The 461,373-nt window shown below is 44.1% G+C and carries 367 protein-coding genes, 22 tRNA genes, 9 rRNA genes, 1 other RNA gene, 4 pseudogenes, 2 riboswitches and 1 other annotated feature; of the genes and pseudogenes, 128 read left to right on the top strand and 275 right to left on the bottom strand.

The genetic code is table 11. The annotated features are described in order from the left end of the window. Positions 1 to 77: 77 nt before the first annotated feature. Complete coding sequence (brnQ, locus tag Q5H80_RS02290) at positions 78 to 1,391, bottom strand: branched-chain amino acid transport system II carrier protein (RefSeq protein ID WP_304568351.1); 1,314 nt, start codon at positions 1,389 to 1,391, stop codon at positions 78 to 80. 314 nt (positions 1,392 to 1,705) lie between these two features. On the opposite strand from brnQ, the gene Q5H80_RS02285 reads away from it, so the two are divergent. Then, complete coding sequence (locus Q5H80_RS02285; protein ID WP_304568349.1) at positions 1,706 to 2,434, top strand: tRNA1(Val) (adenine(37)-N6)-methyltransferase; 729 nt, start codon at positions 1,706 to 1,708, stop codon at positions 2,432 to 2,434. A 107-nt stretch (positions 2,435 to 2,541) separates the two neighbouring features. Beyond that, entirely contained in the window at positions 2,542 to 3,807 is a 1,266-nt protein-coding gene (gene srmB, locus Q5H80_RS02280) for an ATP-dependent RNA helicase SrmB (protein ID WP_009848422.1), read from the top strand. Positions 3,808 to 3,968: 161 nt separating this feature from the next. On the opposite strand, the gene yaaA is transcribed toward srmB, so the two are convergent. Beyond that, a complete protein-coding gene (gene yaaA / locus Q5H80_RS02275; protein WP_304568345.1) occupies positions 3,969 to 4,745 on the bottom strand; it encodes a peroxide stress protein YaaA in 777 nt (258 codons plus the stop codon). A gap of 278 nt (positions 4,746 to 5,023) precedes the next feature. After that, positions 5,024 to 6,451 (bottom strand): sodium:alanine symporter family protein, encoded by a 1,428-nt coding sequence (locus tag Q5H80_RS02270; RefSeq protein ID WP_304569364.1) that lies wholly within the window; start codon positions 6,449 to 6,451, stop codon positions 5,024 to 5,026. 711 nt (positions 6,452 to 7,162) lie between these two features. On the opposite strand from Q5H80_RS02270, the gene Q5H80_RS02265 reads away from it, so the two are divergent. Next, positions 7,163 to 7,351, top strand: coding sequence for a DUF3545 family protein (locus Q5H80_RS02265; protein WP_009848419.1), 189 nt, complete (start codon positions 7,163 to 7,165; stop codon positions 7,349 to 7,351). Between the two features lie 150 nt (positions 7,352 to 7,501). Here Q5H80_RS02265 and Q5H80_RS02260 read toward each other — a convergent pair whose 3' ends face one another. The 3 genes from Q5H80_RS02260 to nfo form a co-directional block, all read right to left on the bottom strand. Then, the gene (locus Q5H80_RS02260) at positions 7,502 to 8,053 is read right to left on the bottom strand and encodes a hemerythrin domain-containing protein (RefSeq protein WP_304568343.1); all 552 of its coding nucleotides are present in this window, start codon (positions 8,051 to 8,053) and stop codon (positions 7,502 to 7,504) included. Between the two features lie 53 nt (positions 8,054 to 8,106). Next, positions 8,107 to 8,820 (bottom strand): uracil-DNA glycosylase, encoded by a 714-nt coding sequence (gene ung / locus Q5H80_RS02255; protein ID WP_304568341.1) that lies wholly within the window; start codon positions 8,818 to 8,820, stop codon positions 8,107 to 8,109. A 663-nt stretch (positions 8,821 to 9,483) separates the two neighbouring features. Then, positions 9,484 to 10,392, bottom strand: coding sequence for a deoxyribonuclease IV (gene nfo / locus Q5H80_RS02250; protein WP_304568339.1), 909 nt, complete (start codon positions 10,390 to 10,392; stop codon positions 9,484 to 9,486). Positions 10,393 to 10,718: 326 nt separating this feature from the next. Here nfo and grcA point away from each other — a divergent pair, with 326 nt between their 5' ends. Next, complete coding sequence (gene grcA, locus Q5H80_RS02245) at positions 10,719 to 11,096, top strand: autonomous glycyl radical cofactor GrcA (protein ID WP_009848415.1); 378 nt, start codon at positions 10,719 to 10,721, stop codon at positions 11,094 to 11,096. A 78-nt stretch (positions 11,097 to 11,174) separates the two neighbouring features. Here grcA and thrC read toward each other — a convergent pair whose 3' ends face one another. Genes thrC through thrA form a run of 3 tightly spaced genes read right to left on the bottom strand, consistent with a single transcriptional unit; the run spans position 11,175 to position 15,888 of the window. Beyond that, positions 11,175 to 12,458, bottom strand: a complete 1,284-nt coding sequence (gene thrC / locus Q5H80_RS02240; RefSeq protein ID WP_304568333.1) for a threonine synthase — start codon at positions 12,456 to 12,458, stop codon at positions 11,175 to 11,177. Next, on the bottom strand, positions 12,455 to 13,411 hold the full coding sequence (thrB, locus tag Q5H80_RS02235) for a homoserine kinase (protein ID WP_009848413.1): 957 nt from the start codon (positions 13,409 to 13,411) through the stop codon (positions 12,455 to 12,457). Before thrB ends, thrC begins: the two co-directional genes overlap by 4 nt. Positions 13,412 to 13,428: 17 nt before the next feature. After that, positions 13,429 to 15,888: a bifunctional aspartate kinase/homoserine dehydrogenase I gene (gene thrA / locus Q5H80_RS02230; RefSeq protein ID WP_304568331.1), complete on the bottom strand. Its 2,460-nt coding sequence runs from the start codon at positions 15,886 to 15,888 to the stop codon at positions 13,429 to 13,431. A gap of 29 nt (positions 15,889 to 15,917) precedes the next feature. Continuing rightward, positions 15,918 to 16,036 (bottom strand) — a sequence feature (Thr leader region). 317 nt (positions 16,037 to 16,353) lie between these two features. Between thrA and Q5H80_RS02225 the strand changes: the two genes are divergently transcribed. Next, a complete protein-coding gene (locus Q5H80_RS02225; protein ID WP_304568329.1) occupies positions 16,354 to 16,830 on the top strand; it encodes a ribonuclease regulator in 477 nt (158 codons plus the stop codon). Positions 16,831 to 16,859: 29 nt separating this feature from the next. Here Q5H80_RS02225 and Q5H80_RS02220 read toward each other — a convergent pair whose 3' ends face one another. Next, positions 16,860 to 17,345 (bottom strand): putative 4-hydroxy-4-methyl-2-oxoglutarate aldolase, encoded by a 486-nt coding sequence (locus Q5H80_RS02220; RefSeq protein WP_017084784.1) that lies wholly within the window; start codon positions 17,343 to 17,345, stop codon positions 16,860 to 16,862. Positions 17,346 to 17,921: 576 nt separating this feature from the next. Between Q5H80_RS02220 and arcA the strand changes: the two genes are divergently transcribed. After that, positions 17,922 to 18,638: a two-component system response regulator ArcA gene (gene arcA, locus Q5H80_RS02215; RefSeq protein WP_004741534.1), complete on the top strand. Its 717-nt coding sequence runs from the start codon at positions 17,922 to 17,924 to the stop codon at positions 18,636 to 18,638. Positions 18,639 to 18,831: 193 nt separating this feature from the next. Here arcA and Q5H80_RS02210 read toward each other — a convergent pair whose 3' ends face one another. The 4 genes from Q5H80_RS02210 to Q5H80_RS02195 all read right to left on the bottom strand — a co-directional run bounded on the left by Q5H80_RS02210 (position 18,832) and on the right by Q5H80_RS02195 (position 24,707). Continuing rightward, on the bottom strand, positions 18,832 to 19,275 hold the full coding sequence (locus tag Q5H80_RS02210; protein ID WP_304568297.1) for a hypothetical protein: 444 nt from the start codon (positions 19,273 to 19,275) through the stop codon (positions 18,832 to 18,834). A 7-nt stretch (positions 19,276 to 19,282) separates the two neighbouring features. After that, positions 19,283 to 21,679, bottom strand: coding sequence for an aerobic respiration two-component sensor histidine kinase ArcB (gene arcB / locus Q5H80_RS02205; protein ID WP_304568295.1), 2,397 nt, complete (start codon positions 21,677 to 21,679; stop codon positions 19,283 to 19,285). A gap of 230 nt (positions 21,680 to 21,909) precedes the next feature. Beyond that, entirely contained in the window at positions 21,910 to 23,661 is a 1,752-nt protein-coding gene (locus Q5H80_RS02200; protein ID WP_304568294.1) for a diguanylate cyclase domain-containing protein, read from the bottom strand. 92 nt (positions 23,662 to 23,753) lie between these two features. Next, the gene (locus Q5H80_RS02195; protein WP_304568292.1) at positions 23,754 to 24,707 is read right to left on the bottom strand and encodes a TIGR01212 family radical SAM protein; all 954 of its coding nucleotides are present in this window, start codon (positions 24,705 to 24,707) and stop codon (positions 23,754 to 23,756) included. Positions 24,708 to 25,238: 531 nt separating this feature from the next. Between Q5H80_RS02195 and gltB the strand changes: the two genes are divergently transcribed. The 10 genes from gltB to Q5H80_RS02145 all read left to right on the top strand — a co-directional run bounded on the left by gltB (position 25,239) and on the right by Q5H80_RS02145 (position 43,979). Continuing rightward, positions 25,239 to 29,786: a glutamate synthase large subunit gene (gene gltB, locus Q5H80_RS02190; RefSeq protein WP_304568290.1), complete on the top strand. Its 4,548-nt coding sequence runs from the start codon at positions 25,239 to 25,241 to the stop codon at positions 29,784 to 29,786. Beyond that, the gene (locus Q5H80_RS02185) at positions 29,786 to 31,255 is read left to right on the top strand and encodes a glutamate synthase subunit beta (RefSeq protein ID WP_304568288.1); all 1,470 of its coding nucleotides are present in this window, start codon (positions 29,786 to 29,788) and stop codon (positions 31,253 to 31,255) included. The genes gltB and Q5H80_RS02185 overlap by 1 nt, the downstream gene beginning before the upstream one ends. A gap of 502 nt (positions 31,256 to 31,757) precedes the next feature. After that, a complete protein-coding gene (locus tag Q5H80_RS02180; RefSeq protein WP_304568287.1) occupies positions 31,758 to 37,190 on the top strand; it encodes a glutamate synthase-related protein in 5,433 nt (1,810 codons plus the stop codon). A gap of 30 nt (positions 37,191 to 37,220) precedes the next feature. Beyond that, complete coding sequence (locus Q5H80_RS02175) at positions 37,221 to 38,978, top strand: sulfite reductase flavoprotein subunit alpha (RefSeq protein ID WP_304568285.1); 1,758 nt, start codon at positions 37,221 to 37,223, stop codon at positions 38,976 to 38,978. Between the two features lie 167 nt (positions 38,979 to 39,145). After that, on the top strand, positions 39,146 to 39,574 hold the full coding sequence (locus tag Q5H80_RS02170; protein ID WP_304568283.1) for a DUF1499 domain-containing protein: 429 nt from the start codon (positions 39,146 to 39,148) through the stop codon (positions 39,572 to 39,574). 127 nt (positions 39,575 to 39,701) lie between these two features. Continuing rightward, positions 39,702 to 40,397 (top strand): 5'-methylthioadenosine/S-adenosylhomocysteine nucleosidase, encoded by a 696-nt coding sequence (gene mtnN, locus Q5H80_RS02165; protein ID WP_304568281.1) that lies wholly within the window; start codon positions 39,702 to 39,704, stop codon positions 40,395 to 40,397. Between the two features lie 10 nt (positions 40,398 to 40,407). Then, on the top strand, positions 40,408 to 41,361 hold the full coding sequence (locus Q5H80_RS02160) for a cobalamin biosynthesis family protein (protein WP_304568279.1): 954 nt from the start codon (positions 40,408 to 40,410) through the stop codon (positions 41,359 to 41,361). Between the two features lies 1 nt (position 41,362). Next, a complete protein-coding gene (gene btuF, locus Q5H80_RS02155; protein ID WP_304568278.1) occupies positions 41,363 to 42,232 on the top strand; it encodes a vitamin B12 ABC transporter substrate-binding protein BtuF in 870 nt (289 codons plus the stop codon). Between the two features lie 74 nt (positions 42,233 to 42,306). Continuing rightward, complete coding sequence (locus tag Q5H80_RS02150) at positions 42,307 to 42,924, top strand: TRIC cation channel family protein (protein WP_304568276.1); 618 nt, start codon at positions 42,307 to 42,309, stop codon at positions 42,922 to 42,924. 209 nt (positions 42,925 to 43,133) lie between these two features. After that, positions 43,134 to 43,979, top strand: a complete 846-nt coding sequence (locus Q5H80_RS02145; protein ID WP_304568275.1) for a LysR family transcriptional regulator — start codon at positions 43,134 to 43,136, stop codon at positions 43,977 to 43,979. On the opposite strand, the gene Q5H80_RS02140 is transcribed toward Q5H80_RS02145, so the two are convergent. The 22 genes from Q5H80_RS02140 to rsmI all read right to left on the bottom strand — a co-directional run bounded on the left by Q5H80_RS02140 (position 43,930) and on the right by rsmI (position 72,942). Then, positions 43,930 to 44,709 (bottom strand): TSUP family transporter, encoded by a 780-nt coding sequence (locus tag Q5H80_RS02140; protein ID WP_304568272.1) that lies wholly within the window; start codon positions 44,707 to 44,709, stop codon positions 43,930 to 43,932. The two genes, Q5H80_RS02145 and Q5H80_RS02140, sit on opposite strands and share 50 nt — an antisense overlap. A gap of 220 nt (positions 44,710 to 44,929) precedes the next feature. Further along, a complete protein-coding gene (gene carB / locus Q5H80_RS02135) occupies positions 44,930 to 48,160 on the bottom strand; it encodes a carbamoyl-phosphate synthase large subunit (RefSeq protein WP_304568270.1) in 3,231 nt (1,076 codons plus the stop codon). A 16-nt stretch (positions 48,161 to 48,176) separates the two neighbouring features. Beyond that, positions 48,177 to 49,334 (bottom strand): glutamine-hydrolyzing carbamoyl-phosphate synthase small subunit, encoded by a 1,158-nt coding sequence (carA, locus tag Q5H80_RS02130; RefSeq protein WP_304568267.1) that lies wholly within the window; start codon positions 49,332 to 49,334, stop codon positions 48,177 to 48,179. Between the two features lie 503 nt (positions 49,335 to 49,837). Then, positions 49,838 to 50,662 carry a 4-hydroxy-tetrahydrodipicolinate reductase gene (gene dapB / locus Q5H80_RS02125; RefSeq protein ID WP_304568265.1) on the bottom strand — a complete coding sequence of 275 codons (825 nt, stop codon included), beginning with the start codon at positions 50,660 to 50,662 and terminating at the stop codon, positions 49,838 to 49,840. A 92-nt stretch (positions 50,663 to 50,754) separates the two neighbouring features. After that, positions 50,755 to 51,153: an 8-oxo-dGTP diphosphatase MutT gene (gene mutT / locus Q5H80_RS02120; RefSeq protein ID WP_304568263.1), complete on the bottom strand. Its 399-nt coding sequence runs from the start codon at positions 51,151 to 51,153 to the stop codon at positions 50,755 to 50,757. Between the two features lie 333 nt (positions 51,154 to 51,486). Continuing rightward, positions 51,487 to 54,213 (bottom strand): preprotein translocase subunit SecA, encoded by a 2,727-nt coding sequence (gene secA / locus Q5H80_RS02115; RefSeq protein WP_304568261.1) that lies wholly within the window; start codon positions 54,211 to 54,213, stop codon positions 51,487 to 51,489. Between the two features lie 388 nt (positions 54,214 to 54,601). Beyond that, positions 54,602 to 55,519: a UDP-3-O-acyl-N-acetylglucosamine deacetylase gene (gene lpxC / locus Q5H80_RS02110; RefSeq protein WP_304568259.1), complete on the bottom strand. Its 918-nt coding sequence runs from the start codon at positions 55,517 to 55,519 to the stop codon at positions 54,602 to 54,604. A 96-nt stretch (positions 55,520 to 55,615) separates the two neighbouring features. After that, entirely contained in the window at positions 55,616 to 56,845 is a 1,230-nt protein-coding gene (gene ftsZ, locus Q5H80_RS02105; protein WP_304568257.1) for a cell division protein FtsZ, read from the bottom strand. A 31-nt stretch (positions 56,846 to 56,876) separates the two neighbouring features. After that, positions 56,877 to 58,145 (bottom strand): cell division protein FtsA, encoded by a 1,269-nt coding sequence (gene ftsA, locus Q5H80_RS02100; protein ID WP_304568255.1) that lies wholly within the window; start codon positions 58,143 to 58,145, stop codon positions 56,877 to 56,879. Beyond that, positions 58,138 to 58,917: a cell division protein FtsQ/DivIB gene (locus Q5H80_RS02095; protein WP_065680328.1), complete on the bottom strand. Its 780-nt coding sequence runs from the start codon at positions 58,915 to 58,917 to the stop codon at positions 58,138 to 58,140. The genes ftsA and Q5H80_RS02095 overlap by 8 nt, the downstream gene beginning before the upstream one ends. Positions 58,918 to 59,108: 191 nt before the next feature. Further along, positions 59,109 to 60,569: a UDP-N-acetylmuramate--L-alanine ligase gene (gene murC / locus Q5H80_RS02090; protein WP_012603213.1), complete on the bottom strand. Its 1,461-nt coding sequence runs from the start codon at positions 60,567 to 60,569 to the stop codon at positions 59,109 to 59,111. 13 nt (positions 60,570 to 60,582) lie between these two features. Then, the gene (gene murG, locus Q5H80_RS02085; RefSeq protein WP_304568249.1) at positions 60,583 to 61,644 is read right to left on the bottom strand and encodes an undecaprenyldiphospho-muramoylpentapeptide beta-N-acetylglucosaminyltransferase; all 1,062 of its coding nucleotides are present in this window, start codon (positions 61,642 to 61,644) and stop codon (positions 60,583 to 60,585) included. A 12-nt stretch (positions 61,645 to 61,656) separates the two neighbouring features. Then, positions 61,657 to 62,853, bottom strand: coding sequence for a cell division protein FtsW (gene ftsW, locus Q5H80_RS02080; protein ID WP_304568247.1), 1,197 nt, complete (start codon positions 62,851 to 62,853; stop codon positions 61,657 to 61,659). Between the two features lie 22 nt (positions 62,854 to 62,875). Next, positions 62,876 to 64,192 carry a UDP-N-acetylmuramoyl-L-alanine--D-glutamate ligase gene (gene murD, locus Q5H80_RS02075; RefSeq protein WP_304568245.1) on the bottom strand — a complete coding sequence of 439 codons (1,317 nt, stop codon included), beginning with the start codon at positions 64,190 to 64,192 and terminating at the stop codon, positions 62,876 to 62,878. 58 nt (positions 64,193 to 64,250) lie between these two features. After that, positions 64,251 to 65,333, bottom strand: coding sequence for a phospho-N-acetylmuramoyl-pentapeptide-transferase (gene mraY / locus Q5H80_RS02070; protein WP_102250319.1), 1,083 nt, complete (start codon positions 65,331 to 65,333; stop codon positions 64,251 to 64,253). Next, positions 65,330 to 66,703 (bottom strand): UDP-N-acetylmuramoyl-tripeptide--D-alanyl-D-alanine ligase, encoded by a 1,374-nt coding sequence (gene murF, locus Q5H80_RS02065; RefSeq protein ID WP_304568242.1) that lies wholly within the window; start codon positions 66,701 to 66,703, stop codon positions 65,330 to 65,332. The genes mraY and murF overlap by 4 nt, the downstream gene beginning before the upstream one ends. Next, complete coding sequence (gene murE / locus Q5H80_RS02060; protein WP_304568241.1) at positions 66,703 to 68,187, bottom strand: UDP-N-acetylmuramoyl-L-alanyl-D-glutamate--2,6-diaminopimelate ligase; 1,485 nt, start codon at positions 68,185 to 68,187, stop codon at positions 66,703 to 66,705. Before murE ends, murF begins: the two co-directional genes overlap by 1 nt. Positions 68,188 to 68,205: 18 nt before the next feature. Next, on the bottom strand, positions 68,206 to 69,963 hold the full coding sequence (locus Q5H80_RS02055) for a penicillin-binding transpeptidase domain-containing protein (protein ID WP_135382840.1): 1,758 nt from the start codon (positions 69,961 to 69,963) through the stop codon (positions 68,206 to 68,208). Further along, a complete protein-coding gene (gene ftsL / locus Q5H80_RS02050; protein ID WP_009848950.1) occupies positions 69,960 to 70,277 on the bottom strand; it encodes a cell division protein FtsL in 318 nt (105 codons plus the stop codon). The genes Q5H80_RS02055 and ftsL overlap by 4 nt, the downstream gene beginning before the upstream one ends. A 3-nt stretch (positions 70,278 to 70,280) precedes the next feature. Continuing rightward, on the bottom strand, positions 70,281 to 71,231 hold the full coding sequence (gene rsmH / locus Q5H80_RS02045) for a 16S rRNA (cytosine(1402)-N(4))-methyltransferase RsmH (RefSeq protein ID WP_009848949.1): 951 nt from the start codon (positions 71,229 to 71,231) through the stop codon (positions 70,281 to 70,283). 228 nt (positions 71,232 to 71,459) lie between these two features. After that, positions 71,460 to 71,899, bottom strand: an RNA gene (gene rnpB / locus Q5H80_RS02040) — RNase P RNA component class A. Between the two features lie 176 nt (positions 71,900 to 72,075). Further along, positions 72,076 to 72,942, bottom strand: a complete 867-nt coding sequence (gene rsmI, locus Q5H80_RS02035) for a 16S rRNA (cytidine(1402)-2'-O)-methyltransferase (protein ID WP_009848948.1) — start codon at positions 72,940 to 72,942, stop codon at positions 72,076 to 72,078. Positions 72,943 to 73,003: 61 nt separating this feature from the next. On the opposite strand from rsmI, the gene Q5H80_RS02030 reads away from it, so the two are divergent. From Q5H80_RS02030 to Q5H80_RS02015, 4 genes are read left to right on the top strand one after another with little or no spacing between them, the layout of a single operon-like run. Beyond that, positions 73,004 to 74,821: a penicillin-binding protein activator gene (locus Q5H80_RS02030; protein ID WP_304568234.1), complete on the top strand. Its 1,818-nt coding sequence runs from the start codon at positions 73,004 to 73,006 to the stop codon at positions 74,819 to 74,821. Beyond that, positions 74,808 to 75,206, top strand: coding sequence for a YraN family protein (locus tag Q5H80_RS02025; protein ID WP_304569363.1), 399 nt, complete (start codon positions 74,808 to 74,810; stop codon positions 75,204 to 75,206). The genes Q5H80_RS02030 and Q5H80_RS02025 overlap by 14 nt, the downstream gene beginning before the upstream one ends. A 2-nt stretch (positions 75,207 to 75,208) precedes the next feature. After that, positions 75,209 to 75,799, top strand: a complete 591-nt coding sequence (locus tag Q5H80_RS02020; protein WP_004729817.1) for a phosphoheptose isomerase — start codon at positions 75,209 to 75,211, stop codon at positions 75,797 to 75,799. Positions 75,800 to 75,815: 16 nt separating this feature from the next. Beyond that, the gene (locus Q5H80_RS02015; RefSeq protein ID WP_304568227.1) at positions 75,816 to 76,421 is read left to right on the top strand and encodes a BON domain-containing protein; all 606 of its coding nucleotides are present in this window, start codon (positions 75,816 to 75,818) and stop codon (positions 76,419 to 76,421) included. Between the two features lie 188 nt (positions 76,422 to 76,609). Here the strand turns inward: Q5H80_RS02015 and sspB are convergent, their stop codons facing one another. The 8 genes from sspB to zapE all read right to left on the bottom strand — a co-directional run bounded on the left by sspB (position 76,610) and on the right by zapE (position 82,949). Continuing rightward, positions 76,610 to 77,089 carry a ClpXP protease specificity-enhancing factor gene (sspB, locus tag Q5H80_RS02010; protein WP_009848944.1) on the bottom strand — a complete coding sequence of 160 codons (480 nt, stop codon included), beginning with the start codon at positions 77,087 to 77,089 and terminating at the stop codon, positions 76,610 to 76,612. 21 nt (positions 77,090 to 77,110) lie between these two features. Continuing rightward, a complete protein-coding gene (sspA, locus tag Q5H80_RS02005; RefSeq protein WP_009848943.1) occupies positions 77,111 to 77,746 on the bottom strand; it encodes a stringent starvation protein SspA in 636 nt (211 codons plus the stop codon). Between the two features lie 97 nt (positions 77,747 to 77,843). Continuing rightward, positions 77,844 to 78,581 carry a cytochrome c1 gene (locus tag Q5H80_RS02000; RefSeq protein ID WP_304568224.1) on the bottom strand — a complete coding sequence of 246 codons (738 nt, stop codon included), beginning with the start codon at positions 78,579 to 78,581 and terminating at the stop codon, positions 77,844 to 77,846. Further along, the gene (locus Q5H80_RS01995) at positions 78,578 to 79,843 is read right to left on the bottom strand and encodes a cytochrome bc complex cytochrome b subunit (RefSeq protein ID WP_009848941.1); all 1,266 of its coding nucleotides are present in this window, start codon (positions 79,841 to 79,843) and stop codon (positions 78,578 to 78,580) included. Before Q5H80_RS01995 ends, Q5H80_RS02000 begins: the two co-directional genes overlap by 4 nt. Beyond that, positions 79,843 to 80,433: a ubiquinol-cytochrome c reductase iron-sulfur subunit gene (gene petA, locus Q5H80_RS01990; protein ID WP_010434692.1), complete on the bottom strand. Its 591-nt coding sequence runs from the start codon at positions 80,431 to 80,433 to the stop codon at positions 79,843 to 79,845. The genes Q5H80_RS01995 and petA overlap by 1 nt, the downstream gene beginning before the upstream one ends. 330 nt (positions 80,434 to 80,763) lie before the next feature. Beyond that, positions 80,764 to 81,156, bottom strand: a complete 393-nt coding sequence (rpsI, locus tag Q5H80_RS01985) for a 30S ribosomal protein S9 (RefSeq protein ID WP_004740758.1) — start codon at positions 81,154 to 81,156, stop codon at positions 80,764 to 80,766. A 13-nt stretch (positions 81,157 to 81,169) separates the two neighbouring features. Further along, entirely contained in the window at positions 81,170 to 81,598 is a 429-nt protein-coding gene (gene rplM, locus Q5H80_RS01980) for a 50S ribosomal protein L13 (RefSeq protein ID WP_010434689.1), read from the bottom strand. A 247-nt stretch (positions 81,599 to 81,845) separates the two neighbouring features. Beyond that, positions 81,846 to 82,949 carry a cell division protein ZapE gene (gene zapE, locus Q5H80_RS01975; RefSeq protein WP_304568202.1) on the bottom strand — a complete coding sequence of 368 codons (1,104 nt, stop codon included), beginning with the start codon at positions 82,947 to 82,949 and terminating at the stop codon, positions 81,846 to 81,848. A gap of 219 nt (positions 82,950 to 83,168) precedes the next feature. On the opposite strand from zapE, the gene zapG reads away from it, so the two are divergent. The 3 genes from zapG to degS all read left to right on the top strand — a co-directional run bounded on the left by zapG (position 83,169) and on the right by degS (position 86,329). Further along, positions 83,169 to 83,624: a Z-ring associated protein ZapG gene (gene zapG / locus Q5H80_RS01970; RefSeq protein WP_009848969.1), complete on the top strand. Its 456-nt coding sequence runs from the start codon at positions 83,169 to 83,171 to the stop codon at positions 83,622 to 83,624. A 126-nt stretch (positions 83,625 to 83,750) separates the two neighbouring features. Continuing rightward, a complete protein-coding gene (locus tag Q5H80_RS01965) occupies positions 83,751 to 85,106 on the top strand; it encodes a DegQ family serine endoprotease (protein ID WP_009848968.1) in 1,356 nt (451 codons plus the stop codon). Positions 85,107 to 85,264: 158 nt separating this feature from the next. Further along, on the top strand, positions 85,265 to 86,329 hold the full coding sequence (degS, locus tag Q5H80_RS01960) for an outer membrane-stress sensor serine endopeptidase DegS (RefSeq protein WP_029225535.1): 1,065 nt from the start codon (positions 85,265 to 85,267) through the stop codon (positions 86,327 to 86,329). A 137-nt stretch (positions 86,330 to 86,466) separates the two neighbouring features. On the opposite strand, the gene parC is transcribed toward degS, so the two are convergent. From parC to nudF, 6 genes are all read right to left on the bottom strand, one after another. Further along, on the bottom strand, positions 86,467 to 88,725 hold the full coding sequence (parC, locus tag Q5H80_RS01955; protein ID WP_122046570.1) for a DNA topoisomerase IV subunit A: 2,259 nt from the start codon (positions 88,723 to 88,725) through the stop codon (positions 86,467 to 86,469). 3 nt (positions 88,726 to 88,728) lie between these two features. Next, positions 88,729 to 90,609, bottom strand: coding sequence for a DNA topoisomerase IV subunit B (gene parE, locus Q5H80_RS01950; RefSeq protein ID WP_009848965.1), 1,881 nt, complete (start codon positions 90,607 to 90,609; stop codon positions 88,729 to 88,731). A 239-nt stretch (positions 90,610 to 90,848) separates the two neighbouring features. Further along, positions 90,849 to 91,454 carry an esterase YqiA gene (yqiA, locus tag Q5H80_RS01945; RefSeq protein ID WP_304568193.1) on the bottom strand — a complete coding sequence of 202 codons (606 nt, stop codon included), beginning with the start codon at positions 91,452 to 91,454 and terminating at the stop codon, positions 90,849 to 90,851. 15 nt (positions 91,455 to 91,469) lie between these two features. Beyond that, positions 91,470 to 92,294 (bottom strand): 3',5'-cyclic-AMP phosphodiesterase, encoded by an 825-nt coding sequence (gene cpdA, locus Q5H80_RS01940; RefSeq protein WP_304568191.1) that lies wholly within the window; start codon positions 92,292 to 92,294, stop codon positions 91,470 to 91,472. A 59-nt stretch (positions 92,295 to 92,353) separates the two neighbouring features. Next, the gene (locus Q5H80_RS01935; protein ID WP_009848962.1) at positions 92,354 to 92,794 is read right to left on the bottom strand and encodes a DUF1249 family protein; all 441 of its coding nucleotides are present in this window, start codon (positions 92,792 to 92,794) and stop codon (positions 92,354 to 92,356) included. 4 nt (positions 92,795 to 92,798) lie between these two features. Then, positions 92,799 to 93,428, bottom strand: coding sequence for an ADP-ribose diphosphatase (gene nudF / locus Q5H80_RS01930; RefSeq protein ID WP_304568188.1), 630 nt, complete (start codon positions 93,426 to 93,428; stop codon positions 92,799 to 92,801). 226 nt (positions 93,429 to 93,654) lie between these two features. Between nudF and tolC the strand changes: the two genes are divergently transcribed. Further along, a complete protein-coding gene (gene tolC / locus Q5H80_RS01925) occupies positions 93,655 to 94,980 on the top strand; it encodes an outer membrane channel protein TolC (protein WP_304568187.1) in 1,326 nt (441 codons plus the stop codon). A gap of 82 nt (positions 94,981 to 95,062) precedes the next feature. Here tolC and hldE read toward each other — a convergent pair whose 3' ends face one another. The 3 genes from hldE to Q5H80_RS01910 all read right to left on the bottom strand — a co-directional run bounded on the left by hldE (position 95,063) and on the right by Q5H80_RS01910 (position 101,030). Beyond that, positions 95,063 to 96,493: a bifunctional D-glycero-beta-D-manno-heptose-7-phosphate kinase/D-glycero-beta-D-manno-heptose 1-phosphate adenylyltransferase HldE gene (gene hldE, locus Q5H80_RS01920; protein WP_304568185.1), complete on the bottom strand. Its 1,431-nt coding sequence runs from the start codon at positions 96,491 to 96,493 to the stop codon at positions 95,063 to 95,065. A gap of 176 nt (positions 96,494 to 96,669) precedes the next feature. Next, a complete protein-coding gene (gene glnE / locus Q5H80_RS01915; RefSeq protein WP_304568182.1) occupies positions 96,670 to 99,519 on the bottom strand; it encodes a bifunctional [glutamate--ammonia ligase]-adenylyl-L-tyrosine phosphorylase/[glutamate--ammonia-ligase] adenylyltransferase in 2,850 nt (949 codons plus the stop codon). A gap of 254 nt (positions 99,520 to 99,773) precedes the next feature. Next, complete coding sequence (locus tag Q5H80_RS01910) at positions 99,774 to 101,030, bottom strand: methyl-accepting chemotaxis protein (RefSeq protein ID WP_304568180.1); 1,257 nt, start codon at positions 101,028 to 101,030, stop codon at positions 99,774 to 99,776. A 97-nt stretch (positions 101,031 to 101,127) separates the two neighbouring features. On the opposite strand from Q5H80_RS01910, the gene Q5H80_RS01905 reads away from it, so the two are divergent. After that, positions 101,128 to 101,877 (top strand): potassium channel family protein, encoded by a 750-nt coding sequence (locus Q5H80_RS01905; RefSeq protein WP_304568178.1) that lies wholly within the window; start codon positions 101,128 to 101,130, stop codon positions 101,875 to 101,877. A gap of 39 nt (positions 101,878 to 101,916) precedes the next feature. On the opposite strand, the gene Q5H80_RS01900 is transcribed toward Q5H80_RS01905, so the two are convergent. Further along, positions 101,917 to 103,434: an inorganic triphosphatase gene (locus tag Q5H80_RS01900; RefSeq protein ID WP_304568176.1), complete on the bottom strand. Its 1,518-nt coding sequence runs from the start codon at positions 103,432 to 103,434 to the stop codon at positions 101,917 to 101,919. A 207-nt stretch (positions 103,435 to 103,641) separates the two neighbouring features. Here Q5H80_RS01900 and Q5H80_RS01895 point away from each other — a divergent pair, with 207 nt between their 5' ends. From Q5H80_RS01895 to Q5H80_RS01885, 3 genes are all read left to right on the top strand, one after another. After that, complete coding sequence (locus Q5H80_RS01895) at positions 103,642 to 104,322, top strand: TIGR00153 family protein (protein ID WP_029223984.1); 681 nt, start codon at positions 103,642 to 103,644, stop codon at positions 104,320 to 104,322. Between the two features lie 128 nt (positions 104,323 to 104,450). After that, positions 104,451 to 105,713 carry an inorganic phosphate transporter gene (locus Q5H80_RS01890; protein WP_135444471.1) on the top strand — a complete coding sequence of 421 codons (1,263 nt, stop codon included), beginning with the start codon at positions 104,451 to 104,453 and terminating at the stop codon, positions 105,711 to 105,713. A 205-nt stretch (positions 105,714 to 105,918) separates the two neighbouring features. After that, positions 105,919 to 106,530 (top strand): TIGR04211 family SH3 domain-containing protein, encoded by a 612-nt coding sequence (locus Q5H80_RS01885; RefSeq protein ID WP_017098289.1) that lies wholly within the window; start codon positions 105,919 to 105,921, stop codon positions 106,528 to 106,530. Between the two features lie 132 nt (positions 106,531 to 106,662). Here the strand turns inward: Q5H80_RS01885 and Q5H80_RS01880 are convergent, their stop codons facing one another. Together Q5H80_RS01880 and Q5H80_RS01875 are read right to left on the bottom strand one after the other, a co-directional pair. Next, a complete protein-coding gene (locus Q5H80_RS01880; protein WP_304568168.1) occupies positions 106,663 to 107,580 on the bottom strand; it encodes a general secretion pathway protein GspB in 918 nt (305 codons plus the stop codon). Beyond that, positions 107,580 to 109,268 (bottom strand): ExeA family protein, encoded by a 1,689-nt coding sequence (locus tag Q5H80_RS01875; RefSeq protein WP_304568167.1) that lies wholly within the window; start codon positions 109,266 to 109,268, stop codon positions 107,580 to 107,582. Before Q5H80_RS01875 ends, Q5H80_RS01880 begins: the two co-directional genes overlap by 1 nt. 36 nt (positions 109,269 to 109,304) lie before the next feature. Here Q5H80_RS01875 and Q5H80_RS01870 point away from each other — a divergent pair, with 36 nt between their 5' ends. Beyond that, positions 109,305 to 110,621, top strand: coding sequence for a multifunctional CCA addition/repair protein (locus Q5H80_RS01870; protein ID WP_304568165.1), 1,317 nt, complete (start codon positions 109,305 to 109,307; stop codon positions 110,619 to 110,621). A 93-nt stretch (positions 110,622 to 110,714) separates the two neighbouring features. Here the strand turns inward: Q5H80_RS01870 and Q5H80_RS01865 are convergent, their stop codons facing one another. From Q5H80_RS01865 to folB, 3 genes are read right to left on the bottom strand one after another with little or no spacing between them, the layout of a single operon-like run. Next, positions 110,715 to 111,518: an undecaprenyl-diphosphate phosphatase gene (locus tag Q5H80_RS01865; RefSeq protein ID WP_304568163.1), complete on the bottom strand. Its 804-nt coding sequence runs from the start codon at positions 111,516 to 111,518 to the stop codon at positions 110,715 to 110,717. Positions 111,519 to 111,534: 16 nt separating this feature from the next. After that, positions 111,535 to 112,017, bottom strand: a complete 483-nt coding sequence (gene folK / locus Q5H80_RS01860; protein WP_304568161.1) for a 2-amino-4-hydroxy-6-hydroxymethyldihydropteridine diphosphokinase — start codon at positions 112,015 to 112,017, stop codon at positions 111,535 to 111,537. Continuing rightward, the gene (gene folB / locus Q5H80_RS01855) at positions 112,014 to 112,373 is read right to left on the bottom strand and encodes a dihydroneopterin aldolase (protein ID WP_017080233.1); all 360 of its coding nucleotides are present in this window, start codon (positions 112,371 to 112,373) and stop codon (positions 112,014 to 112,016) included. Before folB ends, folK begins: the two co-directional genes overlap by 4 nt. 138 nt (positions 112,374 to 112,511) lie before the next feature. Here folB and plsY point away from each other — a divergent pair, with 138 nt between their 5' ends. Continuing rightward, the gene (gene plsY, locus Q5H80_RS01850) at positions 112,512 to 113,108 is read left to right on the top strand and encodes a glycerol-3-phosphate 1-O-acyltransferase PlsY (RefSeq protein ID WP_009847793.1); all 597 of its coding nucleotides are present in this window, start codon (positions 112,512 to 112,514) and stop codon (positions 113,106 to 113,108) included. 91 nt (positions 113,109 to 113,199) lie between these two features. Here plsY and Q5H80_RS01845 read toward each other — a convergent pair whose 3' ends face one another. Together Q5H80_RS01845 and tsaD are read right to left on the bottom strand one after the other, a co-directional pair. Continuing rightward, on the bottom strand, positions 113,200 to 114,015 hold the full coding sequence (locus tag Q5H80_RS01845) for an alpha/beta fold hydrolase (RefSeq protein WP_304568156.1): 816 nt from the start codon (positions 114,013 to 114,015) through the stop codon (positions 113,200 to 113,202). Positions 114,016 to 114,175: 160 nt separating this feature from the next. Beyond that, the gene (tsaD, locus tag Q5H80_RS01840; protein WP_010434613.1) at positions 114,176 to 115,192 is read right to left on the bottom strand and encodes a tRNA (adenosine(37)-N6)-threonylcarbamoyltransferase complex transferase subunit TsaD; all 1,017 of its coding nucleotides are present in this window, start codon (positions 115,190 to 115,192) and stop codon (positions 114,176 to 114,178) included. Between the two features lie 258 nt (positions 115,193 to 115,450). On the opposite strand from tsaD, the gene rpsU reads away from it, so the two are divergent. From rpsU to Q5H80_RS01810, 6 genes are all read left to right on the top strand, one after another. Beyond that, positions 115,451 to 115,666 (top strand): 30S ribosomal protein S21, encoded by a 216-nt coding sequence (gene rpsU, locus Q5H80_RS01835; protein WP_004396009.1) that lies wholly within the window; start codon positions 115,451 to 115,453, stop codon positions 115,664 to 115,666. A 25-nt stretch (positions 115,667 to 115,691) separates the two neighbouring features. Continuing rightward, the gene (locus Q5H80_RS01830; RefSeq protein WP_017106852.1) at positions 115,692 to 116,135 is read left to right on the top strand and encodes a GatB/YqeY domain-containing protein; all 444 of its coding nucleotides are present in this window, start codon (positions 115,692 to 115,694) and stop codon (positions 116,133 to 116,135) included. A 119-nt stretch (positions 116,136 to 116,254) separates the two neighbouring features. Then, entirely contained in the window at positions 116,255 to 118,006 is a 1,752-nt protein-coding gene (gene dnaG / locus Q5H80_RS01825; protein ID WP_304568040.1) for a DNA primase, read from the top strand. Positions 118,007 to 118,105: 99 nt separating this feature from the next. Then, positions 118,106 to 119,950, top strand: a complete 1,845-nt coding sequence (gene rpoD, locus Q5H80_RS01820) for an RNA polymerase sigma factor RpoD (protein ID WP_009847799.1) — start codon at positions 118,106 to 118,108, stop codon at positions 119,948 to 119,950. A gap of 163 nt (positions 119,951 to 120,113) precedes the next feature. Next, positions 120,114 to 120,189 (top strand) — tRNA-Ile (locus tag Q5H80_RS01815). 202 nt (positions 120,190 to 120,391) lie between these two features. Next, the gene (locus Q5H80_RS01810; RefSeq protein ID WP_304568031.1) at positions 120,392 to 121,660 is read left to right on the top strand and encodes an O-acetylhomoserine aminocarboxypropyltransferase/cysteine synthase family protein; all 1,269 of its coding nucleotides are present in this window, start codon (positions 120,392 to 120,394) and stop codon (positions 121,658 to 121,660) included. 104 nt (positions 121,661 to 121,764) lie between these two features. Here Q5H80_RS01810 and glmS read toward each other — a convergent pair whose 3' ends face one another. Together glmS and Q5H80_RS01800 are read right to left on the bottom strand one after the other, a co-directional pair. Beyond that, positions 121,765 to 123,597, bottom strand: a complete 1,833-nt coding sequence (glmS, locus tag Q5H80_RS01805) for a glutamine--fructose-6-phosphate transaminase (isomerizing) (RefSeq protein ID WP_304568029.1) — start codon at positions 123,595 to 123,597, stop codon at positions 121,765 to 121,767. 107 nt (positions 123,598 to 123,704) lie between these two features. Next, positions 123,705 to 124,475 (bottom strand): DeoR/GlpR family DNA-binding transcription regulator, encoded by a 771-nt coding sequence (locus tag Q5H80_RS01800; RefSeq protein WP_304568027.1) that lies wholly within the window; start codon positions 124,473 to 124,475, stop codon positions 123,705 to 123,707. 429 nt (positions 124,476 to 124,904) lie between these two features. On the opposite strand from Q5H80_RS01800, the gene pykF reads away from it, so the two are divergent. Next, positions 124,905 to 126,317 (top strand): pyruvate kinase PykF, encoded by a 1,413-nt coding sequence (pykF, locus tag Q5H80_RS01795; RefSeq protein ID WP_012603178.1) that lies wholly within the window; start codon positions 124,905 to 124,907, stop codon positions 126,315 to 126,317. A gap of 224 nt (positions 126,318 to 126,541) precedes the next feature. Then, positions 126,542 to 127,165 carry a GntR family transcriptional regulator gene (locus Q5H80_RS01790; RefSeq protein ID WP_304569362.1) on the top strand — a complete coding sequence of 208 codons (624 nt, stop codon included), beginning with the start codon at positions 126,542 to 126,544 and terminating at the stop codon, positions 127,163 to 127,165. 741 nt (positions 127,166 to 127,906) lie between these two features. Here Q5H80_RS01790 and ilvN read toward each other — a convergent pair. The 9 genes from ilvN to Q5H80_RS01745 all read right to left on the bottom strand — a co-directional run bounded on the left by ilvN (position 127,907) and on the right by Q5H80_RS01745 (position 140,947). Then, positions 127,907 to 128,401 carry an acetolactate synthase small subunit gene (gene ilvN, locus Q5H80_RS01785; protein ID WP_004735875.1) on the bottom strand — a complete coding sequence of 165 codons (495 nt, stop codon included), beginning with the start codon at positions 128,399 to 128,401 and terminating at the stop codon, positions 127,907 to 127,909. A 1-nt stretch (position 128,402) separates the two neighbouring features. Next, a complete protein-coding gene (locus Q5H80_RS01780) occupies positions 128,403 to 130,160 on the bottom strand; it encodes an acetolactate synthase 3 large subunit (RefSeq protein ID WP_304568017.1) in 1,758 nt (585 codons plus the stop codon). Between the two features lie 460 nt (positions 130,161 to 130,620). Next, the gene (locus Q5H80_RS01775) at positions 130,621 to 132,429 is read right to left on the bottom strand and encodes a long-chain fatty acid--CoA ligase (RefSeq protein WP_135384557.1); all 1,809 of its coding nucleotides are present in this window, start codon (positions 132,427 to 132,429) and stop codon (positions 130,621 to 130,623) included. Between the two features lie 201 nt (positions 132,430 to 132,630). Beyond that, positions 132,631 to 133,590 carry a transcriptional regulator LeuO gene (leuO, locus tag Q5H80_RS01770; RefSeq protein ID WP_009847810.1) on the bottom strand — a complete coding sequence of 320 codons (960 nt, stop codon included), beginning with the start codon at positions 133,588 to 133,590 and terminating at the stop codon, positions 132,631 to 132,633. A 347-nt stretch (positions 133,591 to 133,937) separates the two neighbouring features. Next, positions 133,938 to 134,993 (bottom strand): MJ1255/VC2487 family glycosyltransferase, encoded by a 1,056-nt coding sequence (locus Q5H80_RS01765; protein ID WP_304568010.1) that lies wholly within the window; start codon positions 134,991 to 134,993, stop codon positions 133,938 to 133,940. A 57-nt stretch (positions 134,994 to 135,050) separates the two neighbouring features. After that, positions 135,051 to 135,575 (bottom strand): phosphatase PAP2 family protein, encoded by a 525-nt coding sequence (locus tag Q5H80_RS01760; protein WP_304568008.1) that lies wholly within the window; start codon positions 135,573 to 135,575, stop codon positions 135,051 to 135,053. A gap of 271 nt (positions 135,576 to 135,846) precedes the next feature. Beyond that, positions 135,847 to 138,954 (bottom strand): efflux RND transporter permease subunit, encoded by a 3,108-nt coding sequence (locus Q5H80_RS01755; protein WP_304568006.1) that lies wholly within the window; start codon positions 138,952 to 138,954, stop codon positions 135,847 to 135,849. Continuing rightward, positions 138,951 to 140,288 (bottom strand): efflux RND transporter periplasmic adaptor subunit, encoded by a 1,338-nt coding sequence (locus tag Q5H80_RS01750; RefSeq protein WP_304568005.1) that lies wholly within the window; start codon positions 140,286 to 140,288, stop codon positions 138,951 to 138,953. Before Q5H80_RS01750 ends, Q5H80_RS01755 begins: the two co-directional genes overlap by 4 nt. Then, positions 140,288 to 140,947, bottom strand: coding sequence for a TetR/AcrR family transcriptional regulator (locus tag Q5H80_RS01745; RefSeq protein ID WP_304568004.1), 660 nt, complete (start codon positions 140,945 to 140,947; stop codon positions 140,288 to 140,290). Before Q5H80_RS01745 ends, Q5H80_RS01750 begins: the two co-directional genes overlap by 1 nt. A gap of 568 nt (positions 140,948 to 141,515) precedes the next feature. Here Q5H80_RS01745 and leuA point away from each other — a divergent pair. The 5 genes from leuA (at position 141,516) to Q5H80_RS01720 (ending at position 147,357) form a co-directional block, all read left to right on the top strand. Beyond that, positions 141,516 to 143,063: a 2-isopropylmalate synthase gene (gene leuA, locus Q5H80_RS01740; protein ID WP_009847816.1), complete on the top strand. Its 1,548-nt coding sequence runs from the start codon at positions 141,516 to 141,518 to the stop codon at positions 143,061 to 143,063. Positions 143,064 to 143,159: 96 nt separating this feature from the next. After that, complete coding sequence (leuB, locus tag Q5H80_RS01735; RefSeq protein WP_048657987.1) at positions 143,160 to 144,251, top strand: 3-isopropylmalate dehydrogenase; 1,092 nt, start codon at positions 143,160 to 143,162, stop codon at positions 144,249 to 144,251. A 116-nt stretch (positions 144,252 to 144,367) separates the two neighbouring features. After that, positions 144,368 to 145,780: a 3-isopropylmalate dehydratase large subunit gene (leuC, locus tag Q5H80_RS01730; protein ID WP_304568001.1), complete on the top strand. Its 1,413-nt coding sequence runs from the start codon at positions 144,368 to 144,370 to the stop codon at positions 145,778 to 145,780. A 14-nt stretch (positions 145,781 to 145,794) separates the two neighbouring features. Further along, entirely contained in the window at positions 145,795 to 146,397 is a 603-nt protein-coding gene (leuD, locus tag Q5H80_RS01725) for a 3-isopropylmalate dehydratase small subunit (RefSeq protein ID WP_304567999.1), read from the top strand. A 174-nt stretch (positions 146,398 to 146,571) separates the two neighbouring features. Continuing rightward, positions 146,572 to 147,357 carry a DUF547 domain-containing protein gene (locus Q5H80_RS01720; protein ID WP_304567998.1) on the top strand — a complete coding sequence of 262 codons (786 nt, stop codon included), beginning with the start codon at positions 146,572 to 146,574 and terminating at the stop codon, positions 147,355 to 147,357. 89 nt (positions 147,358 to 147,446) lie between these two features. On the opposite strand, the gene Q5H80_RS01715 is transcribed toward Q5H80_RS01720, so the two are convergent. Together Q5H80_RS01715 and djlA are read right to left on the bottom strand one after the other, a co-directional pair. Then, the gene (locus tag Q5H80_RS01715) at positions 147,447 to 147,992 is read right to left on the bottom strand and encodes a DUF924 family protein (protein WP_304567997.1); all 546 of its coding nucleotides are present in this window, start codon (positions 147,990 to 147,992) and stop codon (positions 147,447 to 147,449) included. Positions 147,993 to 148,050: 58 nt separating this feature from the next. Next, a complete protein-coding gene (gene djlA, locus Q5H80_RS01710; RefSeq protein ID WP_009847822.1) occupies positions 148,051 to 148,905 on the bottom strand; it encodes a co-chaperone DjlA in 855 nt (284 codons plus the stop codon). A 149-nt stretch (positions 148,906 to 149,054) separates the two neighbouring features. On the opposite strand from djlA, the gene lptD reads away from it, so the two are divergent. The 6 genes from lptD (at position 149,055) to Q5H80_RS01680 (ending at position 155,830) form a co-directional block, all read left to right on the top strand. Beyond that, positions 149,055 to 151,403, top strand: coding sequence for an LPS assembly protein LptD (gene lptD, locus Q5H80_RS01705; RefSeq protein WP_304567992.1), 2,349 nt, complete (start codon positions 149,055 to 149,057; stop codon positions 151,401 to 151,403). Between the two features lie 43 nt (positions 151,404 to 151,446). Then, positions 151,447 to 152,742, top strand: coding sequence for a peptidylprolyl isomerase SurA (surA, locus tag Q5H80_RS01700; RefSeq protein WP_009847824.1), 1,296 nt, complete (start codon positions 151,447 to 151,449; stop codon positions 152,740 to 152,742). Beyond that, positions 152,732 to 153,721 carry a 4-hydroxythreonine-4-phosphate dehydrogenase PdxA gene (pdxA, locus tag Q5H80_RS01695; RefSeq protein ID WP_304567990.1) on the top strand — a complete coding sequence of 330 codons (990 nt, stop codon included), beginning with the start codon at positions 152,732 to 152,734 and terminating at the stop codon, positions 153,719 to 153,721. The genes surA and pdxA overlap by 11 nt, the downstream gene beginning before the upstream one ends. Beyond that, positions 153,718 to 154,533, top strand: coding sequence for a 16S rRNA (adenine(1518)-N(6)/adenine(1519)-N(6))-dimethyltransferase RsmA (rsmA, locus tag Q5H80_RS01690; protein ID WP_009847826.1), 816 nt, complete (start codon positions 153,718 to 153,720; stop codon positions 154,531 to 154,533). Before pdxA ends, rsmA begins: the two co-directional genes overlap by 4 nt. A gap of 81 nt (positions 154,534 to 154,614) precedes the next feature. Beyond that, entirely contained in the window at positions 154,615 to 154,995 is a 381-nt protein-coding gene (apaG, locus tag Q5H80_RS01685) for a Co2+/Mg2+ efflux protein ApaG (RefSeq protein WP_086050129.1), read from the top strand. A 31-nt stretch (positions 154,996 to 155,026) separates the two neighbouring features. Further along, the gene (locus Q5H80_RS01680) at positions 155,027 to 155,830 is read left to right on the top strand and encodes a symmetrical bis(5'-nucleosyl)-tetraphosphatase (protein WP_304567988.1); all 804 of its coding nucleotides are present in this window, start codon (positions 155,027 to 155,029) and stop codon (positions 155,828 to 155,830) included. 185 nt (positions 155,831 to 156,015) lie between these two features. Here Q5H80_RS01680 and folA read toward each other — a convergent pair whose 3' ends face one another. From folA to rplU, 6 genes are all read right to left on the bottom strand, one after another. Beyond that, complete coding sequence (gene folA / locus Q5H80_RS01675; RefSeq protein WP_304567986.1) at positions 156,016 to 156,495, bottom strand: type 3 dihydrofolate reductase; 480 nt, start codon at positions 156,493 to 156,495, stop codon at positions 156,016 to 156,018. A gap of 40 nt (positions 156,496 to 156,535) precedes the next feature. Next, positions 156,536 to 157,009: a threonine/serine exporter family protein gene (locus tag Q5H80_RS01670; protein WP_170960623.1), complete on the bottom strand. Its 474-nt coding sequence runs from the start codon at positions 157,007 to 157,009 to the stop codon at positions 156,536 to 156,538. Continuing rightward, positions 157,009 to 157,776 (bottom strand): threonine/serine exporter ThrE family protein, encoded by a 768-nt coding sequence (locus Q5H80_RS01665; protein WP_304567983.1) that lies wholly within the window; start codon positions 157,774 to 157,776, stop codon positions 157,009 to 157,011. The genes Q5H80_RS01670 and Q5H80_RS01665 overlap by 1 nt, the downstream gene beginning before the upstream one ends. Before the next feature lie 167 nt (positions 157,777 to 157,943). Beyond that, on the bottom strand, positions 157,944 to 159,116 hold the full coding sequence (gene cgtA / locus Q5H80_RS01660) for an Obg family GTPase CgtA (protein ID WP_009847831.1): 1,173 nt from the start codon (positions 159,114 to 159,116) through the stop codon (positions 157,944 to 157,946). A gap of 322 nt (positions 159,117 to 159,438) precedes the next feature. Next, positions 159,439 to 159,696 (bottom strand): 50S ribosomal protein L27, encoded by a 258-nt coding sequence (gene rpmA, locus Q5H80_RS01655; protein ID WP_004735905.1) that lies wholly within the window; start codon positions 159,694 to 159,696, stop codon positions 159,439 to 159,441. A 19-nt stretch (positions 159,697 to 159,715) separates the two neighbouring features. Further along, positions 159,716 to 160,027, bottom strand: coding sequence for a 50S ribosomal protein L21 (rplU, locus tag Q5H80_RS01650; protein WP_004740823.1), 312 nt, complete (start codon positions 160,025 to 160,027; stop codon positions 159,716 to 159,718). 268 nt (positions 160,028 to 160,295) lie between these two features. Between rplU and ispB the strand changes: the two genes are divergently transcribed. Then, the gene (gene ispB, locus Q5H80_RS01645) at positions 160,296 to 161,267 is read left to right on the top strand and encodes an octaprenyl diphosphate synthase (protein WP_304567910.1); all 972 of its coding nucleotides are present in this window, start codon (positions 160,296 to 160,298) and stop codon (positions 161,265 to 161,267) included. 88 nt (positions 161,268 to 161,355) lie between these two features. Here the strand turns inward: ispB and Q5H80_RS01640 are convergent, their stop codons facing one another. Both Q5H80_RS01640 and mdh read right to left on the bottom strand, forming a co-directional pair. Continuing rightward, the gene (locus tag Q5H80_RS01640; RefSeq protein ID WP_304567908.1) at positions 161,356 to 161,547 is read right to left on the bottom strand and encodes a hypothetical protein; all 192 of its coding nucleotides are present in this window, start codon (positions 161,545 to 161,547) and stop codon (positions 161,356 to 161,358) included. 127 nt (positions 161,548 to 161,674) lie between these two features. Next, a complete protein-coding gene (mdh, locus tag Q5H80_RS01635; protein ID WP_009847834.1) occupies positions 161,675 to 162,610 on the bottom strand; it encodes a malate dehydrogenase in 936 nt (311 codons plus the stop codon). A gap of 351 nt (positions 162,611 to 162,961) precedes the next feature. Here mdh and argR point away from each other — a divergent pair, with 351 nt between their 5' ends. The 4 genes from argR (at position 162,962) to Q5H80_RS01615 (ending at position 168,124) form a co-directional block, all read left to right on the top strand. Then, positions 162,962 to 163,432 (top strand): transcriptional regulator ArgR, encoded by a 471-nt coding sequence (gene argR, locus Q5H80_RS01630; RefSeq protein WP_004735909.1) that lies wholly within the window; start codon positions 162,962 to 162,964, stop codon positions 163,430 to 163,432. A 343-nt stretch (positions 163,433 to 163,775) separates the two neighbouring features. Then, on the top strand, positions 163,776 to 164,744 hold the full coding sequence (locus tag Q5H80_RS01625; RefSeq protein WP_009847835.1) for a TAXI family TRAP transporter solute-binding subunit: 969 nt from the start codon (positions 163,776 to 163,778) through the stop codon (positions 164,742 to 164,744). A gap of 255 nt (positions 164,745 to 164,999) precedes the next feature. Next, complete coding sequence (locus tag Q5H80_RS01620) at positions 165,000 to 167,579, top strand: TRAP transporter permease (RefSeq protein ID WP_304567843.1); 2,580 nt, start codon at positions 165,000 to 165,002, stop codon at positions 167,577 to 167,579. 107 nt (positions 167,580 to 167,686) lie between these two features. Next, positions 167,687 to 168,124 (top strand): universal stress protein, encoded by a 438-nt coding sequence (locus tag Q5H80_RS01615; protein ID WP_029222921.1) that lies wholly within the window; start codon positions 167,687 to 167,689, stop codon positions 168,122 to 168,124. Between the two features lie 85 nt (positions 168,125 to 168,209). On the opposite strand, the gene Q5H80_RS01610 is transcribed toward Q5H80_RS01615, so the two are convergent. From Q5H80_RS01610 to rapA, 3 genes are all read right to left on the bottom strand, one after another. Then, complete coding sequence (locus Q5H80_RS01610) at positions 168,210 to 169,172, bottom strand: D-2-hydroxyacid dehydrogenase (RefSeq protein WP_304567840.1); 963 nt, start codon at positions 169,170 to 169,172, stop codon at positions 168,210 to 168,212. A 34-nt stretch (positions 169,173 to 169,206) separates the two neighbouring features. Continuing rightward, on the bottom strand, positions 169,207 to 169,941 hold the full coding sequence (rluA, locus tag Q5H80_RS01605; RefSeq protein ID WP_304567838.1) for a bifunctional tRNA pseudouridine(32) synthase/23S rRNA pseudouridine(746) synthase RluA: 735 nt from the start codon (positions 169,939 to 169,941) through the stop codon (positions 169,207 to 169,209). A gap of 180 nt (positions 169,942 to 170,121) precedes the next feature. Beyond that, a complete protein-coding gene (gene rapA / locus Q5H80_RS01600) occupies positions 170,122 to 173,031 on the bottom strand; it encodes an RNA polymerase-associated protein RapA (RefSeq protein ID WP_304567836.1) in 2,910 nt (969 codons plus the stop codon). Positions 173,032 to 173,450: 419 nt separating this feature from the next. Between rapA and Q5H80_RS01595 the strand changes: the two genes are divergently transcribed. Next, on the top strand, positions 173,451 to 174,830 hold the full coding sequence (locus Q5H80_RS01595; protein ID WP_304567835.1) for a PhoH family protein: 1,380 nt from the start codon (positions 173,451 to 173,453) through the stop codon (positions 174,828 to 174,830). 104 nt (positions 174,831 to 174,934) lie between these two features. Here Q5H80_RS01595 and tldD read toward each other — a convergent pair whose 3' ends face one another. From tldD to Q5H80_RS01465, 26 genes are all read right to left on the bottom strand, one after another. After that, positions 174,935 to 176,380 (bottom strand): metalloprotease TldD, encoded by a 1,446-nt coding sequence (gene tldD / locus Q5H80_RS01590; protein WP_009847843.1) that lies wholly within the window; start codon positions 176,378 to 176,380, stop codon positions 174,935 to 174,937. Positions 176,381 to 176,399: 19 nt separating this feature from the next. Then, on the bottom strand, positions 176,400 to 177,212 hold the full coding sequence (locus tag Q5H80_RS01585; RefSeq protein ID WP_304567832.1) for a carbon-nitrogen hydrolase family protein: 813 nt from the start codon (positions 177,210 to 177,212) through the stop codon (positions 176,400 to 176,402). 93 nt (positions 177,213 to 177,305) lie between these two features. Then, positions 177,306 to 181,178 (bottom strand): YhdP family protein, encoded by a 3,873-nt coding sequence (locus Q5H80_RS01580; RefSeq protein WP_304567831.1) that lies wholly within the window; start codon positions 181,176 to 181,178, stop codon positions 177,306 to 177,308. A 10-nt stretch (positions 181,179 to 181,188) separates the two neighbouring features. Beyond that, positions 181,189 to 182,658 (bottom strand): ribonuclease G, encoded by a 1,470-nt coding sequence (gene rng, locus Q5H80_RS01575; protein ID WP_304567829.1) that lies wholly within the window; start codon positions 182,656 to 182,658, stop codon positions 181,189 to 181,191. 20 nt (positions 182,659 to 182,678) lie between these two features. After that, positions 182,679 to 183,344 (bottom strand): nucleoside triphosphate pyrophosphatase, encoded by a 666-nt coding sequence (locus Q5H80_RS01570; protein WP_304567827.1) that lies wholly within the window; start codon positions 183,342 to 183,344, stop codon positions 182,679 to 182,681. 7 nt (positions 183,345 to 183,351) lie between these two features. Further along, positions 183,352 to 183,840, bottom strand: a complete 489-nt coding sequence (mreD, locus tag Q5H80_RS01565) for a rod shape-determining protein MreD (protein WP_009847848.1) — start codon at positions 183,838 to 183,840, stop codon at positions 183,352 to 183,354. Continuing rightward, positions 183,830 to 184,717, bottom strand: coding sequence for a rod shape-determining protein MreC (mreC, locus tag Q5H80_RS01560; protein ID WP_012603147.1), 888 nt, complete (start codon positions 184,715 to 184,717; stop codon positions 183,830 to 183,832). Before mreC ends, mreD begins: the two co-directional genes overlap by 11 nt. Positions 184,718 to 184,811: 94 nt before the next feature. Continuing rightward, positions 184,812 to 185,855 carry a rod shape-determining protein gene (locus tag Q5H80_RS01555; RefSeq protein ID WP_009847850.1) on the bottom strand — a complete coding sequence of 348 codons (1,044 nt, stop codon included), beginning with the start codon at positions 185,853 to 185,855 and terminating at the stop codon, positions 184,812 to 184,814. Positions 185,856 to 186,003: 148 nt separating this feature from the next. Next, entirely contained in the window at positions 186,004 to 190,353 is a 4,350-nt protein-coding gene (locus Q5H80_RS01550; protein ID WP_304567819.1) for a DUF6701 domain-containing protein, read from the bottom strand. After that, positions 190,354 to 190,791, bottom strand: a complete 438-nt coding sequence (locus tag Q5H80_RS01545; protein ID WP_304567817.1) for an MSHA biogenesis protein MshP — start codon at positions 190,789 to 190,791, stop codon at positions 190,354 to 190,356. Further along, positions 190,781 to 191,503: a PilW family protein gene (locus tag Q5H80_RS01540; protein ID WP_304567816.1), complete on the bottom strand. Its 723-nt coding sequence runs from the start codon at positions 191,501 to 191,503 to the stop codon at positions 190,781 to 190,783. Before Q5H80_RS01540 ends, Q5H80_RS01545 begins: the two co-directional genes overlap by 11 nt. Continuing rightward, complete coding sequence (locus tag Q5H80_RS01535) at positions 191,503 to 192,057, bottom strand: prepilin-type N-terminal cleavage/methylation domain-containing protein (RefSeq protein WP_304567815.1); 555 nt, start codon at positions 192,055 to 192,057, stop codon at positions 191,503 to 191,505. The genes Q5H80_RS01540 and Q5H80_RS01535 overlap by 1 nt, the downstream gene beginning before the upstream one ends. After that, positions 192,048 to 192,599: a prepilin-type N-terminal cleavage/methylation domain-containing protein gene (locus tag Q5H80_RS01530; RefSeq protein WP_304567814.1), complete on the bottom strand. Its 552-nt coding sequence runs from the start codon at positions 192,597 to 192,599 to the stop codon at positions 192,048 to 192,050. Before Q5H80_RS01530 ends, Q5H80_RS01535 begins: the two co-directional genes overlap by 10 nt. Positions 192,600 to 192,734: 135 nt before the next feature. Beyond that, complete coding sequence (locus Q5H80_RS01525) at positions 192,735 to 193,286, bottom strand: type II secretion system protein (RefSeq protein WP_135382246.1); 552 nt, start codon at positions 193,284 to 193,286, stop codon at positions 192,735 to 192,737. A gap of 33 nt (positions 193,287 to 193,319) precedes the next feature. Further along, positions 193,320 to 193,895 carry a prepilin-type N-terminal cleavage/methylation domain-containing protein gene (locus tag Q5H80_RS01520; RefSeq protein ID WP_012603140.1) on the bottom strand — a complete coding sequence of 192 codons (576 nt, stop codon included), beginning with the start codon at positions 193,893 to 193,895 and terminating at the stop codon, positions 193,320 to 193,322. 79 nt (positions 193,896 to 193,974) lie between these two features. After that, the gene (locus Q5H80_RS01515) at positions 193,975 to 194,430 is read right to left on the bottom strand and encodes an MSHA biogenesis protein MshF (RefSeq protein WP_304567810.1); all 456 of its coding nucleotides are present in this window, start codon (positions 194,428 to 194,430) and stop codon (positions 193,975 to 193,977) included. Between the two features lie 3 nt (positions 194,431 to 194,433). Next, the gene (locus tag Q5H80_RS01510; protein ID WP_304567808.1) at positions 194,434 to 195,657 is read right to left on the bottom strand and encodes a type II secretion system F family protein; all 1,224 of its coding nucleotides are present in this window, start codon (positions 195,655 to 195,657) and stop codon (positions 194,434 to 194,436) included. Between the two features lie 12 nt (positions 195,658 to 195,669). Then, positions 195,670 to 197,394, bottom strand: coding sequence for a GspE/PulE family protein (locus Q5H80_RS01505; RefSeq protein ID WP_304567806.1), 1,725 nt, complete (start codon positions 197,392 to 197,394; stop codon positions 195,670 to 195,672). Beyond that, positions 197,384 to 198,526, bottom strand: coding sequence for a lipopolysaccharide assembly protein LapB (locus Q5H80_RS01500; protein ID WP_304567804.1), 1,143 nt, complete (start codon positions 198,524 to 198,526; stop codon positions 197,384 to 197,386). Before Q5H80_RS01500 ends, Q5H80_RS01505 begins: the two co-directional genes overlap by 11 nt. Positions 198,527 to 198,528: 2 nt before the next feature. Next, positions 198,529 to 199,368, bottom strand: coding sequence for an ExeA family protein (locus Q5H80_RS01495; protein WP_304567802.1), 840 nt, complete (start codon positions 199,366 to 199,368; stop codon positions 198,529 to 198,531). Between the two features lie 53 nt (positions 199,369 to 199,421). Further along, positions 199,422 to 201,086: a pilus (MSHA type) biogenesis protein MshL gene (mshL, locus tag Q5H80_RS01490; RefSeq protein WP_304567800.1), complete on the bottom strand. Its 1,665-nt coding sequence runs from the start codon at positions 201,084 to 201,086 to the stop codon at positions 199,422 to 199,424. Positions 201,087 to 201,101: 15 nt separating this feature from the next. Beyond that, positions 201,102 to 201,434 (bottom strand): hypothetical protein, encoded by a 333-nt coding sequence (locus Q5H80_RS01485; RefSeq protein WP_009847864.1) that lies wholly within the window; start codon positions 201,432 to 201,434, stop codon positions 201,102 to 201,104. After that, positions 201,427 to 202,074, bottom strand: coding sequence for a type 4a pilus biogenesis protein PilO (gene pilO / locus Q5H80_RS01480; protein WP_304567797.1), 648 nt, complete (start codon positions 202,072 to 202,074; stop codon positions 201,427 to 201,429). The genes Q5H80_RS01485 and pilO overlap by 8 nt, the downstream gene beginning before the upstream one ends. Beyond that, complete coding sequence (locus Q5H80_RS01475) at positions 202,074 to 203,516, bottom strand: MSHA biogenesis protein MshI (protein ID WP_304567795.1); 1,443 nt, start codon at positions 203,514 to 203,516, stop codon at positions 202,074 to 202,076. Before Q5H80_RS01475 ends, pilO begins: the two co-directional genes overlap by 1 nt. A 2-nt stretch (positions 203,517 to 203,518) precedes the next feature. Continuing rightward, positions 203,519 to 205,534 (bottom strand): RNase E specificity factor CsrD, encoded by a 2,016-nt coding sequence (gene csrD / locus Q5H80_RS01470; RefSeq protein WP_304567793.1) that lies wholly within the window; start codon positions 205,532 to 205,534, stop codon positions 203,519 to 203,521. A 161-nt stretch (positions 205,535 to 205,695) separates the two neighbouring features. Next, a complete protein-coding gene (locus tag Q5H80_RS01465) occupies positions 205,696 to 206,250 on the bottom strand; it encodes a single-stranded DNA-binding protein (protein WP_304567791.1) in 555 nt (184 codons plus the stop codon). Positions 206,251 to 206,528: 278 nt separating this feature from the next. On the opposite strand from Q5H80_RS01465, the gene Q5H80_RS01460 reads away from it, so the two are divergent. The 4 genes from Q5H80_RS01460 (at position 206,529) to Q5H80_RS01445 (ending at position 213,044) form a co-directional block, all read left to right on the top strand. Then, positions 206,529 to 207,176, top strand: a complete 648-nt coding sequence (locus Q5H80_RS01460; RefSeq protein ID WP_304567790.1) for a LuxR C-terminal-related transcriptional regulator — start codon at positions 206,529 to 206,531, stop codon at positions 207,174 to 207,176. 154 nt (positions 207,177 to 207,330) lie between these two features. Continuing rightward, on the top strand, positions 207,331 to 208,203 hold the full coding sequence (galU, locus tag Q5H80_RS01455) for a UTP--glucose-1-phosphate uridylyltransferase GalU (RefSeq protein ID WP_304567788.1): 873 nt from the start codon (positions 207,331 to 207,333) through the stop codon (positions 208,201 to 208,203). 149 nt (positions 208,204 to 208,352) lie between these two features. Further along, complete coding sequence (gene uvrA / locus Q5H80_RS01450) at positions 208,353 to 211,184, top strand: excinuclease ABC subunit UvrA (RefSeq protein WP_304567786.1); 2,832 nt, start codon at positions 208,353 to 208,355, stop codon at positions 211,182 to 211,184. 96 nt (positions 211,185 to 211,280) lie between these two features. Continuing rightward, the gene (locus Q5H80_RS01445) at positions 211,281 to 213,044 is read left to right on the top strand and encodes a PglL family O-oligosaccharyltransferase (RefSeq protein WP_304567784.1); all 1,764 of its coding nucleotides are present in this window, start codon (positions 211,281 to 211,283) and stop codon (positions 213,042 to 213,044) included. 104 nt (positions 213,045 to 213,148) lie between these two features. On the opposite strand, the gene Q5H80_RS01440 is transcribed toward Q5H80_RS01445, so the two are convergent. Beyond that, positions 213,149 to 214,288: an alanine--glyoxylate aminotransferase family protein gene (locus Q5H80_RS01440; RefSeq protein WP_304567783.1), complete on the bottom strand. Its 1,140-nt coding sequence runs from the start codon at positions 214,286 to 214,288 to the stop codon at positions 213,149 to 213,151. Between the two features lie 176 nt (positions 214,289 to 214,464). Continuing rightward, positions 214,465 to 214,642: riboswitch (Lysine riboswitch) on the top strand. Between the two features lie 108 nt (positions 214,643 to 214,750). On the opposite strand from Q5H80_RS01440, the gene lysC reads away from it, so the two are divergent. Beyond that, positions 214,751 to 216,118 (top strand): lysine-sensitive aspartokinase 3, encoded by a 1,368-nt coding sequence (gene lysC / locus Q5H80_RS01435; RefSeq protein ID WP_304567782.1) that lies wholly within the window; start codon positions 214,751 to 214,753, stop codon positions 216,116 to 216,118. A 108-nt stretch (positions 216,119 to 216,226) separates the two neighbouring features. Here the strand turns inward: lysC and metH are convergent, their stop codons facing one another. Then, entirely contained in the window at positions 216,227 to 219,904 is a 3,678-nt protein-coding gene (gene metH / locus Q5H80_RS01430) for a methionine synthase (protein WP_304567781.1), read from the bottom strand. Between the two features lie 169 nt (positions 219,905 to 220,073). Here metH and Q5H80_RS01425 point away from each other — a divergent pair, with 169 nt between their 5' ends. Continuing rightward, entirely contained in the window at positions 220,074 to 221,354 is a 1,281-nt protein-coding gene (locus Q5H80_RS01425) for a sodium:proton antiporter (RefSeq protein WP_304567780.1), read from the top strand. A 219-nt stretch (positions 221,355 to 221,573) separates the two neighbouring features. Then, positions 221,574 to 222,608: pseudogene (locus tag Q5H80_RS01420) on the top strand (IS630 family transposase). Positions 222,609 to 222,711: 103 nt separating this feature from the next. On the opposite strand, the gene Q5H80_RS01415 reads toward Q5H80_RS01420, so the two are convergent. The 22 genes from Q5H80_RS01415 to dusA form a co-directional block, all read right to left on the bottom strand. Next, positions 222,712 to 222,788 (bottom strand) — tRNA-Trp (locus Q5H80_RS01415). Between the two features lie 34 nt (positions 222,789 to 222,822). Then, positions 222,823 to 222,899: transfer RNA gene (locus Q5H80_RS01410), tRNA-Asp, on the bottom strand. Positions 222,900 to 222,966: 67 nt separating this feature from the next. Further along, positions 222,967 to 223,082, bottom strand: a 5S ribosomal RNA gene (gene rrf, locus Q5H80_RS01405). Positions 223,083 to 223,211: 129 nt separating this feature from the next. Then, positions 223,212 to 226,104, bottom strand: a 23S ribosomal RNA gene (locus tag Q5H80_RS01400). Between the two features lie 315 nt (positions 226,105 to 226,419). Beyond that, positions 226,420 to 226,495 (bottom strand) — tRNA-Ala (locus Q5H80_RS01395). Positions 226,496 to 226,516: 21 nt separating this feature from the next. Then, positions 226,517 to 226,593 (bottom strand) — tRNA-Ile (locus Q5H80_RS01390). Between the two features lie 67 nt (positions 226,594 to 226,660). Continuing rightward, a 16S ribosomal RNA gene (locus Q5H80_RS01385) occupies positions 226,661 to 228,215 on the bottom strand. A gap of 426 nt (positions 228,216 to 228,641) precedes the next feature. Continuing rightward, a 5S ribosomal RNA gene (gene rrf, locus Q5H80_RS01380) occupies positions 228,642 to 228,757 on the bottom strand. Between the two features lie 129 nt (positions 228,758 to 228,886). Next, positions 228,887 to 231,779, bottom strand: a 23S ribosomal RNA gene (locus tag Q5H80_RS01375). A gap of 300 nt (positions 231,780 to 232,079) precedes the next feature. Next, a tRNA-Ala gene (locus Q5H80_RS01370) sits at positions 232,080 to 232,155 on the bottom strand. Positions 232,156 to 232,176: 21 nt separating this feature from the next. Beyond that, positions 232,177 to 232,253 (bottom strand) — tRNA-Ile (locus tag Q5H80_RS01365). Positions 232,254 to 232,320: 67 nt separating this feature from the next. Then, a 16S ribosomal RNA gene (locus Q5H80_RS01360) occupies positions 232,321 to 233,875 on the bottom strand. A gap of 426 nt (positions 233,876 to 234,301) precedes the next feature. Then, positions 234,302 to 234,417 (bottom strand): 5S ribosomal RNA (gene rrf, locus Q5H80_RS01355). A 129-nt stretch (positions 234,418 to 234,546) separates the two neighbouring features. Beyond that, a 23S ribosomal RNA gene (locus tag Q5H80_RS01350) occupies positions 234,547 to 237,439 on the bottom strand. Between the two features lie 403 nt (positions 237,440 to 237,842). After that, positions 237,843 to 239,397: ribosomal RNA gene (locus Q5H80_RS01345) — 16S ribosomal RNA — on the bottom strand. The 16S, 23S and 5S rRNA genes sit together here with 6 tRNA genes alongside, the layout of an rRNA operon. A 677-nt stretch (positions 239,398 to 240,074) precedes the next feature. Then, positions 240,075 to 240,851: a phosphoadenylyl-sulfate reductase gene (locus Q5H80_RS01340; RefSeq protein ID WP_102327285.1), complete on the bottom strand. Its 777-nt coding sequence runs from the start codon at positions 240,849 to 240,851 to the stop codon at positions 240,075 to 240,077. After that, positions 240,844 to 242,571, bottom strand: coding sequence for an assimilatory sulfite reductase (NADPH) hemoprotein subunit (cysI, locus tag Q5H80_RS01335; protein ID WP_304567775.1), 1,728 nt, complete (start codon positions 242,569 to 242,571; stop codon positions 240,844 to 240,846). The genes Q5H80_RS01340 and cysI overlap by 8 nt, the downstream gene beginning before the upstream one ends. Beyond that, a complete protein-coding gene (locus Q5H80_RS01330) occupies positions 242,571 to 244,436 on the bottom strand; it encodes an assimilatory sulfite reductase (NADPH) flavoprotein subunit (RefSeq protein ID WP_304567773.1) in 1,866 nt (621 codons plus the stop codon). Before Q5H80_RS01330 ends, cysI begins: the two co-directional genes overlap by 1 nt. Before the next feature lie 123 nt (positions 244,437 to 244,559). After that, entirely contained in the window at positions 244,560 to 244,790 is a 231-nt protein-coding gene (locus tag Q5H80_RS01325) for a hypothetical protein (RefSeq protein WP_004735813.1), read from the bottom strand. Positions 244,791 to 244,981: 191 nt separating this feature from the next. Then, entirely contained in the window at positions 244,982 to 245,704 is a 723-nt protein-coding gene (locus Q5H80_RS01320; RefSeq protein ID WP_304567750.1) for a TIGR04219 family outer membrane beta-barrel protein, read from the bottom strand. A gap of 135 nt (positions 245,705 to 245,839) precedes the next feature. Beyond that, positions 245,840 to 246,061: an envelope stress response protein PspG gene (gene pspG / locus Q5H80_RS01315; protein ID WP_009847904.1), complete on the bottom strand. Its 222-nt coding sequence runs from the start codon at positions 246,059 to 246,061 to the stop codon at positions 245,840 to 245,842. A 253-nt stretch (positions 246,062 to 246,314) separates the two neighbouring features. Continuing rightward, positions 246,315 to 247,316 (bottom strand): tRNA dihydrouridine(20/20a) synthase DusA, encoded by a 1,002-nt coding sequence (gene dusA, locus Q5H80_RS01310; protein WP_009847903.1) that lies wholly within the window; start codon positions 247,314 to 247,316, stop codon positions 246,315 to 246,317. 162 nt (positions 247,317 to 247,478) lie between these two features. Between dusA and Q5H80_RS01305 the strand changes: the two genes are divergently transcribed. After that, positions 247,479 to 247,796 (top strand): tyrosine-type recombinase/integrase, encoded by a 318-nt coding sequence (locus Q5H80_RS01305; RefSeq protein ID WP_304567746.1) that lies wholly within the window; start codon positions 247,479 to 247,481, stop codon positions 247,794 to 247,796. A gap of 116 nt (positions 247,797 to 247,912) precedes the next feature. Beyond that, the gene (locus Q5H80_RS01300; RefSeq protein ID WP_304567744.1) at positions 247,913 to 249,901 is read left to right on the top strand and encodes an ATP-binding protein; all 1,989 of its coding nucleotides are present in this window, start codon (positions 247,913 to 247,915) and stop codon (positions 249,899 to 249,901) included. Between the two features lie 37 nt (positions 249,902 to 249,938). Here Q5H80_RS01300 and Q5H80_RS01295 read toward each other — a convergent pair. Continuing rightward, a protein-coding gene (locus Q5H80_RS01295; protein ID WP_304566376.1) for an IS3-like element ISVisp4 family transposase occupies positions 249,939 to 251,143 on the bottom strand; the annotation gives its coding sequence in 2 pieces (ribosomal slippage) (positions 249,939 to 250,756 and positions 250,756 to 251,143; 1,206 coding nt in all). Between the two features lie 231 nt (positions 251,144 to 251,374). Further along, the gene (locus Q5H80_RS01290) at positions 251,375 to 251,590 is read right to left on the bottom strand and encodes a hypothetical protein (protein WP_304567742.1); all 216 of its coding nucleotides are present in this window, start codon (positions 251,588 to 251,590) and stop codon (positions 251,375 to 251,377) included. Positions 251,591 to 251,805: 215 nt separating this feature from the next. On the opposite strand from Q5H80_RS01290, the gene zur reads away from it, so the two are divergent. Together zur and Q5H80_RS01280 are read left to right on the top strand one after the other, a co-directional pair. Then, positions 251,806 to 252,261 carry a zinc uptake transcriptional repressor Zur gene (zur, locus tag Q5H80_RS01285; RefSeq protein WP_012603115.1) on the top strand — a complete coding sequence of 152 codons (456 nt, stop codon included), beginning with the start codon at positions 251,806 to 251,808 and terminating at the stop codon, positions 252,259 to 252,261. Between the two features lie 17 nt (positions 252,262 to 252,278). After that, positions 252,279 to 252,740, top strand: coding sequence for a chemotaxis protein CheX (locus Q5H80_RS01280; protein WP_009847897.1), 462 nt, complete (start codon positions 252,279 to 252,281; stop codon positions 252,738 to 252,740). A gap of 138 nt (positions 252,741 to 252,878) precedes the next feature. On the opposite strand, the gene pgi is transcribed toward Q5H80_RS01280, so the two are convergent. Next, positions 252,879 to 254,531: a glucose-6-phosphate isomerase gene (pgi, locus tag Q5H80_RS01275; RefSeq protein ID WP_304567736.1), complete on the bottom strand. Its 1,653-nt coding sequence runs from the start codon at positions 254,529 to 254,531 to the stop codon at positions 252,879 to 252,881. 326 nt (positions 254,532 to 254,857) lie between these two features. On the opposite strand from pgi, the gene Q5H80_RS01270 reads away from it, so the two are divergent. Continuing rightward, on the top strand, positions 254,858 to 255,277 hold the full coding sequence (locus Q5H80_RS01270; RefSeq protein ID WP_009847895.1) for a secondary thiamine-phosphate synthase enzyme YjbQ: 420 nt from the start codon (positions 254,858 to 254,860) through the stop codon (positions 255,275 to 255,277). 119 nt (positions 255,278 to 255,396) lie between these two features. Here the strand turns inward: Q5H80_RS01270 and Q5H80_RS01265 are convergent, their stop codons facing one another. The 3 genes from Q5H80_RS01265 to Q5H80_RS01255 are packed head-to-tail and all read right to left on the bottom strand — an operon-like array spanning position 255,397 to position 259,122. Then, positions 255,397 to 256,602 carry a BamA/TamA family outer membrane protein gene (locus Q5H80_RS01265; RefSeq protein WP_304569361.1) on the bottom strand — a complete coding sequence of 402 codons (1,206 nt, stop codon included), beginning with the start codon at positions 256,600 to 256,602 and terminating at the stop codon, positions 255,397 to 255,399. Positions 256,603 to 256,638: 36 nt separating this feature from the next. Next, complete coding sequence (gene alr, locus Q5H80_RS01260) at positions 256,639 to 257,724, bottom strand: alanine racemase (RefSeq protein WP_304567733.1); 1,086 nt, start codon at positions 257,722 to 257,724, stop codon at positions 256,639 to 256,641. A 6-nt stretch (positions 257,725 to 257,730) separates the two neighbouring features. Further along, a complete protein-coding gene (locus tag Q5H80_RS01255) occupies positions 257,731 to 259,122 on the bottom strand; it encodes a replicative DNA helicase (RefSeq protein WP_009847892.1) in 1,392 nt (463 codons plus the stop codon). A gap of 175 nt (positions 259,123 to 259,297) precedes the next feature. Here Q5H80_RS01255 and Q5H80_RS01250 point away from each other — a divergent pair, with 175 nt between their 5' ends. Then, positions 259,298 to 260,194, top strand: a complete 897-nt coding sequence (locus Q5H80_RS01250; RefSeq protein ID WP_304567731.1) for a DUF481 domain-containing protein — start codon at positions 259,298 to 259,300, stop codon at positions 260,192 to 260,194. A 202-nt stretch (positions 260,195 to 260,396) separates the two neighbouring features. On the opposite strand, the gene rplI is transcribed toward Q5H80_RS01250, so the two are convergent. From rplI to rnr, 5 genes are all read right to left on the bottom strand, one after another. Then, the gene (gene rplI / locus Q5H80_RS01245; RefSeq protein ID WP_009847890.1) at positions 260,397 to 260,849 is read right to left on the bottom strand and encodes a 50S ribosomal protein L9; all 453 of its coding nucleotides are present in this window, start codon (positions 260,847 to 260,849) and stop codon (positions 260,397 to 260,399) included. Between the two features lie 38 nt (positions 260,850 to 260,887). Then, complete coding sequence (rpsR, locus tag Q5H80_RS01240) at positions 260,888 to 261,115, bottom strand: 30S ribosomal protein S18 (protein ID WP_000090472.1); 228 nt, start codon at positions 261,113 to 261,115, stop codon at positions 260,888 to 260,890. A gap of 132 nt (positions 261,116 to 261,247) precedes the next feature. After that, complete coding sequence (rpsF, locus tag Q5H80_RS01235) at positions 261,248 to 261,661, bottom strand: 30S ribosomal protein S6 (RefSeq protein WP_004735855.1); 414 nt, start codon at positions 261,659 to 261,661, stop codon at positions 261,248 to 261,250. 292 nt (positions 261,662 to 261,953) lie between these two features. After that, the gene (gene rlmB, locus Q5H80_RS01230) at positions 261,954 to 262,694 is read right to left on the bottom strand and encodes a 23S rRNA (guanosine(2251)-2'-O)-methyltransferase RlmB (RefSeq protein WP_004735856.1); all 741 of its coding nucleotides are present in this window, start codon (positions 262,692 to 262,694) and stop codon (positions 261,954 to 261,956) included. A gap of 159 nt (positions 262,695 to 262,853) precedes the next feature. Next, entirely contained in the window at positions 262,854 to 265,355 is a 2,502-nt protein-coding gene (rnr, locus tag Q5H80_RS01225) for a ribonuclease R (protein ID WP_304566636.1), read from the bottom strand. 249 nt (positions 265,356 to 265,604) lie between these two features. On the opposite strand from rnr, the gene Q5H80_RS01220 reads away from it, so the two are divergent. After that, positions 265,605 to 267,014, top strand: coding sequence for an amidohydrolase (locus tag Q5H80_RS01220; protein WP_304566634.1), 1,410 nt, complete (start codon positions 265,605 to 265,607; stop codon positions 267,012 to 267,014). A 170-nt stretch (positions 267,015 to 267,184) separates the two neighbouring features. Here the strand turns inward: Q5H80_RS01220 and Q5H80_RS01215 are convergent, their stop codons facing one another. Together Q5H80_RS01215 and Q5H80_RS01210 are read right to left on the bottom strand one after the other, a co-directional pair. After that, complete coding sequence (locus Q5H80_RS01215; protein WP_304566633.1) at positions 267,185 to 267,820, bottom strand: tetratricopeptide repeat protein; 636 nt, start codon at positions 267,818 to 267,820, stop codon at positions 267,185 to 267,187. 317 nt (positions 267,821 to 268,137) lie between these two features. After that, positions 268,138 to 269,454: an adenylosuccinate synthase gene (locus tag Q5H80_RS01210; RefSeq protein WP_304566632.1), complete on the bottom strand. Its 1,317-nt coding sequence runs from the start codon at positions 269,452 to 269,454 to the stop codon at positions 268,138 to 268,140. A gap of 171 nt (positions 269,455 to 269,625) precedes the next feature. On the opposite strand from Q5H80_RS01210, the gene Q5H80_RS01205 reads away from it, so the two are divergent. Beyond that, positions 269,626 to 269,814, top strand: coding sequence for a DUF2065 domain-containing protein (locus tag Q5H80_RS01205; RefSeq protein WP_304566631.1), 189 nt, complete (start codon positions 269,626 to 269,628; stop codon positions 269,812 to 269,814). Positions 269,815 to 269,995: 181 nt separating this feature from the next. On the opposite strand, the gene hflC is transcribed toward Q5H80_RS01205, so the two are convergent. The 8 genes from hflC to tsaE form a co-directional block, all read right to left on the bottom strand. Then, positions 269,996 to 270,973: a protease modulator HflC gene (gene hflC, locus Q5H80_RS01200; RefSeq protein ID WP_009847883.1), complete on the bottom strand. Its 978-nt coding sequence runs from the start codon at positions 270,971 to 270,973 to the stop codon at positions 269,996 to 269,998. 2 nt (positions 270,974 to 270,975) lie between these two features. After that, positions 270,976 to 272,178, bottom strand: coding sequence for an FtsH protease activity modulator HflK (hflK, locus tag Q5H80_RS01195; protein WP_304566629.1), 1,203 nt, complete (start codon positions 272,176 to 272,178; stop codon positions 270,976 to 270,978). A 27-nt stretch (positions 272,179 to 272,205) separates the two neighbouring features. After that, entirely contained in the window at positions 272,206 to 273,513 is a 1,308-nt protein-coding gene (gene hflX, locus Q5H80_RS01190) for a ribosome rescue GTPase HflX (RefSeq protein ID WP_304566628.1), read from the bottom strand. A gap of 44 nt (positions 273,514 to 273,557) precedes the next feature. After that, positions 273,558 to 273,824 (bottom strand): RNA chaperone Hfq, encoded by a 267-nt coding sequence (gene hfq / locus Q5H80_RS01185; RefSeq protein ID WP_004735866.1) that lies wholly within the window; start codon positions 273,822 to 273,824, stop codon positions 273,558 to 273,560. A gap of 192 nt (positions 273,825 to 274,016) precedes the next feature. Further along, positions 274,017 to 274,949 (bottom strand): tRNA (adenosine(37)-N6)-dimethylallyltransferase MiaA, encoded by a 933-nt coding sequence (miaA, locus tag Q5H80_RS01180; protein ID WP_304566625.1) that lies wholly within the window; start codon positions 274,947 to 274,949, stop codon positions 274,017 to 274,019. A gap of 167 nt (positions 274,950 to 275,116) precedes the next feature. Next, positions 275,117 to 277,306, bottom strand: a complete 2,190-nt coding sequence (gene mutL, locus Q5H80_RS01175; RefSeq protein WP_304566623.1) for a DNA mismatch repair endonuclease MutL — start codon at positions 277,304 to 277,306, stop codon at positions 275,117 to 275,119. Between the two features lie 89 nt (positions 277,307 to 277,395). Then, on the bottom strand, positions 277,396 to 279,111 hold the full coding sequence (locus Q5H80_RS01170; RefSeq protein WP_304566621.1) for an N-acetylmuramoyl-L-alanine amidase: 1,716 nt from the start codon (positions 279,109 to 279,111) through the stop codon (positions 277,396 to 277,398). Continuing rightward, on the bottom strand, positions 279,105 to 279,569 hold the full coding sequence (gene tsaE, locus Q5H80_RS01165; RefSeq protein WP_004735870.1) for a tRNA (adenosine(37)-N6)-threonylcarbamoyltransferase complex ATPase subunit type 1 TsaE: 465 nt from the start codon (positions 279,567 to 279,569) through the stop codon (positions 279,105 to 279,107). The genes Q5H80_RS01170 and tsaE overlap by 7 nt, the downstream gene beginning before the upstream one ends. A gap of 240 nt (positions 279,570 to 279,809) precedes the next feature. Here tsaE and queG point away from each other — a divergent pair, with 240 nt between their 5' ends. Further along, on the top strand, positions 279,810 to 280,988 hold the full coding sequence (queG, locus tag Q5H80_RS01160; RefSeq protein WP_135385821.1) for a tRNA epoxyqueuosine(34) reductase QueG: 1,179 nt from the start codon (positions 279,810 to 279,812) through the stop codon (positions 280,986 to 280,988). A 612-nt stretch (positions 280,989 to 281,600) separates the two neighbouring features. Here queG and Q5H80_RS01155 read toward each other — a convergent pair. From Q5H80_RS01155 to orn, 16 genes are all read right to left on the bottom strand, one after another. After that, a tRNA-Gly gene (locus Q5H80_RS01155) sits at positions 281,601 to 281,676 on the bottom strand. 59 nt (positions 281,677 to 281,735) lie between these two features. Further along, positions 281,736 to 281,812 (bottom strand) — tRNA-Met (locus Q5H80_RS01150). A 36-nt stretch (positions 281,813 to 281,848) separates the two neighbouring features. Then, positions 281,849 to 281,924: transfer RNA gene (locus tag Q5H80_RS01145), tRNA-Gly, on the bottom strand. A 59-nt stretch (positions 281,925 to 281,983) separates the two neighbouring features. Continuing rightward, a tRNA-Met gene (locus Q5H80_RS01140) sits at positions 281,984 to 282,060 on the bottom strand. A gap of 36 nt (positions 282,061 to 282,096) precedes the next feature. Beyond that, positions 282,097 to 282,172, bottom strand: a tRNA-Gly gene (locus Q5H80_RS01135). Positions 282,173 to 282,231: 59 nt separating this feature from the next. After that, positions 282,232 to 282,308: transfer RNA gene (locus Q5H80_RS01130), tRNA-Met, on the bottom strand. Between the two features lie 50 nt (positions 282,309 to 282,358). Beyond that, positions 282,359 to 282,434: transfer RNA gene (locus tag Q5H80_RS01125), tRNA-Gly, on the bottom strand. A 59-nt stretch (positions 282,435 to 282,493) separates the two neighbouring features. Then, positions 282,494 to 282,570: transfer RNA gene (locus Q5H80_RS01120), tRNA-Met, on the bottom strand. Between the two features lie 50 nt (positions 282,571 to 282,620). Beyond that, positions 282,621 to 282,696, bottom strand: a tRNA-Gly gene (locus Q5H80_RS01115). Positions 282,697 to 282,755: 59 nt separating this feature from the next. Further along, a tRNA-Met gene (locus tag Q5H80_RS01110) sits at positions 282,756 to 282,832 on the bottom strand. A gap of 50 nt (positions 282,833 to 282,882) precedes the next feature. Next, a tRNA-Gly gene (locus Q5H80_RS01105) sits at positions 282,883 to 282,958 on the bottom strand. 59 nt (positions 282,959 to 283,017) lie between these two features. Beyond that, a tRNA-Met gene (locus Q5H80_RS01100) sits at positions 283,018 to 283,094 on the bottom strand. Positions 283,095 to 283,144: 50 nt separating this feature from the next. Beyond that, positions 283,145 to 283,220, bottom strand: a tRNA-Gly gene (locus tag Q5H80_RS01095). Positions 283,221 to 283,279: 59 nt separating this feature from the next. Next, positions 283,280 to 283,356 (bottom strand) — tRNA-Met (locus Q5H80_RS01090). Between the two features lie 52 nt (positions 283,357 to 283,408). Then, a tRNA-Gly gene (locus tag Q5H80_RS01085) sits at positions 283,409 to 283,484 on the bottom strand. A 180-nt stretch (positions 283,485 to 283,664) separates the two neighbouring features. Next, positions 283,665 to 284,210 carry an oligoribonuclease gene (orn, locus tag Q5H80_RS01080; protein ID WP_012603103.1) on the bottom strand — a complete coding sequence of 182 codons (546 nt, stop codon included), beginning with the start codon at positions 284,208 to 284,210 and terminating at the stop codon, positions 283,665 to 283,667. A gap of 150 nt (positions 284,211 to 284,360) precedes the next feature. Here orn and rsgA point away from each other — a divergent pair, with 150 nt between their 5' ends. Beyond that, a complete protein-coding gene (rsgA, locus tag Q5H80_RS01075; RefSeq protein ID WP_012603102.1) occupies positions 284,361 to 285,416 on the top strand; it encodes a small ribosomal subunit biogenesis GTPase RsgA in 1,056 nt (351 codons plus the stop codon). Positions 285,417 to 285,602: 186 nt separating this feature from the next. After that, positions 285,603 to 286,514: an archaetidylserine decarboxylase gene (gene asd, locus Q5H80_RS01070; RefSeq protein ID WP_304566596.1), complete on the top strand. Its 912-nt coding sequence runs from the start codon at positions 285,603 to 285,605 to the stop codon at positions 286,512 to 286,514. Positions 286,515 to 286,617: 103 nt separating this feature from the next. Here the strand turns inward: asd and Q5H80_RS01065 are convergent, their stop codons facing one another. Further along, a complete protein-coding gene (locus Q5H80_RS01065) occupies positions 286,618 to 286,920 on the bottom strand; it encodes a hypothetical protein (protein WP_304569426.1) in 303 nt (100 codons plus the stop codon). Here Q5H80_RS01065 and Q5H80_RS01060 point away from each other — a divergent pair. From Q5H80_RS01060 to Q5H80_RS01050, 3 genes are all read left to right on the top strand, one after another. Next, a complete protein-coding gene (locus Q5H80_RS01060) occupies positions 286,847 to 288,262 on the top strand; it encodes an SLC13 family permease (RefSeq protein ID WP_304566594.1) in 1,416 nt (471 codons plus the stop codon). The genes Q5H80_RS01065 and Q5H80_RS01060 overlap by 74 nt on opposite strands. Positions 288,263 to 288,520: 258 nt before the next feature. Beyond that, entirely contained in the window at positions 288,521 to 290,401 is a 1,881-nt protein-coding gene (locus tag Q5H80_RS01055) for a methyl-accepting chemotaxis protein (protein WP_304566593.1), read from the top strand. A gap of 160 nt (positions 290,402 to 290,561) precedes the next feature. After that, positions 290,562 to 291,449 (top strand): DMT family transporter, encoded by an 888-nt coding sequence (locus tag Q5H80_RS01050; RefSeq protein ID WP_009847914.1) that lies wholly within the window; start codon positions 290,562 to 290,564, stop codon positions 291,447 to 291,449. A 33-nt stretch (positions 291,450 to 291,482) separates the two neighbouring features. Here Q5H80_RS01050 and epmA read toward each other — a convergent pair whose 3' ends face one another. Further along, a complete protein-coding gene (epmA, locus tag Q5H80_RS01045) occupies positions 291,483 to 292,454 on the bottom strand; it encodes an elongation factor P--(R)-beta-lysine ligase (RefSeq protein ID WP_304566592.1) in 972 nt (323 codons plus the stop codon). A gap of 501 nt (positions 292,455 to 292,955) precedes the next feature. Between epmA and frdA the strand changes: the two genes are divergently transcribed. Genes frdA through frdD form a run of 4 tightly spaced genes read left to right on the top strand, consistent with a single transcriptional unit; the run spans position 292,956 to position 296,317 of the window. Beyond that, positions 292,956 to 294,779, top strand: a complete 1,824-nt coding sequence (frdA, locus tag Q5H80_RS01040) for a fumarate reductase (quinol) flavoprotein subunit (RefSeq protein WP_304566591.1) — start codon at positions 292,956 to 292,958, stop codon at positions 294,777 to 294,779. Then, positions 294,779 to 295,543, top strand: a complete 765-nt coding sequence (locus Q5H80_RS01035) for a succinate dehydrogenase/fumarate reductase iron-sulfur subunit (RefSeq protein ID WP_009847917.1) — start codon at positions 294,779 to 294,781, stop codon at positions 295,541 to 295,543. Before frdA ends, Q5H80_RS01035 begins: the two co-directional genes overlap by 1 nt. Before the next feature lies 1 nt (position 295,544). After that, a complete protein-coding gene (frdC, locus tag Q5H80_RS01030) occupies positions 295,545 to 295,928 on the top strand; it encodes a fumarate reductase subunit FrdC (RefSeq protein ID WP_304566580.1) in 384 nt (127 codons plus the stop codon). Between the two features lie 11 nt (positions 295,929 to 295,939). Further along, positions 295,940 to 296,317, top strand: coding sequence for a fumarate reductase subunit FrdD (frdD, locus tag Q5H80_RS01025; RefSeq protein ID WP_304566578.1), 378 nt, complete (start codon positions 295,940 to 295,942; stop codon positions 296,315 to 296,317). 230 nt (positions 296,318 to 296,547) lie between these two features. Here the strand turns inward: frdD and efp are convergent, their stop codons facing one another. Continuing rightward, positions 296,548 to 297,114 carry an elongation factor P gene (efp, locus tag Q5H80_RS01020; RefSeq protein ID WP_009847919.1) on the bottom strand — a complete coding sequence of 189 codons (567 nt, stop codon included), beginning with the start codon at positions 297,112 to 297,114 and terminating at the stop codon, positions 296,548 to 296,550. Positions 297,115 to 297,147: 33 nt separating this feature from the next. Here efp and epmB point away from each other — a divergent pair, with 33 nt between their 5' ends. Next, a complete protein-coding gene (epmB, locus tag Q5H80_RS01015; protein WP_304566571.1) occupies positions 297,148 to 298,170 on the top strand; it encodes an EF-P beta-lysylation protein EpmB in 1,023 nt (340 codons plus the stop codon). 143 nt (positions 298,171 to 298,313) lie between these two features. Then, positions 298,314 to 298,802 carry an MgtC/SapB family protein gene (locus Q5H80_RS01010; RefSeq protein ID WP_304566569.1) on the top strand — a complete coding sequence of 163 codons (489 nt, stop codon included), beginning with the start codon at positions 298,314 to 298,316 and terminating at the stop codon, positions 298,800 to 298,802. 127 nt (positions 298,803 to 298,929) lie between these two features. Here Q5H80_RS01010 and Q5H80_RS01005 read toward each other — a convergent pair whose 3' ends face one another. From Q5H80_RS01005 to Q5H80_RS00965, 9 genes are all read right to left on the bottom strand, one after another. Further along, positions 298,930 to 300,363, bottom strand: coding sequence for a sensor domain-containing diguanylate cyclase (locus Q5H80_RS01005; protein WP_304569359.1), 1,434 nt, complete (start codon positions 300,361 to 300,363; stop codon positions 298,930 to 298,932). 244 nt (positions 300,364 to 300,607) lie between these two features. After that, complete coding sequence (gene cysN, locus Q5H80_RS01000) at positions 300,608 to 302,017, bottom strand: sulfate adenylyltransferase subunit CysN (RefSeq protein WP_304566568.1); 1,410 nt, start codon at positions 302,015 to 302,017, stop codon at positions 300,608 to 300,610. 55 nt (positions 302,018 to 302,072) lie between these two features. Beyond that, positions 302,073 to 303,035 (bottom strand): DHH family phosphoesterase, encoded by a 963-nt coding sequence (locus Q5H80_RS00995; protein ID WP_304566566.1) that lies wholly within the window; start codon positions 303,033 to 303,035, stop codon positions 302,073 to 302,075. Positions 303,036 to 303,037: 2 nt separating this feature from the next. Next, complete coding sequence (gene cysC, locus Q5H80_RS00990; protein ID WP_304566564.1) at positions 303,038 to 303,667, bottom strand: adenylyl-sulfate kinase; 630 nt, start codon at positions 303,665 to 303,667, stop codon at positions 303,038 to 303,040. A gap of 19 nt (positions 303,668 to 303,686) precedes the next feature. Next, positions 303,687 to 305,402, bottom strand: coding sequence for an SLC13 family permease (locus tag Q5H80_RS00985; RefSeq protein ID WP_304566562.1), 1,716 nt, complete (start codon positions 305,400 to 305,402; stop codon positions 303,687 to 303,689). Between the two features lie 54 nt (positions 305,403 to 305,456). After that, complete coding sequence (gene cysD / locus Q5H80_RS00980) at positions 305,457 to 306,377, bottom strand: sulfate adenylyltransferase subunit CysD (RefSeq protein WP_102248966.1); 921 nt, start codon at positions 306,375 to 306,377, stop codon at positions 305,457 to 305,459. 384 nt (positions 306,378 to 306,761) lie between these two features. Next, entirely contained in the window at positions 306,762 to 307,319 is a 558-nt protein-coding gene (locus Q5H80_RS00975) for a VC2662 family protein (protein ID WP_102248967.1), read from the bottom strand. Positions 307,320 to 307,658: 339 nt separating this feature from the next. Next, positions 307,659 to 309,305, bottom strand: coding sequence for a chaperonin GroEL (gene groL / locus Q5H80_RS00970; protein ID WP_304566559.1), 1,647 nt, complete (start codon positions 309,303 to 309,305; stop codon positions 307,659 to 307,661). Positions 309,306 to 309,357: 52 nt separating this feature from the next. Then, positions 309,358 to 309,648, bottom strand: a complete 291-nt coding sequence (locus Q5H80_RS00965; protein ID WP_004733324.1) for a co-chaperone GroES — start codon at positions 309,646 to 309,648, stop codon at positions 309,358 to 309,360. Between the two features lie 215 nt (positions 309,649 to 309,863). Here Q5H80_RS00965 and Q5H80_RS00960 point away from each other — a divergent pair, with 215 nt between their 5' ends. Together Q5H80_RS00960 and Q5H80_RS00955 are read left to right on the top strand one after the other, a co-directional pair. Continuing rightward, complete coding sequence (locus tag Q5H80_RS00960) at positions 309,864 to 311,207, top strand: MATE family efflux transporter (protein WP_304566549.1); 1,344 nt, start codon at positions 309,864 to 309,866, stop codon at positions 311,205 to 311,207. A gap of 81 nt (positions 311,208 to 311,288) precedes the next feature. After that, a pseudogene (locus Q5H80_RS00955) lies at positions 311,289 to 311,777 on the top strand (methylated-DNA--[protein]-cysteine S-methyltransferase). A 176-nt stretch (positions 311,778 to 311,953) separates the two neighbouring features. On the opposite strand, the gene gpmM reads toward Q5H80_RS00955, so the two are convergent. Further along, a complete protein-coding gene (gene gpmM, locus Q5H80_RS00950) occupies positions 311,954 to 313,486 on the bottom strand; it encodes a 2,3-bisphosphoglycerate-independent phosphoglycerate mutase (RefSeq protein WP_304566548.1) in 1,533 nt (510 codons plus the stop codon). A 298-nt stretch (positions 313,487 to 313,784) separates the two neighbouring features. Between gpmM and wecA the strand changes: the two genes are divergently transcribed. Further along, a complete protein-coding gene (gene wecA, locus Q5H80_RS00945) occupies positions 313,785 to 314,825 on the top strand; it encodes a UDP-N-acetylglucosamine--undecaprenyl-phosphate N-acetylglucosaminephosphotransferase (RefSeq protein WP_304566546.1) in 1,041 nt (346 codons plus the stop codon). A gap of 164 nt (positions 314,826 to 314,989) precedes the next feature. Continuing rightward, positions 314,990 to 316,111: a glycosyltransferase gene (locus tag Q5H80_RS00940; protein ID WP_304566545.1), complete on the top strand. Its 1,122-nt coding sequence runs from the start codon at positions 314,990 to 314,992 to the stop codon at positions 316,109 to 316,111. 1 nt (position 316,112) lies between these two features. Here Q5H80_RS00940 and Q5H80_RS00935 read toward each other — a convergent pair whose 3' ends face one another. The 20 genes and pseudogenes from Q5H80_RS00935 to manA form a co-directional block, all read right to left on the bottom strand. Further along, the gene (locus Q5H80_RS00935) at positions 316,113 to 317,303 is read right to left on the bottom strand and encodes a glycosyltransferase family 1 protein (protein WP_304566544.1); all 1,191 of its coding nucleotides are present in this window, start codon (positions 317,301 to 317,303) and stop codon (positions 316,113 to 316,115) included. After that, positions 317,293 to 318,177, bottom strand: a complete 885-nt coding sequence (locus Q5H80_RS00930; RefSeq protein WP_304566543.1) for a GDP-mannose 4,6-dehydratase — start codon at positions 318,175 to 318,177, stop codon at positions 317,293 to 317,295. The genes Q5H80_RS00935 and Q5H80_RS00930 overlap by 11 nt, the downstream gene beginning before the upstream one ends. A gap of 62 nt (positions 318,178 to 318,239) precedes the next feature. Next, positions 318,240 to 319,274 (bottom strand): GDP-mannose 4,6-dehydratase, encoded by a 1,035-nt coding sequence (gmd, locus tag Q5H80_RS00925; protein ID WP_102540610.1) that lies wholly within the window; start codon positions 319,272 to 319,274, stop codon positions 318,240 to 318,242. Between the two features lie 495 nt (positions 319,275 to 319,769). Beyond that, a complete protein-coding gene (locus tag Q5H80_RS21110; RefSeq protein WP_369809703.1) occupies positions 319,770 to 320,162 on the bottom strand; it encodes a GtrA family protein in 393 nt (130 codons plus the stop codon). A gap of 1 nt (position 320,163) precedes the next feature. Further along, the gene (locus Q5H80_RS00920) at positions 320,164 to 321,099 is read right to left on the bottom strand and encodes a glycosyltransferase family 2 protein (RefSeq protein WP_304566540.1); all 936 of its coding nucleotides are present in this window, start codon (positions 321,097 to 321,099) and stop codon (positions 320,164 to 320,166) included. Between the two features lie 79 nt (positions 321,100 to 321,178). Continuing rightward, positions 321,179 to 322,846 carry a DUF6311 domain-containing protein gene (locus Q5H80_RS00915; protein ID WP_304566539.1) on the bottom strand — a complete coding sequence of 556 codons (1,668 nt, stop codon included), beginning with the start codon at positions 322,844 to 322,846 and terminating at the stop codon, positions 321,179 to 321,181. 149 nt (positions 322,847 to 322,995) lie between these two features. Continuing rightward, complete coding sequence (rffA, locus tag Q5H80_RS00910; RefSeq protein ID WP_304566537.1) at positions 322,996 to 324,129, bottom strand: dTDP-4-amino-4,6-dideoxygalactose transaminase; 1,134 nt, start codon at positions 324,127 to 324,129, stop codon at positions 322,996 to 322,998. A gap of 616 nt (positions 324,130 to 324,745) precedes the next feature. Then, positions 324,746 to 324,928: pseudogene (locus Q5H80_RS21105) on the bottom strand (DapH/DapD/GlmU-related protein); the annotation flags it as partial. Positions 324,929 to 325,294: 366 nt separating this feature from the next. Then, positions 325,295 to 325,606 (bottom strand): EamA family transporter, encoded by a 312-nt coding sequence (locus Q5H80_RS00900; protein ID WP_017097586.1) that lies wholly within the window; start codon positions 325,604 to 325,606, stop codon positions 325,295 to 325,297. Continuing rightward, complete coding sequence (locus Q5H80_RS00895; protein WP_017097585.1) at positions 325,600 to 325,938, bottom strand: hypothetical protein; 339 nt, start codon at positions 325,936 to 325,938, stop codon at positions 325,600 to 325,602. Before Q5H80_RS00895 ends, Q5H80_RS00900 begins: the two co-directional genes overlap by 7 nt. A 9-nt stretch (positions 325,939 to 325,947) precedes the next feature. Next, positions 325,948 to 326,670, bottom strand: a complete 723-nt coding sequence (locus Q5H80_RS00890; RefSeq protein ID WP_017097584.1) for a sulfotransferase — start codon at positions 326,668 to 326,670, stop codon at positions 325,948 to 325,950. Beyond that, on the bottom strand, positions 326,667 to 327,584 hold the full coding sequence (locus Q5H80_RS00885; RefSeq protein WP_304566531.1) for a glycosyltransferase family 2 protein: 918 nt from the start codon (positions 327,582 to 327,584) through the stop codon (positions 326,667 to 326,669). The genes Q5H80_RS00890 and Q5H80_RS00885 overlap by 4 nt, the downstream gene beginning before the upstream one ends. Positions 327,585 to 327,916: 332 nt before the next feature. Then, a complete protein-coding gene (locus Q5H80_RS00880) occupies positions 327,917 to 330,511 on the bottom strand; it encodes a hypothetical protein (RefSeq protein WP_304566530.1) in 2,595 nt (864 codons plus the stop codon). A gap of 61 nt (positions 330,512 to 330,572) precedes the next feature. Continuing rightward, positions 330,573 to 334,313 carry a glycosyltransferase family 1 protein gene (locus Q5H80_RS00875; protein ID WP_304566528.1) on the bottom strand — a complete coding sequence of 1,247 codons (3,741 nt, stop codon included), beginning with the start codon at positions 334,311 to 334,313 and terminating at the stop codon, positions 330,573 to 330,575. Beyond that, on the bottom strand, positions 334,310 to 336,070 hold the full coding sequence (locus tag Q5H80_RS00870) for an alanine-zipper protein (protein WP_304569358.1): 1,761 nt from the start codon (positions 336,068 to 336,070) through the stop codon (positions 334,310 to 334,312). Before Q5H80_RS00870 ends, Q5H80_RS00875 begins: the two co-directional genes overlap by 4 nt. 5 nt (positions 336,071 to 336,075) lie before the next feature. After that, positions 336,076 to 337,359, bottom strand: coding sequence for an ABC transporter ATP-binding protein (locus Q5H80_RS00865; RefSeq protein ID WP_304566527.1), 1,284 nt, complete (start codon positions 337,357 to 337,359; stop codon positions 336,076 to 336,078). Beyond that, the gene (locus tag Q5H80_RS00860) at positions 337,359 to 338,153 is read right to left on the bottom strand and encodes an ABC transporter permease (protein WP_304566525.1); all 795 of its coding nucleotides are present in this window, start codon (positions 338,151 to 338,153) and stop codon (positions 337,359 to 337,361) included. Before Q5H80_RS00860 ends, Q5H80_RS00865 begins: the two co-directional genes overlap by 1 nt. After that, entirely contained in the window at positions 338,153 to 339,538 is a 1,386-nt protein-coding gene (gene cpsG / locus Q5H80_RS00855; RefSeq protein WP_304566524.1) for a phosphomannomutase CpsG, read from the bottom strand. The genes Q5H80_RS00860 and cpsG overlap by 1 nt, the downstream gene beginning before the upstream one ends. Then, positions 339,538 to 340,938: a mannose-1-phosphate guanylyltransferase/mannose-6-phosphate isomerase gene (locus Q5H80_RS00850; protein ID WP_304566523.1), complete on the bottom strand. Its 1,401-nt coding sequence runs from the start codon at positions 340,936 to 340,938 to the stop codon at positions 339,538 to 339,540. The genes cpsG and Q5H80_RS00850 overlap by 1 nt, the downstream gene beginning before the upstream one ends. A 123-nt stretch (positions 340,939 to 341,061) precedes the next feature. After that, positions 341,062 to 342,264, bottom strand: coding sequence for a mannose-6-phosphate isomerase, class I (manA, locus tag Q5H80_RS00845; RefSeq protein ID WP_304566521.1), 1,203 nt, complete (start codon positions 342,262 to 342,264; stop codon positions 341,062 to 341,064). A 306-nt stretch (positions 342,265 to 342,570) separates the two neighbouring features. On the opposite strand from manA, the gene Q5H80_RS00840 reads away from it, so the two are divergent. The 5 genes from Q5H80_RS00840 to Q5H80_RS00820 all read left to right on the top strand — a co-directional run bounded on the left by Q5H80_RS00840 (position 342,571) and on the right by Q5H80_RS00820 (position 347,113). Further along, the gene (locus Q5H80_RS00840; RefSeq protein WP_016786319.1) at positions 342,571 to 343,005 is read left to right on the top strand and encodes a rhodanese-like domain-containing protein; all 435 of its coding nucleotides are present in this window, start codon (positions 342,571 to 342,573) and stop codon (positions 343,003 to 343,005) included. 99 nt (positions 343,006 to 343,104) lie between these two features. Beyond that, the gene (gene secB, locus Q5H80_RS00835) at positions 343,105 to 343,572 is read left to right on the top strand and encodes a protein-export chaperone SecB (RefSeq protein ID WP_009847959.1); all 468 of its coding nucleotides are present in this window, start codon (positions 343,105 to 343,107) and stop codon (positions 343,570 to 343,572) included. A 178-nt stretch (positions 343,573 to 343,750) separates the two neighbouring features. Continuing rightward, positions 343,751 to 344,797, top strand: a complete 1,047-nt coding sequence (gene gpsA, locus Q5H80_RS00830; protein ID WP_304566513.1) for an NAD(P)H-dependent glycerol-3-phosphate dehydrogenase — start codon at positions 343,751 to 343,753, stop codon at positions 344,795 to 344,797. A gap of 269 nt (positions 344,798 to 345,066) precedes the next feature. Further along, entirely contained in the window at positions 345,067 to 345,888 is an 822-nt protein-coding gene (gene cysE / locus Q5H80_RS00825) for a serine O-acetyltransferase (RefSeq protein WP_009847961.1), read from the top strand. A 73-nt stretch (positions 345,889 to 345,961) separates the two neighbouring features. Further along, positions 345,962 to 347,113 (top strand): murein hydrolase activator EnvC, encoded by a 1,152-nt coding sequence (locus tag Q5H80_RS00820; RefSeq protein ID WP_304566500.1) that lies wholly within the window; start codon positions 345,962 to 345,964, stop codon positions 347,111 to 347,113. A 268-nt stretch (positions 347,114 to 347,381) separates the two neighbouring features. Here the strand turns inward: Q5H80_RS00820 and Q5H80_RS00815 are convergent, their stop codons facing one another. From Q5H80_RS00815 to rfbB, 5 genes are all read right to left on the bottom strand, one after another. Next, positions 347,382 to 348,020, bottom strand: coding sequence for a TetR/AcrR family transcriptional regulator (locus Q5H80_RS00815; RefSeq protein WP_086050227.1), 639 nt, complete (start codon positions 348,018 to 348,020; stop codon positions 347,382 to 347,384). A 312-nt stretch (positions 348,021 to 348,332) separates the two neighbouring features. Then, positions 348,333 to 348,890 (bottom strand): dTDP-4-dehydrorhamnose 3,5-epimerase, encoded by a 558-nt coding sequence (rfbC, locus tag Q5H80_RS00810; RefSeq protein ID WP_304566498.1) that lies wholly within the window; start codon positions 348,888 to 348,890, stop codon positions 348,333 to 348,335. A 4-nt stretch (positions 348,891 to 348,894) separates the two neighbouring features. Next, a complete protein-coding gene (gene rfbD, locus Q5H80_RS00805; RefSeq protein ID WP_304566496.1) occupies positions 348,895 to 349,776 on the bottom strand; it encodes a dTDP-4-dehydrorhamnose reductase in 882 nt (293 codons plus the stop codon). Continuing rightward, a complete protein-coding gene (rfbA, locus tag Q5H80_RS00800) occupies positions 349,776 to 350,663 on the bottom strand; it encodes a glucose-1-phosphate thymidylyltransferase RfbA (protein ID WP_304566494.1) in 888 nt (295 codons plus the stop codon). Before rfbA ends, rfbD begins: the two co-directional genes overlap by 1 nt. After that, on the bottom strand, positions 350,663 to 351,757 hold the full coding sequence (gene rfbB, locus Q5H80_RS00795; protein ID WP_304566492.1) for a dTDP-glucose 4,6-dehydratase: 1,095 nt from the start codon (positions 351,755 to 351,757) through the stop codon (positions 350,663 to 350,665). The genes rfbA and rfbB overlap by 1 nt, the downstream gene beginning before the upstream one ends. 343 nt (positions 351,758 to 352,100) lie before the next feature. Here rfbB and rfaD point away from each other — a divergent pair, with 343 nt between their 5' ends. Continuing rightward, positions 352,101 to 353,042, top strand: a complete 942-nt coding sequence (gene rfaD / locus Q5H80_RS00790) for an ADP-glyceromanno-heptose 6-epimerase (RefSeq protein ID WP_304566491.1) — start codon at positions 352,101 to 352,103, stop codon at positions 353,040 to 353,042. A 75-nt stretch (positions 353,043 to 353,117) separates the two neighbouring features. Beyond that, complete coding sequence (lpxM, locus tag Q5H80_RS00785) at positions 353,118 to 354,071, top strand: lauroyl-Kdo(2)-lipid IV(A) myristoyltransferase (protein ID WP_304566490.1); 954 nt, start codon at positions 353,118 to 353,120, stop codon at positions 354,069 to 354,071. Between the two features lie 61 nt (positions 354,072 to 354,132). Here lpxM and Q5H80_RS00780 read toward each other — a convergent pair whose 3' ends face one another. The 6 genes from Q5H80_RS00780 to Q5H80_RS00755 are packed head-to-tail and all read right to left on the bottom strand — an operon-like array spanning position 354,133 to position 359,328. Further along, positions 354,133 to 354,807 carry a CatB-related O-acetyltransferase gene (locus tag Q5H80_RS00780; protein ID WP_304566489.1) on the bottom strand — a complete coding sequence of 225 codons (675 nt, stop codon included), beginning with the start codon at positions 354,805 to 354,807 and terminating at the stop codon, positions 354,133 to 354,135. A 7-nt stretch (positions 354,808 to 354,814) separates the two neighbouring features. Further along, complete coding sequence (locus Q5H80_RS00775) at positions 354,815 to 355,702, bottom strand: lipopolysaccharide biosynthesis protein (protein WP_304566487.1); 888 nt, start codon at positions 355,700 to 355,702, stop codon at positions 354,815 to 354,817. Next, complete coding sequence (locus tag Q5H80_RS00770) at positions 355,692 to 356,648, bottom strand: glycosyltransferase (protein ID WP_304566485.1); 957 nt, start codon at positions 356,646 to 356,648, stop codon at positions 355,692 to 355,694. Before Q5H80_RS00770 ends, Q5H80_RS00775 begins: the two co-directional genes overlap by 11 nt. An 18-nt stretch (positions 356,649 to 356,666) precedes the next feature. Beyond that, the gene (gene coaD, locus Q5H80_RS00765) at positions 356,667 to 357,155 is read right to left on the bottom strand and encodes a pantetheine-phosphate adenylyltransferase (RefSeq protein ID WP_304566483.1); all 489 of its coding nucleotides are present in this window, start codon (positions 357,153 to 357,155) and stop codon (positions 356,667 to 356,669) included. Positions 357,156 to 357,164: 9 nt separating this feature from the next. After that, positions 357,165 to 358,235 carry a glycosyltransferase family 9 protein gene (locus Q5H80_RS00760; RefSeq protein WP_304566481.1) on the bottom strand — a complete coding sequence of 357 codons (1,071 nt, stop codon included), beginning with the start codon at positions 358,233 to 358,235 and terminating at the stop codon, positions 357,165 to 357,167. Further along, positions 358,228 to 359,328, bottom strand: a complete 1,101-nt coding sequence (locus Q5H80_RS00755; protein ID WP_304566480.1) for a glycosyltransferase family 9 protein — start codon at positions 359,326 to 359,328, stop codon at positions 358,228 to 358,230. The genes Q5H80_RS00760 and Q5H80_RS00755 overlap by 8 nt, the downstream gene beginning before the upstream one ends. 71 nt (positions 359,329 to 359,399) lie before the next feature. Here Q5H80_RS00755 and Q5H80_RS00750 point away from each other — a divergent pair, with 71 nt between their 5' ends. Next, on the top strand, positions 359,400 to 360,122 hold the full coding sequence (locus tag Q5H80_RS00750; RefSeq protein ID WP_304566479.1) for a 3-deoxy-D-manno-octulosonic acid kinase: 723 nt from the start codon (positions 359,400 to 359,402) through the stop codon (positions 360,120 to 360,122). 1 nt (position 360,123) lies between these two features. On the opposite strand, the gene Q5H80_RS00745 is transcribed toward Q5H80_RS00750, so the two are convergent. The 10 genes from Q5H80_RS00745 to radC all read right to left on the bottom strand — a co-directional run bounded on the left by Q5H80_RS00745 (position 360,124) and on the right by radC (position 368,392). Then, a complete protein-coding gene (locus tag Q5H80_RS00745) occupies positions 360,124 to 361,017 on the bottom strand; it encodes a hypothetical protein (RefSeq protein WP_304566477.1) in 894 nt (297 codons plus the stop codon). Between the two features lie 3 nt (positions 361,018 to 361,020). Further along, complete coding sequence (locus Q5H80_RS00740; RefSeq protein ID WP_304566475.1) at positions 361,021 to 361,761, bottom strand: glycosyltransferase family 25 protein; 741 nt, start codon at positions 361,759 to 361,761, stop codon at positions 361,021 to 361,023. Further along, the gene (gene waaA, locus Q5H80_RS00735; protein ID WP_304566473.1) at positions 361,758 to 363,077 is read right to left on the bottom strand and encodes a lipid IV(A) 3-deoxy-D-manno-octulosonic acid transferase; all 1,320 of its coding nucleotides are present in this window, start codon (positions 363,075 to 363,077) and stop codon (positions 361,758 to 361,760) included. Before waaA ends, Q5H80_RS00740 begins: the two co-directional genes overlap by 4 nt. A 13-nt stretch (positions 363,078 to 363,090) precedes the next feature. Next, complete coding sequence (gene waaF, locus Q5H80_RS00730) at positions 363,091 to 364,146, bottom strand: lipopolysaccharide heptosyltransferase II (protein ID WP_304566471.1); 1,056 nt, start codon at positions 364,144 to 364,146, stop codon at positions 363,091 to 363,093. Then, positions 364,143 to 365,093: a glycosyl transferase family 90 gene (locus Q5H80_RS00725; protein WP_304566470.1), complete on the bottom strand. Its 951-nt coding sequence runs from the start codon at positions 365,091 to 365,093 to the stop codon at positions 364,143 to 364,145. The genes waaF and Q5H80_RS00725 overlap by 4 nt, the downstream gene beginning before the upstream one ends. A gap of 208 nt (positions 365,094 to 365,301) precedes the next feature. Then, entirely contained in the window at positions 365,302 to 366,111 is an 810-nt protein-coding gene (mutM, locus tag Q5H80_RS00720) for a bifunctional DNA-formamidopyrimidine glycosylase/DNA-(apurinic or apyrimidinic site) lyase (protein WP_304566469.1), read from the bottom strand. Positions 366,112 to 366,113: 2 nt separating this feature from the next. Further along, positions 366,114 to 366,662 carry a hypothetical protein gene (locus Q5H80_RS00715; protein WP_304566468.1) on the bottom strand — a complete coding sequence of 183 codons (549 nt, stop codon included), beginning with the start codon at positions 366,660 to 366,662 and terminating at the stop codon, positions 366,114 to 366,116. A 345-nt stretch (positions 366,663 to 367,007) separates the two neighbouring features. Next, on the bottom strand, positions 367,008 to 367,175 hold the full coding sequence (rpmG, locus tag Q5H80_RS00710) for a 50S ribosomal protein L33 (RefSeq protein ID WP_002535344.1): 168 nt from the start codon (positions 367,173 to 367,175) through the stop codon (positions 367,008 to 367,010). 13 nt (positions 367,176 to 367,188) lie between these two features. Beyond that, positions 367,189 to 367,425 carry a 50S ribosomal protein L28 gene (rpmB, locus tag Q5H80_RS00705; RefSeq protein WP_004728407.1) on the bottom strand — a complete coding sequence of 79 codons (237 nt, stop codon included), beginning with the start codon at positions 367,423 to 367,425 and terminating at the stop codon, positions 367,189 to 367,191. A 292-nt stretch (positions 367,426 to 367,717) separates the two neighbouring features. Next, positions 367,718 to 368,392 carry a DNA repair protein RadC gene (gene radC, locus Q5H80_RS00700; RefSeq protein WP_304566384.1) on the bottom strand — a complete coding sequence of 225 codons (675 nt, stop codon included), beginning with the start codon at positions 368,390 to 368,392 and terminating at the stop codon, positions 367,718 to 367,720. 223 nt (positions 368,393 to 368,615) lie between these two features. Here radC and coaBC point away from each other — a divergent pair, with 223 nt between their 5' ends. From coaBC to lpxL, 3 genes are all read left to right on the top strand, one after another. Further along, positions 368,616 to 369,857: a bifunctional phosphopantothenoylcysteine decarboxylase/phosphopantothenate--cysteine ligase CoaBC gene (gene coaBC / locus Q5H80_RS00695; protein WP_012603037.1), complete on the top strand. Its 1,242-nt coding sequence runs from the start codon at positions 368,616 to 368,618 to the stop codon at positions 369,855 to 369,857. Positions 369,858 to 369,995: 138 nt separating this feature from the next. After that, on the top strand, positions 369,996 to 370,586 hold the full coding sequence (gene slmA / locus Q5H80_RS00690) for a nucleoid occlusion factor SlmA (RefSeq protein WP_017100198.1): 591 nt from the start codon (positions 369,996 to 369,998) through the stop codon (positions 370,584 to 370,586). Positions 370,587 to 370,608: 22 nt separating this feature from the next. Next, positions 370,609 to 371,559 carry an LpxL/LpxP family Kdo(2)-lipid IV(A) lauroyl/palmitoleoyl acyltransferase gene (gene lpxL, locus Q5H80_RS00685; protein ID WP_304566381.1) on the top strand — a complete coding sequence of 317 codons (951 nt, stop codon included), beginning with the start codon at positions 370,609 to 370,611 and terminating at the stop codon, positions 371,557 to 371,559. A 133-nt stretch (positions 371,560 to 371,692) separates the two neighbouring features. On the opposite strand, the gene pyrE is transcribed toward lpxL, so the two are convergent. After that, complete coding sequence (pyrE, locus tag Q5H80_RS00680) at positions 371,693 to 372,334, bottom strand: orotate phosphoribosyltransferase (protein WP_004735727.1); 642 nt, start codon at positions 372,332 to 372,334, stop codon at positions 371,693 to 371,695. A 105-nt stretch (positions 372,335 to 372,439) separates the two neighbouring features. Further along, positions 372,440 to 373,156, bottom strand: a complete 717-nt coding sequence (rph, locus tag Q5H80_RS00675) for a ribonuclease PH (RefSeq protein WP_004735726.1) — start codon at positions 373,154 to 373,156, stop codon at positions 372,440 to 372,442. Between the two features lie 231 nt (positions 373,157 to 373,387). Here rph and Q5H80_RS00670 point away from each other — a divergent pair, with 231 nt between their 5' ends. Then, positions 373,388 to 374,254, top strand: coding sequence for a YicC/YloC family endoribonuclease (locus Q5H80_RS00670; RefSeq protein WP_304566377.1), 867 nt, complete (start codon positions 373,388 to 373,390; stop codon positions 374,252 to 374,254). Positions 374,255 to 374,367: 113 nt separating this feature from the next. Next, positions 374,368 to 375,572 (top strand): IS3-like element ISVisp4 family transposase gene (locus Q5H80_RS00665; protein WP_304566376.1). Its coding sequence is split into 2 segments (ribosomal slippage): positions 374,368 to 374,755 and positions 374,755 to 375,572, totalling 1,206 coding nucleotides; the frame shifts between segments, so codons are not numbered across the junction. A gap of 47 nt (positions 375,573 to 375,619) precedes the next feature. Here Q5H80_RS00665 and Q5H80_RS00660 read toward each other — a convergent pair. From Q5H80_RS00660 to Q5H80_RS00640, 5 genes are all read right to left on the bottom strand, one after another. Continuing rightward, the gene (locus Q5H80_RS00660) at positions 375,620 to 376,531 is read right to left on the bottom strand and encodes a DMT family transporter (RefSeq protein ID WP_304566375.1); all 912 of its coding nucleotides are present in this window, start codon (positions 376,529 to 376,531) and stop codon (positions 375,620 to 375,622) included. Between the two features lie 206 nt (positions 376,532 to 376,737). Beyond that, entirely contained in the window at positions 376,738 to 377,127 is a 390-nt protein-coding gene (locus Q5H80_RS00655; protein WP_192889753.1) for a hypothetical protein, read from the bottom strand. 383 nt (positions 377,128 to 377,510) lie between these two features. Beyond that, positions 377,511 to 377,723, bottom strand: a complete 213-nt coding sequence (locus tag Q5H80_RS00650; RefSeq protein ID WP_004735656.1) for a cold-shock protein — start codon at positions 377,721 to 377,723, stop codon at positions 377,511 to 377,513. A gap of 311 nt (positions 377,724 to 378,034) precedes the next feature. Beyond that, a complete protein-coding gene (locus Q5H80_RS00645) occupies positions 378,035 to 378,460 on the bottom strand; it encodes a phosphate-starvation-inducible protein PsiE (protein WP_304566368.1) in 426 nt (141 codons plus the stop codon). 190 nt (positions 378,461 to 378,650) lie between these two features. Then, positions 378,651 to 380,021 carry an NCS2 family permease gene (locus Q5H80_RS00640; protein WP_304566366.1) on the bottom strand — a complete coding sequence of 457 codons (1,371 nt, stop codon included), beginning with the start codon at positions 380,019 to 380,021 and terminating at the stop codon, positions 378,651 to 378,653. Between the two features lie 58 nt (positions 380,022 to 380,079). Then, positions 380,080 to 380,179: riboswitch (purine riboswitch) on the bottom strand. A gap of 324 nt (positions 380,180 to 380,503) precedes the next feature. On the opposite strand from Q5H80_RS00640, the gene gmk reads away from it, so the two are divergent. From gmk to recG, 4 genes are all read left to right on the top strand, one after another. After that, positions 380,504 to 381,127: a guanylate kinase gene (gene gmk, locus Q5H80_RS00635; RefSeq protein WP_048661314.1), complete on the top strand. Its 624-nt coding sequence runs from the start codon at positions 380,504 to 380,506 to the stop codon at positions 381,125 to 381,127. A 116-nt stretch (positions 381,128 to 381,243) separates the two neighbouring features. Beyond that, a complete protein-coding gene (gene rpoZ / locus Q5H80_RS00630) occupies positions 381,244 to 381,516 on the top strand; it encodes a DNA-directed RNA polymerase subunit omega (RefSeq protein WP_009848003.1) in 273 nt (90 codons plus the stop codon). A 59-nt stretch (positions 381,517 to 381,575) separates the two neighbouring features. Beyond that, complete coding sequence (spoT, locus tag Q5H80_RS00625) at positions 381,576 to 383,702, top strand: bifunctional GTP diphosphokinase/guanosine-3',5'-bis pyrophosphate 3'-pyrophosphohydrolase (RefSeq protein WP_304566319.1); 2,127 nt, start codon at positions 381,576 to 381,578, stop codon at positions 383,700 to 383,702. A gap of 178 nt (positions 383,703 to 383,880) precedes the next feature. Continuing rightward, positions 383,881 to 385,959 carry an ATP-dependent DNA helicase RecG gene (gene recG / locus Q5H80_RS00620; RefSeq protein WP_304566317.1) on the top strand — a complete coding sequence of 693 codons (2,079 nt, stop codon included), beginning with the start codon at positions 383,881 to 383,883 and terminating at the stop codon, positions 385,957 to 385,959. Positions 385,960 to 386,080: 121 nt separating this feature from the next. On the opposite strand, the gene envZ is transcribed toward recG, so the two are convergent. Together envZ and ompR are read right to left on the bottom strand one after the other, a co-directional pair. Beyond that, entirely contained in the window at positions 386,081 to 387,376 is a 1,296-nt protein-coding gene (gene envZ, locus Q5H80_RS00615; RefSeq protein ID WP_065679086.1) for a two-component system sensor histidine kinase EnvZ, read from the bottom strand. Positions 387,377 to 387,684: 308 nt separating this feature from the next. Further along, positions 387,685 to 388,404, bottom strand: a complete 720-nt coding sequence (ompR, locus tag Q5H80_RS00610; protein WP_009848007.1) for a two-component system response regulator OmpR — start codon at positions 388,402 to 388,404, stop codon at positions 387,685 to 387,687. A gap of 178 nt (positions 388,405 to 388,582) precedes the next feature. Between ompR and greB the strand changes: the two genes are divergently transcribed. After that, entirely contained in the window at positions 388,583 to 389,065 is a 483-nt protein-coding gene (greB, locus tag Q5H80_RS00605; RefSeq protein ID WP_012603019.1) for a transcription elongation factor GreB, read from the top strand. Positions 389,066 to 389,729: 664 nt separating this feature from the next. After that, entirely contained in the window at positions 389,730 to 392,060 is a 2,331-nt protein-coding gene (locus Q5H80_RS00600) for a Tex family protein (protein ID WP_304566308.1), read from the top strand. A gap of 251 nt (positions 392,061 to 392,311) precedes the next feature. Here Q5H80_RS00600 and Q5H80_RS00595 read toward each other — a convergent pair whose 3' ends face one another. Further along, positions 392,312 to 392,785: an ATP-dependent Lon protease gene (locus tag Q5H80_RS00595; protein WP_304566306.1), complete on the bottom strand. Its 474-nt coding sequence runs from the start codon at positions 392,783 to 392,785 to the stop codon at positions 392,312 to 392,314. A 339-nt stretch (positions 392,786 to 393,124) separates the two neighbouring features. Next, complete coding sequence (gene bioH, locus Q5H80_RS00590) at positions 393,125 to 393,901, bottom strand: pimeloyl-ACP methyl ester esterase BioH (RefSeq protein ID WP_304566304.1); 777 nt, start codon at positions 393,899 to 393,901, stop codon at positions 393,125 to 393,127. A gap of 93 nt (positions 393,902 to 393,994) precedes the next feature. On the opposite strand from bioH, the gene Q5H80_RS21100 reads away from it, so the two are divergent. The 4 genes from Q5H80_RS21100 (at position 393,995) to cysQ (ending at position 397,146) form a co-directional block, all read left to right on the top strand. Then, the gene (locus tag Q5H80_RS21100; RefSeq protein WP_369809702.1) at positions 393,995 to 394,708 is read left to right on the top strand and encodes a ComF family protein; all 714 of its coding nucleotides are present in this window, start codon (positions 393,995 to 393,997) and stop codon (positions 394,706 to 394,708) included. Positions 394,709 to 394,817: 109 nt separating this feature from the next. After that, positions 394,818 to 395,402 carry a Fe-S biogenesis protein NfuA gene (gene nfuA, locus Q5H80_RS00580; RefSeq protein WP_304566300.1) on the top strand — a complete coding sequence of 195 codons (585 nt, stop codon included), beginning with the start codon at positions 394,818 to 394,820 and terminating at the stop codon, positions 395,400 to 395,402. 328 nt (positions 395,403 to 395,730) lie between these two features. Further along, complete coding sequence (gene nudE / locus Q5H80_RS00575; protein ID WP_304566298.1) at positions 395,731 to 396,282, top strand: ADP compounds hydrolase NudE; 552 nt, start codon at positions 395,731 to 395,733, stop codon at positions 396,280 to 396,282. A 36-nt stretch (positions 396,283 to 396,318) separates the two neighbouring features. Continuing rightward, on the top strand, positions 396,319 to 397,146 hold the full coding sequence (gene cysQ / locus Q5H80_RS00570) for a 3'(2'),5'-bisphosphate nucleotidase CysQ (protein ID WP_009848015.1): 828 nt from the start codon (positions 396,319 to 396,321) through the stop codon (positions 397,144 to 397,146). A 153-nt stretch (positions 397,147 to 397,299) separates the two neighbouring features. Here the strand turns inward: cysQ and Q5H80_RS00565 are convergent, their stop codons facing one another. From Q5H80_RS00565 to gspC, 12 genes are all read right to left on the bottom strand, one after another. Next, positions 397,300 to 398,079 (bottom strand): type II secretion system protein N, encoded by a 780-nt coding sequence (locus Q5H80_RS00565; RefSeq protein WP_304566294.1) that lies wholly within the window; start codon positions 398,077 to 398,079, stop codon positions 397,300 to 397,302. Positions 398,080 to 398,086: 7 nt separating this feature from the next. Further along, positions 398,087 to 398,569, bottom strand: a complete 483-nt coding sequence (locus Q5H80_RS00560) for a type II secretion system protein M (protein ID WP_304566293.1) — start codon at positions 398,567 to 398,569, stop codon at positions 398,087 to 398,089. Between the two features lie 19 nt (positions 398,570 to 398,588). Beyond that, positions 398,589 to 399,818, bottom strand: a complete 1,230-nt coding sequence (gspL, locus tag Q5H80_RS00555; RefSeq protein ID WP_304566291.1) for a type II secretion system protein GspL — start codon at positions 399,816 to 399,818, stop codon at positions 398,589 to 398,591. After that, on the bottom strand, positions 399,787 to 400,836 hold the full coding sequence (gene gspK / locus Q5H80_RS00550; RefSeq protein ID WP_304566290.1) for a type II secretion system minor pseudopilin GspK: 1,050 nt from the start codon (positions 400,834 to 400,836) through the stop codon (positions 399,787 to 399,789). Before gspK ends, gspL begins: the two co-directional genes overlap by 32 nt. Beyond that, positions 400,820 to 401,623 carry a type II secretion system minor pseudopilin GspJ gene (gspJ, locus tag Q5H80_RS00545; protein WP_304566289.1) on the bottom strand — a complete coding sequence of 268 codons (804 nt, stop codon included), beginning with the start codon at positions 401,621 to 401,623 and terminating at the stop codon, positions 400,820 to 400,822. Before gspJ ends, gspK begins: the two co-directional genes overlap by 17 nt. Continuing rightward, positions 401,610 to 401,984: a type II secretion system minor pseudopilin GspI gene (gene gspI / locus Q5H80_RS00540; RefSeq protein ID WP_304566288.1), complete on the bottom strand. Its 375-nt coding sequence runs from the start codon at positions 401,982 to 401,984 to the stop codon at positions 401,610 to 401,612. The genes gspJ and gspI overlap by 14 nt, the downstream gene beginning before the upstream one ends. After that, positions 401,971 to 402,564 carry a type II secretion system minor pseudopilin GspH gene (gene gspH / locus Q5H80_RS00535; protein WP_304566286.1) on the bottom strand — a complete coding sequence of 198 codons (594 nt, stop codon included), beginning with the start codon at positions 402,562 to 402,564 and terminating at the stop codon, positions 401,971 to 401,973. Before gspH ends, gspI begins: the two co-directional genes overlap by 14 nt. A 100-nt stretch (positions 402,565 to 402,664) precedes the next feature. Next, positions 402,665 to 403,108, bottom strand: coding sequence for a type II secretion system major pseudopilin GspG (gene gspG / locus Q5H80_RS00530; RefSeq protein WP_304566284.1), 444 nt, complete (start codon positions 403,106 to 403,108; stop codon positions 402,665 to 402,667). Between the two features lie 88 nt (positions 403,109 to 403,196). Then, positions 403,197 to 404,417, bottom strand: a complete 1,221-nt coding sequence (gspF, locus tag Q5H80_RS00525; RefSeq protein WP_304566283.1) for a type II secretion system inner membrane protein GspF — start codon at positions 404,415 to 404,417, stop codon at positions 403,197 to 403,199. 1 nt (position 404,418) lies between these two features. Continuing rightward, positions 404,419 to 405,921 carry a type II secretion system ATPase GspE gene (gene gspE, locus Q5H80_RS00520; protein ID WP_304566282.1) on the bottom strand — a complete coding sequence of 501 codons (1,503 nt, stop codon included), beginning with the start codon at positions 405,919 to 405,921 and terminating at the stop codon, positions 404,419 to 404,421. Beyond that, a complete protein-coding gene (gene gspD, locus Q5H80_RS00515; RefSeq protein ID WP_304566281.1) occupies positions 405,921 to 407,945 on the bottom strand; it encodes a type II secretion system secretin GspD in 2,025 nt (674 codons plus the stop codon). Before gspD ends, gspE begins: the two co-directional genes overlap by 1 nt. 40 nt (positions 407,946 to 407,985) lie before the next feature. Continuing rightward, positions 407,986 to 408,909, bottom strand: a complete 924-nt coding sequence (gene gspC / locus Q5H80_RS00510; protein WP_304566280.1) for a type II secretion system protein GspC — start codon at positions 408,907 to 408,909, stop codon at positions 407,986 to 407,988. A 279-nt stretch (positions 408,910 to 409,188) separates the two neighbouring features. On the opposite strand from gspC, the gene hslR reads away from it, so the two are divergent. From hslR to Q5H80_RS00490, 4 genes are all read left to right on the top strand, one after another. After that, positions 409,189 to 409,575: a ribosome-associated heat shock protein Hsp15 gene (gene hslR, locus Q5H80_RS00505; RefSeq protein ID WP_012603005.1), complete on the top strand. Its 387-nt coding sequence runs from the start codon at positions 409,189 to 409,191 to the stop codon at positions 409,573 to 409,575. An 18-nt stretch (positions 409,576 to 409,593) separates the two neighbouring features. Then, the gene (hslO, locus tag Q5H80_RS00500) at positions 409,594 to 410,487 is read left to right on the top strand and encodes an Hsp33 family molecular chaperone HslO (protein ID WP_009848029.1); all 894 of its coding nucleotides are present in this window, start codon (positions 409,594 to 409,596) and stop codon (positions 410,485 to 410,487) included. 337 nt (positions 410,488 to 410,824) lie between these two features. Next, the gene (pckA, locus tag Q5H80_RS00495) at positions 410,825 to 412,450 is read left to right on the top strand and encodes a phosphoenolpyruvate carboxykinase (ATP) (RefSeq protein WP_304566279.1); all 1,626 of its coding nucleotides are present in this window, start codon (positions 410,825 to 410,827) and stop codon (positions 412,448 to 412,450) included. A 154-nt stretch (positions 412,451 to 412,604) separates the two neighbouring features. Beyond that, positions 412,605 to 414,575 carry an AsmA family protein gene (locus tag Q5H80_RS00490; protein WP_304566277.1) on the top strand — a complete coding sequence of 657 codons (1,971 nt, stop codon included), beginning with the start codon at positions 412,605 to 412,607 and terminating at the stop codon, positions 414,573 to 414,575. 39 nt (positions 414,576 to 414,614) lie between these two features. Here the strand turns inward: Q5H80_RS00490 and Q5H80_RS00485 are convergent, their stop codons facing one another. The 3 genes from Q5H80_RS00485 to Q5H80_RS00475 are packed head-to-tail and all read right to left on the bottom strand — an operon-like array spanning position 414,615 to position 416,914. Further along, entirely contained in the window at positions 414,615 to 415,550 is a 936-nt protein-coding gene (locus tag Q5H80_RS00485; RefSeq protein WP_009848032.1) for a bifunctional GNAT family N-acetyltransferase/hotdog fold thioesterase, read from the bottom strand. A gap of 16 nt (positions 415,551 to 415,566) precedes the next feature. Continuing rightward, positions 415,567 to 416,001, bottom strand: a complete 435-nt coding sequence (gene dtd / locus Q5H80_RS00480; protein WP_304566275.1) for a D-aminoacyl-tRNA deacylase — start codon at positions 415,999 to 416,001, stop codon at positions 415,567 to 415,569. Then, complete coding sequence (locus Q5H80_RS00475; RefSeq protein ID WP_304566274.1) at positions 415,973 to 416,914, bottom strand: virulence factor BrkB family protein; 942 nt, start codon at positions 416,912 to 416,914, stop codon at positions 415,973 to 415,975. The genes dtd and Q5H80_RS00475 overlap by 29 nt, the downstream gene beginning before the upstream one ends. A 205-nt stretch (positions 416,915 to 417,119) precedes the next feature. On the opposite strand from Q5H80_RS00475, the gene Q5H80_RS00470 reads away from it, so the two are divergent. Beyond that, the gene (locus tag Q5H80_RS00470) at positions 417,120 to 417,761 is read left to right on the top strand and encodes a DUF2959 domain-containing protein (RefSeq protein WP_304566273.1); all 642 of its coding nucleotides are present in this window, start codon (positions 417,120 to 417,122) and stop codon (positions 417,759 to 417,761) included. Positions 417,762 to 417,781: 20 nt separating this feature from the next. Beyond that, positions 417,782 to 418,312, top strand: coding sequence for an AAA family ATPase (locus Q5H80_RS00465; protein ID WP_304566272.1), 531 nt, complete (start codon positions 417,782 to 417,784; stop codon positions 418,310 to 418,312). Between the two features lie 192 nt (positions 418,313 to 418,504). On the opposite strand, the gene typA is transcribed toward Q5H80_RS00465, so the two are convergent. Then, complete coding sequence (gene typA, locus Q5H80_RS00460) at positions 418,505 to 420,337, bottom strand: translational GTPase TypA (protein ID WP_086050279.1); 1,833 nt, start codon at positions 420,335 to 420,337, stop codon at positions 418,505 to 418,507. A gap of 563 nt (positions 420,338 to 420,900) precedes the next feature. On the opposite strand from typA, the gene glnA reads away from it, so the two are divergent. From glnA to Q5H80_RS00435, 5 genes are all read left to right on the top strand, one after another. Further along, a complete protein-coding gene (gene glnA, locus Q5H80_RS00455) occupies positions 420,901 to 422,310 on the top strand; it encodes a glutamate--ammonia ligase (RefSeq protein ID WP_009848037.1) in 1,410 nt (469 codons plus the stop codon). A gap of 246 nt (positions 422,311 to 422,556) precedes the next feature. After that, positions 422,557 to 423,126 (top strand): DUF4124 domain-containing protein, encoded by a 570-nt coding sequence (locus tag Q5H80_RS00450; RefSeq protein WP_304566270.1) that lies wholly within the window; start codon positions 422,557 to 422,559, stop codon positions 423,124 to 423,126. A gap of 168 nt (positions 423,127 to 423,294) precedes the next feature. Further along, the gene (gene glnL / locus Q5H80_RS00445; protein WP_012602997.1) at positions 423,295 to 424,371 is read left to right on the top strand and encodes a nitrogen regulation protein NR(II); all 1,077 of its coding nucleotides are present in this window, start codon (positions 423,295 to 423,297) and stop codon (positions 424,369 to 424,371) included. 110 nt (positions 424,372 to 424,481) lie between these two features. Then, positions 424,482 to 425,885, top strand: coding sequence for a nitrogen regulation protein NR(I) (gene glnG / locus Q5H80_RS00440; protein ID WP_017099572.1), 1,404 nt, complete (start codon positions 424,482 to 424,484; stop codon positions 425,883 to 425,885). Positions 425,886 to 425,993: 108 nt separating this feature from the next. After that, positions 425,994 to 428,597 carry an EAL domain-containing protein gene (locus Q5H80_RS00435; RefSeq protein ID WP_304566267.1) on the top strand — a complete coding sequence of 868 codons (2,604 nt, stop codon included), beginning with the start codon at positions 425,994 to 425,996 and terminating at the stop codon, positions 428,595 to 428,597. Between the two features lie 83 nt (positions 428,598 to 428,680). Here the strand turns inward: Q5H80_RS00435 and hemN are convergent, their stop codons facing one another. The 5 genes from hemN to Q5H80_RS00410 all read right to left on the bottom strand — a co-directional run bounded on the left by hemN (position 428,681) and on the right by Q5H80_RS00410 (position 433,285). Then, positions 428,681 to 430,072 (bottom strand): oxygen-independent coproporphyrinogen III oxidase, encoded by a 1,392-nt coding sequence (hemN, locus tag Q5H80_RS00430; protein WP_009848042.1) that lies wholly within the window; start codon positions 430,070 to 430,072, stop codon positions 428,681 to 428,683. 347 nt (positions 430,073 to 430,419) lie between these two features. Next, positions 430,420 to 430,908, bottom strand: a complete 489-nt coding sequence (locus tag Q5H80_RS00425; protein ID WP_048661282.1) for a DUF2489 domain-containing protein — start codon at positions 430,906 to 430,908, stop codon at positions 430,420 to 430,422. Positions 430,909 to 430,914: 6 nt separating this feature from the next. Next, complete coding sequence (gene yihI, locus Q5H80_RS00420) at positions 430,915 to 431,472, bottom strand: Der GTPase-activating protein YihI (RefSeq protein WP_304566262.1); 558 nt, start codon at positions 431,470 to 431,472, stop codon at positions 430,915 to 430,917. Beyond that, entirely contained in the window at positions 431,472 to 432,110 is a 639-nt protein-coding gene (locus Q5H80_RS00415) for a class I SAM-dependent methyltransferase (RefSeq protein ID WP_012602994.1), read from the bottom strand. Before Q5H80_RS00415 ends, yihI begins: the two co-directional genes overlap by 1 nt. A 557-nt stretch (positions 432,111 to 432,667) precedes the next feature. Beyond that, a complete protein-coding gene (locus Q5H80_RS00410) occupies positions 432,668 to 433,285 on the bottom strand; it encodes a cytochrome c (protein WP_009848044.1) in 618 nt (205 codons plus the stop codon). Positions 433,286 to 433,433: 148 nt separating this feature from the next. On the opposite strand from Q5H80_RS00410, the gene yihA reads away from it, so the two are divergent. Next, the gene (gene yihA, locus Q5H80_RS00405; protein WP_102541737.1) at positions 433,434 to 434,093 is read left to right on the top strand and encodes a ribosome biogenesis GTP-binding protein YihA/YsxC; all 660 of its coding nucleotides are present in this window, start codon (positions 433,434 to 433,436) and stop codon (positions 434,091 to 434,093) included. A 118-nt stretch (positions 434,094 to 434,211) separates the two neighbouring features. Beyond that, positions 434,212 to 434,349 (top strand): annotated as a pseudogene (locus Q5H80_RS00400) (GTP-binding protein); the annotation flags it as partial. Positions 434,350 to 434,854: 505 nt separating this feature from the next. Here the strand turns inward: Q5H80_RS00400 and polA are convergent. The 3 genes from polA to hemB form a co-directional block, all read right to left on the bottom strand. Next, entirely contained in the window at positions 434,855 to 437,653 is a 2,799-nt protein-coding gene (gene polA / locus Q5H80_RS00395; RefSeq protein ID WP_304566251.1) for a DNA polymerase I, read from the bottom strand. 693 nt (positions 437,654 to 438,346) lie between these two features. Then, complete coding sequence (locus Q5H80_RS00390; protein ID WP_304566249.1) at positions 438,347 to 438,787, bottom strand: GNAT family N-acetyltransferase; 441 nt, start codon at positions 438,785 to 438,787, stop codon at positions 438,347 to 438,349. A gap of 80 nt (positions 438,788 to 438,867) precedes the next feature. Continuing rightward, entirely contained in the window at positions 438,868 to 439,911 is a 1,044-nt protein-coding gene (hemB, locus tag Q5H80_RS00385; protein WP_304566247.1) for a porphobilinogen synthase, read from the bottom strand. Between the two features lie 208 nt (positions 439,912 to 440,119). On the opposite strand from hemB, the gene Q5H80_RS00380 reads away from it, so the two are divergent. Next, complete coding sequence (locus tag Q5H80_RS00380; RefSeq protein WP_304566246.1) at positions 440,120 to 440,881, top strand: TatD family hydrolase; 762 nt, start codon at positions 440,120 to 440,122, stop codon at positions 440,879 to 440,881. Between the two features lie 197 nt (positions 440,882 to 441,078). Here Q5H80_RS00380 and tatC read toward each other — a convergent pair whose 3' ends face one another. The 7 genes from tatC to rmuC all read right to left on the bottom strand — a co-directional run bounded on the left by tatC (position 441,079) and on the right by rmuC (position 447,409). After that, positions 441,079 to 441,828, bottom strand: a complete 750-nt coding sequence (gene tatC / locus Q5H80_RS00375) for a twin-arginine translocase subunit TatC (RefSeq protein ID WP_304566244.1) — start codon at positions 441,826 to 441,828, stop codon at positions 441,079 to 441,081. Between the two features lie 148 nt (positions 441,829 to 441,976). Further along, positions 441,977 to 442,384, bottom strand: a complete 408-nt coding sequence (tatB, locus tag Q5H80_RS00370; protein ID WP_304566242.1) for a Sec-independent protein translocase protein TatB — start codon at positions 442,382 to 442,384, stop codon at positions 441,977 to 441,979. A gap of 3 nt (positions 442,385 to 442,387) precedes the next feature. Then, a complete protein-coding gene (gene tatA / locus Q5H80_RS00365) occupies positions 442,388 to 442,642 on the bottom strand; it encodes a Sec-independent protein translocase subunit TatA (protein WP_004735565.1) in 255 nt (84 codons plus the stop codon). A 54-nt stretch (positions 442,643 to 442,696) separates the two neighbouring features. Beyond that, entirely contained in the window at positions 442,697 to 444,331 is a 1,635-nt protein-coding gene (gene ubiB / locus Q5H80_RS00360) for a ubiquinone biosynthesis regulatory protein kinase UbiB (protein WP_065679637.1), read from the bottom strand. Next, entirely contained in the window at positions 444,328 to 444,933 is a 606-nt protein-coding gene (locus tag Q5H80_RS00355; protein WP_304566233.1) for an SCP2 domain-containing protein, read from the bottom strand. Before Q5H80_RS00355 ends, ubiB begins: the two co-directional genes overlap by 4 nt. 98 nt (positions 444,934 to 445,031) lie before the next feature. Beyond that, positions 445,032 to 445,811, bottom strand: a complete 780-nt coding sequence (ubiE, locus tag Q5H80_RS00350) for a bifunctional demethylmenaquinone methyltransferase/2-methoxy-6-polyprenyl-1,4-benzoquinol methylase UbiE (RefSeq protein WP_029222994.1) — start codon at positions 445,809 to 445,811, stop codon at positions 445,032 to 445,034. A 65-nt stretch (positions 445,812 to 445,876) separates the two neighbouring features. After that, a complete protein-coding gene (gene rmuC / locus Q5H80_RS00345) occupies positions 445,877 to 447,409 on the bottom strand; it encodes a DNA recombination protein RmuC (RefSeq protein ID WP_304566232.1) in 1,533 nt (510 codons plus the stop codon). 138 nt (positions 447,410 to 447,547) lie between these two features. Between rmuC and Q5H80_RS00340 the strand changes: the two genes are divergently transcribed. Beyond that, positions 447,548 to 448,441, top strand: coding sequence for a DMT family transporter (locus tag Q5H80_RS00340; protein ID WP_048661274.1), 894 nt, complete (start codon positions 447,548 to 447,550; stop codon positions 448,439 to 448,441). Between the two features lie 137 nt (positions 448,442 to 448,578). Here Q5H80_RS00340 and Q5H80_RS00335 read toward each other — a convergent pair whose 3' ends face one another. From Q5H80_RS00335 to ftnA, 3 genes are all read right to left on the bottom strand, one after another. Continuing rightward, positions 448,579 to 449,772, bottom strand: a complete 1,194-nt coding sequence (locus tag Q5H80_RS00335; protein WP_304566207.1) for an NAD(P)/FAD-dependent oxidoreductase — start codon at positions 449,770 to 449,772, stop codon at positions 448,579 to 448,581. Positions 449,773 to 450,022: 250 nt separating this feature from the next. Continuing rightward, on the bottom strand, positions 450,023 to 450,346 hold the full coding sequence (uspB, locus tag Q5H80_RS00330; protein WP_004735557.1) for a universal stress protein UspB: 324 nt from the start codon (positions 450,344 to 450,346) through the stop codon (positions 450,023 to 450,025). 68 nt (positions 450,347 to 450,414) lie between these two features. Then, entirely contained in the window at positions 450,415 to 450,942 is a 528-nt protein-coding gene (ftnA, locus tag Q5H80_RS00325) for a non-heme ferritin (RefSeq protein ID WP_004735556.1), read from the bottom strand. A 189-nt stretch (positions 450,943 to 451,131) separates the two neighbouring features. On the opposite strand from ftnA, the gene uspA reads away from it, so the two are divergent. Both uspA and Q5H80_RS00315 read left to right on the top strand, forming a co-directional pair. Next, positions 451,132 to 451,566, top strand: a complete 435-nt coding sequence (uspA, locus tag Q5H80_RS00320; protein ID WP_009848061.1) for a universal stress protein UspA — start codon at positions 451,132 to 451,134, stop codon at positions 451,564 to 451,566. Between the two features lie 52 nt (positions 451,567 to 451,618). Then, entirely contained in the window at positions 451,619 to 452,497 is an 879-nt protein-coding gene (locus Q5H80_RS00315) for a carboxylate/amino acid/amine transporter (RefSeq protein ID WP_086050313.1), read from the top strand. A gap of 145 nt (positions 452,498 to 452,642) precedes the next feature. On the opposite strand, the gene Q5H80_RS00310 is transcribed toward Q5H80_RS00315, so the two are convergent. From Q5H80_RS00310 to Q5H80_RS00300, 3 genes are all read right to left on the bottom strand, one after another. Further along, a complete protein-coding gene (locus Q5H80_RS00310; protein ID WP_304566165.1) occupies positions 452,643 to 453,233 on the bottom strand; it encodes a hypothetical protein in 591 nt (196 codons plus the stop codon). Positions 453,234 to 453,394: 161 nt separating this feature from the next. Beyond that, complete coding sequence (locus Q5H80_RS00305; protein ID WP_304566163.1) at positions 453,395 to 454,174, bottom strand: class I SAM-dependent methyltransferase; 780 nt, start codon at positions 454,172 to 454,174, stop codon at positions 453,395 to 453,397. Positions 454,175 to 454,333: 159 nt separating this feature from the next. Then, a complete protein-coding gene (locus Q5H80_RS00300; protein WP_369809712.1) occupies positions 454,334 to 457,450 on the bottom strand; it encodes an EAL domain-containing protein in 3,117 nt (1,038 codons plus the stop codon). Between the two features lie 126 nt (positions 457,451 to 457,576). Here Q5H80_RS00300 and asnC point away from each other — a divergent pair, with 126 nt between their 5' ends. Further along, the gene (gene asnC / locus Q5H80_RS00295; RefSeq protein WP_009848066.1) at positions 457,577 to 458,041 is read left to right on the top strand and encodes a transcriptional regulator AsnC; all 465 of its coding nucleotides are present in this window, start codon (positions 457,577 to 457,579) and stop codon (positions 458,039 to 458,041) included. Positions 458,042 to 458,109: 68 nt separating this feature from the next. On the opposite strand, the gene prlC is transcribed toward asnC, so the two are convergent. Beyond that, positions 458,110 to 460,152 (bottom strand): oligopeptidase A, encoded by a 2,043-nt coding sequence (gene prlC / locus Q5H80_RS00290; RefSeq protein WP_304566145.1) that lies wholly within the window; start codon positions 460,150 to 460,152, stop codon positions 458,110 to 458,112. 279 nt (positions 460,153 to 460,431) lie between these two features. Here prlC and Q5H80_RS00285 point away from each other — a divergent pair, with 279 nt between their 5' ends. Beyond that, a complete protein-coding gene (locus tag Q5H80_RS00285; RefSeq protein WP_304566144.1) occupies positions 460,432 to 461,271 on the top strand; it encodes a 23S rRNA (adenine(2030)-N(6))-methyltransferase RlmJ in 840 nt (279 codons plus the stop codon). The last annotated feature ends 102 nt before the right edge of the window (positions 461,272 to 461,373 follow it).

The following is a 461,373-nucleotide window of genomic DNA, read 5'->3' as shown; positions in this document are numbered from 1 at the left end:
CAAAAAGGCCTCATTGCTGCGAAGTAATGAGGCCTTTTCTATTTCATTTCGAAGGACAATGTCATCTCAAAGGAAGATTAAACAGTCTCTTCTGTCATCTCTTGCTCTGTTGATTTACCAACGAAGAACATACAGATGATTGCGGCAGTCGTTGGAAGCAACCAACCCATACCGATTTCGAACAATGGCAGCATGTTCATTGCAGATACATCCATACCAGCAACTTTAGCACCATCGATAAGAGCAAACAGTAGAGACACTAATACCACCACGCGGTAAGCCGCTTTTGGATTAGGGAAACGGCTACGCAAGAATGTTAGTGCGACTAATGCGATTGCTACTGGATAAAGTGCAAACAGAACTGGAACAGACAGAGAAATTAACTGAGAAAGGCCAACGTTCGCTACGGTTGCACAAGCTACACCGTTGATGATTACCCAGGTCTTGTAAGACAGAGGTGTTAGCGAGCTGAAGTAATCAGAACATGCTGATACAAGGCCAATCGCCGTCGTTAGACAAGCCAATAGTACGATCACAGAAAGCACGAGTTGACCAGAAGGGCCAAACAAAGATTGGACGTATAGGCTTAAGATAGCGCCGCCATTATCTGCACCCGCTGCAACTGTTGCGCTTGTTGCGCCCAGGAAGAACAAAGAGATGTAAACAAACGCTAGACCCGCTGCGGCAATACAACCCGCACTAATTAGGTACTTAGTTGTTGCTGCGCGGTCAGTCACGCCTTTACTGCGAATTGCGTCAACAATCAGCATGCCAAACATCAAAGCAGCAAAAGTATCCATGGTGTTGTAGCCTTCAAGGAAACCTTTGGTCAGTGGCTGAGTGATGTACTCACCGTGAGCCGCAAGGACATCACCTTGTGGATTAATGAACACAGCAACTGCCAGTACAACCAAACCAACGAATAGTGCAGGCGTAAGTACCTTGCCAATCACGTCGATAAGCTTACCTTGCGACCATGAGAAGAACATTGCTACCACAAAAAATGCAATCGAAAAGAGAGTTAGGTGAGCTTGAGAGGCATCGATGAAGAACGGTTTCACCGCCATCTCATAAGCAACAAGGCCGGTACGTGGTGCAGCAAATGCAGGACCGATGATGATAAAGATCAGCACTGCCATGATGGTTGCAGCTTGCTTTGGAAGATCTTTAGTTAGATGACCCCATGAACCACCAGCCACTGCGACCGCGACGATAGTGATTAACGGCAGACCAACGGCGGTCAGCAGGAAACCAGACATCGCTGGAAGAAAGTGATCACCAGCTAATTGGCCAGCTAGAGGTGGGAAGATGATGTTACCCGCACCTAAGAAAAACGCAAAAAGCATAAAGCCCAATGCCATTATATCTGTTAGTTTTAGACTCTGTTTCACAGATAATCCTTAATTATATTTATGAGTTTATGTTGTGCTTACATGAATGTTACAGCGAGAAGCTGCCAATCAATCTTTAAAATAGTCGCGCATAATGACGAAACACTCGGCTAGCTGCAAGTCACCATAAAAAAACACCATATAAATTTGCACATATAAACAAAAAGTAGTGAATTAAACTAAATATACGCAGATGAACACAATTATCAACTAACAATCACCAGCAACAATAGATAAACAATTAGAACATTAATTCACACAAACGGTTAACATTAGAGCTAATCACTTAAAATATCTCGATAATCAGAATATTCATGAAAGACAAAACGATAAATACTAAAAGCTTCAATTTTAAGAGGTTCTCTATTTACGGAGGACAGAGCGGCATGCCTGTTAGCACCGATGGAGTACTACTCGGATCATGGATTAGCCTTGCCCCTAAATCATTAGTACTCGATATAGGGACAGGAACAGGTCTGTTGGCTTTGATGGCTGCGCAGCGTTTTGAGGATGCTTCAATCTCTGCGATCGATATTGATCAGCACGCCATTGATGCTGCCACAGTCAATATTGAGCAGTCGCCTTGGCAAGATCGTATCTCCCTTCATCACGACAGCGTGTTAACCACGGATTTCTCGCAACAATTTGATGCCATAATTTGTAATCCGCCCTACTTCAACTCTGGTGAACAGGCACAGCAAAGCCAAAGAGCCACCGCGAGACACACCGACAGCTTGGATCACCTTCAACTTGCCCAGCGTTGTTTCGAGATAACGACTGATGCCGCCACCGCCAGTTTTATACTCCCAACGCCAGAAGGAGAAGGTTTCATCAAACTTGCCGAGCAATGTGGTTGGTACCTAGCAAAACGCCTTGATGTGAAAACAACCGACAAAAAATCACCAAGCAGAATCCTGTTTGAACTATCTAAATATCCTGTTAGCGAGCAAGATTTGCAGCGTGAATCGCTTACGATCCATCACGATGGCGGTTATAGCGAGGCATTTATTGCCCTTACTAAAGATTTTTATCTCAAGATGTAGCAAATACCATGTGATCCTAATCACTAATGCTTCTATAATGTCCGACTACTCTTTTTTATCGTCTGCTTTTTGAGGCAGAAACATTTATTGCTTGTGGAGAAACAACAGTGATCAGAACCTTTGCAGAACTCGATCTAAACCAAGAGCTGCTTAAAGCAATTGACGAAATGGGCTACGAACGCCCAACACAGATACAAGCTGAAGCAATCCCACAAGCGTTAGATGGAAGAGACGTTTTGGCTTCTGCGCCAACAGGTACTGGTAAAACAGCATCATTTGTATTGCCAGCACTGCAATACCTACTGGATTTCCCACGTAAGAAATCTGGCCCTGCACGTATGCTTATCCTGACGCCAACGCGTGAGCTAGCAATGCAGATCACCGAACAAGCACGTGAGCTTGCTAAATACACCAGCCTGAATATCTTTACGATCACGGGCGGTGTGATGTACCAAGAGCACGCAGATATCTTAAGCACGACTCAAGATATCGTAGTCGCAACACCTGGTCGTTTAATGGAATACATTGAAGGCGAGCGTTTTGACTGCCGTGCGATTGAATGGTTAGTTCTCGATGAAGCCGACCGTATGCTAGACATGGGCTTTGGTCCTGTTGTTGACCGTCTGTCTGCGGAGTGTCGCTGGCGTAAACAAACTTTACTTTTCTCAGCAACGCTAGAAGGCAAAGGTATTGAAGGTTTCACTGAAGATCTTCTGAAAAACCCAGCAGAGATCGATGCGAAATCATCACTGCGTGAACGTAAGAAGATCACTCAATGGTATCACCGCGCCGATTCAGCTAAGCACAAGCTTGATATCCTAAAACATATCATCACAGAGCAAGCTGAACGCAGCATCATCTTCTTGAAGACTCGTGACCGCCTAGGTGACCTACGAGCTCAATTAGAAAGTGCACAGATCCCGTGTGTATGGATCCAAGGTGAAATGCCTCAAGATCGTCGTAACAACGCGATTTCTCGTTTCCGCGATGGTTCTATCAACGTACTGCTGGCAACTGACGTCGCAGCTCGTGGTATCGACCTTCCAGATGTAAGTCACGTTATTAACTACGATATGCCACGTACAGCAGATGTCTACCTACACCGTATCGGCCGTACGGCTCGTGCAGGTAAGAAAGGTAACGCGGTCTCTATCATTGAAGCGCACGATCAGCTAATGATTGAACGTGTTGCTCGTTACACTGAAGATGCGATCAAAGAGCGCTTCATCGAAGGCATGCGCCCAACGCATAAGAAAGCCGCGGTAACGAAGAAGAAGAAACCGAAGAAAGAAGATAAGAAAGCGGTAGCGAAGCAAAAAATTGCTAAGAAAAAGAAAATCGCTAAGAAAAAGAAAGCCGTTAAGAACAAGTAATCTAACCGCCTTTCAATGATTCAATAAAAAGCCCCATGCAGTTATGAACTGCATGGGGCTTTTCTTTGTCTGGTTTATTATTGTCTGGCTTGTTATCAGGCTAAATAATTAGGCATCTAATTTCAAACTCAAACCAAGAGTAACTAATTAGCCAAGGGCTGCTAGTTTTGCTCTTCACGCTTGAAGACTAACTCTTTCGCGTTCGACTCTTCTTCAACGAAGTAGTAACCCGCGGTATCAAATTTGGTCAGCGCTTCAACGGAATCAATTTTGTTCTCAATGATATAGCGAGCCATCATGCCACGCGCTTTCTTGGCGTAAAAACTGATCACCTTGTATTGACCATTCTTACTGTCTTTAAAAACTGGCGTGATGATTTGACCATCAAGGCTCTTCGGCTTCACCGCTTTAAAGTATTCGTTCGATGCTAGGTTGATCAACACATTATCGCCTTGAGCATTCAACGCTTCATTCAGTTTGTCTGTGATGATATTGCCCCAGAACTGATACAAGTTAGTGCCACGCTCATTAGCTAAGCGTGTGCCCATCTCTAGGCGGTAAGGCTGCATCAAATCCAATGGCTTCAATAACCCATATAGGCCAGAAAGCATGCGCAGGTGATTCTGTGCGTAATCAAAATCATCGTCCGACAATGTTTCAGCATCTAAGCCTGTGTAGACGTCACCTTTGAACGCCAAAATAGCTTGGCGAGCATTCTCTTGGGTAAAGGTCTCGCTCCATTGCTCAAAGCGCGCTACGTTCAGCCCAGCAATCTTATCGCTTACCTTCATCAGTGCTGATACATCAGCAGGTGTCAGCTTACGACACACTTCAATAAGCTCTGCAGAGTGTTCAACAAACTCTGGTTGGCTGAAGCGCTCAGTCGCTAATGGTGATTCGTAATCTAATGTCTTGGCTGGAGAAACGACAACTAACATAACTTTACCCTAATCGGTTATCTAACTGGATGCAGCTAGAGTATAGAAAAAACATCAACTTGTCTTTATGACTCTTCCTATTACTTTGATAGACAGATCTAGCTATAAGTCGCTTACAAAGAAAAGGTCGCAGACAAAGCAAAAATCACTCACCAAGAAAAATCGCAGACAGATAGAAATTGTAAACAGATAGAAATCGCAGGCAAAGAAAAAGGCTAAGGTAAAAACCTTAGCCTTTCTAATGATTTTAGGATGAGTGATGAATCACTCCTACAAGATTACTTCTTCTTGTTAACCCAAATACCATCTTCCAATTGAGCTTTGAGCTCTGGGAAATCATCCGCATCGAACGTTGGTACTTTACCCGCGTCTAATTGACGGTTGTAGTCTTTCGCTAGCTTAATCACGATACCCGACAGCAAGATGATCGCTACCAAGTTAACAATCGCCATTAGGCCCATCGATACGTCAGCTAATGCCCATACCGTTGGCAGTGTCGCGAGAGAACCGAACATAACCATACCCAGTACAACGATACGGAACAGCACTAGGCCCTTCTTGTTGTTGTGCTCTAAGAAGATAAGGTTTGTTTCTGCGTACGAGTAGTTTGCAATGATTGAAGTGAAAGCGAAGAAGAAAATCGCTACCGCTACAAAGATGCCACCCCATTCACCGACTTGTGCTGTTAGTGCACGTTGCGTTAGTTCGATACCCGTTACTTCACCGTGTGGTACATACTCACCAGACATCAGGATGATTGCTACTGTTGCTGAACAGATAACAATTGTGTCCATGAATACGCCTAGCATTTGCACGTAACCTTGTGATGCTGGGTGCGGTGGGTAAGGCGTAGCAGAAGCTGCTGCGTTTGGCGCAGAACCCATACCCGCTTCGTTCGAGAACAAACCACGTTTGATACCGTTAATCATCGCTTGTGCGATTGCGTAACCTAAGCCACCCGCTGCTGCTTCTTGCAGACCGAATGCACTCTTGAAGATAAGAGCCAGAACTTCAGGCACTTTTTCGATGTTCGCGAACATAACGTACATAGCGATAGCTAGGTAAGCCAATGCCATGATTGGAACAATGATTTCTGCAGTACGCGCAATCTTACGGATACCACCGAAGATAACGAATGCAGAAATAACAACAATACCAATACCAACGTAGCTACGCTCAAAGTCGAATGCCGTATTCATTGCGGTTGCAATCGCGTTCGCTTGAACAGCGTTGAATACAAGACCGAATGCAATGATCAGGAAGATAGAGAATAGAACCCCCATCCAACGCATGCCTAGGCCTTTCTCCATGTAGTATGCAGGGCCGCCGCGGTAATTGCCGTCGTTATCACGCGTTTTGTATAGCTGTGCTAGTGTGCTTTCTGCAAACGATGTTGCCATACCTAGCATGGCAATTAGCCACATCCAGAAGATAGCGCCAGGGCCACCAGCGGTTAGTGCTACAGCAACACCAGCCATGTTACCCGTACCGACACGAGCAGCGAGACTAGTACAAAGTGCTTGGAAAGAAGAGATACCTGCACTGTCTGCTTTACGGCTGTTTCTAAGAACAGAGAACATGTGGCCGAAATGGCGGAATTGAATGAAACCTAGTCGTACAGTGAAGTAGATACCCACACCGACGAGTAAGTAAACTAAGATAGATCCCCAAAGGAGATCGTTCATCAAATTGATTAAGTCTGTCACGTGAACCTCGTAATTGAGTTTAAGCACCGATCATGCTTCCTAGCCTTCCTCTAGATCACCTATGCCAGTGTCAATAGTTGTGTCGGCATTAGATTTATATTTATTTGCTGCGATCTAGATTGTAAATGTCGCTTCATGCATCCATTTTACGTATCAGTGTATTTTTTGACGGGCGGATAATGCAGCGAGACGGCCTAAAAATCAATATGCAAATGATTTTATATTAAAATGACATTTCACTAATAACACACCTTTTGTTAACACAACTCTCAACAATAGAGACCAATAAAAGTCACATTGTCGGGACATAATATCAACAAAAACCAAGGCACCATAAAAATAAAAACAGCATCCCATAAAAGTGACATCAGCCTAGGTTTTACAAGGTATAGTGAAGATTTGTGTTTTTTCCTAGGGTAATGAGATCCCTATACTGCACGGCACAATGCGCACTTAAATGCACTGTAGTCAAAATGCTATTCCATTTGCACAATGAATTAACATTCAATCCCCCCTAATTTAATCGGTTACTTAAGTTTGTTTGCTTGTTTTTTGTACACAAAAATCCACGCAATGTGTGAGCATGCATAATAAAACAGAACAAAACCTTCATATATTTGAAACAAATGAGAAACAAATCAAGGTTATTGTGAACCTAAATATGATATTTAATGGTTCGTAAGAACGAGTCCCACGGAAGGAGAGATGCTTATGGATAGCTTTCAATTCGATGAATTATCAGAACTAGAAATGCCTCGTACCACTCAAAAAACACGCTCTAAACCACTCAAACGTAAATGGCGTGAAATAGAGGCTATCAACGATCGTAGACAGCTTGAGAAAGAACTAAGAGAGATGAACCTAGGTCTCGATTTTAGCCTCGACGATATAAAGCTTTAATCAGCACGATAAGAAATCAGATAGCAAAAAGCACCTATATAGGTGCCTTTTTATTTTATGAGGTATTTAATCCGCTCAAAGCGTCATTTGGGAACTAACCCTCTAATATAGAGAGTATCTAAAATAGTCACGCTTCAACATGACAACTGGCTAAACGCACTCTTGTTCATTCTGTCGAACACGAGCCGCTAGTTGTTGGTACTCATCAGCAATTGTCTCTCCAAAGACAGGATCGTCTTCAGGTTGAAGCCATTGAGACTCCACCTCTTGCCAATCTTTAACTGTGAACGACTCAACAATCATTGGTAACACATGCTTCTCTTCATATTCCATGTGTTTTCGTTGAGCTTTAACAAAAGCTTCAAGCTGATCAATAAATACTTGTTGAGGAACGACCGCATCTTGAAGGATCATATCGACCACACCTAAAAAGTCCGCCGTTTTCTCAGAAAGCAATTGATGCTCCTGTTCCAAGTCTTCAATCACTTGATCACTGCCATATTGCTTAAGGTAGTAACGATAAATAACATCTTCTTTCGGGTGATGCACCTTGTCTGAATGGTCCATGAGATAATGAACCACCTCTGCGATCAGGCTATAGTTTATTTCTCGCTCTTGCTTTAGAAGCTCTAACTTATTGTTGAGTATCGCGAGCAAACGAGCCATATAGCCATGCTCTCGTCTTATCCTTTCAATCATCATAGTATTGCACTCCATTACACCTACTATTTATAAGTGTATACGAATATGCTGATTTATGATTTGACTCTGCTCGGAAAACCACCAACCGATACTTCTGTTGGTAAACGCCAGTCGATAGATTGTTGATCCATAGAAGAAAGTAGCTTGTTGGTTGTTGAGAAATGCTGACAACCGAAGAAACCACGGCGTGCTGATAATGGTGATGGATGAGGTGCAACCAACACATGGTGCTTGTCTGCATCAATCGCTTGGCCTTTCTTCTGGGCGTGTGCGCCCCACAACAAGAAGATGACCGGTTCAGAGCGCTTATTGAGCTCTGCAATAATGGCATCAGTAAAGGTTTCCCAACCACACTTAGCATGTGAATGGGCTTTTGCCTCTTCTACTGTCAGTACCGTATTCAACATCAACACCCCTTGAGATGCCCAAGAATCGAGGTAGCCATGACTCGGGATCTCAAAGCCCTCTATATCTTGCGCAAGCTCTTTATACATATTACGAAGAGAGGGCGGGATTTTCACGCCAGGAAGCACAGAAAATGCTAAGCCATGAGCTTGGTTAGCGCCGTGATAAGGATCTTGCCCCAGGATAACCACTCGTACGGACTCGAAAGGCGTCATATCGAAGGCACTGAACACCAACTCTTGTGGCGGGTAGATAGTTTTCCCACAATTACGTTGCTGTTTAACAAACGCGAGGACACCCTGAAAGTACTCTTTGTCACGTTCATCATTAATAATGGATTCCCAAGTCTTTGGTACGCTCATCGTTTTACTTCCCAATCATCAAGGTTTCTAGGGGCTTTCGCCAGACACAAAAATAGCTGTATCGGCTAACTGTCCTAAATAAGGCTTTAGGGCGTGTTGACCTTTCGTGGTTAAATTTTGTTCGAGATAAAAGCGTTTTAATCGCGGCGAGGGAGAAGTAGCCTAGTCATTCTAAGCAAACCTCCCTCAACAAAGAGTAAAACGCTTTTAGCCGAACCCTCCGGGCAGCGTTTGCTAGTCATTTCTACTGCGTTAGCGGCTTCTCATGTAGGCTAGCTACACGTCAAAGCCTCTGCCTTGTATAAATACCCAGCAACTCGCTGCAAAAATCAGCTCGAAAGATCAACACGCCCTATTTATACCTCATACAGCTATCAATAAACATGATGGGTAGGGTTCACTTGTTGATGAATCATAATAATCAGTTCAAGTTGTGTTTATCTCGATTAACCACTTTTCTGCTGTGTACGGTGGTGGCCATGGTTATGCACATGACGGTTTGGGGTCGGTAAACGGCGAGCAGCAGATACGGTTGAAGTTTGGGCTTGTGAATACATAAAGGCACCTCCTCTAAGGCATCGTGAACTACATATTCACTTTAGTACTATGGAAGAAAGGTGCCAATTTTTAGAAATAGACGGAAATAAATTTCTCCCTCTATTATTACGCTTCTTCGCTCACTGCCGTTGCTGAGCGATGGAACATTCTAAGCTGTTGAATTTCCTCTTTCCAGATCGTCGAATCAATGGTTTCCAAGATCAGAGGAATACCATTAAAGCGAGAATCCGAGGCAATAAATTCAAAACAATCCCAGCCAATTTCACCTTTTCCTAAAGAATGATGTCGATCGACTCGGCTCGCGAACTCAGCTTTTGAATCATTGATGTGCATTGCTCTTAGATAGTGCATGCCCACAATGCGGTCGAACTCTGCAAAAGTATGCTCACACGCTTCTTTTGTTCGTAGGTCGTAACCGGCAGTAAAGGTATGGCAGGTATCTAAACACACGCCGACGCGTGACTTATCTTCTACTTGGTCGATGATCTCTGCTAGGTGCTCAAATCTCCAACCCAGATTAGTCCCCTGCCCTGAGGTATTCTCAATCACTGCAATTACATCAGGCACCGCTTGGTGAGCCAAGTTGATAGACTCAGCGATCTTGGCCAAACATTCGCTTTCTGAGATTTTCTTCAAATGACTCCCAGGATGAAAATTCAAAAGCGTGAGTCCGAGTTGATTACAACGCTCCATTTCATCAATAAAAGCCGCACGTGATTTCTCTAGCTTCTCTTCTTCTGGTGCTCCTAGGTTAATAAGGTAAGAGTCATGAGGAAGGATATTCTCAGCACTAAAGCCCAACATCTTACAGTTGGCTTTAAATGCACTAATGGTTTTCGCTTCCAGCGGCTTTGCTGCCCACTGTCTTTGGTTTTTGGTAAACAGCGCAAAAGCATTGGCACCGATCTCTCTTGCGCGCATTGGCGCCTGATCAACACCACCAGCAGCAGACACATGAGCACCAATAAACTTAATATTGGTTTGAGGTTTTGAGGATGAATTATTGTTTGTCATTAAATCACTTTACACTTTCAGAATGCTTAATAAATAAAGAGTCGTATTGCTTGCAGGTCAATAAAAACACAACGAATGTAGTAAACTTACAACAAATACAACTGTTAAATATTTTTTATACTTTAAAATATTTTGTAATTACTTTGTTTTCAAAGGTTTTATTGATTTAACTCAAAGTAATCACCTTGAAAAAAATGAGGTTTTTGGTTGTTTTTTGACTTAAATCAATATTAAACTACCACAAACTAGGTATATATTACTCAGCTCAATAAAATTCGAAAGTTAACACCATAATCAAACCACATAAAGTGGACTAGGAGATAGTTATGATCCAAGGTATTCAAATTACTAAAGCAGCAAACGACGACCTACTAAACTCAATCTGGCTACTAGACAGCGAGAAGAACGAAGCTCGTTGTGTTGTTGCTACATCTGGTTTTGAAGCAGACCAAGTTATCTCAGCAGCAGACCTAGGCGAATACGAAAGCCGTGAAGTTGCTATCGAAGCAGCACCACGCATCGAAGGTGGTCAACACCTAAACGTTAACGTTCTTAAGCGTGAAACGCTAGAAGATGCCGTTGCTCACCCAGAGAACTACCCACAGCTAACTATCCGTGTATCGGGTTACGCTGTACGTTTCAACTCTCTAACTACTGAACAGCAACGTGACGTTATCGCACGTACGTTCACTGAGTCTCTATAATTTTTAGAGCTTGAATTAGAATACAAAAACGGCGCTCATTGAGCGCCGTTTTTATTTGTTCAACAATACAGATGTAGGTTACGGTTGAACTCGACGAAGCACTGTTTTAAGCGCTTCAAAATCGTTATCTAGATCTTCAGACAACAACTCCATCGCCGCGTGTTTTGCTAGCGGGCCAGGAAGTTCAATATCAGTACCTAAAATGTCATCAACCACTTCTTTGAATTTAGCCGGGTGTGCCGTACACAAGAACAGGCCAGTCTCATTCTCTTGCAGTTGCTCTTCCAATAGACGGTAAGCAATCGCACCATGAGGCTCACAAAGGTAACCTTGAGCTTTTAGATCACGTACTGATTCAGCACTCTGCTCATCAGATACTTTACCTTTACCCAAAGTATCCAGTCCCCAACCTTTCAGTTGGCAAAGCTCTTCGATACGTGGCCAGTTGTTTGGTTGGCTTACGTCCATCGCGTTCGATGTTGTCGCAACCGTTGGTTTTGGATCCCATTGACCTGTTTCTAGGTAACGAGGAACCGTGTCGTTTTCGTTGGTTGCTGCAATGAAGCGTTTAACCGGTAAGCCTAGCGCTTTCGCTAATAGACCCGCAGTTAGGTTACCAAAGTTACCACTTGGTACAGATATAACCAAGTTTTCACGTTGCTCTTTAGTTAGCTGAGCAGCCGCCTCAAAGTAGTAACAGATCTGAGCCATCAAACGGCTGATGTTGATTGAGTTTGCTGAGTTCAAGCCAATCTCTTTGCGCAGTTCAGCATCGTCGAATGCGTCTTTTACTAGTGCCTGACACGCATCAAAGTCTCCATCGATCGCTACAGTGTGGATGTTCTTACCTAGCGTACAGAATAGCTTTTCTTGCAGTGGGCTGATCTTGCCTTTCGGGTATAGGATAACAACGTTGATGTTTTCCATACCGTAGAATGCGTGTGCAACCGCCGCGCCAGTATCACCCGATGTAGCCGTTAAGATAGTGATTTGACCGCCATCAGAAACCGCAGCTAAAGATTGAGCCATAAAACGGCCACCGAAATCTTTAAATGCTAACGTTGGACCGTGAAACAGTTCAAGAGCGTAAACACCGTCTTTCACTTGCTTGATCGGAGCTGGGAATTGGAATGCCGCATCCACTAGTTGATCAATCTGTTCTTTTGGCAATTCATCACCAATTAGAGCAGAAAGAATCTTTGAACTACGAGGGACAAAGTCCTCTGCAAGTAGTACATCGATGTCATCGAACTTAGGCAGCTCTGATGGGAAAAATAGACCTTGGTTACGGCCTAGACCTTGACGAACGGCTTGGCCAAAAGAGACTTGCTCATCGTTTTCTTTGATGTTGTACAGCTTCATAACTCACTTCCTGTAACGATCGAACCTTGTTTATCTAAGCGACAAACGTGGACGAATCCTTCTTCATTTTGTACGTAATTTTGTTCTAACCAGCGTGCAACACGCTCGGCGACATCTTGTTCTTTGCAAATGCTAAATAGCGTAGGGCCACTACCAGAAATTCCAGTAGCTAATGCTCCTGCTGACGTTGCATATTTGCGAGCATCAGCAAACCCTGGAAGCAGTTTCTCACGATATGGTTCAGCAATCACGTCTTTGATCATCTTAGCCGCGAGCTCGGGCTGACCAGAGTGACAAGCATGAATAAAGCCCGCTAAATGACGACCATGAGCAATCACATCTTGACGGCGATACTGAGAAGGCAAGATCTCTCGCGCTTCGGCCGTTGAAACCTTGATGCCAGGGTAAGCCATTACCCAATACCAATCGTCAAAACATGGAACCTCTTGGCTAATAATGCCAAGCTCTTCCAACATTAATTGCACACCACCAAGGTAACATGGCGCAACGTTATCATAGTGGATACCACCTGAAATCTTACCTTCCATTTCACCCATAAGAGCAAGCAGTTCAGTTTCATTCAACGGTTGACCATGAAAACGGTTCAAGGCATCAAGCGCCGCGACAATTGAACATGCACTCGACCCTAAACCGGAACCGATAGGCATGTTCTTCTCTAGCGTCATCTCTAGAGACTTAACTGAGATACCTTTCTTGTCTAACTCGCGAGAGAACACAACCCAGCAGTCGTAGACAATATTTTCTTTGGTTTCAGTTGGCAGCTTAGAAACAAAGCTGCCTGCTGTTTTTAGCGAGAACGGTTCATCACCAGCTTTAACCATTACTCGGTCACCAAGCAATGTACCATCCACTGGAGACACTGCGGCCCCCAGCACATCAAACCCTACACTGACATTACCGATTGATGCAGGAGCATAAACGACAACATCCATATCACTTGAACTCATTCCTAAACTCCTAATTTCCAACCAAGAGTACGCATCACATCAGAGAATACGCCTGCTGCTGTAACTTCAGTACCTGCACCGTAGCCACGCAGAACGAGTGGGATTGGCTGGTAGTAACGGCTGTAGAATGCCAGAGCGTTCTCGCCATCTTTAATCTTAAACATTGGGTCATCGCCATCAACAGCTGCGATACGAACCTTACATTTACCTTCAGCGATCTCACCCACATAACGAAGTACTTTGCCTTCTTCTGCTGCGATAGCTGACTGCTCTTTGAAGTATGCGTCCGCTTCTGGCAAGCGAGCCATGAACTCGTCAACCGTACCTGAATCATCAAAACCCGGTGGCAATGCTTGGTCAACTTCAACATCTTCAAGCTCAAGAGCCATACCCGCTTCACGAGCAAGAATAAGTAGCTTACGCGCCACATCCATACCAGACAGATCATCACGAGGATCCGGTTCAGTGAAGCCGTTATCTTTAGCAATGTTGGTTGCTTGGCTGAGTGTCATTCCTTCATCAAGCTTGCCGAAGATGTAAGACAGTGAACCAGAAAGAATACCGTTGAACTTCTCAAGCTCATCACCTGCAGAGATTAGGTTCTGTAGGTTTTCGATTACCGGTAGACCTGCGCCTACTGTTGTCTCGTACATCAGCTTACGACGAGAGTTACGTGCCACTTCACGAAGTTGATGGTAGTAAGCCATGCTTGCCGTGTTGGCTTTTTTGTTTGGTGTTACAACGTGGAAACCAGCCGCTAGGAAATCTGCGTATTGTCCTGCAATACCTTCGCTAGACGTACAATCAACCAACACTGGGTTGATGATGTGGTTACGTTGAACAAGTGCAGCTAAACGCGCTAGGCTAAACTCTTCTGTCGCACTCGACATACGATCACGCCACTGTTCTAGCGGTAGACCGTCACTGTCTAGCAACAAACCTTTGCTGTTTGCTAGGCCGCATACGCGAATCACGATGCCTTTTTCAGCCAGTTTACCTTGTTGACGTTGAATCTGGTCAACAAGCTCACCACCGACACCGCCAACACCGACGACGAAGACGTCAAGAAAGTGCTTAGAGTTGAATAGGTTTTCGTGACACGCTTTGATTGCTTCTGAGATTTTATCTTCAGGGATAACCGCAGAGATAGCGCGCTCTGAAGAGCCTTGAGCAATAGCAACGATGTTGACGTTCACTTCAGCCAGTGAAGAGAAAAACTGAGAAGCCACGCCACGTGATGTACGCATACCGTCACCCACCAGCGTCACAATCGCAACATCATCCATGAACTCAACGGGCTCTAATAGGCCATCTTTAAGCTCAAGTTCAAACGCATCTGACAACACTTGCTTCGCTTTCACTTTGTCAGCTGATTCAATACAGAAGCTGATGCTGTACTCAGAAGAAGATTGAGTAATAAGGACAATAGAAACGCCTGCAGAAGACATCGCGCCGAATACACGACTCGCCATGCCTACCATGCCCTTCATACCAGGGCCTGATACGTTAACCATGGTTAGGTCACTTAGCGTAGTGATACCTTTGATCGCTAGGTTATCTTCGCCAGTGTCTTGGCCAATCAAAGTGCCTGCACCCTGTGGGTTGAAGCTGTTTTTGATCAGACATGGAATATGGAATTGTGCGATAGGTGCGATTGTTTTCGGGTGTAGTACTGAAGCACCGAAGTAAGAAAGCTCCATCGCTTCTTGGTAGCTAAGTGATTTAAGAAGACGGGCATCATCTACTAAGCGTGGGTCACAGTTGTAAACACCATCGACGTCAGTCCAGATCTCACAACAGTCTGCACGTAGACACGCTGCCAATACAGCCGCAGAATAGTCTGAGCCATTACGGCCAAGCGTTACTAGCTCGCCTTTTTCATTACCCGCCGTAAAGCCAGGCATGATGTTAACGTGACCTTGTGGAAGTGGAGATTGACGGAAGTTCTGTGTAGAAATGTCCACATCCACCATAGCTTCAAGATGATCACCTTGAGCATAGAGGTATTCCACTGGGTCAATCAGGCTTGCTGATTGGCCTTTCGCTTCAAGTACCGCTTTCATTAACTGGATTGAAACTCGCTCACCTTTACTAATGATACGAGCATTTACGTGATTCGGGCACATGCCCAGTAGGTTAATACCATTCACGAACTGCTTAAGTTGAGCAAGAGAGGTATCGACTTGCTCTTGAAACGCAGAACCATCTACTGACGGCAATACCGCTTGAATCTCTGCAAACAATGCAGAAAATGATGATTCGATCTCTGAAATCTGTGTGTTAGCTTCACCGTTTTTCAATGCAGCTTCAATAACAGCGACCAACTTATTGGTTGTTTTTCCTGGAGCCGATAGTACAACGGCTAGCTCTTCTTGCTGGGCATTATTAGCGATGATATCCGCCGCTCGTAAAAAACGATCTGCATCAGCTAATGATGAACCTCCAAACTTTAAAACGCGCATCCCTTTCTCCATAAGTCATAAAAATGGTACAAAAAAAGGCCTGTATCTTGTTGGATACAGGCCTTTTTTTTAAAATCCGTTACTTAGCAGCCTGCCCCAACAATGTGAATGTCGGTAATAATAATGGTGGTGGTCATTACTAGGTGGCTTACATGCTGCATATCAAATTCTCTGCTTGTGCTTTACTCTACGTGTATCAATTTTTACTACTATGCGTCAATGAAAAGTTGCTTTTTTTTTACATTCACACCGTTTTTCAGAGCAAACCTTCATTTAAGAGATAAAACACCCTGCATCAACCTGCCATTCAGAAACTGGATTAACTCATCAAACAAACAGAAGCAATCAATTGCATATATGGTCATAACAAAATGCTATATCGATAGTACAGCGAATATACAAGTCCTGTGCTTTAATTGAACAATAACGTTCGAAAAACAATAATAATGACATCAGGAGTGGGAAATGAAGAGATTACTTATTCTTTTAGTCTTTGCTATGCCTGTTGTTTGTTCAGCGAACAATTTACCGCTACTGAACAGTTTGCCTTTGCTCCCCAGTCAAATCGATCGCTCTGCCCATAAGTTTTTTATCTCCACGCAAAGTGCATCGAGTGAAAGCTTTGATACTTGGACAGTAGACAGTGGTTATTCTTATAGCTTGTTTTCTGATGTGGACCTTTATGTCGGTACACGAATCAACACTGCGGCACTGAAATATGAGAGTGGATTCTTGAGTGGTGTTAGTTATCAGTTTTCCGAAAGAGTCTCTTTCAACAGCTCTCTACACACCTATAACAATGAAACCGAAGACAATGAGAAATCGGTAGCCGCAGAGCTTTCCAGCCGCGTGCAGCTAACCGACAATCTAGATATGCATGCCACCCTTGACTATGAAGAGTGGCAACAAGGTGTTGAAGTAGGATTAGGGTTCCGCTTCTAATCTATCCCACTTCTTTATTGATGAGGCCATTACGATTCAATTAACAATTCAGTTGAAATTAACACACCATTCCAATCGGCATAAATGTAATCACCTGGTTGAATCAGTTGATTATGTACCGTGAGCGTGACATTAACTTGCCCAACACCATGCTTCTCGGTTTTAAATGGAGAGGCTCCTAGAGCTTGAATACCAAGATCCATCTGCGCCATCATCGCCACATCTCGAACCGCACCATTCACAATGACACCTTCCCAGCCATTTTCTATGGCTAAAATAGCCAATTGGTCGCCAAGTAACGCTTTTTGACACGACCCATTACCGTCTACAACGAGTACTTTGCCGCAGCCATCGGTCTCTAAAACCTCACGAACCTTGGAATTATCGTGATAACAACGAACTGTTACAATTTTTCCCCAGAACGCACCACGCTGGCCGAAGTTCTGTAATGGCATATTCAGTAGCGTGACTTTGCTTTCAAACTCATCACATAAGTCAGGTGTTATATCGTGCATATATCCTCCGTGAGTAAGGCAAACCTATTAAGTCAGGTGAGCCTCTATGCTTTTATATGTTATTAAGATTAATCCTTTGTTTTCATTGTTCTATGCCCAATTGAATACGAAATAAAAGTTGATTGAGCATATTTATCTACTAGACTCTAAGGACAGCTTTCAGCTTCCTTGGTTCATAGTCCGGTCTTTAGCAAGCAAGATGTGCGAAACATCTCGAATAATCATTCTTATTTTGGTGCTAAATAGTCACCATAACATTGGTTAAGTTGTAGCCATACTATTAAAGTTTGTTGCGATACGGCAATTGATGTAAATCAACAAACTGAATGGAATTAACATTCTCGCGTTGTTAGCATGCTGTTAACATTATAGAATCCTCTTAAATCACTAAAAGAATGATTGAAAGGCGTACTGGATCTACGTTATTGGGCAATACTTCAAGGAAGGCAGATAGCTGGAAGTAAGTGTTTTTTTGAAAACTTTAAGTTATCATCAAAAATACATTACCTGTATGTTATGTTTTGCCTAGAATTTATTCTATTAGCACAGTTTCGTCACAAATTTAGGTACCGCCAAATGCAAACCCCGCAGATTCTTATCGTTGAAGATGAGCAAGTAACTCGTAACACTCTAAAGAGTATTTTTGAAGCAGAGGGATATGCTGTTTTTGAGGCTAGCGACGGTGAAGAGATGCACCAAGTGCTATCTGACAACCAAGTTAACCTTGTAATTATGGACATCAACCTTCCAGGTAAGAATGGCCTACTACTTGCCCGTGAACTGCGTGAGCAAGCAAACGTAGCGCTTATGTTCTTAACAGGTCGTGATAATGAAGTTGATAAGATCCTTGGCCTAGAGATCGGCGCAGATGACTACATCACAAAGCCTTTCAACCCTCGTGAGCTGACTATCCGTGCACGCAACCTTCTGAACCGTTCAATGAGCACAAGCTCTGTTCAAGAAGAAAAGCGTAGCGTTGAGAAGTACGAGTTCAATGGTTGGGTACTAGATATCAACAGTCGTTCTCTGGTTAGCCCAGATGGCGAAGGCTACAAGCTACCTCGTTCAGAGTTCCGTGCTCTACTTCACTTCTGTGAGAACCCAGGTAAGATCCAAACACGTGCAGACCTTCTTAAGAAGATGACTGGCCGTGAGCTTAAGCCACACGATCGTACTGTAGACGTAACAATCCGTCGTATTCGTAAGCACTTTGAATCTGTTTCTGGCACACCAGAAATCATCGCGACGATTCACGGTGAAGGCTACCGCTTTTGTGGTGACCTAGAAGACTAATTCGATTCGCGCTTCTGGTCGTTTAGTTCTTGTCGTCGGTTAGCACTTCTAAACCGATAGCACTTCTAACAAGTTAGTACTTATAAGCCGTTAGTACTTCTAGTAATCGAAGCGTGATCAATCGTTATTAAAAAGGGAGAATGCCAACGCATTCTCCCTTTTTTATTGTTCATTGTTCGCTAAGGCTAAGGTTTTAGTAAACCGTATCTACCTTAACGTCTTTCTCGACTAGCCACTTCACGGTTTCGCCATCTTTGAGTTCAATCGCAACATCAACAGGCTTATCACTGTCGATCTCTAACTGCCATACAAAAGCAACTTCCCACTGCGTTTCACTGTGTGTTCTTAAATCTAGATCGTCAGCTGTTACCAACAAGGTATCTGCACCCTGTTTAACCGTCACACTCTCAACCGCAAGTGTTGCTGGTAATTGTGAGTCAGACTCTAGGTAGATAGCACCATGTAGAGTCTTATCTTGAGCCTCCCCAATCGTAGGCATTTTGTTGTGCCACAGGTTGCTTTTCATTGTGACTGTCGCTGCAGATACTTCTACTTGATTATCTTGCTGCCATTCTACTTGTGGCGTAGAACAACCCGCTAATGCTACTACACATGCGGCAAATGCTAATTTTTTCATTATTCTTCTACCTTTGATTTAACCAACTCTTTAAGACTTCAATATCATTTTGGTATTCGTTATTTATTTCATCAACCCAATCTGAAATGTTCTCCCACCACGCAGGCATATCTGGAGATTGAGCTTTCTGAGCAACTTGCTGTATGCGTTTCAGGCCAATGGAACCTGCTGCACCTTTAATCTTGTGTGCCTCAGAGACGATACTGTCTTGATCTTTCGCAACCATATTGGAATTCAATATTTCCATATATTCCGGCATCATATCTTCAAACATCACGATGCTATCCAAAACAGGTTTCGACCCGACAATGTCAACATAAGACTCTAGCATATCAATATCAAGCAAAGTGGTATCAATCGTTGAAAGAGCTGGCTTACTCGCTGTTACTTTCTCAGCACCTATGACTTTCTCAACACCTGCTACTTTCTCAACGTCCTTTACTGTATCAATACCCTCAATAACCTCTGGGGCATCCTCAATCAACTCGCTGATGACATCCTGGATTGCACGAACCGACAGTGGTTTACTGATCGCTTCATCCATACCTTTCTGGAAATACTCTTGCTTATTGTTTAATACATTCGCGGTTAATGCCACCAAAGGCGGCAATTGGCTATATTTCTCGCGGTAGTATTGGGCTATGTCGAAACCTGTCATATCTGGTAACTGGATATCCAGTAATACCAAGTCATAATCTTTCGGGTTGAAAACGATTTGTGCCTCTTTACCCGTCATTACGACTGTCACTTCATGCCCTAGGCTTTCAAGTAAAGAACGAGCTACTGTGATATTGAGCTCAATGTCTTCGACCATGAAAATTTTAAGGTTGGACTGCTTTCTTGGCGTTTTGATCAGAGCCTGAGTATCGTGATTAACTGGAACTCGAATCGAAACCGTAAAGGTACTACCAAAACCCTCTTCACTGGTGACTTCAATGTTACCATCCATCATATTGATAAGCTGTTGAGATACAGCAAGACCAATTCCGGTACCGACAGCGTGTAAATTGTCTGTTCCCGATTTCACCTGATAGTACATCGCGAAGATCTTCTCGATTTCACTTTCAGGGATACCAATCCCGGTATCTTCTACTTCCATCGTGATGTTGGCAAAGTCGCCATCAATATCAGCGCTGACCGTCATCACGACACCACCATCTTTGGTGAACTTCATCGCGTTACTAACAAGGTTCCACAATACCTGTCTAAGACGAGTACCATCCACCTCAACTGCAGAAGGAAGATCGGACAGCCTTTCTAGATCAAACCTCAACCCTTTCTGCTCTGCCATTAACGCAGAAATGCTTTCGATCTCAACAACGAAATCTTCAAAGTTGATCGGTGTTGGGAAAAGTTCAAGTTTACGGCGGTCGAACTTATCCATGTCGATAATATCGTTAAAGATATTACCCAATGTTACCGCACTCACCTTGATGGTTTGCATCTGCTTACGCTGCTCGGTCGTCAGCTGGCTATCCAATAACATGCGGCTCAAGCCGATGATGCCATTGAGCGGTGTTCTTAGCTCGTGGCTAATGGTTGAGATAAAGGTGGTCTTATCGCGACTGGCTTTTTCTAGTGACTCTTGATGCTCTTTACGCTCGGTAATATCACGACCAAAACCAACCAAGCCAAGGTGGCGACCATCTTTACTGTAGAAAGGCACCTTACGCAGTTCGAAGTAACTCTTACGTCCGTCAGGGTATTCTAGCCATTGGTCATAGGTCAAAGCTTGGTTATCAGCAAAGACTTTCTTATCAGTTTCAACAACTTGCTGGGCTACCTCTTTGCTGTAGACATCCCAAGGAGTCAAACCGACTAGCTCTTTTTCTGTTTTGCCCGTGAGTTCTTCAACCGCTCGGTTGCAACCAGAAAACACCCCATCTTCATTGCGATAATAAATGAGGTCAGGCGAGGCATCGATAAACGAGCGCAACAGCGCCGTACGTTCTGCTAATTCAAGCTGAGTTCGCTCACGCTGAAACACTTCGTTCTCAAGATCATGCATCGCTTCTGCACGCGCTTCTTCTGCTTTTTCACGATCTTCAATTTCTTGGTTGAGCTTTTCGATATTAAGTTGCAGTTTATTGTTGAGTTCTTGATCTCGCTCTCGCATATCACCCAACTTAGAGACCAATTTAGCCAACCTTTGACGAGACTCTTCCAGTTGATCTACCACGACTGAGAGAAAATAGACCGCCCAAGGTGTGATCACTAAACCGAAGAAAACCGAACGGACAATGTCGATATCATCAACATTACCTTTGAGTGCGAGGGTGATACCGACTTGTACAACAACAGCAAGGGCAACAAGCGCTAGGGCGAGTAAGATAGAAAAGCGGACAATCCCCAATTTTACGAGCAGATCCACGTAATACTGGGCAAGATTTTTCATGGGTTTCATTTAGCGCTCCACGCGATAAGACTAGCAACATTCTACCTTGTTTGAAGATAGTAGGTAAGCTAGCTACATCACACGCAGCAAGAGATTAGCGGTAATATCGAAGGTTAATCAACCAATATTAATACTAACCGAGCAATATCAATACTAGCCAAGCCACATAAATATTAGCCAAGTAATATAAATGCTAAACAAGAAAAAGACGGAGTCACTAAGTTACCCATTCTATAAAGTTAGTGAATAGAGTATGGATGCACTATAGAACGATTTCGACCATCAGATTTCGCTTGATACAACGCACTATCAGCCAAGGCAACAGCAGACTCCATTTCGTCATCAGGTGTTGGTATATAAGAGACGATACCAATACTCACCGTGATGGAGTCAGACACTGTAGACTTCTCATGAGCGAGTCCTAGTTTGTGCACTTCATCATGAATTCGACGAGCTACCATAAGCGCACCTTCTGTGGTTGTGTTTGGGAGAATAAAGCCAAACTCTTCACCACCATATCGAGCCACGCAATCCGAAGAGCGATTCAACACCTGCTTAAAGGCTTGTGAAACCTGAATCAAAGCATCATCACCTTGTTGGTGTCCATAGAAATCGTTATAGCCTTTAAAGAAGTCGATGTCACACAGCATGATCGTCAACGGCAACTTCTCACGCACGTGATGATGCCACAATGTAGACAGCTGCTCATCGAAGCGACGTCGATTGGACACCTGAGTTAAACTATCCATAAAACTGAGGCGCTCAAGCTCTAAATTGGCTTCTTCAAGTTTCTGCTCGGCGAGGTAACGTTCTGTGATATCACGTGCCATGATCAGTACACCATTGGTACTCGATGCTGGGTCTCTAAAAGGCGACTTCACTACATCATACCAAGTAAACTCTCCATCACTTGAAACCAGTTTGTCGATGTAACGCAACGAGTTACCTTGATGAAGCACTTGGTGATCAGTTTCTGAGACGCGCATATAAATGCTATTTGGTACTACGTCTTGTAGACGTTTACCCACTAAGTCACTGATTTCAGAAATACCCAACGCTGCCACAAATGGCTTATTACACGCTTGGTAAACCATATTTTCGTTGAAGATACCAATCGAGTCAGGGCTCGCTTCCAAGATGTTTTGTAAAATGGTGTCACGTTGTGCAAGTGCAACTTCAGTATCTTTACGCTTTTCCATTTCCCCACGCAGTTGCTGCTGCATGTCATGCCAATCCGTCACATCGTGACTTATCGAGAGCGTACCTATGGTTTCTCCACTTTGCGAGAGCAAAACACTTTGATAAGTTTCAAGAAGACATCCCTTACCATCTTGGTCTGTAGTCCATGAGCGCTCACTGACGCGACCTTTCAAGGCACCACTAGACACACTTAAAGTGCCCTCTTCAGGGCGACCATGCCAAAACTTTTTAAACGCACGATTACTCGCGACCAATTCACCCTTTTGATCGATGACATAGACCAACTCAGATAAAGAATCCAAAGCGGTACGAGCAACATTGAGATCTCGAACCTCTTGGGAAAGCTCTTCGTTGGTACTTTTATAAGGGGAAGCATGTATCATCCAAGCCTTCCTACTTCTAAAGTGGATCTTACGACCCACCAAGTTGATCTTAAAAGATTCAAATTCAGAAAGAACCCAGGACGAGAGATACTCAAACGTTCGAGAGTTGATGTGATCAGTGAGGTAATGACGAAAACTATTCTCAGCTTCCACTGTAGGAAAACGAAAGTGAGTACCGATTTGGCGGATACCAAGCAACTGCATGGCTTGGCGATTGGCGTACAAGATCTCGCCACTTCGGATATCAACAAAATAAAGAGGTGAAGGCGTAGCGAGAAGAAGCTGTTCAATATATGACTGGTAACGTAAATAAAGGTGCCAGCAGATGAGACCTATCAGCAATAGAACAACGATATATATACCGTAGCCATACGCCCTATCCCATAACCAAGTCATTACCAGCTCCATCTGCTCTCAATCTATACTTATAAATTCTATGAGGGAAATGTTACCACTATTTGTTGATTTTATCTGCTGTTACCTACAAGCACCCATTCCTATCAATTGGTCGCGTTTAAAACAGGTTGCGTGTACTCGAATGCAAAGCCTGTTTTAATGCCTTGTGCGCCGGTTTTATCAAGCGAACGACCAATCTCAGTCATCGCCAACCAGCGGTTCTCACACCATAACGGGGAGAGTAGTGTCGGGCGTCTCGCCGCAGAAGATACACGATGATAAACCACGTCCGCTGGTGTGCGTTGAATGATCTCACTCGCGATATCAATGTACTCCTCAAGGCTTGGTGCTTCTAGCTTTCCTGCCTTCCAGGCTTTAGCCATGGTACTGCCTTCAACAATATGAAGCCCGTGAAGCTTGATACCATCAGTGCCAGTCGCTAATACCTTATCTAGAGTTTCAAGGTTATCCGCTTTGGTTTCTTTAGGCAGGCCGACAATAAGGTGAGTACATACCTTGATACCTAAAGCACGTGCGCGCTGGGTGATCGTTTCATACACCGTGAAATCGTGTCCGCGGTTAATTCGCTTGAGGGTTTTGTCATTGGCTGTTTGCAGGCCGAGCTCTAGCCAAATTTCGTAACCTTGCTTAACGTACTCTGCGAGCAGATCGAGTACCGCATCAGGCACGCAGTCTGGTCTCGTGCCAACACAAAGGCCAACAATCTCTGCTCCGGGTGCTTTTAGAGCCTCTTCATACATATTCTTGAGTACCTGCACCTCAGCGTAAGTACTGGTGTAGGCCTGAAAATAAGCAAGATACTTCTTGGCACGAGCAATCTCACCCGCGCGATCTGTTAATTGATCAGCAATACTTTGAACTTGAGTTTGTTCATCGGCAAAAGAAGCTACGTTGCAGAAGGTACAACCGCCACGGCCAATTGTCCCATCTCGATTTGGGCAGCTAAAACCACCGTGCAGTGTCAACTTGTGAACCTTTTCGCCATAACGACGCTGGAGATCTTGGCCAATAGTATTGACCAACTCGTGTAATTGCATAATAGATACACCAAGAATCTAAATGAGAATGAATATTAATTTCATTTGTGAAATTAAATTACGGACTTTCAGAAATAATCCAAATAGATTACCAAAGCACACTTGCGATCCATCTAACGAATATCAATAAAAATGCAAATAAAACACTCATAATCGCCTAACGTTGCATAAATGTTATGCGTAAATTCAATTCAAAATAAAAAAATGGTCTACAAAGTTCAACTTTCATTGCAATTATCCTTAACAAAATTGTAGGATACTTACACATATTGGCTGTTTTTGTGCATTTACTTACAACAAAAACTTGTTAATAAGTTGGTGATATCCATATCCCACCTATATAAACCACTAGTTTGTGGCTAAAAATAAACGGATATCACTAAGGATTGTTTTTCTCGCAATACTTTTCCTGCGAGATACGGAAAGGATTCAAACCGCCAGCATAGGCAGGTTTAGACCCATAAATATAAAAGGACAAGGCTAACTTTATACAAATAAGTTGCGCCTAGATTTAACTGGAAGGATGTATCTATGGTAGATCAAGAGCAGAACTCACAGGGTCTGTATACTCCTGAATTGGAGCATGACGCTTGTGGTATCGGTTTTGTTGCACATCTAAAGAATCGCAAATCTCATGATGTAGTAACTCAAGCACTCGATATGCTTGCACGTATGGAACACCGTGGCGGCCAAGGCTGCGATCCGTGTTCTGGTGATGGTGCAGGTATCCTGCTACAGAAGCCGCACGAATTCTTACTAGAAGAAGCCGTAAAGCTTGGAATTAAGCTGCCATCTTTTGAAAAATATGGTGTTGGTGTTGTACTTTTCCCTAAAGATGAATACAAACGTGCACAGTGTCGTGACATTCTAGAACGCAATGCACAGCGCCTTGAGTTAGAGGTTATCGGATACCGTGAACTTCCAACTGACAATTCAATGATTGGTGCTGACCCATTAAGTACTGAACCTCAATTTGAACACGTATTTATTTCTGGTGGTCCAGGTATCACACCTGAAGAGCTTGAGCGTAAACTGTATGTTCTACGTAACTACACCGTTCGTGTATGCCTAGAAAGCGTTTCAAATATCGGTGACGACTTCTACATCAACTCTATGTCTTACAAGACATTGGTGTACAAAGGTCAGCTAACAACTGAACAAGTACCTCAGTACTTCCTAGACCTGCAAAACCCAACTATGGTGACAGCTCTAGCACTTGTACACTCTCGCTTCTCTACCAATACATTCCCTCGTTGGCGTCTGGCTCAGCCTTTCCGTTACATCGCGCATAATGGCGAAATCAATACGGTTCGCGGCAATCTAAACTGGATGAAAGCACGTGAAGCAATCCTAGAGTCGGATCTGTTTACACAAGCTGAAATCGACATGCTGCTTCCTATCTGTCAGGAAGGTAGCTCGGATTCATCAAACTTCGATATGGCGCTTGAGCTACTTGTTCTTTCAGGTCGTACTCTGCCACACGCATTAATGATGATGATCCCTGAAGCATGGCAAGAAAACAAAAACATGGATCCAACTCGTCGTGCGTTCTACCAGTACCACGCGAACGTAATGGAACCATGGGATGGTCCAGCTTCTGTCTGCTTCACTGATGGTGTTCAAGTTGGTGCAACACTTGACCGTAACGGTCTGCGTCCTTCTCGCTACACAGTAACGAAAGACGACTTCCTAGTGATGGCGTCTGAGTCTGGTGTTGTTGAGATCGCACCTGAAAACGTTGAATACCGTGGTCGTTTACAGCCAGGTCGTATCTTCGTTGCTGACCTTGAGCAAGGCCGCATCATTTCTGACGAAGAAGTGAAAGACGGTATTGCTAAAGCACAACCCTACGAAAAGTGGGTTGAAGAGAACCTTCTGAGCTTGAAAAAGCTACCGGATGCGAACAACGAATTTAACCAACCTTCTCCAGAAAAGTTGCTTCACAAACAACAATCGTTTGGTGTGAGCTCTGAAGAAGTAAACGAAATCATTCTACCTCTTGCGAAAACAGGCTACGAGCCACTTTCAGCAATGGGGGCTGACTGGCCGCTAGCGATTCTTTCCCATCAATCGCAGCACCTTTCAAACTACTTCAAGCAATTATTTGCACAAGTAACTAACCCGCCAATCGATCCGATTCGTGAGCGTATGGTTATGTCTCTGAACACTTACCTAGGTAAGGATCAGAACCTACTTGCTGAAACACCTGAACACTGTCAAAAAGTAGAACTTGAATCTCCTGTGCTATCTAACTCAGAATTAGAGAAGCTACGTGCAATCGATAACGAGCACCTTCAAGCGAAGACGCTGGATATCGTATTCCAAGCAAACGGAGACAACGGCAAGTTAGAGCGCGCACTTAAGCGTATCTGCCAATACGCAGAAGACGCCGTGATTGATGGTTACTCTATCATCCTACTGACAGACCGTGCGGTTAACTCTACCCACGCCGCTATTCCAGCAATGCTGGCAGTTGGCGCGGTTCACCACCATCTTATCCGGAAAGGTCTAAGAGCTAAGTGTGACATTGTTGTTGAAACGGGCGATGCTCGCGAGACACACCACTTTGCAACGCTTATCGGCTACGGTGCGAACGCAGTTAACCCATACCTAGTTATTGAAACGATTGTTGAACTGCAACGTACGAAGAAGCTAGATCCAAACGTACACCCGCGTGAGTTATTCGATAACTACCGTAAAGGTGTCAACGGCGGTCTACTGAAGATCTTCTCTAAGATGGGGATCTCTACGCTACAGTCTTACCACGGTGCACAAATCTTTGAAGCACTTGGTGTAAGCAAGTCAGTGGTTGAAAAATACTTCACTGGTACTGTTTCTCGTATCCAAGGTCTAACGATCGATGATATCGCACGAGAAGTGCTAGTTCGTCACCGTGTTGGTTACCCAGCTCGTGAAATTCCAGCTCAGATCCTTGATGTTGGCGGTGTTTACCAGTGGAAACAACGTGGCGAGAAGCACCTATTCAACCCTGAAACGATTTCTCTACTTCAAGAGTCGACGCGTAATAAAGATTACGGTCAGTTCAAGAAGTACGCAAAAGCAGTTGATGACCAAGGCGACAACGCAGCAACGCTACGTAGCCAACTGGATTTCATCAAGAACCCTGCAGGCTCTATTCCTCTCGCGGAAGTAGAACCAATCGAGAACATCCTTAAGCGTTTCGCAACCGGCGCAATGAGCTTTGGTTCAATCTCACATGAGGCTCACTCAACACTGGCTGTTGCAATGAACCGCATTGGCGCGAAGTCAAACTCAGGTGAAGGTGGTGAAGATCCAGCACGTTTCGAGCGTAAAGAAAACGGCGACTGGGAACGTTCAGCAATCAAACAGGTGGCTTCTGGCCGCTTTGGTGTAACGTCTTACTACCTATCTAACGCTGATGAGCTGCAAATCAAGATGGCTCAAGGTGCGAAACCTGGCGAAGGTGGTCAACTACCTGGTGATAAGGTTGATGATTGGATTGGTGCAACACGTCACTCGACTCCGGGCGTAGGTCTTATCTCTCCACCCCCACACCACGATATCTACTCAATCGAAGATTTGGCTCAGCTGATCTACGATCTGAAAAATGCAAACCGTAACGGCCGTGTAAACGTGAAGCTAGTATCAGAAGCAGGCGTAGGTACGATAGCATCAGGTGTAGCAAAAGCGAAAGCTGACGTCGTACTTATCGCAGGGTTTGATGGTGGTACAGGTGCATCTCCGATGTCTTCTATCCGTCACACCGGTCTGCCTTGGGAACTGGGTCTAGCGGAAACTCACCAAACTCTGCTGAAAAACGGCCTACGTAACCGTATTGTTGTTCAGTCTGATGGTCAGATGAAAACACCTCGTGACCTTGCAGTTGCAACACTACTTGGCGCTGAAGAATGGGGCGTAGCAACAGCTGCACTTGTTGTTGAAGGCTGTATCATGATGCGTAAGTGTCACAAGAATACATGTCCTGTTGGTATCGCAACACAAAACAAGACCCTGCGTGAGCGTTTCGACGGCCGCGTAGAAGACGTAGTAACGTTCTTCCAATACATGGCAGAAGGTCTGCGTGAAGTAATGGCTGAACTTGGCTTCCGTTCTATCGACGAAATGGTTGGTCAATCGCACAAACTTAAAGTTCGTGATGACATCGGTCACTGGAAGTACAAGAACCTCGACCTAACACCTGTACTGCACATTGAGCAGGCACGTGAAGACGACGGTATCTACAACCAGAGACAACAAAACCACAACCTAGAAGATGTTCTTGACCGTAAACTGATTCAAGCTGCCATTCCAGCGCTTGAGAAAGGCGAAGCCGTGAATGCGACCTTCCCTATCATCAACACGGACCGCTCTGCGGGTACGATGCTATCGAATGAAATTTCGAAAGTTTACAAAGACCAAGGTTTACCACAACCAATGAACGTTAAGTTCTACGGTAGTGCTGGCCAATCTTTCGGTGCGTTCCTTGCGAAAGGCGTAAAATTCGAAGTAGAAGGCGACGCGAACGATTACTGGGGTAAAGGTCTATCTGGCGGTACGTTGGTACTGTACCCAGATGCGAAATCTTCTATCGTTGCGGAAGATAATATCGTGGTTGGTAACGTATGTTTCTACGGTGCAACCTCAGGTGAATCTTTCATTCGCGGTATGGCTGGCGAACGTTTCTGTGTTCGTAACTCAGGTGCGAAGGTTGTAGTTGAAGGTGTTGGTGACCACGGTTGTGAATACATGACAGGTGGCGCGGCAATTATCCTTGGCTCAACTGGCCGTAACTTTGCAGCTGGTATGAGTGGCGGTGTTGCTTATGTTTGGGATAAAGAAGGCGACTTCGAAACCAAGCTTAACGCTGAACTTGTAGACCTAGATCCAATTGAACAAGAAGATAAAGATCTTCTACTAGATATGCTAACCAAGCATGTTGAATTCACAGGAAGTGAAGTTGCTCAGTCTTTCCTAGACAACTTTGAAGCAAGTGTTGCATCACTGATTAAAGTCATGCCACGCGACTACAAAGCGGTTCTTGAAAAGCGTAAAGCTGAAGCACAACAAGCACAAACGGAAGAAGTGGAGGCAGTATAATGGGTAAGCCTACTGGATTTTTAGAACACGGTCGTGAGCTTCCAAAGAAGCTCGCCCCATCGGTTCGTATCGAAGACAACAAAGAGTTCGTACTTAACGAAGAGTTTGGTGAAAAAATCAATACTCAAGCATCTCGTTGTATGGACTGTGGCGTACCTTTCTGTCACAGCGGTTGTCCGATTGGTAACATCATCCCAGAATTCAATGACGCGGTGTACCGTGACAGCTGGGAAGAGGCTTGGAACATCCTAAGCTCTACCAACAACTTCCCTGAGTTTACAGGTCGTGTGTGTCCTTCTCCTTGTGAAAGTGCTTGTGTACTGGGTATCAACCAAGACCCAATCACCATCTGTAATATCGAGAAGACGATAGTAGAAACGGCGTACCGTGAAGGGTACGCAAAGCCTAAAACACCACGCTCTCGCACTGGTAAAACAGTGGCAGTGATCGGCTCAGGCCCAGCAGGCCTAGCCGCTGCTGAGCAACTAAACAGTGCTGGTCACTCAGTGACAGTATTTGAACGTGATGAGAAAGTCGGTGGTCTACTGCGCTTCGGTATCCCAGATTTCAAACTGGGCATGGACGTGATTGACCGCAAGATCAACCTGATGGCTGAAGCTGGCGTTGAGTTTAAAGTCAATCAACACATCGGTGTTGATGTTAACGCTCAACAGCTACGACAAGAATTTGATGTGGTATTGCTGACGGGTGGTTCTACGGTTCCACGCGACTTACCAATCCCAGGTCGTGAACTGAAAGGCGTTCATTTTGCCATGGAATTCCTTGGTCAAAACAACCGCCGAGCCAACGACTTAGACCTTAAAACAGAAGAGCTTCACGCTAAAGATAAGCACATAGTGGTTATCGGTGGTGGTGATACGGGTTCTGACTGTGTGGGCACATCAAACCGTCATAAAGCAGCAAGCATTACTCAGGTTGAGATCATGCCGATCCCACCAGAGAAACGCCCTGTAAATATGCCTTGGCCTCAATACCCAATGATCATGAAAACGACGACTTCTCACGAAGAAGGTTGTGAACGTCATTGGAACATCCTGACTAAAGAGTTCATCTCTGACGATAACGGTAATGTAACCGGGCTTCGTATCGCTGACATCGTTTGGCAAGACGCGAAACCAGGCGAACGTCCAGGTTTTGATGAAGTAGCGAACTCTGAACGTGTTATTCCGTGTGACATGGCATTCCTTGCGATGGGCTTCTTACATCCAGAACCTACAGGCGTGCTAGCTCAACTAGACATTAAACTGGACGAACGTGGTAACGTCGCTTCTGAAGGTTTTGCGACTAACCAAAAAGGCGTTTTCGCAGCTGGTGATATGCGTACAGGCCAGTCTCTAGTAGTACGTTGTATTAACGAAGGCCGTGAATGCGCCATTGCTATTGATGACTTCTTAATGGGTAACTCAAACTTAGAAGCGAAAGCCGACTCTTTGATGCTTTCTGCATAAAACTTTAATAGCAACTCCTTCCAAACTTTGGCCAACACTCTGTGTTGGCCTTTTTTATTTCTTAGATACCCATACCCGTTTACTTATTTATCCACTTTTTATGAATTAAGACAAAAAATTAGCCCAATAAAAATAACTAATAATCATTATCGTTTAACTTGATAACTCTAAAATACGACAAAATAAAGAAAAAGTGACCAGATAAACTCGATATAAAACAAATATAAAGACTAATTAACTATTCGAAATCCATGTGAAAAGAAAACAACCACTTGCTATCAAATTTTCTACATGATAATTATTGAGATCGCTTTAAAGGAACAAAACACGTTTCATTAAGAAACCAATTTACTTCAGCAGGAGCAGAAAAGTTGGTTTCCCCAATTAGAAGTTGTCAAAATTTCGCAACTCAATAGGGATATAAGCTGAGGCTTCGGCACTGTAGTGATACATGCCAAAGGAACCCGCAGTCTCAACTGCAAGCAATCAAGGAAATGATCGAATGAATCAGGAATCTCGCTCGCTTTATGACCGCGAGCATGAACACTCCAGTTGTGGGGTGGGTTTCATCACCGATAAAACTGGTGAACAAACTCATCAATTACTCTCACTAGCCCATCAAGCTCTGTGCACAATTCCACACCGTGGAGGCATGAACGCAGAAGGCATTGGTGATGGTGCAGGGGTCAACATCGACCTATCGATAAACTTTTATCGTCATCTTCTCAAGACCTCAGACCTTGAGCGCGGAGACTTTGGTGTTGCGAACTTCTTCTTTCCTTTTAATAGTGAATACCACGCTCAAACAAAACAGATCATAGAAACGCTTCTAGCTAAGTACCAATTGGATATTGCGTTATGGCGCGAAGTGCCTATAAATCCTACAGCAATAAACGATGCATCTAATAAAGTGCAGCAGCCAATTCAACAAGTGATCTTTTTAAATGGTGATTTTTCCCGTAGCGCTGAACATTTTGAACATCAGATCAACCTAGCATTAGGTGAAATTGAATCGGTTGGTTTTACTGATGATGAGTTATCAGGCTTCTACCCTCTCTCTATGAGCTCGAAAACTCAGGTCTATAAAGGGCGTTTAAACTCATGGGAAGTGGTTCCCTACTTCTGTGACTTATCCCACTCAGAGCACCATATTACAACGCTATTTTTCCATACGCGTTTTTCGACAAATACGGCACCAGCAACCATGATGGCTCAACCATTTCGCCGCATGGCACACAATGGTGAATTAAATACTGATAAGAAAAACCGCCTCAGTGAAGATGCTATTGCTCGCCAACAACAAAAAAGAGTTATTTTCCCGAAGGGTCAATCAGACTCGGCTAGACTAGATCAAACCTTAGCCCGTCGCGTTGTTGAAGATCGACTCGACATTGTTACGGCTGTGCTCGCAATGATGCCACCAGCTTGGGAGAATGACGACAGAATATCTCCAGAAGTCAAAGCGATGCTTGAATACTTCAGCCTTTCAGAAGAAAAAAATGATGGCCCTGCTGCGCTTATTTTCTCGGATGGTCAAAAAGTCGGAGCTAGATTGGACCGCCTAGGTTTACGCCCGTTGCGTAGTGTTGAAACAGACCGTTACCTTGCTGTCATGAGTGAAGCTGGTCAAATTGATTTCCCAGCAGAGGACATTGTACGCTTTGGGCGAATCCAAGCAGGTGGCATGATCTATTTTGATCACGCAACTGGTCGTAGCTATGAAACCAATGAGATCCTAGAGACACTCGCTAAAGAGCGTAACTACAGTGCACTACTAGAATCAGCCAGTATTACCCTTAGCGATCTTGAAGAGCCCAAACTCAATAGCATTACCGTCAACACCAATTTTAGTACGTATAGCCGACATGTCGCTTACTCACTGAACCAGGAAAGCTTTAAGTTTTTCCTTGATCCGATGATCGAACATGGCGCAGAAAAGATCACAGCAATGGGCTTTGGGTTAGCACCTAATGTGCTAACCGATGAAGAAGGCGGAATGTCCAAGTACTTCAGCCAACGTTTTGCACAAGTTACCAACCCACCTCTCGACTCATTAAGAGAAGGCGACGGCATGACATTACGTGTCGCCCTTGGAGCAAAACCAAACTTTAGCCCAAGAGCAACCGTTCAACTTGTTCTCAATTCTCCGATTCTACAACCCCAACAACTTCAGCAGATTTTCGCGCAAAATCAAATCAAAATTGAGACTTTTGATGCCCTTTTCAACCCGACACTTAACAGCCGTGAAGATAACGCCCTGCGCGTATCTGAAGCTCTAACCTCACTTTGTGACACAATCCAAAGTTCAGTTGAGAATGGAACCAATATTGTCGTACTGAGTGACAAGCAGATTGGTAATGGCAAAGCAGCTCTACCTGCAATTCTTGTCGCAACCGCCGTCAACCAACGTCTGATCAAGCGCGGTTTGCGTTTCGATGCGAGCGTTATTTATCAAACAGGTCAAGCGGCCAGTAGCCATGACATTGCATGCCTACTTGGCTTTGGTATTTCTGCAGTTTGCCCTATTTCTGTCTACCATCGAGCTAAAACACTGTGTAATAACCAGTCTGTCGAGCAAGGGCTCAAGAATTTCCAAAAAGCCTGTGAAAAGTCCTTGATGAAAACCATGGGTAAGTTTGGCCTGTGTACGGTTGAGAGTTATATAGGTGGTGAGTTCTTCGAGTCCAACTTCCTTGATACCGACTCTGAACTGTTGAATCGTTTCTTCCCAAACATTAGCTCTCCTGTTGGTGGGGCGCAGTTCGATGACCTCGCGTGGAGCTCTGCAAAATGGCATTTCAAAGCCCTAGCAATTAACGAAGAGAACCAGATACCTCTACTTGGGTTATTCAAAGAGCGTCAAGATGGAGCGGGACACAGCTTCGGTAATACTGCGGTCCGTGAATACATCAACATGACCCAAGAAGAAGTCCGCTATGTTGACCTTGTCGCAGAGCAAGCTCTCGAATCAACCATCGCAACCAGTGAAGATGTTGCCTATAAGCAGACCGGTTACGAAAAGCTAACCCCAGAAGAGATCGATAAATTCAAAGTGACACCTGCATATCGTTCCTTTGCTGATAACCTATATCGTGAACGTGAAACGCGTCCAGCGACATTGCGTGATATCCTGCTTTTACCGCTTAATTTCAATCAAGCAAAAAGTGTAGATGAATTTTCACACCTTCTGGATCGTTTCCACTTCGAAGGCAACGTTAACTACCTTTGGTCAGGCCTAGAAGTTGAAGTCTCACCTGATGCCGTAAATCAATTTGTTCTAACACTTAACAATCGTGAACAAATGAACTCACTCAAAATGGCCATTGAGGCTACTTGGTCTGAGAAAACAGAGCATCTTGTCATTGTTGATGACGCCATTCACCTAACTGTCAATCCTGAACTGCAAGCTTTCTTATCACGCGTTAAATTGGCTAAACAACCGATTGAGCTCCACCAAGTTCAGGCTGCTCACCTTATTACCCCGGCTTTTGCTTCAGGAGCAATGAGTCATGGCGCTCTTAACGCTAATGCGCATCAAGCTGTGGCTCAAGGTACTAATATCGCAGGGGCCATGAGCAACTCAGGAGAAGGTGGTGAGCACTCGTCTCGTTTCAACTCAATTAAATCAAGTAAAATCAAACAGTTCGCTTCTGGGCGATTTGGCGTATGGGTTGGCTACCTTGCAGACCCACAACTTGAAGAAATTGAAATAAAAATTGCACAAGGAGCGAAACCAGGTGAAGGTGGACAACTCCCCTCACCAAAAGTAACGGTAGAAATTGCTGCCGCTCGTGGCGGTACTCCCGGGGTTGAATTAGTTAGCCCACCACCACACCACGACACTTACTCTATAGAAGATCTAGGGCAGCTAATTCATGATGCGAAAGCAGCTCGCGTACGCGTTATCGTTAAACTGGTATCTTCAGAGGGGATTGGCACTATTGCTGTCGGTGTGGCTAAAGCTGGTGCCGATGTTATCAACGTCGCGGGTAATACTGGCGGTACAGGTGCAGCAGCGGTAACCAGCTTAAAAAATACTGGTCGCGTTGCTGAAATTGGGATAGCCGAAGTGCATCAAGCGCTTAGTGAAAATGGCCTACGCGATAAAGTCACCCTACGTTGCTCTAATGCTCACCAAACAGGTATCGATGTCATAAAATCGGCCATTATGGGAGGTGACTCCTTCGAATTTGGTACCACAGCTTTAATGATGCTTAAGTGTGTAATGGCTAAGAACTGTAACGTAAAGTGCCCTGCAGGGCTCACGACTAACCCTGAGCTTTACCAAGGAGATCCAAGAGCACTTGCTCAGTATTTCTTAAATGTTGCCCATGAAGTTCGTGAAATTCTTGCTCATCTTGGTTATCAAAGCTTGCAAGAGATTCGAGGAAAAAGCGAACTGCTTCACCTTGCCAACCACCACAGTATCGTCGGTAAACTCAATGTTACTGGTCTATTGCGCGAAGTAGATATTGTTAAAGTTGCAAAACCTGTTTATCTAGAAGCTGACTTTACTCCCGACGATGCTCTAATTGAGCAACTCCTGGCCAACTATTTTGATCAAGAAGCGCGCCATATCGAGCTTGATGCAGGCAAACTGAACAACTGCAATAAGTCGATGGGCGGGCAGCTTTCAATAGACATCGAACGTGCGCTCAACTACCAAGATAAAGCTCAACAACACCCGGCTGCGTTAAGCGCAGCGAATGGACGTCGCTTCTTTGATGCTGAATCGATCGTGGTTAAGAGCCATGGTAGTGCCGGACAAAGCTATGCGGCATTCAATAACAGTGGCCTACTGATGGAGCATACTGGTACTTGTAACGATGGTGTCGGTAAAGGTTCAAGTGGCGGCCACATTGTTGTGCGCTCACCAAGTCAGCGCAAGTTCAAGACGGGTAATAACGTACTCATTGGCAACTTTGCACTGTTTGGTGCAACAGGAGGCCAAGCCTTTATTCAAGGAGAGGCAGGAGATCGCTTTGCTGTTCGAAATTCAGGTGCTGTCGCCGTAGTTGAAGGCGTTGGTGATTTCTGTTGCGAGTATATGACTAATGGCTCAGTCATCAACTTAGGGAACTTTGGTAAAGGCTTCGGCAATGGTATGTCTGGAGGAATAGCTTACCAATATGATGTCGACGGAAAGTTCGTTGATAGTTGCAGTGCCGACTCCATCTTGACGATACCACTGATAGAACAAAACCCTGGCTATGAAGAGGCGCTAAAATGGCATCTTGAACAACACGTTCGCTTTACAGGTTCAAGAAAAACGCAACGTATCCTCAACGATTGGCCAACGAGTCGTACTATGTTCACTTTGGTCATACCGCTAGCACTACTGCACAGCCAGCACCCTGAAAGTATTCTTGAACATCACAGTCGAAAACAGATACTTGAAGAGCTCATTCAGGGACAAGCGAGCAGCCTGATTGAAGCGGTGCACTTTGCCTTCCGAGATCAAAAATCCTTAGCGAATGGCTTAAGCCCACAATATGGAGATATGGACACCCCACTTATTTGCGAACTATTAACGCATAGTGGCGTGCTTCATCGCGCCCACCAGCTCGTGAAAAACACGGCTATAGATACTCACGTTATTCAGCGAATGTTTGAGCTAAAAGACAAAAAGCTTTACGACCAACTGCTCAAAGACGTGAAAGAAGCAGTCTCAAACTATAGTGATGACGAACTCTCCGTATTACTTGCCAACAAACGAATTCAAGACTACAAAGCCTCACTTGAAAGGCGTGATGTTTGGGATACCCACAGCCGAGGCACGACAGTATGGATCATCGCTAGAGAACGAGATATTAGCAAAGAGATGGAGGTTATTGAGCCTATCAATCAACGCTTGGCCACTCTCTACTGCTACACTTTCGCCGATGTGATACGCGAGCAAATAGAGCAAACCAAACAAGAAGCCCAAAACGCCTAAGGACAGGCAAAGTATTAAATAGGAATAATCATGAAAGTACCTCATTTGCCACAAGATTTACCATTTAATGAAGACCAAAAGACTTGGTTGGCGGGCTTCTTTTCAGGCCTTCATTCACGCCTTTTGGTAAAGGAAGAATCCGTTGTACATGCGGAATCTAAACCTCAAGTGAAGGGATTAACCATCCTTTATGGATCGCAAACAGGTAACGCAGAAAGCGTGGCCTATGACACCGCAGAAAAAGCCAAGGAGTACGGCCTTACTGCTACGGTGCAAGATATGGATGATGTTGACGCTCAAGTCTTTGTGAAGTCCTCACGCATCCTAATCATCACCAGCACCTACGGTGAAGGTGAACATCCGGATAATGCCGAAACCCTTTGGGAAACCATGAGCGGGGACAATGCGCCGAAACTCGCTAGTACCTACTTCTCTGTATTAGCACTAGGCGATACCAGCTATGATGATTTCTGCCTTGCCGGAAAAGAGTGGGACGAGCGGTTAACACACCTAGGTGCTACACGTATCACTGAGCGAGTCGATTGTGACATTGATTTTGAACAACCGGCTGAAGAGTGGATGATCGCCACCCTTCCCGCTATCGCAGCGAAAGGAGATGACAACGAAAGTGCATCCACAGCATCACCAACAACCAAGCAAAAATCTAAGTATGGCCGTAAGAACCCTTTACAAGCGACACTCAAGCATAAGCGAGTACTCACTAAAGAAGGTTCAAGCAAAGAAATTGTTCATTACGAACTGTCTCTTGAAGGTTCAGGGGAGTTCTATAAACCAGGTGATGCCCTAAATGTCATCCCACAGAACCAACCAGAGTTGATCAACGCACTACTCGATCACTTTCAGTTTACAGGTGATGAGAGGCCATCATGGAATGGTGAGAACCATAGCTTACGCGAACTATTTACTGGCTACCTAGATATTCGAACACCATCGAAAGAGTTAGTTAAAACTCTCGCTGAATCCGCCAGTGATCATAATGTTATTCAGATGCTAGGCAATGACGATACCAGTCCCTTGAATGACTTCCTGTGGGGTAAAGACGTACTGGATCTTGTAAAAACATACCCTACTGTTTCGTTATCACTGGCAGAAATTTTATCGCTCCTAAGGCCTATTGCGCCACGCGCTTACTCAATTTCTTCTAGCCTTAACAAACACAACGATGAAGTTCATCTCACTATCGGTAGTGTGCGTTATAAACATGACGAACGTAGCTACAACGGCACGTGTTCAACGTGGCTTGCCGATTTAGTTGAAGAGGGTAAGACAGTACCTTGCTACTTTGCTCCAAATAAGAGCTTTGCTGTACCTGAAGATGACAAAGCACCAATGATCATGGTAGGACCGGGAACTGGCATTGCACCTTTCCGAGCCTTCCTTGAAGAACGTGAAGTGCAAGCTTCCCCTGGTGATAACTGGTTAATTTTCGGTGATCGTAATAGCGCTACCGACTACATTTATCAAGAAGAGCTCGAAGCCTTGCAACAAAAGGAGGTTTTGACTCGACTAGACTTAGCATTTTCCCGAGACCAAGAGCAGAAAGTTTACGTACAAGACAAGATGCGCACCAACGGCTCTGAGCTATTTGCATGGTTAGAACGTGGCGGCTACTTCTTTGTTTGTGGTGATGCCTATTACATGGCAAAAGACGTAGATAAAGCGCTACACGACATCATTTCAGAGCACGGTGGACTAGATGACGATGGTGCGAAAGCTTACATCAATAAACTCAAGAAGCAAAAACGTTACGTTCGTGACGTCTACTAACCTCATTCCATACGAAGACGATCCTCAATGAGGTGCGTAGAAGAATGAATATATAAGGGTCCAAATATGGATCCTTTTCTTTATTAAGTCATATAATTAACTTTCAATATCATGACGATCATAAATGGGTAAATCGTTCATTCCCATTAAAAATAAAGGAAATAATAATGAAAAAAATCGTCTTGCTCTCTACCCTTCTCATCAGTCTTTCAGGCTGTAGCCAAGGAAATCAAACAATGGAAGACAGAACTCATGCCCCGTGTGGCAACAAGCCGAACTGTGTCTCGACTCAAGATACACGCGAACAACACAATATTGCCCCGTTTACCTTAGTGGACGGTGTAAGATTATCTCAAGTTCAGGCAGTAATATTGCAACTACCTAGAACTAAAGCGGCGGTTTCAAAAGACAACTATCTGCGTATTGAATTTACTAGTAAGATCATGCGCTTTGTCGACGATCTTGAACTGAAAATTGAGGGTGAAAACCTGTTGGTCCGCTCAGAGTCTCGTACTGGCCACTCTGATTTTGGCGTAAACCGAAAACGCGCTGAACAACTTCGCGCTAACTTAAAAAGTGAAGGCCTGATCAAATAGATAAAAGAATACGCAGATAAATCGCTGCTATTCGGATGAGAAGTGCTTCTGGGCGGTCGCTTGACACTTCTTATCCATGCTACAATTTCGCTCTACTGTTTAAATATTATTTATTAAGAGACTACACATGAAAATCGGCATCATTGGCGCAATGGAGCAAGAAGTTGCGATCCTAAAAGCAGCAATTTCAGACATTACTGAAGTGAATAAAGGCGGTTGTACTTTCTTTTCTGGTCAGCTAAATGGTGTTGACGTTATTTTGCTTCAATCTGGCATTGGTAAAGTAGCAGCGGCAGTGGGTACTTCAATCCTACTAAGCGAATACCAACCAGATGTAGTACTGAACACGGGCTCTGCTGGCGGTTTTGATTCAACACTAAACCTTGGTGATGTTGTTATCTCGACTGAAGTTCGTCACCACGATGCTGACGTTACGGCTTTCGGTTACGAAATCGGTCAAATGGCAGGTCAACCTGCAGCGTTCAAAGCTGACGACAAATTGATGGCTGTTGCCGAACAAGCTCTCGCACAAATGGAAGATAAGCATGCTGTTCGCGGTCTTATCTGTACTGGCGACGCATTTGTTTGCACAGCAGAACGCCAAGAGTTCATCCGTAAGCACTTCCCATCAGTCGTTGCTGTAGAGATGGAAGCATCTGCTATCGCTCAAGCTTGTCACCAATTCCAAGTACCATTCGTGGTTGTTCGTGCAATTTCTGACGTTGCAGACAAAGAATCACCAATGAGCTTCGAAGAGTTCCTGCCTCTAGCTGCGCAAAGCTCTTCTGAAATGGTTATCAAGATGGTTGCCCTACTAAAGTAAACGACTAGACATGCAAACACTGTTTGAACAGGTATTTGCAAATGGCGTGCTCCTTGTAATGTGGGGAGCACTGCTTTTTCATTTAATTTTACCTATCCCTCATGCCGCACACCCCACGACCTTATGGCATAAGTTTGCTGAGCTTTTAGCAAGCAAGGTTAATAACAACCAAAACTATTCCCAAAGCTTAATCTCGGGCACCTTAGCTTGGGGGTTAATGGTCTTGCCGGCTCTGGTTATTCTATTGGCACTGCAGCCACTGGTTTGGCAATCACAACTGTTTGAATTAGCGCTGTTGTTACTCGCGATTGATTGGCGTAATAATGAAAAGCTAGCGAATCAACTGATCAAAGCACTTGGCCGAGAAGATAAAACTACCGCTCGTCAATTACTGGCTCCGATTGTCAATCGTCAGACCGAATCACTGTCATCACTAGGGCTTGGCAAAGCTGCCGCTGAAACTATCATTATGGGTTACGCGCGTAACGTGATTTGTGTGTTGTTCTGGTACGCCGTTGGTGGTGGAATCGCAGCGTTAATGTATCGCCTTGTGGTCGAATTAGCTCGAGCTTGGTCACCAAGCCGTAAGCAGTTTTCCCCATTTGGCTCAACCGCTATCAAAATTGTCGCAATCTTAGAGTTCGTACCGATGCGTTTATTCGCTTTGATGATCGTAAGTGGTGAAAAAGCGACACACACGTTTAAGATGATGCTAGTCCAAAGCCGCTCTTGGCCACTGCCTGGCCCTGCATGGTTGATTACTGCTGTCGGCAATAAGCTTGAGCTGTCACTGGGCGGTCCTGCGATTTACGACAGCACCAAAGCTATTCGAGCAAAATTAGGCGGCAGAATCGCCCCTTCAGCGCTGCACTTGTCTCAAGTTCAAAAACTGCTGTTTGGTCGCATCGCTATCTGGATATTTTTACAAAGCCTAATTTTACTATTTGTTCACCAAGGGATTTAGAGTGAAACCATCAGCACTTGTTACAAGCCTTACTATTTTGTTTTCCAGCTTATGGCTGCCTTTGTCATTTGCAGAAGCAACACCACTGACTTCAGAAAAAGTTCAACCGGCTCAACGCGTGGTTAGCCTTGCTCCTCATGCCACTGAGCTCGCATACAGCGCTGGTTTAGGTGATAAGCTTGTTGCGGTAAGTGAGCGAAGTGATTACCCACCACAAGCTGACCAGCTAGAGAAAGTAGCAAACTATCAAGGCATCAAGGTTGAGAAGATCATCGCCCTACAGCCTAACTTGATTCTTGCGTGGCCAGCCGGAAACCCGCCTAGAGAACTCGCGAAGCTAGAGCAGTTTGGTTTCAATATTTACTATTCCAAAACCAAAAGCCTAGACAACATCGCGACCAATATTGAACAACTTAGCCAATTCGCAAGCAACCCGAATATCGGTAGAAATAATGCCAAGCAATACAGAGAAAAGCTCAATGCGTTGAGACTAAAATATAAAGATGCCGAGCCAGTAAACTACTTTTACCAACTAAGTGAGAAGCCGATCATCACGGTTGCTCAAGGGCACTGGCCAAGTGAGGTGTTTGAGTTTTGTGGCGGCCACAATATTTTCGAAGACAGCGCCTCCCCTTACCCACAAGTTGGCATTGAGCAAGTTGTGTTAAGGAAGCCGCAAGTGATCTTCACTTCTCAGCACGCGATTGAGAATGGAACCATGTGGCAAACTTGGGAAGGTGAGATCCCGGCAGTCGCTCAAAATCAGATTTGGTCACTCAACTCTGATTGGATTAATCGCCCAACGACGAGAACTTTGAAAGCGATCCAACAAGTATGCGATTTCTTCGATAGAGCTAGGCAAAATCACTAACTATTTGCTGCGTTTTTTCGTACAATTCGCCACCGACCTGTCCCTACAATTTCAACCATAAGAGCACCAGTATCATGGACTCCATGCTGCTTTATATTATCGATTTATTTGGCACCGCTATCTTTGCTATCTCTGGCGTATTTGTCGCAGGCCGTCTTAAAATGGACCCCTTTGGCGTCGCCGTTTTAGGCAGCGTAACCGCGATTGGCGGCGGTACTATTCGTGACATGGCATTGGGCGCGACACCTGTGTTTTGGATCACTGATACCACCTACCTTTGGGTTATCATCACCACCTGTTTGCTGACCATGATTATAGTAAGACGCCCCAAGCGTCTGGCGTGGTGGATCCTACCAGTATGCGATGCAATCGGCCTAGCGGTATTCGTGGGCATTGGTGTAGAAAAAGCGCTGATTTATCAAGATTCTGCATTGGTTGCTATTATCATGGGTGTGATCACAGGCTGCGGTGGCGGCATTATCCGTGACGTACTTGCTCGTGAAGTCCCAATGATTCTAAGAAGTGAAGTCTATGCGACCGCTTGTATCATTGGCGGCGCTTTCCATACCATGGCGCTCAGCATGGGGCACGACTCAGAAACCGCATTTCTGGCCGGCGTGTTCACGACACTATTGATTAGGCTTGGCGCTATTCGCTGGCACATGTCATTGCCTACCTTCGCAATCAAATAGGCTAGCGTTACAAAATAGAAATGGCTCCGCAAAGGAGCCTTTTTTAATCCGGCTCACTCTCCAATCCATTCTTATGATCTTTCGTGATACTTTACGTTCCCAATTTAAAATACCTAACTGAGTTCAAACCTTTCGCTTCAAATCTAGAGAATGAATGGCGTTTGAGGTAACTTGGTTTAATCATTCCCAACTTTCATGAATATCACTAAATGTTACTCGAAGGAATCGAAACTCTATTGGTGCTTAGCAAAGCAAAGACCATGAGCCGCACTGGCAGTTTGCTTTATATCAGCCAATCGGCGGTAAGCAAACGGATTGCTAATTTAGAGAAGAAGTTAGGTAAGAAACTCATAGAACCGAGTGGCCGACAGATCAAACTGACGCCGGATGCGATCGCATTAATCGAAAGTATTGGCCCTGCATTCAATGAACTTAGAGGGCTTATCTACGAGCAACAAGAGTTGGAAGACACCACCCTTATTACCTTAGATAGCTCTAAATCTTTGATCGCAGGTTATCTAGGTGAAATGATGGGCCAATTTATCCAACAAGATAAATACATCACCATTACCACTAACCATACTCCAAGAATCATAGAGCGAGTGCAATCTGGTAAGGCGACCTTAGGGTTGTGCGCTGGTTTGCTGCCACCGCATCATGGGTTGATGACTTTCCACCTGTTTGATGAGCCGTTTTACATAGTGAGTAAATCGCCGTTAACGGATCTTCCTCCAATGGTCATCACTAACGACATGACCAACCCTGCTAACTCGTATCAGTTATCGGTACTGGAAAAGTTCGGCATCAAACCCTTGATGGAGATGGATGCCTACACCGCAGCTGCCCAGTTAGCGTTGGGGGGGACAGGACCCGCTTTGATCCCGCTCTCTATCGTAAAAACACTCAATATTAAGTCTCAATACCTGTTTAGCTTCCAAGAACTAGAAGGCCTTATTCGACCGATTCATATCTGTGTGAGAGCGAATAGCTATCAATCCCCACGAGTTAAAATACTGATAGAATCCATTGTTGATGCTGTTCCCAAAGCAGTTTAGATGCCATTAACATCGACATCACTATCACAAGGGGGCGAATCCACTTCTGCCCTTTTGTCACCACCACTTTAGCGCCAAGCTGAGCGCCCATAAAGCCACCAACAGCCATCACTAAGCCCAACTCCCAAATGGGTAAACCAGCAATAATAAAGAAGATCAATGCGGCTATATTCGAGGTGAAGTTAAGAACCTTAGTACGTGCTGTTGCATCCACTAACGAGAAATGACCAATCGCAACAAAACAGACGGTGAAGATAGAACCTGTTCCTGGGCCAAAGAAGCCATCATAGAAACCTACGCCACCACCTACACACAGAGCAAACATCGCCTCAGAGATCTTCTGTTCACCCTCAGACGCTCTGGTTTGTGGTGCTAATAAGAAATAGAGAGAGATGGCAATAAGCAGTAATGGGATCATGCTGGTCAGCAAGCTCGCATCAATATGCTGCACTAACTCAGCGCCAATCGCAGAACCAATAAAGGTACAGAGAATAGCAAGACGCATCTCTTTAATACTGACGATACCGTTGCGAACAAAATACCAACTCGCAGAAAAGCTACCAAAAGAACTTTGAAGTTTGTTGGTTGCCAATGCCTGCGTTGGTGGTACTCCTGCCGCTAGCAATGCAGGTAAAGTCAATAACCCACCACCACCGGCCATCGCATCAATAAAGCCTGCCGCTGTTGCAACAACAAACAAGATAGCCAATATTTCTAGAGTGATTTCCATATACCCAGCACCTTAAATTCTCGTGTAGCGACAAATTACCATCGTGAGCAAACAATCAACAACGAAACACAAGATTGTAACCTATTCCAAATTTTCATCATTTAGCCATCACCAGATTTTCACCATTTAACCGACACCAGATAACAGACATAAAAAAGCCCACTCCGAAGAGTGGGCTTTGAGCATTTATATCCGCTTAACAGCGATACACGTGAGTCAATTAAGCTTGAGAAGCTTTAACTTGTGCGTGTAGCTCTTGAACTGAAGTTACTGACGTTTTCGCGTCTGCAGTGTGCGCCATACAAGTCGCGAATGCAGCGTTTAGCGTAGTCGTGTAGTTAACTTTCTCAGCCAATGCGCCACGACGAAGAACTTTAGAATCTTCAATCGCTTGACGGCCAGCCGCAGTATTCACGATGTACGTGTACTCATTGTTCTTGATACGGTCAAGAATGTGAGGACGACCTTCGTGTACCTTGTTTACTAGACGTGGGTTGATGCCCGCTTCGCCAAGGATAACTGCAGTACCGTGTGTTGCGTCTAGCTGGTAACCAAGCTTAGATAACTTAGATGCTAGGTCAACAACGCGCTCTTTGTCGCCTTCACGAACAGAAAGAAGTGCACGACCGCCTTCTGGGTAGATGTTGCCACAACCCAATTCAGCTTTAGAGTATGCTTCAGCAAACGTTGCACCAACACCCATAACTTCACCAGTAGAGCGCATTTCTGGGCCTAATAGTGGGTCAACACCAGGGAATTTGTTGAATGGAAGAACAACTTCTTTCACTGAGTAGTATGGTGGGATGATTTCTTTCGTAAAGCCTTGAGACTCTAGCGATTGACCCGCCATAACACGAGCTGCAATCTTAGCGACCGCTGCGCCTGTTGCTTTCGATACGAACGGTACTGTACGTGCTGCACGAGGGTTAACCTCGATTAGGTACACTTCGTTGTTCTTAACAGCAAACTGCGTATTCATTAGACCACGAACACCCAACTCAAACGCTAGCTTTTCAACTTGCTCACGCATTACGTCTTGGATTTCTTGGCTTAGCGTGTATGCAGGAAGAGAACATGCTGAGTCACCCGAGTGAACACCCGCTTGCTCGATGTGCTCCATGATACCCGCAATAACAACGCGCTCACCGTCACAAATCGCATCAACGTCTACTTCAATTGCATCATCTAGGAAGCTATCAAGTAGTACTGGAGATTCATTTGAAACGCTGACAGCTTCGTTGAAGTAGCGACGTAAGTCTTGCTCGTCGTATACGATTTCCATCGCACGACCACCAAGAACATAAGAAGGACGAACAACCAATGGGAAGCCGATTTCGCGAGATTTATCTACCGCTTGCTCCATTGTTGTTACTGTCGCGTTTTCTGGTTGTAGAAGACCAAGACGGTCAACAGCAACTTGGAAACGCTCACGGTCTTCTGCACGGTCGATTGCGTCAGGGCTAGTACCAATGATTGGTACGCCAGCAGCTTCAAGCTCACGAGCCAGTTTCAGTGGTGTTTGACCACCGTACTGAACGATAACGCCTTTTGGCTTCTCAACACGAACGATTGCTAGTACGTCTTCCAGAGTTACTGGTTCAAAGTACAGACGGTCAGACGTATCGTAGTCTGTCGAAACAGTCTCAGGGTTACAGTTAACCATGATTGTTTCGTAGCCATCTTCACGTAGTGCTAGAGATGCATGTACACAACAGTAATCGAATTCAATACCTTGGCCGATACGGTTTGGACCGCCGCCTAGGATCATGATTTTCTCTTTGTCTGTTGGGTTCGATTCACATTCGTCATCGTAAGATGAGTACATGTAAGCCGTATCAGAAGAGAACTCAGCCGCACACGTATCTACACGCTTGTAGACAGGGTGAATATCGTATTGGTCACGTAGACGACGAATTTCACTTTCAGCCACACCTAGAATCTTAGACAGGCGAGCATCAGCAAAGCCTTTACGCTTAAGCTTCATTAGCTCGTCTTTATTCAGACCAGCAAAGCCTTTCGCTTTAAGTTCTTGCTCTAGTTTTACGATATCTTCGATTTGAACTAGGAACCAACGGTCAATTTGCGTTAGGTTGAATACACCATCGACTGACATACCAGCACGGAAAGCGTCTGCGATGTACCAAATACGGTCAGAACCAGCTTCTTTAAGCTCATGGCGAATCGTCGTTAGAGCGTCAGGTGCATCTAGGTCGACCATTTCGTCAAAACCAGTTGCGCCAACTTCTAGACCGCGAAGTGCTTTCTGTAGAGATTCTTGTTGGTTACGGCCGATAGCCATAACTTCACCAACAGACTTCATTTGCGTCGTTAGACGGTCGTTAGCACCTGCAAATTTCTCGAAGTTAAAACGAGGAATCTTAGTTACAACGTAGTCGATTGTTGGTTCGAATGATGCTGGCGTTGCGCCACCAGTGATGTCATTCATTAGCTCGTCTAGCGTAAAGCCAACAGCTAGTTTCGCTGCAATCTTAGCGATTGGGAAACCTGTTGCTTTAGAAGCAAGTGCAGAAGAACGAGATACACGTGGGTTCATCTCGATGATAACCATACGGCCATCTTTCGGGTTAATACCAAACTGTACGTTTGAGCCACCCGTTTCAACACCAATCTCACGCAGTACCGCTAGAGATGCGTTACGCATTAGTTGGTATTCTTTGTCTGTTAGCGTTTGAGCAGGAGCCACGGTGATCGAGTCACCAGTGTGAATACCCATTGGATCAAAGTTTTCAATCGCACATACGATGATACAGTTGTCGTTCTTGTCACGAACCACTTCCATCTCGTACTCTTTCCAACCGATAAGTGACTCATCGATTAGAAGTTCGTTGGTTGGAGATAGATCCAAACCACGACGACAGATTTCTTCAAATTCTTCTTTGTTATAAGCGATACCACCGCCTGTACCACCCATCGTAAACGATGGACGAATGATACAAGGGAAACCAACCATTTCTTGAACTTTGTAAGCTTCTTCCATCGTTTTCGCTGTATCAGCCGTTGGACACTCAAGACCAATAGCTTTCATTGCTTTATCAAAGCGTGAACGGTCTTCTGCTTTATCGATAGCGTCAGCAGTTGCACCAATCATCTCTACGCCGAACTCTTCAAGTACGCCGTATTTTTCTAAATCTAACGCACAGTTAAGTGCAGTTTGGCCGCCCATTGTCGGTAGAACTGCATCTGGCTTCTCTTTAGCGATGATGTTACGAACCACTTCCCATTGGATAGGTTCGATGTAAGTCGCATCAGCCATATCTGGGTCAGTCATGATTGTCGCTGGGTTCGAGTTTACAAGAATAACTCGGTAACCTTCTTCGCGAAGTGCTTTACAAGCTTGAGCACCAGAGTAATCAAACTCACATGCTTGACCGATAACAATCGGACCAGCACCTAGAATTAGAACACTTTTAATGTCAGTACGTTTTGGCATTATCTACTACTCCGGATTACGCTTTGTCTTGTTTGTTTGCAACAGACTGGTTAATTAATTCAATGAAGTGGTCGAATAGCGGTGCCGCATCTTCTGGACCTGGACTTGCTTCTGGGTGACCTTGGAAGCTAAATGCTGGTTTATCTGTACGGTGGATACCTTGTAGAGAACCATCAAATAGAGACTTATGAGTCGCTCGTAATGTCTCTGGAAGCGTATCTTCGTCAGCAGCAAAGCCGTGGTTTTGTGAAGTAATCATCACAACATCACGATCTAAATCTTTAACCGGGTGGTTTGCACCGTGGTGACCAAACTTCATCTTCACTGTCTTAGCGCCTGACGCAAGAGCAAGAATCTGGTGACCTAGACAGATACCAAAGATTGGTAAGCCTTTTTCTAGGAACACTTTTGTCGCTTCAATTGCGTAAGTACATGGTTCTGGGTCACCAGGGCCATTTGAAAGGAAAACACCGTCTGGGTTCAGTGCGAGTACTTCTTCAGCAGAAGTCTCAGCAGGAACAACCGTTAGGCGGCAGCCGCGGTCAACAAGCATTCGCAGGATGTTTCGTTTTGCTCCGAAGTCATAAGCAACAACGTGGTATGGCAATTCTGAGTCTGCTTTCGCTTCAGGAAGTCCACCCGTAAGCGTCCACGAACCTTGTTTCCATTGATACGCTTCTTTTGTTGTAACTTCTTTCGCAAGGTCCATACCTTTCAGGCCAGGGAATTCTTTTGCTTTCGCTAACGCTAGAGCCTCGTCAATATTGTTGCCCGCTACGATACAACCGTTTTGAGCACCTTTCTCACGCAGAATACGCGTCAACTTACGCGTATCGATATCAGCGATACCAACAACGTTTTGCGACTTAAGGTAATCAGAAAGAGATTGTTCATTACGGAAGTTAGAAGCGATTAGAGGGAGATCGCGAATCACAAGGCCTTGAGCGTGGATTGAAGAAGATTCTTCATCTTCGGAATTGGTTCCGGTATTGCCAATGTGAGGGTAAGTAAGAGTAACGATTTGCTGAGAATAGGAAGGATCAGTGAGGATTTCTTGGTACCCCGTCATCGAGGTATTAAAAACGACTTCACCAACTGCAGAACCTACAGCGCCAATGGCTTCACCGTGAAATACTGTCCCATCTTCTAGGACGAGTAGTGCTGACTTCTTCAAGACAACCTCCAGAAATAAAAATGCATTAAAATTGATTTAATTTGCAAATCTACCTTCCTGCAACACCAAAAACTGCGTGTTTATGGAAATTAGACAAATTGGCGGTATTTTAGTGATCTGCGTGATACGTGTCAACATTTAACGCAAAAGAAATTAAACATTTGTAAGGACTAATTCAATTTACACACCGAAAGCTTCAAAAGTTCAACTCTTATGCTCATTTAGGCCGAATATTACAATTTTCTAATTTTCAACCCTCACTTTAGTCAACCATAGAGTGGCAAAAATATCAGCAACAAATAGCAATCGATAAATACAAAGAGAAAACATAGAAATTTAAAACTTTAAAGCAAAAAGCACACTAAAACCCACATAAACAACACACAGAGAGAAAGAAAATGGCGATAAGAAGAAAGTATAAGGAAGATCGTAGAAGAGAGATTACTAAGGAAAATGCACCAAACAAAGAAAGCGCCGGCAATTGCCAGCGCATAAATATCTATTTACAGGTCATTCAAACCAAGCACATCAGTCATGGTATAAAAGCCTGCTGGTTTATCATTTAACCAAACCGCGGCCTTGATTGCACCATTGGCAAAGGTCATTCGATCAGTGGCTTTATGGGTAATTTCCACTCGCTCACCGATATCAGCAAACATAGCGGTATGCTCACCAATGATGTCACCGGCACGAATTGTCGCAAAACCGATCTCATCTTTGGTACGCTCGCCCGTAATACCTTCACGTGACCATACTGCGACATCGTTTAGCTCATTGCCCATCGCACCGGCGATCGCTTCGCCCATACCAATTGCAGTACCAGAAGGCGCATCAACTTTATGACGATGGTGAGCTTCAACGATCTCAACATCACAGTAATCGCCCATGACTTTAGCGGCCTTCTCTAACAGCTTAAAAACCAAGTTCACACCAACGCTATAGTTCGGTGCCATTACGATAGCCATCTCTTTTGAAGCCGCATCGATAACCAGCTTTTCTTCTTCAGAGAAACCAGTAGTGCCGATGATCAGTTTTTTACCGTGACGTTTACAAAGTTCAATATTCGCTAATGTGCTTACAGGTGCGGTAAAGTCGACGATCACGTCAAACTCTTCAACCGCTTTCGAAAGGTCATCAACTAGAGCCACATCAAAACGACCTTCACCGCATAACTCGCCAGCGTCAACACCGACCAAAGATGATTCTGGACGTTCTGAACCAGCACCAACGCTTGCTTCTGAATTATGGTGAGCGGCTTTCACCAAGTTACGACCCATACGGCCAGCTGCTCCTGCAATTGCAATTCTTACCACTGCGAATATCTCCATTGTTTTGGTTACCGTTGCCACTTATCTCTTGCAGCAACGTTCAATCGATTAATCTCTTTAAACTAACAACAATCTCAAACTCAGGCTAGCAATTACGAAAACTCTTTTATTACTCGCTCTAAAATTGGCACGTTTGCTTCGGGGAAGGCGTATTGATTCAATGATTCAAGAGCGACCCATTCACCTTGTTGACCTTCTTTACCATAAGGCTGCTCTTCAAAATCGGTAATAAGGATAAAATCAAACTTAAGTGACTTATCCGTATAGTCAAATTCAAGGTGCTCAAACAGAGACTGCTCAGTCACCTTGATACCAATTTCTTCATCAAGCTCACGAGTCATTGCTTGTTCAATGGTTTCACCCACTTCAACCTTGCCACCAGGGAATTCCCAGAAACCGCCTTTATGCTTATCGTCTGGGCGCTTAGTGATAAATACCTGTGACTTATCTTGATTGAAGATAATACCCGCTACAATATGGATTCTTTTCATGTGTTGGTGTTCCTTAATAAAACGCTGAACTCACATAGCCCCTGAATACGTCATCCTCAAGAAGGAGGAACGACTGAATTGGGGATCTAAAACAATATGAGCCTAACTAAACGAGATTCCCTATTACGCTCGTTCTCGCTATAGGGAATGACGACTTCCTTGCGTAACAAAGTAAGCCATGAAATTTACATACAAAAAGAGCCGCCTAAGCGACTCTTTTTATCAAAATTATATTAAGGCAAAGCTGTATTGGTTGAGAACGAGGAGGTGACGCGGAGTTTACAAGTGTAAATGAGCATCGCCGACGAAGTTATCAGCCACTACAGCAAAGCATTAGTCAATTTTACCGTGACACTGTTTGTATTTTTTACCACTTCCACATGGGCATGGTTCGTTACGACCCACTTTACGCTCATCACGTACTACCGTTTGTGGAGATGCCGCATCAGTTTCATCGCCGCCTAGCTGGTTTTCAGCCGTTGCATGTTGTGCTTGTGCACGACGCGCCGCTTGTTCAGCTTGAGCTTGACGTTGAGCTTCCATCTTTTCAACTTCTTCTTGTTGCTGAACACGAACTTTAGAAAGAATGGTAACAACGTCTGTTTTCAGCACATCTAACAGGCCTTCAAACAGTTCAAACGACTCGCGCTTGTACTCTTGTTTCGGGTTCTTCTGAGCATAACCACGTAAGTGGATACCTTGACGAAGGTGATCCATCGCAGCCAAGTGCTCTTTCCAAAGGCCGTCTAGCGTTTGTAGCATCACAGACTTCTCGAAGTTACGCAGTACTTGAGCACCAACCACTTCTTCTTTCTGTTTGTACGAATCAACCGCCATACCAAGAATACGCTCACGCAATGCTTCTTCATAAAGCTTGTCGTCTTCGTCCAACCAGCCTTGAATATCAAAGTCTAGATCGAAGTCATTCTTCAGACGATCTTGCAGACCCGCAATATCCCACATGTCTTCAAGAGACTGAGGAGCAATGTATTCATCAATGACTGACGCAAGTACATCTTCACGGTTGTGTTCGATCATCTCACTGATGTCATCTGAGCTCATCAGTTCATCACGTAGCTCATAAACAACCTTACGTTGGTCATTGGCTACATCATCGTACTCAAGAAGCTGCTTACGAATGTCGAAGTTACGACCTTCTACTTTACGCTGTGCTTTTTCAATTGAACGAGACAGCATCTTAGATTCAATCGCTTCGCCTTCGTCCATACCACTTTGAATAAGACCAGCCATACGATCAGACGTAAAGATACGTAGCAGAGAATCTTCCATTGATAGGTAAAAACGAGAAGAACCCGCATCACCTTGACGACCAGAACGACCACGCAGCTGGTTATCGATACGGCGAGATTCATGACGTTCAGTACCAATGATGTGCAGACCACCTGACTCAAGCACTGTATCGTGGATAATTCTCCAATCAGCTTTGATCTTATCGATCTGCTCTTTGGTTGGATTATCTAGCTTCTCAATTTGAGCCTGCCAGCTACCACCCAACACGATATCGGTACCACGACCGGCCATGTTAGTTGCGATAGTTACCGCACCAGGCATACCAGCTTGTGCAACGATCTCAGCTTCCATTTCGTGAAACTTAGCATTTAGAACGTTGTGCTTAATTTTTGATTTTTTCAATGCGTTAGACAGCAGCTCAGATTTCTCGATAGAAACCGTACCAACCAGTGATGGCTGGCCAGCCGCTACACGGTCTTTGATGTCTTCAATGATCGCATTGAACTTGTCTTCTTCAGTACGATAAACCACATCTGGCATATCGTTACGAACCATAGGCTTGTTGGTTGGGATAACCACCGTTTCTAGGCCGTAGATAGACTGGAATTCGAAAGCTTCAGTATCAGCAGTACCTGTCATACCTGACAGTTTTTCGTACAGTCGGAAGAAGTTCTGGAATGTAATCGATGCTAGCGTTTGGTTTTCATTTTGAATCTTCACACCTTCTTTAGCTTCAACAGCTTGGTGTAAACCTTCAGACCAACGACGACCTGGCATAGTACGACCAGTATGTTCATCAACGATAACCACTTCGCCTTCTTCAGTAACGATGTAGTCGACGTTTTTCTCAAACAATACGTGCGCACGAAGCGCAGCATTCACATGGTGCAATAGGCTGATATTGGTTGGAGAGTAAAGTGTGTCACCCTCTTCCATCAAGCCATTCTTAACCATTAGCTCTTCAACAAATTCTTGACCGTTTTCAGTCAGGTGAACCTGTTTTGATTTTTCGTCCATGGTGTAGTGACCTTCACCACGGTACTCTTCTGAATCTTCTTTATCTTGACGCTCTAGAGAAGGAATTAGAGTGTTAATGCGCGTATAAAGGTCAGAACTATCTTCAGCTGGGCCAGAGATAATTAACGGAGTACGAGCTTCATCAATTAAGATTGAGTCAACCTCATCGACTACAGCAAAGAAGCGCTCACGTTGAACTCGGTCTTCAGCACGGAAAGCCATGTTGTCACGAAGGTAATCAAAACCAAACTCGTTGTTTGTTCCGTATAGGATGTCAGCTTGGTACGCTTCTTTTTTCTCTGGCGGAGCCATGTTTGCCACATTCACGCCAACAGTCATGCCAAGGAATTCAAATAATGGACGGTTTGTTTCCGCATCACGCTTCGCTAGGTAATCGTTCACCGTTATTACGTGAACACCTTTACTTGGGAGCGCGTTTAGATAAGCAGGTAGGGTTGCGGTAAGTGTTTTACCTTCACCAGTACGCATCTCTGCAATTTGGCCAGCATTAAGAACCATGCCACCAATCAATTGCACGTCAAAGTGACGCATGCCGTAAACACGCTTCGACGCTTCACGTACCGTAGCGAATGCTTCAGGTAGAAGTTGATCTAACGATTCACCTTTATCTAAGCGCTCACGAAACTCAACCGTTTTTGCTTTTAACTCATCGTCTGAAAGAGCCTCAAACGTTGGTTCGAAGTTATTAATTTCTTTTACAATTTTTCTAAGGCGGCGCAGTGTTCTGTCATTGCGACTGCCAATTACCTTTGTCAGCAGCTTAGTAATCATGTGCTTGGAATCTCTTCGTTCTCAGATCGTCCGCGATCTATTTTAAATGCCGTCAGTCTCTACTAGCTATAAACTAGTCTTTAGTTACTAACCAAGGATACTGAGATAAATCTAGTATCTTTGATATTGTACTTGAGAGTAGAGTTTTCAAGGCTTCAGTTAAAATTAATGCCCTCTAGTGTAAGTAATTTTCACACCAACGACCATTTATAACCCCATTTGTTTGATGTGCTTGGTACTTTTCTTTCTAATTGTTGATGGATTAGCCAGACTGTAGCCAAATACTAGGCAACTTTTAAATGCTGACGACACTGTATCTGGAAAATAGATACAAAAAAACCAGGTCAATGACCTGGTTTTCAAAATCTTATATTGTCGTAAACAACAATTACGCTAGAACCATTCCTGGCTCAGCAAACGCAACAGGAGAACCAACTTCTTCTTCGAATGTTGCCCATTCCCAAGCTTCTGCATCAGCAAGTACTGCGCGTAGTAGTTGATTATTTAGGCCGTGACCTGATTTGTATGCACGGAACTCACCGATAATAGCGTGCCCACACATGTAAAGGTCACCAATCGCATCTAGCACTTTATGCGTTACGAACTCGTTTTCGAAACGTAGACCTTCTTCATTAAGAATTCGGTATTCGTCTAATACGATTGCGCAATCAAAGCTACCACCCAAACACAAGTTTTGTGATTGTAGGTATTCAATATCACGCATGAAGCCGAAGGTACGAGCGCGAGAAATTTCTTTCACAAAGCCTTGTGAAGAAAAATCAAACAACAGGTGTTGCTCATCAGATTCAATTGCTGGATGGTTGAACTCGATTTCAAAGTCCATACGGAAGCCGTTAAATGGAACGAATTCTGCCCACTTATCGCCATCTTCAAAACGAACAGGTTTCTTGATTCGAATAAAACGCTTCGCTGCATTCAGTGTTTCTACACCCGCTTGCTGTAGCAAGTATACGAATGGGCTTGCGCTACCATCCATAATTGGGATCTCTGGTGCATCGACTTCAACAATAATGTTGTCGATACCCATACCCGCTAGAGCTGCGTTAAGGTGTTCTACTGTAGAGATACGTACGCCTTCGTCATTAACAAGAGCAGTACATAACATAGTGTCACGAACTGACGCTGGATCAGCTGGGAAATCTACAGGTGGATTTACATCTGTACGACGATAAACAATACCTGTATTTGCAGCTGCCGGGCGAAGAGTAAGTGTGACTTTACGACCAGAGTGGAGACCCACACCAGTTGTTTTCACAATTTCTTTCAGAGTACGTTGTCTGATCATCTGCTTGCCTCGTTATCAGTGCTACAAATCACGGTCAGTATTTACCGACCGCGAATTTTACCATTAATTCGACGATAGTCAAACTTTGGGTATTTGTTAATCAGCCTGACGTCGTAAGAATGCCGGAATATCTAAGTATCCACTCTCTTTCTCAGCTTTAGGTGCTGCACTTTGGCTAGCGCCTGTACCTGAAGAAACAGGTGACGTTGTTGGCTGCGGCTTAACTTGAGGTTTTACCTCAGTTTTTTCTTGCAATGGTTGTGCCACTTTATCTTCCACTTTTGGTGCAGTTTGAGCCGCGATCTGTGGTTGAGGAGTTGGTGCAACCTTAGCTTTACCACCAGCAACTAATGTAATGTCTGGTTTTTTCTCTGTGCCGATACCTGTTGCTACAACAGTTACACGGATTTCATCCGTCATATCAGGGTCTAGAGAAGTACCAATCACAACTGTTGCGTTATCAGATGCGAATGCCTTAACTGTATTACCTACTGTTTCGAATTCATCTAAGCGCATATCTAGGCCCGCTGTGATGTTCACAAGAACGCCACGAGCGCCAGCTAGGTCGATGTCTTCTAGTAGTGGGCTAGAAATTGCCGTTTCGGCAGCTTCTTCAGCACGGTCTTCGCCTTTTGCGATACCGCTACCCATCATTGCATGACCCATCTCTGACATTACGGTGCGAACATCCGCGAAATCGACGTTAATCATACCAGGGCGAGTAATTAGCTCAGCGATACCTTGTACAGCATTTTTAAGTACATCATTTGCACTTGCGAAAGCTTCTAGCAGAGTGACGCCACGGCCAAGTACCTTAAGTAGCTTTTCATTTGGAATCGTAATTAAAGAATCCACATGCTTAGAAAGCTCTTCGATACCTTGCTCAGCAAACGCTAAACGCTTTTTGCCTTCGAAGCTAAATGGCTTAGTTACAACAGCAACCGTTAGCACACCCAGCTCTTTCGCAACTTCAGCAATAACTGGAGCAGCACCTGTACCCGTACCACCGCCCATACCAGCTGCGATAAATACCATATCGGCGCCAGTTAGAACTTCTTTAATTCTTTCTCGATCTTCGAGAGCTGCATCACGGCCTACTTGTGGGTTTGCACCAGCGCCCAAACCTTTAGTGATATCACCACCAATTTGGATCACGCTGCTAACGCTTGTTTTACGAAGTGCTTGTGCATCAGTGTTAACACTGATGAATTCTACGCCTTCGATTGATTCACGTACCATGTGCTCAACAGCGTTACCGCCACCGCCACCAACTCCAACGACTTTAATTACTGCATCGTCAGACATTTCCATCATCGGTTCAAACATGTGTTATCTCCGTTTTTTCCTGCAACTCAGGTTAAAACTCTTTTTGTATCCAATTACGCAATTTACCAAATAAACCAGACATAGAAGGTGCTGAACGCTTAGGTTCGCTGTAATCACCTTCATCGCTGATCTGACAATCTCTTGCGTAATGAAGTAAACCAACCGCCGTAGAATGATACGGCTCTTTAACATAGTCGGTTAAACCACTAACTTCTAACGGCTTACCAACTCGAACTTGATTGCGGAAAACACGTTCCGCACACTCTACCAATCCGTCAATTTGTGCCGCTCCACCAGTGAGAACGACGCCAGCTGCAAGGTGGTGTTTAATACCTTCATCTCGTAGCTGTAATTGAACCGTATCAATAGTTTGGTTAACGAGCCCCATAAGTTCAGTGTAACGTGGTTCAATCACTTCCGACAAAGTTTGTCTTTGCAAACTTCTCGATGGACGACCACCTACACTAGGGACGTTAACAGAATCATCCTTGCTTACGAGTTCACTCAGAGCGCAACCATGGTTTACTTTTATCTCTTCAGCATCGCTCACTGGCGTGCCGAAAGCGAAGGCAATATCACTGGTTACTGCATTTCCTGCGTAGGAAAAGACTTCTGTGTGTCGCAGTGCGCCGCCAGTCCAAATGGAAATATCCATCGTACCAGCACCAATATCAACAACACAGACTCCAAGCTCTCTCTCGTCGTCAGTAATTACCGCATTACTTGAGGCAAGTCCTGAAAACACGATTTGTTCTACAGTGAGATCACATCGTTCAACAGCTTTAATAATGTTTCTCGCCATGTCGCTATGGCAAGAAATTAGGTGAACACTGACTTCCATTCGAACACCAGATAAACCAAGTGGGTTCTTAATCCCTTCTTGATAGTCAATGGTAAATTCTTGTGGAATCACGTGCAGAATTCTCTGTTCATCACCTATTTTAATTGATTTCGCGGTATGGATCGCTCGATCCATATCGTCTTGAGACACTTCTTCATCAGAGATAGTGCCCATGCCTTTTTCAATTCGGCTTGCGATATGTTTACCCGATAGCGAGATAAATACATTGCTGATTTGGCATTCCGCCATCAACTCTGCTTGATCAATAGCTCGCTGAACCGACTTAACTACCGACTCTAGGTCGTTTACACCACCTTTATCCATACCTCTGGATGGGCTTTGCCCAGAACCAATGATATTGATTTGACCATCAGGCAATATTTCACCAACTAGAGCTGATATGGTCGCAGTGCCTATATCAAGACCAACGATTATGTTGTCATCTGCGGTCTTAGTCATCTGTACTCTCTTCTAACTCTTGCTCTGGAAACCAGCCTACAGCGGCTCCCGTATCGTACCTGAGGTCGATGTAGCTCACTTGATTCGCCTTACTACCTAATTCGTTGTAAAGCGAAATAAAGCGCTCAACACGCTCATCTAAAAAATCTTTACCTAATTCTAAACGAATACCGTTGTCTAGAATGATTTGCCAGGCGCGACGCTCATTGAGAACGAGCGAGGTAACGGTTAACCCTAGGCTGTTAATTAAAGGCGTTATCTGTCGCCACTTTTCAATCACTTGTTGGCTAGTGCCATCTGGACCGTAAAGTTTAACTCTATCACCCTTCAAAAGGCCAATATCACCATTAAACACCTGACCATCTTCATTCAACAGCATATTGCCATTCCAGATAGCTGCCGCATGATACTCAGTCAAAAATACTTTTATTGTGTCTGGCCACTGCTTACGAATCGAGACAACAGAAACCCAAGGCAACGCTTCTAAACTGTGTTGCAACACGCCAATATCTTGAGACATGAATGTTCCAATATGCTCTAGCTCGCTAAAGGCATGTTGAACATCACCAGCTGTTACATAAGTTAGGTCGCCTTGCAGTACTATTTTGGAGAGAGGCAATCGCTGATCGTCCCACATCCAAGTCAGTGTGGTATAGAAAAGAAACCCAATGAATAGCAATACCATGACAAAAAAAGACCCGCCTAAGGCGTGTTTCTTGAGCGACGGTAAACTGAATAGGTGGCGGTTTTCGCTAAAAGTACTTTCTACCAAAGCCCGCATTCCCTGTCGTTGGTTCGCAATTCTATTCCCTATCTTCGTAATAGAGGTAAAAGTACTTACTTTAACCTATGAATTATACTGAGCAAAACTAAACTATCAAACGTTGATAATAAGATTTTTGGTCAATTTTAGGTCAATCGCAAGAAGTGAGCGATTGACCACAGTCTGTAGACAGTATTCTGTTACGCGTTCTGCATCTTATTAATGTCTAACTGTAACGATTCCAACTGCTTCGCTACACGGCCAACATCGCCTGCACCCTGCGTTAAAACAAGGTCACCGCCTTGAATTACGTTGGCTAAAGCCGATGGCAGTGCGTTGATATCGGCAACAAAGATTGGATCTATCTTACCACGTCCGCGAATAGTTCGACTTAATGAACGTCCGTCAGCCCCTGCAATAGGTTTCTCACCTGCAGAATAAACATCTAACAGAATTAGGACATCAACTTGTTCAAGAACGTTCGCAAAATCATCATACAGATCGCGAGTACGGCTATAACGGTGCGGTTGGAAGATCATAACAAGACGTTTATCAGTCCAGCCACTTCGTGCAGCTTGAATGGTTACGTCCACTTCGGTTGGGTGATGACCGTAATCATCCACCAACATTGCAACACCTTTACCTGTTTCGTACTCACCTAGATGATCGAAACGGCGACCAGTACCTTCCGTTCCCGCCATTGCTTTGAGAATTGCTTCATCGCTAATGTCATCTTCGGTTGCAACTGCAATCGCTGCAGAGGCATTCAATGCATTGTGACGACCCGGAATATTTAACGTGATATCAAGATTGGCTTTACCTTCACGAACAACCGTGAACTTGCCTTGCTGACCTTCTTGTACGTAGTTTTCAATACGAATATCAGCATCTTCTGAGAAGCCGTAAGTAATCACTTGGCGGCTAACCTGAGGAATAAGCTCACGAACCACAGGATCATCAACACACATCACAGCCTGACCGTAGAATGGCAGGTTGTGTAAGAAATCAATAAACGTCTGCTTCAGCGTTTCAAAATCGCCGCCGTAAGTATCCATATGATCCGCTTCGATGTTAGTGACGATACTAACCATTGGTTGCAGATGTAAGAATGACGCATCACTCTCATCGGCTTCAGCGATAAGAATACGGCTCGAACCTAAACGTGCGTTAGTACCTGCACTTTTCACCAAACCACCGTTTACGAAGGTTGGATCTAGGCCTGCTTCAGAGTAAATCTGTGTCACTAGCGCAGTCGTGGTTGTTTTACCATGTGTACCTGCCACAGCAATGCCGTGACGAAAACGCATCAGCTCAGCCAGCATTTCAGCACGACGAACGATCGGTGTACGCGCTTCACGAGCAGCAATAATTTCTGGGTTTTCTTCGTTGATAGCGGTTGAAACCACCACAACACTTGCATCGGCAACGTTACTTGCTTGGTGACCAACGTAAACAGTAGCCCCCTTGCTAACTAAGCGTTCTGTCACTGGATTTTGAGCAATATCAGAACCTGTGATCTGGTAGCCTTCATTAAGCAAGACTTCAGCAATCCCGCTCATTCCGGCACCACCAATACCAATGAAGTGGATAGATTTAACACGGCGCATCTCTGGCACCATTGCACGGATTTGCGCTAAGTCTTGGGTATGTTCAATCGTCATCAATTCAATCTCATTATTTTGCTAAAGCTTTGATCGCTTCAGCGACGGTCACATCAGCATCAAGCTTTGCGGCTTGACGAGCTTTTGTTGCCATCATTTTTAATTCATTTCTATCAAGCTGCGCGATAGTGTTCGCGAGCTTATCAGCCGTTAGTTGAGGCTGTTCAATCATTAACGCTGCGCCACATTCAACTAAATGGTCGGCATTCAACGCTTGTTGTCTGTCTTTGTGCATAAACGGAACGAAGATAGATCCGATTCCTGCCGCAGACACTTCGGATACGGTTAATGCACCTGAGCGACACACTAATAGATCTGCCCACTCATAAGCTTGCGCCACATCATCAATAAATTCAGTCACTTGAACATTATCAACAGAATGTGATTTGTATTGCTCAATAACTTGCTGTTGATTGTTCTTACCCGCTTGGTGCATCACAGTGAAGCCTTCACCAAGCTGCGCCATGGTAACTGGCAAGGTATCATTCAGGATTTTTGCGCCCTGACTGCCGCCCATAACCAAGATGCGGATATCACCATCACGCTCAGCCATGCGTTGCTCGGGTTCAGCTAAGGCAACCACATCTTCACGTACTGGGTTACCCACCACTTCTGCGGTAGGAAACGCACCAGGGAAAGCTTGGAAAACCTTTTTAGCTATCTTAGACAGCCATTGATTGGTTAAACCTGCCACTGCATTTTGTTCATGCAGAACCACTGGAATACCAGATAACCAAGCCGCGATACCACCCGGGCCACTGACGTAACCACCCATGCCAAGCACCACATCAGGCTGCCATGCTTTAATATGTCGTCTGGCTTGAAGTATGGCATTAATAATCTGGAACGGCGCTTTAATTAATTTACTAACGCCTTGACCACGCAAGCCTTTCACTTTGATGAAGTCGATCTCAATGCCATGCTTTGGCACTAAATCTGCTTCCATTCTGTCTGCGGTTCCTAACCAGCGAATTTCCCAACCTTGTTGCTGAAGCTTTTTCGCCACCGCTAACCCAGGGAAAACGTGTCCGCCAGTACCACCAGCCATCACTAAAAGTTTTTTGTTTTGTTTCATAACGTTAGATTCTTATTCTACTAATTCGTTTTGATTTTCGGCTTGTTCTTTTTTTTGCACTCGGCATTCATGATCGATACGCAGCAGCATAGAAACCGCTACTGACATCACGATAAGACTTGAACCACCGTAACTGATCAGCGGTAAGGTTAGACCTTTGGTCGGAACAATACCTGAAGCGGCACCTACATTAACAAGCGTCTGAAAAGCAAACCAAATACCAATGCCAAACGCCAGATAACCGCTGAACACTTGGTCGTTTTCGAAGGCTTTTTTGCCAATAAAAATAGCTTTAAAAACCAAACTAAAGATCAACATCAACACCAAGGTTACGCCAACAAAACCCAACTCTTCTGCCAGTACAGCAAAAACAAAATCGGTGTGAGCTTCAGGTAGGTACTCGAGTTTTTGAATTGAATTACCAAGCCCTTGTCCCATCCAATCACCACGACCGAACGCCATCAATGATTGAGTTAGCTGATAACCACTACCAAACGGGTCACTCCAAGGTTCCCAGAATGACGTAACACGTCGAACACGATAAGGCTCAATAACAATCAATCCCACAACGGCAGCAATACCTGCCACCATTAAGGCTATAAACTGTGACAGCTTAGCACCTGCGATAAATAACATGCCAAACAAGGTAACCAACATTACGACAACGGTACCTAAATCAGGCTGGCCAAGTAGCAACACCGCAAAGGCACCGAACACCATGATCGGTTTACCAAAACCACCGAAGAAGGTTTTTCTCACTTCATCCTGTTTACGAACCAAGTAGCCCGCCATAAAGATAAACAGAGATAACTTAGCGACTTCAGCAGGCTGTAAGTTAAACAGCCCGAGAGGAATCCAACGTGAGGCACCGTTAACCGACTTACCGACAGCTAACACCACCACTAGCAAAAAGAAGGATAAGCCCAATAGGTACATACTGTATTGAAACCAACGTTTCATCGGGATTTGTAATATTACGCTGGATACGCCCAATGCTAACACCAGGAAAATGGCGTGGCGGAACATGAAGTGAAACGGCTGATCGGTCAAACGAGCACTGATTGGGAACGAAGCCGACGTTACCATCACTAAACCCGTCAGCATCAGTCCAAGAGCAATCCAAACCAATTGACGATCGTAAAGCGCCTCTGGTGTGGCACGGTTTAGCCATTGCCAAATGGATTGGTTAATCTCTTTCACTCTTTGCACTGAATGTTAGTCCTTCAACACGTTAGGCGTATTCATGAGCAAGTTCAGTGAACGCATCACCTCTCGCCATGAAGTTATTAAATTGATCGAAACTGGCACATGCAGGAGACAGCATCACCATGTCACCCGACACCAATTGTGCAGAGATACTCTCGATGATGTCACGCATGGTATCAAACGTCTTAGCCGATGGATGTAATGGCATAAATTGCGCAGCATCTTCACCGAAGCAACACAGTTGAACGCGGTCTAGTTGAGACAGCACAGGTTTAAGCTCACTAAAATCAGCTCCCTTACCTACACCACCCACCAGAAGATACAAAGTACCTTGGTATTCTAATCCCGACAGAGCCGCCAATGTACTGGCTACGTTGGTTGCTTTCGAGTCGTTAACCCATTTGATTTTGCTCTTATCAGCCACCACTTGGCAACGATGAGTCAAACCATTGTAGGCTTTCAAAGCTTCAAGGCTTTTGCTGTAATCAATACCGACTTGCTTAAGCAGTGCTAAAGAGACTAAAGCATTTGCCACATTATGACGTCCAACCAATGTTAAGTCTTGGCTAGGAAGTACAGGCTTGCCGTTGTCCATTAGCCATTCGGTGCCATCAATCGTCGCTACACCAAACTCTTGGTCATCAAGTCCAAATGTCACCAATGACATCGTTTGAGCAGGATAAGTTTCTTTGTCTCCGCGGTTTACGATCGCACACTGAGCGTTATTAAAAATTCTCAATTTAGCGTCACGGTAATCGGCCATGCCTTGATAGCGATCCATATGATCTTCTGACAGGTTTAAAAAGGCCGCTGCTGCAAGGTTTAGACTGGATGTTGTCTCCAGCTGAAAACTTGAAAGCTCAAGGACATATAAATCGGCATCAAGCTCAAGAAGATCCAAGGCCGGAATACCGATATTGCCACCAACGCCAACGTTAAGACCAGCAGCCTTAGCAAGCACACCCGTTAGATCGGTCACCGTACTCTTGCCATTGGAGCCTGTTATTGCCACGACGGGTTTGTCTACCGCCCAACCAAAAAGTTCAATATCGCCAACAACCGGAATACCCGCTTGAATAACATCTTGTATTTCAGGGGTCGCCAAGGCGATACCTGGGTTAGCAACCACTAAATCAGCTTCCGCTAACCATTGGCTATTCCAACTTCCAGAATGCAGCTCTACCGACTCAGGCAAAGATTCTTTTCCTGGTGGTAGCTCTCGTGTATCAATCACCTTCACATGAGTGTGAGGTTGATATTTTACGAGATGTTTAACGACAGAGAGCCCGGTAATACCGAGCCCCACAACCACTACATTTTGAATATTTTGCCAACGTTCCATTTAAACAAGATGCTCTTAATAGTTTTAAAGAGCCTCTCATTAAGAGGCTCAGATAGGATTAACGAACTTTCAGCGTTGCTAGACCAACCAGTACTAATACCATTGAGATGATCCAAAAACGCACGATGACACGCGGTTCTGGCCAACCTTTCAGTTCATAGTGGTGGTGAATTGGTGCCATGCGGAAAATACGCTGACCGCGCAACTTGTAAGAGCCCACTTGCAGTATCACTGACAAGGTCTCCATTACAAACACACCGCCCATGATAACCAATACCAACTCTTGGCGAACTAACACAGCAATCACACCCAATGCACCACCAAGCGCTAGCGAACCAACATCGCCCATGAATACTTGTGCTGGGTAGGTGTTGAACCATAGGAAACCAAGACCCGCACCTACGATAGCAGTACATACCACAACCAGTTCAGAGGTGTATGGAATGTATGGAATGTGTAGATATGCTGCGAAGTTAACGTTACCAGTCGCCCAAGCAATCACAGCAAAACCCGCCGCAACCATCACCGTTGGCATAATCGCTAAGCCATCTAGGCCGTCGGTTAGGTTCACCGCGTTACTGGTACCCACAATAACAAAGTATGTTAGTACGATGTACAATAAACCTAATTGTGGCATCACATCTTTAAAGAAAGGCACTACGAGCTGTGTTGCCGCTGTATCGTGTCCATGAGCATACAGAGCAAATGCGACAACTAAAGCAATCGCCGATTGCCAGAAGTACTTCCAGCGAGCTATCAAGCCATCTGTATTTTTACGAACCACTTTACGGTAGTCATCAACAAAGCCAACTGCGCCATAACCAGCAAGTACAACTAATACAGCCCAAACATAAGGATTCGAGAGATCAGCCCACATCAATACCGTAATAATGATCGCAGCAAGGATCATCACACCGCCCATGGTTGGCGTACCACGTTTGCTGAAATGAGATTCAGGGCCGTCATTACGAACAACTTGGCCAATTTGTAGCATTTGCAGACGCTCAATTAAACGAGGTCCCATCCACAGTGACAGACATAACGCAGTCAAAATACTCGCGATTGCACGAAACGATAGGTATTCGAACAAACGGAAAAAAGAAAAGTGTGGCTGTAGTAGCTCTGCAAGCCAAATTATCATGAAAAGTTCTCCTTTAAAGCAGCGGCTATTTTACTCATTCCTGCACTATTCGCGCCCTTTACCAATAAGGTATGTGACACGCTTTCTGGCAAGCTTAGTTGCTGCTCTATGTGCGCGATCATCGCTTGATGCGTTGTAAAGTGGGTACCATTACAGACCTCACTAATCACCTTGGTATCATCACCGTAAGTAAGTACATGCTCAAAAGCGAATGGGGCAGCATATTCACCGACTTGACGGTGAAGTGCAAGGCTTTCATCGCCTAATTCAGCCATATTACCTAAAATTAACCAACGTTGACCTTTGAAGCTCGAGAGTAGCTTCGCTGCCGCCTTCATTGCTGGCACGCTGGCGTTGTAACTGTCATCTATCAGCTTGATATTCTGATTTAATTGTTGAACCTCAACTCGCCCTTTGACAGAGATCAGATTCGCTAAACCATTTTTCACCTCATCAAGCGAGGCTCCAAATTGAATGCTCAACGCTGCAGCTGCTAATGCATTCGCTACGTTATGTTGACCGATGATACCAAGCTCAACAAATATGGCCCCTTGAGGTGTCTGCATATCAAAGCACGCTTCACCTTGCTCATTGATGCGAATATTCTTGGCAAAATAATCCGCTTTGCTGTCGCTTTCTGAAAATGTCAGCACGCTTTTATCTGCTAGCACGTCATTCCAAAAGTCACCACCGTTGCTCTCTAGATTAACAATAGCAGTATCACCAACAGCAAGCCCTTGGAAGATTTCACCTTTCGCTTGTTTCACACCATTGATAGACCCAAAGCCTTCTAGGTGCGCTGCAGCTACGTTATTAACTAATGCCACCTGTGGTTTCACAAGCTGCGTGGTATAGGCAATTTCACCAATATGATTCGCCCCTAGTTCTATCACGGCATAGTCGTCATTTGCTTCACTGCGCAGCAAGGTTAGTGGCACTCCAATATCATTATTGAAGTTACCTGCTGTAAACAACACCTTGCCACGGTGCTGCAGAATGCTTGCCACCATCTCTTTGACGGTCGTTTTGCCGCAGCTGCCTGTAATCGCCATGGTTGGGACGTTACATTGCTCGTGAATCCAAGCACTTAGCTGACCTAAAGCAAGTTTAGTGTCTTCAACAACCACTTGAGTAATATTTAGGTCAAGTTTTCGTTCGACTAACAACGCGCTCGCATTAGCTTCTACCGCTTGATGACAAAAGTCATGCGCATCAAAACGTTCACCAACGAGAGCCACGAACAGTGCACCTTCTTCAACGGTTCGAGTGTCAGTAGAAACCGCATTAATAACACTATTGCTCGACTTGCCAGCCTCAATCAGCTGACCGCTCACCGCTGAACAAATCTGCTCGAGTGATACATCAATCATTATGAAATACCTAAAAGTTGTAGCGCAGACTCTCGATCTGAGTAATGGATCGTTTCGTCTTTCAATACTTGGTAATCCTCATGGCCTTTACCAGCCAAAAGAATAATGTCATTACTGCCAGCCTGTTCTAGGGCAAACTTAACCGCTTGATAGCGATCGTGCTCGACGAATGCGGATTCAGGTTCGCTTAAGCCAGCTAGCATGTCTTTAACAATCAAAGCAGGATCTTCGCTGCGAGGGTTGTCATCTGAAATAATAATTTTGTCGGCGAACTGCTCTGCCGTTACCGCCATCATTGGGCGCTTACCTGTGTCACGATCGCCACCACAACCGAAGATAGCCCACAGCTTTCCAGAGCAGTGTACACGCAGTGCTGCCAATGCTTTTTCTAGAGCATCTGGCGTGTGCGCGTAATCAACAACGACTTTTGCTTTGCTCGGAACTTGAAACAGTTCCATACGACCAATAACAGGTTGAAGCTGAGACGCGGTGTCGACCAAGGTTTGCTTGTCGATGCCCAATGAAAGCAAAGTCGCGAAAGCAACCAGTACGTTTGATGCGTTGAACTGACCAATCAATGGAACCGAAAGATCACCTTGCCCCCAGCTACCATCGAAAGAGAGCTTAATCCCAGTTTCTGCATAGGCGACATCAGATGCCCACACCGACTGTTGGTAACCAGACAACGGAAGCAATGAAACAGCTATTGCATTGGACAAATCTGACATCCACGCTTTGCCGACTTCATCATCCACATTGATCACTGCATGTTTGCATTTGTGTTGAGTAAACAAACTCTTCTTAGCCAGTGCGTACTCTTCCATCGTGCCGTGGTAATCAAGGTGATCACGGCTTAGGTTAGTGAACACACCCACTTCAAAATCCAAGGCCTTTACTCGGCCTTGCACCAAACCATGAGAAGAGATTTCCATCGCGGTATAAACTGCACTTTCCTCAGCCAACTCGCTCAGTGTGCGTTGTATTTCAATCGCGCTGCCTGTGGTATTAGCCGCTGTTTTTAGGTTATCTAAGAAGCCATTACCCGTGGTGCCCATTACCGCCGAACGCTGGCCGACCAAATCAAGCCACTGAGCAATCAATTGGGTGATGGTGGTTTTGCCATTGGTGCCGGTAACACCAATCAACTTAGTCGCTTGAGAAGAATAAACACGGCCAGCTAATTCAGAGAGTGTGGAGTTTAAGTCTGAAACATAAACCACAGGAACCGAGTTTAGCCACTCAACCAAGCCATGAGCTTTGTCATCGCCAGCTTGTGCAATGACGGCTTTCGCGCCTTGAGCGACGGCTTTGTCGATAAATCGACGACCATCAATGGCATGTCCAACAATGGCAACAAAAATATCGCCTTCCTTGATGGTACGGCTATCCAACTCCAATTGCTCAACAGCAATCGCATCTAGCTCAGGTGAACTAAAGCCCCCCCAAGGAGAAAGTAAAGATGACAGCGTGAGGCTATTACTCATATTGAATCCTGATTGGCTCTATTCTTGAAACTTGTTTTCATCAGCAGGGACATTAAGTATTTGCAGTGCACCCTTCATGATTTCAGAAAAAACGGGGGCAGCAACTGAACCGCCATAGTAAAGGTCACCTTGCGGCTCATTGACTACGACAACCAGAGCTACTCTTGGATCGCTGACTGGAGCAAAACCCGACGTTATGGCAATATACTCATCACTATAGCCACCCGCAGCGGCTTTACGAGATGTACCCGTTTTTGCCGCAACTCGATAACCCGGAACAGCGGCTCTGGTTGCCGTTCCGCCCTTTTGAGTCACGCCTTCTAACATTTGTAATACCATCTCTGCATTTTCACGTTTGATGATCTGCTTTGAGAAGTCTTGGTCGTTGCTTTTAATGATATGAATCGGTTCATACATACCTTTGTTGGCTAACGTTGCATAAGCATGAGCCAACTGAAGCGGGGTCACAGATAAGCCATATCCAAACGATAGCGTCGCGATTTCGAACTTGGACCAACGGCGACGATTCGGGAAAATACCACTCGTTTCACCCACGAGATTTAGCCCAGACATTTCGCCTAAACCAACCGAACTGTACATACCAAGTAACGCTTCAAGTGGCATATCAAGCGCCAATTTCGCCACGCCGATGTTACTTGACTTTTTAAGGATCAAGGCTAAATCAGCCTTGCCCACTTTAGAGGTATCACGTACTCGGCTACCTCCAATTTGCATGATGCCATTACCCGTATCAATAATAGATTTCGCATCAGCTGTACCATTTTCTAATGCGGCGAGCACCACAAAAGGTTTCACTGTTGAGCCGGGCTCCATAGCATCGGTCAGCACGCGGTTTCGCATTTTAAAGCTTTGTAAATCAGAGCGGTTGTTCGGGTTGTAAGACGGTGCATTGACCATGGCTAACACAGCGCCCGTTTTCACATCGAGTAATACTGCAGAGCCTGAGGTCGCTTTATGATCGGCCACCGCTTGCTTAATCGCTCGGTAGGCGATCGCCTGCAGTCGTTGATCGATGGTGAGTTCTAGTGGTTTGCCTTCTTCGCGTTCTTCTAACGCAATGTTTTCGACAACGCGTCCGTAGCGGTCTTTACGAATCGTTCGCTTGCCTGCTTCACCTGTAAGCCATTTATCGTAACTGCGTTCAACCCCTTCTAGGCCGTGCCCATCAATTCCGGTAACACCGATAAGGTGTGCACTGACTTCACCTGCAGGGTAGTAACGTCGAGATTCCGCTTTCAGGCCCACACCCACCAGCTTAAGTTCACGGATATACTTAGCCATCGCAGGGCTAACTTGTCTTTGTAGATAAATAAATCGACGGGATTTGTTGCTAGAGATCTTATCGATCATCGATTGTCGCTGTAGGCCAAGTACATCGGCTAACGCATACCAACGATCAATCTGGGCCATACCATTTTTATCGAAAATCGTTTTTGGGTCGGCCCATACTGCTTCAACGGGAACACTCACAGCAAGCGGCTCACCATTGCGGTCAGAGATAATACCGCGAGCAGAAGGAATAGCCTTAACACGTACTGAGCGAAGATCCCCCTGACGAATTAAGTTATCAGGTTCAATGATTTGGATGTAAGCCACACGGCCAACGAGTGCAGCAAAGGCTAGAAACACGAAAGCAATAACAACGTTGAAACGCCATTTAATAAGAATTGGATCCGAATCCTTTTCGCTCTTCACTCGCTCTTTCGTTGATTCATTAACGGGTTTTGCGGGTGTTTTTTCCTTTTTACCGGTCATTTCAGTGTGATCACAACTTCTTTGTCGGAGTCTGGACGTTTCATGTCGAGCTCTCTTTTTGCCGATGCTTGAACGCGGCTGTGTTCTGCTAGCGCCGTCTCTTCAAGCATTAAATTTCGCCACTCATCATCAAGTTGTTCCCGCTCCACCAATGCCATGTCTTTTTGCGTAATCGCCTGACGTGATACATGTGTCGTAAGAACGACCCCCATCGCACTCGCAAAGATGCAGATAAGAAGCCCCAATGGGACTTTACCCACGGAGATCAAATCAAAAAATATTATCTTGGCTAAGTTGGGTTTGGAGGTCTTCATTGACTATAGCTTTTCTGCGATTCGTAGTACCGAACTACGTGAACGAGTATTCTCATCCACTTCATCTTTAGAAGGCTTAATTGCTTTACCAATTGGTTTCAGATCGGCACTGCCTAGCGCTTTGATCTGCTCTTCAGTTAGTGGCAGGCCATGTGGTACTTGTGGACCTTGGCTCTCTTTACGGATAAAGCGCTTCACCATACGGTCTTCAAGCGAGTGGAAACTGATAACAGAGATACGACCTTGAGGAGCTAGAATGCTTGCCGCGCCTTTCAGTGCTGTATCGATCTCTTCCAGTTCACTGTTAATGTAGATACGGAATGCTTGGAAAGCACGTGTTGCTGGGTGTTTTTTCTCTTTGAAGCTTTTTGGAGCGACATCAGAAATAAGCTTAGCCAACTGGCCAGTGCGCGTTAACGGTTCGTTCTCTTCATTCTCTTGATAAGCAATGATGCCTTTCGCGATACGACGAGCGTGTTTGTCTTCACCGAACTCACGAATAACCCATGTGATGTCATCAAGATCAGCTTCAACCAACCACTGGGAAACAGGAATGCCGGTTGTTGGATCCATACGCATATCAAGCGGGCCATCTTTCATAAAGCTAAAGCCACGTTCAGCATCATCTAGCTGTGGTGAAGAGACACCTAAATCCAGCAATACGCCATCCACTTGACCGACTAAGTCATAACGCTCTGCATATTCAGCCATACCTGAGAACGGGCCATGAATAATCGTAAAACGAGGATCATCAATCTTTTGTGCTTCGGCAATCGCTTGTGGATCGCGGTCGATACTAAAGAGTCTTCCATTCTCGCCCAGTTTAGACAGGATTGTACGGCTGTGACCACCACGGCCAAAAGTACCATCGATATAGGTACCGTCAGGTTTGATCGCAAGTCCGTCAATAGATTCGTTAAGCAATACTGAAATATGTTTGAATGCTTCTGTCATAGTCTTCTCAGTGAATGGATTGAGCCATTAGTTCGGCAATAATATGTTCTATTAACGTTTTAGTTTACTGATTTCACGCCGTATCTCCACCATATTGTGTATAGGCTTTGGGAATTTTTGACCCAAGCTCATATCAAGATTATGGATTCTAAGGAAATCTAAATAATTAACGTCAATATAAAGCAAAAAACCCATCACTACCGTTAAGTAATGATGGGTTCTTTATATAGGTGGAGTTGACACATACGCCGGGTTCTGTTCCGCTTGCGCGGCGGTAACCATTCGTCTAGGCCTGCAATCGCTCACAGGCTCAAGCAATCTACCCGCCCCCATACGCGAGCAGCGCAATGCGAGGGCCTATTTGATCTTGCTCCGGGTGGAGTTTACCTTGCTACGAACTGTTGCCAGTCGCACGGTGCGCTCTTACCGCACCCTTTCAGCCTTACCTGTGCCTCTTCCGAAGAAATGAGGCCATCGGCGGTCTTCTCTCTGCTGCACTTGTCGTGGGCTCGCGCCCCCCAGACGTTATCTGGCACCCTGCTCTATGGAGCCCGGACGTTCCTCCCCTCTACCAGTCTCCCGAAGGACTTCAACGTCAGTTTCCCGAAGGACCTCAACGTCAGTCTCCCGAAGGACATCAGCAAAGCAGCGATTACCCGTTCAACTCCGAGGGCGGATTGTATAGAGATTAATGTGCAGTGTCTAGCGAGATCACAAATATGCTGTAAACCATTAAGCAAGTGCACGAATTTCACACAATCCAAGCACAAAAAAAGGAGCGACGGTATTTCCATCACTCCTCACAAGCTTTTCAATACAGGTTAGCTACTCTATTAAGAGGTATCTAGTTGTCTAGATGCTCTAGGCCCCATTTGTATAAAGCGTTCTTTTTCAGATTGTAGATTTCTGCCGTCATCGCCGCTGCTTTTTTAAGTGGCAGTTCTTTGGTTAGAATACCCAGCGTGCGAGTCGCTTCGTCTGGCAACTCTGTGCTCGCTTCTTCACGGTGACCGTGAATTAGCAATACCATCTCACCGCGTTTACGGTTTGCGTCTTCTTCAATCCACTCAATAAGTTCACCAAGTGGCAGACCTTGGATGGTTTCGAAGGTTTTGGTTAGCTCACGCGCCAACACAACCTCACGGTCAGGGCCTAAGATCTCTAGCATGTCTTGTAGAGAATCAGTAATACGGTGCGGAGATTCGTAGAAGATACACGTGCGTTCTGCTTTTGCGATCTCTAAGAACTTGTCTTTACGACCTTTGCTCTTTGGCGGTAAGAAACCTTCAAAGCTGAAACGATCAGACGGCAAACCAGACGCACTTAGTGCGGTAATCACAGCACAAGCACCAGGAAGTGGCACAACTCTCACACCCGCTTGACGACATTGTGAGACAAGATGGTAACCTGGATCACTGATTAAAGGAGTACCCGCATCAGAGACTAATGCGATAGACTGACCTTCTAATAACCTTTCGACTAGAACTTGTGCTTTAGTTTGTTCATTATGATCATGTAAAGCGAACGTTCTGGTTGATATATTGAAGTGAGCAAGCAGCTTACCCGTGTGGCGTGTGTCTTCGGCTGCAATAACATCGACACTTGATAAAATTTCAATTGCTCTTTGAGTGATATCTCCCAAATTTCCGATTGGGGTTGGCACAATATAGAGAGTTGGGCTCTCTGTGAGCAAGGTTTTGTTATCTGTCATTTGTTTACCATCACTTCAACGATTAATATAGATACAAATTTATACGGAATTTAAAGAACTCATGGCAACGATGAACCATAAGAGACTCAGTGTACCACGCTTACTCACTCCAATTGCATTAGCAATTACATTGGCGGCTTGTTCTTCAGGTCCTCAAGCACCAACGCGTGTTGATATTACACTAGATCCAGCGCAATCAACTGAAAGTTACATGATGCAGGCGGATAGTAGCAAAGGAAGTCTACAAAACGACTGGTTAATCATGGCGCTTAAGGCTTCTGTGCAAGCTAGAAAAACCGATCAAGCGACTCTGCTGATCAAACGCTTAGCCAAACAAGAGCTGAGTGAAATTCAACAAGCAGAATGGCAATTAGCTCGCGCTCAACTGCTGGTGAATAACTCGCAGCCACAGCAAGCGTACAGCCAACTGAACTTTCAGCCTTGGTGGAAGCTTCCGAACGAGCAATGGAAAGATTATCACGAGCTACGCGCTAACATTTCTGAAATACAGAATGAGTATTTCGAAGCGAGCCGTGAGTTAGTCCTTTATTCTGAATATCTGGACGCTAACGACGAAAGCCAACAGCAAACTGCCGACCGTATTTGGCAGAACCTGAACAGCTATTCTCAATATGAGATTCTAGAACTTAAAACATCTCCTACAGAAGACGTTCTAGCCGGTTGGTTACAGCTCGCTATTTATATGAAAACACTTAACTCTAATCTTCCGGACTTACAGAAAACCCTGTCTGATTGGTTAGCCGAAAATCCTCGTCACCCTGCGGCGACATACACACCTCAGGCTATCACTGACATATTGGCGCTAGAGATTAGTAAACCAACCAGTACCGCGCTATTACTCCCCTTAACAGGTAAGTACAGCAAGCAAGCACAACTTGTGCGTGATGGTTTCATCTTTGCGATGATGAATGATAAAGAGCGCGAAGAAGATGCAACGCTGACGGTAATGGATACCAACGTGCAAAGTGCGGCTGAGATTAAAGCGACACTGGAAGAGAACAACGTTGATTTCATCGTTGGCCCGCTCATTAAGAGCAACATCACTAAGCTTCAACAAGCGCAGAAAAACCACGAGAACTCGATTCCAGCATTAGCTCTTAATATTCCAACTCAGCTAGAACCAGATACTAATATTTGTTATCTCGCTTTATCGCCAGAACAAGAAGTCGCTCAGGCTGCGAAACACCTTTTTGCACAAGGCTATAAGTACCCACTTATTCTTGCACCCAAAGGACGCTTAGGTGACCGCGTTAAGCAAGCGTTTAACGAAGAGTGGCAGAAATACAGCAACAACGACGTTGCAATCAGCTTCTTCTCTGACAAACGCCAACTGCAGCGTAATGTGAATCAGATTTTCGGTTTACAAGAGAGCCAACAACGTATCGCTCAAATGGATGGGCTACTTAACCTAGACCTAGAAACAGAACCACGCAGTCGTCGTGATATCGATTCTGTCTACATTGTCGCTAAGAACTCAGAGCTAACACTCATCAAACCCTTCATTGAAGTCGCAATTAACCCTGATGCTAGCCAACCTGCACTGTTTTCTAACTCACGCAGCAACAGCGGTGACAAGCAATATGAAGACCTAACGGGTGTCTTCTACAGCGATATCCCGCTATTGGTCGAGAACAAAAACGAGCTTAATAAAGCGCTTAATGACCTATGGCCTTCACACTCGAACAGCCAAAAACGCCTACAAGCGTTGGGAATGGATGCATACTACCTAATGGATGCACTACCACAGATGAAAGCCGTACAAGATTACAGCATTACTGGCGAAACCGGCGTATTAACCATCGACAACAACTGTGTTGTTCAACGTGAAATCAGCTGGGCAGAGCATGGGGCTTTTTAGCCGTAAGTTCCTATCCAAGCCATCAATCACCCACAAACAAGTGGGTGATAAATACGAGGCTGTGGCAAAATCCTACCTGATTAACCACGGTTTATCGTTAATAGAAGAAAACTTCATAGCAAAATGTGGCGAGATTGATCTTATAATGCGCCATAACAAAACAGTTGTGTTTGCTGAGGTAAAATACCGTAAGCAAACCCGCTACGGACATGCCGCTGAAATGGTGACAGCCAAAAAGTCACAAAAGCTACTCAAAACAGCCAATGTTTGGCTTATGCAGCAAGGCTTGTCGGTACACTCTACAGATTACAGGTTTGATATCATTGCCATTGAAGGGCCGAATGACACTATCGACTGGATTCAAAACGCGATTACCCAAGGATAAACATGCTAGACAGCATCAAAGAAAGTTTTACAGAAAGTATTCAAATCCAAATTGCGGCGGCAGAAGCTCTGCCAGACGCAATCACGCATGCCGCTCAAGCAATGGTTGCAACCCTGCTTAACGGAAACAAGATTCTTTGTTGTGGTAACGGTGGTTCGGCATCGAATGCTCAGCAATTTGTTTCTTGCCTACTTAATCGCTTTGAAACCGAGCGCCCTAGTCTTCCAGCAATGGCTCTCACTGCTGACAACACTACGCTAACGGCTGTGGCTAACGACTACCACTATGAAGAGATCTTCTCTAAGCAGGTACGTGCGTTTGGTCAAACTGGTGATATTTTACTGGCTATATCTACTAGTGGTAACAGTAAAAATATCATCAAAGCAATGGAAGCTGCGGTAACACGTGATATGACAATCATCGCCTTTACTGGTAAAGATGGTGGTGAAATGGCTGGCCTGCTTGGTGAGCACGATGTAGAAATTCGTATTCCCTCACACCGTACAGCACGTATCCACGAAGTACACATGGTGACACTACACTGCTTATGTGACCTAATCGATCAAGTACTCTTCCCAGCTCACGAAGAGTGATATACGGAGCATCACGATGAAATCATTAACTTCTATGAAGCTGCTTAAGCTGATTAGTGTTTCGCTACTTACACTGTCGTTATCTGGTTGTGCTGGTCTTTTCATTGCTGGTGCAGCAACTACTGCAAATCTAGTCACAGATACACGAACCACCAAAGAGATTTGGAGCGACAACAATATCGAATTTGAAGTTGCGGCTATGACCAATAAACCGCCATTTCGCGGCAACGTCAGTGTCACAGCAAGCTCTTACCGCGGTTCAGTAGTACTGATGGGGCAAGCAACAACAGATGCTGAACGTCGTGCTTTTGAAAGCCAAGCTAAAGCAGTAACGGGAGTTGAAAGTATACACAACCAGATCCGAGTGAAAGAGCCATTGTCTGTTACTGCTATCAGTAAAGACAGCTGGATTACCACTAAAGTGAAGTCTGCCCTACTTGCTGAATCTGAGCTTAACGGCATAAAAGTCAAAGTAATTACTGAAGATTCAGAAGTATTTCTGCTTGGATTGGTTTCTCGAGAACACGCTGATATCGCGACAGAAGTTGCGCGTAATATATCTGGCGTAAAGCAGGTGATTCGAGCGTTTGAATATAGTGAAGATGACAATTCGGTAAACTAACACCCTCTGAATTTACTTAGCTAACTTAGCTGCTGGCTGGCTGGCTGGCTGGCTGGCTGGCTGGCTGGCTGGCTGGCTGGTAAAGCCTAACGAAATGAATCAGATTAATAAAAGTCAGTAAGCACAAAAAGAAAAAGCAGCGATAAATCGCTGCTTTTTTTGTATTTGGAGTTATTTAAAAAATAACGCTATTTGATAACACGAAGACTTGGGCGACCTTTCGCTGGACGAGATGGCTCAGGTTCTGAGTCAGACTCTTCAGCATCTACGTCAGCTGTTGCAACACTCAAAGATGGGCCTTTTTCTGGTTCTTCAAAAGGACTTTCTTCAATTCCTTCTTCAAACGCTTCCATGTAAGCCTCTTCAGGTTCAAACATGGTACCAGCACCATTCTCACGAGCATAAATCGCCTGTACTGCGTATAGCGGAACGATCACAGAGTGTGGACGACCACTAAAGCGAGCACTAAACGTCACCGCTTCGTTACCCAGTTCAAGTTGTCCAACCGCACGAGGCGCGATGTTCAGAATGATCTGACCATCTTGAACAAACTCGTCTGGAACTCTTACACCCGGCAATGTTGCTTCAACAACCAAGTGTGGAGTCAGTTCGTTATCAACCAGCCATTCATAAAATGCACGAAGCATGTATGGTCGGCGTGGAGTCATATTTGAAATATCCATAAACGCTTAGCGAACGAGTCGCATCTCACGCTCAGCTTCCGTTAGAGAAGCTAGGAATGAATCACGTTCGAATACGCGGTTCATGTAAATCTTAAGTTCTTTAGAACCAGGACCAATCAGTTCGATACCAAGCTCAGGTAAACGCCATAGTAGCGGAGCTAGGTAACAATCAATTAGGCTAAACTCTTCGCTCATGAAGTATTCATACTCAGCGAAGATAGGAGCAAGAGTTAGTAGGTCGTTGCGCAGTTTAACGCGAGCTGCTTCAGATTCTTCAGCGTTGCCTTTAACGATCTTCTCTGCAACTGAATACCAGTTACGCTCAATTCGGTACATCATTAGACGACTGTTACCACGAGCAACCGGGTATACAGGCATCAATGGTGGATGAGGGAAACGCTCATCTAGGTATTCCATGATGATCTTAGAGTCATATAGAGCAAGCTCACGATCAACAAGAGTAGGTACTGATTTGTACGGGTTCAGTTCAACAAGCTCTGCTGGTAGATTTTTTTCATCAACCAACTCAACTTCAACACTTACGCCTTTTTCAGCAAGAACAATGCGCACCTGATGGCTATACATATCAGAGGCACTTGAGAAAAGAGTCATTACAGAACGTTTATTGGCAGCTACAGCCATGGAGCCCTCCAGTACACTTTAAATAAAAACAATGGAGGCCTAAAGCCTCCATTGAACATTAACATAATTTGGGAATTAGCACGGTATTATAGCACAATTAGTGCACATCACGCCAATACTCTTTCTTCAGCAAAATCACGATGATAGTGAAGATTACTAAGAAGGCCATTACCCACCAACCCATAGCATGACGCTCAAGTTGAACAGGGTCGCCCGAGTAAACCAAAAAGTTAACAAGGTCACGAACTGCTTCGTCATATTCACCAGCACTTAATTCGCCAGAACCATCCGTTTCAGTACCAACAACAACCTTTACTTCCTCACCATCGACCATGTGAGTATCGTAGATTGGCGTTGGGATACCTTGTAGCTCTTCAAGAACATGCGGCATACCAACACTTGGGAAAACCATGTTGTTCACACCAAATGGACGAGACGGATCTTCATAGAAAGTACGAAGGTACGTGTATAGCCAATCTGCGCCACGAACACGAGCAACCAATGTTAGATCTGGTGGTGGAGCACCAAACCAACTAGCAGCTTGCTCAGAGGGCATAGCGTTAACCATCAAGCTACCAATTTTCACTTCAGGATCGAAGATCAGGTTTTCCTTCATTAGGTCTAAAGGAATCTCCAAATCATTCGCAACACGTTCATAACGTTGGTACTGCGTTGAGTGACAAGCGAAACAGTAGTTCATGAACATCTTAGCGCCATTTTGCAATGAAGCTTTGTCTGTTAAATCATTGTTTGCTTTATCTAATGGTACGCCTGCACCCGCTGCCATCGCTAGTGACGGCAACATAGCAAATAAAATTACAATCCACTTTTTCATTTGAATGTCACCCTTTCTGGTAATGGTTTCGTCGCTTCATTTTTACTGTAGAACCACAGCAGAACGAAGAACATGAAGTAACCTAAGCTAAAGATTTGAGCTAGTAGCGTGTATGTTGGCGTGGCTGGAAGCGCACCAAGGACACCAAGCGCAATAAAGCTTATTGTGAATTGGATGATGTTAATCAAATGCAGTTTGCTACGGTAACGGTAAGAACGCACTTTACAACGGTCGAACCATGGCAGTAGGAATAGCACAACAATTGAAGCGCCCATTGCAACTACACCTAACAGCTTATCTGGAACAGCACGAAGTACAGCGTAGAACGGCGTGAAGTACCAAACTGGAGCAATATGCTCAGGTGTTTTCAGCGGGTTTGCAGCTTCAAAGTTAGGCGGCTCAAGGAAGTACCCACCCATCTCTGGGTTAAAGAACAGCACGTAACAGAACAAGAATAGGAAACCAGCAACACCTACCATATCTTTCACTGTCCCGTATGGGTGGAAAGGAATAGAGTCTATGATGTCGTATTTCTTAGTGTAATCCTTATGGAATGGGAACTGAGTTTTGTAGTCGTCGCCCATAGTACCTTTAGGAAGCTTAGTTTCGATACCGTCCGGGTTGTTCGAACCCACTTCATGCAGCGCCAATACGTGAAGTACGATAAGCAGCAGAAGTACAATTGGCAGAGCAATAACGTGCAGTGCGAAGAAACGGTTCAGCGTTGCACCAGAGATGATGTAGTCACCACGAATCCAAAGCGTTAGGTCATCACCTATAACAGGGATCGCACCAAACAGAGAAATGATTACCTGAGCACCCCAGTAAGACATTTGACCCCATGGTAGTAGATAGCCCATGAAAGCCTCAGCCATAAGCACTAAGAAGATCAACATACCGAAGATCCAAAGTAACTCACGAGGCTTTTGGTAAGAACCGTAGATTAGACCACGGAACATATGCAGGTAGATCACAACGAAGAATGCCGATGCACCTGTTGAGTGCATGTAACGCAGTAGCCAACCGTATTCCACATCACGCATGATGTATTCAACAGAAGCAAATGCGCCCTCACCAGACGGTACATAGTTCATTGTCAGCCAAATACCCGTAAGGATTTGGTTAACCAGTACTAACATTGCTAAAGAACCAAAAAGGTACCAAAAGTTAAAGTTCTTAGGCATTGGGTATTCAGATAAATGCTTTTTGTAAGCATTCATCGCGGGTAGACGTTTCTCTACCCAATCAAGCAATCCTTGCATTACGCGTCTCCCTCGTCCACACCGATCATGATCTTAGTGTCACTCAAATACATATGCTTTGGTACAACAAGGTTCAATGGCGCTGGTACACCTTGGAATACTCGACCTGCCATATCAAACTTTGAACCATGACAAGGACAGAAGAAACCAGACTTAACACCCTGAACTTGTTCTGCAAAAGAATCTGGCAGGTAAGTTGGAGAACAACCTAAGTGCGTACAGAAACCAACAGCAACGAAGAATTCCGGCTTAATTGAACGAAACTCGTTCTGCGCGTATTCTGGTTGTTGTTCAGCTTCAGATTGAGGGTCACGAAGTTGACCACCGATCGCTTTTAGGTTCTCAAGTACCGATTCAGCACGGCGTACAACCCATACAGGCTTACCTTGCCACTCGACACGAACCATTTGTCCCGGCTCTAACTTACTGACTTCCACTTCCACCGGTGCGCCTGCAGCTTTCGCCTTGGCACTCGGATTCCATGATTTAATAAAAGGCACGGCTACAGCAGCTGCTCCTAAACCACCAACAACGGCTGTTGTTGCGGTTAAGAAACGCCTGCGACCGTTATTTAAAGGCGCGTTGCTCATCCAAACATTCTCCCATTTGCTCCTTATGGATTGAAATAATTCCGAATAAAGAGCATGGCTAACAAAATATGTATTTAGTTCTATTTATTGACGGCAAATGATAAATAAAACCCTACTTTTTGACAAGATAAAGCTACCTTTTTGTAACAATCATGAGGCAAAGCGCACATTGGGTTACAAAAGCTTTCAAAATATAAGAATTTGGAAATAAAACGAGGGAGGGAAAGCGTTTAGAGGGGACATAAAAACAAAAAGCCCGGCATATAGCCGAGCTTTGAACCACAATTCCAGTCGTAAAACTGGGAGCGTGTACTTTTTCGTAAAGAAAAATTAACGCTTAGAGAATTGAGGTTTACGACGTGCTTTACGTAGACCAACTTTCTTACGTTCAACGCAACGAGCGTCACGAGTAACGTAACCAGCTGCACGTAGAGCAGGACGTAGAGTTTCATCGTACTCCATAAGAGCGCGAGTGATACCGTGGCGGATTGCGCCAGCTTGACCAGAAATACCACCACCAGAAACAGTGATGTAAAGGTCAAGTTTCTCAGTTAGTTCAACTAGCTCAAGAGGTTGTTTAACAACCATACGAGAAGTTGGACGACCGAAGTAAACATCAAGGCTGCGCTTGTTGATTACGATCTCACCAGAGCCTGGTTTGATGAAAACACGAGCTGCTGAGCTTTTGCGACGACCAGTGCCGTAGTATTGATTCTCTGCCATTGTCTTAATCCCCTTAGATGTCTAGTACTTGTGGCTGTTGAGCAACATGGTTGTGCTCAGTACCAGCGTACACTTTAAGCTTACGGTACATCGCGCGGCCTAGTGGACCACGTGGAAGCATACCTTTAACTGCTAGTTCAAGAACCATTTCTGGTTTCTTAGCAATTAGCTTTTCAAAAGTGATAGTTTTAAGACCACCTGGGAACTCAGAGTGACGGTAGTAAACCTTACCCTTAGCTTTGTTACCAGTTACAGCAACTTTCTCAGCGTTAACAACGATGATGTAATCACCAGTGTCTACGTGAGGAGTGTATTCTGCTTTATGCTTGCCGCGTAGGCGAGAAGCGATTTCACTTGCTAGACGGCCAAGAGTTTTGCCTTCAGCGTCTACAACATACCAGTCGCGTTTTACAGTTTCTGGTTTAGCAACGAAAGTTTTCATGCTAATAATTACCTATTTAAAAAATTTACACTTAAGGAATACTCGCGTATTCCCACTGTCTAAGAGTTACCATTCATCACCCCTTCGAGTGTTGGAAAACTCTTGGCATAACGTGATTTTACTCATCGCTAGAGGCCCGCAGTAACGGTAGGTCGCAGGATTATAGAGAAGAGCGAAGAAAAAATCACCTCTTTTTGAACAAAATCACGATTTTTTTAATTCTCTTTCTTATTCGAGATAATCAAAGCTAACTTAAGTGTTCTTTTGCCAAATACTCATGGCTCTGCATTTCAATTAAACGCGATTGACAACGTTTAAACTCAAACTCTAGTTGACCATTGGTGTATAGCTTTTCTAGCTCCACTTCCGCTGAAATAATCAGTTTCACATTGCGCTCATAGAACTCATCAACTAACGCAATAAAGCGCCTAGCGGCGTCATCGGAAGTCGCGCTCATTTGCAACACATCAGCCAACAGAACCGTGTGATAAACCCGAGACAGTTCAATATAGTCATTCTGGCTGCGAGCCGACTGGCAAAGCTGAGCAAAGGTGCCATGCAATACGCCATCGCTGGCTTCTACCACATCCAGTTGACGGTGATTGACCTCAATCTGTTTGAGTTTCTCTTTATCTTCACCAACTAATTGTGCGTAATATTTTTCGAGGTTGATATTCGCTTGGCTATCCAGCGGGTAATGGTAGATCTCAGCTTGCTCTAGGGTACGTAGACGATAATCGATTCCGCTATCGACATTAAGAATATGACAATTGTCTTGAATGAGCTTAATAGCCGGTAAGAAGCGTGCTCGCTGCAAGCCGTTGCGATACAGATCCGCAGGCGGAATGTTTGAGGTGGCGACCAAGATAACGTTTCGAGCAAATAACTCTTGGAACAAGGTGCCTAAAATCATCGCATCCGTGATGTCGGAGACAAAGAATTCGTCGAAACAAATAATGTCCGCTTCTTCTTTTAATTTGTCTGCGACCAAAGGCAATGGATCGCTCACATTACCTAGCGCCTTTAGCTCATCATGGACTCGATACATAAAGCGGTGAAAGTGAACGCGCATTTTTTTTGTGGTCGGTAAGGCATCGTAGAACGTATCCATTAAATACGTCTTACCGCGCCCAACGCCGCCCCAAAAATAGAGTCCTTTCGGTGGCTCTGGCAGTTCTGGCTTTTTACCCAGTAATTTCTGAAATCGAGTCAGTTGAGGAATAGGCGTATTCATGTAATCTTGGAATTGATGAAAGAGTTCATCTAAAGACTTAACGGCTTGCTCTTGTGCTGGATCTCTTTGAAATCCATGTTCTTTTATATCTTGTTCGTATTTTTTAATGGGATTCATGACGACATTTCCACAATGAAAGCGATATCAGACAGCAAATAAAAATGAGCCCAAACAGTATGAGACATGTCGCTATGCGGTGAATAATGCAGCATCAAACTGCTAACTAGCGCACACGCATTTCTCTTTATACTGCGGCTTTCTCATAGTACCATGGAGCCGTATCACGTGTAACTAAGCAGTAACAAACATGTTAAAAAACAATAATAAGGAGCTGTTATGCCTTGGATGTATGCCGTTGCCGGTTTACTAGTCGGAGTTATTTTAGGGGTCGCTATTTCTCGTCTCATGACACCTGAATACAAAAAACAAAAGAACGTACAGAAAGAATTAGATAGCGCAAAGTTTGCCCTGGAACAGCAGCGACAAGAGCTAGCTGACCACTTTGCGAAATCAGCAGAAATGTTGGACACCTTAGGTAAGGACTATACAAAGCTTTACCAACACATGGAAAAAACGAGCTCAGAGCTACTCCCTAACCTGCCAGAGCAAGACAACCCATTTGTGAAAACAGCCGCTGCTCATTCGGATAAGCCACAAGATAAGTCTTCAGTTAAAGAGTCGACTCTTGAAGAACAACCGAAAGATTACGCGAATGGCGCAACGGGCTTATTTACCGAGCAGAAGAAAGAAATCATGGATGCTCCCGATGTCGTTACAGCAAAAGCATCGTAAACATTTAACACTTCTGTGAACTTTACAAAGGTTTTTGAGTCATAACTTTCACTCAGGTCATTTGAAACTTCTCATACTTATTAAACGTATAAGAGGGTTAAGACCTTAACTAGAGAGGAGTTTATGATGAAAAAACCTTTGCTTGCTTTATCAGTACTGACTTTAAGCTTAAGTTCAATCATCACCCCCATTCAAGCAACAGCCGCACTTCCATTAAGTGTGGGTAATGAACAATTACCAAGCCTTGCTCCTATGCTTGAACAAGTAACCCCCGCAGTGGTTAGTATTGCCGTAGAAGGCAAACAGGTACAACGTCAGCAAATCCCTGAACAATTTCAATTCTTTTTTGGTCCAGAACAAACACGAGAGCGTCCATTCCGCGGGCTAGGCTCTGGTGTGATCATTGACGCCAAGAAAGGTCATATCGTGACCAATTACCATGTCATCAATGGCGCAGACGATATCAAAGTAAAACTGCATGATGGTCGAGAGTACGATGCAGAGCTCATCGGCGGCGACCAGATGTCTGATATCGCGCTATTAAAACTCGAGACAGCCAAAAACCTTACCCAGATAAAAGTCGCAGATTCCGACAAATTGAGAGTCGGCGATTTCAGTGTCGCTATCGGCAACCCATTTGGGCTTGGTCAAACCGTGACATCCGGTATCGTTTCAGCGTTAGGACGTAGCGGTCTCAATCTAGAGAACTTCGAAAATTTCATTCAAACCGATGCCGCGATTAACAGTGGAAACTCTGGAGGTGCGTTAGTGAATCTTAACGGTGAACTGATCGGTATCAACACGGCCATCCTAGGACCTAACGGAGGCAATGTCGGTATCGGCTTTGCCATTCCATCCAATATGATGACAAACCTGACTGAACAGATTCTCGATTTCGGTGAAGTAAAACGTGGCATGCTTGGTGTCCAAGGTGGAGAGGTCACCTCGGAATTGGCTGAAGCGCTTGGTTATGAGTCCAGCAAAGGTGCTTTTGTTAGCCAAATTGTACCCGACAGTGCTGCAGACAAAGCCGGATTGAAAGCGGGCGATGTCATTATCTCCATTAACGGTAAGCGTATTGATACTTTTAGTGAGTTAAGAGCCAAAGTAGCCACCTTAGGTGCAGGTAAACAGATCGAGTTAGGCGTGGTTCGTGACGGTAAGAATAAGACCTTTGACGTCACGCTTGGTGAATCCACAAATAGTAAGACACAAGCTGAAAAGCTCCATGAAGGACTTGCCGGTGCAGAGCTCACCAACACAACCGACAGCGATTCAGCGACAGGCGTCAAGGTATCAAGTGTCGCTCAAGGTTCGCCAGCAGAAGCTTATCAGCTTCTTAAAGATGACATCATCATCGGGGTAAACCGCCAACCAGTTAAGAACCTTGCTGAATTTAGAAAGATTCTTGAAAAACAACCTGGCGTATTGGCACTTAATATCCAGCGAGACGATAGGACTATCTATCTAGTTATTCGATAGCCATACGTCAGCGTAATTACAGGGAGGCTCAGTAAGTTTGCTTTAAACTTACTCAGTCTCCCTTTTCTTTAGATCAATCAAAATGCTATGCTTCACTGATAATCAAGTCAGTCATCCATTGACGGATGCTTCATACCTTACTTGTTGAAGAGGGAAACATGCTGTCCTTTCTATTTCGTTCTATTTCCCTTGGACTCGTTTCAGCGGCGCTTATTCTTCTCGCATTCCCGAGTTTAAGGCCGGCGATTGTTGCAGACGTCACGAACCCTCAAGTCGATAATATTGGCTCTCTTCAGATCTCATTTAACCAAGCGGTGCGACGAGCTGCACCCGCTGTGGTCAATATTTATAGTCGTAAATACGCAGAAAGCGATCGCAACAAGCTACTAACTCAAGGATTAGGTTCAGGGGTGATTGTTAGTGAAAAAGGCTACATCATTACCAACTTCCATGTTGTTGCTCAAGCTGACCAAATAGTCGTGGCACTTCAAGACGGACGAGTAGCTGCCGCACAACTTGTCGGCTCAGACAAACGCACCGATATTGCGATACTCCGAGTCAGCGGTGACAACTTACCTGTTATTCCACTGAACCCGAATTACAAAGCAAATGTCGGCGACGTGGTGCTGGCTATCGGTAACCCATACAACCTAGGGCAAACGACAACCTTTGGCATTATCTCTGCAACAGGTCGTTCTTCGATCAGTGCAGATGGTCACCAAGCCTTTATCCAGACCGATGCTGCAATCAATGAAGGTAACTCTGGTGGTGCACTGGTTAACTCACAAGGTGAGCTCGTCGGTATCAACACGGCTTCTTTCCAACAAGCTACCGACATGGAAACCTACGGGATCTCATTTGCAATCCCCTACTCACTTGCTAATAAAATCATGGAGAAGATCATCGCCGATGGTCGTGTCATTCGTGGTTATATTGGTATCGACGGACAAGACATCAATTCGGTGACATCACGCTTGCTCGGTACTAAGAACATCGGTGGTATTGTTGTCTTAGGCATTGACCCGAATGGTCCTGCAGCCGATGCCGGCTTTGAAGCACAAGATATCATTATCAGCATCAACAACACCCAAATTAGCGGACGACAGAGCGTAATGGACATTGTTACTGACCTTCGCCCGGGTACTATCATTGATGTTGGTGTATTGCGCAAAGGTGAAAACAAGACACTCAAAGTCACCATTACCGAAGACACACGCCTGTAGTCTTTATTTAGTTTGATTGCTAATAGCTAGTAACTCAAACCGCCAATTACAGAGACAAAAAGTATAGATACAAAAAACCCAGCTCTTAAGCTGGGTTTTCTTTTATCAATCAAAGCTAATGATAAACTCAATCAAAACTAAGCGTCACTAGGTTCATCGATATCGATGCGAGTCACACGCTGCAAACCTCTTGGGAGCAGACCACCACGACGACCACGCTCACCACGGAAGTTTTCAAGGTCCGCAGGTTTCAAGCCAAGTTTACGTTTGCCCGCGTAAATAGTCAGCGTTGCATTCTCTGGAATAGCCATCAGATGCGATACAAACTCTTCACGCTCTTTTGCTTTCGCAGAAGGGATGTTGATGATCTTGTTGCCTTTACCTTTGCTCAGCTGAGGTAGGTCTTTAATAGGGAACAACAACATACGGCCTTGGTTAGTAATCGCCAAAATCTGGTTACTGTCCAAGTCTGCAATAGGGCTTGGCAACATCACTTCAGAAGCTTGTGGCAAGTTAACTAACGCTTTACCGCTCTTGTTCTTAGACAGCAGTTCGCTCCCCTTACAAACAAAGCCATAACCAGCATCAGAACCGACTAACCATAATTGTTCGTTCTCTCCCATCACCACTTGGCGAATAGAAGTACCCGGGCTGACGTTCAAGCGGCCTGTAATTGGCTCACCTTGGCTACGTGCCGACGGTAATGAATGAGATTCAAGGGAGTAGCTTCGGCCATCACTGCCAAGGAACACCGCTTGTTGGTTACTCTTACCCTTAGCACTCGCTAAGAATTTATCACCAGATTTGTAGTTCAAGCCTTCAGCGTCGACTTCATGCCCTTTAGCATGACGAATCCAACCTTTCTCAGACAACACAACCGTGATTGGTTCGCTTGGTACTAAGTCGCGTTCTGTTAGCGCTTTCGCTTCAGCACGCTCAATCAGAGGTGAACGACGATCATCGCCGTATTTATCTGCATCTGCTTGGATTTCTTTCTTGATCAACGTATTCAAGCGACGCTCTGAACCGAGTAGCTTTTCAAGCTTTTCACGTTCAGCTTCAAGTTCCTCTTGCTCAGCTCGAATCTTAAATTCTTCTAACTTAGCTAAGTTACGAAGTTTAATATCAAGAATCGCATTGGCTTGAATTTCAGAAATGTTGAAACGGCTCATCAATACAGGACATGGTTCGTCTTCTGTACGAATGATTTCAATCACTTCATCGATATTAAGATAAGCAGCAAGCAAACCTTCTAAAATGTGCAAACGTGCCAGTACTTTATCTAAACGGTACTGTAAACGACGACGAACAGTTGTACGACGGAACTCAATCCACTCTTTCAGAATTTGAACTAGACCTTTAACTTGAGGACGATTGTCTAAACCAATCATGTTCAAATTAACGCGGAAGTTTTTCTCTAGATCCGTAGAAGCGAATAGGTGACTCATCAATTGGTCACAGTCGATACGGTTTGAACGAGGAACGACAACGATGCGAGTTGGGTTCTCGTGATCCGATTCATCACGCAAGTCGTCAACCATTGGCAGCTTCTTAGCGCGCATCTGGTTAGCAATTTGCTCAAGTAACTTCGCACCTGACACTTGATGAGGTAAAGCCGTGATAACAATATCAGAGCCTTCCTTGTGCCAAACCGCGCGCATCTTGATGCTGCCACGTCCAGTACGGTAGATCTTTTCGATGTCCGACTTCGGCGAAATAATCTCAGCCTCTGTCGGGTAATCAGGGCCTTGAATGAAACCCATCACATCTGGAAGTTCAGCTTTCGGCGTATCAATCAAGTGAATCGCTGCGTTCGCCACTTCACGGACATTGTGAGGCGGGATGTCAGTCGCCATACCTACCGCGATACCAGTAATACCGTTAAGTAAGATATGAGGCAGACGTGCTGGCAACATCTGAGGCTCTTTCATGGTGCCATCAAAGTTTGGTTGCCAATCAACTGTGCCTTGACCTAGTTCACCTAGAAGAACCTCAGCAAACTTAGATAATTTCGCTTCGGTATAACGCATCGCAGCGAACGATTTCGGGTCGTCCGGAGCACCCCAGTTACCTTGACCATCTACCAATGGGTAGCGGTAAGAGAAAGGCTGCGCCATCAATACCATCGCTTCGTAACAAGCAGAGTCACCGTGTGGGTGATACTTACCTAATACGTCACCAACGGTACGTGCTGATTTTTTGTATTTCGATGCAGCCGATAAGCCCAGCTCAGACATCGCGTAAATAATACGACGCTGTACTGGCTTCAAGCCATCACCGATATACGGCAATGCACGATCCATGATCACGTACATTGAGTAATTTAAGTAGGCATCTTCGGTGAACTTGCGCATTGGCAACTGTTCAACGCCATCATATGTAATTTCGTTAGACATCCATTATACCTCGGCCATATCACCGTTAGTCTGTAGCCATGTACGGCGATCATCTGCACGTTTTTTACCAAGCAGCATGTCCATCATCTCGTTGGTCGCTTCGTTGTCATCAATCGTTAATTGAACAAGACGACGAGTGTTCGGATCCATGGTGGTTTCACGTAACTGAAGTGGGTTCATTTCACCCAGACCTTTGAATCGTTGCACGTTGATCTTAGCTTTCTTCTGCGATAGTCGCTCAAGCACACCATCTTTCTCTGCGTCATCAAGTGCGTAGAACACTTCTTTACCGCAATCGATACGATACAGAGGGGGCATTGCCACATAGATATGACCCGCTTCAACCAATGCATGGAAATGGCGAGTAAAGAGTGCACATAGCAGTGTCGCGATATGAAGACCATCCGAGTCCGCATCGGCAAGAATACAGATCTTACCGTAACGCAGGCCTGACAAGTCATCGTTATCAGGGTCGATACCCAGAGCAACCGAAATATCATGTACTTCTTGTGAAGCCAATACTTGGTCCGCTGACACTTCCCATGTATTTAGGATCTTACCGCGAAGTGGCATAACCGCTTGGAACTCACGATCACGTGCTTGTTTAGCAGAACCGCCCGCCGAGTCCCCTTCTACGAAGAAGATTTCGGTACGACTTAAATCTTGAACCGAACAATCGGTTAGCTTACCCGGCAATGCAGGGCCTGAAGCAATCTTCTTACGCACAACCTTTTTGCTTGCGCGCATGCGGCGGTGAGCATTCGCTATACAAGCTTCAGCTAACTGTTCTGCCAGTTGTGGTTTTTCGTTCAACCACAAGCTAAAGGCATCTTTTACCACACCAGACACAAACGCTGCGGTTTGACGAGAAGAAAGACGTTCTTTTGTTTGACCAGCAAATTGCGGATCTTGCATCTTCACCGATAATACGTACGAACAACGATCGAAAATATCGTCACCCGTTAACTTAACGCCACGCGGTAGAAGGTTACGAAATTCACAGAACTCACGCATAGCATCAAGCAGACCTTGTCGAAGACCGTTTACGTGTGTACCACCTTGCTTAGTTGGTACTAAGTTCACGTAACTCTCTGTGATCATATCACCGCCTTCTGGCTGCCAAATAATCGCCCAGTTCGCCATTTCTGTTTCAGCAACGAATTCGCCAACATAAGGTTCCTCAGGCAGTAAGGTGTAACCTTTCACACCTTCTGCAAGGTAGTCTTTTAGACCATCTTCATAGAACCATTTATGTTCTTCACCGCCAACCTTGTCGACAAAGGTGATTTCTAAACCAGGGCAAAGTACAGCTTTAGCGCGCAAGTTATTGATAAGACGTAAAACAGAGAACTTAGAGCTATCGAAGTATTTTGGATCTGGCCAAAAATGTACCGTCGTACCGGTATTGCGGTGACCACAAGTACCTGTAACAGTAAGATCCGTTACAGCATGACCGCCTTCAAGGGCAATTTCATGTACCTGACCGTCACGGCGAACCGTCACTTCAACACGTTTTGACAACGCGTTTACCACCGAGATACCTACCCCGTGCAAACCACCTGAAAACTTGTAGTTATTGTTCGAGAACTTACCGCCAGAGTGGAGCTTAGTTAAAATCAGCTCAACACCTGAGATCCCTTTTTCAGGGTGGATATCAACCGGCATACCACGGCCATCATCCGTCACTTCTAACGATTGGTCAGCATGCAACACGACTTTAATCTTCTTAGCGTGTCCCGCTAGTGCTTCATCAACCGAGTTATCAATGACTTCTTGGGCAAGGTGGTTTGGTCTTTCTGTCTCGGTATACATTCCCGGGCGGTGTCGCACGGGGTCGAGACCTTCAAGTACCTCGAGGTCTTTTGCATTATATTGTTCAGTCATAATACGGAGTTTACTCAAAAAGTTTGCGTCAGTTCGCTGGCTCTAGTTTAACTAAAGCGAAATCATTACTATGAACCGTCATAGTAGAGCGAACGAGCGAAGTATTGGGGAATATAGTCTGGAAGCTGAGTAATGATGTCAAGCTAGTTCAAAAACTAAGGCATCAAACTATGATATTTCACCACTGATAGATGAAATAACAGTCAAACAAGAGAAAATTACTTGATTGGTGAAACAGATTAAAGATTCAGAAAGGTGATGATTTGTTGAGGGTAGCGTTCAAAATTAACAAAGCTATGATCCCCTCCCTCTTCTACTGTCTGTACTGCACCTTGGTACTTCTCTACCGCTTGTCGGTAATCCAGAACTTCGTCTTCCGTTTGCTGAAGTAACCAGAAGTCACTCGGCTGAGCTATAGCCGGAACCTCTAACGCCTTCAGTTCATTGATATGTTTTGTTTCCAGAACATATCGCTCTTCTGTGTATGGATTTACTTGTTCACCTAAATAGTCAGCAAGAAGCTCATACGGCTTAACGGCTGGGTTCACAACCACGGCTTTAAAGCCATAGTGAGTATTCAGCCATGTTGAAAGATAGCCCCCCAACGAGCTACCTACCAACGCTATCTGATATTGCTCTTTATATTGCTCCACCAATTGCTGCAAATAAATGGCCGCTTGCTGAGGAAAACTCGGCAGTTGAGGTGTCATCACTTTGATATCAGGACGATGCTCCGCGCAATAGTCAGCCATCACCGTTGCTTTGTGAGAACGTGATGAACTGTTAAAACCGTGAATATAGAGAAGCAGTGGTGGCTTAGCGGTTTGCTGTTCAGAATCAAACATCAATAGCAACCTTCATTAATAACCTGCCGCTTCAAAATCAGGTAAGAATTGTCCATGAGGTAAACGGCGAACTTGCGTGCTTACTGATCCATCTTGATGCAATTCAATCTCTCTCCAACCAGGCGACAAAGTATCAACCGCAAAGTCATCTGAGTTAGGTTTGAATTGCACACAAGTCGACGGTGTTGCCATGACTTGTACACCATGATGATCTCGATTCATGTCTTGATGAACGTGACCACACAGTACCGCTTTCACATTGGTGTGCTGTTGAACCACGTCCCAAAATTGATCAGCATCTTTCAGATTATGTTGGTCCAGCCATGCACTGCCAACCAATAGTGGATGATGGTGCAGCAGAACCAAGGTATTACGTTCGGGGAATTCGGTTAGCTTTTGTTCTAGTAGATCAAGCTGTTGATCACTGAGACGTCCGTGAGGCACACCAACCACTTGCGAGTCCAGCATCACCATCTGCCAATTATTGCCTAGCAAGACATGCTCAACGCACTGTATTTGTGGTGATGGTAAAACACTGCCCATATTCGGTTTGAAGTCATGATTCCCTGGCAACCAGTAACACGGCTTATCCAAAGGTTGAATTCCTGACTCAAATTTTTGGTACGACTCAGCACTGTGATCTTGAGAAATATCACCGGTTGCCAAAATCGCTTGATAGTCAAAGCCCTGACTAACAATGGCATCGACTACAGCACGAAAGCTATCTTGAGTGTTGATGCTTAATAAGCTGCCATTGCTCGGCGCAAATAAATGCGTGTCCGTTAGCTGTACAAGCTTAATACTGCTCTCATCAAATTTTGAAGTGTGTGATAATTCCAAAATAACAAATCCAGATACGTTACTGTTTAGACTTTAAAAGTGTTTTTAAATAGGCTCAATTAAAAAGAAACTGGAGTTCGGCTGATACCTGTTTTTAAACAAAACGTTAACCATTCCCCAAGAAATTTGTTCAATTGAAATTTCTCATCCTTTTGCAGAAGTTTTGTGTTGGGATAGTCATATTTTGCTTTGACTCGCGAAAAATCCCCGCTAGCGCACACTTCTGCAACTCGAGCGTCGTGATATAGCCTGACAGACATTTTTGGCAAAGGAAACACTGGCATCGCGTCACTCTGACATATATCTATTAATGTGGTGTATTTTGTGACCTCATTCACTGTCAATTGATACACCATATTAACGGCTTGGTAACAGCGAACGTCACCCACCTCATGCTCAACCGGTAACAAAGCATTAAGTTTGGCATAGTTAGTCTCGTAAACTCGCATTAATTCAGCCAGATCGACATGATACGGTTTTTTGACTGCTATATTTGGCATGACGTTAATCTATCCACTCTGACTGTAATTCTTGGTAGTTCAATTGTAGCCACTGCAGCGCGATGATCGTGGCGCCATTTTCAAACACACCGTCTTTTACTAACTGATAAGCGGCTTCGCGACTCATCACTTGTACACGAATATCTTCACCTTCGTAATCCAATCCGTGAACCCCTTTTGCTGTCGTGGCGTCAACACAACCAACAAAGACGTCGAGCTTTTCTGAGCAACCGCCGGATGAAGGATAATACGAAGTAATAGGCAATACAGATCCGACTTCGACCCCCGCTTCTTCCATCGCCTCACGACGAGCAACATCTTGTGATGATTCATCGGTATCAATAATCCCCGCAACAATTTCGTATTGCCACGGGTACTCATGCTCTAGAGCACCGACACGGATCTGTTCAACGATCACGACTTCGTCACGTACAGGATCATAAGGTAGCAAAGCGGCAGCATGTCCACGCTCAAACATCTCACGCTCGATTGGTTGGCTCCAGCCGCCCTCAAACAGTCTATGTTTAAATGTGTATTTAACCATTTTGAAAAAACCACGAAACAGCGTCTCTTTTGAGACTATTTCCACATCTTGCGGAGTAAACTCATGTCGTTGATTGTCATACTGTTGCATTTGGTACCTCACTAAGTGATCTTATAGTTTACTCATTGTCCGAGTTAACTACCAAGGATAAGGTTCAACTTTTAGTATAAAACTTATAATTAAAGTTAAGTTTTAAAAAATAAATATTGCACAAGTGGACAGTTAACTGTAAAAAAGTGCAAAGTTTCGAGTAAATTACCACCAAACTGGGTTAAACTCTTTTAAAGAAAATTCCATTAAAGGCAGGAATAGGAAAATGAAAAAACTGCTTCCACTATTTATCAGTGCAGCAATTGGCAGCCTGAGTTCGTCAGCTTTCGCTGATACGCTAGCTGAGGTTTACGACCAAGCAAAACAGAACGATCCTCAACTTCTTCGTTCAGCAGCGAAGCGCGATGCCGCTTTTGAAGCAGTAACGTCAAGCCGTAGCTCTTTGCTACCACAAATCAACCTGAACGCGAACTATGATATCAATCGCGGTGAGCGTGACTACGACGCTACTGGTACAACTGATCTTGACAACAATCAATGGGGCGTAGGTGTCGGCTTCACGCAAGAGCTTTACAAACGCTCTTCTTGGATCACGCTAGATACAGCAGAGAAAAAAGCTCGCCAAGCCGATTCTTCATACGCAGCAGAGCAACAAGCTCTGATCCTTCGTGTTGCTACCGCTTACTTCGAAGTACTTCGTGCTCAAGATAGCTTAGAGTTTGTTCGTGCAGAAAAAGCCGCGGTTGCTCGTCAATTGGAACAAACTAAGCAACGCTTTGAAGTTGGCCTTTCAGCAATCACCGATGTACATGATGCACAAGCTCAGTACGATGGTGTGTTGGCTGACGAAGTTTTAGCAGAGAACACTCTGATTAATAACTACGAAGGTCTACGTGAAATCACTGGTCAAGAGCACTCTAATCTAAACATCTTAGATACAGACCGTTTCTCAGCAAGCAAGTCTTCTGAATCTGCTGTTGCACTGGTTGAGCAAGCACAAGAGAAAAACCTGAAGCTATTGGCATCACGTATTGATCAAGACATCGCTAAAGATAACATCACACTAGCAAGTTCTGGCCACCTACCTAGCCTAACCTTAGACGGTAATTACTCTATTGCAGATCAGTCAAAAAGCTCTCAAGACTACGATCAAGATAACCTAAACGTCGGCTTAAATTTAGTTGTACCTCTATATACTGGTGGTAGTACAACTTCTTTGACTAAACAGGCTGAATACAACTACGTTGCAGCAAGTGAAGATCTTGAAGCGACTTACCGTAGCGTTGTAAAAGACGTTCGTGCATTCAACAACAACATCAGTGCTTCAATTGGTGCGCTACGCGCTTACGAACAGTCTGTTGTTTCTGCTCAGTCGGCTCTAGAAGCTACAGAAGCAGGTTTTGATGTAGGTACTCGTACTATCGTTGACGTACTAGATTCAACTCGTCGTCTATACGATGCCAACAAGAACCTTTCAGATGCTCGCTACAACTACATCCTAAGTGTACTTCAGCTTCGTCAAGCCGTTGGCACGCTAAGCGAACAAGACATTGTTGATGTAAACGCAGGTCTAAAAGTCGCAAGTAAGTAAATCTTAATTACTCAAGTTACAGTTACAAAAATGCCGCTCATTCATTGAGCGGCATTTTTATTATCAATAATTAGTTGAGCGCTTAACCGCGACCACCTTTAATCGCTTTAATGATTTCAGTCGTAGAGCAACCATCTTCAAAGTTAAGTACTTTAACTTCACCGCCAGCCGCAATCACTTCCGCACCACCAGCAATCTCTTCAGGTTTATAATCACCACCTTTCACAAGAATGCTTGGAAGAACTTCAGAGATCAAACGTTGCGGTGTATCTTCAGAAAACGGAACAACCCAATCAACCGCACCTAAACCAGCCAGTACCGCCATACGACGATCGGTTGGGTTCACAGGACGACCTGGGCCTTTTAAGCGTTTCACTGATTCATCCGTATTCACAGCAACGATCAAACGATCACCTAACTCAGCAGCATGGTTCATGTAAGAGACATGTCCCGCATGCAGGATATCAAAGCAGCCATTAGTCATAACGACTTTCTCGCCTTTCGCACGAGCACGTTTCACCGCTTCAACTAGAGCAGCTTCAGAGATAACACCGTAGTCAGTATCTTGGCTACCATGAATCGCTTCCGCTAACTCAATCGTAGACAACGTCGATGTACCTAGCTTGCCGACTACCACGCCAGCTGCAGCGTTGGCTAATGCACACGCTTCATCAAGTGGCTTACCTGCTGCAACTGAAGCTGCTAATACTGAAATAACCGTATCACCAGCACCAGTAACGTCATACACTTCTTTCGCTTGGGTCGGTAAGTGGAATGGTTCTACGCCTTTGCGGAGCAATGTCATGCCATGCTCACTACGAGTCACTAACAAGGCTTCAAAATCAAACTCTTCGATTAACGCAAGCCCTTTTTCGATCATTTCATCTTCAGACTTAACCTTACCGGCAACCAGCTCAAACTCAGCCATGTTTGGCGTAAGTAATGTCGCACCACGGTAGCGTTCAAAATCTGCACCTTTAGGATCGATAAACACAGGAATGTTCGCTGCGCGCGCTTTTTGAATAAAGCTCTGCACATGCTCCAAAGCACCTTTCGCATAATCAGATAAGATTACCGAACGTACATTAGGAAGTGCTTGCTCCATGCGAGATAAAACAAGTTCAGGATCCGTGTTCTCAAATTTGTCTTCAAAATCAAGACGGATCAACTGCTGTCCACGGCTCATGACACGCAATTTTGTGATGGTCGGGTAATCGTCCAACTCAACAAAATCACATTTAACCTTTAATGCACCCAAGGTATTTTTCAACACCTCAGCTGGCTCATCTTTTCCAGTCAAACCAACGATATGAGCATGACCACCAAGAGAGGCAATATTCATTGCTACGTTGGCAGCACCACCAGGACGCTCTTCGTTATTTTCTACTTTAACAACGGGCACAGGTGCTTCTGGTGAAATACGGCCAGTAGGGCCATACCAGTAACGGTCAAGCATTACATCACCGACAACAAGAACGCCTGATTGGCTGTAGTCAGGTAGAATTGGTTTCATTGTGGATCTCCAAAAATCGAATCTGGCTAGAGTCTAGCACACTGATTACAGTGGCTAAACCATAGAAAAATGAGTGAAAGCCTAACTCAATAGATACTCTAGTAGCTAATAAGCAGCTAAGAAGTCGATAAGCGATCACTAAATGATAATGACGTAACCGTTAAGAAATAGTTCCGTTACGCTTCCATCCATTGCTTCCATGCCTGAACGACATGTTCCCTTTCCATTTTAAATTTATCAATCGCCACGTCCGCATCAAGGTTGAGTAGATTGCGGTGATGGATTTCATCTCTTAATGTTGTATAGGCATTAGTTAATGCCATGCCTTGCTGTTCGTCCATGATCCCTTGTGACAAAAGACTTTCAAAGATTCGTACATTGTCACACCAACGAGTCAACTTAGGTTTTTCATTACTGTATCGAAGTACTAAATATTGCGCCAAAAATTCAATATCGGTGATACCACCCGCATCTTGTTTCAGCATGAATCGATCGGCTTTTTTTCCACCGAGGTGCCCGCGCATTTTTTCACGCATATCGACAACGGATTTTTTAAGTACAGCTTCATCTCGTGACAAGCATAGAACTTCATGCCGTGTTTTATTAAACGCAGATGCTAATAAGTCATCACCATAAATCATACGAGCACGAGTCAAAGCTTGGTGTTCCCAAGTCCACGCGTCATTGTGCTGATACTCATCAAAGGCATCGGTTGGACTCACTAATAGACCAGAGACACCTGAAGGGCGCAAGCGAGTGTCGACCTCGTACAAAATACCGGAAGCAGTTCTGGTCGAGAAAATATGAATAATGCGCTGCGCCAATCTCAGATAAAATTGGCGTCCGTCGATCTCTCTTTTACCATCAGTATAGATATGTACCGGGCAATCGTGCATGAATACGATATCGAGATCGGAGTTATAGCCAAGCTCCCAACCGCCGACTTTGCCGTAACCAACCACGGCGAAGCCACGACCTTCACGATCTTTAACGTGGGTAGGCTCCCCAAACTTGGCTGTCACTTGTAACCAAGCTTGGTTGATACCAGCCTCAACAATCGCTTCTGCTAAATAGGTTAGGTGGTCGCTTACCTTCATGACCGGTAGAACGCCCGCAATATCAGCGGCAGCAATTCTCAAGATACAAGTCTGCTTAAACTGACGCAGGCCTTCCATCTGTTGCTCCATGTCATCTTCAGGAATACGGGCTAGGTAATCACGCAACTCGGTCTTGTAAGACTCTAAAGGCACGGGATTATAGAGTTGCTGAGGATCAATAAGTTCATCTAACAGAATTGGGTAACGCCCAAGCTGCTCCGAAATCATCGGACTCGCAGTACACAGGCGAACGAGTTGAGTGAGGGCTGCAGGGTGCTCATCCAATAACTCAAGATACGTGGTACGCGTCACTATTTTTTGCAGCAGATGCAGCACTCGCGACAAACCAAACTCGGCATCTTTGGCGGTGTACAGCGCTTGAAACACTTTAGGCATTAATCGATTCAGAACTTCTCGCCCACGTGGACCAAGGGTTTTCTTAGCCAAATCAGCTTTGAATTGGATAATGGTTTTCACCGCTTGCTGCGGGTTAGCAATCGCGATGTCATGCTCTAGAACCTGCTCAATCACATCTTGCTTATGAGCCATATCCCACAACTCACTAAAGTGACTCGCGATTGGGTTAGCATCATCTTCATCAACACCAATCAGGTCTTCGAATACGGTGTGAACATTCGCCATATGAGTACGGGTTGCCGCAATCAAACTCTCCCAATCCGCGAACTGCATAGCGACAGCAAGTTGCAACTGTTCTAAATTACCATCAGGTAAGGTTTGAGTTTGCTTGTCAGCCATCGCTTGTAATAGGTTCTCAAGGCGGCGTAAAAACAGGTAGGCCTCACGTAAGTGACCGACCTCTTCGGCTTCTAATAAATGAAGAGATTCAATCGCACTTAACGTATCCAACAAACCTCGACCACGAAGACTCGGTTCACGTCCACCACGAATCAGTTGAAAGACTTGAGCAATAAACTCGACTTCACGAATACCACCAGAGCCAAGCTTAATGTTGTTTGATAAGCCACGACGTCGCACTTCGCTACTGATCATCGACTTCATTCGACGCAAAGATTGGATGGCACTGAAATCAATATAACGACGAAAAACAAACGGACGCAACATCTGGCGGAGCTCTTGGTATTCAGGGTACATTTCGCTGCCCATCACTCGCGCCTTAACCATTGCGTAGCGTTCCCAGTCACGGCCTTGTTCTTGGTAGTAATCTTCAAGAGCAGCATAGCTCATGACCAAAGGGCCGCTCTCCCCGAATGGACGCAAGCGCATGTCGACTCGATAACAGAATCCGTCAAAGGTTTGCTGATCAAGCGCCTTGATAATACGTTGCCCCAAACGCGTGAAGAACTGCGCGTTAGCGATACTTCTTCTTGCTCCTTGGGTTTCGCCATTCTCAGGGTAGGTAAAAATCAGATCGATATCGGAAGAGAAATTCAACTCACCGCCACCTAACTTGCCCATACCTATGATCAACATAGGCTGCGCTTCACCTTGCTCGTTACAAGGTGTGCCCCACTCTTTACAACAAATATCATACTGCCATTGATAGGTCTCGAAGATCATCGCCTCTGCTAGCATCGACAAATGACTTAAACTCTGTTCTAAATTCCATGAGCCCATAAAGTCACGCCAAGCAATGTAGGTCATCTCTCGATTACGGAATTGACGCAGTACACGTTGACCGCTCATGTCATCAGCACAACCAGAAAGTAACTCGGCCAAACATTTACGATATCCTTCCGCGCGCTCTTGGCATCTCAACATCTCAGGCAAGGAGCTGGATAAAATCGAGTCACGCTGTAAACAATCACCAACAAAACAGCTCAAGCCTAATACACGCTTGAGCTCGGCAATCAGTGACTCAGGCCAAGTGTTAATGGCGTCACTTTGATGCTCTAATAATTGATCAAAAGCAGACTGGGAATGAGTGACGAGTAGAGAAGGCAATGGCATGTTTCTTCCTTGTGTAAACTGCGCACCGAACAATTGGCTTGTCGGTTCAGTTCTTCAATAACGAGTTCTAAAAACTAATGATTAGTTATACCAAAGTTCTGCCAATAAAAAACGCCCACATTAGCAATGTGGGCGTTTTATCAGTGAACTTATCAAGTAAAGCCTTTATCTCTAATAACAAGTCTCCGTGGCCAAACCTCTAGGAATAAACCTTTAGACCTTACGAACTAGAGCTCAGACCGAGAACTGGGAGATTAAACCTTAAACTGCTTAATCTTACCGTCTAACTCTTGCGCGTTGCTTTCCATGATCTCAGAAGTCTCGAGAAGCTCACCCACCACCACTACAGAGGCTTCAACAAGCTCACGAACATTGGTCAGGTTGACACTCATCTCTTCCGCGACACTCGTTTGTTGGCCAGCAGCAGTCGCGATCTGGAAGTTCATATCATTAATCTGGTTTACCTGACTTACGATGCCATCAAGCTCAGAACCAGCGTTAGTCACTAGTTCTACGCCTTCAGCGGCTTCAACAACACTCTTTTCCATCAACTCTACTGCCGAGTTAGCACTGCTTTGTAGGTGGCTAATCATATCTTGAATTTCTACTGTCGCTTGCTGAGTACGTTGCGCAAGGTTACGAACCTCATCGGCAACAACCGCAAAACCACGTCCCGCTTCACCGGCACGTGCCGCTTCAATCGCTGCGTTCAGAGCCAATAGGTTCGTTTGCTCTGAAATGCCTTGGATAGTACCAACCACACTGCCAATCGAGTCTACGCGCTCTTCTACTTGGTTTACCGCTGCTGCAGAGGCTGCGATGTCCGAAGAAAGCTCACTCATCTTAGAAACAGAACCTTGAACGAACTTCTGACCTGTCAGTGCTTGACCTGATGCTTGCTCAGTAAGAGAAGAAGCACTTTGCGCGTGTTCAGCCACGGTTTGCACAGTAGAGGTCATCTCGCTCATTGCTGTCGCTAATTGGTCGATTTCGTTAAATTCTTCCTGAGCGGAGTCTTTGGTTTCTGACATGCTGATGGTCATCACTTCCGTCAGGGCAAACAATTCATCAGAAGAGGCCACCTGAGTTTTGATCATGTCATTCAACTGGACTCGAGTTTTTTCTAGTTCTCGTGCCACATCACCGTATTCATCTTTACAATCCATATGAATAGGCACTGATAGGTTCTTATCGGCCATCGTTTTAATGGCGTCATTGAGGTATTGAGTTTGGCGAAGCATAACGCGCGCTGCCGCCAATAGAAGAACCACAAACACAATGATCATCAAGGCTGTTTGCCAAGCCACTTGAACTAGGTAAGTCTCGTAATGCTGCTGTGCAACTTGTGCATTATTGGTGACTGCAAGTAATGAATCGTAAAACGCACTTGCGTCCCATAGCTGCTTCGAAATAATCAAGATAGTGCTGAAAACCATCAGCATGATCATTTTTGGAACGAGACGGATGTCTGAGATAATCCTTTCCCACGGCTTGAATGACAGTTTAGTCATTGTCAGTTCTCCATTAACTCTTATATATTGATGGCTTCTATATCCGCGAGATGGCTATGTCAGTCAAAGTTCGCGATTTATTTTGAGCCTCGTATGAATGTTAAATAGTATCAAAGACGCCACTAAGCCGATGAGCTTATTATCACTGATTCTCTCTTTCTTAGCGTTATTTGTGATCTCAGGCTTATTGTTTGCACCGATTGATAAAGAATCGAAACAAGTTCTTATCGGCCTAGACTTTATAATCTGTAGTGTTTTTCTTTTTCAGCTCACTATTGATCTATTCAGATCACAAAATAAGAAAGAATATCTAAAAGTACACTGGATCGATTTCTTGGCAAGCATCCCTATGGTCGAGCCCCTGCGATTCGCTCGCATTTTTCAGATTTTGCGTGTCATTCTCGTTCTTCGGTCAGGAAAACGAGTTTTCAGAGAGCTGTTTCGCAATCGAAAAGAAACGACACTCGCTTCAATTATTTTGCTATTGGTTATTCTCCTGACCATAGGTGCAGGAACAATACTGCTGCTAGAGCACAAGGATCCCAATGCCAACATTACCACTGGCCAAGATGCTTTATGGTGGGCTTTCGTAACGATTAGTACCGTGGGATACGGCGATCATTATCCAGTAACGAGCTCAGGCAAGTTAGTTGCTTCTCTGGTGATCATTTGTGGTGTGGGTGTTTTTGGTATGATTTCAGGGCTGATTACTTCTTTGATCACCTCCCCAACTAACCATGACAATCAACGAGCTGAAAACAAAGAGAAGCACCTTGAGAAGATCATTGAGCAACAACAGAAAATTCTCGAACGACTAGAAAAGCTAGAACAACAAACAAAAAAATAGGGCCGAAGCCCTATTTTCAATTTCATATTGTTATGAAACTCAATCTTGCCAATACGGCTCAACTTCTACGCTTATTTGGCGTGTCTGTTCCATCGCATGCAGAATAGACACCTCTTGGCGAGCTAACCAACGCTCTAGCTGAACCTTCTCATCACCTTCCAACTTCTCAGTCAAAGGCTCTAATGTTTTAAGTGCCAGCAAATCGTCAATACCTTGCACCATATCGGCCCATGGCAAGCGGAAACTGTTTCGTTCATCGTCATTATACAAACTCGCGAAACCCACACCAGAATATAGGTTTCTCATCAAACGGTATTGCTGATCAATATACGCTTGGCTGGTCATTACTCGCTCTGGCGGGAAGGCTTCCATCAAGTCGGCCCATGTACGATCGAGCTGCTTAACCGAAAACCATTCGATACCACGTGCCATTTGTTCACGTGCTTTTTCATCTAAGAAAGGTTGCCAGCCACGAGACAAAATCCAGCGGCTCAGATCCAACAATAACCCGGTATAGCGAGCAGAGCTCAACAAGGTAAGCAGCTCTTCGCGATCGGGAAGTTGCTCTTGCATCTCTTTAAGTTCAGCGACCAAGAACTTACGCGCATCAAGCTTACGTAGCACGTGGCCTTTATCTTCGAGCAAGTCTTCGAAGTGGTCATAGCTTTTTAGCCAGTCGAGCTCTTGCTCAAGCCACTTAAGCTCTTGGCGTAAAATAGCACTCGCGCGTCTTGGGACAATGCCACCATAGATAGTGAAGGTTTGACGAATAAAACTCAGCGAGTGACTGATCTCATGTAACGCTTCAATGGATTGGCGCTCGGTGAAGATCTGCTCGTGATAATGCCAATGAGCGAGAGCATGCTCTAAAGATTGAATGAAACACGATTCAACAGTATCACTTTTATCAGTATCAACTAAGGTCAAAGGAGTGACTTCATCTCCTTGATAACCTTGAGCAAGGCGGTAACCCTTAGCAGCTTTGCTTAGGTTACCCAAACGCATGCCACCTTGTTCGCAGAACTGGCGAGACAAGGTAAATAGAGCATCCGTTTGACCAGACTTAAGCTCCAATTCGACTTCGCAAATCGGTTCTTGCAGTTCGCCTGATTCAACAAAACCTTGATCGAATGCGACCTCGACTTGACTGCCATCAGGCATACCAATCAACCACTGCTCACGCGTGAAGTTGGTAGAAAATAGAGGAGTAAGTTCAGTTTGCAGCGTTTCTATGTCTTTACCCGCTGGCCAGATGTCCTCTGGATGCAGGGCTAGCTTAGGTTCATTGCTGTCATGTTCTGCATTGTATTCAGGCCTTTGATGCAGGCCTGCAACCACACGACCAGCCGTCTTTACGGTTTGTACAAATACGTCATCAAAGCGTCGAATGCGCAAGCCAGTATCATGCTTACGTAGCCAGTTATCGGGGGTGTCAAAGTAGATGTTACCTAGCTCACGACAACTGTGCTGAAGTACTTTAGTTTCAGCAATTTTATTGCGTAAAGTCTCTGAAAAATCAGGAGAAACAAAAAACTTCAGTTCTATCTCGGTTTCCATAGTTATACCTTTCTGTGAAGATAGGGACAGGATATTGCCAATTTGAAAACTCAGCAAGTCAGAAATATCGCCCTTATGATGATCTAAAACAGTTTTAATGAGACATTGATTAGGTTAACATGCGCGACTTTGTAGCCATCGCTTAACATTTCACCATGAATATGGTGTATGTTGTTTTAAGGTTATTATTTATTAGGTTGGATGACCATGCCAGTAAATACAATTATGGGGTTATTTGCAAAGTCCCCAATTAAACCTTTGCAGCGTCACGTAGTATGCGTGAACGAATGTTGTTCTCACCTAGTTAATTTCTTTGAAGTTTCTTCAAAAGGTGACTGGGAGAAAGCATCAGAAATTCGAGCTCAAATTTCTCACCTTGAGAAAGAAGCTGACGTACTAAAACGTGAAATTCGCCTTAAACTTCCTCGCGGTTTGTTTATGCCAGTTGATCGCACCGATATGTTGGAGCTATTAACTCAACAAGACAAACTAGCAAATCTAGCGAAAGACATTGCTGGCCGTGTATATGGTCGTCAACTTGTCATTCCTGCTCCTATGCAAGAAAACTTCATCGCTTACGTTAAACGTTGTCTAGATGCAGCGAACCAAGCACAAAACGTAATCAATGAACTAGACGAATTACTTGAAACGGGCTTTAAAGGCCGTGAAGTAACACTCGTTGCTGAAATGATTCATCAATTAGATGTAATTGAAGATGACACGGACGCGATGCAGATCGAACTACGCCAACAACTAATGGCGATTGAAGATGGTCTGAATCCAGTTGATATCATGTTCTTATACAAAATTCTTGAATGGGTTGGTGGTATTGCAGATCAAGCACAGCGTGTAGGCGCTCGTCTTGAAGTAATGCTTTCTCGATCTTAAATCATACGTTAACCATATAACGAAGAGCATTTTTTGAACAAACCACTTATGCGCTGAGTATTTCTCTCGCTGAGCGGTTTTTTGCGTCTAAATTTGTTCCGCTTGTTATCAAACAACTAGGTATTACGATGGATATCCTTGCTAACTACGGCACTGTCCTGATTATTGTTGCAGCAGCTTTCGGTTTCTTGATGGCTATTGGTATTGGTGCAAATGACGTTGCGAACGCAATGGGCACTTCAGTAGGCTCTAAAGCTCTAACCGTTAAACAAGCGATCATTATTGCAATGATCTTTGAATTCGCAGGTGCTTACCTTGCGGGCGGCGAAGTAACAGACACGATCCGTAAAGGTGTTATCGAAACATCTCTGTTTGCAGATCAACCTGACGTACTTGTGTACGGTATGATGTCTGCACTACTAGCGGCTGGTACATGGCTACTTCTAGCTTCATACATGGGCTGGCCAGTATCAACGACTCACTCAATCATCGGTGCAATCATCGGTTTTGCTTGTGTGTCTGTGGGTACTGAAGCTGTAGATTGGAACAGTGTTCAAGGCATTGTGGGAAGTTGGATTGTCACACCATTGATTTCCGGTATCTTCGCCTATCTCATATTTGTCAGTGCCCAGCGACTGATATTCGATACAGAAAACCCGCTATTCAATGCGAAGCGTTTTGTACCGGTATATATGTTTATTACAACAATGGTCATTGCACTTGTAACTATCAAGAAAGGCCTTAAGCACGTTGGCCTTCATCTAAGCGGTACTGAAGCATGGTTATGGGCTGCAGGTGTTTCTGCTGTCGTCATGGTTGGCGGTTACTTATACATTCAGAAGAAGTTTGCTAACCGCGAAGAAGACCACGGCTTTACTGGCGTAGAAGGTATCTTCAGCGTACTAATGGTTATCACGGCTTGTGCAATGGCATTCGCACACGGTTCAAACGATGTTGCCAACGCGATTGGTCCACTATCAGCGGTTGTTTCAACGGTTGAGCACATGGGTGAAATCTCAGGCAAGAGCACTATCGCATGGTGGATTCTTCCACTAGGTGGTATTGGTATCGTTGTTGGTCTTGCAACAATGGGTCATAAAGTAATGGCTACCGTTGGTACTGGTATTACAGAACTAACTCCTAGCCGTGGCTTTGCTGCACAGCTTGCAACGGCATGTACGGTTGTACTAGCTTCAGGTACTGGCCTTCCGATTTCAACCACGCAAACATTGGTTGGTGCGGTTCTAGGTGTAGGTTTTGCTCGTGGTATCGCAGCTCTAAACCTGGGCGTTGTGCGTAACATCGTAGCTTCTTGGATTGTGACGTTACCTGCAGGTGCTCTACTTGCTGTTGTATTCTTCTACGCAATTCAGGCTATGTTTACTATGTAATAGCCCTGACGCTAGTCAATATTAGCGTCAGAAAACGGTGAGCTTCAGTAAAGATATGTAAATACCATGTCATTATTGACTCAAACGCACAGAAAGGGAGGCTTTGCCTCCCTTCTTTGTTGCACCATATAAAAAAACTAAATATTATTTGCTCATTGAGGCTGACTCATACGCCTACCCAATTTGAATCGTTAAAGGATTTACTGTGAAAAAACTGATTAGCTTAGTTTTGTTCGCAATGCTTGCGGCTCCAGCTGCCTTTGCTCAAGACCGTTATATTGCTGACAAACTATTTACTTATATGCACTCTGGCCCAAACAATACTTTCCGTATCATAGGTAGTATTGATGCCGGTGAGAAAATCACCTACCTGCAAACTAACAAGAGCACGGGTTACACTCAAGTTCAAGATAGCCGAGGACGCAAAGGTTGGGTTGAGAGTAAGTTCGTAAGCACAAAAGAAAGTATGGCGCTGCGCATGCCTAAGCTAGAGAAAGAGCTCTCTGAAGTAAAAGGCAAACTGGCAAATGCTCGCCAAAGTGCTGATAGTGAAAAAGCAGGTCTCGCAAGCTCTCTAGACTCTCGTAACAAGCAGATTGCTGAACTAGAGCAGAACTATAGTGAGATTAGCCAACAGCTAACGAGCTCTCAAACAGAGAACCGTCAACTACGCGCTAAACTAGATACTCAAAAAGATGACTTACTATTGAAGTACTTCATGTACGGTGGTGGTGTTGCGGGTATTGGTCTACTTCTTGGCCTTGTTCTGCCACACATCATGCCTCGTCGTAGAAAGTCACCAAACGGCTGGGCGTAAGCCTCGCATTTGGTACAGTAGATTCAGTATCGAATATCAAAAAGGAGCACCGAGGTGCTCCTTTTTATTTGTCTGGATTTATCACTCAAGTCTCAGCGCTAACATCGGTCACAGTAAATAATATCTATAGTACTAACCTTTCCACTCATACAAAGCTGGGATTTCTATCTTCTGCTGATTGAATTCAATGATTACCGATTGTGGTTTAATCTCAAGCAACTGAATACCCCGCTCGATCCACTCCCCTTGAGCGACTTCGTGGCCATTCACTTTGACCCAACGCTTAGTTTCACTACTCGAGTACATATGAGTTTGTAGGTCTAACTTAGGTAATACACCAGACAGTCTATTACCATGTGTTTCTAAACCTATGACCTGAGAATCCATACTCCCCACAGGTCTAGAATCCATCGGTTCCGGTGAGACCGGTTGCTCTCCCATCATTGATTCTAGTTTCAATGCTAAATCGGGTGGCAACTCGGTGAGGTCTAACCCTTTCAGTAAATCACTGTCGGATTGCAAAGCACTGCTCTCTTTCCTTACTTCTGGTTTAATTGGTCGTTGAATAGGCGATGGCTCAGAATGCCTTTCCATCTTTATAGAATGGCCAGCACTCGAGGACATCATATTTAAATCGTCAACCATGCTATCCTGACCCGTCTCGACCTGCGCATACATATCTTTACGTGGTAATACTTTTAACGGATGACCTGCTGGTGCGGTGCGAATAGAAAACAACGTGACCGCCTCCGAAACTTTACTCACAGCCAGTTTACTCGCTTCCCCCATTTGAGCATCAAAACCTGATTGGTTTTCTGAACCCTGCGCCCTAGAATTAAGCACTTGGCTTACTAGGTGTAAATTTTGTTGCTGATATGATTGGTATGACAGCACCGCTCCCACCATCAAAGAAGGCACTAAAATAAAGAGTAGTGCTTTCGCTAACGATGAACCTCGCTTATGACTCTTTCTTGTTGTAGGGCTAATAACCTGATGGTTTTGGTAACCTTTAAACTTTGTCTGTTTAAGATCATACAGTGTGCGCGACATTAGTTTGATCCTCCATCGAATGATACCAACTTAGGAGAGTCAAGTTGAGCTAATCTCTGTAAGCTTGATAGAGTTCGCTCTCCCGCAATACCATCAACAAACATACCTTGCCAAACTTGAAAGGCTTCGACTTTCCTCTTTAACTCATCATCAAACACATCACTTCCAGACACCCATTCACCTAGCACTTCGGAAAGTAGTAGATCAAGTAAAGCAATCTCTTCACTTTGCTCTCCCTCTTTGAGCGTATTTCTTAACGGCTGCTTCCAAATAGAAATATAATCACCTTGCCATATTTGCTCTAAAGAGCGCTTGGGCATTACGAGCAACTTTTCGTCAACCAATAACTCTACTGAATCCTCAGACATCCCATAAAGCACGGCAAACACGGGCTCTTGACCTAGTTCCAAATTAAGAACCACTGGTACTCCAAGTTCAATCAAAGCTTCTAAATCAGCTTGACGTTGCTCACAGACAAATACACTTTGTTGTTCACTCAAACATAGCCAATCACGAAGCGAGGATTCATATCCCCAAAGTGTGTATAGGTCCCTAATTGCAAGCGTTTGATTATTCCCTTGCTTTAAGTGATTCTGAACATCTTGTGGTAGTGCAAACTTCGAAGCCTTGAGATCTTGAACCGATATAGATTTATCATCCAATATCGGTGTTTCAGCCACAAATGAGCGTTGAGTATTCGCCGCTACTTCCGTTTTCACTTCACTGGAAGTATCCGCAGGCATCCATGAACTAATATAGGTTGGGGCGAAGTTAAAGGTCACGATTGCAAGGCCGACACTTAATGTGGCAATCCCCGCGTATTGGAGTAATTTTGGGGCTACATGAGTGGCACGAGTTTTCTCGACGTGATACACATCGGCCTGAAAGGACATGACCTGCTGACAAGCTCGGTTAACCGTTTCATTACTCGGTGATTTATCACCATCATGGAAAGCCAATTGCAGCGCTTTATCACACACCAAGTTAATGAGCCTTGGAATACCATGAGTATATTGGGCGATAAGCTTGATTGAACGATTCGAAAACAACATCTGCTCACCACCAGCCGTTTCCAAACGAAACGCGATGTACTTACCCGTTTCTTCGATATTAAGAGGTAATAAGTGATAGCGACCTGTAATCCGCTGCGCGAGTTGACGTAGCTGTGTGGTTTGTAAGTGTTGCTGTAATTCAGGTTGGCCAACCAACAGCACCTTTAATAGCTTACGGCTATCGGTTTCTAAATTGGTCAGAAGGCGTAGCTGCTCCAACACATCAGCTGCAAGGTGTTGGGCCTCATCGATCACCAATAAGGTTTGAATGCCTTCAGCATGGCTATCAAGCAAGAAGTGATAAATTGCCTGACTCAGCTGTTTTAACGACGCTTGTTCAGGGTATTCGACCTCAAACTCATCGCAGATAGCTTCAAGTAAATCTGAATTGGAAAACGTAGGGTTGAGTATAAGGCCGGCTTGAGTCTGATGATCGAGTGATGACAACATCGCTTTGGCGACCGTTGTTTTTCCTGTACCTACTTCACCAGTAAGCATCGCAAAGCCCCCACCTTCGCCTAAACCGGCTTGTAGGTTCTGCATCGCTTCTTGGTGACGCTGACTCAAAAACAAATAGCGAGAATTTGGTACAATCGAAAATGGCATCTCAACGAAGCCAAAATATTCCTTATACATGTGCTGCCCTATAATTACGATTAATGGAAAGTACCATTGCTCGCAGTAAAGTCCAGCAGTGATAAAACATTTCGAGGTGATAAGTTGCAAATATACGATAGCCTACCAAAAGACAATGGGCTACAGCGCTATCTAGTCGGTGGAGCGGTACGCGATAAGCTGCTCAATATTGATAGTTATGATAGAGATTGGGTCGTGGTAGGAAGTACCCCTCAAGAGATGGAAAACCTTGGCTTTACTGCTGTCGGGAAAGATTTCCCTGTATTCTTACACCCAAAAACCAAAGAAGAGCACGCACTGGCTCGTACTGAGAGGAAATCAGGTTCGGGTTACACAGGTTTTGAGTGTTACTTTGCTCCGGACGTGAGTTTAGAAGAAGACCTGATGCGTCGAGATCTAACGATCAACGCCATCGCTCAAGATGACAAAGGCCAGCTTTACGATCCTTATCATGGTCAGCAAGATCTTGATGACCGCATTCTAAGACACGTCTCGGACGCTTTTGTTGAAGATCCTCTTCGTGTGCTGCGTGTGGCTCGCTTCGCCGCCAAGCTTCACCATCTTAGCTTCACGGTTGCACCTGAAACCATGCTGATGATGAGTGAGATCGTCCAATCTGGTGAGCTGGCACACCTCACTGCCGAACGAGTTTGGCAGGAGTGGCACAAGTCTCTTAGCACGCCACACCCTGAGGTGTTCCTTTCCGTTTTAAGAGAATGTGGCGCATTAGCGGTTGTTTTGCCGGAGCTTGACGCTCTATTTGGCGTACCTCAACCTGAAAAATGGCACCCTGAGATCGACACGGGCATTCACACGCTAATGGTGGCTCAACAAGCAGCACTACTAAGCCCATCGTTACCAGTACGCTTTGCCGCTCAAGTGCATGATTTAGGTAAAGGCGTAACACCAGAAAGCGAGTGGCCAAGCCACAAAATGCATTGCCATACAGGCTTAAAAATCATTAAGAAGCTGTGTGAAAGAGTCAGAGTGCCCAATGAATTCAGAGACCTCGCGTTGTTAGTGTGCGAGCAGCATTCCAATATCCATCGTGCAGGCGAGCTAAAGCCAACCACCTTCCTCAAGGTTCTCAACAAGTTCGATGTTTGGCGTAAGCCAGATAGACTCGACGATATACTGCTTTGCTGCCAAGCCGATCATGCTGGTCGTAAAGGATTAGAAGATCAGCCTTACCCTCAGAAAGCGCGTTTTGAAGTGGCTTACCAAGCAGCACTTCAAGTCGAAGTTAAAACGATTATTGCCGATGGTTTTCAAGGTAAAGACATTCGAGAAGAACAAGAGAGGCGCAGAGCTGCCGCGATTGAGAGCGCCCTATTAGAACTCGCTGATAGTTAATCGCCATAACGCTGATTACCATGTATTAAAAAAACCGCGACTAAGCGGGTTTTTCCGTTTCAATCTGTAGGACGAGACAGTTGTCGACGTTAATTACTGCAGCATCAAGAAAGCAAACAGACCAAAACCTAGAATCAAGCGGTAGATAACAAACGGTGTCATACCCATACGTGAGATGAGCTTCAAGAAGAAGTAAATACAGATATAAGCACTGATAAAAGACACCACGATACCCGTCAACAAGGTGCCAACATGGATAGGGTCACCATTGGTTACTAACTTCATACCTAAGTAACCACCAGCCAGAGTGATGATAGGGATAGACATCAAGAAAGAGAATCGAGCCGCGGCTTCACGCGTGAAACCAAGGTAAAGCGCTGCAGTAATCGTCGCGCCAGAACGAGACGTACCAGGGATAATTGCCATTGCCTGAGCTAGGCCAATGAATAAAGCTTTTTTCCAACCGGCTTGATATTCGTCATCACGCAGTCTTGAGTTCTTATCCACCCACCATAGCAATAGACCAAAGATAATGGTGGTTGTCGCGATCACCCACGCACTACGCAAGTAAAGCTCAACAATATCTTTCATTAACAAGCCAAAAATACATGCAGGAATCGTTGCGAGAATGATTATCCACGCCAACTTTGCTTCTTTACTGCGATCGCCTTTAAATACCGAACTAAAGAATGCGCTCAAAAGAGAGACCACTTCTTTGCGGAAATAGATAACAACGGCAGCCAAAGTACCGACATGGACAGCCACATCAAAGGCCAAACCTTGATCTTCCCAACCTAACACGGCAGAAGGAAGGATTAAGTGCGCAGAACTGGAAATAGGTAAAAATTCAGTAAAGCCTTGCACCAAGGCCAGCATAAACGCTTCAAAATAACTCATGACTTACCTTAAAAAATTATAGTGCTATATCAACGACAGAGAGCGAGTCTAATTGCTGCATATTCTGCCATATTTCACTGACGGTTCGTCCGTCTGTCGGGATCACTCTCGCAGGACAAAGATCATAAAGTGGCTGTGTTACAAAAGGATATTTATAGATATCACTGCGTGGTAATTCTGGCTCGCTCTCAGAAACCACCTCTCCAAACAGCACAATATCAAGATCGAGCTTTCGATCTTGAAGCTTATGGGCATCTTGAGGGCGACCCCATTTAAACTCGATTTCACGGAGGTGCTGTGAAAATTCAGTCAATGAGAGTGATGTGTCGAGCTCTACCACAAAATTGTAAAACGGATTACTGTTAAACCCCACAGGCTCACAGTGATAGATCTTCGAGCATTTTAGGTTAACCCCTAATGATTGAAGCTCAGTCCATGCCACCTTTGCATGCTTGTCGCGGTCTATGTTCGTGCCAACACCAACATAGGCTATTGTCATGCTTGACCTCTTTCGATGATCACACCCACTGCTTTTGCTTGTGGTACTGCGCCAGGCTTCGCTAGACGGATTTTAATCCAAGGCACTGAGAACTGAGTCATAATTAATTCAGCGACTTCTTCTGCCACACGTTCAACCAGTAGGAATCGACCATTAGCAATGTGCTCAAGTACCGCAGTACTCACTGTCGAGTAATCCAAAGCATCAACAACATCATCACTCTTACCTGCTGGGCGATTGTCATGAGCCATTTCAATATCAAGCACAAGTTTTTGTTTAATCTCTTGCTCCCAATCGTAAACACCGATCGTTGTAATTACTTCTAGCTGTTCAATGAAAACTTTATCCAATGCCATGACTTGTCCTTTTAGAGGTCGGATACCCATACCGGGGAAAAAAACGTATTATTTGTGTAATTCCAGATATGATATCAATTACTCTTAGATTGAGCATTATTTTCCCATCGTTAGGCTTATAACCGTTTAAGGAAAAACATGACCCCATTGGCACTCATCATGATTATTGCTGCCTATTTACTAGGTTCAATCTCTAGTGCGGTCTTGATATGCCGAGTCTTAAGACTTCCAGATCCAAGAACAGTGGGGTCCAATAACCCCGGTGCAACCAATGTGCTTCGCGTGGGCGGCAAAGGCGCCGCTGCAGCCGTTCTGCTTTGTGACATGCTTAAAGGCACCATTCCTGTTTGGCTTGGCTACTACCTCAAGATAGATCCCATCATTCTAGGAGTTGTGGCGATCGCAGCCTGTCTTGGCCATATGTATCCAATATTCTTCCACTTCAAAGGTGGTAAAGGCGTCGCAACGGCACTCGGAGCTATCGCTCCAATTGGATTCGATCTAACAGGCATGATCATGGCGACTTGGTTGGTTGTGGCATTTTTGTTTCGTTATTCTTCTTTAGCTGCACTGGTTACTGTGTTGCTCGCACCTTTCTACGCTTGGTTAGTCAAACCTCAATACACACTGCCAGTGGCCATGTTGTGTTGTTTGATCGTCTTACGTCACCATCAGAATATCCGCCGCCTTCTCGATGGCAGCGAACCAAAACTTGGACAAAAAAAATCGGCTTAAACTGTCATGTCTAAGCCGAACCATTTTTAAACTGAGATACGTTTAAACCAACGTAAATCTCTGTCGAACAATACTATTCAATATTTAAAGCTTACAGCAGATGTTTATCTAAAAACGTCTTCAGCATTGTGTTCACAAACTCTGGTTGCTCTAGCGAACTAATGTGACCAGCACCAGGAATCACCACCAACTCACTGCCCGTAATGCAATCGTGCATTAGGTATGACTCAAGTACCGGACGCGGTTTATCTTCTTGCCCTACAGCGATCAAAACCGGCAGTGCAAAGCTCTCTACTGCTTCAATCATATCGCGACGTCCAAAGACCATTCGACCGATTCGAGCCACTTCTTCAGCGTTCTCACCCTTAAGAGCTGATAATTTCTGAGTAAAGCCTTCCACTAAAGCTGGTGAGTTTGTTTGAGCGTCATTGGCAAAGAACAGTGGAACCACGGCTTCAACAATCGGTTGAGGAACCATTTTGGTTTGAGTGATGGTATCTAACATGCTGAAGTATTTAACATGGGCAACTTCTGGCTCTAAACCAACAAAGGTATCCATAAGTACCAAAGACTTGATTCGTGCAGGTGCTAACTCCGCTAGCTCAGTTCCCCACATACCGCCCACAGATAGGCCGACAACGGAAAACTCTTCGATTTTTAAATGATCAAGTAGATCCAAAACATGCTGAGCGTAATCTTTCAAGTTACGCATCGAAGTTGGTGCAGCTTGAGACTCACCATGAGACCAAAGCTCTGGAACAATACAGCGATACTGAGTTTTTAATGCGTCGATCTGCGGCTTCCACATTGCACTATCCCAAAGGTAGCTGTGGCCTAGTACAACAACAGGGCCTTGACCTTCATCTAGGTACGCCATCGACTGGTTATCTACAGTGAACTTATTCATTTTCTTCCCTAATCTCTATCAACAATTATTTATCGACATATAGTCGGTAAGCTAGGATATAAAAACGGCCGCACTCAGCGACCGTTTATCGAAATACTATGGTTTATTCTGCGCTTAGCTTTTGTTGATCGACTGTTTCTCGCTGAACGATTGCTACTAGTTAAGCAATTGGCTCTAGTTGGTCAATAGGCCAACGCGGCGTGGCATGAACAGACAAATCAGCCGTTTCACCATTTTTAAGGCGTTGCATACCAGCGTAAGCAATCATGGCACCGTTATCAGTACAGAACTCAGTTCGCGGGTAGTAAACCTCACCACCGATTTTCTTCGCCAGCGCTTCAAGCTCAATACGTAGCTGTTTGTTGGCACTTACGCCACCAGCAATCACTATACGTTTCATGCCTGTTTCCGCCAAGGCACGCTTACATTTAATTACCAAGGTCGCACAAACGGCTTCTTGGAAAGCGTAAGCGATATCAGCGCGTGTCTGATCGTCGTTGTCATTCGCACGAATGGTGTTCGCAGCAAATGTTTTTAGACCAGAAAAACTCATATCGAGTCCTGGACGATCGGTCATTGGACGCGGGAACTTAAAACGACCTGGTGTGCCTTTTTCTGCTAAACGAGACAGCAACGGGCCACCTGGGTAATCTAAGCCCATCAACTTCGCGGTTTTATCAAACGCTTCACCGGCAGCATCATCAATCGATTCACCAAGGATTCGATACTCACCGATGCCTTTCACTTCTACCATCATGGTATGTCCGCCAGAAACCAGCAGAGCAACAAATGGGAATGGTGGCGGGTTATCTTCTAGCATAGGAGCAAGAAGGTGACCTTCCATGTGGTGAACAGGTACAGCTGGTACACCCCAAGCATAAGCGATACTGCGACCGATCGTTGCGCCAACCAGAAGAGCGCCAACTAAACCGGGTCCTGCAGTGTAAGCCACGCCATCAATGTCTTTTGACGTTAGATTAGCCTCAGCCAATGCCGCTTTAATCAGTGGGATGGTCTTTTTTACGTGGTCACGCGATGCCAACTCAGGAACCACACCACCATAATCGGCGTGCAGCTTCACTTGGCTGTATAATTGATGAGAAAGCAGGCCTTGCTCATCATCATAAATCGCAATTCCTGTCTCATCACAAGAGGTTTCAATACCAATAATGCGCATAATTTTCTCGGCACGCTTTCGTCTAAAATGGGAAATTAGCGCAATATTACCCTGCCTAAGCTCTTCAAACAAATATTGTACAGACTATAATCGACAAAGTGCTTTACAAAGCCACTGTGATCGGATTAAAATTCCGCACCATTTTTGATCAAGCTGGTTAATGGCCAAACGCGAATAGAGAGTTAGCTCGATGGGTAACTTCTCTGATTTGGTACTGAGTGACCAGCGATAATGAATAACCCCTGAGGTGAAAGGCATATGCCAATAGTTAAAGTACGTGAAAACGAACCGTTCGACGTTGCACTACGTCGTTTCAAGCGCTCTTGTGAAAAAGCAGGTATCCTTTCTGAAGTGCGTCGTCGTGAGCATTACGAAAAGCCAACTACAGTTCGCAAACGCGCTAAAGCAGCAGCTCAAAAGCGTCACGCTAAGAAGCTAGCTCGCGAAAACGCACGTCGCGTTCGCCTGTACTAATAACTTAATCCATAAGGACTGAGTTATGGCTCTTATTGAACAACTCAAAGAAGAGCAAAAATTAGCGATGAAAGCCAAGGACAAACCGCGCCTTGGCACTATCCGCTTAGCTCTTTCAGCAATTAAGCAACGTGAAGTTGACGAACGGATCACTCTGAACGACGACGACATAATTGCTATATTAGTTAAAATGGTTAAGCAACGTCGCGATTCTGTTGCTCAATATGAATCAGCAAATCGTCAAGATCTTGCTGACGTGGAAAAAGCAGAAATTACTGTACTTGAAGGCTTTATGCCTCAACCGTTAACTGAAGAAGAAGTTGTTGCACTACTTGATAGCGCAATCGCGGAAGCTCAACCTGCGGGCATGCAAGACATGGGTAAAGTAATGGCTATCTTGAAACCACAAATTCAAGGGCGTGCAGATATGGGAAAAGTTAGTGGTTTAGTTCGTTCTAAACTCGCTTAATCCCAAATCAAATTGCAACAAGCCGTGCAATCCTTCGGAACGCACGGCTTGTTTGTATCTGTAACCTATTCAAACTATTATTATCCACACTCTCAGTTAGTGCATTTTTCTAAGGTTTTATGGCAGGACACATCCCGCGTAGTTTCATCGATGATCTCCTAGCGCGTCTCGACATTGTCGATATTGTGGACGCACGCGTGAAACTTAAGAAAAAAGGCAAAAACTATGGTGCTTGTTGTCCATTTCACAACGAGAAGACCCCTTCTTTTAGCGTAAGCCAAGAAAAACAGTTTTATCACTGCTTTGGTTGTGGCGTGCATGGCAATGCCATCGACTTCATTATGGAGTTCGAACGTCTCGACTTTGTTGAAGCGATTGAAGAACTTGCCTCATTTTTAGGCCTTGATGTTCCTAGAGAACAGCGCAGTGGTGAAATATCCACGGCACCAAGAGCCAACAGCGAACAAAAACGTAACCTCTACGATTTGATGGGCGGCATCAGTAATTTTTACCGCTCTCAACTGAAAATATCAGCCAACAAACCTGCGATTGATTACCTAAAGAATCGTGGACTGTCTGGTGAAATCGTACAGAAGTTTGGCATTGGCTACGTCGCTGATGAATGGGACTTGGTTCGTAAGAACTTTGGGCAACAAAAAGAAGCCCAAGACATGCTCGTTACTGGCGGCATGTTGATAGAAAACGATAAAGGCAACCGATACGACCGATTCCGTGGGCGTGTCATGTTCCCGATTCGCGATCGTCGCGGTCGAGTGATTGGTTTTGGTGGGCGTGTCTTAGAAGACGGAACACCGAAATACCTAAATTCACCAGAAACGCCTATCTTCCATAAAGGCAAAGAGCTTTACGGCCTTTATGAAGTGCTGCAAGCCTACCGTGAACCGCCTCAAATACTTGTGGTTGAAGGTTACATGGATGTCGTGGCATTAGCGCAATATGGTGTTGATTACTCAGTGGCATCACTCGGCACCTCGACAACCGGTGACCACGTTCAAATGTTGTTCCGCCAAACCAGCACAGTGGTTTGTTGTTACGACGGTGACCGAGCAGGTAAAGAAGCGGCGTGGCGCGCACTCGAAAATGCGCTTGAATACCTGAAAACAGGTAACACGCTCAAGTTTCTATTTTTACCCGACGGCGAAGACCCAGATAGCTATATAAGAGAAAATGGCCAAGAGGCCTTCGAACAACTGGTACAGAATGCGACACCGCTTTCTACTTACTTGTTCGATAATCTTATTGAGATACACAAGTTGAACTTAGGAACAACGGAAGGGAAGTCGGCATTGCGAGCACACGCAAGTGCCTTGATTAACAGAATCCCTGACAGTTATTTCCAAGAACTGCTCGAAAAATTATTGGATGAGCGTACTGGTTTTGATAACCAACTAAGACGAGCTCGTGTTCATACTAAGAACCCGACATCTCAACCGCATAAAGAACTGAAACGCACTCCAATGCGAGAAGTTATCGCTTTGCTTATCCAAAATCCGAGCTATGCTGATATGGTACCGGATTTATCAAGTGTCAAAGGCTTACAATTGCCTGGACTAAGTTTATTCGTCGAAGTACTTGATAAATGCCACGCGCATCCCCATATCAACACAGGCCAATTATTAGAGCATTGGCGACACAATAAACATGAGGCTCTTCTGTCTCGTCTCGCGAGCTGGGAAATCCCCCTCGACGAAGACAATCAAGAAGACATATTTTTAGACTCACTGGACAATATACTTGCCCAGTGCGTTGAAAAACAAATTGAAAACCTGCAGGCCAAAGCAAGAAGTGTCGGTTTATCAGCCGAAGAAAAAAGGGAGCTACTAGCTTTAATGCTAGATCTAAAAGCGTAACCCTGTTTGATTAGTCAGCATTTAATAAATTTGTTAACATAATTGGTTTGCATTTGAGAATGCAACGTCCTTCACCAGACCTGAAGTTGGATATCATCTATGGATCAAAATCCGCAGTCACAGCTTAAATTACTTGTTATTAAAGGCAAGGAACAAGGCTATCTGACCTACGCCGAAGTAAACGACCACCTACCTGCAGAAATCGTGGATTCTGAACAGGTAGAAGACATCATTCAAATGATCAACGACATGGGTATCAAGGTAGTAGAAACTGCACCTGACGCTGATGATCTAGCTCTTAATGATGATGATGCCAATATAGATGAAGATGCAGCTGAAGCTGCTGCTGCTGCGCTTTCAAGCGTAGAAAGCGAGATTGGCCGTACAACTGACCCAGTTCGTATGTACATGCGTGAAATGGGGACAGTTGAGCTACTGACTCGTGAAGGCGAAATCGACATTGCGAAGCGTATTGAAGATGGTATCAATACTGTTCAATTATCTGTAGCTGAGTACCCAGGCACGATTCCATACATCTTGGAACAGTTTGACCGCGTACTCGCTGAAGAGATTCGCTTAACAGATCTAATCAATGGCTTTGTTGACCCAGACGACGATGGCACAGCAGCGCCAACGGCGACTCACATCGGTTCAGAACTTGCTAAAACTGATCTAGAAGACGAAGACAAAGAAGAAGCAGAAGACGACGAGGAAGAAGAAGAGGAAGATACAGGTATTGATCCTGAGCTTGCTCTTGAGAAGTTCACAGCACTTCGCACTAGCTACCAAAACCGTCAACTAGCAATCAATGAATACGGCCATGAAAGCCCGAAAGCAACACTTGCAACGACAATGATGCAAGACGTATTCAAAGAGTTCCGTCTAACGCCAAAACAGTTCGATTACCTAGTAAACGAACTGCGTACTTCAATGGATCGCGTACGTACTCAAGAACGCCTAATCATGCGTCAAACGGTTGAGTACGGCAAAATGCCGAAGAAATCTTTCATTGCTCTATTTACTGGCAATGAGTCTAGCGAAGCATGGTTGGACGAAGTTCTTGCTTCAGACAAACCATACGCTGAAAAGATCAAACGTAACGAACACGACATCCGTCGTTCTATCCAAAAGCTGGATATAATCGAACGTGAAACGTCTCTTACTGTTCAAAGCATTAAAGATATCAGCCGTCGTATGTCTATTGGTGAAGCGAAAGCTCGTCGTGCTAAGAAAGAGATGGTTGAAGCGAACTTACGTCTAGTAATCTCGATTGCTAAGAAGTACACAAACCGTGGTCTACAATTCCTGGATCTAATCCAAGAAGGTAACATCGGTCTGATGAAAGCAGTAGATAAGTTTGAATACCGTCGTGGTTACAAGTTCTCTACTTACGCTACGTGGTGGATCCGTCAAGCAATCACTCGTTCGATTGCCGACCAAGCTCGTACTATCCGTATTCCGGTTCACATGATCGAAACGATCAACAAACTAAACCGTATCTCTCGTCAAATGCTACAAGAGATGGGTCGTGAACCGCTTCCGGAAGAGTTGGCTGAGCGCATGCAAATGCCTGAAGACAAGATCCGTAAAGTACTGAAAATAGCTAAAGAGCCTATCTCAATGGAGACACCAATCGGTGACGACGAAGATTCGCATCTAGGTGATTTCATCGAGGATACAACGCTAGAACTGCCTTTAGATTCTGCAACGGCAACAAGCCTACGCGGCGCAACTAAAGACGTTCTTGCTGGCTTAACTCCTCGTGAAGCGAAAGTACTTCGTATGCGTTTCGGTATCGACATGAACACTGACCACACTCTTGAAGAAGTTGGTAAGCAGTTCGACGTTACTCGTGAACGTATCCGTCAGATCGAAGCAAAAGCACTGCGTAAGCTTCGTCACCCAAGCCGCTCAGAAACTCTGCGTAGCTTCCTAGACGAGTAATTACACGCTTTAGTGTGGTTAGCTTTTAAGCATAAAATAAAAAAGGTGAGCGTTGGCTCACCTTTTTTGTGCCTGTATGATTTAAGTGGCTAAGATGTAAGCGGAATTGCCCCTCATAGTGTCTAGACACAAATGAATGCTTCCCCTATAATCTATGCCCTACGGCCCCTTAGCTCAGTGGTTAGAGCGCACGACTCATAATCGTTCGGTCCCCAGTTCAAATCTGGGAGGGGCCACCAAATTAGAAAAGCCAGAACAGTTCACACTGCTCTGGCTTTTTGCTTTTCTGAAGCTGTACAACTCACAGCTATGTTTCCTACAAATAACGAATCGTCCCACACACAATTCCAATTCCCTCTATGTGACTAAATATACTTTTCTTTCATAAAAAAATCGGCAATATGATAGTACATAGATAATTCAATCGTTCAGGGAAGAAACATGAAAGACGAAACGCTCTCGATTCACTTCGGCTACGAAACTGATCCAACAACCAAATCGGTTGCGACCCCTATTTACCAAACCGTTGCTTACGAATTCGATGACGCACAACACGGTGCCGACCTCTTCAACCTTGCGGTACCCGGTAATATCTACACTCGCATAATGAACCCAACCAACGATGTGTTGGAAAAACGCATGGCGGCCTTAGAGGGTGGTATTGCAGGCTTAGTGGTGAGTGCGGGCAGCGCGGCAATCAACTACGCCATTCAAACGTTGGCACAAATCGGTGACAACATCGTTTCAACGCCTCAGCTTTACGGCGGTACTTACACTCTATTTGCTCACATGCTGCCAAACCAAGGGATAGAAGTTCGCTTTGCCAAAGACGACAAACCTGAAAGCTTAGCGGCACTGATCGATGACAAAACCAAAGCAGTTTACTGCGAAAGTATCGGTAACCCAGCTGGTAATATTATCGACTTAGAACGTGTGGCAGAGCTTGCTCACGCACAAGGTGTGCCTGTGATTGTCGATAACACCGTAGCAACTCCGGTGCTGTGTAAGCCTATCGATTTTGGTGCCGATATAGTGGTGCACTCGCTAACAAAATACGTTGGTGGGCACGGAACAACACTCGGTGGCGTAATTGTCGATTCAGGAAAATTTCCATGGGCAGAGCATAAGGATCGCTTCCCAGTATTTAATCAGCCAGAGCCTTCTTACCACGGTGTGGTGTATACCGAAGCCTTTGGCGAAGCCGCGTTTATTGGCCGCGCTCGAACGGTTCCACTACGTAATACGGGGGCAGCACTGTCGCCAATGAATGCCTTCATGCTAATGCAAGGTCTAGAAACTTTGTCGCTACGCATGGAGCGACACACAGAGAACGCACTAAAAGTAGCAGAGTACCTTCAGCAACATGAGAAAGTGAGTTGGGTGAGCTACGCTGGTTTACCAACATCTGAGTTCTATCCGCTGGCTGAGAAATACATGCAAGGTAAGCCGTCTGCCATTTTATCTTTTGGCTTGAAAGATGGTTATGAAGCTGGTGTTCGTTTCTATGATGCGCTACAAATCTTCAAGCGCTTGGTGAACATTGGCGATGCAAAATCTCTCGCTTGTCACCCTGCTTCTACAACACACCGTCAATTAAGCGAACCGGAACAAAAGCAAGCAGGAGTGTCACCAGAGATGATTCGTCTATCAGTAGGTATCGAGCACATTGACGATATCTTGGCTGATCTAGAGCAAGCGCTTAATACTTAATAACGGTAAAGCTATCTCTAACACTGATCGTTAACTAACAGATACCAAAAAGCCCATCACAGGATGGGCTTCTTATTATCTAATTTTCTGTGATAGGCTGGCGATTACTCAACCGTTACCGATTTCGCTAGGTTACGAGGTTGGTCAACGTCGGTACCTTTAATTAGTGCTACGTGGTAAGACAATAGCTGCATCGGTACTGTGTAGTAAATTGGTGCAGTTACTTCACTTACGTGAGGCATCTTGATGATCTTCATGTTCTCATCGCTCTCAAAGCCTGCATCTTCGTCAGCGAATACGTACAGTAGACCGCCACGAGCACGTACTTCTTCAACGTTTGATTTCAGCTTCTCTAGCAAGTCGTTGCTTGGTGCAATAACGACGACTGGCATATCAGCATCAATAAGAGCCAAAGGGCCGTGCTTAAGCTCACCAGCCGCGTATGCTTCTGCATGGATGTAAGAGATCTCTTTCAACTTAAGAGACGCTTCCATTGCGATTGGGTAAAACTCCCCACGACCTAAGAACAGTGTATGGTGCTTATCAGCAAAATCAGGTGCCAGTGCTTCAATTTCTTTATCAAACGCGAGTGCTTTTTCAATATCAGCAGGCAGTTGATGCAGTGCTTGAACGATCTCAGCTTCTTTCTCCTCATTGAGGCGACCTTGTAGATGACCAATTGACGTTACCATCATCAGCATTGCGGCTAGTTGAGTCGTGAAAGCTTTAGTCGAAGCCACACCGATCTCTGTTCCTGCGCGAGTCATAAAGGCAAAATCAGATTCACGAACCAATGAAGAACCCGCAACGTTACAGATAGTCATTGCGGACATGTATCCCTTCTCTTTTGCCAAGCGAAGCGCCGCAAGCGTATCGGCCGTTTCACCTGACTGGGAGATAGTTACCAATAGGCTATTCGGGCGAACAACAAAGTCACGGTAACGGAATTCAGAGGCGATCTCTACGTCACAACTTACGCCAGCTAGAGACTCAAACCAATAACGTGCAACCATGCCAGAGTTGTAAGACGTACCACATGCAATGATCTGTACATGCTCTACCTTGCTTAGAATCTCTTCAGTTTTAACACCAATTGCGTTGGTGATAACAGACGTTTCAGAGATACGACCTTCCATTGTATTGATTAGCGCTGTTGGCTGCTCAAAGACCTCTTTCTGCATGAAGTGACGGTATTGACCTTTATCACCCGCATCATGCTCTGCGTTTGATTCAACGATGTCACGCTCAACACGCTCGCCCGCCACATCAAATACCGTTACATCACGACGAGTAACCTCAGCAACATCACCCTCTTCTAGGTACATGAAGCGACGAGTTACGCTTAATAGTGCAAGTTGGTCAGATGCTAGGAAGTTTTCACCAACACCAAAACCAATAACGATCGGGCTACCTGAACGAGCGACTACAATACGACTAGGATCTTTACGATCAACGGCCACCGTGCCGTATGCACCGTCTAATTGTTTCGCTGTCTTTTGAAGCGCTTCAACCAATGAATCAGAAGTACGAAGTTCCCATTCCACTAAGTGAGCGATAACTTCAGTATCCGTTTGTGAAGTAAACACGTAACCACGCTCTTGAAGAAGAGCACGCAGTGCTTCGTGGTTTTCGATAATACCATTGTGTACAACAGCAATATCACCAGACATATGTGGGTGTGCATTCGCTTCAGACGGCTCACCGTGCGTTGCCCAACGTGTATGAGCGATACCAGTACCGCCAATTACATGTTGCTGATCGACTGCGTCTGCTAGCTCTTGTACTTTACCAAGGCGGCGTACACGAGTTAGGTTAGATTCAGTATCGACTACAGCGACACCCGCAGAATCGTAGCCTCGGTATTCTAAGCGGCGAAGACCTTCTACTAAGATTTCGGCTACATCACGTTGTGCTACTGCACCAACAATTCCACACATAGTTTTACTCCATCAATTTCGTTTATTCCTACTGGCAGCAAGCAAAGGCCATATCTTTCATTAAGATCAATTATAGGAAATTAAATGCACAATAGTTTAAATTAGGTTTAAGTCGGATCAGTTAGGATCACTCGAACGTCATGTGATTCAATACTTGCTTGGAATTCTTTGTTCAAGTCTGTATCGGTAATCAAAATATCGATGTGTTCCCACGCTAATTCCAGATTAGGGATCTTTCGTCCCACTTTTTCAGACTCAACCATCACGATCACTTCTCGTGACACTTCAGCCATAACTTTGCTCAGGCCAATCAATTCATTGAACGTGGTCGTTCCTCTATCAAGGTCGATACCATCAGCCCCAATAAATAGTTGATCAAAATCGTAAGCACGAAGTACTGACTCTGCGACTTTGCCTTGGAAAGAGTCCGAATGGGTATCCCAAGTACCACCCGTCATTAATAACGTTGGTTCGCTTTCAAGCTCATTAAGCGCATTAGCTACGTGCAATGAGTTGGTCATAACAACCAAACCACGCTTAGTATTAAGCTGCTGAATCAAGGCACCAGTAGTACTGCCACTATCGATGACAATGCGATTATGGTCGCGAATTAAATCTGCAGCGGCTTTCGCTAATGAAATCTTTCGAGTCGAAACTTGTGGACATAGCTCTTCGTTGACAACCTCTTTAGGTAACGAAATCGCACCACCATAACGGCGTAAAAGCTGACCGTTTTTCTCTAAAGACGCCAAGTCCTTTCTAATCGTGACCTCTGAGGTTTCGAACTTAGCGGATAATTCATCAACACTAACCTCTCCTTTTTCATTCACTAGGTTAGAAATTGCATGTCTTCTGAGCTGAGTATTTCGTTTCGACATTAAAAAAAGGCCATTAAGTTTCGATATGAAACATATTATAGTTACAACGAAACTATTTAGTCCATTTATTTTGATCCAAAAAATTAATAAATAGCGATAAAACCTTGTCCTAAGACAATTGTTAAGCAGTGATATTGAACTCATTCGGTGGTAGAATCCGCACCCGAAAAGAAAAAAAATTACAAAACTGACTGTTATTTTTTTGCAACTTACCGCCTATATAGTGGGGTAAGTCACAGAAAGCCGATATTGAATCAAAATCTTTTGGTCATAAAATGACTAAAATTGATGAAAGACTTACAACTCTGAAGGACATATTGGAAGTTCTGCGCTTTTACACAACAGGCACAAAATGTTGATGTAGCGGACCAATCTTCAGAACTTAAATAAATTTCAAATTGTAACAATACTTACCGGAGAGTACCTTCCATGAAAAAGACCAAAATCGTATGTACGATTGGCCCTAAAACTGAATCTGTAGAGAAGCTAACTGAACTAGTAGATGCTGGCATGAACGTTATGCGTCTTAACTTCTCTCACGGTGATTTCGCAGAGCACGGCACTCGTATCGCGAACTTCCGTAAAGTAATGGAAAACAATGGTGAGCAACTTGCGATCCTTCTAGATACTAAAGGTCCAGAAATCCGTACTATCAAACTTGAAGATGGTAACGACGTAGATCTAGTAGCTGGTCAAGAGTTCACTTTCACAACTGACGCAACAGTTGTTGGTAACAAAGACGTAGTAGCAGTAACTTACCTAGGTTTCGCTAAAGACCTAACAGCAGGTAACACTATCCTTGTTGATGATGGCCTAATCGAAATGGAAGTTATCGCAACAACAGAAACTGAAGTTAAGTGTAAAGTTCTTAACAACGGTGCTCTAGGCGAAAACAAAGGTGTTAACCTTCCTGGCGTTTCTGTTCAACTTCCAGCTCTTTCTGAGAAAGACAAAGCTGACCTTAAGTTTGGTTGCGAGCAAGGCGTAGATTTCGTTGCTGCTTCTTTCATTCGTAAAGAAGAAGACGTTAAAGAAATCCGTGAGCTTCTAAACGCTAACGGCGGCGAGAACATCCACATCATTTCTAAGATTGAAAACCAAGAAGGTGTAGATAACTTCGATTCAATCCTTGAAGCTTCTGACGGCATCATGGTTGCTCGTGGTGACCTAGGTGTTGAAATCCCAGCTGAAGAAGTAATCTTCGCTCAGAAGATGATGATCGAGAAGTGTAACCGCGCACGTAAGATGGTTATCACTGCAACTCAAATGCTTGACTCTATGATCAGCAACCCACGTCCAACTCGTGCAGAAGCGGGTGACGTTGCGAATGCAATCATGGATGGTACTGATGCAGTAATGCTTTCTGGTGAAACTGCTAAAGGTAAGTACCCAGTTGAAGCTGTTACTATCATGGCTCAAATCGCAAACCGTACTGATTCAGCTCTTAAAGCTGAGCTAGGCTCTCGTCTAGATAGCCCACGTCTACGCATCACTGAAGCAGTATGTAAAGGCGCTGTAGACACAGCAGAGAAGCTAGCTGCTCCTCTAATCGTTGTTGCAACTGAAGGCGGTAAGTCTGCACGTTCAGTACGTAAGTACTTCCCAACTGCAAACATCCTTGCTCTAACAACTAACGAAAAGACAGCTGCACAACTAGTTCTGACTAAAGGTGTTAAGCCAGTTCTTGTTGACTCTATCGAGAACACAGACGCGTTCTACATCAACGGTAAAGAAATCGCTCTACAATCTGGCCTAGGTAACAAAGGCGACATCGTAGTTATGGTTTCTGGTGCTCTAGTCGCTTCTGGTACTACAAACACAGCATCTGTTCACGTTCTATAAGAATGAACCGATTCGCATAAAATATAAAAGAGGGCTTCGGCCCTCTTTTTTTATGAAACAAAATCTTGCCTAACTTTTCAGTACGCTGTATTATCAATCACATTAGAACTACGTACTGTTAAACTCCAATAAACTCTTCCTAAGAAACGGATTAGCAGACTAGAAATCAAATATACATGAGGTTTGTAATGTCTAGTCCTACGCTTACTGACAAAGTATCAAAGATGATTCGCCAAGATATTCTCAATGGTGAATTAACCCCAGGTAAAAAACTCGTTGTAGCTGATCTCAAAGCACGATACAACGTCGGCGCATCTCCAATTCGCGAAGCCTTAGTGCAGCTATCTTGGAGTAAATACGTAAAGCTAGAGCCACAAAAAGGCTGCTGGGTATCACCGGTATCAAAGAAAGAACTCAATGACCTATATGAAAGCCTTCGTGTTGTCTCTTCTGTTCTGCTTAAAAAGGCAATTTCAGCAGGTGATGAAAGCTGGGAATTGGAAGTATTAACCTCTTACCACAAGTTATCACGCATACAATATGTATCAGAAGAATTTGATTGTGTTGAGTGGGAAGAGCGTCACCAACAGTTCCATATTGCGTTACTTGAAGGCGCAGATTCAGAGAACATGTTTAAGTTCTTTGATGATCTTATCAATCAAGTAAAACGCTACCGCTTCCTAGCTATGTCAGCGAAAAGCGCGTCTGATGATCTGTTCAATATTGATGAGCATGAAATGATCATGAAGCTAGTGCTTGCGAAAAATGTCGATCAAGCGACAGAACTATTGGATCAACACCTGTTAAGTTCGATGAAACGAATTGAAGAAGTTATCGAAGCTGCATAATGCTAAGGCAGACCCTAGCCATATAAAAACGGAGCCTAATAGCTCCGTTTTTTATTTCCAGTATTACGACTGAACTACCACCCAAAAAACTCTTTGTGATGAGTATTGAGTAGCACAACCATAGGTAAAAAATACAATGCACTCAGTTGAAAGCCAAGAACGGCTAATGTACCTATGGTTAACCTCACTAAAAAATCGACAAACATACCACGCCTCTTTCAATCAGACTGTATGATCCCTAAACCCTTGCTTCAGCGAACCTAATTCAACTAATGCCTTTCAAGCCTTTGATAGGGTTAGCTAACCAGTTGAATTAAGTTAACAGTGCCATCCTTTTACATCTAGCAAACACTCTATTAATTGCATCTTTTATCATGAGATGACATGAAGCAAGACTGTTTGATTATTGTTCAGTTTAGCTCAAATCACCGCGAGTATTAGACTTTAGTCTAATCATATAAACTTTGTGATTTAAGTCTCTCAAAAATGAGATTTCCAATAAATATGGATACACGGCACTGGGGGGCTCAAGCACAGTAAATAACAGGGCACTCTATAAAAGCCCTAATGAAGAGCTATAAAGAAATGAATGGCAATAAGAAAGTGTGGACAAACGATGCATACTTCCAGAAAGCAAAACGGCCCAAATTAAGGGCCGTTCGTATCTGTAAAATCGCTATTTTTTTCAAACGATTAAATGATCAGTTTTAGCTTAAAAGCAGCTTTTTAAATCTTTCTTCGTTAGGCTTTCAACGCTCGTTCACCACGTGCGATGCCAACAACCCCACTTCGAGCCACTTCAAGTACTTCCGTTACTTCAGACAGCGCCTGAATGAAGGCATCCAGTTTCTCGCTAGTACCCGCCATTTGAACCGTATATTGAGAAGCCGTGACATCAACGATCTGACCACGGAAGATATCTGCTGTGCGCTTCACTTCTGCACGAGCAAAGCCGCTCGCACGTACTTTAACCATCAACAGCTCACGTTCAATGTGCTCAAGCTCAGACACTTCTTGTACTTTAAGTACATCGATTAGCTTATGTAGCTGTTTTTGGATCTGCTCAAGCTGCATTTCGCTCGAGTTAGTCGTTACGTTCAAACGAGAAAGCGTTGGATCATCCGTAGGGGATACATTCAAAGACTCGATGTTGTAGCCACGCTGAGAAAACAAGCCAACCACTCGAGAAAGTGCACCTGGTTGGTTTTCCATTAATAGTGAAAGGATGTGTCTCATATTATGTTCTCTCCGTTTTGCTTAGCCACATGTTATCCATACCCTCGCCTTTAATCTGCATTGGGTATACGTGCTCGGTGTCATCCACACTGATATCGACAAATACCAAACGGTCTTTCATCGCTAGTGCTTTTTCCAAACCTGATTCCAGTTCATCTGGAGATGAAATACGCATGCCAACGTGGCCATAAGCCTCAGCGATAGCAGCAAAATCAGGAACAGAGTCCATATATGAATTAGAGTAACGACCTTGATAAACAATGTCTTGCCACTGTTTTACCATGCCTAAGAAACGGTTGTTAAGATTAATAATCTTAACGGGAATATTGTATTGCAGCGCAGTCGACAACTCTTGGATATTCATTTGAATACTGCCGTCACCAGTAACAATCACAACTTCTTCATCAGGTTTCGCAAACTTAACGCCCATACCAGCTGGTAAGCCAAAGCCCATCGTGCCTAGACCACCAGAGTTAATCCAACGGCGTGGCTTGTCAAACGGGTAGTACAAAGCAGCAAACATTTGGTGTTGACCTACATCAGAAGCAACATAGGCATCGCCATTGGTTACTTTATGAAGTGTTTCAATAACTTGTTGTGGCTTAATTCGACCCGACGTTTTGTCATACGCTAAGCAGTCACGTTCTTGCCACTGTTTAATTTCACTCCACCAGCTTTCCATCGCTTCTACATCGTTAGTTCCACCTTGCTCAATAAGCAGGTTAACCATGCTTTCTAGTACTTTTTCCGCTGAACCTACAATCGGCAGATCCACTTTAACGTTCTTAGAGATAGAAGATGGATCGATATCAATGTGCATGATCTTCGCATCAGGACAGTATTTATCTAGATTATTGGTCGTTCGATCATCGAAACGTACGCCAATACCAAAGATCAAGTCCGCATTGTGCATCGCCATATTGGCTTCATACAAACCATGCATCCCCAACATACCCAAAGAGTTCTTATGAGTACCAGGGAAAGCGCCAAGCCCCATTAGGGTACTTACCACGGGTAAATTCAGTGCCTCTGCTAATTTTAACAGCGGCTTATCTGCCTCAGAAATAACCGCACCACCACCGACATAAAGTACCGGCTTCTTCGCTTCAAGAAGGGCTTTTAGCGCCTTTTTTATCTGACCTTTATGACCCGTAACCGTTGGGTTATATGAACGCATTTTGATCGTTTCTGGGTATTCATAAGGAAGCTTAATTTGTGGGTTTAAAATGTCTTTTGGTAGATCAATAACCACAGGGCCTGGACGTCCTGTCGTTGAAATATAGAATGCTTTTTTAACGACTTCAGGGATATCTTCCGCTTTCTTAACTAAGAAGCTGTGTTTAACGATCGGGCGTGATACACCAACGATGTCACACTCTTGGAAGGCGTCGTTACCAATAAGGTTATTTGGTACGTTACCAGAAATAACAATCATTGGGATTGAGTCCATGTAGGCTGTTGCAATACCAGTAACGGTATTGGTCGCACCTGGACCAGAACACACAAGTACTACTCCCGGTTTACCGGTAGAACGAGTATAGCCATCTGCCATGTGGGTAGCGGCTTGTTCGTGTCGTACTAATACGTGTTTAATTTCAGCAGTTTTAGCATGCAGCGCATCGTAGATATCAAGTACAGAACCACCTGGGTAACCAAAGATTTGTTCTACACCCTCTTCAATTAGAGACTGCACCACCATCTCAGCGCCGGATAACATTTCAGCGCCGGATGACATGGCTGTTTCAGGTTTTGTTGTCATATTGCTCTCCTCACCAGTTTCCAATCACATTTGGTGAACATGTTGGGCTGGTTTTTCATAGTCTAGGGCTTATTCGTAGCCTAATTCGAAATACTTCCACTTTTTCGGCTATGGCTGTCTGTAGTGATAACAACAAACAGTAATACGAAACAACTTTAACGCTTTATTATCATCTGGTCTAACGCCTGTTATTCAGCAACTGTGTCAAAAAACCAACTATTAGCTCAAAGCATCAAATAAAACCCAACACAGGCTTTCACACTAGGTATAAACACTGGCTACCTGATAAAAAAAAGCACTTAATATTTCAACAGTTCGCTATTTATCGATAAACAGCGAGCTTGTTGGTGTGCGCTTTCGCACATTGTGCTGTGTCATTAGATACAAAAAATCCCCCTAAAAATGCAATCACATTCGTAGGGGGATTTTTAAACAACTGAAAATTTATCTAAACAGAAAACTACTTATCTTTAGGCTTTTCGTTGTACATTTCTTCGATTTCGTCTTGATACTTATCATTAATAACCTTACGACGCAGTTTCTGGGTCGGTGTTAGCTCACCATCATCCATAGAAAACGCTTTTGGCAGCAACTTGAACTTCTTCACTTGCTCAAACTTCGCTAGCTCTTGTTGTAAGTCATTCACACGTTTCTCTAGCATCTCTACTATTTGGTGATTTTTAACAAGTTCCACACGGTCGTGATACTTGATATTAAGCTCTTTGGCATACTCTTCTAGCGAGTCATAACAAGGAACAATCAGCGCAGAAACGAATTTGCGCGTATCAGCGATAACAGCAATCTGCTCTATAAAGTGATCTTTACCAATTGCGCCTTCAACCACTTGCGGTGCAATGTACTTACCGCCAGAAGTCTTCATTAATTCTTTGATGCGATCAGTAATGAATAGATTACCATTTTCATCAAAATGACCCGCATCACCCGTTTTTAGGAAACCATGCTCGTCAAATGTCTTAGCTGTCTCTTCTGGCATCTTGTAGTAGCCACGCATCACCATTGGGCCACGAACAAGAATCTCGTCCTTAGCGCCAATTTTCACTTCAGCGCCCGGCATCGACATACCGATCGAATCAGGGTTAAAACAACGGTCATCCCAGCACGATACTGTTGCCGTGGTTTCTGTCATGCCGTAGCCAAGTTTTACATTGATACCAATCGCGTGGAAGAAGCGACCAATGGTTTCATCAAGCTTCGCGCCACCACATGGCATGAAGTTGATGTTACCACCTAACAAAGCTCGCAGTTTAGAGAGCACAAGCTTGTCAGCAAGCGCATGGCTCTTCTTCAGCATGAATGATGGTGTACGACCTTCTTGATGACAAACAGAGAGCTTCGCGCCCATGTTCACCGCCCAAGTAAAGAGTACTTTACGAATAAACGGTGCTTTAGATACTTTCTCGTGAATCGCTGAGAAAATCTTCTCGTAGAAGCGAGGAACAGCAGACATAACCGTTGGTTTAACATCGCTCAGTGCGTCACGAACTTGCATGGTGTCTTGCAGATAGCAGTTGGTTGCACCTTTATAAAGGACATAGAAAGTCCAAGCGCGTTCAAATACATGTGATAGAGGTAAGAAACACAATGAGACGTCGTCTTTGCTTAAGCTGAGACGCTCATCATGGCCTTTTAGTTGATAGCCAACATTAGTGTAATCAAGCATTACACCTTTAGGCTGGCCTGTTGTACCAGAGGTATAGATAAGCGTCAGTAAGTCATCCATGCAGGCATCCGCAAGACGAACATCAAGCTCAGCTCGCTGATCTTCAACACCACGAGCCATGAACTCTTTCCAAGAGACGGCAAAGCGATGTCCTTGCAGATCGATATCATCAGACATCGCCACAACAACTTCTAGCTGCTCACACTCTTCAAAAAGGCTAACCGCCGCATCGAATTGAGCTTGCTCACCAACGAATAAGATCTTCACATCCGCATTTTGGATAATGTAAGAAGACTGTGCCGCTGTATTGGTTGGGTAGATTGGTACCGTTACAAGACGCGCTTGTAAGGATGCGAAGTCAGCCACAGTCCACTGAGGCATATTGTTCGAGAAGATACCGATCTTATCCTGAACTCTCAATCCTTGAGCCAATAGCGCTAATGAAAGCGTATCGATTTGTTGTCCAAATTGTTCCCAGCTAATACCTTGCCATACATTGCCTACTTTGTGCTTCAAAGCTGTACGGTTGCCGCCTTGGGCAATTTGGTCACGAAGTCTTTTTACGATATGAAAATCTAAATTGGCCATCTCTTTACCTTTGGCTTACACCTGTAAGCTTTTTTGAGCGCACAAGTGTACCTCTGATCATGGAAAAGGCAACTGATGAAGCTCAAAGTTATAAGTAATAGTACGTCTCACGCTAAGTTTTCTATCAACAAAAATAGCAGGTACAAAAAAACCCCAAGCCAGACTCCTAGCTTAGGGCTTATAAATCATAGGAATTAGTGTCTAGTTAAGCGCCACTACTTCGCCACAGATCATCATTAACTGATCTCGTAACCAGATGTGTCCTTTGTCCTTTTCACTTGATTCGTGCCAGCTTAAGAAGCCAGAAATCGCCGCATTATCGAATGGGAAATCTAGAATCTGAAGCTGCTCTTTGTTTGCTGCATGTTCTACCATCCAGCGAGGAGCAATCGTCACAAGCTCAGATTGACCAACAACGTAAAGTACGTTGCTCAGGCTCGTACCTTCGTAGAAAGGCGTGCAATCTAGATCACGGTAAGCTTGCTCTGAGAAGCTACGTTGACCATGGATGCGAGACAATTTAGCATGCTTTTCGTTAAGCAATTCTGCCGCTGAAACTTCACCGTTGATACGTGGGTGAGAAGCAGAAGCTACCACAACCAATTCATCTTGGAAGATTTCAGTACTTGAGAAACCTTGTTCATCAAAACGCGAGTAATCAATAACGAAGTCAATTTCTTGGTAACGCATGCGCTCAGAAAGTTGACGGTCAAATTCTGCATCCATGTGCAGATTAACGCTAGGTGCTTGGTCGTTGATTGTCGACATAATCTTAGGTGCAAAACGCATGTCGCAAGGACTACAAATTGCAAGTTTGAACAGACGAGAAGACGACTCTGGAGAGAATACAGAACTTGGCAATTCGTTGCGTACTAACTGCAGCGCTTGGCGGATTGGGCCAAACAACTGACGAGCACGTTGAGTCGGTTGAATACCACGACCTTGGCGCATGAATAGCTCGTCGTTGAACATTACTTTCAAACGAGCAACAGCATTACTTACCGCTGGCTGAGACATGCCCAGATTATGAGCTGCACGTGTAATATTTTGCTCTTGCATAACTGCATCAAATACAGTTAAAAGATTTAAGTCGACTCCACGAAGTGTGCTTTCCATTCTGTAGCTTGCAATTGCACTCATTGCGTCTTTTTTCTCTAACATTCAAGTTGCCTCTTGTCGGTTCGACAGGGTTAAATTGGTAATGGTGTGGGAATAGATAACCACTAATTCTTATATTTATCAGACCGATGTTTTTCGGATTGCCATTACTATTAACCAATAAATCTCGAGCTACCAACAAGATTGATAAAGAATAATTTAATTTTACCTTAATGATTAAACAACACCTAAAAATCAGTTGCTTATGGAGTTATAAAAAAACATAAAATGCGTCACTTATGAGTTTCATTTCGACTTATTTAGCTGTCCTATCGTTTTGGTTACATTTGTTACAAATTATTGAACTCGTGAATCGTTCAACCAGTCGATTCAGAAATAACAATTATGGGTTACGTGAGTGATGCATAACGAGGAAAATCTACCTTGTCCCAAAGTTGCTTTCTCAAGTCATCTTGGTTGGACCATTTCCCCGCCAAAACCCACTCAACAAGTGCACTTGCCACGTCAGGATAAGTGACCACTTCTGCCTGCTTTTCACCGAGCCAACTACGCATGATAGCCGCGTCTAAAAAACTCATGGTTTGAGCCAACCCGAGCGCTTCAAGCGTCGCCACATTACTTTGTTGTTCGAACTGCCCCTCAAGAGGCTTGAGAAGCAACTTCTTACCTAAAGTTAAGGCTTCAGATGGCAATTCAAAACCGCCATTAGCCACCACACCAGAGCACTGATTGAGATCGAATTGGAAGCCTGCATGACTGAGTGGCTTGAACTCAATATTTTCGACTCGGTTATACTCAATAACATTCGGGTGATAGCAGGTAAAGTGATGAGAAACAAACTTCATCAACAACTCAGAGATCACATCAAGATCCTCAAATGGTAAATAAACTAAGGTGAAGTCTTGTGTTGCTTTAGCTCGCTCATCACACGCAGGCGTGTGGACGATAGGTGGCAATATTGGCTGTTCAAAGTGATACCAGTGCAACCCAATGGCATGCTCTGTTGGTGCAAAATGCTGAATAACGGAATGTTCAATCCAGTTGCCCCCTTCTTTAGGCACATCGTAACGGAACGCATTTTGGTGGCTTATTCCAATACACGGGACACCTTGCCTTTTCGCAGCCCAAGCGGTTACCGGTTCGAAGTCATTCAATACCAAATCGTAAGGTGTAAGATCGATCTGGTTAACCTCGCGGAGAAATCGCCAGATATTGTTCTTGATGAATGTCTTGCCGTATTTAACCTGCCCCTGCTCACTGTAAAAAGTTAAGCCGCTGCGGGTCTGATAGTTGCCAAACGCTTCCATCGAAAAGAATTTACTCTCGTCTCGCCCAGAGAACAGAAAGTCGACATCGATATTTTGCTGACGAAAAGCTACAGCCATTGCTCTCGCTCGAGCAATGTGCCCATTCCCTGTGCCTTGTACGCCATATAAAATTTTCATGCATGTTCCTTTATGTTTGCTACTTAAGCTCGGCAGTGGTTGTTGCTAACAAAATGATTACAGGATGAAGCTGATAGCAAGGCTAGTACAAGCGATGCCCAAGGCTGCGCCAATCAGTACATCCGTTAAAAAGTGCACACCGAGTAGGATTCGAGAGCCTGCAATCGCTGCCGCCCAAATCAGGCCAAAGAGATATAAGCTCGGATAGAAATGTCCGATTAGAGTCGCCATAACAAAAGCCGCAGCAGAATGTCCAGAAGGCAGGCTGTATTTATCAGATGGCACAATGTGAGAGTGAAGCAATGAAGAGAATTCGGCCGGTCGGCGGCGCTTGAGGGTGTTCTTAGCTAACCAATAAATCGGCAGCTCTACCGCAAAAGCGGCTAGACCAACCATTAAAAATTCACGACCAGTATAGCCATCAGCTAACAGCGCAATCAGAGCGATCAATACATATAAGTGACCATCCCCAGTATGAGACACCGCCTTACTGAATGTCGCCTGTTGTCCGCTATAACGGTTTTTTAAACAAAAAACAGAAAATGCCACATCCCAGCGGACAATAGGTTCGATAGTACGCATACAATCTCCTTAACAATTCTTATTCAGTTAAGGCTCAAGTTATGCCCCTGAAATGACAATTAAGTGACGTTTTGAATGAACTAAAATGAATTTTGAGGCGAATTGACTGCTTTCGCTAGCAAGCTGGTGGGGGCTAGAAACTACCGATAAAAATAAAGCGTCCCAAGGCCGCTTTATTTTTCTATGTTTTTACTTCTTTATATTAGCAAGCAAACGCTACTTCTATCGTGTTAATGGTTATAGCGTTCGCTAATGATAATAGCGCTAAAGGTTATAGCGCTAATGGCTCATGCTTTTTCACCAACCCAAAGTCCGCCAATATCGCGTAAGCGGCAGGGATCATAAACAGCACCAGTAAGGTTGAAGCAAATATGCCAAACACGATCGAAATAACTAAAGGCTGGATAACCTGAGCCTGTAAGCTGGTTTCCGTCAATAGTGGTAGCAAACCTGCGGCGGTCGTCATTGAGGTCAAAAATACCGCTCGAAAGCGCTCACGACTGGCTTTGACCACCGAGTCATGCACGCTATCTCCCTCATCGACATGGTGACGAATGTACTGCACTAACAAGATGGAATCGTTGACCACTATGCCCGCCAGCGATATAAAACCCATCATGCTCGGCATACTCAATGCATGCCCTAACAACCAATGACCAACGACCACCCCAATAAAGGCGAGTGGAATCGCCAACATCACGACCACAGGCTCCAAGTAGCTTCGGAACTGATAACTCAGAATCGCAAACACACCGAATAAGCCCAACAAGAACCCTTTCCCCATCGAAGCTCCGGTCTTCGCGGCATCTTTGGCTTCACCTTCAAAATCAAAGCGTAAGCCTGGGTACTTTTGAATGAGCTTGGCTACTTCATCTTTTTGGAACTGAGCCAAGATCGCAGAAGAGCTGGCCTTTTTATTATCAACGTCACCAAAGATACTGATCGTTCTCAGCCCATCAATACGCTGGATTCGCACGTAGTTACGTTGGAAATCTAAAGTAGCCAATGTTGCTAACGGGATCTGGCTGCCATCTGCAGTGATGATCGGGAAGTTGGCCAGCTGTTGTAAATCACCTGCTTGTTCTTTATCAAGGCGAACTTCTATCGAGATATTCTCCACGCCGATTTGAATCTCGTCCGCAGTTTGTCCAAAAAAGGCGGAACGTAATTGGGAAGCGATCATTTGTCCATTGACGTTGTAGGTTTCTGCTCCGGGACGCAGCTTCACCAAGATCTCTTCTTTACCCATGCGCATGTCATCAAGCACACCATGCACACCATCAAACTGGTTGAGGTATTCCTGAATCTCCAGAGAGGCGGACTTCAACTCCGCCAGATCATCATGCTTGGCTCGGATCTCGATAGCACGCCCACCCGGTCCCATGGTGGGTTGCTTGAACACTAATGAAATCGGGTCAGCTAGATCACCCACATCCTCTCGCCATGCATCAATGAAGTCATCGATAAGCGTATTACGACTCTCTGCTCCGCGTAAGTCTAAGCGTACGGTGGCTAAATGTGGGCCAGATTCATTGGCATCGGCGTTAGCATTGAATTGGCTGGTGATATGCTCGACCAGTGTATTGCCTTCTTCAACCTCTTCGCTCCATTGCTTGTTCAAACGCTCAGCCGACGCGACAATTTTGTCGACCACTTTCTCGGTTTGAGACAATGACGCGCCCGGCGGAAGAATGATACGCGCCTCGGCAATATCACCATCTAGCTCAGGGAAAGGTTGAAACTTAACAACGCCACCAGCAATCAAGGCGACCGAAAGCAACAACAGCGTAATCACTCCACCCATAAAGGCGTAGCGGAACGTCACGACTTTCTCAACCATGTTCATCAAAGTGGTATTACGAAAGTTCTCGAACCTCTCAAGTAACACAACCTTAAAGCGTAGCGCTGGTTTGTCATTTTTTTCTTTGTGTAATGAATGAGATAAGTGATTGGGTAGAATAAGAAATGCTTCGATTAAACTTAGCGACAACACCAAGATAAGCACCTGAGGCACCGCTTTAAGCACCGCGCCCATTTCCCCATCAAGGAATAATAAGCTACCGAAGATACAGACAGTGGTTAGGAAAGAAGACAGTACTCCGGGAAGCACTTTTTTTACCCCGTTATACACCGCATCATCAACACTCTGCCCCCGATCTAAATGGGAGGCTATCGATTCGGCAATCACGATAGCGTCATCCATCATAATACCTATCGCCATCAACAGTCCGACCAGCGACATAATGTTAATCGACAAACCAAGATTAACCATTAAGAACAAGCCACCAAGGAAAGCAACCGGCAGACCCGCAGCCACCCAAAATGAATAACGCAAACTGAAGAACAGCCACATGGTGGCGAATACCAGCACAATACCTTGCCAGCCATTGCTCACCATCATGGTTAGACGATCCCAAAGTACAGAAGAGAGATCGTTGGTCATTTGTAGTGTCACGCCATCAGGAGTAATCGCGCTTTGATCTTCAACGAATCGCGTGACATTCTCTTTGATCCGTAGTGCATCATCTTCTTTGTTTTTACTGACCTTCAACAGAGCTGATGGCTTGCCATCAAACAACACCTTCTGCTCATCAAGCTCAAAGCGATCGGTTATTTTGGCGATATCTCTCAAACGGATCACAGATCCATTAGGCGCAGAGCCAACGACAATGTTTTCTAGCTCAACAGGCGTAATTCGTCTCTCGTCAAAACGAATCAAAAAGTTCTTGTCTGGTGTTTCAACGTTACCACTTGGCAGTTTTACATTCTGACGGCCAATCTGATCGGCAATATCACCTACGCTCAAACCCAGCTGGCGAATAGCTTGGGTATCCAGTTCAACACGGTATTGATGATCCGAGAAACCGCTGACATCAACCAGTGAAACATCATAATCAAGCTTCAAGATACGTTTGAGGTCTTCAGCGTAGGCCTTAAGCTCCGGCCATGAAGTTTCTGCGGTGATGGCGATATCAACAACCGGTTCATTCCAATCCAGTTCTTGAACAACAGGCGATTCAATCTCGGTTGGAAAATCATTGATCGAGTTGATCTGGGTTTGCACGTCCACCAGCATTCGGCCGATGTCCGCTTTCTCATTTAATTTGAGAATAAGACGAGCGCTGCCTTCAATCGCCTCACATTGAGTTTCTTCAATATTGGCCAGGCCATCAACGGCATCTTCCATTCGCACGCACAAGCTCTCTTCCACCTCTTGTGGTGATGCGCCGGGATAAACGATCGCCGCCATAATGTAAGGCGGATCATAGGCGGGAAAGGTTTCACGCTTGATGGTTGATAGTGAGTTTATACCCAAGATCAACAGCCCAAGCATCAACAAGTTTGCTGCTGTTGGGTGCCGAGAGAAAAACTTGATCATGACGCGCTCTCCTGAGTATCAGATTCAAGCTCAGCCTCTTCAGAGTTGGACTCTCTCAGTAACATGCCTTCGATTGCTGGCAGGACATCATTGAGAACCAGTTTATCTCCAGTTTGTAGCCTGCCACTCACAACCACTTGGTTGTCTCTGCGATACAGCACTTCAACATTCACGACTTGCAAGCGTTGATTGTCATCCATCAGGTAAACCTTATCGCCATGCAGTGCTCGCTCTGGGACAACCCAGCTAAGGTTGGCCAAACCTTCTATCTCAGCTTTGACGAACATGCCATTGACCAAAGGGGGTGCATTGCTTGGCTGCAGTTGTGAGTAGTCTTGAGCAATCTCTAGAATAATTCCCGCTGTCGCTTGGTTTTCATCAACCGTTTCACTGATTCTTGCTACCTTCGCAGGCCAACTCAGGTTCAGGTTACCGCTGTTAAGTTGAATAGTCGCTTTAATTGGCGCTTCATAAGGATTAGGGAGCCCTGCAGCATCGCGAGGGAATTGATTAAAGCTCGAGGCTAAAGTTTGCATATCGTGAATAGAGAGTTGCGCCTCAACTTCCATAACATTAGTCCCGTGAGCAACAAACATCTCTTGCTGAAGATTAACCACTTGGTTTTGTTCGATATCGACCTGCGCAATTCTCATCGCTCTAGGCAAGGTGATGGTTGTTTTATCTAAAGAGCGTTGCGCCTCTTTTACCTTAGAAACATTCACCTTAATCACAGCTTCCGCGACACGCTTTTCATCAGGCATCAACGCAATTTGGTTATCGATATCCAATACAAGCTTCTGTTGAGACAACGCACTTTGCTGTTGGAGATCGACATCAGACTGAGACGTCAGCCCTTTCTTGCGCAGATCTTGTTTACGTTGCAGCTCTTTATTGCTGATCACTAAGCGGTTCTTTTCAATTTTAAGAGTCTGCTTAAGATTATCTTCTTCTTGGCTCAACTTAGCTAATGAGGTCTGGCTTGATTTAAGATCCGCTTCGGCTTGTACCAGCTTTAGCTCGTAATCTAAGGGATCGATCTTAAGTACCTCAGTACCCGCAGGAATGATCTGCCCTTTTTCTAAGTCTGGATGTCGATAAACAATCTGCCCAGTCACCTCGGCAATGGCTTTCCATTCGACCTTAGGTACCACCTTGCCAAAGCCCACCGCCAACGGCGCGATCATTTGTTGTTCTAAACTGACTGTTTCGACTAGACGAGCCCTGTCTCCCGCGGGCTTAGTCGGCAGATCCGGCTTTAAACTAATCGCAGTCACAAGGCCGATAACACCAACCGCAAGCGCTGGAAAGAAGAGTAGTTTTTTATTTATTTTCATTATCTTTGGTCCTGCACTGCAGAAGGGCTCGGTGCGTTGATAAAGCCTTCGGTCATCAATTGAATATTGTGTTCGATTAAACGGTTAAGAAATTCTTCATTAATCTTAATACCATGGATTGCTAATAGAGGGGGCGGAGCAATGAAGGGAAACACCATCAAGCTTATATACGAAACTCGACACAATTTTGGATCCATGTTCTGTTTTAAGATGCCTTGTTCAACCAGCTTTTCAAAAATGACATCTTGTGCTGGCTTGGCGACATCGAGAAAAACCTTTTCGAGCAACTCTCTTTGTACTTCAGAGGGAGGCATATTCATCACTTGAGCAATCAAACGAGGAAACTTGGGGACCTTGACCATCTCTTTATAATAAGTCCGCATTAAATCAAGAAAGTTCTCATGGCTGCTTTCTTCAACCAATCTCTGCATTTGCAATTGCATTGGTCGTAGCGTTTCACGCAGCATCGCCTCAAATAATCCAGCCTTACTGCCAAAGTAATAACGGATCATCGCAATATTCACACCCGCGCGCTCAGCAATCAGGCGCGTCGAGACCTTGTCGTATGGCTGAACGACAAACAGATCGCGAGCATGCTCAATCAATAACTGTCGAACATCTAAGTTCTTTTGAGGTCGCCCCGCTTTTCGTGCCGTCATGGCAAAAATCCATCTCTATAATTAATCATCTGATTAATTATAGAGATAAACTAGCGTAACAGTAGAAGATTAATTACTCACTATTTAATCAAGTGAATAATTAATTTGGTCACGCTTGTGATTTTTTTGGTGAATCATTCCATCAAAAAGATTTACTACAAAGTTTTAACCTACACATCAGCCAAACGATAAACTAACCCGCCAATACAAAAGCACCAATCAGTCGCTTTATCCAAATAAATAACAAAAAACAGCACAAACCAAACAAAAACACCACCAACACACGCTGATATTGGATTTTCTTGTTTGACGCTCAGAATAAATTACGGTAAATATGGTGTTAACAGTTTATTTACGGATATTTGTGTAATGATTTTTTCTTCCTCTCTACTGCTGAAACTTCTCCTTATCGTGAACCAATCGCGCGGGTAAGTTGTGGGTCAAGAACTACACAAATATTAAAACCCGCACTGAGCGGGTTTTTTTGTAACTGGCACTTTTTAAAGAACATCATTCTTAATAATAATTTGGATAGCAATCGATTCATTATCGATATAAGGAAGCCCCCATGAACGATCAAGTAATAATTTTTGATACTACCTTACGTGACGGCGAGCAAGCATTGGCTGCAAGCCTTACGGTAAAAGAGAAGTTACAGATCGCTTATGCTCTTGAGAGACTGGGTGTAGATGTTATCGAAGCTGGCTTCCCTATCTCTTCTCCAGGTGACTTTGAGTCAGTACAAACCATCGCTAAGCACATCAAAGATAGCCGCATTTGTGCACTTTCTCGTGCCGTAGCTAAAGATATCGATGCCGCAGCAGAAGCGCTTAAAGTTGCTGACCAGTTCCGTATTCATACCTTCATTTCTACATCAACGGTTCACGTTCAAGATAAATTGCGCCGTAGCTACGATGATGTCGTAGAGATGGCAGTAAAAGCCGTCAAACATGCTCGTAACTACACCGATGATGTTGAGTTTTCTTGTGAAGATGCAGGGCGTACCCCTATCGACAATCTATGTCGCATGGTTGAAGCCGCGATTAACGCAGGCGCTAAAACCATCAACATTCCAGACACGGTAGGCTATACAGTACCGAATGAGTTTGGTGGCATCATCAAAACGCTATTCGATCGCGTACCAAACATCGATCAAGCCATCATCTCTGTTCACTGTCATGATGACTTAGGTATGTCGGTTGCAAACTCAATTGCTGCTGTGCAAGCGGGTGCTCGTCAAATTGAAGGCACAATCAATGGTATTGGCGAACGTGCAGGTAACTGTTCTTTAGAAGAAATCGCAATGATCATCAAAACTCGCCAAGAGCTTTTAGGTGTTCATACCGGCTTGGATCATAAAGAGATTCACCGTACCAGTAAGTTGGTTAGCCAGCTTTGCCACATGCCGATTCAAGACAATAAAGCTATCGTCGGTGCGAACGCATTCAGCCACTCTTCTGGTATTCACCAAGACGGCATGCTTAAGAACAAGAACACTTACGAGATCATGACGCCTGAGTCTATTGGCTTAAAAAACAAAGCCTTAAACCTAACAAGCCGTAGTGGCCGAGCAGCGGTTAAGAGCCACATGGACGCTATGGGTTATAAAGACAATGAGTACAACCTAGATTCATTGTACGAAGACTTCTTGAAGCTTGCTGACCGTAAAGGACAAGTGTTCGATTACGACCTAGAAGCATTAATGCACTTCGCGAATCTACGTGACGAAGATGACTTCTATAAACTTAACTACCTAAGCGTACAATCTGGTAGTGTTATGTCTACCACCAGCATCAAACTGCAATGTGGTGACGAAGAGAAATGCGAAGCCGCTGTCGGCAATGGCCCTGTTGATGCTTTGTACCAATGTATCTACCGCTTAACAGGCTACGAAATCGCGTTGGATAAGTTCGACCTTACTGCAAAAGGTGAAGGCGAGGATGGCTTAGGTCAAGCAGACATCATTGCTAACTATAAAGGCCGTAAATACCACGGTACGGGCGTTTCAACGGATATCGTTGAAGCTTCAGGTCAAGCGTTGCTACACGTTATCAATAGCATTCAACGCGCAGACACTATTGCTGAAATGAAGCAGCAAAAATTCGCGACAGTTTAATACCCAATAACAAAGCCATAGAGCCGATGTTGTTGGCTTTAGGGACAAAATTTAAAACGAGCCAAACAGCTCAGTAACAAGAATTAAAGGATTAACATGACAGATAAATCATACAAAATTGCCGTACTACCTGGTGATGGCATTGGCCCAGAAGTAATGCAACAAGCACACAAAGTGCTAGACGCGATTGAAAAGAAACACGCAATTAGCTTTTCTCGCGAAGAGTATGATGTTGGTGGTATCGCGATTGATAACCACGGCTGTCCACTTCCAGAAGCAACAGTTGCAGGCTGTGAAGAATCTGACGCGGTACTTTTTGGTTCTGTCGGCGGTCCTAAATGGGAACACCTTCCACCAAACGATCAACCAGAGCGTGGTGCCCTACTTCCTCTACGTAAACACTTCCAACTGTTCTGTAACTTACGTCCTGCACAAATCCATAAAGGTCTAGAGTCTTTCTCTCCTTTGCGTGCAGACATCTCAGGTAACGGCTTCGACATCGTTGTTGTTCGTGAACTAACTGGCGGTATCTACTTCGGCCAACCTAAAGGTCGTGAAGGCGAAGGCGCAACAGAGAAAGCCTTTGATACTGAGGTTTACCACCGTTACGAAATCGAACGTATTGCAAAAATTGCTTTTGAATCCGCTCGTCTACGTAACAAAAACGTTTACTCAATCGATAAAGCGAACGTTCTTCAGAGCTCTATCTTATGGCGTGAAGTGGTTGAAGAGATCGCAAAAGATTACCCAGATGTTACGCTAAACCACATGTACATCGACAACGCGACCATGCAGCTAATCAAAGATCCATCTCAATTTGACGTAATGCTATGTTCAAACATCTTTGGTGACATCATCTCTGATGAGTGTGCAATGATCACAGGCTCTATGGGTATGCTTCCTTCTGCAAGCTTGAACGAAAGCAACTTCGGTCTATACGAACCCGCAGGTGGCAGTGCTCCAGATATCGCAGGTAAGAACATTGCGAACCCAGTCGCGCAAATTCTTTCGGCAGCGCTAATGCTTCGTTACAGCCTAGGCGAAGAAGCGGCAGCGCAAGACATCGAAGCTGCGGTATCTAAAGCACTTTCTGCAGGCGAGCTAACAGCAGACCTTGCAGGTAAGAACCAAGCGCTTACTACCTCAGAAATGGGTGACAAGATCGCAGAGTACATCCTAGCTTCATAAGCGACTACTCGAAAAATAAGTAAGTACATAAAAATAATATCAAGCCAAGTCAGCTTAAACCGCATGACTTGGCTCGAAACAAACACTGGGACTGATGCTCCCAAGGAAGAAAAGCTATGTCGACAAACCAGCAAGCAAAAACCTTATACGAAAAAGTTTATGACGCTCACGTTGCGGTTGCAGCGAAAGGCGAAACGCCAATTCTTTATATCGATCGCCACTTAGTCCACGAAGTAACGTCGCCACAAGCTTTTGATGGCCTGCGTGAAAAAGGTCGTAAAGTCCGCCAAGTAGGCAAAACTTTTGCAACCATGGATCACAACGTATCGACACAAACGAAAGACATCAACGCTTCTGGTGAGATGGCTCGTATCCAAATGGAAACGCTATCGAAGAACTGTGAAGAGTTTGGTGTCACGCTCTACGACCTAAACCACAAATACCAAGGTATTGTGCACGTAATGGGCCCTGAACTGGGTATTACACTACCGGGCATGACCATCGTATGTGGTGACTCGCACACTGCGACACACGGTGCATTTGGCTCATTAGCATTCGGTATTGGCACTTCAGAAGTTGAGCACGTTCTAGCTACTCAAACGCTAAAACAAGCTCGTGCTAAAACCATGAAGATCGAAGTAAAAGGCAAAGTCGCTGAAGGCATTACCGCAAAAGATATCGTACTAGCTATCATCGGTAAGACAACAGCCGCTGGCGGTACAGGCTATGTGGTTGAATTCTGTGGTGAGGCAATTACTGACCTTACAATGGAAGGTCGTATGACGGTATGTAACATGGCAATCGAGCTTGGCGCTAAAGCAGGTCTGATTGCGCCAGATGCAACGACATACGAATACATCAAAGGTCGTAAGTTCTCTCCAGAGGGCGAAGACTTACAAGCAGCTATTGAATACTGGAACACATTGAAAACCGATGCTGATGCAGAGTTCGATGCTGTTGTTACGCTAGAAGCTGCAGACATCAAACCACAAGTCACTTGGGGAACCAACCCAGGTCAGGTTATCTCAGTAGACACACCAATCCCGGAACCAGAAAGCTTTGCAGACCCTGTTGAAAAGGCATCTGCAGAAAAAGCGCTCGCTTACATGGGCCTTGAAGCGGGTAAATCGCTATCTGAATACAACGTAGATAAAGTATTTGTAGGTTCTTGTACTAACTCACGTATCGAAGACATGCGTGCAGCAGCAGCGGTAGCGAAAGGTCGCCAAGTAGCGAAACATGTTCAAGCATTGATCGTACCTGGTTCTGAGCAAGTAAAAGCACAAGCTGAAGCTGAAGGCCTGGATAAGATCTTCATCGAAGCAGGCTTTGAATGGCGCCTACCGGGGTGCTCTATGTGTCTTGCAATGAACAACGACCGTCTAGGTCCACAAGAGCGCTGTGCTTCTACATCAAACCGTAACTTTGAAGGTCGCCAAGGCCGTGATGGTCGTACGCACCTTGTTAGCCCTGCAATGGCTGCCGCAGCAGCGATCGCTGGTCACTTTGTCGATATTCGTGAACTTTAATTAGAGGATTTAACATGTCAGGTTTTCAACAACACACCGGATTAGTCGTTCCTCTAGATACGGCCAACATCGATACTGATGCGATCATTCCAAAGCAATTTCTACAGAAAGTAAACCGTATTGGTTTTGGTAAGCACTTGTTCCACGATTGGCGCTTCCTAGATGACGCAGGCCAACAGCCAAACCCTGAGTTTGTGATGAACGAAGCTCGCTACCAAGGCGCTTCAATTCTACTGGCTCGTGAAAACTTTGGTTGTGGTTCATCTCGTGAACACGCACCTTGGGCGCTTGCCGATTACGGTATTCAAGTGATGATCGCTCCAAGCTTTGCTGATATTTTCTACGGTAACTCGATCAATAACCAGATGGTGCCAGTTCGTCTTACAGAGCAAGAAGTTGATGAAATCTTTCAGTTCGTTGAAGCGAATGAAGGTGCTGAAATCCACGTTGATTTAGAAGCAATGAAAGTCAGTGCGAATGGAAAAGAATACTCGTTTGACATTGATGAGTTCCGTCGTCACTGTTTGCTAAATGGTTTAGATAATATCGGCCTTACACTTCAACATGCTGATAAGATCTCTGAGTTTGAAGCTAAGATTCCTAGCTTCCTAAAATAATCAGACATTTCTGATTAAATCTAAAGGTTGGCCAAGTGCCAACCTTTTTTATTTGACTCAACGTCTTTATTAAACTTAACGTCTTTATCTGACTAAGCTCGTTATTTAACTAAAGGACCATGAAAGAAAATGGTAGTCCATAAGGTCTTAGTAGTCAGTCATCAGGAGAATGCCATGAAACAACTACTTTTTATTGTCAGCCTACTTTTCTCAACCTTAGCTTGGTCTGCGCCTAAATCCGATCTTTGGCCTTACTGGGATCAAAGTAATGAAGCCAACTCTGAACAAGTTTCTCATCAAGATTGGCAACAATTCCTCGATAACTATTTAGTAAAACAAGGTCAGCACACCTTAGTTAGATATCAAACGGTGAGTTCTTCAGACAAAACCAAACTGAAGCAGTACATAAGCCGACTTGAACAGATTGACCCGCTCGACTATCCAAAAGCGGAACAGTATGTCTATTGGGTTAATCTATATAACGCCGTGACTGTCGATTTGATTCTTGATGCCTACCCAATAAAATCCATCACTAAACTTGGCGGACTATTTAGTTTTGGGCCATGGGGAGATGATGTCATCGTCGTCAATGGGAAGTCACTGACACTCAATGATATTGAACACCGTATCTTAAGACCGATATGGCAAGATCCCCGTACACATTATGCAGTGAACTGTGCGAGCCTAGGTTGCCCTAACCTGCAATCTCAAGCCTTTACCGCTGACAACACCGAGATGCTGTTAGAACAAGCCGCAACTGAATTTGTAAATAGTGACAAAGGTGTACTGATTCAAAATAATAATAAGCTTCAGTTATCATCGATTTACGAATGGTTTGCTGTGGATTTTGGTACGGAGAATCAACTCATTCAACACTTAGAACAATATCGAACTCAACCAATAAAAAACACTGAAAAAATCAGTTATGACTACGATTGGTCACTCAACCAAGTAAACTAGCTTCACGCTAAAATTTCGTCAATAAGATCAAGTAAAAATAGGCTAGAGGTTATTATCAACCTCTAGCCTATTTGACTGTATTTCTAAAATTAAAAGCTTGATCCCGGTTGCTGCAAGAACTCTACTTCTTCGGGAGTTGAAGTTCGCCCTAACACCTCATTGCGGTGCGGATAGCGACCAAAACGCTCAATGATGACCTTGTGCTTAAACTCAAAATCAAGATTATGTTCTAATCCCGTTTGAGAAAAGAGATCCACTGCTTGTTCATGAACCAACAAAGACTCACTGTGCATATAAGGCATATACAGGAAGCTTTTTTGTTGCTCGTTAAGCTGGTGATCAAAACCACCCGCTACCGCTTCTTGAGCCAAAGCAAGCGCCATTGGGTCAGCAGTAAACGCAGCCAGATTGTTTCTACCAATATTCCGAGAAAACTGATCAAGCACGATAATTTCAGCCAAGCGCCCTTCCGCATTTTGACGCCATTCAAACAACTCACCTTGGATAGCGGCTTTGTGCAGTTTAGCAAAACGAGACTCAATCAAAGTATCGATCTCTTCACCGCCAGTAAACCAATCTTTAGGCGTCAGTTCATCGAACCAAAACTCTAGAACATCCTGATACGTTACCGTCATATAATTCCCTTTAATAAAAAACCGAATCATTTAATATCATGACTCGGTCTATGTTCAATTACTTAAAACCTTTTACTTTCTTTATCAGGTCATAAGCATTCTGAATTTCTTGCGATTTCTCTTTCGCAACATTCATCATCTCAGGCGGTAAGCCCTTCGCCATCAGTTTATCTGGGTGATGCTCATTCATCAGCTTGCGGTAAGCTTTCTTCACCTCTTTACCGTCGGCACTTTCACTCACACCGAGAACTTTAAACGCATCGGCCAATTGGTTTTGTTGCGAAGCCTGTTGCCAACCCGATGATTGCCCATGACCTTGATGCCCACCAAAGCTTCCACCTTGTTGTTGAAAACGAAATGCTGCTTCTTGCATCTGCAAGCGGCGCTCTAGCTGTTCTGCAGAAAACCCAAGACCTTGCGCTATCTTATGTAAGACCTGACGCTCACTTGGGTGTAAGCTTCCATCGGCAAATGCTGCAGATACTTGTAGCTCAAGAAAAAACTGCAGAAGATCAAAACGGCCACCCGATGAGATTTTCACACGCTCAAGTACATCACTTAATGGAAAGTCACTCTCTTTGCCATCACGGAAAGCATCTTGAGCCGCTTTACGTTGTTCGCCATGCAGGTTCATACGCTCCATCATTGTAGAAGCTAGCTGAATCTCTTCTGGCGTAACCTGTCCCTTAGCTTTAGCTACGTGTCCCATAACCGCAAAAGCAGATTTGAAAAACTCGTTTTGTCTTTCAGCTTGGCTTGGACCTCGGCCAAAACCAGAGCTATTGAAGCCCGATTGGTTCAATCGGCGAGCTTTATCGAACTGGTGCCCTAAAAATAGGCCAAAAACTAAACCGAGCGGCCCCCCAAATAAAAAACCAAAAAAAGCGCCCAAAATTTTGCCAAATATTTGCATTATGTGTTCTCTATCTATGAATTTTGTCTGAGTAATGCTGTCTGATGATGCTGAATGCTAATATTTCCTTTATCATAAGGAAAATGCTTTATTAATTGGATTGATACTAGATCAACCCTTCATCTAGTGACACAGGATAGTTCAACTTCATGCAATCTTTTTCCCGCACCTTGTTAGCCGCGTCTATAAGTACGGCATTATACGTATCGACAACTCAAGCTGAAACAATCACCGATAGTAGTGTGCAGGAAATGCCCTCTATAGATCAATGCTTGATCGAGCCCGCTGCAGAAAACGAGACACAACTTCCCGCTCATGTTGAGTCCGATCGCTTAGAGGCTATCAATGGTGACAAGGCAATCTACTCAGGTGATGTAAGAGTTACCCAAGGAAACAAAACCATCCTTGCCGACAATGTAACGCTTCACCAACAAGAAAATATCGTTGTAGCTGAAGGCAACGTAAACTTTAGCGATGGTCAAATAAAGTCAGTGGCAGACAGAGCCACTAACAATCTGACCACCGATGAAATGACGCTCGAAAATACAAATTATGAGTTCCTCTGTGAACAAGGCCGAGGTGATGCGGTTTACATCGCAAAAACCGGAAAAGCGGTTTATGAAATTGAAGATGGCTCAATCACCTCTTGCCCTATCGGCGACAATGCATGGCGACTAAGAGCGTCAAGTATCGATGTCGACCAAAATGAAGAAGAGGCTACGTTCTACAACCCAAGGTTTGAAATTCAGAGCGTTCCTGTTTTTTATCTGCCGTACTTAACCGTTCCGATTGGTGATACGCGTAAAACAGGCTTCTTATATCCAACGGTATCATATGGTTCAAGTGATGGTTTTGAATTTGAGATCCCTGTTTATTGGAACTTAGCACCAGAGTATGACCTCAAAACCACTTTTAAGCACATGAAAGAGCGTGGTACTCAGCTTAACAGTGAATTTAGATATTTAAGCGATTTTGGTTCCGGGATGATTAAGTCTGAATACTTACCTGATGACAAAAAATACCCCGAAAAAGGCAAACGTTGGGGGGCTCAATTAGAGCACTCAGGAATATTCCAAGAATCTTGGCTGTTTGAAATTGATTACTCAAAAGTTGGCGATATCGAGTACTTCACAGATGTCAACGGAAGCGGCATTGGTAACCGTGAAGATGGCCAGCTGCTTCAAGAAGGGCAGGCTACATACCGTTCTCAAAATTGGGATGCGTCTGTACTTGTGCGAGATTTTCAGGTCCTCACAAATACGACAAACAACCTTCCATACCGCCTGCTCCCACAGCTTGAATATAACTATTATGCCCCTGAGGTAATGGAGTATTTAGATTTCGACTTGGTCAGCCATGTGTCTCTGTTTGATACAGATGCAAAAGGGAAACCATCGGCAACTCGTATTCACGTTGAGCCGGGAATTACAATTCCAGTAGGCAACACTTGGGGTACTTGGACCACAGAAGCCCGACTTCTTGGGACTTACTACCAACAAGATCTTGATGGTGTTGATACCACGAGTGACAAATATAAAGATTTAGAAAAATCAGTAAGTCGAGTTATCCCTGAATTTAGGAGTCATGCTGGTATCGTTTTAGAAAGAGATACCAAAGTTATTGGTAACTACACTCAAACTCTAGAACCCCAAGTTCAATACCTGTATGTACCAAAAGAAGATCAAAACAACATTGGTCTTTACGATACGACACTTCTGCAGACTGATTATTATGGTCTCTTTAGAAGCCGTAAATACAGTGGTGTAGACCGTATCGCTGCAGCTAACCAAGTAAGCTACGGTGCATCATCTCGTTTCTTTGATGATGAGTATAAAGAGCGACTCAATGTATCTTTTGGACAGATCTTTTATATCGACAAAGATACGAAACAACATCTAACACTTGATACTAAAGATAAGAACTCGAATTACTCATCTTGGGCTGTAGAAGTCGACTTTAATTACGACGACTACCTGTTTTATCATGGTGGTGTACAGTACGACATCGACACCACAGCAATGCAACTAGCCAACAGCACCATTGAGTACCGTTTTTCTGGTGGTTATATCCAAACCAACTACCGCTACGTAACCAAAGAGTATATCGAAGACACTGTTGATTTTAATGTTGGATCGATTACTAAAGATGGTATATCTCAAGCAGGATTACTCGGAGCCTACCAGATTTCACGTAAGTGGAGTGCCAGTGCACAGTACTTTTATGATTTAACAACCGAAGAGAACCTTGAGTGGTTAGCTAAACTCAATTACAAGTCAGATTGTTGGTATATCGGCTTCACCTATAGTAACCAATTGCGTAGATGGGAAGGTGATTACATCAACACATCGAATGCGACACCAGTATACGAGAAAAACTTTGGCTTTAACTTCGGTATTGTTGGCTTTGGTACCAATATAGGCTCTAATTCAAGCGAAGTAAGTGAAACGAGCTCAAGTAACGCACTCAGCTATGGTCGCCCATTCTTCTTAAACAACTAATTTTCTTTATTGATAACACATCGGTAAATATAAAGGATTACACATGACATTGTGGAAACGCACATTAATAGCTATCGCAGCGGCTTGTACTTTATCAACAAGCTATGCCGCACCAGTTGAACTCGATAGCGTAAAAGTGATCGTCAACGAAGGCGTGATCTTACAAAGTGACATTGATACTTCAATGAAAACACTGCGTGCAAACGCGAAGAAAAGTGGTCAAACACTACCATCGCAAGACGTGCTTAATGAACAAGTACTCGAAAAGTTGATCATCGATACAATTCAGACCCAAGAAGCGGAACGTATTGGGGTTCGAATTGATGATGCTCGACTTGATCAAGCGATTGAAGGCATTGCTAAAGATAACAACCAAACAGTACAACAACTTACTGCATCAGTTGCTGAAGAAGGCCTGAGTTACAACGCATTTCGTGAGCAAGTGAGAAAAGAGATTGCTGCAAGTGAAGCACGCAACGCATTGGTTCGTCGTCGTATTAATATCCTTCCGGCAGAAGTAGACAACCTAGCAGACATCTTAGCGCAAGAAACCAATGCGACGGTTCAATACAAAATTGGCCACATTCAACTGCGATTCAATGACGACCAAACCAAAGAAGAATTAGAAGCACAAGCGACTGATTTAGTGGAAGAGCTAAACAACGGCAAAGACTTTAGCACCATGGCATATACTTACTCTAAAGGCCCTAAAGCGCTACAAGGTGGTGATTGGGGTTGGATGCGTAAAGAAGAGATGCCAACCATTTTTGCAGACCAAATCAAAATGCAAAATAAAGGCAGCATCATTGGACCATTCCGAAGCGGTGTTGGTTTTCATATTCTAAAAATTGAAGACGTAAAAGGTTTGGAAACCGTTGCAGTTACCGAAGTTAATGCACGTCATATTTTGATTAAACCAACGGTTATCTTGAGTGATGACGGTGCGAAAGAGCAGCTTGAAGAGATCACTCGTCGCGTAAACGCAGGTGAAGCGAGCTTTGGTGACCTTGCACAGCAATACAGCCAAGACCCAGGTTCAGCTGTTCAAGACGGCGAGTTAGGCTACCAAACACCTGACTTGTACGTACCAGAGTTCAAGCACCAAGTAGAAACGTTACCTGAAGGTAAAATCAGTGCGCCATTCAAAACCGTGCACGGTTGGCACATTGTTGAAGTACTAGATCGTCGCGAGGTAGACCGTACCGATTCAGCATTGAAAAACAAAGCTTACCAAATTCTATTTAACCGTAAGTTCAACGAAGAAGTCGGTGCTTGGTTGCAAGAAGTAAGAGCTAGCGCCTTTGTTGAAGTGGTCGAGGATGACCAAGATGACAACTAAACGCATTGTCATTACAGCAGGTGAACCGGCGGGAATTGGGCCAGATTTAACTCTCGCATTATCCCAAGAAAGCTGGCCACATCAGCTCGTCGTTTGTGCAGACAAAAGCCTATTAGCAGAGCGAGCTGAAATATTAGGGATTGAGGTTGAGCTGTTGGATTACGATTCAACCGCGCCTAAGCAACCTCAACGCTCTGGAACATTGGTTGTGAAACATGTTCCACTATCTGAAGTTGCCGTTGCGGGTCAACTTAATGAAGCGAACGGCCACTACGTATTAAATACACTAGAAACCGCAGCAATTGGCTGTATGAATGATGAATTTGATGCTATTGTCACCGGCCCTGTTCATAAGGGTGTAATTAACCGAGCTGGCGTTGCTTTTAGCGGCCATACCGAGTTTTTTGCAGAGAAGTCCAACACACCGCTCGTGGTGATGATGTTGGCAACAGAAGGGCTGCGTGTTGCGCTAGTAACAACGCACATCCCGCTAGCTTATGTATCTCAAGCAGTGACCGAAGACAGATTAGAGCAAACTATTGCGATTCTGCATAAAGACTTGGTTGAAAAGTTTGCTATTGAGAAACCAACTATCTACGTGTGTGGCTTGAATCCACATGCTGGTGAAGATGGTTGCTTGGGGCGTGAAGAGATAGAAACCATCACCCCTACGCTAGAAAAAATTCGCCAAAAAGATGGCATCAATTTAGTTGGCCCATTGCCAGCAGACACCATCTTTAATGAAAAATATTTGCAAGATGCAGATGCTGTTTTAGGTATGTATCACGACCAAGTACTCCCGGTATTGAAATACAAAGGGTTTGGTCGCTCAGTGAACATCACGCTTGGCTTACCGTTTATCCGCACATCCGTCGATCACGGTACCGCCTTAGACTTGGCAGGGAAAGGCCAAGCCGATACAGGGAGCTTTAGAACAGCGCTCACGCACGCCATTGAATTAGTAGAGAAAAAGCAATGAGAAATGATGTCCACTTAGGGCACAAAGCGCGTAAACGTTTTGGTCAAAACTTCCTTAACGATCCATACATTATTGATGGAATCGTATCGAGTATTAACCCACTACCAGGCCAGAACTTAGTAGAGATCGGTCCTGGTCTTGGCGCAATTACTGAGCCGGTTGGCAAGCTTGTCGACAAGTTCACAGTGATTGAGCTGGATAGAGATCTTGCTGAACGTCTGCGTAATCACCCTGATCTGGCTGAAAAGCTAACGATCTATGAAGGCGATGCAATGAAGTTCGATTTCGAGCAACTTGTTAAGCCAAACAACAAGCTACGCATCTTCGGTAACTTGCCATACAACATCTCTACACCATTGATGTTCCACCTTTTTGAGTTCCATAAAGACGTGCAAGACATGCACTTTATGCTTCAAAAAGAAGTCGTTAACCGCTTAGCGGCAGGTCCTGGTACTAAAGCTTACGGTCGTTTAACGGTTATGGCTCAATACTACTGTAAAGTAACACCTGTGCTAGAAGTGCCACCAACGGCATTTGTTCCGCCACCGAAAGTAGACTCTGCAGTCGTTCGTCTTCAGCCTTATGAAGTACTGCCTTACCCGGCAAAAGATCTTAAGTGGCTGGATCGCGTATGTCGCGAAGGCTTTAACCAGCGCCGTAAAACAGTACGTAACTGCTACAAGAGCCTAATCGATAAGGAAGTGCTTGAAGAGCTAGGTGTAAACCCTGGCATGCGCCCTGAGAACCTGACGCTTGAACAGTTTGTCGATATGGCGAACTGGTTGCACGACAGTCACAACGCTGACAAATAATCGTAAAAGGCTCCTACACTTCGGTGAGGAGCCTATTTTTTATGTAATACTTAAAGCATACCAACAACAAAAGGTGCGAATATGGATATATCTACGCCTTGTATCAAATGCCAAGTTCATTCTAAATATATTGAAGAACAATCTGAGCCATCAAAAAATCGCTACGTTTTCGCTTACATCATTACCATCAAAAATCTAAGTAAAACAACGGTACAACTTATGTCTCGCCGCTGGCTGATTACCGACTCTAACGGTAAACAACTCACCATAGAAGGTGATGGCGTGGTTGGACAGCAGCCTGTGATTGAAGCCAATGACGAATACACATATACCAGTGGTACGGTCATCGAAACCCCTGTGGGTGTTATGCAAGGTCACTATGTGATGACCGATAACAAGGGCATTGATTTTATTACCGAAGTCGACCCATTCAGACTCGCTATCCCTAATATCCTTAACTAGTACACATCTCTACCACTTACAGGAAAATACTGTGTCGAATTATATTGTCGGAGACATCCAAGGGTGCTTCGACGAACTTCAGTTACTGCTTGAAACCATCAACTTTGATAAACAACAAGATACTTTATGGGTCGCCGGAGACTTAGTTGCTCGAGGCCCTAAATCCTTAGAGACGTTACGTTTTGTTCGTAACCTTGGCAGTTCAGCGAAGGTGGTATTGGGTAACCATGATTTACATCTACTTGCTGTATCCTTAGACCTCTTTTCAGCCAAACCAAAAGACAAGACTCAACCAATTCTTGATGCTGAAGACCGTGACCAATTGCTGGAATGGTTAAGACAACAACCCTTGATGCAAGAACACCCTGAGTTTGTCATGACACATGCGGGCATCTCACCTCAATGGAGCTTGGAACAAGCACGTACAGAGAATCGAGAGATAACGTCATTATTGAAATCGGACCGTTGGCAGTGGCTTATCGAGAACATGTACAGCAATACTCCTGATTTATGGCATAAGGATTTAAAAGGAATTGAGCGCTATCGCTATGCGATCAACAGCCTTACTAGAATGAGATTCTGTTTTACTGATGGTCGACTCGATATGGCCTGTAAACTACCACCTAACGAAATTACCACTGAGCCATTGGTGCCCTGGTTTGACCTTTCACAGCGCATTACACTCGAAAAAACCGTGTTGTTTGGACACTGGGCAGCCTTAGAAGGCTATTCAGGAAAAGATGTGATTGGCTTAGATACAGGGTGTGTGTGGGGAGGAGAATTGACGATACTTCGCTGGGAAGATAAAAAGTTTTTCACTCAAGATGCGTTATAAAAAATACGAGATACGAGATACGAGATACGAGATACGAGATACGAGATACGAGATACGAGATACGAGATACGAGATACGAGATACGAGATACGAGATACGAGATACGAGATACGAGATACGAGAAGTTTGCGTTACTGTTGGAGTAACGCAAGTATTTTTCAGAGACTAGCTATTGATAACCACAGTTAACGCTCGAGAATCACAAACTCCATGTTGTGTTTATTCTTCTCATCGGCTTGATAAGTTTCACTAAAGCTCAGCTTCCAACCTTCTCCCCAACTAGGGAACTGTGTATCGCCATCAACTTCGAGGTCGATATAAGTCAGATAGAGCTTGTTAGCTTTAGGCAGACAGCTTTCATAAATCGAACCGCCACCGATGATCATCACTTCATCAACATCGCTTACTAGCTCTAATGCTTGATCAATTGAAGTAACAGTAGTCACTCCTTCAATCTCTAAGCTCTCATCGCGGCTAATTACGACATTCAATCGACCTGGTAGAGGGCGTCCAATTGAATCATAGGTCTTACGCCCCATCACTACCGGTTTCCCCATCGTTGAGCGTTTAAACCATGCGAAATCTGCAGGTAAATGCCATGGCATCTGATTATCTTTACCAATTACACGGCTGTTTGCCATTGCAGCTATCATACTGATGATCATAAATAGAAAGTCCTGTCCTTACCTGAAAATGAAATTGAAGTTAGACGATGGGTCTACGACGATAGAATAACAGCCCCGGCACCGCCAAGCCAATCGCTAGCCCCGCGATAATGAACATCGACTTTAAGAAGTTCTCCATCAACATGGCGAGCAACTCTGGGTTATACCCTGCCCGGTTGATTTCTACCATAGCGATCATCGCTTTGAACGCGAAGACTCCTGGAACCATCGGAATCAAAGCGGCGACGGTAAATACCTTGGGGTGCGCCAACAGTTTATGTGACCAATGAACCCCGATCATCCCGACAATGGTAGCCGCGAAGAACGTCGCCCATTCTATGGGAATGCCGAAATGCATCATTAAGTAACGGCTACCGTGACCAATGGAGCCTCCAAGCGCACAATAGATCAACGCACGTTGTGGTACGTTAAAAACCAATGCAAAGCCGACGGCAGGTATGGCAGCAAAAAACATATCGTTCAAAAGACCGATTAATAATTCAAAGATAGTCATTAGCTTGCCCATCCCCACACATCCGAAAGGCTCATCGCAGCAACAATGCCTAAGCTTGTTGCCAACGTTAATAAACTAGCCATGGTGAAGCGTGCGAGCCCCATATTTATATGGCCTTTAAGCATATCCGCAACAGAATTAATTAAAGGAAAACCGGGCACTAGCATCAATACTGACGAAGCCATCACGATAGTGGGTTGACCACCAATGTTGTAGAGCACCGCCTGAGCTGAGATGGTGGTGGTGACAAAAGCGGTAATAGCGAAATTTAATAACGGATTGAAATGACGATGACCGATCTCTTGTCTCACAATCATACCGCAAGCCGAAGCTATAAACGTCATCATAAAGACCTGCCAATCTCCACCAGCAAGGCGGCTAAAAGAAGCACACGATAGCCCTATCATTACGACAACTAACCAACGGTTGTAGCGTTCAGGAGTGATCCCTTGGATCTTCTTATAAGCCAAATCATAATCGAGAATTCCCTTCTCCATCATGATGCAAATGCGTTGAATGTCGGTGATAACCTGCATATTAATGCCACGATCAGCACAGCTTCGAGTAGTCGTTATACAATGATCATCCATTACTGTTGTCACGACCAACGCATTGGCTGACAGTGCAACTTCAACCTCATTCACTCCACAAGCAATACCGATACGGCGCATAATATCACCGACCAGTGTGCTCTCGGCGCCGTGTGCCAATAACATTTGTCCTGACTGAGCGACTAACCTTGAGATCGCTCTTTGTTCTGATGCCATGATTTCCTTCCCATAGGCGTAAAGTATCTAGAAATAAATTCTGCATTAAAATTCGACAAGACATAATGATTTAGATACAAAAAAACCGCAATTTTCATTGCGGTTTAGTAAAACTATCTGTGTGCTTTAGAAGAAGCGACCAAAGTAATTATAAAAAACTCTGAGGATTAGTCGCGAACATAGATAACATGACCGTCATCTTCTTCGTCATCCCAGTCATCCCAGTCGTCGTCATCTTCAGTAACGACATTCTTACCGGCCATCGCATCTTTATGGTAGTCATCCCACATAAAGTTAACTTTTTCTTCTTCTTCAATTGCTTCAACTTCACGAGGTAGGTTCTCCATGAACTCACCAAGCTTAAAGCAAAGATCTTTGGTACCGATCTTGTTTACAGCAGAGATCTTGAAGTACTCGCCTTCCCAACCTAAAGCTTCGACGATTTCTTGAATCTTTTCGTCAGCTTCTTCTTCAGGCATTAGATCAACTTTGTTGAACACTAACCAACGAGGTTTCTGTGCCACTTTTTCACTGTATTGCTCAAGCTCATCGATAATCGTCAGTGCGTTCTGAATAGGATCCGAACCATCAATCGGTAAAATATCGATCATATGCAGAAGAACGCGACAACGCTCAAGGTGCTTCAAGAAACGAATACCAAGACCTGCGCCATCAGCGGCACCTTCGATTAGTCCTGGGATGTCAGCAACAACGAAGCTCTTCTCAGGGACAACACTTACCACACCTAAGCTAGGGATTAGCGTGGTAAACGGGTAATCAGCAACTTTCGGTTTCGCAGCAGATACTGAGCGAATAAAAGTAGATTTACCAGCGTTTGGCAAGCCAAGCATACCAACATCCGCTAGCAGAAGAAGCTCTAAACGCAGTTCGCGAACTTCACCTTTGGTGCCCATTGTCTTTTGACGAGGAGCACGGTTAACCGACGACTTAAAACGCGTGTTACCAAGACCGTGCCAACCACCTTTACCAACCATTACTTTCTTGCCATGTTCAGCAACTTCAGCAACGATTTCATTAGTGTGGATATCAACAGCGCGAGTACCTACAGGTACTTTCATGGTCATATCTTTACCACGTTTACCAGTACAGTTACCACCGCGGCCATTTTCGCCACGCTCTGCATTGTAAAAACGTTGGAAACGGTAATCGATCAGTGTGTTTAAGTTTTCATCCGCTTGGATGTAAACATCACCGCCATCACCGCCATCACCGCCGTCAGGACCACCTTTAGCGACGAATTTTTCGCGCCAAAAGCTTACTGTACCATTACCGCCATCACCGGCTTCTATTTTTACTGATGCTTCATCAACGAATTTCATTTTTTAACTCCGCACTTACGTTGCGTTACCACTCATCATGGAGTGATATAAATTCTAGCAGATCCGTGTTTAGATCGATCACCTAAGATCTAGATCGATCTGCAACCAAGGAACAAATAAGGAGAGGTTCTTTGCTTTCTGTTTCTAAAAAACAAACGGCTTCTTGAAACTAAATTGTTCCTCAAAAACCAAACTGCTTCTCAAAACCAAAGCCAGAGCGTCTACTTTTTTATTCTCGCTATAAATAAAAAACCCTGCCGAATCGGCAGGGCTTTTGAATTCAGCTTGAAAGCTAGTATAAATAATCTAATAAAAGATTAAATTACTCAGCTTCGATGCTTACAAACTTACGGTTTTTAGGACCTTTTACTGCAAATTTCACTTTACCTTCAGTAAGAGCGAAAAGAGTATGGTCTTTACCGATGCCAACGTTTGTGCCAGCGTGGAACTTAGTACCACGTTGACGAACGATGATGTTACCTGCAAGAACAGATTCACCACCAAAACGCTTAACACCAAGACGTTTGCTTTCTGAATCGCGGCCGTTATTAGTAGAACCGCCAGCTTTTTTATGTGCCATTGTTAAACTCTCCTAATACTTAAGCGTTAATGCCAGTGATTTTCACTTCTGTGAACCACTGACGGTGACCAGCTTGCTTACGCGAGTGCTTACGACGACGGAACTTAACGATTTTTACTTTATCGCCACGACCGTGTTGTACTACTTCTGCAGTAACCTTGCCACCTTCAACAAGAGGTGCACCAACAGCGATTTCTTCGCCGTTAGCAACAAGAAGAACTTTATCAAATTCTACAGTTGCACCAGTTTCAACGTCTAATTTCTCTAAACGAAGTGTTTGACCTTCGCTTACTCGGTGTTGTTTGCCACCAGATTGGAAAACAGCGTACATATTTTACTCCGCTTTTTCCGCACAGCCTATGGTTGTTAATTCTACAACTCGGGTGTGCGCTAAACTAATCAATAGGGCGCAGATTCTACGGGAATCATGCCGCTATGACAAGCCATATTTTTAAAATATTGGCGAAAACATGTTCGCCAAAGAAAAGTGCGGCAATGATGCCTTTAAGTGATGTATTAATCAACGTTTTTTAGTGTATTATTCAACAATTAAATACAACGTATAAGCCTTACAGGGTCTAACTTCAGCCGGATGAACAATGGATTTTAAAGCTATCCAAACGCTTACTGCCAATGATATGGCAAAAGTGAATGAAACAATTCAAGCCCAACTTAATTCTGACGTAAGTTTAATCAACCAGCTTGGTTTTTATATCGTTAGCGGTGGTGGCAAACGCTTACGCCCTTTGCTTGCTCTTTTATCAGCTCGTGCACTTGGTTACCAAGGTGAAGCTCACATCACCTCAGCCGCCTTTATTGAGTTTATCCACACTGCAACACTGCTTCATGACGATGTTGTCGACGAATCAGACATGCGACGCGGTAAAGCGACAGCCAATGCTGCTTTTGGTAATGCAGCTAGCGTTTTGGTTGGTGATTTTATTTACACCCGCTCATTCCAGATGATGACTACGCTTGGATCTTTAAGGATCCTTGAGCTAATGAGCGAATCAGTAAACGTGATTGCCGAGGGTGAAGTTCAACAATTGATGAACTGTAATAACCCAGACACCACAGAAGAAAGCTACATGCAGGTGATCTATTCAAAGACCGCTCGTTTGTTTGAAGCCGCAACCCAAATCGGCGCGATTCTTACAGAGTCTTCACCTGAAATCGAAACGGCGATGCAAAACTACGGTAAATACTTAGGCACGGCATTCCAACTCATTGATGATGTGATGGACTACACCGCTGATGGTAAAGAGATGGGTAAAAATGTGGGTGATGACCTAGCAGAAGGCAAACCAACGTTACCGTTGCTTTACGCAATGCGCAATGGCTCGCCAGACCAAGCGAGCATGATTCGTGAAGCGATTGAAAAAGCCAATGGTATGGAACGTCTCGACGACATTATGTCTGTCATGAAAGAGACAGGCTCGTTAGAGTACACGACCAATAAAGCCTATGAAGAAGCTGATAAAGCCATTGCTGAGCTTTCTATTCTTCCTGAGTCAGAATACAAGCAGGCTTTAACTACGCTAGCTCATCTTGCAGTAAAACGTAGCAAGTAAATAGAAGCTAAGTAGTAAATAGACAGCTATATAATAAAAAAGAGCCTGTTGGCTCTTTTTTTGATCCTGCTAGATAATACTCTGGGTCTCAATATCGACTCGATTCGAATGATAAAGGTAGTTGCGCTTCGATCTCTTCAAGTTCTTCCAACGGAACCGCATATTGCTTATGACTATTGTAAGACTCAAACAACGCGAACTGCTCTTGTTCATCGATAACCAATATCTTGCCCAAGCGACCTAGATAGTTAACATTCATTCCCTTTTGGACTCTAGCCATAATTCGATACTCTAATTCTTCGAGGTTAGAAAAGATTACGAGTGGTTGAATACAAGGATCAAAAAAGCCGATCGCAATGATCGGCTTTCGTTAACTGTCGTTTTAGCAGAGTTCAGTTATCTATCGCTTATTTAGCGAATTCAACACCAATCTCAATATCGCCATTTAGCGTTTCTAGCATGCTGTCTAGTGCATTGCGTTCGAAGTCACTCAGTTCACCGTAGCTAAGAATCGCTTCAGCGCCTTCTTTGCCAAGTTTAACTGGTTGCGCGAAGAATGGTGCGTGCTCGCCTTCACCTTCAACGTAGGCACACTCAATCACGTTCTCTTCACCTTGAAGTGCTTTCACTAGAGCAAGACCGAAACGACAAGCCGCTTGACCCATAGATAGAGTCGCACTACCGCCACCCGCTTTAGCTTCTACTACTTCAGTACCCGCATTTTGAATGCGAGTTGTTAGCGCTGCGATTTCTTCGTCAGTAAACTCAACACCTTCAACTTGAGAAAGCAGAGGAAGGATCGTTACACCTGAGTGACCACCGATAACAGGAACACGAATGTCGCCTGGATCTTTATCTTTCAGCTCAGCAACGAACGTTTCAGAACGAATGACATCAAGAGTAGTAATACCGAATAAACGGCGCTTGTCGTAAACGCCCGCTTTCTTAAGTACTTCAGCAGCGATTGGTACTGTTGTGTTTACTGGGTTAGTAATGATACCAACACAAGCAGTAGGACAAGTAACGGCAATTTTCTCAGCTAGAGACTTAACAATGCCAGCGTTCACATTGAAAAGATCCGCACGATCCATACCAGGTTTACGAGCAACACCCGCAGAAATAAGCACAACATCCGCACCTTCAAGTGCTGGAGTTGGATCTTCCCCCGCGTAACCTTTGATCGAAACAGGCGTCGGGATATGGCTAAGATCGGCAGCAACACCCGGGGTTACCGGAGCGATGTCGTAAAGTGCAAGATCTGAACCAGCAGGCAGGCGGTTCTTTAGTAGTAGGGCTAGGGCTTGACCGATGCCACCAGCGGCACCAATAACAGCTACTTTCATTGTTATTCTCCTTGAGAGCTTTCTCTTATAAATTCTTGGTAGGGTAGTTCTTGAGCTAAATTATGGTTAAAAAGTTAAATTATCGCTAAAAAACTATATTAATCACAAAGTGATTACAATCAATTAACGCTAGCTTTGCGACTTCGCGCAAGTCAATAAAACCGTGCTACACAGCAAGTTCGCATTATGGCGATAATCATTTGAAATGACAAAACAACTCGCCTTAAATAACACATTACCCCATTAAATTTTTACAGTGATATAACTAACAAATTACCGTGATTTTTTGGCGAGAACTGAATATGTATGCGAGAATATGCAAACATCTTTGTTAATGAATAAGAATGACATATGCGCAATACAGAAAAACAAGACAACTTAGTTCGAGCTTTTAAATCACTACTAAAAGAAGAACGTTTTGGTTCGCAAGGCGAGATTGTCGATGCCCTGAAGCATGAAGGCTTTGAAAGTATCAACCAATCTAAAGTTTCGCGTATGTTAACTAAGTTTGGCGCCGTGCGAACACGCAATGCAAAAATGGAGATGGTTTACTGTCTTCCTGCTGAACTTGGTGTTCCGACGGTTTCGAGCTCTTTAAGAGAGTTAGTGTTAGATATTGACCACAACAATGCATTGGTTGTGATACATACTGGCCCTGGTGCCGCGCAGCTTATTGCTCGTTTATTAGATTCATTAGGTAAGTCAGAAGGCATACTGGGTGTAGTTGCTGGAGATGATACTATCTTCATTACTCCAACCTTATCAGTTACCACTAAGCAACTGTTCGATTCTGTATGCGAACTGTTTGAATACGCAGGATAATTGCTCACAGTTTCATAACTATCAGCCATTACTATTGGATCACAAACATCTATTTAGTTCGTGATCCAAATCACATCCTAAGATATCTATCACGCCTCTCCCAAAAACCACTAACTCATTGATTTTAAAAAACTCAATAGCAAATCAAACACGAGATCCAACCGTCATTTGTTAGATTTTTTCGCTATATCTTTTAACATTTGAGTAATTTTCTGCCAATTTTTGATATTATTCAGCCACTTTTTCATCACATGGATTGAAAAAGGTGCCGTTTCCAAATAGGAAACTCCAGAAACGACTACACTTGTTTCAGGGTTAATAATGAATAAAGGAAGGGAAATTCATGGCATTTACCAAACTGATTAAAGTTGGGGCTATTGCAGCTGCTGTAATGGGCGCTGGCGCAGTTAACGCTCAAGAGTTCATCACAATTGGTACTGGTTCAGTAACGGGTGTTTATTACCCTACTGGTGGTGCAATTTGTAAGCTAGTGAACAAAGGCCGCAAAGATCACAACATTCGTTGTTCTGTCGAGTCTACTGGCGGTTCAATCTACAACGTTAATACCATCCGTGCTGGTGAACTAGATTTCGGTGTTGTTCAATCGGACTGGCAATACCACGGCTACAACGGTACAAGTAAGTTCAAAGATCAAGGCGAATACAAGAAACTTCGTGCTATGTTCTCTCTACATACAGAACCGTTCAACATCATCGCGCGCACCGATGCTGGTATCAACAATGTTTCAGACCTAGCTGGTAAGCGTGTAAACATCGGTAATCCTGGTTCTGGCGACCGTGCAACGATGGGTGTTGTAATGGACTCTATGGGCTGGACTAACGATAGCTTCAAGCTTGCTTCTGAACTGAAAGGTTCTGAGCGTTCACAAGCACTTTGTGATAATAAGATTGATGCATTCATCTACATGGTTGGTCACCCGAACGGATCAATTAAAGAAGCTACAACGTCTTGTGATGCAAAACTGGTTTCTGCAACAGGTCCACAGATCGACAAGATCGTAGCTGAAAACCCATACTACGCATACAGCACAGTACCTGCTGGTATGTACCGCGGTACAGATGCTGACGTAAATAGCTTTGGTGTTGCAGCAACAATGGTAACAACTTCAGACGTTTCGGATGAAGTAGCATACAACGTTGCTAAAGCAGTATTTGAAAACTTCGCAACATTCAAACGTCTGCACCCAGCATTTGCTAACCTGAAAAAAGAAGACATGGTTAAAGCGGGTATCTCTATCCCTCTTCACCCAGGTGCAGCAAAATACTACAAAGAAGTAGGTCTTCTAAAGTAACTCTACTTTAAGCCTACTAAACCAATAAGGAGGCTAGCCCTCCTTATTGGCTTTTCACGTTTTATAAAAATAATTTAAGTGAAAAGAACAACCCTTTAAGTTTCTCCAATTTGGAGGACTTACCTTCGTATCAAGCCTAAGACAAAGACGAACAAAGAACGCATTTCTCTATCCATTCGCTACACTAGATAGGAAAGAAATCACGTTTAGTTGCTCGTAACAAAAGGCAGACCATCAATAATAAGGATAAAGTACATGACGCAGACAACATCACCGTCTCCAGATGTGCAAGAAATGGTGGCACAATCAGATACTGGTGCGCGTAGCCCTCGTGGTATCCAAGGCCGTATTTTATGGTTTGTGCCTCTATGTTGGTCACTGTTCCAACTTTGGTATGCATCTCCGCTGCCATTCATTTTTAACTTCGCAATTTTAAACGACACTGAAGCTCGAGCAATTCACCTTACGTTTGCTATTTTCCTAGCCTTTACCGCTTATCCAGCCATGAAGAATTCGCCTAGGGATCGCATCCCAGCCGTCGACTGGATATTAGCGCTTGTAGGTAGCTTTTCAGCTTCTTATATCTATATTTTCTATACTCAACTCGCTGAACGTTCAGGCGCTCCAACAACGTTTGATATTGTTGCAGCGGTATTCGGTATGGTTCTACTGCTTGAAGCAACACGACGCGCTTTAGGTCCACCTCTTATGGTTGTGGCGGCAGTATTCCTACTTTACACCTTTGGTGGCCCTCACATGCCAGACGTTATTGCCCACAAAGGCGCGAGCCTGAACAAGGCAATGTCGCACCTGTGGCTAACAACAGAAGGTGTTTTCGGTGTAGCTCTTGGCGTATCAACGTCATTCGTATTCTTGTTTGTACTGTTTGGTGCAATGCTTGAGCGCGCGGGTGCAGGCGCTTACTTCATCAAAGTTGCATTCTCTCTGCTTGGCCACATGAAGGGCGGCCCAGCGAAAGCAGCCGTTGTAGCGTCTGGTTTATCTGGTCTGGTATCAGGTTCTTCGATTGCTAACGTAGTTACCACAGGTACCTTTACTATCCCGCTAATGAAGCGTGTTGGTTTCCCGGGCACAAAAGCCGGTGCAGTAGAAGTTGCGGCTTCAACCAACGGTCAGCTAACGCCACCTATCATGGGTGCTGCGGCATTCTTGATGGTTGAGTATGTAGGCATCTCGTATGTAGAAGTAATCAAGGCGGCGCTATTACCAGCTCTGATCTCTTACATCGCCCTGATTTACATTGTTCACTTAGAGGCATGTAAAGCCGGTATGACGGGCTTACCTCGTCGTCACACACCAACTATCGTGCAAAGCCTACTCTCTTTCACTGCTACTATCTTAGGCCTATGTGTCATCAGTGCTGCGGTTTACTACGGTGTCGGCTGGACGAAAGATGTCTTTGGCGCTGCAGCCACACCAATTGTGACTGTTGCTCTATTAGTCTCTTATATCGCTCTGGTTCGTGTTTCGGCTAAATACGCAGCTGAAGGTGGCATGGAAATCGACGAGAACCTAACAGAAGTTCCTGATCCAGGCCCAACGATTAAGTCTGGCCTTCACTTCCTACTGCCTATCGTGGTTCTAGTTTGGTGTTTAACGGTTGAACGTTTCTCTCCAGGTCTGTCAGCATTCTGGGCGACTGTGTTCATGATCTTCATTCTGATCACTCAGCGTCCTTTGATGACTCTGATGAACAAATCAGACGATCTTGCAGAGCAAACTAAAGCAGGTTTCGTTGACCTAGCAGAGAGCTTGGTTTCAGGCGCACGTAACATGATCGGTATCGGTGTAGCGACAGCTGCAGCAGGTACGGTCGTAGGCGTGGTAACGCTTACAGGTATCGGCCTTGTAATGACCGATTTTGTTGAGTTCATCTCCGGCGGTAGCATCATTCTTATGTTGCTTTTTACTGCGGTAATCAGCTTAATCTTAGGTATGGGCTTACCAACAACGGCGAACTACATCGTTGTTTCAACATTGATGGCGCCAGTAATTGTTACCTTAGGTGCAGCGCACGGCTTGATCATTCCACTGATTGCGGTTCACTTATTCGTTTTCTATTTCGGTATTCTTGCGGATGATACGCCTCCGGTAGGTTTGGCTGCATTTGCGGCCGCTGCGATTGCTAAATCAGACCCGATTCGTACCGGTATTCAAGGTTTTACCTACGATATCCGAACCGCGATATTGCCGTTCATGTTCATCTTCAATACCCAACTACTGTTGATGGGTATTGATTCTTGGTGGCACTTAGCACTGACGATTTTCTCTTCGGTTACTGCGGTACTTATCTTTGCAGCAGCGACACAAGGTTGGTGGTTCACTAAGAACAAGTGGTGGGAAACTATACTGCTTATCGTTCTGACCTTCTCTTTCTTCCGCCCTGGTTTCTGGTGGGACATGATTTATCCAGAGAAAGTTCTTTCACCTGGAGTTGAGATCGCTCAAATCACAGAAAGGCTGGATGTGGGACAATCACTTGAGTTGAGAGTCGGTGGCGAAAACTTAGAAGGTAACTATTCTGAGAAAACAGTTCGCCTTCCGTTTGAAGATTCTGCGACAACAAGTGAAGACCGCATTGCTTCAATGGGCCTAATGCTGACACAAGCTGACGACAAGATGATTGTTGATATGGTTGAGTTTGGTAGCCCAGCAGAAGCCGCTGGCATTGACTTTGATTGGGAAATTAAATCCGTTATTCAAGATGCAGAACGACCAATGAAAGAGTGGGTATTCTTACCTGCCCTATTGATTTTGATTGGTTTAGCGATGAACCAAAGAAGGCGTGCTCGTAAGGATGAGATTAGCGCGTAATGGATAGAGCCAAATAGCGCTCTACTCTATTTGGCTTTTTTACTACATGGAAAAGATAATTACAGCGCTTAGTATGTACTAGGCGCTGCTCAAAAAGAGACGAATACATGTATAGACAAATCCTTGTTCCCGTTGATCTGAACGACAAAGGCTTTTCTGATAAAGCGGTCGAGTTAGCGGTATGGCACGCGAAACACAGTAATGCTGAGATCCACATTCTAAACGTATTACCGGGCATCCACATGTCGATGGTAGCGTCTTACTTCCCGAAAGATGCAGCAAACCAAATGAAGCTTGATGTTAAAAATCAGCTGAAAGAATTTGCTGATAAGCATATCGACGATGATGTGATCTATAAAGTTCACGTTGCCGAAGGCAAGACCTACACAACGATTCTTGATTGCGCAGAGAAACTAGGGGCAGACCTTATCGTGATGCCTAGTCATAAGCGTTCGAAAATCGACAAGGTTGTACTTGGTTCTGTTGCAAGCAAAGTGGTACAGAACTCACCAATCAATGTACTGGTAGTTAAGCCGCAAGGCTAAATCACTTAATCGACATAACGATCTAAAAAGGTTGGCCTAAAAGCCAACCTTTTTTATTTTGTGCTTGCACCATTCAATTCTTCAATCAACTCACTAAGTTCTGCGGATTACCTGCAACAAACCCATCAATATTATCGATTAAGATATCAGACAGCTTTTGAATGGAGCTATCGCTGCCCCACGCCACATGTGGTGTCAGTAGTAAATTAGGTAAGTGGCTGTTAGCCAATAATGGATTCGAATTATCTGCAGGTTCTTGTGTAAACACATCCATGCCCGCACCAGCAATCTCATGATTGTTCAATGCTTCGACCAAGGTTTGATCATCGACAAGTCCACCACGGCCAGCATTAATTAATACCGCACTTGATTTCATCATGGTTAGCTCTCGCTCTGAAATCAGATTTCGAGTCGCTTCAGTTAATGGGCAATGTAAGCTGATCGCATCCGCTTGCTGCAACACAGTATCAAAAGGCAAAAAGCCTTCGCGACAAGTGTCTACCCCTTTACGCTCCGCAAAAATGACGTTCATGCCGATCGCTTTAGCCAATATCGCAGTCGCTTGCCCTAAACTACCACTACCAATTAAACCTAATGTACTGCCTGCTACATCTTGAATCGGATGAGTAAAGAAACAGAACTGCTTGTCCTTCTGCCACTCTCCCGCTTCAATGTCTTGGTGGTAACCGACGAGGTTTCTTTTCAGTGCAAACAGCATTGCGATGACATGTTCAGGAACCGATAGAGTCGCGTAGCCCTGTACGTTAGCCACCGCGATATTGTTGATCTTGCAGTATTCCACATCGACATTGTTCACACCTGTCGCCGAAACAGCGATCAGCTTAAGTTGATGTGCTTGAGCCAAATTTGATTCATTGAGCACCACTTTATTGGTGATCACGACATCGGCACCTTTAACTCGCTCTGAGACAAGCTCGGGAGTTGTGAAATTATACTCAATCCATTGATGTTCAAAGCTAAGAGGTTTTAAATTGATTTGAGATGGGATGGTGGCTCTGTCGAGAAAGACCACTTTCAACTTCGGCATTGTACGTCCTTGCATTGGTATTAATTTAACCATTCTAAGCTTTTAGCTTACTGTAGTCTGGAAGCTCTGGCGCAATTTCAAAGTGCAATTCGATTTGTGGCGATGCTTGAGGGTAAAATTCACAAGGAACAAAGGCTTTGAACAGTTGGTTGTTCGCTGGATGATAGAAGCTCAGTTCACATGCATGTAAAGCTAGCCGATCGCTATACTCAAAAGCTTCAGGCGTTGCGTAAAACTCGTCGCCCACAATTGGATTCCCTATTTCCATACAATGCACACGCAACTGATGAGAGCGGCCTGTGATAGGCAGTAGCTTCAATAAAGTCGTTTGTAGTTCCTCTTGCTCAACCACATAGCGAGTCTGAGATGATTTACCATCCTCGAAGCACACTTTTTGCTTTGGTCGATTTGGCCAATCACAAATGAGTGGCAGATCTATCAAACCTTCTGCTTCTCCCACTGAACCCCATACTCGCGCGTAATAGAGTTTGTGTGTCAGTCGATATTGAAATTGCTTCTTCAAATGCCGCTCAGCTTGTTTGTGTTTAGCGAGCAGCATCAAGCCTGATGTCGACATATCCAACCGATGCACAACCTGAATCTCCGGAAAATCCACAACCAACCGACTCCACATACTGTCGTAGTGCTCAGGCAGTCTCCCCGGTACCGAAAGTAGGCCTGCTGGCTTGTTCACCACAAGAATATCATCATCTTGATAGACAATATCTGTCCACGGTTCACGTGGTGGTGTGTACTGTTCTAACGCCATTAGAGCCTCTTAACTACTAAGGAAGTTTTGATTTTTTTCTTCATTTCGCGATTGATCACTAGATAGGAATATAATCGAGCGCTAAGCTTTAACCAAGCTACAGTTTATCCAAACTACAGATACAAATAAGGCCTTCGTGATGAAGGCCTTATTTCGTTAAAGCATTTAGCTAATTCAAAACTAGTTGTGAGAAACCACAATCAAACGTAGCGAATCGAGCTGAACCTGAGCTTTGCTGATGTAACCTGTCAGTTCGTTGATTTGAGCTTCGATAACCTCTAGCTCTTCATCACGAATGTTAGGGTTAACCGCTTTAAGCGCTTGTAGACGCTCTAACTCACCGTTCAAGTTAGTTTGCATATCTTTCTGAGCTTGCTGACGAACTTCTTCAACCTTCGGAAGTACATGCGTCTCACCGGCTTCGATTAGCTTGTGAATCTCACCTTGTACCGAGTTTACTAGCTTGCTCGCTAAATGACGGTTTACCGGGCTTAGTTGACGGTTAAAGCTATCGAATTCAACCTGAGCAGATAAATCGTTACCACGACCATCCATCATCAAGCGAATCGGCGTCTTAGGCAGGAACTGGCTGATACCGCTGCGCTTTGGCGCTTGTGCATCAACAAGGTAAACCAACTCAAGCAGAATAGTACCCACTGGCAGCGCTTTGTTCTTCAGTAGAGATACCGCAGACGCACCCACACCTTCACTCAATAGCAGATCAATACCGCCCTGGATCATTGGGTGTTCCCAGCTAATGAAGTTCATGTCTTCACGAGAAAGCGCGGTTTCACGGTCAAATGTAATCGTTGCACCTTCATAAGGTAAGCCTGGGTAGCTTGGCACCATCATGTGTTCAGAAGGTGTCACGACTAACGCATTTTCACCCTTGTCATCTTGGTTCAGACCAATGGTATCAAACAAGCTCAGTGCAAAAGAAACTAGGTTAGTATCACCATCAGTAGACGCGATCTTTTCAGCAATCTCATGGGCTTTGTCGCCACCATTTGAATGCATTTCTAATAGGCGATCTCGGCCTTTTTCTAGATCCGATTTCAGGCTTTGATTGAGCTTCGCTGATTCTTCAATGACTTCATCAAGCTGCTCTGTATTACCAGAAGCCAACATTTCGATCAGTACATCAGAATACTTGTCGTAAACTGTGCGACCGGTTGGACAAGTCTCTGCAAATGCATTTAGACCTTCATCGAACCAACGCGCAAGAATCGCCTGTGATGTGCCTTTTAGGTAAGGTACATGAATGTCAATATCACGTAGCTGACCGATACGATCTAAACGACCTATACGTTGTTCAAGTAAATCCGGGTTAAACGGAAGATCGAACATCACTAACTGGTTGGCAAACTGGAAGTTACGACCTTCAGAGCCGATTTCGCTACAGATAAGAACCTGAGCACCCCCCTCTTCTTGAGCAAAGTAAGCCGCAGCTTTATCACGCTCTAGAATCGACATGCCTTCGTGGAATACAGTTGCACGCACACCTTCACGCTCACGCAGTGCTTGTTCTAATTGCAAAGCAGTACTTGCACGAGAAGCGATCACTAGGATCTTTTCGCTGCGCTTGTCTTGGATTTTTTCAATCAACCAGTTCACACGTGAATCGAATTGCCACCAGCTTGAATCTTCACCTTCAAATTCTTGGAAGATCTCTTCTGGGTACAACATCTTCATAGCTCGAGCTTCTGGTGCCATCTTGCCACCGATCATGCCCGATACACGCATCGAGGTTGTGTACTGCGTTGGAATATCCATCGGCAGTAGATTTACATTACGCTTAGGGAAGCCTTTGATTGCAGCACGAGTATTTCTGAATAGAACACGACCTGTACCATGGCGATCCATAAGGTTATCAATCAGCTCTTGGCGAGCTAACGCTTGCTCTTCTTCGCTGCTATCGCCTTCAATCACGCGGAATAGAGGCTCAACATCTTGCTCAGACAGAAGCTCTGTGATCTGGTTCTTCGCGCTGTTTTCAAGTTTCACGCCAGAGAACAATGCCGTTACTGCATCAGCAACTGGCGCGTATTGGTCTTCTTCTTCAACGAATGCTTCGTAATCGTAGAAGCGGTCAGGATCAAGCAGACGCAGACGCGCAAAGTGGCTCTCACGACCAAGCTGTTCAGGGGTCGCTGTCAGTAATAGTACGCCAGACGTGTTTTCAGCTAATCCTTCAACCACTTGGTATTCACGACTTGGTTTGTCTTGGCTCCACTCAAGGTGGTGCGCTTCATCGACAACCAACAAGTCCCACTCGCCTTCAAGTGCTTGCTCGTAGCGCTTACGGCTCTTACGTAGGAAATCCAAAGAACACAGAACGTATTGCTGGGTATCAAATGGGTTGTCCGATTCAGCGAAGGCTTCAATACAACGCTCTTCGTCAAAGATAGAAAAGTGCAGGTTGAAACGGCGCATCATCTCAACTAACCATTGGTGCTGTAGAGTTTCAGGCACCACAATCAAGATACGTTCAGCACGGCCAGACAACACCTGTTGGTGGATGATCATGCCCGCTTCGATGGTTTTACCTAGGCCAACTTCATCGGCTAATAAAACACGTGGCGCATGACGACGACCCACTTCATGAGCGATGTATAACTGATGAGGAATTAGGCCAGCACGCATACCACACAAGCCGCGCATTGGGCTCTTGTGTTGTTGGTACTGGTTGCTCAGTGCGCGGTAACGCAACACAAAGTTATCCATACGGTCGATTTGACCTGCGTACAGCTTGTCTTGTGGCTTGTTAAAGCGGATTTGGTTACTTAGAAAGATTTCACGCAGAGTCACCTCTGTCTCTTGAGTATCTTCACGAGTACCCAAATAAGTCAGTAGCCCTTTATCTTCGATAACTTCTTCAACAGATAAAGACCAACCTTCTTGGCATTCGATGACATCGCCTACATTGAACACCACTCGGGTTACGGGAGCATCAGTGCGTGCATAGACGCGGTTTTCTTCTGACGCAGCAAACATTACTGTCACTGTGCGAGCATCCATTGCTACAACGGTACCTAAACCTAAATCGCTCTCCGTATCGCTTATCCAGCGTTGCCCCAAAGCAAATGTCATGAATCGACTACCTCAATCTTATAGTTGGAATTTGGTCTTTCTAACTGCAATTTTAAACAAGAACGTTATTGATCTTGAACTAAAAATATAGCCAAAAATGCCTAGTTTGCAGCCACTTTTTAAGTGCGCTCTTAATAATAAATATCTTGAGAAAATGCTGCAGAAAAAGGTCGCTAATCTTACTCGATGCTGTGATTTAGGTCACGCCTAAAGGAGACGATTTCATACTTTTTTTCTGTTTTCATAAGTGCAATCAAACTGTCAAAAAATCATGGTTATTCTATGGAGAGCAGAATGCAGCTCTCAAATGAAGTTTAGGTGAGTTGTTGACTATCACTAGAATCAGATACTAACCTTTATATGAGCTTAATCTACGTTCAATGAATGCAAGGCAAGCCGCACGTCGGCAAGGAGATGCTATGGGCGAGACCAACCGTAAGCTATTTGTTTTAGACACCAATATCCTACTTCACGAACCCTTCGCTATATTTTCTTTCCAAGAGCACGATGTCGTTATCCCAATGACAGTGCTAGAAGAACTCGACAGAATCAAAGACAGTAAAAGAGATGTTGCTCGAGATGCGAGAGTTGCGATTCGAACTCTCGAAGACTTATTCAGGGAAGCCACACCAGACCAAATATCGGAAGGCATCCCTTTTTCTAAAGACATTAACGCCTCTGGCAGTATTTCAATACTCGCAGATTACGAACTTCAAGAAAGTATCAAGGCCTTCGCCGACGACAAAGCTGGCGATAACCGAATCCTCAACGCAGTTCTCTATCTTCAAAATAAACGCGCACCACGCGAAGTGGTTCTCATCACCAAAGACATCAACATGCGCTTACGAGCTAAAGGCGCTGGTGTCCGTTTTGTTGAAGACTATCAAACCGACCAATTGATTGATGATATCCAATACCTCACCAAAGGCTTCCAACAACTGGAAGGCTCATTTTGGGATGGTATCGATAATGTCGAGAGCAGAAGTTTAGGCGGAAAGACGCTGCACACCTTAGCAAGAGCGCCGTTCGAGCCAACCTTTCTCAACCAGTATGTGATTGACGAAGAAAGTGACTTTGCCGCTCGAGTCGAAGAGATTGAAACTGAAAGCATTACACTAAGAGACCTCAGTCGCGAAAGACTAATGAATCGCAGAGCATGGGACATCACCCCCAAAAACGTCTACCAAGGTATGGCGATCGATGCCCTGCTCGACCCTGATATTGATCTGGTGATTCTCACTGGCGCTGCTGGTAGTGGTAAGACACTGTTAGCCATGGCTGCTGCACTTGAGCAAACTATTGAACGTAAACAGTTCGATAAGATCATCGTAACCCGAAACACACCTGATATAGGTGAGTCGATAGGGTTTCTTCCTGGTACAGAGGAAGAGAAGATGTTGCCTTGGTTAGCTGCAGTGACCGATACACTGGAAGCGCTGCACAAGAATGATCACTGCACAGAAGGCTCGATGAAGTACATCTGTGATAAAGCCAACATCCAGTTCAAATCGATTAACTTTATGCGTGGCCGTTCAATTCAGAATGCGTTTGTGCTTTTGGATGAGTGTCAGAACCTGACCGCTTCACAAATCAAAACCATCATCACCCGTTGTGGTGAAGGGACCAAGATCGTCTGCTCAGGAAACCTAGCGCAGATAGATTCTTCTTACCTAACTCCTGTGACCTCGGGGCTCACCTACATGGTCGAGCGTTTTAAAAACTTCGAAGGCAGTGCCAACATCCACCTCAATGGTGTGGTGCGTAGCCGACTGGCTGAGTTCGCGGAAGAGAACATGTAGACTCTGCGCGCTCACAGAACCAGTAACCTATAAGCAAAAAGCGCCTCACAATAGAGGCGCTTTTCAATTTATCTTTATAGTGATTTTTCAGAGGCTAATCTGCTTTACTCAGTACCACCGACGGTTAGCGAGTCTAGCTTCAATGTTGGCTGACCAACACCCACTGGCACACTTTGACCTGCCTTACCACATACACCAACACCACGGTCAATGCTTAGGTCATTACCGACCATAGACACCTGCTGCATTGCTTCGATACCAGAACCGATTAGCGTCGCGCCTTTCACTGGGTGAGTGATCTTGCCGTTTTCAATCATGTACGCTTCAGAAGCTGAGAACACAAACTTACCTGATGTGATATCAACCTGACCGCCACCGAAGTTCGGTGCGTAGATGCCTTTCTCAACCGTTGCAATGATCTCTTCCGGTGTGTGTTCACCCGGCAACATGTATGTATTCGTCATACGTGGCATTGGAAGATGCGCGTAAGACTCACGACGACCATTACCTGTCGGCGCGACACCCATTAGACGAGCGTTCAGCTTATCTTGCATGTAACCTTTTAGGATGCCGTTTTCGATTAGCGTATTGTACTGACCATTAACCCCCTCATCATCAACGTTCAATGAACCGCGTAGATCCGTTAATGTGCCATCATCAACAATCGTACATAGGCTTGATGTAACTTGCTCGCCGATCTTGCCAGAAAATACTGAAGACTCTTTACGGTTGAAATCACCTTCTAAACCATGGCCTACCGCTTCATGCAGTAGAACACCCGGCCAACCAGAACCAAGAACCACAGGCATTGCACCAGCAGGCGCAGCAACCGCTTCAAGGTTAACTAATGCTTGGCGAATCGCTTCATCAGCGAATTGGTAAGCAACTTGAGAACCGTTAGCATCACTTAAGAAGAAATCGTAACCAAAACGACCACCGCCACCGGCACTGCCACGCTCACGACGATCACCCTTCTGTGCAAGCACGCTAATAGACAGGCGAACCAACGGACGAATATCACCAGCGAAAGTACCATCAGTTGCCGCGACAAGCATCTGCTCATGTACACCACTTAAGCTTACCGATACTTCAGTCACCATAGGCTCTTTAGTACGAATGTAAGCATCAAGCGCTTTAAGTAATTCTGTCTTTTGCTGTTTTTCCCAGCTTGCTAGTGGGTTTACCGCATCATAGTAAGCTTGGTTAGAGTTACGCTTGAAAGCTTGTACCTTGCCGTTTTGGCCTTGCTTAGCGATACCGCGAGCCGCGATTGCACTCTGTTTAAGGCCATCCAATTGGATTTGGTCAGAGTAAGCAAAACCGGTTTTTTCACCAGAGACAGCTCGTACACCAAGACCACAATCGATATTGAAAGAGCCGTCTTTAATAATGCTGTCTTCTAGCACTAAAGATTCGTGCCAGCTTGACTGAAAGTAAATATCAGCATAATCAATTTGGCGGGTAGCAATGCTCGCCAGTGTATCTGCGATATTTTGCTCCGTCAGCCCTGTTGGGTTCAGTAGCGCTTCTTCAATTTGATTGATGCTCATAAATGGCTCTTATTTGTAATTAAAATTGATTGGTAAATCGAGAATGCTGCGCGATTGGCATATTTTGCCTGATCGATTCGCAACTGGATGTGTCTATCTCAACCACCATACTTTTAGGATCTTGGTCTAGCTGTGCAACCACTCGTCCCCATGGATCAACCACCATTGAGTGTCCCCATGTTTCTCTTTGGCAAGGGTGATTTCCGCCTTGCCCCACCGCGACAATCCACGATTGCGTTTCGATCGCGCGGCATCTTAATAATGCTTCCCAGTGAGCTTGCCCTGTTACTGCGGTAAAAGCTGCCGGTACCACTATGATTTGTGCTCCTTGCTTGCGTAACTCTGAATACAAGTGCGGAAAGCGCACATCATAACAAATACTCAAACCTAAGCGACCAAAAGGCGTTTCCGTTGTTACCACTCGGTCACCGGGCGTGAAAATATCCGATTCTCGATAGCACTTATGTGCATCAGCAACGTCCACATCAAACATGTGTAACTTATCGTAATGGGCCACTAAGCAACCAAAATCATCAATCACCAAGGTTGTGGTCGTCACGCCTTTAGCTGTGCTTATCGGCATACTGCCAATAACAATCCAAATTCGGTAAAGCTTTGCTAGCTCAGAGACTTTCTTTTGCAGTGGGCCATCATTTAGAGGCTCAGCATACTGGTGATAGTCGGCTTTACTGCCAAAGACTAACGCGTTTTCAGGGCACACAACCCACTTAGCCCCCAACTCTTTGCACTTTGCTACTTCTTGAGCAAGATAATCAAAGTTCAAGTCAGGGCGAGGGCCTGATGTCATTTGAATCAACCCAACACAATCCATGTGTATCGCTCCTCCATTCATTATGATTCAGAAATCAGCATTGCACCGTATATTAGCTGACTAGTGTATTTTAACTGACTAGTGTCTTAAGGCTTATTCGGCTAATTTTCTGAGTTTTTCTGGTAACTGGAATTCTCCAGAACTGCGAGAAAGCTCGCTCACTGTTGGTGAATCCAACGGTCCTTTCACCGAATAATTAACTTGGGTGAAGACTTCAACAACCGGTGAAATAACTGTAGTCACCGCTAACACGTATAGCGCTGTTTGAGGCGTTACCGCAAAAGCTGTTAATACTGGAATCCCGGAGGTGATATCTGGGGTGAAGTTCACTTCAGCATCGACCTCGCGTGTATTGAGGTTGGCGATACCTTTTATTTTCATCTCACCGGCAACCGCATCCATGTTCAGATCATTGGTTAAGAAGATACCATTTTGAATCTCGCCTGTTCCTGTGATGCTGTTGAATGCCATGCCATCATCAAATACGTCCGAGAAGTCTAGCTGCATCTTGCGGATAATCGAATCTAGGCTAAACAGCCCCAGTAATCGAGCTGCGCCACTCACATCCGAGATAATACCTTTACCAAATTGGGTTTTAACGTTGCCATCAAGAGTATCCATTTTGATCCCCCAAGGCGAACCATCCCAATTCAATTGTCCTTCTAACTCAAAGGGCGCTTTTTGAATCCCGGAAGTAATACCGAAGCGCTCCATTAACTCACTGTTGTTTTCACCTTCAACATCAAGAGTGAGCGATGACTGACTTTTATCGCCTTGCAACTCCCACCAGCCACTGATATCCGCTTTATTTCCGCCGCTTCGAACCTGAATCTTATTCCACTCAACGCGGTCTTCCTTTCTCGTCATTTCAACATCGACCTTGCCAACCTTGTAGCCTTGCAGCCAGAAGTCATTCAGGGTCAGCGTCAAATTCGGCATCGCATCATGGAGCTTTCTATCCAACTCAGAGATCAATGGTGCTTCTTGCGCCTTACGCTGTAGCAGTTGCTCTTGGTTTTTCTTGTCACTCCACTCAGGAACAAACAGATGCAGGCGATCCAATGAAACAGTCAAATCATAAGGAGGCAAGTAATTGACATCACCTTCTAACTCTTGACTAGAGACTTCCATTTGCCACGCTTGCTTGTTTTTTCGAGCGCTAAAATCGACATCATTCCAAGAAATACCACCTAAGATCAGCTCTTTGCTCTCGAAGGTGATGCGACGTGGCGCTGGAATGGTTGGCGTGTTCATCTGGCTAAGGGCAGCATCCGATGGTTGCACAGGCTCCATGACTACTGACAGCCAGTCATCGGCATTGAACTTATCGGTACGAATCAAGGCATGGTGCCCTACCACGGGGCTAATTTTATAGCCACCACGACCAAGTACTAAATTGGTCGCCGTTAATTCAGGAACATCGCCGGAAATATCAATCTCAGCTTGGTATTTAGTGCTCGGCAATTGCAGACGCGCGGTAATCGATTCTTGATTGCCCGAAGCTTGTAGCCTGGCCGAACCACTTTCTAATGACTTTTTGGTTAATGGGTATGGGTAATCACTCGCTAAGTATTTGAGGTCTGACTGTAAGTCGAGTTGGTAAGTAAAACCAATATCATTAAGTTGAATATCGATCTGACTTTGCCACTGTGCATGACCCGACAAACGGCTTAACCACTGCTCTCCGACATAAGGCTTTAGAGGATTGACGTCCCAATCTCCTAACACATCAAGATCCACTGCATAGCCAGAGCCATCATTAAGACCTTTAAAATCAACCGAGATACCTTGATTAAGCAAATCAGCGGCAAGACCACTTGCTGTCACGACATCATTATCAAATTCAATACGACCAGTGGTGTTCTCTAGCACCATTGGTGGAGCTTCAATCTCAACATGGTTACCACTCAGATCTGCATATCCCCACGCTCTAGGTTCTTGTTCAGAATCAAACGGAATATTAAGCTGGAACTCAGAAGAGACGTCACCACTCACTTTAAGTGCGGTTAACGCAGCACCCACAGAATCCACCAGTGGCGAAGCAGTCATGTAATTTCGAACTGCATTACCAGACGCCGTTGCTTTAGCTTCAATTTCAATATGACCGCCTTCCCCTAAATAAGGAATACGACCAGTGATTCGATCTGCCGCCACATCCATCAATTGAGCGGAACGAGAGTCTAAATACATCGCATCATTTTCAAATAACAGATCAAGTTGAAGGTCGGTTATCAATGGCCACGCGGTATCGAAGCTGAACTTAGCGTCTTCTAAGCCAACCCAAACTTGGAAAATACCATCATGATTGGTGTACGGATATTGGGCTAATTCACCATGCCAAAGTAATTTAACGGTGTCGGCCTTACCCGCTTGAATCGCCGTTGAAAGGTAATCGGTTAAGTCTTGGCCAAGTGCCAATGTCGGTAAATAGCGCCATGTTTCACCGACGTTGTAAGCGTCCGCTTCACCATAAAAAGAAAGATAAGGGCTAGCGTTATTTGGAAAGTCCAAGCGAAATGCACCTAGTACTTGTAAATCTGGCGTGGCTGCAGTGATTTTGTCCGACCACAGTTTCCAGCCGTTTTCATCTTGCTGCCAAACAATATCAACCTGACCTTGTTTGATATTCAGAGGCGCTTGGAAAACATTACCATAAGGAAACACATCATCAATAACATATAAGCTGGCTTTCGCTTCCGAAGCCGAGCCAAACACATGCCCTGATACTTGGCTAAAGCCAGGGACTAACTCCCATTGTTTTATCGCCAAATCAGAAAAGTTCGCAGAGTAACGCAAACTTTCAATTCCAGAGCCCATCGCAACGCGAATGTCTGAAACGATACCGCCCGGAGCCAATGCATTGATCATTTGGGTAGATTGCGAAGAATCTGGAAGCAACTTAATCAACGGGATAATGGTTTCAACATCAAGTTCAGAAACATTAAGTTCCCACGGGCCTCTATTCCACTTGAAAGCGACATCAAGTTCAGGCCAAGGCCTGTCATCCGTCCTTAGATTTAGTGAGTGACCATTTACCTGCCATCCACCATCAATTGGTGATAACTTAAAAACACCCGACTCAAGCATCAAGTCATGTTGACCATCTTCATTCCAAGTCAGTTCTGAAGGTAATACCTCAACGTAAGCGCTAACTGGCTTGCTATTTCGTAGCGTTAGCCAGCTATTCAAGCTCACCGTACCCGTCTCAATGCCGGATTCAGCCTGCATATAACGAGTTAACCAAGGCATTACTGAGATACTATCCGCGCTGACATAAAACTCGCCCGTCATATCAGCTAAAGAACCGCCATCAACAAAGTTAGCACTTACTGACAAAGAGTTGAGATTAGCGTCTTTAATACTTACTACCCCCTCCGCAAGGTGATGTTTACCTGAGTTTTGCCATTTTAAAGTTTCGATATCAAGCTGACGTTCTTCACCAGAGATAGTGCGATATAGAAGAGAGGAATCTTTAGCGGTCACATCCACCAAAGTTTTTAGAAGTAAATTGTCCAGCTCCTGTATCACTCGCTTGGAAGAGCCGGGGTCTTTAGGTTCATCTTTACCGTTTTGCCCGGCAAATAGATCAATTGAGCGGATATCAAGATACATTTGATTCATGACCAAGTCGGCCACGACCGGACGCATCTGCACGACCGATTGAATCAAGTCAAACTCAACTTCAACACGCTCAACAGAGAAAGCCACATCTTCTGCGTTGGGAAGGCTAGCCTTAACACCTTGCAGAGCAATTGAGGGGTGAGTGTTACGCCAAAAACCACCCACATCTTGAATAGAAAACTCAAAACCGGAATGTTGGTTTACCCAAAGCTCAATTTCAGATTGATACTTATTTAAATTGGGCAAGGCTACACGCAGTGTAGTGACAGCAATGGCTAGTGTTACTAAGAGAGTAACCACTAACCATAGACATGTACGAAGAATCAGAGTAACGCTTGAGCTCACAAAATATCCATTACATCATAACAACATCAAACTGCTCTTGTATGTACAGAGGCTCAGCCTGGATTTTAACTTGCTTACCAATAAAGACTTCAAGCTCAGCAAGCGCATGAGATTCTTCACCCTCTAATGCCTCGGCAACCGCTGCTGCCGCATAAACCACGAACTTATCGGCGTCATACGCGCGATTCACTCGCGTGATCTCTCGAAGAATTTCATAACAAACGGTTTCGACTGTCTTCACACTGCCACGCCCTTCACAGGCTGGACAGCTAGAACACAGAATATGCTCAATACTTTCACGGGTACGTTTACGAGTCATCTCAACCAAACCAAGCTGTGTAAAGCCATTGATGTTGGTTTTCACACGGTCTTTATCGAGCGCCGCTTCTAAAGAAGTTAGTACTCGCTTACGGTGTTCTTCAGACAACATATCAATAAAATCGATAATGATGATGCCGCCTAAATTACGAAGGCGAAGTTGACGAGCAATAGCTTGTGTCGCTTCGACGTTAGTATTGAAAATCGTCTCTTCTAGATTACGACGACCAACAAACGCGCCAGTGTTGATATCAACAGTGGTCATCGCTTCCGTTTGGTCGATAATCAAATACCCACCAGACTTTAATTCAACTTTACGATCCAATGAACGCTGAATTTCGTTCTCGGTATCGTACATATCAAAGATCGGCTTATCACCTTCATACAACTCAAGCTTTTCAGTCAGCTCAGGCACGTATTCAGAAGTAAATTCTTTTAGGTTTTCATATTCTAGACGAGAATCGACCTGAATTTTGCTCAATTCAGTACCGACAAAATCACGTAAAATTCGTTGGCTTAAGCAAAGCTCTCCATACAAGCGAGTACGAGCTTTGTGCTTGCCACGACGTTCTAACACCTTTAGCCATAATCGCTTCAAGAATGCGGCATCTTGTGCCAACTCATTCGAGTCTGCGCCTTCTGCTGCTGTGCGGATAATGAAGCCACCGTGCTCGTCACAGTAACGAGACACGACTTTTTTTAGACGGTTGCGTTCGGACTCACTATCAATTCTCTGAGAAACACCAACGTGGCTTGCGCCCGGCATGAATACCAGATAACGAGATGGTAAAGTAATGTCAGTGGTTAGACGGGCACCTTTGGTACCAAGAGGATCTTTGACCACTTGAACGACAATATCTTGCCCTTGACGAACAAGCTCTGAAATATCACGAACCTGAAATTGCTTCTTTTCATTCTCAGCAACACATTCAGTGTGTGGGACAATATCAGAGGCGTGCAAAAAAGCGGCTTTATCAAGGCCAATATCCACAAATGCCGCCTGCATTCCAGGCAAAACACGGCTTACACGTCCTTTGTAGATATTTCCTACGATCCCGCGTCGAGCATCTCGTTCGACATGGATCTCTTGAAGAGCTCCCCCCTCAATCATGGCCACACGAGTTTCACTCGGGGTCACGTTCAGCAACAATTCAGCACTCATGGTGCACCTCAGATTAGTAATTATAAGAATTCTTGCAGTAGCTGGTCCGTTTCAAATAAAGGTAAGCCGACAACGGCGTAATAACTACCTTCGATTCGGGTAACAAAGCGTCCGCCCAAACCTTGGATCCCATAGCTACCAGCTTTATCGCATGGCTCCCCTGTTTGCCAGTATTGTTCTATTTCTTTTTCACTGAGGGGTTTAAACCATACGTCGGTAATAATGATTTCTGTCTTTTGTTTTTCTTCCGATACAACAGACACTGCCGTCATCACTTGGTGACGGTCATTCGCTAACTGAGTAAGCATACGCTTAGAGTCAGCAAGGTCTATTGGCTTCTCGAGCACTTGCCCTTGGCTTACGACGACTGTGTCAGAGCCCAGAACCACTGTTTCAGAATCAAGAGAAATAACATCAGAGCTAAGAGCTACAATATCAGAACCAAGATCTACATTATCAGAACTAGGAACAACATGCTGTTTTTCAGAAGGGTTATCTTTCAATAAAGACAACGCTGCTAAGGCTTTATCTAAAGATAGTCGCTTAACGTACTCTTCGGCGGTTTCTTGGGCGTGTTTACACTCTTCGACATCAGTTACAAGGACAGAAAACTCATAACCGAGTTGAGATAGCAATTCTTTACGGCGTGGAGAGCCGGATGCCAAAACTAAATGTTTCTTTTCCATCGTCACTCTACCTTACATGCCAATGGCGACGCACGCGTCTCATTAATAAAAACATCCAAGGCCAAAGTATACAGTTTATCAATGCGCTCCATAGCGATAATGGGTTGAAAACGACATCTTGGATCAAATATTCACCAAAGAATATCAGCACCTCAAACAACACCGTTAAGGCTGCAATGATTATCGCTTGCTGCCATAGCGCCATATTTCGAATCACGAGGAAGTTCATTGCAATAATGTACATTACTATTGCCATCATCATGCCTCGAATACCCAGAGTCGAACCGATCAAAAGGTCCCACAATAAGCCCAGCACTAGAGCACTACCAACATTAACCCTGTAAGGTAACGCTAAAACCCAATAGCAGGTAACCAGTAATAACCAAGATGGCCTGAATAGATCTAAACTACCCGGCCAAGGGATCGTTTGTAGAATAAGTGCTATCAAAAATGAGCAGCCAATTACTACTTTGCTTCTTAAAACGCTATTGGCCATTTTCACCTTCTAACAATGCTTGTTCGATACTGGATTGCTCTGCTTGCATCTGTTTATTTTCATCAGGCCACACAAGCAACAAGTATCTGAGCTTATCAAACTCAACTACAGGTTCCGCTTTGATAACGGCGAACTCACGCTTAGGATCATAATCAACGGCAGTAACATAAGCGACTGGGTAACCCTCTGGATATACACCACCAAGCCCAGATGTCACCAGCAGATCTTCTTCTTGTATGTCAGTACTGGTTGGAATGTGCTCTAACTGGATCTCATCAATCATGCCATTACCAGAAGCAATCACACGTATATCGTTACGAATAACCTGAACAGGAATTGCGTTGTTTGCATCAGTCAGTAGCAAAACACGACTATTATGAGCAGCAACGAAAGTGACTTGGCCAACAATGCCTTTTTCGTTAATCACTGGCTGACCTTCATACACCCCATCAATCTGACCTTTGTCGATCACCACTTGATGTCGGTATGGTGAAGTATCCACCGCCATAACCTCTGTGACGACCTTCTTCTCATCACGGATAAACGGAGAACCTAACAGCTTACGAAGGCGCTTGTTTTCTTCTTGATATTGCTCAAGCAGAATCAACTCACTCTTCAGTCGCAAGACTTCTCGTTTAATATTATGGTTGGATTCAATTAGCCCTTTGCGAGTACTAAAACGGTCGTATACGCCATCAAACATAGTGCGAGGCAAATTAGCGGCATACTGAATTGGTGCAACCATGCTGTTTAATAGATAGCGGACATTTGAGAATGCATCTAAACGACTATCAGCCAGCATAAGGCTGGCTGATAATGTTACAGCAAAAAACAGGCGCAATTGTAGAGAGGGACCTCTACCAAAAATTGGCTTCATTCTATATTTGGTCCTAGAGCTACATTTGATCCTATAGACAAGGTCCTAGGCTCTTTACATAAAACTAGATAATAAAAGAGCCTAACACTAGATTCTATTCTTCGCTGAAAAGATCACCGCCGTGCATGTCGATCATCTCTAGAGCTTTACCACCGCCTAGAGCAACACACGTTAATGGCTCTTCCGCCACAACAACAGGGATACCAGTTTCTTCAGTTAGCAGACGATCAAGGTCTTTAAGCAGTGCACCACCACCTGTCAGTACCATACCGTTTTCTGAGATATCAGAAGCAAGCTCTGGCGGACACTGTTCAAGTGCAACCATGACTGCAGATACGATGCCAGATAAAGGCTCTTGAAGCGCTTCAAGGATTTCATTTGAGTTTAGGCTAAAGCTACGAGGAACACCTTCAGCAAGGTTACGACCACGCACTTCAATCTCATCGACTTCATCGCCTGGGTAAGCAGAACCGATTTCGTGTTTGATCTTTTCGGCTGTTGCTTCACCGATCAAGCTGCCGTAATTACGACGAACGTAGTTGATGATCGCTTCATCAAAACGGTCACCACCGATACGTACAGAAGACGAGTAAACCACACCGTTTAGTGAGATAACGGCAACTTCAGTCGTACCACCACCGATATCAACAACCATTGAACCTGTTGGCTCAGATACACGTAGGCCTGCACCAATCGCAGCAGCCATAGGCTCATCGATTAGGTAAACTTCACGAGCACCAGCACCCAATGCTGATTCACGGATTGCACGGCGCTCAACTTGCGTTGAACCACAAGGAACACAAACCAATACGCGAGGGCTTGGCTTAAGAACACTGTTATCATGCACTTGCTTAATGAAGTGCTGAAGCATTTTTTCCGTTACGTAAAAGTCAGCAATTACGCCGTCTTTCATTGGACGGATTGCTGAGATATTACCAGGCGTACGGCCAAGCATTTGCTTAGCAGCGTGACCAACCGCAGCGACACTCTTTGCAGAACCCGCACGGTCTTGGCGGATAGCTACAACTGAAGGCTCATCAAGAACAATGCCTTGGCCTTTTACATATATAAGGGTATTGGCAGTACCTAAATCAATCGATAGGTCGTTTGAAAACATGCCACGAAGCTTTTTAAACATATTCTTCGCTCATCCTGCAAGAATTAGAAGACAAAAATTGCACTAAATGTACCAATGCCTTGCTGTCACGGCAAGGCATTGAAGTATAAACATGGACTGAAACCCACAATTTCTTACAGATTCCTAACTTAACAGCCAAAAAATCATATTATTGCTGACCTATTAAGCCACTTTCACCTCGGTAGATCACACGATCGTTCCCGCGATGGATACCAAAGGTGACTACTGTTGATGGATCTTCTTCACCAGCAACTTCCACCCGGTTCGGATCTTGCCAGCGATAACGGAGCCAAGGAACTGCATTTCCACCACGATTCAGCTCTAACCAAAGTTGAGTTTGCTGTCGGATCGGATTTGACTGAGCCACCTGTATTGAATTAGATATCCCATTCACAACACCACCGCCCCCATTAAGGGTTACGTCAGCAGCCATAGAACCCGCCTCTACCCAGATATCGAGATTGTCGTTTTCAATATTTACACCTCGAATATTCGTTGTGTTATCACCTTCATGAGTGACAAAACTTGTTCCATCCCAGTGCTCAATACGAAGCGGAATATTCATACCACCTCCAGCGACACTACCGAGGCTATCCATGACCGCGCGGCCAAAGCGAACAGTTGGCTGAACCTTTAATAACCTAGGGGACCCATTATAATGATAACTAATAGGGTCGACATTGCTCCCCACGGCATCAATCGAAATCGTCGAGGTTGTACCTCCTACAGCATTGAACGGTCCATCCTCATAGCCATCAGTAGGTGCGGCTTTCGCCCAACACAGCTCGCTAGCACAGTTAGTTGAGGGAGAATTTTCATCTAACGTAAATGTACCTATACTCTTGCCCAAGATGGAAGCCCAAGACTTACTCGGAGTCCCAGAATGAAAACGATTTACAAAAGCAGGGTTAGCCTCATACAAAGCAAAGTTAGCGGTAATTGTTGGATTAAAATATCCATAGTTCTTCACCGCAGTGAGTTGTAAACTTAATGCTTCAACATCAAATGTAACGCCGTCAAAAGGCTGATTCATGTATGCATAAGATTGATTCCCTGGGTAATCCCACACCGCACTGCTCACCACTTGAAAATATTTAGGGTAAAAACGACCAACGGTAGCTTTATAACCTGGCACCGTCATCCCATTCAGGTAATTCGGTTTGTCTGTCCATAGTTTAATGCTACCTACTTCAGACCAAGCTAAGCTCTTATACGCGTAGCCATTCGACCACATATCAACGGGGATCGGTTGTGGCAAGGACTCATCCCCACTACTTTTACCACCAACGGTTAGCACTCCATTGTGACGGTTGCTTGGGCTATCAAGGCTATAATTCACATATACCGTTTCATCATCAAAGCCAGACACTGGATTAGCGTTACATAGGTTCCCTGAAAACGAGCTATCAATTAAGCCATCACTATTTGTGTCGGCATTTGATTGCCAAGCAATCGCACTAACGGCTAAATAAGCGGTGTCACCGGCCGCGATAAATGAAGCTCCTCCTGTTGAGCTACCGGAAGGGAATGGGGCATTTGGTACACCGGAGTTATCTTGGCAACTCACCAAAGCAAATGGCCTAACATACACATCAGTAGAACTCTGTAAGCCTTTCCAATTGGGTATAGATTGATTCGTGGGCTGCCAGTCAGCATCTGCCAAATGAAGTTTTATATGACCAGCCGACCAGTATTGAGAAGTCAGTTTTGCAACACCATTTTTAAAGGCAATATTGTTCACTTTGGTTCCATTTAAAGGTGAACTACCGATCTTGATGCTATACGAATTGAGAAATAGCTCATTATTCCAACCACTATTGCCTTGAGTTATCTGCTCATAGGAAGCATAAAGCGATTTAGCTCCATCATAATCCGATATTTTCTGACATGCCCTTGGGTTAGAGCCTCCTGATGCCACTGCGGTAACTTCGGTCTCAAATGTTCGGAAAGCAACCTGCCCCTTACCTCCATCAACCCTTTGTTTATCTTCAATTTTAAATCCGTAAGGCACAAACTGATACGGTCCACCGGTTGCACTGATGTTACTTTGCCCCCGAATAGAAGCAGAGATTGAAACCGGAGATAGGCCAATACTTGACAGTGACTTGGTGTAAGTAGCTGTCTGCCCTGCTACGAAATCGTGACTCAAGGATGCAGAACAGGTTCCATCTGAATTTAACCAACACGCATCCCTCGAACTGTTATTTGGAATTGTCACATCAAGAGTTCCCGTATAATTATTAACGGGTTGCTTGGTTATTTTATCGACCAGTTTGAAGGTAATAGGAATTCCTGCGCAGGCTAGCCCTGAGCTAGAGCCAGGAGTAATAACCAGCTCTGGCTCAGAAAAACACTGGCTTTCCCCGGTAATTTGAGATGTTCCACTCATATGAAGATCACGAGTAGTAACAGCCCCATAAACATGGGAGCCGTTAGACAGTCGGACTTCCCCCTCGCTGTAAATCAGAGCTTTTACTTGTGATTGACTCGATAAATCTATTTTACAACCATACGCTGGACACACTTGCCCAGATGAACCTTTAGTCGGGTCATAACCAACGATGACAAGGTTATCGGCATTTCCTGAATTATTAATTCTTGAATTATTCGATAAATTTAAGTACCGAGTATGGATAATCACTTTCCCTTGAATATTCAAAGAAGAGTGGGAGTTAATATTCAAAGAGTTAAAATAGTAATCGCCAGCCGTCAGTGTCACGGTTGACTGACCAATTGATAAGCTCTTTTGAGATAAAGGCATTAACGTTTTTGTTGTATTCCAAATATCACTTCCTGAGTTTGTTATCACAAAATCATCGAGTTTAGATTGTACAATTTGCTTAGAGGGGTCGTTAGTGCACGATATCCCATCACATTTCACTGCATTACCAAATTGAGCAGTCCCAAATCCAACTTTTCTTTGACCACCTTCCAATAATGCATTGGTTATTTTAGATTGGTTCCACATCTCAATACTACTACCAGACGAGTTCTTCCAACCTTGAACGGCTGAAGGAAAAGCCGAACAGTAGTTTTTCGTAAACTTAGGCAGCTTGCTCACTTGGAAAGCAAAATATCCGATCTCTTCGTCTGTATGAGATCTCCACCCCTTGGAACCATTCCAAGAAAGGTCCTCATCAACCACAAGCCCTACTTGATAGTCGTCATCTCCATCACGTTTCACGCTACAAAGCCTTAACCAACCACCTTGCCCTCCTATTCGAGTAAGCTTACTCGCGATAATTCCCGGTAATGACTTATATTCATTTTCAAGATCATGCATATCATTACAAGATTTAAGGAGCGGTGTTGATGAGCCACTGTCATCATCAAGAGAAATTCGGCCAAACTCATACTTAATTCCATTTGACGTACCATCGTGCTCATCTGAAATTAAAAATGCTATTTTTTCTGCTTGAGAAGGCGGATTGTGTGTATTCACACGTGTTAACTCTAAAAAGAATTTAGCACTCGTTCTTCCCACATCGTCTACGCCTGCCGTTAACCATCGGCTTGTTGCGCTATTAACCTGTGTAAATACAACGGGATCATCATCCTGTATTCGGTGTGAGCTAAACCTTGAATAAGAGGCAGACTCCCATTTAGGGTTACTTTTTTTTCCATGAGCTTGATACGCTTTAGTCTCTATATATCCGGCTATTGCCTTATGTCCATCACTAAATGTTATGGTTCCGGGCTCAACAACAAGGTAGCTAATCGAAGACATTGATTTTGATGCAAGGTTGTAACCCCAGTCTTGAGGTGCCACTTCTTGATGGAATGTCGCTTGCGTTGAATTGATGCTTTTAATTGAAAGCGTTGCAGGAGCATCGTTATCAGGATTGATAGGATCGATCGTTGGCATCAGAAACACCAATGGAGTGGTTCTATAGGTTTTACTGAAGGTGATAGTACAGTCGCTCGACTTACAGTCGGCGGAATCTAAACGCCCAAATTCATAGCGAGCGTCATCAAATTTCGTCACTGGCGGAACCGGTAATGCTCCACAGCTACCACTACTAATACAATATTTGTCGCTATCGTAAAATTGTGTTCCTTTTAAGTTCAATCTCAAATATGGGTAAAATTTATCAACACCTGTTTTTTGAGACAAATTGATCGCAAAAGGAGAACCTTTTACTACTCCGTCAACAGAGTAGGTAATTATGCCTTTAATATGCTTAGCATTATAATTTGAAGTTCGTGTAAATTTAACTTGGAAAGTTCTTTGTTTTCTTTCTGATACATAGTCTCTTTCATAAACATTAGAGCTATAACCTTGATAAACCGTATCATCGGTCCAAATTGGGAAATAGTAAGTTCCTTCCAAACGAGCACGATTTTTTCCATCAGAATCAATTTGAAAAGTGAAACAAAAACCATTTCGAGCATCTACCCATGCCCCTTTAGATAAACACTGATTAGCCAATGCATTAGTTTGAAACAACACACTAAAAAGAATAAAAAATACGAGGCTAACTCTACTAAGTAGGCGCATTTATATTACTCCCCTCACCCAAACATCTTGACTACGCTGCATTAAATTCACACCCGTTCCGCACATTGCGACTGCTCTTACTGTATATAACTGAGAATTATCGACAAGTAGACCACCGGTTGGTGAGCACGTTATTTGAACAGCTGTACATGAAATTGTGGATGTAAAGTTCATCGTCGTTCCATTCAAGTTTGTACATGCTGCAGCCACATTAAATGGAACCGTTAAATTGGCTCTAGGTGGATATACCTGTATTAAGGCTTGCTCAATTGCCGAATGAGCTAAAAGTGCGGCTTGAGTACCAATCACATCTTTTGTATGTGCATCATGATTGGACCACTCTATGCGATTTAAGGTTGTTGCAAGAAAGCCCATCACCACCAAGACAAAGATGACGACAATATACAAGCTTCCGACTTGTCTTTTTTTAAGGAACATTGATCACCTGTATGTCTTGCTGGAAATTGGTCGTTTCGTCTCCAACTTGGTTTCTAAATTCAAACTCAAGATGGACGACACCATTACGCTGAACATTTGCGGGTTGATAGTCTAAAACCCCAGTCACTCCCGTGTCCGAAATTGGGATTAATGCGCCATTTCCTTCACTTCTCCATACTCGGCCATTCACAATGCAATAGTTTACGCGGCCATTAGGATTATAAATATAGTGTCGATTTGAAACTGAATTACCCACAAGGTTTCCAGACTCATTAGCAAGCAAGAAAGTATTATTCGTTGCAGTTACAGTAGCTAAGGGGAAATCATTATTGGTCGGCGTCACCTCTGTAGGATTTATCACTAAAGATAACGGGGCTAGAACAGCGGCCGTCAGTGCATTATCAGCCGTGACAAACTGAATATCATCGCCCGACACCGCATAAATTCCAGAGGTAACGATAGGGAAAAATGAAACACAGCGAGCTCCCGGGACAACAGCATTCTGATTGAACATATTAGGTACAGCATGACGCACTTCACGAGTAATTTTTTCTAAGACAAACTTTGCTTGAGTTTGTAAACGCTGCCTATCTACAGTGTCCGCATAGCCACGCGCACCTAACTCAACAAACCCAGCAATACCTGCAACTAAAATACTACCAACTATCATGGTGATAATCATTTCAATAAGAGTGAAGCCTTGCCTTCTCATTAGTAATTACCTCGATAGGCATCAAGCACAATAGGGGAATAATTTGAGGCTGTAATTGTGATATTGATTCTTTTTAGTTGATCGACAATTTGGTACGTCACATCAACATCTAGGCGGTAGTTGTTGTAAGTTGTCACACCATTCTCGCCTAGCAATAGGGTAAGGTCTCGACACCCGTTGGTTGCACCGGGCTCCCAACAACCATCATAGTCATCGACATCATTATATTGAGCGATAGCCTCCGTGCGGTCAGGGCCAAATATCGCTTCAACAGTGCAATTCACACCAGACGCCCCCTCACCGCATCTAAATTCCCCACCATCAAAGTCACTATTCTCATCGAACCCTCGAGCAAGAATCATCGACATCACACTCTGCCCCAACGCGGCTGAACGGGTTTGATAATGAGGATCACCAGATCGGCTAATCTGAGGTGCTAAAAAATTTATGATGGTCATCATGGCAAGTCCCATAACCACTATCACAACGACACTTTCAATTAATGTGAAACCACGTTCTTTCGCAGGTGATTTATGAATGGTGTTCATGAGCACCCCCCATTTTCGACATAACCTTGCGAGTTAATATCCACACGGCAGGTGTTCACATTTGAAGTGATAGTAATCACCACACCGGCTGCAACGTCAACGACAACGCCAGCAGGTGTTTCACCTGTTGTAGGGTTGCCTAATAAATCAAAGTTAACTAGAGATAGGGGACTGGCAGGTGCGGTATTAGATGTAGCCGTTAAAGTGACCCCGTTGAGCATAACCCAATCACTGCGAGCTTGGTTTTGCGCGGTACAGCTCACTTCGGAACCGATACAATTCCCAACGATAGCGAGAATAAAATTGCTATCCCCAACGACGGTCCCAAGGTCCACATTGGACTGCATACGATTAACTTGAACTTGGCGGACAACAGAAGTTACTTGCTCTTGAGCAGCAAAGGCAGAAAAGCTATCCCTTCCGGATAGACGGCTAGCAGCGTAGGCAGAGACAATCGCGATCAACAAGATCACAATGATTAGCTCAACCAAAGTGAAGCCTAGTTGCTGAAGTCCATTTTTCCTGTATGTTCTATTGAATTGATTCACCGAAATCCAATCCGCTAAATATTTGATAATTTAAAGATTAAGTGTAACTCAGGGAAGAGAGGTTGTCTTTGTTGCTGGTATGAATTTCAGATAGAAAAAAGGCCAGCAATGCTGGCCTTTTAAAGCAATTAGCGATTAACAGCCCCCGGTAACTGCAACAGTAAAGGCTGGAGTCGTTGCATTATCCGCCTCAGCGTAAAGCACGAAGCAACCCGTTCCAACTTGAGTTCCAAAATCATAAGTAAAACCGTTCGTCGCAGCATCAACATCAGAGCCAACAAAAGAGTACGCAACAACATCAAACGTAGGTGCTGTTGGTGTTGTCGTTATATTAACCGCAACCCAATCTCCGCCAGGTAGACCTTCCACAGCCTCTTCGATGCCACTGTTTAGCGCACCAATATCGGCAAATGTCGGATAACCAAAGTTAGTTGCAATTCCATCAGTTGTCACAGGTGTCGTTGCTGCATCGGCTGTTTTTTGACGCAGTTCAATACCATCAATTGCAGCTCGGCCGTAAACGATTCCCGTCGCTCCTGCCATTGCGCCGCGCAGGCCTTGCAGTGAAGACTCACGAGCATCACCTTGTAAGTTTAAGAAACGAGGTGCTGCAGTAACTGCAAGAATACCTAGAATAACAATTACCACCACTAGTTCTATTAGGGTGAAACCGCTTTGTTTTTTCATAGTCTTTTCTCTCTATGTATATTTAACGCAGGTTTACTGCAGTGTTACGGTCACACGACCAGTTCTAATCTCGTAAACGAATTGATGCTGAGTACCGCCTTCCAATTGAATGTAAGTACAGTAGTCATTACTATTATCCGCTTGCGCTGAATATTTGTAATTCGAACCATTAGCCACATTGGTTAATGTTCCAACTTTAGGAGGGTTCTGAAGTAGATTTTCCATTAAATCGACACACGAAGCATCAGTCACATCATTAGACGGAGCTGAAGCTGAATTTGTGTTTATAGACCATGGGTAGCCGTCTCTAAAATTAGTACGTCCATTGCTACTTGTTGATCTGGTTAGCCAAAAATCAACACCATCGTAATTTACAGTATTGTATATTTCAACACCAATTCTTTCTGATGGACGAGCTTCTGCTTCCCATTGAGCTCTTGCTGAAAGCACTCCTGTCGCAAAACCACCCGCGACACCTTCAATACTGGCTTTCTTAGCTTCGTCTGTCACATCTAAGAAACGGGGTAAAGCAGCAACGGCTAATAAGCCCACGACGACAATCACTATGACCAACTCGACTAGGGAGAAACCCTTTTGATTTTTAAGCACTTTCTACCTACTCATCTAATTGCTAATGCGCATTATACATTTGAATATGTATAAAACCATAAAAACAGCGTCAATACGTTCACAAGGCCAATATATTGACTTTGACACTAAATCTTTCTTTTTTTAGTAATATATCTATCTGATACTTATCACTATAATGATATCGGCAATGAAAACGAATGTTATCACTTTTGTCTTCAATACTTGGAGAGCTGAGACCTAAAATACTCCCCTTAGGATATAATTGCTCCAACCAATAACCGCAATTTCGAGTAGAGTCTTTAATTGGCATAACCCACCCCGTTCTGCTGTAAGTCTTTGGCGGTTTCGAATCATTCTTTTGCGCCACACCAGATAACAAATACTGCTGTTTGAACAAATTAGCTTGCTCAAGGATTCGCTTACTTGCAACTATCAATGCCGTGTTCGTTGCTTCTTCTTCTACTGTTTTCCATACAGAAAGCAATCCCATAACGAGAAAAAGAATAACCGCAACCCAAATAACAAAACGTGAGCGCTGTAGGTTATTCAGCATCCTCTAACCTTTGATTGCATCCAGCATTCCCCACATCGGCAAGAAAATACCCAGAGCTAAAATCAGCACCATTCCCGCAACGATGGTCAACAGAATAGGTTCAATTCTAGCGGTTAACGTTTTTAGATCGTAATCAACCTCTCGGTCGTAAAAATCCGCAACTTCGAGCAGCAATTCATCAATACGCCCCGTTTCTTCACCCACAGAAATCATTTGTATCACGAGTGGTGTGAAAATTTCGCTGTTAATCGCGGTTGAAGAGACGGTGCTGCCCGCTTCTATTGCCGATTTCATGCCTTGAACACGAAGTTCTAAAAAACGATTGTCCAGAGCTTCAGCCGATAGCGATAACGATTGGTTAAGTGGTACGCCTGCTTTTAGCATCAAAGCAAAAGTACGTGAGAAGCGCGACAATAGAGCTCGATTGACCACTCCACCAATCACTGGCATTTTTAAGCGCAGCCGATCCCACTTTTCCCACCCTTTATCTGTCTTAACCCATGCTTTAAAAGCAAAAATAAGACCAAAGATTAACCCAAGCATTAACCCCCAGTAATTAACAAAAAACTCAGACATCCCCATTAAAATACGGGTTGGAAGCGGCAAGTTGACGCCAAAACGCGCGAACATACTTGAAAACTGAGGAATCACAAATATATTCAAGACAAACATAGCGATTGTAATAAAAGTAATCACGAACGTTGGGTAACGCATTGCCGTTTTAATTCGCTTTCGAGTTTCAACCTCTTGTTCGTAGTATCCTGCTAGTTGTAACAATGCCTGATCTAAACGACCTGTATTCTCACCAACACTGATCATCGATACAAACAATGGACTAAATACCTTAGGGTGCATTTGCATCGATGCCGCTAATCCACGACCATTTGTAAGCTCAGCGACCACTTCTTCAAGTGCTACTTTCAGTTGCTTATTTTCACAATGCTGAGTTAACCCTTTCATCGATCTTAATAGTGGAACGCCCGCCTTAGTTAAGCTATACAACTGTCGGCAAAACAGAACCAACACCTCTAAAGGCACATTCGGGGAGAACAGACTGGATACATCCATATCCAAGATTGAACCGCCACTTTTTCCAAGTTTAATCGAAGTTGGAATGATCCCTTTACTCATCAAACTGTCAGCAGCAAGATCTTCGTTATTCGCATCCAACTGACCTGTCACTTGACTGCCACCAGAACTGCGACCTACATAACGATAAGTTGGCATATCACTCTACCTCTACAGATAAATTGGATCAGTGGCACCAGAAGCATCGCCTTCGCCAAGGTTCATTACCTCATCAAAGCTCACAACACCCTGCATGGCCAATTCCATCGCAGAAGCTAACAGCGGTTTGTAGTTTTCTGACTGCCTTGCCGTTTGAGCAAAACCAACGGCATCATTGGCTCTAAGCGCATCCATCATAGGCTGATCGAGCTCCAACATTTCAAACACACCAACACGACCACTGTAGCCTGTCAAATTACAATTTTGACAACCACGCCCTTTCATAAATGGCGTACCTAGCTGGTTTGGGAAACGAACACTCAACCATTGCTTACGCGCTTCATCCAGCTCATCATCAACCTTGCAATCAGCACATACCTTACGAACTAACCGCTGCGCGACCACGGCTCGAACAGCACTTGCCACCAGATAACCCGGAGCCCCCATGTCCATCATACGCAATGCACTGTCTACTGCATCGTTGGTATGCAGAGTACTTAACACTAAGTGACCAGTAAGTGCCGCTCTCAAACCAATTTCAACGGTTTCGTGGTCTCGCATCTCACCAATAAGAATGATATCCGGGTCCTGACGTAGGAAGGTTCTCAAGATAGTTGAGAAGTTGAGGTTAATCTTAGGGTTTACCTGAACCTGATTCACACGAGGAAGACGGTATTCTACAGGGTCTTCAGCGGTAATGATCTTTTTACCCGGTTCGTTTAATTCACTTAGCGCACCGTATAGAGTGGTTGTTTTACCTGAGCCCGTAGGCCCGGTAACGAGGATCATGCCATGTGGGCGACGTAATTGATGACGAAGACGAACGAGCAAATCACTCGGAATGCCTGACAACTCCAATTTACGTAGGCCAGCGGATTGATTAAGCAAACGCATAACCACTGACTCACCGTGCTGTACTGGCATAGTCGACATACGAATATCGACCGATTGACCTTTAACGCGAATATTGAAGCGACCATCTTGAGGCAGTCGTTTCTCTGAAATGTCGAGGTTAGCCATCAGCTTCAAACGCAAAACCAGTGCAGAAGCAATATTCACTTCATTCAACAACGTTTCATGCAGAACACCATCAATACGCTGACGCAAACGTAATACGTTTGAATCTGGTTCAATATGAATATCAGATGCACCAACTTGAATAGCATCTTCAAACAGCGAGTTTACTAGCTTAACGACCGTAACTTCGTCGCTGTCTTCTTCAGCAATATCAAAATCAAAGGCTTCATTAACTTTATGCTCAGCATGAAGCTGCTCAGCAAATGAGGCAATCTCTTTGGTTCTTCGGTAATAACGGTCGAAACCATCAACTAATTGCCTCTCTTGGGCGACGACAAATTCGAGTGCGTAGTCGCCTAGTTGGCTAAGCAATGATTCTTGGGCAAACAGATCGGCTGGATCACTCATTGCAACACGTAATGTGTCACCTTGACGCCCAATGACCAAAGCACGAAGGCGGCGAGCATGAACCTCAGGTAAAAGCTGCACAGCTTCGACGTCAACGTTAGCTCGGCTAATATCAATAAGAGGAATAGCAAGCTGTTGCGACAAGAAACTGAGCATTTGCTGCTCTGATAAAAAACCAAGCTCGATCAGTGCATCACCAAGCTTACGGCCAGTCCTTTTTTGCGCGGCCAGAGCTTGTTCAACTTGATCTTCAGTAATGATGCCCTCTTCTACGAGCAAATCACCGAGCCTTTTTCTTAATCTAATTTGCATCGCTACTCTCCTCTAAAGCACTGAGTATTTTTAAGCGATCACGAACAAAGCCTTGCGACTGAGATGAGATCCCAACTCTAACCAATGCTCCTTGGTATGATTGCTTTGCAGCCGCAAAATCAAGTTGACGCTCTTGTTGAATCGCTAAACCTAACCACCAGCGAGCATTATCTGAATCGACCTCAGTCAGTTTTTGGTAACTCTCTAGTGCGATTTCTTCTTGTTGAGACCTTTGACTTAATGCTGCACGCATTGCTAAGTAATCTTGAGTTGGACTAGGCGATAAATGTATTAATGGGCTCAAAGCGGCTTCTGGCTGATTGGCTTTCACGAGTAACTTAGATAAACCTAAGCGTAGTTTTTCACTGTTGATATTAAGTTTGATGCCCGACTGAAATATCTCATAGGCTTTTCGCGTGTCACCTTTCCCAAAATAGAGGATAGCGAGTTTCTGGCGCACATCTTCATTTCGAGGAGTATAACGCAAAGCTTCAGTGTAACCTTTCAAAGCCCCTGTAAGATCATTGGCATCCAGTGCTTTTTGAGCTCGCCCTTGTGCATTCACTGATAACTGCTCAGGCGTCAATTCCACCTGCTCAATCAACATTCCACTGTTTTCTGAATCGCCAGACGTTTCAGGCTGATTAGATACTGGTGTGAGATCTTTTTTAGCCACGCTAGCAACAAGCATTGGCTTTGCTACTTTTGCTTTAGGTGTACCTTGAGATTTAGGGTTTACTTGAGGCTTTGTAGCTAAAATAGTTGATACTACGACTGAATCAGATTTAGCTTGAGCACTTTTTAGTATTGCCGAGTTGTGAGCTGAAAGGTTCGCTGAATCTAGCGTCACTAACTTCTTAGTCGGCGAGGACACAGGTCGAGTCAAGGCCGCTTCAGACATACCTTCAGAACTATCCATAACAGAAACTTGTATATCTCGAGTTGATATTGAGTTATCGACAGCAGGGCCTTGCGATATCGCCCAGCCCCCCATGGCTAAGCTCAGTGTAAAACCTGCGACTACCCAAACCAATGGGGAACGCGTTTTAACCTTAGGAACTACAGCAGCTTCAATTGAAATCGCTGATTTTTTCTTTGCCAATTCAGACAAGGCGCTGTTAATGACGCTCATAATTAATTCCAACCCCACAGTATTGGCGTTTTAAATTTAGGCTTACATACATCGTATGTTTCATGCATAGCTGAAAACAGGTGCTGATTATCGACACTTCTCTTATCTTCACTAAACGAAAGCAAAAGAGCTTTATGACACAGTTGATTTATCAATCTTGGAATACCTAACGACGAGCGACAAATGGCTTTTTTTTGATTCAAGCTAAACAACTCGGTGTTACCACCAGATTTAACGATCCGATTATCAATATAAGCCACAGTCTCATCGAGAGTCAGTGGCCTCAGTGTTGAGCTAAACGTGATTCTTTGGCGAAACTGCCGTAAGTGGTAAGCCTCTAATCGAGCATCCAATTCAGGCTGACCTAATAAAACAATCTGCAGCAGTTTTTTATCTTCAGTTTCAAGGTTACCGAACAACCTTAATGTTTCGAGAGCTTCATCCGACAACGCTTGAGCCTCATCGAGAATCGCCACAACTCTTAAACCTGAGTTATGTAACTCAATGAGTTTATGTTGAATGTTATCAACTAAGGTGGCTTCGTTATCGATAGTCAAACCCAGTTCTTTAGCCACGGCTTGGCGTAAATCCGCGCCGGAGAGCACCGGATTTGGCAAGTAAATAAGGGCGGCACTATCGTTGAGGTGATTGACCAACATCCGGCACACCATGGTTTTTCCGGTGCCTACCTCTCCGGTCACTTTTATCACGCCCTCACCCATTTCTAACGCCAACATTACCGTTTGAATTGCTTCAAAGTGAGGCACTAAACCATAAAAGAAATCGGTATTCGGCGTTAAGGTAAACGGTAACTGTTCAAAACCAAAATGAGCTTGATACATAGGATGATCCAGCTTAGTCAATGACGACCAATCTACATTGAGACGATGAGCAATTATTCTTCATCAGGGAACCATTGCTGAAGAAGGTCACGAGAACGCTCCAACTCAGTTTGCCAAGTATTCACACCCACAATCGTTGGTTTCAATAGAATCACTAACTCTGTTTTTTGAGTCAGCTGACTGGTATTGCGGAATAAATGGCCTAACGCTGGAATATCACCAAGAAATGGAACTTTTGAGGTCATGTCACTGGTATTTGATTTCATCAATCCACCAATAACAACAACATCACCATCCTGTGCTCGAATCACTGAGTCCGACTCACGAATCGAACTTCTTGCCAAAGGCAGCTTCACAATGCCTGTTGTTGAGCCTAGGTTGAGCTCTTTCACTTCCTCTTCCACCTCAATAACGGCAGGGTGAACATGTAAAAACACATTACCGTTATCATCGATCTGCGGCGTCACATCCAACGAAATACCAGAGAAGAATGGGGTTAACTCAACTTCAGGGGCCACATTCGCGTTATCCCCACTCCCCACTGAACTTGATAATTCAGTCACGTAGTATTGGTCAGTACCCACTTTAATAACCGCTTTCTGGTTATTAGCGGCTGTCACTCTTGGGCTAGATAACACATTCAAGTCACCCTGTGTGTCCATGAAACTCAAGACGGCTTCAAAACTACCTCCAGAGACAACAAGATTAGATTGACCACCTAAAGCCGCACCGATTGGGTCCATGCCTGGTAATGTACCAGGGATGATCGTACCAGCTGCATTTTTAACAATTGAGCCCATACCGACCGTGTAGTTAGTTCCGTTCGACGAAAACATCTTGGTCCAGTTAATACCCTGCTGATAGCCATCACTCAACGTCACTTCCATGATCTTTGCTTCCAAGATAACTTGGCGCTGCAGGCGTTTCTGAGAGATACCAAGGAACTCACGAACCTCACGAATTTCATCCGGGTAAGCTCGCACCGTAATCACACTTGCTTGCGGCGTAACTACTACACTTTGCCCATCACCAGAACCAATTAAGTGGGCGACAGCTACTTCAAGCTGCGGCCAAAAATCACTTTCAGAGATCGTTTCGATCTCTGTACCGCCGTTCGATGTAGAGCTCGACGAATCAGATGAATTGGACGAATCAGACTTAGAGCTAGAATTAGAAGAACCCGATGGCTTAGAGTCTGAATTTGTAATTGTTCCTGTGGTAATCGTTGTCAAAGAGCGACCAGAGCGCTTTACTTGCAAGTAATCCACAGGAATCGTGACTGTACGCAAGCCAGCAGGGTAAATTTGAATTACCTTGCCACGCTTTTCAATATCGTAACCATACATATCCTGAGCAACAGCCAGTACTTCATCTAACGTCACGTCTGTTAGATTTAGAGTGAGTTTTCCAGCAACGCTTGGATGAATCGCGGCACTGTACTCTGTACCTTTCACCAGGCTTGCAAAAAAGGTTCTCGCTTCAACGCCTTTTGCTTGAATACGAAAGCGCTTGACAGTTTCCATACTCGGAGATATAGAGTCCGAACTTAGCTGAGGCATAAGGTCATCTTGTACCGACGAAGGTAAGTTATGAAGTGCTTTGCTATTCGCTTCATTAATAGATTCGTTTAAAGACTCTTTTATCTCAACAGGGTCTCTATGCCCCATCGAGCAGCCGACTAAAGATGACACTAGAATTGCTACTACAAGTTTACGCATGTCTTCACTCTAACCTTAATTATTCTTAACATCTAAAGAGAACATCTCTAATTTCCACTGCTTAGAGCTTCTCTGCAGAGTGACGTACTCTGGATCAATGTTCTTAACTCGGTACCCTCTGATCGTTTCTCCTTGTTCGAGAATCTGACCATTCATAATCGCATAGCAAGGAGTATCGCCCTTGCAAACAATGCTCTCTAGGGACGGTAAACGATATTGAACTGGCGCCTTTTTAGCTGATGCTGATTTCTGTTGGGGCGAAAGCCAACCTAATGGCGCAGTTGGATCTTGTTCTGCCCATACCACTGAACTACCAAACAGCAAAGATAACACTAGAGTTCTAACCACCGATAAACTCCTGTCTGGTACCTAGGGTGTAAACCTCGAACACAAGTCGAGCTTTGGGATATTCTTCTACTGAATACTCAAACGTGCGCCAATAATAGCTCACCGGAAGTGACTCAAGTGCTTGAAGATAAGTTGAAATATCGAAGTAGCTACCCGTCAACTCCATTCTAACAGGATGGAGAAAGTAATTTGAATTGTCACTGTTCTCTTGATTGTCCGAAATAGCTTCTGGTTGTAACGATTCTAAAGACTCAAGCTTCAGTCCATTACCTGCATTAAGAACGCTCTCTAATAACTGCGCCATTTGAGAAGGCGTAACCAACCTATCAACAATTTCAGCGAGCTCAAATGATAGCTCTTGGCTCTCAACCAATAGTTTTTTTAACTCAAGATCAATTTCTTTATCTGGGTCTTTATTCAACTTGGCTTGTAGAACAAGTAATTCACCTTGTTGTTTCTGATTTGACTGCGTAAGGCTCATCGACTTCACATTCTTTTCTTGTAAATCAAGATATGCAGGTTCAATCAATAAAGTAAATAAAAGCATGGATAAGCCCACTAGACCACAAACGAAAAGTAGCCATTTTTCTCTCTGGCTTAATGCAAGAAACTTATCGCTAAGCTGATTCCACAGTTGCATTATTCACTCTCCTTATGAGTACTTAACTCAAACGTCACCACATCTTGCTCATTACGACCTATCTTTATCTTTTCAAAGGTACGTCCTACTAAATTAAGTTCATTCTTAAACTGACCAATCCAGTTTGGAACTACATTTGCATCACGGGCAAAACCATTAAGCTCTAAGGTATCGTGAGTCATGTATATGTGCGAAAGCGAGATGTCATTTCGGCCTAATTGAGCGAAGGAGTTCATGACGCCAGAATACCCGACTTGCTGAGGTTCATCGAATTGACCGACTGCCTTCAACGCCTCTTTTTTCGCTTGCGTCTCACTAGTGAGACGAGCTACCGCAGCTACCTTATTTGGAGACGGTTTATGTTGAATTAACTGACTGTTTAATTGGTTAACTTCTTGGTTAAGCTGATTCAAGTCATATTGTAAAGCTGCTAGATCTTCATCCAAACTCGATGCTTGATACTGCATTACACAATAACTGCCAAGCAACAAGGCACACACAAGCCCCCAAACCATGACCACATTCACTAGAGTGAAATATTCTTTTTTAGGTTTAAGGTGCTCAGGGTAGAGGTTAACGTTAAAAATATTCTTTTCAGCCGCGAGCGTAACTAACCATTTCTCTGAATTTTCGCGTTCACCTTCAACAAGCAAAGAAGCGGTCGAACTCAATGTGCTATTTAACACACTCTGCAATTCAGCTTCATCTTCCTCATCACAGCATATTTTTAACTGATGAAGTTGGGTGCCTTTAATTTGAGAAGAAAGGTAATCAATCGACCTTTGGAGTTCTAAAGCTAGACCATCCAACTGTAATGCACTTGATGCGGCACCAGTTAAGGGGGGGACAACACTGCGGATTGTTCTTTGGAAACAAACCGTGTTTTCAACAAATGCACCAAGCTTAAAATGTGAGTTGGGGCTGCGTTGTAAAAGAATGAAATTAGAGAGCTCACCAGCACTGTAACCCCAAACTTCATCTTCGGGAGCAATACCTTTAAGCTCAACTTGTGCTGAATTAGTAATGCTTACAAGCTTGTCCAATAGCTTTTTAGGCAAAACATACACTTGTAGCTTATTCGAGGTCGGTAGCGCTACCGCACTCGCTGTAATCTCAGTCACCCTTTCAGAGATCAGATCTTTCAATAGAAAAGGCAATGCAACCGACCATTCACTCTGTGGAATGTCCGGTCTATCAATTTGATAAGTTTGGTAGTAGTTCGCACAGACAATTAGCTGAAGGCTACCACTAGTAAGCAACTCACTGCTCAACAATTTTTTCAGCGCACTTTCCCAGTCACCGTTAACCACAGGAAAACTGGTGACTTGAGGTCCTAACTCAACCGAAGAGATATAAACGGTATCATTACCCAAAAGGACAACTTGAGAACTACCGTTATTATTCGTTGGCTTTATTTTGTCTAAAATCGCTTTAAAATTCATGCTTAACTATTACTCTTACGCCATCGATTTCTTCGACCAACTTTTACAACGGATTCAGCTTTCACTGTCTTCTCCCCTTGAGTAGGCAAGGGAATTATTTGTTGTTCTTCGTCGAAATATCTCCCTTGATAACCGTTAATGCCTAACTCTATCAAGGTATTCTTTTCTTGCTTTGTCTCAACTCCGACCGCGATCACTTCAGTTGGAGAATCACCGCATGCTCCAATCAGACTTCGAACAAACAGTTGGTTTTCATGCCTTTGATCGATTTTCTTTACCAAACTTCGATGAAGCTTAATATAGTTAACCTTCAAATCCTTTATATAATGAGTACTAACAATGGTTCGCCCAGCTTGGCCAACCACCACTTTACACCCTAACCCTCGTAACATCTTCGCCACTGGTCTCATATAATCAAGGTGAGTAATTAGATGGCCTTCTGAAAACTCAAAAGCAAGCTGAGAACGATGCTGAGCAGAGAGCTGTAACAACTCACTTCTGAACCATTTAAAATGTGATTTATTTGCAAACGGAGTGACACTCAAGTTCACTGAATAATTGACAGACTGTGTTGATACTTTCAGCGACTTAAACAAAACCTTCAAAACCGATTGATCCATTTGAACTTGATAACCGACTTGTTCTACCGCAGACATAAAGCGAGATGATTTCAATAAACCTTTGTCTGGATCTTGAATTCTAATAAATATTTCTTTATGCAATTCATTAGCTTGACCTGAATCCGGCATAAGATAACACCGCTGAGCAAAGATTACTAAATTTTCAGGTAGCAAGGCTTTATCAAGTAATGTTCTCCAGCGAACACTGCCTCTGTCTATCTCACTTTTATTTTCTTTTGGGTAACGGCTCCAGTTATTAATGCGCTCTAACTGAGCGCTCTTTAACGCCGTTTCCGTTTCATCCATAATCTGGCTATGGCGATCACCTTCGGCATACATTGTCACGCCAATATGGCACCAGTTATCTGATTCCAAAGGCTCCGGTGGAATCAATTTATCTAATTGCCTTAAACATTGAGCTGCCAACGTCGCAATATCCTTTGTTCCTTGATGCGGAATAAACACGGCAAAGTCTGCTTCGTAATAGCGAGAAAAAATGACATCGGGATAACGCTGAACAATATTCGACAATACTTCACCAACTTCAATAATAAATCCGTCGGTGATCTGCTTGTCATTAGCATCTCGAACTTGTTCCCACTCGTCGATACGTATCAGTAAAACGCCTCCACGAGCGCCACTTTCATGCAGTACAGATTCAAGTTTGTTATCAAATAGTACTCGGTTGGCTGTACCTGTGAGCTTATCTAGAAAAGTATGGGTGCGAATAAAGGTATCAAAGCGACTTCGCTCTTGGCGTGCATCTTTCAACTCTTCAATCAGTACATCAAGCGCTTCACTTGCCGTATAAGGCCATTCTCGCTCGTCCCCTTTTGAATGAGCCTCTACCTGCCCAGCAAGGATCATTCTCCCTCGCTCTTCCAAAATCTCTGACCCCATTAACTGTTCTTTTAACCAACGAACACCACGAGCCAAACAGAAAAGGATCAATGCCACCGCCAAAGTAATCGACCACATAGCTTCAATCGAGTAGTTGTAACCAATATAAGGGGGGAGTGCTTTAAATTCGATTTGATAGCCTTCATTTCGATCTAAAGTGAAGCTTCTTTCATAGAGACGATTTGGATCAATTTGTGGGGAGGTATCTTTAAATCGGTAAACGATACCTGTTTTGTTTGAGAGCTTCATCTCAACGATATTACTTGCCTGCAACATCTTAGGCATCCAACGTTGCATTGAATACGCAGCATCTGGATCTTCCATCTCTTTGTCTACGACGTCGACAATGCCAACCAAATAATGGTCTAAATATTCCTGTCCAATACGCTTAAAGGAGAGTGTGCCACCAATAAAAAGGATGAACATCGCACTGATCACTATCACGGTGACAAATGCGACCAATCGAGTACTCAATTTTAGTGTTGGGGTATATCTCATGAATAACGAAATCCTTTTCAACTCACATTATACCGTATTGCTACTTATACTATAAATTGACGTTGTAAATAAAGCGTTAAGAATTGTAGGTAACAAAAAGCCGCGATGAACGCGGCTTCTTCCAATTTAATACTGCTTTTATAATATATTAAAAACAGTGCTTAAAATGGGATGTCATCATCAAAATCCATCGGCGGCTCATTATATTGAGGTTGAGCCTGCTGAGGTGCTTTCGGCTGCTGTTGAGCTGGCGCACTGTATTGTTGTTGTGGCTGCTGCTGTTGTTGTGGCTGCTGTGGCTGCCCCCAACTACCTTGCTGTTGGTTGTTACCCATACCACCTTGGGCAGGAGCACCGCCTTGAGCACGACCGCCAAGCATTTGCATTACACCGTTGAAGCCTTGAACAACAACTTCTGTTGTGTAACGGTCTTGACCGCTTTGATCTTGCCATTTACGCGTTTGAAGTTGACCTTCAATGTAAACTTGAGAACCTTTACGTAGGTACTCACCTGCAACTTCCGCCAACTTGCCAAACAGAGCAACACGGTGCCATTCTGTTTTTTCACGCTGTTCGCCAGTTGCTTTATCACGCCATGACTCTGACGTTGCAATGGTAATGTTCGCTACTGCGCCGCCATTTGGCATGTAACGAATTTCAGGGTCATTACCTAGGTTACCCACTAATATAACTTTGTTAACTCCACGGCTAGCCATGATTTGCTCCGTCTAAATTCATAGTCTCAGAAAATTTTAGCGCACAAGAATAGCATGCTTTTCTGCAGTGATAAATCGCATTCCTATTCTCTCCTCACTACAAAGATTAAAAACGTAACAAATCATGATATTCAGAGCGATGTTGCTTTTTCTTCCACTTACAAACCACTCATTTACTTTGGGAATTGATATTCAACGCAAGTCACAACAGCGGCGCTAGAGAAGTCAAATCGTGCATGACAACGTGAAACCTAACCCAACCTAAACATGGAATTTCAATGAAAAAATCTCGATACGCTCGCACTTTGCACTTTCTGTGCATCGACCCGAGTGACACCTACCTACACGTCAAAGAAATAGAAAAACATTTATCCATTATTCTCTACAAAATGACGCCCGGTGAATTGATGCTGGTTGATAGGAAGCAGAGTAATCGTATCCTGCTTGTTGATTACAAAGAGGTTACACAGCTACTGGCTATCTGTCCTAACCTACCCGTGATGTGGAAGAATCATGAGATAATCTTATTCAATGTTCCTCAACAACTTCCTACCTCTGAGCTGCTAACCTACGGGGTATTAAAAGGACTCTTTTACAACACAGATCAAAAGGACAAGATTGCTCGTGGTCTTCAAGAAGTGATCGATGGTGATAATTGGTTACCAAGAAAGGTGACTAATCAGCTGCTGTTTTATTATCGTAATATGGTCAATACCAATACGACCCCAACCAATGTTGATTTAACTATTCGTGAAATCCAAGTAATTCGCTGCCTTCAATCAGGATCATCAAATACTCAAATAGCCGATGACCTTTTCATTAGCGAATTCACGGTCAAATCCCACCTCTATCAAATATTCCGTAAGTTAGCGGTGAAAAATAGAGTCCAAGCTATTGCGTGGGCAAACCAAAACTTGCTTGCATAATCGCTCCGTCTCGAATCTGACAATAATTATGAGGGAAGCTCGAGTAATCATAGGTATTGTTGCTGAATTTTCGACATAACATATGCTAGAGTTGCCCTCAGAAATATCAACAAATCAGTTGAATCAATAATTATTATAGATAAAGGGTCTTATCATGATCAAAAAGTGCCTTTTCCCGGCAGCTGGCTACGGTACACGCTTCCTACCAGCAACTAAATCAATGCCTAAAGAAATGATGCCTGTTGTGAACAAACCTCTGATTGAATACGGCGTTGAAGAAGCCATCGAAGCAGGTATGGATGGTATGTGCATTGTTACTGGCCGTGGTAAGCACTCATTGATGGATCACTTTGATAAGAACTACGAGCTTGAGCACCAAATTAGCGGTACCAATAAAGAAGACTTGCTGATCAATATTCGTGAGACGATTGAAGCAGCAAACTTCACCTACATTCGTCAACGCGAAATGAAAGGTCTAGGTCATGCTATCTTAACTGGTCGTGAGCTTGTGGGTGATGAACCATTCGCAGTTGTGCTTGCTGATGACCTTTGTGTGAACGAACAGCAAGGTGTACTGGCTCAAATGGTTGCTTTATACAAGCAATTCCGCTGTTCAATTGTGGCAGTACAAGAAGTTCCTGAAGAAGAGACTCACAAATACGGTGTTATCTCTGGCGAGATGATCAAAGATGACCTGTTCCGTGTCGATGATATGGTAGAAAAGCCAGAACCAGGTACTGCACCAAGCAACCTAGCGATCATTGGCCGCTACATTCTGACTCCAGATATCTTTGAGCTTATCGAACAGACTGAACCAGGTAAAGGTGGTGAAATCCAGATCACTGATGCTTTGCTAAAACAAGCAAAAGCAGGCTGTGTGTTAGCTTACAAATTTAAAGGCCAGCGTTTTGACTGTGGTAGTGTTGAAGGTTATATCGAAGCAACAAACTACTGCTTTGAAAATCTATACAAAAAAGACCAAAAGCAAATCGAACTAGGTAAACACTCAACAAAGAAAGAAGCGTGACAACGGGTTAATAACCAACGTTTAAATTGGTAGAAAGGGTGGCTCTTTGAGTCACCCTTTTTGTTTACTGTTTTTTTATCCAGTAAAACTTTGCACAAATCTCACTCTATGTAATACTTTAGCCACTTAAAATTACATGGTCAGTTGAGATGGATAAAATAGAAATTAGAGGCGCTCGTACGCATAACCTCAAAGACATTAACCTAACCATACCTCGTGATAAGCTGACGGTTATCACCGGATTATCAGGTTCAGGAAAGTCGTCACTTGCGTTTGATACCCTCTACGCAGAAGGTCAACGTCGTTATGTTGAGTCTTTGTCGGCCTATGCTCGTCAATTTCTATCTCTCATGGAAAAACCCGATGTCGACCACATCGAAGGTTTATCTCCAGCCATCTCCATCGAACAAAAATCGACCTCTCACAACCCTCGTTCAACTGTTGGTACTATCACTGAAGTCTATGATTATCTAAGGCTACTTTATGCTCGTGTCGGCGAACCTCGCTGTCCAGATCATAACACCCCTCTTGCAGCACAAACCATCAGCCAAATGGTCGATAAAGTCTTAGGACTGCCTGCTGGTTCAAAGATGATGCTACTGGCTCCGATAGTCAAAGAACGTAAAGGTGAGCATGTAAAGACACTGGAAAACCTAGCCGCACAAGGTTTTATTCGAGCTCGTATTGATGGCGAGACCTGTGATCTGTCCGATCCTCCAACATTGGAACTGCACAAGAAGCACACCATTGAAGTAGTGGTAGACAGATTCAAGGTTCGCCCAGATCTTCAACAACGTTTAGCAGAATCGTTCGAGACGACATTAGAGCTATCTGGTGGTATCGCAGTTGTCGGTTGGATGGATGATAAAGAACAAGAAGAGATCGTGTTCTCGGCTAATTTTGCTTGTCCAAAATGTGGTTACAGCATGCAAGAGCTTGAGCCTCGCCTATTCTCATTTAATAACCCGGCAGGTGCCTGTAGTACGTGTGATGGTCTTGGTGTTCAACAATACTTTGATCCAAGCAGAGTAATTTTAGATGAGAACCTAAGTATTGCAGAAGGTGCGATTAAAGGCTGGGATCAGAAAAATTATTACTATTTCCAAATGCTGACATCGCTGTCAGACCATTATGGTTTTGATCTATATGCGCCATTTAATTCTCTACCGAAAAAGACTCAAGAGATCATTCTTAAAGGTTCAGGTCGTACTGAAGTAGAATTCAAATACATCAATGACAGAGGTGATATTCGAGTCAAGCGTCATCCATTTGAAGGCATCTTAAATACATTAGAACGTCGTTACCGCGATACTGAATCTAGCGCTGTGCGTGAAGATCTTGCCAAGTACATATCAACCAAATCATGTTCTAGCTGTGATGGCACTCGTTTAAGATTAGAAGCTCGAAATGTCTTCATTGGCGATACCACACTGCCAGAAATCGTTCAGCTCAGCATTGCTGATGCACTAGAATTTTTCCAAAACTTATCGCTTAGCGGCCAGCGTGGGCAAATCGCTGATAAAGTGATGAAAGAGATCAATGATCGTCTGCATTTCTTAGTTAACGTTGGTTTGAACTACCTTAACCTATCACGCAGTGCCGAGACTCTGTCTGGTGGTGAAGCGCAAAGGATTCGTTTGGCGAGCCAAATTGGTGCCGGTTTAGTTGGTGTCATGTATGTGCTAGATGAGCCATCGATTGGCCTCCACCAGCGCGATAATGAACGTCTACTGCAAACTTTGGTTCACCTCAGAGATTTAGGTAATACGGTGCTTGTTGTTGAACATGATGAAGACGCAATCCGTTGTGCTGACCATGTTATCGATATCGGCCCAGGTGCGGGTGTGCATGGTGGACACGTGGTCGCAGAAGGCACCATGCAAGACATCATCGAAAACCCGAACTCTTTGACAGGGCAATACCTGAGCGGAGCCAAAGAAATTGCGATACCAAAACAAAGAACGCCTATCGACAAGAAAAAGGTCGTCGAGATCGTTGGCGCGACAGGGAACAACCTAAAGAATGTCACCGCGACGATCCCTGTAGGCTTGTTCAGCTGTATTACGGGTGTATCGGGGTCAGGTAAGTCTACACTAATTAATGATACCTTCTTTAAAGTCGCCCACACTCAATTAAACGGTGCAACAACTGCAGTTCCCGCGCAGCACAAAAAGATTAAAGGGTTAGAACATTTTGATAAGGTGATCGACATAGACCAAAGCCCTATTGGCCGAACACCAAGATCAAACCCTGCAACTTATACAGGGATTTTCACCCCTATCCGTGAGTTATTCGCAGGTACTCAGGAATCACGTTCTCGCGGCTACAAGCCAGGTCGATTCAGCTTTAACGTTCGTGGTGGTCGCTGTGAAGCGTGTCAGGGAGACGGTGTCATCAAAGTGGAGATGCACTTCTTACCTGATGTGTATGTACCGTGTGATGTATGTAAAGGTAAACGCTATAACCGTGAAACTCTAGAAGTTCGATACAAGGGTAAAACCATTGACGAAGTTCTAGAGATGACTGTGGAAGATGCTCGAGAATACTTCAACCCGGTGCCTGTTATTGCTCGTAAGCTGCAAACCTTAATGGATGTGGGCCTCTCTTACATTCGCTTAGGGCAAGCAGCGACAACTTTATCTGGTGGTGAAGCCCAGCGTGTTAAATTAGCGCGTGAGCTATCGAAGCGAGACACTGGAAAAACCTTATACATTCTTGATGAACCAACAACAGGTCTTCATTTCCACGATATCCAGCAGTTGTTAACGGTATTACATAGACTGCGCGATCACGGTAATACGGTTGTCGTGATTGAGCATAACTTAGATGTCGTTAAAACGGCTGATTGGATCTTAGATTTAGGCCCAGAAGGAGGCCAAGGTGGTGGTGAGATTGTTGCAGAAGGCACACCTGAAGATGTGGCGTTAGTCGAAGGTTCGCATACGGCTCGCTTCCTTAAGCCTATGTTAAATTTGAAGTAGGTGTAAAATAGCGTCCTGCGAGCAGACAGAAAAATGTTAAAGTAACAGAGCTTTTTTCAGAAGGAACAAGCTCTGTTTTTATAAGGTTAGGGATTTATGGCAACAATACACACTAGCGGTACCCAACTAGAAAATCAGGTAACTAAGCTACCACTCAATAAAGCATTTCTGGTCTCTCTAGCTGTTGTATTCTTATTAGCCATGCATTTTTTCATGCCTAACCCTGGAGGCTCAGGCCTTGCTTTATCTTTTAATCCAACCACTTGGTTAGCCCTTAGCTTTACGTTGGCGATTGGCTTCTACCAACTTGCTACTAACCGAGTACTCAAGTATTCCAAATTAACGATTGGCTTGTTGATAAGCTGCATCATACTCACACTGCCGATTTTATACAGCAACGCCGCTTTTCAAGGTTCGTCAGGGCGCTTACTTGGATTGTGGGCGGGCTTGGCATTATTCATCGTGCTGCAACAATTTAAGTTCAGCAATAAGCACAAGCAGCGCATGTTGTGGTTCATTGTGCTTGCTGTTGTCATACAAGCACTATTTGGCTATGTCCAATATTTCTTCTTAGAACCTGGCAACTTATTTAGCTACAACACTGCTGCAAACCAACCATATGGGATATTCCAACAACCCAATGTAATGGCAAGCTTTCTTGCTACTGGTTTTGTGCTGTCAGCTTATCTTTTAACAAGGCAACCCGCTAAATATAATCACAAAATTAGCGAGTCGTTCTTACTATACCTGACACCAACCTTAACCGTACCTTTGCTGATCATCATCGCATCACGTACAGGATGGTTGGCTGCCGTAATCGGGTTTGTCTGCATTCTGCCTTACCTTTACAAATTCTCGACCAAGAAACGCTTCTACGGATGGTGTGCATCAGTGCTCGTCGGTATCGTCGTCGCTTTTTCGGTTATCAGCCTTAGTGCAACTGATAGCCTCGCAAGTAAGAGAACTAACTTAGAAAGTCCACGAGCTTATACCTTTCCACAAGCGCTCGATATGATGATAGAAAAACCATTTACCGGTTATGGCTACGGAAAATTCGAATCCGAATACACGCTATACACGGCTCGCCAGCATCAACTTAACTCAAATTATCATCCCGGCCTTCCTTCAATGGATCACCCACACAATGAGTTCCTGTTTTGGGGAGTAGAAGGTGGAATTGTACCAATTATCGGTATCTTGATTGCTGCGGTATTGGTGATGTCACGCATAGTTAACTCAGCGAAAGGAACACGTCTAGCACTGCTTGCACTGTTCATACCGATACTCTTACATTCTCAGCTTGAGTATCCTTTTTACCACTCGGCGATTCATTGGATAACCTTTATCATTTTGATTTACTGGGTCGATCAACGAGCTTCTCGTCACTACCAACAGCCGTTTAGTATCGTCAGTAAAACCCTATTTAGAGTATCGAGCTTAGTCGTTCCTATTTTGGTGAGCTTTTATATGCTGAGTGCCTTACACACCAATTATGTACTCACTAAATTTGAAATGTCTAAGCCGAAAAACCCGGACATTCTTAAGCAGGTAACGAACCCCGTCGTATGGAAAGATCGCTATGATTGGGACGTGTACAGTACCTATCTAAATATCGGCCTTTATAAAGCAGATCCTAGCCTGATCCAACCTTATATAGATTGGTCGTTAGAGATCATAAAGAGTAAGCCAAGACCTGCTTTCTACAGCAACTTGATTCTCGCGTATCAAGGATTAGGAGATCACAGCAAGGCAGAACAAATTCGCAGTGAAGCGAGCTTCTTGTTCCCAGGTCGAGACTTTTCAAAGGTTCAGTATAAAAAAGTATTACAAGCAGAAGATAACCTGTCGTCTGCTGAGTGATGTTTAGCTCTCGGAACTAAAGCACCATTTTTGACCTTTCGGTTAGGCACAAAAAAGCGCACGATCTCTCGTGCGCTTTTCTTTTAAACTTCAATTTATTACCGTTATTTTAAAACGTCTTGTAACGCTTTTAAGCACAAAGCGACATTCTCTTTTCGAGCGCCATAACCCATTAAACCAATGCGCCAAGCCTTCCCAGCCAGAGAGCCCAGCCCAGCACCGATTTCAAGATTATACTCTTCTAACAGCTGCGTTCTTATTTTGGCTTCATCAATCCCTTCAGGGAAGTAAAGCGCATTCAATTGAGGTAAGCGACTCTCTTCAGCAACCACAAATTCCAACCCCAAAGCTTCTACGCCAGCTTTAAGTTCTTGGTGCATCGCATAGTGACGAGACCACGCATTATCTAGGCCTTCATTTTTTAACAAAACCAACGACTCATGCAGAGCATATAGGCTGTTCACAGGCGCAGTGTGGTGATAGCTACGCTTACCTTCTCCACTCCAATAACCTAATACCAAGCTCTGATCCAAAAACCAGCTTTGTACGGGAATTTGACGTGCTTTCATTTTATCAACAGCTCGTTGAGAGAACGTCACTGGAGATAAACCAGGTACACAAGACAGACACTTCTGACTGCCAGAGTAAGCCGCATCAAGCTGCCATTCATCAACTAACAATGGCACACCACCTAATGATGTCACCGCATCCACAATCGACAACGCATCAAACTGACGAGCTACCGCTGAAATCGCTTGAGCATCCGATAACGCTCCAGTAGACGTCTCGGCATGCACAAATGCGACAGCAACTGCATCAGGGTTTTCAGCCAATGCCTTTTCTACCTTTTCAACAGAAACGGATTTGCCCCACTCGTCATCGACAAGGATCGCTTCTCCACCACAACGCACAACATTTTCTCGCATACGCTCACCAAAAACGCCATTGCGACAAACAATCACCTTCTCACCGGGCTCAATCAAGTTAACAAAACAGGTTTCCATACCTGCACTGCCTGGTGCAGAAACGGCAATCGTAAATTCGTTTTCCGTCTGAAAAGCGTATTTGAGAAGCTGTTTAAGCTCATCCATCATCGCAATAAATAGCGGATCTAGGTGACCAATGGTTGGACGGCTTAAGGCCTGTAAAACTTGAGGTGAAATGTCTGAAGGCCCCGGTCCCATTAACGTTCGGTGTGGCGGATAAAAGCTATCAATAGCAGTAGTGAGTGTTAAATTAGACATGTACATCCCTTACGTTAATGTTGTGAACAATCCACCCTAAAGCAAATTGATTACCTCAGCAATTAGCCATAAGTATTGAGGTCAAACCAGTGTCACATAATTGTTAAAATTATTTTTCAATTATCTCAAGTTACGAATTGACATTGTTACCGCAAACACGTTCAATGAAATGGCTATCTAGCAGAAGAGGAGCACTGCCCAGGCAGGTGTTTTGTGGAACCGCATTTCCAATACAAAACATTTATGGGGAGCAGTGCCGAGATAATAAAAGGATGCAGGACCTTTATTATCGGTTGAGCGGGCTGAATCCCGTCAACTGTCACCATTTCTATATGGTGAAGAGCTTCTGAGGTTACTATTCTAATAATTCCTCTCTTTTTGCTCTAAAACTCTCTTCGAACAACATCGGACGTTGGATTACCCAACCGTAATTTTATTTTAGGAAATCGTGGGAGATATATCGTGAGTGCATCTAATGTAGCTGGTTCTTTTAATGTCGCTAAGTTTGGTGGAACAAGTGTTGCCAACTTTGAAGCAATGAGCCGTTGTGCTTCCATTATTGAAAATAACTCGAATACGAAACTAGTCGTGAGCAGCGCGTGCTCAGGCGTTACTAACCTACTTGTTGAACTCGCGAATGGGGTTCAAGATAAAACTCGTCGCCAAGAACTAGTCACACAGTTAACCGACATTCATAATACGATTCTAGCTCAGTTAGCCGATCCGAACTGTATCGAGAAGGAGGTTCATAGCATTCTCGATGATATTGCGAGTGCAGCCGAAGCAGCATCATTCCAAATCAGCACAAAGCTGACCGATCACCTTGTCGCATGTGGCGAGTTGATGTCGACACACATCTTGGCTCAAATCATCCGTGAACGTGGCACACCTGCCGTTCGTTTTGATATCAGAGAAGTGATGCGCACTAATGATGACTTCGGTAAAGCAGAGCCACAGCTAGAAGATATTGCCGCTCTAGCGCAACAGAAACTGATTCCACTGTGCCAACAGCAAGTTGTCGTTACCCAAGGTTTTATCGGTGCTGATAACGAAGGTAACACCACGACTTTAGGCCGTGGTGGCAGTGATTATTCTGCAGCACTGATTGCCGAATCAGTACAAGCTATTGGTTTAGAAATATGGACTGATGTTCCGGGCATTTACACCACAGATCCTCGCATCGCATCGAAAGCATCTCCTATCCCAGAGATCAGTTTCAGCGAAGCATCAGAAATGGCAAACTTTGGCGCGAAAATCTTACACCCTTCGACTCTAGTACCTGCACTACGCCACCAAATCCCTGTCTTTGTCGGCTCTTCTAAAGCACCAGAGCTCGGTGGGACTTGGATTCGCCAGCAAGTAGAGAGCTCACCTCTATTCAGAGCGCTTGCTCTACGTTGCAACCAAACCATGGTTACGCTTCGTAGCGCGAATATGTTCCATGCTTATGGCTTTTTGGCGAAGGTATTCGAGATCCTTGCTAAACATAAGATCTCTGTCGACCTTATCACCACCTCAGAGATCAGTGTCTCACTGACCCTCGATCAAACAGATACATCTGGTGGTGCTCCTCAGTTACCTGAAGCCGCTCGCCTTGAGCTTGAAGAGTTGTGTTCCGTAGATATTGAGCACGACCTATGCCTTGTTGCTCTTATTGGCAATAACATGAGTGAAAGCAAAGGCTATGCTAAGCAGGTGTTCGGTACTCTAGAAGATTTCAACCTACGTATGATTTGTTACGGAGCAAGCCCACATAACCTATGCTTCTTGCTAGATGAACCTGTGTCTAAGTTAGCGATTCAAAAACTGCATCAAGAACTGTTTGAATAAAAAATGGTTTCTCGATTAATTTAAAACTACCAAACGCAGATACAAAAAGGGTTGCTCTTAAGCAACCCTTTTTTATTTTTACGAATCAAAACCCGTCATAGATTCAAACTAGTTAATGTTCGGACCTAACCACTTCTCAGCTTCTAACATATCCCAACCTTTACGGTCAGCATAGCTATCCACTTGATCCTGTTGAATTTGTGCAATCGCAAAGTATCGGGCGTCAGGATGTGAAAAATACATACCAGACACTGAAGCACCTGGCCACATTGCGTAACTCGTGGTTAGCGACATGTCGATTGCTTTTTCAACGTCCATCAACTCCCACAACGTGCCTTTCTCAGTATGCTCTGGGCAAGCAGGGTAACCCGGAGCAGGACGAATACCTTGGTATTTCTCTCGAATCAAATCGTCGTTAGACAAGTCCTCATCTGGCGAGTAACCCCAAATATCCTTTCTCACTTCTTTATGCAGATACTCCGCGAACGCTTCAGCCAATCGGTCAGCAACCGCTTGAATCATGATGGCATTGTAATCATCGCCATTGGCTTTGTATTCATCAGCCAATTCACGTTCACCAATCCCCCCCGTTACGGCAAAACCGCCAATCCAGTCCGCTTTCCCGCTTTCTTTTGGAGCGATGTAATCAGACAAACAGTAGTTGAATCCTTTGGGCTTTTCGGTTTGCTGACGAAGGTTGTGTAGAACCTTTAGAACTTCAGTACGAGATTCATCGGTATATACCTCAATATCATCACCAACACTGTTCGCAGGGAACATGGCACACATACCACGCGCTTCGAGCAACTTATCTTTCTCTACGCGGTCCAGTAAATCATTGGCATCTTTGAATAAACGTTTTGCTTCTTCACCCACTTCTTCATGTTCAAGGATTGCAGGGTACTTTCCGACTAGCGACCATGTCATAAAGAATGGCGTCCAGTCTATGTACTGGCGTAAAGTCGCGACATCAAAATCATTGAATATGTGTACTCCCGGCTTAGCGGGTGCCGGCGGCGTATAAGCTCTCCAATCAATCGCCACTTTATTAGCACGAGCGCGTTCAAGCGTAACAGGCTTAGTACGTGGTTTCTTACGATTGTGCTGATCTCGCACACGGTCGTAATCAATATCCAACGTCTCAACAAAGGCAGGCTTCAACTCTTTAGATAGCAATGAGGTACATACACCCACCGCACGTGAAGCATTGTTTACGTAGACCACAGGTTCAGAGTAGTTCTGTTCAATCTTAACGGCTGTATGCGCTTTAGATGTCGTAGCTCCACCAATAAGAAGAGGCAGTTTAAAGCCTTGTCTCTCCATCTCTTTAGCCACATGAACCATCTCATCCAGTGAAGGAGTGATCAAACCCGAAAGGCCAATGATATCGACGTTCTCTTCCTTAGCGACCTTAAGGATTTTTTCACATGAAACCATCACTCCTAAATCGATAATGTCGTAGTTATTACACTGCAAGACAACGCCCACAATGTTTTTACCAATATCGTGAACATCGCCTTTTACGGTCGCAAGTAATATTTTTCCGTTAGTCGCACCAACATCTTTGGTTGCATTAATAAATGGTTCTAGATGGGCTACCGCTTGCTTCATAACACGGGCAGATTTCACCACTTGAGGAAGGAACATCTTACCTTCACCAAAGAGGTCACCAACCACATTCATGCCATCCATTAATGGGCCTTCAATCACCTCGATAGGACGAGAAGCATTAACACGAGCTTCTTCGGTATCTTCAACAATAAAGTCGGTAATACCTTTCACTAAGGAATGCTCTAAGCGTTTTTCGACTGGCCAGGTACGCCACTCTAAAGCTGATTTATCTTCAACTTTTCCAACTGCACGCTCTAGATACTCAGTCGCGATATCTAGCAAGCGCTCAGTTGAATCATCTCGGCGGTTTAGAACCACGTCTTCAACGGCTTCACGTAAATCCTCAGGGACATTATCGTAAATCTCTAATTGCCCAGCATTTACGATGCCCATATCCATACCGTTTTTAAAACAGTGGTATAGAAATACTGCGTGGATTGCCTCACGAACGTAGTTATTACCTCGGAATGAGAACGAAACATTCGATACACCACCAGAGATCATCGCATGCGGAAGATCGCGTTTGATGTCCCCTACCGCTTCAATGAAGTCGACCGCATAGTTATTATGCTCATCAATACCCGTCGCAACCGCGAAAATGTTCGGGTCAAAAATAATATCTTCTGGCGGGAAACCAACTTCATCAACCAGAATATTGTAGGCATTAGTACAAATCTCAACCTTACGCTCTCGAGTATCAGCTTGACCAACTTCATCGAACGCCATCACGATAACGGCTGCACCATATCGGCGAACCAGTTTCGCTTGTTCGACAAACTTTTCTTTCCCTTCCTTCAATGAGATAGAGTTAACGATGCCTTTACCCTGAATACATTTCAAGCCCGCTTCAATCACTTCCCATTTTGAAGAGTCGACCATCACTGGGACTTTCGAGATCTCAGGTTCAGACGCACATAGGTTAAGGAATTTAACCATACACGCCTCAGCGTCTAGCATCCCTTCATCCATGTTGATATCGATAATTTGAGCGCCGTTCTCAACTTGCTCTCGAGCCACACTCAAAGCTTCATCGTATAGCTCTTCTTTGATAAGGCGCTTAAAGCGAGCAGAGCCCGTAACGTTAGTACGCTCACCCACGTTAACAAACAGAGATTCCTTGGAAATCGTCAATGGCTCTAAACCAGAGAGACGACATGAAACTGGTAAATCTGGTAGTTGGCGCGGTTTTACACCTTCAACCGCTTCTGCCATTTGGCGTATATGTTCTGGCGTTGTACCACAACAGCCACCAATTAAGTTCAAGAAGCCACTTTCAGCCCATTCCTTAACGTGTTCAGCCATATCTTCTGGAGACAAGTCATATTCACCGAATGCATTAGGTAAACCTGCATTAGGGTGAGCGGAAACATTGCATTCTGAAATACGAGACATTTCACCAACGTATTCACGCAGTTCGTCAGGACCTAATGCACAGTTCAATCCAAATGAGATAGGTTTTACATGACGAAGGGCATTATAGAATGCTTCTGTTGTTTGTCCGGAAAGCGTTCGACCAGATGCATCGGTGATAGTACCGGAGATCATAACCGGTAAAATGATACCTACTTCTTCAAAGACAGATTCAACCGCAAAAGCACACGCTTTCGCGTTTAACGTATCGAAGATAGTTTCAATAAGAATTAAGTCTGAACCGCCCTTGATAAGCGCACGAGTCGATTCAGAGTAAGCCTCAACAAGTTCATCAAAGCTAACATTACGATAGCCCGGATCATTAACATCTGGGGAGAGAGAACAAGTTCGGTTAGTTGGACCTAACACACCCGCCACGAAACGGGGTTTATCAGGAGTCTTCACTGTCCATTCGTCTGCCGCTTCACGAGCCAACTTAGCAGCAGCATAGTTAATTTCTTCGCTAAGACTTTCCATATCATAGTCGGCCATAGCGATGGTTGTAGCGTTAAAGGTATTGGTCTCGAGGATATCAGCACCGGCTTCCAAATACTCCATATGGATATCTTTGATAAGCTTAGGCTGCGTAAGTACCAAAAGGTCATTGTTACCCTTTAAGTCACTATGCCAATCAGCAAATCGCTCACCGCGATAGTCTCGCTCTTCCAATTTATAATCCTGAATCATGGTACCCATGCCACCATCAATCAGTAAAATTCGTTGCTTCAACAGAGCGTCAATCTTTTGCCTTACATTACTTCCCACGATACAACCTCATTCCTTTAATTATCTCTCCATCCTACCACACATTTAAAAGGAGTCTAGACGTCTAAAACATGAAGTAAATGACCAAGTCATGACAAAAAAATGTTTGCTATTTGAGCATGAGAGAACGAGAATTAATATTCATATTTTGTTACATATTGAGTTCCCAATGTCGGTCTATTACACCTTATGCTTCCTGTCCGCTGCTGCCATGCTTATTGCTTTCGTTAATACCAAAATTGGTAAAATGCAGACAACCATCGCCATCACAGCTGGCTCAATGATGCTATCTCTATTGATTATCATTGCGGGACAAAACAATTGGTTCCAATTGGCTGACATCGCCTCAGAAACCGTTGCCAGTATCAACTTTGAAGACTTCCTCCTGAAAGGAATACTGGGATTCTTACTCTTTGCAGGTGGTTTGGGGATTAAGTTACCTAATCTAAAAGATCAGAAATGGGAAATAACGGTACTCGCTCTTGGTGCTACACTATTTTCGACATTCTTTATTGGCTTTGTACTTTATGGGTTCTGTCAATTTATCGGCATTCAATTTGACTTAATTTATTGCTTACTGTTTGGTTCTCTAATATCTCCAACCGATCCAATAGCTGTATTAGCAATAGTGAAGAAGCTCGATGCTCCCAGACGAATCTCTACTCAAATCGAGGGAGAATCTCTATTCAACGATGGTTTTGGCCTAGTCATCTTCGTTACCCTATTTACCATTGCGTTCGGCACTGAAGCACCGACTGTGGGTAGCGTGACCATGTTATTCGTCCAAGAGGCTATTGGCGGTATCGTCTACGGATTTGTTCTAGGTTTGATATTCCACTATCTAATCAGCAACACCGATGACCACTCGATGGAGTTGCTATTAACCATCGGTATTCCTACAGCTGGTTATGCTTTTGCAGAGGTTCTGCATGTATCTGGACCATTGGCAATGGTGGTATCTGGTATCATGATAGGCAACTGGACACGCTTCATCGGATTTTCTAAGGAAAGTGAGGATCACCTAGACCATTTCTGGGAATTAATAGATGAGTTCTTAAATGGCGTACTATTCTTATTGATTGGTATGTCTATGCTGCTATTCAAGTTCCACCAAGAAGATTGGATTTTAATGGCGTTCGCAGTCCCTCTAGTATTGGGGGCACGCTACCTAAGTGTTTTCTTGTCTTATATTGGATTTAAACGCTTTAGAACTTACAACCCGTGGTCGACTAAGATTCTAACTTGGGGTGGTTTACGCGGAGGCTTAGCTCTAGCTATGGCACTTTCAATCCCTTCAGGTATCTGGGTGATTGAAGACAAGGCAATAGATGTTAAAGAGATAATCCTCGTTATGACCTATGCTGTTGTTGTGTTCTCAATCTTAGTTCAAGGATCAACAATCACTCCTATGATAGAAAAAGCGAAACAAGCTGAGAAAGAGCTAGATTAACATCTAAATAGATCAACCAAGGCCGCCGACTATAGGTGGCCTTTTTTATACCTAATGAAAGTCAGATCCACCGATTTCCTTACTAGAACGCTAGCTGAAGGAACATAGAGCTTATCTCGGGTAGTTGATGCACTGTTATAGGAGTATTCAAAAGCCTTATACCAATTAAAGTAAAGATATGATCTAATTGAGGCCGTCGAACTCTTGCAGAAAATCGCTATGGATAGCCTTAATAATACAGATTTTAAAAAGCTAGCAAGCCAACAAAAAACCATTCAAATGAAAGTTCGCTTGCTAGCACTTGCCCACTTCAAAGAAGGTCACTCGCGCACTCAAATTGCCAAATACCTTAAAGTCAGTCGAACTAGTGTAAACAAATGGGTCCAAGCATTTCTTGAAGAAGGATTGGAAGGGCTTCAAGAGAAACCTCGCACAGGCAGACCTGCATACCTCAATGCAGAACAACGAAAACAACTCAGTGCATTCATTAAGAAAGAAGCAGAGTCCCCTTCAGACGGGCGCCTTGTCGGGAGCGATATACATGACTACATCGTGAAAAACTTTGATAAATACTACCACCCTAATTCTATCTATTATCTCCTCGACCACATGGGCTTCTCTTGGATAACTTCTCGCTCCAAACACCCTAAACAATCACAGCAAGTCCAAGACGATTTTAAAAAAATTCAAAATAGAAACGATCCTTAAGATCCCCGGCCATATTGGGCTAGAGAGTGTTGATGTCTGGTTTCAAGACGAAGCTAGGTTTGGTCAGCAGAACACAACGACACGTCTTTGGGCGACTCGTGGAACGAGGCCTCGCGTGGTAAAACAACAGCAATTTGAATACGCTTATTTGTTTGGTTCGGCATGCCCTGAAAGAGGAATTGGTGAAGCCATAGTGGTTCCTTGGGTTAACAAGGACATAATGACAAATCACTTAGAGCAGATATCTAAGGCTACTGAAAAAGGACGCTATGCTGTCGTTATAATGGTGGTGCAGGCTGGCATACCGATGATATTGCGAGAGAGTTTAATAACGTCAGTACTATTAAGCTTCCTCCCTACTCGCCAGAGCTTAACCCTATAGAGCAAGTTTGGAGTTGGTTGCGACAACATTATCTAGCGAATCAAAGTTTCACTGATTATAACGACATTGTTTCCAAGGTTTGTCGCACTTGGAATGGATTTCTTGAGTGCAAAGCTCGTGTCACAAAAATGAGCAGAAGGGATTGGATAAACCTGATCAGTTAATTTTCCGGATTGGTATAAGTCGGGGAGTCCGCTGCTCTAGCAATAGCGCAGATTATATTCAGAAAGTAAAAAGGCTCTAGCATTTCTGCTAGAGCCTTAAATATGGCAGGGGTGGAGAGATTCGAACTCCCAACACGCGGATTTGGAATCCGCTGCTCTGCCAATTGGAGCTACACCCCTATTTCAGTTTTAAAGAGCTGAACCTCTGAATAAGTGGCGGAGTGGACGGGACTCGAACCCGCGACCCCCGGCGTGACAGGCCGGTATTCTAACCAACTGAACTACCACTCCGCAGTGGTCAACTCACTAAGTGAGCGTCCATATCTCCAGGTCGGTCAACCTAAAGATTTAATTTAAAGCCTGGCGATGTCCTACTCTCACATGGGGAAGCCCCACACTACCATCGGCGCTATTGTGTTTCACTTCTGAGTTCGGCATGGAATCAGGTGGGTCCACAATGCTATGGTCGCCAAACAAATTTTGCTTTTACTTTCAGCTTAAAAACTGAAGGCAAAATAATCTGGAAAACTGATTTAAAAGTCTCTTCAAACTCATTCAAGGTCTGGTCTTTCTATTGAGTCCATAAAACCCCTTGGGTGTTGTATGGTTAAGCCTCACGGGCAATTAGTACAGGTTAGCTCAATGCCTCGCAGCACTTACACACCCTGCCTATCAACGTCGTAGTCTACGACAACCCTTTAGGACGCTTATAGCGTCAGGGAAAACTCATCTCAAGGCTCGCTTCCCGCTTAGATGCTTTCAGCGGTTATCGATTCCGAACTTAGCTACCGGGCAATGCCATTGGCATGACAACCCGAACACCAGAGGTTCGTCCACTCCGGTCCTCTCGTACTAGGAGCAGCCCCTTTCAATTTTCCAACGCCCACGGCAGATAGGGACCGAACTGTCTCACGACGTTCTAAACCCAGCTCGCGTACCACTTTAAATGGCGAACAGCCATACCCTTGGGACCGACTTCAGCCCCAGGATGTGATGAGCCGACATCGAGGTGCCAAACACCGCCGTCGATATGAACTCTTGGGCGGTATCAGCCTGTTATCCCCGGAGTACCTTTTATCCGTTGAGCGATGGCCCTTCCATTCAGAACCACCGGATCACTATGACCTGCTTTCGCACCTGCTCGAATTGTCATTCTCGCAGTCAAGCGGGCTTATGCCATTGCACTAACCACACGATGTCCAACCGTGTTTAGCCCACCTTCGTGCTCCTCCGTTACTCTTTGGGAGGAGACCGCCCCAGTCAAACTACCCACCAGGCACTGTCCGTAATCCCGATTCAGGGACCAACGTTAGAACATCAAAACTACAAGGGTGGTATTTCAAGGACGACTCCACCACATCTAGCGACGCGGTTTCATAGTCTCCCACCTATCCTACACATGTAGGTTCAATGTTCAGTGCCAAGCTGTAGTAAAGGTTCACGGGGTCTTTCCGTCTAGCCGCGGGTACACTGCATCTTCACAGCGATTTCAATTTCACTGAGTCTCGGGTGGAGACAGCGTGGCCATCATTACGCCATTCGTGCAGGTCGGAACTTACCCGACAAGGAATTTCGCTACCTTAGGACCGTTATAGTTACGGCCGCCGTTTACCGGGGCTTCGATCAAGAGCTTCGACCGAAGTCTAACCCCATCAATTAACCTTCCGGCACCGGGCAGGCGTCACACCGTATACGTCATCTTACGATTTTGCACAGTGCTGTGTTTTTAATAAACAGTTGCAGCCACCTGGTATCTGCGACTCTCGTCTGCTCCATCCGCAAGGGACTTCACTGATAAGAGCGTACCTTCTCCCGAAGTTACGGTACCATTTTGCCTAGTTCCTTCACCCGAGTTCTCTCAAGCGCCTTGGTATTCTCTACCCGACCACCTGTGTCGGTTTGGGGTACGATTCCTTACAATCTGAAGCTTAGAGGCTTTTCCTGGAAGCATGGCATCAATGACTTCACTACCGTAGTAGCTCGACATCGTATCTCAGCGTTAAGAAAGTCCGGATTTACCTAAACTTTCCGCCTACGTACTTGAACCTGGACAACCGTCGCCAGGCCCACCTAGCCTTCTCCGTCCCCCCATCGCAATTGTAAGAAGTACGGGAATATTAACCCGTTTCCCATCGACTACGCCTTTCGGCCTCGCCTTAGGAGTCGACTTACCCTGCCCCGATTAACGTTGGACAGGAACCCTTGGTCTTCCGGCGAGGGAGTTTTTCACTCCCTTTATCGTTACTCATGTCAGCATTCGCACTTCTGATACCTCCAGCAGCCCTTACAGACCACCTTCAACGGCTTACAGAACGCTCCCCTACCCCACATACCCTAAGGTACGTAGCCGCAGCTTCGGTGTATAGCTTAGCCCCGTTACATCTTCCGCGCAGGCCGACTCGACCAGTGAGCTATTACGCTTTCTTTAAATGATGGCTGCTTCTAAGCCAACATCCTGGCTGTCTGAGCCTTCCCACATCGTTTCCCACTTAGCTATACTTTGGGACCTTAGCTGGCGGTCTGGGTTGTTTCCCTCTCCACGACGGACGTTAGCACCCGCCGTGTGTCTCCCGGATAGTACTTACTGGTATTCGGAGTTTGCAAAGGGTTGGTAAGTCGGGATGACCCCCTAGCCTTAACAGTGCTCTACCCCCAGTAGTATTCGTCCGAGGCGCTACCTAAATAGCTTTCGGGGAGAACCAGCTATCTCCAGGTTTGATTGGCCTTTCACCCCTAGCCACAAGTCATCCGCTAATTTTTCAACATTAGTCGGTTCGGTCCTCCAGTTGATGTTACTCAACCTTCAACCTGCCCATGGCTAGATCACCTGGTTTCGGGTCTAATCCTAGCAACTGTACGCCCAGTTAAGACTCGGTTTCCCTACGGCTCCCCTAAACGGTTAACCTTGCTACTAAAATTAAGTCGCTGACCCATTATACAAAAGGTACGCAGTCACACCACGAAGGTGCTCCTACTGCTTGTACGTACACGGTTTCAGGTTCTATTTCACTCCCCTCACAGGGGTTCTTTTCGCCTTTCCCTCACGGTACTGGTTCACTATCGGTCAGTCAGTAGTATTTAGCCTTGGAGGATGGTCCCCCCATATTCAGACAGGATATCACGTGTCCCGCCCTACTCGTTTTCACTGATTATGATGTGTCGGTTACGGGGCTATCACCCTTTATTGCGAGACTTTCCAGACTCTTCACCTGCATCATTAAAAGCTTAAGGGCTAATCCAATTTCGCTCGCCGCTACTTTCGGAATCTCGGTTGATTTCTCTTCCTCGGGGTACTTAGATGTTTCAGTTCCCCCGGTTTGCCTCCTGTTGCTATGTATTCACAACAGGATACGTGCTTATGCACGTGGGTTTCCCCATTCAGAAATCCCAGACTCAAAAGGTTATTACTACCTAATCTGGGCTTATCGCAAGTTATTACGTCTTTCATCGCCTCTGACTGCCAAGGCATCCACCGTGTACGCTTAGTCACTTAACCATACAACCCGAAAGGGTCTTATGTATGTTCAAACAACCAAGGTTTTTGGTTGTCATTAAGAAGGGTTAATTCTTAATGACTGTTTGCCGGACTCAATTGTGAATCAAACTAAGTTTGATTCGAATACAAGACACTTGAATGTGTTTGTTGTGTTTATACCGTTCTTATTAACTAAGAGCAGATAAACATTGAGAACTTTTAAATTTGATTAACATGACTCGTAAGTCAGTTAATCAGTCAGCTTTCCAAATTGTTAAAGAGCTTGATTCATAAATGAACCATTTCTAAATATTTTCAAATAAAAACACTTAAAGATGGTGGAGCTATGCGGGGTCGAACCGCAGACCTCCTGCGTGCAAGGCAGGCGCTCTCCCAGCTGAGCTATAGCCCCATCTTTGTTTCTAGTCGATATTGGTGGGTCTGAGTGGACTCGAACCACCGACCTCCCGCTTATCAGGCGAGCGCTCTAACCAGCTGAGCTACAGACCCAATATCGTCTCTTTTACTTTCTAAACCTAATCAATCTGTGTGGACACTCATCGTGAGTATCTTCGTATAAGGAGGTGATCCAGCCCCAGGTTCCCCTAGGGCTACCTTGTTACGACTTCACCCCAGTCATGAACCACAAAGTGGTGAGCGTCCTCCCCGAAAGGTTAAACTACCCACTTCTTTTGCAGCCCACTCCCATGGTGTGACGGGCGGTGTGTACAAGGCCCGGGAACGTATTCACCGTGACATTCTGATTCACGATTACTAGCGATTCCGACTTCATGGAGTCGAGTTGCAGACTCCAATCCGGACTACGACGCACTTTTTGGGATTCGCTCACTATCGCTAGCTTGCTGCCCTCTGTATGCGCCATTGTAGCACGTGTGTAGCCCTACTCGTAAGGGCCATGATGACTTGACGTCGTCCCCACCTTCCTCCGGTTTATCACCGGCAGTCTCCCTGGAGTTCCCGACATTACTCGCTGGCAAACAAGGATAAGGGTTGCGCTCGTTGCGGGACTTAACCCAACATTTCACAACACGAGCTGACGACAGCCATGCAGCACCTGTCTCAGAGCTCCCGAAGGCACACCTGTGTCTCCACTGGCTTCTCTGGATGTCAAGAGTAGGTAAGGTTCTTCGCGTTGCATCGAATTAAACCACATGCTCCACCGCTTGTGCGGGCCCCCGTCAATTCATTTGAGTTTTAATCTTGCGACCGTACTCCCCAGGCGGTCTACTTAACGCGTTAGCTCCGAAAGCCACGGCTCAAGGCCACAACCTCCAAGTAGACATCGTTTACGGCGTGGACTACCAGGGTATCTAATCCTGTTTGCTCCCCACGCTTTCGCATCTGAGTGTCAGTGTCTGTCCAGGGGGCCGCCTTCGCCACTGGTATTCCTTCAGATCTCTACGCATTTCACCGCTACACCTGAAATTCTACCCCCCTCTACAGCACTCTAGTTCACCAGTTTCAAATGCAGTTCCGAGGTTGAGCCCCGGGCTTTCACATCTGACTTAATGAACCACCTGCATGCGCTTTACGCCCAGTAATTCCGATTAACGCTCGCACCCTCCGTATTACCGCGGCTGCTGGCACGGAGTTAGCCGGTGCTTCTTCTGTTGCTAACGTCAAGATGCGCAGCTATTAACTACACACCCTTCCTCACAACTGAAAGTACTTTACAACCCGAAGGCCTTCTTCATACACGCGGCATGGCTGCATCAGGCTTTCGCCCATTGTGCAATATTCCCCACTGCTGCCTCCCGTAGGAGTCTGGACCGTGTCTCAGTTCCAGTGTGGCTGATCATCCTCTCAGACCAGCTAGGGATCGTCGCCTTGGTGAGCCATTACCTCACCAACTAGCTAATCCCACCTAGGCATATCTTGACGCGAGAGGCCCGAAGGTCCCCCTCTTTGGCCCGTAGGCATTATGCGGTATTAGCCATCGTTTCCAATGGTTATCCCCCACATCAAGGCAATTTCCTAGGCATTACTCACCCGTCCGCCGCTCGACGCCCATTAACGCACCCGAAGGATTGTTAGTGTCGTTTCCGCTCGACTTGCATGTGTTAGGCCTGCCGCCAGCGTTCAATCTGAGCCATGATCAAACTCTTCAATTTAAGATTTTGTGACTCAACGAATACTGACTTCAAAACTATTCTTTATAAATAAAGAGTGTAATTTTAAAGCTATTACCCCTCTCTTCTTAAATAAATAGGAACAGAATGGTAATGAATTGACTGTGCAAAAATTAAGTAAACTTAATTTTGTATTGGTCACTCAGTTCATTGAAATCAAGTTTGATTCCGAAGAATCTGTTTTATCTAACGATAAAACGTTTTGATATTCATCAACGAGTGCCCACACAGATTGATAGGTTTAAATTGTTAAAGAGCTTGTTCTCTAAAAAGAGAACGCTTTCAGTGCCTTAGCACGCAAGCAGGACGCGTATAATACGCTTTCCACTTTGAAAGTCAACATAAAACTCTAAGAAACTTAGAACTCTATGGTGACTTGTCTAGAAACTAGACAAAGTCGAAATTAAAGCCTGGCGATGTCCTACTCTCACATGGGGAAACCCCACACTACCATCGGCGCTATTGTGTTTCACTTCTGAGTTCGGCATGGAATCAGGTGGGTCCACAATGCTATGGTCGCCAAACAAATTTTGCTTTTACTTTCAGCTTAAAAACTGAAGGCAAAATAATCTGGAAAACTGATTTAAAAGTCTCTTCAAACTCATTCAAGGTCTGGTCTTTCTATTGAGTCCATAAAACCCCTTGGGTGTTGTATGGTTAAGCCTCACGGGCAATTAGTACAGGTTAGCTCAATGCCTCGCAGCACTTACACACCCTGCCTATCAACGTCGTAGTCTACGACAACCCTTTAGGACGCTTATAGCGTCAGGGAAAACTCATCTCAAGGCTCGCTTCCCGCTTAGATGCTTTCAGCGGTTATCGATTCCGAACTTAGCTACCGGGCAATGCCATTGGCATGACAACCCGAACACCAGAGGTTCGTCCACTCCGGTCCTCTCGTACTAGGAGCAGCCCCTTTCAATTTTCCAACGCCCACGGCAGATAGGGACCGAACTGTCTCACGACGTTCTAAACCCAGCTCGCGTACCACTTTAAATGGCGAACAGCCATACCCTTGGGACCGACTTCAGCCCCAGGATGTGATGAGCCGACATCGAGGTGCCAAACACCGCCGTCGATATGAACTCTTGGGCGGTATCAGCCTGTTATCCCCGGAGTACCTTTTATCCGTTGAGCGATGGCCCTTCCATTCAGAACCACCGGATCACTATGACCTGCTTTCGCACCTGCTCGAATTGTCATTCTCGCAGTCAAGCGGGCTTATGCCATTGCACTAACCACACGATGTCCAACCGTGTTTAGCCCACCTTCGTGCTCCTCCGTTACTCTTTGGGAGGAGACCGCCCCAGTCAAACTACCCACCAGGCACTGTCCGTAATCCCGATTCAGGGACCAACGTTAGAACATCAAAACTACAAGGGTGGTATTTCAAGGACGACTCCACCACATCTAGCGACGCGGTTTCATAGTCTCCCACCTATCCTACACATGTAGGTTCAATGTTCAGTGCCAAGCTGTAGTAAAGGTTCACGGGGTCTTTCCGTCTAGCCGCGGGTACACTGCATCTTCACAGCGATTTCAATTTCACTGAGTCTCGGGTGGAGACAGCGTGGCCATCATTACGCCATTCGTGCAGGTCGGAACTTACCCGACAAGGAATTTCGCTACCTTAGGACCGTTATAGTTACGGCCGCCGTTTACCGGGGCTTCGATCAAGAGCTTCGACCGAAGTCTAACCCCATCAATTAACCTTCCGGCACCGGGCAGGCGTCACACCGTATACGTCATCTTACGATTTTGCACAGTGCTGTGTTTTTAATAAACAGTTGCAGCCACCTGGTATCTGCGACTCTCGTCTGCTCCATCCGCAAGGGACTTCACTGATAAGAGCGTACCTTCTCCCGAAGTTACGGTACCATTTTGCCTAGTTCCTTCACCCGAGTTCTCTCAAGCGCCTTGGTATTCTCTACCCGACCACCTGTGTCGGTTTGGGGTACGATTCCTTACAATCTGAAGCTTAGAGGCTTTTCCTGGAAGTATGGCATCAATGACTTCACTACCGTAGTAGCTCGACATCGTATCTCAGCGTTAAGAAAGTCCGGATTTACCTAAACTTTCCGCCTACGTACTTGAACCTGGACAACCGTCGCCAGGCCCACCTAGCCTTCTCCGTCCCCCCATCGCAATTGTAAGAAGTACGGGAATATTAACCCGTTTCCCATCGACTACGCCTTTCGGCCTCGCCTTAGGAGTCGACTTACCCTGCCCCGATTAACGTTGGACAGGAACCCTTGGTCTTCCGGCGAGGGAGTTTTTCACTCCCTTTATCGTTACTCATGTCAGCATTCGCACTTCTGATACCTCCAGCAGCCCTTACAGACCACCTTCAACGGCTTACAGAACGCTCCCCTACCCCACATACCCTAAGGTACGTAGCCGCAGCTTCGGTGTATAGCTTAGCCCCGTTACATCTTCCGCGCAGGCCGACTCGACCAGTGAGCTATTACGCTTTCTTTAAATGATGGCTGCTTCTAAGCCAACATCCTGGCTGTCTGAGCCTTCCCACATCGTTTCCCACTTAGCTATACTTTGGGACCTTAGCTGGCGGTCTGGGTTGTTTCCCTCTCCACGACGGACGTTAGCACCCGCCGTGTGTCTCCCGGATAGTACTTACTGGTATTCGGAGTTTGCAAAGGGTTGGTAAGTCGGGATGACCCCCTAGCCTTAACAGTGCTCTACCCCCAGTAGTATTCGTCCGAGGCGCTACCTAAATAGCTTTCGGGGAGAACCAGCTATCTCCAGGTTTGATTGGCCTTTCACCCCTAGCCACAAGTCATCCGCTAATTTTTCAACATTAGTCGGTTCGGTCCTCCAGTTGATGTTACTCAACCTTCAACCTGCCCATGGCTAGATCACCTGGTTTCGGGTCTAATCCTAGCAACTGTACGCCCAGTTAAGACTCGGTTTCCCTACGGCTCCCCTAAACGGTTAACCTTGCTACTAAAATTAAGTCGCTGACCCATTATACAAAAGGTACGCAGTCACACCACGAAGGTGCTCCTACTGCTTGTACGTACACGGTTTCAGGTTCTATTTCACTCCCCTCACAGGGGTTCTTTTCGCCTTTCCCTCACGGTACTGGTTCACTATCGGTCAGTCAGTAGTATTTAGCCTTGGAGGATGGTCCCCCCATATTCAGACAGGATATCACGTGTCCCGCCCTACTCGTTTTCACTGATTATGAGATGTCGATTACGGGGCTATCACCCTTTATTGCGGCACTTTCCAGAGCCTTCATCTGTCTCATTAAAAGCTTAAGGGCTAATCCAATTTCGCTCGCCGCTACTTTCGGAATCTCGGTTGATTTCTCTTCCTCGGGGTACTTAGATGTTTCAGTTCCCCCGGTTTGCCTCCTGTTGCTATGTATTCACAACAGGATACTTGCTTATGCAAGTGGGTTTCCCCATTCAGGAATCCCAGACTCAAAAGGTTATTACTACCTAATCTGGGCTTATCGCAAGTTATTACGCCTTTCATCGCCTCTGACTGCCAAGGCATCCACCGTGTACGCTTAGTCACTTAACCATACAACCCGAAAGGGTCTTAGCGTATGGCAACTAACCAAGGTTTTTGGTTGTCATCAAGAAGGGTTAATTCTCAATGACTGTTTGCCGGACTCAATTGTGAATCAAACTAAAGTTTGATTCGAATACAAGACACTTGAATGTGTTTGTTGTGTTTATCTAATGAAAGATAAACATTGAGAACTTTTAAATTTGATTGAATTACTCGTAAGTAATCAATCAGTCAGCTTTCCAAATTGTTAAAGAGCTTGATTTCTTTCGAAACCATTTTTAAAGATTCTTAAGGAAAAACCCTTAAAGATGGTGGAGCTATGCGGGATCGAACCGCAGACCTCCTGCGTGCAAGGCAGGCGCTCTCCCAGCTGAGCTATAGCCCCATCTTTGTTTCTAGTCGATATTGGTGGGTCTGAGTGGACTCGAACCACCGACCTCCCGCTTATCAGGCGAGCGCTCTAACCAGCTGAGCTACAGACCCAATATCGTCTCTTTTACTTTCTAAACCTAATCAATCTGTGTGGACACTCATCGTAAGTATCTTCGTATAAGGAGGTGATCCAGCCCCAGGTTCCCCTAGGGCTACCTTGTTACGACTTCACCCCAGTCATGAACCACAAAGTGGTGAGCGTCCTCCCCGAAAGGTTAAACTACCCACTTCTTTTGCAGCCCACTCCCATGGTGTGACGGGCGGTGTGTACAAGGCCCGGGAACGTATTCACCGTGACATTCTGATTCACGATTACTAGCGATTCCGACTTCATGGAGTCGAGTTGCAGACTCCAATCCGGACTACGACGCACTTTTTGGGATTCGCTCACTATCGCTAGCTTGCTGCCCTCTGTATGCGCCATTGTAGCACGTGTGTAGCCCTACTCGTAAGGGCCATGATGACTTGACGTCGTCCCCACCTTCCTCCGGTTTATCACCGGCAGTCTCCCTGGAGTTCCCGACATTACTCGCTGGCAAACAAGGATAAGGGTTGCGCTCGTTGCGGGACTTAACCCAACATTTCACAACACGAGCTGACGACAGCCATGCAGCACCTGTCTCAGAGCTCCCGAAGGCACACCTGTGTCTCCACTGGCTTCTCTGGATGTCAAGAGTAGGTAAGGTTCTTCGCGTTGCATCGAATTAAACCACATGCTCCACCGCTTGTGCGGGCCCCCGTCAATTCATTTGAGTTTTAATCTTGCGACCGTACTCCCCAGGCGGTCTACTTAACGCGTTAGCTCCGAAAGCCACGGCTCAAGGCCACAACCTCCAAGTAGACATCGTTTACGGCGTGGACTACCAGGGTATCTAATCCTGTTTGCTCCCCACGCTTTCGCATCTGAGTGTCAGTGTCTGTCCAGGGGGCCGCCTTCGCCACTGGTATTCCTTCAGATCTCTACGCATTTCACCGCTACACCTGAAATTCTACCCCCCTCTACAGCACTCTAGTTCACCAGTTTCAAATGCAGTTCCGAGGTTGAGCCCCGGGCTTTCACATCTGACTTAATGAACCACCTGCATGCGCTTTACGCCCAGTAATTCCGATTAACGCTCGCACCCTCCGTATTACCGCGGCTGCTGGCACGGAGTTAGCCGGTGCTTCTTCTGTTGCTAACGTCAAGATGCGCAGCTATTAACTACACACCCTTCCTCACAACTGAAAGTACTTTACAACCCGAAGGCCTTCTTCATACACGCGGCATGGCTGCATCAGGCTTTCGCCCATTGTGCAATATTCCCCACTGCTGCCTCCCGTAGGAGTCTGGACCGTGTCTCAGTTCCAGTGTGGCTGATCATCCTCTCAGACCAGCTAGGGATCGTCGCCTTGGTGAGCCATTACCTCACCAACTAGCTAATCCCACCTAGGCATATCTTGACGCGAGAGGCCCGAAGGTCCCCCTCTTTGGCCCGTAGGCATTATGCGGTATTAGCCATCGTTTCCAATGGTTATCCCCCACATCAAGGCAATTTCCTAGGCATTACTCACCCGTCCGCCGCTCGACGCCCATTAACGCACCCGAAGGATTGTTAGTGTCGTTTCCGCTCGACTTGCATGTGTTAGGCCTGCCGCCAGCGTTCAATCTGAGCCATGATCAAACTCTTCAATTTAAGATTTTGTGACTCAACGAATACTGACTTCAAAACTATTCTTTATAAATAAAGAGTGTAATTTTAAAGCTATTACCCCTCTCTTCTTAAATAAATAGGAACAGAATGGTAATGAATTGACTGTGCAAAAATTAAGTAAACTTAATTTTGTATTGGTCACTCAGTTCATTGAAATCAAGTTTGATTCCGAAGAATCTGTTTTATCTAACGATAAAACGTTTTGATATTCATCAACGAGTGCCCACACAGATTGATAGGTTTAAATTGTTAAAGAGCTTGTTCTCTAAAAAGAGAACGCTTTCAGTGCCTTAGCACGCAAGCAGGACGCGTATAATACGCTTTCCACTTTGAAAGTCAACATAAAACTCTAAGAAACTTAGAACTCTATGGTGACTTGTCTAGAAACTAGACAAAGTCGAAATTAAAGCCTGGCGATGTCCTACTCTCACATGGGGAAACCCCACACTACCATCGGCGCTATTGTGTTTCACTTCTGAGTTCGGCATGGAATCAGGTGGGTCCACAATGCTATGGTCGCCAAACAAATTTTGCTTTTACTTTCAGCTTAAAAACTGAAGGCAAAATAATCTGGAAAACTGATTTAAAAGTCTCTTCAAACTCATTCAAGGTCTGGTCTTTCTATTGAGTCCATAAAACCCCTTGGGTGTTGTATGGTTAAGCCTCACGGGCAATTAGTACAGGTTAGCTCAATGCCTCGCAGCACTTACACACCCTGCCTATCAACGTCGTAGTCTACGACAACCCTTTAGGACGCTTATAGCGTCAGGGAAAACTCATCTCAAGGCTCGCTTCCCGCTTAGATGCTTTCAGCGGTTATCGATTCCGAACTTAGCTACCGGGCAATGCCATTGGCATGACAACCCGAACACCAGAGGTTCGTCCACTCCGGTCCTCTCGTACTAGGAGCAGCCCCTTTCAATTTTCCAACGCCCACGGCAGATAGGGACCGAACTGTCTCACGACGTTCTAAACCCAGCTCGCGTACCACTTTAAATGGCGAACAGCCATACCCTTGGGACCGACTTCAGCCCCAGGATGTGATGAGCCGACATCGAGGTGCCAAACACCGCCGTCGATATGAACTCTTGGGCGGTATCAGCCTGTTATCCCCGGAGTACCTTTTATCCGTTGAGCGATGGCCCTTCCATTCAGAACCACCGGATCACTATGACCTGCTTTCGCACCTGCTCGAATTGTCATTCTCGCAGTCAAGCGGGCTTATGCCATTGCACTAACCACACGATGTCCAACCGTGTTTAGCCCACCTTCGTGCTCCTCCGTTACTCTTTGGGAGGAGACCGCCCCAGTCAAACTACCCACCAGGCACTGTCCGTAATCCCGATTCAGGGACCAACGTTAGAACATCAAAACTACAAGGGTGGTATTTCAAGGACGACTCCACCACATCTAGCGACGCGGTTTCATAGTCTCCCACCTATCCTACACATGTAGGTTCAATGTTCAGTGCCAAGCTGTAGTAAAGGTTCACGGGGTCTTTCCGTCTAGCCGCGGGTACACTGCATCTTCACAGCGATTTCAATTTCACTGAGTCTCGGGTGGAGACAGCGTGGCCATCATTACGCCATTCGTGCAGGTCGGAACTTACCCGACAAGGAATTTCGCTACCTTAGGACCGTTATAGTTACGGCCGCCGTTTACCGGGGCTTCGATCAAGAGCTTCGACCGAAGTCTAACCCCATCAATTAACCTTCCGGCACCGGGCAGGCGTCACACCGTATACGTCATCTTACGATTTTGCACAGTGCTGTGTTTTTAATAAACAGTTGCAGCCACCTGGTATCTGCGACTCTCGTCTGCTCCATCCGCAAGGGACTTCACTGATAAGAGCGTACCTTCTCCCGAAGTTACGGTACCATTTTGCCTAGTTCCTTCACCCGAGTTCTCTCAAGCGCCTTGGTATTCTCTACCCGACCACCTGTGTCGGTTTGGGGTACGATTCCTTACAATCTGAAGCTTAGAGGCTTTTCCTGGAAGCATGGCATCAATGACTTCACTACCGTAGTAGCTCGACATCGTATCTCAGCGTTAAGAAAGTCCGGATTTACCTAAACTTTCCGCCTACATACTTGAACCTGGACAACCGTCGCCAGGCCCACCTAGCCTTCTCCGTCCCCCCATCGCAATTGTAAGAAGTACGGGAATATTAACCCGTTTCCCATCGACTACGCCTTTCGGCCTCGCCTTAGGAGTCGACTTACCCTGCCCCGATTAACGTTGGACAGGAACCCTTGGTCTTCCGGCGAGGGAGTTTTTCACTCCCTTTATCGTTACTCATGTCAGCATTCGCACTTCTGATACCTCCAGCATGCCTTACAGCACACCTTCAACGGCTTACAGAACGCTCCCCTACCCCACATACCCTAAGGTACGTAGCCGCAGCTTCGGTGTATAGCTTAGCCCCGTTACATCTTCCGCGCAGGCCGACTCGACCAGTGAGCTATTACGCTTTCTTTAAATGATGGCTGCTTCTAAGCCAACATCCTGGCTGTCTGAGCCTTCCCACATCGTTTCCCACTTAGCTATACTTTGGGACCTTAGCTGGCGGTCTGGGTTGTTTCCCTCTCCACGACGGACGTTAGCACCCGCCGTGTGTCTCCCGGATAGTACTTACTGGTATTCGGAGTTTGCAAAGGGTTGGTAAGTCGGGATGACCCCCTAGCCTTAACAGTGCTCTACCCCCAGTAGTATTCGTCCGAGGCGCTACCTAAATAGCTTTCGGGGAGAACCAGCTATCTCCAGGTTTGATTGGCCTTTCACCCCTAGCCACAAGTCATCCGCTAATTTTTCAACATTAGTCGGTTCGGTCCTCCAGTTGATGTTACTCAACCTTCAACCTGCCCATGGCTAGATCACCTGGTTTCGGGTCTAATCCTAGCAACTGTACGCCCAGTTAAGACTCGGTTTCCCTACGGCTCCCCTAAACGGTTAACCTTGCTACTAAAATTAAGTCGCTGACCCATTATACAAAAGGTACGCAGTCACACCACGAAGGTGCTCCTACTGCTTGTACGTACACGGTTTCAGGTTCTATTTCACTCCCCTCACAGGGGTTCTTTTCGCCTTTCCCTCACGGTACTGGTTCACTATCGGTCAGTCAGTAGTATTTAGCCTTGGAGGATGGTCCCCCCATATTCAGACAGGATATCACGTGTCCCGCCCTACTCGTTTTCACTGATTATAATGTGTCGGTTACGGGGCTATCACCCTTTATTGCGAGACTTTCCAGACTCTTCACCTGCATCATTAAAAGCTTAAGGGCTAATCCAATTTCGCTCGCCGCTACTTTCGGAATCTCGGTTGATTTCTCTTCCTCGGGGTACTTAGATGTTTCAGTTCCCCCGGTTTGCCTCCTGTTGCTATGTATTCACAACAGGATACTTACTTATGTAAGTGGGTTTCCCCATTCAGGAATCCCAGACTCAAAAGGTTATTACTACCTAATCTGGGCTTATCGCAAGTTATTACGCCTTTCATCGCCTCTGACTGCCAAGGCATCCACCGTGTACGCTTAGTCACTTAACCATACAACCCGAAAGGGTCTCTGTTTTACTTTCACTTTTGAAAAGTGAAAACAAACTAGTATGGCAACTAACCAAGGTTTTTGGTTGTCATCAAGAAGGGTTAATTCTCAATGACTGTTTGCCGGACTCAATTGTGAATCAAACTAAGTTTGATTCGAATACAAGACACTTGAATGTGTTTGTTGTGTTTATACCGTTCTTATTAAATAAGAGCAGATAAACATTGAGAACTTTTAAATTTGATTGAATTACTCGTAAGTAATCAAATCAGTCAGCTTTCCAAATTGTTAAAGAGCATAAAGCAAAAAGCTTTAATCAATAACTTACGTTATTAATTAAAGCTCTGGCTTTAACTAAATCTAAACCATCAATCTGTGTGGACACTCATCGTGAGTATCTTCGTATAAGGAGGTGATCCAGCCCCAGGTTCCCCTAGGGCTACCTTGTTACGACTTCACCCCAGTCATGAACCACAAAGTGGTGAGCGTCCTCCCCGAAAGGTTAAACTACCCACTTCTTTTGCAGCCCACTCCCATGGTGTGACGGGCGGTGTGTACAAGGCCCGGGAACGTATTCACCGTGACATTCTGATTCACGATTACTAGCGATTCCGACTTCATGGAGTCGAGTTGCAGACTCCAATCCGGACTACGACGCACTTTTTGGGATTCGCTCACTATCGCTAGCTTGCTGCCCTCTGTATGCGCCATTGTAGCACGTGTGTAGCCCTACTCGTAAGGGCCATGATGACTTGACGTCGTCCCCACCTTCCTCCGGTTTATCACCGGCAGTCTCCCTGGAGTTCCCGACATTACTCGCTGGCAAACAAGGATAAGGGTTGCGCTCGTTGCGGGACTTAACCCAACATTTCACAACACGAGCTGACGACAGCCATGCAGCACCTGTCTCAGAGCTCCCGAAGGCACACCTGTGTCTCCACTGGCTTCTCTGGATGTCAAGAGTAGGTAAGGTTCTTCGCGTTGCATCGAATTAAACCACATGCTCCACCGCTTGTGCGGGCCCCCGTCAATTCATTTGAGTTTTAATCTTGCGACCGTACTCCCCAGGCGGTCTACTTAACGCGTTAGCTCCGAAAGCCACGGCTCAAGGCCACAACCTCCAAGTAGACATCGTTTACGGCGTGGACTACCAGGGTATCTAATCCTGTTTGCTCCCCACGCTTTCGCATCTGAGTGTCAGTGTCTGTCCAGGGGGCCGCCTTCGCCACTGGTATTCCTTCAGATCTCTACGCATTTCACCGCTACACCTGAAATTCTACCCCCCTCTACAGCACTCTAGTTCACCAGTTTCAAATGCAGTTCCGAGGTTGAGCCCCGGGCTTTCACATCTGACTTAATGAACCACCTGCATGCGCTTTACGCCCAGTAATTCCGATTAACGCTCGCACCCTCCGTATTACCGCGGCTGCTGGCACGGAGTTAGCCGGTGCTTCTTCTGTTGCTAACGTCAAGAGATAACGCTATTAACGTTATCCCCTTCCTCACAACTGAAAGTACTTTACAACCCGAAGGCCTTCTTCATACACGCGGCATGGCTGCATCAGGCTTTCGCCCATTGTGCAATATTCCCCACTGCTGCCTCCCGTAGGAGTCTGGACCGTGTCTCAGTTCCAGTGTGGCTGATCATCCTCTCAGACCAGCTAGGGATCGTCGCCTTGGTGAGCCATTACCTCACCAACTAGCTAATCCCACCTAGGCATATCTTGACGCGAGAGGTCCGAAGATCCCCCTCTTTGGCCCGTAGGCATTATGCGGTATTAGCCATCGTTTCCAATGGTTATCCCCCACATCAAGGCAATTTCCTAGGCATTACTCACCCGTCCGCCGCTCGACGCCCAACAAATCCTCCGAAGATTCAATGTTGTCGTTTCCGCTCGACTTGCATGTGTTAGGCCTGCCGCCAGCGTTCAATCTGAGCCATGATCAAACTCTTCAATTTAAGATTTTGTGACTCAACGAATACTGACTTCAAAACTAATATTCATTCGAAAATGAACATGTAATTCTAAAGCTATTACCATTCCAACAGAATGGTAATGAATTGACTGTGCCGATTAACTACAAGTAGTTAAACGTATTGGTCACTCAGTTCATTGAAATCAAGTTTGTTACCGAAGTAACTGTTATTACGCTCTTTCGAAAAAGAACCAATAACGTTTTGATATTCATCAACGAGTGCCCACACAGATTGATAGGTTTAAATTGTTAAAGAGCTTCTCTTCGTTGTGACTTACATCACTTCGGAAGAGGCGGCCATTCTAGCGTTTTAATTCTCAGTGTCAAACACTTTTGAAAATTAATTTCTACTTTCTAAAAGTAGAAGCGAATTATCGCTTAAAGCTAGTTGCCTTACTAACATTCTTCGCTGAAGCCTTGTGGCGTCTACCGTGTCAGTGAGGCGGCATTATAGAGATGTTCCTCACATTGGCAAGTGTTTATTACCAAAAAGCACAAAAATAACGGTTAGATGATGGATAAACACCCAAAGCCTTATTTATGCAAGTTTAACTACAAAGTACCTACACAATAACCACAGACTTATCCACAATCGCTTTAATTTTATCCCCTAGAAACTAAAAAAGCTGCCTTGAGGCAGCTTTTTAAATGGCAATGAGTCTAAATCCCAGAACCATATTGCTCTCCATCGTCTTCATGGAGGCCACATTCTCGTTTTAGGCCATTGAAACGGGTTTCTTCTTCGGTCATACCCGGTTCCCATTTCTTAGTCGTATGAGTATCTCCAACAGAAAGATACCCCTGTTCGCGAAGTGGGTGGTAACTAAGGCCATGCTCTTCTAGGTAATAGTGAACATCTTTATTTGTCCAATCAATTACTGGCAAAAACTTAAACACACCATTTTGGATAGATAAGATCGGCAAGTTTGCGCGCGATTGAGATTGCTCTCTTCTTAAACCAGAAAACCAAGTGCCAGCCTCTAGTTCATCCAGCGCTCTTCTCATCGGTTCAACTTTATTAAGCTTGTTGTACTTCTCTATCCCTTCTATACCTTGATCCCAAAGTTTGCCATATTGCGCTTCTTGCCAATTAGCGCTCTGTTGTGCGCGAAAGACTTGAAGGTTTAGAGTCAACTTCTGACTTAACTCATCTATAAAGCGATACGTTTCTGGGAATAGGTACCCGGTGTCTGTCAGAATAACTGGAATATCGGGTTTGGCTTGAGTCACTAAGTGCAGCATCAATGCTGCTTGGATTCCGAAACTAGAAGACACCACATGTGTTCCTTCTAAGTTTTCTAGAGCCCACTTCACTCTTTCTAATGCAGTTAGCTGTTCTAACTCAGCATTGATTTGTCCAAGACGAAGTATTTGCTCCGTCTTAGTCAATGCGAGTAGCTCTGCTAACTTCAGTTTTGAAGCGACAGAATTATGCATGCAGATCCCTCTTTGAAATGATCACCTCTTCGATGATGCCAGCTCGGATTGTAAAATCACCGAACCCTTCATTATCCGTACGTTCCGTAGCCCAACGTCCCACCAGCGAATCAATCTCTTCTAAAATCTGAGCTGACGTGATGTTCTCTTTATACATCTTAGGAATACGAGTTCCGGCTTTGTTGCCACCTAAGTGCATGTTGTAACGCCCTGGAGCCTTGCCGACTAAACCAAGTTCAGCCAACATTGCACGACCACAGCCGTTTGGACAGCCTGTAATACGAAGGATGATGTTATCTTCTTCTGGTAATCCGTGTTTCTTCAGAATGTCTTCAACATCCGTTACAAACTCAGGAAGAAAACGTTCGGCTTCTGCCATTGCTAACGGACATGTTGGGAATGCCACACACGCCATTGAGTTCTTGCGCTGTTCTGAAACGGCATCATCCATCAGACCGTATTGACGTGCCAGCTTTTCAATTTGTGCCTTTTGGCTCTTAGGTACACCTGCAACAATGAGATTTTGGTTCGCTGTCATGCGGAAGTCACCTTTGTGGATCTTCGCTATTTCAGCAACACCTGTTTTCAGCGCTTTACCCGGAAAATCAAGTAAACGACCATTTTCGATGAATAACGCTAAGTGGTGCTTACCATCAATGCCTTCCGCCCAACCGATACGGTCGCCACGGCCAGTAAACTCATAAGGACGACTTTCAGCAAACTCAACGCCTGCACGTTTTTCTACTTCTGCTTTGAATACATCAATACCAACACGGTCTAGTGTGTATTTGGTTTTGGCATTCTTACGGTTCGAACGGTTGCCCCAGTCACGTTGTGTCGTCACAACAGCTGCCGCTACATCTAACGTTTTCTCTAATGGCACAAAACCGAAATCATCAGCTTTACGTGCATAAGTAGAAGTATCGCCGTGCGTCATTGCAAGGCCACCGCCCACTAATACGTTAAAGCCCACCAGCTTTCCGTCTTCAGCAATCGCGATAAAGTTAAGATCGTTAGCATGGACATCTACGTCATTTTGCGGAGGAATTACAACCGTCGTCTTGAACTTACGTGGTAAGTAGTTACTACCTAAGATAGGTTCTTCATCCGTTGTTGCTAGCTTTTCACCATCTAACCAGATCTCAGCATAAGCACGAGTCTTAGGTAATAGGTGTTCACTGATCTTTTTCGCCCACTCATAAGCTTCTTGGTGTAGCTCGGACTCAACCGGGTTTGTGGTACACAAAACATTTCGGTTTACGTCACCCGCAGTTGCGATTGAATCAATACCAATACTGTTTAGCGTTTGGTGCATTAACTTAATGTTCGGCTTCAACACACCGTGAAACTGGAAAGTTTGACGAGTTGTAAGACGGATAGAACCATATGAGGTGCTTTCATCTGCGAATTTATCAATCGCTAACCATTGCTTAGGAGTGATGATGCCGCCTGGCATACGCGCACGAAGCATTACGTTATGTAAAGGTTCTAGCTTTTGCTTGGTACGTTCATTACGAATATCACGGTCGTCTTGTTGGTACATACCGTGGAAGCGGATCAACTGAAAGTTATCAGCAGTAAAACCACCAGTAATTCTATCTTGGAGATCTTGTTCAATCGTACCGCGAAGATTTTTACTTTCACGCTTAAGACGTTCATTGTCAGCCAAAGGTCCCAGTACTTGACCTAGCACTTCTTGCTCTATTACTTGCTTGCTCATTAGTACACATCCCTTTGGTAACGTTTCGCTTTACGTAAATCATTAATATATTGTTCAGCTTGTTCGCGGCTCTGGTTGCCATGTTTTTCCGCTATCGTAACTAACGCTTCATGAACATCTTTTGCCATTCGAGTTGCATCGCCACATACATAGAGGTACGCGCCCTCTTGAAGCCATTGCCAAACCTGCTCTGCCTGTTCAATTAGTCGATCTTGAACATAAACCTTTTCTTTTTGATCACGACTAAACGCAACATCAAGCTTGGTTAATGCACCAGATTTAAGATACCTCTGCCATTCAACTTGATATAAGAAATCTTGAGTAAAGGTACGGTCACCAAAGAACAACCAGCTTTTACCTTCAGCGTCATTGTTTTCACGCTCTTGAACAAAACTACGGAAAGGTGCGATACCTGTACCCGGGCCAACCATGATGATTGGTGTGTTGTCGTCTTGCGGCAGTTTGAAGTTATTGTTGTTCTCTACAAACACCTTAACTTCACCACCTTCTTCAAGGCGTTGAGCTAAGAAACTTGAAGCGCCACCCAGACGAGATTCATCGCCCTTTTGGTATTCAACCAGACCAACCGTCAAGTGAACTTCTTCATCTACTTCTGCTTGGCTTGACGCAATAGAGTAGAGACGTGGAGTTAACTTACGTAGTAGGCCAATCAATTCATCAGCCGATAGCTTGGTTTTCTTCTCAGCTAAAACATCGACAACTTGAGTATTACCCGCGTATTCACGAAGCTTGTCTTTATCTTCCACCAGCTTAATTAACTTCTTGCTGCCCGATAGCTCAGCAAACTTAGTCACAAGCTGAGGGTTTGAAGAGGTAATCTCGAATTTGCTGACGAGTGCACTATGCAGAGACAAGTTGTCACCATCGACATCGACACTTTCGATACCAGACAGCCCAACCTTAGAAAGAATCTGATTTGCGAGTTCTGAACTGTTTTCAAACCATACGCCTAGTGCATCACCCGGTTGGTAAGTAATACCCGACTCATCAAGATCAATCTCGATATGACGAACATCTTTACCCGAATCACGACCGGTGATCTTTTGGCTCGTTAATAGTGTCGCTGTGTATGGGTTTTGTTTGGTGTATTGCGAATGACCGGCAGCCGCTTGACCTACTGGTAATTGAACCACATCGGCTTCAGTGCCTGTCGATAGCGTCTCTTTTACTTGCTCTAATGCTTTAGCACGCCATTCCGTTGCTGACTCTTCGTAATCAACATCACAATCAAGACGGTCGACAAACGATTTAGCACCAAGCTTAGCGAGGAAGTTATCGAAGTCTTTAGCCGTTTGGCAGAAGAACTCATAGCTTGAGTCACCTAAACCGATCACACCGTATTGTAGATTCGATAATTTTGGCGCTTTCTTCGATTGAAGGAATTCATGCAACTCAATGGCGTTATCAGGGGCTTCGCCCTCACCATTGGTTGAAGCCACAAAAATGACGTGTGTCTCTTTGGCTAGGTTCTTACCTTTATAATCACTTGCATCAAAAAGCTCGACAGCAATCCCTAAGGCTTTCGCTTCTGCCTCAAGCGATTCAGCGACACCTTTCGCATTACCGGTTTGAGAAGCGAAGATAATGCTGAGCTTACCCGCAGGTTTTGCGGCTACTGCGGCGGCTGCTTGAGCGATTGGCGCGGCGGCACCCACAGGCTGAGTTTGGCTCACACCCCAAAGGTAACCACTGACCCATGCCAGTTGTTGAGAAGATAATTCAGAAACAGTTTGCTGAAGATGACCCAATTGTTGGTCATTAAGTGGTGCTGCTAGCCCAGGTAACTCATTAGCCCCAGACTGTGCATTATTATTTTGTGAAGACTCTTTCTTATTTAAAGACATGGTCACGACATCCCTAATCATTGCGTGACGATAGATTAACCACTCCTTTTAATAACAAGAAAGAATAGAAAAGTATGTTTTATAACTTTTTGGAAGTAAAAACCGATTGAAACGTCAATTGAGTTACTGGTTTTCAATACGAACTTGTTGAAAGCCAACCGCCATTGCCGACTTAGAGGCTAGGTCTAAATCCGCGTAATGACACTCTTCCCCATGAACATCAGTAAGCAAAACAAACCCGCCTCCCATATGGCGAAACTCCACAACCCAAGACCCCTCTTGAATTGAGGGCTCTATGATCGCTTCAACCAACAGATTTTCTCGATATAAATTTCGTAATTCATTGAGTGTCATATTCCATCCCTTGCTTTGACCTCACAACATAGACCTTATAAGAATAGACGCTAATTAGGCCTCTGCATTAAGGATGGTCGAAAGTGATGAATGTGCTAACTAATTCCAGAAAGATATAATTAATAGGTATAAAAAAACGCCACTTAATAAAGTGACGTTCTTAAATTTCGTTCTAGATTCGCTTTAATTGCCTAAAAGCGTACTTCTACGCCGGCAAACCAACCATCAACCATAACAAACGCTTTAGGTGGCCCTGGCTTTGGATCATCCAAAGGATCAGGTTCTTTGTCCGTATCAAGAGGTTTATTCAGCTCTGAAGAGAAGAATTTTTCCGAATCAAGGTCGATCACACGATAGCCACCACGAAGTGCTATTTCAGTTGCAGCCACTGGGATACGGTACTGAACACCCGCGATTAAGTCGGTGCTCTTAATGCCATTGCTATTGCCAAACTCCATCGTACCAATGATATCAAGCTGAGTATTAGGGACATTGATTTCTGCGTTACCGTAGAAGCTCCAGGTAAACTCATCAAAACTTGTCGTTTTCGAACTGTACGGATCTTTGTAATGCGAATTTGCATACTGAGTAAATGTCACACCCGCATCGAAGTTCATCAACTTGTGATCCAACATTGTGTAGTAGAACGTGTAGTCGTACTTATCAAACGCTAACAATGTTGTATCAACAGTAGAATAGCGGAAACTCGCATTTGGCAGCTTAGGGGCATTATGCTCAAATGCGAAATACAACGAAGGTGAGTTTGAATCACTCGACCTAGCTTCATTCAGCTTTGTACTTCCCCACCACATATCAGCACCGATCTTAGTCGTGTAAGAAAACTCTTCTTCAGCGGACACTGCCGAGCTTAAAGATAGCATTCCCACTAAAGCAATTAATGGCATTTTATTCATTTGAGATAGCTCCAGTTCCATATCGTTGTGCTAATTGTATGCACATTCATAGATTATTGGGGAAAATTCTACCACACATCTTAAATTCTAAAACGATAAACCGCTGACGAGTAAAGATTTGACGACACGATGACCTTAATAACGTCTTTGGTTAGAGCTGTGTACATAGTTTTTGAAAAACCACACACCCACGGCAATCACGATCAGCCAAGGCAGCAGTTTAAACACAACTCCCATCATACCTAAGACCAGCATGACCGCTAACGCGATTCCGGTTGCCGCTAGTACCGTCATAAACGTAATACCAGTAACGAGTAAAGTTGCGACGAAAATAAGAACAAAGATTAATTCAAACATAATGGTCTCCCTAATGAGTTCATGACCTATCTTTCCTACTTTCTAACATTGCAGCTTCCATACCAAGTTAGCTACAACCATAAACTCCTTATTTATCAGGCAAATAAAAAGCCACGCATCTTCATGCGTGGCTTCTCGGAAACTCACAATGGTAAATTTAGCCTCTAATGGCGAATTTAACCTTATTCTTTAAGCCTTAAGCTTCTAGCTTTTAATTCTTAGCTTTTGGCTTTTGCTTTAACCTTGAGGGTGTCTATACATTTAGCTCTTTAGGGATCTTAGCCAATGCCGTCTGAATCACCTCAATGCCCGCGCCTTTCTTATGTGCATTCTCACTGATGTAACGACGCCATTGTCTTGCGCCCGGCATGCTTTGGAACAAACCCAGCATATGACGAGAGATATGACCAAGGCTCGCTCCATTAGAAAGCTGACGCTCAATGTACGGGTACATCTCTTCAACCACTTGTGAGCGTTTCTTGATTGGCGTGTCTAAACCGAAAATCTGCTGATCAACTTCAGCCAAGATAAACGGGCTATGGTATGCCTCACGACCAATCATCACACCATCAAGGTGCTGCAAGTGTTCTTTAGTCTGTTCTAATGTTGTGATACCACCATTTACCGCAATCACAAGATCTGAGAAGTCTTTCTTGATTTGGTACGCGCGATCGTAATCTAGCGGTGGGATCTCACGGTTCTCTTTCGGGCTAAGGCCACTCAACCACGCTTTACGCGCATGAATAGTAAATTGCTCACAACCGCCCTTTTCAGACACCGTTGAAACAAACTTAGTCAGAAACTCGTAAGAGTCTTGGTCGTCGATACCAATACGCGTTTTCACCGTAATTGGAATATCCGTGACTTCTTTCATCGCTGACACACAATCTGCCACCAGCTCAGGCTCAGCCATTAGGCAAGCACCAAAGCGACCATTCTGAACTCGATCTGAAGGGCAACCTACATTGAGGTTCACTTCATCATAGCCACGCTCACCAGCAAGCTTGGCACAAGCCGCCAGATCAACCGGGTTTGAACCACCAAGCTGAAGAGCTAATGGGTGTTCTTGCTCGTTATACTCTAGAAAGTCGCCCTTACCATGTAAGATCGCACCAGTTGTGACCATTTCCGTGTACAGAAGCGTCTGCTGAGATAGCAAACGGTGAAAGTAACGACAGTGGCGGTCAGTCCAATCCAACATGGGTGCAACGGATAAGCGGTTAGCCGCGTATTTACTGGTATTGTCAGGTTTCATAAAGCGTTACTCAAAATCTATACACTGCATATATATACAGAAACTCGCTAGTTCTGCCGCAAGCTCCCCCACTCACTACGCCTATAGTACGTATTGATGGAGTGGAACGAAGGCATCTAGCATTAAAAAAGAACACTTCAAAGCGGTGAATCACGCTTCACAGTGGACATTGTAGTCAAAAATAATTGGGCGATTATACACAGGGAATCGAAAACATTCAGGAACAAAGACGAACTTATTTTCCCGTACAACTCGCGTCGTGTAAGCGCAGGCTTTCAGCGAGTGAGAAACGAATTGGGTATTGAAGATTTGAGGTATCACGACTTACGAAGAGAAGGGGCAAGTCGGTTATTTGAGAAGGGCTACTCAATTGAAGAAGTTGCTCAAGTAACAGGACATAGGAACTTGAATATCCTATGGCAAGCTTATACGCAGTTGTTTCCGCATAAACTTCATCAAAAACAAAAGACTCTGAACTAATCGTGATTCAAAACAATTATAAGCGACTACACTCAAAAATAACTTAAAGAATACTAGTCAAAATACCGCTAAATGGTAAATTACGCACCAAATATCATAATAAGGCTTAATCCGTCATGGCAACCAGAACCCTAAAAGTTGAAGTAGAAAGCGATCACCTTAATAAAGTATCCAATAGTGCGGCCTACGCAGCAATCTCAGAGCTAGTTTGGAACGCTTTCGATGCTGATGCAAACAAAGTTACAATAAAGCTTTGCGACGACCCTATTATGGGTGGCTTGAGTAAAATTGAAATCACTGATGACGGTATTGGTATATCTAACAAGATCGCAGATGAACACTTCAGCAAACTAGGCGGTTCATGGAAAAAGTATCAGCAAAAAACACCTAACGGACGATTTTTACATGGTAAAGAAGGACAAGGTCGTTTCAAGCCTTTCTCGTTAGGCAGAATTATTGATTGGGACACCGTTTACTTCGACGAAGATAAGGGTGACTACCTCGCTCTTTCTATCGTAGGAAAGTCTGAGGAAATTGGTAAGTTCACCCTCAAAGATGACAATGCACCCAACTCCCTCAATAAAACAGGCACCACCGTTACAATTTCTGAATTAACAAATAAAGGGCTAAGTATTTCGGAAAGTGGTTTAACAAACCATATTTCTTGTTTGTTTGCCATTTATCTATCTAAATACCCAAGTGCTAGCCTTTACATTAACTCGAAAAAAATTGACCCAACAGAGCAAATTGCTCACCAGCAAACTTTAGATTTACCAGCTGTTGTTTTTAATGATGAATCACATGATTACTCATTAAAGGTCATAGAATGGAAGTGTGACACAAAGAATGAGCTGCATTTCTGTGACTCAAACAGTTTCCCACTACACACGCATGATAAGACAATTCGAGGAACAAGTGACTTTAACTATACTGCCTACTTAGTATCCGAACACATAAGTCAACTTTCTAGTAAAGGGGTATTAAGCTTAGGCTCTTTAGAGCCATCGTTATCTAAACCTATAGAAGAAGCGCTCACTGCATTAAGAACTCATTTCTACCTAAGAAGAATTGAAAAATCAGCGGGGATAATTCAGCAATGGAAAGATGACAATATCTATCCATATACAGGGAAAACAGACGACGCGGTAGAAGAAGTAGAAAGACAGATGTTTGATGTTTTGGCTATCAACATTAGTCGTGAACTTCCAGAGTTTGAAAAGTCTCCAGTCAAAGTAAAGAGATTACAGTTTAGACTTTTACAACAAATCGTTGCTTCTAACCCTAATGATCTTCAATTGATTTTGGAAGAAGTATTGAACTTAACAGTCAAGAAGCAAAAAGAACTTGCAGAGCTACTGCAAGATATTAGTCTTACTTCAATAATTAATGCTTCTAAAATCATTGCTGACAGACTCAAGTTCATTGTTGGTTTAGAGCAGATAATATTTGCCCCTGATAAGAAAAAAGTGCTCAAAGAAAGAACTCAGCTCCACAAAATTCTTGCTGAAAACACATGGGTATTTGGAGATGCATTCTCACTTTCTGTGAATGACCGCTCTTTAACTGAAGTCCTAGTAAAACACCTAGAAGCAAAGAAGATTGATTTAAAGCCAAATCAACCTGTAACGAGAGTTGATCAAACTCGTGGAATTGTTGACTTAATGCTAACTCGTTCAGTGCCTAAAAACCACGCAGAACAACTTGAACATTTAGTTATCGAATTAAAAGCGCCTAAAGTGCCTATCGGCATGGCGGAGTTAAACCAGATTCAATCCTATGCTTTCGCCGTAGCCAAAGACGAAAGGTTCAATAAACTAGACGTAAAATGGAACTTTTGGATTGTTTCCAACGATACTGACGATTTTACTAACTCAACTCTAGAAAGAGATAAAACTGGCCAAGGCATTTTCCACCAAACCGACAATATGACAATTCAGGTCAAGACTTGGGGACAACTAATCAAAGAATGCAAACACCGATTAGAGTTTGTCCGAGAACATTTGGACCTCGATATTAACGCGACAGATGGTTTGCAGTACCTACGCGCGAATTACTCAGAATATACTGAGGGAGTGATTCTTGATGAAGAAGTACTAGTTGATTAATGGTGACCCGTCCTGATATGGGTTGACACTTGATTGACTAAAACGCTCGATGTACTTCATCGGGCGTTTTGTATTTTAGAGCTGTGTGAGGCCTATATTCATTATAGATTTTTACTGATTCAGCGACCATTTTCTTTGCTTCATCTAAATCATTAGGCTTATTCAACAGATACTCCATCTTCAATATTCCGTTGACCCTCTCTGCCAACGCATTCTGATAACAGTCATAGCCATCAGTCATTGAGCAAGATACACCATACTGTCGATGCAACTCTTGGTATTCAACAGAGCAGTACTGAACACCTCTATCTGAGTGATGGACAAGCTCACCTGTATTCTTCCGCCCTTTCAGCGCGTTTAAAAAGGCCTGCTTGACCGTGTGAGCTTTCATATCATCACTTATGTGATAGCCCACGATTTTTCTTGAGTAAGCGTCCGTCACTAAACTGAGATAAGTACTACCACGCCGCGTTGCTAGATAAGTAATATCGGCAACCCATAATTGCTCCGGTCCTTCCGGTATTAAGCCTTCTTTGATTCGATTTGGATGGCAGTAAAAGCGATGATTACTGTTTGTGGTTCGATGGTAAGCCCTTCGATTCTGTACTAATAATCGATTCACTCTCAGCAGAGAGAATAAGCGGTCTCGCCCGATTTCAATATCGTTCTGAGCAAGTAAATACTTGATCTTACGAGCCCCTATTCGAGGATGCATCATCCTTTGCTCCTTCACAAAACCGAGCACATATTCATCTTTCTTTGTCTGATGAATTTCTGCAACACAGCGCTTGTAGAAAGCTTGTCGTGTAATACCTATGAAGTGACAAGCTTTAGTAACGGTCAACTTTCTGACCGTTTTTTCCTTAATAACTCGGCCTTGCGCTTCTTTGAAATTCGGACTCCGAAATCTCGATCCATGACTTTTACAACCGCTTCAAAGAACTCAGCTTTGAGCTGAGTTTCTTCTAATTGCTGCTCGAGTTCTTTGATTCGTTGCTCTGGGGTTTGAGTTGAGGAAGAGTTTGACATAGTCGCTCCTAACGCTCTCGATTGTTCTATTCCTTTAGACCAATCTAGTTGACCATGTTTGCGAAGCCAAACTAAAACGGTAGAGCGACCTTGGATCCCATAACGTTCTTGAGCTTGCTTATAAGTCATTTCGCCTTTTTCAACTTGGCTTACGACTGCCAATTTAAAGGCAAGAGAATAATCTCGTTGAGTACGTCTACTTGTTGTTTTCATGACACTCTCCAATTTCATGTTGGAAATGTGTCAACCATATTTAGGACGGTACATGGTTTACGATAAAGCCCTCTCAATGAGGGCTTTTACTTTCAAGTCGAGTCAGCCGCTCATCCATCTTCTCCATCATCAAACGCAGCCACTTAACATCCGTTTTAAGCGTAATACCACCCCCCCCCTGCTAGACAAGGCACTAGCTACCGCAACTATTAGTGTTTGATACTCTGCCATTTACTTAAACTCATTACGTAGGGTTTCCCATAGGCCAAATACTATTGGAGCACTTACACCAATAATGCCACCGAATTGAATACCGTCTGCCGATACGCTAGCTGTGATAAGTTCAGGGTGACCAGATACCAAAGCCGCTCCCGCGCCAAGTAACGCTAAACCCTTTTTAGCCGATGACAGGCCAATGTCGATTGAGAACTTCCGCCCGATAAGCATATTGTTGCACCTTGTATTTTTAAACTCATTCACCAGATCTCTAATTCAGCTCAATTAATCAGTTATGCCTTGAGTCACACTGTCGTTTTGAGTTACCTTGTCTTATTCAAAGTCGTAGGTCACAATACGCTCTGTACCTGACTTTAATAAAATCAATGTCTCCTCAAACAAGGTTACCTAGCAATAGGGGCTGAATGGGGATGTTTGATTGAACGGTGAAAAATTTGGACCACACATTAATAGAGCAAGTTGAAGGGATATGCGTATCGCGAGGTGTTAGGCTAACACCCCAAAGAAAGCGAGTGTTTGAGCTTATCCTATCTAATAAAAAAGCCTCCAGTGCTTATGAATTATTAGAACAATTGAAAGTCAGTGAACCGCAAGCCAAGCCTCCTACAGTTTATCGCGCTTTGGATTTTTTGTTAGAGCAAGGGTTCATTCACCGAGTTGAGTCAACGAATAGCTTTATATGCTGCTGCTCTTGCAATGCCAACACGCATTTTTCCCAATTACTGATCTGCGATAAATGTGGCACTGTGATAGAATTACAAGACGATGCGCTTGTCGCCCTACTCGCGAGTAACGCCGAGCAGCATGGATTCAAGCTGACCAACCATGTCATTGAATCACATGGCATTTGCCAAACTTGCTCCTCCGAAATGAAAGAATAAGATTATAGAAGAACATTATGCGCGCTGAATTTGTAAACCCGTTTTTAGCTTCTTTGATGAACGTACTAAAAACGATGGCATCTCTAGAATTAAAGCCTCAGAAACCAAGAGTGAAGAAAGATGAAATCGCTCGTGGTGATGTGTCCGGCCTAATTGGTATGGTTGGTACACAGTCTCGTGGCTCAATGTCGATCACCTTTGATGAAGGGCTTGCTCTAGAAATCATGGAAAACATGCTAGGTGAACGACCAAACGGTTTGAACGAAGAAGTGACCGATATGGTGGGTGAAATCACTAACATGGTAACCGGTGGCGCAAAGCGAATTCTTGCAGAAAGCGGCTTTGACTTCGATATGGCAACGCCAATCGTGGTTTCAGGTAAAGGCCATACTATTCGTCACAAGTGTGAAGGCGCAATCATCATCATGCCTTTCTCATCTCAGTGGGGTAATGCTTTCATCGAGATCTGTTTCGAATAGAGACAATCGAGTAAATAAAAAGCGAAAGGCTGACGTACATACGTCAGCCTTTTTTATTGCCGTAAAATCAACGGACATAAAAAACGCCAACCGAAAGGTTGGCGTTTACAGTTATGACTTGGTGTTACTTAAACAGTCTTAAGCTTTTAGCGCTTTAAATGCGTTGATTAGACCATTAGTAGAGCTGTCGTGAGACGTTACTTGTGCATCGTCTGCAAGCTCTGGAAGAATTTGGTTTGCTAGTTGCTTACCAAGTTCTACACCCCATTGGTCGAAGCTGAAGATGTTCCAGATAACGCCTTGAACGAAGATCTTGTGCTCGTACATCGCGATTAGGTTACCTAAAGAGCGAGGGTTGATTTGCTTAACAAGAATCGAGTTCGTTGGGCGGTTACCTTCAAATACTTTGAAAGGTACTAGCTCAGCAATTTCTTCAGCTGTTTTGCCTGCCGCTAGGAATTCAGCCTCTACTGTCTCTTTTGTCTTACCGAAAGCTAGCGCTTCAGTTTGAGCAAAGAAGTTAGACATTAGCTTCTGGTGGTGATCAGATGCTGGGTTGTGGCTGATAGCCGGAGCAATGAAGTCTGATGGGATCAGCTTAGTGCCTTGGTGAATCAGTTGGTAGAACGCGTGCTGACCGTTTGTACCAGGTTCACCCCAGATGATAGGGCCTGTTTGGTATTCTACTGGGTTGCCTTCACGGTCAACGAATTTACCGTTAGATTCCATGTTGCCTTGCTGGAAGTAAGCAGCAAAACGGTGCATGTATTGATCGTAAGGTAGAATTGCTTCTGACTCAGCGCCGTGGAAGTTGTTGTACCAAACACCAATTAACGCAAGGATCACTGGAATGTTGCTTTCAAATTCCGTTGAAGCAAAGTGGTTATCCATCTCGTGTGCGCCATCGAGTAGCTCAGCGAAGTTATCGAAGCCGATAGATAGTGAGATAGAAAGACCGATCGCTGACCATAGTGAGTAACGACCGCCTACCCAATCCCAGAATTCGAACATGTTGTCAGTATCAATACCAAACTCAGCAACTGAAGCTGCGTTTGTTGATAGTGCTGCGAAGTGCTTAGCAACGTGTGCTGAGTCGCCCGCTTCAGCCAAGAACCAATCACGCGCAGAGTGTGCGTTCGTCATTGTTTCTTGAGTGGTAAATGTCTTAGATGCCACTAGGAACAGTGTTGTTTCTGGGTTAAGAGGCTTAAGTGTCTCAACGATGTGAGTGCCGTCTACGTTAGAAACAAAGTGCATGTTTAGGCGAGTTTTGTATGGCGTAAGTGCTTCAGTTACCATGTATGGACCAAGGTCTGAACCGCCGATACCGATGTTGACTACATCAGTGATCTCTTTACCTGTGTAACCTTTCCACTCACCAGAAACGATACGGTGTGTGAACAGTTCCATTTTTGCTAGTACTGCATTCACTGCTGGCATTACGTCTTTGCCATCAACCATTACTGGCTTGTCGCTACGGTTACGTAACGCAGTGTGAAGAACTGAACGACCTTCAGTTTTGTTGATCGCATCGCCGCCGAACATTGCTTCGATTGCAGACTTAACTTCAGTCTCGTTTGCAAGAGCAAATAGGTGCTGCATAGTTTCAGCGTCGATAAGGTTCTTAGAGTAATCCACTAAGATGTCTGAACCGAAACGAGTAGAAAAGCTCTCGAAACGCTTTGCATCTTGAGCAAATAGCTCTTTCATATCCATATCTTGAGCAGACTCAAAATGTGCCGTTAGAGCTTTCCACGCTTGTGTTTGCGTTGGGTTGATATTTTTCAACATGATATCTATCTCGATGTTACTGTAGGTTTTATTCTAGACGTCACCAAAGTGATGAATAGAACCCCCGATTAGGCGAAAGTTTATATTTTTCTATGATGACCAAATCGCATCACCACTGAAAGATTCTTTGTAATTTTTTTTCACGACGTATTATGCCGCATATGAAGAGCGGTACCTTGAGATAAATCAGAATTAGATTTCCTGATAGCAGAATCGGTACTGACTCTAGCGCTCACATCATTAAATGTGAGCGAAACCTGATAAATTCAAGTTCAAAAGATAGCGTTAAACCACTTTTTTTCCAAATACATTATAGAGGATGGCGTATGTGGATTCAGAAGACGATACACCTACACGCACAAAAACGTGGATTTCATCTCATCACTGATGAAATTGAACAACAGATATCCGATATCCATTCACTGTCTGTTGGTTTATTACATCTATTCATTCAGCATACTTCTGCTAGCCTTACGCTAAATGAGAACGCAGACCCTACTGTCCGCACTGATATGGAATCACACTTTAATAAGTTTGTGCCCGAACGAGCACCCTACTACAAGCACACCTACGAAGGTGATGATGATATGCCCGCTCACATTAAAGCATCGACACTTGGCACCAGTGTGACAATTCCGATTACCAATGGTCGTCTAGCATTAGGGACATGGCAGGGCATTTACTTAGGTGAACACCGAGATTGTGGCGGAAGTCGTACCGTTATTGCTACCATTCAAGGTGAGTAACGTTAAGTTATCAACAGTGAAATACCGCTTAACAAACATAATGATAGGCAACAAAAAAGGGTGACACAGTTATGTGTCACCCTTTAAAAATATAAGTTAGTCGAGTTAGTAAAACCAGATTAGAAAGGCTGGTTTATCATAACCCTAAAAGTCCCTTCATCACCGCCTCGCGCTAATTCAGCACGTACAACAATGCCTTCAACCTGGAAACGAACTGCGCCGCCTAGGCTCCATTTCATGTCTGTGTGCAGTGTTTTGATATCGTACTCATCAGCAACACGCCCGACTTCAGCAAATGCCACCCACTGCCACCAAGGCAAATCGTAGTAGTTAATCAGTGGGATATCGCCCAGTGGTTGCCAATCAGGAAGCACTCGATATTCCGCAGAGTAGTGAATAGCAGAACGACCGTGGTAACGGCCTCCGGTATAACCTCTTAAGCGATATAAGCCACCGAGTCGAGCTTGTTCTGTTTCCGGTGGACGAGCACAATCTTGCCCTGAACAGTTGCCCCACGTAGGTGTGTCAGCGGTATAGAAATCAAATGCCACGACTTGTTGGTCGAACAAATCCCCCAAAGGGCCCAATGCAAAATACTGACTGTTTTGGAATGTCCACTTCAGCCATAAGTCATCGTTAGACCAACTTTCAGCGCCGGTAGTAAACTCAAGATTGGTATGAGACCCCTTGGTTGGGTTGCGTGTGCTATCACGGTTATCCCAATCAAACGCCAAACTAAAACCTGTCGCTTGTTCGCTATTGTTTAAGCCTTCTAGCTCACGAGTCGTATAGAAAGGCGTAAAGACAATCGAGCTGACACCTGACTCTAATGGGGAAGCAAAGCTCACATCTTTGATGGGTTGGAAAGCCCCTAGCAAGCCATGCTCTGCAACATTGCCCCAAGGCAGCAGATACTTAAACTCAACCTGATAGTTTTCTTCTAAGCCGTCGGCAATGGTTTTATCATCAATAGATGAATCATTATCGCCTTGAGGGCCAATGTAATACGGGTTTTCGTTAAAGCGAGCTTGGTACATCTGAGTACTGAACAATACGTTCTCAGACAGTGCGAAGTTAAAGGCTGATAAGAAACCGACGTAGCTGTCTTTATCTGAATAAAGCGCCATGCCAAACAGAGCGGCTTGAGGTTGCCAAACACCCTTTGCGACACCAGCAACCCCGAAGGTATTACCCATGGTTTCAGTACTAAAATAGAAAGGAACAAAGGCTGAATCTTTTTCTTCACTCACAGCGGGAGAAGACAAGCTGACACCGAGTAATGCCATTGCAGACATTAACCAGTATCGAGTCGTTCGTATGAACATCATTTACTTATAGGATCCATAGTTACTTCACATTAGTTACTTCACGTACTCCATCGCAACACGCGAAGTCAGCTTAGTAACCAGCTCGTAAGCGATAGTGCCGATATGTTCTGCGACTTCTTCTGAAGGTAAATTTTTACCCCATAATGTTGCTTCATCACCGACTTTATCTGCCGCATCAGGGCCAAGATCAACCGTTAACATGTCCATTGATACACGTCCTGCGATCGGTACTTTTCGGCCGTTAACGAATACTGGAGTGCCGTTAGGAGCAGTGCGAGGATAACCATCACCATAACCTATCGCGATCACACCAACCTTGGTATCTCGCTCACTGGTCCAGTTACCGCCATAGCCAACACTTTCACCCGCTTTAACATCACGAACGGCTATCAGGTGCGAGGTCAAAGTCATTACAGGATAAAAGCCGAGATCTTGCGCTGATTTATCAGCAAAAGGAGAAACACCGTAAGAGATAATTCCCGGGCGAACCCAGTCAAGGTGGCTATCTGGCCAAGCTAATAGACCCGCAGAAGCAGCAAGTGAACGCTCACCTTCGCAACCGTCGGTGAGCGATAAGAAAAGCTCGGTCTGTTCAACGGTGGTTGCTCTATCAAGTTCATCAGCACAACCGAAATGACTCATGTAGCGCAGAGGTTTAGCGACATTCGCACATTGATGTAAGCGCTCAACAAAGTTTTGGTATTGCTCAGGACGAGCACCTAGGCGATGCATACCACTGTCGACTTTTAGCCAAACCACGACAGGTGTTTCCAACTCTGCATTCTCTAGCGCGCTTAATTGCTCTTCGCAATGCACTACCGTTTGGATGTTATTGGTCACCAAGATTGGCAAATCACCCGAAGAATAAAACCCTTCTAGCAACAAAATAGGCTTAACAATGCCACCAGCACGAAGCTGTAATGCTTCTTCAATACGCGCCACACCAAAAGCATCAGAGCTTTTTGAATGTTTGGCAATATGCAGTAAGCCATGTCCGTAGCCATTGGCTTTCACAACAGACATTACCTTGCAATGAGGAGCCTTCGACTTTATCTGGTTCAGGTTATGTTCAAGCGCGTTTAAGTCAATACTCGCCGTCGCTGCTTTCATGTAAGTCATTAGTGATTACTCATCATCAAATGCAGGACCTGCATAGTTATCAAATCGGGAGTGTTGACCTTGGAACGTCAGACGAACCGAACCGATCGGACCGTTACGCTGCTTACCAAGGATGATTTCAGCGATGCCTTTCAATGAACTATCGGGGTTATAAACCTCATCACGATAGATAAACATGATTAAGTCGGCATCTTGCTCGATCGAACCTGATTCACGCAAATCCGAGTTTACTGGGCGCTTATCAGCACGTTGCTCTAGGGAACGGTTAAGCTGAGAAAGTGCCACAACTGGCACGTTGAGCTCTTTGGCGAGTGCTTTCAATGAGCGAGAAATCTCGGCGATCTCTAGAGTACGGTTATCAGATAACGAAGGTACACGCATTAATTGAAGGTAATCTATCATGATCATAGAGATACCATCATGCTCACGAGCGATACGTCGAGCACGCGAGCGCACCTCTGTTGGTGTTAAGCCCGAGCTATCATCGATATACATATTCTTCTTATCCATCAGAATACCCATACTCGACGAGATACGAGCCCAATCTTCATCGTCTAACTGACCGGTACGAATCTTGGTTTGGTCTACGCGAGAAAGTGACGCGAGCATACGCATCATCAGCTGTTCAGCAGGCATCTCTAGCGAGAAGATTAACACTGGCTTGTCTTGCTTCATCGCTGCGTTTTCACATAGGTTCATCGCAAACGTGGTTTTACCCATCGATGGACGCGCAGCAACAATGATTAAGTCAGAACCCTGAAGGCCTGCCGTTTTCTTATTGAGGTCGTTGAAACCCGTATCGACACCTGTCACACCATCTTGTGGCGATTTATATAAGATTTCGATACGTTCTAGCGTCTTCTCTAGAATGCTATCAACGTTTTGTGGACCTTCGTTTTCACTTGCACGGCCTTCGGCAATCGCGAAAACTTTACTCTCAGCAAGATCAACAAGTTCTTCCGATGTACGACCTTGAGGGTCATAACCAGAATCCGCAATTTCATTTGCCACACCAATCAGGCTACGCACCAATGCACGTTGTGCCACGATATCAGCATAGGCATTGATGTTTGCCGCACTTGGCGTATTTTTCGCTAGGTCAGCAAGGTAAGCAAAGCCACCCACTTCTTCAAGTTGCTCACGCAGCTCTAAATGTTCAGAGAGTGTAATAAGATCCAGAGGAGAGCTTTCTTCAAGGATATCCTTTACCGCTTCAAAGATCAGACGGTGAGGACGGCTATAAAAGTCTTTGGCCACAACCTTTTCGGCCACCGTATCCCAGCGTTCGTTATCCAATAACAAACCGCCAATAACAGATTGCTCAGCTTCTAATGAATGTGGCGGGACCTTGATGGCGTCCACCTGATCGTTGGCTGATTTCTGACTTTTGGTATCCACTATGACTACACTCAATAACTAATAATGATCGTTCATTATACCCAAGAACATCCGTTTGTAATCCGATCCTATGAGTTTGTTTTATTCTTCAGCAAGAATTTACCTATTGCTGACGGAATTAACCAAAGGTAGCATTACGATCCTTCCATTCATTCACTGTATAACTGAGGTATGCGTGTCCAAATTATTGGCTCTGAGCACTGGTCTTCTAAGCTCTAGTCTTCTAAGCATCGGCCTCCTGAGCACTCCGTTGGCCTTAGCGAATGATGCTAAAGCCTCTGTTGATGCAATCCTCGACTCGATAGTGGTAGCAGAACCTGCTGCTGAGCCGCTCATCGTTGCACCGACACCTGAAAAAGATATGGATATCGCACCAAGTGATACGAGTGACACAGAACTACCGAACCCACTGAATACTGAAGTCGAATTTGGATATCAGTCGCATACTGGTAATTCTGATTCTCGATCGCTGAATGCACGCCTGAACGGTGAGTACACGGCTGGTCGTCATAGAACCAGTGGCGAATGGAAATACTACAATCTCTACAAAGATGGCGAAGAAGATAAAAGGCAATCGACATATTCTGCTCAGAGTGACTACAAGTTAAGTCCGAAAACTTACCTCTATGGCAGCTTTAAAGGGGTCGATTCACGATACAGTGCTTATTTTAAGGACTACACCGTTTCTAGCGGTCTAGGTTATCAGTTTTCGAATACAGAAGAGTTTGTGTTGGAGGTCGAAGTGGGCCCGGGTTTTCGTTACCAAGAACCGAACCTTGATGAAATAGACGATGATGACATCATCTTCCCAGAGATCGTTGAAGAAGCGATTTTCCGTGGCAATGTAAATACATCATGGCAGGTATTGAAAAATTTGAAGCTTAAAGCCGATGTGACGTTGGTGTCTGGCCACAGCAACCTAAAATTTGATACTGAATTAGAAGCCATCAACGATATTACCGACAATATCGCACTAAAAATTGCTCACTCTCGACAGTACCACGACAAGGTACCTGAAGGGTTGAACAAAGAAGATTCCGTACTGTCTGTAAATCTACTTTTTCAATTCTAAATTTGAGAGCTGGTATAACGGTGTATCAATAAAAAACACCCTCGTTTTTTATTATGTAAGCTCCCCTCCTCTCTAGTGCTTTCTACTCCTGCAATAGTCACTGTTCCAAAGAGCTTAAAACTCATATTGCAGACATAAAAAAACACCAGCCGAAGCTGGTGTTTAAAACTTTCAAAAGAAAGAATTCGTCTTGGTACTGAAATTACTCAGCTGCAACGATAGCGATTTTCGCAGTAGCAAAAACTTCAGAGTGAAGTTGAATGCTTACTTCGAATTCGCCGATGTTACGTAGAGCGCCTTCAGGTAGGCGTACTTCGCTCTTAGCTACTGCAACACCTGCCGCTGTAATAGCGTCAGCGATGTCACGAGTACCGATAGAACCGAATAGTTTACCTTCGTCACCAGCTTTAGAAGCGATTGTAACGCCTTCTAGAGTGTTAACGCTCTCAGCGCGAGCTTCTGAAGCAGCTAGTTGCTCAGCAACTTTAGCTTCTAGTTCTGCACGACGAGTTTCGAACATAGCAACGTTGTCTTTAGTTGCCATAACTGCTTTACCCTGTGGGATAAGGAAGTTACGAGCGTAACCAGATTTAACGTTTACTTGGTCGCCAAGGCCACCTAGGTTACCGATCTTATCAAGTAGAATAACTTGCATTATCTTAGTCCTCTTAAACTATTATTAACTATTACCGATTACTGATGCTTGTCAGTGTACGGTAGTAGTGCTAGGTAACGAGAACGCTTGATAGCGCGAGCTAGCTGACGTTGGTATTTAGCACTTGTACCAGTGATACGGCTAGGTACAATTTTACCAGCTTCAGTGATGTAGTTTTTTAGAGTTGCTACGTCTTTGTAGTCAATCTCTTGTACGCCTTCTGCAGTAAAACGGCAGAATTTACGACGACGGAAGAAACGAGCCATGGGCTATCTCCTGATCTAAATTTAATAATGCGGTACTCACACGAACTTATAAATAAGTCTAAGCAAATGCTTGTAGTGAGAATACCTAAACGAGTTGAATAAAATTTAATGACCTAAAAGGCCAAAAAAGAATTACTCAGCAGCAGCTTCTGGCTTAGCTTCTTCTTCACGACGTGGTGCACGTTCTTCACGGTCATCACGACGAGGAGCACGCTCTGCACGCTCTTCTTTTTGCTTAAGCATGATAGATTGCTCAGTCACAGCGCCTTTAGTGCGCATGATCATGTTACGTAGAACTGCATCGTTAAAACGGAAAGCAGTTTCTAGCTCGTCCATCACTTCTTGGCCAGCTTCAACGTTCATAAGAACGTAGTGAGCTTTGTGAAGTTTGTTGATTGGGTAAGCCATTTGACGGCGGCCCCAGTCTTCTAGACGGTGGATAGTACCACCAGCTTCAGTGATTGAACCAGTGTAACGCTCGATCATGCCAGCAACTTGCTCGCTTTGATCAGGGTGAACCATGAATACGATTTCATAATGACGCATTTGGTTGCTCCTTACGGATTATTAGCTTCCACGAAAGGCTCGGTCGTCCAAGGGAAGCAAGGAACTAAAGAAAAATGACCGAGTTTTAAGGACGGCAAATATTATAGAAAGAACCCGGTATTGGCAAGCGGTATTTGGCTAATAATGAAACAGTTTTTCTGTCGCCATCTAGCCATCTGTGATTCTGTCAATTTGTCACTCTAGGCCCTAAAAAGAAACGCCCACCAGCAAGTGGTGAGCGTTAATAAATTCATAGACTTAAAGTCGCTTTGTCTTTTTACTCAGCTTAACGCTATTGAGCTAAACGCTGGCGTACCGCTTCGAACAGACAGATGCCCGATGCTACTGAAACGTTTAGGCTCGACACGCTGCCTGACATTGGGATCTTAATTAGGTCATCACAGGTTTCACGCGTTAGACGACGCATACCGTCACCTTCAGCACCCATAACCACAGCAAGAGGGCCTGTTAACTTCGCTTGGTAGATATCATGCGTTGCTTCACCTGCGGTACCCACAAACCATACACCCTGCTCTTGCAGTGCACGCATAGTACGAGCGAGATTGGTTACACGTACTAGAGGAACGGTTTCAGCCGCACCACACGCTACCTTGCTTACCGTTGCTGTTAGCGGCGAAGAGCGGTCTTTAGGTACGATAACAGCAGCAACACCTGCGGCATCCGCATTACGCAGACAAGCACCTAGGTTGTGAGGGTCTGTTACGCCGTCTAGAACCAACAGCAGAGGCTGTTCGTGCTGCGCTAGGATATCGTCTAGGTGAGTTTCATTAAGCTGCTTAGCAGGCTTCACCTTAGCAATAAGACCTTGGTGATTCGCACCTTGTGCTTTTTCATCAAGCGGCTTACGACCCATTTGTTGAATCGATACGCCAAATTGCTGCAATTGATTCAGTAATGGAAGAAGGCGATCGTCTTGACGCCCTTTCAGTACATAGGCTTCGATAAAACGTGCTGGATCTTTTTCTAGTACGGCTTTCACCGCGTGAATACCGTAAATAAATTCGTTACTCATTGTCTCTGGTTACTCTTATTGCTCAGAGGTGAATGTCATCAAACCCGATGCACCCATCTCTGTATTGTTTATTTCGAGAGCATGCATCTTCCGCCTGATACTCTCGCATTTAAATTCGTTAGACGTTTAAGCCCTACTAGTCACTGTAATGACGATAGCTTAAGACTTATCAGCCTTTGGCTTACGGCTTGCTGCGCGCTTTTTCTTCGCACGAGCTTTAGCAGCACCAGTTTTATTCGCTGGATTTTTCTTCTTAGCTGAGCTTTCGCTACTTCCGTCTGGTCGTTTAGTTGGTTCAACTAAAGGCGTTGCAGGTACACCCGGCTTATTACTCTTCACCGCTGAACGCTTCTTGCTTTTCGCCTTTTTCATCGCTTCAGCAGCACGCTTCTTGGCTGTTTTACCTTTACCACGCGGCTGACGATCGGTGTCTTCTAAATCAAAGTCGATTTGACGAGTTTCTAAGTTAACTGCCGAAACCTTCACTTTAACCGAGTCACCCAAGCGGTAGATATTGCCTGAACTTTCACCAACCAGACGCTGACCAACAGCATCAAATTGGTAGTAGTCATTCGCTAGCGCTGAGATATGTACCAGACCATCGATGTGCAGTTCCGTTAGACGCACAAAGAAGCCGAAGCCAGTTACGTTGGCAATCACGCCATCCATCACTTCGCCAACATGGTCTTGCATGTATTCACATTTCAGCCAGTCGTTCACTTCACGTGTAGCGTCATCAGCACGACGCTCAGTCATTGAACACTGCTCGCCGTAGAAATCCATATCATCGAAAGTGTAATGGTAACCACCGGTTGGCGTCCAACGTTCGCTGTTACGGCCTTCTTCTTTCGCAATAAGGTACTTAATCGCACGGTGCAATAGTAAATCTGGGTAACGACGAATTGGCGAGGTAAAGTGAGCATAGCGCTTAAGAGCTAGACCAAAGTGACCCGCGTTATCCGCGTTGTATACCGCTTGTTTCATTGAGCGCAGCAGCATAGTTTGGATTAACTCACGGTCTTCACGTTCGTTAATCTGCTGCATCAGTTGTGCATAGTCTACCGGAGATGGCGACAGGCCACCTTCCAGTGTTAAACCTAATTCACTTAAGAAGCTCTTGAAGCCCATTAAGCGCTCTTCACCCGGAGTATCGTGAACACGGTATAGAGCAGGCTCTTTCGCTTTTTCTACGTAAGATGCCGATGCGATATTCGCAAGAATCATACATTCTTCGATGATCTTGTGTGCATCGTTACGGATTACTGGCTCAATACGGTCGATCTTACGATCCGCATTGAAGATAAACTTAGTTTCTACCGTTTCAAATTCAATCGCACCACGTTCGTCACGCGTTTTCTTAAGCACCTTATACATCTTATGAAGCTCTTCAAGATGTGGTACTTCTGGTTCGTAACGTTCACGTAACTCTTCATTGCCATCTAAGATCGCGCCTACTTTGTTATAAGTAAGACGAGCATGAGAATTCATGACTGCTTCATAGTGCTTGTAGCCTGACAGTTTACCTTTGTCTGAGATAGTCATCTCACACACCATACACAAACGGTCGACTTGAGGGTTCAATGAACACAAACCATTTGAAAGTACTTCTGGCAGCATTGGGACAACTTGTGATGGGAAGTATACCGAGTTACCACGGTTAATCGCTTCCTTGTCTAGCGCTGTCTCTGGGCGAACGTAGTAACTTACGTCAGCAATCGCTACCCATAGGCGCCAGCCGCCGCCTTTCTTCGCTTCACAGTAAACCGCATCATCGAAGTCACGCGCATCTTCGCCATCAATGGTAACCAATGGGAGTTTGCGTAGATCAACACGTCCTTCTTTTGCTTCTTCAGGAACATGCTCACCAAGATTTTCGATTTGCTTATCTACCGCTTCAGGCCACTCTTGTGGGATCTGGTGAGTACGGATCGCGATCTGCGTTTCCATACCCGGAGCCATATTCTCACCAAGAACTTCGGTCACTTTACCCATCATGTTACGAGAACGACCACCGCGGTCCGTAATTTCAATCACAACCACATTACCCATTCGAGCACCGCCTTTATGCTCAGTTGGGATCTGGATGTCGTGACTAATACGCGAATCATCAGCAACCACATAAGAATGGCCGTACTCTAGGAAGAAGCGACCAACAAGTGGCGTTTTACGCTCTTCAAGCACACGAACCAAACGGCCTTCACGACGGCCACGCTTACTGTTGTCAGTTGGCTGAACCAATACGTAATCACCGTGCATGATGGTTTTCATCTGATGATGCGGCAGCACGATATCATTGTCTTTACCCACACTGCCGTCTGGGCGTACCCAACCATGACCGTCTTTATGACCAATCACAAAGCCTTTAATCAATTCCATCTTCTCAGGCAATGCGTAACACTGACGACGAGTAAAGATAAGCTGTCCATCACGTTCCATTGCACGTAAACGACGACGCAGCCCTTCATATTGTTCCTCTCCAGCCAAACCCAAAGCTTCGAATAGATCGTTGCGGTTCATAGGAATATTCGCGTCTGTTAGAAACGAAATAATGAACTCACGGCTTGGTACTGGGTTTTCGTAATTTTTCGACTCTCGGTCGGCAAAAGGATCAACAGTGGTTGTCGCTGTCGTGTTTTCTGACATTGGTGTGTTTTTTGACATAGGCGGGCCTGCTTAAGCAAGGAAGGTATATTACCCCTAGTATATCTGATGCTAGAGGTAAGCTACAGATATGCTTTGGAAAAGCCTAAAATAACCTAAGATTGATACATATCTTCACTTTGTGAAACATCACTTCATAGACGCGGACTATCATCAAAATCTCAAGCAAACGATAAAACAAACGTTTGCGCCATGAATGAAATACACTATTATCCACGCACTTTACCAACACCTGTTCTGAGTATTGATATGAAACTAAAACGCACCCTATTGGCTTCAGCGATGGCAAGCCTAGCTCTATTTCCATTTGCAAGTTCAGCAATGGAAAAAGCTGACCTGATGATAACCGATGCCATGGTTCTAACCATGAACCAAGAGAAAACGGTTTACGAGAGCGGCACTGTTGTCGTCAAAGACAACAAGATCATTGCGGTTGGCGATGCTTCGCTAGAGAAGCAGTATCAAGCTAAACAAGTGCTAGACGTTGATGGCGATATCGTAATGCCAGGTCTCATCAATACTCATACTCACGTATCCATGACGGTTTTCCGTTCGTTGGCCGATGATGTGCCTGATCGCTTGCACCGCTACATCTTCCCACTTGAAGCTAAGTTAGTATCTCGCGATATGGTTCGTATAGGCGCTAACCTAGGTAACGTTGAAATGGTAAAAGGTGGCGTAACCACTTACGCTGATATGTACTACTTTGAAGACGAAGTGGCTAAAACTGTTGATAAAATTGGTATGCGCGCAGTATTGGGCGAAACAGTAATCAAATTCCCAGTGGCTGATGCAGCAAACGCGGAAGAAGGTATTAAATACGCTTTAAACTTCATTGAAGAATATAAAGATCACCCGCGTATTACACCTGCATTTGCTCCTCACGCCCCTTACACAAACACAACAGAAGTCCTTCAAAAAGTAGCAAAGCTTTCTCTAGAACTTGATGTTCCAGTAATGATTCACTTAGCTGAATCTCATCGTGAAGAAGAAAAAATTGCAAAGCGAGCTGAAGGTTTATCTCCGGTTCAATACATGGACAGCATTGGTGCACTAAACAAAAACTTAGTTGGCGCACACATGATCCTAGTAGACGATCATGATATCGATCTTGTGAAAAAATCAGATATGGGTGTGGCTCATAACATGAGTGCCAACATCAAGTCGGCAAAAGGCGTATCACCTGCGCTTAAGATGTATGACGAAAATGTACGTATCGGTTTAGGTACTGATGGCCCAATGTCTGGTAACACACTGAGCACTATTGATGAGTTCAACCAAGTCGCTAAGGTTCACAAGCTAGTTAATAAAGATCGTGCTGCAATGCCGCCGATCAAAGTGATCGACATGGCGACAATGGGCGCGGCAAAAGCGCTACACATGGAAAATAAGATCGGTTCTCTTGAAGCAGGTAAACTAGCCGACATCATAGTGATCGACACCAAGGCGCCAAACATGGTTCCTGTGTACAACCCATACTCAGCATTAGTTTACTCAGCTAACTCGGGTAACGTTCGTCACACCATCGTTGATGGCAAGATCATCATGCAAGATCGCGACATGCTAACGGTCGATGAAGATCAAATTCGCCAAGAAGCTCTCGATTTCACCAAAGTCGTTCGTAAGACGGTAATTGAATCTGGTGAAGTTGTTCAATAACCAGTAAGGCGGAGCGCTGTGCTCTCGTAAAATCAAGGCCACAGTTAAATCCAAAAGCAGTTAAGATCAAAAAGGCCTCGCTGATATTCACCAGCGAGGCCTTTTTTAATACGAGATAGATGAGTAATGAGTGCAGTCATTAATCATCTACTCAAAATCACGATTCGATCTTACCAGAAGACATCACGGCGTTTTGCTCGAGCGATAATATTGTCTGGCATTCTCTGTTCTAAGCCGCTACGAAGCACAGTAATACGTTTGTGCTGCCTTTGATCTGCCGTTACCGAATTATACAGCCAACGGTAAGCATCTTCGTAATCCAATGGGCTACCATAGTCACGTAACAAGAGTTCTGCTAAGTGGATGCTTGCACTTAAATTACCCATAGAGGCAGCTTCACGTAAATACGGGATCGCACGCTCTTTGTCTTGTTGAACTAAGGTACCACGAGAGTAATAACGACCTAGCTGTTCTAGCGCAGCAGGTAAACCTTGATGCGCCGCATTTTCCATATAGTAAAGACCAAGCTCTACATCTTGTGGAACACACACACCCCAAGCCAACATGTCACCGTATAAAAACTCATAAGAAGGCAAGCTAATACGCGTTGCACGAGCAACGATATCTTCAACTAACTGGCACTTATCAGCTTTCACTCGCTCTAGGTGTTGGTTATTCTCTATTAAATTAATCAGTTCAGCTTCTGTATATATTGGAACGGGCTCTCCCACATCAGCCAAATCTGCATGACTCAAGGGTGAGCTCAGCGCCACTATCAATGAAGCTGCTACAATTCGTAGCTTCATATCTGCACTCTATTATCTGTCATTAAAGCTATCTATTGAGGGCAGCAGATGATTTCTACACATACCAAAATAGGGTGAACTTCACTTTCCATGATATCTGTATCGGCAATAACCCTGACGGCTTTAGACAAAACTTGCCGCTAATGGGCAATATTTTGCCATATGGTGTTCAAAAGATCATCACAGAAAGCTTCGTTTTCAAATTGCAGGTATTAAAAAGCCGACTTAATAAAGTCGGCTTTTAGAAAACTATTTAATTATCAAAGCACTTTAAGTATCAAAGTACTGTTCGTGCTGTGGTAATCACTCTGCGGGCATTACGCGCCGTATGGGTGAACCTTGATGATAGTTTCGTTACGATCTGGGCCAGTTGATACGATATCAATTGGAACGCCAGTTAGGTCTTCGATACGCTTGATGTAATCTAGAGCAGCTTGTGGAAGCGCGTCGATAGATTTAGCACCAAATGTGTTTTCAGACCAACCAGGCATTGTTTCGTAGATTGGCGTCGCTTCTTCGAATGACTCAGCAGCCATTGGAGAAACTTCTAGAATAGAACCATCTTTCATCTTGTAACCAGTACAGATTTTTAGTTCTTCTAGGCCATCTAGAACGTCTAGTTTAGTTAGACACATACCAGATAGAGAGTTGATTTGGATTGCACGACGCATAGCAACAGCATCGAACCAACCTGTACGACGTAGACGACCAGTCGTTGCGCCAAACTCGTGACCAACATCGCCTAGGTGCTTACCGACTGGGTCTTGCTTCTCAAGGCCATCGTATAGCTCAGTTGGGAATGGACCTGAACCAACACGAGTACAGTAAGCCTTAGTAATACCAAGGATGTAACCGATGTGACGAGGACCGAAACCAGAACCTGCAGCAACACCACCAGCAGTCGTGTTAGAAGACGTTACGTATGGGTAAGTACCGTGGTCGATATCTAGTAGCGTACCTTGAGCACCTTCAAACATAATCTTGTCGCCGCGCTTACGTGCTGCGTCTAGTTCGTCAGTTACGTCGATAACCATCGCAGTTAACATGTCTGCGTAGCTCATCGCTTGCTCAAGTACATCTTCGTAGCTTACTGTTTCAGCTTTGTAGAAGTGCTCTAGTTGGAAGTTGTGGAATTCCATAACTTCTTTTAGCTTCTCAGCAAATGCTTCTTTATCGAAAAGGTCGCCAACGCGTAGACCGCGACGAGCAACTTTATCTTCATAAGCAGGACCGATACCACGACCTGTTGTACCGATAGCTTTAGCGCCACGAGCGATTTCACGCGCGTTGTCGATAGCAATATGGTACGGAAGAATTAGAGGACAAGCTTCAGAGATGAAAAGACGCTCACGCACTGGGATACCGCGTTCTTCAAGAGGTTTCATCTCTTTAAGAAGTGCGTCAGGCGATAATACAACACCGTTACCAATAACACATTTAACGTTATTGCGTAGGATGCCTGATGGAATTAAGTGAAGAACGGTTTTTTCACCGTCAATTACAAGTGTGTGACCTGCATTGTGACCGCCTTGGTAGCGAACCACGTATTTTGCATCTTCAGTTAAAAGGTCAACGATTTTACCTTTACCTTCATCACCCCATTGGGTGCCTAGAACGACTACGTTATTTCCCATCTTTCCAATTTCTGTTGCTAATTAAAAATGGATTCTAGCACTGAATCACACTTCTTGCAGTCACTTTTTGTTCATAAACGTTAACGCTGTACAAAAATAAACCAGCGATAACTGAGGGCGAATGTGTAAAGATGCTGATATCATTGCATTTTATAGACAAAAGGCAGAACCATGTCTCAATCAATTTGGCTCGCTATTGGGCTCGTTCTTATCGTTGAAGGGCTCGGCCCCTTGATTGCACCCAATGGCTGGAGAAACATGGTCGCGCAACTGAGCGAGCAACCAAACACGCAACTGCGCCGTATTGGCGGTTGTCTTGTGGTCGCTGGTGCCGTTATCGCCTTCATGACCTACCGTTAGGTTTTCTCAAAGTACGGAGCTGTCACTACAGCTTCCCTCGAAGATTCAATGGTCAACCTGCAATCTTCAATCTTCAATCTTCAATCTTCAATCTTCAACGAATAGAAAACAAAAAGGCTCCCATTATGGGAGCCTTTTGATTTTTAGGTACTTCGCTAATTTAATGAATTAACGAATCCGCTTATTTTGCTGGAGCACCGCTTGCTTGATTCATGTATTGGAAGAAGTCAGTCTTCGGATCCAGTACTAGAATGTCGCTCTTATCGCTAAATGATGTCTCATAAGCTTGCAGTGAACGCATGAAGCCATAGAACTCAGGGTCTTTGCTAAATGCATCAGAGTAGATCTTCGCTGCTTCTGCATCAGCATCACCACGAGTCACTCGAGCAGTACGGTCAGCTTCAGCAAGAACAGTCGCGACTTCTAGCTCAGCTTGAGCACGGATAACTTCTGCTTTCTCACGACCTTGTGAACGGTGTCTACGAGCAACCGACTCACGTTCTGCACGCATACGGCGGTAGATAGATTCACTGATTTCGTCAGGAAGGTTAATCTTCTTCATTCGGAAATCAACGACTTCAACACCTAAATCAGCCATCGCACTTTCTGCCGTTCCAGACAAAACGTTTTCCATGATCTTATCGCGTTCGCCATCAACTTCTAGAGCTTCTGCAGCCGCTACCGTTGTGACAACTTCGCTATCAGCAGAGTCTGGCAGGATGTCCTTATTACGAGGGCCTGACACGATCTGCTTAATTTCACGAGAACCAATTTCAGAACGAAGAACATCTGTCACTTTACGCTCAAGAAGTGCTTCTGCCGTCATGATATTGCCGCCGCCGGTACTCAGATAAAAACGTCCAAAATCAGCAATACGCCATTTTGCGTAGGTATCAATTAGAACGTCTTTTTTCTCTGATGTTACGAAACGGTCAGAACGACCATCCATCGTTTGAATACGAGCATCAAGTACTTTTACGCGATCAAACATAGGCAGTTTAAAGTGCAAGCCTGGTTCATAAATTCGTGATACGCCGTTGTCATCGAGAACTCGACCAAAACGAATTACCATGCCACGTTCGCCTTCTTGAATCACAAATAGTGACATCAATAGAAGGGCAATCGTCACAACTAATACAGGGATCATTAATTTACGCATTATTAGTATCTCCCTTGACGTGAACTGTCTGAACGAGTTTGAGTGCTAGACTTTGGATCTGCTTGAGTTTCTAACTCAATTTGATCGTAAGTTGATGATGTTTTTGCAGGGCGATTGCCCGACTGAGAACCACCTTGTGCGCCTAGCTTATCAATTGGTAGGTATAGCAAGTTACCGCTTGATTCAGAATCAATCAGGACTTTCGATGTGCTTGAGTACACTTTTTCCATTGTATCAAGGTACATACGGTTACGTGTCACTTCAGGAGCGGCTTGGTATTCAGGTAGCAGTTTCTCGAACTGAGCTACTTGACCTAGAGCACCATTAACTGTGCGCTCTGAGTAACCCACCGCTTCTTTCTTCAAACGCTCAGCACGACCTGTTGCTTTTGGAAGAATGTCATTTCGGTAAGCTTCAGCTTCACGTTCAAAACGCTCTTCATCCTCACGAGCCGCGATAGCATCATCAAATGCATCTTTCACTTGCTCTGGTGGACGTGCTGACTGGAAGTTCACGTCAACAATCAGAATACCCATGTCGTAGCTATCAATAATACGGTTCAACGTTTCTTGAGTGCTTTGACGAATCTGCTGACGACCACTTGTCAAGATACTATCCATTAGTGAGTCACCAATTACCGCACGAAGCGCAGAATCGGTTGCTTGGCGTAAACTGTCGTCTGCATTCGTTACACGATACAAGTATTTGTATGGATCAGAAACACGGTATTGAACACCCATTTCAACGGTCACAACGTTTTCATCTTTCGTTAGCATGGTGCCAGCAGCACGTAGAGAACGAATCGCTTGAACGTTTACCAGTTGCTCATCTTTGATTTCATCGATAAAGCGTGGGTGCCAGTTAAGACCAGGTTCCTCGATACGGTCGAACTGACCCAGTCGAAGTACTACTGCTCTTTCTGCTTCGCCAACGGTATAGAAACCAGCGAAGAACCAGATAGCAATCGCAATGACAGCAATGACACCAAAGCCAATCGCACCGCCACCACCAATAGATGGCCCGTTACCGTTGCCACCTTTTTTACCAAACTTGCCACCTAACTTTTGACTTAGTTTACTAAACACTTCGTCTAAGTCTGGCGGTCCTTGATCTCGGCCGCCGCGATTATTGTTCTTACCCCAAGGGTCGTTATCGCGGCCGTTATTATCGCCGTTGTTGTTATTTCCAGGCTCATTCCACGCCATTAGAAAGCTCCATCATTTGATATGACGTTATACTGTAGCAGTCTCTTTGGTAACGATAAAGTCACCTAAGAGCGCCCCTTCTCTTTTTTCAAGTTTAGACCAATCTATTTGTTGCATTCGGATATCTATCAACAAGTTACCACTTTCATCATACTCTTCTTGTTGAATACATTTCATCTCAAAGAATAAGCTACGAATACGGCCTTGATGTTGATGTGGAATACACAATCGGAATTGAACCATTTGACTTGCTAAACGCTCAGTTAAAGCTTCAAACAGCAGTTCAATGCCTTCTCCTTCCATTGCAGAAACCCAAACAGCGCGAGGTGCGCCCTCTTCGTCTCTTTCAATTCGAGGTTTTTGGTCTTCCATGCAGTCAATTTTATTCATGACCACAAGGGTTGGCACTTCATGAGCATCGATTTCTTCTAATACTTCATGAACAGCCTGAATGTTCTCACGAAAGCGGTCATCACTGGCATCAACAACATGTAACAAAATGTCAGCTTCCTGCGTCTCTTGTAACGTAGCCTTGAACGCAGCGACCAAGTCGTGTGGTAGATGACGGATAAAACCTACGGTATCTGCGAGAATTGCAGGCCCGACATCTGCCAAATCAATCTTACGTAGTGTTGGGTCTAAGGTTGCAAACAGTTGGTCTGCCGCATAAACACCAGCACTTGTGATGCGATTGAAAAGTGTTGATTTCCCCGCGTTGGTATAACCAACCAAAGAAATTGTTGGGATTTCAGCTCGATTACGAGCACGTCGTCCTTGTTCACGCTGCTTAGCGACTTTCGCTAAACGACGTAATATTGCCTTTATACGGTCACGCAACAAACGTCGATCGGTTTCCAGTTGAGTTTCACCTGGACCACGAAGACCAATACCACCTTTCTGCCTTTCAAGGTGAGTCCAACCACGAATCAATCGAGTAGAGATATGACGAAGCTGAGCGAGCTCAACTTGTAGCTTACCTTCATGAGTTCGCGCTCGTTGTGCAAAGATATCTAAGATCAAACCCGTGCGATCTATCACACGACATTTACACAATTGCTCGAGGTTTCGCTCTTGGGCAGGAGAGAGGGAGTGGTTAAAAATCACAATTTCAGCACCGGTTAGCTGAACAGCTTGTGCGATTTCTAGGGCTTTACCTTCTCCAACGTAGTATTTAGGGAGTGGGGATTGTCGGCTACCAGTAATCACTTGTAGCGTTTCTACCCCCGCTGAGGAGACCAGCATTTCACATTCGCTCAGGTCTTCCCATTCTCCCTCTTGCGTGAAGTTGATATGAACAAGTACGGCTCGCTCGCCGGATTCATAACGGTCAAACAAGCAACCAACTCCTTATTACAGCGCAAGCTGTATCAATTGAACGATTAATCTTCAGTCTTCTCAGGACGATCAGATGGCGCGCGTTGTTGCTCGCCGCTGTGGTGACTAACTGCACGAGCAGGAACCACAGTAGAAATCGCATGCTTGTAAACCATTTGATTTACTGTGTTCTTCAATAAGATCACGAATTGATCGAAAGACTCGATCTGACCTTGCAGCTTGATGCCGTTAACAAGATAGATAGAGACTGGAATGCGCTCACGACGGAGTGCATTTAGGAATGGGTCTTGTAGCGATTGCCCCTTAGCCATTTTATTTTCCTTATTTATATTTTGTTGTAATTATTTAGCTAGTGGTGCACAAAAAGGTGCGGCCTTTGCATCTGAGCTAAACGAATAAAAAAACTCCGTTGTTATTGAAAGGCTGTGATTTTTAAAAGCCTCAACAACTGATCCTTTCCAGAGTATATTCACGCAAAAGCGATCACATTATACACAGCAATACTAATTAGATGCTATTGCATCTGAAAGAGTTTCTAACGCCTGTTCAATGTTTTCGCTATCCAACCAAGTTAAATCATCCCAACTGCGTAACCAGGTGATTTGTCGCTTGGCCAATTGACGGGTTGCGCAGACACCACGGAAAACCGCTTCGTCTAAATCGCAATTCCCATCTAAATAATCCCACATCTGCCTATAACCAACGCATCGGATCGATGGCAGTTCAGGGTGAAGATCTTCTCTGGCGTACAACGCTTTCATTTCATCTTCAAATCCCGCTTCTATCATCTTCTCGAAACGCAGCTCAATGCGGCGATGGAGTTCTTTCCTTTCCTTGGGAGCTATTGCAAATTGTTTTACACGAAATGGCAGGCTATCGCCTTTCGTTTGAGTTAGCTCTGTTAATGTTTTACCCGAAATTCGGTAAACTTCCAATGCCCTTGAAAGCCTTTGTGGATCATTTGGGTGTATTCTTTCAGCGGATACGGGATCTATCTCTCTTAATTGATCATGCAATGCCTGCCAACCCTGTTCAATAGACTCCGCTTCAATCTGCTTACGAATCTCTTGATCCGCGGCGGGTAATGGCGATAAACCTTCCAACAATGCCTTGTAGTAAAGCATTGTGCCACCAACAAGTAGCGGGATTTTACCTTCCGCTACAATCTTATTCATTTCACTGATCGCATCACGACGAAAGTCAGCCGCAGAATACGCTTCGCTTGGATCGAGAATATCAATCAAACGATGAGGCGCGAGCGCGAGCTCTCCTGCATCCGGCTTAGCAGTACCAATATCCATGTCTTTGTAGATTAGCGCCGAATCGACACTGATGATCTCTACCGGGTATTTCTGACGCAAGCGGATAGCTAAATCTGTTTTTCCTGATGCCGTTGGGCCCATTAAAAACAACGCTAAAGGTAATTTTTCAGTCATGATATTTTGTATTTATTTCTCTGTTAGAGCACTTAATTAAAAGGCTTCATGTCGCGATACACTTGTCTACTAAGAAAAGCCTCATCACAACAGTTAAATCGTAAACAGCCGAAGCCGTAAATAAGCTTAATTTATCTAAGACTCAGCTGTGAAAATTCACCTACAAACTAAGCCATAAAAGCAGCGATGGTTGCAGAAAAGTCGATAGGATTAACAAATTCGGGATCATCTAATGGAAGTAGACCATGCCAAAGTTGCTCAAGTTCCCCAACTAGTTGAACCGCTTCAGATAAAGTGTAGTCGTTTTTTACTTGTGCTGTCTGAATCCCGATCCAGTTAACCAGTAATGGTAACGTATCGCTAGAAAAGCTATGACCTTGAGTTTCCGAGGCCTGAGCGTTTATTGAAGCCGCGTACGATAACAGATCTGGGATCAAAATTTGTAAGTTTTGCTGCCTCAAAGGAGAAGGCACTCCCATCACCATTATCGCTTCGTTATTCCTAGCTTTAAGCTCGATACCAAGCACAGACAGCATTGGACTTAGCGCCTTAGCGACACTGACTAAATCAGCGCCTAATTTGATGGATAAAGGCACTAATAATGGTTGGCTCTTTAACGCGCCATCACGCGTATCAAGCTGGCCAACAACACGCAATAACTCAGCCTTAGCCAAAGAAACCAACACACTGCCGTTCTTATTACCCATCACCAAATACTGACGCTCCACAATCGAGACCGCTTTGCCCAAGTCCGTCACAGGTACTCTTGGCTTTAAATGAACAGGATTCTGTTGAGCAGGCTTAGCTTCTTTATTTTCTATGTTGTCTCTGGTTTCTACTGGTACCACATGGTCTTGAGGTGAGAATGGTTCTACAACTTGGTCATCAAAACCTGGAGTTTTCAGAAGCTCTTTATAGGCCTTCACTTCTCGCTTAGATGGAGCAGGTTCACCATGATGTTGGTGCGGCTCTTTTTCTTTTTTAGGTTCAGGTCGAGACTCTATCCACTCTTGGCGAGGCGAACCGGTAAAACTGGTTTCGCGATCCGACGAGCCTCTGCTAGGCGATGAACCTCGATTAGCTGGCGAGCTATAATGTTGCCCACCATCATTAACGCTGTGTTGAGGTTGATCGTAAGCGTGCTCAGAGTCTGCTTTTCTTGGGTAGGCTGGCGTTTGCTCAATAGCATATCTTTCACTATCAGATACTTGAGGTTGTTCTGAACTGCTCGGCATTGTGCTTTCAAGCTCTGAGAAACTGGCAATCTCTCCGATACCAGAATTCACGCTATCTTGCTGATGATGTATCACTTCTGACTGATGAAACGCAGACTGCTTGATCGGTGCTGCATCAATTTGTTTGCTTTGGGCTAAGCCATCGCTCAAGGCTTGGTAGATAAAGTCGTGTACAAGGCGGGCTTGATGAAAACGCACTTCATGTTTTGCAGGATGAACATTCACGTCCACCTGATGTGGGTCTAGCTCAATGAACAACACATACGTCGCGAATTGGTCGGGGCGCAAGCTAGTTTCGTAGCTTTGACGAATCGCATGATTGATCAGCTTGTCACGCATCATACGACCATTCACATAACAGTATTGCAGATCGCTTTGTTGTCTTGCTCCTTCAGGCGTGGTGATCCAGCCATGAAGTTTTAAGCCTTGATGCTCAAGTTCGATCTTAAGCATATGGCGAACAAAAGGATTGCCACATACTGCTGCGATGCGCTTTTCGGCTTGAACTTGTGTTTTTGCAGCGCGGTACTGACGAATCATTTTACCGTTATGACGAAGGTTAATCGTCACATCAAAACGGCTCAATGCAATGCGTTTAAGCAGCTCATCGATATGCGTGAATTCGGTTTTCTCGGTGCGTAAGAATTTACGTCGTGCCGGAGTATTGAAGAACAGATCCAATACCTCAACCGAGGTGCCAATGGGATGCGCTGCTGGCTGCAGTTTCACCTGCATATCACGACCTTCACTATGTGCAGCCCAAGCTTGATCCTGAGTCGTAGGGCGTGAAGTCATAGTTAGACGCGCAACAGAACTAATACTCGCCAGTGCTTCACCTCGGAAACCTAGGCTGACGATCGCTTCAAGGTCATCAAGAGTATGAATTTTAGAGGTAGCATGACGGCTTAATGCCAAGGCAAGCTCATCTTTAACAATGCCCTTGCCGTTGTCACGAACGCGGATCATCTTAGCGCCACCTTTCTCTATATCGATATCGATACGTGTCGCACCAGAATCCAAACTGTTCTCAACCAACTCTTTCACAACAGAAGCAGGTCTTTCTACCACTTCACCCGCTGCGATTTGGTTAGCTAGCCGAGCTGGCAGTATTTTGATCGTCATATGTATAGCTACCTTACTGCCATTTATAGAAGCACTTCTCGCGTTTGAGATTGCTTCTATGTTCTAAACATTACTTCAACATTAGCCAACTATTTGTGCGGAATAATCAGCACTTGGCCAATGGCCAACTCATCGGAACGTAGTTTGTTTGCTTGGCGGATACTGTTGACGCTCACGCCATATTTCGAGGCAATCTTGCCAAGATAATCGCCTCTTGCGACTTTATGTTTACGTAGAGGTATATCTTTTACTTCAACCGTAATACGTAACTTTTGGCCTACTCTCACGGTTTCTGATTTCAAGCGGTTCTCACGTTTAATGCTTGCTACCGATACTTTGTAACGGCTAGCTATCTTGCCTAAGTACTCTCCAGGCTTAACCGTGTGTGTCACCGTTTTACGGCTTGTTGTGGCCGCCGCTTGTGAACCCGAACTTGGAATTTTTAGAATTTGCCCTACCGCTAAGCTCGTCGACTTCAAACCATTCAACTTCACTAATGCTTGTGTAGACGTGCCGTACCTCTTCGCAATCACAGACAATGATTCACCACGCTGTACTTTGTGCTGACTGGTAGAGTTAGAAGATGCCGCCGCGTTAGAAATAATAATCCCTTCTGGTGGATTCGCTTTCAAATATTTAACGACCGCTTTGGTCACAGCTCGCGCAAGTTTGTCTTGATGCGAACGTTGGAAAAGAAGCTTCTCTTCGGTCGGATTCGAAATAAAGCCCGTTTCTACAAGTACCGATGGAATTTGTGGTGAACGTAACACTGCCAAGCTGGTGTTAATCGGCTTACTGTTATGCAGTTTTGCGACCTTACCCATTTCAGAGAGAATAGTCGTTGCCAGTTTATAGCCCTCTTTTTGAGAGTGGCTAAACTGCAAATCAAGCAGGGTTTGGTTGACGTTTTTATCTGCAATATTGCCAGTAAACGCAGCACCGCTGCCGCCCAGCAACTCTGACTGTTTCTCTTTGTTCTCAATCCAACGGGAAATCTCAGTATTTGCCCGTCGAGTATTCAACACGAACACCGAACCACCTCTTGGTTGAGGCGTCGTAAAGGCATCGGCGTGAATAGAGATCAAGAGGTGTGCTTCGTTCTCACGAGCAATTGCAACACGTCTGTTCAGGTTTACAAAGTAATCAGCATTACGTGTTAAACGCGTTTTGATTCCTGGAACTGCATTTAACTGCGCAGCGATCTTTTTCGAAATACTAAGAGTCGCATTCTTCTCATATTTACGAGATGGGCCAATGGAACCAGGATCTTCACCACCGTGACCTGGGTCAATCACAATCAGAACATCACGCTGACGCTTAACTTGATTGAGGTTCTTACTCACTGTTGGCTTACTCGGCGTTGATGTTGCTTTGCCTTTACTTGCCGCACCATGAGGCAAGTCGATCACCAAGCGATGTCCGTACTGACCACCAGGAGTCGGACTGAGTTTAAACAACTCTGCTTTAGACGACTTCTTTAACTCAAAAACCAAGCGATACGTGTTTTTGTCTGGCGGTGAGCTTTTGCGAATCTTAGATAGAACGGGGCTGTCTTTCACCACGACCGGTAACTTAGTTGCAAGGTTGGTCTTTTTTAAATCAACAACCAAGCGACTCGGGCTACTCAGGGTGAAATAGCTGAAATCCGCTTCTGATTTTAAATCGATAACCACACGAGTTTCTTCTGGAGAAGGCCAAACCCTTAAACTCTTTAGTGAGTTTGCAGAAACAAGTGAAGAAAACAGTATAGAAAAAACAGCAGCCATCATGGCTACTGCTGAAATAAGGCGTCTAGAAATCAACATAACTCCAACTGACTAAGTAAGCGCTGTCCGTATTCACTGTTAGCGGTTAAAGAAACAATACGGTGATCGTCTTGGTAACGAATATCAATATCCAAATCTGCTTCTGGTAGCATTCCATAACCTTTCTCTGGCCATTCAACCAAACAGATAGCATCCGGCGTGAAGTAGTCACGAATTCCCATAAACTCTAATTCTTCAGGATCGGCTAGGCGATAAAGATCAAAATGGTACACCTGCCAATCGGCAAGTTGATAAGGTTCAACTAGAGTATACGTTGGGCTCTTTACATTTCCTTGATGGCCAAGTGCTTTTACAAAACCACGACTGAAGGTCGTTTTACCTGCGCCAAGATCACCATGTAGATAAATAGTTGTCTGCTGTGAGCAAAGATTAGAAAGCTCCGTTCCTAATTGAATCGTTGCTTGTTCATCTTTCAAAGTAAATTGTTTAGTGCTCATGAATACGTTCTCTAAAAATCGATCGTTGACTATATAAAAATCAAAAGAACAAGAATAGTAAACCGTGATGCTTTTGGGAGACAAGCACTCAAGTGTAAGTTCTATGAAAAATACTGATCAAAACACGTCTGTTCTGGTCAATACCACTAAGATCCGTTAAGATCCGCCCCCATTTTTGCCGAACCTAATTTTAATTAGCCTTATCTCTAATTGTAAAACAGAGAAAATAAGAATTAAGCCATGAATCTAGACCATCTTGCTGAAAAAATTAAAATCTGGGGAAAAGAACTAGGCTTTCAAAAAGTTGGCATCTGCGATGTTGATTTAAGTGAACATGAAGCCCCTCTTCAAGCATGGCTAGATGCTGGCAACCACGGCGAAATGGATTGGATGGCTCGACATGGGATGATGCGTGCTCGTCCCAATGAACTTCACCCAGGCACCATTCGAGTGATCAGCGCCCGAATGAACTATCTACCACCAGAAGCGCAGTTTGCCTCTAACCTAAGCGATACCACTCAAGGTTATATCAGTCGTTATTCTTTAGGCCGCGATTATCACAAATTGTTCCGCAACCAGTTGAAAAAGCTGGGACAAAGAATCGAGAAGGAAGTCGAAGGTTTAGACTCACGTCCTTTCGTGGATTCAGCGCCCATTTTGGAACGACCGCTCGCTCAAAAAGCAGGGTTGGGCTGGACAGGTAAACACTCATTAATTCTTGATAAAGACGCTGGCTCTTGGTTCTTCCTAGGAGAATTGTTAGTTAACATTCCTCTTCCAACAGATGAACCCAGTGTCGATGAGTGCGGTAAATGCACCGCATGTATCACCTCTTGTCCAACTGGCGCCATTATTGCTGATGGCGTAGTGGATGCTCGAAAATGTATCTCGTACTTAACCATTGAATATGATGGTGTGATCCCGGAAGAGTTTAGAGACGCAATTGGTAATCGTATTTACGGTTGCGATGACTGTCAGTTAGTTTGCCCGTGGAACCGCCATGCCGAACTCACTGAGCAAACAGACTTCCACCGCAGAGAAGACTTCCGAGAGGCAGACCTAGTTTCACTTTCAAGTTGGGATGAAGCTACCTTCCTAAAGAAGATGGAAGGCTCAGCGATAAGACGTATTGGACACACCCAATGGTTACGCAATATCTTTGTTGCTATGGGCAATGCGCCATTTCAACAACGCATTGTTGAAACACTAGAATCTCATCGAGGCAAAAACGAAATGCTGGATGTGCATATTGAGTGGGCTTTAAATAAACAACTACAACAGTTACCCAATGCTAGCAGCATGCAAGAAGATAGCTCTACGCAGAAAAATAGTTGTGTGCAAAAAAATAGCAGCAAAATCCTCACCAAAAAACACAGGCTAATACGCATCGTTGAGAAAGGGCTACCAAGAGACGCCTAGCCCCTTAGGCATCAATGATTGGCAAGCCAACCCACACCAAAAAACCACCATACAACACAACTCGTTGCACATAATTTTCGAACAATGTTTGACCTTGTTCTCAATTCTAACAATGTGGAAAAAATTCAGAACTTTCGTAAACTTCCGACACCCACGTAAAGTTAAACACAGTACCGATAAATGATTAAGATCAAAAAACAACAAGTTAACGATCTTTTATCAAATTCAAGGCAAGCATTCAACCTGATAAAAAACAATGAGTTACGATCGGCGCAATTCAGCTAATATACTGAAAACAAGAAAGATCTTTTAGAGAAATGTAAAGAATTGGGTCTGAAATAACTTTATCAACCAAGTTATCCACACTTGATACTTTGTGGATAACTCTGTTTATAGATGTGAAAAACCTCAAGTATCCACTTCAGAGACCTGATGTTTACTAGCATTCTTGTTGCTAACAAAAATTTAAGACAAAAAAAATATCCACCATAATGGAGGATTATTTGCTTTTTGGGGGGATTATGCTTCGCAGCATTAAAGAAAGAGCGTGACCGGTAAGGTCGTCTTTAAACACTGTGGTTTAAAGAGTTTTGTTTACCATGAAAAGTAAACTGGAGCGATACATCGGGTTCGAACCGATGACCTCAACCTTGGCAAGGTTGCGCTCTACCAACTGAGCTAGTATCGCATAAGCTAACCGTTCATCTTTTCTGCTGCAAAGCATCAAATCAACGTTCAACTGTAATGTGGTTGCGGGAGCCGGATTTGAACCGACGACCTTCGGGTTATGAGCCCGACGAGCTACCAAACTGCTCCATCCCGCGTCCGGATGCATTGTTTAAGTCAATGAGTCTTTAAATTGGAGCGATACATCGGGTTCGAACCGATGACCTCAACCTTGGCAAGGTTGCGCTCTACCAACTGAGCTAGTATCGCATAAGCTAACCGTTCATCTTTTCTGCTACAAAGCATCAAATCAACGTTCAACTGTAATGTGGTTGCGGGAGCCGGATTTGAACCGACGACCTTCGGGTTATGAGCCCGACGAGCTACCAAACTGCTCCATCCCGCGTCCGGATGCATTGTTTAAGTCAATGAGTCTTTAAATTGGAGCGATACATCGGGTTCGAACCGATGACCTCAACCTTGGCAAGGTTGCGCTCTACCAACTGAGCTAGTATCGCATAAGCTAACCGTTCATCTTTTCTGCTACAAAGCATCAAATCAACGTTCAACTGTAATGTGGTTGCGGGAGCCGGATTTGAACCGACGACCTTCGGGTTATGAGCCCGACGAGCTACCAAACTGCTCCATCCCGCGTCCGGATGCATTGTTTAAGTCAATGAGTCTTTGTCTCTAGGAGACTAATTTGGAGCGATACATCGGGTTCGAACCGATGACCTCAACCTTGGCAAGGTTGCGCTCTACCAACTGAGCTAGTATCGCATAAGCTAACCGTTCATCTTTTCTGCTGCAAAGCATCAAATCAACGTTTAACTGTAATGTGGTTGCGGGAGCCGGATTTGAACCGACGACCTTCGGGTTATGAGCCCGACGAGCTACCAAACTGCTCCATCCCGCGTCCGGATGCATTGTTTAAGTCAATGAGTCTTTGTCTCTAGGAGACTAATTTGGAGCGATACATCGGGTTCGAACCGATGACCTCAACCTTGGCAAGGTTGCGCTCTACCAACTGAGCTAGTATCGCATAAGCTAACCGTTCATCTTTTCTGCTACAAAGCATCAAATCAACGTTCAACTGTAATGTGGTTGCGGGAGCCGGATTTGAACCGACGACCTTCGGGTTATGAGCCCGACGAGCTACCAAACTGCTCCATCCCGCGTCCGGATGCATTGTTTAAGTCAATGAGTCTTTGTCTCTAGGAGACTAATTTGGAGCGATACATCGGGTTCGAACCGATGACCTCAACCTTGGCAAGGTTGCGCTCTACCAACTGAGCTAGTATCGCATAAGCTAACCGTTCATCTTTTCTGCTACAAAGCATCAAATCAACGTTCAACTGTAATGTGGTTGCGGGAGCCGGATTTGAACCGACGACCTTCGGGTTATGAGCCCGACGAGCTACCAAACTGCTCCATCCCGCGTCCGGATGCATTGTTTAAGTCAATGAGTCTTTATCTCTAGGAGACTAATTTGGAGCGATACATCGGGTTCGAACCGATGACCTCAACCTTGGCAAGGTTGCGCTCTACCAACTGAGCTAGTATCGCATAAGCTAACCGTTCATCTTTTCTGCTGCAAAGCATCAAATCAACGTTTAACTGTAATGTGGTTGCGGGAGCCGGATTTGAACCGACGACCTTCGGGTTATGAGCCCGACGAGCTACCAAACTGCTCCATCCCGCGTCCGTATGCATTGTTTAAGACAATGAAACTGTTCTCTAAAAAAGAGAGAATTTGGAGCGATACATCGGGTTCGAACCGATGACCTCAACCTTGGCAAGGTTGCGCTCTACCAACTGAGCTAGTATCGCAAACTGAAAACGTCTTTCGCCGTTCAGGGCTGCGAATTATAAGAGCATTTTTTTGTGATGCAAGTCCTTAATGCAAAAATCAGCAAGTTTTTACTCAACTGCTGTAAAAGCACACATATTTGCAAAAAAAATAGCTCTTATGTCCCTGAAAAGTTAGATAAACGTGAACATTTGATCTGATTAGATGTTAATAATCGTTTTTCGATAGTACTGCAGCTCAGCAATAGACTCTCGAATATCGTCTAATGCAAGGTGGCTTCCCGACTTAGAAAAACCATCTAACACTTCAGGTTTCCAACGGCGAGTCAGCTCTTTCAGGGTGCTAACATCAACATAGCGGTAGTGGAAGTACTCTTCCAGCTCTGGCATGTGCTTGTATAAGAATCGGCGATCTTGACCAATGCTGTTGCCACAAATTGGTGACTTACCTTTTGGTACCCATTTTTCCAGAAACTCAATCGTTTGTTGAATGGCATCTTGCTCTGAAACTGTACTGTCTTGAATTCGTTTCACTAGGCCACTACCGGTGTGAGTCGTTGTGCACCACTCATCCATCTTGTCCAATTCACTCTGAGGTTGGTGAATAGCCAAAACAGGTCCTTCAGCCAGGATATTAAGCTCACTATCAGTAACGATAGTAGCAATTTCAATGATTTTATGAGTTTCAGGATCAAGTCCTGTCATCTCGAGATCAACCCAAATAAGGTTCTGATCGCTAAAGGACATAAGGCGTCGCCTATTTGTTTATGTATAAAAGAGGTACTATACCCAAATAACTATACTCAAACTAGCTTTAGAGCCATCGAAATCATATGGCAGTAGCAACATCCTGTTTGAGTTCCCAATCATCAAGTTAGATGTGTTAAGTGAAAAATTGTGGCTAAAAAAAAGAAGTTAACCAAAGGTCAGGTACGTCGCGTACGTAGCAACCAGAACAAGCGACTCAAGAAAGAAGATTCTATCCAATGGGACGAGAACATGCTTGGCGGAACAAAAAGCGGACTCGTGATTACGCGCTTTGGTCAACATGCCGATATCGAAGATCTAGAAACCAACGAAGTTCACCGTTGTAACTTACGCCGTAGTATTGAGACTTTAGTTTCTGGTGACCGAGTAACTTGGCGCGCAGGGCTTGAGTCAATGGCTGGCATCTCAGGTGTTGTCGAAGCCGTTGAACCAAGAACGTCAATGCTAACTCGCCCTGACTACTATGACGGCCTAAAACCGGTTGCCGCAAACGTAGACCAAATGGTTATCGTTTCAGCTGTACTACCAGAGTTATCACTTAATATCATCGACCGCTACTTGATCGCCTCTGAAACGGTGAATATCGCCCCTTTAGTTGTACTCAATAAAGTCGACTTGCTGACAGAACAACAAATTAGCGAATACCGCGAAACACTGAAGATATACGAGAAAATCGGCTATAAAGTCATGTTCGTGAGTAAAGAGTCGGGTTACGGCATCAAAGAGTTGGAAGCTGAACTGAAAGATCGCATCAACATTTTCGTTGGTCAATCTGGCGTAGGTAAATCCAGCGTAGTGAATGCACTGATGCCAACATTGGACATTGAAGAAGGCGCAGTTTCTGAAAACTCAGGACTGGGTCAACACACCACCACAGCAGCGCGTTTGTATCACTTCCCTTCTGGTGGTGATCTTATCGATTCCCCAGGGGTACGTGAATTCGGCCTATGGCATTTAGAACCCGATGAAGTCACAGATGCTTTCATTGAATTCAAGCCATACCTAGGTGGCTGTAAGTTCCGCGACTGTAAACACAATGACGACCCAGGATGTCTTCTGCGTGAAGCCGTTGAAGACGGAAAAATTAGCCGCTTACGTTTTGCTAGCTACCATCGCATTATTGAAACAATGGCTGACAACAAAGATAACCGTCAGTACTCGCGAAGTAAGAAAGCGGATCTATAATCGCATTATTGTGAACAAACATGTGCATTTACTGACGATGACTGACAATTGCCGCGATTTTAAGTAACATCTCGCGCCCTAAACAGTCATTAACTCGCTTTCTTTGAAGATAAATAACATTGAAAAGTAGTTAGCATCGAAAAACGATTAGTCTCAAAAAACAATTAGCATCGGAAAATTAATACAATGGATAAGATTAAAGTTGGATTGCAGTACTGGATCCCACAACATGGCCTGACTCGTTTAGTTGGTAAACTGGCGTCTGCTAAAGCGGGCGGTTTAACGACAGCGATCATCAACTGGTTCATCAAGCAATACAAAGTGAACATGGATGAAGCTCTGCATAGCGATCCAAAACACTTTAAGACATTCAATGAATTCTTCGTGCGTGAATTAAAAGAAGGCATGCGCCCTATCGCAGAAGGCGAGTCTGTGATTGTTCACCCCGCTGATGCTCGCGTAAGCCAATTTGGCCCAATTACTGATGGTCAACTTATTCAAGCTAAAAATCACAACTACTCAGCACGAGAGTTGCTTGGTGGTGATGCAGCACTAGCCGATGAGTTTAAAGACGGTGAATTCGCAACGCTTTACCTATCTCCAAGTGATTACCACCGTGTGCACATGCCATGCGACGGCACACTACGCCAGATGATCTATGTTCCCGGAGACCTGTTCTCAGTTAACCCGTTAACGGCAGAGAACGTTCCAAACCTATTCGCACGTAATGAGCGTGTGGTGTGTATCTTCGATACTGAATTTGGCCCAATGGCACAAGTGCTGGTTGGTGCAACTATCGTAGGTAGCATCGAGCAAGTATGGGCTGGCACCATCACGCCACCTCGCGGTAACTCGGTTTACAAGTGGGATTACCCAGCACAAGGTGATAAATCTATTATCTTGAAGAAAGGCGAAGAGATGGGTCGCTTCAAGCTTGGTTCAACGGTGATCAACCTGTTTGCTAAAGATGCAATCAAGTTTGACGAAACTATGCAGAATGGTGAGAAAACCGTTCTAGGCACTCCTTTCGCGCACATTGCGGGTAAAGAAGTTGAGACTGAAACTGTTGATTCAGCAGAGAACACTGACCAAGCTTAACGATCTGAGTTAACTCATTTAATTTTAAAGGCGCGTTACTTTTTCTATTTCTATATCAGAGAAGAACGCGCCTTTTTCTTAACTCTACCAATTTGTTTCCTACTCAAGCTCTAACAACCCAAGCTTTCAAACCACAATCCTCAAGCCCAGCCCAGCCCAGCCACCTGCTGCTTCTCACTCTTGCCTCTAATTGCCCAGAAAAAATATTGACCAAAAGCAAAACAACTGTCGAAACCTTAAACAACTTTTCGATTTTACAACCCGTCTCCAAGTACCAAAAATCCAGATAACTTACTCTATTTGAAGATATTTTATTCATGGGGTCTTTGTACATGCCTAAACTCAATATTGGCGTTCTGGTCAAGCTGTTGATTTGTTTTGCTATTCCCTTAGGCGTGTTATTCATGCCAATAGATTCCATACCTATCGATGACCTCACGCTGATTCAACACCGCTTGTTAGCGATATTCTTACTAGCAGCTCTACTGTGGGTGCTTGAACCCGTTCCGGTATTCGCCACCTCAATTCTGATCATTGCGCTTGAACTGGTGATGATTTCCGACAAGGGTTTGCATCTATTTAGAAACCCACCTGCAGGGCACGATCTCGGCGAATTAATCAAATATACCGACATCTTCGGTGCATTTTCGTCACCAATCATCATCCTTTTCATGGGTGGCTTTGCTCTTGCGATATCCGCATCCAAATACGAACTCGACAACAACCTAGCTCGAGTATTGCTCAAACCGTTTGGCACGGAGCCTCGCTTCATCATGCTCGGTTTAATGCTGATCACCGCCGTGTTCTCAATGTTCATGTCAAATACCGCTACAACGGTAATGATGCTCGCATTGCTAGGTCCTATCGTAGCCTCTGCACCAAGAGGCGACATGGGGATTAAAGCGCTCGTGTTGTGTATTCCAATCGCCGCCAATACCGGTGGTATCGCGACACCCATAGGTACACCACCCAATGCGATCGCACTGCAATACCTAACTGGCGAGAACAGTATCGACTTCCTTAGCTGGATGATGATGGGCTTACCCTTTGTGATCATCCAACTCACCATCGCTTGGTTTCTCCTACAAAAACTCTTCCCTTCTAAAGAAAGAAATATGGTCCTCAAGCTTGATGGACAATTTAGAAAGAGCTGGCGAGCGATTGTGGTTTACGTCACCTTCGCTGCGACAATCTTATTGTGGATGACCACCAAACTGCATGGCATGAACACTTATGTGGTCTCTATTATTCCACTAGCTGTCTTTACTCTCACTGGCATCATGGGTAAAGAAGAACTCAAGCTGATTAACTGGGATGTGTTGTGGCTGGTTGCGGGTGGTATTGCGATTGGGATTGGCTTGGATAAAACAGGCTTAGCCGCTGCACTCGCTCACGCGATTGATTATGAATCGCTCTCGCCGACTGCAGTGGTACTAACGCTGTCTATCGTGTGTTGGCTAATGGCGAACTTCATGTCAAACACCGCTACCGCAAACTTGCTGATGCCGATAGCAGCTGCGATTGGCGCTTCTATGGAAAGCCTAGTAGCAATTGGAGGCTTACAAGGCTTGCTGGTTGTGGTCGCCTTCTCGGCATCGCTCGGGATGATTCTTCCAGTATCGACACCACCAAACTCGCTGGCTTACTCAACTGGGCTTATCGAAAGCAAAGATATGGCGAAGATGGGTATCATCTTAGGGATTGTCGGCTTACTGATGGTCTACCTCGCGCTGTTTATTATCACCTAGCACGTCAATGCCTCCCTTCCGTCCAGCTAGTAATCGTGATCTCGCTAGCTGGCGGGTTTATTAAATTTTCATCGATAGATAATTGTGATTCTACTTCACGATTTATTAAAAATGACGATGGTTGATTTCAAATTTTTTGACTTTAAACACATCTACCAACACCAAGACAACGGCACTATACACGCATCAGAGACACACCAATTCACCATCAAGTACGTCACTGTAATTAGGTTTTTGTCTAATAGAGAGGAATAGACCTTGAGACATACTATTAAGTTTAAAATTCAGATCGCGATTGCGGTCATTATCGCCGTCGTAAGTGGCGCTCAAGCCTGGATATCGGTTAATCAGTTGACTCAAGAAACAGAGGTCGCGATTAACCAAGAAATGAAAAATGTCAGTGTTGGCACAACGAATTATATTGCCGATTGGCTCTCTATCCGCAGCGATATGATGCTTGCCAATGAGCCTACCATTTCAAGTAATGACAGCTCTGACCGCGAGTTATTGATCACCAAGCAAGCCGGGCAATTCTTGTCTGTTTATGCAGGGTTCAGCGATGGCACGATTGCTTATGGCGACAAAGGTGAAGATTGGCCAGCAGACTACGACCCTCGAACTCGCCCTTGGTATAAAGATGCAAACGCAACATCAGACCTCATCATTACCGAGCCTTACCAAGATTTTGACGGCAGCATTGTCATCAGTTTTGCTAAAGCATTTAATGGTGAAAGACAAGGTGTTATCGCGGCAGATTTAACCGTAACTAGCATTATTGATACCGTGCTCAATGTAAAACTCGATAACGATGGCTTTGCGTTTTTAGTCGACGGCAACAACAACATCGTCGCCTACAGTGATGAAGAGTTAAGCCAGAAACCACTGACGAGTTTGAATCCAGATCTAACGGTCAACAAAGTATCGCAACTGATACAAGACCAAATGATCACCACGCTAGCCTGGCCAGGCCAAGGTGATAAAATGGTCTACATTGCCAACGTCCCGAACACCGATTGGTCTCTGGGTATTGTTATCGATAAGGAAATGGCGTTTTCTGCGGTCTCTGACGCGATTCAATTCATCTCCCTGACTTCTTTAATTTTGTATATCGTCATTTCGATTGCTAGCACAATGGTGATTAACCGCCTGCTGCACCCACTGCAAACATTGTCTGAAGCACTGACTCAGCTTGCTCAAGGCAGAGGCGATCTGACTCAGCGTATTGATATCAAGCGTATGGATGAAATTGGCAAACTTGCCGAGCTTGTGAACCAGTTCTTAAGCCAAATGCAAAGCATGCTTAAGGGGGTAATCGAGCACAGTCACGACTTAAACAACCATGCGGAAAAAGCCAATCAACTGGCTACCCAATCTTCGATTCGAGTTGAAAATCAACAAAACGACATCAATCAAATTGCGACCGCGATTCATGAGATGTCTGCCACCGCAGCTGAAGTGGCCAGCCATGCCGAACTCACTGCATCGGCTTCTCAGGCATCAGCCACCGCTTGTAACGAAGGCCAAGAAGTTATCCAACAAAACCGTGATGCGATTACTGGCCTGGCGACCCAAGTTGAAGACGCTGCCAATGTTATTCGTGAATTAGAGAGCAACGCTCAAAGCATCAACCAGATCCTGTCTACTATCCAAGGCATTGCCGAACAAACCAATCTGTTGGCATTGAATGCGGCAATTGAAGCGGCTCGTGCAGGTGAACAAGGTCGTGGGTTTGCCGTTGTAGCAGACGAGGTTCGTGTGTTAAGCCAAAGAACGCATGGCTCGACCGAAGAAATTCGCGTGATGATTGATACACTGCAGAAGAATACCGAGCATGCCGTTGAAAGTATGACCACCAGCACTCAACTGGCAGAGAACAGTGTTGGCTTCGCAGAGCAAGCTCATGGCAGCCTCACGAAAATCACTCAGGCAATCACTGAAATCAACGATATGGCACTGCAAATAGCGAGTGCTGCGGAAGAGCAACGCGCGGTTAGCGAAGACATCAGCCGTAATACGCAAGGGATCAAGGATGCATCTGATGACCTTGCACAGCAAGCTGAAAGCAGTCGCAATAGCTCAAATGAAATGAGTAGCGCTGCGGAGTCTATGCGCCAAGACGTGGAGCGCTTTAAGGTATAGTGCGACTCAAGCAAAGTAAGTGAACCACACCACCGAGCGACAGCTGACATAAACTAATAACTGAAACAAAGTCGTTCTTTCATAAGAATCACTTTGTTCTCAGTTCGGTTTGATGCATATTGATGAGCTAATTTATCCCAGACACAAGGATGTTATTCAGATGGGATTTGAATGGTTAGCTCTAGCTGCCGCTTTTCTTTGGGCCATTGCGAGCCTAATGTCAGTAAAGCCTGCCCAACACTTAGGTTCTTTCGCCTATAGCCGTTGGAGAATGGGTTGTACCGCGATCATCTTATCGAGCATGGCTTGGTTTACTGGAGGTTGGTCAACTGTCGAAGCCAATCTAATCACGCCGATGATGCTATCTGGCCTGATTGGTATATTCATTGGTGATACCGCCCTATTTGCCTGTTTGAACCGAATGGGACCGCGCCAAGCGGGTTTACTGTTCTCTTGTCACGCCGTGTTCTCGGCGATTCTTGGTTATTTCCTGTTTAGTGAAAGTATGACCTCTATTGAGCTGATTGGCTCGGCTTTGGTGTTTAGTGGTGTATTAACTGCGATATTCTTTGGTCGTCGAGGACAAGCCAACAACCAGCTTGAAACCATCAAGGGCACAGTGTGGATTGGTGTCGCACTGGGAATCACCGCAGCGATCTGCCAAGCATTGGGCGGCATCATTGCCAAACCCGTGATGCAAACCAGTATCGACCCTGTTGCCGCTTCTGCCATTCGAATGATCACCGCTTTTGTTGCTCACTCCGCATTTCGTTTAACAGGCGCCAAACTTTCACGCGCACTTAACCCAATGAATAAGCAGATATTCGCGATTACCGCGGTTAATGGTTTTCTAGCGATGGCAGTAGGAATGACGTTGATTTTGTATGCGTTGCAGGAAGGTAATGTCGGTATGGTCGCTCTGTTATCTTCAACCACACCAATCATGTTGTTACCGATACTCTGGCTATACACCAAGCAGAGACCGAACGCCTACGCTTGGATAGGTGCCATTGTTGCCGTAGTGGGTACTGGTATTTTGGTCAGTTAGCCAAACGGTAAGTAGGACTAACTGAATAGAGAGCTAAGAGCGTGGGAACGGGAAAGCCGTCACATCATCGATATGGTCATAGCCCAGCGCCAGCATGATCAGACGGTCGATCCCCAAAGCAACACCCGCACAGTCTGGTAAGCCCGCTTTTAACGCCTCAATCAAGTGATGATCAATCGGTTGAGGTGATAGACCCATCTCAATACGCTTGGCATTATCATCTTCAAAGCGCTTAAGTTGTTCTTGCGGTTTATCTAACTCATGAAAGCCGTTAGCTAACTCGATGCCTTTGAAATACACCTCAAAGCGATCCGCCACTCGCGAATCCTCGGGGTTAATCTTAGCTAATGCCGCTTGTGAGGCTGGGAAGTCATACACAAACGCAGGCACCTGCTGGCCTATTTTCGCCTCTACCCCAATACTGAAAAGAAGCTGCAATAACGTATCGCGATCTTGCTCGGGGTCAGCTATGTCGCTGAGCCCTAGTTTCGCAGCTGCTTGCTTTAGGGTATCCATCGAATCTTCCAGCGGACACACACCTAACACATCGATAAAGGCTTGTTGGTAAGTCATTCGCTCTGCTGAGCTCGATTTAAGTACCTGCTGTAACAGCAAATCCACTTCATCCATTAAGTCATGGTGATCAAACCCGACGCGATACCACTCTAACATGGTGAACTCAGGGTTGTGGTAACGGCCATTTTCTTCATTCCGGAAAGACTTACAAATCTGATAAATACAGCCACTGCCCGCTGCTAATAGACGTTTCATATGAAACTCAGGGCTAGTCATAAAGAACAGGGGCTGACCGTGCGCATAACCCGGCCCTACGAATTCAGTTTTGAAAGTATGCAAATGCACGTCCGTCACCGTAGCGTGACTCATGGCTGGCGTATCCACTTCCATCACGCTTCGCTCTGCAAAAAACTGGCGGATTTGATTAAGGATATCAGCACGTTGCTTTAACTGCTTAATGGTTGCGGCTGGTTGCCATGTTGAGTGCATTATTAAGTCCCATATTACTGAATTCTAGGCGACGGAAATTACCACCTTTCGTCTCTTTTGTAAGCTTCTATCTTTCTATAGATGAAAGCAAAATGTTGCTTTAATGAAGCCAGAAAATTACGTTCTACAATACAATTATCAATACAGCTTTCACATCCACATTGATAACAAAAATCATACTCAACAAGCCGTTAACACAAGCCCTGTGGGCTAATCGTTATCAACAATTCATTGCCGTGATTGCAGTCACATAACCTATAAATTCTATGCCTCCATATGCACTACCGACCTAAAAACCCAAATGCATCAACTTTTCGAATACCTTCCTCTCTTACACTGAATCTACCACTTAAGGCTTAGGGGTAATAAACGGTTGATGCCGTTTACGTGCTATTAATTAGTAAATACTGCCAATTAGTAAGTGCTATTAGTTAGTAAGTGCCACCAATAAGCTTTTTATAATAACAAGCGGAATACTCCGCATCACACTGGAGAATAACTGTGAAGACAATTACCACAGATATCGCAGTCATCGGCGCAGGCGGCGCTGGTCTTCGTACAGCAATTGCAGCAGCTGAAGCTAATCCTGAATTGGAAGTTGCACTGATTTCTAAAGTTTACCCAATGCGTTCGCACACGGTGGCAGCAGAAGGCGGTTCAGCAGCGGTAATTAAAGACGAAGATAGCCTAGATAACCACTTCAACGATACTGTTGGCGGTGGCGACTGGCTATGTGAACAGGATGTTGTTGAATACTTTGTTGAAAACTCGACTCGCGAAATGATCCAAATGGAACAATGGGGTTGCCCATGGAGTCGTAAAGAAAACGGTGAAGTAAACGTACGCCGATTCGGCGGTATGAAGGTAGAGAGAACGTGGTTCGCAGCGGATAAAACCGGCTTCCACATGCTTCATACTCTGTTCCAGACTTCGATGAAGTACGACACAATCAAACGATTTGATGAGTACTTTGTGGTAGATCTGATCGTTGAGGATGGCGAAGTACAAGGCCTAATCGCGATTCATATGTCTGAAGGTGAGCTTGTTACCATCAAAGCGAAATCTGTTGTACTAGCAACCGGTGGCGCAGGTCGTGTTTACCACTGCAATACCAACGGCGGCATCGTAACGGGCGATGGTATGGCAATGGCTTATCGCCACGGTGTGCCACTGCGTGATATGGAGTTCGTTCAATACCACCCAACAGGCCTACCGGGCACTGGCATCTTGATGACCGAAGGTTGTCGTGGTGAAGGCGGTATCATCGTCAACAAGAACGGCTACCGTTACTTGCAAGATTACGGCATGGGCCCTGAAACTCCAGTGGGCGAGCCGAAAAATAAATACATGGAACTGGGTCCTCGAGACAAAGTTTCTCAAGCATTCTGGCACGAGCAGCAGAAAGGCAACACCATCAAGCATCCGCTTGGTGATGTAGTACATCTTGACCTTCGCCACCTTGGTGAAGAGTACCTGCAAGAGCGTCTTCCGTTTATCTGTGAGCTTGCAAAAGCGTACGTAAACGTAGACCCAGCAAAAGAGCCAATCCCAATTCGCCCAACCGTTCACTACACCATGGGTGGTATTGAAACCAACGGGACGTGTGAAACTCGCATTAAAGGCCTATTCGCTGTCGGTGAGTGTGCTTCAGTTGGCCTACATGGCGCAAACCGCCTAGGGTCTAACTCTCTTGCTGAATTCGTAGTATTCGGCCGCGTAGCCGGTGAACAAGCCGTGAAACGTGCAGCTGAATTCAAAGGCTGGAACGAAGAGTCTATTGCTAAGCAAGTGAAAGCGGTTGAAGATCGCATCGCAGGTCTACTAAACCAAGAAGGTGATGAGAACTGGGCTGACATCCGCACTGAAATGGGTCACACCATGGAAGCGGGTTGTGGTATCTACCGTCAAGAAGACTTGATGCAAGAAACCATCGACAAAATCACTGAACTGAAAGCTCGCTACAAGAAGATCAGTATTAAAGACAAAGGCAAAGTGTTCAACACTGACCTACTTTATGCTATCGAAGTGGGTTACGGCCTTGAAGTTGCAGAAGCGATGGTTCACTCAGCGATCCTTCGTAAAGAGTCTCGCGGTGCACACCAACGTCTAGACGACAACTGCACAGAACGTGATGACGTGAACTTCCTGAAACACTCTCTATCTTTCTACAACGAAGATGCAGCACCAACCATCGACTACAGCGGCGTTAAGATCACCAAATCTCAACCTAAAGCTCGTCTGTACGGTGAAGCTGCAGAGAAAGCCGCTGCCGCTGAAAAAGCAGCAGAAGAGAATGCTAAGAAGAGCGAAGAGGAGCAAGCATAATGTCAGCGAATCGAATCCAAAAAATTGAAATCCTGCGTTATGACCCTGAGCACGATGCAGAACCTCACTTTCAAACCTTTGAAGTTCCATTTGATGAAACCATGTCGGTACTTGATGCGATTGGTTACATCAAAGATAACCTAGATAAAGACCTGTCTTACCGTTGGTCTTGTCGTATGGCGATTTGTGGTTCTTGCGGCATCATGGTTGATGGCGTGCCAAAACTGGCATGTAAGAGCTTCTTACGTGATTACCCGAATGGCTTCAAAATCGAGCCTTTAGCTAACTTCCCAATCGAGAAAGATTTGATTGTCGACATGACGCCGTTTATCGAGCGCCTTGAAGCAATCAAGCCTTACATTATTGGTAACGATCGCAAGCCAGAAGACGGCACTAACATCCAAACTCCAGAGCAAATGGCGAAGTACAAACAGTTCGCTGGCTGCATCAACTGTGGTTTGTGTTACGCAGCGTGTCCTCAATTTGGTCTAAACCCTGAGTTCATTGGCCCTGCTGCGCTTGCTCTTGCTCACCGCTACAACCTAGATAGCCGTGACAATGGTAAAGCTGAACGTATGAAGCTTATCAATGGCGACAACGGAGCTTGGGGCTGTACGTTTGTAGGTTACTGTTCTGACGTTTGTCCGAAGAAAGTAGACCCAGCAGCGGCAGTAAACCAAGGCAAAGTTGAGTCTTCAATGGACTTCGTTATCTCGATGTTCAAGCCTGATGGATCGCAAGTAAAAACAGCAGAGGAGGCATAATATGAGCAATCGTAAGCCTTATGTTCGCGAGATGAAGAGAACGTGGTGGAGTAACCATCCGTTCTACCGCTTCTACATGCTACGTGAAGCGACTGTACTGCCTTTGATTCTATTCACTCTGTTCCTAACCTTCGGTTTGGGTTCGCTAGTGAAAGGCCCTGAGGCGTGGGAAGGTTGGTTGAGATTTATGGCTAACCCTATCGTTGTTGGTATCAACATCGTGGCACTGCTAGGCAGCTTACTGCACGCTCAGACCTTCTTCAGCATGATGCCTCAAGTAATGCCAATCCGCCTTAAAGGCAAATTGGTAGATAAAAGAATCATCGTACTGACCCAGTGGGCAGCGGTGGCATTTATTTCTTTAATCGTTCTGATGGTGGTGTAAGGAGCTTCGTTATGAACACAAATTACAATGTTAACCACAATCCGAAACGCTCTGATGAACCAATCTGGTGGGGCCTATTCGGCGCTGGCGGTACTTGGTTCGCGATGATCACACCAATCACTATTCTAGTGCTGGGTATCTTAGTGCCAATGGGCATCATCGATGCGGACGCAATGAGCTACGAACGTGTCTCTGAGTTTACCACCAGCATTATCGGTGCACTGTTCATCATCGGTACGCTGGCACTGCCAATGTGGCACGCAATGCACCGTCTTCACCACGGCATGCACGACCTTAAGTTCCACGTCGGCGTTGCAGGTAAAGTGGGCTGCTACTTCGTTGCAGGCCTTATTAGCGCGCTGTCTGTTATCTTCATTTTTATGATTTAACAGTTAAGAGCAGATTCGGGTAACTGAGATTCGAAGAGTTTAAGAACGAAAATACTAAAAGCAGAACAGGATTATCTTGTTCTGCTTTTTGTTGCTTGTTATATCTCGTTTACTCGCATCTGCTTTTCTGCTCCTCACCCGCTTTTCCTGATCACCAGATACAAAAAAGGCCGCTCATAAGCGACCTTTTCTATTTCACTGGGCCATCCTAAAAGATGGACACAATCAAATTATTTTACACGACCAACGTATTCGCCAGTACGAGTATCAACTTTAACAACTTCACCGATAGCGATGAATAGAGGTACGCGAACTACCGCGCCTGTTGCTAGAGTTGCAGGTTTACCACCAGTACCCTGTGTATCGCCTTTCAGGCCAGGATCGGTTTCAGTTACTTCGATCTCAACAAAGTTTGGCGGAGTAACAGTGATAGGGTTATCATTCCACAACGTTAGAGTACAAACGTCATTTTCAACTAACCATTTTGCTGAGTCAGCGACTGCTTTTACGTCTGCTGCAATTTGCTCAAATGTTTCGTTGTTCATGAAGTGGTAGAATTCGCCGTCGTTGTATAGGTAACCTAGTTCAACGTCAACAACATCTGCAAGCTCAAAGCTTTCGCCTGACTTGAATGTTTTCTCTAACACTTTGCCTGACAGCAGTTTACGAAGTTTTACACGGTTAAACGCTTGGCCTTTACCTGGCTTAACGTATTCATTGTCGATAATTGCGCAAGGCTCGTTATCTAACATGAATTTTAAACCGCCTTTGAATTCATTGGTGCTTACTGACGCCATGATTTTCTCTTCCACATCTTTGAGTTAATTTCAATGCCGCATATCATAACCCGAAAAGTCGAATCTGTTGAGCAAAACTGGCTCAAACAACTATCGAATGCGATCTCTGACCCGACAAAACTGCTTGAAGCATTGGAAATAGACCCAACACCGTGGCAAAAAGGATTCGTAGCACGTGAGCTGTTTTCGCTTCGAGTTCCTCTTAGCTTTGTTGAGCGAATGGAAAAAGGCAATCCACACGACCCTTTGCTAAGACAAGTTTTACCGCTAAGTGAAGAGTTTGAGGTGCACCAAGGCTATTCTGCTGACCCCTTAGAAGAACAAGAAAACGCGATTCCGGGACTACTACACAAATACAAAAGCCGCGCGCTAATGATCGTGAAAGGTGGCTGCGCGATTAACTGCCGTTACTGCTTCCGTCGTCATTTCCCTTACCAAGATAACAAAGGATCCAAGTCTGTTTGGCAAACCAGCCTAGACTATGTGGCTGCTCACCCAGAGATCAACGAGGTTATCTTGTCGGGTGGCGATCCACTGATGGCAAAAGACAGCGAGCTAGAGTGGCTTATCAATGCTATTGAACAAATTCCACATGTAAAAACCGTTCGAATTCATAGCCGATTACCGGTTGTGATTCCCGCTCGAGTAACGGATGAACTTTGCCAATTGTTAGCTCAAACTCGTCTCAATGTAGTCATGGTTAGCCATATTAATCATGCCAATGAAATCAACTTAGAGCTCAAGCAAGCCTTCCATAAGCTGAAGCAAACTGGTGCGACTCTGCTCAACCAAGGCGTGATGCTAAAAGGCGTAAATAACAGCGCTAACTCATTGAAAAAGTTAAGTGTAAAGCTATTCGACGCCGGTATTTTACCTTACTACATGCATGTACTTGATAAAGTTCAGGGCGCTGCTCATTTCTATATCTCCGATGAAGAGGCCAAACACCACTTCAAAGGTTTGATCTCTGAAGTTTCTGGCTACCTAGTACCAAAGCTAACTCGCGAAATTGGCGGCCGCAGTAGCAAGACGCCACTCGATCTGCATATTGAATAGCGAGCGAGCTTCAAAAAGCGACTAAGCTTATCTGTAACGACAACACGTTGCTAAATGCACCTTCACGACAAAAATTTTTTGTTCGATCGTCCGGTCTATTATTAGCATACTCGGCTCTATTCTAAATTCTTAGGAGGGGTGATATGTCACAATTTATAGAACAAGCTCTCAACCTTGCCCCCTTTAGCTGGGCAGGCCTCGCAGCATGCATGTTGTGTGGTTCTTTAATCGGAATCGAAAGGCAAACACGCGGTAAACCCGTCGGAATACGGACATCGATCCTTATAATTAGCGGTACTTACTTCTTCCTCACCATGGCGATTAGCCTATCCCCCAACACACTCGATCAAGCTCGTGTACTTGGTCAGATAATTACGGGGGTTGGATTCCTTGGTGCTGGGGTAATGATGACATTGGATGGAAAGATTCATGGTGTCACGTCAGCGGCGATTATCTGGGTACTCGCTGCATTAGGTATGATGATCGCACTTGGCCACCTTTCGCAGTCGGTTATTATCACGCTAATGGCGTTACTTATTTTGCTTGGTGTCGACAAAGTAGAAAACAGCTTCCAAAGCTTACGCCGTGGTGTTCATCAGAAGTGGATGAGAAAAGCCCGCGTGAAGAAGTAACACCTCGTCGGAAGACATTTGACCTTAGCTGCATTTTATCCTTAGCTACTGTTTCATCTTAAGGGGCTTTTTCCTTAGATAAAAAAGAGCCTAGCAAACGACTAGGCTCTAAACTGCAGTTCACAAGTTAATGTACGTGAATAGACACTTGATTCTTGCCTGCGGCCTTCGCCTTATAAAGCTGCTCATCTGATGAACGAATACTCTGGTTTTCCCACAAGTGTCCAATGCTGTCGAACTTGTACAGAGAGTAAAGCGTCGCTCCCCCGGAGACTGAGATATTAATCTTGTCACCGGTCGCACATCGATAACTTTGCAAACTAATGTCATTTTGAATTCGTTCAAAGATCGATGAAAGTAATTCGGATGATTCGCCCGTAATCGCGACAACAAACTCTTCACCACCAAATCTCGCCACGATATCTTGCTGCCTAACACTGTTCAGCATTAACTGAGCAACATGACAAATCACCTCATCTCCCACCTTATGACCATACTGGTCATTCACCACTTTGAAATCATCGATATCAAATACGCCAACACCAATAATTGGTTCCTCATTTTGGTTCAGCAACCGAACTTCAAAACCACGCCGATTATATAAACCAGTCAATGGGTCGAGCATCGCTAAATTCTTCAATCGCTTATGCTCTTGCTTGGTATAAAACCGCCACAACCATAGTGCTGAGATAAAGTATAAAGCTAACAAAATCAGTAATTGAACCCGCTCCAGTTCCAGCAAATGTAAGAAGTGCTCACTCTTTCCTTCTTCAATAGTCAGGTATAACTCAGTATTAATTCCATCGACGTACAAAGGACGTGAATAGGTAAAGTCCAACAACCCATATTTGTTTACTCCTCTTGCGCTCGTCACCTTGTATCCATGAACGGGATTCGAGACGAGATTAGATACGTAACCATCAACACCAAGTACTCCTTTAAACTCACCATCAACATAGATACCTTTGGTTAAGGTCACTACCTTCTTCCCTGTTAGGTAGTCATCGTATTGGCCGGTATACACCACTTGATCTTGACCCTGAGCTAAGCCAAAACGAATCGTATTCACCCAATAAGGGCGACTATTGACGACTGAATCAAAGGTGTCACCTTTAATGTAACGGGCGAAATCGGAAGGCGACGATATAATAAATTTATCTTTGGAGATAAAGTAAATCGCAGAGATGGTATCAATGGTATTCGCAAAATAAGCCATGGTGGGTGCGATAAACATGCGCCTACCTGCTTCTAAATGAAGCTCCGACGTTAGATCGCACATCTCACTTGGGCCAGAGAACATAAAATCAAATCGAGGGGCAGCTTGCTCTTCACTAATGAAGTAACACGTATCACCTTCGACCTTTTTCTCATGTGAGAATACGTAGGTATCCCCATGCAGTGGATAAAGTGCGGTAATATTATATTCAAGCGCATTAATAATCTGTGTAAGCTCCGCTAAAGAGCGTGTCACGCCTTGGTTTTCAATTCCATACTGCTTTTCTGACTCTTCCGCTGAATCAACAAGTAACAAGCTAAAAACCACTAAAAAGCTGGCGGTCAGACTTAAGAAAGCCTTTTTAAAATCGACGGTATGGGGATTAATCAAAGCATATAAGTCATCGTTGAAAATTTAGCGCACATTGTACCCACAAGTGAGAACATCGCAACAATAGTATAAAACAACATGCTTACAGTAACGTTCAAGGAGTGAGATAGCAGATGTAGAATAACGCCTAAACATAGAAGTAAAGGCGTTGATAGAGTCAATAAGCATTAACTAAATAGGAAATGTAGAACTTATTTTATCAAACTTCTGAGCATCCCCATTCAGGGAAATGCTTTCTTATATAAGTGTTTAATTCTTTTTCAGCTTGCGAGTAAATGCGCTTATTAACTCCCTCGTCAGAATGCAGACGCTGCACAACACCAGCCCCGACTGTCACATTCGTATGCCTATCGATCACTACAAATGCACCTGTCTGAGGCAGATCTTTGTATAAATCTATAGCAACTTGATCTGTTAAATTGATAGAAGTTAACGCGATTTCATTAAGCTCTACTGTTTCAGAATTTTCAGCGTGTTGTTCAAGAGTATTCACATCAACTTTATGTTGAATACCTGACAACTTACCTGTGCAAGATTTCGTTGCAAACTTGAAACTATATTCTTTATGGCAACGCAATGGGTTTTCATCCATCCACACTAAATACGCATCAAACTTGTTAACAAGTTGTAGATTTGAGCCTTTATGAATCAACATATCCCCACGAGATACATCAATTTCATCGTCAAGCGTTATCGTAATCGCTTGACCTGGCTGTGCAGACTCCAGCTCACCATCATAAGTGAAGATGGATTTAACTTTTGATGATTTTCCTGAAGGTAACGCTGTGATTTCATCACCAACACAGACTTGGCCTGAAGCCAGTGTGCCACAAAAGCCGCGGAAATCTAGATTCGGACGATTAACGTACTGAACAGGAAAGCGCATATGCTCTAAATCTTTATCTTGATCGACTTTTACTGTCTCAAGCAGCTTCATTAAAGTCGCTCCTGGGTACCACTCCATATTTTCACTTGGAGTTACCACATTGTCGCCTTTCAACGCTGAGATGGGTACAAAGCGAATGTCGTCAATATTGAAGCTCTTAGCCATCTCACGATAATCAGCTTTGATTTGTTGATACACATCTTGACTATAATCCATCAAGTCCATCTTGTTTATAGCAACAATGATGTGCTTAATACCCAATAGTGAACAAATATAACTGTGACGACGCGTTTGAGTTTGAATACCATAGCGGGCATCTACCATCACAATTGCTAAATCGCAAGTTGACGCTCCAGTTACCATATTACGAGTGTATTGCTCGTGCCCAGGAGTATCAGCAATAATGAATTTACGTTTATCTGTCGAAAAATAACGGTATGCCACATCAATAGTAATACCCTGCTCACGCTCAGATTGCAGGCCATCTACCAACAGTGCCAGATCAAATGATTCATCGGTTGTATTGAACTTTTGAGAGTCTTTCTCAATCGCAGCCATCTGATCTTCGTATATCAGTTTACTATCAAACAGCAAACGACCAATCAGTGTTGATTTACCATCATCCACGTTACCGCAAGTTAAAAAGCGCAGCAGATCTTTGTTCTCGTGTACTTTTAAGTATGCTTCAATATCTTGAGCAATTAGCTCTGAACTATGTGACATGGTCTTTCCTTAATGGTCCCGGTTTAAATACTCAACTCTTCAAACCGACTTTGATTTATTGATAAAATTTATTTAAAACTTTAATGAATTCGTTTTTATTTTCAATAGGTAAGGCGTTAATACCCGCCGCAGCTTTACGGCCACCACCAGTAACAAACTGACAGCAGACTTCATCTGCACCAGTTCGATGATTTAAAGGGGCACGAACACTAACGGTGTAGTCCTTCTGATTATCATTCAATGTGAGTACTGCATGAGCCTTGTTTGGTGATTGATTTGCAAGAACGTTTCCAAACACACCACTGACACGCTTTGCCCATGCTTCACAAGGCAGTAGATAGATTTCAGACACGTCAGTGCACACTATCGGCGTTAGCAGCTCAACATGTTGATAATCAGCCTGATACCCTTGTTTTAGAACATAATAAGGAGATATTAAATCTCGCTTGAGGTCAAAAGGTGAAGAATAGCACATAAGCTGTTGAAACAATTCGGCTGGATCAATGTGTAAATCGTCAATCGAAGTACCATAACAGTTGTAGTTGATTAAGGTACCCAGCTCTTTTAAAAATTTTCTTTCATCACAACTTAATCCGATAACATCGGCTAACTGGTCAGCATTGACGGACATATTGTCACCGTAAGCGCCAACTATAGCCCAATCAGCATATCGCCCCGCTAACTGCTGGTTGATCAACAAACTGGTGCAAGTATTCGCATCCAAATTAATGAGGGCTGTAAAATTATCAGCTTGTGGCACTTCTCCCGTACGATGGTGGTCACAATAGAACAGAGGTATATCCAGATCTATCAATTCGTAGAGCGCATCGATATTTTTTTCCATCGATATATCTAAGATGGTGCAGCCACTGATATCATTTTGTTTAACCACTCGCTGTAAAAGAGCAATGTCACGCTTTACACCAGTGACAAGCTTCGAGCATTTTGGGTCGGCCTTACGCAACTGAAGTAAAGCAATTATTCCATCAGCATCACCATTGAATACATCGTAATGCATGATTAAATGTACCCTAACTTAGTAAGTTGATTAACCACAATATCTGCACATGCCTCAATAGATTGACCTTCAGTCTCGACATGAATATCTGGAGTTAATGGGGCTTCATACATTGAATCAATACCAGTAAAATTCTTAATCTCACCCGCTCGTGCTTTCTTGTATAACCCTTTAGGATCTCGCTGTTCGCACACCGATAATGGTGTATCAATAAACACTTCCAGAAATTGCTTCGAAGATAAAAGCTCACGGACTTGTGCGCGGTCAGCAATAAATGGCGAAATAAACGCAGTTATTACTATCGTTCCCGAATCCACAAACAGTTTTGCTACCTCACCAATACGACGAATGTTTTCAACGCGGTCCGTGTCGCTAAACCCAAGATCTTTATTGAGGCCATGTCGGACATTGTCACCATCGAGCAAATAGCTATGTTTACCTAAACTTAGAAGCTTACTTTCGACTGCATTGGCAACTGTGGACTTCCCAGAGCCACTTAATCCCGTAAACCAAAGCACCGTTGGCACTTGTTGCTTTTGAACGGAGCGTTGCTCATGCGTCACCGTGGAGCTATGCCAAACTACATCATCGCTAACAGACTCATTATCTTTTATTACATAGGGAGAGGTCATTCTTACAACTCATATAAAACTAAAATGGGAACACCATCGGAATAGCAATGGTGGCAACTACAATGTAAGTGACGGTAACTATCCATCCGACTTTAACAAAGTCTATAAAAGCATAGCCACCAGCGCTCATCACCATAAGGTTAGTTTGATAACCAAAAGGACTGATAAAGGATGCACTCGCACCATAGGCAACCGCCATGACTAGCGGTAAATAATCGATATGGAACGTCGACGCTAAAGCCAGTGAAATAGGTAACATAATTGCCGCAGCAGCTGTGTTGGTCATGATTTCCGTTAAAATAATGGTTAAGACCAATATGCCTACTAGCACCCAGATAGGAGATAGTTGCCCAGCTACGGATTCAAAGACTTGAGTTAATGCCAATGCCAGACCACTGCTAGAAAACGCACTGGCGATACACAAAGCTGATACTAGTATGATCAATAACTCAAATGGAAAACGCCGTCTTAATTGAGTTCCATCAATGATTTTACTCGTCAAAGATAAGAGCAAGAACCCAGACAATGTATCAACAAGGTCTAAACTGGTGCACGCAGCTAAGACAATAGATAAAATGAAACCGACAATACCTAATAGGTTTTGAGTGAATGACAAAGGACTTTTAAGCGACTTGTCACTTAATAGAAAAAAGTTTCTGGTTAGATTTGGGCGTTTTTTAAAATCATCCCCGACAGCCAGAATCAATTTATCACCACTTTGAATAACACACTCCCCAAGCTTGCCAGAAAGCCGTTTTCCTTGCCTAGCGATCGCTACCACTGCCGCATCAAAACGAGAACGAAATTCGACCTCTTTTAAGGTTTTATCTATCAATATAGATTCAGGACTCACTAAGACTTCAACTAAGTTTTTACCTAACTCAAATTCTTCTTCCACGTACAGCTTTAGGCCATCAAACGAGGCCAATTGTTTAACTTCTGAAACATCACCACTGAATACCAGTTTATCTCCTGCAAATACCAACTCACTCGGTGATACAGGGGTTATCAACTGTTTATCTCGAATAATTTCAGTTAAGAAAAGACCATCGAGTGATCGTAATCCATTTTCTAATATACTTCGACCTACGAGCTTACTTCTGCTCTCGACTTCAGCATCAAGGAAGTAGCCCCCTAACGATTCAATTTTCACAAGGTCATCAGGAAGCCAGCGGGAAACTATTATTACTACGAAACCACAACCGAGTAGTAAACTAACCCCCACAGGGAAAAAAGCAAAGATTGTCAGCGCAGGATAGCCTTGGTCTTCAAGTAAACCACTAACTACAAGGTTGGTCGCAGTTCCTATTAAGGTTAGAGTCCCCCCTAAAATAGAGAAGTACGATAAAGGAATCAGAAGTTTCTTAGGAGCATGGAATGGATTTTTGAGAACCCCCCCCATCAAAGTAGCGACCACTGCGGTATTGTTAAGTACGCTAGAGCTTAGTGCTCCCAGAGCTCCCAAACGCAATAGCGATTGCCCATAATGACGATGAGATAACATTTTTGCCACCCAACTAAGCAAAGCTGTCCTTTCTAGAGCGAGAGAAGAAAGTAGTAACAATAATAAGATAATCACAGAACGGTTAGTGACGTTCGAGAAAATAACGGCTTGTGAAAGCTCACCAGAAACGTACAGCACTGTCACTGAAAAAATAAACACATAGCTAGCTCTAAAACGGTTACTGACCAGACCAATAATCAATCCAATAAGGACACACGCAGTGACAATCATGCTCAAACAACTCAATTTATATTCAAAATTAACGATATAATATCGTCAATGCTATTAGAAGTAGCCTTCACGCTTTTTCTTCTCCATTGAACCTGAACTATCGTGGTCAATGGCGCGCCCTTGACGCTCTGAGGTGGTTGTTAGCAACATCTCTTGAATAATTTCAGGTAGCGTCGTAGCTTTCGATTCTACAGCGCCAGTTAGTGGGTAACAACCGAGTGTACGAAAACGCACCATTTTTTCTTCTGCCACTTCCCCTTTGTTAAGCTTCATTCGCTCATCATCGACCATAATCAACATGCCATCACGCTGAACGACAGGGCGAGGTTTTGATAAATACAAACCCGGAATTTCAATATTTTCAAGATAGATATACTGCCAAATATCTAGCTCTGTCCAGTTAGATAGTGGGAACACACGGATACTCTCACCTTGGTTAACCTTGCCGTTGTAAATATTCCATAGTTCTGGTCGTTGATTTTTAGGATCCCAACGATGATGTTCGTCGCGAAACGAGTACACTCGCTCTTTCGCTCGAGATTTTTCCTCATCGCGTCGCGCACCACCGAAAGCAGCATCAAAACCATGCATATCTAGAGCCTGTTTTAAGCCTTGGGTCTTCATTATATCAGTATGTTTTGAACTACCGTGCACAAAAGGATTGATCCCCATAGCCACACCTTCAGGGTTCTGGTGAACAATAAGTTTCATTCCAACCTTATCAGCCATGTAATCGCGGAACTCGATCATTTCTTTAAATTTCCACGTAGTATCAACATGCATCAGAGGGAAAGGAGGAGTACCAGGAGCGAAAGCTTTCTGAGCAAGGTGTAGCATTACTGAAGAGTCTTTACCAACTGAATACAGCATCACCGGGTTATCAAACTCAGCCGCGACTTCACGCATAATATGGATCGATTCAGCTTCCAATTGCTTTAGATGCGTCATTTTTTCCGGCGTTATTTTCGTTGTCATGTTACGTTTCCCACATCCATTGAATGTTTCTACCTCAGTTAAAGCACTGAAGAGTATTTATTCGACTAAAAGTTCGATTAGATATTAAATCTGTTTGCCAACAGTATACCAACATAAGCGAAAACAATAAAACGAGACAAGCGAAGATCCCCTTTAGGATTCAAAACCTAGAATCAAAATCAGAGAGCTTAATGAACCTTTTCAGTAGTAAGTTGATTAAGTTACTTAGAAGCTACTAACTGTAAAGCAATTGAAATGATTAAAACCGTTTAACTGTAGAGTTTGATAGAAGGGGATGAGTCTAATTCTATCTATAATAGATGCTAGAGAAAAATCACCTACTAGTTAGTAGGTGATTTGGAGTAGATAATTAAAACGATAACTCTACTTAGCAAAATTCACAATTGGAAAGCACGGGAAGAAGCCATTGTCAGCACAGTTGATCAGACCAATCTGTACGCCTTCGATTTTGTTGGTTTTGTTGAAGATACCAACCTGAACCGTAGACACTTCTGAAAGGTTAGCTGCGCCAACATCAACCATAGTGTTACCTTCTGAGTAGTTCACAAAGCTCACGTTTGCACCTTTCACATCATTAGTGATGTTCACCGCACCTAGGTTAAGACCCGTCGTTTGGCCTGTGTTCCAGTTAAAAAAACCCAGTGATGCCCCTGTCATTTCTTGGTTCACTTTAGATGCACCAAAAATACCAAGGTTCACACCTGTTGTGGTTTGCGTCTCAGACATACCAACAACCGCAAGGTCGACACCTTTAAGGTCATTGACTTGTCCGTGAAGCAGAGCCAGACGTACACCGCCAACCGCATCAGAATCCGGAGCGTTGAAGCCATTAATTGTTGAAAACATAACAGGCGAAGAAGCAAATGCTGCCGGTGCCATTACCGCTGCAGATACAGCAAGTACTGAAAGTAACTTTTTCATTGGGGAGTCTCCACTGACTTATTGTTGACTTGATTAATCTATATTCAATCAAGTATTTATTGTCCTTCACTCAACAGCTATCCATGTTAAATCAATGTCATAACTGTACCATTGAATATAAGACTCAAAAGCGTAAAGAGCAATATTGAGCGGAGGATATCATGAGAGGCGAGAGTAACCATCGACAGTCAGGCTTCTTAAGCAGACGATAAAGATTCCCTATCACGCTCGTGCCTCGCTGAAGAGAATGACGATTTCAAAGCATAAAAAAACGGAGACCGAAGTCTCCGTTTTCTAAAGCTTATGTATGGCTTTCTCTGTTACGAGAAAGGGGGATGATTACATCATACCGCCCATGCCCCCCATACCGCCCATGCCACCCATATCAGGCATTGCAGGGCCAGAATCTTGTGGCTTATCAGTGATCATCGCTTCTGTTGTAATCATAAGACCAGCAACTGATGCTGCGAACTGAAGTGCAGAACGCGTTACCTTCGTTGGATCTAGGATACCCATAGCGATCATGTCGCCGTATTCACCCGTAGCCGCGTTGTAACCGTAGTTACCTTCGCCAGCACGAACGTTGTTAGCAACAACTGATTCTTCATCACCTGCGTTCTTAGTGATTTGGCGAATAGGCGCTTCCATTGCACGTAGTGCAACGCGGATACCTACGTTTTGCTCTTCGTTGTCGCCTTCAAGGCCAGAAACTTTAGATGCAGCGCGGATAAGTGCAACACCACCACCAGCAACCACACCCTCTTCAACAGCAGCGCGAGTTGCGTGAAGTGCATCTTCAACGCGGTCTTTCTTCTCTTTCATCTCAACTTCAGTAGCAGCGCCAACTTTGATTACCGCAACACCGCCAGCTAACTTAGCTACGCGCTCTTGAAGTTTTTCTTTGTCGTAGTCAGACGTTGCATCTTCGATTTGTTGACGAATTTGAGAAACGCGACCTTTGATCATCACTTCATCGCCCGCACCATCAATGATGGTTGAGTTTTCTTTAGTGATCGTAATGCGCTTAGCTTGACCTAGGTCTTCTAGCGTTACTTTTTCAAGGTCTAGACCGATCTCTTCAGAGATAACTGTGCCGCCCGTTAGGATAGCGATGTCTTGCAGCATTGATTTACGACGGTCGCCGAAACCAGGTGCTTTAACCGCAGCTACTTTCACGATACCACGCATGTTGTTCACAACAAGAGTCGCTAGCGCTTCGCCTTCTACATCTTCAGCGATGATAAGAAGTGGACGTGAAGCTTTAGCAACTGCTTCTAGAGTCGGAAGAAGTTCACGGATGTTCGAAACTTTCTTGTCGATTAGAAGAATGAATGGGCTTTCAAGATCAACAGAACCCGCTTCTTGGTTGTTGATGAAGTAAGGAGACAGGTAACCGCGGTCGAACTGCATACCTTCAACTACGTCTAGCTCGTCTTGCAGAGCCTGACCTTCTTCAACCGTAATTACGCCATCACGACCTACTTTTTCCATCGCTTCAGCAATTATGTTACCAACTGTCGAATCAGAGTTCGCAGAGATAGTACCTACTTGCGCGATAGCTTTCGTGTCTGAACAAGGAACAGAAAGGTTCTTCAGCTCTTCAACAGCCGCGATAACCGCTTTGTCGATGCCGCGCTTAAGATCCATTGGGTTCATGCCAGCAGCAACGGCTTTTAGGCCTTCAGCAATAATAGACTGAGCCAATACTGTTGCTGTAGTTGTTCCGTCGCCCGCCGCGTCATTCGCTTGCGAAGCCACTTCTTTAACCATTTGTGCGCCCATGTTTTGGAACTTGTCTTCAAGTTCGATTTCACGTGCAACAGAAACACCATCTTTAGTGATCGTTGGTGCGCCAAATGATTTGTCTAGAACAACGTTACGGCCTTTAGGACCCAACGTTACTTTTACTGCGTCAGCCAGAACGTTTACACCTTCTAGCATTTTAATACGTGCGTCGTTACCAAATTTAACGTCTTTAGCAGCCATCTTAATTTCCTTTAAAATTCTTTATTCAGTCAGTTCAGTTTTATGGGTCGGATTATTCAACGATCGCCATGATGTCGTTTTCAGACATGATCAGAACTTCTTTGCCGTCGATCTTTTCAGTTTTAGTGCCGTAGCCTTCAGAGAAGATAACGGTATCGCCAACTTTAACGTCCAATGGTTGTACTGAACCATTTTCTAAAATGCGGCCTTTGCCAACAGCTAGAATAGTACCGCGAGTTGATTTTTCAGCGGCAGAACCAGTTAGAACGATGCCACCAGCAGATTTAGATTCAACTTCTTGGCGCTCAACGATAACTCGGTCGTGTAGAGGACGGATATTCATCGGTCGTATCTCCTGATAATTTCCATTTAATTTGATAGTTGCCACGATTGGCATGGGGTTAAAGAGTATGTTGGGGCAATGTGAAAGATCCCAAGGGGGGAAGGGGAAAATTGTGATCTAAAAGGCAGATTCGAACTGCTCATCTTTTCCTGCTTTTCATTTACTCATATCCCACATCTGTTTATCCTACGGTTTTAGTTCCAACGGCGTTTTACATGCAAGATAAGCATGGGCTTCTCACGGCCCCGATAGCACTAACTCTACGCACCATGACCATACCGACCATATTCGGTATGGTGGCGATCTTGATGTTTAACCTTGTCGATACTTTCTTTATCTCATTGCTCGGTACCCAAGCCCTTGCAGCCGTCAGTTTCACCTTCCCTGTTACCTTTGCCATCAACTGCATCACCATGGGTATAGGCATTGGCTTATCGACGTGTATAGGGCGGTTACTTGGCCAAGGCTGCGCACAAAATGCGGCAAGGTTTACCTGTCACGGCTTATTACTTGCGGTGCTTCTTGTTGGTTTTGCATCAACACTGGGCCTAGTAACACTAGAGCCTATGTTTACTCTATTAGGTGCTAAACCTGAGTTACTGCCACTGATATCCGAATACATGTTAGTCTGGTATTTAGCGATACCGCTGCTTGTTATTCCTATGGCAGGGAACAGTGCGATACGAGCGAGTGGCGATACCAAAACACCCGCCAAGATCATGATGCTGGCCGGCCTTATTAACGGCATTCTCGACCCACTGCTGATCTTCGGTTACGGGCCTTTCCCTGAGCTAGGGATTCAAGGCGCAGCCATTGCTAGCGGATTCAGTTGGTTTGGTGCGTTGTGTGGCTCACTGTATGTATTAACCATACGAGAAAAGCTGCTTGCTCCGCCCAAACTAAAAAATCTCATCGATGACTGGAAACAGATCTTAACCATCGGCACACCCGCCGCCCTTTCCAATGCCCTGAATCCAATTGCTGGCGCTATTATCATGATGATGTTAGCTAAACAAGGAACCGAAGCTGTAGCTGCTTATGGTGCAGCCCAGCGTATTGAATCGATTTTGATCATCGTGTTGATGTCTTTAACCTCTGCCCTCACGCCTTTTATGGCGCAAAACTTTGGCGCTGATAATCCACAGCGTAGTTTCAAAGCTCTGTTTTTAAGCATGCGCTTTGCCGTAATGTTCCAAGGGCTAATTTTCTTAATGATGGTGCCATTGAGCATCCCTTTAGCTACCCTATTTTCTCAAGAAGAATCCGTACGAGGCATCTTGTGGCACTACCTGTTAGTTGTGCCGTTTAGCTATGGATTCCAAGGGATTGTAATGATGCTGATCAGCGCGATGAATGCCATGCATCAACCACTCAAAGCCTTTCAGTGGAGCTTTATGCGACTGTTTGTATTCACATTGCCATTCGCTTGGATCGGCAGCCAGATTGATGGCGTCGAAGGGTTGTTTATCGGCTTAGCATTGGGGAACATCATGGGTGGCATTTCAGGGTATTTGTTTGCGCTTCGTATAAGGGTTAAAGCAGATGCGGGATGCGAATAAACGGGATGCGAAGAGCCTAAAAATCAGATGCGAGATTCGAAGAGCTTGAGAGCAGAAAAAGACTAGAAGAAGAGCGATGACATGGAAGACACCACTTACAAAATGTTCTATGACGCACCGATTGGCAAGATGATCATTGTTAGTAATGGTGTGTCGCTTATTGAAATTGACCATGTAAATCATGAAGAGCTAATGACTAGTAATCCAGATGAGCTTTGCCAACTGGCGACGAAACAGTTAGATGAGTACTTTGCAAGTCAACGAACAGAATTCGATTTGCCATTAAGAGCGATAAAAGGCACTGATTTTCAAAAAGCAGCTTGACAGGCTTTAACAACCATTCCTTATGGAGAAACCATCAGCTACGGCGAACAAGCGAAAAGAATGGATAACCCAAAAGCTGTAAGAGCGGTGGGTGGTGCAAATGGCAAGAACCCATTTAGTATTGTTGTACCCTGCCATCGAGTCATCGGCGCAAATGGCACATTAACTGGCTACACCGGCGGCATGAACCGCAAAGAATGGTTACTGGATTTTGAGCGTTCGGTTCTGACTCAAGCTAGCAAATAAGTCTCTGTCATTCCCTACAGCGAGGGACGAACGTGATAGGGAATCTCTCTTTATGTTGAACACCGGATATAACAAGCAATACTAGACATAAGATTCCAGATACAAAAAACGGCTACACTCACACGCAGCCGTTCTAGTATTCGATGAAAGTCAAAACTATTTATCTAAAACAGTAATTACTTAACGATCACGTCACCTGACATTTCAACTGGGATATCAATACCAGACAGAGAAAGCATTGTTGGTGCTAAGTCAGACAGTTTACCGCCTTCTTTGAACTCAACGTCTTTGTTACCTACGTAGATAAGTGGAACTGGTAGGTTAGTGTGCGCCGTGTGGATGCCGCCCGTTTCTGGGTTTACCATCATTTCCGCGTTACCGTGGTCAGCGGTGATAAGCAGTTGGCCGTCCGCTTCTTTGATTGCTTGAACCACTTTACCAAGACATTCGTCTAGCGACTCTACCGCTTTAATCGCTGCATCGTAAACGCCTGTGTGGCCAACCATGTCACAGTTAGGGAAGTTACAAACGATCGCGTCGTATTTACCGCCTTTGATTGCTGCAACAAGCTTTTCAGTCAGCTCTGGTGCGCTCATTTCTGGCTGTAGGTCGTACGTTGCCACTTTTGGAGAAGCAACAAGCTGACGCTCTTCGCCTTCAAACTCCTCCTCCTTACCGCCGTTGAAGAAGAAAGTCACGTGTGCGTATTTCTCTGTTTCCGAGATACGTAGCTGTGTTTTGCCTTCCTTCGATAACCATTCACCGTAGGTGTTCTCTAGAGAAGCCGGTGGGAATGCACATAGAAGTGGAATGTCTGCTGCGTATTGAGTCAGCATCACGAAATCGATCGCTGGGAATACGTTACGAGCAAAACCGTCGAAGCTAGGCACGAATGCACGTGTGATTTCACGCGCACGGTCAGCACGGTAGTTCATGAAGATAACCGCATCGCCATCAACAATAGCTGCAGACTCTTCGCCCTCTGCTTTAATTTCAGTCGCTTTCACGAACTCATCGTTTTCGTCACGAGCGTAAGCCGATTCTAGGCCTGCAACCGCCGTGTCGAATGTGTATTCCGCTTTTGCTTGAGTAAGCAAGTCGTACGATTCTTGAACGCGATCCCAGTTATTATCACGGTCCATTGCGTAGTAACGACCAATAAGAGAAGCAACACGGCCTTTACCCAGTTTAGCGAATAGCTCTTGGAAACGTGTAAGTGTGTTTTCTGCGCTACGTGGCGGCGTATCACGACCGTCTAGGAAAGCGTGTAGGTAGATTTTCTCTGCGCCACGCTCTGCTGCCATTTCAACAGCTGCGTAGATGTGATCTTCATGAGAGTGAACGCCACCTGGAGACATAAGGCCCATGATGTGAACCGCTTTGTCTGCTTTAACCGCTTTATCAACAGCATTCACTAGCGCTTCAGTTTGAGCGAATTCGCCGTCTGCGATTGATTTAGTAATACGCGTTAGATCTTGGTATACCACGCGACCCGCACCGATGTTGGTGTGACCCACTTCAGAGTTACCCATTTGGCCATCAGGTAGGCCTACATCTAAGCCAGAAGCCGAGATTAGCGTGTTAGGTTGATTAGCAATAAGACCGTCTAATACAGGTGTATTAGCGTTCGCGATAGCGTTGTCTTGGTTGTCTTCACGGTAACCGTAACCGTCAAGGATCACTAGAGCCATTGGCTTCTTAGCTGACATAGGACTGACCTCGTTCAATTCAAAATAAATCGGTATAAAAACAAATTAGCGTAATTTTACTACAGTTTACAGTCAAAACTGTAGCGGAAGATCAAGAAACGTCGCAGGTAAGATGATCGGATATGAAAAAAAATGTCATTTGCATTTTTATTCTTCCAATCAAGAACGTTCAATCAGTGATAAAGCGTTCATAAAGTCTCATGTACAACCGAGAAAGATCACGTAGATTCTACCTTACTCTTTTCTATCGAATCCAAATACACTAAAATTCACGAAACATACTCAATTAGGCTTAGTCGTGCTCCTTCCTTTACTTGATCTCTCGTTCTTATTTTTCTTTTCTCTTGCGACTATATTCATTTTACGTAAGTTTGCTAAAAAAATCGGTCTCGTAGATAAACCCGACTCTCGTAAGTTTCATAGCGGAGCGATACCACTCGTTGGCGGCATTTCAATTTGTATCTCACTTCTCTACTTTCTACTGAACAACCCAAACATTTTACCACATACCCCCCTCTATGCTGCATGTGTTCTCATCTTAGTCGGGGTAGGTTCTTTAGATGATAAGTTTGATTTAAGCTTCAAGCTACGCTTCATTATCCAAGCTGGATTATCTGTTGCCATGATGATGATTGGTAACATTGAGCTAAAAACGATTGGGGATGTACTTGGCAGTGGAGAAATCATTACGTTAGGTTGGTTTGGCTACTTAGTTACTATTTTTGCGGTAGTTGGAGCAATAAACGCATTTAATATGGTTGATGGGATTGACGGTCTACTAGGAGGGTTATCAGTGGTAACCTTTGGAGGTTTGGGGCTAATGCTTGCGTATGATGGGCAGTACAACCTCTCATATATATGCCTAGTATTAATAGTAGTTATCATCCCTTACATACTACTCAACTTAGGTGCATTTGGACGAAAAAGAAAAGTATTTATGGGAGATGCTGGAAGCATGCTGATCGGGTTTACGGTTATCTGGCTTCTGCTTTTATCAAGCCAAAATGGAACATCTCCCCCCCTACGTCCCGTTACAGCTCTGTGGTTAATTGCTGTCCCACTAATGGATATGACTGCAATAATGATACGAAGGGTACGCCGTGGTGATTCCCCATTCAAACCGGATCGAGAGCACCTACATCATATCTTTCAAAGGTTAGGACTCAGCCCAAATCAAACACTAGTTTCGATATGCTCCATAGCAGCTTTATTCGCAGCTGTCGGAATTGGTGCCGAAATAAACGGTGTTCCCGAATACATTATGCTTTATTTATTTTTGGCATGCTTCCTGCTGTACGTAAAACTACTAAGTAAGAAGCGACAGCAGGCACATAAATAAACTAAGACTTCGAGTACTTGCAGATAAAGTGTATCACCTCTTTTTCAATGGTATATTTCGATAACGTTTTAGGCTCGCCAGGCACAATGGGTAACGCACCATAAGGCCCTATCGGACACACCGACTGGCTATAAACAATTTTTAATTGATGGATTGATAACCACATGAAAGTACTACATATTTACCGTACTTGCTACCCTGAAACAAAAGGGGGATTAGAACAAGCTATTCGTTATATTTGTAAGGGCAGTAGTGAGCAAGGTATCGAAAATACCATTCTAACATTAGGTATTGAGAATAAAGAATATCATTTTGAAGGCACGCGAATTATCGTCGTCAAGAAAGACTTCGAGATATCATCTAACGGATTTTCATTCCGTCTAATTCGTCGATTTAGAGAACTAAGTAAGAAAAACGATATTATTCACTACCAATACCCTTGGCCTACAGGTGATTTACTCAGCATTTTTTCCGACAAAAAACCATCATTAGTCAGCTATCAATCTGATATTGTTAAACAAAAGTGGCTCAAAAAAATATACTTCCCTCTTGAGCAGTATTTTTTATCTAATGTTAATCGTATCATTGCGAGTTCACCTCAATATGCGCAAACAAGTAAAAATCTAATCAAGTATGCCAATAAAGTCGATACTATCCCTCTTGCGATCGATGAATCTACTTATCCAAAAATCAGTGAAGACGATATCAAAAAGTGGGAAGACTACGTTGGCAGAGATTTTTTCTTATTTGTAGGTGTGCTTCGATACTACAAAGGGCTGCAATACCTTCTTGAAGCAGCAAAATTAAATGGGTTACCTATTGTAATCGCTGGTGATGGTCCAGAAAGAGCCAATCTAGAAATGTATATAGAAAAGCACTCTCTTACCAATGTAACACTCGTTGGGTTTATTTCTGAAGAAGACAAAGTCGCACTTCACACACTTTCAAAAGCATTTGTTTTTCCGTCGCATTTACGCTCAGAAGCGTTTGGGATTTCATTAGTAGAAGCACAAATGTTTGGCAAGCCAATTGTAAGTGCAGATATTGGAACCGGTTCCTCTTATGTCAATATCAATGGAGAAACAGGGCTAACCGTTCCACCGGCAGACGGCTCACAGTTTTCAGAGGCTATGCAAAAATTGGAAAACGATGTATCACTCTGCCAAAAACTAGGAAGTAGTGCTCGTCAACATTTTGATAAAGAATTCACAGCTAAGCGCTATGCTGATAGTTATATTACGCTGTACCACAAACTAATCTCATCACATAATCATACAACAGAGTAAATCATGAACTTCTCGAGGTAGCAGACGCTATCTTGAGGAGTTGATCAACTGTATTTGACCACTTAAAACCTGAAGCCCTTTTTATACCACACTCTACCAACTTAGCTTTACGTTCAGGGTCCCTAATAAGCTCTAAGATCGCATTTGAAATGGAGACTTCGCTGCTAGGATCGACTAAAAGAGCTCCGTTTGCTGCAACCTCTGCTGTTGCGCCCACATTAGAGGTAATAACAGGAGCACCCGAAGCCATGGCTTCAATAACAGGCAAACCAAACCCCTCATATAGTGACGGATAAATAAAAGCACCGGCCGATGCATATAAACGCTTTAAGTCATCATCCGCTACGTACCCAGTAAATATTATTTGCCCACGCTCAACTAAGTCTTTCGCATTATCCATCAATTCTGCATTTTTCCAACCTTGATCTCCAACCAAAACTAAAGGGTACAACTTACGAACTGAATCAGGTAAAAGCTTAAAAGCATCAATTAGCTTGTTTAAGTTCTTTCTTGGCTCCAAGGTTGCAACACTAAGAAGAAATTTATCATGCTCTATTTCGAGCGATTTAAGTAAAATATCGCACTCTTTTTGGGAATGAGCCTTAAAACCGCCAGAAACTCCCAAGTACAATGTCGAACTTTTGCTTTTACTGCTAGGAAAGAAGTTATGAAGTTCATCTAAAATAAAATCAGAATCGACAACTATATGATCAGACCTAGCAATGGTTCCCTGCATTTTATCCTTTAAATATGAAACCCTTGTGGCCGGATGAAAGCTAGGGTGAGATAGGAAAGATAAATCATGAACAGTTGTAATGGTTGTTCCCGAATAATTAAATGGGACAAAACTCGGTTCAAAATACACATAGCCTTGATTCGCAAGTGTTTTTAATTGTTGTTGCGCCCGAAAAGAAAGCAAATAGCTTTTTAACTGATAAATGCCAGGAACAGATCTCAATAGCTCCACTAAAAGTCGCTTTTTAGGGCTTGGGGCGCTCTGGTCGGAACTTGGAAAGTGAAAGTAAGAAGCGAGATCCAATAGCGCATCACGAGTTAATAACTTTCCGTTTCTAATACCAACAACATCTATATCGTGAGAGAGCAATTCACTGAGAATATTAAGGGTATAGTATCCTATACCCGTTAATGGCATTCGTATTGGCGATACATTGATCAACAATTTATTTGGCATGATACATATCGGTCAAGGTTTTCTCTATATTGATCAAGGGGGCCTGACCTGTTAGTGACGCTAGTTTTGTATTATCTCCACCCAACACTTTAATCTCATTGTCACGAACAAAGTCAGGGTTGACTCTAACCTGGATACTATACCCTGCAATATTTTCCATCATCAAAATTATCGATTGCAACGAAATCACCTGACCAGAGCACAAATTCACAATCTCTGACTCAGCGTCTGACTCCAAAAGGTTTGCATAAGCTAACGCTATATCACGAACATCACTAAAGTCGCGAGATACATCTGTATTACCTAATTCTATCTCTAAAGCGTTTTTCTTGAAGTGAGATACTATTTTAGGGATTAAGAAATTTTCAGCTTGACCAGGACCAGTATAGTTAAATGGTCGGGTGATGATCATTGGGAATTGGTTAAACCAGAGCTTTGCCATATGCTCCATTGCAAGTTTGCTCATCGCATAATGATTAACTGGCGAAGGTAAAACTGATTCTGAGATGCGTTGTACATCTTCAGGGTTACCATAAATGTTCGCACTACTAGCAAAAACAACTTTATCTAATTCTAGCTTAAGCTCTTTCGCAGCTTCTAGTAAGTTCAGTGCACCAAAAACATTGACGTCATAAAACGCTTTTTGGTCAGAATGCCCAACAAATGATAATGCAGCAAGGTGAATAATATAATCTGGTCTCACTTCATTCAGGCATTCGACTACCGCATTGCGATCGGTCAGATCGCAAGCGACTTGGCCAGATTTGGCTTCACGGTATACTAACCCAATGACAGAGTAGCCCCTAGAGAGTAACTCTTTTTCTACATACTTACCGGTGAAGCCATCAACACCTGTTAACAATACTTTTTTCATAATTTCATCTCAAAAAAAATGGCAACAGAAAACTGCTGCCATTTAGCAAAAAAGGTTAAAGATTAGAACGAGAAACCTTGCTCGTTACGACGAAGATCTGCTTCAACCATCATTGCACATAGCTCTTCTAGTGTTGTTGTTGGTTCCCAACCAAGTTCTTTCTTCGCCTTTTCTGGGTTACCGATCAACAACTCTACTTCCGCAGGGCGATAGAATTTAGGGTTAATTCTCATCACAACTTTACCAGTAGCTTTATCTGTCGCGGTTTCGTTCTCTTCAGAGCCATTCCACTCTAGTTCAATATCAGCAGCTTTGAATGCCATCGTAACAAAATCACGGACTGTTTCAGTACGATTAGTAGCAAGAACATAAGTATCAGGCTTGTCTACTTGTAGCATACGCCACATACCTTCAACATAATCTTTTGCAAAGCCCCAATCGCGCTTCGCATCCATGTTACCAAGCTCAAGCACATCTAGCTTACCTAACTTGATTTTCGCTACAGAGTCAGTGATTTTACGTGTAACGAATTCTTGACCACGCAACGGTGATTCATGGTTAAACAAAATACCACTAGTAGCAAAAATGTCGTATGACTCACGGTAGTTAATCACCATCCAGTGCGCATACAGTTTTGCAACACCGTATGGGCTACGTGGATAGAATGGCGTAGATTCACGTTGAGGAATTTCTTGTACCTTACCAAACATCTCAGAAGTAGATGCTTGATAAAAACGAATTTTAGGGTTAACAATACGAATTGCTTCTAAAAGATTAACCGGACCAATACCCGTAATTTCAGCAGTAGTAAGAGGTTGGTCGAATGACACGCCCACGAAGCTTAGCGCTGCAAGGTTGTAAACTTCATCAGCCCCCGTGTTTTGTAATAGACGAATACTGCTAGACAAGTCTGTTAAATCGTATTCCACAAGCTCCAAATTAGGATGGTTCTCAATTCCTAACTCTTCGATACGCCAAAAGTTCACAGAACTTGTACGACGGTATGTACCGTATACTTTATAACCTTTTTCTAAAAGAAGTTCTGCTAGATAAGCCGCATCTTGGCCTGTAATCCCTGTTATTACTGCTGTTTTCATCAAGTTATACCTTTTACCAATTCACTTTAAGTGTTTATATCTCAATTAGATAATCAATTATATATTGAAGACGTCTGAACAACCAGATTATATAAAGCTTTCAAAATCACCAAGTAACTTTAGCCAACAACATTATCTTAAGTTGACGCTTAGCCGATCACTCTACGAGTGAGTTGTTCTTTATTGTTGCCTTGTACTAATTTCATCCCTGGGTGCTACTAAATGATGTCATCAAAATGCATTTTGGAGCAAGTGGATTCAAACAAGTCTTGAGTCCAATTAGACCTTATATCGTAACGTATCCCAAGACTTTCCTCTACCTCCAATTCGAGCTTTAACTAACGAACTTTCCCAATGAATGAACCAACGAAGAAGTTACAACAAATCGATTTCGACTCAGATTGCCAACCTACAGCGACCTTGCGCATTTAACCGTTCAGTCGTAAGACAGTCTGCTACCGTGAAAGATATTGTCAACGATTCTCACAGAAAAAATCAACGAGAGAAAACCCAAACTTTATACACAAAATAAGTAATCAAGGGAAGAACCGTACTGATTAAGACGATTCCAATCAAATAATGCCAGTTCATAGCCTCAGCCAACGATGAGAACAACACCGTACCAATAAGAGCGGTAGCTGACGCGAGAAGGAATTTTAAATACTTTGATACACTGACCTTGGAAAAAAATACCCAATAAGCATTCATAAAATACGAAAGGATGTTCGTAATAAAAAAAGCTATTATATTAGAAAGCACTGGATTTAATCGCACTATTTCTACAGCTAGAATGACTAATGTCGTATGCACCAACGTATTGACAACGCCAATCGTCCCAAACTTAATCAAGCTTTTATATCTAAAAAAATACCGAGCTAAGATACTCATACTATTTAATTATTTTCCTAGCTATATAAACTGGTCTATTTTTAACCTCTGAATAAGTCCGACCTAAATATTCTCCCAAGACACCAATACCGATCAATTGTATCCCTCCAATAAATAGGATTGTTACCATTATTGAAGCAAAACCTGGAGTATCGACACCAAAAACTAACGTTTTAAAAACCAAAAACAAAGCGTACATTATAGAAAGTAAAGAAATAGTAAGCCCCAAATATGACCATGCTCTTAATGGAATGGTACTATAGCTAGTGATACCTTCCAAAGCAAAGTTCCATAACTTCCATGTGTTAAAACTTGTTTCCCCTGAAGCCCGGCTTTCTACATTATACTCTATAGTAACTGACCTAAATCCGACCCAGGCAAATACGCCTTTCATAAAGCGGTGAGACTCTTTCAACTTATTGACTTCAGCCACAACAATGGCATCCATTAATCTAAAGTCCCCAACACCGGATGGTACTTCAATGTCTGATATAAGATTATGAAACTTATAAAAAGCATTTGCTGTGATTTTTTGGATTCTAGTATCTGTATCTCTATTTGCTCTCTTGGCTAAAACAACTTCATGACCTTCTTCCCATAAACGCACCATTTCAGGAATTTTTTCGGGAGGGTGCTGTAAATCAGAATCAATTACAACAACAAGATCACCGTTCGCATTATCTAAACCCGCTGAAAGAGCAGCCTCTTTACCAAAATTTCTGGACAAATCAACTACGCAAACTCCTTTATAGCGAGCCTGCATATCGACTAATCTGTCATAGGTTTGATCTGTACTGCCATCATTTATCGCGATAATTTCTAAATTGTAGTTATCCAAATCCTTGTCGAATATAGTAACAATCCGAGAAAAAAAAGCTTCCACCCCATCCTCCTCATTATAAAAAGGAGAAACCACACTCACCAACTTATTTTCCACGTCTATACCTTTTGGTTTTAGGTCAAATGCCAATACACTATGTGAAAACATAGCTATATATTATATTCATAGCTAAGTGCTACTTATTCACGCGACAAATGTGCATCCCAGGCTCCAACTTACAGATGATTTTTACATCTTTAGGGAATAAACCCTGGATACTTGTAACATTAGGATAATCATCTGAAGCAAAAACAAAAGCTGAAGATTCATTTATCGCTAAAGATATTTCTTCTTCAACATCCGAACAAGACGCTTGGTATCTAGCTATATACCCCGTGTTCAGCTTGATATCACGTTCAGATGCATATTTCATGAGAGGTAATAATGTATTATGAGGAGAAGACTTTGTCGGACATCGGAATTTAGGGTAAAAATAAATCATACTAACCCCCTCTCCCGTCGCTAACTCTACTTTTGAAGGCGTAAGAATAGAGGTGCTATTTTGAGACACCACACTAGAAAACACGTTAACCCGACCTTTCAAATCTACAATATGAATAGCAGTAAAAATTAGGATTATACCAAGCCCAAAATATCTTTTGCTTGTGCTTGTGCAGTATCTTGAAATCACGACAATAGAATAAATAGCGATGGCGTATCCTACAGGCCAAAAAAATCGCCCCGAAGCCCTAAATTGAGACGTAATACTATCCATAAAACTTGGGTATGGAACATTTATTATATTATATGAACCAAAATACACCTTATTAGACAGAGCATATGCAGTAAACAAAAAAACCAAAAAAAACATAAATTTATGCTTACGTAAACATCCAAAATTATTGCCCATATCCAGGGTAATAGCTAATGGAAACAAAGCCAAAAGACCAGCTCCTAAATAATTAAAACCTTCCCCTTGCCCTGGCATGGTAACAGCATTAATTCTAAATAAATCCCCCCCTAAAAAAGGCGAAAGAATATTCATGGAATATAAACCAAAACCTCCATCACCAACTACACCAGATGAAGAAAAAGGTAGTAATGTAATTAACATAGAAGAAAGCACCATTAATGCAGGTGAAACTACAAAAATGATATTTTGTTTGAGGTTATAGTACTTCCAAAGGTGAGAAACTGACGCTATATAAATACAAAAGCTCATTACAAACAAGTAAACATTAATATAAAAAGCACACAGTAAAAGCAACATAGCCGATTTAAACTGAAGCTCCCCTAACTTAGTCGACCGAACATACAAGCAGAAAGAAAATAAAAGCAGCCAATGTGACATCAAAGATATATGCCCCATTCGAGCCATTAGGGCAGGGCTAAATACAAAAAACACGGTCAGTGCTACTAGAGCGACCAAAGAGTTTATTTTTAGCTCTCTTAGAATCCACCAAGCACCAACACCTTGCATCAAATAACAAAAAAACACCCAGTAACCAAAAGGATTAAACGGAAAATAACTTTCTGGAACTAAGACCTTAAGGATAACTGAATAAATAGGAATTATATCAACAAACGTAGCTCTTGTTCCGTAAGGGTAGTTAAATGTATCGAATGACAACAGTGGCCACGACCATGGAGCATCAAAATAAGCATTAAAGCCTGCCACATACTGAGTAATATCAGAGTTTTCTGACAACCAATAACTAGAATCACCTGAAACAAACCCATCTGGCAATATAAAAACTAAAGATAAAGAAATACAGATCAGACTAAAAAGTAGTGCACTAAAAGAATCAGAACAAAAAACTAATACACCACTACTTATTCCCTTTGACTTATTAAATACACTCACCTTATTATTATCCTCCGCAATAATAAAATTTACATAAAAACGTTACAATTCAAAATAAATATTAAAGTAACTATTTACCAAATAAAATAAATTAAGGTTAGAGGTATTTACACTCTCTAACCTAAAAATATCAAACTGTCGTCTAGTAATTATAGAGCGTAAAAGTCTTTAATATACTTTGAAACCAATTCGACATCGCCCCTTTCCATCCCAAAGTAGAGAGGGAGCCTGATTAGCTTTTCACTTTCATTAGTTGTATATTTGTCGTCACCACAGAACTCTCCAAACTCTAACCCTGCAGATGCCGTGTGCAATGGTACATAATGAAAAACGGCTGAAACTTCCCGTTCTTTCAAATAATTTAGCAGTTCTGTTCTAACATCTAATGCCTGGCATTTAAAGTAGAACATATGAGCGTTATTAGTCGCAAATTCAGGAATTGAAGGCAACTCAATAAGCCCTTTATTTTCAAGTTCTTCCAAGTAATTTTGATAGTAGCTCCAAGTCACAAGACGGTCGGTATTTATACGCTCTAACTCTAGGAGTTGCCCATAGAGATATGCGGCTTGAATCTCGGAAGGTAGAAAACTAGATCCAATATCAACCCATGAATACTTATCCACATTTCCTCGAAAGAACTTACTACGATTGGTGCCTTTTTCTCGAATAATTTCGGCTCTTTCAACAAACCTTTTATCGTTGACAATGAGAGCTCCTCCCTCACCGCCACTGGTTACGTTCTTCGTTTCGTGGAAACTAAATGCACCAAAGTGCCCAATGCTGCCTAACTGCTTACCTTTATAAGCATTACCAATAGCTTGCGCTGCATCTTCTACAACAAATAAGTTATGCTCATTTGCAATCGACATGATCGCATCCATATCGCAGGCAACCCCGGCGTAGTGAACAGGGACTATAACCTTGGTTCTTTCGGTGACTGCAGCTGCAATACAAACAGGGTCAATGTTCATCGTATCTTTTTGCACATCGACAAAAATTATCTTTGCGCCTCTGAGCACAAACGCATTAGCCGTTGAAACAAAAGTATAACTAGGTACGATGACCTCATCACCTTCTTTTAGATCAATTAATAACGCAGCCAGCTCTAACGCAGCAGTGCAAGAGGGAGTGAGTAACGCTTTTTCGCACCCCGTCAAATCTTCAAGTAACTTCTCAGACTTCTTACAAAAAACGCCATCCCCACAAAGCTTTTGGGACGAGATCGCGTCTGAAATATATTGTAACTCCGTACCTAAAACAGGCGCTTTATTAAATCGAATCATAACCTACTTCCTAATAACTCTCTGATAACTACTGTCTGTAAATGTTGGCACCATTGCTTATTTTCCAGATAAAAAAGAAAAGCGTGCGTATACCTGATTCAAACATGTCCTGATCGCTAGCTTAATGCCCCATAAATTTACGCGCATTGATAACGTACCTCAAGCAATGTCTAAGGCGATCCGTTATATATATCATAAAGCTACCAAAACTTTTACATAAACCAACTTAGACTCTGCCATCGCAACTATAGATAAACACCACACCCAAACTAAGTGGAAAAATTTCTTCACCTAGAAGACCCGACAATAAAAGCACATAGCGTTTCTTAATTAAGGGAAAAAATCTACTGTGCCTCTATAGGCTTGATAGCTAGTCTGAATGCAACTGCTAGTTCACATAAAATCTAAATATTCATAAATTGGTGAAAGACATAGTTGAAGTATACCGTTTAGGTTCAAAAACAGACAAAAAATTTCAAATAACAGCGTATTTTAACTATAATAGCTAACAGCACCATCACGACCTCATGATCAGATACTCAAAATAAGTGCACAGAAAATGGTATTGGCACACCCTAAAATTCGAGTTTCTGTCATTAAATTTACTAATTTCAATCTAAAAAGAGCTATTACTTAATACTCTATCCTTAATGTAGACGGCAGGTATACCACCAACAACGGTATAAGGTTCAACATTTTTCGTAACAACACTTCCTGCCGCAACAATAGCCCCTTCTCCAATGGTTACCCCTTGCAACACTGTCGCATTACCACCAATCCAAACGTTGTCTTCCACAACAATTGAAGCGGAATTATCAGGTAAACTAATATCTCTACCATCGTGGCCTGCTGCAAAAAACCTGATTGCTGGCCCTAATCGCACATTATTTGCAATTGTAATCTTGGTGCTAGCCTTATCATGCCACGATGTATAAAACTCACACCCTCGATTAATTGAAACATCCTGCCCCAAATATATTGTCGATGGATAACGAAAGTACACATTGGAGTCAATAAACACGTTGTGGCTATATTGCCCCAATAGACACCGCCAAACCGGTCCCCTGAAAACAGGAGGCAGAAAGAATATGACACTGTGTATTATATTGATTCCGTATGAATAGTGTAAAAATGCGAATCGAAGAATGTTTTTTTTCATGAAATATTACACCATATAAACTGATACACCAATGAACACTAAAACAGCTCCCATAAATTGATTACAAGTCACATTTTCTTTTAAGAAAAAACGTGTCATGAAAAGCACTACTAGGCCATTCAAACTTGTCGCCATATACACAACATCCACAGATAAATACTGTAAAGCATTAAAACTGATAATTGGCGCTAACATCAATAGCGCGACTGTAAAAAACAAAGTGATTTTGCTTTTATTCCTACTGTACTCTTTATAAGTTACAACTCCTATTGAGGTTGCCAAAATAGCAGCAAAAACAAATAAGTAACCAATTAGCATTTTCTTTTTGAAACCTCCATCAAATAAAGCCCGGAAAGTATAATCCCCAGACCTACGACTTTCTGAAGAGTCAGTTCAGCCTCCCCTGTAGCAACCGCATAAATGAAAATCAAAGGAAAAAACATGGCTGTTAATGGGTATGTTTTTGATAGATCATAACGACGGTTCAACCAGCCCCATGCAATAAACTTGATAACATTCAAAAAAACTACGGTAGCAATAACTGCGATACCTACCCAGCTAAACAACTCAACTTGAGATGCTGATTCACTCAAAATAACCGATGTTAGAAAGGTTAAAAACACCGTAAATAAGACAGAGACAATTCGCATAATCAATTTCTAACGTTCAAAGTCAGGATACTGGCCTAAATATAAAAAAGTATCTCTATAATAATCGTAGAGGTACTCCATCACTTCCTCTGGTGGCTTTTCTTTATTTGAGCTAGTATTTTCAGCCCTAAAGAAGCTTTTCGGTTCATATTTATGATCAACACCTAAAAACTTGTAGGTTCTTGACAAGCTTAATAGATGCTTAGTTAAATTTTCTGTCGAAAGAATGAGTAAGCTATCTTTAGGGAAATACTTCTCATACAAGTCAATATAATTTTTATACAAGCCCCTGCCTAAATAATCGAACGGGTCTGTGGACAATACGGACGTTAGCGAAGGAGCCTGTTCTCTATTTAGGATAGCATCACAAATCCCTCTACTTTCCAGGCCATTACTAACTGAAAAGTGATAATTTGACAATGCTCTTTCAACGGGGTTTCGTAAGACCATAATAATCTTGGCTTCAGGAAACATAGTGGATATTCTTTGAGCAGCTAATTCTGACTCAATATAAGTTGTGCTTTTTTCACCGCACGCAAGGATGTCACTTTCAACATTTGAAAAATATTTTGATAAGTAGCTGTGCTTGTTATCGTCAAATTCATCACCTAAAAAGTGTTTAGGCTCAGGTCTAACGGGCTCGGCCATCGCTATCTGAGGGTGTTGCTGTAACATTTTATAGAGCCATGTTGTACTGCTTCGTTGAGCCCCTACAATAAAAAACTGGTTCATTCGACTTCCTCTGATACGTGATAAGCGCAATCATGGGACAAAGTTTTTGAAATTCGTATAACATATTCACCCAGTACCCCAAGCAATAAGATAACAAACCCATTCAAAAATGACAGTAATGCAACTAATGTTGTCCAACCTTGTACACTACTTCCAAAAAGCAATTGATTAACTATCATAAAAAGTCCCCAAATAAAACTAACAATAGATATACCCCCACCGAGTATTGATAGCGCTTTAAGTGGATAAGATGAATAATTAAAAAGTAACCGGCTGACAAGTATAAGTATTTTCCCTAAAGAATAATTGGACTCACCATCATCCCTTTTAGCGTGTTTAGTCATAGTATTGCCTATTTTACTGGCGTGCATTAGTAATAGACCAGGGATGTAAGGTTCGTTTACACGATATTTGATAATGCGCTGAGCCAAAGCTTGCGTAAATATTCTAAAATTAGTAAGTACAATATCATCAGGTTTATTGAATATTTTGTTATTTAAAACATCAATTAGTTTCGTTCCTAAGCGTCTATAAGGTGCATGTTTTTTTTCTTCAAACTCAGCAAAAACCAGATCATAACCTTCATTTATTTTTTCTACTAACTTACAAATTTCGCTTGGCGGATTCTGTAAGTCATCGTCCATGGTAACAATATAGTCACCCGTCGCTTTCTCAATTCCACACATTACGGCCGTATGTTGGCCATAATTCTTTACGAGATTAATAGCCTTAACCTGAACTATATCAGTTGCTAATTTCGAGATAACTCTCCAGCTGTCATCGGGACTGCCATCATTGACCAGAATGATTTCATAGTCATGTGTAATTTGAGATACATAAGGAATGATTTCATTCACTGTCTTCTCGACGAATAACTGGCTTTTGTAAACTGGGATAACTATTGATAACTTCACTAAGAATACCTTTAAAACTCAAACTAAAAACCAAAACCGCTAGATCTCTACCATAGACTTTACTATTCAACTCCGGCCTTAATGCAACCTTAAACTTTACGCACGAATAAAACAGCTCGTTTCAAACAAACCATCGTAATTTCCAGCATCTACCCAAACAAGTTCCGCCCTAGCAACTCAACGTTAAATTACCAGGACGACTATTGGCTAGTAACTCAGGATATTACAAATTCAGTTACATTAACCACTGGGTTATCATAGGTAATCCAATCTCTTACCGAAAACCGCATGAGAGGGAGGTCCGTTGGTGTGTTTTTTTTACTTACAATGTTTTAATTAACACTATCCAAGCAACTACCTGAAAGCTCAAAATTTGATATAGCAAACGATACTTTTCTCGTATCTTTTGAATCAACTTGATAAGGCGGTTTATTACTTTTCATATAGATACCAAAACCGCCAGGAGGCACATCAAAAGTCTGCAATATTTGATTCAACCGCCCAGGGATTAATTCAACTTTATAAGACTCTCCTGATATTTCAAACTCAACCTCTCTAGGAACCAAGGTAGCAATCGAAAAATCCAGTTCACAAGAAACTGTATTCTCACTTTTGTTAGGAATAAACAAATTTGCATTGCCTTTAGCCCAAGAAAAATTACCCCATCCACCTTCCCATCCCCAAAAGTTATAATTAAGCACATCATCATTTAACTTAGGCTCTTCAACATACCCGAAAGGTTCTAAATTTACATCAACACCATACTTCAATACCTTAAAGTCAAAGATCCCGAAGGACACTTTCCTAGAGTCTTTAGACTTATCTTGACTAGAATTAACCGTAAAAGCTGGCTTATCGGTAGTAATGTCAATGTAAATACCTCCTGGTGGAATCTCAATATCACTGGAAAAGGGGGTTAACTGTTTAGGGATCAAATCTAACTTGTGCAAATCCCCCATAACAGAGAATTCTACGGTTCTCGGAACTAAAGTAGTTAAAGAAAATTCCAGCCTATAATTTAGAGAACTCTCTGTTCCGTTAGGGATAAACAATTTAGCATTGCCTTTAGCCCAAGAAAAGCTACCCCAACGACCTTCCCAGCCCCAAAAGTTCTCGTTCAGAATGCGAATAATAGGCCTTGGCCTTGAGTTTTCTTCTGCTAACAATTTAAAAAACACATAGCGCCTAGTCTTATCTTCAATGTAGGATTTTCCTAAATTATCTGATAAGGATTGAACTATACTAACTCCATTATCCTCATAACCAAACCTGTCAATTGTTATTCCTGAAAATCCAGATTTCTCCAATATTTTTAATTGAGTCTTTATGTCTAGTTTTAGTAGTTCTGTAATCCAATAGTCAGACTCTCTTCCACGAATAGCGCTATTTGTCCAACGAATTGAACTATCTGTTGAAAAATAGTTAACAAAACTATTGCTATAGCTGTGCATTCGAAATTTACGGGGCGATTCAGGGAAAGACATGTGAGGTAATTGCAGTACATTAGAACTTGCCGATAGCCGAAGTTCATTCTGAATAGCACCTACAAACACCTTTTGAGACTCTATTAGTTCAATATTTTTTTCATTAGCAGAAAAACTCATATTTTTACTAGATATATCCCACAAACCAATACAAAAAAACAAAACTATTGATGTAGATAAAATACACCTTTTTATTCTAGATGTCTTTGAATATAAATCATTAAGAAGAAAAGCAAGTAAAACCAGTGAAAATAAAGCTATGAATATCACACCTCTCCCATATCCTCGAATAGAAGGAGATATATATAATGCAAATAAGTAAGACAATCCAGAATAAGTCATCAACAATATCCCAGCGATGATGAGTATTGCATATCTTGATTTTATATTTTTTGTATTAACTTTTGTTATTAATATCAGCACTCCGAAAACTAATCCAATAACAGTAGCTATACCAAGAGAACCACCCGTGGCAAAATAATCAGCTGTCAAATTCTCTTGCACTAGCCAAGGGTGGCCTTGAACAGGAGAAAATAACTCCGAAATCCTCAAGGAATAGATTCGGCTTTCTTCTGCAATACGATTCGCCACTCCGGGGTTATTACCATTTAAATACTTAAAGTATAAAAAAGGAAAATACGAAATAAGAAAACCTGAAATTATAGTTGATAATAAAACAATCCCACTAACTAAGTGCCTAAGACTTCTATGAACAATACACGCCGAAAGTGTTATCACACAAATAAAATAACATATAAAAAATGAATAATAGAAGTTCCATACAGAAAAGAATAAAATAAAAATAATCTTTAATAGGTTAGAAAGTGAAAAATCTAACTTCGCACCCCTTTCGTGTTTCTTATAAAATACTGGAATATCATCCCATATCTTAGTTATAAAATAGAAGAAAAATGGTAAATAGAAATAATTTATATAATACACATGCCCAGTTCTATAAAAATGGAATGGTATAAACGAAAATAAAAGACTACATCCTACAGCAATAACAGGGGATATTGACAATTTTCTAAGAAAAATAAACATCCCGATAGAACAAAAGAAGTATGATGCTACGACATAGCTATTAAAAACAATAAAAACATTTTCACTGAACAGTGTAAAAAGTTTAATAAATAGATATTGAGCGGTATTAGGCCCACTAAAATCCCCCATGACAAAATCAAATGGCCCTCCCATCGTTGAAGAATGAGGAATCCCATATATAGGCCAGTCACCAGTTCCTATCATTTTTATCATTTGTAAAACATGAAGCGCATCACCAGAATATAAAATAGGATAATTCCAGTCTAATTCATTAAGGTCGTAACTATAGACTAAGTTCGCATACGTCAAGAACATAAGCAAAAGTGACCAAACGACATTTTCTAATTGTTTATTTTTAAAATCATCGCCCACGAAAAACTCTCTAATTTTATTTTTCATTAAACATTTCATATTAGAATAAAAGCCCTAAGAATATTTACATTATATCTTAGGGTTTAAGTTAATTTACATTTATAGTCAGACATTCCAAAAGTTGCATAGAACTTTCTTTCCAGGTCAAATATGGCATATTGTCAGACTTAGGATGCTCATCTCTTTCATACAAGCTCAGCCAACTTTTTATCGCCAATTCTAAATGAATTGGGTTATCGTCTTCTGAGAAATAGTAGGCATGCTCACCAGCCACCTCACGAAACACTTGAATATCGCGCGCTATAATAGGCGTTTTATGCATAGCAGATTCAATTAGGGGTAAACCAAAACCCTCACCTTCACTGGCAGCGATAAGACAGCTCGCATCTTGATAAAGCATGTCTAAATATTCATCACTTATACCTTCCAACCAAAAAAGGCGTTTATTGAGTTGCTTATGCCCCTTGAGCCTTTGGAGAGTTACGTCATTGCACCAGCCAGCTTTACCTACAATAATTAAAGCAATGTCTGAGCCCGACTCCCAAAGTTTCTCAAATGCATCTAACACCAACCCATGCGCTTTTCTTGGCTCGACAGTCCCAACCATCAAGAACGTTTCCATGGTATCGCAAAGAGATTCGATATAGCTTGCATAACTTGGAATTCCAACACTAGGCACGGTATCATCCAGATTAGCCCCTAAATGGAAATGCTTATTCTCAAAATAGTCAGGGGTAAGTTTGCTATTTTCATCAATCCATTCTGATAATTTTATCGATACGTCTTCAGATATACACAGTGCGCCATCAGAACTAATCACAGCCTCTAACCATTGATTAAAACTGGAAACAAGCTCGAGTACAAAGTAGTTAGGGTGTGATATAGGAAGCAAATCATAAACAACAAAGTATGACTTTACATTTTTTTGCTTCAATTGTTGTATTAAGTGCTTTTTAGAAAATCCATTATCGGGATGAAGATCTAGGAAAACTAAAATATCACCATCTTTAAATTCTATTACATTGCTATTTTGCGTATTTATATCTGGAACTGAAAAGTTTCCATTAGCTATATTCGGATAGTAGTAATTATTGTCACCAGGATATGAAAATGCGACTTGGCAATCGTAACTTTCAAGGTTTTCTTTTAGTAAAACATCACATATTGCTCTAACCACACGTTGTATTCCAGTCGCATGGTCAAAATGCACTAAGGAGCTAATATCTAAAAATAGAGTGTTCTTTAATTTTACATCAGGCATGATTTCAGTTAACAATTCCATATTTAATTGAGGCGCTTCGTTTTCACCATCTACATCTACATCTGGCAAACTATAAGTTATTGGACTAGTTCTCATTAGTTTCGACTGAAATTGCAACGCACTCTCTTCCCATGTTAACCAAGGCATACCGATTGATACAGGGTGTTTGTCCGCATCGTATAAGTTCGACCAGTTGATAACTGCATCTTTAACCACTTCAAACTCGATACTATCTTCAAAAAAGTATGCATGTTGTCCTGCTACCTCACGAAATACAGGAATATCACGAGCAATGATAGGAATTCCGTATTGAGCAGCTTCTATCAGAGGTAAACCAAACCCCTCACCATAAGAAGCGGCAATTAAAGCTCTAGCATTTTTGTATAGGTACTGTAACGTTTCGTCTGCGCAGTCACTCAACCATTTAATGTTCGATGCTTGTAAATTAGCTAACTCTAATTTTTTAATTAGACTCTCAGTATTCCAACCAACCCGACCGACTATAAGTAAGGTATAATCCTCGAATGAGCCACTCAATCTTTCAAATGCATCAACAACTTGCTGGTGTCCTTTGCGTGGTTCAATTGTCCCAACCATTAAAAAGGTTTTAGACAAATCTATTCCTTTTAGGCCTTCCTCTTCAACTTCTAATTGAGTATCTTCTGAAGGTGAAGCCGAAAAGTCAGCTCCTAAATGGAAGTGTTCAATGGTATAAGGTAACTCTCGAACGACTGACGAGGATCGAATGAACTCTTCGAGCTCATGAGCAACCGACTCTGATATACAAAGAAGTAGATCCGATCTTTCAGAAATCATTTTCCCCCACAATGGAAAAGCGTTTCTAATTCCAGAGTGAAAGAAAGTAGGCATTGTTATTGGCAAAATATCGTAAACAACAATGCATATATAAACACCAATTTCACGCCACTTCTTGTATATTTGTCCAGTCCGTTCTGCCGCATGAGCGACTAAGTCTAGCCCTACGAAAACATCACCTGAGTGTGGTTGAACATAACCTTGGTTCACACTTTTTATGTGCTCGTATTTATTCTCATAATCACACGCATAATAATAATTGCCATCAGATGCAAGGTAGATCAGTCTCATTTGATGTGAAAGCTTGAGTCCACACATTTGTCCGATAATAGACTTGACGACTCGTTGAATTCCTGTCTTTGCATCACTTTCCGCTAATGCCGTTATATCGATTAGCAATTCAGGCTGACTTTTGGGTGCTGATTGATCAATAGCACTAGCAATATTACAAAGATCATTGTCTGATAGAACAGCAGGTGTAGAGACACCCTCAATACACTGCTGATACAACTCTTCCTTTGATATATATGCTTTATCCGGAAGGGTAAATGACTCAATTTCTTGAAGAAACCTTTCAGCAGTCGTAGTCCACGAAAATTCTTTCACCCTTTTTTTTGAATTATTAAGTAATAACTGATTAAACTCCGAATCAGTTATTGCTTTTGTAATCACCTTTGCCATTTCAAGAGAGTTAAGAGGATCAAACAACGCACTCTCTAACCCAATAACCTCAGGAATGCTTGTTACATTAGAACCAATTACAGGGGCACCACATACCATAGCTTCTAGACATGGCAGACCAAAACCCTCATGTAAAGATGGAAAGACAAATAAGCTACATCGGTTATATAAAACAGCTAGTTCTTCGTCTTTTACATGCCCTGTAACCGTCCACTCATCTTGTAAAATACCAAGCCTATTCGCCTTTTTGTTTAGAGTTGCCTTTCGTTCCTCATCAATATACGAAACAATAACCAATTTAAAAGAACTTCTGATCTCTTTATCAAGCAATGAGTAGGCTTCAAGTAAACCAGCAATATTTTTCCTTTTATCAAGGTTCGCTGTATATAAAAGATAGTTGCCGAAAATGTTAAATTTATCTAAAACTTCATCAGAGCTAGCCTCTGAAAGCTTAGCATTTAAGAAAGTATGAGATACCGAAGATGATATGTTCGACAACTTTTCGTTGCCTAGTTTTAGATACTCAGAACACTCTCTCTTGGTGCTATCAGAAATTGCAAATAAAAGGTCAGCACGCTTCAGTTGTTCAACTTTTTCATAGTACCATGCTTTATGCTGCGGGATTTTCAGGTACTCTTTTTCATTAACTAGCGGGATTAAATCGTATACAGTAACAGCGGTAGGGATTGAATTTATCTCAGGTATACTAACGACTGAATTATTGTCAAAGCCTTCAAACAAACTGCTAACATGAACAAAATCCGGATTAATTAAATTAATCTCATATTCTCTTATTTTTTCTGTCGCACGTATAAGCTCAATATTATTTTCAAGACCAGATGTTCTTGGTAAACCGGAAAAAGTATGGATATTTCCACAACCTATAATAGGCTCGAATACCGTTCTCAACGATAATATTGATTCAGATAAGTTAGAATTAAGTAATATATGAAAGTCATGCTTATCACTACCAATTGAAATCAATTCTAAAGCTAAGTCTAATGAATAACGTCCAATCCCTCTCAAGCGACTAGGACTTTGACAAGATTGTAAGTCAATTAAAATTTTCATAATTTTTTATTTCTTTTAATTGTATTTAATATTTCATTCCCTCTATCTGTTAAGACCTCAGTATCAACAGGCATTATGGAAGATTCATTGTTACTTATATACATAATTCTAGTAAATCGCTCTAATTTACTGCTTTTTCTTATCAATTTTAATATTTGTTCTTTTAGCGTCGGGTTTCTAATAATTACGTAAATTGGGTACCTAATTAACCGACGGGCAACCTTTAAAAAGAGTCTTTTCAATTTTCTTGCTATACGAAACGGTAAGCGCACTAAAAATCGTATCGGTTTTGTAATACGCCAAGAGTTTGAGTTTAGAATTGCATTAATCATTCCCTCAGCTTCACTCAATTTAGCTTCGACTGCATGAACACTAGCGTGCGCTACACTTGCCTCAGCTATTGCTTCATTCGCTCTAGCTTCTGCTTCATTCGCTCTAGCTTCTGCTTCATTCGCTCTAGCTTCTGCTTCATTCGCTCTAGCTTCTGCTTCATTCGCTCTAACTTCTGCTTCATTGCCTCTCATTTCAGCATTGCGAGTTTTCGTTTCAAATCTAGCTAACTTAACTTCTATTTTATTAACCTTTCGTCTTGACTGAACAGACAAGATGTTGTTTTTATCCTTCTCCAATTCTAAGCTTTGGTTATAATTCTCTAGGTTTTGGTTACAAGACTCTAAGCTTTGACGACAAGTTTCTAAATTTTGATAACAAATAGAAAGCTCTGTCATATAGTTTCTCGCAAGCTCTCTGGCTCTTTCTGAATCTTTTAGTATTGAGTTAGTATCAAGCTTTGAATCTTTAGGGAAATATTCATCTTTAAAAGCTAATACGTTTTCTAATAACTCGCTATCGTAACCACTTTCTAAAAATAGTTCGTGAATTGTAGACTCAATATTTGAGAAGAACTCAACATCTTTATTTGTAAACTGACACTGCGGAACGTGACAGTCCGAGAAGTCAACACCTTGAATTCCCATATTATTAAGTTCTTCTGATACTAACTCTTTATAATTATCACATGTTGATAGCTTATCAATATTGAAAATATAATCAGCTGTTTCCAGAGCCTCAATTAGGCTATATAACCAAATGGCATAAAAAACTAAGTAGCTATTTTCAGCGCTTAATTTTACTTTCATCAATTGGGAGAACCGACTTAAAAGATCATCATTACCATATTTAGTTATGTTGATCTTTTCCGAAATTTTCTTAATAACATCTGGCTGTGGACTCGCCGATAGGATTAGTAAATTCACGGTGTCAAAATAATCAGTTACTTTGTATGACCACCACTGATCCCATGGATTTCGCCACAGATAGAGGTGCGTACCTGCCATTTTGTCTTTAATAGCGGCCATTCTTGAACTCAATCTACACTCTTGAATCACACAGCGATGTTCACTATTCTCTACAAGAATATTTAGATAATCACATAACGATTCAACGTTCGTGTTGAAATAATTATCGTATATATCATCTTGATTTAAGTAAGGTAATGCTTTATCTGAGATATTGTACAACTCATAAAAATATGACTTTTCCAAGATTGGGTGCCTTAGTTGATCGTTCTTTTCACTTCCGGTATCTTGATTTAAAACCTCATGGTCGTCCAATGCCATAATACCGATTTCATGAACGGGCTCTTGGTAGCAAGTATATCGCTCTCGATTTTCTCTAAACTTTTTAAAAATATAAGTACTACTCGCTCTGAATATACTATGAATAAAAATCACTTCATTATCATTATTTATTTTCATATTGCTCACGCTTTCTTCAATGCAAAGTTAACTGGTGTGTTTACCAATCCATATTTCACATAAGTATACTCATCTTCGATAACTCTAAAAATCAATGCATCAACTCTTCGATGTAAAAATATAGGCGAATCTTCACTATCATCCCTCAGGCCAACATTAATGTAGTAGGTTCCAGGTGCAAAAGAGTTTTCGATATCAAATTCAATATCAACCACATCTCCTGATTTGTAATTTTTATTTTCTAAGTTGTAATCTACGGTATCCACACCAAGTAATGAAATTCCATCCTTTGTTTTTATCATAAAAGAAAATATAATATCATTTACATCTTCTTTGAAGGCAACATTGTATTTGAGTATAATTTTAGACCGACTAGAGAATACATTGGTTTTTTTATTTTTTATGTTTTCCAACCAAAGGTTTTTAATTTCTGCTCTCTTATCGCCATATTGAATTTCACAGTCACTAATCAGTTCTGGATCTATTGCATCTAAACTGTCTATTTCATCTAAACTGTCTATTTCATCTAAACTGTCTATTTCATCTAAACTGTCTATTTCATTCTCGGAGTTAAATAGTTCTTTTTCATACTGATCAGCAACACTTTTTGCATCTCCAAAGGCTGCCAATTTCCCGTTGTTTAATAAAAGGCCTTTATCACAAATCCGTTTCATACTTTCAATATCGTGAGTCACAAAAAGTAAGGTAGTACCTTTATCTTGAAATTCCTCGATTCTACGGAAGCATTTGCGTTGGAAAGAAGCGTCTCCAACGGATAGTGCTTCATCAACAATGAGTATGTCTGGTCTAATTGCAGTTGCAACAGCAAATGCTAATCGAACTTGCATCCCACTTGAATATACCCTAACTGGTTGATCGATATAATCACCAATATCGGCAAAGCTTTCAATTTCAGAGAAGCATGAGTCTATCTCTTCACTGGTAAGCCCTTGAAGCTGCCCTGCCATATATACATTTTGTCGCCCAGAGAAATCAGGGTGAAAGCCCATACCAAGTTCAAGTAACGCAGCAATGCGCCCCTCAACCATGATATCTCCGTCAGTAGGCTGAGTTGTTCCCGTTATCATTTTTAGTAGTGTACTTTTACCCGCACCATTAATACCAACTACACCAACGGCTTCTCCAGGTTCAATAGAAAAATTGATATCACTTAAAATCCATTTCAATTTGTGTTTAGTAAATGGCGATATCCATTCAATAAACCGAGCAAACCTTGAGTTATATAATTTATATGCTTTTCCGACATTGTTAACTGTGATTTTACCCATTACAATTCATCTACCATATCTGAAGAATGTTTACGAAATAAAGTTAGACCTACTAAACAGCAAAATATCGCAAAAATTAATACAGGAAATAAAAGTTGCCAATCTGGCGACTGCTTGTGTACAAATATTTCTTGATAAGATGATACTAGCCTAGCCATTGGGTTTAGCATTATGGCTGAATGTAATTCATCAGATATTATATCAATAGCATAAACAATAGGCGTAGACCAAAATAAGAACTGAAGACACACATCAACAAATTGTCCTACATCTCGAAAGAAAACATTCAAAATACCAACAATAATCCCAATCCCAGAAGCTAGTATAATTTGCAGACTCAATACAATTAAGAAATCGAAAATAAGACTGCCTGGGAATTGACCAATTGATAGCAAGAAAATAATAAATAAGGAGAAAATAATAAAAAAGTTAATTGTTGATGAAATAACAACTATTACAGGTAAGCATATTTTCGGAAAAGACATTTTTTTCAATAGATTAGCATTATCGATAAAAACGCCTTTACTCCTGCCTATTATTTCTGCAAACAGCCCCCACGTTAAAACACCAGCACAAAGGTAAATACTATAAGCATATGGGCCAGTTTCGCCAGGAAGCCTAGCTTTCATTACTTGAGAAAAGACTAATGTATATACAAGTATCATTGCTAAAGGTTGTAATATCAACCAAGCAGCGCCTAACATACTCGTTTGATAGCGAGACTGAAAGTCTCGCTTAACACTAGCAACAATAAAGCCTCTGTAATTATAAATTGCTAATAATAACCCTTTCATTAATGACTGGCCTTTAACAAATCTAGTATTTTTTTAGTTTTTTCTTCCATTAACTCGATATCTGATCGAGATTCAACATTTAATCTCACAACAGGTTCAGTATTTGAAGAACGTAAATTAAAACGCCAATCAGCGAACTCTAAACTAATTCCATCCGTCTCATCAAAAACTAAAGCATCAGGCTTATATGACTCTAAAACCTTAGCAATTGATTCTTGTGGATTATCTAGCTTGGAGTTAATTTCACCAGATGAAGGGTATGCGCTGATACGCTCTGAAACCGTTTCTGAAAGCTTCATGCTTTTAACTGACAACAGCTCGGTTACTAGCAACCAAGGAATCATACCGGAATCACAATATGCGAAATCACGGAAGTAGTGATGCGCACTCATCTCTCCACCGTAAATGGCATCCTCTTTACGCATTCGCTCTTTGATAAAGGCATGACCGGTTTTCGACATTACAGGAACACCGTCTGCTTTGGAGACAACGTCAATAGTGTTCCAAGATAAGCGAGGATCATGAATAATTTTCGCACCTTTTTCTTTTTGTAAGAACGCTTCTGCGAGTAAACCTACAATATAGTAGCCTTCGATAAAATCGCCATTTTCATCAAATAAGAAACAACGGTCAAAATCACCATCAAAGGCGATCCCCATATCAGCCTTATGTTCTTTTACGGCATTTGCTGTATCTGCACGGCATTCTGGCAATAATGGATTTGGGATACCGTTAGGGAAGTTACCGTTTTCCTCATGGTGAACTTTGATAAGTTCCAGTGGAATATTCAGTGCTTGAAAACGCTCTTCAAGAGCATCAATCACGTGCCCTGCAGCGCCATTACCAGAATTGATCACCAGTTTCATCGGTTTGATATTAGCTGGCGTAATATATCCCATCAAATGATCGGTGTACTCTTTCAAAACATTAATTTGCTTGTAGGTTCCTTTAACAGGAACGTCAATGAAGTCATTGTTTTCCGCTAACGTTTGAATATCTCGTAACCCAGTATCACCACTAATTGGTCTTGCTCCTTCACGAACAAGCTTCATACCATTGTAATCCATAGGGTTGTGACTAGCTGTAACCTCTACACCACCATCAACACCTAGATGAAAGGTAGCAAAGTAGATTTCTTCCGTACCTGATAAGCCAATATCTAGAACGTGAACACCCGCCTCCATCAAACCGTTAGCTAAAGATAGTTTCAGTTCTTCACTGGTTAGTCGAACATCTCCTCCAACAACAATGGTTTTCTCATCTGCATTTTCACTTTTTAGAAACTGACCGTAAGCTCGGCCGATTCGGTACGCGATGTCATTATCGAGTTCTGAGCCTAGTTGGCCGCGAATATCATAAGCTTTGAAGCATGTTAACTTTGTCATTATTTACTTTCCTCTAAACGTACTACGTCGTCTTCGTTTAGGTATGAACCTGATTGTATCTCAATAAGCTCGAGCGGTATTTTACCCGGGTTTTCAACCATATGACTTACGCCAACTGGAATGTAGAGTGACTGATTTTCAGAGATAATTTGTTCTTTGCCATTGCTACTTACTTTGGCGGTACCAGAAACAACGACCCAGTGTTCTGCCCGATGATAATGCATCTGGAGTGATTGTTTTTTACCTGGTTGTACGGTAATACGATTCACCTTGTAGCGGTCACCACCATCAATTGCATCAGACTTACCCCAAGGACGGTAAACTTCTCTATGCTCTCTGAATTCAGCTCGGTTTTCGGCCTTCAGATGCTCAACAATTTTCTTAACTTGTTGAACATTGTCTTTGTGAGCGACCAAAACTGCATCTTTGGTCTCCACGACAACGATGTCTTTTACTCCAACAGAAGCTACCAGTTTATTCGGAGCGTAAATGTAACACCCTTCAGTATCCTCTGTTATCGCATCTCCATGAATCACGTTTCCAGAGCTATCTTTCTCTGAAACTTCCCATAACGCGGACCATGAACCAACGTCACTCCAACCAGCATCCATAGGTACAACTACAGTCTTGTCGGTGCGCTCCATTACAGCATAATCAACAGAATCATCTGGACACTTTAAGAACTCGCTTTTATCGACGCGAATAAAGTCCATATCTTCTGTCGTGCCATTCGTTGCTTTTGAACAGCACTCATAAATTTCTGGCGAGTATTTTTTAAGCTCTTCCAGAAAGACACTCGCTTTGAACATAAAGCATCCGCTATTCCAGTAGTACTCTCCACTTGCAACATATTGTTCAGCGACTTCTAACTGAGGTTTTTCAACAAATTTGTCTACAACATAAGCTGCATCACCTTCTTTAGAACCTCGCTTAATATAGCCATACCCCGTTTCAGGTGCAGTTGGTACTATACCGAAGGTTGCTAACTTACCAGCATCTGCGACAGCCTGAGCTTTACGAATTGAGTCTTGAAATGCTTCCGTATCTTGTACTATGTGGTCAGCGGCTAAAACCAGCATTACAGGATCATCACCATGCGCTATGGCTTGCATTGCAGCCAATGCAATAGCCGGTGCAGTGTTTCGCCCTGCCGGTTCCAAGATAATACGAGCTTCCTGCCCAAAAGTACGAAGTTGCTCCGCAACCACAAAGCGATGGTCCTCATTAGAAATAATGATTGCTTCAGAAGCCGACATACCACTAATTCGATCTAAGGTGGACTGCAACATCGTTAATGAATTGTGATTATCTAGCGCTAAAAATTGCTTTGGAAACGCTGAACGCGACAGAGGCCATAAACGAGAGCCAGAACCCCCAGCCATAATGACAGGTATAAACATAATTTTTCTTCTTTAATTTGTAATCAATACTTTGGCCCCTGCTTCGTAGTCAGAGCAAGGGATAACAATAAATAGCTTCAAAACAGCGCCAAACTACTTAACAGTTGGTTGTCATACGCTGGATTAACAATGAGCTTTAGCTACATTTCCTTTCGAAGATATACGATATTCATCAACATATGCCGGTATAAAAACTGACTTTCCTTTTTTCAACGTCACAACCTCACCAGAGCCATGAGTTAACGTCAGTTCAGCATCCAACGGCAATAAAATCTCGGCACTTTCTGGACAAACAAGCTCATTATTCGGGTTTTCATAAACAGAGAATCTGAAATCAGGAACCGGAACGGAATAAGTGAGAACACCATTCTCACTTATCGGCGCTAACTTTAGCGCATCAAACGGCTTTTCCTCAAAAAGAGTACAACTAGCGAGTTCTTGAACATCAATATGTTTAGGGGTTAAACCTGCTCTAAGAACATTATCAGAATTAGCCATAACTTCTAATGCCGTCCCTTTTAAATAGGCATGGGGCGTTCTGGCATCTAAATACATCGCCTCTCCAGGTTCCAAAGTAATGACATTGAGCATTAATGGGGTGAACAAGCCGACATCACCAGGATACTGCTCTGACAATGTTAAGATTAGTGAAGACAACTCTTGGGTTACATTGTCCTCAATTTGGGAAACCAATGAGTCGACAGCTTCGACTTTGTTATCCCCTTCCAGTGAGAGGATACCTACAAAAAACTCACGAAGTCCTTCTGAAGAAGGGTTTGAATTAAAATGTTCAAGCAACTCACTTAACTGTGGAACCCCAACACCTGAAAATAATGAAATAATCTCAGGGATTGCTCGGAAACCATTCATAGCTTGATAAGAAGTTAAAGCATAAACCAGTTCAGGTTTGTGATTCGAATCCCTATAATTCCTGTGATGAGCTGAAAGAGGAACCTGAGCTTGCTCTTCTTTGTGGAAACCAAGCTCAGCTTCCTCTTTACTCGGATGCACTTGAACAGACAGTGCACTTTCAGCGGCTAGAATTTTAAATAGATACGGTAACTCTCCAAATTTCTCACTTATCTGCTTTGATAGAAATTCATCTTTGTGAACATCAATCAATTGAGACAATAATACTTTTGAGTCGCTACTTTGAACCTTTGAGCACCCATTTGGATGAGCCCCCATCCACATTTCAGCTTGTGGTTCATTGCCAATGTTATCTATATCAAATAACTGACTAAACGAAGACTTACTACCCCAAGCAAAATTTTGAATGACATTATCCATCTCAAAAAATTTTTTTTCTTTTTCAGCTTCAAACATTTATGTAATTCCTGACACCTTAAATTTTAGCCACCTCAAAAAATAGGCATGCTACCGCCCTTTGATAATCAGGCGAAATCACACTACGCATATACAGGAATGGCTTAATACTTATGTTATTATCTCCAATGTCTCAGTAGGAAGCAAAAAAAATTCTGTTTCTCCTCTTACCAATCACAATAATGGCTTTGAGGTCTAAATGGTAAGAACCTAACTATGACTTCGGCTCTATATACACCAAACCCAAAACCTCGCTATACTCCTACCCTATAATTTTTCGCCCAATAACGAATAAGAGTTCAAGATATGCAAGAGTTAGTTCCATTTGTTCAAGAGAATATGATTTTAGCCATCGTATGGATCGGCTTGGTTGTTGCCATCATTGCGAACGTTATCAAGACATCAAACGCAGCTTACAAAGAGATCACGGCAGCACAAACCACACACATGATTAACCGTGAAAATGGTGTTGTGGTTGATATTCGTACTAAGGATGAGTTCAAAAAGGGCCATATTACTGACGCAGTTCACATTTTGCCGTCAGATATCAAAGCAAATAGCTTTGGTAGCCTTGAAAGCCACAAAGCCGACCCAATCATCGTAGTATGTAAGACAGGTCAAACAGCTCAAGAAAGCGCTAACCTACTGGTCAAAGCTGGTTTCGAAAACGTAAGCGTGCTGAAAAGCGGCTTAGTGGCTTGGAGCGAAGCTAACCTACCTTTGGTGAAAGGTAAAAAGTAGTTAAAAGTAAGCTGACCTAACTAAACGAATATGACTTTAAGGTTTTGTTCAACAGAGATGGCGAACGAAACCTAATTATAAATCTTTAAGGACAAGAAAATGGCTGAAGCAGCACAACAAGACGCACAACAGAACTTCGCAATCCAACGTATCTTCCTAAAAGACGTATCTTTCGAAGCGCCAAACTCTCCAGACATGTTTCAAAAAGAGTGGAACCCAGATGTAAAACTGGACCTAGACACTCAAAGCCGTGAACTTGGCGAAGGCGTGTACGAAGTAATCCTACGTCTAACGGTTACGGTTAAAAACGCAGAAGACACTGCATTCCTTTGTGAAGTTCAACAAGGCGGCATCTTCTCTGCAAGCGAAATGGAAGCTGGCCAACTAGCTCACTGCCTAGGTGCATTCTGCCCGAACATCCTGTTCCCATACGCTCGTGAAACAATTTCTAGCCTAGTGGTTAAAGGTACGTTCCCACAACTGAACCTAGCACCAGTTAACTTTGATGCTTTGTTCATGAACTACCTACAAAACCAAGCTCAACAAGCTGAAGGCGAACAAGCTTAAGTCTCACTGTAGAACTTAACCCTAACGATTCAAGCGCTAGTTAGCTTTTAAATGCACATCGCAACTTCTGCGATGTGCATTTTTTCTTTACACTGTACTAAGATTGAAAGCTCCTCTTATTTTAGTGGACAGCTTTTCCAGAACTCTTCGATTTCCCTCATTATTTTTAGGTGGAAGCATGACAGAAACAACTCGCCCGACTAACACGACAAACGCTTACGGCAAAGAGATCGCAATGACAGTAATTGGCGCAGGTTCTTACGGAACATCTTTAGCTATATCTCTAGCGCGAAACGGTGCAAACGTTGTTCTGTGGGGCCATGACCCTGTTCACATGGCTCGTCTCGAATCTGAGCGTGCGAACAATGAATTTCTGCCAAATATCGACTTCCCAGAAAGCCTAATCATCGAGTCGGATCTTGAGAAGGCAGTAACAGCAAGTCGTGATCTTCTTGTTGTCGTTCCTAGCCACGTATTTGGTATCGTTTTAAATAGCCTTAAGCCTCACTTAACAGATTGTTCTCGTATCTGCTGGGCTACTAAAGGTTTAGAACCGGAAACTGGTCGCCTGCTAAAAGATGTCGCGCACGATGTGCTTGGTGATGATTACTCGTTGGCTGTTCTATCAGGGCCTACCTTCGCCAAAGAGTTAGCTATGGGTATGCCAACGGCAATCTCTGTGGCTTCCCCTGATGCAGAATTCCTTGAGCAACTTCAAGAAAAAATTCACTGTGGCAAAACGTTCCGTGTGTACGCAAATTCAGATTTTATTGGCATGCAGCTTGGTGGTGCAGTGAAAAATGTCATCGCCATTGGTGCTGGCATGTCGGATGGTATTGGTTTTGGTGCCAATGCACGTACTGCACTTATCACTCGCGGTCTAGCTGAGATGAGTCGACTAGGCGCAGCTCTTGGTGCGCAACCAGAAACCTTTATGGGCATGGCTGGATTGGGTGACCTAGTGCTAACCTGTACTGATAACCAATCACGTAACCGTCGCTTTGGTTTGGCACTTGGCGCAGGTAAAGATGTAGATACAGCACAAGAAGAAATTGGCCAAGTAGTGGAAGGTTATCGCAACACCAAAGAAGTTTGGTTACTATCAGAACGTATGGGCGTTGAAATGCCCATTGTTGAACAGATTTATCAAGTGTTGTATCAAGGGAAAGATGCACACCTAGCAGCACAAGATCTGCTTGCACGAGATAAAAAGTCAGAAAGATAATAAGAGCAGATACGACATTAGAGTAAACGAGATACAAAGAGAATATGAGATCCGGGCAATCAAGGTGCGAATAGCATGAAGTAAATTACCCGAAGAAAGTTCTCCAACTCGCTCGTTCCTTACTCTTGAAGATGACGTTAATATAATGTTCGTCATTCCAGAATTGAGGAACGAAGTACCTGGAATCTCATTTACGCTAATTGGCTTTTCTAAGCGCTTCGTATCTCTCATCTCGCTACGCGTATCTGGTTTAAAGGAATGGATGGAAAATGAAACACTGTGAACAACAAAAAGTTTGGCAATGCATTGTGAAAGAAGCTCGACAGCAGTCTGAGCAAGAGCCTATGCTAGCGAGTTTTTACCATGCAACGATTATCAACCATGAAAGTTTAGGCGCTGCCCTTAGCTACATCCTAGCAAACAAGTTAAAGACAGCTTCAATGCCAGCAATGGCAGTCCGTGAAGTAGTTGAGCAAGCATTTAAGCAAGATCAATCGATTATTGATGCTGCTGCTTGTGATATTTGCGCGACGGTAAATCGAGACCCTGCGGTCGAGATGTACTCGATGCCTCTGCTGTACCTTAAAGGCTACCATGCACTTCAAGGTTATCGAGTAGCGAATTGGCTATGGAAACAAGGCCGTATTGCGCTTGCCACTTACCTACAAAACCAAATTTCAGTCGCTTGCCAAGTTGATATTCACCCTGCCGCGCGTATCGGTAAAGCAATCATGCTCGATCACGCTACTGGTATCGTGATTGGTGAAACAGCAGTAGTCGAAAATGATGTCTCGATCCTTCAAGACGTGACCCTTGGTGGTACCGGTAAAGAAGGCGGCGATCGTCACCCTAAGATTCGCGAAGGTGTGATGATTGGGGCTGGTGCTAAAATCCTTGGCAACATTGAAGTAGGTGAAGGCGCGAAGATTGGGTCTTGCTCTGTTGTACTACAAGCCGTACCACCTCATACAACAGTCGCAGGCGTTCCTGCAAAAATTGTCGGAAAACCGAAAACAGATAAGCCATCTTTAGATATGGACCAAGGCTTCAATGGCCGCTCGCAAAACTTCATCCATGGTGATGGGATTTAAGAGCTGATTGTAGGTTCGATGAACCGAGATACGAAAAACTTAAGAGCAGATGCTAAGAACTAATAAGAGCAACATGACGATAATGATGAAACCAGTCCAAATACTTAGCACTGTTCTTTTGATATCTGCCAGCCTTTGCGCTGTTCTTTTCTCTGCATCGCCACTTGCCGCATCGAAAGGGGAGCTGAAAGGTGTGTCGAGTGAGATATCTCGTCAACAAAAAACACTATCATCACAACAGAAGAAGCTCGACAATTTACAAGCAAACCTCAAGCAACAAGAGCTCTCTATCTCCTTGCTTGAAAAAGCCATTAAAACAAGTAAAAAACAACTCAATACCGCCAATGCTAATGTTGCTAGCTTAGATAATAAGATTAAAGCGCTTACAGCACAGAAAAAAGCCCATACAGATAAGTTAGAGCAGCTGATTCAGACTTACTACATGACTAGCAGAGCTAAAGCCTCTTCTCACATCTTAAATACTGGCGTTGAAGAAGACCGCATTAGTCACTATTACCAACACCTCGCCAAAGCACGCTCTGCCACAATCAAAACGATAGAACAAACTCAACTAGAGTTAGAAGAAAGCCATAAGCAACGCCAACTTGAGCAAGAACAAATTGCAACACTGTTAAATCAACAGGTAGCAAAGCGCAACAAACTATCGCAGACTCAAACGCAGCGAAAAAAGACCGTCGGCAGCATTAAGAGAAACATCTCTGGCGACAAAAATTACTTAGCCGAACTTCAACGTAATGAAACTCGCCTAAAAGCCGAAATAGCGAAAGCAGAAAAAGCCGCTCGAGAGAGACGCAATGCAATCCCTATGGATGGCTTAGCCAAACGTAAAGGTAAATTACCTTGGCCAATCAAAGATAAAGTTCTGCATAACTACGGCTCACGCCAAACTGGCCAAGTAAATTGGAAAGGCATGGTGATCAAAGCGAAATACGGTCAGCAAGTAAAATCCGTATACTCGGGAACGGTCGTATTTGCCGAGTACTTGCGTGGTTATGGTTTAGTGGTACTGCTGGACCACGGTAAAGGCGACATGACACTGTATGGCTTTAACCAAGCGCTTTTAAAGAAAGAAGGTGACAAGGTTAAAGCGGGTGAGGCGATAGCTCTCGCCGGTGACACTGGTGGACAAACCCGACCATCGCTGTACTTTGAAATTCGTAGAAACAGCCAAGCTCAAAACCCAAAAAGATGGTTGGTTAGATAAGAACAGATTCAGTATTCGAGTAACCTAGATGTATGATATGAAGAGTGGGCTCTAGGAAAAGAAACATATCCCCCCTCAGCCCGGGAGTCATCACTTATAAAACTTCGTCATTCCAGAATTGAGGGACTAAATATCTGGAATCTCTATCTCATACTCCCGTGAGTCATCTTTCGAGCCCTAACATAAAAAGATTCCCTATCACGCTCGTTCCTCGCTCTCGCTGTAGGGAATGACGCAGCTACTTAAAATACATCTTTTTTTGAGCAGACTACTTAGAGTTCAGCGCTCTCACACCATCTTCTAGCAATGTCAGCTGCTCAAAACCTTGAGTAGTCGCAATCGGTTTAACTGTTGCGATCATCTGTAGCATTCCTTGATGCACAACTTGCTCTGTAATTTGAGCTTTTGGAGACATCGCAGACTGATACGCCAACCAACCCGATGCGATCAAGTGAAGAGAAGTCACCATCGATTTCATTTCTGTATCGGTTGCTTTGAGCAAGTTCAACTCAACAAAGGCTCTCATAATATCCACAAGATTCGTTTGCAGCTTTTCTTGAACGGCCATGTAATCAAGGTGCAGTTTTTCATCACGTGACAATATTTCAGGCAAATTTGCATAGAAGAATCGATACTTCCACATCAACGTGAAGATAGAATCTAAGTAGCTCTTTAGTAGCGTCAGGCTTTCTTGCTGCCCTTGAATCGGAGTAAACCTTTCAAGCAACTCTGTCGAGTAGAGAGTAAAGATATCACGTACGATTTCTTGTTTGTTGCGGAAGTGGTAGTAAAGGTTACCAGGGCTGATTTCGATGTGTTCAGCAATATGATTGGTCGTAATACTACGCTCGCCATGCTCATTAAAAAGCTCTAGAGCTGCGTAAACAATCTTGTCACGTGTTTTCATTAGCAATTAGATCCCTATCCGTTTAGTGGTTCAGTATATCGCCACTAAACAGATAGATCGACCTGTTAACATCTGGTCGAATTAGCTTTGACGAAAACAGGCTAAGTTCAGCACTTAGCAGACAACCATCTTGAGTGCATCGAATCGGTAACGCCTTCGAACGTTAATAAAATACTACCCTTTCTATAACTTAGGCCTTACAGATCTCTGGTGTATGGGGTCTTCTATTACCTGTCGTAACCCCGAACCTCTGTTGATTTAGTTTGTATCCATATATATTTTTCGCTTACCGCAGCAACTATGCGATATAAACTACAGCATCCAATTTAAAGCCTTTTCAAAAGATAATGCACAACGATCTTTCTCTGCTAATTCAACAGGGACATCTTGATTTAAAGGCCATTTTATATCCAATCCCGGATCATTCCACGCGATTGACATTTCCGCATCTGGGTTATAAAAATCCGTACACTTATAAACAAACTCAGCCATATCGCTCGTCACATAAAAACCATGAGCAAAACCTTCGGGCACCCACATTTGACGCTTATTTTCTGCGGAAAGAAGCTCTCCAACCCATTGACCAAAGGTCGCAGAGTTTTTTCGAATATCAACAGCAACATCAAATACCTCACCCGATACAACTCGAACCAACTTACCTTGGGTATTTTTAGTTTGATAATGCAAGCCGCGCAGAGTTCCCAGTTTAGACTTAGAGTGGTTATCTTGTACAAACCGTGTTGGCTTACCTGTGACTAGCTCTTCAAATTGTTTTTGGCTCCACGTCTCCATGAAAAAACCGCGCTCGTCACCAAACACTTTGGGTTCTATAATTTTCACATCAGGTATGCGGGTAGCTATTACTTTCATTTTCTTATCCTGCGTACGCTTTAATATTGCTTAGTGCCGCCTTCCAGTCACTAGGCCCGACCGAGAAAAGGGTCGTGATTTTTTCTGTACTCAATTGAGAGTTGCTTGGACGCGTTGCTGGCGTGGGATATTGGTCGGTAGAAATGCTCGTTAGATTCGGTTTATTTGCAATAACGCCTTGCTCGACTGCAACATTGAAAATAGCATCAGCAAATTCAAACCAACTCACATGCGGCAGACCCGAATAGTGATAAACACCATATTCCACCACATCACCTTGATTAATGAGGTTAGCGATTTTGATCAAGGTACTTGCGATATCACCTGCATACGTAGGTCCACCAAACTGGTCACCTACGATACTCAATGTGTCTCGATTTTCACCTAAACGAAGCATGGTCTTAACGAAATTATTGCCATTTTCACCAAACACCCAAGCAGTACGAAGGATGATATGTTTATCACACGCCTCGGTAACAGCTATTTCACCGGCTAACTTACTTTCACCGTAAACACCTTGTGGGTTTGTGATATCACTCTCTAGATACTCCCCTACTTTATTGCCTTCAAAGACATAGTCCGTCGAAATATGTAGAATCGCAGCCCCTAGATTTTGCGCAGCTTGTGCTAAAAACTTGGGACCATCACGATTAATCGCATAAGAAAGTTCAACTTCTTCTTCAGCTTTATCAACCGCAGTATGCGCCGCTGCATTGATAATAATAGTAGGTTGAAATTCGGTAACAACTGCATTGACTGACTCTTGACACGCAATATCAAGATGCTCTCTATCAAGCGCTAACACCAATATATTCTCATTATTAGTCAGTTGCTTAGCTAGACAAGAGCCAACTTGACCATTGCAGCCAGTAATTAGTACGCGCATTAAGCCTTTGCCTTATGTTGAAGGCCAGTGACTAAACGAGTCAAATACTGACCGTATTCATTTTTCATCATTGGTTTAGCGAGTGTTAACATTTGCTCATCAGTTAACCAACCATTGCGCCAAGCAATCTCTTCTAAACAAGCAACCTTAAGTCCTTGTACATTTTCAATTGTTTGAACAAAAGATGAAGCCTCATGAAGACTTTCATGTGTACCAGTGTCTAACCAGGCAAAACCACGGCCTAATAGTTCCACACTCAAAGAGCCATCATTTAGATACATTTCATTAAGCGTGGTAATTTCCAACTCTCCACGATGAGATGGCTTCACTTGCTTCGCCATTTCAACAACTCGGTTATCATAGAAATATAATCCGGTCACCGCATAGTTAGATTTGGGTATTTCTGGCTTTTCTTCAATCGAAACGGCTTTCATTCTTTCGTCAAATTCAACCACGCCAAAACGCTCGGGGTCTTTGACTTGATAACCAAATACGGTAGCACCAGACTCTCTTGAAGCGGCATTTTTTAGAGTTTTAGAAAAAGCCTGACCATAGAAAATATTATCCCCTAACACCAAACAAACACTATCATCACCAATAAACTCTTCACCAATGATAAAAGCTTGCGCTAAACCATCTGGACTTGGTTGAATTGCGTATTCAAGGTTGACACCAAAATCAGAGCCATCACCTAGCAAGCGTTGAAAACCGGCATTGTCTTCAGGTGTCGTGATAATCAAGATATCTTTGATACCAGCCAACATTAACGTCGAAATGGGGTAAAACACCATTGGTTTATCATAAATAGGCAATAGCTGCTTAGAAACACCACGAGTCAGAGGATACAAGCGTGTACCTGATCCCCCCGCGAGGACAATACCTTTCATTATTTGATTACCTTTTCATTTTCCTGCATTCCAGAACACGCACCTAAACGTTCGCCGGCATATGAGCCATCTAATACTCGTGACCACCATTGCTTGTTATCTAAGTACCACTCAACCGTCTTACGAATTCCAGACTCAAAAGTTTCTTCTGGCTTCCAACCCAATTCACGCTCAATCTTTGACGCATCGATTGCATAACGTACATCATGCCCCGGCCTATCAGTGACATAAGTAACCAAGTCAAGGTACTTACCCACACCTTCTGGTTTATTTGGCACCAGCTCTTCAAGTAATGAACAGATCGTTTTTACCACATCAATGTTTGCTTTTTCATTGTGACCACCAATGTTATAGGTTTCACCTACCTCACCTTCAGTGACCACCGTGTACAACGCTCGAGCGTGATCTTCGACAAACAACCAATCACGGATTTGCATACCGTTGCCATACACTGGCAGAGGTTTTCCGTCGAGAGCATTCAAAATCATCAATGGGATTAATTTTTCAGGGAAGTGGTAAGGGCCGTAGTTATTTGAGCAATTAGTGACGACGGTTGGTAAACCATAAGTGCGTAGCCAAGATCGGACGAGATGATCAGAAGAAGCTTTCGAAGCGGAGTATGGGCTTGATGGCTCATACGACGTCGTCTCGGTAAACAAGTCATCCGTACCTTCTAAATCGCCATAGACTTCGTCAGTAGAGATATGGTGAAAACGAAAAGCAGCTTTATCACTTTCAGAAAGCTCATTCCAATAGGCTCTAGTTGCTTCAAGTAATGTATATGTACCAACAATATTAGTTTCGATAAATGCAGCAGGGCCGTCAATCGAGCGGTCAACATGAGATTCAGCAGCCAAGTGCATTACTGCATCAGGCTTATGCTGCCCAAAAATACGGTCTAGCTCAGTACGGTTACAAATGTCGACCGCTTCAAATGCATAGCGCTCATGGTCTTCAAGCTCAACAAGAGACTCTAAGTTACCTGCATAAGTTAATTTATCGACATTAATAACACTATCAGGTGTATTGTTAATAATGTGACGAATGACCGCAGAACCGATAAAACCAGCACCGCCTGTAACTAATATCTTCATAAAAACCCTAAAATATAAAGTGACAAAACTCTTTTCATTGTGTAACTCAGTCGCTCGCTATTCAAGTAGAGTTTGAGCTATTAGCACAAACTATAAGTCTCATTAACTCAAATAGCTCCGAGTCAATTACTACCGCAATAAATCTCATGCGATGACCCTCGAACAAACTCGTAAAGTAGAGAACTATCATACTAGCCTCCATAAACTCGAGTTTGAGATAAGTAATAATGACTAGATTAACACAATCATATCACACTAGAATTAAAGAATTATTCCGCTAGCTCGCTTCGTTTGTTCCTTGCTATACTCGTGTGAGTTTGTATTCAAAAAAGTAGGAAGAAATATGATTATCGTAACTGGTGGTGCAGGCATGATTGGCAGCAATATTGTTAAGGCGCTCAATGAAGCAGGCCACAACGATATTCTAGTTGTCGACAACTTAAAAGATGGCAAAAAATTTAAGAACCTGGTTGACCTAGATATCACCGATTACATGGATCGTGATGACTTTCTAACTCAAGTTATGGCTGGTGATGATTTCGGTCATATTGAAGCAATTTTCCATGAAGGTGCATGTTCTGCGACCACAGAGTGGGATGGCAAATACATGATGCTCAACAACTATGAATACTCTAAAGAGTTACTGCATTACTGTATCGAGCGCGAGATCCCCTTCTTGTATGCTTCTTCTGCTGCCACTTATGGTGAAACCGATACCTTTATCGAAGAGCCGCAGTACGAAGGCGCGCTAAACGTATACGGCTATTCAAAACAGCAATTTGATAACTATGTGCGTCGCTTAACTGCAGATGCAACCGCGCACAACGAAACGCTTTCTCAAATCACTGGTTTTCGATACTTCAATGTCTACGGTCCACGTGAACAGCACAAAGGCAGCATGGCCTCTGTCGCATTCCACCTAAACAATCAAATGAACGCCGGTGAAAACCCGAAATTATTCGCAGGAAGCGAAACCTTCAAGCGTGATTTTGTGTATGTTGGTGATGTTGCGGCCGTAAACCTGTGGTTCTTAAGAAATGGAGTTTCCGGCATCTTCAACCTAGGTACTGGTAATGCCGAATCATTTGAAGAGGTCGCAAAAGCGGTGATTAAACATCACGGTAAGGGAGAGATTGAAACCATCCCATTCCCTGAGCATTTGAAAGGCGCTTACCAAGAATTTACTCAAGCAGATTTAACTAAGCTGCGCGATGCCGGTTGCGATGTTCAATTTAAATCGGTTGCTGAAGGCGTCAGCGAGTACATGCAGTCAGTTAATCGCTAGATTACATAATCCCGAAAACAAGCTAACGGTACACTGTTAGCTTGTTCAATATTTATCGCCAGTTTAAGGTTTACAGTGACAACTCAACGCGACGACTACGATCCTAAAGCATACAACCCTAAATTCATCAGTGCGTTTTTATCACCAAAACACTGGGGAACTTGGCTCGGGCTATGCCTATGCCTGCCCATTTCTTTGCTGCCAAACTCGATTCGAGTAGCCATAGCAAAGTTCGTGGCGACAAAAATGGCGAAGAAGCAACGTGGCTCAGTACAAAAGGCACGTATAAACCTCGCGCTTTGTTTTCCAGAAAAGTCTGTTCAAGAGCGTGAAACCATTCTAACCAATTGCCTAACAACTGCTGGCGCCTTTTTACTTGGTTTTCCTGCCATATCATTACGCAGTAAACGTTGGCTTGAAAAACACTCAGAAATTATTGGATTAGAACACTTACAGCAGCTACAACAAGACAATCAAAGTGCTATTTTGTTAGTGCCTCACTCTTGGTGCATCGACATTCCGGCTATCCTTTTAGCTTCAAGAGGCTTACCCGTATCTGCGATGGCCAATAGCCAGAAAAACCCTCTGACCGATTGGTTAATGCACAAGCAAAGAGTTCAGTATGGCGGACGAGTTTATGATCGCAGTGGAGGCATTAAGCCTTTTATCAAATCAGTCAAAGATGGCTACTTAGGATATTACCTGCCAGATCAAGACCATGGCCCAGAGCAAAGTGTATTCTCAGACTTCTTTGCGACTGAAAAAGCAACCTTGCCCGGACTTGGAAAACTAGCAAAAGTAAGCCGAGCGAAGATCGTTCCAACCTTTGCTAGCTATAATATTGAGACGGGTAAATACGAAATTGAAATCAAAGCACCCATTGAGTTATCTGGCGATGAACATCAAGATGCTAGAGCAATGAATGAAGTCGTTGAAGGTTTTGTTAATCCTAGACCTGAGCAGTACATGTGGATTTTAAAGTTGTTAAAAACACGCAGGGATGGACAAGACCCATATGTGGGTTATTAACCTACATATGGGTATAAACCTACACGTAGGCATATAGACTCGATTGATTAATTAGAAAACTTTAGCTAATCAATCGTTTGAAATCTTTGATGCTAATGAAGGCTCCTTGATGCTCTTTGATTTTTTCAAGTGGCCATTCCCACCACTGTTCATTTAAAAGAGCTCCCCTTTCCTGCTCAGTAAAGCGCTTCTTAATCTCTTTCGCCGGAACACCACCCACAATACTGAATGCTTCAACGTCTTTGGTCACAATAGAACCTGTTGCAATAACTGCACCATGCCCGATAGTCACTCCAGGGAATATTTTCACGTCTTCACCAATCCAAACATCGGATCCAACAACAACTTGGTAATGCCCCTCAACATACTTAGTATGCGAGTAAATAGTACCTTTGTTAAAATCCAACCCTTGTTTTTGCATCAATCGATGATCTGCACGATGAAAGCACGGGTGAGTCGACACGTAATCATTAACCGGGTGATTATTTAAGACAATTTTCACATTATTAGCAATCGAGCAAAAACGACCTATTTTGACATTGTTCATATTACAATGAGTATCAATATAAGTGCCGAAGCCAATATATGAAGCGTTCACATCACAATCGCTTGCTACAGAGTTACAGCCTTCAAATTGAGTGTCTGTAAAGTTTGATTTTCGAGAAAGGAAGTTCCTATGCTTTTTTTGATCACGAATGAATATTAGCTTCTTTATCTTACGTATGATTTTTTTCATAATGAGTCTATTCGCCATTACCAGATAGGAGTTTGTGATAAAAACCATCAACAGTGTAATCTTCAAGCTTAATCAAAACTGATTCATCAAATTCGCTAGAAATAAAGCTTTCAATATTACTAGCCAATTCACTTAGAGAGTCAAAGATAAGAAAGTTATCTTTTGAGTATAAAGGGTGATTATAAAGACTCGTATTATTCGTTATAATTTTCTTTCTGGCGTATAACGCTTCTTTAACCCTCATAGTATCAGACGTCTGTCCATCAAGAACAATTTCCAGTACACATTTGGTATTGAGCATCACGGTTAGGTATTCAACATAGGAATAAGAAGGTTTTTTATCAAAAACAATAAAATTGCACTTAAACCCATCCAGTGCATCTTTTATTTTTTGAACCTTTTCTTTCCTTCCTTTATCAACACCAACAAAAGAAACATCGTAATCAGATGATTTTGCTATCTCATCGATGATTTTTAGTTGAGGCATAGGCAGGTAAATATGCTTAAAGTCATACTTTGCTGCATCACCTTCATCAAAAGTATACGTTTCGAAACCTTTTAGATGATGGTTCAGGCTTCCATCTGTGACATTTCTAAAAACAATCACCTTCCTCCCATCGACCTTTGATATCGACTTTATATCCCTCAAAGAGTCGGTGGTGAATATGACATCGAAGCCATTTAGTGCCTTTATTTTTCGTCTTATGATCGCTCCATAAGCCTCATGATAGTGTTTTTTACTATAGAAAAATAAAAAGGAAACCAATTTAACTAGCCACTTACTTAGGAAAATATGATGCTTTTCATAATCAGACGATAGGACATCAATTTCTAGTTTTTCATACTGTTGCTTATAGCCTACAAAAACCAGTTTCGGTTTCAATTTATCGTTCATAAGGCAACCTTTTAAAAGACTCGACAATATTTCCTAATGCACTATTGGCCTTATTACCTTCAACTACCTTCTCGTAATAACTAACATACGCTGCAGCCATGACATTGGCATTGAATTGATCTCTCGCGTATTCATTACAACGAGCTGAATCATAGGTATCTGAGTTTAATATTCCTTCTACGAGATCTTGTTCACAGCTCGATAAAAGGCCTACCTCACTAGAAACTAATTCCGGCAGTGAGCCATAGGGTGTACCAAACACAGGACAACCAAAATACAAACTCTCTGTAATCGCTAAGCCAAACGGTTCATGCCAAGTCACTGGGAATATCAGACCTTTTGACTGAGTCATGATTTGAGATTTCGTTGTATCGTCCACCATCCCTAAAAAACGAACATGACGATCTAGCGTTAACCTAAAACCCATTTTTAGGTTCAATCGATGGCCGCCCAAGACATCAAGCTGCTGACCCGCTTTCTTGGTAATATCAATGGCACCTTGAACATTTTTAACTCGCCACGCCGCTTTCCCAAGAAAATGGAAACGCTCTCGTTTCAAATTAAAGTTAGGCTTTTGGTAGTTGTCCCAATTCAAGCCATTGTAAACATAAGCTTGTGCACCATGATTTTTTGCATGCTGAGATGAAACAAATACGGTATTAGGGTCAATAGGGCCGTCTGAATTACCATGCTGCGTTAAAATATAGGGATAAGAGATAGGCTCTAGATCAGAGTGGAAATGAACAACATCAATATCATTTGGAAGCTGGCTTTGCAGTGGTACATTTGGTTGATACTCTATGACTCTCGCCCAATCACACTTTGTGCCTTTACCAGCGAGCAGCGTCACTCGGTGCCCAGCAAGATGCAAAGCATAAACTAAGTCCCAAATGACTCGTTCGGTTCCACCATAATTCACCACAGGTAACGTGGCTCTTGTATACATTAGAATATTCATAATCATTTAATTTTTAAAAGCTTTTACTTTAGCGACAACAGCTTGATGAACACACTCTGGAACAAATTGCTCTATGTCTCCACCATGAATAGCGACTTCACGAACCAATGTTGATGATAAAAAAGCAAACTCTTCTGAAGGTGTCAAAAACAGGCTCTCTAGTTCTGGGTTTAGCCGACGATACATTGTCGTCAAACCAAATTCATACTCAAAGTCCATTGTCGTTCTTAAGCCACGCACCAAAATTGAGGCATTTTGCTCGGTCGCAAAATCAACCAGCAAGCCGCTAAAGCCCTCGACGGAGACATTAGGTAATTCATGGCAAGTTTCTCGCAATAAGGCCACACGCTCATCTAAGCTAAATAAGGTGGCTTTACTTGGGCTCTCTGCGACACCAATGACAAGCTTTTCAAACATACATGCGGCACGTTTAATTAAGTCATAGTGGCCGTTAGTCACTGGATCAAAAGTACCTGGGTATATTGCTATTTTCATGACATTCCTTTATTCACTGGATGTTTTCTTGTTTTTCAATCGGCCTAATTCACGCTCTAGCTGCTCAATCACCGATTCTGTAGAAATAAGAGCCATAAGACCTTTTCCTTTTACTCGGGTTCCCCATGGAAGCTCGTCAACCGCCTTACCGTGTTGCTCTTCAGCAATCTGTTCATAGACAGAAACCACACTGTCTAAACTATGGTAAGGCCCTGTTCGCATTGGGTTACTGTGCGCATACAAACCAATCACGGGGACACCTTGAGTCGTCGCAATGTGTGCAGGCCCTGAATCAGGAGCGATCACAACACTGGATTTACCAATAACTGCGGTAAGCTGCTTTAACGAGGTTGAGCCTACTAAGTTAATACAAGGTGATGTCATGTGCTGAGATATATTGTCGGTTAAGCTGCGCTCTCTGTCCGTTGGAGCACCACAAAAAACCACTTTAAAGCCTAATTGATAAGCATGATCGGCGACAGCGGCATAGCGCTCAACTAACCAGTTTCTCTCATCTTTACTCGCGGCAGGGCTAATAACAATATACGGCTCATGCTCATGCTCAAGCTCCATCGCGAGTCTTTGGTCTTCATCAGACAAAGCAAGATCCCACCTCGGGACCTGTTTGGGACATCCCAAAAAGTAAGCAAATTCAGAGAAATTATCCAACACATGAGATGCGTCCGTTTTTGGCAGCTTGCGATTGGTAAAGAGCCACTGCCCCTCTTTGGCACGCATCCAACTAAAACCAAGTTTTACTTTTGCCTTTATTCCTAACGTTAATAGGCTGGCTCTTAGTGCAACTTGCATATGCAGCAAATAATCAAACCGAGTTGGACGTAGGGATCCCCATACTTCTTTCATTCCTTTTAGGCCGCGTTTTTTATCAAACACTACAACTTGAATTCCAGGTACATCACCAAGTAATTGAGCTTCGATTTTTCCCATCACCCACGTGATCTGACATTCTGGATAGGTAGCTTGAATAAGTTGCACCACAGAAAGGGCATGACAAACGTCACCAATGGCAGATAAACGCAGAATACAAATAGATTTTGGAGCAGAAAGAGCGTTATTCATTGTTCGATTCCAATGGCATCATTTCTAGAACAGCAGAAACAACGTTATCTGGCTTGATATCTTGAAGGCATGGCGAATAGACATCATCGCTAATCTGACATTTATTTTTATAGCAAGGGACGCAGTTACGTTCAGATTGCACAAGTCTAATATTGGCGACTCTTTGGGAGCTAACACCATTGCTGTATAAATTGTTCGTTACATCAATTGGCTCTTCATATGGCCAAGGTGACCACATGCTTGCTGGCGCTACGCTAATAATAGATACAATTGGGATAGAGTAACCTGATGCGAGGTGACCAGGGCCACTATCAGGTCCAACAAAACCATCACTGTGTTTTATTAATACAGAGGTTTGAGCTAATGATAATTCCCCCAAAACACTGACCAGTTGATTCGATTCAGGAACTTGGCTAATGATTTGTTCAACAATGGTCTCGTCTCGTTCTAATTTAGCGCCAGATAAGACAATATTATAACCTGCAGATATCAGACGATTGATGACTTCAACCCAATACGAGACTGGCCACTGCTTAATTTCGTTGGAGGATGGCGCATGTACAACAATGTAGTTTGATGGCAATCTCTTTTGAACCGCTGAAGGTAATAACTCTTCGGGAGAGACTAGCCGTGCAATACAATTAACATCTATGGTATCCAGCATACGAGCAACGCGACTCATTTTATGCTCAAAGCGATGCTGTTCTTTAATGTAATGAGTATAAATTAACTTTTTAACCCAGGCGCCAGAAAGCGATTCATCAATTGCACCAAGTCTTTTCTTACCAAAGATAAAACTATAGATAGCTGTTCTATCATTAAGCATTTCATTGACGACTAAATCATATCGACCATGCGTTTTTAAAATCCGATAATAGTCCTTAACGGATGCTCTTGGCGGAATTTCAACTAAAGAGTCAACGTCTGGATTGGTACCAAAAACCATCTCCCCTCTAGCATTAACTAAAACATCTATTGTTGCGGTCGGAAACGCTTTTCTCAGACTATGGGTAAAAGCAGAGATCAACAAACTATCACCAATGCAATGAGTGGCAACAACTAATATTTTTTGGTAACTACATGAATCGTTCATTAATCTGTTCGGCGTTTGATATACTGTTCTACCAAGTATGCCATAAACTCCCCAATACGAGACAGTGATTCATGTTTACAACAAAGCAAATCCATAAAACAACGTACTGGTATAATCCTAAATTACTCACCGAAGACGTTGAATTGGCTTTTTCTGTGGATTATTGGAAGGCGAATCAAGCAATACTGGGGCACGCTCAAGGTAGAGGAACAACATGGTTTGTTAAGGGAGAAAAAAGCAATTTCGCTCTTCGACATTATCATCGCGGCGGCTTGTTTGGAAAGCTAGTTAGAGACAGCTATTTATTTACTGGATTAGAGAACTCACGAGCATACCAAGAGCTAATGTTACTTGAGCTTCTAGCCACACATAAAGTTAATGTCCCGACACCCGTGGCTGCGAAAGTTTCGCAAGAAGGGCTCGTTTACAAAGCCGATATTTTAATTGAAAAGATTTCCGACGCAGAAGACTTAGTAAAGATACTATCAAACAAAAAACTATCCGATTCCCATTTCAACGATATTGGTCATCAAATTCGAAAAATGCACGATGCCGGGGTCAATCATACCGACCTCAATATCCATAACATTCTCGTTGATAAAGCAGGCAAGGTTTGGATTATCGATTTTGATAAATGCCTAACGCAAACAGGTAATAGCTGGAAAGAGAGTAATTTAAAGCGACTCGAGCGCTCATTCGAAAAAGAAGTTCGATTAGGAAGGATTGATGCTCAGCACTTTGATTTTTCACAAATTGAACAAGGGTACAAAATGAGTACCCTTGAGAGCCTATGATTTATTCTTCTTTCAAACCAAATAACTTACGAAGTTTCTTTTTCTTTTTATAGATATGCCCTCGAATCACTTCGGCAAGAGGGCGCTTGAAGGACACTTCTTTAGCTAAGCGTATTTGCTCTTCAAATGGTTTATCTCCATGTGCTTCAAAGAACTGTTCCAACACGGTTCTCGCCCAGTCTTTTCGTCCACTCGTTGAATAATGATTGAGCCAAGCTTTCGCGGGTTCAATATTCACCTGTGTAGAGAGCGCTTCAGATAACGCAAACTGCTCTAAAGTGTGCGCCTCACACCCTTCTTGACGTAACGCTTGAATCAACACATCGGCATGATCAAAAGCTGATGTGTGATTTCCGGTGATACCGATGACTGCTGACGCCCACATAACTGAGTCTGGGTTGGTGCGGTAGACACTGCCATCCATAAGCTTTATATCTCTATCTCTGATATGTGCATACTCATTGGTGCTTGGCAAAGTATTGATGTTCACTTCTGAGCAAAACAGTAACGCGTTTTTATCCGATATAGAGTCGAAGTAAACGTTTGTTGGCACGTTAAAGTACGTATCTGTATCTAGAAAAAGCAGTTTATCTTCAGGACTCAACTCTAAATTATCACAAAGATATTTTAAGCCGCGGTTCTTGATTCTGAAGTGATAAGTATTGCCTAGACTCCATTCAGCCTTTTGAGCTGGCGATATCGGAAACACTTTAATTGGCATATTAGCGAAGTGCTCAGGCTCTTCTGCTAGAACAGAAATTTCAGGCCGAGTTCCATTTGCCTCAACCCAATTGGCTAAAAAAGACAAAATGCAAAATCTTGCGCCTTGATAGTAAGTTCTATCATTGCCATAAATGACAAATGTTAAGTGTTTTCTAGCCAATTCTGATTTCATAATTTAGTACTTCGTAATATTTTTAAAAAGTGCTTTGTGCTTGCTGCTGACATGGCTTCGAACATGAGTTCGGTATCCCTCTTTAAACCAACTTCTAACCGTCGCATAAAGCCCTGAGGTTCTACCACTCAACTCACTATCAAATGCACCGGTTTTACTGCCCTGTCGAACCAAAGGTGGGTGTGTCCAAAAAATATTGTACTCTAATGTCGTTCGTTCATTACCAATATAACCATCAATAGGTGCGTCGGTTACATTGCTTTCCATATGCTCTACCATTGCGCGAGCAAAACTAAGGTCATAAAGCAAACCACCAGTAAGCTTATTCGTTTTACACAAGTACAGATGTTGATTTGGCACTCTTACTGATGCGGGTACTAAGCTTGATGCCTCTTCAATATTTACAAGATACTTCTCTTCACCAATAAGCTCACTTTGGAAAGCTTCTAGTTGCTCAATAAAATCGCTATTTAAAAAAGCATCATCTTCTAACACTAATACTTGTGGAATTTGTTCTTCTACGACTTTTTTCATCACTAAGTAGTGCTTATAAAAGCAAGACTTCTCAGGGAGCCTCAGTGAGTCGTCAAAAAAACCATTTCTAACGTCATCAGATAGATCATCGATATCACCAGCTAACATATATTCGTAATCAGTGATGCCCACTTCTGGCAGGTGCTTATCTATATGTTTTCTACGTTCTTCGTAGCCTTTGCTTACATGAATAACAAAAGTTTTGATCATGGTGATGTCTCAATATTGGTTGACTGATTATTGGTGGCTGAATGATGTATCAATTGGAGTGTTTTATGTAACGCACCTTGATTCTGTTGAACTATACCATAGCCTATTCGCCCTTTTTCAATTAACTCTTTAGGCTTGGATAATGCACTGATCATTTGTAAAGCAAGCTCATTCTCATCGGCTACAACAGACAGTGCGCTCGAGTCGATCAATTGATTCGCCAGGTCTGCAAAATTGAAATAGCTCGGCCCTGTTAAGCAGTATTTTTGAAGCAGCGCAGGTTCGATGAAGTTATGCCCTCCTACTTTCTTTCCAAGTAGGCTTCCTCCCATAAAGACGAGATCACTCGCAGAAAGCATAACCATAAGCTCTCCCATCGTATCTCCTAGGTAGACGTCGACATCGAGCGGTAACTCGTCAACAACTTCGGTTCGTCGAACCAAAACTAAGCCTTGGTTTTGAGCCAATTCTGCAACTGAATCAAACCGCTCAGGATGACGAGGTACTATCACTAAGAGTAATTTTGGCAGTTCTCTTTTGGCTTGTTGGTAAGCTCTAAATATTTGTTCATCTTCGCCCGCATGGGTGCTCGCGGCGACGAAAATCTGCCTACCCTGCCCCAAAATATCTTTAAGATGCTCGCCTTGTGCGATTACATTATTATCAATCGACACATCGTACTTAATTGACCCTGTGACAATGACTTTTTCGCTCGGCGCACCTAGTAACTCAAATCGAGATTTATCATCAGAGTGTAGCGTCAATATTAAACTTAACTTAGAAATTGTCGGATAAATTAACGAACTCATTTTTTGATAATTGCTGGCTGATTTTTCTGATAATCGTCCATTGACTAATATTATCGGAATATCATTTTTAGCAACGGTGTTAATGGTGTTTGGCCATAATTCCGTTTCAATAATGAGCATGTTATCTGGCTGAACGAGGTTGATAAAACGTTGAACACACCAACTAAAATCAATAGGCATATAACGGTGGCTAATCGAACCGCTCATCTTTTCTACCTGCTCAGCCCCTGTACTCGTTGTTGTAGTGATCAGTATTCTTTTATCTGGGTTTTGTATCGCCAGTTGTTCAACTAACTTCTTACTCGCCAGCACTTCCCCTACTGAAACGGCATGAATCCAAATCACACCCGATTGTCTATTCTTAATAGGCGGTGTAAATCCGAAATGCTCTTTCCAGCGATGACCAAAAGGCGGTTTGTTTGCTTTGGAGCGATATAAGCCCCAAAGCAGAATAGGGCTAACAAAGAAAAGTAGCGCGGTATAGGCCCAACGAACGACGATGCTCATATAACGACCTTATTTATATTTTGCCTTGGGAAATAACATCAAACTGCTCAATAGCACTAATGACTCTACTCGGCATTAACTCAGTTAGGCACTTTAGATGCTGCTTGGGACAAGTTCGTTCAAAGCAAGGTCGGCACTCAATATCAGTATTGATGATTACCAGTTTGTTCGTTAGCGGTGGCGTATATTTAGGTGAACTAGAGCCATAAACAGCCACGACATTACAGCCCACCGCGGCGGCCACATGCATCAGCCCAGAATCATTGCTAACGACAGTACGACAAGCCCCGATCAAGTCTACAGCCTGAATTAAGCTCGTATCTCCAGCTAAATTGAAGCAATGCTGCTGCATATTAACAGGGACTTGTTCGATTATCTTTTGGGTTACTTCACGATCTTTAGCCGAGCCAAACAACCACACTTGGTAACCTTGCTTTATCATCGCTGTTGCTGCTGTTGCAAAGTGATTATCAGGCCAACGTTTCGCAGGGCCAAACTCAGCGCCAGGACATAAACCAAGAACAGGCCTTTGATTGTTTAAACCAAATTGCTCCATAGCCTCTTGTTGGCTAGAGTCAACAACTTGCAAACTAGGGAAAGGTAATGATGACAATTCACCTAAACAACCACTACCCGTCATTTCAGCTTTAGGGTGCGCTAACGCTACATATCGCTCTAACATGTATTGAAACGCTTTCTTATTGGTTCTAACGTCGTTAAGCAAGCCATAACGCATTTCACCTTTCCAACCGACTCGTTCAGAGACACGTGCAAACAGGGGAATTAAAGCTGATTTCGCGGAGTTAGGTAATACGTACGCTTTATCGTACTGTACTTCCCTCAACGATTTTCCGATCCTATAACGAGATTTCAGATCAAATTGCCCATGCCCTAGTGGCATTTCAAGAGCTTGATTGACTTGCGGCATTCTTTCCAAAATAGGCTTACACCATGCTGGCGCTAGAACATCAATTTTTGCGTCAGGATACTGTCTTTGCAACTCAATATATAAGCCTTGAGACATTACCATGTCTCCAACCCATGACGGGCCAATAATCAGAATTTTCATTTGTCTTGCTCGTTAATAGCGTGTTCGTTAACAGCTTGCCCAGATAGTCTAAAGTATTCTTGAAGTGTTTTAATACAAACCAATTTTTCTAGTTGTTCATCTTGGAAAGGGGCAAGGTATTCATGCGCATTTTTGATCATCTGTTCAGACTCTTTAGGGTTGTCTAAATAGTATTGAATTTTTTGCTCAAAATCCGACCAGTCATCCTTCACCTCTACATAATGTATGCCTGGCTGCAAAGTGCCTTCCATAAACCACGTTTCAAATTTCATTTTTGGAGTAACGACAAGTGAGTTTGAAGACATTGCCCACTTCAAGTTTGATGCAACATCGTTCCCTTCAAGGCAAATAATGAATTTGTACTGAAGCTGTTCTTCTACTGTCATAAATGGCTGTTGCCACTCAGGGTGTTGCTCTGAAGCATTCGATTGACCTGCATTCATCAGAGGATGACCGTACAAATGTTCCATAAAACGAATTCTATGTGGTTGAGTCACAGCACCACGAAACACGGCCATATTTTTTTTATCAGAAAAACTTAAACTATCATCCACGAATCGAAAATGACGACGCTTATCTAATTTGAACAGTACAGAGTTACTATTGTTCCCATTAATCGGACGAGCTTTAAATAGCGTTGGAACTGGCTCTATATGCGTTTCATCGCCAAAGTAGTAACTGAAACGAAAGTACTTTGGAAAATAATGAAGAAACTCTTTAAGATCAAAGAAATAAGAAGTATAGCCTTTTCGAGAATAATTATTAATCTCGCAGCTTAGACTAGCCTTATCAAAGTCGCCGAGCCCTTTCACATAATAATTTACTCTGGTTTTTATATAGTCAGCTTGACCTGAATATGACTTTTCCAGCTTTTCAAACTGTTTTGAAAAATACAAACGAGGTGCGATAGAGAGCAAGGCATGTTTTAGATAATAAAATATCTTCATAGTTTCTCTTTATATTTTATTTTTGCGTAATGTAACGAAGGCAAAGTCAGCAGCCATAGGTAAGGAATTATCAACAAAGCTCTAGAGGTAGACTCTGCCTTTAGAAATGAAGACGACAAATTCCACAATAATACCCGTAATTTTATCAGATAAAGTGCCCTAGACACAGCTTCAAGTGATATCAACTTCTGTATTGAGAAGGACACATCTATACCTGACAACGAGAGCAATAAAACGTGTTTCTTTGCCCTATTTTAAGTTCCTGAATCAGCTCTGCACAGTTAGGACACTGTTCACCAGCCTTACCATAAACCTGCAGCTCTTGAGCAAAATATCCCGGCTTTCCATCCGCTTGGGCAAAGTCTTTTAGTGTTGTTCCACCCTGTCTGATAGCCGTCGCGAGTACTTGCTTGATCTCTTTGGTTAACAAGAGCCACTCTTGTTTTGTAACCTTACTTGCAGAACGCAAAGGATTAATACGTGAAGAAAATAGCGCTTCGTTGGCGTAGATGTTCCCCACGCCCACCACGACTTTATTGTCCATAATGAATTGTTTAACCGCAACTTTTCGTTTTGCGGCTTTTTCAGCGATATAATCTGCATTGAAGTCATCGGTTAGTGGTTCAGGGCCAGAGCCTAGTAGCACTGAATGGACTTCATTAGGTGCAGACCACAGCCAAGCGCCAAAGCGGCGCGGATCGTTGTAGCGCAAGACTTTGCCATTGGTGAGCTTGAGATCCACATGATCGTGTTTTGCTGGCGGGAAGTCTGCGTCTAACACGCGCAGTGAGCCAGACATCCCTAGATGCACAATCGCAGTACCAGCATCTGTCTCAATCAATAGATACTTAGCTCGGCGTGAGATAGAGCGAATCACCAGCCCTTCTAATCGTTTAAGTTCTTGAGGAATATCCCAGCGCAGCTTGGGGGTACGAAAGGTAAGCGTTTTAATCGTCTCGCCAACTAAATGAGGCGAGATCCCCATGCGGCTTACTTCAACTTCAGGTAATTCAGGCATAGTTAGTCGTCCGATAGAGATGGTTCGGCTGATATAGATAGCTTATCTGATTTAAATGACTGGTATGATTTAAAGGACTGGTCTGAGCCAAAGATTGGAAACAAGTAGCTCTCTTCAATAGACACCGCCAACCACTGATCATTCCAGTTTTTTAGCAACCAGAACTGAGGTAGTTGATAATAAGTAATACGTTGTGGTTCTTCTTGATCTTGATACCACACCTCAATGGTGCGCGGGGTATTCAATTGTGGTGAGAGGTCGGTATAGGTTTGAGAGTCAACTTCGGTGCCCACAAGTTCCTGCCATCTCTGTGACAACTCTTGTGCACTGGTAGTTTGAGGAAACACTGTGTCTTTAAATTGATAAGCCCAATGCTCGTCTTCTAGTACAACTGACCAATTAGCAAAATGCAAAGCTTGAAGCTCAGCTGCTGGATTTAAAAGAGAAGGATAAGAACCGCTGACCTTAACTTCAGGTTCGGGATCGATCAAATAAGCTTTAATCAATGTTGGAAGGTTTAACACCCCAATAAAAACAATCACACTGAACATGAGTATGTTGTTCCATCGACGTCCACGATATCTCATCTAATTCTGCTCATCTAACCTATTGAGTGCTCAGTATATCGTGAAAAAGGCGAAACTTTCTATGCTGAGCTTTTTTCTATCCAATACGCCCGACTACAAGTGTAACTTCTACCAGTTAGCTGCCAAATTGAGCCCATAATACTTACGCTCCTCAAAAATACTGAGTCTTCTCGAAAAACTTAAGCTTCTCAAAAAACCTCAGTTTTCTCAAACACAGGGGTTTCCCAAATTTTGGGCATAAAAAAACCCAGCTATAAGCTGGGTTTTTAATTTATTCTTCTATAAAAGAAGAGACAAAGGGGCTATCAATTACTTGATTTTAGCTTCTTTGTACATAACGTGCTGGCGAACTACTGGATCAAACTTTTTGATCTCAAATTTGCCTGGCATGTTACGCTTGTTCTTGTCAGTTGTGTAGAAGTGACCAGTTCCAGCAGAAGATACTAGACGGATTTTCTCACGAATGCCTTTAGCCATTGCTTAATTCCTCTTAAACGTTTTCGCCACGTGCACGGATATCAACAAGAACAGCATCGATGCCTTTCTTATCAATAATACGCATGCCTTTAGCAGTTAGACGTAGTTTAACAAAACGTTTTTCGCTCTCTACCCAGAAACGGTGAGTTTGTAGGTTCGGCAGAAAACGACGCTTGGTAGCATTGCGTGCGTGTGAACGGTTGTTACCCGTTACTGGACGCTTACCAGTTACTTGACATACTCGGGACATGAATGTCTCTCCAAATCGTTTCAGCTCGATATCAACCTTGGTGGCCGAACCTCTCTATCAATTCTGAAAATAGAGGTAAAAACCATAATGGAAAATCCATTCAAGGCTATCAAAGGTCGCGTATTATACTAACTTGACATGCATTGCTCAAGACCCGAACAGATCCTTTTTAAGGATTTCGTGATCTTTTTTTGAACAGGGCAGCTATTTGAGTAATCAGAGCTGATTTAAGGTTCTAAAATGTGGGCGGAATGATAGCAGATTTAACGCAACTAACAACCTAAAATGTGATTCAAATCCATCCGCGCTCTGCAAAAGAGATAACTTCGCCATCTCCAACGACAAAATGGTCGAGAATTCGGATGTCCACTAGTGCCAATGCATCGGTTAATCTACGTGTAATTCGCCTATCTGCTTGGCTTGGCTCTGCGACACCGGAAGGATGGTTGTGCGCTAGGATTAAAGCGGCTGCATTATGATGAAGTGCCCGTTTAACCACTTCTCTAGGGTAAACAGATGCTGCATCGATGGTTCCTTCAAACATCACTTCATCCTTTATTACTCTGTTTTGGTTATCTAGGAACAATATATAGAAGGCTTCTCGCTGGCGATCACGCAACATACTCGAAAGATACAACTTGGTGTGGCTTGGGCTAGTTAATGCATCCCCTCGAGATACAGTCTCGGCCAAATAACGTTGCGTCATCTCCAAAACAGCCTGCAACTGGACATATTTCGCCTGCCCCATCCCTTTATGGGCACAAAACTCGGCCTCCGTTGCAGAAAAAAGATGGCGAAGCGAACCAAAATCTTTGATCAACTTATCCGATAACTCTAAAACGTTCATTCCTTGTGTGCCCGTTCGAAGAAATATCGCTAACAACTCCGCATCACTTAAGGAGTCGGGGCCTCTACTCAGTAACTTTTCTCTTGGCATCGACTCAACAGGCATTTTACTTATAGGCATATAAAGGCTATCTAGGGTGATGAATACGATCCATCACCCTAATCCGTTTGTCTACGGAGAGCTTCCACAGCGTTATAAAGAAGACTAATGCCTAGCAAAACCGTGTAATTGATAAGTTTGATAACATCAACTTGATGAGTGTCAAACCTGTTCCAATTCTGCTTCTAGGCACTAATCCTTTGTTCTGATATCGTTAGTCCCAGAGAAATTAAGGAACAGAATCATGCAAACATTGGTTAATCAACTGGATAACGCTGACCAACAAGGCCTAGCTGGAAAAAAAATCCTACTTGGCATTAGTGGTGGTATCGCAGCTTATAAATGTGCCGAACTGACTCGACGCTTAATCGAACGTGGTGCGCAGGTACAAGTCGTCATGACTAATGCGGCTAAGGAGTTCATTACTCCTCTCACCATGCAAGCCGTCTCTGGAAGGCCAGTGTCTGATAGTTTGCTTGATCCTGCTGCTGAAGCTTCCATGGGGCACATCGAACTGGCGAAATGGGCTGACCTAGTCTTATTAGCACCCGCAACCGCAGACCTTATTGCTCGCATGACCGCAGGCATGGGTAACGACCTACTGACCACTTTGGTTTTAGCAACCGATGCGCCAGTTGCGGTATCCCCAGCAATGAACCAACAAATGTACAGCCACCCTGCAACTCAAGAGAACATCGCAACGCTAAAACGTCGTGGCTGTGAAATCTGGGGCCCGGCAGCTGGTGAACAGGCCTGTGGCGATGTTGGTATGGGGCGTATGTTAGAGCCAATGCAACTGGTCCATCGTTGTGAAGACTTCTTCCAACCTAAACCTCTTACAGGCCGTTCGGTGTTAATTACTGCGGGTCCAACTCGCGAAGCGATCGACCCAGTTCGTTACATTACCAATCATAGCTCGGGCAAGATGGGCTATGCACTGGCTGAAGCGGCCGCGAAACAAGGTGCTACGGTGACTCTAATTAGTGGCCCTGTATCACTCGCGACACCAAATCAGGTTAATCGCATTGATGTAGACAGCGCACAACAGATGTTTGATGCCGTTAATGCCAATGCTGCGCAACACGATATTTTCATCAGCTGCGCTGCGGTTGCCGATTACCGCCCAGAGACCATTGCAGATCAAAAGCTCAAAAAAGTCGATGGTAAAGATGACATGACCATTCAAATGGTTAAGAACCCAGACATTGTGGCTTCCGTTGCCTCAATGACCGAAGATCGTCCATTTACTGTCGGCTTCGCAGCAGAAACTCAAGATGTCGAGAAGTATGCGCGCGGAAAATTGGAAAGAAAGAACCTTGATATGATTTGTGCTAACGATGTCTCTGTCGAAGGCCAAGGCTTTAATAGTAGTAGTAATGAGTTGCACCTTTATTGGAAAGGTGGCGATAAATCTCTACCTCTAGATAGCAAAGACTCTCTTGGTTTCCAGATCCTTAATCAGATCCAACAGCTTATTGACGTATAAACGCACAATTTCACCCTGACAATACGCTGACACCTCTCGATTCTGTTGACCTAGGTCTTACAAAACTAGGAACAGAATTGAATGGTGTTTATAATCCTTCTTCACTCAATCCTCATCTTTAGGAAAGGAAGTAAATAGATGGCCGGTACTCGAAAATCAAACCGTCGTGAAGAGATCCTGCAAGCTCTAGCACAAATGTTGGAATCGACCGAAGGTGCTTCTCGTATCACAACGGTAAAGTTGGCCAAGCAAGTTGGTGTTTCTGAAGCTGCGTTATACCGCCACTTCCCAAGCAAAGCTCGCATGTTTGAAGGCTTGATCGAGTTCATTGAAGAAGCGTTGATGTCTCGAATCAACCGTATTCTAGATGAAGAGAAAGACACACTAGAGCGCATACGCCTAGTGCTACAACTTATCTTGGTTTTCTCAGAACGTAACCCAGGCCTGACTCGAATTTTGTCTGGTCATGCTCTAATGTTTGAAAATGAACGCCTGCGCGATCGCATCAATCAGCTTTTCGAACGTATTGAGACACAACTTCGCCAAATTCTACGAGAAAGAAAGCTTCGTGAAGGGAAGTCATTCCCAGTTGATGAAAAAATCTTAGCTGCTCAATTGTTAGGTCAGGTTGAAGGAAGTTTAAATCGATTTGTTCGCTCAGATTTCAAATATCAACCGACAGCGAACTTTGAAGAGTATTGGGCACTTCTGAGTGCACAAATCGAATAGTAATCAGCATTAAGCCAAATATATGAACAAAACCACATATGATAAGCCTGAATTTTCACTCTTACTGCTTCACCCTAAATACTGGCCCGTATGGCTAGGCTTTGGGTTGTTGGCTCTAATTGTTAACCTGCTACCTTACCGTGTGTTGCTCTCCTTAGGGCAGCGACTTGGCTTACTAGGCGTGCGTTTTGGTAAAAAACGGGTTGATATTGCAACTCGTAATATGGAGCTAGCCTTTCCTGAAAAGCCCGTAGAAGAAATAAATCAATTAGTTAAAGAAAACTTCAAAAATACTGGATTAGCGTTGGTTGAAACCGGCATTACTTGGTTTTGGCCTACGTGGCGATTTAAAATGTTGCTGGTTGATAAAGATACTGCAGTAATGAGATCGCATAGCAAAAACGGTAAAGGCGTTCTACTTTGTTGTGTGCACGCTCTCAACCTTGAAATTACCGCTCGCGCTTTTGCTGTACTCGGACAGCATGGGTATGGCGTGTATCGCCCACATAACAACGCGGCATATAACCTTATTCAGTTTTGGGGCCGAACCCACAATGGCAATCTGACTATTGATCGAAAAGATGTGAAAAAGATGATACGCGTTCTGCGTAACGGAGATCGCCTATTCTATCTCCCTGATCATGACTACGGTCGCAATAAATCTGTATTCGTACCTTTCTTTGCAGTAGAGGATGCAAGCACCACCACTGGAACCAGCATTTTGGCTTACACCAGTCGATGCGCGGTCGTTATTGGGTCTGGCTTTAGAAATGCCGACGGCAAATATGAAATCATGGCCGACGAATCAATCGAAGATAACTATCCGCAGAAAGATGAAAAAGCGGCAGCAGCGTATATGAACCGCTATCTTGAGAAGATTATCTTAAGAGCCCCGGAGCAATGGATGTGGCTACACAAACGCTTCAAGACCATGGAAGATCCAGAAGCGGAAAAAGGCATTCGTTACAAGTAAGCGAGCATTATTCTGTCCAATAAGATTTAAGTAAAAAAATGCCCGAAAGAGTTTCATCTCTCGGGCATTTTTCTTTTTTAAACTCTAAACCGAGGGAACCAAACCATTAGGTTCAACTTCTTCAGTTTACGAATTAGATACCATATTGAGCGCGGTACGCTTTTACAGATTCTAGATGTGCTGCGTCGGTGCCTTTCTCTTCAAGGAATGTCACCAGGTCAGTCAAACTAACGATTGAGATAATCGCACAACCGAAGTCACGCTCTACTTCTTGAATCGCAGACAATTCACCTTTGCCCTTCTCTTGACGGTCAATCGCAACAAGTACGCCCGCTAAGTCAGCGCCGTTTGCTTGGATGATTTCCATCGACTCACGGATTGCAGTACCTGCAGTGATCACGTCATCCACTAGCATGATGCGACCTTCAAGTTCGCTACCGACTAGGTTGCCACCTTCACCGTGGTTCTTTGCTTCTTTACGGTTGAAGCAATAAGGCGTGTCCACATCGTGGTGATCAGCAAGTGCAACCGCTGTTGTTGTTGCGATTGGGATACCTTTGTATGCAGGGCCAAATAGTACATCGAACTCAATACCCGAATCAGCCAATGCTGCTGCGTAGAAGCGACCTAAGCGTGCAAGGTCACGACCTGTATTAAACAATCCAGCATTGAAGAAGTAAGGGCTCTTACGGCCAGACTTTAAAGTAAACTCACCAAACTTAAGTACTTCTTTCTCTAGTGCAAATTCAATAAATTCACGTTGATATGCTTTCATGTTTTTCCTCTACGTTTATTCAATAAAACTTAACTTACGCTCTGCACTACCCTTTCGAGTTTTACAGACAAAAAAATAGCCCCCAAATTGGGAGCTATCTAGAAACTAATCGGCCAACGCAGCTTTCTGCGCTTCGACGATATCGGTAATGCCCTTATTTGCCAGGGCTAAAAGCTGCATCAGCTCTTCGTGGCTGAACGGTTCGCCTTCTGCGGTGCCTTGAATCTCAATCATCTTACCGTCTTCCGTCATTACAACGTTCATGTCGGTATCGGCTGCTGAGTCTTCAACGTACTCAAGGTCACACAGTGCTTGTGCACCAACGATGCCCACTGAAACTGCCGCTACGTGGCCTTTCATTGGGTTCTTTTTCAGTTTACCGCTTGCTAGTAAGCTGTTGATAGCGTCAGCCATTGCAACGCTTGCACCTGAAATAGAAGCAGTACGAGTACCGCCGTCAGCTTGGATAACATCACAATCGACAGTGATCATGATTTCACCCATTACTTTCAGGTCAACAACAGCACGTAGGCTACGAGCGATCAGACGTTGGATTTCCATCGTGCGACCACCTTGCTTACCGCTCGCCGCTTCACGACGGTTACGAGTGTGCGTTGCACGTGGAAGCATGCCGTATTCAGCCGTTACCCAACCCTTTCCTTGGCCTTTCAACCAACGCGGTACATTTTCTTCTACCGTCGCATTACATAGAACTTTAGTGTTGCCGAACTCAACTAATACAGAACCTTCAGCATAAGCTGTGTAGTTACGAGTAATTTTAATTGGACGAATTTGATCTACAGCGCGGTCATTTGGACGCATTGGTATCTACCTTATTAACAGTCTGAAGTGATTTACTATCGAAAGAGTGCATCACCTAAGAAAGGGGTGAGACAGTTTTGATTGGGGCAAGATTATATAGCAGTTTATCTTTCAAATCTATTGATCGCTAAAAGCTATTTATAACGAAAAGCTACAAGCTTCGGGTGCAACCCGTATCGTGATACTATGCGTGCGCGTTATTTTCAGAATGATAAAAGACAGGAAAATTCGATGATTTATAGTATGACCGCGTATGCACGCAAAGAAGTAAAAGGCGATTGGGGCAGCGCAGTATGGGAAATCCGTAGTGTAAACCAACGCTACCTAGAAACTTACTTCCGTATGCCTGAACAGTTCCGTGGTTTAGAGCCAATCTTACGTGAACGTTTCCGTAAGCGTCTAGCGCGCGGCAAGGTTGAATGTAACCTTCGCTTCGAAGCAAACCCAGCAGCGAAAGGCGAACTAAGCATTAATGAAGGTTTAGCTCAGCAAGTAATTAATGCTGCTAACCAAGTTATGACGATGACGGGTGAAGACAGCCGTTTGAACCCATTCCAAATCATGAATTGGCCTGGTGTAATGGAAACGCCAGAACAAGACATGGATGCCATCAACAAAGATCTACTTGAAGCATTCAACGATGCCATCGCAGAGTTCATTGATGCTCGTGCTCGTGAAGGCGAAAACATGAAGGCGCTAATCGTACAGCGCTTAGATGCAATCACTGAAGAAGTCGTGAAAGTTCGTGCACGCATGCCTGAAATCCTAGAATGGCAGCGTGAGCGTCTTCTTACCAAATTTGAAGATGCGAAAATTGAGCTTGAAGGTTCTCGTGTTGAGCAAGAGCTTATCCTACTCGCCCAGAAGTCAGACGTAGCAGAAGAGCTAGACCGTCTAGACTCTCACGTGAAAGAAGCGAATGTAGTACTGAAGAAAGGTGGCGCTTGTGGCCGTAAGCTTGACTTCATGATGCAAGAGTTCAACCGTGAGTCAAACACGTTAGCGTCTAAGTCTATCAGTACAGACATCACAGCATCGGGCGTAGAGCTCAAAGTTCTTATCGAACAGATGCGTGAGCAAATTCAGAACATTGAATAATCTGGATTAACAAGACTGCCCTTAAAGCCTCTGAACATTCAGAGGCTTTTTTTTAGGTTATGTACCGTCCTAAATATGGTTGACACATTTCCAACATGAAATTGGAGAGTGTCATGAAAACAACAAGTAGACGTACTCAACGAGATTATTCTCTTGCCTTTAAATTGGCAGTCGTAAGCCAAGTTGAAAAAGGCGAAATGACTTATAAGCAAGCTCAAGAACGTTATGGGATCCAAGGTCGCTCTACCGTTTTAGTTTGGCTTCGCAAACATGGTCAACTAGATTGGTCTAAAGGAATAGAACAATCGAGAGCGTTAGGAGCGACTATGTCAAACTCTTCCTCAACTCAAACCCCAGAGCAACGAATCAAAGAACTCGAGCAGCAATTAGAAGAAACTCAGCTCAAAGCTGAGTTCTTTGAAGCGGTTGTAAAAGTCATGGATCGAGATTTCGGAGTCCGAATTTCAAAGAAGCGCAAGGCCGAGTTATTAAGGAAAAAACGGTCAGAAAGTTGACCGTTACTAAAGCTTGTCACTTCATAGGTATTACACGACAAGCTTTCTACAAGCGCTGTGTTGCAGAAATTCATCAGACAAAGAAAGATGAATATGTGCTCGGTTTTGTGAAGGAGCAAAGGATGATGCATCCTCGAATAGGGGCTCGTAAGATCAAGTATTTACTTGCTCAGAACGATATTGAAATCGGGCGAGACCGCTTATTCTCTCTGCTGAGAGTGAATCGATTATTAGTACAGAATCGAAGGGCTTACCATCGAACCACAAACAGTAATCATCGCTTTTACTGCCATCCAAATCGAATCAAAGAAGGCTTAATACCGGAAGGACCGGAGCAATTATGGGTTGCCGATATTACTTATCTAGCAACGCGGCGTGGTAGTACTTATCTCAGTTTAGTGACGGACGCTTACTCAAGAAAAATCGTGGGCTATCACATAAGTGATGATATGAAAGCTCACACGGTCAAGCAGGCCTTTTTAAACGCGCTGAAAGGGCGGAAGAATACAGGTGAGCTTGTCCATCACTCAGATAGAGGTGTTCAGTACTGCTCTGTTGAATACCAAGAGTTGCATCGACAGTATGGTGTATCTTGCTCAATGACTGATGGCTATGACTGTTATCAGAATGCGTTGGCAGAGAGGGTCAACGGAATATTGAAGATGGAGTATCTGTTGAATAAGCCTAATGATTTAGATGAAGCAAAGAAAATGGTCGCTGAATCAGTAAAAATCTATAATGAATATAGGCCTCACACAGCTCTAAAATACAAAACGCCCGATGAAGTACATCGAGCGTTTTAGTCAATCAAGTGTCAACCCATATCAGGACGGGTCATTAAACAATCCACCTATAAAACATGCTTAAGCTTACGTACTCTTTTCCACAACTTAGGGTCCGCTTTGGTGACTAAGATTCCCCCCAGTAGTGGGATCATAAGTAACACTGAAATCAACGAGATACTGTTCCCAGCAAACCAGGTAGATAGGGTCAGTGCGATTAGCGGGAAGAACAGAAAACAGATGGATGCCGTAAACGGGCTCGATACTTGTCCGAGCTTAAAGTAAGCCACAATTCCGCCGACACTCGCAAACAACCCTAGGTACACTACCGCTCCGATCGCTTTCCTTGAATAGCCCGTAATATCAGGCTGCTCGACGACCAATGAAACCAGCAATAAACAGATCGAAGCGATAAGACTCGGTACTGCGTTGTAGGTTAAAACTGGTACACCTTTACAGAACTTCTCGACCAAAACATACATCACAGCGTGAATAGCTACAGCTCCTCCAAGAGCCCCAAAACCCAGTAAGTAGTCTTGCCCACCGAGACTCATCTCAGTAGACAAAATTAAAACCAGACTCAGTACCGCGGTGAATAAGCCTGCCAGTTGTATGTTGGTTAATCTCAATCCTAGAAACAGTCTCGACATCACCATCACAGCAATCGGCATGTTGGCAAAAATAATTGATGCCAAGCCAGACGATATGTATTGCTCACCAAAGATCATCAAGGTAAACGGAATCGCAAAGTAGAAAACCGCGACCACCAACATCCAGTACTGCTGCCCTTTAGGGAAAAACAGCGGCTGCTTCAAGTGTTTGGCCAACATGACCAGTATTGGTGCAGCAATCAGAAAGCGTAGTCCAGTAGCAAAAATCGGTGGAATGCTCTCCACTGCAATCTCCATAGCCAACCACGTTGTACCCCAAATCAAGCACACTGAAGAAAATAGCAATGCAGTCAAAGTTCTATGCGTCATGAGAACCTCCTAGCAACGTGCTTTTAGGGAAGGATGTGAAAAGCGTAATAGAGAGAGCCGCCACGCAGGCAAGCACCTTAGTCATTGATGTAAAGTTCATAATCTTATTTCCATAACAATCCAGTGTAAATAGCTGGCTATTTACACAAAATGTTTAAATACACGGAGAGCGTGTAGATAAATTGATGCGAGTTATCGCAGAGGAATTAAGATTGAAAAATTGGGGGGCGATAGCGTGAACGACTATCAGCATTGGAATAAAGAGCTACATAAGGTGTGGTGTTATACGTATATAGCGGAGGAGGAGATAGGTGTAAACCTACACCCAATAGTGCACTACCCATTGATGGCAGATGGACACAACACTGCTTTTCAAAACATGAACCACCCGGCTTGCAGCAACCTTGAGCTGGCTTTTGGGTAATGGTGGGGGCTGTGTAGCAAGTATCGAGTTCGATAAGCTGAAAAGTAACGGAACTTTGTTGCTCTATAGGGTAGCTAGGGGAAACTTCGGAGCGAGCGACATCAATAGATAGCACTGTCGCTATCAGCACAATGAGCAGCATACAAATTGTGGATGTGTAATGGCTTTGCATCTCGAACCCTATAAAAAACTGTGAGTTGAAGATAGCGAGATTAAAAGCACTAAACAATGACTCTGTTAGAGCTTTACATAACTTTACTCATCAACGACGAGCAGGTAAATCTGTTCTTTGAGGAATGAAACTCGATGAATTCAGACATAGCGACGCCAATCATGAACAAAGGTTTTTCAGACAAGGAATAGAAATAACGAACTTTTTAATTCTATGTAACTAGCTATAAGCAATAGTAGTCGCGTCATTCACATTACTAGGGGTAATAGAAAAATAGAGATTAAATATAATAAGAAGTGGGGGTATTTCGAGAAAGCTAAGAGGGGATGTTTAAAGGAGAAAGTGGCGCAAGTTGCTATTGCAACTTGCGCCGACTTAAAATCTTATAGAGCTACAACGTTTGCAGCTTGAAGACCTTTTTGGCCTTGCTCTACTTCGAAAGACACTTGTTGGCCTTCTTTAAGAGTCTTGAAACCTTCAGATGCGATAGCACGGAAGTGAACGAATACGTCAGCGCCGCCGTTGTCTTGAGTTAGGAAACCGAAACCTTTCTCTTCGTTAAACCATTTTACTACGCCGTTTGTTTTGTTAGACATGATGTGTCCCTTATATAAAAATAAAAAATTAATCGCCAAAAGTGCGATGCGCTGAAAGCTTGAATTATTTAATGTATCTATGAAGCCAAGGGAAACACTGAGAATAACAATGAAGCAATACTAAGGGTTTTACTTTACAACTGGATGTTTCATTTAATAACTCTGAAAACAGAGCGACGCCATTCTTGGTGATCTGGGCCGGGTTGTAAAGCTTTATTTGAAAAAAAAGTGATGTTTTTTTGTTCACTTGGGTTCTATTAAAACCCAGCAACGTCATTAAGCTCATTTATAACGCTTTGATCTTAAGAAATTTACTCATCCGGCTGCTTGGTTCGAAGATCCACATATGGCCAGTAATGGTGCCCTACTCGAATCAAAAGTGTTGCTGCGGCTAAGATAAATGCTGCGGCAGACAACCATACTATCAATACCGCATCCAACTCTTTCATACCTAAAGTGATGTAACGGGCTATTGCCATCATCGCAATGTAGATCGGGTATCGCACCGGGATCTTACCATTCATCACAAACTGCTGAACCATCGCCAACACTTCCAAGTAAATAAACATCAGAAGAATGTCGGTCAGTTGTACTCGGCGTTCAGCGAAGACATGCATAAATTCTTCGACCATCGCAAACAAAGTCGCAAGCGTAATCGCCACTAGCAATACCGCTTCCATAATGTGAAATACTTTTAAAAACGGCTTACTAAAAGATTTAGGTAAGTGAGAAGGCATAGTCACTCTTCAAAAAATAATTAATCCAGTCTCTACAATAGCATGCATCAATATAAGTCGCGTACTCTCAAGTTTAGGATAACGCCATCAATTAAGCGTGGCTAAACAAGCAACAGATACAAAAATGGCCCCACAGTCACTGCAGAGCCACCTGTCTTTTACTTAGCCACTCTCTAGTGGCTAACTAACCTTACAACAGAATCAGATAAGTTAAGAACACTACACACAGCCCGTAGATCAATGGGTGCACTTCTTTGCGCTTACCTGCAACAACCATTGTGAATGCGTAGCTGATGAAGCCCATCGCCATGCCGTTTGCTGGAGAGAAGCTCAGTACAGTGAACATGATGGTGAAGAATGCTGCAATGCGTGACTCTTTCTTTTCCCAGTTAATCTGACCAAGGCGACCCACCATGTAGATGCCAACTACAACCATCGCAGGTGCAACCATTGCCGCTGAGAAAATAGAGAAGATTGGGTATAGGAACAGTGAGATTAAGAACAGACCAGCCACCATGACCGCAGCTAAGCCCGTTTTCGCCCCTTGAGAAGACGCAATACCAGATTCAGAGAAAGCAGTAATCGATGTGGTACCAAGAATCGAACCAATCACAGTACCGCCCGCATCAGCCACTAGCGCCGATTTTGCGTTCGGCACTTTACCGTCTTTGTCGATGATACCTGCATCGCGGCCAACACCCACAATCGTGCTCAAGCCATCAAAGAAATCGACAATCAAGAAGATAAGTACGATGAACAGTAGGTCGAACATTTTCTCAGGGGTGAAAGCTGAAAAATCAAAGATAGCGCCAAAACTACCTGCCATACTTGGTGGCATTGAAACGAATTGATCAGGGATTGGGGCGTTTGACGTGCCCATGAATACATCAGCAAGGACGGTCAGTACGATAGCCGAAACGAACGAGATAAACGTTGCTAACTTGATGTCACGAACCATACAGCCCAGCGCAATAAAGATACTCACATAAGCGATGATCACCTTCGGATCTGAGATATCACCTAAACCAACCAGCACGAACGGGTTAGAAACGATGATACCCGCATTCTTAAGGCCTAAGAAAGCAATGAACAAGCCGAGAGAGACAGTAATCGCCAGCTTCAAATCTTCAGGAATCGATTCAATCATCGACTTACGAATATTGGTCAATGAGAAAGCAAGATAAAGGATACCCGATAGGAAGATGCCAAATAGCGCTTCATTCCACAGTACCGCCACCGAACCACTTAACAGCAGGCCTTTGAAGAATCCGTTCATACTCATGCCCGGAGCCAGCATCACTGGGTAGTTACCCCAAATTCCCATGATAAGCGTTGCGATAGCAGCAGAAAGAGCGGTCGCCGTAAAGACTGCACCTTTGTCCATTCCCGGAATACCACCCAAAATTGCTGGGTTCACCGCCAAGATATAACTCATCGCTAAGAAGGTAATAAAACCTGCGTATAGCTCAGTGCTGATCGTGGTCTTTCTCTCTGAGAGTTTGAACATGGTGTCAAGTGAGCCAGATGTCTTCTGGGCTTTCAGGGTGGAGTCGGTATTCACAACAAAACCTATGTATTAAATTAAGAAATTTGAGATTCAAATGCTGTGAGAATAGAGGGGTCTCTACACTAAAAACTGTAGTCACCAAGATAGGCTCGGTAGTAGAAACATCTAGTCCATATCACTAGACATATACAGCATTTAATCGTTTGCGCGGATTGTAAGGATTGAGATTAAAACTTCAACAAATTTTGTTCAGATCACATAAAAAAGTGAAGATGAAGAGTCATTACATTTATACAACGATCCTTATGAAGATCATTTGCCAATAAATAACGATCAAGCCAGTTGTTCTCAATCACCTAAATATGCTACTCTTCGCCTCCATTTTTCTGACCTAATTTTCACCAGTTGCCTCTATTAGTTTTACTTGTGATCCCTTTATAGACGTAACCATCGAAGCATTAATTAGGGTCAGTGCTATCTTTTATAGTGTCGGTTTATCGCCCTCACTCAATCCAACCAACAGTGGAAATATACAGATGGGCAAAGGTACTCTTTACATCGTATCTGCACCTAGTGGCGCAGGTAAGTCGAGCTTGATCTCAGCAATGCTAGAAACCAATCCAACCTACGCAATGAAGGTATCTGTTTCACACACCACTCGCGGTATGCGCCCTGGTGAAGAAAATGGTGTTCACTACCACTTCGTAGAGAAGCATCATTTTGAAGACCTTATTGGTAAAGGTGAGTTCCTAGAATACGCTGAAGTATTCGGCAACTACTACGGTACTTCACGCGTTTGGATTGAAGAAAACCTAGACCGCGGTATCGATGTATTTCTAGATATCGACTGGCAAGGTGCTCGTCAGATCCGTGAACAAATGCCTCAAGCGAAGAGTGTCTTCATTCTTCCACCATCAAATGGTGAGCTCGAGCGTCGTTTGAATGTTCGCGGTCAAGACAGCGACGAAGTTATTGCGAAACGCATGAGCGAAGCAAAATCAGAGATTTCTCACTATGCAGAATATGATTATGTGATCGTGAATGATGACTTTGATGCAGCCCTAATGGACTTCAGAGCTATCATTCGTGCGGAGCGCTTAAAAGAAGATAAGCAAGCAGCTAAATACAGCGGCATGCTTACAGCACTACTAGCGGAATAATCTAGAACTGGATTTTCCATTGAGATAAGTATACGGTGAACTAGAAAGTCTCTAGTTAAACTTGTATACTTTCTCGTCATCAAAAATTTATTAGTTAATTACTATTTGGAGTCCTCATGGCACGCGTAACTGTTCAAGACGCTGTTGAAAAAGTTGGCAACCGTTTCGACCTAGTTCTTATTGCGGCTCGCCGCGCACGTCAAATGCAAACTGGCGGCAAAGATTCACTAGTGCCTGAAGAAAACGATAAGCCAACGGTTATCGCTCTTCGCGAAATCGAAGAAGGTCTTATCACTAAAGACGTACTAGATGCTCGTGAGCGTCAAGAGCAACAAGAGCAAGAAGCGGCTGAGCTTGCAGCAGTAAGCAGCATCGCTCACACTCGATAGCTCATATTCGCTGATAGAATCAACGTCATTCGAACTAATTAACCTTCCGGGCCTTTAATTTGTATCTATTCGATAGCCTCAAAGACGTTGCCCAAGAATACCTAACAGAGCCTCAAGTTGAGGCTCTGCGTCAATCTTATGTGGTAGCGAGAGACGCCCATGAAGGGCAAACCCGTTCAACGGGTGAACCATACATTATCCACCCTGTAGCTGTTTCAAGAATCCTGGCAGAAATGCGTCTGGATATCGAAACTCTGCAAGCAGCCCTACTCCACGATGTAATTGAAGATACTGAAGTTACAAAAGAGGAGCTAGAAGCTCAATTCGGCAATACCGTTGCTGAACTGGTTGATGGTGTATCTAAGCTGGATAAGCTTAAATTTCGTGATCGCAAAGAAGCGCAAGCAGAGAACTTCCGTAAGATGGTTCTCGCTATGGTGCAAGACATCCGCGTTATCTTGATCAAATTAGCTGACCGTACTCACAACATGCGTACGCTTGGGGCACTCCGTCCTGATAAGAAGCGTCGTATTGCTCGTGAAACCCTAGAGATTTATTCTCCGCTAGCTCACCGTCTTGGTATTCATAACATCAAGACAGAACTAGAAGAGCTGGGCTTCGAAGCCCTTTATCCTAACCGTTATCGCGTCCTGAAAAACGTAGTGAAAGCTGCGCGTGGTAACCGTAAGGAGATGATTCAACGTATCCATAGCGAAATCGAAGGCCGCCTTGAAGAAGTCGGTTTGCCTGCTCGCGTACTTGGTCGTGAAAAGAATCTGTTCTCCATCTATAACAAGATGAAAACAAAAGAGCAGCGCTTTCACACCATTATGGACATCTACGCTTTCCGCGTCGTGGTTGATACACCAGATACTTGCTATCGCGTACTTGGTCAGGCCCACAGCCTGTACAAGCCTCGTCCTGGCCGCATGAAAGACTATATTGCGGTACCGAAAGCCAACGGCTACCAATCTCTGCACACGTCAATGATCGGCCCTCATGGGGTGCCAGTTGAGGTCCAGATCCGTACTGAGGATATGGAGCAAATGGCAGATAAAGGTGTCGCGGCGCACTGGTCTTACAAAGGCAATGGCTCACGCAGTAGCAACGGCACAACCGCGCAGGTTAAAGCACAACGTTGGATGCAGAGCTTACTTGAGCTGCAACAAAGCGCAGGTAACTCATTCGAATTCATTGAAAACGTTAAATCTGATCTGTTCCCAGATGAGATCTTCGTATTCACGCCGAAAGGTCGCATTGTCGAACTTCCAGCAGGCGCAACAGCAGTCGATTTTGCTTACGCGGTACATACCGACGTCGGCAACATGTGTGTCGGTGCTCGTGTAGACATGAACCCTTACCCACTCAGCAAATCGCTGAAGAATGGCCAAACTATTGAGATCATCAGTGCTCCGGGCGCACGCCCGAACGCAGCATGGCTCAACTATGTAGTGACCTCACGTGCGCGTACGAAGATCCGTCAGGTTCTGAAAACGATGCGTCGTGAAGAGTCGATTACCCTTGGCCGTCGTCTACTGAACCATGCACTTGGTGAACACTCTATTGCCGATGTCGGTCAAGAGAATATCGAACATGTATTGTCTGATCTACGTCTCGAGAACATTGAAGACTTGCTAGCGTCGATTGGTCTTGGTGAACTGATGAGTATCGTTATTGCTCGTCGTTTATTGGGTGATGCTGACGAACTGACTGAAGTGGCAAATAACAGCGATACGTCTAGGAAGAAATTACCTATCCGTGGTGCTGAAGGCCTATTACTGACGTTCGCTAACTGTTGTCACCCGATTCCAGATGATCACATTATTGCTCATGTATCTCCAGGTCGTGGTCTTGTGGTGCACCGTGAAACGTGCCCTAACGTTCGTGGTTACCAAAAAGAACCAGATAAATACATGGCGGTTGAATGGTCTGATGATTACAACCAAGAGTTCACAGCTGAACTTCAAGTCGAATTGCAGAACCATCAAGGTGCACTGGCTGAGTTAACTAACGTTATCTCGAAAACAGGCTCGAACATTCACGGAATCTCAACCGAAGAACGTGATGGACGCCTGTACACAGTGACAATCTTGCTGACCACCAAAGATCGTGTTCATTTAGCGAGTATTATGAAGAAGCTACGTGTGATGCCACACGCGCTCAAAGTAAGACGTCGCAAGAACTAACGTTCGAACTTATTGGCAACTTTGCTAAGAATTGAAATCCCCTTGATGCTTTATCGCTTAAGGGGATTTTTTATGGCTGCAATCCTAGGATTTCCCTAGCTTGATTCCATTCCTGCCTGTACAAAAATCCAGTAAAATGCTTGAATAGATTATCTCTCTTACGTTTATGAGCCTTGTTATGTCACAGCTTTTATCTGCTATCCCTCTCAACTCTTTGTCTGGAGTCGGCGCAAAAGTCGCAGAGAAACTGGAAAAGGTTGGGCTTAACAATGTACAAGACCTGCTGTTTCACCTCCCTTTGCGCTATGAAGATCGAACTCGTATCTATCCCATCGTAAAGCTGCATGCCGGGCTGTGGGCTGCTGTACAAGGTAAGGTGATGCATGTTGATACCATTTTCGGTAAACGTAAGATGCTCGCAGTAAAGATCAGCGATGGTAACGGCACGATTACCCTGCGCTTTTTCAACTTCACCGCCGGTATGAAGAATAACTTTGCAGAAGGCAAACAGGTACACGCCTACGGTGAAATCAAACGCGGTAATATGGGACTGGAGATCGTCCATCCTGACTACAAGTTTTTTGCACCAAGGCAGCAACCAGACGTTGAAGCCAATCTGACTCCAGTGTATCCAACCACCGAAGGGCTAAGACAAGTCACGCTGCGTAACCTTACCGATCAAGCTCTAGAGTTAATCGACAAGGCCGCGGTTAATGAGCTTTTACCATCAGGTTTATACGACCACCAAATTACCCTCGCACAAGCACTGCATACCATTCACAGGCCGCCCCCGGGCATTAACCTAGAGCTGTTTGATGAAGGTAAACACCCAGCTCAACTACGACTAATTATGGAAGAGCTACTGGCTCAAAACCTGTCGATGTTGTCGGTTCGTAGCAAAGGGCAGCAAGACAAGGCGATGCCTTTTCCTCCAGTGAATACTCTGAAAGATAAGTTGTTGGCTCAGCTGCCGTTTTCACCTACCAATGCTCAAGCACGCGTAACCCAAGAGATCGAAGCTGATTTGGAAAAACCGCACCCAATGATGCGTTTAGTTCAAGGCGATGTGGGCTCTGGTAAAACCTTAGTCGCTGCACTGGCGGCGGTTCGCGCACTCGAACACGGTCAACAAGTTGCGCTAATGGCACCCACCGAATTGCTCGCGGAACAACACGCGATCAACTTTGCTAACTGGTTTGAGGCGATGGGCATTCAAGTTGGGTGGCTAGCAGGTAAACTCAAAGGCAAGGCTCGTGAAACTGAACTAACACGTATTGCCAACGGCGAAGCGCAAATGGTGGTGGGAACTCATGCGCTATTCCAAGAGCATGTCGAGTTCAAAAACCTTGGTTTAGTGATCATTGATGAGCAGCACCGATTTGGTGTCCACCAGCGATTAGAGCTTCGTGAGAAAGGCGCAAAGCAAGGCTACTACCCCCATCAGTTGGTGATGACCGCGACCCCAATCCCACGAACGCTAGCCATGACAGCCTATGCCGATCTTGAAACCTCGATTATTGATGAACTGCCACCGGGCCGAACACCAATTCAAACCGTAGCGATTCCTGATACCAAGCGTGATGACATTGTCGAGCGTGTGAAAAATGCGTGTCTCAATGAAGGCAAACAGGCGTATTGGGTGTGCACTCTGATTGATGAATCGGAAGTACTGGAAGCTCAAGCCGCCGCGGATACAGCAGAAGAGCTGCAACGTAAACTCCCTGATGTGAAAATTGGGCTAGTGCATGGCCGAATGAAGCCCGCCGAGAAACAAGCGGTGATGCAGGAATTCAAAGAAAACAAACTGCACCTGTTGGTCGCGACTACCGTGATTGAAGTCGGTGTGGATGTACCGAATTCGAGCTTAATGATCATCGAGAACCCAGAACGTCTTGGCCTAGCGCAACTGCACCAACTGCGTGGCCGTGTTGGCCGTGGTTCGGTCGCAAGCCATTGTGTACTGCTGTATCACTCCCCACTCTCTAAAACCGCTCAGAAGCGCTTAGGGGTACTACGTGAAAGTAATGATGGTTTTGTGATAGCTCAGCGTGACTTAGAGATCCGTGGCCCCGGTGAGCTGCTTGGTACCAAGCAAACGGGATTGGCCGATTTTAAGATTGCCGACTTGGTTCGTGACCACCGCCTGATTCCAGAAGTACAGCGTATTGCTCGTCATATTCACGATAGCTACCCAGATAATGCCAAGGCGATCATCAACCGCTGGCTAGGCGAGCGCGATGTTTACTCTAAGGCGTAGTTAACACTGAGACCGCATTCAAACGTAAAAAAGCTTCCTCAAGGAAGCCTTTTTTGGTGTGCGTTACTTTCATCAAGCAAGGGCGAGGATCTCTATACAGGTCCCCAACTCCCAATAGTATTTAAGGCTTCACAGGGAAACTGATCTGCGCCTTCAAGCCACCTTCACTGCGGTTATTAACCACCACGGCACCTTGGTGTTGGCTGACAATACGTTTGACGATCGCCAAGCCTAAACCGGTACCTTCACTGCCACGAGCGGTATCACCACGCGTGAACGGTTCAAACAATTTACCGACTTGGTCTTGCGGAATCCCCGGGCCATTATCTTCTACCGTCACCCAAGCTAACTTGTTATCCGCCGTCATACCAGTCGATACTTTGACCCAGCCATTACCATAACGTAGCGCATTCACCACCAAATTACTCACTGCACGCTTCATCGCGATCGGGTTACCCAACGCAGGTTTCATGGTTTCTGGAATATCGGTTTCAATCTGGACCTCATAGCCACCTTCAGAGCTAGAGACCTCGCGCGCAATATCATCGACAAATACCGCCTGGAATGAGTCTCGGTCAACAGGCTTTAGGTAATCCATAAACTGACTGATGATCTCATTACACTCTTCAGTATCACTGATGATCCCTTCCGCTAGATAACTGTCTTCTGGCGACATCATCTCGGTCGCCAAGCGAATACGCGTGAGTGGTGTACGCAGATCATGGCTGATACCCGCCATTAGTAGGGCTCTATCTTCTTCGAGTTCTTGAATGCCTTTCGACATCTGATTAAAGGCTCGAGTTACCGAGCGAATCTCTTGTGCACCTTGTACTGGTAAGGGCGGTGGAATATCACCTCGCCCAACGCCTTGCGCGGCTTTCTCTAGGGCTATCAACGGCCGATTTTGCAAGCGGATAAACAGCCAACCACCAGCAACAATCAACAACGCCATGATCAGACTGTTACGAAATAGAGGCGCAAAGTCTTCTTCTTGCAGCTCAGACAGGGGAATACGAATCAAGGAGTTAGGCAACTGCGCAATGTCCATCCACAACACGTAACTTTCTTTGCCCAAAACCAATCGCACTTCGGTTTCAGAGCCGAGCTCTTTGGTCATCTCCTCACTCATCAGGTCTATCGCGACCGCATGATAGTACTCGCCCGACGCTTCACTGTCCTTGGCATGAACCGTCACCCCGAGCTGCTCAAGTACACGCTGACGCAGTGGCGCATCAATCTCGATATCACTGCCTTGGTCCAATACCAAGTTTAGCTCATGTGCCAATATCTTATTAAACTGCTGCAAACTCGGCATCAAAGCGTAGTTAAACACGGCGTAATAAGAAAAAATTTGGCTAGCAACCAGCAGGGTTAAGAAGAGCACTATCGACTGAGTAAAGGAGCTACGTATGCGCATAGAAGACCTAAAGTGAGGGATGATAAAGGGATATAGTGGGAACTATAGCTGTAATACCAATCACAGTAAGTAAATGATCATAAATAGCGCCGGAAAAAGGCTTGAGAACAAGGCTGCAATTTTTGATAAGTAGTTATTTTACAATCAAAATTTCTAACGAAGTTATCGAGCGTTTTAACAAGCTAGGATGAGCAGTTATTTACTACGATTGGTATCTCTCATTGTGCTGAATACAAAACGGGCCATCGCATATTAATGAGATGACCCGTAAATAAAAAATTCTGAATCACAGAACGAGCAAAGCTAGATTACACAGCTTTGCCATCTGGAACGAATACATAACCCAAGCCCCACACCGTTTGGATATAACGAGGTTTACTTGGATCTTCTTCTACTAGACGACGCAAACGCGAAATCTGAACATCGATAGAACGTTCCATCGCTGAATACTCACGGCCACGCGCCATGTTCATCAGCTTATCGCGAGACATTGGCTCACGAGCGTTAGTGACCAGTGACTTCAGAACCGCAAATTCACCAGAGGTAAGAGGCATAGGCTCTTCACCGCGGAACATTTCACGTGTGCCTAGGTTTAGGCGGAACTCACCAAACTCAACCACAGACTCTTCTGTGCTTGGTGCGCCCGGTGCTTCAATCACTTGGCGACGCATTACCGCTTTGATACGAGCAAGCAGTTCACGTGGATTAAATGGTTTTGGCAGGTAATCATCAGCACCCACTTCCAAACCCACAATGCGATCCACTTCGTCACCCTTTGCGGTCAGCATCAGGATAGGTAGCGAGTTGTTTGCGTTTCTTAGACGGCGACAGATCGAAAGACCGTCTTCGCCCGGCAACATTAAATCCAATACCATCAAGTGAAAATTTTCACGGGTTAACAGGCGGTCCATCTGCTCACTGTTTGCCACGCTACGCACTTGAAAGCCTTGCTCTGACAGATAGCGTTCTAGCAGTGCACGTAAACGAGCATCGTCATCGACCACTAAAATTTTGTAGTTTTCTTGCATGTAATGGTTCCACCTATTAAAGCTTAAACCTAAGGTTAAGCATTCTTGGTAAATTGTATATTGGTATAAGACATTAAAAATGTAACATTATTGGGGAAAAAGTCGCCTAAATAATTGTTAACGTATGTTGCCTTTCTATATATTCTATCTTAGATCATCATTTCATTAAGTCAGATTTATGAAAACCAAACTTATCACCCGCGAAGGTTATAACAAGCTCAAAGCAGAACATGACCACTTATGGCACGAGAAGCGTCCTGAAATTACTAAGATAGTCACATGGGCTGCAAGCCTTGGAGATCGTTCAGAAAACGCAGATTACACCTTCAATAAGCGTTTGCTTCGTCAGATTGATCGCCGAGTGCGTTTCCTACGCAAGTTCTTACCTGATGTCACGATCGTGGATTACTCACCGCAACAAGAAGGTAAGGTCTTTTTCGGTGCTTGGGTCGAAATTGAGAATGATGATGGGGAAATTAAGAAGTTTCGTATTGTCGGTCCTGAAGAGATCTACGGCGATGCTAAAGGCTATATCTCTATCGACTCACCAATGGCTAGAGCTCTGCTCAAGAAAGAAGTGGATGACGAATTTACGGTAACCACACCGGAAGGCGACAAAGAGTGGTTCATTAACTCGATTCGCTACGCAGACGACGAATAATCAAACCCAATAAACACTTAGCGATGGGCTGAGTGTTCAAGCAAACCCAAACGCCAGATAAAAGAAAACCCCGCAAGGCTTTCGCCTAGCGGGGTTAAGTCTCTATCGCAGCAATCCGGCTACTGTTTATCTCTTCGAGATAAGGTGCTCCCTGCATCTGTCCTTGATAGTGGCTAAATCCTTTAACCAATTTCCTTTTTGTTCATCGCCATCCTAGCGGTGTCCATTCTAGCCTGTCATCCTGACTGGCGAATCTCATCCAGAGATTATTACTTCCTTGCTGACCACTCATCCTAAGTAATCAAATCTTCATCCTGAAGATACCTAGTCCATTAGGCTTTTTCCTGTTCCTGCCAACTCCCTGTCGACAAGTTAAATATTACGGTATTTGGGCGAGTTTCCTAGACAGTCCCAAAAAACAATTCAGGTGGGAAATACGCCCACAAACACACAAACAAATAAAATCAGTAACTTAGATTTATTTTAAGGCTATTTCATCGATTTAAAGTGACTTAGTCGCACACCACGTGTGAGAGATCTCGCACAAAGCGGGTATCAGAAACGGAAATTAGACTTCTGACAGGATAATTACACAGCTAAAGCTAGAAAAAGCGTACGCTCACCCCCATGTATTTGTCATGATATTAAATAAGAGATTCATCGGATGAGCCAAGCTATCTGTCGACTGATCGCTGAAGAACTGAATGTTCGTTCAGAGCAAGTCACCGCCGCAGTAAACCTAATTGACGACGGTAACACCGTTCCCTTTATTGCCCGCTACCGTAAAGAAGTCACGGGTGGCTTAGACGATACCCAACTACGTAACCTTGATAGCCGCCTTTCATACCTTCGCGAGCTCGACGATCGTCGCCAAACAATCCTGAAATCGATTCAAGACCAAGGCAAGCTCACGCCAGAACTGGAGCGTGACATCACTCAAGCCGACAGCAAGACTCGCCTAGAAGATCTATACCTGCCATACAAACCAAAGCGTCGTACCAAAGGCCAAATCGCAATCGAAGCAGGCTTAGAGCCACTTGCCGATACACTTTGGAATGAACCACAGCACGATCCTGAAACCGAAGCAGCTAACTTCATCAGCAGCGCTAAAGGCATTGCTGATACTAAAGCCGCACTCGATGGTGCACGTGCAATCGTGATGGAGCGTATTGCAGAAGACGCAAACCTACTTGAAAAAATTCGCCAACATCTAACACGTAACTCTGAACTCGTTTCGCGTGTCGTGGCAGGCAAAGAGCAAGCTGGCGAGAAGTTCAAAGACTATTTCGAACACAACGAAACACTCAACAAAGTGCCTTCTCACCGTGCGCTTGCTATGTTGCGAGGCCGAAATGAAGGCTTCCTAACGCTGGCAATGAATGCAGACCCAGAGCAAGAAGAAGGTGTACGTGGTTCTTACTGCGAGAACATCATCTCTGATCACTACGGTATTACCCTGAGCAGCGCTCCTGCAGATGCATGGCGTAAGCAAGTGATTAGCTGGGCATGGCGCATCAAGGTTTCTATGCACATGGAAACCGAGTTAATGGGCGCGATGAAAGAACGCGGTGAGATCGAAGCGATTGAAGTGTTCGCAACCAACCTTAAAGACCTGCTGATGGCGGCGCCTGCTGGTCCTCGTGCAACTTTGGGCTTGGATCCGGGTTTACGTACTGGTTCGAAAATCGCCGTGGTGGATTCAACTGGTAAGGTTTTGGCAACAGAGACTATTTACCCTCACCCACCTCAAAAGCAATATGACAAATCTGCGCACGTGGTTGAGCAGATGGTTCGCCAGTTCAATGTCGACCTAATTGCGATCGGTAACGGCACGGCTTCACGTGAAACCGACAGCTTTGTGGCTGATGTAATTAAACGCGGCAACCTAAAAGCGCAGAAAATCATTGTTAGCGAAGCAGGCGCATCGGTTTATTCCGCGTCTGAATTAGCAGCAAAAGAATTCCCGAACATGGATGTATCAATTCGTGGGGCGGTGTCTATTGCTCGTCGTCTGCAAGATCCACTGGCAGAACTGGTGAAGATTGACCCTAAATCGATCGGTGTGGGCCAATACCAGCACGATGTTAGCCAAACCATGCTTGCTAAGCGCCTAGATGCGATTGTCGAAGACTGTGTAAACGCCGTTGGTGTTGATGTGAATACCGCTTCTGCGGCGCTTCTGACTCGTGTCGCAGGTCTTTCTAGCACCATCGCTCAAAACATCGTCGACTTCCGTGATGAGAATGGTCGTTTTGAAGCGCGCACTACGCTGAAGAAAGTCGCTCGCTTGGGGCCAAAAGCCTTTGAACAGTGTGCTGGCTTTCTGCGTATTATGGATGGTAAAAATCCACTAGACGCATCATCAGTTCACCCAGAAGCTTACCCCGTGGTCAAAAGCATCGCTGAGAAAAACCACAAAGATATTAAATCTCTGGTGGGTAACACAGATTTCTTACGCGGTTTACACGCAATTGATTACACCAATGAAAACTTCGGTGTACCAACGGTAAGCGACATTATCAAAGAGCTCGATAAGCCGGGCCGTGACCCTCGCCCTGAATTTAAGACAGCAACCTTCGCCGATGGCGTTAACAGTGTTTCAGACTTAGAGCCGGGCATGATCTTAGAAGGTGTAGTGTCGAACGTAGCGAACTTTGGTGCCTTCGTTGATATTGGTGTTCACCAAGATGGGTTAGTGCATATTTCAGCGCTGACCGATCGCTTTGTCTCTGACCCACGAGAAGTGGTGAAAGCGGGAGATATCGTGAAAGTGAAGGTCATGGAAGTGGATGTTCAGCGTAAACGTATTGCACTAAGCATGCGCATGAAGGATGAGCCGGGACAAGATAACCGCGCACAACGTTCAAGTGCACCTCGCACACAAAACCGCCCGAACCAAAACTCACAAGGTGGACAACGCCGTCGTGAGGAACCACAACAAAACGCGGCGATGGGTGGAGCATTCGCTGCTGCTTTTGCAAAAGCGAAAAAGTAATCCGTTAGCTCGTCTGCAAAACGGATGTGCTTAAAACAGAAAACCTGCATCCCTTAGGGTATGCAGGTTTTTTTATTATGTGTTCAAAAAAGACATCGAAACTTAGTTGTATTCTTCGTGTTTATACTCAAAATAATTGGGGTTGCAGCTAGGCAACAAGTAAGTTCAGCCCTATGAACATAGGGGTTCTATGTGATTAGGGTGAACTTACGCAGTTAACAACGCTGCAGCTTCAAGTATGAAGAGTATAATTATAATACGACCAGCATCTCTGATGGAGCATGAGGCGCAACAGCATGACCATAATGATATTTTATGACCTTACGTCGTTTCTCCATCTGTCCCTCTTGAATCGCCGCATCTAAAACATGCTTTGGCAGGCGGAAACGCATGGTATAGCCCTTTCCTTGATCAGCACTGTATGTTCTCAGTGCCAATAAGCTGAACAACCTGTCAAAAGAATCTTGTGGCTCTTCATGGCTAACCGAATTGGCCTCTGACTCGTTCTCCATTTCATAACCTGGATGGTCTGAAGGATCCCAAGCCGACTGCTGCCTTCGTTTATCGTCTGATTTTACCTTACGCTCTGCATTGGTTCTCGCCAATGCTACTGCGGGAGCAACAGGCTCTCGGACTCTATTATCACGCGCAACTTGCTCTGTTTGCACATTAACGGACGGGGCGATCAGTGGCACACTTACTGCAGTTGCAGGTGACACAATCATCGCGAACTCTCCTCAAGAATCGCCCATCGCTATTGCCATAACACTGTTGTGCCGAGTAAGCACAACAGGCATAGCCCAACTTACCGCAATCAACTCTGGAGAGAGTTAGGTCTGAGTATCATGCAATTCCTTGGTGTTATACCAATCGTAGTAAATAACTGCTCATCCTAGCTTGCTAAAATGCTCGATAACGGCGTTAGAACTTTTGATTGTAGAATAACTACTTATCAAAAAGCTCTGCCTTGCTCTAAAGCCTTTTTCCTACGCTATTTTTAAACACTTACTTACTGTGAGTGGTATTAGGTTATATATCGACCAATCCGGCAATAAATTTAGTGATTATTTTTGCGCGAAGCTAACCAGTTCACTACAAAAGGCATCGGCTTCTGTCATAAACGGCGCATGTGAAGACTGCGTGAATATATATTGCTCGGTATGAGGCAGCGCTCTACCCAGATCTTTTGCTACCTTGATTGGCACCAATCCATCCAGTCGCCCGTATAAACGCAGCATAGGCACTGAGATCTCCGGCAGCTGTTCACGCAAGTCAACATCAGACAACATCTTTAAGCCGGCCAATAAAGAGTCAGGATTCGGAAGCGGACGAGACAGTACCGCTTGCTTGAGTTGTTTTACATCTTGCCTTGCAGAAGGGCTGCCCATGGCTTGCAGTGCCATAAAGCGCTCAATAGTGGTTTGGAAATCTTCAACTAGCTGTTCGGTGAATGCGCTTAATACGTTTGGTTGAATACCTCGCCATAAAACCGGTTCTTTTGCAGCGGCGAATTTAGGAGAACTGGCAACAGTCACCAATTTGCTTACGTAATCTGAGTGATGCAACGCCATGTGCGTCGCGACCAAACCACCGAGTGACCAACCAACCCAAATAGCCTGCTTAGGAGCTTCGACCAACAGTTGCTGAGCTATCTCTTCAAGATCTTGAGCGTGGCAGTGCGCGCTGTGTCCATACCCAGGAAGGTCAACAACATGCACTCGAAAATCAGCTTCTAGTGCATTGACGGTTTGTTGCCATACCGCACCGTTCATTCCCCAGCCGTGAACCAACACTAAATCAGGCCCCTGCCCAGAAACATGCCAATATAACGTGTCACTCATTCTCGATATTCCCTACTTTTTCCATCAACGATAATCCGCGCTTTTCAGTATTGTGAGTAAAAGGAACACCATAACCCAAAAGCATCACGAGCTATGTTATCCGATTGGCTACAAAAACACACACCGCGTCTGGTCACACCTCAATGCCACCTGTGCAAGCTAGATAAGCTTCCCGACGATGCTCACCCTAGATGGTGCAATTCTTGTCTCAAACTCTTTGAGCCAGTTCCTCGCTGCCAACGATGTGGCTTAAAAACACTGATCACAGTAAAGCAGTGCGGGCAATGTTTATCACAGCCTCCACCTTGGCATCGTCTCTATTGTGTAGGGGACTACACCTTTCCAACGGCAGGTTATATTCAACAAATGAAGTACGCCGATAAGTTTTGGTTTGCACGCGATCTGTCAAAGCTATTGGCTTCACGTATCGAGCATCCTGCTTCGATGATCACCAGTGTCCCTTTGCATTGGCGTCGATATATTCATCGTGGCTTTAATCAAAGTCAGCTGCTCGCTAATTACACAGCTCAAGAAATTGGCGTTAAAGATGAGGTGCTGTTCCGTCGAATTCGCTCAACAGCCTCTCAGCAAGGGCTAACTAAATCCACACGATTACACAATCTAAAGAGTGCTTTTGCGCTTCGAAAACAATATGTTCAAGGAAATCTTCCCTCTCACATCGCGATAATTGATGATGTTGTAACCACTGGCAGTACTGTGTATCAATTATGCCAATTACTACTTGAAGTAGGTGTGAAAAGGATTGATATTTACTGTATCTGCCGCACTCCTGAGCCCTCTGGATAGAAGCTGTGAATCGATACTTGTATAGCAATCCAACAAAAAAGGGCTGAATTACAAGTCTGACAGGAGTAGAATGGCGCTAATAACCTACAAATCTACTCAGGTATTCGTCGTGTCAAATATTACTATTACAGAAACAGCTCAAACTCACTTTGCCAATCTGCTGTCACAGCAGCCTGAAGGTACAAACATTCGTGTGTTCGTGGTAAACCCAGGCACACAAAACGCTGAGTGTGGTGTTTCTTACTGCCCAACAGATGCTATCGAAGCGTCTGATACAAAACTGTCTTTCGAAGCATTCTCTGCATACGTAGATGAGTTAAGCCTGCCATTCCTAGACGAAGCTGAGATTGACTTCGTGACTGACAAAATGGGCTCTCAATTAACGCTTAAAGCACCAAACGCTAAAATGCGTAAAGTATCAGACGACGCAACTTTGATAGAGCGTGTTGAGTATGCAATCCAAACCCAAGTGAACCCACAGCTTGCTGGCCACGGCGGTCACGTTAGCCTTGTAGAGATCACTGAAGACGGTGCTGCTATCGTTGCATTCGGCGGTGGCTGTAACGGTTGTTCAATGGTTGATGTAACGCTAAAAGAAGGCATCGAGAAAGAACTTCTTCAACAATTCGAAGGCGAATTGACAGCCGTTCGTGATGCAACTGAACACGATCGCGGTGAGCACTCTTACTACTAGGCACTTTACAACTAAGTGCTCCTACGACTAAGCACTCTTACAGTCTTAGCCAATAGATAGTTAAAGATTCAATAAAAAGGTTGATGCGCAAGCATCAACCTTTTTTGTGTTTAAAACAGCAGAAGTACTCCTGAACCGTATATTTCCCGTTCAATGCCAATAATGGTGAGGCGTTACCATTTGCAGTAAGGTATTCAAGTGATCGCAATCGGTTCCTGCTCCAATAATTCTAGGATATGAAAGCTAGGATCTAGGAACTCACCGTCATTTCCCCTATATTAGAATGACTTTATAAGAAAGAATTCCAATGAGTTAAGGAGTGAGCGCAATGACAAAAAGGACCAAACCAGAAATTTTGGCTCAACAAACTGTCGCTCAATCAAAACTGTTCTCTATCGAGTCTCTCGATTTGCGCTTTTCAAACGGTGAAGAGCGCACTTACGAACGTATGAAGCCCAGCGGTCGAAACGCAGTAATGATGGTTCCGATTACTGAACAAGGCGATATTCTGTTAGTGCGTGAATACGCTGCGGGCACAGAGCGCTATGAACTCGGCTTCCCAAAAGGTCTAATTGATCTAGGTGAGCAGCCAAATGAAGCCGCCGTTCGTGAACTAAAAGAAGAGATTGGCTTTGGCGCCAACAAGCTTACTCCTCTAAAAGAAGTGATCCTTGCACCCTCTTATTTCTCTAGCAAAATGACGCTGTTTATCGCAGAAGAACTCTATCCAGAGAAGCTAGAAGGCGATGAGCCAGAACCACTAGACATTGTACGTTGGCCACTTGCTCAAGCCGAAGAACTGTTAACGCACCTCGACTTCTGTGAGGCTCGCAGTATTACCGCCCTACTATTAGCCCTTCGCGTATTAAACAATAATTAAAACAGTCAGGATCACTCGAAGAGTAAGAGAATATTTATGCCAATAACAAAAGATTTATCTCACCTCCTGCCCTCTGTCATTGAGATTGCTCGCTCTGCTGGGCAGCTGATCTTAGAGATCTACGAGAAAAAAGATTACGAAGAGTTCACCAAGAGTGATGATACGCCCGTCACTAGTGCTGATCTCGCCGCTCATAAACTGATCTCGAAAAAACTTAGCGAACTGACACCTGATATTCCGGTGTTATCGGAAGAAGCCGCTGATATCAGCCTAGAGCAACGTTCTCAATGGGATCGCTACTGGTTGGTTGACCCGCTGGACGGTACACAGGAGTTCATCGCACGAAGTGGCGATTTCGCGACAATCATTGCCCTAATCGAACACAACAAGCCAGTAATGGGCGTGGTATACGCACCAGTTTCTGGTGTGAGTTATTACGCTTACAGTGGTAAAGGTGCATGGAAAATTCCAGACCTTAATGACAGCGTTAAAATCAAAACGCATCGTCACGAGCTGCCAAACCAATCGATCGCGATGGCAATCAGCCGCCGCCAAGACATCAATCGCATCACTAACCGTATGAGCTCTGCTTGGAACTACGACTTAGTTCCTCTTGGCTCTGCTGCACTTAAAGCATGTTTAGTCGCAGAAGGAGCTGTCGATTGTTATCTGCGCATTGGACCAACCGGAGAGTGGGATACCGCGGCAACCCAGTGCATTGTTGAAGAAGCTGGAGGGCGAATCTTAAGTACCCAGTTAGAGCCGCTCTCTTACAATGAAAGAGAAACGCTAGAAAACCCGAACTTCATTGTGCTTGGTGATGCTGACTTACCATGGGCAGAAATCTTACAAGGTAAAGACTAGGCTTGTTTGCTCTCTTTAACCGTCAGATATCCTCTAGATTCTCAGAACAAATAAAACGGGCACCTCAATGAGGTGCCCGTTTTTTTTATATTTCACGATTTGATCGCCCAACTTACTAACCCTATAAAGACGAGCTCAGAAGTAGATACTCGGCTAAAAACGGCCTTGATAAGTAAACTGGTACTTACCTTGGCTATCAGGATTGCCCAACCACTTAAGCTGACTCTGCATCGCTGGTGGGAATTCAGCGCCCGGCTTAAACCATGCAGCCGAGGTGTAGCTTTGATTTGGCGTTACGCTCGCAGAAAACTCACTATCAACTTGAGCACTCTTCTGATTACCTTTCGCTGAAACAGTGCTGTTTTCACAACTGATGTCAGCAATCACAGGGCCAAAATCTAACGAGCCAACCGGAGAATCAACCGCAGCACCCGACCAAGCCACGGTACCTTCACCCGATTGGCACCAAGGTTGAGCATAAACAGCATGTTTGATAGTCAGTTCAACTTGTCCTGCAATAGACACTGGCACAGGGATAGCAGGCGCATACTTCATCACGTTGCTAGCTGGCATTGATGCCACTAAGTTTTCCGCGTAAGCACCGCTCATGCTATACCCGACAAGCCCTTTACCAGATAAGTTCATGTCGCTGTTACGTCCAAAGCGAACCGCAAGTTCTGCTTTGGCTTGGAATAGTTTAGAGAACTGGAAGTCCCACTGCATTGAGCCGTAATTGACACGCTGCCACGCAATATTGTTAGCGCGACCTTGCCAAACGGTGCCCTCAACGTCTTCAATGCTTAAACCACGTTCAACGGGCGCATGTTTGAGAACAAAAGAAGCCGGCAAGTGCAGCAACAAACTTACCGAGAAAAAAACGATAAAGATGCTGCTAAATAACAAACCATACTTAAAAGATAAACCGCGTTTCACATTAACCTCATTTAAACTGTAGTCGGTTGACGTCAATAACCCCAAGGCTATCAGAGCGATCAATATCCATAAACTCAACCTCAACACCCTGCTTTTCTTTCAGGTATGTCAGCCAATCAACAAATTGATTAAATGGCAAAGGTTTAATCCACACTTGCAGCATCTCGCCACGTGGTTGCACTCGTATTAATTCAATCTTGAAGCGACGCATAGATGCAGGCACGGATTGATTCAAAGGCTGACTAGCACTAATGCCACCATTGCCTTTTAGTTCAACCACTTCATTGGCTTTATTGGTAACCCAAGCCAGTAGTTGTTTTTCACTTTGAATGCGACTCTGTGCCAGTTCAGCTCGCTGACTGAGGGGCTGTATTAGCCCCCAATAAATGATACCTACTACCAATAAAATTGAGCAACCAACGACTAATCGTTGCTCTCTTTGACTTATTGAAGTCCACCACGCTTGGAGTGGTTCAATTATATTTCTCATCACTGATCTCCTTACGCAGTTACTGACGGGGCTTAAGGGTAAAACTGCCAAATACGGCATCGCCATTACGGTTCAATGGCCCTTGTTCAACGGAAAACTTCTCTTCAAGTTTCACTTTAGCCGTCTCAAAATGTTGAAAATCAGCGCTTTTAGCTTGTAATCGAACTTCAGAGCGATTGCCATCATAGCGAATGCTTTCGACTTCGATCGATTTCACTTGTCCTAACGTTTCTGGCAGTAATGCTAACCAACCAAGTAAGGAGTCACCATCACCTGAGCCACCGTATTTCTTAGCTTCATCATTCATCTGACGCTTAAGGTAGCTTACTGTCGGAATTCGTTGTTTACCTGGCAGAACGGCTCTAAAGATACGCTCACTCTCCATGCGATAGGCTTGTGCTTGTGCTTCGTATTGCTGCACCTTCAACACTTGTTGAGTCACAATCACGGCCACCAGCAAGCAAGCAGCGATCGCCACCTTCTGCCATACACGCCAATATTTACTGAAAGAAGATTTGGTTTTAAAGGTGCCCGTCAGTAAATTTACGCCGCTTGTGATCGCTTGTTGGCTCAATAAAGACATCACCAATTCAGCAGGCTTAGCCTGCCACTCGAGACCACTTTGCTGCTGAACGTCGTCGCTCGGCATCGCGGTATAGCTGAAAATTGTCGTCGCTTGATGTTCCTGCAAAGCGACAACCCAGTCACTTTGCAGGAACATCGGTAGCCATGCTTCGCTGATCGATACCGCTTGATAGCGACCTTGGCGCAATAACCAATGCTGGTCGATTTGCAACGCACTGATGCCTTGTTCTTCAACAGGCACGGATAGTGTATCTGGCAGCACCTTACGGAAAATAATATTGGCTTTGAGAAACTGGTCTAAAGCTTGTTTTAACCATTCGCGATCTACACCACACACAGTCGCGTGCGTTGCATCTTTATCTAAAATGGTTAGATGTAAGTCTTCGATATCTTGTGCCACTTCGTCTTCTAACAAAAATGGCAGCATAGAGTCGAACTGGCGAGCAGCACCTTTCGGGATCTCAACACGCTTAATTAAGCATTCATTTCCCGGCAATAAAGCGATACAGCTACGCTTTTCAGCGTAAGGCGTTAACTCATCAAGCTGATCCCAGCTAGACAGCTCACCACTTGCTATCACTTCTTGTTGGCTTGTCGACCAAACCAACCACTGCACTGGGCTTTGTGGTTCGCTACTCAGTCGAACGGTCAGAAACTCGCTCACGGATTCCTCCAAAACGACGGCGTACTACCGTCACTGTTTCTCTATTACTACTATAGAAAAGCGTTCGTATACGTACACGAGACTGCTCAACTAATACCTCTGCATCTAGCTCAAAATAGGCGCTATCTACAGTTAAATATGCTTTCGCTTGTTTGCTGACTTCAGCACTCACACCAACAATAGCAGGCTCAGCCATAAACGCATCCACCGAATCCCAGCCATCAAATGGCCGCTTGTCTACCAGCTGTTTTGCGTCCGATTCACTTAGACCGGGTGCAAACATTGCTTCCAGTAAAGACGCCTGCTTTTCCGAGATGGTATTCACGTTTAATCGGAAATCATCAGTGGGCAAAGCGCAAATAAATGGATGTACCTTTTCCATTGCCTCACCAGAGACCTGATAAACGGCTCGCAGCTCCGATTCATCCGCCATTAAGCCATTCGCCGCCAAATAAGCTGGCTTCATCGCCTCATAAGTGCTGTCTTCTACACCCGTCGAAGAGGTGGCTCGAGTATCAGAGTCCAGAAACTCCCAACTTGAATTTGCGATAACCTCAGCCTGATAAGGCTCCACATCTTGGTTTTCCAGTAAGGTTTGCCAAACCTTCACTAAATAAGGAGCTTGGTTACTTGATGTCGTCGTAATTCCAGCGAGCGCATTAAGATTGAAACAAGCCTGCGCATCAACGATACGCCCTTTAACTTGGCCATAATCCAATGGGTATACCTGCTCTTCTAACGCCCATGGTTGGCTTAGATTAACCGTATCACTATCTTTATAACTTTGCCTAATGCCGTCTTGGACAAGCGCTTCCACACCAATGCTATACCAGTAGGCCTGTTGGTAATTCAATTGATTACCAACACGTTTGAATTGAGTAAACAAACGTTCAGACATACTGCCAGCTATGGTTGCCATGATCGCCAAAAGCATCAGAATAATGATCAGCGCGACACCACGCTGCTTACGCCCCACAGCAGGTCTTGACAGTGCAGGCTTATTAGTTTGATGAATCATTATTCCCCTCATTACTGCCTGAAGAGTCACTGTTTGAAGAATCATCGACCTGATCTAAGGCGCCACTTGGTGTGAGATAAACACGTTCTATCTCACCGTAATCTTTCAGTGTCAGCTTAAGTCTCACTGCTTTAGGCAGTGATTTATCGGTTTGCCACTCTTTGCCCCAGCGGCTTCCGTCATAAAACTCGAACTCCAGGTTCTCAACATCATCAAGCAGAGGAGTAATCACACCTTGTTGGCCGGCAGGTGTATCGGGATAACGCCACCATACACGCTCAAGCGTTTCCTCTTTTATGCGGTAGCCTACCTTCGTGACCTCGCCGCGAGGGAACTGCTGCTGTGGATTGTGCCAACCAAGGCGAGTAAACATGATGCCAACACTGTCGGAATCCAGTAAATACTCTTTCATTAGGATCAGCTTAGATGATGCTTCTTCACCATTGGTACGAAATTGTCGTACCGCCATCTGGCGAAAATCATTATCTAAAATGACTAAACTGCGTTGCAGTTGATTTAAACGAGCACTGCGCTCAATAGAGAGTTCGTTGCTTCGTTGAACCTGATTTACCACCTGATAAGCCGCCATGCTTAACGTGGAAAAGATGGCAATCGAAACCAAAACTTCGATTAAAGTAAAGCCTCTCCCTTTTGAAGATATACCTTGTTTACGAGGCTCTCGCTTATTGGCGGACATGCTCTTGCTTAGCGACTTGCTCTTAGCTAACGACACGATTTTACTTAACCACACGCTCTTAGTTGACCACATGCTTTTAATTGACCACATAGCTGCGCACCGTGACCACTGGAGAAGCTTTCTTACTGGTTGCCACACTCACATCAAACGCCTTTAATAAATTATCGCTGGTATCGATGGGAGTCACCTTCCAGAACCACTCTCTTCCCGCTAACTCTTGCGTGCCCTGCGCTTTTTTAAGCTTCTCAGGATGCAGCATGACTAAGGCCATCTGGTTATCAACAACCATCGCCGCGAAGGTTTTTTCTTCTAGATAACTGAGGGTATTAATGTGTTGGGTGACAGCACGAATCACACTGATCGCAGCCGTAGCAAAGATAGCAAGTGCAACCAACACCTCAAGCAGCGTCATACCACGAGAACGATAAGGAGAACGGTTATTCCTCTTCATCTTCTTCTCCCGGCTCTAGCAGTCGAATCACACCATTATCCAACACTCGAATACGCCAACCATCTTGTATGGTGTCTCCGGTATTTGGATAAAACGACAATACAAATGGCGTCATTTCAGCACTCGACAAGATGTATATCTGAGGTGGCTTGGGCTTTTTTTCCTCTTCAAGATCCGCAAACATATCTTCATCAAACAAGTTTCCGGGAGTGAACAAACGATCATCGTCTTCCCATGCGCCACCACCTAAAGTCAGTGACAACGCGAGTTCTTCCGGTAATTCAGTTGAAGAGGGGATTTTTTCAAATTCGACTTCTTGCCAACCTTCTGACTTAAGAGCCATCAGAAAGTAAGTCGATTTCTTTTCATCGACACGAACGCCAAAATCCAAGCCACTCAAAATAGCCTCTTCATTGAGTAATTGAACTCGTTGATAAAAGCTTTGAGCGTATTTTTTAGCGACATCTTTGCTATTGGTCGGAATAGTCGCTATCACCGCGACCGCCGTTACTGACAGTAGTACCAACACTAAGAGAATCTCAATCAAGGTAAAACCTGGCTGTCTTTGCTTAGTTTTCACCTTGGAGACTCCATCTGTTTACGTCCTACCATCAATAACGTATCAACTAACACGAACCGTTCAATCAACAGGAACTTATCAAGCGACAATAAGCCGAAGCTTATTGGAAATCTTGCATGTTCCAGTTACCGATATCCGCAGCAATACCTTCTCCACCTTCTTGGCCATCAGCGCCAAGTGTAAAGATATCGATAGTGCCGTTATCGCCAGGGCTTAGGTACTGGTACTCATTGCCCCATGGGTCATTAGGTAGACGCTTGATGTAGCCACCGTCACGGTAGTTACGAGGCTCTGGGCTGCTTGGCTTAGAAACCAATCCATCAAGGCCTTGATCCGTTGTTGGGTAGACGCTGTTATCCAGTTTGTACATATCTAGCGCGTTCTCTAGCGCCACAATATCCGTGATGGCTTTCTGTTGATCCGCCTTCTCTTTGTTACCCAAAAGGTTAGGAACAACAAAGCTAGCTAAAACACCAAGGATAACCACAACAACCATCACTTCTAATAGGGTAAAGCCTGACTGTTTTTTCATTCTGTTTTTCATTATTTTCTCCAAATTACAGATAGCGAGTTGAAGGTAATAATGTCCTTCTTCTCGATAATCCAAAAACTAACGTCTGATGAGCAGTACGTTATCCACTCATTAAATTGTTCATTTCAAGCATCGGCATCAGCGTCGCCATCACGATAAACAGCACCAAACCGGCCATCAACGCGATAAGCGCTGGGGTGAAAATGCCTAACGCGATATTAACCGTCGATTCAAAACTTTGGTCTTGGTTATCAGCCGCTCTTGTCAGCATCTGTTCCAACTGACCACTCTGCTCACCACTGGCGATCATATGCAGCATCATCGGGGGAAATAGTTTGGTTTGATCCAATGCTTTACGCAGGCTTGCGCCTTCTCTAACACTGTCTGATGCTTGTAATACTTGTTTTTTCACATGTTGATTCGACATCACATCAACCGCGACCTTCATCCCTTCAAGGATTGGAATCGCACTCGAGGTACAAATTGAGAGTGTCCTTGCAAAACGAGAGGTATTGATCCCTTTCGCTATCTTGCCGATCAGCGGAATATTCAACAATTTTCGATCCCAGCTCATACGAACTCCCGGCTTTTTCAACGCGGTCTTCACAAGAACAATCACACCAATAGTCAACAACAGTAATTGGATACCCCAATTCTGAATAAATTCACTCGAGGCTAATAAAAATTGTGTCGACTGAGGAAGTTCTTGGCCCATCTGAATAATCGGCTCAACGATCTTAGGTACTACGGTGGCGAGCAAGAAGGAGACTATCGTCACCGCAAACACCACCAGTACCACAGGATAGATCATGGCTTGGAGCAGCTTAGAGCGCATCTTCTGACGATTTTCAGCGTAATCGGCTAATCGCTCCAATACCGCGTCTAAATGCCCAGACTTCTCACCCGCCGCAACCATGGCCCTAAAGAGCTCATCGAAGATGTGTGGATAATCAGACAAGCTATCCGCTAGCGAGTAACCTTCTGTCACTTTAGATCGGACAGCCAGTAACATAGTTCGAATACGTGGCTTTTCAGACTGCTCAGCAACCGCTTTCAAGCACTCTTCTAGCGGCATGCCTGATTGAACGAGCGTTGATATCTGACGAGTAATCAAAGCCAAATCAGGCGTACTGATACCACGTTTAAAACTGGTCGATGGCTGAGCACCTTTCGCTATTTTTGCTTTAGCCTCGGTCATCTCAACCGGCATCAAGCCTTGTTCTTTTAAACGTTGGCGAGCCTGACGAGCATTATCTGCTTCAATTGAGCCTTTTTTGCTCTTACCCTTGGCATCCAACGCTTTGTATTCAAATGCCGCCATACTAGACTTCCTTAGTCACTCGCATCACTTCTTCTAAGGACGTTACCCCTTTCAGAACTTTGCTCAAGCCATCATCTCGAATACTTGGGGTTGTGCCACGAATCGCTTTCTCAATTGCCTGTTCGCCAGCTTCACTGTGAATCAGCTCTTGTACCGAATCATCAATCATCAGTAGCTCATGAATACCGGTACGACCTCTATAACCTTTATGGCCACACTCTTCACAACCTTTTGCATGGTAAAGTGTGAGGCTCTCTTTCTTCTTCATACCAAACAGCTTTTTCTGTTCTTTATCGGCTTCGTAAGGTTCTTTACAGTCGTTACACAGAGTACGGACCAAGCGCTGAGCCAAAACACCCAGCAGAGAAGAAGAGATCAAGAAGGGTTCAATGCCCATATCACGCAGACGCGTGATCGCCCCGATTGCCGTATTGGTGTGAAGAGTCGACATGACTAAGTGACCCGTCAAAGAGGCTTGAACAGCGATCTCAGCAGTCTCTAAATCACGGATCTCACCAATCATCACTACATCGGGATCTTGACGAAGAATGGCACGCAAACCACGCGCAAAGGTCATATCAACCTTAGGGTTTACCTGTGTTTGTCCAATACCATCAATATCAAATTCGATTGGGTCTTCAACGGTAAGGATGTTGCGTTCGTTACTGTTAAGTTCTTGTAGGCCAGCGTACAAGGTCGTTGATTTACCAGAACCCGTAGGACCGGTAACCAAGATAATACCGTGTGGGCGCTGAATAAGTTTACGGAAGTTCTCGTGGTTCTCTGCCGTCATACCCAAACTGTGTAAATCTAGGCGAGTGGCGTTTTTGTCCAACAGACGCATTACTACACGCTCACCATGCGAAGAAGGCATGGTAGAAACACGCACGTCGACCGCTCGGCCGCCGATACGTAGAGAAATACGACCGTCTTGTGGCACGCGTTTTTCCGCAATATCCAGCTTAGCCATAACCTTGACACGCGAAACCAACAGCGGAGCCAATTTACGGCTTGGTGCTAACACATCACGCAGCACACCATCAATACGGAAACGGATCGACAATGACTTTTCGAAGGTTTCGATATGAATATCCGAAGCACCTTCTTTAATCGCCTCACCCAACATCGCATTAATTAACTTGATGATCGGTGCGTCGTCTTCTGATTCAAGCAAGTCTTCGTCTTGTGGCAACTCTTCCGCTAACGAGAAGAAGTCGTCATTGTCAGCACCAATATCTTCCATTAACTGTCGAGCTTCCGACGAGTCACGCTGGTACGCGTCCGTCAGTTTTTTATCAAATTCGTCTGCGCCGATCGCTTGTGGCATGAAGCCATTTTTCACAACACGGCTCACTTCAATGATCGCCGCCGATTTCAGAGGTTCAACATAATAAAGTACCGGCGTGCGCTCTGGGTGCTGATATTCCAACACCATCTTGTAGCGATTCGCAAAGCTAAACGGCAAGCGCTGATAAGTACGTGCCGCCCCTACCAATTCAGCCATTATTCTACTTCCATTTGATCGATGAAGGCTTGGATTTCAGCAGGATGATTCATGCTATCGCCAAACTTAGGAAGTACTGGAATATTATCGTTATCCATCAGTTTCAAGCCTTGCTCAGCCTTGTACAGCTGCTCTGCACGGATAAAGTTGTATTTGCGCTGTGTGATACCATCTGCAGTCATGCCATCACGAATAATGGTTGGCTTGATGAATACCATTAGGTTCTTTTTCTCAACCTGAGTACTGGTTGATTTGAATAGGTGTCCAAGAACAGGAATATCACCCAAGAACGGCACCTTAGATTCACTCTCCAGTGCACGCTCATCAATCAAGCCACCCAACACCAGCATTTGACCATCTTGAACAATCACTGACGTGTTAAGTTGACGCTTAGCAAAACGAACATCTACTGCCCCGTTTGCCCCTAATACGTTCGATACTTCTTGTTCTATTTGTAGCTGTACCGAGTCACCTTCATTGATCTGCGGCACCACTTTCAACTTGATACCCACTTCTTTACGCTCAACCGTTTGGAATGGATTATCGTTACTTGAACCTGCTGTAGAACCGGTTAGAACGGGCACCTCTTCACCAACGATAAAGGACGCTTCGCCGTTATCCATTACCGTAATACTTGGAGAAGACAGAATGTTTGAGTTTGAATCGGTTGCTACCGCACTGATCAAGGCAGTCCAGTCGCCCATAACCACACTCATTGCAGCACCATTAACGCCAGAAAGAGCAGATGCTAACGTTGAATAGTCACCCTTTTCTGTCGTGGTTTCATTACGTAGGAAATTATTATCCTTATCGTAAACCGCTTTGGTTGTTGTCGAGTCTTTTGCTTCTTCTAGCCCCACCATCACACCGCCAATCGATGCACCTGTATTGCTATATTGAATCATGGCACCCGTTTCTAGGTTGCCCCACTGCACACCCAGGTTAACGCCGTCACCTTCTGCCATTTCAACAATTAAGGCTTCAATCAACACTTGAGCACGACGGATATCGAGTTGAGCGATCACGTCTTGCAGCGCGTTCATGATGTCTGGCTGTGCGGTAATCACCAACGAGTTCGTATCACTATGAGCCGAAATCATCACTTGGTTTCGCTGCGATGAACTGCCTTTGGTTGATGTTTGTTTCTCTGACTGCAGGTTGTCTGATACGCCTTTCAGCACATCGACTAAATCTTCTGCTTTTGCGTATTTAAGGTAGATAACTTGGTTATTGCCCTTAGTCGCCATTTCCACATCAAGCTGTTCAATCAACTTTCTTAAACGACTACGTACTTTAGGGTCCCCTGAGATAAGAATTGCATTGGTACGCTCATCGGCAACTAATTTAGGCTGTAGGAAGGCTGGCGTATTTTTCGCATCCGTAGTTTTGCTTAATGCATCTACAATACGCACCATCTCCGCTGCTGAAGCATTTTTTAGTTCAACGACTTCAATCTCTTTATCACCCGCTTGGTCTACACGCTTGATGATTTCAGCTAAACGGTTTACAACCGCCGCTCGGCCGGTAATCAAAATAATATTTGCAGGATCGTAGTGCACCACGTTACCCGCGCCCGCGTTGTCATTCAGTTGACGAAGCAGAGGAGATAGCTCACGAACCGAGACATTACGAACCGTCACAACACGAGTTACAACGCTATCGCCTGTGATCGAATCACGGTCGCCAACAACTGGGATTGCCGAGGTTTTAGAATCTTTCGCTTTGATGATCTTAAGAACACCCGAGTCCATTTCAACGACTGCGTAGCCGTACACTTCCAATACGTTTAAGAAGAAGCTGTAATATTGCTCTTCATTAAGTACGTCATAGCTGCGCACATCGATTTTTCCGCGCACCGATGGATCGACGATGATCGTCTTCTCTAGGTTACGACCAACAATATTAATAAACTCTTGAATATCAGTGCCTTTAAAACTAGCACTAAAATCACTCGCGATGGCGGCGGGTGTGCAGATTAAGCTTCCTGCCAATAACCATGCACTTTTCTTAAACCAATGCTTCACGTACTTCTCCTACACTTTCGTCTTCGTTAGACGCAAGGTTTTAAAATTCAATAAACACTTCATGTTGTTGACCATCTCTCTCGACGACGAGGTTTAGCTCTGTTAGCTCAGAGATAGAACGAAATATATTGCCCATAGCAGCTGGGTCTGTCAGGTCTTGCCCATTTAATTGAGTAGCAACATCTCCATTTTGGAGCCCTACTGAGTTAAAAAGTTCTGAGTCTTTGCCCGGGCTCACTCGATAACCAATCACTTTATCGTCACGCTTCACCTGGGACAGTCGAACATATTGGAAGATTTGTTGCGGATCTTTCATTATCTTCGCTTTAATTTCATCCAACTTCTCTTCTGCTGAAGTGGGATTATTACCACGAACCGAAGAAGAAGCGCGAGGTGGTGCTGGTGCTGAGACAGCTAAACGTTTGTACTCAATACCTTCAAGCATCAAGGTTTCGTCTCGACCTGAGTTATCAATAATCACACGGTCGACTAATACGGCTTTAAGCTTAGCTCTAGTGCCTTCTATCTCTTCATTAATTCCGTATGTCGCCTGCGTACCGCGATTAGCAATGACCGCTAAGCTCCGTTTTGGATTAGAACTGGCGACTGCACCTACCAAAACTAAGTTCAATCGTGTCTTTGGCGCATCTTGGATAACTTGCTGCTCAACCACAACAGGCGTGGTTGGGTTATAGGCACCAAAAAGGTTGCTCCGCTGCAAAGAAGAAATATCCAGGGTCGATTGAGGAGTAGAAGACGATGAAGCTGTTGCTTTCCAAGGCACGACGTTTTGCTCAGCAGGTTCAATAAACCATGCAAGCTGTCCTAAAATCCATGCGGAAGCTGCAATCAACATACAACACATCGCTAGGCTTAGTTTCTGCTGAAGTACAAATCCATTTTCTAATAAGCGGCTCAACACAGGAGAATTTCCTGCGCGATTCTTGAGCTCTAAAAAGTTCACTTTCCTTGCCCCTTTTCATGACGACAAATGCTGCAAATCATTAAACTTTCAGCTTTTTTATTCATTCGTTCGATACCAAGCTTATTTAAGCATAAGATCCTGAACTATATCATAGCAAATCTATAAAGCGGCATTACATGGCTATTTTGTATTATGACTTGAAAAAAATGCCAACCGCCTCCACTTTAAGCTTCTACTTAATGTAATTAAAAGCATGTTGCGCACTGTTCATTACAGTTAAACCGCATTCATTTCTCACTTAATAAGGCACAGCCCTATATGAAAACTACTAATGAAGCTGTCAGACTCGATAAATGGTTGTGGGCAGCTCGTTTTTACAAAACCCGGTCTATTGCTCGCAATATGGTCGATGGTGGCAAAGTCCACTATAATGGTCAGCGCAGCAAGCCAAGTAAAATTGTCGAACTTGGAGCAGTGATTACCCTGCGCCAAGGTAATGAAGAAAAGACGGTGACAATCGAGAAAATCTCGGCTCATCGTGGTGGAGCTCCTATAGCTCAAACCCTCTATGAAGAAACCACCGAGAGCTTGGCAAAGAGAGAAGAGTTTGCAACACAACGTAAACTGAATGCTCATAGCCCAGCACCAGAACGTCGCCCAGATAAAAAGCAACGTCGTGACATCATCAAGTTCAAGACTCAATAAGCTAGAAGGAATAGCCAAATGGCCAACCCAATGTCTACAAGTAATGTTTTAAATCGCTACCTATTTGAAGACCTATCAGTTCGTGGTGAATTGGTACAGATGGACGAAGCGTACCAACAGATTATTTCTAGCAAGGAATACCCAGCGCCAGTACAAAAGCTGTTGGGTGAGCTACTGGTTTCAACGACGCTACTCACGGCGACTCTAAAGTTTGAAGGCTCTATCACGATGCAACTGCAAGGTGATGGCCCTGTATCTCTAGCTGTTATCAATGGCGATAACGATCAGAAGATCCGTGGCGTTGCTCGCTTTGATGGTGACATTGCCGACGACGCTGGCCTGCACGATCTAATAGGTAAAGGTCACCTAGTGATCACTATCGATCCTAAGAAAGGTGAGCGTTACCAAGGTATCGTTGGTCTTGAAGGTGACACTCTAGCTGAAGTCCTTGAAGGTTACTTCGCAAACTCTGAACAGCTAAAGACACGTCTATGGTTGCGCACGGGCGAGCATGAAGGCAAAGCACACGCTGCGGGTATGTTGCTACAAGTGATGCCAGACGGCACCGGTACACCAGATGACTTCGAGCACCTAGAGCAGCTAACTGACACAGTTAAAAATGAAGAGCTATTCACTCTAGAAGCAAACGAACTGCTTTACCGTTTGTACAACCAAGAGAAAGTACAGCTGTTCACACCACAACCGGTTGAATTCTTCTGTGGTTGTTCACGTGATCGAAGCGGTGCCGCTATCATTACTGTCGCTCAAGAAGAGATCTACGACATTCTTAGCACTGAAGGCAGCGTTGCTCTACACTGCGATTACTGTGGCACAAACTACTCGTTCGACAAGAATGATGTTGATGCTCTGTATGCCGAAGCAGCAGATAAAGGCAGCAATACGGTTCATTAATTTACGGCGTACCAAAAACACGTAATTTACCCCAAAAAGGTCAGCACTACGCTGGCCTTTTTTGTGATCAAAATATCGCAAACTCCGTAACATCTCGTAATAAAATCACCTCTTAATTTTAATCAATTAATAATGTTCTCTCCTCTAGCGCAAAGGTTTGCGTACAGGATAGACTAGTCAGGCCAATATGTGATGAGGCGCTTAAAACCCCATGGTTAACATGGATATTTTTTGAGCTATATCCCTGTTTCCCCCGAGCCTCGTTGCTAGCATGGTGAGCAGATAACAATAAAAAATTTATACAAAATCCCTACAAAATATCCTACAAGGAGCACCTATGACCGTTATGGAACATACTAAGGCTGCACAAATTGATCTAACTAAGCACGGACTGACTGGCGTTACTGAAGTTCTTCGTAATCCTAGCTACGAGCAGTTATTCGTTGAAGAAACACTGCCAGGTTTGGAAGGCTACGAAAAAGGCGTAGTAACGGAACTAGGCTCTGTTGCGGTTGACACTGGTATCTTTACTGGACGCTCACCTAAAGATAAATACATTGTTAAAGACGACACCACGCGCGATACCATGTGGTGGTCAGATCAAGGCAAAAATGACAACAAACCGATTACAACTAAAGTATGGAGTGAGCTGAAAGAGCTTGTGACAACTCAGCTATCTGGCAAGCGTCTGTTTGTCATCGACGGTTATTGTGGTGCTAACCCAGATACGCGTTTAAGTGTGCGTATTATCACTGAAGTAGCGTGGCAAGCACACTTCGTTAAGAACATGTTCATTCGTCCAACTGACGAAGAGCTAGCAACGTTCGAACCTGATTTCGTGGTAATGAACGGTGCTAAAACAACTAACCCTAACTGGGAAAAGCAGGGTCTAAACTCTGAAAACTTCGTTGCTTTCAACCTAACAGAGCGCGTTCAAATCATCGGTGGTACTTGGTACGGTGGTGAGATGAAGAAAGGCATGTTCGCAATGATGAACTACCTGCTTCCTCTGCAAGGCATTGCTTCAATGCACTGTAGTGCTAACGTTGGTGAAGAAGGCGATGTAGCGATATTCTTCGGCCTATCTGGTACAGGTAAAACGACCCTATCAACCGATCCTAAGCGTGAGCTAATCGGTGATGATGAGCACGGTTGGGACGACGATGGCATCTTCAACTTCGAAGGTGGTTGTTATGCGAAGACGATTCGTCTATCTAAAGAAGCAGAACCAGAAATCTACAATGCAATCCGTCGCGATGCACTGCTAGAAAACGTAACGGTCCGTAGCGATGGTTCTATCGATTTCGATGACGGTTCAAAAACAGAGAACACTCGTGTTTCTTACCCGATTCACCACATCGACAACATTGTTAAGCCAGTATCAAAAGCAGGTCACGCTCAAAAAGTTATCTTCCTAACTGCTGATGCATTTGGTGTGTTACCACCAGTATCTAAGCTGACTCCGGAGCAAACGAAGTATCACTTCCTATCTGGCTTCACTGCGAAACTAGCAGGTACAGAGCGTGGTATTACTGAGCCAACACCAACGTTCTCTGCGGCATTTGGTGCGGCATTCCTAACTCTTCACCCAACTCAGTACGCTGAAGTGCTTGTAAAGCGTATGGAAGCAGCTGGCGCTGAAGCTTACCTTGTGAACACTGGTTGGAATGGCACTGGAAAACGTATCTCAATTCAAGATACTCGCGGCATCATCGACGCTATCTTAGATGGCTCAATCGACAACGCTGAGACTAAGGTTATCCCTATGTTTAACCTAGAAGTGCCTCTAGCGTTGCACGATGTTGACCCTGCGATCCTTGACCCACGCGACACGTACACTGACCCACTACAATGGGAAAGCAAAGCGAAAGATCTAGCAGAGCGCTTCATCAACAACTTTGATAAGTACACTGACAACGCTGAAGGTAAATCACTGGTTGCGGCAGGTCCTCAACTGGACTAACACAATCATCTGCTCGGGCTTAGCCAAAAGCGAACGCCCAATTTAAAGTGATATTTTTGTAGCAAGCCCCTCTTTTGAGGGGCTTTTTTGTTGCTGCTTGTCCCTTTTTGTTCCACTCTGTTTTGAGACGATTGAAATTTAAGGCTTTCAGGGAATGAAAAAGGTATTCATGGTGTTCGGCATTGCGTTGGCTATCGCCGTTGCAACTATCGTAGCATTGCTATTAAGCCTGCAAACTCAATACCGTGCGGATGTTACTAACTTTTTTATCAAACATGCGATTGAACAACGTGTGCTCATTGAAGATGTTAAGTACCAGGCGCCTTATCACATCACCTTAATGGGCATTACCCAAAGCCAACCTGAAAAACAAACACCGCTGTATATCGACAAGATTGACCTTTGGTTCAGCTCCAGCTCGATTACGGAGGCCAAACTGGTCTTTGAATCCGTTTTGATCAGTGGCCTACAGTTAGAAGCCAACGACCTAGAAACACTCACCTCTTTATTTACCCAGCCAAGCATTAAGATCCACCAGCTGGCCATCAACAATCTCGACTTTTCAACCCCAGACTTTAACGCGCGAGGCACCGACTTTCAGATATCCGAACCAACATGGGATGACAACATCGCATTACTGCCCTATGGCAAAATCCAGCTCTCAGCCTCACAGCTGTATTGGCAAGGCGAAGCGTTCGATAACCTGTTGATTGACCTAGATCTTAAGCCGAGTGATAGCACCCTTTATGGCGCTTCGTTTGACTGGCGTGGTGCCAAAATTTCTGGTCAAGCAGAGCAGTATCAGCAAGGTTGGTCGTTGGTGAATGTGACCGTCGATGGCTTACGACTCAATCAGAAACAGACCCAAAGCCTACTAAGCAAAGAGTGGGATGTAGCAGGTATTCAGATCAATCACATCAATAGCTTAGATATTCTGCGTAGCGATGTAGAGTGGCAAGACGGCCACTTCGCAGCTTTTGATGCCTCACTAGAAAATATCCAACTGCCTTTTGAGCTGTGGAAGCAACAGAAAGCTATTTTCTCTCTGCAAGCCGAGGGAGTGAGCATTGATGATGACATGTTCATAGAGCCAAGTATCAAGCTCAATTTAGATCCGAACCAGATTCTGATTGAAGACCTCTATACTCAATTCCTACAAGGCACTGTTCAACTTAATGGCACAGTAACCCCTAACAGCATTGAATTAGCACAGCTCGACCTGCAAGGTATAAAGTGGCTTACGGAAAGCCAAGATAGCCCTCTACCCGCCACTCGCTTGATACCTTGGCTCACGCAGCTCCAGAGCGTCGAGATTAGCCGACTTAACATAGAACGCAGCCAACTTATCCAACTCGCACAAAAGCCTTACTGGCAGGTCTCAGGATTACATATCGAGGGGTATCAAGTTCAACTTCTACAGGATAGAAAGCTAGGTCTTTGGCAAGGAAAGCTGATGGCCAGCGCGAATGATGCCAGCTACCAAAACATTATTAGTGCTCAACCTGTGGTTGAAATGAATAGCGAGCAAGGAAAATGGACGCTGACACGCCTGTTTGTCCCACTAAAGCACGGCTATATTGAAGCCAACGCAACACTCGACTTCAACCAAATCAGTAAGCCATGGAACTTAGATATCTCTGCCGATGGATTACCGATAGCACCCATGTTACAGCAACTTGAACTACCACTCGACGCAACCGGTTATGCCGAGTTTGAACTTCAAGCTGCGGGTTTATACGGCGATTCATTAATGCTCGGCTATTCCACAACAGGTCAACTCACTGGTAGCGTTCGCCAAGGTGTGATGACCTTTAATAATAAGCTTTCTGAAACATCGACTGATAACGTGTTTGAAATCCCAGAGCTCAATGCGAATTTTGACCGTGGACGCTTCACACTCGAACCAGTAGACATTATTGGTGCGTCGGCAGCAGAGCAAGGCGAACAAAGGATTCAAACGTTAAATGGCGAATTGTCTGGAGAGCTCGACTTGCTAAAAGCAGAGCAACACTCTCTCTCGATCACACTATCGGACCAATGCCATCAAATCTCAGGAAAGCTCACCCAAGCTGAGTATTCCGAGATTAACGACTGCCAACAAAAAAGCGCCACTCCACAAGAGTAGCGCCTTCTATCTGTATCTTTATCTGCTAGCCATTGTCAGCTATACGCTTACGTTGGAGTCTGTTGATAATCTCTTTTTGTAGTCAGGGATCAGCATATAGGTTCCCGTAAACTCAACCGCCTCCACGTCGCCACTGTTAATGGTCACGTGAATGATGATACGAGCTTTTCTGCCAGACGCGAGGCGATCTAAATCGCCACTGATCCCATCCAATGACGTGGATGCCACTGGGTTTTGCTCGACCGGATGACGATAACGAATATTACTGTCTGCTAGAACGATGTCGCCAGTTAGGCCACGTTCTTTCATCAGTAGCCAAGTCATTCCCCAACCGGTTAAGGTCGCAAGCGTAAAAGCTGAGCCAGCAAACATGGTGTTATGAGGGTTAAGGTTTGGGTTCAGCTGAGCGCTACATTCAAACTGATAACCAGTGTATTGGTTGATCTTAATGCCCATCTTGTCACTGATCGGGATCTGATGCTCCCAGCGCTGCTGAAGCTCATTACACCATTCTGGTTTGCGCAGTACATCAGCCATTGGATCAAGAGGTTTTACCATCTGCTGGTGACGCACAGGCCCGCGTTGGTCGTTAATCTCACCACGACGCTCAAACTCATTCTTCTCATAGAATGAGATCGCATCTTCACGTGCATTACACACCAAACGCTTCGCCCCTTCTTGACGTGCCAGTGACTCTAGCGCAACCAAGATAAGTGAGCCCATGCCTTTGCTTTGGCGAGAGTTCTTCACCGCCATATAGCGAATCTGGCCCTCTAGATCTGGGGTGATATAGAGACGACCAATCGCCATCGGGCGACCTCGACCATCAACAATCATGCGGTGATGACTCATTGGGTCATATTCATCGCGCTCTGAACCGACCGGCATTCGCCAAGGTTCGCGGAGCATTTGCCAGCGAAAATGGTAATACTTGTTCAGTTGATTTTCAGTGGTCGGGGTTATGAGTTTAAACATGCTTATTCCTTTAAGCCTAAACCTGAAGCCAGAATGTTACTGGGCCATCATTAACCAAAGACACTTTCATGTCGGCTGCAAATCGGCCACGTTCCGTTGGCAACACTGATTCACACTGGTCAGAGAAATAGTTGTAAAGACGCTCTGCATCTTCTGGGTGAGCACCGCGAGAAAATCCAGCTCGTGTCCCTTTCTTGGTGTCAGCTGGTAAAGTGAATTGAGACACCACGAGTACCTTTCCTTCCACCTGCTTCACGTTGAGATTCATTTTACCGTCTTCATCTCCAAAGACACGATAAGTGGTCACTCGTTCCATCAAACGTTTGGCTTTGGCTTCGTCATCACCTTTTTCTACACCTAACAGAACTAATAAGCCTTGCTCAATCTCACCCACGACTTCGCCATCAACACGGACGGCAGCTTCACTTACTCTCTGGATCAGTGCTATCACTGTTGTTTCCTTGCTCTGTAATTTTGTCTTTATCCGACGAGTGTACCATTTCTTGAGAGTCACTCCACTGTTCCTGCTCGCCCAACGCGGCTGTCACTTCAGCACCCACTAACACAATCAACCAGCACAAATAGACCCAAACAAAAAGAATGGGAATCGCCGCTAATGCGCCATAAATCAACTGATAAGAAGGGAATTGAGTAATGTAAGCCGCGAAACCTTTCTTACTGAGCTCAAACAACAGAGCAGCGACCAAAGAGCCCGCTGCCGCATGGGAAAAGTGTATCTTTTTATTGGGAACCAATAGATACAGGCCGAAAAACGCAAAGAAAGAAGTAATTAGAGGAAGCTTGCGAATCACGGTATTAAAAGCACTCGACACAACTTCGTTTTGCAACAAGTTCAATGATGTCACATATGACGTTGCAGCAATACTCGCCCCAATCAAAATAGGCCCAAGCGTTAACACCATCCAATACATCGAAAAAGACAACACGGCACGACGCTTTTCCGTTACTCGCCAGATGTAATTTAGGTTCTTATCGATATTGGAGATCAGCATCAATGCTGCAATGAATAAGAACACACTGCCTACCGCAGTCATCTTGCCCGTATTAGCAACGAATTCGAGTAAAGCACTATGCACCACATCCCCAGAAGCTGGAACAAAGTTGGTAATAACAAAGTTTTGAATCACTAAGCCAACATCATCAAAGACTGAAAATGACGACAAGATAGAGAGCAGAACCGTCAACATCGGCACAATTGAGAGCAAAGTAATGTACGCCAAGTACCCCGCATTCACATTGACCCTATCGTGCGTCATCCGCGTAAGAAGATAGCGGGAAAACTGGATGCTTCCTGTAGCTGCCTTTTTTATCTTCAACTTGTAACTCCCTGGTAACTCGTTCATAGTCCTAATTAATATTCCGTTATATTAATCACAGTAAGTAAATATTCGAAAATAGCGTAGGAAAAAGGCTTGAGAACAAGGAAGAGTTTTTCGATAAGTAGTCATTCTACAATCAAAAATTCTAACGCCGTTATCGAGCATTTTAACAAGCTAGGTTGAACAGTTATTTACTACGATTGATATTATCTAACTATAGGAAACTAGGATGCCTTATTTAATAGTTATAGTCCTCTCTATTTTTACTCTTACTGGATGCCAATCAGCTTATTACTCCGCAATGGAGCAAGTGGGCTATCACAAACGCGACATTATGGTTGATAGAGTGGAAGACGCTAAAAAGTCGCAACAGGATGCTCAGGAAGAGTTTACTAGCGCACTTGAAGCCTTGAGTAGCCTGACTAATTTTAGTGGCGGCGACCTTGAAGACATGTACAACCAAATCAACGATAAATACCAAAACAGCGAGAAAGCCGCGCAAAATGTCAGTGACCGAATTGCTGCGATTGAAGATGTGTCAGATGCGCTATTTGAAGAGTGGCAGGGAGAGTTAGATCTCTACACCAGCGATTCACTGCGTCGTTCAAGTGAGAAAAAGCTGCGTGAAACCAAATCATCTTACCTGACCATGCTTTCAGCGATGAAACGGGCTGAGAAGAAAATGGACCCGGTACTTAACACCCTTCGCGACAACACCCTTTATCTGAAACACAACCTCAATGCGAGTGCGGTGGGGTCATTGCAGGGCGAGTTTATGAACTTAGAAAAAGACATCGCCTACGCGATAAAACAGATGAATGCTGCGATAGCTGAGTCGGATAAGTTCTTAGCACAACTCAACCAAAAATAACGTTTCAGAGACAGAACACGATGAAGCCAATCATTATTACTGGCGGGCCCGGAGCCGGGAAGACTACACTGATCAATGCCTTGGGTAACGCGGGTTACCCCATATTTGCAGAATCCTCTCGTCAGTTGATAGAACAACAGAGCCAACTTGAGAACGGTATCTTACCTTGGTTAGACCTACCGGGCTTTGCTCACTTGTGCTTAGACGTGATGAGCGAGCAAAAAGAGCAAGCGAAGCAGCACCAAATTACTTTTCTTGATCGCGCCATTCCAGATATCTGTGGTTACTTGTCTCAGGCTAATCTTGAGGTTGATGAGAGCTACCGAGAAGCGAGCCAAGGCTACCACCCACAAATCTTGTTTTGTCGTCCTGAGGCATCGATTTACGTACAGGATGATGTGAGGCCTTACCCGTTTGAAGAGGCATTAGAGATTCACCACGCGCTAGTCAGAGTCTATCAAAAGCTAGGTTATGAGGTCGTCGAGGTGCCATTTATGTCGGTCGATGAGCGGCTTCAATTCGTTGAGCGTTACTTAGGTATCAAAAGCTAGATCCCCAACTCGGTCGTTGCTCCCTCTTGAGGATGACGAATACTTGAACGCCCTTCGTATCTTGCATCTCGTTTACCCGTATCTACTCCAACACCATATAAAACAAAAGCCCCGAGCAGCTAGGCTACACGGGGCTTTCTTATTTACTCTAAAACGTATTGCTTGAATAGCTAGAAGCTAGTCAGCTGGCAATTAAGCCTTAGCTGGACGTGCTGCACGCTTACGTTCATTTTCAGTAAGAAGCTTCTTACGGATACGTACGTTTAGTGGCGTTACTTCTACTAGTTCATCTTCATCGATAAACTCAAGAGCTTGCTCTAGAGTGTGCTTGATCGGTGGAGAAAGCACTTGTGCTTCATCAGTACCAGATGCACGAACGTTTGTTAGTTGCTTACCTTTCAGACAGTTTACTGTCAGGTCGTTTGAACGGTTGTGAATACCGATTACTTGACCTTCATAAACTTCATCAGCGTGCTCTGTGAATAGACGACCACGAGCTTGAAGGAAGAACAATGCGTAAGTCAGTGCTTTACCAGTCGCGTTCGAGATTAGAACACCGTTGTTACGTTGACCAATGATACCGCCTTTGTAAGGACCGTAGTGATCGAACGAGTGGTAAATAAGACCAGAGCCAGATGTCATTGTAAGGAATTCAGTTTGGAAACCGATAAGACCACGAGAAGGCATCATGAAGTCCATGCGAACACGGCCTTTACCATCTGGTGCCATATCTGTTAGCTCACCCTTACGTAGACCGATGCTTTCCATGATCGCACCTTGGTGCTCTTCAACTACATCGATAGTAACCGTTTCGAACGGTTCCATTTTCTGACCATCTTCTTCTTTGATGATTACTTCTGGACGAGATACTGCTAGCTCGAAACCTTCACGACGCATGTTTTCGATCAGGATAGAAAGGTGAAGTTCACCACGGCCTGATACGCGGAAACGGTCTGGACTTTCAGTTTCTTCAACACGTAGTGCAACGTTATGAACCAATTCTTTTTCAAGACGCTCAAGGATGTTACGTGAAGTTACAAACTTACCTTCTTTACCCGCGAACGGAGAAGTGTTTACTTGGAACGTCATTGTTACTGTTGGTTCATCAACAGATAGAGGCTCCATTGCTTCAACATTGTTTACGTCACAGATAGTGTCTGAAATTTTCAGCTCACCAAGACCTGTGATTGCAATGATGTCGCCAGCGTTAGCTTGTTCTACTTCGTGACGCTCAAGACCTAGGTAACCAAGTACAGTACCTACTTTACCGTTACGTTTTTTGCCTTCAGCATTCACGATAGTTACTTGTTGGTTTGGCTTAACAGAACCACGAGTAACACGAGCAACACCGATAACACCTACGTAAGAGCTGTAATCAAGTTGCGAAATTTGCATTTGTAGTGGACCGTCAAGGTCAACTGCAGGCGCTTCTACTGTATCAACAACAGCTTGGAACAATGGTTCCATGTTCTCGCCAGTTTCGCCTTCAGTCATTGTTGCCCAACCGTTTAGAGCTGAAGCGTAAACAACAGTGAAGTCTAGTTGCTCATCTGTAGCACCTAGGTTGTCGAAAAGGTCGAATACTTGATCCATAACCCAATCAGGACGAGCGCCTGGGCGGTCAATCTTGTTGATTACAACGATTGGCTTAAGACCGTGTGCGAATGCTTTTTGCGTTACGAAACGAGTTTGAGGCATTGGGCCATCAACTGCGTCAACGATAAGCAGAACAGAGTCAACCATAGACATGATACGCTCAACTTCACCACCGAAGTCCGCGTGTCCCGGAGTATCTACGATGTTGATGCGGTAATCATTCCAGTTGATTGCTGTGTTCTTAGCAAGGATTGTAATGCCACGCTCTTTTTCGATGTCATTCGAATCCATGACACGCTCTTCAGCTTCACCACGAGACTCAAGAGTGCCTGACTGTTGTAGTAGTTTATCAACCAAAGTCGTTTTACCGTGGTCAACGTGCGCGATGATCGCGATATTTCTTAACTTATCAATCTGTGGAGTAGACATGGATTCTCGATTCACTCATAAAAGTAGCCGTCACTTATCTCAAAAGTTTGGATAATAACCGCTAGCTTGATTTAAAAAACGGTCAATAATATACCAGATTCTAGACAAAAACCCAGAAATATGTGATCTGAACCAAGGCTTTTTTCTTTATTAGCGATTCATATCCGCTTAACTTTGGTTCCGCACAGTGTCTAGTCGACTAATTCGTAGGGTTATCGAAAGGTATCACCCGCGAAGTGGGCAACCAAATCTCCGGTAAAATAACAAAAGTGGATTGACAACTTAGGCAATTCATTGCTGAATGGTGTTCGCTTATGTCTCATATTGGTGCACAGATAAATAGTTGCACTAATATCGTGCAATCAAAGATCATTTTGGTGCAAAAGTCAGAGTGCGCAAAACAAGAAAACAAGTAAATCATTGAAATTAATGGAATAATTTTTTTGGCACGTTTTTGGCTATAGATAAATCAGCATCGATTAATGCACGTATAGACATTAATCAATGCTGGTTTCAACCGAATCGAGCTAATACCGAATTAATAACACTGGAGGTTATCCAAGATGTCAGTAGAAAATGTACTATCCCTGATCCAAGAGAACGAAGTTAAATTTATCGACTTACGTTTTACTGATACAAAAGGTAAAGAGCAGCACATCTCTATTCCTTCTCACCAAGTTGATGCAGACTTCTTCGAAGAAGGCAAAATGTTTGACGGCTCTTCAGTCGCTGGTTGGAAAGGCATTAATGAATCTGACATGGTAATGATGCCAGACGCAGCTTCTGCTGTACTGGACCCATTCACAGAAGATGCAACGCTAAACATCCGTTGTGACATCCTTGAGCCTGCAACAATGCAAGGCTACGACCGTGACCCACGCTCTATCGCTAAACGTTCTGAAGAATACCTACGTTCTACGGGTATCGCAGACACAGTTCTAGTGGGTCCAGAACCAGAATTCTTCCTATTTGACGACGTTAAATTCTCAAACGACATGTCTGGCTCTTTCTTCAAGATCGATGACGTAGAAGCAGCTTGGAACACAGGTTCTGACATCGAAGGCGGTAACAAAGGTCACCGTCCTGGCGTTAAAGGCGGTTACTTCCCAGTTGCTCCTGTCGATTCATCTCAAGATATCCGTTCAGCAATGTGTCTAGTAATGGAAGAGATGGGCCTAGTTGTTGAAGCTCACCACCACGAAGTTGCAACGGCGGGTCAAAACGAAATCGCAACTCGCTTCAACACGCTAACAACAAAAGCGGATGAGACTCAAATCTACAAGTACGTTGTACACAACGTTGCGCACGCATTTGGCAAAACAGCGACATTCATGCCTAAGCCACTAGTTGGTGACAACGGTTCTGGCATGCACGTTCACATGTCATTGAACAAAGATGGACAAAACTTGTTTGCTGGTGATAAGTACGGCGGCCTATCTGAAATGGCTCTTTACTACATCGGTGGTGTAATCAAGCACGCTCGTGCAATCAACGCATTTGCTAACCCATCAACGAACTCATACAAGCGTCTTGTACCTGGTTTCGAAGCACCTGTGATGCTTGCTTACTCAGCACGTAACCGTTCTGCTTCTATCCGTATCCCAGTAGTACCAAGCCCGAAAGCACGTCGTATCGAGCTACGTTTTGGTGACCCAGCAGCTAACCCATACCTATGCTACTCAGCAATGCTTATGGCTGGCCTTGACGGTATTAAGAACAAGATCCACCCAGGCGAAGCTATGGATAAAGATCTATACGACCTTCCTGCAGAAGAAGCAGCTGAAATCCCAACAGTTGCAGAATCTCTACAAGGTGCTCTAGCAGCACTTAACGAAGACCGTGAGTTCCTAACTGCTGGTGGCGTATTCTCTGACGACTTCATTGATTCTTACATCACACTGAAATCTGACGATGTACAGCGCGTGAACATGGCTACACACCCACTTGAGTTTGAACTGTACTACTCAGTTTAATCCTCAGTCGGTTAGCATGTAATTCTTACTGCAGTAAAAGCTATTGCAACATGTAAGAAGCACTAAAAAATATTAGGCTCGCCTCGCAGGCGGGCCTTTTTTCTATTCTCCAGCCCTCTCCTTATTCGTAACATATCCAATGACAAAAACCTCTTAGAGGTTATCTCGCTAAATACAATCAACATTAAGCACAATAAAATCAGTGTCACACGTGAAGCAACCTTGCGGTAGAAAAGAGGCTAAGATATGAAAAACAAACTGCTCCTCATCGGTTTAGCAGTCACTCTCTCATGCTCTGCTCAAACGGTGTACACCTGGGAAGATAAGGATGGTGTGCTTCACTTTAGTGATACCCCTACCGATCAAGGTGCGGAGGCTCTTCACCTACCTGACGTACAAGCTTCCGCGCCTGCTCCTAAATTTGAGGCTTCAACGCCTGTTGACGCTGCTGATCCCTCTACAACTAAAACGGCAACACCAGTTCAAACTCAGGACAAAACAGATAACACGAAACGAGAGGTACCTGCTCAGTTAGCCCTCACCATGCTGACTCCTATTCATGATCAAACCATCCGCAGCAACCGTGGCTTAATCCCAATAAAAATAGAACTCAACCGCAAGCTTGGTATTGGAGAGCAGTTGCAATTGATGCTCGATGGTCGTCGTTATGGCGCTCCACAAACCCAACCTAATTGGGAATTGAAAGGTATCGATCGAGGTACTCACACCATTACAATTCAAGCACATAGAAGCGGCAAGCTTATTGCATCTACTAGTCCAGTCACCGTGTATTTACATCGAGCGACGCTCAAGTAAGCCAATGTGTTAAAAGAGGCCAAATTACCTCCACTTTTCACCTGATCGAAGCAGCTTTCAGCGACTCTAATGAATTATCTTTAGCTTCTGGTTGATATGCGCCATACTTGAACTTAGCTTCGCACCAATTTGGTGCAGTGAGAAAAACACCAGTTCAAGGACGAAATAGTGAATCGATCAGCCAAAAGCGACAGCATAGATACACATCATCTTTCCAGCGCCATTCTCGATAATATGGTGACTTCAACATTGATGCTCGATGAGCAACTGTATGTCCGATATGCCAACCCGGCGGCTGAACAACTCTTTTCGCAAAGTGCACGACGTATCGTTGATCACCCTCTGAGCCAACTTATCCAACACGCCTCACTGGATTTAGCGCTGTTGACTCAACCGCTACAAAGTGGCCAGAGCATTACCGACAGTGACGTTACCTTTGTGGTTGATAACCGCCCACTAATGCTTGAGGTAACGGTGAGCCCAATCTCTTGGCAGCGAGAAACGCTGTTATTGGTTGAAATGCGTAAGATAGATCAACAAAGACGCCTCAGCCAAGAGCTCAACCAACACGCACAACAACAAGCGGCTAAACTATTGGTGCGCGGATTAGCCCATGAGATTAAGAATCCATTGGGCGGATTAAGAGGTGCCGCACAGCTACTTGGTAAAATGCTCCCTGATCAGTCCCTTAATGAATATACGCAGATCATTATTGAGCAAGCCGACCGCCTGAGAGCTTTGGTCGATCGCCTGCTTGGCCCACAGAAACCGGGGACAAAATCGGAAGAGAACCTTCACCAAATACTTGAAAAAGTAAGGCAACTCGTCGAGCTAGAATCAGGTTCAACACTCGTCATCGAACGAGACTACGACCCGAGCCTACCGGACATCTTGATGGATTCAGCACAGGTAGAACAAGCCATGCTCAATATCGTGAGCAACGCAGCTCAGATTCTGAAGGCTCAAGAATCAGGGAAAATCACCATTCGCACCAGAACGGTGCATCAAGCAAACATTCATGGTCAGCGACACAAACTCGCCGCTCGCATTGAGATCTGCGACAACGGCCCGGGTATCCCCGATGAATTGAAAGACACCCTGTTTTACCCAATGGTCAGCGGACGAGAAGGAGGCACAGGGCTAGGGCTATCGATATCTCAAAACCTGATCGATCAACACAATGGAAAAATTGATGTTGAAAGCTGGCCGGGCAACACCACATTCACGATTTATTTGCCAATATAAGCAAAGCTGTGTCTCCCACTGGAAACAACGTTTCATTGGCAACACTGAATACCGAACAATAAAAACAACAATGATTATCACAATAGATTTGGCTGCAAAGGAATTGAATTATGAGTAAGGGATACGTTTGGGTCGTCGATGACGACAGCTCTATCCGCTGGGTAGTAGAGAAAACACTTTCATCTGCGGATATAAAGTGTGAAACATTTGCTGATGCAGAGAGCGTATTACTTGCTCTTGAGCGCGAGACGCCAGATGTATTGGTATCTGATATTCGCATGCCCGGCATTGACGGTATCGAGCTTTTGCATCAGGTTCATCAACGCTCTCCCGACCTGCCAGTGATCATTATGACCGCGCACTCAGACCTTGATGCGGCGGTAAATGCTTATCAAAAAGGCGCTTTTGAGTATCTGCCAAAGCCGTTTGATATCGATGAGACACTGACTTTAGTAGAGCGAGCAATCGCCCACAGCCAAGAGCAGAAACGCGAACAGGCGAGTGAAGCAGTAGAAGACACCAACGCGCCAGAAATCATTGGCGAAGCGCCTGCGATGCAGGAAGTCTTCCGCGCCATCGGTCGTTTGTCTCGGTCATCCATTTCCGTACTGATCAATGGTGAATCAGGTACAGGTAAAGAACTAGTCGCACACGCCTTACATCGTCACAGCCCAAGAGCAAAGAAACCATTTATTGCACTAAACATGGCAGCAATTCCCAAAGATCTAATCGAGTCAGAACTGTTTGGCCATGAGAAAGGTGCCTTTACTGGAGCCAACAGCGTCCGCCAAGGACGCTTCGAACAGGCCAACGGCGGCACACTGTTTCTTGATGAGATTGGTGATATGCCACTTGATATTCAGACTCGACTACTGCGCGTGCTGTCTGATGGCCAGTTTTATCGCGTAGGTGGACATTCTGCGGTTAAGGTCGATGTTCGTATCGTTGCCGCAACCCACCAAGATCTTGAGCGCTTAGTACATGACGGTGGGTTCCGTGAAGACCTTTTCCATCGACTCAATGTTATCCGAATCCATATTCCGGCACTGCGCGAACGTAAACAGGACATTGAAAAGCTGACTCACCACTTCCTAGCATCAGCCGCTGAAGAGCTTGGTGTAGAAGTGAAGACACTGCACTCAGAGACCATCATGAAGCTCAATCAGCTAAATTGGCCGGGTAACGTACGTCAGCTTGAGAACATTTGTCGTTGGTTAACAGTAATGGCAAGTGGTAGTGAAATACTTCCTTCGGATCTGCCTCCTGAGTTATTGGAAGAGAAGGTTGTGATCAGCGAAGGTACTGATGGTAATTGGCAACAACTGCTGGCTAATTGGGCCAAGAGTGCACTTGATTCCGGCGAAAAAGAGCTGCTGACTTATGCTCTACCCGAGTTTGAACGTATATTATTAGAGGCCGCACTCAACCATACTAATGGACATAAACAAGATGCAGCGAAAGTTTTAGGATGGGGAAGAAATACCCTGACTCGTAAACTCAAAGAGTTGTACTGATCTTTATATGCCTCTATATACATATTTTTTAAAGCTAAAAAAGTGTCGCTTGCTTTGAATAGTATCGGTACAATTACAGTACACTATCTATCCAAATTGTAGCTAAAGATGTCTTTGAAAACACAAATTACCTTGAGAACCGCAGTGGTTCTGCCATTCGTGATGATATTTCTCTTCACTATGGGCGTAATGATTTTCACTCAAAAGCAAAGCTACAAGGAGATGGTGAGTGATATTAGTGCACGCCAACTAACATCACTCACAGATAATGTTCATCAAAGCCTTGCCGATTTTTTAGAAAAGCCATTTCACGCTAACCTTTCACTAAGTCATAACATCGGTTATCACAACCTTTATAAAGAGGGAAATCTTAGTCAGGTTCAAGACTATATTCTTTATAAGTTTTCTGCGCATTTTCAAGCGATACCTCAGCTTGATGTGATCGGCTTTGGTTCTGAAGATGGTAATTATGTCGGCTTTCGAAAAGAAGTTAACAACGGCTACACCTTGATGGCCCGAGATGATCGAACTCAAGGCAAACTTGTCATTTATCGTGGTAATACGATTAGCGGAGACATTCGAACCATAATTACAGGTTATGACCCTAGAGTTCGCCCTTGGTACACTCCAGTAGTGACACAGAACAAGGCTGTATGGTCATCAATTTATGCCAATGCAGATGAACGACAAGAGATCACTTTATCGGCTCTCGCTCCTATCTATAGTGACAACGAGCTCAAAGGTGTCCTCGCCAGTGATATCAAGATCCACACCTTTAATGCTTTTCTCAAGGATCTCAAAGATAAAACGGATGCCTCTGTTTATATTATTGATAAGCAACAGCGCTTAGTCGCTCATTCGGGCGGAGGCAGCGTCGTCTCTTGGGGAACAGGACAAACAGACAAAGGCCAGCGTTTGTTAGCAACAGAGAGTGCTAACCCGGTAATACGTGAAAGTGCCCGTTATGTAGATAAATTTCATCTAATCGATGATTTAAATGTGCAGCGCTTTAGTTTTAATTTAGATAACGAACGATATTTCAATCAGCTTACCCCTTATGAAGATGAGTACGGCATCACTTGGATTATTGGTATGTCGATCCCAGAAAGTAGCCTACTTGGTGAATTACCAAAAAACCAAAGAAACAGCTGGTTACTCGGTCTAACACTCAGTTGCATTGGTATTATCGCTGGATTAATTGCCTTTAATCGCGTAACTCAACCCATCACTTCAACTGCAGGGGCAGCAAAGCGCCTCGCCAAAGGTGACTGGGATACGAGCATGCCAAAAACGGGCAATATCTATGAAATTAGCATGTTAACTGCGTCATTTAATGAAATGACCAACAACTTAAAGGCTTCTTTTCAGGCATTACAGGCTCAACTTACCTATGACTCATTAACCAAACTGTATAGTCGTGAAGGCTTTATTGATACAGCCAAGAAAAACCCTGAAAACGAAAAAGGTACACTTTACTTAATTGGTATTGACCGCTTCCGAGATATTAATGATAGCCTCGGCCATTACAATGGTGACCAACTGCTTATCATTGCGGCCGCTCGTTTAAGAGGTACGCTGCCATCGAACTTCCTGTTAGCTCGAACTGGCGGGGATGAATTTGCGATTTACGCTCCTAACATCAATCAAATAGATGACGTCCAACTACTGACAAGCCGCTTACTTCGAATCTTTACCTCCCCATTTGCCATGGAATCAGAAAGCGTGGTGATCAAGGTATCAATGGGGGTGGTAAATGTCTCGAACGTCAACGACATTACACTGCTGCTGCGCAACAGCAGCATTGCCCTGAGCAACGCAAAGCAAGACAAAACCAGTGTCAGTATTTACAACCCAGAAATGGGCAAAGCATCGAGATATCGTACCAAGATGCTGGCACGTCTTAACAAGGCAATTGAGCTGCAGCAGTTCGAGCCCTTCTATCAGCCTATAATCGACCTTGAATCTGGAGCTACCATAGGTGCCGAGGCTTTGGCTCGTTGGGTAACGGACGAGGGTATAATCTCACCTTTGGAGTTCATTCCTTTAGCAGAAGAAACAGGGTTGATCTACGACATTGGTAAGCAGATCTTGCATAAGTCGTGTCGAGATACCGCAATTGCGATTGAATCAGGAAAATGGGATAAAGACTTCTCTATTCACGTTAACTTATCTGTCGACCAACTGAGTGAAAGCGGATTCATTGAATTGGTTAAAAGCACGCTGCGTGACACCAAGTTACCAGCCCAAAACCTGACGCTAGAGATCACCGAATCACGCATCGTCGACAATGACCAAACCATCATCGATAATATGCTGACGCTAAAAGCACTAGGCATCTCGATTGCAATTGATGACTTTGGTACCGGCTATTCGTCACTGGCTTACTTACACAAACTGCCATTTGATTGCTTAAAGATCGATCGCAGCTTCGTCAGTAAGTTGGAAAAAGAGAACCTAGACAGCTCCATCGTCGCAGCCATCGTCAACATCACCAAGGGTTTCAAAGTGAGTTTGGTAGCAGAAGGCGTTGAAACACAACAACAAGCTGAACTCCTCAAGCAGCTTCAATGCCCATTAGCTCAAGGTTTCTTATACAGTCGTCCAGTTCCGTTTGACCAATGGCCTACCGACCTCGGCAGTAAGCTAAATGCCAAGTTTAAAACGAATAACAAAGTAGAACAAAACGCAGAAGCCAAAGAGAACCTCGCCTAAATCAGGCACAAATCGAATGAGTCAGATACAAAAATGCCAGCATGATGCTGGCATTTTTTATGTTTCTATTCTCAACCAAGCGATTAGATCACGCGAGAGAATTGCTGTTGACGAGCCTTGGCACGTAGGTATTTATCAAAACACATGCAGATGTTTCGGATCAGCAAACGGCCACGTAGAGTAACGCGGATTTCTTTATCATCAACTTCAACCAACTCATCGTTGATAAAAGTTTGTAGAAGCTCTAAATCTTCTTTGAAGTAGCGATTAAAGTTAACCGAGAACTCAGATTCGATCATCGTCTTATCCAACTTAAAGTTACAGATAAGCTGCTTGATCACCTCACGACGCAGTAGATCGTCACTGTCCAGTGCCACACCTTTCCAAAGCGCATGACGCAGGTCATTCACCTGAGCGTAGTACTTCTTCAGCTCTTTCTGGTTTTGTGCATAAGCATCACCAACCATAGAGATAGCAGAAACACCGAAGCCAATTAGGTCAGCTTCACCTTGAGTAGTGTAACCTTGGAAGTTACGATGCAGAATACCTTCACGTTGTGCTACGGCTAGCTCGTCTTCAGGTAATGCGAAGTGATCCATACCGATGAACTGGTAACCCGCACCGGTTAGCGTCTCGATAGTATCTTGTAAGATAGCCATCTTCTCTTTAGCTTCAGGTAGGTCTTCATCTTTTATCTTACGCTGCGCAGCAAACAGTTGCGGCATGTGTGCGTAGTTAAATACAGATAAACGGCCCGGCTTCATTTCTAACACTTGCTTCAATGTTTCAGCGAACAAAGCTTGAGTCTGCTTTGGTAGGCCGTAGATCAAATCCAGGTTAGTTGAACGGAAGCCTAGCTCTGTCGCACGTTGAACCATTGCAATAATGAACTCTTCATCTTGCTCACGGTTAACCAGCTTCTGAACTTCTTTATTGAAGTCTTGCACGCCAATGCTCAGGCGGTTGAAGCCTTCATTTCGAAGGTGGTCAAGTACGTCTAACTCAATCTCACGCGGGTCAACTTCAATACTGATTTCAGCGTCAGCGGTGAAGTTAAACTCTTCACGCAAAATGCCCATCAAACGAGTGATTTGTGTTTTGGTCAAGAACGTTGGTGTACCACCACCGAAGTGCAGTTGAGTCACTTTACGGCCATTCAATAAAGAGGCGCGCTGGCGGATTTCATGTTCAATCACATCCAAGTACTCATCCGCTTTATGCGAGTGACGAGTAATAACTTTATTACAACCACAGTAGTAACAAAGCTTGTGACAAAATGGGATATGCACGTAAAGAGAAAGTGGACGATCAGGATATTGAGTACACGCCATATCGTAATCAGCGACAGTAAACGCTTCATGAAACTCCAACGCAGTTGGGTATGAGGTGTAACGAGGTCCCGAATAGTTGTACTTGTTTAAGATTTCTTGATCCCAAACGATTTGCTGATTCGTTGTTACTGGCTTGCTCGACATAGCGGTACTTCCAATTTAGATCCGCGAGAACCTAAGGTCTCTCAAATCATTTTACATTCATTAAAATATAGACGGGTTATTTTGCCACACGACCAGTAAGGTCGTTCCAAGACAAAATCAATTTTTCAGACAAAAACTCAGAACTGCTAGCTTGATCACTAACAAAGCGTCGGGATTAACGAGACGCAAAAGGTAAGAAAGCTTATTTAACATTGTCTATTAAAAAGCAAGGCGACTTAAAAACAATATGCCTTTAAGACAAAGCGTCTTAAAGGCATAGGTATTAAAAGCAGCACGTCTTAAAAATGGAGAGTTAAACAAGCCTCTATATTAAATAGTCTTAGTGACTAGATCATCTGAATGTTGATTTGGTTATTGAGAGGCTTAACCTTCTCCTGCAACCTTTTCAAATCTTCGATGACCGCATCATTCAAGCGAGTCTCAGCCTTATGGCGCGTAAGATTCTGCTGCATGCGCTCTTTTTTCGTCAGTTCCTGTCTTGCATCTCCGCGAGCCATATCTTTTACGATATGGTACAGCTCAGAAAGAGCAGGATACTCAGAATCAAAATCAACACGCTCATCACCCTGAACATTATCCATAATGATACACACTCGGATACTGATCTCAGGTAAGTCACACTGGCCTTGAATACCCGCTAAGCATAAAGTATTTACGTTTTCGTAAATCGTCGCGTTACGTTTTTCAATGGCAAGTGCTTGATGCTGCTTTTGCAACTCCGTCTGCTTCTTCACTTGAAGTAGAAGGTAACCTGCGTAAGAGCCTAAGCCGAGAATGATAATTCCACCAGCAATTGCTAATAAGGTTACGTTCATTGGCTATTAACCTTTAAAGCTGTCTAAGTCGAAATCTTCGAATTGAGATAGCAAGTCTTCGTCAGAGCTTGCTTTCTTCTTAGAGGCAACTGGTGCTTCTAAGAAGATCTCATCTTCATCGTCTTCTGGCTCTAGTAGACCTAAGCGGCCCATTAGGTGTTCAATACGATCAAGCTTCTCATCAACAAACTTCTGCAGACCTGCACCTAGGTTTTCACCATTTTCGATACGATCTAGCAGTGTGTTCAGTTGAGCATCATTCTCAAGCATCTCTAACTCTTGTTCGTTAGATAGCTTGCGCTCTTGTTTCGTCGGCTTCTTCGCTGGTTCAACGATCAGCGGGATTTTTTTCTTGCTGCCTAAACGAGGATCGCGAGCTAGTGCAGCTTTACGCTGTTTTGCTTCGCTACCATCAGAGTGACGGCTGCCAGACTTAAGGCCTTTACGCTTTTTAACACGCTTACGTTCACGACCTTCAACATCAGATTCACTACGGTTACGAGTAACCATAGGCTCCGGAGCGCCAAGTGCTCCCGGCTTTCTTGATTTCTTACTACGACCCATTACTGCACTTTCCTCAGTAAAATTACATCATTTCCAAAAAATTCTAGTTCGAGCTTATCCCGCTCTGCCAAAAACTGGAATGTTTGACGACTAAAGAAGACGACATGTGTCGGGTCATTCTTGTAGTGCCAACCAGCAAACGCGTCTACGTCTATTACTAGCTTAGTCATAAGACCAATCCAGCCCTTGGGTTTAACTAAATTCAACCATTGCTGCCACACTTTGTCTGGGTGATAAAGATGCTCTATCACCTCCGTGGCAGTCATAAAGTCATACGTTTTTTCCAACACAGAAGCTTCTGGGTGGTAATAGATATCGTACAACTCCATGGTGTGTCCGGCTTCTTCTAACATAATAGATAGCGTGGGGCCTGGGCCACAACCAAAATCCAACCCTTGTGAGTTAGATGAAATTTTGTCTGTTAGTGGATCCGCGATGCGAGATAGAAAACGGCGATAGCCTGCATCACTAGGATCGTTCTCATGGAGATCATAGTGTGCTTTTTCTTCTTTTGCTTCTAACCTTTGTTCAGGTTTAACAAATACCAGTTCACATTGCTGACACTGCAGATAGGCTCTGCGTTTGTCTTCAAAATAGTGATTCACGCCTTGGTGATGGCATAAGGGACAAGTATACATAGCACATCCTTAAACAGGGATGCGAAACATACCAGAAACTGAGTTTATAGTGGAGAGGTATTGGGTGTTTTTTCATCAAATCAATAAAAAAAGCGATAGGAAAACCTATCGCTCTCTAAATCTGCCTATATCGGCCAAAATTTGCATACTCAACTTGGTACACAAATCTCCATTTGTTATTGGTGCTTTCCATGCCAAATTTGTTTGTTGTTCATCGTCCTGATGAGTTTTGGCTATCCTTTTCTAACACCTTGTTGCTGGGCTGTCCTAGCCTGATCCGTTTCTGTCTATACCGTTAGACTAGATGACCATCCGTATCTAAGTCAGCTCCTAGCTGATGGCGGCTACTTTACCTTTTTACAAAAAGACTACAAGAGTGCGAGCTCACACTTTTGTACACAATTCGAACGCGCATTGATAAATTAGACATTAACACAAACCGGATATATAAAATCAACACAAAAGAAAACGCCCCAACCATTACTGATCGGGGCGTCTCTTCAATCTCGCTCGAACGTACATTTCATTACTCTGGCTAAGAGCAAGAAACCGACATATTAGTGTAAACCACCAACGTACTTCGATAAGGTATCAATATCTGCGTCTGTTAACTTTTTAGCTACATCACGCATCATCGCATTCATGTCGTTATTACGGTTACCATCGCGGAATTTCTCAAGTTGAGCCTTGATGTAATCTGCGTGCTGACCTGAAATCTTAGGGAAACCAGAAAGTTCGGTACCATTACCACGAGGGCCGTGGCAAGCAATACAAGCCGTTACGCCGCGTTCTGCATTACCCGCAGTGTAAAGAACCTTACCTTCATCTACTACATTTTCAGGAGTAGAGTTACTAGAGATAGGGAGAGATGCGTAGTATGCCGCTAGGTCAGCCATATCTTCTTCAGATAAAGGCATCGCCATTGCACCCATTACAGGTTCATAACGACCTTGCTTACCACCACTCGTCATACCTAGCTTAAGCTCTTTTAACTGCTTCTCTAGGTATTTCTCGTGTTGACCAGCCAGCTTAGGGTACTGAGTGATCAGACTGTTGCCGTCAGCACCGTGGCAGGCAACACATGTTTGTGATTTGGCTTTACCAGCTTCAATACTACCTTGAGCCCATACTGAGCAGCTGGCTAAAAGACTCAAAATTAGCGCTAATTTCTTCATGACATTCCATTATAATTATCAAGCTTCCAGTACCACTCTATGTTGCCACTCATGGTACAATAGGCGACCTTATGCCGAGCACGGTTATTTTACACAAATTCACAAAAAAGTAATCAATCGACTACACAAAGTCGAGATGGAGTTAACAGTGAGCGTAAAAATTCATTATCAAAACACGCATTTCATTACCAGTGCACCTGATATTCGTCACTTACCAGAAGACGAAGGGATCGAAATTGCGTTTGCAGGACGCTCCAATGCTGGTAAATCTAGCGCACTAAACCGCGTTACAAACCAAAAAAGCTTGGCGAAAACCAGTAAAACCCCAGGTCGAACTCAGCTAATTAACCTATTTAAGGTTACCGACGGCTGTCATATTGTCGATTTACCGGGATATGGCTTCGCTCAAGTACCGCTTGAGATGAAGAAAAAATGGCAGAAGTCGCTAGGTGAATACCTACAACGACGCGAAAGCCTAAAAGGTTTAGTGGTATTGATGGATATCCGTCACCCAATGAAGGACCTTGACCAACAAATGATCTACTGGGCTATCGATAGCCGCATCCCAGTACAGGTTTTGTTAACAAAAGCAGACAAACTGAAGAGTGGCGCGCGTAAAGCACAGCTACTGAAAATCCGTAACGATGCGAAATCTTTCGGTGGTGATGTTGCGGTTGATGTCTTCTCTTCAATGAAGGGCATCGGCGTTGACCAACTGCGTGCCAAGATGGATGAGTGGTTTGCTCCGGTATTTGCCGATCAAATCCTTGATGAATTAGCTGACGAAGAGCAAAACGACTCAGAGTAGTTCCTCTATCTAGAGCTATACCTATAATTAGAGGGAAAAGCACTGACAACCAGTGATTTAGCCTTATCAATACCCTGCCTTTTATAGGTGGGGTATTTTTTTACCTGTAAATTCGTGAGTCAAAGCGACCAACAATATCTTTTCTATGGCGCAATCCATCCAGATCACAGCCGAAGCACTTAAATTCAGTACCGAAAAACAACAAGAAATCATGGATTACATTGAGCATTCACCCACTCAATGCACTGATAAATAAGACATAAGTGATCAATGCATTATGAGTAACTTGTAAAATAAAAGTTATTTCCAAGAATAAAACAATCCACTTAGAGACGGATTTAAATTACCAATTGCTGATCAAATTCCAGATTTAAGACAAATCAAGTGATAGAGAGAAAGTTTCGAGAAGAATAGAAAAGGTATTAAAAAGAAGCAGATTAACGAGGGAATTATAGGTTGGAAATATTTTTCTTTCGCACAAGAAAAAACGCCCCAGCCAAATGCTGGCTGGGGCGGCTGAATCAGCCTAATCCAATAACGTGAAACAAAAGGTCTGAAAGATAGAACATCTTACCTCTGTACCCTACGAGATTAATGTACAACAATTGCTCAGAAATGAAAACAACTTTTGTAGTTTTTTTTCATGAATGTTTTATTAAAACACCTAATCCCTTTCTACAACTCAACTTTATTCGAGACAAAAAAAAGCCAGCGTTTGTGCACTGGCTCATACTAATTTAGTCAATAAGGTCGAAAACTGATTAGTGGGCTTGATCCCAGTTGTCACCGTGGCCTGCTTCCGCGACTAACGGTACTTCTAGATCAGCCGCTGACTCCATCAATTGTTGTACTTTACTTTCAATTTCGGCTAAAGCTGACTCTTGAACTTCAAATACCAATTCATCGTGTACTTGCATCAATAGCTTCACACGACCATCGCCTTCGGCTTGAATCCACTCATCCACTAACAACATCGCTTTCTTGATAATATCTGCCGCCGTACCTTGCATTGGCGCATTGATAGCCGCACGTTCAGCCGCTTTACGACGCATGCCATTACGAGATTGGATTTCAGGAAGATGCAAACGACGACCATAAATGGTTTCAACGAAGCCTTGCTCTGAAGCAGCACTGCGAGTGTCTTCCATGTACTGCATAACGCTAGGGTAGCGTTCGAAGTAGGTGTCCATGTAGTGTTGTGCTTCACCACGCGGAATACCCAGCTGCTTAGCCAAACCAAAGGCACTCATGCCGTAGATAAGACCAAAGTTAACGGCTTTAGCACGACGACGTTGTTCAGTGGTCACACTCTCAATATCAACGCCAATGATCTCAGCAGCCGTTGCCGCGTGGATATCTTTGCCTTGTTGGAATGCTTCCAGCAGCGCTTTGTCACCTGATAGGTGCGCCATGATACGCAATTCAATTTGAGAGTAATCGACCGCTAGAATCTTCCAACCATGTTGTGCAACGAATGCTTGGCGGATACGACGACCTTCTTCATTACGAATTGGGATGTTCTGTAGGTTTGGATCAGTCGAAGACAAACGGCCCGTCGCGGTCACCGCTTGATGGTAAGACGTATGAACACGACCCGTTTCAGCGTTGATCATCTTCGGCAGTTTATCTGTGTACGTCGACTTAAGCTTCGCAAGACCACGATACTCAATGATCAGCTTAGGTAGCGGGTAATCAAGCGCCAGCTCTTGAAGCACTTCTTCGTTGGTTGAAGGTGCACCTGATGGCGTTTTCTTGATAACTGGCAGACCCATTTTCTCAAACAGGATCGCTTGCAGCTGTTTTGGTGAGTTCATGTTGAACTCTTGCTCTGCAATCTCGTAAGCTTTCTGCTCTAGCTCATCCAGACGAACTGCAATCTCTTGCGATTGAGCCCCTAACAGCATGTCATCGATGAACACACCGGTGCGCTCAATGCGAGACATCACAGGAATCAGTGGTACTTCGATTTCTTCATAGATGGTTTTAAGCTTTTCATCTTGCTCGATGTTTTCCATCAGGCGGTTATGCAGACGTAGTGTCACGTCAGCATCTTCTGCGGCATATGGAGCGGCTTCACCCAGCTCAATCTGGTTGAAAGTAAGCTGTTTCTTACCTTTACCTGCGATTTGCTCAAATGAGATGCAGCTGTGCTGTAGGAAGCGCAGCGCTAGGCTGTCCATATCATGCTTGCCACCTACACTATTGAAAACGTATGACGCCAACATGGTATCGAACTTAATGCCTTTCATCTCGATACCGTAGCGCGCTAACACACTCATATCGTATTTTAGGTTTTGACCCACTTTTGCTTGCGCGTCATCTTCTAGAATCGGTTTCAGCTGCTCAAGCACCCAATCGCGATCCAACTGTTGCGGTGCGTCTAAGTAATCATGAGCAACAGGCACGTAAGCGGCAACGCCTTCTTCGGTTGCGAATGATAGACCCACAAGGTTAGCGACCATGTAATCGAGGCTGTCAGTCTCGGTATCAAAGGCAAACACTTCGGCTGCTTTGAGCTTCTCTAGCCATACATTGAATGACGCTTCATCCAGGATGGTTTCGTAATTACTTCGGTCAATTGTCACTGCAGACGTATTCATTTCTACAGTAGAGGTCGCTGTTGAAGTGCTGCTGCGTACCGCACCCGATCTTTCATCAGCTTCAACGACACCACTACCACCTTCAAGTAACTCGTTCAGCCAAGATTTAAACACCAACTGGCCATACAGCTTGATAAGCTCATCGATATTAGGTTGTGCTTTGACGAGTGACTCAGGCGTCTCTTCAAGCTCAACATCTAACTTGATTGTTGCAAGCTCATAAGACATCTCAGCGTTGTCTTTATTATCAATCAGCTTCTTAGCCATGGTTTTCGAACCACGAAAGCCAAGCGCCGCAATATCATCGAGGTTTTGATACAGTTTTTCTATACTACCAATGCCTTGCAACAAAGCCGTCGCTGTCTTGTCACCCACACCTGGAACACCCGGAATGTTATCCACTTTATCGCCCATCAGTGCGAGATAGTCGATGATCAGCTCAGGAGGAATACCAAACTTCTCAATGACACCTTCGCGATCCATTACCACGTTGGTCATGGTGTTGATCAGAGTAACGTTGTCATCGACTAACTGTGCCATATCTTTATCACCAGTACTGATAAGTACTGGCATACCAATCGCAGAAGCTTGAGAAGCAAGCGTACCAATCACGTCATCCGCTTCAACGCCGGGAATAGAGATCAGTGGCAAACCCATCGCACGGATCACATTGTGCAATGGTTCTATCTGGCAACGAAGATCGTCAGGCATAGGTGGACGGTTTGCTTTGTACTCTGGGTACATGTCATCACGGAACGTCTTTCCTTTCGCATCAAAAATTACCGCAATACGATCAGAAGCAAATTGACGCATCATGCTGCGTAGCATATTAACCACACCGTAAACAGCGTTAGTTGGAATATCACCATTGCTCATGGTGCCAGGGTAAGCATGGAACGCGCGATATAGGTAAGAAGAGCCATCGATCAGAATCAATGGATTATCAGGAATACGAGCCATAATATTTGTGAATCCAGTAAGTACAGAAATTATCTGTTAAGAATGCCACGTCTGTTGGTTGGATTCCATGTTGTCGATCTGTATCCGTTCACTCGGTTGTATTCGTTATAATCGATTTGTTGTTATTTTTTGTTCTTAGATGCAAGCGTTCTGTGGATAACTCTGTTTATATTATTTATCCACCCTGTTGAGAACTAAGGTTAACAAATCAAAAAACAACAATAAAGCACTGAAAATAAAGAATAATTTTACAGATCGAACAGATGATCAACGATCTTTTTACGATCCTGCATTGTGGAAAAGAATGCTGATGACGTTTTATTCATAAAAAAACGTGCCACTAAATATGCATATTGTTAAATTTGAGGTATAAAAAAAGCGACACCCGAGGATGTCGCCTAGCAAAAACTGGTAAAGCCATTCAAATTGAATACCACAGCTTTACCTAAAAGCTATAAATTACACTGGAAGCAATGTGAGCAATGTCGTGTCAAAAAGAACTTAGTACAAGTTCACGAGAATTCTGTTGGGTAACCAAGTTGATACTTGAGTACTTAACATCCTTGTGAACATTTCCTCATTCCCTAAGACAGGGTTAATAATAATGATTCTCATTTAATAGTCAACAACTAAATGATAATAAATCTCATTAAATTCATTCTAAATGATTTATCTCCTCGATAAAGCAAATCATTAAGCTGATAATTGCTTCACGAAATGGATTCGATTTTCATTAATCTCTTCTTTTTCTTCCAGTTTTTCTATTCGATATCCATTTTTCAATAGTAAACACAGCATCGCAGGAAACTGGTTACGAGATTTTACTTTCAGCAGCTCATAACCCCGCTCTTGTGCCCACCGTTCCTGAACATCTAATTGAGCCTGTGCGACACCCTTATTTCTTGCAAGCGGTGACACACCACCAAACCAACTATAGAAAGTATTTGAGTTAAGTTCGTAACCAATTTTAAAGCCAAGTAACACGTTCGCCTCTTCAGCCACTAAGATCAGGCTCTTTTTCCCTTCAAGCCGAGCAGTCAGTGAAGCGACACTCTCTTTTCTAGCAAACTCAGAGACCTGCTCGACGACAGACACAACCTCTTCCAGTGAACCTTCACGTACTATGACTGACATATTGCTCTCCCCTCATAAGCGAAAAGGCTGACACAATGGCCAACCCTTTTACTGATATCACTTAAGTTAACGTTAAGTCGTTACTTTTCTTTTAAGTGCTTTGATGCTTGTGCATTGTCTTCTGCAAGCCACTCAGCCACATCTTTCGCGAAGTAAGTAAGAATGCCATCAGCACCAGCGCGCTTAAAGCACAGCAGTGATTCCATTACGGTTTCACGCTCTTTCAGCCAACCGTTTTGAATCGCCGCTTTGTGCATCGCATACTCACCAGACACTTGGTAAGCATACGTTGGTGCTTGAAGTTCATGTTTCACACGACGCACGATGTCTAAGTAAGGCATGCCAGGCTTAACCATCACCATATCCGCACCTTCATTAAGATCCATCGCCACTTCGTGAATCGCTTCATCGCTGTTGGCTGGATCCATCTGGTAGTTCTTCTTATTACCACCTTTCAGGTTCGAAGCACTGCCGACTGCATCACGGAATGGGCCGTAATAGCACGATGCATATTTCGCAGAGTACGCCATAATCTGAGTATGAATATAACCCGCTTCCTCTAACGCTTCGCGGATCTTACCAATACGACCATCCATCATATCCGACGGAGCAACCACATCTGCACCGGCTTCAGCATGCGATAACGCCTGCTGAATCAACACTTCAGTCGTTTCATCATTCATCACGTAACCATCTTCATCGATGATGCCGTCCTGGCCGTGAGTAGTGAATGGGTCCAGTGCAACATCAGTAATCACACCCATATTTGGCACGTGCTCTTTTAATGAACGGACCGCACGCTGCACTAAACCTTCTGAATTATGAGCTTCAGCCGCGCATAAGCTTTTAGCATCTTGGTTCACGACCGGAAACAGAGCAATCGCAGGAACACCCAATTTTGACAGGTAATCCGCTTCTTCAAGCATCAGGTCTATCGACAAGCGTTCAACACCCGGCATTGACTCGACAGGCTCGCGGCGGTCTTTACCCATCAGGATAAACATTGGGTAGATGAGGTCATCCACAGACAATTGATTTTCTGCCATTAGGCGACGGCTAAAGTCGTGCTTACGCATACGGCGCATACGGCGACCTGGGAATTGACCTTGAATTGAAACAGACACTAGATTCTCCTTGCCTAGTCTAAGCACCGAAATGCTTAGATATGAAAAGTGCTAAATACAGGCAAAAGCATATCACTGATGGCTCAGGACGCTAGCAGTAAAATATAAAACCCACTCAAAAACAGGGATAAATGGCAAAAAATGACCTTCTCCTCACACTGCCGTATACTCATGACAACTCAGTAAAGACTGCTTTCAGGACAAAATAATGATCGACACCCATGCTCATATTTACGCGAGCGAATTCGATGAAGACCGTGAACAAGTCGTGCAGCGCGCACTGGCTCAAGGTATTGATACCATTCTATTGCCGAACATCGATTTAGATTCTATCGAGCCAATGTTAGCGACGGAAGCTCAGTTTCCTGATGTGTGTCGTTCAATGATGGGCTTACACCCTTGTTATGTGGATGCGAATATCGAGCAAACCCTCAAAACCATTCGAGCTTGGTTTGATAAACATGACTTTATCGCCGTGGGTGAGATTGGTATCGACTTGTACTGGGATAAAACCTTCAAGGCTGAACAAGAGATGGCTTTCGTGACTCAACTGCAGTGGGCAAAAGAGCTCGATCTGCCAGTGGTGATCCACACGCGTGATTCCACTGAAGAGACACTAGCCTTACTTCGTAAAGAACAAGATGGCAGCTTACGTGGTGTCTTTCACTGCTTTGGCAGCAGTCTAGAAGAAGCTCAAGCGATCAATACGCTCGGCTTCCACCTCGGTTTAGGTGGTGTTTCAACCTTTAAGAATTCAGGAATGGATAAGGTGATCCCACATCTAGATATGGACTACGTTATCTTAGAAACAGACTGCCCTTACTTAGCACCAGCGCCAAACCGTGGTAAACGCAATGAACCCGCGTATACGGAGTTAGTGGCAAAACGCATCGCTGAATTGCGCGGGATTAGCCTTGAAGAAGTCGACAGTATAACGACCAGCAACGCTAAATTACTGTTTGGTTTATAATATCAATCACAGTAAGTCATCAGAAAATAACGCAGTTATCGAGCTTTAAAACAAGTGAGCGTAACCCGTTATTTATGACGATGGTATAATCGACATTCGATAAACAGACACAATAAAAAAGCGGCCTCGGGCCGCTTTTTTTATGTTTTTTTTGCTGTAAGACTCTAATAAATAAAGCTATTGTAACCCTTTTCGAATTAAGACTCAGCTTCTTCATCCGCATCTGGCTTACGCACATAGAAACGCGCGAAGAACAGACCAATCTCAAACAAAATACACATTGGAATCGCCAACAGTGTCTGCGAGATCATATCGGGAGGTGTCAGCATCATGCCGACGATAAAAGCACCGACAACAATGTACGGACGCTTTTCAGACAGAGCCTTAGGCGTTGTCGCCCCCGTCCAACATAACAAGATAATTGCTACTGGTACTTCAAAGGCAATACCAAAAGCAAAGAACAGCGCGAGTACAAAATCGAGATAACTTGATATGTCTGTTGCAAACTCTACCTGCCCTAAGGAAATAGCCGTGAAGAAACTAAATACCAATGGGAATACTACGAAGTAAGCAAACGCTACACCACAGTAAAACAGCAAAGAACTTGAAGCCAATAGCGGCATGATCAAGCGTTTTTCATGCTTGTACAAACCCGGAGCAACAAAGGCCCACACCTGATACAAAATAAACGGCACCGCGACAAAAATAGACGCGATTAAAGTTAATTTTAGCGGTGTAAAAAATGGCGATGCAACATCCGTTGCGATCATCGTCGCCCCTTCAGGCAGACGATCTACCAAAGGTGCTGATACGAATTCATAAATATCATTAGCAAAATAAATTAGCCCGACAAATACCACTAGAATGGCGACAATCGCGCGTAGTAGGCGATTACGTAATTCTAGAAGATGGCTAATTAAAGGCTGTGTCTGCTCAGTCGAAGACATGTCAAACCTCTTAAACAGGAAGATCGAAAAGGAGCCGCGCACCTATCTATCCAGTTGAATTGGTATCCACTTGAATAGATATCTACTTGAATAGCTATCGACTTAAACATCTAGCGACTCAAGTATCCGGCGACTCCTCCTTGCGAGACTATTCGGCTTTCTTATCTGACGGTACTGAAGCCTCACTGTTGACCTGAATGGTTTCAGATTCCACAGTTTCCGTGACACTAGGTTCAGTCTCACTTGGCTTATCAGACTCAGGCTTAGCATACGGACGTTGAACTTGAGCAGCGGCCTGCTTGAGTTCATCGACTGACGCTTTTAGGTCTGGAGATAAATCTTCCATACCCATTTTTTCCGCCTTGCGTAGGTTTTCTTGCAGCTCTTGCACCTTAAGCTCGTGAGAAAGTTCATCTTTCACACTGTTTGCCATGCTTTTCGCTTGTCCAACAAACTTGGAAATACTGCGAATTGCAACGGGCAAACGCTCAGGTCCTAAAACCACTAACCCAACGACAGATATTAATACCAGTTCCCAAAAACCGATATCAAACACGATTTACGCCTGCTCTTTGTCTTTCTTTGTTTCAGCAGTTGTTTCAGCGCTAGCTTCTTTCTTCTGCTGTTCAATATTCTTTGGTTCGAAGTCTGCATCTTTCTTATCTGCAGGCTTGTCTTCATCGCTCATCGCTTTTTTGAAGCCTTTCACCGCTGAACCTAAGTCACCACCCATACCGCGCAGTTTCTTTGTTCCGAAAAGTAAAATTACAATTACAGCAATGATTAGAAGTTGCCAAATACTGATACCACCCATTGTCATTGTCCTCGGGTCTGTCTACACATAAAAAATATTAAGAGAGTCTACTGTCTAACGACGGTAAGCTCGCCAACTAAGCAACCAAAATGTGACACCTGCGATGCCACAGCCCATAGATAGCTGCTCATAAGGGCTTGAAACTAATATTGCGGAGCATACGACTAAAGTGGCTCCAACGCCAAACAAAAACTTTCCAGTTGCTTGCTGACGCTTACTATCTCGGTAACCTTGATAAAGCTGATCCATTCTGTGGTTCATCGCTTTACCTTGGCGCAAGCTGTCATAAAGCAGCTCTGGCAGCTCTGGCAGTTTTTCTGCCCAGAATGGCGCGCGCTCTTTTACTGCGTTGATCACAGCTTGCGGCCCCACCTGATTCATCATCCAGGTTTCAAGGAAAGGCTTAGCCGTCGCCCACAAATCAAGCTGCGGATACAACTGGCGACCTAGGCCTTCCACATACAACAAGGTCTTCTGCAGAAGCACCAACTGAGGCTGAACCTCCATGTTGAAACGTCTTGCTGTATTAAATAAGTTTAGCAACACATGGCCAAATGAGATCTCGCCAAGTGGTTTTGCAAAAATTGGCTCACACACCATACGGATCGCGAACTCAAAATCATTGACGTTGGTGTCGTGTGGCACCCACCCCGAATCAACGTGCAGCTCGGCGACTTTACGGTAATCTCGATTGAAGAAAGCCAACAGGTTCTCTGCTAAATAGCGCTTATCTTCACTGTTGAGCGTGCCGACAATGCCACAATCCAAACCAATCCACTGAGGGTTATCTGGATTCTCTGGGTTAACGAATACGTTGCCCGGGTGCATGTCTGCATGAAAAAAGCTATCACGGAATACTTGGGTGAAGAATACCGTCACGCCACGTTCCGCGAGCAATTTCATGTTGGTGCCGTTGGCTTCTAGCGTTTCAATATCGGATACTTGAATACCATAGATTCGCTCTGACACCATCAGGGTTTCACTGCTTAGATCAGGGATAACCTCTGGAACATACAACTCTTCACTACCTTCAAAATTACGTCGCAGTTGAATGGCATTGGCAGCCTCGCGGCGCAGGTCTAGTTCATCAAGTAACGTTTTTTCGTACTCGTGAACGACTTCAACCGGTTTCAAACGACGTGCTTCAGGAAGCGACTTAGCGACTATACGCGCCATTCGGTGCATCAGTTTTAGATCTGCATCAATCACCGGGCGAATATCAGGGCGAATTACCTTCAGAACAATCTCACGACCGCTCTCTTTAAGCTTCGCAGTATGCACCTGAGCGATAGAAGCTGAAGCCAGTGGCTCGATATCAAAATCGGTAAACCAGTTATCAAGGCTACCACCGAGGGCTTTTTCCATATCTCGTTTAGCCAATTGACCATCAAATGGCGCCACTTGGTCTTGCAATAGTGCCAGCTGATCAGCGATATGAGGAGGAAATAGGTCGCGACGTGTCGACATCATCTGCCCAAACTTGATCCACACAGGGCCAAGTTCTTGCAGCGCAAGGCGCAAGCGATGACCCAACTCTTTATCTTGATGCTTGTTCTTAAGCCAAAACAGTGACTTTCGCGCCAGCAAAGGGGCTTTGGTCAGCTGGTGCTCAGGCATCAATTCATCAAGGCCGTATTCCAACTGTACCTTGATAATATGATAAAGACGTTTCAGTTCTGTTGGGGTCATGCTTTCTCCAACAGAGCGTTCAATTTAGCTTCAAGACGTGCAGCTGAGCTTTTCACGTCGTCAACCTGATCGCAAAAATGTGCCACTTCTAATGGCGCTGGTGCAATCTTCCACTCTTCAGTTAATATCTGAGCGAGATGGTTTTGATGCTTAGTCGCTTGCTTAGCCACAAGGCCGCCGACATTCTTAACGCCTTGTACTAAGGTATGCGCAACCACGTCGCCCGTCACACGCGATAGCCACTCTTCCAAGTCAGGCTTGCAGTCTGTCATTAGCTGAGCAAATTTTTGTGCCAGTTGAATATCACCTTCTAGAATCAGCTTATCTTGCTTGATCAACTTGGTGATGTTCGATTGCTCACGCAGTTCAGGCAGTACCGATAGGTTCAAAGATAGGTAGCAATCTGGTTGCCCTTCGTATTCAGACAACACATCGATTTGTTGGCTAAAAACGAAAGTGAGAGTTTTATTCAGCTCTTTCAAATTAACTTGAATGATCTGCCCCTTTAAACGAGACAAACGACGAACCAAAGCTGGATCATCGTTCACGAAAGTATTTAAAGAGGTTTCAATAACCGCGGTGACCAATGGATCAAATGGCATGACTGTCCTTACCTTTGAAAACGGATAAGCCTTAACCTATCCGTTCTATCTTTATTCTTATTTTTTAGCACACTCAACGAGCCTGCTACCAAGTTCGACTAGAACTTGTAACCACGATGCAGCGCAACAATGCCGCCCGTTAGGTTGAAGTATTTAGTATTTTCAAAACCCGCTTCTTGCATCATGCCTTCCAAGGTTTCTTGGTTAGGGTGCATGCGGATAGATTCTGCAAGGTAACGATAGCTGTCTGCATCGTTAGCAATCAGCTCACCCATTTTTGGCAATAGGTGGAAAGAGTATGCATCGTAAACCTTTGATAGAGGCTCAAGCACTGGCTTAGAAAACTCAAGAACCAACAGACGACCGCCCGGCTTAAGTACGCGGTACATTGAACGCAGTGCTTGGTCTTTATCGGTTACGTTACGCAGACAGAAGCTGATGGTAATGCAATCGAAGTAGTTGTCTGGGAAAGGCAGTTCTTCAGCGTTTGCTTGAACATAATGTACGTTGCCAACAATACCGCTATCACGCAGTTTATCGCGGCCCACATTCAGCATTGAGTTGTTGATATCAGCAAGAACCACGTGGCCTTTTTCACCAACGATGCGCGAGAATTTCGCAGTAAGGTCGCCAGTACCACCACCAAGGTCTAGGATACGTTGACCGGGGCGAACGCCGCTGCAATCAATCGTGAATCGCTTCCACAAGCGGTGAACACCACCCGACATTAAGTCATTCATGATGTCGTATTTAGCGGCTACAGAGTGAAATACCTCTGCTACTTTCGCGACTTTTTGGTCTTTCGCGACTGTTTCGAAACCAAAGTGTGTGGTTTCTGACTCTACTGCTGAATTTGTCTGCACGCTTGTGTCCATAATGCTGTTATCTACCATGGTAAGTTCTCATCGACAGTACACTCTCTCTTTAGAGGCGCTGCGGCCGATTAGTTTACTTTATCCTCAGCGGGTTGTCTTTCTACTAAGGAGGCATTTTCTGAAAAAGCCTCATTTTGAGCGATTTCCGCCAAGCCAACCGAGATAGGTTTCTTCACCTCAACACCCAATTGCTTAAAGCTTTCGGCCTGACGAATCACGTTACCACGACCAGTCACCAGCTTATTCATGGCACCTTGGTAGCTTTGGTTGGCTCTGTCTAATGAGCTACCAAGGCCTTCCATATCATCAACAAACAAGCGCAGCTTGTCGTAAAGTTTGCTCGCACGTTCTGCGATAACCTGTGCGTTCTGGTTCTGTCTATCGTTGCGCCACAGGTTATCAATGGTACGCAGTGCCACCAGCAGAGTGGTTGGGCTGACCAAGATGATGTTTTGCTCCATCGCATCTTTCACCAAGCTAGGATCAGCCTGAATCGCCACTTGAAATGCTGGCTCAACCGGGATAAACATCAACACGTAATCCAAGCTCTGTATGCCTTTGAGCTGATGATAATCTTTCTGGCTTAAGCCTTTGATGTGCGCTCGCAGTGACACCAAGTGATCACGCAATGCAGCATCGCGTTGCTGATCGGTTTCGGCATTGAAGTAACGTTCAAAGGCCACCAGCGCCATTTTCGAATCGACTACCACTTGCTTATCTTGTGGCAGATGAACAATCACATCCGGTTGATAACGCTTGCCCGCATCGTTTTGCAGGTTCACTTGCGTTTGGTATTCGTGGCCTTCACGCAGCCCTGATTCAGCAAGCACGCGAGCCAGTACCACCTCGCCCCAGTTACCTTGTTGTTTGTTATCACCCTTTAACGCTTGAGTCAGGTTCACCGCTTCACGCGTCATACTCTCATTAAGACGCTGCAGGTTTTTAAGCTCATGCACCAAGGTATGACGCTCTTTGGCCTCTTGGCTGAAGCTATCGTTCACTTGTTTCTTGAAGCCTTCCAACTGCTCTCTCAATGGAGACAACAAACCTTCTAAGCTCTGCTTATTCTGCTGATCGACCTTGGCGGTTTTGGTTTCAAACAATTGGTTCGCTAACAATTCAAACTGCTGCTTAAGTCGTGACTCGGCTTGCTCTAGCAACTGCAGCTTTTCACTATTGGCGAGGTTTTCTTGATCGTGCCTTGCTTCTTGTTCGCGCAGCTCGGCTTCTAATTCAGACTTATGCTCCTTAAGCACATTGATCTCATCAGCGTACTGCTGACGCTCTTGCTTTACCGCCTCAAAGTAGCGCAGCTTTTCCATTGCAGCCATCACCTTACCGTGCGCCTGCTTGAGCTCGAATGCCGCTTTGTCTCGGTCATCATCTAATTCATTGAGTTCTTGTTGCGCTTCTGCAAGTGATGATTTGAGCTGAGCTTGCTGAGATTCATGCAACAAACGATCGGACTCTAGCTGCTGCTCGAGCAATCGCTGCTGGAAAGAGAGCTTTTGTTTAATCCACCAACCCACGACACCACCGCTGACGAGCGCGCCAGAAGTTGCAGCAATAAGCGTTGCCTGATGTTCGATAATCCATTGCATGATAATGATTTAGCCTAATTGGAAATAACTCATTAAATGGTATTTTGATACTGGATAAATGTCCAGTTTGCCGTATTAAAATTCGACAGATAGACTAGGCGCTCCGTATTCTGTCCCATCAAATTAGAATGAGTTGCCATGAACGAACGTCGTGCCTTGGGCTTTGGCCTTTCCGCAGTACTGCTGTGGTCAACGGTCGCTACTGCTTTTAAGCTGACCCTTGCTGAGTTTTCACCGATTCAAATGCTGACTATCGCTAGCATTGTGTCATCGATTGCGCTGATCGCAGTCTGCGCCTTTCAAGGCAAGCTTTCTCAGCTGAGTACTACGTTTCTTTCAAACCCTTGGTACTACCTACTGCTCGGCTTAGTCAACCCATTGGCCTATTACCTGATTCTATTCAAAGCCTACGACCTACTGCCCGCATCTCAAGCTCAAGCTATCAACTACAGCTGGGCTATCACGCTAACCTTAATGGCGGCGGTTTTTCTGGGGCAAAAGATTCGTAAACAAGATTGGATTGCTTGTACCTTCAGCTATGCGGGTGTGGTAGTTATTGCGACTAAAGGCGATGTGTTAGGCATGCAGTTCGATAGCCCACTCGGTGTGGCACTGGCGCTGCTTTCTACTCTGCTTTGGGCGGGATATTGGATTCTCAACACCAAGAACAAGGCGGACCCAGTGGTTGGCGTGCTGCTTGGTTTCTTAGTGGCATTACCATTCGCGATCGGTTTAACCATTTTTGAGGGCGAAAGCTTTAGCCAAATTACGGCGAAGGGTTGGATGGCGGTGACTTACGTTGGTCTGTTCGAGATGGGGATTACCTTTGTATTGTGGTTATCAGCACTCAAGCTAACCAACAATACGGCGCGTATCAGCAACCTAATTTTTGCCTCGCCATTTATCTCACTGATGCTACTTTCAACCATCATTGGCGAAGAGATTCACCCGGCGACACTGTTTGGCTTAGTACTGATCATTGCTGGCTTGGTGATTCAACAGATCAAGTTTTCAAAAAACAAAGCTGCGTAAATAAGAGCTAAAAGATTCGATTGATCACGAAAAGCTATTGATAAAGTCGAATCTAGAGCTAGAACACAATGTTAGATACAAAAATGGCGAGTCGTATGACTCGCCATTTTTATGTAATTTAAAATCTATGGGTAAGCTTAAACCCACTGACCTGCTGCAAAGCCAGAGCTCCAACACCATTGGAAGTTATAACCTCCAAGCCAACCTGTTACGTCCATTACTTCACCTATGAAGTAGAGACCAGGCACACTCTTACACTCCATGGTTTTCGAAGATAAGTGATCAGTATCCACACCGCCTAAAGTCACTTCGGCCGTTCGGTAGCCTTCGGTGCCGTTTGGCGCGATTTTCCAATTTTCTAAGTGATCTACGATGTCGTTCAGCTGTTTTTCATTGAACTGCTTGAGCGGCTTGTCTTCCAGCTCTTTACGATCAATTAGCACTTCCACAAAACGCTTCGGCAGTGCTTTCGCTAAGGTGTTTTTCAGGCTCTGATTTGGGTGCTTCTCGCGAGAGTTAGCCAGCAGTTCAGCTACATCGACTTCAGGCACTAAGTTAATCGAAACCGACTGACCCGCTTTCCAGAACGAAGAAATTTGCAGAACTGAAGGACCCGATAGGCCGCGGTGAGTAAACAGCAACGCTTCTTTGAACAAGGTTCCGTCTTGCGCAGTGATCTCGGCAGGAATTGCGATACCAGAAAGCTCGGCGAAAGCTTCTTTATCTTCTTTATGCAGAGTGAATGGCACTAAGCCCGCCGTAGTCGGCATCACAGACAAACCAAATTGCTCGGCAATCTTATAGCCAAATGGCGTTGCGCCCAGTTTAGGCATCGACAAACCGCCTGTCGCTACAACTAATGAGTCACACTCAACTTGGTCGGTATTGAGGTGCATCTTGAAGCCAGCGTCTGTTTTTTCGATGGAGTGAACATCACAACGGTAGCGCTGTTCAACTTTCGCTTGCTTACACTCGTCAAGCAGCATGCTCACGATGTCTTTTGCTGTGTGGTCATTCACACAGAACAACTGCCCGTGATCGCGTTCTTCGAACTCAATGCCGTACTTGCTCACCATCGAGATAAAATCCCAGTTAGTGTATTGAGATAAAGCTGACTTCACGAAGTGAGGGTTATTACACAGGAAGTTGTTGGCTGAAACATCATAGTTAGTAAAGTTACAACGACCGCCACCTGAGATTAAGATTTTTCTGCCTGGTTTCTTTGCATGATCAACCACCAGCACTCGTCGGCCGCGTTTGCCCGCTTCCGCAGCGCACATTAAGCCCGCGGCGCCCGCACCAATTACGATTACATCAAATTTTTCACTCATGTGGTTCTGCTTTTCTTCACTTGTGCAGCCCGAGTACGCCCTGTTCTCGAAATGCCATCAATAAAAAAGGATGCGCATAAACAGCACATCCTTACTAATTGCTCGCTATTTTAGCGGCAATTTTAAACTTTGCAATTGATGTTCAATTGTACAATTTTCAGACAACAGCAAGCCACTGTTTGGCTTAGCGAACCAACAACCGAAGCTTTACACCAAAAACCTAAGCTCTACTTCAATCGTACTAAATGACTTAGACGATGAAAGAAGACAGCAACGTTACACCTAGCAGAGCAGAAGAGAGTATGAATAACTGCCTTACACGATCGCACTTCGACATAAAAACTTCGTCGTGATGGTGGTGATACTCTTTGCTTTTGATGTAACTAAACAGGCGAACCTGTTTGGTCATATTGCCATGAGTTGTGAAGAACCCACCTCCGTCTACTTGTTGATATAGTAGCGGATGTGCTTCTCGCATAATATAAATGAGTGTTCTTAGCGCAGTAAAATAACGCGCCCAGTTCACACAAGTCACAACCATTAGTGCAAATAGAATAGTGTCGCCGCTGATCATCCTTTCCTCCTTACATCTTCATAAGAAAACTCAAAAGAAAAAGATAATCAGTGTCTTTCTCGTACTACCTAAACGGCAGGAGCTTCCATAATTGAAGATGAACCATCTTTTGCCAATTGCGCTAGGTCTTTATCAATAAAGAACAATGCCTTACCGTCTTCACCAACAAGCTCTAGCTTATCCAATACACCTTTAAACAACTTCTCTTCTTCGTGTTGCTCTGCAACGTACCATTGCAGGAAGTTAAAGGTTGAGTAATCTTGTGTGCTGAAAGCAACGTGAGCCAGTTTGTTGATCTTTTGAGTAATCATTTGCTCATGTTCGTAAGTTTCACGAAACACAGCCCCAAGGCTATCAAATTCATGTTTTGGCGCTTCAATCGCACCTAAAATTGGCATTGCACCTGTCTCACTTACGTAAGTAAAAAGACGCTGCATGTGTTCCATTTCTTCTACTGCATGAACACGCAGAAACTCTGCTGCACCTTCAAATCCTTTGTCTTCACACCAAGCACTCATTTGTAAGTATAGGTTGGATGAGAAAAATTCTAGATTAATTTGATCGTTCAGTTGCTCTACCATAGTTTTTGATAGCATTTAAGACTCCTAATTACATCTTCAGTTTTCTCTACTATATCACTATTTTATGAATATCTCGCAGGCCATTAGTTAACCAATATTTCGAGCAATCATTACGCAAGACAGTGGATATGAGATCACTTCAGCAAAAAAAGGCATTGCATAGTGCTAGTCTTTAGTTAGGCAATGAATAGAGGAGGTAGCGATATGAGTTATAAACATATTTTGGTCGCAGTCGATTTATCAGATGACAGCAAATTACTTGTGGATAAAGCGGTAGCATTGGCTAAGCCATTGGAAGCCAAAGTCTCTTTTATCCATATCGATATTAATTACGCAGAGCTCTATACCGGCCTAATTGATATCAACATGGCAGAAACCCAGCACAACGCGATGGAAGCATCTCGAGTTCAGCTACAAAATTTTGCAGAACACGCTCAATACCCTATAACCCACACCTTAGTGGGCAGCGGCGACCTAAGTCATGAACTGTGTGACACCATCAACGAGTTCAATGTTGATTTAGTGGTTTGCGGGCACCATCAAGACTTCTGGAGCAAACTGCTCTCTTCAACACGACAACTGATCAATGCCTCGCCGGTTGATATGCTGGTCGTGCCTCTAAGAGATTCAGAAGACTAATGAATTAAGGTTAGGTAACATACAGCTCATATCTTATTAACGAAGTTTTTATATGAGCTATTTAGCTAGTGTTACCCTCTTATGGGCCTTCTCTTTTAGCCTGATCGGCGTTTACCTTGCTGGTCAGGTTGATTCTTGGTTCTCTGTATTAATGCGTGTTGCCCTTGCTGGCATTGTATTTCTTCCTTTCCTTAAGTTTCGAGGTATCTCGCGTAAGCTGATCGCTAAGTTGATGGCTATTGGTGGTATCCAGCTTGGGCTGATGTACTGCTTCTATTATCAGTCTTTCTTGCTGCTATCCGTTCCTGAAGTCCTTCTGTTTACCGTTTTTACCCCAATTTACGTCACGCTTATTTATGACTTCCTCAAAGGACAATTCTCTCCGTGGTATTTAGTGACAGCAGCGATTGCTGTATTGGGCGCTGTATTCATTAAATTCGCGGGGATCAACGAAAACTTTTTAGTTGGTTTCCTCGTAGTCCAAGGTGCAAACCTGTGCTTTGCTATCGGCCAAGTTGCTTACAAAGTAGTGATGGAGAAGGAATCGACAGAGTTACCTCAGCGCACAGTATTTGGTTACTTCTATTTGGGTGCGTTGTGCGTCGCTTCGGTTGCTTTCATACTATTAGGTAACCCTGAGAAGCTGCCAACAACCACTCTTCAATGGGGCATCCTGATTTACCTTGGCTTGATTGCTTCGGGGCTAGGTTACTTTATGTGGAATAAAGGTGCATGCATGGTGAATGCTGGTGCACTGGCTGTAATGAACAACGCTTTAGTTCCAGCCGGCCTTGTAGTGAACATCCTGATTTGGAACAGAGATGTCGATTTGGTTCGATTGGCCATTGGCGGCGCGGTTATCTTGTTCTCTCTATTCGTCAACGAGACATGGGTGAAAAAGCGAGTTGCGAGATCCACAAGCAACGCCTAACCGCTTTCACTGAGCTAAGTGAACTAAACTAAGCTAAGTGAACAGAGCTAAATGAGTTGGCTCGGATAACCCAAAAAAGCAAAAGAGCGACCTAAGGTCGCTCTTTTTAAATCATCGTTGTAGCAATAAGCTATTCGTACCGGTTTCAGTGAATGTGATTATGGCTCACTACCTGAGTCTTGGTTTCAGTGAAAGCTACATCATCAAGTTGTAGGTTGATACGTTCAAGGTCACTTTCCAGTTTTTGACTTTTCTTAAACAGCTTTTGCTGCTTCTTAATCATCTTCGCGAGTTTTTTATTGTACTTCTCTTGTTTTTTGGCCGCTTTCTTCGCTCGCTTGAGCTCGGCTTTTTCATCACCACTCACATTAGCTATTCGTTTTTTCAGTTTGGCTTTTTTCTGTGATGCTTTTTGATCTACAACATCAGCGGCAATATCAGCAACAGCTGGATCGAACATTTGAACAACAGGTTCAAAAGTCTCGTTGATTTCAGCAAGTGATAGCTCGGGTGCAGGTAATGTTTCCGCTAGCAGGCCGCATGCGGCTTTTTCTTCAACGGGTTTATTTTGGCAGCCAAGAGGTGGGATTGCTGTTGGTTTGCATAGGTTCGCTTGATCCGCCGAAGAACGCGCACAAGAACGACACACAAACTTAGGTTCAGTAACCAAGCTGTGGATCTCTCCTAAATGTTCGGTGATATCTCGACGGTTTAACTTACAAAAGCGTTTAGCCATGCTACAACTCCAGCTAAGAATAATAATGATTCTTAGTTAGATATACATCCGTAATGCGACTATCGCAAGTGTTAAATAGTCATTTATCGTATTTATGACGGAAAATTTTCTTAGCGTGTCTCTAAGTTATTGATGCTTTCACTGAGTAATTAATGTCTTAACTAGGTCATTGATGCTTTCACATAAACATCAAAACGGTTCTTTTTAGTTTCGATTGCCATGCTCGGTTTTTGCTCGTCTAACCATGCTGCGTAATCCGGCCTTTTGACCACAACGCGCTTCGTTGCCAACTTCATCGCAGGCTCAAACAAGCCATCGGCATCCAGATCGGCGCCAACCAAAGATTGGAATACTCGCATCTCTTTCTTAACCAAAGCCGACTTCTTCTTGTTCTCTGGGTGTGGGTACATAGGATCGAGGTACACCACATCAGGCTGTTCAAAGTTAGGGTCGTTGCTAAGTTTATCCAGCGCGTCGTGACTTGAAGCGTGAATCAACTTCATACGTTCGCTAACCCAACCGCCGATGTCTGGGTCTTGTTGTGCTCTCTGCAGGCCGTCATCCAATAATGCTGCCACAACTGGATGTCGCTCTACCATCTGTACTTTACAACCCAAAGAAGCCAGCACAAACGCATCTCGTCCTAAACCAGCGGTGCCATCTAAGATAGTTGGTGTTGCGCCTTTGTTTAGACCCGCTGCCTTAGCAATTGCCTGACCTTTACCACCACCAAACTTACGTCTGTGACCGACTGCGCCTCCGACTAAATCAACAAAAATAGCGCCAAGCTTAGGTTCATCGACTTTACGTAGCTCAAGTCGCTCACGAGTCAGTACCAAAGCAAACTCGCTGCTTTCATCATGAGATAAATTCCAACGGGTCGCTAAGTCATTTAGATGATCGATTTGGGTGGCATCTTCGCAAATCAGTTGTAGTTGCAAGGTCGTCTCCAACAGACAGTAGTATTCAAAACAAAAGAGGCAACCAGTTTACCTGATTGCCTCAACAATACATATTAGCGGTGCAAACTATTAGCTCTGAAAGCAATGAGCGCTGCAAGTGCTAGTACTAAAGAATGGTCATCGTGTCGCTTGGTTCACTTAATCTAAGTGCTCTAACGCTCGCTCTTGCTGTAACTCTTCAACGAGCTCTGCGAGTGGCTTAGGTCGACCAATAACATAGCCCTGAGCATAGTTAACACCGAGTTCAATCAACTTATCGAGAACCTGAGTATTTTCAACAAACTCAGCTACCGTGTGCTTGCCCATCTGCTTCGCTAAATCATTGATCGAACGAACCATCACATAATCCATCTCGTTAACATCAATATCACGCACAAACAGGCCATCAATTTTCACAATATCAACGGGTAATGCCTTCAGATATCCGAATGACGATAAGCCTGAACCAAAATCATCCAGAGCAATCAAACAGCCGAGCTCTTTAATTCGAGTGAAGAACTTGATTGCCTGCTTCATATTACTCATCGCGGCCGTTTCAGTTATTTCTAGACAAATCTTATGGCAAGGCACTGACGAGTGCGCCAAACTTTCAATCAAGAACTCAACAAACTCTCGGTTACCCATCGAGTGACCAGAAAGGTTTATCGAACACATCCCCAAATCATCAACGAGATGCGGGCGTTGCTCCAACCAACTCAACGTCTGACTGACGACTTGGCGATCAATCAAATGCGCGATGTTATAGCGCTCGGAGGCTGGCATGAAAATCCCCGGTGAAATGTACTCACCTTGGACGTTCTTGATCCGCACCAGTATCTCAAAGTGCATTTTGTTGCTATTTTCCTCTAGGCCAAGAATACGTTGAGCAAACAACTCCAAGCGATCATTAGCTAAGGCTTCATGTACCAAGTTAACGCATTCCATTTCTAAATGGCGGCGGCGAAGATCTTCATCATCTTGATGATAAAGGTGATAACGATTTCGCCCTTCCTCTTTAGCGGCATGGCAAGCGGCATCCGCCTGTGCATGCACCATTTGTGATGAAGCGGCAGTATGATCAATCAATCGAATTCCGATAGAACAGGTAAGATTGAGGTGAATATCGCCCCATAAAAATGGACTCTCACTCATCATCGATATAATACTGTGACAGACATTAACAGCATCTCGCTCAGTACAATCTTTGATTAATACCGCAAACTCGTCTCCCCCCATCCGAGCTAAAACAGCATTGTAAGGAAGCACATCTTCTATCAGATTAGCGCTAAATAAGATCGCGGCATCACCCGCTTCATGCCCAGCGGTATCGTTCAGTACCTTCAATTGGTCCAAATCTAAGAACAACATCGCATGAGTTCTCATATGACTCTCAACCTCTTTCAGCGCCTTTTGTAGCTCTTGCTCAAAGTGGTTGCGGTTGAAAGTATCTGTAAGCAGGTCATAACGCGCTTGGTATTCTAACTTTTCAGAAAGTTCGCGGGTTTCAGTAATATCCTCTCCCACAATCAACAGCTGACCCGAGTCGACCAATGGACGAATATTTTCACGAATCCAGATCGTTCTACCGTCCGCATGACGATACTCGATATCACGGCGCCACACGCCGCGAATTTTGTGCTGTGGTTGCAACAAGATATGACGAGGAATCATCGCGTTCTCATCCACATAGAACTCTCTAGGGCGATGCCCTAACAGTTGATCAAGTGGATAACCTAGTAGCTCTTCAGCAAACTGGTTCACTTGTTGGATACGATTGTTGACATCCAGTGTAATCATCATCACCGGCTGCTTGTCGTAATACAGTTTGAGATTCGCTTCACGTTGGAACAATTTGTTCTCAGCAAGCTTTCGCGAGGTAACATCACGAGCTTCAAATAAGAACTGAATGGTGTCCTCTTCACTGATCGGCATCGGCTTTAAAGAGATATCTAGCACCATTCCACCACGATCACGGCACCATACCTCAGCCTCAAATCGTAGGGTTGGATAATCATCTCTTTCAGCAAAATACTCCTTTAGCACTTCGCCCGCGGCATCATCCCAATATTCTTGGAGAGGTGTTCCCAATTTATAACCTTGATTATAAAGAAGCTCATGCAGCTTACTGTTGCTCGAAAGCAGTACACCGCCCTTATCAATAATGCCCATGAACTGTAGGCTTTGATCGAATATTGACTCCAGTAACAGCTGGCTTTGTCGGCTGGCACGTTCACTTTTCTTAAGGCGGTTGAGGTAGTAAACCAAAGTCGCAATAACACACGACATAACCAAAAACAGCAAACCTATTGTTCGAATTTCATCGTGATAACGTACCAAGAATGACTGAGGCTTATTGAGAAAAGTAATTGAAGCTTCATTCTCAGTTCCCAGCCCCCAGCGTGACATCTGTTGGTAGTCGAGTTTAATCTCCGATGCGCCAGGAGCGACTAAAGGCAGAGGTTCATTTGGGTTTGCTAATACCTTTAGTAAAACACGTCCCGTATCTCGACCTTGCGTTTCACCACTTTGAATAACACCGCCTATCGCCCCAAAACCCAACCCCAAATCGTGCACCATATACAGTGGCATTTGGGTTTTAATGTTCAATTGTCGCCAGTCTTCAACACTACTCACGTTACCTTTAGCATCGCGATAATATGCCCAAAAGAGTAAGCTCTGATCTAGATCGGTTCGCTGAGAAAACGCAATTAATTCTTGGTAAGAGTCAGGCACATAGTGCTCCAACAAATCGGAAAAGTTGGGGTGGGCCTCAATAGAACGATCGATTTGTGAGCGGATAGCCTCACCGGTTACTGAATGGTCAGTAACAATGTATATCTTCTTTATGTTTGTTTGAAGGCGCTTAATTAGCTCAATATTACCCAACAAATCAATATCTTCAGTAATACCCGTCGCGTTCAAACCTTCAATCATTTCAGGGGAAAAATTGTTGATGCCACCAAAGATTACTGGCGTATCCTTGAGATCGGGCGCAAGGCGCTTCATTAAATTAAGGGCGTTATTGTCACTGACTACAACCGCAGCAAATTCTTCATGCATCAACTTGGTGTGATAAAGCTGATAAACGCGCTCTAAGTATTCTGGGTTTTGAGTTCGTTTACTATCCAAATAAACAACTCGATAGGATAGTCGATCACGGTCCAGTTCTTCTGATAATCCTTTGTGGAAATCATCAGTCCAGAAAAAACCCTGATGATAAGAGTGAATAACCAACACATCTTTTGTTTGAGCTGAAACAAAAGCACTCCAACACATAACAATCAAAAACAACGAAAATCGCACTGAATTCACCCTAACACTATAGTTGCTGCTAATATTATCACCCTTGGCTATGATGTGTACTAAAGCCGGTATGTTTTTTATTCACCTTAAGGATTATGCATGTCCACAACTACAGCTCGTCTAGATGATCTAGACCGTGCCATTCTCAAAACTTTGATGGAAGATGCGCGCACGCCTTATGCTGAAATGGCAAAGAAATTCGATGTCAGCCCCGCGACGATTCACGTTCGTATCGAAAAGATGAGATCGGCCGACATTATTGAGCGAACCGAGGTTGTGGTAAACACTAAGAAGCTTGGTTACGACGTGTGTTGTTTTATTGGTATCAACCTTAACGCAGCTCGCGACTACCACTCAGCCATTGCTAAGCTTAATGCGTTAGACGAAGTGGTTGAGGCTTACTACACCACTGGCGCCTACAACATTTTCGTTAAACTGATGTGTAAATCGATCGAAGAGTTGCAGTTCGTACTGATTGATAAATTGCAAGCGATTGACGAGGTTCAATCGACTGAGACATTGATTTCATTGCAAAATCCTATCAATCGCAATGTAAATCCATAGTCGTTTGATAAATCGATACAAAAAGAGCCTCACAAGGAGGCTCTTTTTACATTCTGACCAGCTCAATATTAAGCGCTGATACCCGCATGACGCAGCATCGCATCGATTTGAGGCTCTCGACCACGGAAGCGCTTGAACAGCTCCATCGGCTCTTCACTCCCCCCCATTTCAAGAATGTTATTCAAGAAACGATTACCGGTTTCAGTGTTGAAGATCCCCTCTTCTTCAAATGCAGAGAACGCATCTGCAGACAATACTTCTGCCCATAGGTAGCTGTAGTAACCCGCGCTGTAGCCACCAGCAAAGATATGACCAAAGCTGTGTGAGAAGCGGTTCCAATCAAGACTTGGCAGTACCGACACCTTAGACTTAACATCCGCTAGTGTTTCTAGGACGCGAGCACCCACTTCTGGATCGTATTCTGTGTGCAGTGTGAAATCGAACAGACCAAGCTCTAGCTGACGCAGGATAAACATCGCAGATTGGAAGTTCTTCGCCGCTAGCATCTTCTCTAACATCTCTTTTGGTAGCGCTTCACTCGTTTCGAAGTGACCAGAAATGAACGACAGCGCTTCCTCTTCCCAACACCAGTTTTCTAGGAACTGACTTGGTAGCTCAACGGCATCCCAAGGCACACCGTTGATACCCGCGACTGCGCCCGCTTCAACTTGCGTTAACATGTGGTGAATACCGTGGCCAAATTCGTGGAACAAAGTGACCACTTCATCGTGAGTAAACAGTGCTGGTTTATCACCGACGGGTTTGTTGAAGTTACACGTTAGGTAAGCGACTGGTGTTTGTAGATCGCCAGATTCAGTAATACGACGACCACGACAGTCATCCATCCAAGCGCCACCACGTTTGTGTTCACGTGCGTATAGATCTAGGTAGAAGCTACCGCGCAATGTGCCTGTCGCATCAAAGATGTCAAAGAAGCGCACTGAATCATGCCATGTATCCACACCTTCACGCTCAGTCACAGACATACCAAACACACGGTTTAGTACTTCGAACAAACCAGAAACTGCGTTCGACTCAGGGAAATATGGGCGAAGCTCTTCATCAGAGATCTCGAACAAGTTCTGTTTTTGTTTCTCGCTGTAGTAAGCGATGTCCCACAGGTTTAGCTCAGAGACACCAAACTCTTTCTCAGCAAACTGACGTAGCTCTTCTACTTCACGCTCACCTTGCGGTTTGGCTTTTACTGCTAGGTCGTTAAGGAAACCAAGTACTTGGTCTGGCGTTTCTGCCATCTTAGTCGACAGAGATTTTTCGCTGTAAGTGCTAAAGCCAAGCATGCGTGCGATCTCGTGACGAAGCTTAAGTTGCTCAGTGATGATCTCAGTGTTGTCCCACTTACCAGCATTTGGACCGCGATCTGAAGCACGCGTTACGTAAGCTTCGTACAGCTCTTTACGCAGTTCTTGGTTATCACAGTACGTCATCACCGGTAGATATGATGGGATATCTAGAGTCAGTAGGTAACCTTCCTGCTCTTTAGCTTCTGCCGCGGCTTGTGCTGCTGCCAATGCCGACTCAGGCATACCGGCCAGTTCAGCAACGTCTGTTACCTGCTTGCTCCAACCCATGGTTGCATCAAGCACGTTGTTTGAGAATTGAGAACCTAGCTCAGATTGGCGCTTGCTGATCTCGCCGTAACGGTGCTGCTCGTCTGCAGGTAAGCCAATACCCGACAACTCGAAATCACGCAGTGCGTCAGTAATCGTTTTCTGTTGAGCTTGATCTAATGCAGAGAATGCTTCACTCGCCTTGATCGCTTTATACGCTTCGAACAAACCTTTGTGTTGACCAACCCACGTGCCGTACTCAGAAAGCACAGGTAAACAGCTCTCATAAGCATCACGCAGTTCGTCGCTGTTCATAACAGAGTTCATATGGCTTATAGGTGACCAAATACGGCCTAAACGATCATCCACTTCTTCAATCGGAGCAACGAGGTTGTCCCAACTTGGTGAAGTATTACCTTCAAGTACTTGTTCTATCTTGTTGCGACACTCTTCAATCACTTGCTCAACCGCTGGCTTAACGTGCTCAGGTTTGATTTGTGAAAACGGAGGTAAGTCCGTGAAGGTTAATAGCGGATTAGACATATAAACATTCCTTTGGCTTTAGAGACTTTCGTCTTTTTTGTAATGAGGTCGTCTTACAGTCATCAGGCTAAGGATCGCCCTAAAAAATCACCTGCGAATAGTTATTAAATAGTGCCCATGAAGGCAAATTTCAATAGTAGAACCAATAACTAACTGCATATTGCGAACGACTGTTCCTGAATTGTTTGAGAACTTATGGTCCATTGGGGGTTATAATAGTCAAATTAACCCCACCTACACTAACCACACTCTAATTCGAGAGTGTTACGAGAGTTTAATTTGTTAAGTTATCGCCACAGCTTCCACGCGGGCAACCATGCCGACGTAGTAAAGCATATCGTACAGAGCCTTATTCTTAATTCTTTGAAACAGAAGGATAAGCCTTTTGTTTACCATGACACTCACTCTGGTGTAGGTCGTTACGACTTAACGCATGAATGGTCTGAAAAAACAGGCGAATACAAACAAGGTATTGCACGCATCTGGGCACAAACAGAACTTCCTGAAGACATTCAAAGCTACCTTGAGTCTATCTCAGCACTCAACAATGGCGAAAAACTGCGTTTCTACCCAGGTTCACCACGTGTTGCACGCGCACACCTACGTGACCAAGACCGCATGGTACTGACTGAGCTTCACCCAGCCGATCACCCGCTGCTTGAGCAAGAGTTCCACCGCGATCGTCAGGTATCTATCTATAAAGAAGATGGTTTTAAGCGCTTGAAGGGCAGCCTGCCACCAAAAGAGCGTCGTGGTTTGGTGCTTATCGACCCGCCTTATGAGCTGGCAAAAGAGTATCGTGATGTTGTGACTGCGATTGCTCAAAGCCATAAGCGCTGGGCAACTGGTATCTACGCAATTTGGTACCCAGTGGTAAATCGCTGTGATATCGAAGATATGATCGAAGGACTTGAAGGCTTAGGCATCAACAAAATTCTACAAATCGAACTTGGCGTATCACCAGACACTAACGAGCGTGGTATGACAGCATCAGGCATGATTGTTATCAACCCGCCTTGGAAGCTAGAAAGCCAAATGAACGAAATTCTTCCATTCTTGAAGGAAGCAATTGCGCCGGCAACCGGTCACTTCAAAGTAGAGTGGATCGTACCCGAGTAATCTCGAACTTAACGTCATGCTCTGACGAATATTCAGCAGATTGTGACGTACACGAATAAATTTTAAACAGGGTGATTGAGTTCAACCGATCTGCCCTCAATA

The organism is Vibrio sp. SNU_ST1, from assembly GCF_030563405.1.
Taxonomy (GTDB): domain Bacteria; phylum Pseudomonadota; class Gammaproteobacteria; order Enterobacterales; family Vibrionaceae; genus Vibrio.
The sequence above is the reverse complement of the archived record's forward strand: the minus strand, read 5'-3'. Positions and strand labels throughout refer to the sequence as shown.

What these genes read in the sequence shown, in the direction of transcription:
- arcA (WP_004741534.1), top strand. Translation starts at nt 17,922, where the DNA reads ATGCAAACCCCGCAGATTCTTATCGTTGAAGATGAGCAAGTAACTCGT.
- waaF (WP_304566471.1), bottom strand. Translation starts at nt 364,146, where the DNA reads ATGAAAATTCTGATTATTGGCCCGTCATGGGTTGGAGACATGGTAATG.
- yqiA (WP_304568193.1), bottom strand. Translation starts at nt 91,454, where the DNA reads ATGTTTGATTCTGAACAGCAAACCGCTAAGCCACCACTGCTTCTCTAT.
- Q5H80_RS00775 (WP_304566487.1), bottom strand. Translation starts at nt 355,702, where the DNA reads ATGAACGATAAATTGAAACCGAAACTGGTTTTTGTAGGCTATAAGCAA.
- Q5H80_RS00645 (WP_304566368.1), bottom strand. Translation starts at nt 378,460, where the DNA reads ATGCCTTCTCACTTACCTAAATCTTTTAGTAAGCCGTTTTTAAAAGTA.
- Q5H80_RS01445 (WP_304567784.1), top strand. Translation starts at nt 211,281, where the DNA reads ATGGCAACAATACACACTAGCGGTACCCAACTAGAAAATCAGGTAACT.
- rfbC (WP_304566498.1), bottom strand. Translation starts at nt 348,890, where the DNA reads ATGAAAGTAATAGCTACCCGCATACCTGATGTGAAAATTATAGAACCC.
- Q5H80_RS01845 (WP_304568156.1), bottom strand. Translation starts at nt 114,015, where the DNA reads ATGAATAAGTTCACTGTAGATAACCAGTCGATGGCGTACCTAGATGAA.
- rpsF (WP_004735855.1), bottom strand. Translation starts at nt 261,661, where the DNA reads ATGCGTCATTATGAAATCGTATTCATGGTTCACCCTGATCAAAGCGAG.
- frdC (WP_304566580.1), top strand. Translation starts at nt 295,545, where the DNA reads ATGAGCAATCGTAAGCCTTATGTTCGCGAGATGAAGAGAACGTGGTGG.
- folA (WP_304567986.1), bottom strand. Translation starts at nt 156,495, where the DNA reads ATGATCATCAGTATGATAGCTGCAATGGCAAACAGCCGTGTAATTGGT.
- rpmB (WP_004728407.1), bottom strand. Translation starts at nt 367,425, where the DNA reads ATGTCCCGAGTATGTCAAGTAACTGGTAAGCGTCCAGTAACGGGTAAC.
- Q5H80_RS00870 (WP_304569358.1), bottom strand. Translation starts at nt 336,070, where the DNA reads ATGAAAATAAATAATGATAATGAAGTGATTTTTATTCATAGTATATTC.
- Q5H80_RS01300 (WP_304567744.1), top strand. Translation starts at nt 247,913, where the DNA reads ATGGCAACCAGAACCCTAAAAGTTGAAGTAGAAAGCGATCACCTTAAT.
- rfaD (WP_304566491.1), top strand. Translation starts at nt 352,101, where the DNA reads ATGATTATCGTAACTGGTGGTGCAGGCATGATTGGCAGCAATATTGTT.
- hldE (WP_304568185.1), bottom strand. Translation starts at nt 96,493, where the DNA reads ATGAAACCAATTCTACCTGACTACAGCCAATCAGGCGTTCTTGTTGTC.
- Q5H80_RS01495 (WP_304567802.1), bottom strand. Translation starts at nt 199,368, where the DNA reads ATGTATCAAGCTCATTTTGGTTTTGAACAGTTACCGTTTACCTTAACG.
- murG (WP_304568249.1), bottom strand. Translation starts at nt 61,644, where the DNA reads ATGAAACAAAACAAAAAACTTTTAGTGATGGCTGGTGGTACTGGCGGA.
- Q5H80_RS02025 (WP_304569363.1), top strand. Translation starts at nt 74,808, where the DNA reads ATGGGGCTTTTTAGCCGTAAGTTCCTATCCAAGCCATCAATCACCCAC.
- lpxL (WP_304566381.1), top strand. Translation starts at nt 370,609, where the DNA reads ATGAACAAAACCACATATGATAAGCCTGAATTTTCACTCTTACTGCTT.
- Q5H80_RS02210 (WP_304568297.1), bottom strand. Translation starts at nt 19,275, where the DNA reads ATGAAAAAATTAGCATTTGCCGCATGTGTAGTAGCATTAGCGGGTTGT.
- Q5H80_RS00470 (WP_304566273.1), top strand. Translation starts at nt 417,120, where the DNA reads ATGCCTTATTTAATAGTTATAGTCCTCTCTATTTTTACTCTTACTGGA.
- Q5H80_RS00820 (WP_304566500.1), top strand. Translation starts at nt 345,962, where the DNA reads ATGACGATAATGATGAAACCAGTCCAAATACTTAGCACTGTTCTTTTG.
- hslR (WP_012603005.1), top strand. Translation starts at nt 409,189, where the DNA reads ATGAAAACTACTAATGAAGCTGTCAGACTCGATAAATGGTTGTGGGCA.
- secB (WP_009847959.1), top strand. Translation starts at nt 343,105, where the DNA reads ATGGCTGAAGCAGCACAACAAGACGCACAACAGAACTTCGCAATCCAA.
- hemN (WP_009848042.1), bottom strand. Translation starts at nt 430,072, where the DNA reads ATGTCGAGCAAGCCAGTAACAACGAATCAGCAAATCGTTTGGGATCAA.
- Q5H80_RS01995 (WP_009848941.1), bottom strand. Translation starts at nt 79,843, where the DNA reads ATGCAAGGATTGCTTGATTGGGTAGAGAAACGTCTACCCGCGATGAAT.
- Q5H80_RS01060 (WP_304566594.1), top strand. Translation starts at nt 286,847, where the DNA reads ATGCCTAAACTCAATATTGGCGTTCTGGTCAAGCTGTTGATTTGTTTT.
- uvrA (WP_304567786.1), top strand. Translation starts at nt 208,353, where the DNA reads ATGGATAAAATAGAAATTAGAGGCGCTCGTACGCATAACCTCAAAGAC.
- Q5H80_RS01595 (WP_304567835.1), top strand. Translation starts at nt 173,451, where the DNA reads ATGGGCGAGACCAACCGTAAGCTATTTGTTTTAGACACCAATATCCTA.
- gspE (WP_304566282.1), bottom strand. Translation starts at nt 405,921, where the DNA reads ATGGCTGAATTGGTAGGGGCGGCACGTACTTATCAGCGCTTGCCGTTT.
- Q5H80_RS01540 (WP_304567816.1), bottom strand. Translation starts at nt 191,503, where the DNA reads ATGAGAAGGCAAGGCTTCACTCTTATTGAAATGATTATCACCATGATA.
- Q5H80_RS01665 (WP_304567983.1), bottom strand. Translation starts at nt 157,776, where the DNA reads ATGGCATCAGAACAAAGAGCGATCTCAAGGTTAGTCGCTCAGTCAGGA.
- Q5H80_RS00425 (WP_048661282.1), bottom strand. Translation starts at nt 430,908, where the DNA reads ATGAACGTAACCTTATTAGCAATTGCTGGTGGAATTATCATTCTCGGC.
- apaG (WP_086050129.1), top strand. Translation starts at nt 154,615, where the DNA reads ATGGATATATCTACGCCTTGTATCAAATGCCAAGTTCATTCTAAATAT.
- rpmA (WP_004735905.1), bottom strand. Translation starts at nt 159,696, where the DNA reads ATGGCACATAAAAAAGCTGGCGGTTCTACTAATAACGGCCGCGATTCA.
- folK (WP_304568161.1), bottom strand. Translation starts at nt 112,017, where the DNA reads ATGACAATAGCCTATGTTGGTGTTGGCACGAACATAGACCGCGACAAG.
- Q5H80_RS00930 (WP_304566543.1), bottom strand. Translation starts at nt 318,177, where the DNA reads ATGAAAAAAGTATTGTTAACAGGTGTTGATGGCTTCACCGGTAAGTAT.
- Q5H80_RS01865 (WP_304568163.1), bottom strand. Translation starts at nt 111,518, where the DNA reads ATGAGTTATTTTGAAGCGTTTATGCTGGCCTTGGTGCAAGGCTTTACT.
- uspB (WP_004735557.1), bottom strand. Translation starts at nt 450,346, where the DNA reads ATGATCAGCGGCGACACTATTCTATTTGCACTAATGGTTGTGACTTGT.
- Q5H80_RS01760 (WP_304568008.1), bottom strand. Translation starts at nt 135,575, where the DNA reads ATGCGTACTATCGAACCTATTGTCCGCTGGGATGTGGCATTTTCTGTT.
- asd (WP_304566596.1), top strand. Translation starts at nt 285,603, where the DNA reads ATGGATAAGATTAAAGTTGGATTGCAGTACTGGATCCCACAACATGGC.
- Q5H80_RS01330 (WP_304567773.1), bottom strand. Translation starts at nt 244,436, where the DNA reads ATGTCTTTAAATAAGAAAGAGTCTTCACAAAATAATAATGCACAGTCT.
- yihI (WP_304566262.1), bottom strand. Translation starts at nt 431,472, where the DNA reads ATGGGTCGTAGTAAGAAATCAAGAAAGCCGGGAGCACTTGGCGCTCCG.
- Q5H80_RS00715 (WP_304566468.1), bottom strand. Translation starts at nt 366,662, where the DNA reads ATGTTCAGTGTGATTGTTTTTATTGGGGTGTTAAACCTTCCAACATTG.
- petA (WP_010434692.1), bottom strand. Translation starts at nt 80,433, where the DNA reads ATGAGCAACGCGCCTTTAAATAACGGTCGCAGGCGTTTCTTAACCGCA.
- gspI (WP_304566288.1), bottom strand. Translation starts at nt 401,984, where the DNA reads ATGAAGAGGAATAACCGTTCTCCTTATCGTTCTCGTGGTATGACGCTG.
- Q5H80_RS01280 (WP_009847897.1), top strand. Translation starts at nt 252,279, where the DNA reads ATGCGCGCTGAATTTGTAAACCCGTTTTTAGCTTCTTTGATGAACGTA.
- Q5H80_RS01555 (WP_009847850.1), bottom strand. Translation starts at nt 185,855, where the DNA reads ATGTTTAAAAAGCTTCGTGGCATGTTTTCAAACGACCTATCGATTGAT.
- coaBC (WP_012603037.1), top strand. Translation starts at nt 368,616, where the DNA reads ATGCAAACATTGGTTAATCAACTGGATAACGCTGACCAACAAGGCCTA.
- rph (WP_004735726.1), bottom strand. Translation starts at nt 373,156, where the DNA reads ATGCGTCCAAATGACCGCGCTGTAGATCAAATTCGTCCAATTAAAATT.
- Q5H80_RS00895 (WP_017097585.1), bottom strand. Translation starts at nt 325,938, where the DNA reads ATGCGAATTGTCTCTGTCTTATTTACGGTGTTTTTAACCTTTCTAACA.
- Q5H80_RS02140 (WP_304568272.1), bottom strand. Translation starts at nt 44,709, where the DNA reads ATGGAAATCACTCTAGAAATATTGGCTATCTTGTTTGTTGTTGCAACA.
- Q5H80_RS02180 (WP_304568287.1), top strand. Translation starts at nt 31,758, where the DNA reads ATGAATCAGGAATCTCGCTCGCTTTATGACCGCGAGCATGAACACTCC.
- Q5H80_RS01720 (WP_304567998.1), top strand. Translation starts at nt 146,572, where the DNA reads ATGAAACAACTACTTTTTATTGTCAGCCTACTTTTCTCAACCTTAGCT.
- Q5H80_RS01215 (WP_304566633.1), bottom strand. Translation starts at nt 267,820, where the DNA reads ATGAAGCTACGAATTGTAGCAGCTTCATTGATAGTGGCGCTGAGCTCA.
- mshL (WP_304567800.1), bottom strand. Translation starts at nt 201,086, where the DNA reads ATGCGTAAACTTGTAGTAGCAATTCTAGTGTCATCTTTAGTCGGCTGC.
- hfq (WP_004735866.1), bottom strand. Translation starts at nt 273,824, where the DNA reads ATGGCTAAGGGGCAATCGCTACAAGACCCATTCCTAAATGCACTCCGT.
- mraY (WP_102250319.1), bottom strand. Translation starts at nt 65,333, where the DNA reads ATGATAATTTGGCTTGCAGAGCTACTACAGCCACACTTTTCTTTTTTC.
- pspG (WP_009847904.1), bottom strand. Translation starts at nt 246,061, where the DNA reads ATGTTTGAATTAATCTTTGTTCTTATTTTCGTCGCAACTTTACTCGTT.
- thrA (WP_304568331.1), bottom strand. Translation starts at nt 15,888, where the DNA reads ATGCGCGTTTTAAAGTTTGGAGGTTCATCATTAGCTGATGCAGATCGT.
- Q5H80_RS00865 (WP_304566527.1), bottom strand. Translation starts at nt 337,359, where the DNA reads ATGGGTAAAATCACAGTTAACAATGTCGGAAAAGCATATAAATTATAT.
- Q5H80_RS02185 (WP_304568288.1), top strand. Translation starts at nt 29,786, where the DNA reads ATGGGTAAGCCTACTGGATTTTTAGAACACGGTCGTGAGCTTCCAAAG.
- pykF (WP_012603178.1), top strand. Translation starts at nt 124,905, where the DNA reads ATGAAAAAGACCAAAATCGTATGTACGATTGGCCCTAAAACTGAATCT.
- Q5H80_RS00770 (WP_304566485.1), bottom strand. Translation starts at nt 356,648, where the DNA reads ATGTATACAAGAGCCACGTTACCTGTGGTGAATTATGGTGGAACCGAA.
- rffA (WP_304566537.1), bottom strand. Translation starts at nt 324,129, where the DNA reads ATGATTCGATTTAATAAAGCGCCTGTTTTAGGTACGGAGTTACAATAT.
- frdD (WP_304566578.1), top strand. Translation starts at nt 295,940, where the DNA reads ATGAACACAAATTACAATGTTAACCACAATCCGAAACGCTCTGATGAA.
- epmA (WP_304566592.1), bottom strand. Translation starts at nt 292,454, where the DNA reads ATGCACTCAACATGGCAACCAGCCGCAACCATTAAGCAGTTAAAGCAA.
- nudE (WP_304566298.1), top strand. Translation starts at nt 395,731, where the DNA reads ATGACAAAAAGGACCAAACCAGAAATTTTGGCTCAACAAACTGTCGCT.
- Q5H80_RS00335 (WP_304566207.1), bottom strand. Translation starts at nt 449,772, where the DNA reads ATGAGTGAAAAATTTGATGTAATCGTAATTGGTGCGGGCGCCGCGGGC.
- Q5H80_RS01625 (WP_009847835.1), top strand. Translation starts at nt 163,776, where the DNA reads ATGGCATTTACCAAACTGATTAAAGTTGGGGCTATTGCAGCTGCTGTA.
- rplI (WP_009847890.1), bottom strand. Translation starts at nt 260,849, where the DNA reads ATGCAAGTTATTCTACTTGATAAGATCGGTAACCTAGGTGGCCTTGGC.
- tsaE (WP_004735870.1), bottom strand. Translation starts at nt 279,569, where the DNA reads ATGAGCACTAAACAATTTACTTTGAAAGATGAACAAGCAACGATTCAA.
- Q5H80_RS01505 (WP_304567806.1), bottom strand. Translation starts at nt 197,394, where the DNA reads ATGCAAATTAGATTAAGAAAAAGGCTCGGTGATTTGCTCGTAGAAGAG.
- Q5H80_RS00965 (WP_004733324.1), bottom strand. Translation starts at nt 309,648, where the DNA reads ATGAATATCCGTCCTCTACACGACCGAGTTATCGTTGAGCGCCAAGAA.
- Q5H80_RS00485 (WP_009848032.1), bottom strand. Translation starts at nt 415,550, where the DNA reads ATGTTTAAACTCATAACCCCGACCACTGAAAATCAACTGAACAAGTAT.
- cysI (WP_304567775.1), bottom strand. Translation starts at nt 242,571, where the DNA reads ATGAGCAAGCAAGTAATAGAGCAAGAAGTGCTAGGTCAAGTACTGGGA.
- tldD (WP_009847843.1), bottom strand. Translation starts at nt 176,380, where the DNA reads ATGAGCATCAATCAAATTGAAGAAGCGCTACTGAACCCAACAGGGCTG.
- Q5H80_RS02285 (WP_304568349.1), top strand. Translation starts at nt 1,706, where the DNA reads ATGAAAGACAAAACGATAAATACTAAAAGCTTCAATTTTAAGAGGTTC.
- csrD (WP_304567793.1), bottom strand. Translation starts at nt 205,534, where the DNA reads ATGAGATATACCCCAACACTAAAATTGAGTACTCGATTGGTCGCATTT.
- glnA (WP_009848037.1), top strand. Translation starts at nt 420,901, where the DNA reads ATGTCAGTAGAAAATGTACTATCCCTGATCCAAGAGAACGAAGTTAAA.
- Q5H80_RS01425 (WP_304567780.1), top strand. Translation starts at nt 220,074, where the DNA reads ATGTCGGTCTATTACACCTTATGCTTCCTGTCCGCTGCTGCCATGCTT.
- Q5H80_RS00875 (WP_304566528.1), bottom strand. Translation starts at nt 334,313, where the DNA reads ATGAAAATTTTAATTGACTTACAATCTTGTCAAAGTCCTAGTCGCTTG.
- Q5H80_RS00415 (WP_012602994.1), bottom strand. Translation starts at nt 432,110, where the DNA reads ATGTATACTTGTCCCTTATGCCATCACCAAGGCGTGAATCACTATTTT.
- thrB (WP_009848413.1), bottom strand. Translation starts at nt 13,411, where the DNA reads ATGGATGTTGTCGTTTATGCTCCTGCATCAATCGGTAATGTCAGTGTA.
- mreD (WP_009847848.1), bottom strand. Translation starts at nt 183,840, where the DNA reads ATGGCCAATAGCGTTTTAAGAAGCAAAGTAGTAATTGGCTGCTCATTT.
- rmuC (WP_304566232.1), bottom strand. Translation starts at nt 447,409, where the DNA reads ATGCAATGGATTATCGAACATCAGGCAACGCTTATTGCTGCAACTTCT.
- Q5H80_RS01800 (WP_304568027.1), bottom strand. Translation starts at nt 124,475, where the DNA reads ATGTCGAAACGAAATACTCAGCTCAGAAGACATGCAATTTCTAACCTA.
- Q5H80_RS00660 (WP_304566375.1), bottom strand. Translation starts at nt 376,531, where the DNA reads ATGACGCATAGAACTTTGACTGCATTGCTATTTTCTTCAGTGTGCTTG.
- Q5H80_RS01475 (WP_304567795.1), bottom strand. Translation starts at nt 203,516, where the DNA reads ATGAATTTTAAAGCGATTTTAGACAAAATAAAGCCAACGAATAATAAC.
- surA (WP_009847824.1), top strand. Translation starts at nt 151,447, where the DNA reads ATGACATTGTGGAAACGCACATTAATAGCTATCGCAGCGGCTTGTACT.
- rplM (WP_010434689.1), bottom strand. Translation starts at nt 81,598, where the DNA reads ATGAAAACTTTCGTTGCTAAACCAGAAACTGTAAAACGCGACTGGTAT.
- Q5H80_RS00310 (WP_304566165.1), bottom strand. Translation starts at nt 453,233, where the DNA reads ATGGCTAAACGCTTTTGTAAGTTAAACCGTCGAGATATCACCGAACAT.
- Q5H80_RS01810 (WP_304568031.1), top strand. Translation starts at nt 120,392, where the DNA reads ATGAAAGACGAAACGCTCTCGATTCACTTCGGCTACGAAACTGATCCA.
- rsmH (WP_009848949.1), bottom strand. Translation starts at nt 71,231, where the DNA reads ATGACAGAAGCATTCAAACATATTTCAGTATTGCTTAACGAATCTATT.
- manA (WP_304566521.1), bottom strand. Translation starts at nt 342,264, where the DNA reads ATGTTTGAAGCTGAAAAAGAAAAAAAATTTTTTGAGATGGATAATGTC.
- folB (WP_017080233.1), bottom strand. Translation starts at nt 112,373, where the DNA reads ATGGCATTGGATAAAGTTTTCATTGAACAGCTAGAAGTAATTACAACG.
- cysD (WP_102248966.1), bottom strand. Translation starts at nt 306,377, where the DNA reads ATGACAACGAAAATAACGCCGGAAAAAATGACGCATCTAAAGCAATTG.
- Q5H80_RS00975 (WP_102248967.1), bottom strand. Translation starts at nt 307,319, where the DNA reads ATGAAAAAGTTACTTTCAGTACTTGCTGTATCTGCAGCGGTAATGGCA.
- glnE (WP_304568182.1), bottom strand. Translation starts at nt 99,519, where the DNA reads ATGCCATTGCCTTCTCTACTCGTCACTCATTCCCAGTCTGCTTTTGAT.
- Q5H80_RS21100 (WP_369809702.1), top strand. Translation starts at nt 393,995, where the DNA reads ATGTTATCCGATTGGCTACAAAAACACACACCGCGTCTGGTCACACCT.
- gpsA (WP_304566513.1), top strand. Translation starts at nt 343,751, where the DNA reads ATGACAGAAACAACTCGCCCGACTAACACGACAAACGCTTACGGCAAA.
- Q5H80_RS01515 (WP_304567810.1), bottom strand. Translation starts at nt 194,430, where the DNA reads ATGCTGAATAACCTACAGCGCTCACGTTTTGTTATTTGGGTTGCGGTT.
- galU (WP_304567788.1), top strand. Translation starts at nt 207,331, where the DNA reads ATGATCAAAAAGTGCCTTTTCCCGGCAGCTGGCTACGGTACACGCTTC.
- pdxA (WP_304567990.1), top strand. Translation starts at nt 152,732, where the DNA reads ATGACAACTAAACGCATTGTCATTACAGCAGGTGAACCGGCGGGAATT.
- gspJ (WP_304566289.1), bottom strand. Translation starts at nt 401,623, where the DNA reads ATGTGGTCAATTAAAAGCATGTGGTCAACTAAGAGCGTGTGGTTAAGT.
- Q5H80_RS01010 (WP_304566569.1), top strand. Translation starts at nt 298,314, where the DNA reads ATGTCACAATTTATAGAACAAGCTCTCAACCTTGCCCCCTTTAGCTGG.
- Q5H80_RS01210 (WP_304566632.1), bottom strand. Translation starts at nt 269,454, where the DNA reads ATGGGAAATAACGTAGTCGTTCTAGGCACCCAATGGGGTGATGAAGGT.
- secA (WP_304568261.1), bottom strand. Translation starts at nt 54,213, where the DNA reads ATGATTACTAAGCTGCTGACAAAGGTAATTGGCAGTCGCAATGACAGA.
- gspF (WP_304566283.1), bottom strand. Translation starts at nt 404,417, where the DNA reads ATGGCGGCATTTGAATACAAAGCGTTGGATGCCAAGGGTAAGAGCAAA.
- murE (WP_304568241.1), bottom strand. Translation starts at nt 68,187, where the DNA reads ATGAGTAATAGCCTCACGCTGTCATCTTTACTTTCTCCTTGGGGGGGC.
- Q5H80_RS00725 (WP_304566470.1), bottom strand. Translation starts at nt 365,093, where the DNA reads ATGAAGATATTTTATTATCTAAAACATGCCTTGCTCTCTATCGCACCT.
- Q5H80_RS00490 (WP_304566277.1), top strand. Translation starts at nt 412,605, where the DNA reads ATGAAAAAGGTATTCATGGTGTTCGGCATTGCGTTGGCTATCGCCGTT.
- leuA (WP_009847816.1), top strand. Translation starts at nt 141,516, where the DNA reads ATGAACGATCAAGTAATAATTTTTGATACTACCTTACGTGACGGCGAG.
- nfo (WP_304568339.1), bottom strand. Translation starts at nt 10,392, where the DNA reads ATGACAAACAATAATTCATCCTCAAAACCTCAAACCAATATTAAGTTT.
- mtnN (WP_304568281.1), top strand. Translation starts at nt 39,702, where the DNA reads ATGAAAATCGGCATCATTGGCGCAATGGAGCAAGAAGTTGCGATCCTA.
- gmd (WP_102540610.1), bottom strand. Translation starts at nt 319,274, where the DNA reads ATGAAAACAGCAGTAATAACAGGGATTACAGGCCAAGATGCGGCTTAT.
- Q5H80_RS01715 (WP_304567997.1), bottom strand. Translation starts at nt 147,992, where the DNA reads ATGACGGTAACGTATCAGGATGTTCTAGAGTTTTGGTTCGATGAACTG.
- Q5H80_RS00745 (WP_304566477.1), bottom strand. Translation starts at nt 361,017, where the DNA reads ATGAAATCAGAATTGGCTAGAAAACACTTAACATTTGTCATTTATGGC.
- Q5H80_RS02030 (WP_304568234.1), top strand. Translation starts at nt 73,004, where the DNA reads ATGGCAACGATGAACCATAAGAGACTCAGTGTACCACGCTTACTCACT.
- mdh (WP_009847834.1), bottom strand. Translation starts at nt 162,610, where the DNA reads ATGAAAGTAGCTGTTATTGGTGCCGCTGGTGGCATCGGTCAAGCCCTA.
- asnC (WP_009848066.1), top strand. Translation starts at nt 457,577, where the DNA reads ATGTCCACAACTACAGCTCGTCTAGATGATCTAGACCGTGCCATTCTC.
- Q5H80_RS01270 (WP_009847895.1), top strand. Translation starts at nt 254,858, where the DNA reads ATGTGGATTCAGAAGACGATACACCTACACGCACAAAAACGTGGATTT.
- Q5H80_RS00655 (WP_192889753.1), bottom strand. Translation starts at nt 377,127, where the DNA reads ATGCAAAGCCATTACACATCCACAATTTGTATGCTGCTCATTGTGCTG.
- carB (WP_304568270.1), bottom strand. Translation starts at nt 48,160, where the DNA reads ATGCCAAAACGTACTGACATTAAAAGTGTTCTAATTCTAGGTGCTGGT.
- pyrE (WP_004735727.1), bottom strand. Translation starts at nt 372,334, where the DNA reads ATGAAAGCATATCAACGTGAATTTATTGAATTTGCACTAGAGAAAGAA.
- rpoZ (WP_009848003.1), top strand. Translation starts at nt 381,244, where the DNA reads ATGGCACGCGTAACTGTTCAAGACGCTGTTGAAAAAGTTGGCAACCGT.
- greB (WP_012603019.1), top strand. Translation starts at nt 388,583, where the DNA reads ATGAAAACCAAACTTATCACCCGCGAAGGTTATAACAAGCTCAAAGCA.
- Q5H80_RS01320 (WP_304567750.1), bottom strand. Translation starts at nt 245,704, where the DNA reads ATGAATAAAATGCCATTAATTGCTTTAGTGGGAATGCTATCTTTAAGC.
- Q5H80_RS00755 (WP_304566480.1), bottom strand. Translation starts at nt 359,328, where the DNA reads ATGAACGATTCATGTAGTTACCAAAAAATATTAGTTGTTGCCACTCAT.
- Q5H80_RS01745 (WP_304568004.1), bottom strand. Translation starts at nt 140,947, where the DNA reads ATGACGGCACGAAAAGCGGGGCGACCTCAAAAGAACTTAGATGTTCGA.
- leuO (WP_009847810.1), bottom strand. Translation starts at nt 133,590, where the DNA reads ATGTTAGAGAAAAAAGACGCAATGAGTGCAATTGCAAGCTACAGAATG.
- cgtA (WP_009847831.1), bottom strand. Translation starts at nt 159,116, where the DNA reads ATGAAATTCGTTGATGAAGCATCAGTAAAAATAGAAGCCGGTGATGGC.
- prlC (WP_304566145.1), bottom strand. Translation starts at nt 460,152, where the DNA reads ATGTCTAATCCGCTATTAACCTTCACGGACTTACCTCCGTTTTCACAA.
- rpsU (WP_004396009.1), top strand. Translation starts at nt 115,451, where the DNA reads ATGCCAATAGTTAAAGTACGTGAAAACGAACCGTTCGACGTTGCACTA.
- orn (WP_012603103.1), bottom strand. Translation starts at nt 284,210, where the DNA reads ATGTCCTTTAGCGATCAGAACCTTATTTGGGTTGATCTCGAGATGACA.
- Q5H80_RS00900 (WP_017097586.1), bottom strand. Translation starts at nt 325,606, where the DNA reads ATGCTAATTGGTTACTTATTTGTTTTTGCTGCTATTTTGGCAACCTCA.
- ftsA (WP_304568255.1), bottom strand. Translation starts at nt 58,145, where the DNA reads ATGACTAAGACCGCAGATGACAACATAATCGTTGGTCTTGATATAGGC.
- parE (WP_009848965.1), bottom strand. Translation starts at nt 90,609, where the DNA reads ATGACTGAACAATATAATGCAAAAGACCTCGAGGTACTTGAAGGTCTC.
- rpsR (WP_000090472.1), bottom strand. Translation starts at nt 261,115, where the DNA reads ATGGCTCGTTTCTTCCGTCGTCGTAAATTCTGCCGTTTTACTGCAGAA.
- Q5H80_RS01935 (WP_009848962.1), bottom strand. Translation starts at nt 92,794, where the DNA reads ATGCCAAATATAGCAGTCAAAAAACCGTATCATGTCGATCTGGCTGAA.
- Q5H80_RS00410 (WP_009848044.1), bottom strand. Translation starts at nt 433,285, where the DNA reads ATGAAGAAATTAGCGCTAATTTTGAGTCTTTTAGCCAGCTGCTCAGTA.
- lpxC (WP_304568259.1), bottom strand. Translation starts at nt 55,519, where the DNA reads ATGATCAGACAACGTACTCTGAAAGAAATTGTGAAAACAACTGGTGTG.
- typA (WP_086050279.1), bottom strand. Translation starts at nt 420,337, where the DNA reads ATGTCTACTCCACAGATTGATAAGTTAAGAAATATCGCGATCATCGCG.
- Q5H80_RS00670 (WP_304566377.1), top strand. Translation starts at nt 373,388, where the DNA reads ATGATTTATAGTATGACCGCGTATGCACGCAAAGAAGTAAAAGGCGAT.
- envZ (WP_065679086.1), bottom strand. Translation starts at nt 387,376, where the DNA reads ATGCGCATACGTAGCTCCTTTACTCAGTCGATAGTGCTCTTCTTAACC.
- Q5H80_RS01050 (WP_009847914.1), top strand. Translation starts at nt 290,562, where the DNA reads ATGGGATTTGAATGGTTAGCTCTAGCTGCCGCTTTTCTTTGGGCCATT.
- Q5H80_RS00340 (WP_048661274.1), top strand. Translation starts at nt 447,548, where the DNA reads ATGAACGAACGTCGTGCCTTGGGCTTTGGCCTTTCCGCAGTACTGCTG.
- rapA (WP_304567836.1), bottom strand. Translation starts at nt 173,031, where the DNA reads ATGACATTTGCTTTGGGGCAACGCTGGATAAGCGATACGGAGAGCGAT.
- Q5H80_RS02145 (WP_304568275.1), top strand. Translation starts at nt 43,134, where the DNA reads ATGTTACTCGAAGGAATCGAAACTCTATTGGTGCTTAGCAAAGCAAAG.
- cpsG (WP_304566524.1), bottom strand. Translation starts at nt 339,538, where the DNA reads ATGACAAAGTTAACATGCTTCAAAGCTTATGATATTCGCGGCCAACTA.
- tatC (WP_304566244.1), bottom strand. Translation starts at nt 441,828, where the DNA reads ATGTCTTCGACTGAGCAGACACAGCCTTTAATTAGCCATCTTCTAGAA.
- tsaD (WP_010434613.1), bottom strand. Translation starts at nt 115,192, where the DNA reads ATGCGCATTATTGGTATTGAAACCTCTTGTGATGAGACAGGAATTGCG.
- gmk (WP_048661314.1), top strand. Translation starts at nt 380,504, where the DNA reads ATGGGCAAAGGTACTCTTTACATCGTATCTGCACCTAGTGGCGCAGGT.
- Q5H80_RS00650 (WP_004735656.1), bottom strand. Translation starts at nt 377,723, where the DNA reads ATGTCTAACAAAACAAACGGCGTAGTAAAATGGTTTAACGAAGAGAAA.
- ubiB (WP_065679637.1), bottom strand. Translation starts at nt 444,331, where the DNA reads ATGACCCCAACAGAACTGAAACGTCTTTATCATATTATCAAGGTACAG.
- parC (WP_122046570.1), bottom strand. Translation starts at nt 88,725, where the DNA reads ATGTCTAACGAAATTACATATGATGGCGTTGAACAGTTGCCAATGCGC.
- Q5H80_RS00300 (WP_369809712.1), bottom strand. Translation starts at nt 457,450, where the DNA reads ATGTGTTGGAGTGCTTTTGTTTCAGCTCAAACAAAAGATGTGTTGGTT.
- Q5H80_RS00600 (WP_304566308.1), top strand. Translation starts at nt 389,730, where the DNA reads ATGAGCCAAGCTATCTGTCGACTGATCGCTGAAGAACTGAATGTTCGT.
- Q5H80_RS01640 (WP_304567908.1), bottom strand. Translation starts at nt 161,547, where the DNA reads ATGGCTAGAGTCCAAAAGGGAATGAATGTTAACTATCTAGGTCGCTTG.
- zapE (WP_304568202.1), bottom strand. Translation starts at nt 82,949, where the DNA reads ATGAATCCCATTAAAAAATACGAACAAGATATAAAAGAACATGGATTT.
- gspK (WP_304566290.1), bottom strand. Translation starts at nt 400,836, where the DNA reads ATGATTCATCAAACTAATAAGCCTGCACTGTCAAGACCTGCTGTGGGG.
- ispB (WP_304567910.1), top strand. Translation starts at nt 160,296, where the DNA reads ATGGATTTTAAAGCTATCCAAACGCTTACTGCCAATGATATGGCAAAA.
- ompR (WP_009848007.1), bottom strand. Translation starts at nt 388,404, where the DNA reads ATGCAAGAAAACTACAAAATTTTAGTGGTCGATGACGATGCTCGTTTA.
- cysE (WP_009847961.1), top strand. Translation starts at nt 345,067, where the DNA reads ATGAAACACTGTGAACAACAAAAAGTTTGGCAATGCATTGTGAAAGAA.
- Q5H80_RS01750 (WP_304568005.1), bottom strand. Translation starts at nt 140,288, where the DNA reads ATGAAAATAAATAAAAAACTACTCTTCTTTCCAGCGCTTGCGGTTGGT.
- rfbD (WP_304566496.1), bottom strand. Translation starts at nt 349,776, where the DNA reads ATGCGCGTACTAATTACTGGCTGCAATGGTCAAGTTGGCTCTTGTCTA.
- queG (WP_135385821.1), top strand. Translation starts at nt 279,810, where the DNA reads ATGAATCTAGACCATCTTGCTGAAAAAATTAAAATCTGGGGAAAAGAA.
- Q5H80_RS01900 (WP_304568176.1), bottom strand. Translation starts at nt 103,434, where the DNA reads ATGGAAACCGAGATAGAACTGAAGTTTTTTGTTTCTCCTGATTTTTCA.
- Q5H80_RS00935 (WP_304566544.1), bottom strand. Translation starts at nt 317,303, where the DNA reads ATGCCAAATAAATTGTTGATCAATGTATCGCCAATACGAATGCCATTA.
- ftsL (WP_009848950.1), bottom strand. Translation starts at nt 70,277, where the DNA reads ATGAAGACCTCCAAACCCAACTTAGCCAAGATAATATTTTTTGATTTG.
- rsmA (WP_009847826.1), top strand. Translation starts at nt 153,718, where the DNA reads ATGAGAAATGATGTCCACTTAGGGCACAAAGCGCGTAAACGTTTTGGT.
- Q5H80_RS00465 (WP_304566272.1), top strand. Translation starts at nt 417,782, where the DNA reads ATGAAGCCAATCATTATTACTGGCGGGCCCGGAGCCGGGAAGACTACA.
- Q5H80_RS01755 (WP_304568006.1), bottom strand. Translation starts at nt 138,954, where the DNA reads ATGATCAAGTTTTTCTCTCGGCACCCAACAGCAGCAAACTTGTTGATG.
- djlA (WP_009847822.1), bottom strand. Translation starts at nt 148,905, where the DNA reads ATGCAAATATTTGGCAAAATTTTGGGCGCTTTTTTTGGTTTTTTATTT.
- uspA (WP_009848061.1), top strand. Translation starts at nt 451,132, where the DNA reads ATGAGTTATAAACATATTTTGGTCGCAGTCGATTTATCAGATGACAGC.
- Q5H80_RS00595 (WP_304566306.1), bottom strand. Translation starts at nt 392,785, where the DNA reads ATGATTGTGTCACCTGCAACTGCAGTAAGTGTGCCACTGATCGCCCCG.
- cysQ (WP_009848015.1), top strand. Translation starts at nt 396,319, where the DNA reads ATGCCAATAACAAAAGATTTATCTCACCTCCTGCCCTCTGTCATTGAG.
- Q5H80_RS00995 (WP_304566566.1), bottom strand. Translation starts at nt 303,035, where the DNA reads ATGCATTACGATGTATTCAATGGTGATGCTGATGGAATAATTGCTTTA.
- ung (WP_304568341.1), bottom strand. Translation starts at nt 8,820, where the DNA reads ATGAGCGTACCAAAGACTTGGGAATCCATTATTAATGATGAACGTGAC.
- cysN (WP_304566568.1), bottom strand. Translation starts at nt 302,017, where the DNA reads ATGTCACATAGTTCAGAGCTAATTGCTCAAGATATTGAAGCATACTTA.
- Q5H80_RS00860 (WP_304566525.1), bottom strand. Translation starts at nt 338,153, where the DNA reads ATGAAAGGGTTATTATTAGCAATTTATAATTACAGAGGCTTTATTGTT.
- Q5H80_RS01780 (WP_304568017.1), bottom strand. Translation starts at nt 130,160, where the DNA reads ATGACAACAAAACCTGAAACAGCCATGTCATCCGGCGCTGAAATGTTA.
- Q5H80_RS02020 (WP_004729817.1), top strand. Translation starts at nt 75,209, where the DNA reads ATGCTAGACAGCATCAAAGAAAGTTTTACAGAAAGTATTCAAATCCAA.
- ilvN (WP_004735875.1), bottom strand. Translation starts at nt 128,401, where the DNA reads ATGAGACACATCCTTTCACTATTAATGGAAAACCAACCAGGTGCACTT.
- Q5H80_RS01620 (WP_304567843.1), top strand. Translation starts at nt 165,000, where the DNA reads ATGACGCAGACAACATCACCGTCTCCAGATGTGCAAGAAATGGTGGCA.
- recG (WP_304566317.1), top strand. Translation starts at nt 383,881, where the DNA reads ATGTCACAGCTTTTATCTGCTATCCCTCTCAACTCTTTGTCTGGAGTC.
- Q5H80_RS01440 (WP_304567783.1), bottom strand. Translation starts at nt 214,288, where the DNA reads ATGTCTAATTTAACACTCACTACTGCTATTGATAGCTTTTATCCGCCA.
- Q5H80_RS01325 (WP_004735813.1), bottom strand. Translation starts at nt 244,790, where the DNA reads ATGACACTCAATGAATTACGAAATTTATATCGAGAAAATCTGTTGGTT.
- dapB (WP_304568265.1), bottom strand. Translation starts at nt 50,662, where the DNA reads ATGGAGATATTCGCAGTGGTAAGAATTGCAATTGCAGGAGCAGCTGGC.
- Q5H80_RS01525 (WP_135382246.1), bottom strand. Translation starts at nt 193,286, where the DNA reads ATGAAAAAACAAAGCGGTTTCACCCTAATAGAACTAGTGGTGGTAATT.
- rpmG (WP_002535344.1), bottom strand. Translation starts at nt 367,175, where the DNA reads ATGGCTAAAGGCATTCGTGAGAAAATCCGTCTAGTATCTTCTGCTGGA.
- Q5H80_RS00560 (WP_304566293.1), bottom strand. Translation starts at nt 398,569, where the DNA reads ATGAGAAATATAATTGAACCACTCCAAGCGTGGTGGACTTCAATAAGT.
- Q5H80_RS01265 (WP_304569361.1), bottom strand. Translation starts at nt 256,602, where the DNA reads ATGTTCATACGAACGACTCGATACTGGTTAATGTCTGCAATGGCATTA.
- Q5H80_RS00880 (WP_304566530.1), bottom strand. Translation starts at nt 330,511, where the DNA reads ATGAAAAATAAAATTAGAGAGTTTTTCGTGGGCGATGATTTTAAAAAT.
- Q5H80_RS00390 (WP_304566249.1), bottom strand. Translation starts at nt 438,787, where the DNA reads ATGTCAGTCATAGTACGTGAAGGTTCACTGGAAGAGGTTGTGTCTGTC.
- Q5H80_RS01510 (WP_304567808.1), bottom strand. Translation starts at nt 195,657, where the DNA reads ATGCCAACTTATCGTTATGTAGGTCGCAGTTCTGGTGGCAGTCAAGTG.
- Q5H80_RS01670 (WP_170960623.1), bottom strand. Translation starts at nt 157,009, where the DNA reads ATGACTATCTTTGAATTATTAATCGGTCTTTTGAACGATATGTTTTTT.
- dusA (WP_009847903.1), bottom strand. Translation starts at nt 247,316, where the DNA reads ATGAAACCTGACAATACCAGTAAATACGCGGCTAACCGCTTATCCGTT.
- Q5H80_RS01895 (WP_029223984.1), top strand. Translation starts at nt 103,642, where the DNA reads ATGCCAGTAAATACAATTATGGGGTTATTTGCAAAGTCCCCAATTAAA.
- Q5H80_RS01205 (WP_304566631.1), top strand. Translation starts at nt 269,626, where the DNA reads ATGTCTCAATCAATTTGGCTCGCTATTGGGCTCGTTCTTATCGTTGAA.
- Q5H80_RS02160 (WP_304568279.1), top strand. Translation starts at nt 40,408, where the DNA reads ATGCAAACACTGTTTGAACAGGTATTTGCAAATGGCGTGCTCCTTGTA.
- ftsZ (WP_304568257.1), bottom strand. Translation starts at nt 56,845, where the DNA reads ATGTTTGAACCGATGATGGAAATGTCTGACGATGCAGTAATTAAAGTC.
- rfbA (WP_304566494.1), bottom strand. Translation starts at nt 350,663, where the DNA reads ATGAAAGGTATTGTCCTCGCGGGGGGATCAGGTACACGCTTGTATCCT.
- Q5H80_RS01765 (WP_304568010.1), bottom strand. Translation starts at nt 134,993, where the DNA reads ATGAAAATTTTATATGGCGTACAAGGCACAGGGAATGGGCACATTGCT.
- nudF (WP_304568188.1), bottom strand. Translation starts at nt 93,428, where the DNA reads ATGCAACAGTATGACAATCAACGACATGAGTTTACTCCGCAAGATGTG.
- arcB (WP_304568295.1), bottom strand. Translation starts at nt 21,679, where the DNA reads ATGAAACCCATGAAAAATCTTGCCCAGTATTACGTGGATCTGCTCGTA.
- grcA (WP_009848415.1), top strand. Translation starts at nt 10,719, where the DNA reads ATGATCCAAGGTATTCAAATTACTAAAGCAGCAAACGACGACCTACTA.
- efp (WP_009847919.1), bottom strand. Translation starts at nt 297,114, where the DNA reads ATGGCGTCAGTAAGCACCAATGAATTCAAAGGCGGTTTAAAATTCATG.
- gspG (WP_304566284.1), bottom strand. Translation starts at nt 403,108, where the DNA reads ATGAAAAACAGAATGAAAAAACAGTCAGGCTTTACCCTATTAGAAGTG.
- argR (WP_004735909.1), top strand. Translation starts at nt 162,962, where the DNA reads ATGCGCAATACAGAAAAACAAGACAACTTAGTTCGAGCTTTTAAATCA.
- Q5H80_RS00740 (WP_304566475.1), bottom strand. Translation starts at nt 361,761, where the DNA reads ATGATCAAAACTTTTGTTATTCATGTAAGCAAAGGCTACGAAGAACGT.
- Q5H80_RS01615 (WP_029222921.1), top strand. Translation starts at nt 167,687, where the DNA reads ATGTATAGACAAATCCTTGTTCCCGTTGATCTGAACGACAAAGGCTTT.
- sspA (WP_009848943.1), bottom strand. Translation starts at nt 77,746, where the DNA reads ATGGCTGTAGCTGCCAATAAACGTTCTGTAATGACTCTTTTCTCAAGT.
- Q5H80_RS01880 (WP_304568168.1), bottom strand. Translation starts at nt 107,580, where the DNA reads ATGTCGCGCACACTGTATGATCTTAAACAGACAAAGTTTAAAGGTTAC.
- Q5H80_RS01035 (WP_009847917.1), top strand. Translation starts at nt 294,779, where the DNA reads ATGTCAGCGAATCGAATCCAAAAAATTGAAATCCTGCGTTATGACCCT.
- Q5H80_RS02200 (WP_304568294.1), bottom strand. Translation starts at nt 23,661, where the DNA reads ATGGAGCTGGTAATGACTTGGTTATGGGATAGGGCGTATGGCTACGGT.
- Q5H80_RS02265 (WP_009848419.1), top strand. Translation starts at nt 7,163, where the DNA reads ATGGATAGCTTTCAATTCGATGAATTATCAGAACTAGAAATGCCTCGT.
- rsmI (WP_009848948.1), bottom strand. Translation starts at nt 72,942, where the DNA reads ATGACAGATAACAAAACCTTGCTCACAGAGAGCCCAACTCTCTATATT.
- rlmB (WP_004735856.1), bottom strand. Translation starts at nt 262,694, where the DNA reads ATGAGTAACGAATTTATTTACGGTATTCACGCGGTGAAAGCCGTACTA.
- plsY (WP_009847793.1), top strand. Translation starts at nt 112,512, where the DNA reads ATGACCCCATTGGCACTCATCATGATTATTGCTGCCTATTTACTAGGT.
- Q5H80_RS01905 (WP_304568178.1), top strand. Translation starts at nt 101,128, where the DNA reads ATGTTAAATAGTATCAAAGACGCCACTAAGCCGATGAGCTTATTATCA.
- Q5H80_RS01500 (WP_304567804.1), bottom strand. Translation starts at nt 198,526, where the DNA reads ATGAGCGTCATTAACAGCGCCTTGTCTGAATTGGCAAAGAAAAAATCA.
- Q5H80_RS01065 (WP_304569426.1), bottom strand. Translation starts at nt 286,920, where the DNA reads ATGAATAACACGCCTAAGGGAATAGCAAAACAAATCAACAGCTTGACC.
- Q5H80_RS00780 (WP_304566489.1), bottom strand. Translation starts at nt 354,807, where the DNA reads ATGAAAAAAATCATACGTAAGATAAAGAAGCTAATATTCATTCGTGAT.
- leuC (WP_304568001.1), top strand. Translation starts at nt 144,368, where the DNA reads ATGTCGACAAACCAGCAAGCAAAAACCTTATACGAAAAAGTTTATGAC.
- Q5H80_RS01585 (WP_304567832.1), bottom strand. Translation starts at nt 177,212, where the DNA reads ATGGATTGTGTTGGGTTGATTCAAATGACATCAGGCCCTCGCCCTGAC.
- mreC (WP_012603147.1), bottom strand. Translation starts at nt 184,717, where the DNA reads ATGAAGCCAATTTTTGGTAGAGGTCCCTCTCTACAATTGCGCCTGTTT.
- Q5H80_RS01550 (WP_304567819.1), bottom strand. Translation starts at nt 190,353, where the DNA reads ATGCGCCTACTTAGTAGAGTTAGCCTCGTATTTTTTATTCTTTTTAGT.
- murF (WP_304568242.1), bottom strand. Translation starts at nt 66,703, where the DNA reads ATGATTGATGTATCACTCGAGCAGATTTGTTCAGCGGTGAGCGGTCAG.
- mutT (WP_304568263.1), bottom strand. Translation starts at nt 51,153, where the DNA reads ATGAAAAGAATCCATATTGTAGCGGGTATTATCTTCAATCAAGATAAG.
- Q5H80_RS01220 (WP_304566634.1), top strand. Translation starts at nt 265,605, where the DNA reads ATGAAACTAAAACGCACCCTATTGGCTTCAGCGATGGCAAGCCTAGCT.
- Q5H80_RS01170 (WP_304566621.1), bottom strand. Translation starts at nt 279,111, where the DNA reads ATGTTGATTTCTAGACGCCTTATTTCAGCAGTAGCCATGATGGCTGCT.
- rng (WP_304567829.1), bottom strand. Translation starts at nt 182,658, where the DNA reads ATGAGTGCTGAATTGTTGCTGAACGTGACCCCGAGTGAAACTCGTGTG.
- dnaG (WP_304568040.1), top strand. Translation starts at nt 116,255, where the DNA reads ATGGCAGGACACATCCCGCGTAGTTTCATCGATGATCTCCTAGCGCGT.
- Q5H80_RS00435 (WP_304566267.1), top strand. Translation starts at nt 425,994, where the DNA reads ATGTCTTTGAAAACACAAATTACCTTGAGAACCGCAGTGGTTCTGCCA.
- rpoD (WP_009847799.1), top strand. Translation starts at nt 118,106, where the DNA reads ATGGATCAAAATCCGCAGTCACAGCTTAAATTACTTGTTATTAAAGGC.
- epmB (WP_304566571.1), top strand. Translation starts at nt 297,148, where the DNA reads ATGCCGCATATCATAACCCGAAAAGTCGAATCTGTTGAGCAAAACTGG.
- Q5H80_RS00355 (WP_304566233.1), bottom strand. Translation starts at nt 444,933, where the DNA reads ATGCCATTTGATCCATTGGTCACCGCGGTTATTGAAACCTCTTTAAAT.
- Q5H80_RS00380 (WP_304566246.1), top strand. Translation starts at nt 440,120, where the DNA reads ATGATCGACACCCATGCTCATATTTACGCGAGCGAATTCGATGAAGAC.
- glnG (WP_017099572.1), top strand. Translation starts at nt 424,482, where the DNA reads ATGAGTAAGGGATACGTTTGGGTCGTCGATGACGACAGCTCTATCCGC.
- alr (WP_304567733.1), bottom strand. Translation starts at nt 257,724, where the DNA reads ATGACTTACATGAAAGCAGCGACGGCGAGTATTGACTTAAACGCGCTT.
- Q5H80_RS02150 (WP_304568276.1), top strand. Translation starts at nt 42,307, where the DNA reads ATGGACTCCATGCTGCTTTATATTATCGATTTATTTGGCACCGCTATC.
- bioH (WP_304566304.1), bottom strand. Translation starts at nt 393,901, where the DNA reads ATGAGTGACACGTTATATTGGCATGTTTCTGGGCAGGGGCCTGATTTA.
- rpsI (WP_004740758.1), bottom strand. Translation starts at nt 81,156, where the DNA reads ATGGCAGAGAATCAATACTACGGCACTGGTCGTCGCAAAAGCTCAGCA.
- Q5H80_RS02260 (WP_304568343.1), bottom strand. Translation starts at nt 8,053, where the DNA reads ATGATGATTGAAAGGATAAGACGAGAGCATGGCTATATGGCTCGTTTG.
- Q5H80_RS00450 (WP_304566270.1), top strand. Translation starts at nt 422,557, where the DNA reads ATGAAAAACAAACTGCTCCTCATCGGTTTAGCAGTCACTCTCTCATGC.
- Q5H80_RS02225 (WP_304568329.1), top strand. Translation starts at nt 16,354, where the DNA reads ATGAAGAGATTACTTATTCTTTTAGTCTTTGCTATGCCTGTTGTTTGT.
- degS (WP_029225535.1), top strand. Translation starts at nt 85,265, where the DNA reads ATGCTGTCCTTTCTATTTCGTTCTATTTCCCTTGGACTCGTTTCAGCG.
- Q5H80_RS00760 (WP_304566481.1), bottom strand. Translation starts at nt 358,235, where the DNA reads ATGAATAACGCTCTTTCTGCTCCAAAATCTATTTGTATTCTGCGTTTA.
- hflC (WP_009847883.1), bottom strand. Translation starts at nt 270,973, where the DNA reads ATGCGTAAATTAATGATCCCTGTATTAGTTGTGACGATTGCCCTTCTA.
- Q5H80_RS01790 (WP_304569362.1), top strand. Translation starts at nt 126,542, where the DNA reads ATGATTCGCCAAGATATTCTCAATGGTGAATTAACCCCAGGTAAAAAA.
- Q5H80_RS01570 (WP_304567827.1), bottom strand. Translation starts at nt 183,344, where the DNA reads ATGGAAAAGAAACATTTAGTTTTGGCATCCGGCTCTCCACGCCGTAAA.
- hflK (WP_304566629.1), bottom strand. Translation starts at nt 272,178, where the DNA reads ATGGCGTGGAATGAGCCTGGAAATAACAACAACGGCGATAATAACGGC.
- ftnA (WP_004735556.1), bottom strand. Translation starts at nt 450,942, where the DNA reads ATGCTATCAAAAACTATGGTAGAGCAACTGAACGATCAAATTAATCTA.
- Q5H80_RS00475 (WP_304566274.1), bottom strand. Translation starts at nt 416,914, where the DNA reads ATGAACGAGTTACCAGGGAGTTACAAGTTGAAGATAAAAAAGGCAGCT.
- Q5H80_RS01965 (WP_009848968.1), top strand. Translation starts at nt 83,751, where the DNA reads ATGAAAAAACCTTTGCTTGCTTTATCAGTACTGACTTTAAGCTTAAGT.
- Q5H80_RS00985 (WP_304566562.1), bottom strand. Translation starts at nt 305,402, where the DNA reads ATGATTGTCACTGCGTGTGTCCTTATTGGATTGATTATTGGTCTGGTC.
- Q5H80_RS01875 (WP_304568167.1), bottom strand. Translation starts at nt 109,268, where the DNA reads ATGTATAAGGAATATTTTGGCTTCGTTGAGATGCCATTTTCGATTGTA.
- Q5H80_RS01460 (WP_304567790.1), top strand. Translation starts at nt 206,529, where the DNA reads ATGAAAAAATCTCGATACGCTCGCACTTTGCACTTTCTGTGCATCGAC.
- mutM (WP_304566469.1), bottom strand. Translation starts at nt 366,111, where the DNA reads ATGCCTGAATTACCTGAAGTTGAAGTAAGCCGCATGGGGATCTCGCCT.
- pckA (WP_304566279.1), top strand. Translation starts at nt 410,825, where the DNA reads ATGACCGTTATGGAACATACTAAGGCTGCACAAATTGATCTAACTAAG.
- Q5H80_RS00315 (WP_086050313.1), top strand. Translation starts at nt 451,619, where the DNA reads ATGAGCTATTTAGCTAGTGTTACCCTCTTATGGGCCTTCTCTTTTAGC.
- Q5H80_RS02000 (WP_304568224.1), bottom strand. Translation starts at nt 78,581, where the DNA reads ATGAAAAAGTGGATTGTAATTTTATTTGCTATGTTGCCGTCACTAGCG.
- pilO (WP_304567797.1), bottom strand. Translation starts at nt 202,074, where the DNA reads ATGCAACTGTGGAATCAGCTTAGCGATAAGTTTCTTGCATTAAGCCAG.
- Q5H80_RS02015 (WP_304568227.1), top strand. Translation starts at nt 75,816, where the DNA reads ATGAAATCATTAACTTCTATGAAGCTGCTTAAGCTGATTAGTGTTTCG.
- Q5H80_RS01610 (WP_304567840.1), bottom strand. Translation starts at nt 169,172, where the DNA reads ATGCCGAAGTTGAAAGTGGTCTTTCTCGACAGAGCCACCATCCCATCT.
- Q5H80_RS00890 (WP_017097584.1), bottom strand. Translation starts at nt 326,670, where the DNA reads ATGAACCAGTTTTTTATTGTAGGGGCTCAACGAAGCAGTACAACATGG.
- Q5H80_RS00850 (WP_304566523.1), bottom strand. Translation starts at nt 340,938, where the DNA reads ATGTTTATACCTGTCATTATGGCTGGGGGTTCTGGCTCTCGTTTATGG.
- murC (WP_012603213.1), bottom strand. Translation starts at nt 60,569, where the DNA reads ATGACGATTGAACATACCCAAGACTTAGCGCAAATCCGTGCAATGGTG.
- Q5H80_RS00750 (WP_304566479.1), top strand. Translation starts at nt 359,400, where the DNA reads ATGTTTACAACAAAGCAAATCCATAAAACAACGTACTGGTATAATCCT.
- Q5H80_RS00815 (WP_086050227.1), bottom strand. Translation starts at nt 348,020, where the DNA reads ATGAAAACACGTGACAAGATTGTTTACGCAGCTCTAGAGCTTTTTAAT.
- mutL (WP_304566623.1), bottom strand. Translation starts at nt 277,306, where the DNA reads ATGACGATCAAAATACTGCCAGCTCGGCTAGCTAACCAAATCGCAGCG.
- cysC (WP_304566564.1), bottom strand. Translation starts at nt 303,667, where the DNA reads ATGACCTCTCCCTATGTAATAAAAGATAATGAGTCTGTTAGCGATGAT.
- rfbB (WP_304566492.1), bottom strand. Translation starts at nt 351,757, where the DNA reads ATGAAGATATTAGTTACAGGCGGTGCTGGTTTTATCGGTTCTGCGGTC.
- Q5H80_RS02195 (WP_304568292.1), bottom strand. Translation starts at nt 24,707, where the DNA reads ATGCAATTACACGAGTTGGTCAATACTATTGGCCAAGATCTCCAGCGT.
- Q5H80_RS02220 (WP_017084784.1), bottom strand. Translation starts at nt 17,345, where the DNA reads ATGCACGATATAACACCTGACTTATGTGATGAGTTTGAAAGCAAAGTC.
- Q5H80_RS01830 (WP_017106852.1), top strand. Translation starts at nt 115,692, where the DNA reads ATGGCTCTTATTGAACAACTCAAAGAAGAGCAAAAATTAGCGATGAAA.
- Q5H80_RS01290 (WP_304567742.1), bottom strand. Translation starts at nt 251,590, where the DNA reads ATGCTTATCGGGCGGAAGTTCTCAATCGACATTGGCCTGTCATCGGCT.
- tolC (WP_304568187.1), top strand. Translation starts at nt 93,655, where the DNA reads ATGAAAAAACTGCTTCCACTATTTATCAGTGCAGCAATTGGCAGCCTG.
- slmA (WP_017100198.1), top strand. Translation starts at nt 369,996, where the DNA reads ATGGCCGGTACTCGAAAATCAAACCGTCGTGAAGAGATCCTGCAAGCT.
- murD (WP_304568245.1), bottom strand. Translation starts at nt 64,192, where the DNA reads ATGGAACGTTGGCAAAATATTCAAAATGTAGTGGTTGTGGGGCTCGGT.
- yaaA (WP_304568345.1), bottom strand. Translation starts at nt 4,745, where the DNA reads ATGTTAGTTGTCGTTTCTCCAGCCAAGACATTAGATTACGAATCACCA.
- lptD (WP_304567992.1), top strand. Translation starts at nt 149,055, where the DNA reads ATGCAATCTTTTTCCCGCACCTTGTTAGCCGCGTCTATAAGTACGGCA.
- gltB (WP_304568290.1), top strand. Translation starts at nt 25,239, where the DNA reads ATGGTAGATCAAGAGCAGAACTCACAGGGTCTGTATACTCCTGAATTG.
- miaA (WP_304566625.1), bottom strand. Translation starts at nt 274,949, where the DNA reads ATGACTGAAAAATTACCTTTAGCGTTGTTTTTAATGGGCCCAACGGCA.
- pgi (WP_304567736.1), bottom strand. Translation starts at nt 254,531, where the DNA reads ATGTTGAAAAATATCAACCCAACGCAAACACAAGCGTGGAAAGCTCTA.
- Q5H80_RS00960 (WP_304566549.1), top strand. Translation starts at nt 309,864, where the DNA reads ATGCAAGATAAGCATGGGCTTCTCACGGCCCCGATAGCACTAACTCTA.
- hslO (WP_009848029.1), top strand. Translation starts at nt 409,594, where the DNA reads ATGGCCAACCCAATGTCTACAAGTAATGTTTTAAATCGCTACCTATTT.
- Q5H80_RS01340 (WP_102327285.1), bottom strand. Translation starts at nt 240,851, where the DNA reads ATGCATAATTCTGTCGCTTCAAAACTGAAGTTAGCAGAGCTACTCGCA.
- Q5H80_RS01545 (WP_304567817.1), bottom strand. Translation starts at nt 190,791, where the DNA reads ATGTTCCTTAAAAAAAGACAAGTCGGAAGCTTGTATATTGTCGTCATC.
- thrC (WP_304568333.1), bottom strand. Translation starts at nt 12,458, where the DNA reads ATGAAGCTGTACAACATCAAAGAAAACGATGAGCAAGTCTCTTTTGGC.
- groL (WP_304566559.1), bottom strand. Translation starts at nt 309,305, where the DNA reads ATGGCTGCTAAAGACGTTAAATTTGGTAACGACGCACGTATTAAAATG.
- leuD (WP_304567999.1), top strand. Translation starts at nt 145,795, where the DNA reads ATGTCAGGTTTTCAACAACACACCGGATTAGTCGTTCCTCTAGATACG.
- rnr (WP_304566636.1), bottom strand. Translation starts at nt 265,355, where the DNA reads ATGTCAAAAAACACACCAATGTCAGAAAACACGACAGCGACAACCACT.
- Q5H80_RS02175 (WP_304568285.1), top strand. Translation starts at nt 37,221, where the DNA reads ATGAAAGTACCTCATTTGCCACAAGATTTACCATTTAATGAAGACCAA.
- Q5H80_RS02055 (WP_135382840.1), bottom strand. Translation starts at nt 69,963, where the DNA reads ATGACCGGTAAAAAGGAAAAAACACCCGCAAAACCCGTTAATGAATCA.
- glmS (WP_304568029.1), bottom strand. Translation starts at nt 123,597, where the DNA reads ATGTGTGGAATTGTTGGTGCAGTAGCACAACGTGATGTAGCCGAAATC.
- polA (WP_304566251.1), bottom strand. Translation starts at nt 437,653, where the DNA reads ATGGCTCGTATTCCTGATAATCCATTGATTCTGATCGATGGCTCTTCT.
- Q5H80_RS00840 (WP_016786319.1), top strand. Translation starts at nt 342,571, where the DNA reads ATGCAAGAGTTAGTTCCATTTGTTCAAGAGAATATGATTTTAGCCATC.
- rluA (WP_304567838.1), bottom strand. Translation starts at nt 169,941, where the DNA reads ATGGCGTTAGAACAGTACACACCACCACGTGAACCGTGGACAGATATT.
- zapG (WP_009848969.1), top strand. Translation starts at nt 83,169, where the DNA reads ATGCCTTGGATGTATGCCGTTGCCGGTTTACTAGTCGGAGTTATTTTA.
- Q5H80_RS21110 (WP_369809703.1), bottom strand. Translation starts at nt 320,162, where the DNA reads ATGAGTATCTTAGCTCGGTATTTTTTTAGATATAAAAGCTTGATTAAG.
- Q5H80_RS00940 (WP_304566545.1), top strand. Translation starts at nt 314,990, where the DNA reads ATGAAAGTACTACATATTTACCGTACTTGCTACCCTGAAACAAAAGGG.
- radC (WP_304566384.1), bottom strand. Translation starts at nt 368,392, where the DNA reads ATGCCTATAAGTAAAATGCCTGTTGAGTCGATGCCAAGAGAAAAGTTA.
- coaD (WP_304566483.1), bottom strand. Translation starts at nt 357,155, where the DNA reads ATGAAAATAGCAATATACCCAGGTACTTTTGATCCAGTGACTAACGGC.
- Q5H80_RS02170 (WP_304568283.1), top strand. Translation starts at nt 39,146, where the DNA reads ATGAAAAAAATCGTCTTGCTCTCTACCCTTCTCATCAGTCTTTCAGGC.
- rplU (WP_004740823.1), bottom strand. Translation starts at nt 160,027, where the DNA reads ATGTACGCTGTTTTCCAATCTGGTGGCAAACAACACCGAGTAAGCGAA.
- waaA (WP_304566473.1), bottom strand. Translation starts at nt 363,077, where the DNA reads ATGAGCATCGTCGTTCGTTGGGCCTATACCGCGCTACTTTTCTTTGTT.
- Q5H80_RS01465 (WP_304567791.1), bottom strand. Translation starts at nt 206,250, where the DNA reads ATGGCTAGCCGTGGAGTTAACAAAGTTATATTAGTGGGTAACCTAGGT.
- sspB (WP_009848944.1), bottom strand. Translation starts at nt 77,089, where the DNA reads ATGACTCCACGCCGACCATACATGCTTCGTGCATTTTATGAATGGCTG.
- leuB (WP_048657987.1), top strand. Translation starts at nt 143,160, where the DNA reads ATGACAGATAAATCATACAAAATTGCCGTACTACCTGGTGATGGCATT.
- Q5H80_RS01910 (WP_304568180.1), bottom strand. Translation starts at nt 101,030, where the DNA reads ATGACTAAACTGTCATTCAAGCCGTGGGAAAGGATTATCTCAGACATC.
- Q5H80_RS01890 (WP_135444471.1), top strand. Translation starts at nt 104,451, where the DNA reads ATGGATATCCTTGCTAACTACGGCACTGTCCTGATTATTGTTGCAGCA.
- Q5H80_RS01775 (WP_135384557.1), bottom strand. Translation starts at nt 132,429, where the DNA reads ATGGCCAATTTAGATTTTCATATCGTAAAAAGACTTCGTGACCAAATT.
- gpmM (WP_304566548.1), bottom strand. Translation starts at nt 313,486, where the DNA reads ATGTCAGCTAAGAAGCCAATGGCTCTAGTGATCCTTGACGGTTACGGT.
- tatA (WP_004735565.1), bottom strand. Translation starts at nt 442,642, where the DNA reads ATGGGTGGTATCAGTATTTGGCAACTTCTAATCATTGCTGTAATTGTA.